The following is a 448,690-nucleotide window of genomic DNA, read 5'->3' on the forward strand; positions in this document are numbered from 1 at the left end:
CCGTCTCGCCGCCGGCCGTGTTGACCATCGCCGGCAGCGACTCCGGTGGCGGCGCGGGAATCCAGGCCGACTGCAAGACGATCGAAGCCGGCGGTGCGTTCGCCACCAGCGCCATCACCAGCGTCACCGCCCAGAACACCCGCGGCGTCCGGGATTCGCACCACCTCCCCGTCGACCAGATCGAAGCCCAGATCGAGGCCGTCCTCGAGGACTTCGAGGTCGCGGCGGTCAAGACCGGCATGTTGGCCACCAGCGAGGTGGTCGAGACCATCGTCGGGTACGCCGATCGCCTCCCGAATCTCGTGGTCGACCCCGTGATGGTCGCCGCCTCGGGCGACCGGCTGCTCGAATCAGACGCAGAGAGCGCCTACGAAGACCTCATTGGCGAGGCGACGCTGGTCACGCCCAACGCCGACGAGGCCGCCGTCCTCACGGGAATCGACCCCGACAACGAGGGCGAGGCCCGCGAGGCGGGTCAGCGACTCGTCGAGATGGGTGCACAGGCCGCGCTCGTCAAGGGTGGACACGTCCCGAACCCGGAGGTCACGGACGTGCTCGTCACCGACGAAACCGTCGACATGCTTCGCCACCCCCGCGTCGACACCGACTCGACGCACGGCTCGGGCTGCACCCTTTCGAGTGCGATCGCCACCCAACTCGCCCACGGCGACGACCTCCACGCAGCAGTCGAATCGGGCGTCGACCTCCTCTCGCGTGCAGTGCGGTACAACCTCGACGTCGGCGACGGCCCGGGTGCAGTCCACCACGCAGTCGAGGTACGCGACCGGGCCGCCCGCGACGGCACGGCCGAGGCAGTCGAGGGCGTCGTCGCGGCGCTGGTCGACCGCGAGGTCGATCCGATCGTCGACGAGGCGGGGCTGGCCATCGTCGGCGCGACCCCCTACGCCGAGCACGAGCACGAGATCGCCGCCGTCGAGGGCCGCGTCGCGAAGACGCTCTCGGGACTGCGTCCGAACCGGGGCGTCCGATTCGGATCATCGAGTCGGACGGCAGAGATGCTGCTGGACGCTCGCGAACCCCGGCCGGATCTATCCTTCGCCTGCCGGTGCCGTCACGGTTCGCGGGTCGCCGAGGCGCTCGACGAGCTCGAATGGAGTGTCGTCAGGCTCGGCCACGACGCCGACCTCGCGCGGGTCGAGGACGCCTTCGACCCCGACACCGTGGCGCTGGTCGACCGCCGGACGAACTCAACGGTACTGTTCGCCAGCGAGGCCCCGACCCTTCGCGAACGGGTCGTCACGCTCGCCGAGACAGTCGATCCCCAGTGAGACTGCCGGTAGAGCGAAAATCAACGCTGTCATACTCCCTCAAGACGTAGTCCCAGGCAGTGCCCACCGTCGCCTATCGCTGTTCGAGTTGTCTCGATCACACCCTCACTCGGTCGTTCGACGTCTCGCACATCTCGATCAAGTGCCCGAACTGCGGGGAGTTCGCCCGGTTCGTCCACGAGGGCGTCCTCGAGCAGTACGAGGCCTTCGAGGAGTCGCCGCCCGAGGATCTCGACTGGGAGCGACTCGGCCGGATGGAGAAGTTCCTCGTCTGCGAAAAGATCGTCCGGCAAGGCAAGACGATCGAGGATTTCGAGGTGGAAGTTCACGCCGACGAGGAATCCGACGACGAGCCCACTTCTGGCGACCAACCCACGCCCGACGAGCAATCTCACGACGACGAATCCACGCCCGACGAGTAGCCCTCGCCAGCACCGACTTTCTTCTCTCTCGGGCTCGCAGACCCGATCGATGGGGCTCACGCGTCGCTATCTGTTGCCGCTGGTACTCGCGCCCGGGGTCGCCGTCCACGAACTCGCACACTATCTGGCCTGTCGCCTGCTCGGCATCCGGGTCCGCGAGGTCGTCCTCTTTCGCTTCGGCGACCCCGTGGGCTACGTCGACCACGACGTCCCGCGGGCCTACTGGCGACGCATCGTCGTCACGATCGCCCCACTCGTGGTCAACACTGCTGTCGCCGTCGCCGCGTTCTGGGCGAGCGCTCGCGTCGCCGTTCCACTTGCACTCGTGGCGACCTACCTCGGCGTCGTCACCCTGCGCAACTCGATCCCGAGTTCGATCGACGCCCGCGCACTCTTTCCGCACTCCCGACTCGGCTACCTCCACCCGCTGTTCGTCCTGACGCTGCCGCTGATCGCGATCCTCCTGCTCGCGAACCGACTGCGAGCCTACGGGTTCTCGGTCGCTTACACCGGTGCAGTCTCGGGTGTGCTACTGCTCTCGTTCCACACCGACGCACTGTCACTGACGGAGCTGTTCGCGGGCCTGATCTGAACAGTCACGACGAGACGCTTCGCTCGGCCAGCTCGGCTTCAATCTCGTCGAACAGCGCCCCGACGCGTCCTTCGATGTCGTCGCGGATCGCCCGAACGGCGTCCAGATCCTGGCCGTCCGGGTCGTCGAGCGCCCAGTCGCGGACGTCCGTCTCGGCATCGAGCGTGAGCGTCGAACAACCCATCGTCGCGACGTAATCACAGGACTCCAGTTCCGCGTCGCTGATCTCTTTCGGGACGCGATCGGAGAGGTCGAAGTCCAACTCGGACATGATCTCGACGACTTCCTCGTGGACGTGCTCGGCAGGGTGAGTCCCGCCAGTGAGGATTTCGACATCGTCTTCGAGGCCACGCTCGGCGCGCTCGCGCTCGGCGAAAGCCGTGGACATCTGCGAGCGACCGGCGTTCTGGACGCACATGAACGCGACGCGGATCGTTTCGGACATTGGTCTCGCTACTCGGAGGTCGCATATGTCGATTTCGGTCGCTTCGAGACTCTATACCGCTATTGAGTGCTATATTCGGGCGCGCTTCAGGGGGCTGCAACGCCACGAGAGCGCGTTCGGGGACAGGCCCTCACTCGGTTTTCCATCAGTGGAGGGGAAACTCACGCGAATGCTCGTTCTTCCTCGGGGTCGATGTAGTTCGGATACATCTCCAGTTTGCGGTACTGTTCGGCGGCCTCGTAGCGGCCGAATCCGAGGACCTGAAACGGTTCAGGTGGCTCCAATCCCATCCTGACAAAGCAATCGCGAATCTGGCAGGCCAGATTGTGATTCAGGTAGTCTTGGAACTCCGAGAGTGTGCCGGCTTCCATCGGTGGTAATTCGAGAAGCGTGTCCGGTTCGCGAGCGTACGCATCCTCAGCTGGCTCGCCGATATGCTCGTGACCGGCCTCGTCCACGTGGGCCATGTACAACGAGGAAACGCCATCGACTGACAGACCCTCGGTGAGCGTGGCGTCATCGTCAGCGGCGAGTACTCCGAGATCCTCGGTGAAGGCACGCCAACTGTCGATGTCGTCGGTCGCTTCGGACTCGTTGACGGACTCGCCAGTCAGGTCGAGTCCGTACCTTGCTGCTAGATCCTGAGCCCCGTCGCTGTAGGCAGTGTCGAGCGAGTCGAATCCGAGATAGACGTGCTGGCGATACAACACGCTGTCCGGACCGGCGATATCCTCAGGTAGATCGAGGACGCGACCGGCATTGCCCTGGTGGCTGGCGATCTGTTGGTGGAGATCGCCGAACAGCCTCTCGAACTCGTCGTCGCTCATCGCGGCGATGGCTTCGCGGACGGCGTTGATCCGCTCGGGGTGAATCTCCGGCGGGACCGTGTCGTAGCCGCGTTCGAGGTAGACGTAGTACTGGGCGAACTTGCGGGCCTGTTCGTTGTACTCGTTTTCCGCCGGTGTGCGATTTCGGGGTTTGTCCGCGTAGGCCTCGCATTGGTGATAAACTATCTCGTTAGAATCCTTCTCGATTGTTATTTCATGGGAAGCCCCATTGTTGTCAATCACATCGACACCGATTCCCTCGTCATTTTCGCCAGGAATTGTTGCCTTCATTGAGGATCACCGAACCCCGTCTATGTCTTCGCCACCATGCCCAGATCCACCAAATCGTTCGTCGATTTTCTTGTCGATGTAGTCGGTAATGGAGTCTTTGATCCCGCCGAGTTTCTCGGCACCGACCTCGGCAACGTCGGTGAGTTTCTCTTTGCCAGGCTGGTAGACCGAGCCGTACATCGTTTTGGCGACGTCACCGGCTGCGCCGCCGGCGAGCGCACCCATGACGGGATTCTGGGTCACGAGTCCGACGCCCAGTCCGACCGCACCGCCGACGACGCCTTTCCCGGTCGCCTCTCCGACTTTGTCGACCATCCCGCGCTGCTGGTCTTCGATGTGGCTCATGATCTGGCGCTGATTCTCGACGAGTGTCCCGACCGTTTCCGAGAGGTCTCCATCGCTCAGTTCCTGGAATTGTGATTCTTCGCCGTCGTTGCTTACCCCAGGCAACTTGTCTTTGACCGACGAGATCGCGCCTTTGACCGAACGCTGGACGTGGACTTCCGAATCACTCATCCGCTGAATGCCCAACTCGCCACCCTCCATGACGCGCTGAGCCGTCTCCTCGGCTTCACGTTCCAGCGCCGGATCTGGATCGATCTCCAAGCCCACATCCTCCTGCGGCAACATCGACACCGCCCCGCCAGTCTGCTGTCGCACGTGCGCCAATTCATGAGCAAGCACGTGCTGGCCTTCCGCACTCTCTGGATCGTACTCACCCGAGTTGAACGCGACATGGTTCCCCACAGTAAAGGCCCGCGCGTTGATCTCGTCACACGCACTCGCGGCCTGCGGCCCGGTATGAATCCGCACGTCACCGAGCGAGTCGCCCATCCGGTCTTCCATCGCGCGCTGAATGCTCGCGTCCAGTGACTGTCCCGAGGAAGAGATCACGTCCCGAACACTCTCGGGGACGCCAGTCTCGCCGGCAGGTCCCATCCGCTGGACGGCGTTCTCGCTGCGCTGTTCGGAGTGTTTGTTCCGCCGTTCGATGTCGTAGGGGATCTCGTCAGACCGCTCGACCTGACGTTCCTGAAACGCCTCCATGTCCGGCGGAATGCCCATCGTCTCGACTTTCATGCCCTCGTCGATCCACTGTTTGACCTGGTGGGTGCCGTCGCGCTGTTCGAGGCGCTGCAGGCGTGCCCGCGTCTCCCCGTTAGGCACTTCCACGCCTAACCGCTCGCCCATCGCCTCGCGCGAGCGGTCGGGCTTCCACCTCGACGATCGCCGCCGTGGCTGCTCGCTCGTTCGATTCTCCCGCGAGGACCCCCGCCCTCGCTTGGATTCTGTGTCGGCTTCAGACCGCCGACGTGACCCAGACCCCATGTGTCTCACCTCCGCTTTCTCCACCACCCGATATAAAGGTTCTCCAAAGAGTAGATTTAAATCCGAATAGTAGAGGAAACAATTCCATCCGACGAACCTCACGGGGGTGGTGGGGAATCATGGCTTACCAAGATACGCAAGCGAATCTTCGACTTCGATCTGAAGGCAGACCGTGACATGCTCGTCGGCTGATTCGACGCGGGGTTTCCCGGGCCGGAAGCCACGCACCTCGGAGACGGAGACTTTTAATCGATACCGGCCACACCCCATTGTATGACCGAGGCGACGGGCATCGTCGGGGAGTTTCTCGCCCTCAAAGACGAGACCGACGCGGACGTGCTGACGATGCAGTGTGGGGACTTCTACGAATTCTTCGCGGACGACGCCGAACTCGTCGCCGAGGAACTCGATCTGCAGGTGAGCCAGAAGTCCTCCCATGGCTCCTCTTATCCGATGGCCGGCGTGCCCGTCGACGACCTGACGCCCTACCTCAAGGCGCTGGTCGAGCGCGGCTATCGCGTCGCCGTCGCCGACCAGTACGAGACCGACGACGGCCACGCCCGCGAGATTACCCGCGTCGTCTCACCCGGAACGCTGCTGGAAACCACTGATGCCGACGCGCGCTATCTGGCGACGATCGTCGCGGGAACCGAGCGATACGGGCTGGCCTTCGCGGACGTGACGACCGGCCAGTTCCACGTGACGACCGTCGACAGCGCCGACGATCTGCTGACCACGCTCTACCGCTTCGCGCCCGTCGAGATCCTGCCCGGGCCCGAGGTGCGAAACGACGACGGCCTGCTCGAACGGCTGCGCGAGCGGACCGACGCCACGCTGACGCTCCATACGAGCGAGGCCTTCGCTCCCGGCCGGGCGCGCCACCGCGTCCGCGAACAGTTCGGTGACGGCGCACTCGAGAGCGTAGGCGTCGACGCCGACGTGGCTGTCCAGGCCGCCGGCGCAGTCCTGAGCTACGTCGAGGACACGGGCCAAGGCGTGCTGGCGTCGATCACGCGCTTGCAGGCCCACGGCGGCGGCGACCACGTCGAACTCGACGCGACCACCCAGCGAAATCTCGAACTCACCGAGACCATGCAAGGTGAGACGGCGGGCTCGCTGTTCGAGACGATCGACCACACCGTCACCAGTTCCGGCGGACGCCTGCTCAAGTCCTGGCTCCAGCGACCGCGCCGGGATCGGGCCGAACTAGAACGCCGCCAGCAGGCCGTGGCCGCCCTCGCCGAGGCTGCGATGGCCCGCGACCGACTGCAAGAGGTACTCGGCGACGCCTACGACCTCGAGCGACTGGCGAGCAAGGCCGCCTCGGGCAGTGCCGACGCTCGGGATCTGGTGGCCGCTCGCGAGACCCTTGGACTCCTTCCCGAAGTCAGATCGATCGTCGACGAGACCGACCGCCTCGCCGAGTCGCCGCTCGCACGCGTGCTCGAACGAGCCGACCCCGACCGCGCTGCTGCACTCTACGAGACGCTCGAAGAGGCACTGGTCGCGGATCCGCCGGGGACGATCACGCAGGGCGAGATCATCCGCGAGGGGTTCGACGACGAACTGGACGAGGTGATCGAGCGCCACGACGAGATCAACGACTGGCTCGACAGCCTCGCCGATCGCGAGAAGCGCCAGCACGGCCTCAGCCACGTCTCCGTCGACCGGAACAAGACCGACGGCTACTACATCCAGGTCGGCAAGAGCGTCGCCGATCAGGTTCCCGATCACTACGAGGGAATCAAATCGCTGAAGAACTCCGAGCGGTTCACGATCCCCGAGCTCGAGGAGAAAGAGCGCGAGATCCTGCGGATCGAAGAACAGCGCCACGACCTCGAACGCGAACTCTTCGAGGCGATCCGCGCCGAGGTCGCCAGCCACGCCGAGCTGTTGCAGGATGTCGGCCGTGCACTCGCGGAAGTGGACGTCTACGCGAGTCTCGCGACCCACGCCGTCCGCGCGGACTGGACCCGGCCAGAACTCACAGAAGAGAACGAACTCGTCGTCGAGGCGGGCCGCCACCCCGTCGTCGAGCAGACGACCGAGTTCGTCCCCAACGACCTGCAGATGGGTAGGGCGGCTTCGCCGCCGAACCAGGAGCGTGCCAGTGGGCACGCGGATCGCGAGCGCCAGTTCCTGATCGTCACCGGCCCGAACATGAGCGGCAAATCGACGTACATGCGCCAGGCCGCCCTCATCACGCTGCTGTCCCAGGTGGGCAGTTTCGTGCCGGCCCGGGCTGCCAGCGTGGGACTGGTCGACGGGATCTTCACTCGCGTGGGCGCGCTGGACGAACTCGCCCAGGGGCGCTCGACGTTCATGGTCGAGATGCAAGAGCTCTCGAATATTCTGCACTCCGCCAGCGAAGATTCGCTGGTCATTCTGGACGAAGTGGGGCGGGGGACGGCGACGTTCGACGGGATCTCGATCGCCTGGGCGGCGACGGAGTACATCGCGAACGAAATTGGGTGTCGAACCCTCTTCGCGACCCACTACCACGAACTGACCGAACTCGGCGCGGAACTCTCGACCGTGGAGAACGTCCACGTGGCGGTCGACGGCGAGCCACGCTCGCCGTCTGCCAGCGGGACAGAGTCCCGCCCTGCCGACGAGCGTGACGGCGACGTGACCTTCCTTCGCACAGTGCGCGAAGGGCCAGCAGACCGCTCCTACGGCGTCCACGTCGCCGACCTCGCGGGCGTGCCCGAACCCGTTGTCGAGCGCTCGCGCGACGTGCTCGACCGGCTGCGCAACGACGAGGCGATCGACGTCCGCGGTGGCGACAGCGGCGGGACGACCCAGGCCGTCTTCGATCTCAGCTCGGGACAATTCCAGAGCAGTGCGGACACAGCGAGTGGAGACGCTGCGACGGCAGACGGCGGAGCGGTCGGGCCTGCGGACGCCGCCGAGACGCGCGACGCAATCGCCGAGCAGTTCGGCGAGGATGCCGACACGGTACTCGAAGCGCTCGCGGAGTTGGACGTCGACGAGACGCCACCCGTCGAACTGATGGCCAAAGTCCAGCAGTGGCAAGAAAAGCTACAGGAGTGACTCACCGATCGATATCCCGAGAAGGCTCACTATCAGCCATTGCGACGAGAAGTACTTAAACGGGAGACGGTCTCGGCCGAGAATCGCTATCGGCCGCGAGCCAGCGGTTCACAGAGCGCCCACTCGTCGGCCGCGGGATCGAGATTCGACGGCTCGCTCCCGCGTTCGGTGAGGATCCCCGCGTGATAGAGCATGGCCTTCAACTGGAAGACCGTCGGTGAGTGGTACGCAGCACCCGACTGGAGGATTTCGGGCCGCAGCTCGCCGTCTGCGGTGAGTGCCCGTTGGCGGACATCGTCGTCCCCGCGGAGAAACAACTCGACGGTGAACGTCGGGTGCTGTGCGTGCAGCCACTGGACGAGGTCGACCAGCGACGGGGCGGGAAGGCCGTCGTCGTGCATCGTCTGTAGTTCCGTCACGAGCAACTCCGTCGCCGGATAGTCGAAGACGACCTGGCGGGTGAGCTGGCCCCAGCGCGGCGCGACGTCGAGAAAGCGCTTGGGGGAACCTTGCCACTGCTCGAACGCGGCGAGGGCAGCCGAAACCGAGGGGTACTCCCGGAGCGCGAACCGGACGACTTCCTGGCCGAGCGAGGTGAGACAGTAGCCCGCGCCGCGTTCGTCGACCAGCCCGAGGAACGACGCCCCGCGGAACGCACCCTCGACCGCGCTGACGACGTGTTCGTCGATCAGCGTCCGGGCGTCACGGTCGTGATAGACGGCCAGTGGGACGGCGAGGTAGTTCTTCGGATGATTGAGACTGAAATTCTGGTCGGCGACGCCCTGGGCGCTGGCCTGAAATCGGATCGCCGTCGCCTCGTCGGCGGTTCGATTGCCGACGATCCGCGGGCGTTCGAGCACCTCGATGTTCCCGTGGTCAGTGACCCCGAGGACGCCGACGTTGAGCTGGCGGGCCAGCGTCCGGTCGGTCGCCGTGATCGCCGTTTCGGGGGCGCTCACGAACGCGACGTTGGCCTCGTGGAGCCGGTCGTAGGCCTGGACGATGCCGCGTTCGACGTCGACGGTCCCGCCGACGTGGCCCTTGGCTTCGATCGCGACCAGCGGCGGCTCCTCGCCGAGGCGGTCGACTGCTAGATAGTCAGAATCGAGTCGTCGGACGCCCACGAGGTCGGGATAGCCCGAGCCGACCCGGACGTGGTTGAACGGCGCGAGTCGCGATTTGACCGCGGACGCGATGGGCTGGTCGTCGACCCACCGATCCTGGGCGAACTGCGTGTCGGCGACGACGTAGCTGTCGGCGTCGTCCTCGGGAAAGAGCTGTGCTTTCGTCTGTGCCAGCACGTGCGGTTCGGTCAGCGACGCCGCAGCGGCCATGGCCCGGCTTCGATCGGCCGCTCCAAGAGTGTTCTGCCGGGAGCCGTTGCTCGACGAGTGGCTCCCTGAGAAGGCTCACTATCAGCCATTGCGACGAGAAGCACTTAAAGAGAGCGTAGGTCTCCGAAACAGATCGTACCCGGGTACACTAGAGATGGGAAGTGATTAGATCCCGAGACGGTCAAATATTAATATCAGTCTCCAGAACGGACGGCTATGAGTGTAGAAACGCCAGTTTCTGGGGCGGACGAATCGTGGACGAGACCGCGCCTCGCGAGCGGAGTAGGCACGGTTGGTGTAATCATCGGGGCGTTCCTGCCGTGGATTTCGGTGTCGTTCATCGCGACCCGGACGGTAAACGGAATCGACGCCGACGGCGTGATCACACTGCTCGTCGCGCTCGTCGTCGGTGCGGCAGTCGTCTGGAAGTGGTCCAGAGCGACCCAGGTCCTCTCGGCGATCGGCGGACTGATCACTGGCGGGCTCGGACTGATGTACATCACCGATCCACTGGCCGGTGTCGAGTTCAGCTCGACCGCCGAAGAGGCGTTCGCCGAACAGGTTGCCTCACCGGAGATCGGCCTGTACGTCACTGCACTCGGGGGAGCACTGCTCCTGATCGGCGGCATACTGGGAGTACTCTCGGAATAGACTCGACACCTGCCAGAGCCGCGAAGTCGCCATCACGGAAGATAAAGAACTCAGTTGCGGCGCAGGTCGTCGGCCGACGGGCCCGCCAGCTCGTCGGCTTCGACCCAGTTTTCTTCGGGTAGCACGAGCTGGGCGAGGACGTCTGCGGTCTCGCGTGCGCCTGCCTCACGGCGGAATGGGCCAACGTTTCCAAGCGACGGCCCGACAGACTGGCTCACTTCTGTCGTCGGATAGGTGTCGTCGCCGACGATCGCTTCGATGGCCCGCTGGAGGCGTTCGCGGACTTCGGCGTGAGCCGGCGGGGCGAGTTCGGCACCGGCCGGCAGCAGGTCGTAGATCACGGTGTACCCTCTGTCGACGTGCTCGACGGCGAGGTACGGGCGGCGCTCGCGCTGGGCCGTTCGATACGCCTCGTCACGAGCCGCCTCGTCCTCGTACAGCGGGACCGACGCAGTATCTGACACACCGTCGTGTACTATCCTGGCTCCTATCAACGTTTCCCGGCCACAGCCACGGCTCGCGAAGACTGGCTCCCTGAGAAGGCTCACTATCAGCCATTGCGACGAGAAGTACTTAAAGAGAGAGTCAGCGCTAGCGTCGGTTGCCCTGGTTCTGGTCCTGCTGTTGGTGTCCGCCAGGACCGCGCTGTTGTTGGCCGGCGTGGCCCTGCTGGCCAGTGTGGCCCTGTTGCTGGCCAGTGTGGCCCTGTTGCTGGCCGGCGTGGCCCTGCTGGGGTGGATTGCCTCCCTGTGGGGGCTGCTGTTGTGGCGGTTGCTGCTGTCGGGGACTCCGTCGCTGGTAGCCGCCCCCGGTGCTAGATCCAGCGGTCGTCAGTGCGCCGCCGACTGCGCCGAGAACGAGCGGATAGGCAACGCCAGCGAGAATGATTGCCGTCGCCATATTGACGCCCATCGAGATCGACGCAGTTTGATCAAACTGAGAGATCTCCGCCGACTTGTTGAACAGGAACGCCCCAATAGCTGCGAGAGGCAGATACCCCGCAATTACCGTCGCTCCAGCCTTTGCTGCTTCGCCAGCATCACCCTGATGATTGATACTCTGCGCCACGATGTACCCCGCCCCAAGGAGTGCAACAACCGGAATCAAGTACCAGATCGCTTCTGGAATACCCAGGTCCGCTGTTTCGGAAAGTATATTTCCTGAGTTCGATTGAGAGACGCCACCACCTTCGACTGAGTACTCGAACTCCACGAATTGCGTGCTGTAAAACACCCAGCCGACGACATCGGTCGTCCCAATGTCCATTCCTGGAATATCCCCTGACGCCTGAGTGATGGTTTCGACATCCATACTGTCTTCCATCTCCACGAACACGTACGTCAGAATATACCCGACCACGTACGCGGCCGCGCCGAGTGCTGCCCCTCTCGCGAGCGGGAGTCGATCTGCCAGTCCGCCACCTGCTCTCTGTTGTCGTCTGGACATCGAGTGTGAATATATAGCAATCCGACAAAAGAGTATCGGCGGGATTCTCAGTGACTGAACTGTGGCCTATCAGGTGGCGCTTTGGCGTGCCAGTGCAGCAGAATGTTACAGATCACGAGGGGATGAGTCAGTCGCGCTCGAACAACTCGGGATTCTCCAGGGCGAACTCGACCCCCTCACGGAAGCCGGCCCGGAACCACGCCCGGCGGCGGTCGTCGACGTCCTCGCTGGCGTCGACGTCGACGCTCATCGTCTCCTCGACCGCCTGCTTGGCGGCCGATTGCGCGTCCGAAGACGAGTCTGGGGCCGTCTCGACGCCCGCGCCGGGTTCGATGTCCTCGACATCCGGCACCTCGACCTCCGCGTCCTCGTCCTCTTCGTCGTCCGCACTGTCGGCTTCGTCGTCGCCGCCGTCCTCGGCCCACTGTTCGAGGCTGCCGTACTCGTCTTTCAGGTCGGCGAAGGTCGCGTCGCCGTCGGCCGGGCCGAGGAACTGATCGAGGACCTGTTTGTAGAACATCTTGACGTGCTGGCCTTCCTCGGCGAGCCGGTCGAGGTCGACTGGCCACTCCTCGGCGATCGTCTCGGCGGCGTCTGCCTGCTGGTCGGTCTTGAAGTTCGTCGCGACGATCTCGGCGTCGTCGGGATACGCATCGAGCGTCATCTGTCTCGGTCGTGGACCCGAACCACTATCAAATGCGTGGGCGTCCCCATCTGGTTGGGTTGACTGTATTTATACTCTGAGTACGTCCTCTGGATTGTGGCCACGTATTCGAGCCTCGTGTACGTTTCTGCGTTCGGATTGACTGCGCTGGCCTGTTTCGCCAGTCTCGTCCGGGCGCGTCAGATCGAGGACCGAGAGACGCGTCTCGGCCTGGTGGGCCTGCTGATCGGCAGTGGTGCCTGGGCCAGCGCACACGTCGCCGTCCTGCTCCTCCCGGGATTCGAGTTGAAGAACGCGGCCTACCTCGTGGGACTGGTCTTCGGCTTCGGGACCGTCTGGGCCTGGCTGTACTTCTGTTCGGCCTACACCGGCCGATCCTACCACCGAGATCGGACCTTCCGTCTGGGTGGCCTCGCGGTGTACCTGCTGGTCGTCCTCGTGAAGCTCACCAATCCGCTGCATCACGGCTACTACACGGCCAGCATGACCAGCGAGGGGTTCACCCACCTGGTGATCGACCACGGGGTTGTCCACTGGGGAGTCACCGGCCTCTCCTACGCGCTGGCGTCGATCGGCCTGTTCATGCTGTTCGAGCAGTTCACCGAGTCGGACTACGACACCCGGATCGTCGGTGCGCTCGCGGGATTGACTGCGATCCCCGTCGTGCTCGATCTGGCGGCCTACACCCTTCCGGAGTTGATCAACATCATCCACGCTCCCTTCGGCGTCGCCGCCTTTGCCATCGGGACGCTGTTTCTCTACCAGGAACGGTTTCTGGCCGTTCACTTCACGACCGACATCGACGACGCGGTCGTCTTTCTGGACGACGACGATCGGATCCGCGACTTCAACGCCGCTGCCGAAACGATCGTTCCGGGGTTGGCCGACGCCCGCGGCGAGCCGGTCACGGCCGTCGAGCCGCTGGCCGACGCCCACGGGGCCGAACGTACGGTACTTGACTTCCGGATCGACGGCTCGCTCAGGCACTACCTCGTGACCGAGAACGACTTCTCGCTCGGCGGGACCGGCCACGGGCGAATGATCGTTCTGACGGACGTGACCCGGATCGAGCGCCAGCGGCGCGAACTGGAGCGGCACAACGAACAACTCGAAGACCTCGCCGTCGGGATCCGCCACGAACTGCGCAACACCCTCCAGATCGTCGCCGGGAACGTCGACGCCGCCGCGCGCTACGTCGAGCGCGAACCGGAGACGGCCCGTCGGGCGCTCTCGACGGCCGGCAACACGGCCGATCGGATGCGCGAGATCGTGGACGAACTCTCGATGTTCGCCGAGTACAGCCAGTCCGTCGAGGAGACGGCGTCGCTGCCGTTCCGCGAGACCGTCGAGATAGCCTGGCAACGGGCCGACGTCGAGGGGCCCGCCCTCCGTATCGAGGGTGACGGCGAGATCGACGCCAACGAGAGTCGCTTCGAGGAGTTGCTCGACCGCGCGTTCGCGTTCGCCGACGCGGTCGACGGCTCGACGGTCACGGTCGAACTGGGCGAGAACGAATTCGTCGTCGAGACCGACGGCCAGCGCCCGGCCGCGACCAGCGCGGAGACGTTCTTCGAGTTCGAGGAGTCAGTCCCGACTGCCGAGGCCGGGATGGCACTGCCGAGTTTCCGAACGCTCGCCCGTGCACACGGCTGGAACCCGACGTTCGACGCCGACTACGACGACGGCGTTCGGATCGTCGTCGAAGGTGTCGGGACGCGTCTCCGAGGAGCAGTCACAGCTGGAGACTGACGCGGTCACGCCGTCGCGAACAGCTCACAGGCCAGCGAGACCAGCACCATCGCGAACGATGTTTCGGCGCTCCAGAAGGCGATCTCTTCCTCGTCGGCGACGTCGTAGGACTGGACGCTCATCAGGATCGTGTCGTCGTCGACCACGAGCAACCGGGCCGTGCTGGCGTCGGGGAAGTGGTCCTCGGACTGGTAGACGGTCTCGATCGGTGCGTCGTCGTCGATTCGGTCGAGCACGGCGCGGTTCTCACTGGCGACCGTCACTGCCAGCCCCGACTCGGCGGCCGCAATCAGTGCTGCCAGCAAATCGTCTTCCAGTAGCCCGGGGTCGGGCGCACCGTAGATGATCCGCTCGTCGGCCTCGCCGAGGAGCTCGATCGCCCGATCGCAGACGTAGTCATGTCCGCGGACCGTCCAGAGCGCTTCGCTCTGTTCGTTGTCCTCTCCGACAGTCCCCCTCACATCTGCGAGATACGCGAAGGCGTCACGACCGACCGATTCCAGTTGTTCGAGCAGCCGCGTCTCGGCCTCCGCGGGCGAGACGGGGCGATAGACGGTCGGGCGAGTCTGCTGAACGTCCAGCAGGCCGCTCTCTTCGAGACCTTCGGCCGCGCCGTAGACCTGCGAGCGCGGCACGTCGGTGATCTCGGCGACGTCGCTGGCGGTCCCGGTCCCGAGTTTTTGCAACGCCACGAACACCCGTGCTTCGTAGGTCTTCAGTCCGAGGCGCGTGAGCGCGTCGACGACACCGTCCTCGTCCATCAGCGCCGTTCCCCCTCCGGCGGCTCGATTCTCAGATTCATCTGTTGTGAGGGTACTACTTACACGACCGGCAAAAGTCGTGCGGTCTTCGAACGGCGTCCTCACGACGAGAAAGAAGCGAACAACTCTAAGTCGCTTCCGGCCAGAGATGGGGGCATGCAACTCGGGGTCATCTCTGACGTGCACGCGAACATCGTCGCTCTCGACGCCGTCCTCTCGGATATGCCCGACGTCGACCTCGTCGTCTGCGCCGGTGACGTGGTCGGGTACAACCCCTGGCCGGGCGAGTGTGTCGATCGGATCCGCGAGAGTTCTATCCCGACGATCATGGGCAACCACGACCGCGCGGTCGTCACCGGCGAGTATCCGGGCTTCAACGACATGGCCGTCGCAGGCGTCGAGCACGCACTCGACCGCCTCAGCGACGACCAGATCGAGTGGCTCGCGACGCTCGAACCCGAACAACGGCTGGTCGACGACCGGGTGCAGATAGTCCACGGCCACCCCGACGACCCGGACCACTACACCCGCCCCGAGGAGTTCGGGCCCGAGCTGCTGGAGGACGAAGAGCTGTTGATCATGGGCCACACGCACGTCCAGCACCACGAGATCTACGACGAGGGGATGGTCGTCAACCCCGGGAGTGTGGGCCAGCCCCGCGATCGGGACCACCGCGCAGCCTATACCCTTGTGGACCTCGAAGAGTGGACAGTCGACGAACGCCGCGTCGAGTACGACACCGACGCCGTCATCCACGAGGTCGTCGACGCGAAACTCCCCCAGCAGATCGGCTTCCGGCTGACCCAGGGTAGATAATCAGACCATCGCCCGCAGCGTCGCCCAGAACTCCGGTTTTTCCTCACTGTCCTCGGCGTGGACCGGGACGAATCCCGCGGCACGTGCGCCTTCGACGTCTGCCTCGTAGTCGTCGCCGACCATGACGTACTGCTCGGCGTCGAGCCGGGAGCGGAGGGACTCGAACGGCGCGGCGTCGGGCTTGTGCGCGCCGGCCCCGTAGGAGGTGACGACGGTCTCGAAGTGCGAGAGGAGATCGTGATGTTCGAGTTTGGCCCGCTGCCAGTCGCCGACCCCGTTGGTGATCACCGCCAGCCGGTTCGACTCGCCGAGTGCGCGCAGGCTCTCGTGAGTGCCGTCAGGAACCGCAGTCGCGGCCTGTTCGACAGCCAGGAGCGCCTCGGCCAGGGCCTCGGGGTCGCCGTCGAGGTCACCAGCGTCGAGCGCAGCGGCCATCCCGCGCCGGACGGGATCGGGTTCGAGCGCCTCGAACGCGGCGAAGAAGGCCTCGTCGTAGGCCGACAGCAGGTCGTCCGAAACGTGCCCGAGTTCGGTTTCGAAGGCCTCGGTCAGAATCTCGCCATACGAGCGCTCGAAGCGCAACAGCGTCCCGTCGCAGTCGAAACAGATGGCCGTCGTCATGATTCGGGGTCGACCGGGCGGCCCTCGTCGGTCGGCGGCGCGACGTGATCGATGTAGGTCTCGACGTCCGGTTCTTCGACGCGCACCCGGACGTGGATCTCGCCCAGTTCGGAGGGGTCGCCGACGGCGAAGTTGACCACGCCCTGGAAGGCCGCCTGCTTCTTCAGGTCGAACGAGAAGGTACTCCCCCGCAGATTCTCGAAGAACTGGCCACGGGCCGTATCGAGGATCTCCTGGCGGTGCAACAACTCGGAGAAGTGCGAGAGATCGTGGACCTCGCCGGTGAGTTCGCCGTGGGTGTGCTCGGGGTCGGCACCGGGGAAGACGTTGGTGATGGCGTCGGCGACCCGGTCGGCGACCTCGGTGTCGTGGACGGGGGCGGTGATCTGGACGTCGACGCTGTAGATCGTGCTCATGACTCGCCCTCGACAGCCGCGACGCCGTCGGTCAAGAGGATCTGGACGCGCTCGCGGAACGACTCCAGCGAGTCGGTGTTCTCGATCGTCACGTCGGCTCGGTCCATCGCCTCGCCCATGCCGAAGCCGAGTTCGCGTTCGTCCCGGTCTTCGAGGCTCTCCCCGCCCTCGTCGACACTCGCATCGCGACCCCGGAGGTCCAGCCGCTCGGCCCGGGTCTCGAAGGGGGCCTCGATACTCACCAGTTCGAAATCCTCGCCGAATGCCTCACGGAAGGCGTCGACCTCGACGTCCGAGCGGATGCCGTCGACGACCACGGTCTCGCTCCCTTCGAGTTCCTCGCGGATGATCGGCAGCGAGCGTTCTGCGATAGCTCCGGGACCGTTCTCCTCGCGGAGGCCTTTGGCGACCTCGCCGTGGTGGGTCGCGGGGTCGAGCCCGCGGTCGCGACACTCCTGGCGGATGACGTCGCCCATCGTCACGACGGGGACGTCGAGTTCGCGAGCGACCTCGGCGGCCTCGCCCTTACCGCTGCCGGCCAGCCCGACGGTTCCGATGACTCTCATTGGGCCGATTTTGGCGACAGCGGGAAGTAAGGATTGCGACCTCTAGCTCGGAGAATCCTCGAATGGTCCGAGTGAGGTTGACAAAGTGCTGCTGTTCGGATCGGCGGTTTATTTGGTCTCTTCCGGCCGACTCGTCGTTTCCAACGCTTCAAAATTGGCGTCTAGTGTCATTTCAGTCGGCCGCTTCGTATCGTTTAGCAGTCGCCAGAGGATGAACCGATAATCGAGCCTGTATTCCGGATCGTCCGGATGTCCACGCCCACCTTCGATCACCTGTGTCGGCTTCAAGTCGAAGTGAATCGTTTGATTTTCAATAGTGTAGTCGCTGAATCCCCCCAATCCGTATCGATATGGAAGCGCACCGACGAAGATAGTGAGAAACAACTCGGTGTCTATATTCCCCTGGATCCGTCGGAGACTCATCTCCTCGCCCCGGAGGTGATCCCACCGAATATTGGTATCCATCCACTCCGGATCGGTCACGAGCCAGCCGTCAGCGGCAGGTGCAGCCTCTAGGGTCGGTTGGTCTTCGAGGTACGGATGACCTGACCTCGTACTCAGGTCGGTCTGTACTCGGATCTTCCGACCATCGAGGATGTTTCTGATGGCTGAACAACCCGAGAGAGCGGCGAGAGACGTCGCTGCGGTCCCGATGACAGCCCGTCTGTTCATTTGTTCGATATTCATAGTGTGATAGTATATTGGTCTAAAAGTCGTTCTTTATGTACGTTTCTCCATCATCCATTTCATATTCATCAGCATACGTCTCAGCACGCCACGAATCCGTAGAATTACTGATTGTAACCGAGACATCCCCTCCAGATGAAAAGCTCATTGATTCTATCTTTGCGCTGTCCCATAGCGCAATATAATCGATGTACACTCTTCGCGTAAACTCGGTGCCAGAGATTGGTTCAAGAGGGACATTCAGATGCGAACCAAACCGTCCAATTGTCATGTCTGAATGCGCTGCAGCATCGTACTCAGCACAGCGGTGACCGAACGACATGGAGTCGACAGAATTACTAGCTGATGCATACTTCCCATACTCAATATCTCTGCCCCATGTATATTGATCTGGATCGATACTGATCAGTGCCAAATCAAGCGGCCTGCTAACCGAAGACGTCCACGGATCTTTCAGTGACCAGGAAAAGTCAATTCGGGGGGGATGCCAACGGTAACGCGTGTCATAATATCCCTCAGTGTAGGTCAATTCTAACCTTGCGTCATCTTTATCCATCCACTGTATCCCTACGTCGGAGGTATCCTGACGCTCGTCAATTGGCTTCAGGCGATTGACCGTAGCCACTGGCTCTTCGGATGAATTCAGCGTTCGGACGTTCATTTCATCGGGATGAGAGACGCGAACACTACTGTCCATATAAGTGAATTTTGGCCCTCGTTTCGCGAGTTCTGATCTCCACCGGTCTGTACTCCACCCTTTGCGTTTCCGTTTCCGAAGGAGGGCTTTGTAGGCTCCCGCTGGTAATCCACTACTACGATCACCACCTTTGTGTGGAGCAGTTTTCCGTTGTTTTCCGGTAGAGCCTGAAACAGACTCAATACCACCAAGCGTACTAAATCCCGAAACGGCGAGACCAGTTGATTTCAAGAACCATCGGCGACTTTCCCCAGGGTACTTTCCACCCATAGTCCGACAATTAGCCCAATGTATATATACATTCCTATATTTCCTGAATTTTGGCAAAAAGCTATTGAATGTTAATATAGTGATGGTAAATAGAAATGGGCTGTTGAGAGAACCGGTTGCTATGGATCCGGAGAATCATCCTCCCGTAAAACAACTACACTTCGTGTCTCGCTACCACTCACGAACTGCGTTCGCGGTTCCTACCGTCACTGCTCGCTCTATTCGAGGCACTCACTATCTCTCCCGTACGACCACGAACTTCGCCAGATCCTCCAGATACTCCAGTGCAGCCTCGTCGGCGACGTCTATCGTCGACAGCGCTTCCAGCGCGGCGTCGGACTCCTCGCGAGCACGCTCGTTGGCCTCCTCGGGCGTGAGGTCGGTCACCTCGACCAGCGAGGGCCGTTCCATCGCGGCGTCCTGGCCCGCCGGCTTGCCCAGGGTTTCGGGGTCGGCGGTCGCGTCTAGCACGTCGTCGCGCATCTGGAAGGCGACGCCCACTCGCTCGGCGTAGTCGCCGACGGCCTCGATCGTGTAGGCGTCGGCGTCGGCGGCAATCGCGCCCAGTTCCGCGGCCGCCCTGAAGAGCGCACCCGTCTTCCGCCGAGCGAGCGTCATGTACTCCTCTTCGGAAGCGGGCTGCTCGACCAGTTCGGAGGCCTCGCCCTCGCCGAGTTCGACCATCGCTTCGGCGACGACCTGCATGGCGCGTTCGTCGCTCGAAAAGAGGGCGAACGCCTCACCCAGGAGGCCGTCGCTGGCGATGATCGCGGGGCCGTGGCCAAAGGCCGCCCAGGCGCTCTCGGAACCGCGGCGGAGGTCGGACTCGTCGATGATGTCGTCGATCACCAGCGAGGCGTTGTGAACCAGCTCGATCCCGACCGCGAAGTCGACGGCGTCCTCGGGCTCGCCGCCCAGTGCCTCACAGACCAGGACGGTGACCGTGGGACGGACGCGTTTGCCGCCAGCGAGGACGACGCTGTCGATCTGTTCGCGCAGGGCGTCGGGTTCGACGGCGTCGACTGCCGCCTCTAATCGCTCGGCGACGAGCGACCGACGGCGCTCCAGATACTCCATCGAACCCGTCCTTCGAACTGGGTCGGCAAGTACGTGACGGTCAGCAGTAGGAACGGAAAGAAAATCGGACGCGAGCGACGAGGCGCTGAGAGTGTTTCGAGAGAGTGCGGAGCGGTGGCCGCGCTGGCGGCTTGTCGCCAGCGTCCGGGGAAGGGCAGGCCTGCTGAGCGGTTGCGGTGCGGGAGCGGTGCGGTTAGTGTCCAGCATACGGCGACGCAGTCGCCGTTTTCCCGTCAGAGCTTCGCTCTGACGACGTTCACGTCGTTGCACTCCGTGAACCCCCGGAATCGCCCTGATAAGGCGATTCCGGCTTTTTTCCCCAAGTTTTTCTCGCGCAGTGGTGCCCGCAGCGCGCCTTGCAGGGCGCGCGAGGACACCCGAGCGAGAAAAAGTGGGTTCACATCATGCCGCCCATGCCGCCGCCCATACCGCCCATGCCGCCGCCGGGCGCACCGCCGGGACCGCCCGCGTCTTCGCCGCCGGAGGTCGACAGATCGCCGGCAGCGATGATATCGTCGATCTTCAGCACGAGGTTCGCGGCTTCGGCAGCCGAGGAGACGGCCTGGGACTTGGCGTGGGCCGTCTCGACGACGCCGGCCTCGTAGGTGTCCTCGACGTCGCCGCTGAAGACGTTCAGACCGGCGCGTTCGTCGCCAGACTCGTGGGCGGCGCGGAGGTCGACCAGCGTGTCGATCGAGTCCAGGCCGGCGTTCTCGGCGAGGACGCGCGGGATGAGTTCCAGCGAGTCCGCGAAGGCCTCGATAGCGAGCTGCTCACGGCCGCTGATTGAGTCGGCGTAGTCACGCAGACGGGAGGCGAGTTCGACCTCGACTGCACCACCGCCAGCGAGGACGAGACCGTCGGCGACCGCCGCGGCGACGACGTCGAGGGCGTCGTTGACGCCGCGTTCGAGTTCGTCGACGACGTGGCCGGTCGAACCGCGAAGCAAGAGGGTGACGCCGTGGGAGTTCTCGCCCTCGACGACGAACCAGCCACTGTCGTCGTCACGGGAGACGGTGCCGGTTCCGAGATCCGCGGCGGTGAGGCTGTCCAGATCGGAGACGATCCGGGCGTCGACGACCTCCTTGAGGAACTCGATGTCGGACTGTTTGGTCCGCTTGGTCGCGAGGATTCCCTCCTTGGCCAGCAGGTGCTGGACCATGTCGTCGACGTTCTTCTGACAGAAGACGACGTCCGCGCCCGAGGCCTTGATCGTCTCGACCATGTCCTTGAGCTGCTGTTCCTCCTGCTCGACGAACTGCTGGAGCTGGGAGGGGTCGTCGACGCTGAGCTGGGCGTCGGCGTTGGCCTCCTGGATCTCCAGTGCGGTGTCGAGCAGAAGAACGTCGGCGTCCTCGAAGTCCGTCGGCATGTCCTCGTGTGCGGGGTCGTCCTTGACGAGGACGCCCTCCAGCAGCTCGGATTCGGCGGCGGTCGCACCGGACTCGCTGGTGATGTTGAGGAACTCCAGATCGACCACAGTAGAACCGTCCTCGGCCTCGACGGAGACGTGCTCGATGGCGTCGACGACGAGCTGGGCGAGCAGGTCCTTGTTCTGCTCTGCGCCCTTGCCCGTCATCGAGGTCTCGGCGACCTGCTTGAGGACCTCGGTGTCGTCGACGTCGATCTCCTCGGCGATGTCGTCGATCTCGCTTCGGGCCTGCTTCGCGGCCATGTCGAAGCCCTTGATGATCGCCGTCGGGTGGATGTCCTGCTCCAGCAGGTCCTCGGCGTTCTTCAGGAGCTCGCCCGCGATCGAGACCGCGGAGGTCGTGCCGTCGCCGGCCTCGTCTTCCTGGGTCTCGGCGACCTCGACGATCATCTCCGCGGTCGGGTTGTCGATGTCCATCTCCCGGAGGATGGTGACGCCGTCGTTGGTGACGGTGACGTCCCCCGTGGATGTGACGAGCATCTTGTCCATCCCCTTCGGTCCGAGCGTCGAGCGTACCGACTCGGCCACCGCGCGGGCCGCAGAGATGTTGTGGCTCTGTGCGTCCTTGTCCTGCATCCGCTGGGAATCCTCGCCCAGAATAATCATGGGCTGACCCTGCATTCGCTGGCTCATACTCGGGCGGAAGATTGAATGTGCTTCTATATAAGTGTGCAGGTTTCGTACTTCTCCGAGGTCCAGATAGACAAGCGAGTTTGCAGCTGAAACCGCAAGAAGAGAGTGATACTACCGGAATCGTGTGCCAGAAAGTGACACGGAGATTGGGGAGATGGACCGACGCGCCGAGCAGGATTTATATATGAGAGTGGCGATCCGGGTCACTCCTCCGGAGAGTCAGTTCGCCAGTGGACGACGACAGTCCCGACGGCGAAGGCGTCGTCAGTGGCGCCGTCGCGTTCGAACCGGAGCCGGTTCTCACCCGGGCGAAGCGGGGACCCGGCAATGGTGTCCATCCAGTATTGCCAGCCCTCACCGGGCGGGATATCGAATCCCGAGAGCGGCTCGTCGTTGAGCATGATCTGGTGGCCGTACTCGGCGACGTCGTACGCCTGTATCTCGAGATACGAATCGGTCGGGTTCGTCGCGGGAACCTCGAAGGTGTGAGATTTTCCGTGATCGCCGACGAACGTCGCCCACGGAAGATCGAGCGCGGTCTCGTCGGGGGCGAGAAGTTCCTGCACGGAAACAGTCGCGTAGTCAGCGTGCATACAGACGCCTGCGGGGGAAAGACAATAAGCGTCGGTGGCTGGCGAATCCCAGTGCTCAAGGAAAGCCACCTCGAAAAGCGTGATCCTGGCGTCTCCCGAGCGATACAGTCAGGCAGGTGACCAGCCACAGACGCCGCACTCTGTCGCCGCCCCTTCGTGAAGCCCCCCACAGTCGGGGCACTGCTTCTTATTATAGCTGCGTTCCCAGCCTACAGACTCGGTTTCGTGGCCGCGCTGTGACAGAAACTCGTCGAACATGTCGTCGCCACTCGGTGCTGAGGCCATACATGCTATGGTATAACACAGCACTATATAGCTCTATTGGTTCGTGCAAACGTGTCACATGAGCCTCCGAAATAGACATTCCGGGACGGCAAATCGGGAGACTGGAGGCTATCGAGTGTCGAGAACGACGCGATCAGAGCACAGCGGTGCTCCTACCGAGTGTAGTGTCCGAAAGTAGGTGGGGTGGGGGTGGGGGGTGGGGGAAAGGATCATGGCACCGGTGGGGCGGTGCCACTACCAGTTTCTGGGCGACGGTTGGTAATAAAGATTGCGCCCAAATTATCGAATTTGATTTTAGTTGCGAGAATAGTGCCGGTTACGTAGTACATACTCGATGCCCCAAGGGGCAATCACTCCGTCTGGGCGGCCCACGCCCGGGTAGAGAGATCTTTTTCGAGTAGGGTGAACTCGATGTCGACGCCGTCGATGGTGCGTGATCGCTGCTCGACGCGGTCGTAGCCCAGTGCTTCGTAGAATCCGACAGCGTTGAGCGAGGAGACGACCGAGAGCGTCTCACAGCCGTCGAAGGCAGCACTCATCTCCAGTTGACGGAGCAGGCGGGTCGCGATCCCCAGGCGCGCCCAGAACGGGCGGACGAACAGCGCTTCGACGCGGGACTGCTCGGCGTTGAGGACCCCGTAGCCGGCGATCGTGTCGTCGTCCTCGGCGACGAGGATCTGAAACTGGTCGGCGGACATCGCCGAACGGTACTCCTCGATGGCGTCGTCGTCCGGAGCCCAGGCTTCCAGTTCGACGGGCGTGTACGCACGCGCGGCGAGTTCCTCGATCGCCGCGCGCTTCACTTCGAGGACAGCCTCGGCGTCGCCTGGCTTGGCCGTCCGAACCGACACGTCCGGCATCCGCACGCCGGTTGGCGGTCCAGCCCCTTCATACGGTCGGTTGTAAGTCTGTTCCGGATCGATCGCACAGTCATGCGATCGCACCGGTAAATCGTTACAACCGACCGTATCAGTGCTCGCCTCGACGGGAAATCGAGGGGTTTGTGACCCCTCCCGGAGAAGCGGGGGTATGCTCGTCGCCTTCGACTTCGACGGGACCCTCTCCGACTCGGAGATGACGGTCCTCCTCGGTGAGCAGTGTGGCGTCGCCGACGAAATGGCCGAGATCACCGAGCGCGCGATGAACGACGAAATCGAGTACGCCGAGAGCCTTCGCCAGCGCTGTGCCCTGCTGGAAGGTCTCGACGACACCCGCGCCGAGACCGCCTTCGGCGAAGTCCTCCTCCGGGATGGCGCTGCCGACGTGATCGCAGATCTCAACGACGCCGGCGTCCACACCGCCATCCTCACCGGCGGCTTCGAGCGCGGCGTCGAGGCCGCCCTCGCGAAAGCCGGGGCCTCCGTCGACACTATCGTCGCCAACCGACTCCCCGTCGAGAATGGGGCGTTGACTGGCGAGGTCGAGGGACCGCTGATCGAGGGTACCAAAGACACCGCCCTGCGGAATCTCGCCAGCGATCTCGACCTCGATCTCTCCGAGACCGTGGCCGTCGGTGACGGCGCCAACGATCTCCCGATGCTCAGCGTCGCCGGGCTGTCGATCGGTTTCGAACCCAAGCCCGCCGTCAAGGACTCGTGTGACATCGTCGTGACCTCGATGCCCGAACTCCAGATCGTGCTGGAAGAAGAACGAGTCCTCTAAAACCACTTTTTACTTCGTCGGGTGTCCTCGCGAGCGCATAAAAGCGCTCGCTGCGGGCACCTCTCCTCGTAAAAACTTGGGGAAAAAGGCCGGAATCGCCTTGCGAGGGCGATTCCGGGGAAACGGCGGCCTGCGGCCGCCGTATGCTTGCCAACTCCGCAGCCGCAGGCCTGCCCTTCCCCGGTTCGCGCGGTCACGACACGCGCTCACGGCCGTCGCCACCAGATAAATAACTCCGCAGATAGATTTCCTTCGTGAGAAAAGGGATTCTCAGTCTTTCTCGCCCGCTCCGACCGCACTCTCGCCGACGGGGTCGTGACCCTCGATGACTTCCTGGCCGTCCATGTACGGCCGCAGGGCCTCGGGAATCGTGACGGTCCCGTCGTCGTTCTGGTAGTATTCCAGGATGGCGACCATCACCCGGGGGAGTGCGAGCCCGGAGGCGTTGAGGGTGTGGATGTAGTCGGCGGACTCGTGGCGCTCGGGACGGTACTGGATCCCGGCCCGGCGGGCCTGGAAGTCCTCGAAGTTCGAAGCGGAGGAGACTTCGAGCCAGCGGCCGCCGACGTCGGGGCCGTGGTCCATGTCGTCGCCGGGGGCCCACACCTCGATGTCGTAGGTCTTCGCAGAGGCGAAGGTGAGATCGCCACCACAGAGGGTGACGGTCCTGTATGGTAATTCGAGGCGTTCGAGCACTTCCTCGGCCTCGCTCACGAGGGCTTCGAGGCGCTCGTCGCTCTCCTCGGGCGCGACGAAGTTCACCAGCTCCACTTTGTTGAACTGGTGGACACGAACGATTCCGCGGGTTTCAGTCCCGTGCTCGCCTGCCTCCCGGCGGAAGTTCGGCGTGTAGGCCTGGTGTTTGAGCGGGAGATCGTCGTCCATGAGGATCTCGTCGCGATACATGTTCGTGACCGGGACCTCCGCGGTCGGGCAGAGCCACAGGTCGTCCTCGGCGTAGTCGTCGTGCTCGCCGCCGCCGATCCGGTAGGCGTCCTCGTTGAATTTGGGGAGCTGTCCCGTCCCGCGCATGGACGAACTCTTGACGGGGATCGGCGGGAAGACGTCAGTATATCCCTGCTCGCGGTGGATGTCGAGCATGAACTGGATGAGCGCGTGTTCGAGGCGTGCGCCGTCGCCCTTCAGGAAGAAGAACCCCCCGCCGGCGACCTTCGCGGCTCGGTCCTCGTCGATAATCTCCAGGTCGTCGCCGAGGTCGTAGTGCGGCGTCACGTCGTCGGGGTCGACCCGCAGATCGTCGAAACCCTCGCGGTGGACCTCGACGTTGTCGCTCTCGTCCTCGCCCGGCGGCACGTCGTCCTGGGGGATATTGGGCAGTTCCAGCAGCGCGGCCTCCAGTTCGGCTTCCAGTTCGTCGGCGCGCTCCTCGACGTCTTCGAGTTCGGCTTTGAGTTCCTGGGAGCGATCGATGGCGTTCTGGGCCTCTTCCTCTTTGCCTTCCTGTTTGAGCTGGCCGATCTCGCTGGAGACCTCGTTGCGCTTGTGCCGCAAGTCGTCGCCGCTGGCCTTGAGTTCGCGCCACTGCTCGTCTATCTCCAGGATCGCGTCGAGATCGACGTCGGTTCCGCGGAGGGAAAGGGCCTCACGGACCGCTTCGGGGTTCTCGCGGAGATACTGCCGTGGGATCATTGTCTCTGAGTTCTGTGTGCCGCGTGAAAATCGTAGCGATACCACGTGCCGGCGTGCCACGGCCCGACACGCCCCTTTCACGGTATGATATACCAAGGCACAACCGTTAGCGTTCGGCGGACAATCCACGTGCTACGGGATCAGGTGTCACATGGGGGAGAACGACCACGTGCGTCTCGAGGAAGGCGGCGGATTCGCCAGCATGCTGGCGACCGAGGCGGTCCACTACCTGCCGGGGACAATCGCGGCCGAAGCGTTCGACGAGCACGGTCTGGGTGGGCGCGATACCCGGCGGCCGTACGACGACGGGGCGCTCACACTGGGTCACCACGGCGACGAGGGGATCCACGTCGCCTGGCTCAAGAGCGGCGAGTGGCTCGCCTACGAGACCGAGGTCGACGGTGCGGGCGTGTACGAACTCACTGCCCGCGTCGCGGCCGCCCCGGCGTACGGCGGCGGCTCGTTTCGAGTCGACTGCGACGGCGTCGACGTCGGCACGGTGGCGTTCGAGCCGACCGACCACTGGTACGACTTCCGGGCAGTGCGAATCCGGGTGAGGCTGGCCGCCGGCGAGCGCACGCTCAAAATCGTCGCCGAAGAAGGCGGCTGGAGTCTCGATCGAATCACGATCGAACGGCCGGCGTGAGAACGCGGAGCGTGAGGACGGACCAGTCCGTCGCTACATCCACAACAGCTGTGCGTGTCGCGTCCCCGCTAACTCCATGACGTTGTCGGGGTCGACGAACCCCTCTTCGATCGCCAGCTCAACGGCGTCCTCACCGACGAGGTTCGCGGTCGAACAGCGCGCGAGACTCTGGGCGACGGCGTCCGGATCAGCAGGGTCGCCGTCGTAGAACTCCTCGGTCACCGTCAGCGAGACGTCGCCGTTCTCGAAGGTCTCTCCGAGGACGTCGGCGTCACAGACCGCCACGAGCAGCCCTTCCTGTGTCTCCCGTTCGGAGAGCAACAACCCGTCGGCAGTGTTTTCGGTCGCCATCTTACTCCATCAGCCGCTCTTGCTGTTTCTCCTGGATTTCTTCTGCCTGCTCGGCGACCTCCTCGGCGCGGTCGTGCTCGCCGGCTTCTTCGAGGGCCCGGGCTTTCTCCTGAAGCACCTCGGCGTTGCGGAATCCGAGTCGCGTGGCGTTGTCGAGGGCTTCGACGGCCTGTTCGGCCAGCCCGCGTTCCAGCAGGAAGAACCCGCGGTTGTACCAGGCCTGGCCGGAGCGTTCGTCCAGTTCGACGGCGCGCTCGGCGTGTTCCAGGGCCTGCTCGGCCCGGCCGGACTCCCAGAGGGCGTAGGCCAGGTTGGTCTCTGCGGCGGCAGCGTGTTCGGAGTCGTCGTCGATCCGCAGCGCTTCCTGGTAGGCTCCGATGGCCTCCTCGTGTTCGTCCATCTCGGCGTGGGCGACGCCCTTGTTGACCCAGGCCTCCTGCTCGACGAGGTCCTCGTCAGTGAAGCGGGCGGCCCGCTCGAAGGTGTCGGTCGCCTGCTCGAAGCGGTTGATTCCCATGTAGTTGAGGCCGACGTCCAGCAGTTCCTCGGCGTCGACCTGGTCGTTCGACACGGTGCGCTCGTCGAGCATGTCCGCGAGGACGCGGCTGTCGACGGGGTCGACCTTGTCCTGATCGACTTCCAGTTCGGGCGGGTCGAGATCGAATCCCTCGTAGGGATCGCCGAATCCCTGTCCCTCCGAGAAACGGTGGTCGTCGCGCTCGTCGTCAGTCATACCGGAAGGTTGGCGAAGCAGAGGGTTAAGGGCTACGTCCCAAAGAGACGCGTATGAGCAAGCGGCTGTTCGTCAGCGTCGATCTGGACGGTCTCGCCGACGACGTCCGGGCAATCCAGGATCACTTCGAGGGTGCGAGCGGGCTGAATTTCGTCGATCCCGAGCAAGCCCACGTCACCCTCAAGTTTCTCGGAGATACCGACGAGGACCTCGTTCCCGACGTCTGTGAGGAACTCGAAGCCGCCGTCGAGGAGAGTGGTGTCGATCCCTTCGAGGCGACCTTCGGCGGGCTGGGGGTCTTTCCCTCCCGTTCGTACATCAGCGTCGTCTGGCTCGGCATCCGCGAGGGCGGCGAGCAACTGAGCGCACTCCACGAGGCCATCGAATCCCGAACGGTCGACCTGGGCTTCGATCCCGAAGAACACGACTTCACCCCACACGTCACGCTCGCGCGGATGAATCACGCCGGCGGGAAAGAACGCGTCCAGGACGTCGTCGAGAATCACGACCCCGACGCCGGACCGCTGCAGGTCGAGGAGATTAGACTGACCGAGAGCGTCCGCACCGAGGAGGGGCCGCGCTACTCGACGCTCGAACGTGTCCGTCTCTGAACTAATCCACCTGTGCCCACCGGTCTTAGGCCCGCCAAAACCCATCACGTTACTGATAGGTCTTAAGTGGCCGGGACGCGTAGGCGGCGGTGATGGATCTGTGGTTCAACCTGACGCTGGTGTTCGTCGCGGGGCTCATCACGGCGCTGGCGACGGGGTTAGGAGCGATCCCGTTCTTTCTGGTCGACGACATCGGCGACCGCTGGAACGTGATCCTGTGGGGCTTTGCCTCCGGGATCATGCTGTCGGCGTCGCTATTCGGGCTGATCCTGGAGGGACTGCAGAACGGTGGGAGCAGCCCGTACCTGAAACTCGGCGCTGGTCTGTTGACTGGGGTCGCACTCGTGGTGGTGAGTCACCGCGTTATCGAAGGGAGAGAAGTCAATCCCCGCGAGTACGAGGAGGCAGATTTCAAGAAGCTCGTGCTGATCCTCGGTATCTTGACCGTCCACAGTTTTCCGGAAGGTGTGGCAGTCGGGGTCTCCTTCGCCGAGTTAGGGTTCGAGGGCGTCGAGGGGTTCGTGATCGCAGGGCAACTCGTCCCGCTACTGGCGGTGTTCATGACAGTCGCGATCTCGATCCACAACATCCCCGAAGGCGTGGCGATTTCGATCCCGTTGCGGTCGATGGGCGTCAGCGAGTGGCGGATGGTCGGCTGGGCGGTCTTCTCTAGTCTCCCCCAGCCGATCGGGGCCGTCCTCGCCTTCTACTTCGTCCGAATCGCCCGGGAGTTTCTCCCCTTCGGCTTCGGGTTCGCTGCCGGTGCGATGATCTATCTCGTCCTAACGGAGTTCGTCCCGGAAGCGCTCGATCAGGGGTCGGGCCTGCCTGGGGGTGGCCGTCGAGAGTTGCTCGCCGGAATCGGGGGCGGCGTGGTGTTGATGGTGCCGCTGGCGTTCGTCTAGTCGGAAATCGAGGATGGTTCTATATGGGGAGTGAACTCTCGATGACTTCCAGATCGAGCTGGACGGAGAGCGGATCGGCGTGGTCACTCGGAGGGTTCTCGCTACGATAGCCCGAGTGGTCCAGCACGAAGTAGCCCGTTCCGTCGATGTCCAGAGAGGTCCGGCCGTCGGTCGTCACCTCGTAGAGGTCGGCGTCGACACGCAGCGACCGTCCGCTGAGCGACTGGTGGCCTGGCGGTTGTGCATCCGGATTCTCGCCGTTAGTGTAGGCCCGATACTGCTCTTTGGCACTGGCGCTCGTGAACACGTAGACGTCGAACGACTGGTCGTCACGAGCGATATATCGAACCTTTTCACCGCTGGCTGGCAACTCCGTGATGTTCCCACGCCCGACTGGAACAGTCACAGTCTCGTTTTTCGACAACACCACTTCACCACCCATACAACCGGCCGTGCCGACCGTCACACCGGCCAATACCGTCGAGAGAAATGCGCGACGTTGCATCACAATAATGTCTCGTGGAGACCTACATATGTTCACCTCCCCGATTCTCAGGTCTGAATACACGACCCACTGGCCAGTGGGCGTGAGGCGGAGCCGAACGCCGAGGAGTCACGAGCGTACGCAGGCGCAAAAGAACACACATTTAAGCCGGGACGCGGAAAGGATGCACACTATGGGTAAGAAATCGAAGGGCAAGAAAAAGCGCCTGGCAAAGCTAGAGCGCCAGAACAGCCGCGTCCCGGCCTGGGTCGTCATGAAGACCGACCGCGACGTCCAGCGCAACGCAAAGCGTCGCCACTGGCGGCGGAGTGACACCGACGAATAATGAGTTCCAGTGATTTCGAGGAGCGAGTCGTCACCGTCCCGCTCCGCGACGCCAAAGCAGCGCCCAAACAGGAGCGAGCCGACAAGGCGATGAAGATCATGCGCGAGCACCTCGCAAAGCAGTTCGCCGTCTCCGAGGACGCCGTCCGACTCGACCCCTCGCTGAACGAGGCGGTCTGGTCGCGCAGTCGGTCGAAGCCGCCGAGCAAGCTTCGCGTTCGCGCCGCTCGCTTCGAGGAAGAGGGCGAAGCGATCGTCGAAGCAGAACCGGCCGAGTAGAGCGTTGCTCCGCGCTGCCTTCTCCGGATCGTCGTACGTCGGTGTCTTCGCTCGCACCACCGACGACTGCCTGTTGATCCGGCCGGATCTGGACGACGACCTGCTGGAGACGCTGACCGACGCCCTCGAAGTGCCGGCTGTCGAGACAACCGTCGGCGGCTCCGGCACGGTCGGCTCGCTAGCCACTGGCAACGAGAACGGCCTGCTGGTGAGCAGCCGCGTCAGGGACACCGAGCGCGAGCGGATCGCCGAGGTCGTCGATCTGCCCGTCGTCGAGTTGCCGGGCAAGATCAACGCCGCCGGCAACGTCGTGCTGGCGAACGATTCTGGCGCGTACGTTCACCGCGACCTGCCCCGCGAGGCCGTCCAGGCAGTGAAAGACGCACTCGACGTGCCGGTCGAGCGCGGCGACATCGCGGGCGTCGAAACCGTGGGTACGGCCGCAGTCGCGACCAACAGCGGCGTCCTCGCCCATCCGAAAGCGACCGACGCCGAACTCGACGCGCTCGAAGAGCTGCTCGACGTGCCCGCCGACATCGGAACGATCAATTACGGCGGACCGCTGGTCGGCTCGGGACTCGTGGCCAACGAAAACGGCTACGTCGCCGGTCAGGAGACGACCGGGCCCGAATTAGGGCGGATCGAGGACGCGCTCGGGTATATTTGAGGACGGAAAACGACTCGCCGTTTTAGAATTTCTTCTGGACCAGTTGCAGCGCCTGCTCGCGGTCGTCCCAGGGGACGAACACCGAGACCGACGTCGCGGAGGTGATGACGTCGTAGATGTTGATGTGCGCATCCGAGAGGGGATCGACCACGCGTTTGACGTTGCCGGGCTGGTTCGGGAGTTCGCCGCCGGTAACCCGAACGACGGCGATTTCGTCTTCGACGGTCACAGACGAAAGGGTCTCGTCGTCGACGACCTTGTCGTGCAAGAGTGCTTCAACCTCGTCGGCCTTCGCCTGGTCGACGTAGAACGTCACCGAGTCCATTCCCGAGGAGTTGGCCTCGATGTTGATGCCCTCGTCGCCCAGTGCCGACGCGAGATTACCCAGGATGCCGGGGCTGTTTCGGATGGCCCGGCCGGCGATGGTCACGCAGGCCAGTTTCGTCTCTTCGAGGTCGATGAGGTTCTGGAACTGGCCCTCGATGGAGGTTCCCCCTGCGAGCAGGTCGCCCGTCTGGTAGTGGACGACCCGGACGCCGAGGTTGGCGTCCTTGTAGCTGAGCGCGGAGGGCGCGACGACTTCCGCGCCGCGGAAGGATAGCGATCGGAGTTCGTCGACGGTGATCTCGCCGACGTTGCGCGCGCCTTCGACGACGCGGGGGTCGCCGGTCATGACGCCCTCGACGTCGGTGACGATCACCACTTCGTCGGCGTCCATGTACTTGCCCAGCATGACAGCCGAGGTGTCCGAGCCGCCGCGGCCGAGCGTCGTGACGTTGCCCTGGTGGTCCTGAGCGAGGAAGCCAGTGATGACCGGGACGACATCGTTGAGTTGGCCGGCGAGCGCGTGGGTCCGCCGGGTCGTCTCCTCGACGTCGACTTCGCCGTACTCGTCGGTGATGATCGGCCACTGCTCGCTGCCGGGTTCGAGGAAGACAGCCTCGATCCCGCGGGCGGCGAGTGCACCCTTGAGCATCCGGACGGAGGTTCGCTCGCCCATCGAGACGATCTGGGCGCGGTCTTCCTCGGTGACGTCGTACTCGATCTCGCTGAGGAGGTCGTCAGTCGTGTTGCCCATCGCGCTCGCGACGACGGCGATCTCGTGGCCCTGCTCGACGGCTTTGGCGATCGAATCCGCGGCTCGATTGATTCGGTCGCCGTTGCCGAGGCTCGTCCCGCCGAACTTCGCGACTACGCGCATGCTCTCACCTGTGCCGTGTGTGCGTCACTCATTATCCCGCCATATCGCGTCACGGGGAATAACTGTGTCCATTCGCCCCAACGACGTCGATTGGTTTCTCGCCACCGGGGGACGGTATAAGTAGGTGGGAGCCAACACCACGTGTATGCAGATCAGGGACGCCGTCGAGGCCGACGCCAGCCACCTCGCCGATCTCACCGATGCTCCACGAGACGTCATGCGAAACCTGATCCACGACCGCACGGTACGAGTCGCCGAGGACGACGAGGCGATCGTCGGATTCGTGAGCTTCGACGCCCGCGCCGAGACAGTCCACGTCACCCAGATCGAGGGCTCGGCCGACGCCTGCGAGCGACTGCTCGAAGAACCAGTCGGCTTCGCCGAGGGCGAGGGGATGGCCGTCGAACTACTCGTTCCCGAATCGAGTGAGACTGTTCGAGAAGCGGCACTCGACGCTGGCTTCGACGAGGAGGGAACCGGACCAGCTTTCGACGGCATGCCGACAATCCGGTATCGACTGCAAACAGGGGGGTGACGCAGGACAGCGGACTCGACGACACGCCGTAGCTCGACAGTAGCGGCGCGCGGTGGCGACTCGCTTGTGAGTCGACGGCGACGCGCGAGGTGTTCGTGAGTCGACGGCGAACGCTTGGAAGTGCTTGCTCTTCCAGTAGATGAGGAACGCAGCGAGCGGCGCGAGCGAGTAACGCAGTCGGCTGGGGAGGTTTGTGGCTGTCTATAGCGGTGCAGTCGTGGAAGTCACCAGCATACGGCGACTGCGTCGCCGTTTCCCCGCGAGCGGTGCGAGACGCGACCGAAGGTCGGGTCTCGATTGCGAACGGTGAGCGGAGCGAGCCGTGAGCGCTCTACCGAGCGCGAGCGGCCTTTTTCCCCACGTTTTTGCGTGAGAGTGGTCCGCCACGAGCCGGCAGGCTCGTGTGCGAGACCCGAACTCGCAAAAACGTGAGTGCCGGATTACATGAAGTCGGCAATCCCGCTCTGCTTGTTCTTGTCATTCTCGAACACCCGCTCGATCGAGCGTTCCAGAATCTCCAGACGCTGTTTGGTGTACTCCCGGCAGCCGAACTCCTCGGCGACCTGGGTCGCGGTGTCGATGTACTTGTTGACCGAGCCCTCGTGGACGGTCAGATTCACCCGCCCACCGCACTCCCGACAGTCGCCGGTCAGCGGCACTCGTCGATAGCTCTCCCCGCAGTCGAGACAGCGTGTCTCCTGCCGGGAGAACGCCCGGAGGTTCCCGATCAGGTCCGGCAGGAAGTGATACTCGATGATCCGCTCGGCGACGTCGGTCTCGTCCACAGCACGAAGTTTCCGGGCGAGGGCGAGCTGGGCGTCCATCTTGTCCTCCATCGACCCGAGCGTCTTGTACGCCGACAGATCCGGTCCCAGCGCGATGTCGCTCGTGTCGTGAGTGTGATCGAAGCCCGTGTACTCCTGGTCGGTCCCCAGCGTCTCCTCGGCGATGGTCATGACGTCCTCGACGTCCTCGGGATCGGCCATCTCGCGGGTCGCCTCGTAGAACTCCAGGGGGTACTCCCGCATGATGTCGACGTTGTGGGCCTCGTCGTCGATCTCGTTCGGGTCGATTCGCGAGGACATCACCAGGGGTGCGTCCATGCGACCACCTCGTTGATTGGGGAGGTACTTGCGGCTGAAGTTCAGCAGGCCGTCCATCAGCAACATCACGCAATCTTCGTCGCCGTCGCACTGCTTTTGAGATGTGTCATTCGCTATTAACGAATGCGTCTCTTCGACAGTGAGACAGTACGTGTGATCGACAGCAGATTCGACATACTCGACAGTATCGATCTCGTCGACGAGATACTCACCCGATCCACCGTCGAAAACGCGGCGGCCGAGGGGTGTGATCTGTTCGACGTGTTCTGCCAGACGCTGTCGCTTTCGCGTGAGATGAAGATCGACCAGCTCGTCGAACCGAACGGCATCGGTCGAGGAGATCGTAATCACGTATCCTTCCGCAGACATCGAATCGTCGTCAGCATCGTAGAAGTCGGGGAACTTCGAGGTGAGTGGAGCCGGATCTGTCTTCGTCACGCGACCATTAATCCCGAGGCGGGTGAGTAGCGCGAGTAACTCCTCTTTCAGCCCGCGACTGACAGTCGTCGCCGTGACTGTGAGGGAGTTTTTGTCGACCGATCCATCGCCACTGAAGTATCCACTGAGGTACGCGGCGACGATATGGTCTGGTGCGTCGAATAGACACGACGGCACACTCTTCTCTTCGGCGTGGACGCCACAGTCCAGCACCGTATCGAAAAAGACGCGAAGCAATCGACCAGAGACAGTGATTTTGGAATCGTTTTCGCGATACGGTGAAACGCCGAACTCCGATTCGAGCGTGTCGACAAAGAAGTCACGTGCCTCAGATTCGACACCGGAAATCGTCATCTGGTGGATCGTCCCCTTTGGAGTCTGCTGTTCACGTGCGAATCCCTCAGCAGTGTAGTACCCCAGCAGTGTCGCGACGGACTCGTTTAGTGAAACGAATCGATCGATCTCGGTCCTATCACGCTTCATTCCGAGAACGACGTCGTCCGGTATCCGATCGACGACGGCATCGAGCGAACCGAGAAGTTCCAGCAAGAACGCCGCAGGGAAACTCTCACGGTAGAGGTAGTTGCTGAGACGCTTCTTGCTAAGGTCGAAAAACGCAGCCGTACTCTTCAGTGGATAGAACGTTCCATCCCACTCGTCTGCGAGGACATCCTCGAAGAGCTGGTACAGGAAGTCCTTATCGAGCCCTTTGATCATCAATGACTCATTGTCGACGGCCGGGGTTTCGAGGAATTCACGTAGCAGATCGAACCGATGGATGGACTCGGTCGAGAGTGCAGATCCCACGTCAGTCGGTGTAACGAGACTGTCTGCAGAACTCAGGGAGGCGGCTTGCTTGGAACTGAGCTCTCCATCTTCGAAGACGTGCATCTCGTGATCCGGCGTCACGGTTACTTCGCGTCCGCTTCGTGTTTCGATCTGCACCATGTGTTTGGGTGCAGGATGTTTCGACACCGCCTGAACAGGTCGAGATTCGATCGTCCCGTCCTCGGCGAGCGATGGAACAGATACGTCGCCCTCGAGTTCATTCACGAGTGTTCCGAAGTCGTCCGCAGACACCTGCTCGACATCCAATCGGTCTTCGACGAACGATCGAATTTCGTCGTAGTGAGTCACCCCGTTCTCGTCTTTGTACCAGACCTTTGTCTCCGGATGGAAACAGTTCCGACGCTTGGCCGCGTGGAAGTACGGATGAGCATATCCCACCGCGGCAGAGGTGAAACCTATCACTCTTCCGACCGTCGCGGCGCTGGTGTGAGGGGCCATCCCGAAGACCAGTTCCCCGACGAGGTCCTGGCGCTCGTCGAACTCGTAGAAGGCGTCGAGACCGTAGTACTCCGTCAGGAGGTCGTCGACGAAGTCTGCGGTCTTGAGCATGTGCTCGGCCGCGCCGTCCGAGAGGACGATGTCCTGAACCTTGAGTTCGACCAGCTGGTCGTCGTGGCGCAGCGGGTCGCCGTTGACGTCTTGCTCGTAGCCGAGCTGGCGGAACTGCTCGGCCGTGACGTCCAGTTCTTCGGGTCGAACCGACGTCACGGGCAGGTCGGTCATGTCGTAGCGAACCGTGCCGTCTTTGAACGCGCTGACGTCGTGTTTCGCCCGGAGAACTCCCTTCTCCATCGGCTCGGGGATTTTCTCTTCCGAGGAGAGTCCTTTGACGCCTTTCAGCACGTCGAAGGCCGCCTCGCGCTCGCCGACCGACGCCATCGCGTCGCGGTAGGCCGCCTCGATGTCGAGGATTTTGTACTGGGTCGGACGGGCCAGCGTCTCACACCGCGGACACTCCGCACGCCCGGACTCGTCGGGTTCGGTCTCGGTCTCGCAGTCGGGACAGACGTACACCGCCTCGGCGACGCCGCCACAGTCGGGACAGCGCGCCTCGTGGGTATCCGTTCCACAGTCGACACAGCGCCGCCGGGCGACCTCGACCTCGACCAGGCCGGGTTGGTCCTGCATCGTCTCGGCGTGCTTGCCGGCTTTGGCGACGTCACGCTGAGAACCGCCAGCCTCGCCGATCGGATAGAGGGTGTGCACCGCCGGGGAGAGTTCGCGCTCCTCAGACTTCTCGGGGCGACCCATCCGGTTGCCGATCCGGGTCGGCGCGCGCTCGCGCACCCGAAACGGTGCGACCTCGTTGATCGCGACGATCGCGTTCTCGCCCTCCGCATAGGTGCGAGCACGCTCGGAGAGGTCGTCCCGGTCCCACTGGCGCTGGAGGGAGTCGTCGAATCCCAGCGACCGCGCCAGCGGCCGCCACTCCTCGACGACCAGCGTCTCCTCGGTCTGGGTGTGCGGGACCAGTAGCCGCTCCAGTGCCTCTCGAACCGAATCGGTCCGTGGTATGTGAAGGTCTGACGTTCCACTGGAAACAGAGGGGTCTGTGTCATCGAGCGTAGCGCCGTCAGTTGTCGCAATATCTGCAGATTCGATGGCTGTAGCTAGTTCACACGCCGCGTCGATAGAGATGTCGTGCCAGCAATAGGTGTATTTCGGGTGGAGTGGTGTGTCGTACTCGCCAGCCCACTGGAGGGCTTCCTCGGGAGTCGGGTCGTCGAGGTCCACATCTATCGTATCTTCCATCGCCTGGACGTCTGCGTCCGACTGAGCGAACTCCTGGACCCACCACTCGACGGTGTAGGAGGCGGGTGCGAGCGGGTGGTTGTTCTCGACGAACTCGCCGTAGTTGACCAGGTACTCGCCCAGGTCGAGGATCTTCTCGACGCCGTTACGAACTTCGAGTGCTTCCTCGGGGTCGTCGATCCGGCGGACCTCTCCGTTGGCGAGTTTGACCGTGGGACCCTCGATAGAGTCGACCGGAATGACACCGGCGGCCTTCCCGGGCCGCTCGGTCTTGATCTGGGTCCCGGTCGCGAGAAAGTCGTCGACGAGGTGCATCGTCGCCGGATGGACGCCTGCCGTCGCGAAGCCGTGATTCCGTGAGCGGCCGTAGCGCAGTCGAAACCCACCCGCCTCGCTGGGGTGGCCGAACACTGGTCGGCCGGCGATGAGGTCTCTGAGATACTTCTTTGCCGGATCGACTCGCGGCGGGCCGTCGGGTTCGTCGGATTCGTCCCCCTCCGCTTCCGATGGAACCTCGTCCTCGGAGTCGTCTGGCGCTTCGTCCCCGTCGCCGTCTTCGGACGCGTGCTCGTCGTCTTTCCCGATCGTGCCGTCGATGAGGTCCTGCAGCCACGGCCAGTCGACCTCGTCGAGGTTCCGGGTATAGCGCTGGATCTTCGGGGCCTTCAGCGCGATCCCCTCAGCCATGACCAGACACATCCCGCCGCGGGCGGCGTTCGAGTCGACGCGTTCGAGGTCGCGATAGCCCGACACTTCCTCGTCGCCCGTCGCCTCCCCGTCGAGCATGATCGGCATGTGCTCGGCGATGAATTTGGACTCCTTTTCCTTCGGGGAGTACTGCAGCCCAGTCTCCTTGTCGTAGAGATCGATCTCCTCGGCGTAGCGACCGATCTCCTCGTCTCTGGCTTTGTACTGGCTCATCCCGAGGAGTGCGCGTGCGTAGTCGGCGACGAGAACAGAGAGGGCCTGGGCAGTCCCCCCCGCAGATCGGATCGGCCCCGCGTAGTAGACGTTGACGAACTCCGTCCCGTCGTCGTTCTGGAGGACTTCGACGCGGTCGATCCCCTCGATCGGGGCGGCGACGACACCCTCCGTCAGGAGGGCGACCGCGGTTCTGACTGCGCCCTCCACTTTGCCCGCTTTCGAGTCGTAGTCACCGACGCTGCCGTCGACGAAGTCCTCGACGAGTTCGAGCGCAGCCTCTTCCCGACTCATCTGCCCCTCTAATTCGCGCACGCGTTCGGCGACGCCGTCGATCCCGAGGATGTTCTCGACGCGGTCGGCCATGTCCCGTGCAGTCGGGATCTCGACCTCGGGTTCAGGGTCACCGCCGCGTTTGCGTGCGGCATTGGCGATTTCCATCGCCTCGTCGAGTCCGGATTCGAGCCGCTCGAAGTACCGCTCGTCCGCGTCTCTCATAGCGGCCACAGGTCGAGATCGGTCGTCTCGTCGTGTGCGCGTTCGAGTGAATCCTCGAACGTGCGGACGTACAGTTCACCCGCGAAGACCGTCGCGCTGTCGAGATGGCCGGCGACGGTCGAGCCGTCGGCCCGCGAGAGCGTCACGTGCGTGTGCGCGAACGGTTCTCCCTCCAGCAGCGAGACGTTGCCCACGCAGGAGGCGACTTCCAGTGGTTCGCCGAACCACTCGGGGAAGTACTCCTGTTCGGTCTGGTCGTAGTACCAGAGTTCCGCGTCCTGAACAGCGCCGAGGCCGACGAAGAAGGCCGCGTCGATCCCTTCCGCGCGTGCGAAGTCCTCGATCTGAGCGCGCCAGTCCTCGCCGTGTGAGAGACGGGCGACGAACTCGCGGGTGCCCTCGACTTCGCGATAATCCATACCCGAAGAGGATGGGGGCGAGCGACAAAATAGTTGCTAGTGATACCGGAATCGGACTGCCGAACGAGGTCGATCAGTCCTGCCAGCGATCGGGCACCTGAATCGAGTACTTGCCGTCTTCCTGCAGGGCGATGATGTACTCCTCGCGGTCGTACAGCTCCATGAGGTTGAGCTCGTACTGGCCCGGTTCGAGTACCTTGATCGACTCGAACTGGTCGTTGAGTTCCTCGCGAAGCTCCGAGAGGTCCGGTCGGTCCGAGCCGTCGTCGGGCTGCTGGACGACCTGGCCCTCGGCCGGCGGGTCGCTCGCGTCAGTGTCTGGGAGTTCGTCCGGGCTGACGACGTCGGAGCGGGCGCTGGCCTGGGCTGCGTCTTCACCGCTGGCCGTCTCGGCGGACTCGGCCGAGTCGTTCAGTGCGACCCCCGCGACCGTCTCCGAGTCCGACGCTGTGGTCGAAGCGTCAGTGGCTGTCGAAGCGTCGGCAGCCGCGTCGGGGCCGCCGGTTCCACTCGAACCGCTGGGGGTCGGGGGGCGATCCCCGCTACTCGAGCCGCTCCCGGAGCCGACGAAGTTTCTGACCGTGGCGGCAGCGTTGCCGACCGCACCGGTGACCGACTCCTGTTCGGGTCGTTCTGGTGGTTCCGCGTCGCCCGGCGGTTCTGCGGGGACATCCGCCCCTTCGGGGTGGAACTGGAACTTCGTGCCGCCACAGTCCGGACAGCCCGAGAGCATCTCCTTGGAGCCGTCGGCGAACACGTGGCCGCAGGTCGTACACTGGTGTGGCATCAGTTGCGAGAGACGAGTGCGCTGATGAGCGTTTCGTCCTTGTGCAGGGTCTCGATCTGGTCTGCCGGCCCGATCACGGTCAACTTCTTCGGCGTCGATTCCTTGCCCATGAGTCGGCCGAGGAAACTTCCGTCGTCGTCGCCTGACTGGGGATAGCTCTCGATCTCGATCCCGTTGAACTCGTCCGGGCTGATCTCGGTCATCGTGACCTCGATGAGCCGGGATTCCTCGTCCGGCGTGAGGCCCTCTTCGAGGATCACGATGTTGCCATCGCGCACGCCGTCGAGGATCATCCGGATCTTCTCCATGCTCGTCAGGCCCTCCATCCGCTGGGCGCTGATCATGTCGATCTGCACGCCTTCACCGTCGTCTGGTGCTTTGACTTCTGCCATCGTGATCACCCGAAGTACTCCGCGATCTTGTCGTAGACCTCGTCCATGTTGTCACCTTCGAGTGCCGACAGCGGGATCGTCTCGTGCTGGGGGAAGGCGTTGCGGATCCGCTGGACCGACGAATCTTCCTTGTCGATCTTGTTCGCGAGGATCAGCACCGGCAGGTCCTGACTCTCGATGATACCGATGAGCATCGTGTTGACCTGCGTGAACGGGTCGGTCGTGCTGTCCAGCACGTACACCACGCCGTCGACGTCCTCGCGGAGCCAGTGCATGGCCTCGGCGACGCCCTCGGTCGCCTCCCGCGACCGGCGGACGGCGTCCTCTTTCTCCATGTCGTGTTCGAGAAACTCCGTGTAGTCGACCTTCGTGGTGACGCCGGGCGTGTCGACGATGTCGATCGAGACGGTACCGCCGTCACGCTCGATTTCGACGTTCTCCTTGCGGCGAGCCCGACGAGTCTCGTGGGGAACGTGACTCTCCGGTCCGACGGCGTCGCCGTGTTCTGTCCAGTCGCGAGCGATCCGGTTGGCGAGCGTCGTCTTGCCCGCGTTCGGAGGCCCGTAGATGCCGATACGTTTCGGGTCTTGTTCAGAGAACAGCGTCGCCGCCGCACGGGAAATGCTGTCCCTGAGTCCTGTGAGCAGTCCCATCCTCAGTATTCCTCCCGCGCCCGATTCCGGGCGTCTGAACGTACAAGCTTCGCGTATTCACTTAAGTTTGCGTCAGACATACATAAACGACCGTACAGGAATCGGGTAATTCGAGGTGAAACAGAGGGGTTCGAAAGGAGGGGAAAAACGGTGAAATCGTAGACCCCCCGGGCACGCGGAGAAAAGCGATCAGGCGGACCGGAAACGAAGGGGTTTGCAGGTGGAGATTCGACAGTCACGCGCGTTGCGAGGAATACTAGATGGAATTACGCGTGACTAGAGGTGAAACGAGGGTTACTAGAGTGGAAATGGGGGTTACTAGAATATAGTGCTAGTACCCTAGAAGTCCTAGAGGGGGCGATTGGGCATACCCCCACCCCTTCGTTTCGACTGGAGTCCTGAGACCCCAGGGGGTGGGAGTTGGCGAGACAGGGTCGGACGGTTGGAATAGGGGATGAATTTCGAAGACGATCGGTGGCGCGCAGATGTAGTTCGGAACTGATACGCTCGACGTGCTGTGTATCTATGACGTGAACAAGACAGAATCGCTAGAGGAGCGTTTCTAGTCGAACCGACCCCGAGAACGGACTTCGAGAGAGGAGATAAGGCGTCTCCGAAAGAAGATAGGCAGCGGCAGAGATCCGACGAAGAAACCTCCCTAGAAAACTAGCTAGTACAAGAAGAGAGTCGGTTGTGCTGTCTCTCTAGACTGTCTAGTGCAGTACCCACAATACAACGCAACTTATCCCCACTACGGATGTGTTACAACGGTACCCGTATTAAATCATTCGTCTTCTAGGAGACGGTCTGACCCCCTCCCCCACCCTGTTGTGTCGTTCCACCCGAAACGAAGGGGTGGGGGGACAGACCCACCATCTCAGAAATATGTCCCAGGGCTAGGGACAGAAAATCGATCGCCGTATCGATCTCCCTTCGACGAACCTGTCTTTCGATCACCAGCTGAGCTCGGATCGATCCCTCTCGTTCCGTAATATTTAATATGCTGTCAACCACGGGTTCCTTTTGGTTCAACTGGACACGGCGCGAGACGGCAAAGACCGGTATTCCGGCGATATCGGCCCTCTCTATCGCTATCTCTCTTCGCGCCGTGTCATTTCCACCTGAAGACAAGGGGAGCGGCCATCATGACTGACACAGACCACGACTCCGAGAACGGGACCGACTCCGGGCAGACGGAGGCCCGATCCAGCGTATCGATCGACGAGCAGAGCGATCCGGACTCCGGGTCGTCAGTCCTCGACGACGTCGTCCTCGATTCGGTCGAGGACGCCGACGAGGACGCCGACGAAGCCTCCCGTGGGTTGTTCGACGACCTTCTCAGTGGCGAGCCGATCTTCGAGAAGAAGGAGGTCCTTCGCCCGTCCTACACGCCGCGGAAACTCCCCCATCGGGAGGACCAGATCAACAGCATGGCGACGATTCTCGTCAGCGCCCTCCGCGGAGATACCCCGTCCAATATCCTGATCTACGGGAAGACAGGCACTGGAAAGACTGCCAGCGCGAAGTTCGTCAGCGAGGAACTCGAAACCACGTCCCAGAAGTACGAGGTCCCGTGTGAAGTCGAGTACATCAACTGTGAAGTGACCGACACACAGTACCGGGTACTCGCCCAGCTCGCGAACAAGTTCATCGAGAAGAACCGCCAGCATCTTTCCGACCACATCGACGAACTCGAAGGCTTGCGTGAGCGTGCTCGTGAGGACGGGACGGTCCTCGCGACCGAGGAGTTCGAGTCCCTCGACGATCTCGACTCGACGATCGAAGACCTCCGTGAGGAACGCGACAGTTTCGAAGAAGTCCCCATGACCGGCTGGCCGACCGACCGCGTCTACAACAGCTTCTTCGAGGCCGTCGATCAGACCGAACGCGTCGTCGTCATCATGCTCGACGAGATCGACAAGCTCGTCGAGAAGTCCGGTGACGACACCCTCTACAACCTCTCGCGGATGAACTCCGAACTGGAGAACTCCCGCGTCTCGATCATGGGAATCTCCAACGACCTGAAGTTCACCGACTTTCTCGATCCTCGTGTCAAATCTTCACTCGGTGAAGAGGAGATCGTCTTCCCACCGTACGACGCAAACCAGCTTCGAGACATTCTGGAGGCTCGCGCACAGGTCGCCTTCGAGGACGACTCGCTGTCGGGCGAGGTCATCCCGCTGTGTGCCGCGTTCGCCGCCCAGGAACACGGCGACGCCCGCCGCGCGCTCGACCTCCTCCGGACCGCAGGCGAACTCGCCGAGCGTGACAAGACCGACAAAGTGCTGGAGGATCACGTCCGACAGGCCCAGGAGAAGATCGAACTCGACCGCGTCGTCGAAGTCGTCCGTACCCTCCCCACCCAGTCGAAACTCGTCCTCTTCGCCATCATCCTCCTGGAGAAGAACGGCGTCCACAACATCAACACCGGCGAGGTCTACAACATCTACAAGAGTCTCTGTGAGGAGATCGACGCCGACGTCCTCACCCAGCGCCGCGTGACCGATCTCATCTCGGAACTGGACATGCTCGGTATCGTCAACGCCGTCGTCGTCTCCAAGGGACGATACGGCCGTACCAAAGAGATCTCGCTGTCGGTCCCGATCGACGAGACCGAAGCCGTCCTCCTGAGCGACTCACGACTCGGCGACATCGAGGACGTCCAGCCGTTCGTCCAGGCCCGGTTCGATCACTGACGCCGATACGCTGTTGCAGTACTGAGGGAGACGCGTCAGCCGAGCACTGGCCGAGTGGACGATTCAGCCGGTCGCGTTCGTCATCGCCTCGCCACTGGCCGTCAGGTTCGTGTTCGTCGGCGGTGTCGCGCTGGCACTCGCACTCAGCCTGATGTTCCCCAGGTAGGGGACGGACAGCTCTGCCGTGCCGATGATCCACTTCGGTTTGACGGGGCTGTCCGCGATTCCCGAGACCTGATCGTAACTCGGATTCGCGTCTCCTTTCGTGATGAACCCGTCGTGTGGGGCCGGACAGTTCGGCACCCGATTTCCGCTGCTTCCACGTTCGCAGACACTGTTTCCGTTGAGATACTCGGGATCGGCCTTCTCGACCCAGTTCTCACCCTCTTCGACCCAGAACATCGCGCGGTGTATCACGGGCGTGTCGCGTTCGTTGCCGTCCGGTTCGTAGACGACCACGTCTCCGGGGCCGTCGAACTTCGTGTAGCCCGTTCCCTCGGCCGCCCGAGCGGTGACGATTCCCGTCTCGTGGGCGTTCGGGCCAGGGAACCGATCGCTCTCCATGACGAACACCAGATCGCCCCGCTCCAGGGTCGGCTCCATGCTCCCGCTCTCGACGGCGACCATCGGCGGCCAGATCCCGCTGGCGGTGAACAGCAACGCCCCGATCAGCGCGACGATCACTACACTGCTGGCCAGATCCCAGACGTAGAGCACCCAGTTTGGGACGTCTGACTCTCCCGGAGTGCGCTGGCGAGGCGCTGATTCGTGGCCACCCCGATGAGACTGGGTCTCGGTTTCGTGCTGCGACGACGCTCGTTCGCGCCGATCCGCCGACCACTGCTCGGACTCTCCCGGAGCCCCATCCTCGTGGCCGCTTTCGGGAAACCCCTCGTTGGCGTCGTCCCGGCGGGAGGGCTGGTCGTCGCCGGCCGACTGCCACTCGTCGTCTCGCATTGTTGCTGTTCATCCAGTCGAGCGCTACCAATCTTTCGCTTGCGGCGTGTCGTCGCGCGCCGTTCGCTTTCTACGAGACGCTCGCTTCACTCGCGTCTCGCCATCCGCCAATCTTTTGCTCACCGACGCGAAGTTCGCTGTGTGCCTCTGGAGACGCCCGCCCGGATCGTCAGCGAACTCGCAGCCCGCGGCTACAACGCCGAACGCGAGGCCATCACGTTACTCGCCGACGCTGAGGACACCGACGCGGCACTCGAACGCGCACTCGAAGCCGTCCCCCAGGACGCGCTGAAAATCGAAGTCTCCCACGTCAAGCGATCTCTCGAAACCGACACCGGGCCCGCCAGTGCTGACCCACCGTCGGCTGCTGGAACCACGCCATCGTCTCCGCCGACTGAAGACCCCTCTGTTTCGACTGGAAACAACACCCAAACATCGACAGATAGCGGCGGGCTGGATGCAGTCGAAACGGAGGGGGGATCACGTCACATCGATCCCGAGCAGCTCGTCGTCGACATCGCCGGCGACATGACAGGTGAGTCGACCGGGACGGGCGAGTACAAGGATTTCGTGGCGGTCTTCCGCGATCGCTACGAGCGTCTCTCGAAGAAGTTGCGTGGGCGGGTGAACCACCGCCCGACCGACGCACTCGAAGCCCTGCCCGGCAACGAGGAGGCCGCGCTCGTCGGGATGGTTAGCGACATTCGCTCGACCGCTAGCGGCCACTGGCTGGTCGAACTCGAAGACACGAACGGGACCTTTCCGACGCTCGTGATGAAAGACCGGAAGATCGCCGATCTCGTCCAGGAACTCCTGCTGGACGAGGTGATCGCCGTCGAGGGGACGCTGGCCGACGACGGCGGTATTCTGTTCGTCGACTCGCTTCACTTTCCGGACGTCCCGCGGACCCACGAACCCTCGACGGCCGACCGACCCGTGAAGGCCGCACTCATCAGCGACGTCCACGTCGGCAGCCAGGAGTTCATGGCCGACGCCTGGCACCGCTTCGCCGACTGGCTCCACACCGACGACGCCGAGGGTGTCGAATACCTCCTGATCGCCGGGGACATGGTCGAGGGCGTCGGCGTCTACCCCGACCAGGACGAGGAACTGGACGTCATCGACATCTACGACCAGTACGAGCGCTTCTCGGAGTACCTGAAAGAAGTTCCGGGCGACATGGAGATCGTCATGATCCCGGGCAACCACGACGCCGTCCGCCTCGCAGAACCACAGCCGGCCTTCGATTCGGAACTTCGGGACATCATGTCCGCCCACGACGCCCGTTTCACCTCCAACCCCTCGACCGTGACCATCGAGGGCGTCTCGGTGCTGATGTACCACGGGGTCAGTCTGGACGAAGTCATCGCCGAGCTGCCCGACGAGAAAGCCAACTACGACGAGCCGCACAAGGCGATGTACCAGCTCCTCAAGAAGCGCCACGTCGCGCCCCAGTACGGTGGTCACACCCGCCTCGCACCCGAAGAGAAGGACCATCTCATCATTGACGAAGTGCCCGACATCTTCCACTCGGGGCACGTCCACAAACTCGGCTACGGGAAGTACCACAACGTCCTCACGATCAATTCGGGCTGTTGGCAGGCCCAGACGGACTTCCAGAAGAGCGTGAATATCGATCCTGACGCCGGCTTTGCACCCATCGTCGACCTGGAGACGCTGGAACTCACGATCCGCAGTTTCGGTTGATTTGGCTGGAACAGGACAGTATTGCTGCTTGTCACCTGCTCCGGCGATACCGGACGGTAGACGGTGGTTATACGGTCCCCACGGCTGAACGGATAGCTGAATCATGAGTGACGACCGCGGATTCGAGACGGACGCCCTGCACGTCGGTCAGGAAGAGCCGGACCCGGCGACGGGCGCGCGAGCACCGCCGATCTACCAGACGACCAGCTACGTCTTCGAGGACGCAGAGGACGCGGCCCAGCAGTTCGCCCTAGAGAAGCCGGGCCACATCTACTCGCGACTGATGAACCCGACCTGCTCGATGCTGCAGGAACGGCTCGCCGCACTCGAAGGTGGGGTCGGTGCCGTCGCCACGGCCTCGGGAATGGCCGCGCTCAATCTGGCGACCTTCCTGCTGGCGGACGTCGGCGACAACGTCGTCACCGCCTCCGCACTCTACGGCGGGACCTACACCTATTACACCCACACTGCGCCGCGCAACGGCGTCGAGACGCGCTTCGTCGACACACTGGACTACGACGCCTACGAAGAGGCCATCGACGAGGACACGGCCTACGTCCACCTCGAAACCATCGGCAACCCCGCGCTGGTGACCCCCGATATCGAGCGTATCGCCGACATCGCCCACGAGAACGACACGCCGCTGTTCGTGGACAACACCTTCGCGACACCCTACCTGTGTAACCCGCTCGAACACGGCGCGGACCTGGTGTGGAACTCCACGACCAAGTGGATCCACGGCTCCGGAACCACGATCGGTGGCGTCCTCGTCGACGGGGGCTCCTTCCCCTGGAGCGACCACGCCGAGAAGTACCCCGAAGTCGCCGGCGACAACCCCGCCTACCACGGCGTCAACTTCGAGGAGCGCTTCGGCGAGGCCGCCTTTACATACGCGGCCATCGCTCGCGGGCTGCGTGACCTGGGCTGCCAGCAGTCCCCCTTCGACGCCTGGCAGACGCTGCAAGGTCTCGAATCGCTGCCGATGCGGATGGATCGCCACTGCGAGAACGCCCAGCTCGTGGCGGAGTGGCTCGAAGACCACGAGGAAGTCTCCTGGGTCACCTATCCCGGCCTCGAATCACACGAGACCCACGAGAACGCCTCGAAATATCTCGACGGCGGCTACGGCGGCATGATCACCTTCGGGCTCGAAGAAGGGTACGAGGCCGCGCGTGACACCGTGGAGTCGACCGAGTTGGCGAGTCTGCTCGCGAACGTCGGCGACGCCAAGACGCTGATCATCCACCCGGCGAGTACGACCCACCAGCAGCTTTCGGACGAAGAGAAGGCCGCTGCCGGCGTCACCGACGACATGGTCCGGCTCTCGGTGGGTGTCGAGGACCCGCAGGACATCATCGACGATCTGGATCAGGCGATCACCTGGTCGACGCACTAGGTGTTTCTGTCTTTTTGTCGGGTGCTACTCGTTGGCTAGGAATCGTCGCTATCACTGGGGGCAACAAGCAGGGAAAGCCCTCGCCTCGCTGGCGGTCGCTGAGAAGGATATCTTCGCTCGCTTTGCTCGCTCAGATAGAGCCTGCTCAGCGACTCCACTACGTCGCCAGCGAGTCTCGCCCTTTCAATCCGCCAGGATCCGCACCGCTACAGCAGGCCTGCCCTTCCGCCACCACTTTTTCCTCCCTCGGGTTTCCTCGTTCGCTTTGCTCACTGCGGGAACCACTCGGTCAGAAAAACGTGGGGAAAAACGACCCGGACGACTCACTCACTTCGTTCGTTTGCGTCCGGTGAAACGGCGTTCGCTTCGCTCGCCGTATGCTTGTACTGACCGCACAGCAGGCCTGCCCTTCCCCGAGTCGCGCGCTGAAACGCGCTCCTGGCCACCGCCGAGCGGTCAGGAAGCGTGTTCCGGCGCCACTCGCGCCGGAACCGGGGAGGTGTGGGGCTACAATAAGGCGGTTGCGGTGATGTCACCTGGAGGAATGAAAGGGCGAACCACGATCGCGCCGAAGGAGCGTCGCCTGAGCGACCACTATCCGAGCGAAGCGAAGATATGTCGCTCAGCGACCGCGAGCGTGGTGAGGGCTTTCGAGGCGTTGTCGTCTCAAGTGGTCGCGGTTCCTAGCGAGCGTGAGGGCTTTTCCGGGTCGTTGCTGGTCTCTGTTGTGTCGTTATTTCCTAGCGAGCGTGGAGAGGGCTTTCGAGGTGGTTCTCTCTCGACCAGCTATCCCCTCCACGCACGTTTCCACCCGAACCTAGGGGGTCGTATAGGTCGTGATCGCCGAAATATCCCCCTCAGCAAAGGTCATTACATCGACGAACGCGGTAATCTGCTTCCCACCCGCGGACAACAACCGCCCTTCGACGGCCAGCCCATCCGCCTGCTCGTAGATCGCGTCGATCGGATGGCTCGTGTCGCTCTGCGGACGCTCCTCGCGCATGAACTGGACGAACTCGGCCCGCCCATCGATCGTCATGTCGGGGCGTCGGTGGACGAAATCGGGCGTCAGAATGGATTCGAGCGTCTCGTAGTCGTGCTCGTCGAGCGACCGATAGTACGTCCGTGCGGTCGCCGCTCGCTCGTCCATACCCTCTCTGGGTCCTCACCCGAGTAGAAACCAGTGGTTCTTCGCCGATTCATAGTGATTACTGTCGGTCTGTTCCACATCGACCGCCCGGAGTCGGGCGGTCGTAGTGGTAAATCGCTACACTATCACTCCGAGGACTCTCGCTGGTCGCCCTCGCTGCCTTCCAGTTCGGCAGCGATTTCGGCGACTTCTTCGTCCGAGACATCCGCGTCCTCGCGCTCGTCTTCGTCGCCGTCCGCGCGGTCCTCGCCACCGCTTTGCTGTTCGAGTTCGGCTGCGATCTCGGCGACTTCCTCGTCTGAGACGTCCGTGTCCTCGTCACTCTCCCGCTCGCCGTCCGCTCGCTCATCCTCCGCGAGTTCGACCGGCTCGGTTCGGTTGTCCTCGACCGGTTCCTCGGCCTCGGGTGCGACCGCACCGACGGCGTCCTCGATCTGGCCGGCCTCGGCCCCGCCGGAATCGCCCATCTCGACGCCCTTCCCGCCGTACTCGCGGGCGCGGCGCTCGGCCTCGGTCTCCATCCCCCGTTTGTCTTCGTCCTCGTCGTCGTCGATCTCGACTTCCTCGACTTCGAGGTCGACACCGCCGGCGGCTTCGAGGTCGTCCTCGTCGGCGGCCTCGTCGCGGATCTCGTCCATGATCGAGGTCTTCTCTTCGCGTTCGAGGAGGATCTCACCGTCTTCGCTGACGATATCGTCCGGGTTCAGCGGTTCCTCGATGTCACGGGCGGTCTCCAGCGGCGCCTCGGCGTCCTGACGGTACCCCTCGCCAACGGCCCCGTCGCCACTGGAGTAGGCGTCTGCGGCGTCGGCCAGCCAGTCGGCAGCCTGCCACAGCGAGTTGGCCTTGCTACGAGCCCGATCGAACGGTTCGTCCAGCACTGGCGAATCGCTGAATCGGAAGGCCGTGTCGAACTCCTCGGCGGCCTCCTCGAACTCCTCGCGAGCCCGCTCGAAGTCGCTCCGGGCGATCATCCAGTCGTGGTCGCCGAACCCGTTCATCGCACTCGTGAACGCCCGCCGCCCCTCGACGTAGTGGGCGTGGCCGACTCGATACCGAGAGAGGGCCGTCGAGTCGCCGCCGATCGCTTCCACTGTCACGCGGATGGGTTCGACCTGCGGGAGCTCGTAGGGGTCGCTGGTCGTCCAGCGATACTGGATCATCCCGTTGAGATCGATCACGAACACGGCTCGCTGGAGCAGATACCCTTCGTCGCGGTCGTCGACGACGTCGTAGGCCTCGCCCACCTCTCGACGAGTGTCGCTCAAAAGTGGGACCTTGAGGTCGTAGCGGTCGGCGAAGACGCGGTGGCTGTGGACGCTGTCGGGCGAGATCGCCAGGATCGTCACGTCCTTCTGCATGGTGAAGAGATCGAGTTCGCCGACGTCCGATCCCTCCTCGTCACAGGCGGGGTTGAAGTCCGCGGGGTAGAACATGAGGATCACGACCTCCTCGCCGAGGTACGAATCGAGGGACTGGCGATCGAATTCGCCGTCGACCACCCCTGGCAACTCGAAGGTCGGCGCGTCGTCCCCCGCTCTGGGCATGTCACCGAAAAGTAGGTGTATATAGTTAATACTGCTGGCTCTTTTCGCGTGCTGTAACGACCGGAACGGTCGGCTTTTGCCCGCGGCCACCCTACGAACCGCCAGTGGAGCTTCACGTCCGCTACGAGGGCAACGACGACCCCGACAAGTGTAGCGCCCGCAAGCTCGCTCGCTTCGACCTCGCCGAGCTACACCGCTCGACGCGAGCCACGCCATCTGGAGTCGTCCTCAACCCCTTCGCCGAACAGGCGCTGTCGCCTGCAGATGCCGACCGGAAGCGGCTGGTCGCGCTCGACTGCTCGTGGGAGACTGCCGAACGCGAGGCCTTCGATCTTGACGGTGTCCACCGCGCACTCCCCTTCCTCGTCGCCGCGAACCCGATCAACTACGGGACGGCCTTCCAGCTCAACACCGTCGAAGCGTTCGCCGGCGCGCTCGTAATTCTGGGCCACCGCGAACAGGCCGAAGAGATCCTCTCGAAGTTCTCGTGGGGCCACACCTTTCTGGAACTCAACGAGGAACCCTTGCGGCGCTACAGCGAGTGTGCCGACTCCGCCGAGATTCTCGACGTGCAGGACGACTATCTGGCCGACGAATGAGGGCGTCCGACGCGGGAATACTCATAGTGATTACTGTATAGTAACAATTGAAACGATTTACACACCGATCGCACTGTTGTCGTGCGATCGTGTGTGCATTGACTTTCAATGGCTACTATAGGTCTGTTCCACATCGACTGCCCGGAGTCGGGCGGTCGTAGTGGTAAATCGCTACAGTAATCACTATCAGTCCTACCAAAGTTTACGCTACGCATCTAAGTGCCTTTCGGGGATTCGCACCTCGTGCAGTCATACAGCCCGTTTTTTGACGCTCAATGGCATTAGACGACGTAAATAGATGTTCGCGAACGTGTTCGATACACTCCTGTTTCTCTCGCCCGAATTCGGCAGTCGCGTACAGTTCGGCTGGACGATCACCGTCCACATCCTCTTTGCGTCGCTGTCGATCGGCCTCGCACCGTTCATCGTCTACTTCACGTACAAGGACGTGAAAACGGGTGCCGAGCGCTTTGCCCACCTGCGGAACTTCTGGGTGAAGGTCTTCGCGGCCGGGTTCGTCATGGGCACAGTCACAGGGATTCCGATGAGCTTCCAGTTCGGGACGAACTTTCCCGTCTTCTCTGAGTTCGCCGGCGAGATGATCGGCGGCCCCCTCGCCTTCGAGGCGAAGATGGCGTTCTTCCTCGAAGCCGTCTTCCTCGGCGTCCTGCTGTTCGGTCGCGAGCGCGTCAGCGATCGGACGTACGTCCTCTCGTCGGTGCTGGTCGGCGTCGGCGCGTGGCTGTCTGGCTTCTGGATCCTCGTGGTCAACTCCTGGATGCAGACCCCACAGGGCTTCGAGATGATCACGCGAAACGGCCAGGAGATCGCCAAACTGACCGACCCCGTCGCGGCGTTTCTCAACCCGCGCTTGCCGTGGATGTACTTCCACATGATCAACGCCTCGGTCATCTCCGTCGCACTGCTGGTCGGCGGCGTCTCCGCCTACCTCGTCTGGAAGAACCGCGACTCCGAGGCCTGGAAAAGCGCGCTGAAGATCGCAGTCCTCATCCTGCTCGTGACCGCACCGCTGCAGGCGCTGCACGGCGACGCCTACGCTCGCCACGTCCAGGACTCCCAGCCTCAGAAGTTCGCGAGCATGGAGGCCCACTACGAGAGCGGGGCTGCCGACCTCCACCTCATCGCTATCCCGACCGACATCTCGTCGTTCACCGATCCGCGGGCGGAGAACCTCTTCACTGTGAGTTTACCCGGCTTCGCGTCGTTCCTCGTCGAAGGTGACATGGACGCCTCGATACAGGGGCTGAACGAGTACGAGGAGAATCCGCCCGTGGCGCTGGTGTTCTGGTCGTTCCGGTTCATGGTCGGCCTCGGATTCCTGTTCATCGGGCTGGCCCTGTGGGGCGGCTATCTCACCTGGAAAGACCGTCTCGCCGAGAGCACGCTCTTCTTGCGAGCGATGATCGCTGCGTCGCCGTTCGGGTTCGCGGCGCTTTTGACCGGGTGGTACGTCACCGAGATCGGTCGCCAGCCCTGGGTGATCCAGGACTATCTTCGAACTGGTGAGGCGGTCTCCCAGTCCCTCACGAGTGCGGAGGTGACGACGACACTCGCCATCTTCGTCGTCGTCTACGTCGCGCTCGTCCTCACCGCGCTGTACGTGCTGAAGTGGCTCATCAACGACGAACTCGATCGCATGGGCGTCCAGCGAAGCTCACGTGGGCGCTGGCGCGGCCCGATCCCGTGGGTGAGCGACGATGATTGAGCCGCTCCTGATTCCCGTCGATTCGTACCTGATTCCGTCGCTGCCGACGGTGTGGTTCGGGGTCGTCCTCTTTACCGTCGCGATGTACGTCGCACTGGACGGGTTCGACTTCGGGATCGGGATGCTCTACGCCCTCCGCGAGGACGACCACGAGCGCGAGACGATGCTCGCGGCGTTCGGGCCCGTCTGGGACGCCAACGAGGTCTGGCTCGTCGCCTTCGGGACGACGCTGCTGGCGGCGTTCCCCGTGGTCTACTCCCGACTCCTGAGCGATCACTATCTCGTGGCGATCGGGATCGTCCTCGCACTCCTGTTCCGCGGACTCGGCCCCGAACTCCGCGAGCAACGCGAGGACGCCCAGTGGCAGCGCGCCTGTTCGGGACTGTTCGTCGTCGGGAGCCTCCTCTCGCCGCTGTTCATCGGAATGCTCGTCGGCAGCTGGGTCTTCGCCGCCGGAACGCTGTCGCTGCCCAGCATTCTCACCGGGGTCGGTCTGATCGCGCTCTCGGTCACCAATGGTGCGGCCTTCCTCGCGGCCAAGACCAGTGGTGAACTCCGTGCGGCGATGCGCTCGTACGGAATCGGCGCCACCCTGGCGTATCTCGGCGGCGTCGTCGTCCTGCTCGCGGTGGTCGTCGCCACCGACGCCGGCGGCGCGGCCGAGACCATCCTCTCGATCCCGGGCGTCGCCGTCGTCGGTCTCTCCGTGGCCGTCGCACTCGGCGGGATCGCCGCCGCCAGAACCGAGAACGACCGCCTGTGGTTCGCCAGCACGCTCGCGCTCTCCGGGCTACTCGTCGCACTCGTCGCACTACTGCTGTACCCGACTGTTTACCCACCAGGCGGCCTGACCATCGACGACGCGGTCGTCTCGCCGCTCGCGCTCAATCTTACCACTGTTCTCGGCCTGCCCGTTCTGCTCGTGGTCCTCTGGTACTTCAAGTTCCTCTACGGCGTCTTCTCCGGCCCGATCGAACCCGAAGGCGACGGTTACGGCGGCTGAAACTCCCTGCTTTCTCCCGCACTCGCCACACCCGCCGAAACACTCAAACATGTATTGCGCGTGTTGTACAATATAATGAGTACAGATATAGCCGAGCCGCGGATCGCGCTGCTGGACGCCTCAGTCGGGGAGACGCCGGCAGAGCGGAACTTCCGCCGAGAACTCGACGCCGACGTACAGGCGTTCAAAGTCAGCGAGGGCGACCTCCCACCGCCGGTCGAGACGAGCGAGATGTGGCCGTTCGACGCGGCGGTGATCTCCGGCTCCCAGACGTCCGTCTACGACGAGCACACGTGGATCGACGCCGTCGAGGCCTGGACTCGTGCGGCGGTCGAGGCGGGCGTTCCTATTCTGGGAGTCTGCTGGGGACACCAGTTGCTCGCGCAGGCGCTGGACGGGGCTGTCGACCCGATGGGTCGGTACGAACTCGGCTACCACGAGGTCGATCGGATCGCCGACGATCCGCTGTTCTCGGGGCTCGACGAGACCTTCCTGGCCTTCGAGACCCACTCCGACGAGGTCACGCGGTTGCCGTCCGAAGCGACGGTACTCGCCGAAAATGACCGCTCGCTGCAAGCCTTTCGGATCGCGAACGCCTGGGGCGTCCAGTTCCATCCCGAGTACGACCTCGAGACCGCTCGCTGGGTCACCGAGAACAAGCGCGGCGAGGTCGCTGACGACGAACTGGAGCGGATCCTCGCGGCGATCACGACCGAAAACGCGGCGCGTGCTCGCGACGCCAAAGGAGTCTTCGAGAACTTCGTGGCGATCGCGGCCGATACCTGAGGCTCACACTACCGGCTGTTGGTCAATCAATCGCCTGCTGCGGTCTCGAGTTTCTGGTAGTCGACGTACTCGCCGGTGCCGCGGAGTGCTTCGAGGAGGCTGATCGCCGCGCGTGTGCCCTCCCCGACGGAGGTGTTGATCTGGCGCTGGCCGCCGGTCACGTCTCCTGCCGCGTACACGTGCGGGAGGTTGGTCGCCATCTCCTCGTCGGTCCGGATGGTCTGACCTTCGGTCGCGACGCCGATCATCTCCGCGAGATCCGTCCCGCCGGCCGCACCCAGCGCGACGAACACGCCCTCGACTGCGATTTCCTCGCCGTCACGCGTGACGACGCGTTCGAGCATGTCCTCGCCTTCCAGGCGGTCGAGCCGGTCGGTTCGGACCGGGATCCCCTCCTCGTCGAGGCGGTCCCGAAGTCCGGGGTCGGCTTCGAACTCGTTGCCGTTGGTCAGCACCTGCACGTCGTCGGTGTAATCGAGCAACATCAGCGCCTCCTTGGCGGCGTAGTTGGCCGCGCCGACGACCGCGACGGGGTCGTCCCGGTAGAAGAAGGCGTCACACTCCACGCAGTAGGAGACGCCCTGGCCCTCGAACTCCTCGACGTGCTTGATCGCCGGCGATTTGTAGGACGCGCCGGTCGCGAGGACGACGCCCCGAGCTTCGTAGGTCGACTCGGTCGTCTCGATCTCGTAGGTCTCGCCCGACTGTGCAAGCCGGACGACCTCCTCGCTGACGAACTCCGTCCCGAACTTTTCGGCCTGCCGGTGGCCTCGCTCGACCAGTTCGGGGCCGGTGATCCCCTCCGGGAATCCGTAGACGTTCTCCATGCGGTCGACGTCGCGGGTCGTCCCGCTGCCGTCGTCGAAGACGTACGTCTCCTGGTCGGCCCGCGCCGTGTAGACCGCCGCGCTCAATCCCGCGGGGCCGCCGCCGATGATGGCTACGTCGATCATCTGTTGTCGTCCCTCCTCGTTCACTGGTACTCCTCGATCAGCGCTTCCAGCTGTTCTCTGGGCTGTGCGCCGACGACCTCTTCGACTGCCTCACCGTCGGCAAAGAGCACGAGCGTCGGGACGCCGCGCACGCCGTACTCGGCGGCCAGCTGCTGGTTGGCGTCGACGTCGACCTTCGCGACCGCCGCGTCGGTCTCGGCGGCCAGGTCGGCGACGACTGGCGCGATCATCTTGCACGGTCCGCACCAATCCGCGTAGAAGTCGGTCAGGACGACGTCGTAGGACTCGACGACCTCGTCGAGCTCCTGCTTCGAACCGACCTGAATCGGCTCCGACGGCGCTTCTCCGCCGCTTTCATTTGTTTCTGCCGGGCTGGTACTCGTCTCGTCTACAGTCTGTCGCTCGCTCATCACGACATCGTATGCACTCTGAGTTTTAAAGTATTGCGCAATACACTCAATACAGTTGGTTGGGGCAGGTTGTCGTCGAGTCGCGAGTTGCCCCAGACCCTACGGTCGTGCCTGCTCACGGACGAGGTGGATCGTCCCGGGCGAGAGGTCGAGTTCGTCGAGCGCGGCGTCCAGGTCGACGCTCTGGAACGCGTCTGCTCGGTTTCGCTGGGTCCGTGCGACGTGGCTCAGGTACGCGACTCGGAGGAGGACGACCGCGTCGTGGACGCTCGCGTCGTCCAGATCGAGTCGCGTCCAGCCCGCTTCCAGTTCGGCGTCGGCCAGTCCGTGGCGGACGACTGTTCTTGGGAGCTTGCCGGGGAGACAGGCCTCGACACCGTCTGTTTCGACGCGTCCGAACGCCCGTCCGTCTACTCGGAGTGTCGTCGTCCCGTGCCGACGTTCGCTGCGGACGACCCGGCGAACACCCTCCCAGGTCGACGCTGAATCGAGAATCGAAGCCGTTCGTTCGGTCAGTTCACGAGCCATTCGCATTGGCATACGATATCAAGAGACATAAGTTCGTCTCCAAAGCCCCTCACTCAACAGAAGCCACGGGGGTCCGATGGCGGCCCCAGCGGACTCGACGGCAGCCCCTCGGAGAGGTCGGGATCGTTGTAGCCGCCGGGCGCCACGTCGTTGGGCGTGTCGGGATAGAACAGCGCGGCCAGCGCCTGGATGTGTTCGCGCCCGACCGAGAGTTCGAACTGGCCACCGCCGTACATCGTGATTCCACGATTCTCGCAGAATTCGATGGCGTCCAGCAGCGACTCGACGGTGCCGAACCGCGAGGGTTTGATGTTGCACCACTCGGGTTCGAACGGCAGTGCTTCGATGTCGGCACGGGAGTGGATGGGTGCGTCCCAGGAGACGCGATCTTCGTGACCGGCGAGGATCGCCTCGGTCTCGTCGGTCAGTTTGGGGTCTTCGACGACTGCCTCTGGAAATCCTTCGACGACGCGCTCGTAGAGGTCTGGATCGGCTTCCTGGTCGACCTCCGTTCCCTCGTATTGCCCTTTCAGATCCAGGATCCGAACTCGATCTCGCGAGGCCAGATCGGCCACCAGGTCGTCGGTCCACTCCGGCGTCGGATCGAGTTTGAACTCGATACCCGAATCGTATTCCAGCAGCTCGTCCACGCGGTCGGTCGTCGGTGGCTCGCCCAGCCGCGTGCTCACGACGAAGCGGACGGGGTCGTAAGTGCGACCGAGCGCAGCCCCGAGATTCGTGTCGTTCTGTTTGAGCGCCAGATCGAGCGCGGCGCTCTCGACGCCCCACCGTCGATAGTTCCGAAAGACCTCCCGGTCCGGCGGCTCGGCGAAGAGGTCCACGTCCTCGAGCGCTGTCGAGAACCCGTCGAGCGTGAACTCCCCGGTCGGAAGCTCCAACTCCTCACGTTGGAGGATCTCGTGGTCCTCTGTTTCGTAGGTAACGTCCTCGCCGCGGCCTGTCTCGCCTGCGCCCTGAAGCTCGATGACGGTGCTCGCGCGGACGAATCCGCTGGTCGTGTCGCGCTCGAATCCCGTGAGCGTCCAGTCGTCGACTGTGAGCGAGAGATCGGCGAGTTGGTCGTACATGCTCACCCGGACGGACGGAGTCGCCTTCAGGGTACTGCTCGATCCGAGACTGGCGCGTCTCTTTTAATTGGGGCGTCCGTACGCCGGGTATGGCCGACAGCGAGTATCAGGCAGGAGTCTGCAATATCGGCGGTACCGAACGGACCAGGCGCTGGCAGATGGGCTTCGCGAGTTTCGCGGTCGCAGTGCTCTACGTCGCGGTCGTCCTCTGGTTCGGGCTTCCGGTGACGTATCTCCTCGGCACGTTCGTCTTCCTCTACGGCGGGGCACTGGGCGTGTTACAGGCCCAGAAAGGGTTCTGTGCCGCCTACGGGATGAGCGGCCGCTACGGGTTCGACGACGGGTCGGGATCGGTCGAGGACACCGCCGCCCTGGCCAGCGACCGCAAGCGATCACTCCTCATCATCGCGCAGGCCTCTGCCGCCGCCCTCCTCGGGACCTCGCTCCTCTACGGGGCCGTCCTCTCCCTGTAGAGGCTTCTCGATCACGTCGCCCCAGCGCTCCATTCCCTGTTCGCGGTAGAATCCCCCGGCACTGTCGTTGCCGTCGACCAGCGCGAGCGCGACGTACTCGCACTCTCGCTCGCGGGCCCACGACTCGACGTGCGCGAGCAGTGCCTGGCCATACCCCGATCGCTGGTGGGCCTCGTCGACGACGAGATCGTGGATCCAGGCGTGGCGAACATGATGGAGAACGCGCTGGATCGACACGCCCGCGACCGCTACGATCACATCATCGTCGAACAGTCCGAACAGCCGATAATCGTCCTCCTCACGCCAACTTCGGATCTCAGCGGAGGTCTTCTCCTCCCACAGTTGCCCCAGGATCGGGACGGCCGCGTCCCACTGGGCGTCGCTGGTCAGTTCCTCGATCCGCGTCTCGGTCATAGTCGGGTTGTCGATACCCCGAGACAAAAGCCGCAGTGGTGGTGTGCCATCGCGTGCAGGGGCCACGTTTATGCCGCCGCCCGGCGACCCCGCAGGTATGCTTCACGGGCCGGCGCTGTGGTACGCCCTCGCTGTCGGGTCGCTCTACTTCGTCGTGATGATCGGGACGGCGGGGCGGCGCTACGACCTGCTGCGGCCGCGATTTTTCGTCTACAGCGGTCCCGGCGTCCTGATCGAGGGCGCTGTGCCAGTGTACCTGCTCTTGCGCTTTCGGTTGTTCGTCCCCGTGCTCGCGCTGGCGTACCTCTCGGGGCGGACGATCCGAATCGAGCGCGAGCGCGGCGAGGACAAACCCTTCATCTCGACCCTCCAACTGTGGCCCCTGGAGGTCGCCGTCCTGGCCGCCCTCGGCGGGATCGAGTACCTGCTATCCGGCTGGCTTGGACTCTCGACGAGTGGACTGGTTTGATCTTACGACGTTCCCGTTCGACGACTGCTCTGTCAGATTTGGCTATATAGCGGTGCTGAAGTCACTTTACCAGTAGTATTCTCGAGTGGCAGTCGTCTGCCTGACAGATGCGTAAATTTATAGTTATGGACTATGCGATGGAGAATGACATGTCTCGTGCACGTCAAAGAGGCAGCGATCCAGTACAGACACTCAAGGACAACCTCGGCGTCGGTGCGGCGGTCGGTGCGGTGGGGTTCATAATCAATTACGTTCTGATGTACCTCTTCATCACCATCGATGGGGCGGAAACCGGTGACGAGGGCTGGAAGCTCGTCGGAAACGTTCTGTATAACGCGCAGTTCGTCGACAGCGAGCTCAGTGGCGGCGGAATGTCGATATCATTTAATCTGATCACTGACAGTGGCTCGGATATTGCGAGCACGATTCCGTCGTTCGTGTACAACCTCGGACCTATCATCGTTCTCGTAGCAGTCGGGTTTTTCGTCGCTCAACAGGCCCAGGCAATGGACATTGGGAGTTCGGTTGCTGCAGCCGTCTCGATCGTTCCCGGGACGCTCGTACTGTCGATCGTCGGAATATTCCTGTTCGAGTACTCTGAGCAGGGCGCATCGGCAGGCCCGGAACTCATGATGGGTATCCTGTTCGTTGGCATTCTTCTCCCAGCCTTTGCCGGCGCAATCGGCGGCGCGATAGCGGACCAGGTCTAACGAGCGTTCGAATTCCGGATTTTCGTAGCGAACTCAGTCGTCGTCAGCCGCCGGCTTCGCCACGTCGTGATCCGCCCGCGGTCCCTGCTTGTCCACGTCCGGAAGGAGGTCACGCAGGTACTCGCCCGTGTACGAATCCCCGTCTCGGGCGACGCCTTCGGGCGTCCCGGTGGTGACGACCTCGCCGCCGTTCTCGCCGCCCTCCGGCCCGAGGTCGACGATGTGGTCGGCGTTTTTCACCAGATCGAGTTCGTGCTCGATGACGACCACCGTATTGCCGTCGTCGGCCAGCCGGTGCAGCACGTCGATCAGTTTGCGTTCGTCCTCTGGGTGGAGACCAGTCGTGGGTTCGTCCAGCAGATAGAGCGTCTCACCCGAATCCTTCTTCCCGAGTTCCTCGGCGAGTTTGATCCGCTGGGCCTCCCCGCCGGACAGCGTCGTCGAGGGCTGGCCCAGGCGCATGTAGCCCAGCCCGACGTCCTTCAGGAGCTTGAGCCGTCGTCGAATCCCGGAGTGGCTCTCGAAGAAGTCGTGGGCCTCGTCGACGCTCATCCCGAGGACGTCCGCGATGGTCGCGCCCTTGTAGGTGACGTCCAGCGTCTCGTCGTTGTAGCGGTCGCCGCCACACTCCTCGCAGGGGACGTAGACGTCGCTGAGGAAGTTCATATCGATCTTGACGTTGCCCTGCCCGCCGCAGGCCTCACAGCGACCGCCTTTGACGTTGAACGAGAAGCGCCCCTTCTCGTAGCCCCGTTGCTTGGAGAGCTTGGTCTCGGCGAACAGTTCCCGGATGTGATCGAAGACGTTGGTGTACGTGGCAGGATTGCTTCGGGGGGTGCGCCCGATCGGCGACTGGTCGATCAGCCGGACAGTCTCGATCTGGTCGAGCCCCTCGATCTCGTCGTGCTCGCCGGGGTTCACGTCTGTATCGTTCATCCGTCGGACGAGGCCTTTGTAGAGGATGTCGTGCATCAGCGTGGACTTGCCCGACCCCGAGACGCCAGTGATCGCAGTGAACGTGCCCAGTGGGATGTCCACGTCGAGATCCTTGAGGTTGTGCTGGCGTGCGCCCTTGATCGTGACCGCGCCGTCGCCCTCCCGACGAGTGTCGGGCACGCCGATGGTCCGCTCGCCGGAGATGTACTCGCCCGTGATCGACTCGTCGGTGTCGATCACCTCGTCGACGTCACCGTTGACGACGACCTCGCCGCCGCGCTTGCCCGGGCCGGGACCCATGTCGATGATGTTGTCCGCGCGGTGCCAGGTCGTCTCGTCGTGTTCGACCACGAGCAGCGTGTTCCCGAGGTCCCGTAACTCTTCGAGTGTGTTGAGCAGGCGGACGTTGTCTCGCTGATGGAGACCGATCGAGGGTTCGTCCAGCACATAGAGCACGCCCACCAGCCCCGAACCGATCTGGGTCGCGAGCCGGATCCGCTGACTCTCTCCACCAGAGAGGGTCGAGGCCTCCCGATCCAGCGTGAGGTAGTCCAGGCCGACCTCGCACATGAATCCCAGCCTGGCGCGGATCTCCTTGAGGATCTCTTCTGCGATCTTGGTGTCTCGCTCGTCGAGACTCGATTCGAGGTTCTCGAAGTGCTCCAGAGCGTCACCGATCGACATCCGATTGACCTCGGTGATCGAGACGCCGTCCACGAGCACCGCCCGGGATTCGGATTTCAGGCGGGTGCCCTCACATTCGGGGCACGTGGTCGTAGCCATGTACTCCTCGATGTGCTCGCGGGCGCGGTCGGAGTCGGTCTCGACGTGGCGGCGTTCGAGGTTGTTGATGACGCCCTCGAAGCGCTCGGTCTTCTCGCGGGTCCCGTTCTTGGTCGTCCACTGGAAGTGGACCTGCCGATCCGTCCCCCAGAGGAACTGCCGCCGAACGGATTCGTCCAGTTCCTCGAAGGGCGTCTCGACGGAGACGCCGAAGTGCTCGGCGACGTTGTCGATCTGCCGGGAGTAGTAGGTCCGGTTGTAGCTCCAGGGTTCGAAGACGTCCTTGAGCGGTTTCGAGGGATCGGTCACGACGAGTTCGGGGTCGACTTCTTTCGTCTCGCCGATCCCCTCACACTCCGGGCAGGCGCCGTGCGGGGAGTTGAACGAGAACGAGCGAGTTTCGATCTCGGAGATGTCGATCCCGCAGTGCGTACACGCGAGATCTTCGGAAAATTCGACGACGAGACGCTCGCGATCGGAGTGGTCGGGACTCTCGCCGGTGCCAGCGAGGTCACCGGTCGAGCGGGCCGTCGCTCCGCCTAACTCGGCGTCTTCGGGCGGGTCGGGCAGGATGACCTTGAGGATTCCCCCACTTTCGTCGAGGGCGGTCTCGACGGAGTCGGTGATCCGCGAGCGGGCCTCCGGGGCGACCTTCACGCGGTCGACGATCACGTCGATGGTGTGGTCGTAGTTCTCGTCCAGATCAGGTCTATTCATCGTGAGGTCGTACTCCTCGCCGTCGACCTCCACCCTGGCATAGCCCTCGCTGACCAGGTCGTCGAAGCGGTCCTCGAAGGCCCCCTTCTGGTCGCGGACGATCGGCGCCGCGAGTTTCGCACGGGTCCCCTCGGGCAGTTCGAGAATTCGGGACACCATGTTCTGGGCCGATTGCTCGCCCACTTCGCGACCGCATTCGGGGCAGTGGGGCACGCCGATCCGGGCGTAGAGCAGTCGGAGGTAGTCGTGGAGTTCCGTGACTGTGCCCACCGTCGACCGGGGGTTGTTGGCGGCGTTCTTCTGGTCGATGCTGATCGCCGGGGAGAGTCCTTCGACGTTCTCGACCTGTGGTTTGTCCATCTGGCCCAGGAAGTTCCGGGCGTACGCCGACAGCGATTCGATGTAGCGACGCTGGCCCTCGGCGTAGACGGTCTCGAACGCGAGTGAGGACTTGCCCGAGCCGGACAGGCCAGTCACCACTGTGAGTTCTTCGCGCGGGATCTCGACGTCGATGTCCTTGAGGTTGTGTTCCTCGGCACCGCGGACCTCGATGACGTCTTTGCTCATTAGCGATTGCCAGGGTCTGGGTCAGTGAAACCCTGTCGGTTGCGGACAGCGCGAAGCACGACCATCGTGTCTACCACGACAGCGGCACGGACCGCCCCAGCACCCGGTCGAGTCGCCCGCCGCCCCCAGTCCGATCTTCGACGACGGCGTCGGCCACCTGCTCGCCGCTGATCAGCGTCATCGGCACGCCGATCCCGGGGTTAGTGTACCCGCCGACGTAGTACAGGTCCTCGACTTTCGAAGCCCGGTGTGACGGCCGGAGCGGGCCGGTCTGGGTCAGCGTGTGGGCCATCCCGAGCGCCGTCCCCTGCGGGTAGTTGAACCGGTCGGCGAACTCCGAGACGCAGGCCGACTCCTCGACGACGATCCGGTCGCGAAGGTCGACGCCGACGTTTCGCGCGAGGTCGTTGAGGAGCCGATCGCGATAGCGCTCGCGCCTCTCGCTGCCGTCGTCGAGCCCCGGCGCGATGGGGACGAGGATCACGACGGCGTGGTGGCCCTCCGGGGCGACGGAATCGTCGGTCTTCGAGGGCACAGCCAGGTAGTAGGCGGGATTCTCGGGCCACTGCGGGTCCTCGAAGAGCTGCTCGAAGTGCGGGTCCCAGTCTTCGGGGAACACCAGCGAGTGATGGGCCAGCGGGTCGACCTCGCCCTCGACGCCGAGGTACCACAGCAGCGCGGAGGGGGCGTAAGTCCGGTCGTCCCAGTAGTCGGGATCGTGACTTCGCTCGGCCGGCGAGAGCAGGTCGCGCTCGACGTGGGCCGGGTTGGCGTTGGCGACCGCGACATCGGTGTGAGAGCGGCCGTCGGTCGTCTGGAGCACGAGCCCGCTGGCGGTGTTCTGGATGTCGGTCACCTCGACACTGGTCCGGTAGCCGACGCCGTGTTCCCGGCCCAGTTCCACGATCCCTTCGACGACGCTGTAGATGCCACCTTCGGGATAGTAGACGCCGAGGTTGTAGTCGACGTGAGCCATCAGGTTGTACAGTGCGGGTGTGTTGTGCGGCGATCCGCCCAGGAAGACGAGCGTGTATTGCAGGAGTTGCTGGAGTTTCGGCTCGTCGAAGTACCCCTCGACGTGCTCCTGCATCGAACCGAGCAGTGAGAGCCCCCGGCCGCAGCGGGCGACGTCCAGATCCAGCATGTCTCGCACCCGTGAGCGATCTTCGTAGACGAAGTGCTCCATCCCTACCTCGTAGGCGTACTCGGCCTCGTCGAGATAGGCGTCGAAGGTCTCGCCACCGCCGTCCTCGTAGGCCGCGAAGATCTCGCGGGACTGCTCGCGGTCCGGGCTCGTGCTCACCCAGTCACAGACCGGGTCGATCTCGTCACTGTCGGGCGCGCCCTTCTCGGGCTGCGGTGGGCTGTCCGTGAAGAACACCCGGTAGTGGGGATCGAGCTGGTCGATAGTGTAGTAGTCATCGGGCTCGCGATTGAAGTGTTCGAAGAAGCGCTCGAAGACGTCCGGCATCAGGTACCAGGAGGGGCCGGTGTCGAAGCGAAAGCCGTCGCGTTCTATGCGGTTGGCGGCCCCGCCGAGGCGCTCGTTTCGTTCGAGGACGGTGACGTCGGCACCGGCCTGTGCGAGGTAGGCCGCCGCAGAGAGCCCGCCGAAGCCGCCGCCGATCACCGTGACTGATTCGTCGTCGAGTGGGTCGTCGGTGAATTTCATGTGTCTCTCTTCAGGGGACGTACCAGATACCGCGCTCGCGGTCGAACCACGAGCCGATTACGACGTGTGGGAGCGCGATGATGCTGACGAAGATACTCCAGAACGCGACGCCGCCGAGCAGGTATCCGCCGCCGCCAAGCGGTTGTGGCGAGAGCAGCCACAGCAGGGCTGCCAGTCCGAACGTCGCGACGCTGCCAGCGACCAGCACGCCCCACGCGCCCAGTGCCACCAGCCGTGTGTCGTCGCTGTCGAGGATCGTCAGGAGTCCGTCGGCAGTCTCCTCGCCGTCGGCTGCGGGGTCGCTCGTTACTGCGGTCGTCCGGGCGACCTGCCGTAGCGAGTACCACAGCGGGAAGTACAGCCCGACGGCGACGACGACCGGGACGACCGCGAAGTACGCGACCAGCAGCAACGTCTCGGCGGCGTCGGCGACGTACGACCCCGTCCCTGCCGACCGGACGTAGCCCAGCGCGAGGTGAGCAATGGCCAGCCCACCGAAGCCGACCCCGATCAGTTGCCGGGTCAGCGGGAAGTACTGACTCACTGCGGCGAGGCCGCCGGGCTCGAAGATATCGACCATCAGCGCGCTGAACGTGTGGAACGTCTCTGGAAAGGCGACGATTGGCACGCACATCACCGCCCCACCGCGGACGAGCGCTGCGAGCGCTCGCTGGGGACGGGTCTGGAGGTGATCGGTGCCGTAGGTCGCGTCCATGACGTGCAGGCCACCGTGACCGCCCTTGGCGATGGCGACCCCGAGCGCCAGCGCGAGGCCGGCGACCGGGGCGACGAACAGGAGGGCGACGAACCCCGCGATCGAACCCAGGTACAGTCCGACGTATCGCAGCTGGAAGGACGCCGACCGCCGCCGGAGGTTGTCGAAGTGTTCGAACCCACCGTGCGGGAGGTTCATCGCGACCATCCCGAAGAGGTACACCGCTGCCTGCACCCGCAACGAGAGGTCGAAGCCGACCACCGTCGCCAGCGCGAACCCGGCCAGCAAGATCGCGAGCGCGATCCGCGAGAGCGCCAGTGCCGTCCCGCCCGGTACCTCAGCCGTGCGCCACAGAACCGCCCGTCGGGTGGCGTGTTCGGACATCGCAGGCCGTATGGACTGTACCCCGTTCAACGGCGTCCCGAACGTCTGCGGCCTTTTTTATGATCGAATATCACCACTTTCAAGCCGTATTCTCGAAAATCTCCCCTATATGAGTCAAGAAACTGACTACAGTATCTCGGGGATAGAGCTCACGGACGATCGCTACACCGTCGAGCAGTCGCTGATCCGCAACAAGTACCGCGCCGAAGACGCCGACGGGAACCTCGTCATCCGCGGCAAACAGAAGATGTTCAAGCTGAAAGAGGAGTTCCCGTTCGTCGACAGCGACGGCGAGGAAGTCTTCAAAGTGAAAGCGGGCGGGATCATCGACGTCGCCGGCGACTACGTCCTCAGCGACGCCCAGACTGGCGAGGAGCTCGTCATCCTCGACAACGACTACTCGATCTTCCAGGACACCTGGAAGATCCGCGACGCTCGCGACGAGCGCAAGATCGCCGAGATCAACTCCCGTGGTGCGGCCGTCACGCTCGCGCGGAATCTCGTCCCGATCGTCGGGCCGCTGATCCCCCACAAGTACGAGATCAGTGACCTCGACGGCGATCACGTCGGGAACATCGAGGGGCAGCTCTCGCTGAAAGACCGCTACGACGTCGTGATCGACGACACCAGCGACGTGCCGAAAGAGCCGATCGTCGCCGCCGCGATGGTCATCGACGCGATCCAGAATCACTGATCCCCGTCACTGTTCGCCTGCGAGTGAGTGCTGGATCGCACCGCCCAGTGCCCCGAACAGCGCCGGGAACAGGAGACTTCCGAACAGGAGGCTCACGTAGCGGGCCGGGACGGGAACGTTCGAGAACGGCGTCGAGGGCACGAGATAGACAGCCAGCACGACCATCGAACACAGGAAGACACCCAGCACGATGCTCGCACCCGCTTTGACCGCTGGCCAGCCCCGGTCTACACGACTCGTCTGGGCGACGACGATCGCACCGCCGGCGATCGCGGCGAGAAATCCCACACCAGTGGGCACGAGCCACACCAGCGGGAACGTCTGGGCGGCCGCCGCGTAGAACGCGAGCGCGACGCCAGCGACGTAGATCGTGGCCCCGAATCCGACGGTGGAGAATCCCTCTGGAACGCGGAACGCGACGGCCACGAGGATGCCGACGAGCGCGCCGACGAGCCAGACACCGACCCCGACGAGCACGCCGGTCACGAGCGGCGATCGACCCGGTCCGTAGGACATGTCTCGGTTTGCGGCCACCGGTGCAAAATAGCTGCCGCCCGACCCTCGATTTCATGGCCCCTCCCCCCGTGGCTCCGGGTATGCCGACGGTCTACGCGGCGCTGGAGGATCGACTGCTGGCCGCCAGCGGGGACGACGGCTCCTGGCGGACGGTCGTCCGCCTCGAAGGCCGTGATCTCGAATGCGTCGCCGTCTCACCGGCAGACCCCGACCAGGTGTTCGTCGGTGCGTTCGCCTCGGGACTGTGGCGGAGTACGAACGCCGGGCGGGACTTCGATCGCGCCTGGCTCGCGGACGCCCCGGGAGCCGTGACGGCCGCTGCCGTCTCGCCACACGATCCAGCCGTCGTCTGGACCGGTACCGAACCGAGCAAGGTCTATCGATCGCCTGACGCGGGCGATTCCTGGGACCTCCGTCCCGGACTGGCCTCGCTGCCCTCCGCCGGGGAGTGGTCGTTTCCGCCACGGCCCGAGACCCATCACGTCCGCTGGATCGAACCCGATCCTCACACTCGGGAGCGCCTCTACGTCGGGATCGAGGCCGGCGCGCTCGTCTGGACCGACGACGGCGGTGCGACCTGGCGGGATCGGCCCGAGGACGCCCCACACGATCCCCATGAGCTCGCGACCGATCCCGACGAGCCGGGTCGTGTCTACGCCGCTGCCGGCGACGGCTACGCCGAATCCACTGATGCGGGCGATTCCTGGACCTTCCCACAGACCGGGCTGGACCACCGCTACGTCTGGAGTCTCGCAGTCGACCCTACCGATCCCGAGCACGTCCTGATTTCGGCGGCGACGAGTGCCCACCGCGCGCACAACCCTGACGGCCAGAACTTCGTCTATCGGCGTGTCGACGGCCACTGGGAGCGGTCGATGGACGGCCTGCCCGGTCCCGACGGGATTGCCCGCCCCGTGCTCGACGTCGGTCCGGACGGGGCGTTCTACGCGCTGACCAACCACGGCCTCTTTCGGTCGCCGACTGGCGACGGTTGGCACCGTCTCCCCGTGGACTGGCTGCCCGAATATCGCGAGCAGGTCCCGCAGGGACTGGCTGTCGTCTAGCCGGGCCACGAAGACCTTTCACCCTGCCGGCCGACAACTCGCGTATGGACGACTCTCCCGCCGACCGAACTCCCGGCCTCGAAAGCGACGACGAGACCGAATCGGCCGCCCCTCCGTCCGACGAAAGCGTCGCAGACGACTCCCTCGAAGCCGAATTCGAACAAGCGGACGAGACGCCACCGCTCCGCACACGACTCCGCAAACTCCTGCTCGGCGTCTCGCTGGGCGCGGTCGCTCTCGCACTGCTTGCGGCACTGCTCCGGCGCGTGCTCGGCGACAGCGAAGACGACGCCGAAACAGCTGCGGACGACGACCCCGAGACGACTGCCTCCGAGGGCGCCGCGCTCGAACAGGATGATCTCGGCGCCGTACCTGAGCAGGATACTCCCGACGCCGAACCTGACATGGAGACTTCCGACGCCGACGAGGAAGTCGAGTCCGTCTCGGACCTCCTGACGGCCGACGCCGAGGGGGCTGCCGCGATGGTCGGTCTCGGATTCAACCTGCTCGTGCGTGCGCTGGTCGACGACGACGAAGCCGACGCCTGATCTCCGACGAAGCACACGCCCGAGCCACGGTTGAGTAGTCCGACAGCCTCAAGCGACCGGCCCCGGATCTAGCAGGCATGAACTTTCACGAGGCGGCGAACTTCTGTCTGGAGTTGCGTCGGTTCCCGCCCCGGCGCGGGATCGACGCCACGCGTGCGCTGCTGTCGGAACTCGACGATCCTCACGCGGACCTTTCGGCCGTGCAGATTGCCGGCTCCAACGGGAAAGGATCGACCGCCCGGATGCTCGAGTCAACACTCAGAGAGGCGGGGCTGTCGGTCGGACTCTATACCTCTCCACACCTCGACGACGTTCGGGAACGCGTCCGGGTCGACGGTCGCAAGATCCCCAAAGCCGACCTCGTCGAGTTCGTCGAGGCGGTCCGTCCCTCCGTCACCGATCGGGCCGCCGACGGCGACGCGCCCACGTTCTTCGAGACGCTCACCGTGCTCGCGCTCTGGCACTTCGCCCGCGAAGACGTCGACGTCGCGATTCTGGAAGTCGGCATCGGCGGGAAGTTCGACGCCACCAGCGTCGTCGACCCCGTCGCCAGTGCCGTCACCAGCGTCACGCTCGAACACACCGACATCCTCGGGGACACGATCGAGGAGATCGCCACCGACAAGGCCCACGTCGCACCCGCCGACGCGCCCCTGGTGACCGGCGCCACCGGCGGCGCTCGCGAGGCCATTCGAGACGTCGCTGGCGACGTCCTCACCGTCGACGAATCTGACGCTGACGTTGAATTTGCCTACGACGGAATCGTCGAGACGGGCGGCCGCGTCGAACTCACAGGTGCGGACTTCGCAGTCGAGACGCGCCTGCCGCTGCCCGGATCGCATCAGGCCCGCAATGCCGGCGTCGCGGCAGCGCTCGCCCGGCAAGTGGCCGACATCGACGAATCGACGCTCGCCCGCGGCCTGCGGAACGCCCACTGGCCGGGACGCTTCGAGGTGATGAATCGAGAGCCCCTGACCGTCCTCGACGGGGCGCACAATCCCGGCGGCTGCGAGCAGGTCGCCGAGACTCTGGGTGAGTTCGACTACGACGATCTCCACCTCGTCGTCGGCGCGATGGTCGACAAGGATCATCACGGCATCGCTGCCGCACTCCCCGACCCCGATCACGTCGTCGCCTGCCAGGCCGACGTCGACCGCGCAGAAGACGAGTCGGTCGTTGCTACTGCCTTCGAAGGCGAGTATCCCGACGCCACGGTCGAGACGCGCTCGGACGTGGCTGGGGCACTCGAGATCGCGCTGGACGCCGCCGAGTCGGGTGACGCAGTCCTCGTGTCGGGCTCGCTCTACACCGTCCGAGAGGCACGGACCCGCTGGACCCGTAACATGATCCCCAAACGAATCACGGATCTCGAGGACTCTCGCGATGTTATCTCGGGGGCACACGTCACGGACGCGGGCGTCTGGCGGATGCGCGGCAAGGGCGTCCACCGCGTCGTCAAGACGCGCGTCCAGCCCCGACAGGCCCAGTATCTCAAGGAGGAACTGCTGTCGCTGGGCGGGGAGTGTGCGGTCTCGGCGCTGAACAACCAGGACGAAGAACCGCTGGACGTCGTGATGATGGGGACGCTCGCGCAGTTCAAGCGCCTCGCCGACAAACTGGACGGCCAGCCCTACGGCCTCTCGCCGCTGGCCGACGAGCTGCGCGAGCACCTCGGTATCCAGGTTGAGCCCACGAGTCGAGACTACCCCTGGGAGGACGGCACGGCGATCATGGGCATCCTCAACGTCACGCCCGACTCGTTCCACGACGGCGGCGAGTACGACGCCACCGAGGCGGCGGTCGCCCGGGCCGAGGAACTGGTCGAACACGGCGCGGACATCCTCGATATCGGCGGCGAGTCGACCCGTCCCGGGGCCGATCCCGTCCCCGTCGCCGAGGAGATCGACCGCGTCGTCCCGGTGATCGAACGCCTCGCGGATCTCGATATCACGATCTCGATCGACACCCGGAAAGCCGCCGTCGCCGAGGCCGCCCTCGAAGCCGGCGCGGACATCCTGAACGACGTCTCGGGACTGGAAGACCCCGAGATGCGCCACCTCGCCGTCGAGTACGACGCACCCGTCGTCGTGATGCACAGCATCGACACGCCTGTGGACCCCGACCACGAGATCGACTACGACGACGTCGTCGAGGACGTCCTCGACCAGTTGACCGAGCGCGTTCTCCTGGCCGAAAAAGCGGGACTCGATCGCAGCCAGATCCTCGTCGATCCGGGGCTCGGCTTCGGGAAATCTCCCGCCGAGGACTTCGAGATGCTGGGTCGGATCGAGGAGTTTCAGGCGCTGGGCTGTCCCGTGCTGGTCGGCCACTCCCACAAGTCGCTGTTCGGCCACGTCGGCCTGGACGCCGACGAGCGGACCGAGGCCACGGTCGCGGGGACGGCTCTGGCGGCCGAACGCGGCGCGGACGTGGTCCGTGTCCACGACGTGAAGGCCAACGTCGCCGCCCGGGACGTCGTCGCCGCCGCCGACGATCCCGACGCCTTCGACGGGGCGTGACTCTTGTCGCCCGGTGAGAACAGTCCGACAACGATAGGTAGGAGCGCTCTGACCACCCGGGTATGCGAGTAGATATCGGGAACGCACTGGACGAGGTCGCCACGCCGGGCATCCCGGAGGACGCGCTGGACCGACTGGACAGCCGCGTCGCCGACGCCCACGAGCGCATCGCCGAGGGCCGTGCCGCCCACGAACACGGCTACGAGTCGCTGAACCTCCCCGAGACGGTCGACACCGGCGCGATCCGCGAGGCCGTCGAACCCTTCCAGGGATCGGAGTCGATCATCAACGTCGGCATCGGCGGCTCCGCGCTGGGTTCAGCTACCCTCTCGTCGGCGCTGGAAAGCGACGTTGACGCCTACTACCTGGACAACGTCGACCCCGAGTGGATCGAACGTCTCCTCGAGGAGATCGATCTCTCCTCGACCGCGGTCAACGTCGTCTCCCGCTCGGGCACGACCGCCGAGACCCTCTCGAACTTCCTCGTGGTCCAGCAGGCCATGGAAGACGAAGGCGTCGACTGGGCCGAGCGCACCTGGGTCACCACCGGCGAGTCGGGCAACCTCCGGGATCTGGCGGACAAACACGATCTGCCGTCGCTCAAGGTCCCTGACGGCGTCCCGGGCCGCTTCTCGGTCCTCTCGACCGTGGGTCTGGCGTCGGCCGCGCTGCAGGGCCACGACATCGACGCCATCGTCGAGGGGGCGAGAGACGCCGAGCGCTCGCTCTCCGGCTCGCTGTACGACTCACCGGCCTACGCCTACGGTGCGATCGCCCACGCGCTGGACATCCGTGGCGCGGGCGTCAACGCGATGATGCCCTACTCGGAGTCCCTGGAGACCTTCGCGGAGTGGTACGCCCAGCTGTGGGCCGAGAGCCTCGGCAAAGACGGCCTCGGGCAGACGCCCGTCCGCGCGCTCGGCGCGACCGACCAGCACTCTCAACTCCAGCTCTACCGTGCCGGCCCTCACGACAAGATGGTCACGTTCGTCCAGGTCGCCGACCGCGACGACGTCGCCATCCCCGAGACGGATCTGGAGGGCCTCTCGTATCTCGGCGGCTCGTCGCTGGGCGAACTCATCGACGCCGAGTTCGAGGCCACCGAAGCGAGCCTGGCTGCGGCGGACGTTCCCAACGTCCGCATCGAGATCGATCGCGTCGACGAGTACAACCTCGGAAACCTCCTCTACAACATGAAGGCCGCGACCGTGATGGCGGGTGAACTCTACGGCATCGACACCTACGTCCAGCCCGCGGTCGAGTGGGGCAAGAAGGCCGCTCGCGGGCTGCTCGGTGGCGGCGACTTCGAGGAGGCCGACGCCGTGGCCGAGAAGAACGTCTTCGAGATCGAGTAATCGACCACGACCCCGCCGATTGCAGAATCTTTATCTCGGGTGACAGTGACCGCAGCTAATAGATGGCGTCTGATCGCACCGACCGGGTGGGGATTGCAATCGCCGTGGCTGCAGTGGTCGTGTTGCTCTACAGCGCGTTCTTCGCGGCGGCATTGTTGCTCGGGCTGATCGTCGTCGTCGGACTGGTCGTGCTGTATCTGCTGTGGCGGTTCGTCCGGGCGGCCGAACGGATCGCGACGGCGCTGGAAGCGCAGTCTCCCGAGTAACGGTGGCAGCGCCGATCCGCACGCGCCACCCGTGACTTTCCGAGCCTGAAACCGTTCGGCCACCATTTTTATACTGGTTGCCCAAGCTGGGAGTGATGACAGCGCCCTCCCCTGCGATCTCGACGCGCGACCTGACGAAACGCTACGGTGGAACCACTGCCGTCGACGGCCTGACATTCGAGGTACCCAGTGGCGTGGTCTACGGCTTTCTGGGACCGAACGGGGCCGGCAAGACCACGACCATGCGAATGCTCACTGGGCTGGTCGAACCCACCGACGGCGACGGCTTCGTCGCCGGAACACACTGCACCGAGCGCCGACACCTCGTCGATCACATCGGCCTCCTCCCGGAAGAGCCGCCGCTGTACGGCGAACTCACCGCGCGTGAGCAACTCCAGTTCGCCGCCGACCTCCGTGATCTCTCCTGGGAGTCCGTCGAAGAGCGTGCACTCGGTCTCGCGGATTCGCTCGGCCTCGTTCCGGACCTCGACCGGCGGGTCGACGGCTTCTCGAAGGGGATGAAACAGAAGACGGCGTTCATCCAAACTGTCCAGCACGACCCGGACGTGGTCTTTCTGGACGAACCCACGTCGGGACTCGACCCCCGCGCTGCCCGCACTCTCCGGGAGTTGATCGTCGATCTGGCCGCCGCGGACACGACGGTCTTTCTGTCGACGCACATCCTGCCCGTCGTCGAGGAGATCGCCGATCAGGTGGGCGTGCTCTACGACGGCCGGCTCGTCTCGGAGGGCTCGCCCGCCGATCTCACAGCCGGGGTCGGCGGCGACGGCGAGGCCGATCTGGAAGACGCGTTCCTCGAACTGACCGACGAACCCGCGGCCGCCTGGGGGTGAGCCGATGACGCACACGTTCTCGCGCACGACGCTGCGGGACGCCTGGACGCTCACACGGACGGAACTGCGGACGTACGTGCGTCACGTCACTGGCAGTTCGCGCCAGACGGTCGGCGTCGCGTTCATGGTCCTGGCGTTCGGCGTCCTCTTTCCGCTGACGTTTATAGGGAGCGCGACCGCTTTCGGCGAGGCGCTCGCGACCGGCTCGGTCCCGCTCGGGTCCGCCGGCGTCGCCTTTGCCGTCGTGCTTTCGGTCGCCGGCTACGTCGGTGCTGCCGGCGGCTTCAACCAGGAGCGCGTCGGGCAGATCGGCCCGCTCGTTCGGACGTCGATCCCGCCGCTCGCCGTCTCGCTCGGCCGCTTCGCGAATCGATCGCTGCAGGCACTCGCCATCTTCGTCCCGGCGACGCTAGTGCTGTTGGCGGGTGTCGCGGTCGGTGCCGGCGGTCCGGTCGCGCCGCTGCTAGTCGCGGTCGCGGTCGTGCCGCTGTTCGCGGTAGGGCTGGTCGGCGGCCGGATCGTCGGCGACCTCGTGCGGTACGCGAACGAACGACTGGCGGTGTCGCTGTGGATCAAAGCCGTCCTGATGATCGTGTTGATGGTCGCAATCTTCGTCGGGACCCAACTCCTGTTGAACTCCCAGTACGAGGGCGGCGGCGCGTACGGGACGGTGATCGCCGGTCCGGTACTGCCCGGCCAGCCGTTGCAGGCGCTCGCGAGCGTCGTCTTCGCGCCGCTGGGCGCGGCCGTACAGCCGCTCGGACTCGTCGTCGCCGGCACGACGCTGGCCGCCATTCCGGTCGGGCTGGTGGTCGCGATGCGCCTGGAGACGCGGATGCTCGTCCAGGACCTGGGGAGCGACGCTGCCGGAGTGACACAGAGCCACGGCGTCCCTCGCCTTTTCGAAGTCACACCGTCGACCCGCGTGGCCTGGCGATACCTCCTCAGGACGCGTCGCGACCCGCGGACGCTGGCGCACCTCTCGCCGTTGCTGTTCGGGGCGATGGGGATGGCCGGCTCGGCCGTGCAGGATCCGGGGATCGTCCTGTCGCTCGGCCCGGCCGCGGCTGTCGTGGCCGGTGCGGTGTTAGCCGGCGGGGCCTACGGGCTGAATCCGCTGGGTGACGACCGCGATCAGCTCCCGCTGTTGCTGACGAGCACGCCCTCGGTCGGGGTCGTCCTCCGCGGCCGGATGCTCGCGGGGATCGCTCTCGGGCTGGTCGCCGCCGTCGGGATCGGCGCGCCGCTCGGGCTGGTCGAACACGGTCCTGGCTACGTCCTCGGCCAGTCGGTGCTGGCGGTCTTTCTCGCGACCGTGAGCACGGGCATCGCGGTCGGACTCGGCGCGGTCGTCCCGAAGTTCGAGCGACGCGAGTACATGAGCGTCGAGCGAGCCCACCCCTCTCAGTGGGCGATGATGGGATTCTTTTTCGGCGGTCTCATCGTCGGCGCGATCGGCTTCGTCCTCCTCTGGGCGACGCTGTCCGGGGAGCCTCTCATCGCTGTCGCGCTCGGCTGGCTGGTCTACGTGGTCGTCCTCGGACTGGCGGCCGGTGGCGGCTACCGCTACGCCGTCTCCCGGATGGATGCGTTCACCCTGGACGACGTCTGATCGCGCAGTATTTGCCGCCCACACCTCGGTTTACGTTCCTGGATTTAAAATCCGATAATAGAGATATATGATCAAGATAGTGCGGAAATACATTTTGCTATGGTCTTTTTCGTTGGTGATAATTGAGAAGATACGAAAAAGTATGGGGTGTGCAGTGAGTCGATGTGAGTCGACCGCCCGGCGGGCGCCGTCGGCCGACGATCCGGTTGTAGGCGTCACCGGCCGAGAGACGCGGCACCGACCCGACAATTCAGGGGGGCTCACGATCGAGTGATGTTTCTGCTCGACAGCGAGGACCGACTCTCGTACGTGACCGACTCTCTGGCTGGGTGGCTGGCTGCCGGCCGGAACGAACTCACTGGGGCGCCACTCACCGAACTCGTGGTAGAGCGGGATCGCCGGCGGGTCGAGACCGCACTCGCGGCGGTCCGTGACGGTGGGCCGCGAGCGAGCAGGGAGTGTGTCTGCCGGCTGGCGACCGACGACGGCCCCCGACAGGTCGCCGTCGAGTTCGTCTCGCTGTCCGACCAGTTCGCCGATGTGCTGGGCACAGTCAGGAGCGGTGGCGACCAGCGGGCCCAGGCCGAACTGGCGACCGCCCGGGATCGGTTCGGCTCGCTGTTCGATCTGATCCCCGACGCCGTCGTCGAGATCGAGTTCGTCGACGTCGGGCCGGTCGTGCGCTCGGTCAACCGGGCGTTCGAGGACGTCTTCGGGTACGACGCCGCTACCGTCGTCGACGAGCCGCTCAACGACTTCGTCGTCCCGCCGGGCCAGGACGGCGAAGCCGACGAGTTCGACCAGCGGACGGCCGAGGGGAAGGTCAACTACGCGGTCGTGGTCCGACAGACCGCAGAGGGCCGCCGGGAGTTCCTCTATCGCGGCATCCCCTACGACCGCGGCGAGGCGGGTCAGTACGCCTTTGCAATCTATAGCGACATCACCGAACAGCAGCGTGCCCGCGAGCGGTTGCAGGTCCTCCAGCGCGTCATGCGGCACAACATGCGCAACGAACTCACCGTCCTCCAGGGGACTGCGGCGACGATCCGCGACCACAGCGACGACCCGGTGGTGCGGAAGGCGGCGGGGCACGCACTCAGTAGCGCCGAGTCGCTGGCGACGCTCAGCCGGAAGGCCCAGACCGCGGCGAACGTCCTCGACGAACCCCGGGACGGGGCTGTCGTCGACGCCGCCACCCAGGCACGGGCAGTCGCTGATCGGTACCGTTCCCGGCGGCCTGCCGGGACGATCGAGACCGACCTCCCGGAGTCGCTTCCGGTCACCGTGGGGCCACCGCTGGCCCGCGCGCTTGACAACCTCGTCGAGAACGCCTTGACCCACGCCGGCGACGAGCCGACGATCCTGGTCAGCGGCGAACGACGGCCCGACTCGAACCACCCGGCAACGGAGGCGACGATATCGGTTGTCGACGACGGCGACGGGATACCGGCCACCGAACGAGCCACGATCTTCGAGGACGAGGATCCGACGAAGCTCGAGCACGGTTCCGGCCTCGGCCTGTGGCTGGTGAAGTGGATCGTCGAGTCGGCGGGCGGTCGCCTCGACTACGACCGGCGTGACGGCATGACTGTCGTCACGATGTGGCTCCCGGCCGCGACCGACCGGACGGCTGTCCCAGCGGACGACTGATCGGATACACAACGCCAGCCCGACTGGGGGCCGGTACTGGTTTCCCGCTGACAGCAGACAGTCGATCTATGTCCTTGCACACGACGCGACTGAAAGCGTACCTCGATCACTTCCTACCGCGTGAGGTCATCGGCCCCGTCATCATCGTCTTCTCCCTGGAGGGGGTGATCGACGGCATCTTCGGCCTGTACGTCCCCGCGGAGTACGCCACACTAGGCTGGGGCGCTGTCTTCGTGCTCTCGCTCGCACTGGTCGCCTACTGGGGCTCTGTCGACGAACCCGCGCTCGAAGAACTCCACGAACGCCTCGACGAACTCGAAGACGAACACGAAGAGAGTACCTGAGCGCCTCCTACACGATTTCTCCTCGGCGGCCGCCCGTCACTTTCGAAGCCACAACAAATATATATGGCAATACCGAAGAAAAGATTAGGCACGTCTAATTTAGGGATTTGGTAGATAACTATGTCACGAGAACTACGCGATAACGGAGGGATGACGCGACGGGACGCGATTCGCGCAGGCTGTGGGGCGGCGATTGCGGGGCTGGCCGGCTGCGGTGCGCTCCCGAGTGCACCGGCGCGAGGCGACGATTCTGGGGGGGACGGACCGGTCGCGGTCGCGTCGTTCTTCAGTTTCTTCGACTTCGGCCGCGAGATTGCCGATGGAACGCCGCTGACGGTCGAGAATCTGGTTCCAACGGGACTCCACGGCCACGGCTGGGAACCGAACGCGAGTATCACGCAGCGGATCATCGACGCAGACGCGTTCGTCCACGTCGGCGCGGACTTCCAGCCCTGGGCCGACCGCGCGATCGACGTCCTCGAAGCCGACGACGTCGACACGGCGCTGATCAACGCCCGAGAGGGGGTCGAACTGGTGGACCTCGCTGCCTCGCTCGACCCCGACGAGGAGGGTGTCGGCTCCCAGCGCGGGAAGGACCCGCACTTCTGGCTCGACCCCCGGCGTGCAAAGCAGTCCGTCGACAACATCGCCGACGGCTTTGCTGACCTTCTCCCCGAGCACGCCGACGCCTTCCGCGACAACGCCGCGACGTACAAGCGTGAGGTGCTCGACCGGATCGACGCCGATTACCAGGACATCTTCGACCGCGCCGATCGGGACATCGTCCAGCTGGCCGCCCACAACGCCTTCCAGTACATCGGCGTCCGCTACGGCGTGCGGATGCGACCGCTGGTCACCAATCTGGCGGCGAGCGGCGACGTCAAGCCCGCCGACATCCGCGAGGCGACCGAAGTCATCCGCGAGAACGACATCCGCTACATCGCCAACGGCGTCTTCGAGTCCCAGACGCCGGCCCAGCAACTCGTCCGCGAGACACAGGTCGAGGCGTACTTCCCCGTGACGCCGTACGCCGGCGTTCGTGAGGAATGGGTCGAACAGAACTGGGGCTACGAGGAGATCGCCGACAACATCAATATGCCCACCTTCGAGATCGTCCTCGGCAACGAGACGCCCGCCGAGGCCGCACCCTGGGACGGCTGGGTCGAGCAGTGGGAGAACTTCGAACCGATATGAGCACGACTGACTCCGACTCCACGGCGGACGGGACCGCACGGCAGGCCGCCAGCGACGCCGATTCGGGCACGGAGGTAACCGGCCCCGTCGTCGACCTCCAGGACGTGACCTTCGGCTACACGGCGACGCCCGTCATCGAGGACGTCTCGCTGACGATCGACTCGGGCGAGTACGTGGCAATGGTCGGGCCGAACGGCTCGGGCAAGTCCACGCTGATGCAGCTCCTCCTGGGACTGCTCGAACCCGACACTGGATCGGCCCAGCTGTTCGGTGAGCGCGCCAGCCGCTTCGACGACGGCGAGCGGATCGGCTACGTCGCCCAGCACGCAAGCGCCGCCAAGGAGATGCCCATTACCGTCCGCGAAGTCGTGAAGATGGGCCGGTTCGCCCACCTCGATCTGGGCCGGGTCGGTGGTGGCGACCCGATCCTCGACGCGCTGCGCGAGAAACCGCTCGCGACCGCGCGAGAGATCCTGAACACCGTCTTCGGCCGACTATCCGCCGCTGATTGGAACGCCGTCGACGACGCCCTGGAGACGGTCGGGATGAGCGCGTTCGTCGACCGCCGGATCACGCAGCTCTCGGGCGGCCAGCGCCAGCGAGCCTTCATCGCGCGAGCGCTCGCGAGCGAAGCCGACCTGCTCGTGCTCGACGAGCCGACAGTCGGGGTCGACGCCGAGTCGGTCGACGCCTTCTACGACCTGCTGGCGTCGCTCAACGCCCAGGGGATCACCGTCCTCCTCATCGAACACGACCTCGGCGCGGTCGTCGAACACGCCGACCGCGTCGTCTGTCTGAATCGCGAGATCTACTTCGACGGCCCCACGGAGGAATTCGTCGAGAGCGACGCGCTCGCCCGCGCGTTCGGCACAGAGGCGCGCTTCCTCTCGGGGGTGGGCGAATGAGCGCCGACGCCGTCGCCGCACTGCTGACGGGTGGCCCCGAAGTCGCCGACCTGTCTCTGGTACTCCCGCTCCAGTTCGGACTGGGTGTCGTCGGCGAGGTCGTCTTCGGCGTCCTCCTGTGGGTCCTCGACCAGTGGTACTGGCTGCTGGACTGGGTGTACTACTTCACGGGCGTGGAGATGCTGAACCCGGACTACCGGTACATGCAACGGGCGCTTCTGGTCGGCCTGTGTATCGGCGTGATGGCGCCGCTCATCGGGACCTTCCTCGTCCACCGCCAGCTCGCACTGATCGGCGACGCGCTGGCCCACACTGCCTTCGCCGGCGTGGCCATCGGACTCTTCCTGAACAGCGTCATCGACCTGGGGGTATCGCCCTACCTCACTGCCGTCGTCGTCGCGATGATCGCGGCGTTGTTCATCGAGTTGATCTCGGAGGTCACCGACGCCTACAACGACGTCTCGATGGCGATCGTCCTCTCGACGGGATTCGCGCTGGGGACGACGCTCATCAGCCTCAACGCTGGCGGACTCGCCGTCGGCGTCAATCAGTACCTCTTCGGCAACCTCGCCACGGTGTCGCCCCAGAGTGCGGCCATCCTGCTGGTACTGTTCGCCCTGATCGTCGTGACGGTGGTCTTCACCCGGAACCAGCTCCTGTTCGTCACCTTCGACGAGACGGCCGCCGCCGTCTCCGGGATCTCGGTCAACTGGTACAACCGGGTCGTGGTGATGTTGACGGCGATGGTCGTCGTCGGCGCGATGCAGATCATGGGGGTCATCCTCGTCGCCGCGATGCTCGTGGTCCCGGTCGCGGGCGCGACGCAGGTCTCCCGGAGCTTTTCGGAGTCGCTCGTCCTCTCGGTCGTGCTCGCGGAACTGGCCGTCCTGCTGGGGATCGGCGTCGCCTACTACACCGGCGTCACGGCCGGCGGTATCATCGTCCTCGTCGCCGTCGGGATCTACGTCTGTACGGTCGTCTTGGGCAAGATCCAGTCGGCGCTCGGCGAGCAGACCACGCCCGACATGGGGAGCATCGACGCCGAGAGTACAGAGGTCGGCGCTGGCGTCGAGAGCGACTGATTTATCACACTTCTCGCGGATCGATCCGGTCGACGATCCCGTCGAAGTCGTCGTCGAACGAGAGCACGTGGTCGATATCGCGCTCCTCGACCAGTGCGATCGTCGTCGCGTCGGTGAAACTCAGCCCGTGATCGTCGTAGCGTTCGAAGACGTCGACGGCCGCCTCGAACGACGCTCGATCGGTGACGAGCAGCCGAAAGAGATCCCGTTCGCGTAGCTGTTCGCCAACGAGTTGTGCGTCACTGTGCCGACCAGTTCGAGCGTGCGTGAGCGTCACCGTCTCGTCGTAGATGTGATCCGTGATCGACGGGCGGCCGTACGCGCCCCGGGCGACTGCTTCCATCGCCGTCTGCGCACTCTCGTGGCGGGAGGCGTCGCTGTCGTGCTGTGCATAGAGCACTCCCGTGTCGACGACGAGACTCATTCGTTGTACGCTTCCTCCTCGTAGAGGATCCGGTCGATATCGTCTTCCGTGGTTTCGACGCCCGAATCGAAGGTATTCGAGAGAAACGCCTCGATCTCCTCGTCGCTGAGGCCTTCGAAGTCGTCCGCGAACGAATCGAACAGCGCCTCCTTGGACTCGAACTCCCGACTGACGATCCGGTCGAGCAACTCCTGCTGGCTCACCTTCTGGCCCCGTTCGAGCCGCAACTCTGCCTGGAGTTGCTCCAGTTTGTCTTTCGCGTCTTCGCCCAGTTTCACCGACGTCGCCATACCCAGATATAGTAGCTACTACAAAATAGAACTTTCTACAACAATGCCGAAAACGAGAAACTTCGGGACAATTCTCGACAGCCGGCGCGGGTCCGGGGGAAGACTTAAGCGATTCCCAAATCCCATGTTAGTCCATGACACTCCCGTTACAGTCCCAGGAGGTGACGCGGCCGACGTTCTGGCAGATCAGCGACGTCGGCAAGGCCGTCTTCTACTACCTGGCAGCCGTCGCGATCCTCGTCCTGCTGTTCGGAATCTACGAGCGCGTGCGCCGCTACACTCGCGGCAGCGAGGACCCCTTCCCCCGACTCGACGACCTGCCCGGACGCGTCCTCTCGGCCACTCGATCTATCGGGTCGAATCGGCCGCTGTTCGACCGCGACCTCGTCGGCGGCTTCATGCACGCCGCGGTCATGTGGGGCTTTCTGACGCTGCTGATGGCCACGACGATCCTCGCGATCGACATGGACGGCTACCAGCTCATCTTCGGTGAGTCCTTTTTCGTCGGTGATTTCTACCTCTCCTATTCGCTCGTCGTCGACTTCATGGGCCTCGTCTTCGTGGTGGGCCTCGGGATCGCGCTCTGGCGGCGTTACGCTCGGCGGATGGACCGACTGCACGGGAAACACACCTCCCTGGAAGACGACCTCTTTCTGTGGACGCTCTTTCTCCTGGGCGTCGGCGGGTATCTCACCGAGGGCGTCCGCATCCTGGGGCAGAACTTCCCCGATCACGAGAGCGTGAGTTTCGCCGGCTGGTTCGTCGCCGACTCGCTCGCGTTCGCAGGGATGACACCCGCGATGGCCAAAGACTTCTACCCCGTGACTTGGTGGAGTCACGCGATTCTCGCGCTCGTGTTCGTCGCGGCGATCCCCTACGCCAAGCCGTTCCACATGCTCTCGTCGTTCGCCAACACCGTCGCCCACGACGAGCAGGCGGGCACGCGCCTCCCGCGGGTTCCCGAGGACCTCGAACCCGACGAGATCGGCGCCACGGATCTGGAATCGTTCTCGTGGAAACAACTCCTGGATCAGGACGCCTGCACCAAGTGCGGCCGCTGTTCGTCGGTCTGTCCCGCCAAAGCCTCGGGCCGGCCGCTCGATCCCCGTGACGTGATCCTCGACCTGAAATCCTACCGCGAACAGGTTGACGCCGGTGGCGATACGGTCGAGATCGTCGCCGACGGCGGCACCTCGGTGATCGATTCCAGCACGATGGAATCGTGCATGGCCTGCATGGCCTGCATGGACGCCTGCCCGGTCGACATCGAGCACCTCACCCACTTCACGGACATGAACCGCCGCCTCACCGAGACGGGCCAGATGGACGAGCACGTCCAGGACGCCATGATGAACGTCTTCCAGCACGGGAACACCTTCGGCGACCCCGAGCGCAAGCGCCCCGACTGGACCGACGATCTCGACTTCGAGGTGCCCGACGCTCGCGACCAGTCAGTCGAGTACCTCTGGTACGTCGGCGACTACCCGAGTTACGACGAGCGCAACCAGAACGTCGCGAAAGCCCTGGCCACGCTCTTCGAGCGCGCGGGAATCGACTACGGCATCCTCTACGAGGCCGAGCAGACCGACGGCAACGACGTCCGCCGCGTCGGCGAGGAGGGCCTCTACGAGATGCTCGTCGAGGACAACGCCGCCGCCATTCAGGACTGTGAGTTCGAACACATCGTCACGACCGACCCCCACAGCTACAACACCTTCAAGAACGAGTATCCGGAGTTCGAGGCCTGTGAGTGGGACGAATCGGACGTCAGCCACTACACGCAGGTCCTCGCCGATCTCGTCCAGCGCGGTGCGCTCTCGCCCCGCGGTCTCGACGGCACCGTCACGTACCACGACCCCTGTCACCTCGGGCGGTACAACGGCGTCTTCGAGCCGCCCCGCGAACTGGTCGAGTCGACCGGGGTCGAACTGGTGGAGATGCCCCGGAACCGATCGGATAGTTTCTGCTGTGGTGGCGGCGGCGGCGGCCTCTGGATGGATCTGGAGGAGGAATCAAAGCCGAGCGAAGAGCGCCTCCGGGAGGCGCTGGAAGACACGCCGAGCGAGACCGTCGATCGGTTCGTCGTCGCCTGTCCGATGTGCGTGACGATGTACGAGGACGGCCGCAAGACCGGCGGCTACGAGGACGAACTCGAAATTGTGGATCTGACCGAGTTGCTGGTCGAGGCGACCGAGTAAGGGCTCACGCGCCCGCTTCTTCGAACTCCTCGCGCAGCACGCCGAGATGGACCATGTCGACGTACTCGCCGTCGACGGTCGCGGCCTCGCGAGCGACGGCCTCCTCGGTCATCCCGCAGTTTCGGAGGACGCCCAGTGAGGCTTCGTTGCTCGCGAGCGCTCGTCCGCGGACGCGGTGCAGACGCAACTCCTCGAAGGCGTAGGCGACCACGAGTCGGGCCGCCTCGGTCATGATCCCCTGCCCGTGTACGTCGGGCGCGAGCCAGTAGCCGATCTCGGCGTGACCGGCCTGCTGGTCGAGATCGAACAACCAGATCAGCCCACGGATCTCACCGTCGATCGAGACCGCGAGGTCGACGGACTCCTCGTCCGAGAGGCGCTCCTCGAAGAACTCCTGCCACGACTCGGCGTTCTTCGGTTGGACCATCGTCAGCGGTCGGCGGACCTGCGGGTCGGCGAGGGTATCTCGAACGAACTCGAGGTCGTCCTCCTCGATAGTCCGCAACGCGACTCGCTCGCCACGCAGGAAGGCCCCGCCGGGCATTAGAACGCCTCCGAGCCGACCCACTCCTCGTCCAGCAGGCCGTAGAAGTGGGTGTCGACGTACTCGCCGCGGACGTACTTCTCGTCGCGCTGGACGCCCTCGTGGGTGAACCCCAGTTTCTCCAGCAGGCGCTGAGAGGCGGCGTTGGTGTCGAGTGCGCGGGCACGGATTCGGTGGAGCCGCCGCTCGTCGAAGGCGTAGTCGAGCAGCAGCGCGGCCATCTCCGTCCCGTAGCCCTCGCCCTGGGCCTCGGGGGCGAGCCAGTAGGCGATTTCGGCGTGGCCGGCAGACTCGTCGACGCGGAACAGCATGGCGTAGCCGATCGGCTCGTCGTCGACACAGGCCAGGAGGCCGACGTCGTCGCCGTCGTACATGTCCTCGAAGCGCTCGCGCTGGGCTTCCAGGTTCGTGGGCCGGTCGAACGTCATCGGATGGCGGATCGCCGGGTCGTTGCTGTGATCGCGGAGGAATTCGAGATCGTCCTCTTCGACGGGTCGGAGGGCGACGTCGTCGCCCACGAGGAACGCACCACCGGGCATAGCTACACCTGGCTCCGTGGCCGGCATATGTCTATCCCCTGCGTGGGAGGGACTGACAGTCCAGGAGCGAGCGTTACCGCTTTCCCCGCCAGAGCCGAAAGCCGAGATATGAACCTCACCGATCGCCCGCGACGACTCCGGCGAGACGGCGTCCGAGAGCTGGTCAGCGAGACCGACGTCTCAGCCAGCGATCTGATCGCACCCGTCTTCGTCGACGCGACGACCGACGAGCGCGTGCCTATCGAGACGATGCCCGGCCACGAGCGCGTGCCCATCGAGCAGGCTGTGGATCGGGTCGGGGAGATCCGCGAGACCGGCGTCGAGGCCGTCATCGTCTTCGGCGTCCCCGAGTCGAAGGATTCGGAGGGCTCCCGGGCCTGGGCCGCCGAGGGCGTCGTTCAGGAGGCCGTCCGCCGGATCTCGGCGGAGACCGACGCCTACGTCATCACCGACGTCTGTCTGTGTGAGTACACCGAGCACGGCCACTGTGGCCCGCTCGAACCCGACGCCCGCGAGGAACCCACCCTGACGGTGGACAACGACCGCACGCTCGACCTGCTCGGGGAGATCGCCGTCTCCCACGCCGACGCCGGCGCGGACATGGTCGCGCCCTCGGGGATGATGGACGGGATGGTCGGCGCGATCCGGGAGAGCCTGGACGAGGTGGGCCACACCGAAGTGCCGATCATGAGCTACGCCGCGAAATACGAGTCGGCGTTCTACGGTCCGTTCCGGGACGCTGCGGATGGCGCGCCCGCGTTCGGCGATCGGCGGCACTACCAGATGGACCCCGCCAACAGCCGCGAGGCCATGCGCGAGGTCGCGCTGGACGTCCGGCAGGGCGCGGACGTGCTGATGGTCAAGCCCGCGCTCCCGTACCTCGATATCGTGCGCGACCTCCGGGAGAACTTCGACCATCCCGTGGCTGCGTACAACGTCTCCGGGGAGTACGCGATGCTCCACGCCGCCGCAGAGAAGGGGTGGCTCGACCTCGACGCCGTGGCCTACGAGTCGCTGCTGTCGATCAAACGTGCCGGTGCGGACCTCATCCTGACGTACTTCGCCGAAGATATTGCAGATCGGCTGTAATGCCGATCCTCCTTCCGGTGTGCTCGCAGCGTCCGCTGACCCGTCTTTCATCGCCCATTGCCGACAGCAGATAGACACTTTCAAGGGTAATTCCACCGCCACAGACCACTGTGATGCGTTCCCCGCCGCCCGCCGCCCTCGCAGCCGTACTTGCCGTCGTCGCCGTCGCGGCCGTTGCCGGCGCTCTCTCCGGTGCTGATCTCGGGGCTGGGCCGAGCCTCGGCGGCGACACACCACATGGAACACCGGGCAGCGGCAGCAGCAGTGGCTCAGCCGGTGCCAGTGGCGATGGCGCGCCCTCACTTCCTGCCGTCGAGTTCACTGCCCGGTCCCTGTTCGGAGCCCTGTCTGCGCCGCTCTCGCCGCCCACGATCGCACTGGGTGTCGTCGTCATCGGCGCGATTGCCGTCGTCGCTCTCCGCGGTGACGGCGATCCTGACGGTAGTTCGACTCCCACGTCGGAGACGTCGCAGCCGTCCGATTCCGCTGCGGAGGGCCGCGATACGACCTCTGCCTCGACCTACGCCGGTCCGGACGACAGCGTCGCAGTCCGTGCCTTCGAGCGGCTCGCCGCTACCGTCGACCCATCGGACCGGGAGACGTGTACTCCTCGCGAACTCCAGCGTGAAGCCCTCGACCGCGGGTTCGATCCCGCGGCCGTGGGAACGATCATCACGGCGTTCGAACGCGCTCGCTACGGCTGCCACCCGGTGGACGCCGACGTCGAGGCGGCGCTGTCGACGCTCGGACTCGACGGGGGTGAACCACGCTGAGCCGTCGTGTTCTCCAGTGGTTCGGAGTGGGGGCGACTGCTCTCGGTCTCCTCTTGTTGGTCGCTCCATCGGCGGGTCGGCTCGGTCCGCTCGCGCTCGTCGGCGTTCTCCTGTGTGCGCTCGCCGTGGGCGCGTACGCGCTCACCGACCGGCTCTCGACGTCTCGCGAGCGACCGACGCCCTCGCGTTCCGACGGCGGTGTCGACGCTCGCGTCCCCGGCACGAAATTCGACCGCGAACTGGCGGCGATCCCCGGCTACAGCCAGCGCGGTGCCGACGATCGAGACGCCGTTCGTGACCGCCTCCGCGAACTCGCCGTCGCCCATCTCGTCCGGGAAACGGGCGCTTCGACCGCAGCGGCCCACGACCGTCTCGACGCGGGGACTTGGACCGACGACCCGGCCGCAGCCGCGCTGTTCACCGACGCCGACCCGCCCGTTCGCTCGCAAGTCCGGGCACTGCTCGGTGGCAAGTCGGCGTTTCACCGCCGCGTCGACCGCGTCGTCGCCGTGCTGGTAGAGGAAGCCGACGCGACTCCCGGGGAGGTTGCCGATGACTGACCGCGAGGGATGGCCAGCTGTCGGAAACGTCGAGGTTCGGCGGCTCGGTCGCTGGGACGGCGTCGCCGGGCTGGCACTCGTCGGGTGTGCGGTCGGCGTCTTCTTGCGCTCGCCCGGGATCGTCCTCGCGGCGGCAGTCGGTCTCGCCCTGGCGGGCTACCAGCGACTCGCGACGCCACCACACCCGTCAGTATCGATCGAGCGCGGCGTGGACGACCGAACTGTCGAACCCGGCGATCCGGTTTCAGTCACGCTGACCGCCCACAACGATGGACAGCAGCGCCTCACCGATCTCCGGGTCGTCGACGGCGTCCCCGCGAGCGCGGTCGTCGTCGATGGAGCGCCAGCGTGTCGAACGTCGCTGGCCCCCGGCGACAGCACGACACAGACGTATTCGGTCGAAACCGACCGCGGTGCGGCCGCCTTCGAACCGCCGCTGGTAGCCACGCGAGACGTCGGTGGCGTCGTCGAGCGAGCCGAGCGCGTCGCGGCGAGCGGCGACGCAGCTGTCGAGTGCGCGCCGGCGTTCGAGCCGGTCGATCACCTCCCGTTGCGGGCACAGACCGCGCTCGATGCGGGGCGGCGGACGACCGACGACTCGGGATCGGGCGTGGCTTTCCAGGTCGTTCGCGACCACCAGCCGGGCGATCCCCGATCGCGGATCGCCTGGCGACACTGGGCTCGTTCGGGCGAGCTTGCGACCGTCGAGTTTCAGCCTGAACGCGCCGCGACGGTCGTGCTGGTCGTCGATACCCGCCCCGAAGCGCAGGTCGCGCCGAACCCAGCCGAGCCGACGGCGATCCAGCGCAGTGTCGACGCTGCCGCCCGCCTGTTCGCGACGCTGGACGCGGAGGGCTCTCGGATCGGGATCGCCACGCTGGACGACGAGCGGCGATGGCTCTCGCCCGGCCGCGGACGGTCACATCGCGCTCGCGCACACGACCTCCTGACCGACGAGTCGCTACTGTCGGGTAGCGGTGACTCGTTCGACCCCGTCGACAGCGCCGGCTGGCTGGTCGATCTCGCACCCACCCGGAGTCAGGTGATCGTCCTGTCGCCGCTGGTCGAGGACGCCATCGAGCGCTTCTGCGTTCGACTGGAGTCGCTCGGCGTGCCCGTGACAGTCTGCAGCCCCGATCCGACGACGACGGGATCGACTGGCTGCCGACTCGCCCGTCTCGAACGTGACCGGCGGCTGGATCGCCTCCGGGAGGCCGGTCTCGCGGTCGTCGACTGGCCGCGTGACCAGCCCTTGCAGCGGGCTCTGCAGGAGGGAAAGCGATGAACCCGGGCCGTACGAGTGCGGCCCTGGCGCTGCTGGCGGCGGTCGCGTCGCTGATGGCGACCGGCGTGACGACGTTCGCGACTGTCGCCGGTCTGCTCGGAGTGGCGAGTATAGCCGCCGCAGTCGTGTTCGATCGACCACTCGGCGTCCTCTGCGGGGCGCTCGCGCTCGCGGCTGCGATTCCGCTGGCGAGTCTCGGTGGTGCGAGCACGCCAGCGCTCGTCGTGGCAGGGGTGGCGACCGCGCTGGCGTACGATCTGGCCGACGCGGCGATCGAGTCGCGCCGGTCGTTCGATCCTCCCGCACGGACCGGCCGGGCCGAACTGGCTCACGCCCTCGGCGTCACTGTCCTGCTGGGACTGGTCGGCGGCTCGGTCTATCTGGTGTACGCGGCGACTGCCGGCTCGGGATCACCGCTCGCGGTGGCGCTGCTGTTGCTCGGGGCGGTCTCGCTGACAGCTGCGACCCGTGTTTAGGCAGGCGCGCAAAAGTCGGGGATGAAAACTGCTGACGATTCGATCGAGTGCGTCGTCGCGGACGTGCCGAGCGAGGACGTCGTCGACGCTATCGCCGACGCGGCCTACACCGGCGAGAAGGGCGGCGGTAAGGTGTTCGTCTTGCCTGTCGAGAGCGCGACGCAGATCCGGACTGGTGAGACTCGGTCGGATGCGATCTGATCTCACTACTGTGATGCCAAACTGGATACCGTAAGTATTGCCGCACAGATTGTCTGCAGACGGTGCGCGCACCCCCGAAATCGGCCCGATTTCGTAATTTTTGCCCCGATCCGGATTGACGAACGTCCAGATCCGAAGTCCATATTCCGTATGGATATTGACGACCGACAACCTTATATCCATTATATTGTATGGAACATTGGACACTTGTCTACAAACAACTCCATATCTTATCGATCATAAAGCCAATCCTTATGTAGGGGTGTTTCCATGAGACTCAACCGTGAACGGAGTTACAAACGTGGTCGAATCACGCGAGAAGTTGGACAAAGAACCATCAAAAATCGAGATCGAGTGAAATATGATCGAATCAATCGCACTACAGTCGGTGGGTGAATTGGCGGATGGAATAAGCAACGTCTGGATACTGACCGTATCCTTCCTGATCTTCTTCATGCACGCAGGCTTCGCGATGCTGGAGGCGGGTCAGGTACGTGCGAAGAACGTCGCCAACCAGTTGACGAAGAACCTCCTGACCTGGAGTGTTGGTGTCGTGGTGTTCTTCCTGGTCGGGGTCGGGGTATCCAACGCAGCAGCCGGCGCCGGTTTCGAGACGCCATTCATGGCCGAAGCCGACGCAGGCACTGCGGAGGTATACATCAACTGGCTGTACGGTGCAGTCTTCGCGATGACGGCGGCAACGATTGTCTCCGGGGCCGTCGCAGGGCGTGCGAGGCTCCGTGCCTACGTCACGTACACGATCGCGCTGGCCGCGGTGATCTACCCGGTCGTCATCGCGATGACCTGGACCCCGGAGATCGGGCTCGTCCAAGAAATCACCGGCACGGGATTCACTGACTTCGCCGGCGGGATGATCGTCCACGCGATGGGTGGTCTTGCCGGTCTCACTGCGGCGTGGATTCTCGGTCCGCGTATGGGCCGGTACAACGACGACGGTAGCGCGAACGTCATCCCCGGTCACTCGATGACCTTCGCCGTGCTCGGGACGCTCATGCTGGCCTTCGGCTGGTACGGCTTCAACGTCGGGACGGCAGGCGTCTTCACGTCCTCGGGCGCGTTCAACGGTGCCGTGCTGGGCCGCGTCGCGGTGACGACGACCCTGGCGATGGCGATGGGTGCAGTCGGCGCTGGCCTGGTTGCCTGGGCCAAGACCGGGAAAGTCGACACGCTGTACGTCGCGAACGGTCTGCTCGCTGGCCTCGTCGGCATCACGGCGATCCCGCACATCGCGACGTGGTGGGGTGCGCTGGCCGTCGGCCTCCTCGCCGGTGCGCAGCTCCCCCTCGTCTTCAGCTTCGTCGAAAACACTCTCAAAATCGACGACGTGTGTGCAGTCTTCCCTGTCCACGGTAGCGCAGGGATTCTCGGAGCGCTCGCGGCACCGTTCGTCCACCACAACCTCCAAGTCGGGATCCTCGATGCGTTCATCGCGCAGGTCGTCGGTGTCTCGGTCATCGCGGCCTGGACCGTGACGGCGACGGCAGTCGTCTGGTACGTCCTCAAGATGCTCGGCCAGGCACGCGTCACGCCCGAGCACGAGCAAGAGGGTCTGGACCTCTCCGAGCACGGCGTCGACACCTACCCTGAGTTCGGTGACGAGGACGGCGTCGTCGCCGACGGTGGGTTCGTGACTGACGGCAGTACCGTGCGAACGGACGGCAGCGTTGCGACCAACGACGGTGATTCCAAATGAGTAACTCAGGTATCAAGATGATCGTCGCAGTGATCCGCCCCGACAAGCTCGGGGACGTGAAACAGTCGCTGGCCGAAGCCGGCGCCCCCTCGCTGACAGTGACGAACGTCTCCGGGCGTGGCAGCCAGCCCGCCAAGAAAGGGCAATGGCGCGGCGAGGAATACGTCGTCGACCTCCATCAGAAAGTCAAGATCGAGTGCGTCGTCGCGGACATTCCCAGTGAGGACGTCGTCGAAGCGATCAAAGAGGGCGCACACACAGGCGAGAAGGGCGACGGCAAGATCTTCGTCCTCCCTGTCGAGAGCGCGACGCAGATCCGCACCGGCAAGGAAGGCGCAGAGGCCGTCTGATCGCCAGGCAGATCCCGTTTCCGCTCGCGTAGCGGTCCCCCGATTCTACGCCCACCGACCATGACACCTATCGATATCGAAGACGAACCGCCACTGGAACTGGCCGACGCCGACCGCGCAGTGTTGAACGCCCGGATCCGCGACGCTCGGACGAGCGTTCGGGACATCGCGACCGAGACTGGGATCGTCGCCAATCGCGTCGACGACCGACTCACACGACTCGAGAACGCAGGCGTCATCCGCGGGTACACCGCTCGCGTCGACTACGACGCGCTGGGCTACGACGTGACGGCCATCCTCCGCCTGTCGACGACCGACGACGCCGTCCTCGATCGTCTCCGCGAGGACCCCCAGTTCATCGCCGTCTACGCCGTGACCGGTCGTGACGACGTCGTCGCCGTCGGGAAGTTTCACGGTACAGATCAGCTGAACAGTGCCGCCACGGAACTGCTGACCGCCGACGACGTGCAGACTGTCGACGCCAGCGTCGCGCTCGACGTCGTCCGCGAGTTCGAGCCGTTCGAACTCGACGCCGAGTAACGACCGTCTCTTTTCCCTGCTCCCGACTCTCCTGCCCGCGTCGGTGACTCGACCGAAGCCGTCACAGTTTAGCTGCCGCCTTCCCTGCCGCCCATATATGGTCGAGGTATTGCTCGTCGTCGGACTCGCCGTCGCGGTGTTCGTCGGGTTCAACATCGGTGGCTCCTCGACCGGCGTCGCGTTCGGGCCTGCCGTCGGAAGCAAATCGATCTCGAAGATCGGCGCGGCAGCGCTGATGACCGCATTCGCGCTGCTCGGCGGGGCGACCGTCGGAACGGAGGTCGTCGAGACGATGGGTGGTGAGATCGTTCCCACCAGCGAGTTCACCCTGGCTGCGAGCGTGACGGTGCTGTTTTTCGTCGGCGCAGCGCTGCTCATCTCGAATCTCTTCGGCGTCCCGGCGTCGACGTCGATGACCGCTGTCGGTGCCATCGCGGGCCTGGGCGTCGCGACCGGATCGATCAGGTGGGATGTGATGGGCCAGATCGTCTCCTGGTGGCTCGTCGCACCGATCATCGCCTTCTGGGTCTGTGCGATGATCGGCCGCTACCTCTATCCCCATCTCGAAGCCAGGTTCACCTTCGAGAGCCCGGGCGACGAACGGACGACCAAAGAACTCCTCGGACAGGTGCTCGTCGTCGTGATCGGCTGTTACATGGCCTTCTCTGCGGGCGCGTCCAACGTCGCCAACGCCGTCGCACCGCTGGTCGGTGCCGGGGCGATCGGGCTGTACCCCGGTGTCGTCCTCGCCGGCGGCGCGATCGGACTCGGCGCGTTCACGATCGCCAGACGGACCCTCGACACTGTCGGAACTGGCCTGACCGACCTGCCGATCATGGCCGCGCTGATCGTCGAGGTCATCAGCGCGACCATCATCTCGTTGCTCTCGTGGGGTGGGATTCCTGCGAGTCTCGCTGTCAGCGCGACCATGTGTATCGTCGGCCTCGGCTGGGGGCGTGCGACGCGGACGACCACCATCTCCCAGGCCGCGACCGCCGCCGTCACGGGCGAGGCGACGTCGAGGACCGACGGGTCACTCTCTGTCGACGCACTCGCCGACTCCGAACCGGGTGGCGAGGTCCCGGGAATCGGCGAGGAAGACCGGGCCGAACTGACGGCCGGTGATCTGTTCGACCCGGCCGCGACTGGCCGTGTCATCACACTCTGGGTGCTGACGCCGACGTTCTCGGCGCTCGCGTCGTTTCTCGTCTTCGAGTTCGTTCCGATCGTGTGAGTTTTCGGTGTGGAATGTACACAATCGACGATGCAGACTCGTGAGGAACAGCAAAGTCTAACCGTTAGGCGTCAGTACTACTCAGGTGATGCCCACGGTAGAGTACCTCAATTACGAAGTAGTGGACGACCAAGGCTGGGACGTGTACGACGACGATCTCTTCGAGAAGGCCGGCGACGAAGGCCTCGACGCGGAGGACTACGGCGAGATCGACGTCGCCCAGGGCGAGTACATCCTCGAGGCCGCCGAGGCCCAGGGATACGACTGGCCGTTCTCGTGCCGTGCTGGTGCCTGCGCGAACTGTGCAGCCATCGTCACGGACGGTGAAGTCGAGATGGACATGCAGCAGATTCTCAGCGACGAAGAGGTCGAGGACAAGGGCGTTCGCCTGACCTGTGTCGGGACACCGGCCTCCGACGAGGTCAAGATCGTCTACAACGCGAAGCACCTCGACTACCTGCAGAACCGCGTCATCTGAACGCGACAACCCCGATCCCGTTTTTTGATCGCTGTACCCGTAAGTGATAACTCCCTGCCTCCGAATCACCCGACAGTGTACTCCGCGACGATCTCCGATCTGTTGCGCCTGCTCGTCGTCCCGGTGTTGGGGTGGGCGGCCGTCCGCGACGTCAAGACCCGCCGCGTCCCCAACGAGACGTGGCTGCCGCTGGCCGCGCTCGGCCTCATCCTGCTGTGCTGGGACGCCTGGGCCGTCTGGACGGAGACGGTCTGGACGCTCACCGTCGATGGCTTCGACATCGCGCTCGACACCCGCTTCCCGCGACAGACCGTCGACTCCTTTTTCGTCCGAACGGCCTTCAGCGTCGGCTTCCTGGTCCCCTTCGCCTACGGATTCTGGTGGTTCGGCGGCTTCGGCGGCGCGGACGCCAAGGCCCTGATGACGCTGGCGCTGGTCTTCCCGATCTTTCCTGTCTTCTACGGGCCCGGCTACACCCTCCCGTATCTGAACGAGACGACCCTGGGCGTGTTCTCGCTGACCATCCTCTCGAACACCGTGCTCGCGGGGGTGATCTACCCGCTCGCGCTCGCCGGGCGCAACCTGCTGGGCGGCGCGATATCCAAGATGATGTTCATCGGCCGGCCACTCCCCGTCGCGGACGCCCCCCGGCGCTACGGCCGCCTGCTCGAACGCCCCGACAGCTACACCCGCCGCGGGCTGGATCTGGACGTCCTCCGGATGTACCTCTCCTGGCGCGGCCTCGACCTCGACGACCTCCGGGCCAACCCCGAGCGCTATCGCGACCCTGCGAGTCTCCCCGAGGAACCCAACGACCCCGGCGACGGCACGATCGACGACACCAGCGGCTCGCTCGCGCTCACCGACGGCGGCGAGTCCGACGTCGACGGTGACGCGGCGGCCGAGCAGGACGCCGCCGACGAGTGGGGTGCTGACGCGTTCTTCGCGGACATCGGCGGGCCGATCTACGGGACCGACGCCGAGGAACTCCGAAACGGCCTCGACGTGCTCACCGCCCAGAAGCGGGCCTGGTACACGCCCGGAATCCCGTTCATCGTTCCGATGTTCGGCGGCCTGCTGATCAGTCTCACCGTTGGAGACGTGCTGGTCTGGCTGCTGATCCAGATCGGGATCGGTGGCTAGATCGGCAGGGCCAAATCCCGCGCCCGCCTCGTCTCGACCATGGATGTCTTCGTCGCCGGCGGCTGTTCCTGGGACGCGATCGTCTACCTCGACGAGTTCCCGACTACCACGGAGACCCACTTCGCACGGGACTTTCAGGAGACGCTGGGCTCCAGCGGCTCCGGCAAGAGTCTCAATCTCGGACGGCTCGGCGTCGACACGCGATTCCACGCGATGATCGGCGACGATCGCTTCGGCGATTCGATCCGCGAGCGCTTCGCGGCCGAGCCGATCGCCTTCGAATACGATCTCGACCCCAACGGCACGGAACGGCACGTCAACCTCATGAACGACGCCGGCGAGCGCATCTCGATCTTCGTCGTCCTGCCGACACAGGAGCCCGACATCGACGACGAGCGCCTGGAGGCCTGGACCGCACAGGCCGACGCGCTCGTGGTCAGCCCTGTCAACTACTCGCGATACCTCTTGCCCGCTGCCGAGGACGCTGGGACGTCAGTTTGGGCCGACGTCCACGCCTACGACGGCGAGGACAAGTATCACGAGGACTTCCTCGACGCGGCGGATTACCTGTTCATGAGCGAGGAGGGGATGGACGACCCGCGCGCGTTCATGCACGAGCAGGTCGATTCGGGTACCGCATTGGTCGTCTGCACGCACGGTGCGGACGGTGCGACCGCGCTCACCCCGGACGGATGGTTCGAGGTCCCGGCTCAGAACTTCGAGCCGGTCGACACCAACGGGGCCGGCGACGCCTTCTTCGCCGGCTTTCTCTACGGCCACAGGCAGGATCTCGACGTCGAGACCTGCCTCCGGCTCGGCACGCTCGCGGGCGGGCTGGCCGTCGAGTCGCGCGAGCTGGTTCATCCCGACCTCTCGGCGGATCGCCTCGCGGCCGAGTACGAGCGGTGCTACGACGAGTCGGTCGGGACGCGCTCGTGAGGCGGGAGTGACCGCCCGCACCGATCGTCAGCACTCGATACGATCGTTCGGATCGTCGCTCGCGTCGACGAACGAACGGACGAGCTGTCGCTCGACGGCGCTGAGTCGCTGTGAAATCGCCGACTTCGACCGGTCGAACTCCGCCGCGATGTCGGCGAGGTGAGCGCGCCGCGGATCGTCGTAGTACCCGCACGCGACCGCGTATCTGGCGGTCGCCTGCTGTGCCGCGGTGACGCTGTCGACGGGGACGACGTGGGGGCCCGAATCCGTCCAACTGACGGCGTCGATCGAGACCGACGCGTCGTCCATCGAGCGCCCGAGAAACAGGAGCAACTCGCGGGCCGCGTCCGGGTCCGAAAACGAGAGCGTCAGCCGGATTCCGGAGTTGTCGCTCTCGCCGACCGTCGCTGCTGTCGTCTCGTGCTGTGACACGCCCTATCCCTCCGCGTGTGTCCGTGCCCGGTCAGCCATCCGCTCGATTCGTTCGTGATCGGGGCCGGAAACGTCGAGTTCCTCGCGTACCCGCTCGATCGTGGCCACCAGCTGCTCGACGCACCACCGCTGGAGCGGCGCAGCTGCCGCCGCCTCCTCGACGAGGACGGCGAACGCGTCGATCCAGTCCAGGTCCGCCTCGACGAACGCCCCGAGTTCGTCCCACTCGCCCGCCTCCGCCAGCAGACTCGCGTACTCGAGCTGGAGTGCGACGTGATCGGGCGGGTACGCCGCCGGTACTGTCGCGTCGATCGCCTCGTACCGCCGGGCCATAGCCGAGGCCGGCGGCCCGCCCATCAACCCGTTGCGGTCGCCGTACCACTCCTTGTACGGCGAGGCCGCCGGCGGCGCGAACGGCGTCGCGAACGCGCCGAACAGGGCCTCGTAGTCCTCGGTCAGGTCGCGTCCGGAGACGGACACTGGGCCATCCGGCTCGACGCCGACCCGTTCCAGCAACTCGACGAGCGTCTCCGGGTCGTGTTCGAGGGCGTCGCGGACCTCCCTGTCCGGGTGCCGGAGGCAGTTCGACAGGCCGACGAGCGCGTCCGACCACGCGACGGTTCGTTCGACCATGGTCACAGCCCCGGGACGCCGAGTGGCGTCTTGACGGCGGCCATCAGGATCACGTACCGCAGCAGGAACCCGCCGAGGAGCACGAGCGTGTACTTCAGTGCGTAGCCACCGGTCAGCAGTCGCCTGCCCCACGGCGTCTCGCCGACGTCGGTGAACTGGTGGAGCATCGTCACCGTGATCGAGAGCGCGACTGGCAAGCCGGTCCCAAGGATCAACACGCCGCCGACGAACTCCAGCCCGTACGTGTCGAACAGCGCTGTCTCGGTCACGTTCGCGGCGACATCGGACGAGCTGCCCAGGAACGACACCAGCAGTCCGATCGCCACCAGTTCCACGACGATGATCGCGTCGTCGGTCAGACAGAACCGGTGGTTGGTCCGCGTCAGTGCGCCGCCGCTGGCGACCGTTCCCAGAAGCGCCGCGGAGATCCCCGTCGAGACGCCGCTCAGCAAGAAGATAAAGGGCAGGTACGTCCGATTCCACAGCGGCACGACCGAGATGTCGCTCAACAGCATCGCCGTGTACGCGATGAGCAGCAGTGAGAGCGCACCGCCGACGAGCCGGATCGCACCGTGGGCCCGGCTCGGGGGCCGCGTCTTGTCGGCGACGGTATCGAGCAACCACACGATCCCGCTGTCTGTCGACCACGGTCCCAGGCTGTCGATCCGGCCCAGGATCTTCCGGGGGAACAGGCTCAGACCGGACTCGGTCGCGACGGCGCTGCCGAAGTGCAGCCACAGCGTCTCCAGCGCCGCGACGATCGTGAACAGCACGATCACCCACGTCCCGATGGTCAGCCACGAGCCGAAGTTGGTGAACAGCACCGGGAACGTGAGCGCGCGAAGCGGCGCACCCAGGTGTGACAGCAGGGCGACCCCGCCGACGGCGATCGAGAGGACGCTGAGCACCGAGCCCCAGCGGGCGGTCTCCGCACACGAGTAGCGGTGCTCCTCGTCGTCCGTCCTGGCGAGCAGGATCTTGCCGAGCCAGCTGTCCGTGTCCATCAGACTCTTCATCAGGCTCGCCCACGAGGAGGTCACGTACGCCCCGCCGGCGGTGCCACCGAGGAAGAGATACAGCGCGATGAACTCCGCCCAGTGGACGTGGGGCAACCAGAGCCACTCGGAGCCACCTGTGACACTCATGATTAGTCCCCTGCGTGCTCGGGCGTGGCGGCGTGTTCGACCATGTCGAGGTTCTCCTCGCCCCGGAACGGCTCGACGACGACTCGCCCGTCGTTGGACTGGAACCGCTCTGCCGCCGCCTGTGACGCCTCTTTGATGATCTCTCGCTGCGGTCCTGCCTTGATCGCGTCGCCGACGCAGTCGGAGACGCAGTTGGGCTGGATGGGATCGTCCTGCTCGTTTTTCGACTCCGCGCCCGCGCCGCTGCCCGGCCCCTGATCGAGACACATGTTACACTTCGACATCAGGCCGTTGTCGCCGTAGGTCGGCGCGCCGAACGGGCAGGCCCACCCGCAGTACTTGCAGCCGATACAGACGTCCTGGTCGACAGTCACGATCCCGTCGGAGTCGCGCTTTTCGATCGCTTCCGTCGGGCACACCTCCGCACACGGGGCGTCGTGACAGTGCATACACGACATCGAGACCGGCACCTCGGCGACCTCGGGGTACTCGCCCTTCTCGTGGTGGGTGACGGTCCGCCAGTCGTCGGCGTCGGCGTCGCGGCCGTGGAACTGCTTGCACGAGATCGAGCACGCGTGACAGCCGATACACCGGTTCGGGTCGAAGTAGAAGACCCAGTGGTCTTCCTCGACTGCCATGGTCAGTCACCCCCCGCCGGGGCCACGTCGACCGCGATGTGTCTGTCTACCTGTCCGGTGATCGGATCCATCTGCATGTCGTGAAGCATCATCGTGTTCATCCCGTCCGCCGATTTCTCGCGGGCGTCCTCGCCCGTAGTGATCGCCGAGGTCTGTCCGAACCCGTACTCGGCGGTGACGAAGCCGGGCCGGGCGCGCTGGGTGACGACGGCCATCAGTTCGCCGCTCCCGGTCTTCGATTCGATCGCGACCATGTCGCCGGTCTCGATGCCGCGCTCGGCGGCGTCCTCGGGGTTGAGATAGAGGTAGTTCCCCCGGTAGTCCTCCCCGCTGAGCCGGTTTCGCTTGGCGAACTGGTCCCGCAGGCGCTCGTGGGGCTGGTTGCTCCCGTGGGAGAAAAACACCGAGCGAACGTCAGTGAACTCCAGGGGGTACTCCTCGGTGGTCTCGTCGCCGTAGGTTCCGGGGGGGATCCACTCCGGAGCCGTGTCCATCCCGGCCTCCTCGGCGGCCTTCGCGAAGGAGTCGATCTGGTCGAGATCGAACCGGAAGGTGAAGCCGTCGTCGTCTCTCCACTGCTCGTAGTCGTACTCCTCGACGAGTTCGTAGTTCGTCTCCCCGCTGTCTAGCTCTTCGAGAGTCAGATCCAGCGTCGAGAGCTGGTCGTCGATGAACTCCTCGTGGGAGTCCCACTGCTGGAAGATCGTCCAGTCGTCGTTGCCCGTCTCCCCGGCCATCGCGTCGGCGATCCCGGTCAGGATGTCGAAGTCCGGCAACGTGTTCCACTGGGGCTCGACGGCGGCCTTCGCGCCGGTGACCCACTTGTGGTTGGGGTAGGCGCTCCAGTTGCCGGTACCGAGCGTGTCTTTCTCCAGCTGGGTCGCCTCCGGCAGGACGACGTCCGCCCGCCGGGAGACGCCGTTCCAGTAGGCGTCGATCGAGATGACCAGATCCATCGCCTCGACCGCCTCGATCCAGGCCTCTGCGTTACCGTCTTTCAGCGGATCGTCGTGGTGACAGACGATCCCGTTGACGTGACCGTTCTCGACCATCTCGGGCACCAGGTTGTGCGCGATGCCCTCGATGTGACGGACCGGGTAGTCGCTGTACTCGTCGTACTTTTTGAGCGCCGGCTCCTTGTACTCGGCGCGGTTCGTGTAGTCCTGCTCGCAGACCTCGCCGAACGACGCCGTCGCGGGGTACTTCCAGAGACGCAGGCCGCCGGGCCGGTCGACGTTGCCGACCAGCCCGTTGAGCGCGGTGATGTTCTGGGTCGCCTTCCAGCCGTTGCCGGCCTGTGCGGTCCCCGTCCATACGGAGATGCCCGCCTGAGGGGCCGCCTCGGCGAACCCGCGTGCCACTCGCCGGATCTGGTCGGCGTCCAGACCCGTGATCTCGGCCGCCCGCTCGGGCGGCATCTCGGCGGCGGCCTCCCGGTAGGCCTCGAAGCCGTAGGTGTGGTTCTCGACGAAATCGGCGTCGTAGCGCTCCTCCTCGATGATGACGTTGGCCATCGCGAGCGCCAGCGCGCCGTCCGTCCGGGGTTCGATCGGCATCCACTCCTCGGACTTCTGGGCCGTGATCGTGTGCTGGGGATCGATCGTGACCAGCGTCGCGCCGTTGTTCTCGATCGCTTCGAGGACGCCCTTGGCCTCGAACTGCCCGGCGAAGGAGTTCAGGACGTTCCGGCCCCAGGCGATGATGTACTCGGAGTTCTGGTAGTCCGGGACCCGGTTGTTCGAGCCGACGCCCATCATCCCGCCGGTGACGAAGGTGGGGCCGGCACAGACGTGGATCCCGCGGCTGATCCGCTCGGGCGAGCCGTAGAGGTCCCGCCAGATCGTCCGGAAGATCGACGTCTCGGCCCAGCTGGTGGCGTCGAGGAACGTCTCCGCGCCGTTGTTCTCGTCGAACTCGACCAGCCGCTCGGCGGTGTACTGGAACGCCTCGTCCCAGCTCACTTTCTGTAGGTTCCCGTCCTCGTCTCGGATATGGGGTTCCTTGATCCGTTTCGGATCGTGGGTCTTGTCCAGCTGGGCCAATCCTTTCGGACAGAGCGTCCCCTCGGTGTCCGGCCCGGCACTCCCACGCGGGTGGCCGTCGACGCCCGTGAGATTGACGACGGTTCCGTCCCGGACGGAGGCTTTCTGCCCGCAGTTGTGGCTGCACATCCAGCAGTTGCCGAAGGCCGTCGAGAGCTCTCCGGACGGTGAGTCGTCCGTCCCGTCCCCGGTGAGACAGCCACCGAGTGCGGCCGCTCCGGCAGCCGACCCGGCCGTCTTCAGCAGGTTTCGGCGGGTGAGCGTCCCGACGCGCTCACTCATCGGGACCACTCCAGAACACGCCGAGCGGGCTCGGTCGAGTACCGTACTCCTCGCACCGTTCGAAGTCCGCTGTCGATATCTGCGTCGCCACGATCATGACTCTCCCATACCTCTAGAGAGGACTCGGACCGGCAAAGCCCACACTCGGTATTAATTAAGCCTTTATATACCCCAGGTCGGGGACGCCACACAGTCTTGTTTGATAAATCCAAGAATAAACAATAACACTTTGTACCGTGCGATGCAAGTTCGGCCGTGGGACAACATGGCAACTGAACCGTCAAATTCGCTCGACACGCTGGTAGGTGTCGCAGAAGGCGAAGAAGACCTCACCAAAGAGGAGTTCGAACGGATCGTCGACTCGATGGAGACGCGAAAGAAGTACAGCGTCGCGTCGTACAACATGCTCTGCACGTCGGCGGATGTGGTAGTCGTCTGTGACATGGACACCCAGGAGTTCATCCAGATCGAGATTCCACGGGACGCAGCGCCCGAGGACGACGTTATCGTGACGCGGGACGTCTGATCGCTACCGATAGCGCGCCTCGCGAAAGAACAGTTCTTTCGATCGCCGTCGTGACGCGATTTCGTTCGACGCCGAATCTACGACCCGCAACCGAATCCGCCACCGCCGGTGTCGGCACCCATGTACTCGATGTCGTTTTTCTTGACCTGATTCGCGTCGAGCTGTGCGAGCTCGGTCAGTTCCTCGTTGAGCTCCGGATCGATCGAGACCTGCTCGGTCGCCGTGATCTCGCCTTCGGTCCGGCCCTCGATATCCGTTCGCCAGGTGTCGTTCGGCACCGGGTCCTGCTCGCCGTTGTACTGCTTCCACTGGAACTTCCAGGACCCGTCGTAGAGCGCGACGTCGTCGTACCCGAGGATGCCATCGAGCGCGAAGAACGCGAGCGTCCCCTTGAAGCCGCTGTGACACAGCGTGACGATCTGATCGCCGTCTTCGACGTCGTCGTAGCCGAAGACGTGGTCCTCGATCTCGCCGGCGGACTTCCACGGGACGGATTCGGTGAACATCCCGTCCGTGTAGCTCGCCGGCGGGTCGAGGACGCTGCCCGCGATCTTCGCGTCCTGGTCCGGGCCGCGAAGGTCGAGGATCGACGCGTCGCTCTCGCCGGCGTTCCTGGCGTCGACCAGCTGGATCATCTCGTTGAGGCCCTTCCGCAGCTCGTAGTTGGGCGTCTCGAAGTCCTCGACGGGATAGTTGCTCTCGGGGACCTCGGGCGTCTCGTAGACCAGCTTGTCCGCCTCCTCGTAGGCGGTCGGACCACCGTCCAGCACTTTCACCCGTTCGCGGGGGAAGCCCCAGTACCGGAGCGTCCAGTACGCCCGGGCGTTGTACATCGGAATGTCCCCGGAGAGCACGACCACAGTGTTCGGACCGACGCCCGCGCTCTGGATGACCTCGTCGATGACCGACCCGGACGGGACGAGCTTCTGGGCTTCGCCGAGGCCGTCGACGCGAGTCTCCGTGAGCGTGGCCGGCCCCTCGCTGTCCTCGGTAGACCACTTGACTGCACCGGGGACGTGCCCGCCATCGTAGTTGCTCGCGTCGACTCTGAGCACGACGGCGCGATCCTCGTAGACGTCGTCCGTGTTGACGATCCCGGCGTCCACCCACTCCTTCAGGGTCGCGGGCTGGATCAGCGCGCTCTCGGTGTCGGTCGGATCGGGTCGGTCGAGCGACGGTTCGGTCGTCTGTTGCGGTTCGGTCGTGGTCGTCGACGTCGTCGTGGTGTCCTGTGGGTCGGTGGTCGCGTCGCCATCGCCGCCGCCACCACAGCCAGCGATCGCGGCGACACCTGCAGCACTGGACAGCGCGAGGAACTTTCGACGGTCGAGCGTTCGTTCCATACCTGTAGAGAACGGCTCGGACGGGATTGACCTACCTCTGGATAAATTCAGGCTTTATATACTCCGGACGTCCGACTCCGAAGGTTCGAAGGAAGCGATCGCAAGAGAAACCGATCACTCGACGTTGTCCCAGCAATCACACTCGACAGAAAGCTGCCGGAGGACGTTCCCTTCCGCCCGTCGGAGACGCTGTGACAGCGCCGAGGTGGAGATACCGATCCGATCGGCCAGTTCGGCCAGCGACACGTCGGCGTCCGGGTCGTAATACCCCATCTCCTGGGCATGATAGACGGCCTCGCGCTGCTTTCGGGTGAGCGCGGAGATATCGACCGAGCAGTCCTCGTTGAACTCCGACCGCTCTGTCGAGACGATACTCTTGAGTGATACGTTGTCACAGATCGACTGGATATCGCTCACGAGATCGGCGACAGCCTGGGTGTCGGCGACGTAGGTCTCGACGACGAACGATCCCTCGTTGATCTCCCTGTAGCGCGGGAGACAGCCGTGTTTGCTGAACACCTTTCCGGGGCAGTGTTCACAGAGGTGGTTTTCGAAGTACTGGGTCGCGATCCCTTCGTCCGCTGGATCGCGCACCACTGCGTCGACGTTACAGGCCTCCTCGTCGAGGCGCACGTCGATCCCGATGACCTCACCGTCCATGTGGTCTAGCCGGCAAGGGCCGCCGCGCTCGATCTCCATGACGACCCGCATCTCCCGGTCTTCGACTGGCGGGTCTATCTGAGCGTTTTCCTTCCCGATCCGGTTGAGCGCCATGTTCGCTCTTTCGGGTTCGCCACTCAAATAGTTCGACTCGTTTCTCACCGAATGGAAACATCGACAGGGCGACTCGACCGAGATGTTTTCGTAGGCGACGCGAGAACGCCGGGGTATGAATCGCAACGGTATCCTCGCCGGCGTCGTCCTCGCGGCGCTGGCCGGCGGCGGGACGTACGCTCTCGGCGCGAATCTGCTCACTGTGGGTGCACTCGCGTTCGTCGCGGTCATCGCGGGCGTGCTGACCGTCGAGTTCCGTCATCAATTGCCGGGTCGTGGGACCAGTTCACGCGCTTCGTGGTGGAACAGCGGCTGGACGGCGACGACCATTCTGGCGGTGTTTTTCGGCGTCAACACGACGTTGCCACTCGCGCTGGACACGCGACTCGCCCTCCAGTTGCTCGTGCTCGGCGTCGGCTGGAACGGGCTCATGTTCGGGCTCGCGATCGCCGACGCCCAATCGTAGTCTCGACTTCTCGACGCAAAAGGCCTATGCGGGGCTGTGCCGACGGTAGTCATATGAGCGACGACGTCCCCGACCTCGCCTTCGACGAGACCGATCGCCTCCCCGCGATCGCACAGGACGCCGACTCGGGCGAGGTACTCATGCTCGCGTACGTCACGCCCGAGGCCGTCGAGCGGACTCGCGAGACCGGCCGAGCGCACTATTACTCCCGGAGCCGAGAGGAGCTGTGGGAGAAGGGCGCGACCAGCGGCCACGTCCAGCACGTCCGGGAGATCCGAGTCGACTGTGACGGCGACACCTTGCTGTACCTGGTCGACCAGGAGGGTGGGGCCTGTCACACCGGCTACGAGAGCTGTTTCTACCGGACGATCGACGGCGAGGTCGTCGGCGAGCAGGTGTTCGACCCCGAGGCCGTCTACGATGAGTAAGTCGGCTGCCGACAGCGAGGTCGAAGACCTCGTGCGGACCCTCCAGCGCCGCGCCAGCGCCTACGAGGAGGCCTGCGACCGCGTCGAAGAAGCCGGCGAGCAACGCCTGCAGCGCCTGCAGGAACACTACGAGGAAATCACGGGGTTGTTCAGCACGTACGAGTCCCGGATCGTCAGCGACGGCGAGGGAGAGGTCGACATGGAGGCGTTCATCGAGTACCAGGACGAACTGGCGCACTTCTTCGATCACCTGCCCGAGGACCTGCCCCACCGCGAGGACTTCGAGGCCGTCGACGAGATGATGCACGAGCGCTATCTCAAGACGACCGACTTCGAGGCCGCCCGCGATTCGCTCTCGGAGGTCGCGGCACTGGTCGAACGCCTCGACGAACGCGAGCGGACCCGCGAGCGACTTCGCGAGGTCCGCCGGGATATCGAACTCGAATTGAAGGAGATCGACGACCGGATCGACCACCACGAGCGACTGGTCGAACTCGGCGCGGCCGATCTGGACGCCCCGGTCGAGCAGTTGCGCGACCCCATCGAGACCTACGACGACGCCGTCTCGGCGGCCTTCGAGACGTTCACCAGCGAGTCCAGCACCCGCGAAGTGCTCGCGTTCGTCGAATCGACCGCCGCCTTCCCACTCGTCACGTATCGCCAGCCGCCCGCGGACCTCGCGGCGTACGTCGACTCGGCCGACGCCGGCGCGGAGACGATCTCGAAATTGCTCGAATACGCCGACTACTCGGCCTCGAAACTCGACCACTACGTCGACGACGCCCGCGAACTCAAGCGCAACGTCGCGACCCACCGCACCTACCTCAAACGGCTGGACGTCGACCCCTTGACGATCGGCTGGCCACCGCCGACCGCCGAGGCACTCCGCTTTCGCTGTCGCGAACTCCTCTCGGTCGTCGCCCGCTTCGACCCCGACGAGTCGGTGCTCGCGGCGCTTCGGACGGTTCGCGAAGCGACGCGACGCGAGGACTACGAACGGCTGCGCGACAGCGCCGTCGCTCGCGAGCGACTCGACGCCGACGAACGAGAACGCCTCAAAAACGGTGAGGTCGAGCGGGAACTACAGGACCTTCGCGAGCGGCGCGACCGCCTCGCCGAGGCGCTCGAAGAACACGATCCGGTCTGAGCTGCCGCTCCAGTATTATCGCGTCGCCTCGGCCGCGGCCGTGACGGACTCTTCCATCAGCGCGGCGAGTTCTTCGGCTCGCTCGCGACTGCGGGCCTCGGCGTAGACCCTGATGAGGGGTTCGGTCCCGCTGGGGCGGGCCAGCACCCAGCCGTCGTCGAACTCCAGGCGGTAGCCGTCGGTGGTGTTCAGCCCGGCCTCTGACTCGTGAGCGACGGTCTCGATGGCGTCGATCATCGCCGCGCGCTCGGCTTCGTCGTCGTAGGTGACGTTCACCCGAACGTTGTAGTAGTCGTCGAATAGGGCGGCGACCTCGCTGGCGGACCGGTCGACGAGTAACTCACAGAACCGCGCCGCGGTGTAGGCCCCGTCCCGGATCGCCCGGTACTCGGGGAAGATGATCCCGCCGTTGCCCTCGCCAGCGATGGGGACGTCCGTCCCCTCGCGCTGCAGGTCCCTGATCTTGGTCACGATGTGACTGGACCCGATCTGGGTGAGGTAGATCTCCGCGCCGGCTCGCCCCGCGACGTCGACCAGCCGCTGGGAGGTACTGACAGCCGAGACGACGCCGTCGTTGACGTCGAGTTCGGCCGCCGCCAGCGCCGCCAGCGCCGCGTCGCCCTCGATGAACTCACCCTTCTCGTCGACGAAGATCGCCCGATCGGCGTCGCCGTCGTGGGCGATTCCCAGGTCGGCCTCGCTGGTCTCGACCAGCCGCTGCAGATCGCCGAGGTTGTCCGCGACGGGCTCGGGTTTCCGGCCGGGGAAGTGACCGTCGGGCTGGGCGTTGATCGTCAGGACGTGACAGCCCAGCCGCCGGAAGAACTCCGGACTCGTGAGCGAGCCTGCACCGTGGCCGGGGTCGATCGCGACAGTGAGATCGGCGGCGGCGATGGTCTCCCGGTCGACGCTGTCGAGGAGCTGCTGGACGTAGTCCTCGCGCGCGCCGTCGACCGTCCGGGACTGGCCGATCTCGTTCCACTCACCACGTTCGAATCGCTCGCCGAGCAGGCGCTGTTCGACCCGTTCGAGCTGGTCGACCGAGAGTTCGATCCCGTCGGGACCGACGAGCTTGATCCCGTTGTGCTGTGGCGGGTTGTGCGAGGCCGTCACGACGAGTGCGGGGATAGACTCGTCGTCGGCGTAGGCCTGCGCGCCCGGGGTGGGGATCGTCCCGAGGTAGTCGACGTCGAGGCCCACACTCGCGAGGCCGCTCTGTGCGGCGTCGGCGATCATCCCGCCACTGGTGCGGGTGTCGTGAGCGACCGCGACCCGCGTCGGGCCGTACTCGCTTCGCCAGACTGATCCGGCCGCCATCGCGACCTGCAGCGCGTACTCGGGGGTCAACGTCTCGTTGACGACCCCGCGAACACCGCTGGACCCGAATACCTTCATCTGGTCGGTGCTCGAACGCGCGGGAGCATTAGGATTCCGGAGTGCTACCGATCACTATCGAGACCGACTCGCGATTCAAATGTCCCGCGCCGCCGCTTCCAGCTCGTCGTAGTCCGGGAATGCGGGCCACTCGCCGGCCACCCAGGCGTACTCGATCGTGCGATCGGTGTCGACGACGAATGCCGCCGGTCGCGGTTCGGCGACCCCTTCCATCCCGTCGAGGTCGTGGGCGATGCCGAACTGCTCGGCGACGCCGTTGCCGGGGTCGGAGTAGAGCCGATACTCGCCGCCGAGGTCGCGCTCTTCGATCAGGCGCTTGTGGGCGTAGGGCGTCGCGATCGAGCAGCCGACGACCTGACAGTCGCCCCACTCCCGGCCCGGAAGCTCCTTCCAGACGTACGTCGCCGGGAACGATCCCGCCATGGGATGGAAGACCAGGACGACCGGCCTCTCTTCGAGCAGATCCGAGAGCGCGACGCCCTCCCAGTACTCGCTGTTCACGAGCGGGCGCGTGAACTCGGGTACGGTGTCGCCCGCCTCGACGTGGTCGGTCGATCCGAGGTCGACGACGTCGAATCCGAGGTCCATCAGTCGTCACCCCCTGCCTGTGCGCCGTCGCCGTACGTCGACTGGATGTACTCGACGATGGCGGCGCTCTCGGACATCGTCACACCCGTGTTCTCGTCGACGATCGCTGGCACTGTTCGCTTGCCTGTGAGGCGCTTGACGACGTTCCGGTCGGAGTGCATCGGCTCGACGAATCGCGAGCGATAGTCGAGGCCAAGGTCGTCCAGTGTTCGGACGACCCGTTCACAGAACGGACACGCCTGGAGCCGATACAGCGTGATCGAGGGATTCGAGGATGGCATCGACGGTCGTTGGAGTCGCGGGCGGCTAAGTGTGTCGCCGAAATACGGCTATCGTTCGTCACAGACTGACCGTCTGCCCGGTCTGCGCACAAAAGAGTTAATTTTACCCCACTGGAACAACCGGTGTTGATGGGTATACCTGTGCTCTCGATAGCGTCACTGGCCGTTCCGGACGTGGGGTTAGGCGTCGCCTCGACTGCGGCGGCCGAGACGGTGCTCTACACCGTCCCGTTCGTCGGCGTCGAGGTCAACCGGGCGACGGTCGCGATCCTCGGGACAGTCACGATCCTCGTGCTCATCGGATTATCGGCGTTTTTCTCCTCCTCGGAGATCGCCATGTTCTCGCTGGCGAAACACCGCGTCGAGTCGATGGTCGAGGAAGGACGGCCCGGCGCTCGGCGGATCAAACACCTCAAAGACGATCCCCACCGGCTGCTGGTGACGATCCTCGTCGGCAACAACCTCGTCAATATCGCGATGTCCTCGATCGCGACGGGGCTGTTCGGGCTGTATCTCAGCCAGGGCCAGGCCGTCATCGCGGCGACATTCGGGATCACCGCGCTCGTCCTCCTCTTCGGGGAGAGCGCGCCCAAGTCCTACGCGGTCGAGAACACCGAGTCGTGGGCGCTGTCGATCGCCCGGCCGCTGCAGTGGTCCGAGAAACTCCTGTTGCCGCTGATCGTCCTGTTCGATTACCTGACACGGATCGTCAACAAGGTGACCGGTGGCCGCTCGGCCATCGAGAGCACCTACGTCACGCGCGACGAGATCCGCAACATGATCAAGACCGGCGAGCGCGAGGGCGTCCTCGACGAGGAGGAACGCGAGATGCTCCAGCGCACCCTCCGGTTCAACAAGACCATCGCCAAGGAGGTCATGACGCCGCGCCTGGACATGACCGCCGTCTCGAAAGACGCCGACATCGCGGAAGCCATCGAGACGTGTATCCAGAGCGGGCACGCCCGTCTGCCAGTCTACGAGAGTAGTCTGGACAACATCATCGGCGTCGTCCACATCCGCGACCTCGTGCGTGATCTCAACTACGGCGAGAACGAGGAACTCGAACTCGAAGACCTGATCGAGCCGACGCTACACGTTCCCGAGAGCAAGAACGTCGACGAACTGCTCGCGGAGATGCGCGAGAACCGCATGCACATGGTGATCGTCATCGACGAGTTCGGGACGACCGAGGGGCTCGTGACGATGGAAGACCTGACCGAGGAGATCGTCGGCGAGATCCTGGAGGGCGGCGAGGAAGAGCCGATCGAGTTCCTCGACGAGGACACCGCCTCGGTCAAAGGCGAGGTCAACATCGAAGAGGTCAACGAGGCCCTTGGGATCGACATCCCCGAGGGCGAGGAGTTCGAGACGCTCGCCGGCTTCATCTTCAACCGGGTCGGCCGGCTGGTCGAGGAGGGCGAAGTCATCGAGTACGACGACGTCGAGATCCGGGTCGAACAGGTCGAGAACACCCGTATCATGAAGGCCCGGATCACGCGCCTCCACGAGGACGAAGACGAACCGGAGACGCTCGACACAGAAGAGCAAGATGCGACGACGGAATGACCCGTCGGCGGATCATCCCAGAACTGTCGTCCAGACCGTGAACAGTCCGTAGCCCAGTCCCAGCGCGATCGCCAGCGAGGCGATCCACGCCAGCACCGTCTTGCCCATCTTCTCGCCGCTGACTTCCCCATCGCCAGCGGCCGCGCCGCTCCCGATGATCGCACTGACGATGATCTCGTTGAACGAGACGGGAATCCCCAGGAAGACGGCCGTCTGGGCGATGGCGAAACTGGGGATGAGCGCGGCGATCGACCGCCGGGGGCCGAGCGAGGAGTAGTCCTGGGCCAGCGCCTTGATCATCCGCGGTGCGCCCGTCCACGAGCCCGCGAGCAGACCGATCCCGCCGAAGACGAGCACGAGTTCCAGCGCGACTTCGACGCCCGTGTCGGGGCCGAGCAGTGGCAAGAGGGGGCCGATCGCCAGTCCGACCTGACTGCCGCCGGCCGAGAAGGCGACCAGTCCGCCGAGCGCGAGCAGGAAGTGTCGCTGCCCTGCGTCGGGATCGCCGCTGAGGTCGTAGTAGAGCAGTCCGGCGACCAGTGTCGCGAGAACGAGTGAGACGCCGAGCTGGCCGGCGATCCCCGGCGATCCCACGGCTCCGGCGATCTCGGCGGCGATCGAGGCCTGCTCGCCGGGATCTCCCAGCAGAACGAACCGGACGTTCGCCAGCAACAGGCCGACGAGCCCCGCGAGCACGGGGACCGCGACGGTCTCGGGGACGCGTTCGTCCCGAAGGGTCTTTGCGACGCCGTAGGCGATCCCGCCGCCCACGAACGGGACGGCGACCCACAGGGCGACGATCTCCTGGTACTTCGCCCAGGCGGGCGCGCCACCGGCTGCCAGCCCGACGCCGACGACCGCGCCCGTGACGGTGAACGCAGTCGCGATCGGATAGCCGGCGAAGACGCCGATGGCGACCAGCCCGGCCGCCAGCAAGAGCGCGAGCGTCGCGCCCACTGGCGAGAGCGTGACGCCGCCGGCGATGAGTTCCTGACCGACGGCTTCCGAGACGTTCGCGCCCTGGAGGACCGCGCCCGCGAATCCGAGAATCCCGACCAGAAAGCCGGCCCGCATGACCGAAATCGCGTTCGCCCCCACGGCTGGGGCGAAGGGTGTCGACCCAGAGGAGCCCGCGCCGATCGCCCACGCCATGAACAGACTCGCCAGTGCTGCGACGAGCAGCGTCGCCAGCAGCGTCGCCTCAACCATCTGCTCGACTCTTGTGTGTGGGTGGTGAATAGCCTACCGACTGGCAGCCATACTTTTTTATTCGAACACAACTACTGAAACAACTGGGGGAGATATGGGAATCATTCAGGGGATTCGACGCCATCTCAGGGGGTCGGACGACGCCGAGGGCGAGTACGAGTGTCGCAACTGCGGGGCACGCTACGAGCGACGGCGACAGGTCTGTCCGGCGTGTGAGAGCTATCGGATCGAACGGAGCGAATGGCGGTGATCGCGGCCCGTCAATTGGTCTTGGCGTCGGCGTCGCCGTTGGTCGGTTCGGGGGCTTCGACGCCTTCCGCGGCCTCGGGCACGTCGGTCTCTTTCTCGGTGTCGATGTGCCAGCGCTCGACCGACTGTTCGTAGTCGGCGAGTTTGTTCGAGACTTTGATCTTGAGGTCGTCGTCGTTGACGTTGACCTCGAAGACGTACTCGGGGTCCTCGCCGTCGACGCGCTTGAGATTCGCGCTGACAAGTTCGTTGTCGAAGTAGTAGGGCGCGATCTGGGTCATCACGTTCTTGTAGACCGTGTCTTCGACCTTCCGGATGGCCTTCCGACCCGCCGAGTCTGCTGCGCGGGCGACGTAGTCGATCGATTCGCCCCACTTGTCGACGGCCTCGTCGGGTTCGTCTAACTTCTCGTAGGACTCGGCGAGTTTCTCACCTGCTTTCTGGAGGTCCTCGTCGGGATCCTTCCCCTTCTTTTCGCCCTCGCCCTCTTCGACGCTGGCCTGTTCGGCCGTCTTCTCGTTGACGTCCTCGTCCAGCCGTTCGTGGCTCTTTGGTCGCCACTCGTCGAACTCTTCGAGGGCTTGCTCGTCGACGTCGTCTTCGATCTCCTTCAGCGCTCGCGTGATTCGCTCGCCGTGTTCGACGGTATCGGCCCAGCCACCCTGGCGTTTGAATCCGGAGACGCTCTCTTCCATCTCAGACATAGTGATTCGATCGTCGGTCGCTCGTCTCGGCGCGGCTACGCCGTGAAACGTCCATCGTGGAACGACTGTTGGGCGTCAGTGACGTTAAGCGTTTCCGCCGTTCGCGGTCTCAAGTCGGATTTGGGATCATCACTCTGAACCGTGGTCGCTGACCGTCAGGTCGGCGTCACAGGCGACGAGCGTCGACATCGTCTCCCTCTCGAACTCCCCGCCGCGACTGATCGAAATCGTCGTCCCGTAACTGTTGCACGTATCGAACACGCCTTCGTCGATCGTCTCGACGGTCTCGATCCCTTCCGCGGGGACGGCGACCCGGATCTCGTAGTCTGTGGGTGATCGGAGCTCGCCCCGCAGTTCACTCGAGACGTCGAACGTCTTCTCGACCAGTACTGCTTCCGCCTGGGTGTCGGTAATCTCCAGGCGAACCGTCCGCTCGTCGGGGCCGTCGTTGTCGATAGCCAGCCCCATCGGGTTGAACTCGCCGACGCGTTCGCCGACCGCGAACGCGCCGTCTCTCGTCTCTCGGGGACCGTCTGCGGGCGTCTCTCGATCGCCGGATCCGGGTGGTGGATCGGTCCGGGGCTGCTCGGTCGTCGTTTCGTCGATCGACGGTGGCGTCGCTGGCGTCACGTCGTCGTCGGTTTCGGGTACCGATCCTTCCGTCGCACAGCCTGCGAGCGCGAGACTCGCTCCGACCGCCGCGACGAAGCGTCGTCGGTTCATACCATCCTGTAGACAGAACGTCCCCATAAGTCTCCAGAATACTCAAACGTCCGTTTCACACTCCAGTTCTTCCTGTCACGCGTCGGGCCCGGCAGTATTTCGGGCTCGCGCCCCTACGTTCAGGTGATGTCATCCGCACTGTTCATCGTCAGCGAACACGGCTACTGGGGCGAGGAGTGTATCGAACCGCTCACGACGCTCGACGACGCCGGCGTCGACGTGACTGTCGCGACGCCGTCGGGCGGTCCCGCGGTGCTGGACGAACGCTCGATCGACCCCGAAGAGGTCGACGAGGAGACCGCCGCGATGGTCGAGGAGGTCCACGAGACCGACGACCGTCTGAACGACCCCGAGCCGCTGGCCGCCGTCGACCCGAGCGAGTTCGATGCGGTCGTCTTCCCCGGCGGCCACGGGACCGAGTGGGACGTCAACCAGGATCGACACGCCCGCGCCGCGCTGCGGGAGGCCGTCGACGGCGACGACGGCAAAGCGATGGTCGTCTGTCACGCCGTCGGGATTCTGGCCTGGACCAGGGATAGCGAGGCGCTACGGGCCTCGGAAGACGCGAGCGGTGACGAACCGCGAGCGAGCGACGGCGAGTTCCTGGTCGCGGGCCGCTCGGTCACAGGCTTTCCCAACGAGTGGGAGGAAGGGATCGTCGACGAGTACGATCGGATGCCCGACGGCCGGAAGTTGCCCTACTGGGTCGAAGACGAAGTGAAAGCCGCCGGTGCGGAGTGGGACGCCGAACTCGATTCGGAGACGAGCGTTACCGTCGACGGCGATCTGGTGACCGGCCGGGGACCGCCCTCGTCTGCTCGTGCGGCCCGGACGCTGCTCGCGGAGCTGGGTGTCGAGTACGAGGGTTGAGGACTTCTTCGGCGGCGTCTCGTCAGCTATTTGCCCGTCCCGCCGGGACTGGCTGGTATGACCATCGAGGATCGCGGAGAGGCTAAACTCCTCACCCACGCGCTGGCCCGGCACACCCTGACCGACCTCCGCAGCGTCGAGACCGAACAGGTCGCCTTCCGGAAAGGGCTCGTGAAACTGGGCCGGATCTGTGGCTACGAGATCATCGACGGCATCATGGAGACCGCCTACGAGACCGTCCAGACGCCCCTGACCGAGACCACCGGCGAGCGCGTCGTCGGCATGGACGACGTCGTCATCATCAACGTCCTCCGGGCCGCCACGCCCTTCGTCGAGGGCCTGTTGAAAGCGTTCCCCCGCGCCCGCCAGGGCGTGATCTCGGCGAGCCGTGACGAGGAGGGTGGCATGGACGAAGAGGGCGCGTTCGACATCGAGGTCGACTACGTCAAGCTGCCGGAGATCACGCCCGAAGACACCGTCATCATCGCCGATCCCATGCTCGCGACCGGCTCGACGATGGCGACCGTCCTGGAGTACGTCCGGGAGATGGGCGATCCCGCGCGGTTGCTGGTGCTTTCGGCCGTGAGCGCGCCCGAGGGGATCGTCCGCCTGGACGAGCAGTTCCCCGACGTGGACGTCCTTACTGTCGCCATCGACGACCATCTGGACGACGATGGATATATCGTTCCTGGGCTGGGCGACGCCGGTGATCGGGCGTTTCGGACTACCTAGGCGATTTACCTTCTGCTGGCACTTCGTGAATGGCGCGTGCTGTCGGGGGCTTTCTACGACTGCTCCGCCGAGAACAGCCAGAAAGCCCCTGGTTTCTCGGGTCGAGGGCACCGAAAGACTCGCTTCGCTCGTCTTTCGTACTCACGCTCGCGTTGCTCGCGTGAGCTTCGCTGCGCTCCAGTGGGTGCTTGCCGCAGCCGTCTTCCCCGAGAAACCAGCCCCTTTCAGTCCACCCGAAGCACAGCACCGAAGCCACACCCTCCCCAGCCGATTCGCTCAGTCGCTCCGCTCCCTCGCTCATCCCTCGCACGGCATCGGCTCACCACGAGGGTTCGCCAGCGCGCGCCACCACCCAGAATCTCAGATATCAGAAATATCGGCACGACCGCTCGTCGCACTCCGAATCCGATCACGCAGTTGCGTAGCGTCGGCCTCGGGCACGCGAACCTCGAACTCGACCACTTCCTCGTACTCCGCGTCGAACTCGACGTCTTCGCTCTCCAGAATTCCCCGGACGGTCCCGCTGTCGTCGTATTGGGTCTCGATCCCGAAACGTTCGTGGGGGCGTTCGGTGACGACACCGGCGTCGTCGACGGCCTCCTTGACGGCCTGTGAGTACGAGCGTGCGAGCCCGCCGACACCGAGGTTCGTTCCGCCGTAGTAACGTGTCACGACGGCGACGACGTTCTCGATCTCGCGCTGCTGGAGGACGTTCAGCGCGGGCTTGCCCGAACTCCCCGAGGGCTCGCCGTCGTCGCTGGCGTATTCACGAAGGGGGTCGGCCCGCACCCGGTAGGCGGGAACGTTGTGGGTCGCGTCGGCGTACTCCGATTCGATCGCGTCGACGAACGCTTCAGCGGCCTCCACTGTCGCGGCAGGGGCGACGTGACCGATGAACTCCGAGCCCCGGACTTCGAACCGGATCTGCCCGCGGCCGGCGACGGTGCGGTAGGTGTCGGTCACTCCCGGTCACCCCACACGCGCTTGTCGGGAATCACGACCGTACAGTCCTCGGTGAGTTCGAGCTGGCACGAGAGTCGGGGATACCCGAAGCGATCGGCCAGCCGGTCGTGCCAGTGCTCGGGAGCGGGGTCGTCAGTCTCGAAGCGGACGCCACAGGTCGCACACAGCCCTCGGCCGCCGCAGTTGGCTCGCCGAGCGTAGCGACCGTGGGGCGAGAGACCGCGTTCGAGCAGGACCTCCCGGAGGATCGAGCCGCGAGGCGCGTCGAGCACGTGGGTCTCACCAGTCGCCGCGACGCGGACCTGGAGAGAGACGGCCTCGGTCATTCGAGTTCGATCTTGCGGACGAACGCCATCGCCCGGATCTCGTTGATCAGGTCGCCCGGCAGTTCCTCGGCGGTGATGACGTAGAGCTTGGCCTCGTCGGAAAATTCGGGATCGTCGCTGATGACCTGCCGGATCGTGATCCCGTGGTCGGCGATGGATTGGGTGACCCTGGCGACGATCCCCGAGGCTTCGGCGTCGTCGACCGTCACCGTGAGCACCGTGAGATCCAGCACTGGCGCGAGATCCATCAGGCTCGGGATGGCCGAGATGTTCTGGAAGATCCGCCGCAACTCGGGGTCGTCGAGGATCGCGTCGGTGGTGGCGTCGACGACTCGTCGGTCGACGTCGATCTCGCGGGCGATCCCGGTGTTGGGGATCTCGATCCCGCCCGAGACCACCCGACCCTCGTCGCTGACGGAGAAGCCCCGTTCGAGCAGCAGGCGGATCACCTGCTGCTGGCTCGGGCTGTCGGCGAACTTCTCCATGATTTCGTCGAACATGCCGAAACAGGCGACGGCCAGGGACTTTAGTGGCCCGCCTGGGCGTCGCCCCCAACGCTCATTCGGCCCCCACGCCAACCCTCGCGGCATGGAGTACACGACCCTCGGCAGCACGGGCATGACTGTGAGCAAGATCTGTCTCGGGTGCATGAGCTTCGGCACTGGCGAATCCTGGATGCTCGACGGCCAGGAAGCCGAGGCCCTCATCGAACGCGCGATCGACCTCGGTGTGAACTTCTTCGACACCGCCAACGTCTACTCCAATGGCGAGAGCGAGGCGATTCTGGGGAACGTCTTGAGCGAGTACGACCGCGACGAACAGGTCGTCGCCACGAAGGTCCGGTTTTCCTACGGTGACGCACACGTCAACGCCGACGGCCTCTCGCGCAAGACCATCGAGCAGGAACTCGAACACTCCCTGGACCGGCTCGGCCTGGACACCGTCGACCTCTATCAGACCCACCGGGTCGACCCCGAGACACCGATCGAAACCACCCTGCGCGCGCTCGACGATGTCGTCTCCCGCGGGAAAGTCCGCCACGTCGGGACGTCTTCGATGTGGGCCCACCAGCTGGCCGAGCGCCTCCATACTGCAAAGCGACTCGACCTCCCGCGATTCGAGACCATGCAGAACCACTACCACCCAGCCTATCGCGAGGACGAACGCGATCTGCTGCCGATCTGCGACCGCGAGAACATGGGCGTCATCCCGTGGGGACCGCTCGGCCAGGGCTTTCTCGCCCGGCCGTTCGACCAGCTGACGGCCACGGAACGGGGCGATCCCGAGAACTACCACAACCCCTCACGGGAGTACGTCGAGGGCGGCGGCGAGGAGATCAATTCGCGGGTGCAAGAACTCGCCACAGAGAAGGGCGTCACGATGGCCCAGATCGCACTCGCCTGGCAGTTCGAAAACGACCACGTCACCGCTCCCATCGTCGGCACCACGAGTATCGAACACCTCGAAGAAGCCGTCGAGGCACTCGAGATCGACCTCACCGACTCGGAGATGGATTACCTCGAAGCCCCCTACGAACCCCAGCCCGTGATGGCGATCGAGTAAGCACTCTCGTGGGGCGAGCACGTCCAGAAACTCTCCACGATCTCGGCCGTTCCACTCGAAGCGAAGGAGTCTGACCATCCATACTGTCGAAAATCGACGACTGATTTCGACGATCGCCAACTCCGCCGTGTGTGCATGGCTACCAAATAACCACGAACAATTATTATGGATGCCGACTAACGTCTTCGTGTATGGCGACACGCCAGCAATCCCAGACGGGGTATCACACGTGCACATGCGGTGAAGAGTTCGAGAGCACGGACGATCTCCTCGAACACGCCCGAGAGTCGCACGGGCTCGGCGTATACTGACGCTGGCGGTTCCGATTTTTTGGTGTGCGGTCACTGGTCGTGAGTGACTTCGCTGTTCTGGATTCGTTTGGGAGTTGGCGCGCGCCGAGCGACGCGAGGGCGACCATCGGAAGCCCTCGAAGCGGAACGGCGAGTGTAGCGAGCCGTGGAGCGACCGCGGTGTCGCGAGCAAGCGCGAGGGACGAACGACGAACGGAGTGAGGGAGTGAGTCGGTTGGGGAGGGTGTGGTGCTGTCGTTGTGTGGTGGGTGGGACTGAGCCGAACGAAGTGAGGCGAGGGTCGAAAGACGAGCGTAGCGAGTCTTTCGGGACTGAAAGGGGCCGGGCGCTGGCGCTTGCCTGCTCGTCTCAGCGGCCTCTATTCGAGCGAACGAAGTGAGCGAGAATATGCCGCTGATCGAGCGCCAGCGTCCGGGGGCTTTCTGTGACGTCTCGTCTGCGCACACCCAGAAAGCCCCCGGACGCTGGAGTCGAGCGACTCGCTGCGGTCCTCACTGCGTTGCGGTCCTTGCGTCGTCGGTCTTCCTCCAGCGCCCGGCCCCTTTCAGTCCCACCCGAATTCGCCCACACCCACCCCAGCCGATTCAACCGCTCCCTGCGGTCGCGGTCTCATCCCTCGCACGAAAATTGCTCGCGATGAAACGCGAGCCAGCGCGCGCCAAACTGTCCCAAATCAACGTAGCCACTCGCGAGCAGTACGACACGCCAAAAAACGAATGGCGATAGTTAGAACGACTTACTCGCCTTTCTCCGCGGGTCGCTACGCTCGCGGCTACGCCGCTCGCATTCGAGACCTTCACTTCGCTCAGGTCTCGCTCTCCCCGCTTCGATTCGACGAAGCTTCGCTCCGCTCAGCTTCCGTCGCCCTTCTCGATCGGCACACCAACCAGATTGCCCCACTCGGTCCAGGAGCCGTCGTAGTTGATGGTGTCCTCGTAGCCCAGCAGCTCGTGCAGGGCGAACCAGGCGACCGAGGATCGCTCGCCGATCCGGCAGTAGGCGACGGTCGTGCCTTCGCCGTCGATGCCGTGCTCGGCGTAGAGCGCTTCGAGTTCCTCGGGCGTCTTGAACGTGCCGTCGTCGTTCGTGACTGCGGCCCAGGAGATGTTCTTCGCGCCGGGGATGTGGCCGCCGCGCTGGGCGGTCTCCTGCAGGCCCGGGGGCGCGAGGATCTCGCCGGAGTACTCTTCGGGCGAGCGAACGTCGACCAGCGGCAGGCCGCGGTCGATCGCGTTTTCGACGTCCTCTCGGTAGGCACGAATACTCTCGCGCGGGCCGGAGGCCTCGTAGTCGACGGCCGAGAAGTTCGGCTCCTCGTCGGTCGTCGGGTAGTCGTTCTCGATCCAGTACTCACGGCCGCCGTCGAGCAGCTTCACGTCGTCGTGACCGTAGTACTTGAACTGCCAGTAGGTGTAGGCCGCGAACCAGTTGGAGTTGTCACCGTACAGGACCACGGTCGAATCCTCGCTGATCCCGTGGGACCCGAGCAGGTCCTCGAAGTCCGCCTTGGTCAGGATGTCTCGTGTGGTCTGATCCTGGAGCTGTGTCTCCCAGTTGAAGCCGATCGCACCGGGCGCGTGGGCCTCGTCGTAGGCCTCGGTGTCGACGTCGACCTCCACCAGTCGGTAGTCAGAATCGTCACTCTGGAACGCGTCGAGGTTGTCCTCGACCCAATCCGCCGAAACGAGAACGTCTTTTGCGTAGTCGCTCATTGCATCCCTCACTACACACACCACCCATAAAGGCCCTCCACTCCGGGCATGTTCCGCCACTCATTCGCCGTGGCGGCAGATATTGCCGCTTTCTCGTCAGCACCCGCCGTTCCGCCCGAGTACGCGTCGCTGCCACCGCTTTCGCGCGGGTGTGTCGCCCACGAGAGGCGGCAATAAAATCCTAAATCTGTGAGAAGTGACGGGTACAGATGGGATACCACACGTTCAAGCGCCGGGGTCGGCAACCAGCGAGTAATGACTGGGTTCGTTACACAGGAGTGGCTCGCCGACCGCCTCGGCAAGGTCGTCGTGGTCGACGTCCGGGACGGCTGGGAGTACGACGGCATCGGCCACCTCCCGACCGCGGTGTCGATCCCCTTCGACGAGTTCCGGGCCGACGAGCACGCAGCGCGCGCGGACGGACAGGGCCAAGGAATGCTCCCGGGCGAGGAGACGTGGGAGTCCCTCCTCGGCGAAGCCGGCATCGCCCCCGAGGACGACATCGTCGCCTACGACGACACCCACGGCGTCTTCGCCGCTCGGTTTCTCGTCACCGCCGAATTATACGGCCACGATCCCGAGAAACTGCACCTGCTCGACGGCGACTTCAGTGCCTGGCAGCGCGAACGCGAGGTCTCCCGAGACGCGCCCGTCGTCGAGTCGACGACCTACGACGTTTCCCCGCCCACGGAGACCCCGCTGGTCGACATGGAGACGGTCGCCGCGGCCGTCGACGGCGACGCCGTCCTCGTCGACACCCGGGATGATCGGGAGTTCGAGGCGGGCCACATCCCCGGCGCGGTCCAGTTCGACTGGCGCGAGGTCGTCGAGGAGGACTCGCGGGGCCTGAAACCCCTCGACGAGATCGAGACCATGCTGGCCGACCGCGGGATCACCCCCGACAAACGGCTCGTCCTCTACTGTAACACCGCCCGGCGGATCAGTCACACTTACGTCGTCCTCCGGCATCTCGGCTACGAACGCCTCGAATTCTACGAGGGGAGCCTCTCCGAGTGGGAGGCCGCGGGCCGCCCGCTCGAAACCGTCTGATCGACACTCCCGCTAATCGGCTCTCGGGTGGGGCTTGCGTTCGTCGGCGAGTAACTCACCGACTTCGGCGAGCAGGCCGACCAGCACGGGTCCGGCGATGACGCCGACGACGCCGACCGAGAGGACGCCGCCGACGAATCCGATGAAGTAGAGGCTGCCGGGCATCTTCGCGGTGAGCGACGCCAGCTGTGGCCGAATGAGCGCGTCGGGCAAGAAGCCGACGAAGAACAGCCCGAGCCCGCCGACCAGTATCGCCTGCGTGGTGTTCTCGTTGATGAAGACCTCGAAGCCACCGATCCCCAGCACGAGCACGCTCGGGCCGATGACCGGGATGAACTGGAGGATTCCGCTGACGACCGCGAACGAGAACGCAGTGTCGTATCCCAGCAGCCAGAAGAAAAGATATGCGATCAGGAAGGTGCCGAACGCCGTCGCCGCCTGCAGCACGTAGATCGCATAGAGCGTCGACCGCAGGCGCTCGTGCAGCGACATCACGATGTCGTAGTACTCCCGGGGTACTGGCCGGAGCAACGCACTGCTGACGTCGCCCGGGCGCAACAATAGCGCGTAGACCAGCAGGACGAACAAAAAGAGCTTGAATCCCAGGGCAGGTGCCGCCCGGGCGGTCGACAGCGCCAGTGATTCGGCGAGGCCGCTCACCTGGGTAGTCACGTCGGCCAACTCGACGACGTAACGCATCCCGCCGAGTTCGACGACAGTCTGGTCTGGCAACTCCCCCAGGAGAGCAACCAGATCGCCCCGTCTGAGATACAGCACGATCCCCAGTGGCAGGATCACCAGGATGACGATGATGAATGCCAGCGCCGTACTCACTCCGGCGGCGAGCCGCGGCCCGAGCCCGCGGCCGACCAACCACCGCCGCACCGGCAACAGCACGTACGCGACCGTGATCGCGAAGAAGATCGTCCCGAACACCTCCCGCAAGATGAACACCGACAGCACCCCGAGCGTGACGAGCAGCCCCGCCAACACAGTGACGCGTCGAACCATTGTCACCCTATTCGACGGACGCTGTCAAAATCGTTTTCACTGCCTTCGCCCGCGTCGCTCCCGCCCATCTCATCCATGTCCGGGATAGTCCCGTTCGAACCGATCGGCGATCTCGTCGGTATCGATCTCGATCAACACCGGCCGCCCGTGCGGGCAGGCATAGGGATTGTCACAGTCGGCAAGCGCCTCCAGCAACGACAGGATCGACCCGTCCGTCAGCGACGTGTTCGCCGTCACGGAGGGATAACAGGCCAGATCCGCCAGCAACTCGTCGGCGACGGCCTCGACGGTCTCGGCGGCCGCCCCCTCGTGAGAGACGAACGACGAGAGGACGTCCCGGACGAGTTCGGGTCCGCCGGACTCGGCCAGCAACGCCGGGACCGTCCGCACTTCGACCGTGCGCTCGTCGATCCGATCCGCCTGAAAGCCCAGCCGCGAAAGAGCGTCGGTGAACCGCTCGAACAGCGCCGACTCTCTGGCCGTGAGTTCGATCTCGACCGCTTCGGCGAGCACCTGCGTCGTCGTCTCGCCCAGGAACCGCTCCCGGAGTCGTTCGTAGTTGATCCGCTCGTCGGCGGCGTGCTGGTCGAGCAACACCAGCCCGTCGTCGGTCTCGGCCACGACGTACGTCTCCTGGAACTGCCCGAGCACGCGCATCGACGGCAACGACCCGAACTCCCGCACCGTGGGATCGTCCTCGCCGAAGTGTTGCTGGTCGGTCGCGGTCATCGACGGTGACTGCCGTGAGTCCCGATCACTCCCCGACGACCCCCGTCGACCGGAAACAGGGGGGTCATCTCCGACGCCCTCGCCTTCCTCGCTGGCCCCCGTCTCGCTCGCGGACGACCCAACCGATCTCGGCGACGCTGACGCGCTCGACGAGTCTGCCGTTGCCTCACCGCTGGACTGGGACCGAGTCGATTCGTGACCGGCCGCCGTCTCTCCATCACCGTGGGCTGCTGGCCCCTGTGTCTCTCTGGTCGCATCCGCGTTCGTGGTCTCGCCGGTCGAGGGTAGACCGTCGCTTCCACTCGAACTCTCCTCGCGCTCGCCGGGGTTAATCTCGGTCTGTTCGGGGGCTGACCGGCCCCGCGGCGCGGTCGATCGTAGCAATCCCTCTCGCTTCAGTGCGTCCGCGACGGCGACGGTGATCTGCTCGCGAACTCTCTCGTCGTCGGCGAAGCGAATGTCCATCTTTCTGGGGTGGACGTTGACGTCCACGTCGCTCGGATCGATCTCGACGAACAGCACGGCAAAGGGATACCGATCGCTCGCGAGCTGGGTCTCGTAGGCTTCCATGACGGCCTCGCGGACGGCGTCGGCGGTGACGTACCGCCCGTTGACGTACGTCGAGAGGTACTCTCGACTCGCGCGGTTGGTCTCGGGATGGCTGACCAGCCCGGACACCGACTCCAGGGGCCCTTCAGGTACTGCCTCATCGTCGAGTTCGATCATCGCCTGGGCCACCTCCCGGCCGTAGACATCCATGACCGTCTCCCGGAGACCGCCCTGGCCGGTCGTCGCGAACGTCTCCCGGCCGTCGTGTTCCAGTTCGAAGGCGATGTCGGGGTTCGCCAGCGCGTAGGCGGTCACGACGCTGTTGACGTGGGCGAACTCGGTGGCGTCCTGACTGAGGTACTTCCGACGGGCGGGCACGTTGTAGAACAGGTCCTCGACTTCGATCGTGGTGCCCTCGGGACAGCCCGCCGGCCGCACACGCTCGACGTCACCGCCTTCGACGAGGAGTTCCGTCCCCCGGTCGCCGCCCTGCGGTCGCGAGGTGATCGTCAGTCGCGAGACCGCGCCGATGGCGTGCAGCGCCTCCCCACGAAATCCGAGCGTCGCCAGTCCGCCCTCCAGATCGTCGATGTTTCGGATTTTGGAGGTCGTGTGCTTCTCGACTGCCCGGCGGAGGGACTGTTCGTCCATCCCGATCCCGTCGTCGCTGACCCGGATCGACTCCGTGCCGCCGCTCTCGACCGCGACGCGTACTCTGGAGGCGTCGGCGTCGAGGCTGTTCTCGACCAGCTCCTTGACGACCGAGGCCGGCCGCTCGACGACTTCGCCGGCCGCGATCCGTTCGACCGTCGTCGGATCGAGTTCCCGTATCTCCGGGGCCATTCGTTGCCTGGGATTGTGGGGGGACCGCCTTGAGTGTGTCCTCTACACGGTCGGGGCTACTGACTGGAGCTTCGCGAGAACGCCTCACGGTCCGGGGTCGCTCACCGTTTTTCGTCGTCGCTATCGCTCCTCCGTCGATGTGGTCGCGAGAAGAGCCTAGGCCGGGAGTTGAACCCGGGCTCTCGTCCTTACCAAGGACGCGCTTTACCGCTAAGCTACCCAGGCGCGCACCTGTTGGTAACCCCGAGTTGTCTTTAGGCGTTTCGATTCGCCCCCGTCGTGGCGGGCGATATCAGTGGTCTGCGGAGGTACGGACGCCCTCGTTGCCGGCCGAATCGACGCTCACGACAGCGGTCAGCTGTTCGTCGACGTCCTCGGGCAGGGTCGCTTCGGGCGTGCCGTTGCCGAGTTCGGCCGCGAGTTCGCGGAGCTGTGGGGTGGGCGTCGTTCCGGCAGCGGTCGTTCCGGCGACGGCTGCGAGCTCGAAGACGTCGCGTTCGAGGTTGGAATCGAGCGTCTTGTCGGTTTCGCGAGCCACAGTTTGATCGCGGCCGAACGCGCGGACGACCTCGACGGCGGCGCTGCTGGCTTCGGTTCGGGCCAGCAGGTAGAACCCGCGGGCGACGAGGATGTCGGCGACGAGAATGTCCAGATCAGCCTCGTCGGCGTCGCCCTCGGCCCAGGGGTTCTCGTGGGCGAGCCGTCGCGTCTGGGCCAGCCCCTCGTAGATCAACTGGACGCCGGCCGCTCGTTCGGCGATCGCGTCCTCGGCGCTGAGGTCGTCGAGGCTCCGGCCGGCATGTTCGAGGGTCGTCCTCGCACACGCGACGGTGAACACGCCCGGGGCCATCGAGCCTGCATCTACCAGTGCCGAGATCCGGTCTGTGACCTGCTGAGGGTCGACGTCGTCGACGGCGTCCAACGCGGCTGCTCGGACCGCCGCGGCTTCCTGCATCGTGCAAATCTAGCGGTGGGATAGGCAAAGACCTTTGGAAACCACAACCGTCCTTTCGGTGTGATCCGAACGCAGACGGCCGACGACATCTGCACGGTCACGCTCGACCGCCCGGCCTGCCGGAACGCGCTCACACCCGACGCACTCGAAGCCCTCCGAAACGCAGTCGAGACGACCGACGCGTCGGTCGTCTACCTCCACGGCGCGGGCGAGGCCTTCTGTGCCGGAGCCGACCTCGACGTCGTCGCCGACCTCGACGACGAGAGTGTCGAGGCGTTCGTCCGTGCTGGCCAGCGAGCCGCGACTGCACTCGCAGAGACCGATGTGGTCACGGTCGCCGGAATCGACGGCCCAGCCCGAGGCGGCGGGGTCGAACTGGCGCTGGGCTGTGACCTTCGTGTCGCCACTCCGGCGGCGACGTTCGCCGAGTCGGGCGTCTCGCTGGGGCTGTTCGGTGCGTGGGGTGGGACGGCTAGGCTCCCACGGATCGTCGGGCTGGGTGAGGCGATGGATCTCGCACTCACGGGCAGGGTGATCGACGCCGACGCGGCGCTCCGGATGGGACTGGTCTCGCGCGTCGTCGAGGAGCCAAGAGAGATCGCCGAGACGATCGCTGCCCACGACCCTCGGGCACTCCAGACGATCAAGACCCGACTTCGAGACACGGCGTCTCGGGCAGATCAGGAAGATCGAGAGGTCGAGGCGTTCGCCAGCCTGCTCAAAACAGCGTCATTCGACGACTAGACGTGAGCCGTCCGGACCGAAACCGTTGTGTCGGCTGACCGACTACGAGGGGGCACATGCCGGACTGTGAGTACTGTTCGGCGTCGTTCGACGACGAGGATTCCTACTACGCTCACCTCGGCGACGAACACGCCGCCGAACTGGGGCCGATCGACCAGCGCCGCGTCGACCAACACACCGGAGGAAGCGGCGACGAGGGAATCCCGGCCGGGCCGGTCGTCCTCGTGGGCGTTATCGGGTTCGCACTCGCGGTCGTCGTTTACGTTGTGTTCTTCTTCGGTGGGGGATCGGCTGCCTCCGAGGCGGGGCCGCCGGCGACCATCAACGGAATCAACGTATCGAAAACGCCGGTGAACGTCGGCGAATCGGACTTCCACGGGGCGATCAACGTCACGATCGACGGCGAGCGGCTCGACTTTAGCCGGGAACGCTTCCAGTTACAAGACTCGGCGTTCCACTTCGAGAACGGCAACGGCGCTGTCTGGCACGGGCACGCGGACGCTTTGACGCTTCGGTACGCGATGGCGACGCTCGGACTCAACGTTACCGATTCGACCGTCACGTACGACGGCACGACCTACCGGGACAGCGATCCCGACACGACGGTCCGCGTTCGGATCGACGGCGAAGACGCCGACCCGTCGAACGCGACGCTCGATGGCGTTCGTAGCGTCTCCAATGCCGACGCTGGTGACTTTATCCACATCGTCGTGACGACGAACGAGTCTACCTAGTAGGGCTCCTCGGGCCCTGGCGGGACGCGCCGTTTGTGCGTGCTCCCCTCATATAGCGCTCGAACGCGTTCGACGACGTTCGCTTCGACGCCAATCTCACGAGCGGTCGCGCTCGCCGGGACGCCACCCTCGACGTGCAGCGCGAGAATCGAATCGAGCGTATCGTACTCGATCCCCAGCTCTTCCTCGTCGGTCTGGCCGACCCACATCCCGGCAGTGGGTGTCCGTGAGGCGACCGACTCGGGGACCCCCACCGCGCGTGCGAGCTGGCGGACCTGTTGTTTGTAGAGATTCGCGATCGGATGGCAGTCGACCGCCCCGTCGCCGTACTTCGTGAAGTAGCCGATCAGCGCTTCCGTGCGGTTGCCAGTTCCCAGGACGAGTGCGTCCTCGGTGTTGGCGACGAGATAGTTGAGGACCGCGCGAGTGCGTACGCGGAGGTTCCCGGCAGCCATCCGATTGTCCTGTGCTTCGGGATAGGCGTCGAGGAAGGCCTCGACGATCGGTTCGATCTCGATCACGTCGTATGGCACTTCGAACCTCTGGGCGACCCGCTCGGCGTCGCTCATCGTCTTCTCGTCGTTCATCGTGCTTGGCATTATCAGCCCGTGAACGTTCTCGGGCCCCAGCGCCTCGGCAGCGAGCCCGGTGACGAGCCCGCTGTCGACGCCGCCGGAGATTCCCAGGACCGTCTGGTCCACACCTGCGGCTGCGGTCTGCGTTTGGATGAACTCGACGAGGTGGGTGCGCCGCTGTTCGACCTCTGCGTCGCTCAGCGTGAGATCGAGTGGATCGCCTGCGGTCGCGATCGTCTCGGAATCGGACATGTTATCGGCTGTTCGGCCTGGAGTGACTAATAGTCACGCGATACTAGGTATCGGTGGACGTCCGTTCGCGAGTGCGCGACCGATATCGGATTGCCAATCGTCACTGGATCTCGATCTGGAGTTCGTACTCGTTTGTCGCCCCGTTGTATCCGTATGGGTTGATGTAGTACGTGCCGGGCTGGGACGCAATCAGGTCGGCGCTCTCGTCGTCGGTCGTCGAATAGCCACCGGTCAATTCCATTTGATCGGGGCCGTGGATATCCAGATCGAGGTCGCCCTGGCTGCTGTGGTCGAATCCGATCGTCGCGGTAAGTTCTTCTCCCTGTTCGAGGTCGACTGCGAAGTAGTGGTCCTCGCCGTTTTCGATCCGGTAGGGTCCGTGCGTTCCCGCGGACACGGACGGTGCGTCGGAGAACGACCCACCCGGGATCTCGGGCGACCCACCCGGGCTCTCGGGCGACCCACTGGAGTCCTCACGCAGGAAGAAGTACCAGCCACCTGCACCTGCCGCAGCGAGCACGCCACCGCCGGCCAGCAGCTCGCGCCGACCGATTCCGTCGTCGTCTCGGGGCGGCTGCCCTCCCTGGTACTGCCCCTGCGGTGGTTGTCCTTGCGGCGGTTGCCCCTGTTGATACTGACCCTGCGGTGGCTGGCCCTGCTGGTACTGACCCTGGCCTTGCTGGTACTGACCCTGGTCTTGCTGATATTGCCCCTGCGGCGGTTGCCCCTGCTGGCCCTGCGGCGATTGCCCCTGTCCCTGTTGCGGTGGGTTCTGAGACTGGTGGTCCTGCTGGGGTGACGGCTGCTCTTCCCCTGCGTTCGTGAGTGATCCGTTGCAGTTCCAGCACTCGGTCGCCTCCGGCCCAACGTCTGCCCCACAATGTGGACACTGTGTCATATGTCATCCATCAATAATCGATACTATAAAAGTATTCATTAGGATGGCACGTCCCCTACTCGGTCGCAATCCGGGGACTTATGTCGCTTTGGGTTCTCAACTCGCAGTGAACGCCAGTGTCTTGCAAGTGACGCAAGGCGCGGGGCGCGAGCGACCGAAGCGAGTGCAGTGCGCCGGTGGTGAGCGATTCCGTCGGAATCGCGATCCTCGGCGCGAACGAAGTGAGCGCCGGTGGTCCAGTGGTAGGACATTAGCTTCCCAAGCTAATAGCCCGGGTTCAATTCCCGGCCGGCGCATAGCGAGGTCGAACGAAGTGAGACCTCGGACAGTGAGCGGGGAACGCAGTGACCCGCGAGCATTTCTGGATTCGAACAACTCGTGAGCGGCAAATGCAACTTTGCGGGAATTGAATTACGGCAGACCGACCGTAGTGAGGTCTGGCATCGGGTTCAATTTCCGAGTGACACGGTCACTCGGTGTTCGCGATCGCACCGGTGATCGCTCACTCCCGGCCGGCGCACTACCACTTTTTACTTCGTCGGGTTTCCTCGGCTGCCTTTGGCAGCCTGCGGGAACCTCTCTCTGCTCACGGCGGCTTCGCCGCCGTCCGCATGGTCAGCGGGACCGACGGTCCCGCTCGACTTGCAAAAACGTGGGGAAAAACACCCTTCTCGCTCAGCCTTCGGCTTCGCGAGAAGTGAAACGGCTCCCTTCGGTCGCCGTATGCTGCAATCCTTCCGCAACCGCACAGCACCGCAACCGCCACACACCTCCCCAACCGATTCTCTCAGTCGCTTCGCTCCTTCAGTCATCCCTCACACAGAATCGTCGCGCACAAGGCGCGACCGCGTGCGCATCCTGCGCGCGCTGGACGAACGGCCGCGCAACCCCAACAGCTGGCCGAGAACCTCGACCTCAACTACGATACCGTCCGCCACCACCTCGACGTCCTCTCGGTGTGGTTCAGCAATAGCGTTTCCAACTCTGCCTGGCAGGCGATGTCGGTGTTCCACGTCCTCGAATCCCCGCCATCGCGTTCCTGCTCTGGGCGACGCTCGACTGACTGACGCACTCTCTTTCTGGCTGTTCTCCCGATTCGCCCGCCACGGCTCGATCTGCCCATTCGATATCGTCGTAATTGATTTACGACCGCTCCTCGGCCGAATGGCTGTCTGAACCCTGGAGAGCGGTGCCTCGCGCTTCTCTCGCGCTCTCGATCCTGCTGACTGTTTCTATCGCGTGCCACCGAGTCGGCTGCGTCCTGATCCAGCGCTTCCGCCCTGATCTTGCTGGTATCGGATGGGTACTCGACCCCCGTGACTCGCGTCTTCCCGTTCACTCGATGATCGGCATTCGAGGGGGCTCCACTGCCCGCCTCGATTTGCTTCGGGCCCGTGGCGAACGACGTCCGCTCTCTGACGGCGCTGCAGACCTGCTCTGTCTTGATCTGTGAACTCACGCTTTCCGACGATATATCTATCTCTGCTATATCGAATCTCACGATGTCGGTCTGCGGACAGACGATTTATCCCGGCGGGTGGCTAGTAGAGAGGTAGCGAATGACTAGCGGATCGTTGCGCGTGCTCGTGGCTTCGCCGTCGGCGTCGGACGCCGAGACGACGGCACGCGCCCTCGAAACGGCGGCGGGATCGATCGACCGGACAGTGACGGCAGTACCGACCGACGACCCCGGCGCTGTGTCGGAGTCGTTCGACTGTCTGGTCTGGGACGCGGCCGAGCAGCCGGGCGAACGGATCGACGCGTTCGAGGGTGTTCCACTCGTCTGGTACGTCGGCGCCACAGGGCTCGCGAGCGAACACGTCGAGTCGGCCGTGGTTGACGACGTCGTTCAGCGTGCGGATGAGTCGAGCCCCCTCGTGCTTCTCCATCGGATTCGAGCGCTCGTTCGCACGTCGTCAGCGGGCCGCGCGCAGGTCGCTAGCGTCATCGATCACGTCGACGAGGCTGTCTTCGCGCTCGACAACGACTGGGCGTTCACCTACGTCAATAAGAAGGCCGCCCAACTGCTCGAACGCGAGCGGCGCGACCTTCTCGGCGACTCAGTCTGGGAGATTTTCCAGGCCGCCGTCGGCTCGACGTTCTACGACGAGTACCACCGGGCCAATCGAACTGGGGAGCCGACGACCTTCGAAGAGTATCACGCGCCGCTCGACCGACACTTCCAGGTCGCGGCCTATCCGAGCGACGGCGGACTCGTCGTTCACTTTCGGGACGTCACCGACTGGAAGCGCCAGGAGCAGGCGCTCTCGGGCGTCCTGGAGACGACACGAGCGCTCATGCAGGCGCGTACACGCGAGGAAGTTGCGAAACTGCTCGCTCGCGCGGCCGAGAACACGCTCGGGTTCGAGTACAACGTCGTCCGCCTGTACGACGCCGAGAGTGAGACGCTCGTCCCGGAAGGGATCACCGACGCAGCCGAGGCAGCCATGGCAGACCGCCCCGTCTACGGGATCGACGAGGGCGTTCCAGGTGAAGTGTTTCGAACCGGGGAAGTCAGGCGCTACGCCGACGTCACTGACGTCGACACCGCCTCGGACGTGCTAGCCTCGGCGATGTACTTCCCGATCGGCGTCCACGGGACGATCTCGATCGGCTCGACCGAACCGGGCGCCTTCGACGAGACCGACCAACAGATCGCCGAGATCCTCGCAACCAACGCCGCGGTTGCGTTCAGTCGCGCCAAGCGCGAGCAAGAGGCCCGAGAGGCCCGTACACGCGTCGAGGTTCTCCTCGAACGGATCAACGGCCTCGTTCGCGAGGTCCTCGAAGTGCTCGTCCAGGCGACGACGCGCGAGGAGATCGAGACCGGCGTCTGTCGACAATTCACGGCCGCTGCACCCTATTCGTTCGCTTGGCTGGGGACCGCCGACGTGGCAGGTGAGATACTTTCTGCGACGGCGTGGGCGGGTGGTACCGATCTGGGTATCGTCGACTACGAGTGTGATCTCGCTGCCGAGGACTCGCTCGATCCCAGTGCGAAGGCACTTCAGACCCGCGACAGCGTCGTCGTGAGCGATCTCGCCGTTCATGACTCCTCCTGGGCGCGCGACGCAGCCGACGCCGGATTGGGATCGCTGTGTGCGGTTCCGCTCAAGTACCGGGAGACGGTTTACGGGGTCGTGACGGTCTATGCCGACCAGCCCGACGCGTTCGACGACCGCGAGCGAGTCGTCCTGGAAGCGCTCGGTCGGGCGATCGCGGACGCGATCAACGCTGTCGAACGCGGTCGAATCCTCTCGACGAACCGCGTCGTCGAGATGGAACTGGCCAGCCGCGATCCAGAGTTGCTGTTCTCGCGACTCTCGGCGCGCGCCGACTGCCGTGTCGAGTCGGCCGGGGCGCTCTATCAGTCCGACGGCTCATTACAGCTGTATCTCCGCGCCGAGACCGCCGACGCCGACGCTATCGCGTCACTGCTGTCCGAGGACCCGTCCGTCGTCGACGCCACACACGTTGTTTCTCACGACGGAAACTCGCTGTTCGACGTCACAGCGACCGAGTCAGTCGTCGAGACGCTCGCGGAGTTTGGGGCGGTGACACAGCGGTTGACGGGTGAAGACGGAATGACCCGACTCACGATCGAACTCCCTCACGAGACCGAAGCCAGGGACGTCTACGACCTGCTGGCCGACCGCTACGACGATCTCGAACTGGTCGGCTATCACGAGCACGACCGCCCGGTCCAGACCCGTCAGGAGTTCCGTGCCACGCTGCGAGAACGCTTTACTGACCGCCAGGAGACAGCGCTCAGAAGCGCCTATCTCGGCGGATTCTTCGAGTGGCCCCGGGAGGTCGACGGTGACGATCTGGCACAGTCGATGGGGATCACGCGTCCGACCTACCACCAGCACCTGCGCGCAGCGGAACGAAAAGTGTTCGAAGAAATGTTCGAGTAGCCTATAGATCTGCCCCGACGGCCTCGCTGACGTGGTCGAAACCATCCCGTTCGAGCAGCGTCAACAGCCCACGGTTGATCGAGCGAGCGATCGTCGGTCCCCGGTAGACGAAGCCCGTGTACAACTGGACGAGGCTCGCGCCCGCCCGGATCTTCCGATAGGCGTCGGCTGCGGTGAAGACACCGCCAACCCCGACGACGGGTGCGTCCGTCCGCCGTGCGACGAACCGAACCATCTTCGTCGCCTCGCTCTCGATCGGCTTGCCCGAGAGGCCGCCCTCTTCGACGCGACTCGGACTCCCCAGGGACGCGGGCCGGTCGGTCGTCGTGTTGGTCGCGATCACGCCGTCGAGATCGTACTTCTCGACTACTTCCAGCGTCTCCTCGATCGCCGGCTCAGGCAGATCGGGTGACAGCTTGACCAACAAGGGGGCTGCACCTGCGTCGGTCAGTTCTCCTAAAATACCTTCGAGGGTATCCCTGTTCTGGAGGTCACGGAATCCCTCCGAATTGGGGCAGGAGACGTTGACGACGAAGAAGTCGCCCCCCTCGGCCACGCGCTCGTAGGTGTACCGGTAGTCGGCCGGTGCCGCTTCCGTGGGCGTCGACTCGCTCTTTGCGAGGTTGACGCCGACAGGGAAGGGGACGTCACTGCTGGCGAGCCGTCTGCCGACGATGTCTGCCCCGTCGTTGTTCAGGCCCATCCGGTTGACGAGTCCTTGATCCTCGACGAGACGAAAGAGGCGCGGACGCGGGTTCCCTTCCTGTGGCTCTGCAGTGACGCCACCGACCTCGACGTGGCCGAATCCGAGGCCATACAGCGCGCTCGGCACCTCGGCGTTCTTGTCGAAGCCCGCCGCGACGCCGACCGGGTTGGGGAACGTCTGCCCGAACGCGCTCACTTCGAGGCGATCGTCTTCGACGGCCAACCCGCGCCGACAGAGCGAGGGCAGCGGCGTCCCGTCGACTGCTTTCAGGCCAGTGTGGACGATCGAGTGTGCCGTCTCCGGGGGCACTCGAAACAACAGCGGACGCAGGATTTCATAGAGGCTCATTGTGGATGCGCTGACAGCGCGAATCACCGTCTCAAAATTCGTGTTCGACGTCCTCCGGGTCGGCCTTCTGGATGATGATCTTGTTGTCCCGTACCCTGACGAAGACCTCGTCGCCGATCTCCATGCCTGCGACGGCGAGCTCGTCCTCGTGGAGGTTGATATGGACGTTGTGATATTCTCCGTCCTCGTCTTTGGCACCACTCGGGCTGAGCTTCTTCTTTCGCACCATCGCGCTATCTTATCACGTGCTTCGCCACAGGATATACTTAAGTCTACCGTGCGCGCGTTCGGCCCGGTTATCACCGAAACCGACTGTTCCCGGCGCGCGCGAGATTCAGACCCCTCCGTTTCCGGTCGATTTCCCCCCGTTTCCGCTCGATTCCTCCCGTCCTCAGGTGCTGTTCGATGGGGGATTTATAAACGAACCCCCAGACGGAGACCGAATTTAGGGGTATATTTATTATGAGGCATGTGCTGACTTCACACGGAGTGGTCAAACCATGGCACGCGACCAAGAAAAGCGGAACTTCGCGCTCCGCGACGACGACGGCACAGAATCGAGCGTCTTCTCGGGTAGCACCCCTCGCCAGGCAGCGCTGAAGGCGGCACGACGACTCGACCCTGCTCCGAGTGAGGACGCAGCCAACCCGGAGCAACTCCGGCTACGGGAGAAAGGGACGAAGAAAGTCCACATCTACGAGGGCTGGGCTTGGGAGGAGTCGGCCCCCGAAGACAAACCGGACTGGATGCCCGGCGACATCACGAAGGGCAACGTCTCCAAAGAGGGCGTCGAGCACCTCGACGAGATCTAATCGCCCGTAGACCCAACCCGATCAATTTTCGGCGGGGACGCGAGCGCACACGAACAAACTAGAGTATCGAGAAATCTCAATTGTCCTGTAGGGTCCTTCACGCATGTTGTGTTCCGGCAGCGGAGTCGACGACAGCTGTTCCCGCCTCGAACTGGATCCCCTCAGGGTATCGGTCCGGAACAGCTATTCACCAGTTCTCGTGTGGGCGACTAACAGGGGGGTTCTTCATACAGTTGGGCTGTGTAATCGCATGACGAAGTGCCTCTGGTTCGACGGCCTTAAGTGCAACACTCTCCTCGGAACAAATGCGACGTGGCGCAGGGCGGACGCCCGCCCCGCTGGGCCACACGGCATCCGACGCCCTTAAGCGTACCAGGGCATTCGGGTGTGAACACACGCGTTCCACTCCGGGCCGATCCGGCTCGGAGCGATCCGACGCCCTTAAGTGTAACAGGGCGTTCGGATGTGATGCGAACGCCCTCACGCCGGTCGGTTCCGGCGAGGGGCAATCCGACGCCCTTAAGTGTAACAGGGTGTTCGGATTGAATGCAAACGTGGCCTGGCCGGGGCCGTCAAACGCCCGGCCACATCGGACCTCGAACAAACCTGGTTCGAAGGGCTTAAGACCCTTCCTGGGTAACGTTCGGGTCCGGAGGAAATGAGGATTCCACCCCTGCGGTCCGCCGTACAGATGGGATCTGATGTTAGCCCTGGTAGTTCGGTGACACCCGATCGGGGGTGTCGTCGAACTCGACTCAAGACGATAGCGATCACGTCCACGGGTAACAGTGGACGTGTTCCCGCCTAACCCCCCTGCTCTGCAGGGGACATTCCGGTTGATCCTGCCGGAGGCCATTGCTATCGGAGTCCGATTTAGCCATGCTAGTTGCACGAACTTAGATTCGTAGCAGATAGCTCAGTAACACGTGGCCAAACTGCCCTATGGACACTGATAACCTCGGGAAACTGAGGCTAATAAGTGATACAGCTCTCATCCTGGAGTGGAGAGAGCTGGAAACGCTCCGGCGCCATAGGATGTGGCTGCGGCCGATTAGGTAGACGGTGGGGTAACGGCCCACCGTGCCGATAATCGGTACGGGTTGTGAGAGCAAGAGCCCGGAGACGGAATCTGAGACAAGATTCCGGGCCCTACGGGGCGCAGCAGGCGCGAAACCTTTACACTGCACGACAGTGCGATAAGGGGACTCCGAGTGCGAGGGCATATAGTCCTCGCTTTTCTGTACCGTAGGGAGGTACAGGAACAAGTGCTGGGCAAGACCGGTGCCAGCCGCCGCGGTAATACCGGCAGCACGAGTGATGGCCGATATTATTGGGCCTAAAGCGTCCGTAGCCGGCCAGACAAGTCCGTTGGGAAATCGGCGTGCCTAACACGTCGGCGTCCAGCGGAAACTGTTTGGCTTGGGGCCAGAAGATCCGAGGGGTACGTCCGGGGTAGGAGTGAAATCCCGTAATCCTGGACGGACCACCGGTGGCGAAAGCGCCTCGGAAAGATGGACCCGACGGTGAGGGACGAAAGCTGGGGTCTCGAACCGGATTAGATACCCGGGTAGTCCCAGCTGTAAACGATGTCCGCTAGGTGTGGCGCAGGCTACGAGCCTGCGCTGTGCCGTAGGGAAGCCGTGAAGCGGACCGCCTGGGAAGTACGTCTGCAAGGATGAAACTTAAAGGAATTGGCGGGGGAGCACTACAACCGGAGGAGCCTGCGGTTTAATTGGACTCAACGCCGGACATCTCACCAGCACCGACAGTGTGCAGTGAAGGTCAGTTTGATGCGCTTACTGGAGCCACTGAGAGGAGGTGCATGGCCGCCGTCAGCTCGTACCGTGAGGCGTCCTGTTAAGTCAGGCAACGAGCGAGACCCGCACTCTTAGTTGCCAGCAGCATCTTGCGATGGCTGGGTACACTAGGAGGACTGCCGCTGCCAAAGCGGAGGAAGGAACGGGCAACGGTAGGTCAGTATGCCCCGAATGTGCTGGGCTACACGCGGGCTACAATGGCCGGGACAATGGGAAGCCATTCCGAGAGGAAGCGCTAATCCCCTAAACCCGGTCGTAGTTCGGATTGAGGGCTGAAACTCGCCCTCATGAAGCTGGATTCGGTAGTAATCGCGTGTCATAAGCGCGCGGTGAATACGTCCCTGCTCCTTGCACACACCGCCCGTCAAAGCACCCGAGTGGGGTCCGGATGAGGCCATCATGCGATGGTCGAATCTGGGCTCCGCAAGGGGGCTTAAGTCGTAACAAGGTAGCCGTAGGGGAATCTGCGGCTGGATCACCTCCTAACGATCGGGATCGGGGCGTTGCCCCGACCCACCTCGAGTCGGTTCGCGACACGCCCGTTCGGGCACCTACGAACTATCAGGGCTAACATTTCGCCGGGCCCATAGCTCAGTGGCAGAGCGCCGCCTTTGCAAGGCGGAGGCCCTGGGTTCAAATCCCAGTGGGTCCATGTCTCGTGGCCATCTCGAACCGGTCCCCTTAAGTGTGGGACGGCGTTCGGATGGTACACGAACGACCGATGCACCACCCCGCGGCAAGCGCGGGTGGGAAGGGTTGATGCACGCACCGTCTTACCACCTCGGGCGTGTATATGACACCGTGTGTACGTGCGATCCAGGCGTCCACTGGACTCGTTCATCGAGTTACAGTGACGTTGCATCTGCTTAGCAGATGCGAACGTTGCAACCGTTTCGACGGTTGCACATCGTCGCAACTACATCCGTAGTTGCACCCGCAACTCTTACGAGTTGCAAACATCGCAACTGCATTCCGCAGTTGCACACAAGTTGGCTACTATGCCAGCTGGTGGATAGCTCGGCTCGGAAGCCGATGAAGGACGTGCCAAGCTGCGATAAGCCTGAGGGAGCCGCACGGAGGCTTAGAACTCAGGATCTCCTAATGGGAACTCCCCACCGCAATTGCTTCGCGCAATGGGGAACGCCGGGAACTGAAACATCTTAGTACCGGCAGGAAGAGAAAGCGAACGCGATATCGTTAGTAACCGCGAGTGAACGCGATCCAGTCCAAACCGAATCCTTCGGGATATGTGGTGTTTTGGGCTGACATTCATCGACCGAACGTCTTCGAGAAGTCTCCTGGAACGGAGCGTGATACAGGGTGACAACCCCGTATCGAAGTCAAGTACGTCGTGCGTCAGTTCCTGAGTAGCGGGGGTTGGAAATCCCTCGTGAATTTGGCAGGCATCGTCTGCCAAGACTAAATACTCTCCGAGACCGATAGTGAACAAGTAGCGTGAGCGAACGCTGAAAAGCACCCTCAGAAGGGAGGTGCAATAGGGCTTGAAATCAGTTGGCGATGGAGCGACGGGGCACGAAAGGTCCTGTGACGAATGATCGAGGCGCGAGCCTCCAGTAAGACTCACAGGAAGCCGGTGTTCTGTCGTACGTTTTGAAAAACGAGCCAGGGAGTGTGTCTATTTGGCGAGCCTAACCCGGTCATCGGGGGAGGCATAGGGAAACCAACATGGCCGCAGCATTGCCAGGGCCGCCGTCTTCAAGGGCGGGGAGTCAAATGGACACGACCCGAATCCGGACGATCTACTCCTGGGCAAGGTGAAGCGTGCCGAAAGGCACGTGGAAGCCTGTTAGAGTTGGTGTCCTACAATACCCTCTCGTGACCTAGGAGTAGGGGTGAAAGGCCCATCGAGTCCGGCAACAGCTGGTTCCAACCGAAACATGTCGAAGCATGACCTCTGCCGAGGTAGTCTGTGGGGTAGAGCGACCGATTGCCGTGTCCGCCTCCGAGAGGAGTCGGCTCGGCTGTCAAACTCCGAACCTACAGACGCTGTCGACGCAGGGAGTCCGGTGCGCGGGGTAAGCCTGTGTACCATAAGGGAAACAACCCAGCGCTTGGTTAAGGTCCCCAAGTGTGGATTAAGTGTAATCCTCTGAAGGTGGTCTCAAGCCCTAGACAGCCGGGAGGTGAGCTTAGAAGCAGCTACCCTCTAAGAAAAGCGTAACAGCTTACCGGCCGAGGTTTGAGGCGCCCAAAATGATCGGGACTCAAATCCACCACCGAGACCAAGCCGCACCCGTTACAGGGTGATCGCGTAGGTTGGCGCTCCAATTGGGTGGAAGCAGGGATGAGAATTCCTGTGGACCGATTGGTGACGAAAATCCTGGCCATAGTAGCAGCGAAAGTCGGGTGAGAATCCTGACGGCCGAAAGGGCAAGGGTTCCTCGGCACTGTTCGTCAGCCGAGGGTTAGCCGATCCTAAGTTCCGTCGTAATTCGAGCGGATCGAAAGGGAAACTGGTTAATATTCCAGTGCCACCATACATTGAAAGTCGACGCCTCGGGGTAGACCGAGCCGGGCCTTCGCCCGGTCGAATCCTCCAAGCTCGTGGAAGCCGTAATGGCACGAAGCGGGTGAACGGGGAGATAGAGAAATTCGGTTCAACCTGGGGCCCGTGAAAAGACGAGTATGGTGCTCGTACCCAGCACCGACACAGGTGCCCTGGCGGAGAAAGCCCAGGCCTGTCGGGACAAACCGACGTTAGGGAATTCGGCAAATTAGCCCCGTAAGTTCGCGATAAGGGGTGCCTGCCTCGGGAAGAGGCAGGTCGCAGTGACTTGAAGGCTCGGACTGTCTAGTAACAACATAGGTGACCGCAAATCCGAAAGGACTCGTACGGTCACTGAATCCTGCCCAGTGCGGGTATCTGAACACCTAGTACAATAGGACGAAGGACCCGTCAACGGCGGGGGTAACTATGACCCTCTTAAGGTAGCGTAGTACCTTGCCGCTTCAGTAGCGGCTTGCATGAATGGATTAACCAGAGCCTTACTGTCCCAACGTTGGGCCCGGTGAACTGTACGTTCCAGTGCGGAGTCTGGAGACCCCCAAGGGGAAGCGAAGACCCTATGGAGCTTTACTGCAGGCTGTCGCTGAGACATGGTCGCTACTGTGCAGGATAGGTAGGAGGCGTTACACAGGTACTCGCGCTAGCGAGCCACCGAGCCATCACTGAAATACTACCCGGTAGTGACTGTGACTCTCACTCCTGGCGGAGGACACCGATAGCCGGGCAGTTTGACTGGGGCGGTACGCGCTCGAAAAGATATCGAGCGCGCCCTAAGACCATCTCATCCGGGTCGGAGATCCGGAGAAGAGCGCAAGAGCATAAGATGGTTTGACAGTGTTCTTCCCAACGAGGAACGCTGACGTGAAAGCGTGGTCTAGCGAACTCATGCGCCCGCCCGATGCGGGCCATGAATGACAGAAAAGCTACCCTAGGGATAACAGAGTCGTCACTCGCAAGAGCACATATCGACCGAGTGGCTTGCTACCTCGATGTCGGTTCCCTCCATCCTGCCCGTGCAGAAGCGGGCAAGGGTGAGGTTGTTCGCCTATTAAAGGAGGTCGTGAGCTGGGTTTAGACCGTCGTGAGACAGGTCGGCTGCTATCTATTGGGGGTGTCATGGTATCTGACGGGAACGCCCGTATAGTACGAGAGGAACTACGGGTGGTCGCCACTGGTGTACCGGTTGTTCGAGAGAGCACTGCCGGGCAGCCACGCGACATGGGGTAAGAGCTGAACGCATCTAAGCTCGAAACCCACCTGGAAAAGAGATACCGCTGAGGCTACTCGTAGAAGACGAGATCGATAGACTCGGGGTGTACGCGTCGAGGCAACGAGACGTTCAGCCCGCGAGCACTAATCAGCCGAAGCCACCATTCATACCGCACTGTGACTCTTTGAACGAGTCCAGGCGCTATCTGGATCGCACGTACACACGGTGGTAACCAACCGACGCATGGTGCATCGTCGCGGTTCGAGTCCGCGAGTCGGCGTTAAGGCGGCCATAGCGGCGGGGCAACTCCCGTACCCATCCCGAACACGGAAGATAAGCCCGCCTGCGTTCCGGTGAGTACTGGAGTGCGCGAGCCTCTGGGAAACTCGGTTCGCCGCCTACTATTCATACCGTATTCAAACCTCGCACAGCCATTGCGCTGTGCGGGGTTTTCGTCATTTATACAGTCACGAGTGGCGACGCTATCTTTCGTAGTGCCATCGCCGTCGGGACCGCGTGATCGGCGAGAGGGAAGTACGAGACCGCTACGCTTAAACGCGAAAGCCGGGTAGATAGAGGTGCGCCAAGGTGGCAGAGTCCGGCCGAACGCAGCGGCCTGCAGTACCTGCAGACTCGCTTCGCTCGCCTGCCGATGTCGACCACTCGTTCCTCGCGGTCGACAGCCGCCCATCGCCGGCACGATCGGCGTGTCGGCCAGAACATAATCCCTATATCCTTCGGACGAGGAACTTCATACGCGCCAAGGTGGCAGAGTCCGGCCGAACGCAGCGGCCTGCAGAGCCGCCCATCGCCGGTTCAAATCCGGCCCTTGGCTTGTTTTGCGAGTGACAATTCGTCGCGAGCAATTGCCAAACGAGGATTTGACCCTGCCGCGAGCGTTAGCGAAGCGGCTCTGGTTCAAATCCTGCCCGCCATGTTTGATGTTCAGGGCGCGACGCCGACAGTCAGCAGGGTCCCGTATTCGCGGTAGTGTTCGACCATGGCTTCCCGGGAGTTCCAGTCGTCGGTGGGGAACTCGCTCGCAGGTGGGATCTCGACCTCGCGATCGGGGATAGCCTGCTGCTCGGCGACGTGGAAGCCAGCCTCGCGGAAGCGCTGGTGGTAGTCGTCGCGCGACCAGCGGGACATCTCGATATCGACGTACTCAGTCCATGCGGCGGTGTGGGGATTGTCGGCGTAGAAGTCGACCGCACAGTAGAACGTGCCGCCGGGTCGAAGGACGCGGAGGAGCTCCTCGAGCGCGGCCATCGGATCGCTGGCGTAGTAGAACGCCTCCATCGAGAAGACGTGGTCGATGGAATCGTCCTCGAAGGGAAGGTGCTCGAAGTCACCGACCAAGAATCCCACTGCGGGGTCGTCGGTGTAGCTGCGGGCGTTGCGCACCATCTCGGGGGCCCCGTCGAGACCGTAGGCGCGTGCTGCGCCGCCGGCTGCTCGCATGGCGCGCGCGGCGTAGCCGCTCCCACAGCCGAGGTCCAGAACAGTATCGTCGTCTTCGATCGGCATGCGGGCGAGTGCGTGCTTGGCGGTGTGCCAGTGGCGTTCTTCCATGCCTCTGTCGCGGCCTTCGGCTGCCCAGTCGTCGAATTCCTCGCGGACACTCATGTCTCAGTCGAGGACTGGCGGCGTGAAAACGGATTCGACTACTTACTCGCCGGCTGACCTGCCGGCTCGACTACTTACTCGCCGGCTGACCTGCCGGCTCGACTACTTACTCGCCGGCTGACCTGCCGGCTCGACTACTTACTCGCCGGCTGACCTGCCGGCTCGACTATTGCCACATCCGAGGGGCGTACCCGAGCCACCGCACGGCCATGAAGTAGACCGTCGCGACGACGATGGCGATCACGGCCTCGATCGCGAAGCCGACGTCTCCGAAGAGAATGTTAACGAGTCCGAGCGCGCCGAACATCAACAGGATTGCCGCGGCGTAGTGCGGGAGCGCTTCCTTGTACTGGGATCGGTCGGCCATACCTGGGTGTGGCACGCGCTGGAGAAAAAACAGTGGTGTCTCCCTGGTCGCGAGTGCGTCGCTCGAAGTCGGGCTACGCGCCGGAGCCGTCGGTCTCTACGACCACTTTTTCCTCGTTCGCTTCGCTCACTCGCAAAAACATGGGGAAAAAGACCGCGACCGCACGCTCGTCACTTAGGCTGCGCCGGAGCCGTAGGTCTCTTCGAGGTAGGCAACGATATCGTCGCTCTCGGGCATCCCGTCGACGCCGTGTTCAGTGTCGACGAGGACAGGCACGCCGGTCTGGCCCGAGATATCCTTGACTTCGGTGCGCTCGCTGTGGCTCCGGGGGACCTTGTGGGACTCGTAGTCGAGGCCGAGCTCGTCGAGTTTCTTCGTGACTTTCGCGCAGTACGGACAGCCGTCGAGTTCGTAGAGTTCGAGGGTTGGCATCGAACAGGGGTAGGAATCGAAGGCAAAAGAGGTCAGCGGTCGTGTGCGCGGTGAGGTCCCAGCTGGATGTTTACGCGAGCGTGTTGGTTCGAACGACGTAATAGACGACGAAGGCGCCTGCCATGATCCACTGTGCGATGTGCACGTCACTCGCTTCGCCCTTGGCTGCCTTGACGATCGGATAGCTGATCATCCCGGCAGCGATCCCGTTGGCGATCGAGTGTGTCAACGGCATGATCGCGATTGTAAGGCCAGCCGGAATCGAGTGGGTGACGTCGTCCCACTGAATGTCAGTCACGTTCTGAAACATCAGTAGCGCGACGACGACGAGTGCGACGTACGGCGCGAAGTCCGGAATCACTGCCAGCAGCGGAACGACAGGAAGCGTCAACAGGAACAGAACTGCGACGACGAGCGCCGTCATCCCAGTACGGCCACCCTCCTCGATACCCGTCGACGATTCGATGAAGGCGGTGACCGTCGAGGTGCCGAGAATACCACCGGCGGTCGTACCAACAGCGTCAGCCATGAGCGGCTTTTCCATCTCGGGGAACTCGCCGTCCTCGTCGAGGAACCCAGCAGCCTGACCGAGGCCGGTCAGCGTCCCGGCAGTGTCGAAGAAGTCGACGAAGAAGAACGTGAACACGACGAACGAGAACGTCACGATGTCGACTTGCTGGAACCCTTCGATGAACCCACCGGCGATCGGCGTAATGTCGTAGGCGGCAGCGTCGTAGGTGATCTGATCGATCCCAGGAGCGAGTCCGCCCGTCGTCTGATAGAGCGTGATCGGCTCTGGGAGTTGACCGGAGTACGGAACCACGCCGAGCGCGCTCGCGACGTAGCCACCGATAGCCGTCGCGATGATCCCGATGATGATCGAGCCTCGCATTCCGCGTGCGTACAGCGCCAGCGTCAGGAAGACACCGAGAAGCGAGACGACTGCAACTGGATCCTGAGCGAGGACCGGATTGAGCGACGTGATGTTGGTCGTGTCGGCGGCCGAGATTCGCATGAACTGCAGGCCGATGATGGCGAGGAACAACCCGATTCCTGCGCCGACGCCGTATTTGACTGGTTCAGGAAACAGATTGATGATCGTCTCTCGTAGCCCGACAGCAGTCAGAATCATAAACAGGATTCCTTCGACGAAGACTGCTGCGAGGGCTGTCTGCCACGATATTCCGAGCGCTGGTGACAGGACGACCGTCAAAAAGAAGGCGTTCAGCCCCATTCCTGGTGCTAAGCCGATCGGTCTGTTGGCGTAGAACGCCATCACGAACATCGCGACGGCTGCCGCGAGGATAGTAATCACTGACAGCATCTGGAAGACCCGGTCCGGGGAAACGCCCTCGGGGGTGATCGCGATGGATAAGATCGACGGGTTCACCACGATGATGTAACTCATCGTCAGGAACGTGGTTGCCCCGGCGAGAATTTCTGTTTCTAAGTTCGTCCCATGCTCCTCGAAGCCAAAGTAGTCCGCGAGTGTCTCGCGTACCATGTCTCTCGTCCGTCGTATCACAGACGCCCTTCTTAACGCTTTAGATTCCCGTAAGGCCCGATTCGACGCCCACAATATATGTTTACTGAAGGGAAATACTGCCGGGAAAATATCGGCCGAAACCGCTCACGTCTAAGGGATTCTCACTCGCGATCGGCCAGTAGTTGCGACGCGCTCACCAGCGATTCGAGTTCGAGGTCGTGTTCGGCGAGGTTCTCGGCCGCGCCCTCCTCGCGGTCGACGACGACGATGACGCGCTCGACGACCGCGCCCGCCTCCCGGAGCGCCTCGGCGGCGTCGACCGCACTCTGTCCCGTGGTCGCGATGTCTTCGAGGATGATGACTTCCTCACCCTCCTCCAGATTGCCCTCGATGAGGTTCGCGGTGCCGTACTCTTTCTGCTGTTTGCGCGCGATGACGTAGGGCCGGCCGGTCTCGACGCTGGTGACCGCCACGAGCGGGACCGCGCCGAGGGCGACGCCCGCGAGTGTGGTGTCGCCGCCGAGTTCGGCCAATCGCTCCGCGAAGGCCTCGGCGATCAGTTCGAGACAGTCGGGATTGGTCTCGAAGACGTACTTGTCGACGTAGTAGTCGCTCGTCCCGCCGTGGGAGAGTTCGAACTCGCCGAATTTGACGGCCTCGGCCGCACGAAGCGCGTCGATGAGTCGTTGGGTGTCCATATCCCCGAGTGTGCCGGCGTCGTGGTAATACCCATCGGATCGCGATCGATTTCCCCGTGGATTTTTGCTCTCGAACCCCCATCTCCGGTCGATGCCGAACGTCGCCGACGCAGTCGACGCCATCCGCAACGGCGAACTGGTGATCTACCCGACCGAGACAGTGTACGGACTCGGCGCGGACGCGCTCGACCCTGACGCCGTCGCGCGCGTCTTCGAGGCCAAGGGCCGGAGTCGGGACAAACCGATCTCGCTGGCGGTCCCGGACGTCGAAGCCGCGCTGGGCTACACCGATCCCACAGGCCTCGAACAGGAGTTTATGCACGAATTTCTGCCTGGGCCGGTGACTGTGCTGGTCGAGCGCCGCGAGACGGTGCCGGATATTCTGACCGCCGGCCGCGAACAGGTGGGCGTGCGCGTGCCCGACCACGACCTGGCGCTGTCGCTGCTTGCCGACGTCGCGCCGATCACCGCGACAAGTGCGAACGTCAGCGGCCAGCCAAGCGCGCGCCGCGTGGCCGATCTGGATTCCATCACCGATTCGGCGGCCGTGGTGCTGGACGGCGGCGAGACTGGCGGGACGGGGAGTACGGTCGTCGACGTCGAAGCTGGGGAGATCCACCGTCGGGGCGCGAACGCCGACGCGATCGAGGCGTGGCTCGACGAGCATCGCTGAGCCCGACGGGAATCCTGTGTCACTGCCCACTGATGTGGGTGTTTTTTGTCGACGCTCGCCGCACTGTGAGGCGTGCATCGACGCTGGCTCACTGCGATCGGGGTCGGGACTGTTCTGGTAACTCTCGGGCTCGCGGCCGTTGTCCTCGTGAGTGGCGCAGTCGATCTCATCCTCTTGCTCGTGCTCGTTTTGTGGGCGCTGGGCGGGACGGGCTGGATCGCCGCCGGTGAAGACTGGGCAGTCGCCGACCTGACGTGGTATCAACTCGTCGGGGTCGGCGTCGGACTCGTCGCGGCTGGGATGAGCCTCCTCGCCGTCCAGACGCTGGCTACCGGCGGCGATCAAGTCGTCGGGGGCATGCAGGCGATGATCGCCGTCGTCCTCGCGATCCAGGCCGCCAACCACTACCGCGGCGGCAACATCACCGACGTCGTCGACGTGTAGTCACGCACCGGAATCGTCTAGCCGATCAGCGACCGCAACGACCGCGTCCGAACCCCGCATCCCTCGCGATACTCGCAGGGCTCGCACTTATCTCGGTTCTCGACCCTCGCTGGCGGCCCGTCGATCGATTCGGCAGTTCGGAGTGCCGCCCGGTACTGTGCTCGTCTCCGTGCGGAAACGTCGATCTCGCGAATCACCCCGTAGGCGGGGTACTCGACGAACGCGCGCTCGACGGTCGTCTCCCGCTCCCAGGCCAGCGCGAGCGCGGCCGCGACGACGTGGACCGACTGGGGTTCCCAGACCCCCTGTTCGGGTGGACGGCCGGCGAACACCAGCGACGGGGCCAGCGGCTGCTCCAGCACCTTGTGGGCGATCCCACGGGCGTCTTTGCCTTCGAGTCGCACGTCCCGATTCGGGGGGTCGGCCAGTTGGTCCCAGGCGTCCAGCCCCGCCCGGGCGCAGTTGAGCCGCGAGCGGAAGGTGGTCGGCGTCACCTCGATCGGGGCCGCGAGGAGGGCCGCTTCGTCGGTCAGCAGGCGCTCGTACTCGAAGGCGAGCTGGCGGCGATCGCCGACTTCTTCCGGAATGGAGTCGCCGACGTCGGGGTCGCGCCACCGGTAGTAGAGTTTGCGGGGACAGTACGCCGCGGTCGCCACGTCGCGGAAGGCGTGCATACCACCCCTGGTGGCGGAATCGCGTATAAACCTCAGCTCAGAACGAGACGTTGGTCTCCATGTCGTCGGTCGCGTCCTCCAGGCCGTCTTCCTGGACGCTCGCGGTCAGGCGGATCGACAGATCGGCGTCGGTCAGGGCGTCCTCGAAGGCGGTCTGGAAGCGATGGCTCGCCCGGCGGGCACGGTTCTGTGCGGCCGCGACGTGACGGAAGTGTGTGATGGTGTCGTCGTCGGCGTCGAGTTCGGCCGCGATGGTGTCGTCGTCGGCGTCCTCGGCGAGCAGATCCCGCAGTGTCGACATGGATAACGGCGCGTCGGCGTCGTCCTCGCCACTGCTCACGGGTCGTTCCTCCCCGTTCGCTTTCGAGGACTCCCTTCGGTCGTCCTCGCTGATCAGGTGCAGGTCCATCCGCGCAGTGAAGACAGTCTCGGCGTCGAGATCCAGGTCGCGCGCCAGTGTCTCGTCGTCCTCACCCGCGTAGAACCCGCGGACGATCTCCGCCAGCGTCTCGTCGTCCAGCCCTGTCTCGAAGTCGTAGCGCTCGCGCATGTCCGCGACGACCGCCCGCAGGCGCTCGGCGATCTCGGCCTCGTCGACCTCGCTCAGCGAGCCGTGCCCCTCCTGCTGGCGCTCGGTGACCGTCCCCTTCTCGGCGACGTCCATGAAGATATCCCGGAGTTCCTCGGTCTTCTCGTCCATAGAAACCACACGTGGTCGCCTGTAGATAAAAATCTGTTTGTCGTATCAATTCAATGTACTTTCTGTCGAGTCAGGGGAACGACTATACTGTCGGCCCGTCACTTCCCGGCAGTGACGCACGTCGACGACGATCCGCGAGCAGCACTGGACGCGATCACCGAGTATCCGGTCTTCCTCGCGCACAACGCGAACGTCGACGCGCTCTGCCACGTCGACGAGAGCGTCGAGTCGGTTCTGAATCCGCCGGGCGAGGCCTGGCCCGAGAGTATCGATTCGCCCGAGGCACTGGCGACGGCCATCACCCAGACGATGGCCCGTGGCGACGGCGACCTGCTCGCGACAACCGCAGAGTTCGACGCCTGGCTGGCCGAGCGACTCGCCCCCGACGAACAGCGACTGGGCGGGCAGGCCGCGATCATGGCCGACCTCGTCTCGTTACTCGACGGCGACCCGATTCTGTGGACCTATCTGCTCTCGGACACCCAGCGCGCGCAGTTCACCCACCCCGAGTCGATCCGATTTCCGGTCGTCGACGGCGACTCACTGTCGTTCGTCCCGCTCTCGGAGGCCCCGACGACCGACCAGACGAAACGCAACTGGATCTTTGAGTTCTCGGCGGGCGATCGGCTGTTCGAGACGACCGCGACCGCCGACACGCGATTCATCGCCGCGACGCGGCCGGATCGATTCAACCTCGAAACCGGGCTCGACCCCGTCGTCGAGCAACTGGGCGCGAACGTCGAGTGCGCGCTGGTCTCGGGCTACCAGAGCCTCAAACGCGTCTACGACGACGGCTCGACGTTCGACGAGCACGTCGAGCGCGGGGCCGAATTTCTGCGCGATCTCGCCGCCGAGGGTGTGACGATTCAACTTGAGTATGGGGTCACGCACAAGCGCGACCTCCGTCGGGCGCTGATCGAGCACGTCCTGCCCGAGATCGACGCCGTCGGGATGGACTCGCGGGAACTCGAACTGCTCTGTGAGGATCTTCAGTATGCGGGTGGTGGCCCGGGACCCGATATCGTCTCCCAGTACCGCACACTCAAGGATCTCCTGGCTCGGCTGGGCGTCGACTGTATCAAAGTCCACACCACGGACTACTTCCTCGCAGTGATGGACGCCGACGCCTATCTCGATCCCGAGTACGTCGCCGAGGGCTGGGCCATGGCCGCCGTCGTCGCCGCGAGCAAGGCCACTGAGGGCGTCATCGACGAACCCAGCGACCTGGAATCCGGCCTCGACGTCGACTTCTCGCCCCCCGGTGTTGCGTCGCTCTCGCAACTGGGTTCGTATCTCGGGGTCGACGATCCCGGCCCCGATCTCGTGGCGACGCACGACGGCGTCGCGGTCGCCGCTCACGCCAACCGCGTCGTCGACGACCCCGTGAGTACGGTCGGGCTGGGCGACTCGATCGCCGTCTCGAACTTCCTCCTGGAGAACGCGCTCTCTGATTCTGACTTCTGAGTTTCTGCTGTGACTGTCCTCTACGGATGTGATGGAATACTGTCATTCTGGGGTGGCGCGCGCTGGCGAGACGGTATGTCGAGCCGACACTGTGCGAGGGACGACCGAGCGAGTGTAGCGAGCGACGGAGTCGGTTGGGGAGGGTGTGGCTGGCTGTGGGTGGGTGGGGCTGAAAGGGGCGACCGGGTCGGAGAGCGAGACGACGTAAGCACTGGACTGAGCAGAGCGAAGGAAGCGCGCAGCGAGAGCGAGACGTGACCATCGGGAGCGTCTCGAAAACGCGAACGGGGAACGAAGTGACCCGTGAGCGAGCAACAGCCTGCGAGCCTGTCGGGGCTTTCTGGCCGTTCCGAGCTGTGCGTGAACAGACGAGCAGACCCAGAAAGCCCCCGGTCGCTACGGTCCCGCGGCTCGCTGCGCTCCAGTAGGTGCTTGCGTCGCCGAGGTTCCCGTAGCGACCGACCCCTTTCAGTCCCACCCACAGGTATCCACGCCCTCCCCAGCCGATTCGCTCAGTCGTTTCACTCCTTCACTCATCCCTCGCACGGCAATTGCTCACCACGAGGGTTCGCCAGCGCGCGCCAGAATAGTCACTTCAGATCAAAGCAATCCATATGCGTCCTGCAGATCCCGGTAGAGTTGGAGGTATTGCTCCAGCACCGGGCGATGATCGAAGTCGGCCCACTCCTCGTCGACGGTCAGGTGCTCGAAGTTTCCGGCCTCCTCGATCGCGTCGGCGATCTGCTGGGGCGTCGTCACCCGAAAACTGCGATCGTAGTTCTCGATGAGCTCGTGCGCACTCGACTCGGCCTGGTACTCGACGATCCCGACACAGCCACAGGAAAGCGCCCACAGCAGTTCGCTCGCGAAGTACTCCTCGTAGGCGGTCTGGACGAACGCGTGGGCACCCTTGTAGATCGACAGCCGCTCCTCGCGAGAACACTCACCCACGAACTCGACGCGGTCGTCGATCCGCAACTCTTCGACCTCGTTCTCGTAGTCCTCGCGAGCGGGGCCGTCGCCGATGATTCGGGCCGACCAGTCACGATCCCGTAACTCGGCCAGGCCGAGCAGGAAACTCTTGAGGTTGGCCGTCTCGTCCAGCGGGTGGGCGAAGGCGACGTCGACGTTGTCGGCGGCCTCGACCTCCCGGACGAAGTCCATGTCGATACTCTCGGGGACGAGCTGGAGGCGCTCGGCCGGGACGCCGCGCTCGCGCAACTCGGTCCGAACCATCTCCGAGGGGGCGACGATCCGGGCGGGTTTGGCGAGCGCGCGGCCGGCCCAGCGTCCACTCGGGACGGCGTCGCCGAAGTACTCCAGCACGAGCGGTGCGCGGGCGAGCGAGCCTCCTATACTGGCGGCGGCGACCTGCGAGGCGGGCGTCGGGGCGGCGTGGACGATGTCGGGGTCGAAGCGCCACAGGGCCCACGGGAGCCGCAGCGCGAACGACGTCGGGGCGGGACCGCCCGTCACGCCGTGGTAGATCAGCTCCGAATCGGTCACGGTTTCGCGGCCGTGCTCCCAGGACTGGGCGCAGAAGATCGTGACCTCGTGGCCGCGTTCGGCCAGCAGACGAGCGATCCGCTCGATCCGCTGGACGCCCTCGCTGTCGTCGTGGTGGGTCGTCTCCATGGAGACGAACGCGACCCGCATGCTTGCCTGCAGGGTGGCGGTCGACAAAAAGGCGGGCGATTCGCCGCGGGTGAGTGCCGAGATCGCGTCGCCGCCCACGACGACCGACCGAACACTGCACGCTCAGCGCGGGTCGACGCCCCGTATTTCGAAGCGCGCCCCGCCGTCACGCCCCTCGGTGGCCGTGATCGACCAGCCGTGGGCGGCGACGATCTCCCCGACGATCGCCAGTCCGAAGCCGGTGCCGTGTGTCGCAGTCGAGTACCCGCTCTCGAAGATAGCCTCGCGGTCGTCCGGAGGGATTCCAACGCCGTCGTCCTCGACGTAGAACCCATCTTCGAGTGGGCCGACGCGGACCGTCAGCTGTTCGCCGTCGGATCGGCCGTGCTCCAGGGCGTTTAGGTAGAGATTTTCGAGCAACTGCTGGAGGCGGTCGGCGTCGGCGGCGAAGGTAGTGTCGCCGTCGATTTCGAGGGTCGCGTCGGGGACGTCGACCATCTCCCAGGCGGACTCGGCCAGCGCCGACAGACTCACTGTCGTCGCTTCGTCGATGGGTTGGCCCTGTCTGGCGAGCGCGAGGACGTCGTCGATGAGCGTCTCCATCCGAAGCAGGGCGTCCGCGACCGTGTCGAGGTTCTCGTCGTCACGGTCGTTGCGAGCGAGTTCGAGCCGGGCCATCGCCACGTTCAGTGGGTTGCGGAGGTCGTGGCTGACCATGCTGGCGAACGACTCCAGGCGCTCGTTCTGGCGTTCGAGTTCCTGGCGATACTGTTCGCGCTCGGTGACGTCACTGAGAACGATCAGCCGGCCGAGCTGGGGCTGGTCGGCGGCGAAGGGCGTCTCCGAGATCCGGTAGTAGCGGACGCTGTCGCCGTGTTCGAGGGTGAGTACGGGCTCGTCGCTGTCGGCGGCTTCGGCGACGTTCGGAAGCGTTGACCACAGCGGGTCGCCGAGACCGTCACCGTCGCGAAGTTGCGGGAACAGCGTCTCGGTGCTGTCGTTGTACTCGCGGATACGGTCCTCGTCGTCGACGAGGATCGTCGGCTCGTCGTGGCCGCCGGTCACCTGGACCGCCTGGAACTGGTAGACGTAGACCGACAGGACGCCGACGGCGAAGACCGCGACCCCGAGCGGTTCGTAGGTGATGTCGATGAGGTAGGGCGTCGCGAACCCGACGACGTCCAACACGATCGGCAGTGCGGTCACGCCCAGCAGCGCCAGCAGCGGTCGCGTATCGTAGCTGACCTGGCGAAACCGTTCGAGTAGCATGAAGTAGCCGACGATCGAGAGCCCGTAGGCCAGTCCCATCGCCAGCCAGTGGGCCAACTGGTGGCGGATCGCCAGATGTGCAAAGGGGACCGTCGCGTAGCTCGCCTCGTAGTAGAGGCCGTGGACCGGGTTCGTGAGCTTCACGGCGACGATCAGCAAGAAGACGCCCAGCAGGACCTGCCGATAGGTTCGATCGCGATGCAGCGTTCGGCCGGTGTAGGCCGAACAGAAGTACAGCCACGGCCCGACGGCCGCGATGCCGACGATCAGTCCCACAGTATAGAATCCCAGCGCGAGTTCGACCGTCGGCGCGAGCAGGAAGCCGACGTGCGCGCTCGCCCAGCCGCCGGTCAGCAGTAACAGTGCAAACAACCCGCGTCGCGTGTCCGGGTCTTCGATCCGGCCGACGTAACTCACACTGACGAAACAGGCGACGGCCGCGAGCGCGAAGGCTGCCACGTAAGCGACGAACACTGGCGACACTGATGCGGGCAACGAAACTGCCACATCTCTCGATTGGCGACCCAGACGTATAAAAGAGTCACCCGACTTCGCACAACACCTATGCCGCTCTCGCCCCTCGATTCGGCGCATGACCGTCGATCTCGAACGTTATCTCAACGTCCGTGCCGCCTACGGGGCCTCGATCGGCCCCGACGGTACGCTCGCCTTCCTGATGGACACGACCGGAACCGCTCAGGTCTGGACGGTCGACGGACCCGAGACCTGGCCCCGCCAGCGAACCTTCTTCGAGGAGTCGGTCGGCTTCGCCTCGTGGTCGCCCGAGCGCCCCGAACTCGTCTTCAGCATGGACGAGGGCGGCAACGAACGCGCCCAACTGTTTCGACTCGACGCCGACTCCGGGGCGATCAACCCGCTCACGGCCAGGCCCGAGGCGAAACACCGCTGGGGCGGCTGGAGCAACGACGGCGACCGGATCGCCTTCGCCGCGAACCGCCGTGAGAGGAGCGTCTTCGACGTCTACGTCCAGGGTCGCGCGGAGTCGGGCGATGACGCCGACCTGATTCACCAGGGCGACGGCTGGCTCTCGCTGGGCGGGTGGAGCCCCGAGGACGACCGCCTGCTCGTCGTCGAATCCCACACCAGCTTCGATCAGGACCTCTACTCGCTGGATCTCGATTCGGGTGAATTGACCCATCTCACGCCGCACGAGGACGAGGTCCGTTATCACAGCGCCAACTGGGGGCCCGACGGCGAAGCGCTGTATCTCGTCACCGACCGCGACGCCGACACGCTCTATCTGGCCCGGCTCGACCTCGAAACGCGGGATCTGGAGACCGTCGTCGAGGGCGGCGACTGGAACGTCGACGGCGTCTCGCTCGACGAGGACTCGGGCAGACTGGCCTACTCTCGCAACGTCGACGGCTACACCGAACTCACAGTCGGAACACTCGACGGTCCGACCGACATCGATCGGCTCCCGACGCCGGATCTCCCTGGGGGGCTGGCGGGTGGGGTCTCCTGGAGCGAGGACGCCGACCGCTTCGCTGTCACCGTGACGGGTCGGGCCGAGAACACGAACGTGTACGTCGTCGAGATAGGCGAGGTTCTGAGCGAAGCGAAGAACCTCGAAGAAAGCGAGCGGGGAGCGAAGCGACCCGCGAGCACCGAATCGGGCGAGAGCGAGCGCTGGACCCGCGCTTCCACCGCCGGAATCCCCCGTGATTCCTTCGTCGAACCCGAACTGATCCACTACGAATCGTTCGACGGAATAGAGGTACCGGCCTACTTCTCGCTGCCCCACGATCCCGAACCCGGCGAGACGCCCGTCATCGTCGACGTCCACGGCGGGCCCGAGAGCCAGCGCCGCCCTTCGTTCTCGGGACTCACGCAGTACTTCCTCTCCCGGGGGTACGCTGTCTTCGAGCCGAACGTCCGCGGATCGACGGGTTACGGCAAGGAGTACACCCATCTCGACGACGTCCGAAAGCGGATGGACTCGGTGAAAGACCTGAAAGCCGGTGCGGACTGGCTCGCCGGGCACGAGTTCGTCGACGAAGACCGGATCGTCGTCAAGGGCGGCTCCTACGGCGGGTTCATGGTCCTCGCGGCACTCACCGAGTACCCCGACATGTGGGCGGCGGGCGTCGACACTGTCGGGATCGCGAACTTCGTCACGTTCCTCGAAAATACCGGCTCGTGGCGACGGAAACTCCGGGAGGCCGAGTACGGATCCCTCGAGGACGATCGGGACTTCCTCGAATCGATCAGCCCGATCAATCACGCCGACCGCATCCGCGCGCCGCTGTTCATTATCCACGGCGCGAACGATCCGCGCGTGCCCGTGGGCGAGGCCGAACAGATCGCCGCGGCGGCCCGCGACCACGGCGTCCCCGTCGAGCTACGGATCTACGAGGACGAAGGGCACGGCCTGAGCAAGCGCGAGAACCGCATCGACGCCTACACCGACGTCGTCGCGTTCCTCGACGAACACGTCTGAATCAGACTCCAATTTCAGACCCGGAAACTGTGGCTGGGCGTCTTTTGTACACTACTTCGTACTGCCGAGTGCAATGGGTGAGGAAGTTGCCGTCCTGAACCGGAGACGCGCGTTCGTGGGGAACGCGCTGTCCGTCCAGATGAATCGTGATTCGACCACCCGAACGGAGGTACGCTGCCGATGACTCTCCGTCGCGCACTGCTCGTCGTCGCCGTCGTCGCGGCCGTCGCGCTCGCCGGTTGCACCGGCGGCCCCGAGATGACGCCCACGCCGACCGACGCGTCGACGCCCGCCGGGACGACCGCGCCGACCGTCGACGCGTCAGCCAGCGAGATCCAGTCGACAGCACTCGAAAGCGCACAGAACGTCTCGCGATACGAGGCGACGGTCGACGGGACGATCGCCGTCAGCGCGAACAACGTCGAGCAGACGATCGCCCTCCAGAACGAACTGGTGATCGACCGGCCGGCGACCGAGTACCACCGCTCGCTCGAACAGACGGTCCGCGGACAGACCACGACCGTCGATGGGTATCTCGTCGACGAGACGAACTACGCCCGGAGCCCGCAGCACGCCCGCCAGTACGGTTCCGAGTGGATCGAAACCGACGTCTCCGGGAACGCGACCCAGCTGCTCGACCGGTACGACATTCTCGCACAGTACCGCAAGGCCCTGGCCAACGCCAGCGTCGCCGTCGACGGCGCGACCACGAGCGGCGACGCGACCCTCCGCCGTCTGCAGGCCGATCTGAACACGACGTCGCTGGACACCACGTTCCAGACCGGCAACCGGACGACGTTCACCGACGCGAGCGTGACCTACTGGGTCGACCGTGAAGGGACGATCCACCGCGTCAACGCGACGTTCGATCAGACGACCGAGACGTCACGGACGACGACCAACCGAACCATCGTCTCGACGATCGACTTCGCGTACGGTGACGCACCGATCGATCTCCCCGAGGAGGCCCGCAGTGCCGTCGACATCACTGACGACGGTGAGTCGGGTGAGGACCCTGCTGGTGGCTCGGACGATGGCTCCGACACCGACTCGGGTGAAGGGTCCGATGGCGACGGCACCGCCGAGTCCGACGGTGACGATTCGGCGATCACCGTCCGTGGCGGCGACCTGGCGGTCGATCCCGACCGCACGTTCAAGCGCGTCGAGGCAGTCCTGGAGACGAACGTCACCGACCCCGAAGCCGTGGTCGCCCAGGGTCCGGCGAATCTGACGCGCGGCAGGGGAGTCGACCGGCGGACGCTGTCGGATACGCTCGGTCTCGAATCCGCGTCGCTCGCGGGCACGAACGTCACGCTCGGCTCGCGAGACGTGCCGCTGTCCTGGCTCGCCGAGGGCCGTGTCGACGGCGTCGGCAACGTCTATCTGCACAGCGCGCCCGGCATGGGATCGGGAGTCACCAGGCTGTTGACTGCCCACGAGTTCGTCCACTACGTCCAGTTGCAGAACGGCCGCTTCGAGAGCGTCAACGCCGGGACTGACACGACGACAGACGGAGCTTACGCCGCGCGGGCGACGACCGAAGGCGCGGCCGTCTTCACGACGGACGCGCTGCTCGAACGCTACGTCCCCGAGGGGCCGCGCAACGTCGCCCTCTACGACGGGATCGCGGCCGCTGCTCCGAACGGGAGCCTGACCGCGTACGGCAACAGCCGATACGTCTTCGGAACGCGCTACGTCGACGCCCGGATCGACGACCCCGCTGCGATCGAATCCGTCTATCAGCATCCGCCGACGACGAGCGAACAGGTCCTCCACGGGCTTGCGCCCGGAAGCGAACCGCCGGCCCCGCTGACAGTCACGGTCGAGACTGGGAGCGAGTACGTCCTCGCCGGCAGCGACCGCAAAGGTGAGGCCTACCTGCGGTACGCCCTCGACAACGGTGTCTCGACCGACCGTGCAGTGGCTGCAGCGGCTGGCTGGGGCAACGACACCGTCCGCTCGCTTCGGCCGGCCGACGGTGAGGGCACTACCAGCTACGTCTGGGTGCAGCGCTGGGACACCCCTGGAGACGCCACCGAGTTCGCGACCGTCGCTCGCGACTATCTCGACAGCTACGGCACGGTCGAGAACGGAACGACCACGCTCGATGGCGTCCCCGCCAGATTCGAGACGCTCGACGATCGGACGACTGCGCTCGTGATCGGCTCCAGGGACGTTCAGTCTGCGGTGACGCTTCGAACCGACGGCGGCGGTGTCGTCGTCGCCGAGACGCGCTGATAACGGTGCCTCACGTTCGCGGCTCAGACCCGTTCGATCAGCGTCGCGATCCCCTGCCCGAACCCGATACACATCGTCGAGATTCCGTAGCGCCCGTCACACGCCCGGAGCTGGTAGGGGAGTTTCCCCAGGAGTGCCGCACCGGTCGCCCCGAGCGGATGGCCGTGGGCGATCGCGCCGCCCCAGACGTTGGTCCGGTCCCACTCGGCACCGGTCTCTTCGAGCCAGGCCGCCACGACCGACGCGAACGCCTCGTTGACTTCGAAGCGATCTATATCCGCGACCGTGAGATCGGTCGCTGCGAGCAGTTCCCGAGTAGCGGGAATCGGCCCCGTCAGCATCGTCACCGGATCGACGCCGACGACGTGCGTGTCGACGATTCTCGCCAGCGGGTCCCAGCCGTGTTCCTCACACGCAGCGCCTGAAGCCACCAGTAGCGCGGCCGCACCGTCGACGATCCCCGACGAATTGCCAGCGTGGAGGACGCCCTCGCCCTCGGATCGGAACGCCAGTGGCAACTCGCCCAGCGCGTCGACCGTGGTCTCCGGTCGCGGATGTCCGTCCTCCTCCACGACGACCGCCTCCCCATCGAGTCTCGTCTCGACGGGGACGATCTGTTCGTTGTAGGCACCGTCCTCGACAGCCTCGCCCCAGCGGCGCTGGGAGTCGACGGCGATCTCGTCAAGTTCCCGGCGAGAGAGGTCCCACTGCTCGGCCATCCGTTCGGCCCCTTCGCCCTGGGTCGTCAACTCTTCGACGTGCTCGAAGTAGGTGTCGGTGACGACCGATCGCTCGCCGTAACTGCTCCCGGGAGCGTCACTGCCCATCGGCACGCGCGTCATATGCTCGACGCCGCCCGCGACGAGTACGTCGGCCATCCCGCCCCGGATCTGCCCGGCCGCGAAATTCACAGCCTGCTGGCCGGAGCCGCACATCCGGTTAAGTTGCACTCCGGGGACGGAATCGCCCCACCCTGCGACCATCGGTGCGATCCGACCGACGTTCGATCCCTGTTCGTCGACTGGGGTGACACATCCCAATATTACGTCCTCGATGTCGGTGGCGCCGTCGAAGTCGTTTCGGCGTTCGAGCGCACGCAACGGCTCGGCCGCCAGATCCTGCGGGTGGGTGTCCCGGAACGAGCCACCGCGCTTGCCGAAGGGCGTCCGGACCGCGTCGACGATGTAGGCGTCGTCCATGCCGGACTGTGGATCGCCGAAGCACATCACAGTTTGGTACAGTGTAACTCACTCACTCGCGATATAGTGTCCTTCGAAGGCGAAAGTTCGACAGAGCGTCTCGAACGAGGTTCAGGGACCGAATCCTTCACAGTGGAAACGACCGTGCGGATTTAAGCCCCTGCCTGCCCCACAGTCGGGCATGCCGATCGAACCCGGTGACACCGTCACCATCGAGTACGTCGGCCGTTTCGAGGACGGTTCTATCTTCGACACCTCGCGCTACGAAGTTGCCCTCGAACACGGCCTCGACGACGCCCAGGACGCCGGCCCCGGCGACTACCCCGCACTCTCTTTTACCGTCGGTGCGGGCGATATCATCGAGGGACTAGATAATTCCCTTGTGGGTATGAGAGATGGCGAGGAAGCGACGGTCGAGGTCACACCAGAGAGAGCATACGGCGAGCACGACCCCGATCGAGTCCGGGAGTACGATCCTGATACCTTCGAAGGAATGGTTGGACAGGAGCCTGCAGTCGGGCTGCACGTCCACGCCCAGAACGGCTTGCACGGTGACGTGACGGCCGTCACCGAGGATAGCGTGGAGGTCGATTTCAATCACGAACTCGCGGGCAAAACACTGGTTTTCGAGATCGAAGTCGTCGATGTTCGCTGACCTTCTCCTATAGTAGCCATTGAAAATCAATGCACACACGATCGCACGACAACAGTGCGATCGGTGTGTAAATCGTTTCAATTGTTACTATAGTCGATCAGTCGAGTCTGACTGCGGTCCCGTAGGCGATCACTTCGGAGGCTCCTTTCGTCACTTCGGACGTCTCCAGCCGGACGTTGACGACAGCGTCGGCCCCCATCTCGACGGCGTTGGCTTCCATCCGGGCGATGGCGTCGTCACGGGCCGTCGCGAGCAGCGTCGAGTACGCTTTGAGTTCGCCGCCAGCGAGATTACGGAACCCCTGGGTGATGTCACGGCCGACGTTGCGGGCTCTGACGGTGTTGCCGCGCGCGATCCCCAGGACCTCGGTGATCTCTCGGCCGGGGACTGTCTCTGTGGTGACGGTCGCGACGAGGGTCTGTTCGGTCTCCGGGTACTGTGTCTGGGTCGACATAACGAGTAGAGAGACGCTGGCGAGCGAGATAATCTAGCAGTGAGCAGCGCACGCACGAGTCACGGCGGCGCTCTCAGATCACGCCGGTCACGTGGGCTGCTTCCCGCGCGGCCTCCTCGCTCATGCCGTTTCCGAGGATAGTGTAGCGATCACGGATCTCGTGGGCACTGGTCAGCGCCTCGATCACGGTCTCGTCGTCGATCCCTAATCCCTCGGCGGTCGTCGGCGCGCCGATCCGGTCGAGGGCGTCGCGGATGTTGCGCCACATGCCGTTCTCGCCGTCCTGCAGGTACGCGGCGATGATCGAGCCGACGCCGACCTGGTGGCCGTGCAGGGCCGCGCCGGGGACGAGCCGGTCGAGCTGGTGGCTGAAGAGGTGTTCCGCGCCCGAGGCGGGTCGCGAGGAGCCGGCGATCGACATCGCCACACCAGAGGAGACCAGCGCCTTGACGACGATCCAGGCCGACTCTTCGAGGCCGGGCTTGATCGAGTCGGCGTTCTCGACGAGCATCTCGGCGGTCATCCGCGCTAGTGCGGCGGAGTACTCCGAATACTCGACGTTCTGGAGGCGATGTGCGAGATCCCAGTCCCGGACGGCGGTGTAGTTCGAGATGATGTCCGCACAGCCCGCGGTGGTGAGCCGCCAGGGGGCGTCGGCCAGAATTTCGGTGTCGGCGACGACCGCCAGTGGCGGCTCGGCCGCGACGCTGTGGCGGGTGTCTTTCTCGGGGACCGACCCACGCCCGGAGACAATCCCGTCGTGACTCGCCGCCGTCGGCACGGAGACGAACCCCTGGTCGCGGTGGTCGGCGGCCATCTTCGCAATGTCGATGGCCTTGCCACCACCGACGCCGACCAGGAACCCGGCTTCGGCGTCGGCGGCGGCCTCGATGACGCGTTCGACCTCGCTGAAACTGGCCTCCTCGACGACGACTGTCGCCGGGTCACGGCCAGCGTCGGCGAACAGCTCGGTGACACGCTCGCCGGCGACTTCTTTTGGTGTGGGACTCGTCACGACGAGCGGCCGGCCCGCGAGGTGGAGTTCCTCGACGGCTTCGACGGTCTGGCCGAGCACGCCGTGGCCGACGAGGACGTTCCGCGGCAGTCGAATCCAGGTCGACTTCTGAAACATGTCTGGGTATGGACTCGGCGGGAGTATAACGGTTTGCCGTCCCGATCCGGCCGCGAGCGAATCGCGCATCGTGGTCGCTCTGTTCTCGACACTGTCCTGTAATATATTTTATTATAATCGTCTGCTTTCAGTTTTGGAATGGGTATGTCGAATCTATCAGCGATCGCCGTCTCTTCGAGTTCCGGTGGGGACTGTTTCAGAGACGGAAACTCTGGTGGGCCTTTTGTGGGTTCGTCTCTCCACTGTTCGTTTACCATGGGATCGGCGCACGTTCAGGGTGTCTTCTCGACGGTGTTCGCCGCGCCTGGCCAGGTGAGGGGGGAGCGATGTCGCTGCTGTCGGTGAGCGCCGTCGTCGGCCTCGTCGTCTTCGCCGGTGTCGTGTCGACGATCCCGGTCTGTTTCGATCGTCGTTCGCTCCGGCAGGCACGTCGAACGCTCGACGAGGCGCTGTTCGATGCGGCACCGTATCTCGGTCTCGTGGCGCTGGTGTTGCTGTTTCGACGGTTCGTCCACGACGAGAGCGTCCAGCTGTCCCACGAGGTCGGCCGGAACATCACGGACACGCTATTCGCGGTCGAGGGATTCTTCGTCGCGCACCTGCAGGCGCTCACTCCAGACGCGCTCGTCCCGGTGTTCGCGGCCTTCTACGTGTTCGGGTTCACCTACCTCCTCGTGGTTCCGGTCGTTCTCTACGCGCTCGCGTCGACGACGCGCTCGCTGAAAGAGCTGCTCGTCGCGTACGCGCTCAACGACGTCATCGGAATGTCCCTGTACACGCTGTTCGTCGCTTACGGGCCGCGGCTCCACATCGCGAACCGCGTCGACGGCCTGTTGTACGACCTCTATCCGCAGGTCCGACAGCTGACCACGGCCGTCTCTGCCAACACCAACGTCTTTCCGTCGCTGCACACGTCGCTGTCGGTCGTCGTCCTCGTGTTCGCCTGGCGGACCCGCGAGAACCAGCCGCGCTGGTTCGCGATTGCGGCGATCTGTGCCGGCGCGATCGTCCTCTCGACGATGGTCCTCGGGATCCACTGGCTGACCGACGTCGTCGCCGGCGTCTGTCTGGCGTACGTCTGTGTCGTGCTGGCCGGCTGGATAGTCGCCGCCGTCGAGCGTCGCCGTCTGAACGGGGAGTCGGCACCCACACACGCCTCCCAGGGCGCTGACGACTAACCGTCGCTCACCGCAGTCGATCGAGGATGTCCGCTTCGACGTCCCGGCGCGGGCCGCGGTCGCTCCCGTCCCGATCGCTCTCGCGATGCTCTCTGACTGTGGGTTCGAGCGCCTCGCGGTGCGGTGTCGCCTCCCAGCCCAGTGCGTGGAGCTTCTCGGTCGCCAGCAGGTGTGGCCGGTCGCGGTACAGCGGGAAGTCGTCGGGTTCGAGATCGGGGCTGAGTTCGCGCTCGCTGGCGTAGGCCTGTCGCACGTCGGTCTCGCAGGCCGCCGCGAGCAGATCGAGCAGATCGCCGAGCGGCTGGGCGTCCCTGTCGCCGACGTTGTAGGCTTCGCCTGCAGTCCCGCGCTCGGCGACGACTCGGAGCGCACTGGCGACGTCCTCGACGTAGGCGAGCTGGTGGAGCGACCCGCCGTCGCCGGGGACGACGACCGCGCCGTGGCTGTCGACGCGGGCGAGCCAGTAGTCCAGTCGTTCGGTGTAGTCGTGGGGGCCGTAGACGATCGTCGGTCGGACACTCATCGCCCGGACGCCCTCATCGGCCGCGGCGAAGACGGCACGATCACCCTCGGCCTTGCGCTTGCCGTATGTCTCGTGGGAGTCGTCGACCGCTTCGGATTCACTACAGGATTTCAGCGGCGTCTCACCCTCGCGCTTGGGGATCTCGTCCGCGGCGTAAGCTGCCCCGCTGGAGACGAAGACGTACGCCTCGCTGTCGGCGAAGATGTCCGTCGCGACCCGGACGTCGCGAGGGTGGTAGGCGACCAGGTCCACGACGACGTCCGGCTCGACCGCCTCGGCGGCGGCCCGCAACTGCTCGTCCTCGCGCCGGTCGGCCTCGACCAGCTCGACCGCGTCGTCACCGCCGAAGGGATTGGGGTGGTGGCCACGATTACAGAGCGTCACATCGTAGCCGTGCTCGCGGAATTCGGCGACCGTCGCCCGGCCGATGAATCGCGTCCCGCCGACGACCAACACCGATTGCATGCCACTACGTGTGAACTGTGTGACTAAAAAACGGGTGGGGCGTCTAGGCGTTGCGATACTGCTCGATGGCGTCGCGATACCCCTCGCGATACGTCGGATATGCGAACTCGTAGCCCAGGCTTCGCAGTTTGTCGTTGCTGACCCGCTTGCTCGTCTGGATCCGACGCCTGCCCGCCTCCGAGAGCTCGGGGTCGTCGAGGCGCTCTTCTTTGGTCTGTTTCGGTGGCTCGGGCTCGCCGCACTCACTCGCCAGCCAGTCCGCAAAATCCCACTTGCTGACTGGTTCGTCGTCGACGACGTTGACCACCTCGCGGCGCGCCTCGTCTGCTTCCAGCAGGAAGCGCACCGCGCCGGCGGCGTCAGCCTGGTGAATCATGTTCAGATAGCCCTCCGTGACGGGTCCCTCGACGTACCGCGAGAGCCGGTAGCGCTCTGGGCCGTACAGGCCGGCGAACCGGGCGACTGTCCCGTCGGTGTCGTCGATCGGGCGCTCGGTCGCGATCGCCTCGGCCTCGGCGAGCACTTCGGTCTTCTCAGTGGTCGGTTCGATCGGTGTCCCCTCGTCGACCCACGCGCCGTCGTGGTCGCCGTAGACCCCTGTCGAGGACGTGTAGACGATCCGGTCGGGGACGGTCGACCGGGCGCAGAAGTGATCGATCGTCTCCCGGAGGCCGTCGACGTAGACCTCGCGGGCGGCCTCGGCAGCCCGACCCCCGCTGGAGGCCGCGAAGACCACCCAGTCGGAATCGGGGACGGCTTCGAGGGTCTCGGAGTCGGTCACGTCGGCCTCGACCGCTGTTGCGCCAGTCGCTTCGATGGCTTCGAGCCCCGCTTGCGAGCGGCGGACGCCGACCACGTCGTGAGCGGGCTGGAGTTGGCGGGCCAGTTCGAGGCCGATGTAGCCACATCCGAGGATGGCGACGCGGGTCATTTCGACTCCAGCAAGTGGTGGATGCGGGCGTACTCGCCCAGCGTGATCGGGTAGCGCCCCTCGACTTTCTGCTGGATCTCCTTGGGTTCGAGGTCGCCGCCGAGTTCGGCCGCGACGCTATCGACGTCCATGACCGCGGTGGTCATTCCCATCAGGAGGATGTCCCGGGCTTCGGCGACGACCGCGTCGGCGTCGGGATACTCCGCCGAGAGCGCGAGGACGGCGGCGGCGTCCTCCAGCGTGACCTCGCCGGCGTCGCCGTTCGCGAGCGATTCGACTGTCGGTTCGTCGAGTCCGGTCTCGGCGAGAACAGCTTCGACGCCGTGGTCGTCGATCACCGTCTGCAGTACGTCCTGGTAGGCTGCCAGCAGCGCCTCGGGGTCGCGCTCGCCGGCGTCGGGGAAGCGTCCGGTCAACATACCTTCTGGTTAGGGGTGGGGGTACAAGTGGGTGGTACTTTCCGCGGGAATTGCCGCCGCCACCCGATAAAATGTCCAAACGTTGATTACGCGGTATGCCGACCCATTGCATATGAAAGTCGTCCTGATCGGGGTTGGTCAAGCCGGCGGCAAGATCACCCAGGCCCTCGCGGAGTACGACTACGAGATGGGGTTCGACGCTGTCCAGGGGGCGCTGGCGGTAAACACCGCCGAAGCCGACTTGCAGGCTCTGGACATCGACACGCTGTTGATCGGCCGCGACCGGGTCAAAGGTCACGGCGTCGGCGGCGACAACGAACTCGGCGCACAGATCATGGAAGAGGAGGCCACCGAGGTCATGAACGAACTCGACGGCCGGATCACCTCCAAGGCCGAGGGGCTCGTAATCGTCGCCGGCCTCGGCGGCGGCACCGGGTCGGGCGGCGCGCCCATGCTCGCGCGCGAACTCAACCGGATCTACGACATTCCCGTCTACGTCCTGGGTGTGCTCCCCGGGCGCAACGAGGGATCGATCTACCAGGCCAACGCCGGCCGCTCGCTCAAGACCGTCGTCCGCGAGGCTGACTCGACGATCCTCATCGATAACGACGCCTGGCACGCCACCGACGAGAGCGTCGAGGAGGGCTTCGACACGATCAACCAGAACATCGCCCAGCGCGTCGGCTTGTTACTGGCAGCAGGCGAGGTCATCGACGGCGTCGCCGAGAGCGTCGTCGACTCCAGCGAGGTCATCAACACCCTCCGACCGGGTGGCATCGCCTCCATCGGGTACGCCTCCGTGGCCGCGGCCGAGGACAGCGCCGACAACGTCAACAACATCACGAGCGCGACCCGCAACGCCCTGCTGGCCGGGACGAGCCTGCCAAACGCCGTCGATGCCGACACCGCGCTGCTGGTGATCGCTGGCGACCCCGACCGAATCTCTCGCAAGGGCGTCGAACGCGCTCGCAGCTGGGTCGAAGACGAGACCGGCAGTCTCGAAGTCCGCGGCGGGGACTTCCCGCTGGACACGGAACGGCTGGCGGCGCTGATCCTGCTCGGCGGCGTCGAGCGTTCACACCGGATCGACGAGTTCCTCGACCGGGCCCGGGAGGCCCACAAACAGGCGAACGAGCCCAGTCCGAACCCGAACGAGGCCTTCGACAACGAGGAACTCGACGACCTGTTCTAGTCCTCGTCGTCTTCGAGTTCGATCTCTTCGAGCGCGGCGGCGACGTCGTCGTCGTCGGCGCTGTCTTCTTCCTCGGGGAGGTCGACGTCTTCTTCGAGGTCGTCTTCGGTGGACTCCTCGGCGTCTGACTCCAGGGAGGGACCGCTGTCCCCGGCGAGGTCAGGGTCGATCGAGGGACCGGAGGATTGGCTCAGGTCGGCGTCGGGATCGGCGACCCCGCCCGGTGGGGCGTTCCAGACGTCGTGTTCGTTGAGCACGGTGTCTCGGTGCTGGAGGAGCCAGTCGACGTAGCCGTCGAGATCGTCGAACCCGTGCTCGTCGGCCTCGCGGCGCATGTTGTCGATCATCGCCGGGTCGAGATCCAGTGAAACGTCCGCCATCGTTCCCCATTCGTCGGTCAAAGCATAAATACACCCACCCCGCCGATCGGGGTTCGGGCGTCGCGAGAATCCTGCTCCGTGGGCGCCTAGACGAGACTCCGACCGTCGAAGTCGGCCCGGTCGTACTCGACGTCCATCAGATCGAGGACCGTCGGCGCGATGTCGAACAGATCGGCGTCCTCGATGCGAACGTTCGGGTCGTCGACGAACAGCGTCGCGTTGTCGAAACTGTGCATCCCGTTGCGCGGGCCGACGCCGAAGACGTCGCTGCCGCCCTTGAAGCCGGCCTTGAGATCGAAGCCGTGGTTCGGAATCACGACGAGGTCTGGCGCGATGTCGTCGTGGTCTCCGCGGAACGCTTCCTCCTTGGTGACGACGCGGTCGGCCACCGCGTTTCCGTCCGGTCCTTCGAGGCGTTCGAGTTCGGCCTTGAGCTCGTCCCGGACCTCCCCGTACTCCTCCTGTGGGACGCTCCCGCGGGGTTCGCGGCCTTCGAGGTTGATGTAAAAGCGTCCGGGGATCAGCGAGTAGGCGGTGGTCTCCTCGGCGATGTCGCCTAATTCGCTGTGATCGTCGTCCTCGTAGGAGAGCCAGCCTTCCTGCTGGAGCCACTCGTTGAAGTGGACCTCGTACTCCAGGGAGGTAAAGCCGTGATCTGACGCCACCATCATGGTCACGTCGTCTGGCAGCATCTCGCGCAACTGGCCGAGGTAGTCGTCGACCGTCCGGTAGAACTCGAAGAACTCCTCTTTGTACTCGCCGTCCTGCTCGTAGTGTTTGAACAGGAAGTGGTTGACCCGGTCGGTCGTCATGAAGACTCCGAAGAAGAGATCCCAGTCGTCTTCCTGCACGTAGTGCTTGAACGTCTCGAACCGTTTGTCCAGCGTCTCGTGGGCGTCCTCGATGAACTCGCTCTTGTCGTCGTCGTGGCCCAGTTTGGCGTTGACGTCGATCCGATAATCGTTGTTTTCGAGGTACTCCCGGAGGTCGTCGGGGTAGGCCGCCTTGTCGACACCGGGCGAGAGAAAGCCCGAAACCATCCGCTGGACGTCGCGCTGGGGCGGGAAGGTCACGGGCACGTTCAGCACTGTGGCCTTCCGGTCTTCGTCCTCGACGCGGTCCCACAGCCGGGTCGCCTGGACGTCCCGGCCCATCGGGACGTAGGTGTCGTACGATCCGACTTCGCGGTCCTGGAAACCGTAGACACCAGTCTCGCCGGGGTTGACGCCGGTCGTGAGAGAGGGCCAGCAGGCCGAGGATTCCGGTGGCACGATGCTGTCGATCGCGCCGGCGCTGCCATCCTCGGCCAGCGCGGCGAGGTTCGGAAACTCGTCGGTGTGCTCGGCGAGCAGACTGTACGGCACCCCGTCGATCCCGAAGAAGGCGACGCGGGGGCCGTCGTCGCCCTTGAGCCGATCGAATAGTCCCATACTTCCCGATACCAGCGTCGGGCACAAGAAGCTTCTTTTCGTGAGTGCGTCCCAGAAAGCGGCAATTCTACTGATCGCGAGGAGCGTGGCTACGCGTCGTCGTCCGACGACTCGAAATTCTCCGGCACGACTGTGAGGTGGTCGACTCCCATCGCCTCGCGCTGTTCGGGGACGACGGTCGGGTGGTCCATGCCGGCGGAGGGGCGTCTGGTTGCCATTGCAGTCGAAACCAGGGCCCGAACACTCATATAATTACTCATGCGCATAATTTATGGGCAGGCGAGCGACAATGTCTCCGAGACATACGGCCGCCACGGACGCCCTAATTGACGGCCTTCGAGAGTTCCGCGCCCGCTTTGAACTTCACGTCGTTCGACGCTTCGGCCGCCCCGACGAGGTGGACGATTGGCGCGTCGAGCGTCGACGAGACCGTCCACGCGGGGGCGTCACTGTCCGTTCCGGGACAGCCGCCGGTGTCGTGTTTGGCGAGCGCCTCCCGGGACTGGACGCCCCAGCACCAGACTTCCCCGCCGTCACGACACACCGAGTAGGCACCCGCGGGGAGGTAATCGTCCTCGGGGTCGTACGCCTTGCTGAGCGTGATGTTTCCGTACTTCGTCCGGCCGGGGCGTTTTCGGAGGATTATGTCGTCGCCATCCTGATACTCGATCTCGACACTCCCGTCCTCGTTGACGGAGTGGGTCACTGGTGCGACGTGGTTCGGGCCGGCGGCGGTCAACAGCGTCGCGCTGTTCTCGTAGAGCGCGCCGTCGTCGATCTGCCAGCCGCCGACGAACAGCAGCTGGTCGTCGTGACGGATCCGCCGCACGTGAAACAGCGCGGGCATCGGCCTGGGGCTGTCCGGCGGCGTCGCCGTGACGGGAACGACGAACACCGCCGAGACGGTCGCCTCCCCGGAGTCGGTCTCCTCGCCCCAGGAATTATTATAATCGAAGCAACACTCATCTCCCCCACTCGATTGGCCCGAGACCCGCGCCATCGGCACCGTGCGGTCGGCCTCCGGTGTCGCCCCGGTGACGACGACACCGCCCGAGGTTCCGAAGGCGGTGACGCCGCGGCGGATGTCGTTCTTGTCGATGTCGTTGGGCCGGCTGAGGTCGAAGCCGTCCTGGAGTTCGAGCGTCGGCTCGAGGAGGTTCCGGCAGGCCAGGTCCCGGTGGACGACGGCAGCGCGATCCGTCTGCGCACAACCCTCGGCGTCTCGTTCGCCCAGGAAGTACTCGAGGACGCGCTGTGGCGTCAGTTCGTCGACCAGTTCGAGGCCGCCGCCACGGACCTGGGCGTCCGGGAGCGTGACGACGAAGTGCTCACCGATGGTCGGCTCCCCGCCGAGGTAGTCGTACAACTCCTCGGTGCCGTCGGAGATTCCGTCGCCGTCGCTGTCGAGATCGTCGCTGATGTCCTCGATATCGCCCTGGACGATGCGGCGAGCCTCTTGCATCGATCGCCGCGCGCGGTCCCACTCGCCCGCCTCCACGGCCTCGCTGGCCTCCTCGGCGAGACGTTTGCGTGCGCTGGCGTGCTCCTGGACAGAGCCACAGACATCCGAGGGACAGTCTTCGAGTGTTTCCCGGACTCGAGTCGTCCCGTCGATGAACGAGCCCAGCATTCGCGTCGCGTCGTCGCTCGACCGACGCTCGATGGTCGTGATGGTGGCGTCGGCGTAGATTAACAGTCCCCGTTCGATATCTAGCACCTCGACTAGGTCGTCGATACCGTCGGCGTCGGAATCCCCGTCGTTGGGGTCGGGCACCCAGATCGACCGTGGTTTGTTCGAGCGCGAGGAGTTGTAGTCCTGGGCCTTCGTGGTCGTGGTGGTACTCCATCCCTCGATGTCGATGCGTCGATCCTCGGCCCGCAGGCTCGGCGGGACGAAGCGAACGTCGACTGGGCCGCTGGCGTACGCCGTTTCGGTACCGCTGGTGTCACCGATATAGAAGCCAGCCGGCGAGGCAGTCCTGTTCTCGATGGCCTCTTCGCTGGCGCTGTCTACCAGGTCCTCGAGCGCGCTACAGCCGGCCAGGCCGCCGAGTGTGACCGTCCCCGTCGCTGCGAGAAACGCCCGCCTCGTCGCCTCGTACCCACTGCCCCGCTCGCCGTCCGTGCCCTGCGTCGTGTTCATCTCCTATAGTACAGGATTTATAAGTATATAAATATAAGTTAGTGAATAATCTGTCGGCTGTTCGAGTGAGTCTCGAACGCGGGAGGCGAACCGCAGCCCGCCCGCTCAGTTGAAGTGCTCGTCGTAGAGGTCCTGGGCGTGCTCGATGGCGTCCATCGCGGCCTGCTTGTCCTCCCAGCCCAGCGTCTCGACTTCCTTGCCTTCCTCGAGGTTCTTGTAGGTCGCGAAGAACTCGTCGATCTCGTCGAGTTGCTGCTGTGGGATGTCTTCGAGGTCCTCGATGTGGTCGTAGCGGGGGTCCTCGGTGGGGACGGCGATGACCTTGTCGTCCTGCTCGCCGTCGTCGTCCATCTTCATCAGGGCCACGGGTCGGGCCTCGATGATACAGCCGGGGAACGTCTGGTCTTCGACCAGCACGAGGACGTCGAAGGGGTCCTCGTCGTCGTAGTAGCTCTGCGGGATGAACCCGTAGTCGCTGGGGTAGTGGACGTTGCTGTGCAGCACGCGGTCGAGCACGACTCCGGGAACGTCCTTGTCGTACTCGTACTTGTTGCGCTCGCCTTTCAGGCACTCGACGACCGCGTAGATCTCTTCGGGCGGATTAGGGCCGGTTTCCAAGTCTTCCCAGAGGTTCGTCATCACCCGTGAGTGTGAGTAGCGGCCAAAAAGTCCTTTCGACAGCAGGTCCAACGCCAACCGACGACCGAGCAGGCGACGACGTGTAACTGAATCCGATTACCATGATTACCACAGCAGGTATTAACAACGAATTCGATACGACGAATCGGACGTGGTTCGGCTTCAGTAGTGCGAATACGACCGAGATTTCGGTAGAGTTAACAAGCGTTAAATAGCGTGATGACATTTAGCTAACCATGTCAGAGGCACAAACCGTCACGGAGAATCCGGGTATCGCGCGCGAACTTACCGCGTTCCAGCAAAATATCCTCGTTATCCTCGCCGAGGAACCTCGCTACGGGCTCGCTATCAAGCGAGAACTCGAGTCGTACTACGATTCGGAGGTCAATCACGGGCGACTGTACCCCAACCTCGACGACCTCGTCGAGATGGACCTCGTCGAGAAGAGCGAACTCGACAAGCGGACCAACCAGTACGCTCTGACTGACGAGGGTTACGAGGCCGTTCTCGACCAGCTTCACTGGGAGTTCTCGAAGATCGTCACCGACGACGACCGCGCGAGCGATCTCCGTGACCTGATCGACGCCGTCAACTAACCACTTCGACGGCAACTGATAGTGATTATTGTAGGTCTGTTCCGGATCGACCGCCCGATTGTGGGCGGTCGTACCGGTAAATCGCTACAATAATCACTAAGAAGCGGCGCCACCCCCAAACTACTGCAGGCGGTCACCGTCTGCTTTTTCGAGCGCGTATTCGACCGACAGCGACAGGACTTCCAGTTGCTCGTCATTCGGCCAGCCGTTTCGCGGGAGATACTCCTCGCGAAACTCCGCGAGTTCACTCTCGGTGAGGTCGCCGATCGGTTTCGCGTAGTGATTGCCCGCGAAATCAGCCAGTGCGTGGGCCGTCTCGCCGTGTGGATCGCTGTGGTCGTCCGCAACAGCCTCGGCGATCTCGCGGTTGTGTTCCTCTATGGCGTCCCAGTCGTCGCCCCCGCCCGGGCCCGACAGCGAGCGCTCGACGCCGCGGTCGACGTTCTCGATCTCACTCGGGTAGACAGTTCCCTCGTCGTCGACCCACTCCTCGGGATAGCAGACGAGCGTGTCGTCGTCTTCACGGATCCGCGCCGTGTAGCCGTACTCGGTCAGCATCTCGTCTCGCTCGGTCCGATAGGCGGCCGCCTCTTTTCCGTCGACGGCCCGGCGCGCGAGACGGGTCAGTCGTTCGGCCTCCTCGATTACGTCGGCCGGGAGTTCACTCACCGAATCAGTCATCGTCCAGTGCCTCGTTCGCCAGTTCGTCGGCGCGTTCGTTTAGCTCTCTCGGGACGTGCTCGATCGACCACGAGTCGAACTGCCGAAGGAGTTCGTGTGCCTGGACCCGACGCTCGCGCATCCCCGGGTCGTTGGCGTCCCACTCGCCGCGGATCTGCTTGACGACGAGTTCGGAGTCGCTGCGGACCTGGACTTCCTCGAAGCCGTAGTCGGCGGCGACCTCTAACGCGTGGATCAGTCCCTCGTATTCGGCGCGGTTGTTGGTCGTTTCCCCGATAGTCTTGCCGCCTTCGCTGACGATGCCGTCGCCGGTCAGGATCACCCAGCCGACGGCCGCGGGACCGGGATTCCCTCGTGAGGCACCGTCGAAGTAGACGTGCGCACGGCCGCCGCCCTCGCGCAGGATCGCAGCGAGGCGTTCTGGATCTTCGCCCTGCATCACGACCTTCCCCTCGTAGGCCACGGCGGTCGCTCCAGCGTGGTGCGCGCGCCAGCGCTCGTGGTCGGTATTGCCCGGTTCGATGGCCACTCCAGCGGCTTCCAGTCGCTCGCGCGCGATCGATTCGTCACATTCGATGACCGGCATTCGAACGGGAATCGCGCTTCAGGGCGCTTACACCTTCCGATATCGACGGTTGATACATCCTGTCCCTGTTCCGGGGTCACAACCCGAAACCGGCGAAGGATTTAATACAAACAAATCTACTACTATATAAGTGCGATGACACGGTCCACCCGCCAGCGGGAGCGCGAGCGTGAGTCTCAGACGGAAACCGATCAGGAGGAGGACGAAATACACGATTGCCCAGAGTGTGGTTCCGACAATCTCGTAAAGGACGCCGACCGTGGCGAACTCATCTGTGACGACTGTGGTCTGGTCGTCGAGGAAGGCAACATCGATCCCGGACCGGAGTGGCGCGCGTTCAACCATCAGGAACGCCAGCAGAAGTCCCGCGTGGGTGCACCCACCACGCAGACGATGCACGACAAGGGGCTGACCACGACGATCGACTGGAAGGACAAGGACGCCTACGGACGTTCGATCTCCTCGAAAAAGCGCAGTCAGATGCACCGTCTGCGCAAGTGGCAAGAGCGAATCCGGACCAAGGACGCGGGCGAGCGCAACCTCCAGTTCGCCCTCAGCGAGATCGATCGCATGGCCTCGGCGCTCGGGGTGCCACGCTCGGTCCGGGAGGTCGCGTCGGTGATCTATCGGCGGGCGCTCGACGACGACCTCATTCGCGGGCGTTCCATCGAGGGTGTGGCTACGGCCGCGCTCTACGCCGCCTGTCGAAAAGAGGGGATTCCGCGCAGTCTCGAAGAGATCTCGGACGTCTCCCGGGTCGAGCGCAAGGAGATCGGCCGTACGTACCGGTATATCTCTCAGGAACTCGGCCTGGAGATGGAGCCGGTCGATCCCAAAAAGTACGTCCCGCGGTTCTGTTCTGAACTCCAGCTCTCCGAGGAAGTCCAGACCAAGGCCAACGAGATCATCGAAGAGACGGCCGAGCAGGGCCTGCTCTCCGGTAAATCGCCGACTGGCTATGCGGCTGCCGCGATCTACGCCGCCTCGTTGCTCTGCAACGAGAAGAAGACCCAGCGGGAAGTCGCCGACGTCGCGCAGGTGACTGAGGTCACTATTCGGAACCGGTATCAGGAGCAGATCGAGGCGATGGGCATCCACGGCTAGAACTCGATTTTTCTATTTCGTCTTCTGCCGGGCGTTCTGGAGCGACTTCTGGGGTGGTTGTGGATGTTTCGAGTGGTGGAATAGCTGGCGGTGACAGCACTCCGAACAGCCAGAAAGCCCCGACTGGCTCGACTTCCGGGCCTCGCTGCGCTCCTCGTCGTTCCACTCCTGCGGTGTCGCGCGGGCGACCCGTGAGTCGCCCGCACGGCCAGAGGGACCTTCGGTCCCTCCCTGCTTGCCTCGTCCGGGTTCGTCGAGCCAGTCGCCCCTTTCGTCCCCACCCGTTTGGACTGGCCAACCGAGCCACGCGAGTGGGACTGAAAGGGGCTTTCTGGTTCTCGGAGTCGATCACTGCGGCAGTGCGTCTGACTCACTGAATCTCGCGTCAGTCGAAGCCACACCCTCCCCAGCCGATTGCGCTTCTCGCTCACTCCGTTCGCTGTGATGCTCATCCCTCGCGTGTGTTCGTCGCGTGACGGAGCACGCGACTGCACGCGCCACCGAGGTACACGTTCTGACGCCGCACTACGAATCAAGAACGGGTTAGATTCATCACCGTCAGACCCAAACACTCACTGAATGCAACTGGACGACTTCATCGAGGACTTCCAGCGCGACGAGGCCGCCGAGAAGCGCCGCCTCGCAGAAGAGAAGTCCTACGAGATCACCGACTACCTCGATGAGGTCGAGAGAGAGTTCGAGCAGGCCGTCTCGGGCGACTCCATGTTCGGTGCCACGGCCCCCGAAATCTTCGTCGGGCGCTCCTCCTACCCCAACGTCTCGACGGGCGTCCTCTCGCCGGTGACAGACGGAAACGCTGCGGACTTCGCCACCTCCGGGCAGTGGTACCAGCAGGGCCTGGGCGTGGGCGACGTCCTCCAGCGCCGCACCGGCCTGCTCAACTCCACCAGGTCGGCGAACGTCGACGTGCGGGACGTCTGGGACGGTTTCGTGGGTGTCCAGCGAGAGGTCGCCATCGCCGACCATCCCGTCGACGTCGAGGTGGGCCTCGACTCGGAACCGGACCTCGATCTCTCGCTTGACGACGTGGGCGCACCCACGGGCCCACGAGCAAGCGCCCGCAGTGCCGACCTCGCGGAAAATCCGCACGTTCCTCGACCTGTGAAGAAGACGCTGGAAGACGACGACTGGCAGGCCGAGGGCGCGATGAGCTATCTCTACCGTCGCGGGTTCGACGTCTACGACATCAACACCATCCTCTCGGCGGGCGCGCTCGGCCGCGGGCAGGATCGCCGTCTCGTCCCGACGCGGTGGTCGATCACGGCCGTGGACGACACCGTCGGGCAGTTCGTCCGCGGCGGGATCAGGAACGCGCCCGCGATCAACGAGACGGAAGTCCACTACAACGAGTACATGGGCAATCGCTACTGGGTAATTCTCACGCCCGGCCAGTGGGAGTTCGAACTGGTCGAGATGAAAGCCCCCGAGAGCGTCTGGAACCCCGCCGGCGAGGCCTATTACCTCGCCAGTGCTCACGAGGGCTACGAGGGCCGGACGGGCTACGTCGAGGAGACCGCCGGGGCGTACTACGCCTCCCGGCTGGGCGTTCTGGAACACCTCAAAGACCGGGGTCGCCAGGCCAAGTGCCTCGTCCTGCGGGAAGTCACCGACGACTACTGGGCTCCAGTTGGCGTGTGGCAAGTCCGCGAGGGCGTTCGAAATGCCTTCGAGGGAGAGAATGGCGTGAGCGAGACGTTCCGGGAGGCCGTTACGCAAGTCACTGGGCAGTTGCCGATCTCGATGGGTGCGCTCCGCCGAAAGTCGGAGATGGTCGCCGGCCTGCAGGCGAAGTTGAGCGACTTTTGAGACCGCCATGACTGCCACCGATCCACCGTCGGTCGTCGGACAGCTTCCGGGTGGCGTCGAACTGCTGGTCGTCGTCCTGCTGGTCGTGCTGTTGCTCAGCGTGCCCGTGGTCGTTCTCTTGATCGCGCTCAGACTCGTCGATACCGAAGATCGCGCCGACGCGCGGTCCGAGGCGGTCGCTGACTCGGACGACCTGGACGAGTGATAGCACGCTTGCCACAGCGTTTTTCTCGTTTCCAAGCGATATTTCTACTGTGATACACTTCCCGCCAGTTCTCCTGCAGACAGTCGACGTTCCGGAACTCGGCAGCGTCGACGTGGCCGTCGGTCTCGGGAGCGGCGCGGTCAGTACGTTCCTGACGACACTGCTCGTCGGTGCCATTCTGGTCGCACTCGCGCCCGGCTACACCGAGCGAAAGATGGACGCGCTTCGCGAGAACGTCGTCGGGGCGTTCGTCTACGGCCTCGTCTCGCTCGTGTTCTTCATCCTCGTCATCGTCGTCCTGCTGATCACGATCATCGGCATCCCGCTGGCGCTCTTGTTCGGCCTGTTGGTGTTCGTCGCCTGGGTCTTCGGCGCGGCCATCGCCTTCCTCGCGATCGCGGATCGACTGGTCGACCACGACGATGGCGACTGGCTCGTCCCGCTACTCGTGGCGGCGACGATCAACGGCGCGCTCACGCTCACCGGGATCGGCGGCCTCGTCTCGTTCTGCGTCGGCGCGGCGGGCTTCGGGACTGTCGTGCGAGACTACCTGGGCTGATCGTCGACTGGCCGGACGTACGTCACCTGCTTGGGCTCGTACCCTCGATCCTCGTACAGCGAGCGCGCCCCGTCGTTGTCCCACTCCGCCGAGAGCTGGACGAAATCACAGCCCTCCTCGGCGGCCAGTCGCTCGGCTCGGTCGAGCAACCGTGATCCGTAGCCTCGCCCCCGAAAGCCCGCTTTCACGTACAGATCGGTGACCTCGGCGTCGGTGCCGTGTCTCATCGCCGGCCGCTCGCCCACTCGCACGTTCGCGAACCCGACCGCGTCGCCCGCGACTTCTGCGAGGAAGATCGTCCGTGCGTCGGCCTCGAGCATCTCCGCGAACCCATCGACGGCCACCTCGACTGCATCGTCGGCCAGTTCGTTCAGTGATGAGTAGTCGGCCATCGACTCGGCCAGCGGCTGCCAGCACTGTTCGGCGAGCAGGCGCGCATCGTCGGGATCGGCCTCGCGGATCTCCATCTCAGAGATTCGCGTAGGCCTCCTCGACCAACTCGCCCGTGTCGGCGATGATGTCGGCCATCGTCTCGTCGTCGGGGGCCATCCCGGTCAGGCGCGCGATCTTCATGATCGAGACGTGGTAGACCACCTGCCGGCCGGGTTCGTCCTGCCAGATCACGACGTTGCAGGGGAATAGACCGCCGATCTTCTTCTCGGAGGCGTCCAGTGCCCGGTCGGCTACCGTCGGGTTGCACGCCCCGAGCACGTAGTAGGGGTCGCGGTCGGCACCGATCTTCTCGGTGAGCATCTCGGAGGGTGAAAACTCAGTGGCGATGCCGAAGCCGGCGTCGGTGAAGACCTCGCGGACGTGCTCGATAGCCTCCTCGTGGTCCATCTCCAGGGTCGCGCGCTTCTCGCCGATGTCTTCGGGGTCGATCACGTTCGGGTCGATTGGGAGCGTCATATCTGGATCGACGGGCGGCGTCGACAAAAGGGTGTGCCGCTTACGGTGTCCCGTTCGCGCCTCCGAACGCCGATGGTCGGCGTTCGCTATTCCGTCGGGACCGGCCCGTGGCCGATCACGTCGCGCACTTCCGATTCGAAGCTCTGGCGGCGGTCGAAGTACGTCTCGTCGATCTCGTCGAGGATCTCGCCCAGCTCGCGGGGACCGTCGGGCGTGCGGATCACGGTGTCGCCCTCGCGGCGGCGGATATCACTCTTCTCGATGCCCCACATCAGCCGCGCCGAAACCTGGACGATCGGGACGCCCTCTACCTCGTTGCCCTCGCCGAGTTCGACCGCCGGCTCGTCCTCGCCATCGTCGTCGCTCATACCTGCCGATTCTGGCCGCTCGCGATTAGTGCTTTCGGACTTCCCCCGTGTCTGCCGCGCGTCTGACGGGTAGTTTTGATGACGGTCGACGTACAACCCCGCATGACTAGTCTGACGGACGTCTACGAGGGGCGAACGGCCGCGAACTCCCGGCGACGGTCGCTCGGGACGGCACTGTTCGTCCTCGGCGCGTGGCTCGTCGTGGCCGGAATCGTCGTAGCGACGACCAGCCTCGCCGAGTCGCTCGGCCTCGGGATGTTCGGTTCCCGGAAAGTCGCCGGGACGCTCGCTGGTCTGGGAGTCCCGGCGGCACTGCTCGGCGCGTTCGCAGTCATGCCGGCCGGCCGGGCGACCCGAGCCGCGGCGGTCGTCGGCGCGAGCGTCGCGGTCTTCGGCGTCGCGCTGTTCTGGCACGCCTACCCCTACGAGTGGATCGGCGCGACCGGTGCGGGCCCCGGACTGACGCTCGCGACGACGGTCGTCTACTTCCTCGGGACGATCACGACCGCGTGGTGTCTGTTCGTCGGCGTCGCGACGTTCCAGACCCGCAAGGATCCCGGCGGGAGCGCCCGGATGGAAGTCACCGAACAGGGCCGGATCCGACTCGTCGAGGAGGCCGCATCGACGCGCGGCCTCGGCGGTATCGGCTTTTTCGGGTCGGATCCTGACGGCGAGGTCGAGACTCAGACCAATCGCGATTCGTCCGCGTCCGGCCACTCCCACCGGGCCGACCAGTCCGCGGCCCGCTCACAACCGGCCAGCGACGGCGGCGCGGCGGCCGCGACGCCCGCCGCCTCGGAGTCCGACGACGACGCCTTTCTCGACGCAGTGACCGTCCGCGGGCAACCCGATCAGTACTGTGGCAACTGCGAGCACTTCAGCTACGTCCGCACCGACGAGGGAATCGCGCCCTACTGCGGGCTCGACCAGCAGTACATGGACGACATGGACGCCTGCGAGGACTGGCGCTCGAACGTCTAGACGGGGTGTTCCCCGGGGCCAACCTCCGACGTTCCGACCAGTACCGTTCCCGCTGCGAGTATCAGGACCGCGAGCGACAGCACGAGCAATGGAATGTCGATCCCGAACAGCGGCACGACCATCGCGACGCTTCCCAGGAGCATCAACCCCGCGCCGATCTGGACGTTCGTCGATCGAGTCATGGGTACTCATACCGCGCGTGTCGGGATAAAACCACTCGCCACCGAAACACGGCGTTTAAGTGGCGCAGTCGCTAGATCAGTGGATATGGAGTTTTGCGACGACTGCGGTTCGATGATGAAAACGGAGGGCGACGTCTGGGTCTGTGGTAGCTGCGGGGCCGAGAAAGCACGGAGCGAGTCGGCTGAAAAACAGGCAGTGACGACCCAAGGCCAAGAAGAGAGCGAGATCGTCGACACCTCGGAAGTCGACCCCGGCGACATGGGGCCGACGACGCGCGAGCGCTGCCCGGAGTGTGGCAACGAACGCGCCTTCTACGAGATGAAACAGATCCGCTCGGCCGACGAGTCAGAGACGCGCTTTTTCACCTGTACCGAGTGCGAGCACAAGTGGCGCGAAGACGACCACTGACACAGTCTCGTCTGGTTCTGACGGCGTCTCAGGGTCGTCGCGCGAAGGTCAGATAGCCCGTGTGCCCGACGCCTGCCGTCGAGGGTCGCGACCCGCGGTCGTCGAAGTCCATCTCCCGCTGGATCGTCTCGAACGTCTCGATGTCGGTCAATCCCACGTTACGGGCAGCCGCGACCACGTCGCGCGTCGACTCGACGAACGGCGAGTAGACCGCCAGAAAGCCGCCCCGAACCAGTAGCGTCGGCGCTCGCTCGACCACGCTTGCGGCGTCCTCGGTGTCGAGTGTCAGCACGTCGAACCCCTCGCCAGCGAGGTCGTCGAGCTGGTCGGTCAGATCGCCCGTCAGAACGTCGACGTGCTCGTCGACGTCGGCCATCGCCATGTTCTCGCGAGCGACCTCGGCGAAGTCGGGATCGCACTCGTAGGTCGTCACGTCGGCCCCGAGTCGGCCGAGGTACGCCGCAAGCACGCCAGTGCCGGTCCCGGCGTCGAGGACGCGGTCGCCCGCCGACGCGCCGGTGTGGCCGATCACGAGCCCGATATCTCGGGGCATCATCGGCGCGCCGGTGCGTTCGAAGTGCTCGAACAGGTCCGGCCCGCGCAGCGCCTGCACCCGGAACGTCTCGCCGAGATGTGACTCGACGACGTCGCCCGCACTCGGGGCGTCGGGCACCTCGATAATTCCGAGGTCAGTTTCGAGCGTCTCGCCCGGTTCGACGAGGTACTCACGGTCCTCCCGGACCAGCAAGACGGTCACTGTTCGAGCTGGCTGACTGCCGCCGCCAGGTCGCCGTCGTTGGCTTCCAGCGCCTCGCGGGCCGCGTCCTCGCTGACGCCGGCACGCTGGGCGACGATCTCGACGTCCTGGTCGTCGACCGCGCCGGCCGACTCGCCGCTGTCGTCGCTCCCGTCCTCGCTCTCGCCGCCGGAGTCGCCGCTGCCCAGCGCCCGGGATTCGGGTTCGCCGACGATCTGGTAGGTCTTCTGGCCCTGGGCTTCCATGAGCTGGACCTCGGCGTCGGTGAAGACCAGTTCCTCCTCGTCGGTCCGGATGATCACTTCTTCGGCATCGATGTCCTCCATGTCGATGCCCATCTGCTCCATCATCTGCTTCATCTTGCGCGGATTGAGTCCGCCGCCGCCTCCTCCAAACATATCCCGAGGTGGGCGTCCCGGGGCCAAAAGCCTACTGTCACGAGTCCGGCAAAGGCTCTTTTGATAGCCCTGGAAATCAATTAAATATGTCTGGGCCAGTAGCGACGCCCCCGGATGAGGATTCGAACGATAGCAGATACGTCGAGTCTACCGGCGACGAGCGTCGAGGGCGAGCAGTTCTTTCTCGCCGGGCGTACCTCGCCAGTGCGGGAGCGGCTGTCGCGCCAGCCGGATGTGTGGCCCTGCCGGCGACCAGCGATGGGCCGACCGTCCGCTGGAAGTTCGATTTCGCGGCCTCCGACGAAAAGCGGGAGGCCACCCGTCGAGCGCTGTACGAGTCCGGCGGCCTCCGCGAGGAGATAACGGTCGAGTTCGTCGAACCCCACATCGGGGAACTGGAACGGCAGTTCCAGTTCCAGTTCGAGGACCGTGACCCGGACTCGGACCTGTATCTCGTCCCCAGCCGCTGGCTCCGGACCAATCTCCGTGGTCTCGTCTGGCCGATCGAGGCGGTGCTGCCCGAGGAGACCCGCTCGGAGATAGCCGACGCGTACGCGCCTGCGACTCTCCAGAACGTGACCGACAGGACAGACGGACTGGTCGGACTCCCCGTGGCCGTCGACGTGGCGACGATGCAGTACCGCCGCGATCTCGTCGAGGCCGCGGGGTACGACCCCAGCGGGTGGGCGACGGACCCGATGACGTGGCAACGGTGGTCACAGATCACTGCCGACGTGCGCGAACAGGGCGACGTCGAGTACGGCTGTACGACCCAACTCGACGACTACGTGGGACTCGTCTGCTGTACCTTCAACGAGGCGCTCGTCTCGTGGGGCGGGGCGTACTTCGGGGGGCGAGACCACCGCGGGGAACCGATCGGACAGCGGCCGGTGACAATCGCCGACGAACCGGGCGTCGACGCCTGCCGGATGCTCCGGCGGTTTCTCCACGGGGAGACCTTCGACGGAGCGTTCGCCGACTACGCGGGCGGGATCGTGCCGACGGACGCACTGGAGTGGAACGAGGAATACTCGCGCGAACCGTTCGCCCGCGGCGAGGCGGTCATGCATCGAAACTGGCCGTACTCGCTGGATCTGACCGGTCGGGCGGAGACAGAAGTCGAGGCTGGGACCCCCACGCTCGGGACCGACCGGCTGGGCGCGATGCCGTTGCCATACGCCGTCCCGGAGTCCGAGGCTACCGTTCCCGGTCGCGGCGGGACGCCGGCAGTTCTGGGAGGGAGACGGACGGCCGTCGTCCATCCCGCGACCGACCATCCCCGCGCCGTCGCCGAAGTGCTTGCGGCGGCGGCCACGCCCGAGTTCCAGCTCGCTCTGCTCGAGATACTAGGGTGGCTCCCGCCACGACCCGAACTCTACGAGACCGACCGGGCCAGGAGTGTCGACATCCTCGGGCAGTACATGGACACCCTCCGGGTCGCCGTCGAGAACGCCGTCCCCTACCCGCGGGGTTTGGGCATCGAGTCCGAGCAGTCGGACCTGATCGCGACGGCCGTCAACGCGATCCTCCGGAGGGAAGCCGACCCCGCGGAGCGCTTGGCGACCCTGGCCGACCGGTTGCGTGCGGTGGAATCGGGGTAGACACTCCGCGGCGACGCACGTCTGCCCGTCAGAGACGGTCGACGGATCCGGTCCCGGGGTTTTCGGCGTGTTTCGGACCGAGCCCAGTCGCAGGATCACTCGCCAGCGCCGTGACGGACGAACACGGCCATGCCGGTCTCGAAGGTCAGCATGTCCTCGGCCGGGAGTTCCGCACGCCCGACCCCGAGGACGTCTCCGTCTTCGTGAACCACGGCGACCTCGTCGCCGGGACGGACGTCCGGGTCCACAGTCTGCACGAACTTCGCGAAGACGTTCTTGCCGTCGCGGACGAACGGCTCGCTGTCGTCGCCGACCACGACTCGATAGGCCGGTTCGTCGAGTGCGTCGACGAGTCGCCGGCCGCCCTCGACGCCGAGGGTGAATCGACCGTCGGTGTTGTAGGTCACCAGTCGGCCGTCGGGGGCGTGGACCTGCCGTGGCCGCCCGGAGGTCGAGCGGGTGATTTCGAGCGCTTCGTGATCGCCGAACAGCGCCTCGCCTGCGCCCGCGCCGAACTGGTAGTCTGCGACTCGGGCGAGCATTCGGTGACCGCGGTCGGCGGGCGACGCCGCGTCTGTCATAGCTCTGTTTCGGCCGTCGCGAATCAAACGCCTTCCGATCGCCGGTCACAGACTGCCTGCTCCCGTTCGTGCCGTTTGAGGGGGTTTATATACACGCTCGCCTAAGCCGCTGATATGGTAACCAAATCGACGAAACTCGGCGTCGGCGCGGTCTTGCTGGTGGTCTGCAGTATCGCGCTCCTCGCGCTCGGGATGGTCGACCTGCCGTTGATCGCGGGTAGTATCGGCGTTCTCGGGCTGGCCGCTGGCGCGCTGCTCGTCGGGACGTCCGAGGGCGGCCAGCCGGTCTGAGCTCAGAGCAAGAAGCGGTCCGTATCCTCGCTCAGATCGATGAAGCCGTCCGCGGCGTCGATCAGCGACTCGGCCGTCGACTCCCGGAACGAGAGTGCGTCGACCCGAACCCCTTCGTGCTGGAGGTGCGTACAGAGCCGCGCGAAGTCGCCGTCGCCGGTACAGAGCGCGATGGCGTCGACGTGGTCGGCCAGCGAGACGGCGTCGAGGCTCATCCCGACGTCCCAGTCGGCCTTCTTCGAGCCGTCGCCGAACGTCCGAATCTCCTTGATGCGCGTCTCGAAGCCGATGTCGACCAGCGCCTCGAAGAAGGTCTCTTCCTCGGGGGCGTTGGCCTTGATGACGTAGGCGATCGCCCGCGTGAGCGAGCGGCCGTCGACCGCCGCGTCGAGCAACTCCGCGTAGTCGATGTTCTGCTCGTGGAGACTGCGAGCCGTGTGATAGAGATTCTGCGAATCCGCGAGGACTGCGACCCGCTGGGTCCCGTGAGTCTCACTTCTGGTCATGTCTGTGTCTGTCAGACCACGGGCATAGCACTTGTGGCTCGTCCGCACACACAACAGTAATTCATATCTGTGCAAGACTACGACGAATTCCGGCCGATAGAGTATCGACGACGGGATCTTACTCTGGATTTCTGGGACCCAAGTGAAGAGAATCGAAATTCGAGTATTCGGGCCGTTGAGGGGGTAGAAAGCACTACTACCGCAGTTGTTGTGAATATTGGCCGCACTCTCGAACTGCAACTACGGCAGTAGTTAAGAAATTTGACAAGTCTTAAGGGTGGTCGGCCCGAAGGTAGAATTGTATGATCTACGGAACAATCATCGACACCGACGCACAGTCCGAGACGAACGACCCCCGAGACCGGGTCTGGGTCATGGCGGCCCTCAGCGCGATCTAACGCAGCCCTATGCAGCGGATCGCATCGACCCACGACACTTTCTCCGTGCAGTAACCGACGCGTAGCCGAGCGGCCAGAGCGCGTACCTTGAAATGGATCCGGGCGACAGTAGACGTATGGACAGCGAACAGCTGGTCTCGGTGTTAGAGACCGGCGGGCTCTCGCGCTACCAGGCCCAGGCGTTCGTCGCGCTGCTCGAACTGGGGACGGCCTCGGCGGGCGACCTCGCCGACGCCAGCGGTGTCCCACAGCCACGGATCTACGACGTCATCCGCGACCTCGAAGCCGACGGCTACGTCGAGACCTACGAGGGCGAGACCCTCCAGGCGCGCGTCGAGGACCCCGACGCCATCGTCGGCGACATCGCAGTCCGGATCAGCGAGTTCCAGTCGGCGACCGAGGAGATCGAACGCCGCTGGACCGAACCCGAACCGACGCCCCACGAGGCGGCCATCGTCACGAAGTACGAGACTGTCCACAAGCGGGTCGTCTCGTTTCTCGAAGACGCGAACTACTACGCCCAGCTGTCGGTAAACCCCGACCAGCTCGAGCGTCTCCGGCCGACGCTGGAGGCGGCACACGACAACGGGATCTACGTCCAGCTCGCGATTCACTCCTACGACGAGGAGACACTGCCCGAGGCCGAGGATCTCGAAGCCGTCTGCACCGAGGCCCGGTTGCGAGAGCGGCCCGCGGCGTTCCTGGCACTGATCGACCAGCAGCAGGTCGGCTACGCGCTCCACGTCGACTCGCCGGACGAGTACGGGATGGTCATCGACGATCGCGGCCCTTCCTACGTCTTCTCGTGGTTCTTCACGACGATGCTCTGGGAACTGTGGGAGCCACACTACGACGGCCGGCCGAGCGAGCCGCCGTTGCGGTACTTCGAGATCCGGCGTCTCATCCCCGAGATCGAACCCCTGCTCGACGCGGGGGCGACCGTCCGCGTCCGGGTCAGCGGCCAGTGGGTCGACACGCACCGGCCCTGCCAACTCGTCGGCACCGTCGAAGAGGTCGCGTACGAGGGCCAGGGTCTCGACGACGGGCCGCCCACGCTCCAGGACCTCGCGGGGATGGCCAGTCTCGTCGTCGAGACGGACGGCGGGACCTTCTCTGTCGGCGGGATCGGTACGCTCGTCGAGGACGTCGAGGCCGACCAGATCGTCGTCGAGGAGATCGATGAATAAGGACCCGGCGCGGTGATCGCTCAGGGCGTCGGCAGCGGCACTTCCTCGCCGTCGGCGTAGACCGTAGGGTCGCGGACGATGCCGTCCAGATGCAACGGTGCGTCGACGTCGCCGCCGATCGAGGCGTCGTCGCCGATGGCGAAGTGGACCGTGCCGCCGGCTTTCTCGTCGAGCAGGACCGATCCCACGAGCCGCTCGACGGCGACGTTCGTCCCGATGCCGAGTTCGGCGAGGTTGTAGGCGGCGTCGCCGACCTCCTCGGCCGCGGCCGCGACCTGCTCGGCGACGGCGTCGTCTTCGATCGACGTGACCTGGCCGTCCTCGACCTCGAACACCACCGTCTGGGATTTGTCGAGCAGGCCGTGGGGCATCATGGTCCCGTTGACGACGACCCGGCCGTCGGCGCTCATCGGGCTGACGAACACCTCACCTGCGGGCAGGTTCGAGAACGCGCCCGCCTCGTGGACGATCCCGGTGTCTTCGAGCCACTCCCGGTCGCCGGGGTCGAGCGTGATGTCCGTCCCCGAGGGCGCGGTCACGCGGATCTGTTCGGCCCCCGAGACGCCAGCCAGTATCTCGCGGCAGTGCTCGCGGATGGACTCGTAGTCGGCGTCCAGCCCCGAGACGAACACCTCCTCGGTGATCTCGGGCAAGGTCGCCGCGCGGACGCCCGCCGCCGTGGCGTTCGAGCGCGCGCGGGTGTGACTGAGGCTCTTGGTCGTCGGCGCCAGCAGGACGTCTGGTTCGGCCATGGCAGCCTCGACCGTCTTCGGCGGCTCCTCGCCGTGCTGGTCACCCGGGGGATAACAGAGGATCGTCGCGTCGTCGGTGATCTCGCAGGCGACGTCGTACAGCGCCTTGCCGATCGGCCAGCGCTCGTCGTCGGTGACGATACAGCACGACTCGCCCGACTGGAGACCCATGCACTGCTTCAGGGCGGTCTCGGCGGGCGCACGGAGGTCGTGGTTCATGGACATGCCTCGGGGTGGGAGGGGGTTAGGCGTTACTCTCGATCCAGAACTACTTTGTTTCGCGAATGTTGCTGGGAATACGATGGAGATCTACGGTATTCCGGTCGTCGTCTTCGGGTGGGTGTGGATCGCGACGTTCTTCGGGTCGGTGTTCGCGCTCGTCTACGCCGTTTCCGCCGACGCACGAGCACGTGGCGTCGGTGGCTCGCTGTGGGCGGGGATTGCGAGTCTGCTCCTGTTTCCGGCGCTCTGGTACTGGTGGCGACGGGGGACCTACGGAGTGCGCGAGTACGGGCCGACGACGCGTGAACGACAGGCTCGTGCGGTCGCCTTTGGGATCGGCGGTGGGTACTTTCTCGGCGCGATGGTCGCGCCGCCCGGTCCGATCACTCTGATCGTCTATTCTCTCCCGCTGGGTATCGTCGGAACTGTCGTCGCGTACGTGATTCTCGGGCGTCAGTATCCCCGTCATCCCAATCACGGCCGCTGATCACGAAAACGGATCGTCGGCGGTCGTGAGCCGATCGAAGCCGTCGAATCCGTCGAAGTCGTCGTCGAAACTGTAGACGAACGCCGCGCCGGTGTGTCTGACACTCGCGACGACGATTGCGTCGGCCAGCGATAGTCGGTCGACGCGTCGGAACAGATCGAGTCCGGTCTGCCACACTGTAGTTGGCTCCCGTTGGAGGTCGAACTGGCTGCTCTGTTGCAGGCGCGACAGGAAATCCGTCGCAGTCTCGTGGCCGACGTCTCTGGTCAGCCCGTTGAGCGTCTCGACGAGGATCGGATCAGGGACGAGCAACTCGGGGAGGTCTCCTCGATCGGCGGCTCGGACGATCGAAAATGCAGTCTCGTGACGGGAGGCGCGTCGATTTGCAGCCGCGTACAGAACGGTCGTATCGACGACGACCCGCGTCATTCGAGACCGAACCCATCGTGTTCCTCGACGACGTCGACAGCTTCCTCGGACGCGCCGGGCTCGAAGTCCTCGAACGCGCTGCTGGCCGTCTGGCGGACCTCGACTTTGAGTTCCCCGTCGACGATCTGCCATTCGATGACGTCTCCGTCCTCGATGTCGAAGCGTCGTCTGATGTGAGCGGGTATCGACACCTGGTTACCTGAAACCGTCCCCTCCCCGACCTCGTCTGGTGTGCTCATAGACGAACGTCGGTCGTCACAACTCAAAAACGTTAGTGTGAATTCACACTAGCTCGCTACCCGATGTCGTGGAACTCGACGTCGCCGGTCTCGGTGTCAAGCACGACTGCGGCGGGCTCGCCCGGCGCGGGCGGGATCGCGATGCCACCGGGATTGAGGTGGACGGTTCCGTCGCGCTCTTCGTGGACGCGCTGGTGGGTGTGGCCGCGACAGACGTAGTCGTAGCGCCCACAGTCGAGCAGGGCGTCGACGATCGGTTCGCTCGTGCCGTGATAGACCGCGAACTCGGACCCTCCGAGCGTGAGTTCGCTCATCTCGCCGAGGTAGGTGCCGAAGCCATCGATCACGTTCTGGAGGTTCCACTCGCCGTCGTTGTTGCCACGGACGGCGTAGAACTCGAAGTCCGCGTCGAAAGGGGTCGCCGAGAACGGTGCGACGAAATCGCCGCAGTGTATCACTGCGTCGACGTCCTCGTCCTCGAAGACCGCGACTGCGCGTTCGACCACGTCGCCGTTGTCGTGGGTGTCTGAGACGATGCCGACAAGCATAGGTGGGCCTTCGGCGACCAGCCCCTTAGACTGTCGGGAGTTCGATCACGACGACCGTTCCGGGGTCGCCGCCCTCGATCCGAACCGTTCCCTCGTAGAGATCGACGAGCGTCGCGACGAGGTACAGTCCCATCCCCGTGCCACCGCTGCCGAACCCGCGTTCGCCCTTCCCGAAGACGCGCTCGCGGCGATCCAGGGGAATACCGGGGCCGTCGTCGGCGACGCGGACGACGACCTGGCCGTCTGTCTCGGTCACGGCGATTTCGACCTGCGACTCGTCGCCGTCGTTGTGCTGGACGGCGTTGTTCAGGACGTTTCGGAACACCGAACTCAACATCTCGTTTGCCAGGACGACCGGCCCATCGGTGTGGTCGACCAGCGTGAACGCGGCGTCCTCGAACGCCTCGGCCGCCTTCTCGATTTCGGCTTCCAGCAGCGGGCCGATCGCGGTCGGTTCCAGCAAGGTGTCTCCGTTGGCGACCAGCGCCTCGACGATCTCGCGGGCGCTGTCGGTCAACTCGTCGATGTGGCGGCTGGTCGTCTCGATCTTCTCGACGAAGGCCTGCTGATCGCCGTCGGCCCCTTCCGCGAGCAGTGCACACCAGCCGAGCACGATCTGGATGTCGTTGCGGATGTCGTGTCTGAGCACGCGCGAGAGTAGTTCGAGTTCGGTCGCACGGTGTTCGAGTTGCGCTCTGAGCGCGATCGCGTCGATGGCAAAGCCGATGTCGCCGGCGACCTCTTCGAGGAGGTCACACTCGGCCGTGTCGAACGCCTCGCTGTCGTGGCCGAAGACGACGAGGACGCCGCCGACGTCGCCGTCTGCCACCAGCGGCACGGTGGCCACCGATCGGTAGTCCGCGCCGGGGACGAACCCCGCGTCGGCGTCGATCGAATCGGGGGCGATCCGCTGGCGGACGCACACTCGCTCGGAATCGACCGCGTCGTGGGCCAGCGCTCCCACCGACGAGGAGTCGGATTCGAAGCAGCGACACTCCGCGGGACCGGCCCACGCGGCAGTCGTCAGCCGTCCCTCGTCAGTGGTCGCGATCCAGGCTCCGGCGTAGGGGTCGGCCGCCGCCAGCGTCTCGACGGCGTCGGCGAACAGCGACGCGTGGCTGTCCGCCCGGAGCAACGCCTGGTTGATCTCTCTGATGACGCCCGCGACGTGTTCGAGTTCCTCGGCCCGCTGGTGGCTACGGTGGGCCGCGACAGCGTTGCGGACTCGCTGGAGCAACAGATCGTAGTGACTGGTCCCGCCGCCCTTCTGGACGTACTCGGTGACGCCTGCGGCGATCGCCTCACTGGCCAGCTCTTCGCTCCCCCGGCCGGTGTAGAGGACGAACGGCAATTCGGGCCACGTCTCCCGGACTCTCTCTAACAACGCCAGCCCGTCCATCTCCGGCATGGAGTAATCACTGATCACACAGTCGACGTCGTCTCTTTCGAGGTAGTCGAGCACGGCGTTTGGATCAGTTATCGAGTCGATCTCGACGTCTTCGGCGCGAGCCGTGAGGAACGCGTCGGTCGCCGAGAGAAACTCACTGTCGTCATCGACGTGCACGAGGGAGATGGGATCGGTCGACCCGCCCCCGTCCCGACCACCAGTATCTCGGGCGGTTGCCATACGGCGGCGTCACAGGTGTGTGTTGGATCCACATGCGTAAATATCTATCTAGAATGGTAATTCGCTTTCCGGACTTCACCGACAACAATCCGGACAGTCGTCCAGATCTGCATGTACGTCGATCTGGAAAGCCGCGAGCGAACGACTCAGGCGTTCGCTTTCAGCACTTCGACCGCGACGAGTTCCTTGCCGGTCAGGGCGTTGAGGTACGCGCCACCGGCGATCGAGACGTGATCGAATTCGTCCTCGTCGATGTCGTACAGATCCAGCGTTCGGGCAGTGTCACCGCCGCCGATCACCGAGAAACAGTCGGATTCGGCGATCGCCGAGATGAGCTCGACTGTCCCGTCGGCGAAGCGCTCGTCCTCGAACACGCCGACTGCACCCTTCACGAAGACGGCGTCGGACTCCTCGATGTAGGGCAGGTAGTCCTCGATGGTGTCGTGACCGATGTCGAGGTAGGCGTCTTCTTTCTCCTCGATGTCCTCCAGTGCGATCTCCGCGCGGTCGCCGTCGTCGCCTTCGTAGGCGAAGTCCACAGGAAGACCAAACTCGTCGAGGCGGTTCTCGACGAGGTCTTCGAGGGTGTCCTTGGTCTCGTCCCACTGGCCGTCCAGCAGGTCCATCCCTTCGAGGTCGTGGCCGACGGGGTAGCCCTGGGCGCGTCGGAACAGTTCGCCCGGGAGGCCGCCCAGCAGGAAGTTGTCGACCTTCCCGCCGAGGTTGTTGACGACGCTGATGACGTCCTCCGATTTGTTGCCGCCACAGACCATCGTGACGGGACCGTCGAACTCCTTGTTGGCGACGGAGGTGTTGTACTCGTACTCCCGTTCCATGACGAGACCCGCGTACGCGGGCAGCACGAGCGGGAAGCCCACGGTGGAAGCGTGAGCGCGGTGGGCCGCCGAGTAGGCGTCGTTGACGTAGGCGTCGAAGTGGGGTGCCAGCGTCTTGACGAACTCGCTGTCGGCGTGTTCTTCGGGGTCTTTCTCGGGTAGTTCGTCGTCGGTCATCCGGGTGTTCTCCAGCAGGAGAATCTCACCCGCTTCGAGCGATTCGATGGCCGCGATGGCGTCCTCGCCGAAGGTGTCGGCGACGAACTCGACGGGTTTGCCGACGTGCTCCGCGAGGATGTCGGCGTGCTGTTGCAGCGAGACGAAGTCGTCGCGACCGGGTCGACCCTGGTGGGCCATGAGCACGACTTTGTGGTCGGCGTCGGCGAGTGCAGCGACCGTCTCGGAGTAGCGGTCGAATCGGTTGTTGTCCTGGACCTCTCCGTCCTCGACCGGCGAGTTGAGGTCGAGGCGGACGAGGACGCGCTGGCCGTCTTCGAGGTCGTCGAGCGTGTTGTATTCGGGCATAGTGGTATGGCTGGTGTCGTGGCTGGCTGAAAAAACGATACGGTGGACGCTGGCTTACGCGATGTACTCGGCGAGTCGCATCATCTGGCTGGTGTAGCCCATCTCGTTGTCGTACCAGGCGAAGATCTTCGCGAGGTCGCCGCCTTCCGTGGTCGAGGTCTGGTCGAGGTCGACACAGGAGCCGTACTCCCAGCCGACGATGTCTCGCGAGACGACCTCGTCCCAGGTCGCACCCATCGAGCCTTCGAGTTCGCCGGTGGCGTACTCCTCGAAGGCGGCGTTGATCTCGTCGACGCTCGGGTTGCCGTCCAGATCGACGACGATCTCGGTGATCGAGCCGGTCGGGGTCGGGACGCGGACGGCCATCGCCTCGAACTTGCCTTTCAGTTCGGGCAGGATGTCCGTCGTCGCCGTCGACGCGCCGGTCGTCGTCGGGACGATGTTCTCGGCGGCCGCGCGGCCGCGGCGGGTCTTGGACTTGGGTCCGTCGACGATGCTCTGGGAGCCGGTGTAGGCGTGGATGGTCGTCATTTCGGCTGCCTCGACGCCGAACTCCTCCAGCAGGACGTACATCGGCAGCGAGACGCTGTTGGTCGTACAGGAGGCACCGGAGACGATGTCCTCGCCGTCGTACTCGTCCTCGTTGACGCCGAAGACGAACTGCGGCACGGGCTTGTCACCCTTCGGCGGCGCGGAGATCAGCGTCTTGTCCGCACCGGCGTCGAGGTGTGCCGACGCGTCGTCTTTCGTCCGGAAGATACCGGTCGACTCGATGGCGACGTCGACGTCCAGGTCGTCCCACGGCAGCTCCTCGGGACTCTGGATGTTGTGCAGCGACACCGCGTTGTCACCGACCTGCAGGGTGTCTCCGTCCAGGGAGACGTCGTACGGCAGATTGCCGAGGTTGCTGTCGTACTTCGCCAGATACTCCATCTGCTCGAAGTCCATGACGTCGTTGATCCCCACGATCTCGACGTCGTCGTTGTTCAGCGCCGAACGGAAGGCACAGCGGCCAATACGCCCAAAGCCGTTGATCCCGATGCGGACCGGGTCGCTTGCACTCATAGGTATATCTCCGTTTTAAATTGCTACGCTAGCGAGTAAACGCTTTTCGGTATTGTGCAGTCGCTGGGAACGCTCGCCGTCGGCTATCGCCTCCGAAGCCGACGAAATCCGTCACGAGCCGAAGGCTTTTGGGCGGGACCGCCGTATCGGGGGACATGAGACGAGACGACCGTGACGACCCGTTCGACGATTTCTTTCGGGAACTCGAACGGATGATGAACGAGATGACCAACGGCGACTTCGACATGCACGTCGAGCGCCAGGCGGCCGACGGCGGGCGCGCGCCGAGCCGTGACATCCACCTGGATATCTACGAGGAAGACGAGGCCGTCCGGGTCGTCGCGGACATCCCCGGCGTCGAGAAGGAAGCGATCGATCTGAAGTGCGACGGCGAGGAACTGACCATCGACGCCTCCGGTTCCGAGCGAGAGTACTTCGAGCGGGTCCGGCTGCCGGTCGCCGTCGACGAGCACTCGGCGAGTGCGACCTACAACAACGGGATTCTGGAAGTCTCCTTCGACCGACGGGACAGTTCGGCCGACATCGATCTCTCCTGATCTCCTCCCGGGACCACTCTCCGCCTGCTACTCCCCTTCTGCTTGCGCGCGTTCGACCTTCTCGGCGTACTTGTCCAGCTCCGCGGCCAGCTCCCGGGCCTGGCCTGCCGACAGCGTAACTCTCTCGGCGTGCGCGGGAACTTCCGAGAGCTGGGTGTTGTCCAGTTCGAGCTGTAACTCGACGTGATCGGGATCGTTCCGCGGGGCCGTCACGTTCAGGACGGCGAAGGCCTCCTCCTCGAAGCCGTGCCCTTCGACCACTGCGTCGAGCAGGTCGAAGGTCGTGTAGGCGTTGACCCGCAGGATTCGATCGGCCATACCCCTCTCTTTCAGGTCGAACGACTTAACCCACTCCACTCGGCTCAAGCGTCTCCACGAGCGGGCATGCGCCACAGCCGCTCGCCGGCGTACAGGAGACACCCGATTCCGGCGAGGAACGCGCAGAGTCGGAGTACCAGCGCGGACTCCTCGTCGGCCATCGAGGACACGCCGCGCCAGCGGTCGACCCAGTAGTAGTCCCCGTCATCCTCGACGATCCGCTCGCGTTCGAATGTCCCGACTGGATGGCCGTAGACCGTCACCGATCCCGTCTCGACGGCGGTGTGGACGGGTTGGGCCGTCTCGTCGAGCGGAATCGCCGCGTGTTCGACTGCCTCCATCGGGGTGAGATGCCCCAGAGAGAGCCGGGTTCCGTTCTCGGTTTGGTGCTGAGTCGGGTGATAGAATTCCCCGCGGAACGAGACGACGCGATACAAGATGTCGCTTCGAACCGAGCCGTTTACCGAGAGTCCGTCGCGCCGCAGGACCTGCGTCTCCAGCGCCGTAGCCCGAGCGTTGGTCGTGAGGACGTCGTCTGAGCCGTAGAGCGCTTGTTTCGCGGTCGCGTTGGAGCCGATCTCTTCGGTCCAGTACCTGTGGCCACTCTCGCCGCCCTGGGGAAAGAGATACACCGGATTGAGCAACAGTCCGACCCCGACCAGCCCCAGCACACCGACCACCAGCAACTCCCGTCGCATACTGCCACAAACACCAGTTGTGGGTTTTATATTTTCGGTCACACTCGTGTATCTATCTGGATGTGGCCAATCCCCACACCACCGCAGGGTTTCAAATCACGCCGTCGCGAACGACTGCTCGATGGTCGACAAGCGGACGGTACGCGACGGCTACGACGCGCTGGTCGATGACTACGCCGCCCAGCGAACCGACGACAGCGACGACGTCGAGGCACTGGCGTCGTTTCTCGACGACCTGCCCGATGGCAGTCGACTGCTCGACGCCGGCTGTGGACAGGGGATACCCGTGCTCGCCAGCCTCGACGGCGTGAGCGGTGTCGGCCTCGACATCTCACACGGTCAACTCGCCCGGGCCAGCGAGAACGCGCCGGCCGCGGCGCTCGCACAGGGCGACATGACACGACTGCCGTTCGCCGACGACGCGTTCGACGCCGTGACGGCGCTGTGGTCGGTGATTCACGTTCCCGAGGGCGACCACCGGACGGTCTTCGAGGAGTTTGCGCGCGTTCTCCGGCCGGGTGGTCGGCTGCTACTCGTCGAAGGGACCGACGAGTGGCGCGGGACGAACCCGGACTGGCTCGGCGGTGGCGCGGCGATGGAGTGGCACATCGCCGGTCCCGAGGCGACTCGCGAGCAGTTGCGAGCGGTCGGCTTCGAGATCCTGGTCGAACGGACGATCGGCGACTCGCTGGAAGAGGACGCGGCCTGGACGCTGTTCGAGGCCGACTGCTAGGCCGGACATACAACTAAGCCCCTGGATCGTGATGTGTGCGCTATGGCAGATCTGGTCACTGTTGGGGACACGTCACTGCGGCTGTCGCCGGAGGGGAACGAACGTCTGGAGACCGCGACCGACGTACGGATGCGGACGACCGGGACTGCGAGCAACGTCGCCGTCGCGGCCGGGCGCATGGGGACCGACGCGCTCTGGCTGTCGAAGCTCCCGGATTCGGCGCTCGGCCGCCGCGTCCTCGCGGAGTTGCACGAACACGGGATCGAGACCGACGTCGCGTCGAGCGAGGGCGGGAGGCAGGGACTGACGTTCTACGAGTCGGCTCCCCAGCCACGCGAGACGGTCGAGATCGACGACCGGATCGAGTCGACGGCTGGCACGATGACGCCCGGCGAACTCGCGATGGACGAGGTCCAGGACGCCGCGAGCGTCTTCGCCGCCGGGAGCACGATGGCGCTGTCCTCGACGGCCGCCGAGACCGTCCAGGCGATCCTGCGGGCCGGCGGTAGCGGGAGTGACTTCGCGGCGTTCGACCTCGACTATCGACCGTCGATGTGGTCGGCCGAGAAGGCGCGCGCGACCGTGACGAACGTCTTCGACGCCGTCGAGGTGCTGTTCGCCTCCGAGGATGATGTCCGGGCAGTTCTCGATCGGAACGGCCAGCCCCGGGAGATGGCCCACACGATCGCCGCCGAGTGGGACTTCCACATGGTCGTCATCACCCGCAGCGAGTACGGTGCGCTGGCCTATCACGACGGCGTGATCCACGACAGTGACGCCATCGAAACCGAGGCCGTCGACGAGACGGGCCAGCACGAAGCGTTCATCGGGGCGTTTCTCGCTCGCCTGCTGGAAGGGGCCGACACCGACGACGCCCTCGACGCCGGGGTCGCGATGGCCGCGCTCACGCGGACGATTCCGGGGCCGCTGACGACCGTCGGACGCGCGGAAGTCGACGCGCTGCTCGCCGATGGCGACCAGACGACGTTCTGATCTGGGGGGTGTATTTCGAGTGCCGATAGAGATTTATGATTCCCTTGCGCAGTTGTACGTATGGATACGAAGCCAGCGCGTGCGTCGGTTCTGGCGCTGTTACTCATCGCGAGTGTCGCTGTCGGGGGTATCGGTACTGCGACTGCCGATACAGCGGTCAAGGTCACCGTTGTCACACAGGGTGGCAACCCTGTCAGCGGTGCGACGCTGAACGCAACCTGGGACGGTGGTTCGACGACCGCAACGACGGTAAGTAACGGTCAGACGTTCATCGACGTACCCGAAGACAAAGAAGTCGCGATTGAGGTCCAGTCCGACAGTTACGTTCGAAACGACCCGTACGTGATCGAAAACCCGGGAGATGTCGGTGACGATGGTGTCGAGATCGGGGTCTACGAGGACGCTCTGGCGACGATCACCGTCGAAAACACGCAGGGGAACGCAGTCCCGAACGCGGAGGTGACGCTCGTGAAAAACGATTTCGCCGTCATCGACGGCAAAACCGACCAGAACGGACAGATCGAATCCGACTACATCGAGGTCGGAACGGACGAACCCTACGAACTGACGGTGGAAAAGCGAGGGTATCTCAGCAATACGACGACCCTTCAGGTACAGGGACACGTCCGTCCGACCGTGACGCTGCAGCGGGGGCAAGTCCAGGCTTCGATCACTGTCGTCGATCCGTACTTCGATCCGCCACGCCCGATCGAAAACGTGACTGTCCAGGTCGGATCGGTGGCCACGAGTCAGACGCTCTCGAACGGTGCCCAGACGTTCCAGGTTCCGGTCAACTCAGAACCGACCGTGGCGCTCTCGAAACCCGGGTACGCCTCTTCGGAAGCCGCGCTGGTCGTCGAGGAGTCGTCGGTCGATGAGACGTTCTACATCTCACGAGCGCCCAACCTGACGGTGGACCGGTCCGCGGACCAGGTCGTCGTCGGTGAGAACGTCGAACTCAACGTCACCGACGAGTACGACGACCCCGTCCCGAACGCCACCGTCACGCTCGACGGAACCGAGGTCGGAACGACGAACGTCCGGGGACTGGTCACGGTCCCCGTCGAGTCGGCCGGCGAACTGACCTACACCGTGACGGCGAAAGGCACGTCCGAATCAGTCACGGTGGTCGGTTTCGATCCGGACGCGACCGACACGCCTTCGCCGACGACCGAGCAGCCCACGACCGAGACGACTGAGGCGGATGATACTGGCTCCGCGTTCGGTCCCGGCTTCGGGGTCGTCGCCGCACTCGTTGGACTTCTCGCACTCGTGGCACTCGGCCGTCGCCGACAGTAAGGAGACGCTATTTTTCACGGCGCGTCGACGCGACACTCGACAGACCAGGAAGTGTCGCTCTCTTCGACGAGCCGATCGTAGAATCGTCGCAGCCCTGCCGACTCGGTCGCTGGTAGGACGTGTAACTCGACGGTCCCGTCCCTGACTGCGACGCGGAAGACGTCGCCAGTCTCGTCGTCGCGGACGAGAAACAGCGGCATCGGCAGGTCGAACCAGTCGCCGTAGGTGTACGACCCTCCGACCACCACCTCGACCAGCTGGGTGAGCGATTCGTCGGTGTGGTCCTCGCTGGGCGTCAGCGTGAACACCGTCTCACCCTCGTACTCGACGCCGCCGCTGTAGGGATAGCGTCGCCGTGGCCGCGCGGGGATGTCGAAGGACGGACCCGCCATCACCCGCATGCTACGGCGTGATCGTATTTAAAAACGCGTCCGAGTTAGGCCTCGTCGGCTGCCTTCTTTTCCTTGCGGTCGCGGACATTACCGACGAACTCGTCGACGTCGACGCGCTTCTCGCCGACGGTCGCACCGACGAGTGCACCGAGACCGGCACCGGTGCTGGCTGCGTTGCGACTGATGAGCGCGCCGACGAATGCGCCGATCGAGGCGCCGATTGCTGCGTACTTTGCACGGCTGAGTGCTCGCTTGATTCGGGAACCCATAGCTTCGGGTTCGTGACGCGCGGATAAAAACCTCTTGTACGAGAACTGCCGATCGGTCTGTCCATCCGGCCTCGCGTGGCGTCTCTGTCGGTGATGCGTGCAGTGACCTTGCTTCCGCTAACGCAACGTGCGAGTAGCAGAATGTTTTATTATCTCAACAAACTCAGTAGGGCAAGATTATTATATCTAACTACAATATTGTTAAACAGACATGGCACACATTCACCTCGGCGAGGGGTCGTTTCCGTTGGTAGCATTGGTGTTCTGGACGCTGTTGGGCGTCGGTTTGATCAGCGCAGTCGTCTATCGCATCCGGAAGGGTGGCATCGAGACACACCAGATCGCGCTCGCGGGCATCGGCGCGGCCGCGAGCTTCGCGATCTTCCAGTTGAACATCCCCGTCTGGGGCGGCATTCACATGAACCTCACCGGGCTGGTGGGGATTCTCGCTGGGCCGCTGCTGGGCGCGCTCATCGCGCTGGTCGTCAACATCTTCTCGGCGGCGCTGGGCCACGGTGCGGTCGGCCTGCTCGGTGCGAACACGCTGGTCAACGCCAGCGAGGCGATCGTGGCCTACTACGCGTTCAAGACGTTGCTGGGGATGGACTGGGACGTCTTCCCGGCCAGTGCGGGCGCCGCGACGCTCGGGCTCTCCGCGGGCGCGTTCCTGATGGGTGCGATCATCGTCGTCAGCGGCGTCAACGGGAGCGCGCTGCCCCGCGGTGACCTGGCGATCGCCGTCGGCGGTCTCGTCGGACTGAACCTCGGCGTCGCCGTCGTCGAGGGGATCCTGACTGGTTTCGTCCTCCAGTTCCTGGCTTCGGTCCGACCCGACCTCGTCGGGCTCGCCGACCGCGACACCCGGGAGGGGCCGACGGGGGTGACCGCCTGATGCAGCGCTGGAAGCAGTACGGCGGCCTCTTCGGTCTCTTCGCGGCCTTCCTCGCCGCTGGGCTGTGGGGGTTCACCGCGACCGGCGGTGCGCTGCCGTGGGCGAAACGCTCGGCGAAGGCGCTCCAGCGCGGCGCCCAAGAGGGCAGCGGCCCCCTGATCGATCTCGGCCGTGGAATCGTCGTCGCCGGCCCCATCCGCAAGGGCGGCATGATGCTCGAATTCGGCGTGCTCGTCGCGCTGTTGGTCGTCCTCGGCGTCGGCCTGTACGTCTACGTCGATCGCTACGCCGGCCTCGACGACGACGAACCCGTGGCCTGATACCCGTGACGACGCTCTCGAATCACGTCCCCGACCCGCGGTTGCTCACGGCGTTCGCCGAGCGACGGGACGGCCCGCTGCACCGCGTCAACCCCTGGACGAAGGTCGGACTCGTCGGTGCGCTCGTGCTCGCGGTCACCGTACTGCAGAGTCTCGTGTTGCTGGCCGGACTGTACGCTGCCGTGCTGGTCGTCTACGGACTCGCGGGGCTGCCCTACCGACGGCTGGCCGGGTGGTACACGCTGCCGGCATTATTCATCGTCTCGGTCGCCGGGCCGCTGGCGTTTCTCGAACCAGGGACGCCGATCCTCGGAGCACTCTCGACACCGATCGGTGAGCTCTCGGTTACCTGGGCCGGGCTGGTGCTCTTCGGCGAACTCACGTGTCGATCACTCACGGTCGTCACGTTCACGCTGACGGCGTCGATGACGACGAAATACACGGCCGTCGCGTACATGCTCGGGCGGTTGCTGCCCAGCCCGATCGATCAGGTCGCGTTGCTCACCTACCGGTTCACCTTCGTCATGATCGAGACGCTGGAGGACCTGGTGAAAGCCGCGCTCTCACGCGGCGCGAACTTTTCGGAGTTCTGGTCGAACAAACGGCTGTACGCCCGGATTCTCGGGATGACTTTGCTGACGGCGATCGAGCAGTCCGAACGGCTCGTCAAATCGATGGAAGCCCGCGGCTACGACGGCGATATCACGGTGTACGGCGACGTCTCGCGGCCACCGATCCACGAACTGTTCGTCGTCGCCGGCTCGTACGTCGCCGTGATCGGCTACGCGGCGGTCGCGGTCTACGGGGTGGGGCTGTGAGCCGAGACGACCCGCCGCTTGTCGACCTCCAGTGTGAAGCCCACACCTATCCCGACGGGACAGTCGGTATGCACGACGTGGAGTTCTCGATCTATCCCAACGAAGTCGTCGCCCTGATCGGTGGCAACGGCGCGGGGAAGTCGACGCTGCTCGAACACCTGAACGCGACGCTCGTGCCCGACGACGGCGAACTACTCGTCGACGGTACGCCGATCACTGAGGACAACAAAGCGCACGCCCGGAAGGAGGTTGGGTTCGTCTTCCAGGACGCAGACACGCAGCTCGTCGCGCCCACGGTCCTCGACGACGTGCTGTTCGGCCTCCAGAACTACGGCGTCCCCGGTGACGAAGCGAGAGCGCGAGCGCGTGAGGCGCTCGCGACCGTCGACGCGAGCCACCTCGAAGACCGGATCCCTCACTATCTCAGCGGTGGCGAGAAGCGCCTCGTCGGTCTCGCCGGCGTCCTCGTGCTCGAACCGAGTGTCGTGGTACTGGACGAACCGCTCGCAGGGCTCGACCCCGAGCGCTCTCGGTTGGTCGCCGACCGAATCGCGCAGATCCACGAGGAGGGGATCAGTGTCGTCCTGTCGACGCACGACCTCGAATTCGCCGCCGAGGTCGCAGACCGTGTCTGCGTGATGGTCGATGGCAACGTCGCGGGCAGTGGCACGCCCCGGGAAGTGTTCTACGACGGCGCTCTCCTGGCGAAGGCGAACCTGCACCCGCCGGCCCCAGTCCGTGTCGCTCGCGAGGCGGGACTCGACGCGCGTGCACAGCCGGTGACGGAAGCAGACCTCGTCGCACTCCTCGAAAGACCCAATCCAGCCTCGATACCGGCGGACGGCAGTTGATCGACGCGCTCATTCGACAGTCTTCTCTGATCGTCGCTTCGCCCACGCCCAGAGAATTTTATATAGCAAAATATGCTTTACTAGGCCTCGAACGCACGCACGGACTCGAACGAATCCTCACGAAGAGATCGACTCAAACTATCGATATCGATGGATTTGGCTAGTTTCTGGGGGTGTTTTCGCCGGAAGTACCCGACGATGTTTTCGACGTCGCGAGCGAGCAGTTCGTCGCTGTTCTCGTGGTCAGTCGGCACAGCTTGGGGCCAGTCGAAGATTGTGATTCCCTCGCTGTCGACGAAGACGTTGTACTCGCTGATGTCGGCGTGGACGTACCCTTCGTGGTAGGCGGTCTGGATCTCTTCGAGGATCAGGTTCAGGATTCCGACTGCCTGTCCGGGGTCGAGACCCGCCTTCGAGAGTTCGACGCCGTCCATGCGCTCCATGACGATGGCGTGGCGGTTGTGATCGATCGGCTGGGGGACGCGGACGTCCGGGTAGAGAGTTTCGAGGGCGTCGTATTCGCGTTCGGCGGCCTTGCGAGCGGTGTACTGCCAGGAGACGTGCTCGCGGTCGGCGGTGTATTCGCGTTCTTTCATCACTTCCCGGAAGTTGGTGTAGCCCTCGCGGTGGTACTTCAGCGCGAGCGGGCGATAGGACTGCACTTCGTAGACGTCGCTCTCCTTGCCGACGCCCAGGGGTGCGCCCACGCCGCTGATCGTCTCGCGCTCGGCGAAGGTGTGCAACGCGAGCGCGTCGTACCCCTCGAAGGTCAGGGTGTAGCCCTCGTACTGGATGGTCTTGCGTTCGATCAGCTCGCGATCCATGCAGCGATCGAGCCGATAGGTGACATCTTCGTCTGTGAGTCCCGAGAACTCGGGTACCTTCTCGCGCTGGACCCACTCCGAGAAGCGCATCCCTTGCTCGATCCCCGAGAGCAGATGGAAATCCTCGGGTTCGAGCTCCGCTATCACTGGAGCGACGTTCTGGACCATACAGCGCTGTTCTCGCTTGACGGCCAAAAGCCCCGCGTGTGGAGTGATGAATGATATAGTGCGATATAGAATTGGTGAGCGGGCACCTGGAACTCGCAAGTCACAATCTTCACGGAAGCGCACCGCTCGAGCGTGGTTTCTCGGAATACGGCCGCAAAGAATCAGGAGATCGGCGGCAATCGTTCGTCGAGCGTCCCGCTCGTTTCGAGGTCGGCGAGCGCTCGCTCGACCAGCTCTCGGAAGACGTACGCGCCCTGATCGCCGTTCTCGTAGCAGTCCTGTGGTTCGAGACTCCCGGCCGCAGCGGTGAAGTCCTCGCGGTGGGTCGCACCGAGGCGCGAGCACAGCGAGAGCAGTTCCGCCCGGACCAGCCCCTGCATGGCGTGCAGGCGCCTCTCGGCGTCGCTCGCGTCGAAGGCGTAGGCTCGGACAGTCGCCCGGTAGAACTTCCGGGTCCCGCCGTTGACGTCCTCTCGGCGGGCGACCTCGAGCATGCCGGCGTCTTCGAGGACGCCGACGTGGTGACGGACGGAGGTTTCGGCTAACTCGAATCCGCGCTCGTCCAGCAGCTCGTTCAACTGCGTGATCGAGCGGTCGCCCTCGGCCAGTTCGTCGAGGATCACCGCGCGGATCTCGCTGCCCAGCAGCTGGGCTGTCTCGGGGTCGATCGTGTAGACCGCAGTCCGATCGCTCATCGTTCGATTCGGACCGGGATCCACCACACGCGGCTGCGGCCCCCGACTTTCTTGCTCGTCACGTCAGTCTTCTCGGCTAGCTCTGTGAGCTTGTTCAATGCCGTCCGGCGCGAGCAGCCGACCTCCTCGGCGATCTCGCTGGCGGTCAGCGGCTCGGCGTAGTCGTCGCGGTTCTCGAAGACTTTGGTCACGTCGGCCATCGTGTACTCGACGTCGCGTCCTGGCGCTCCCATAGTGAACTGTTCACACAGCCGGACGTATTATTTCTTACGTAGGAACGAGGATCCGACCCGGACCGAGGGGATTTAGCCGGTGGCCCCGGACAGTTCGGCAATGACAACGGTGTGGCTCGGGGTCGACGTCGGCGGCACCTTCACTGACGTCGCGCTGGTCGTCGACGGCCAGTTGACGACCGCGAAAGTACCGACGACCGACGACCAGAGCGAGGGGGTCCTCGACGGCATCGAGGTTGCCTGCGACCGCGCCGGGATCGTCCCTGGCGACGTGGATCGCTTCCGCCACGGAACGACCGTCGCGGTCAACGCGCTGCTGGAAGGCGACGGCGCCGAGACGGCGCTCGTCACGACCGATGGGTTCGCAGACGTACTCGAGATCGCCAGACAGGACCGGCCCGCACTCTACGATCTCTCGGTGACGAAACCCGACCCACTCGTCCCGCGCGAGCGACGATACACTGTCGATGAGCGTGCGACCCCTGACGGGGTCGAGACGCCCGTCGGTCCCGAGGCCGTTCGCGAACTCGCAGGCGGTATCGACGCCGAGAGCGTCGCAGTCAGTCTGCTGCATGCCTATGCCCATCCCGAAAACGAACAGCGAGTGGCGGAGATCCTGCGCGAGGAACTCGAGTGCCCGGTGTCGGCCTCCCACGAGGTGCTGGCGACGGTGCGCGAGTACGAGCGGACTGCCACCACGGTCGCGGAGGCGTTCGTCACACCCGTCGTCGACGCCTACCTCGATCGACTGGTGCGTCGGGCGAGCGCGGCCGGTTTGCCCGAACCGCGCGTGATGCAGGGCAACGGCGGCATCGCCGACGTCGACGTCGTTCGCGAGCACGCTGCGACGACGGTGATGTCCGGGCCTGCCGCGGGGGTCGTCGGGGCGTCGATGCTCGGGGGCGACGGCGCGGGACTGGTGACCTTCGACATGGGCGGCACGTCGAGTGACGTGAGCCTCGTCCGCAACGGCGAGGCCGTCCAGACCACCGAGGCCGACGTCGGTGGCTATCCGGTCCGAGTCCCGATGGTCGACGTCCACACCGTCGGTGCCGGCGGCGGCTCGATCGCCTGGGTCGACGAGGGCGGAGCATTGCGGGTCGGACCACGCTCTGCGGGTGCCGATCCCGGCCCGGCCTGCTACGGCCACGGCGGCACCGAACCGACTGTGACGGACGCGAACCTCTTGCTTGGCTATCTCGGGCCCGACACCGTCCTCGGAGAGGATCTCGAACTTGCGGTCGAACCCGCTCGCGCGGCGCTGGACGAACTGGCCGACGAAGCGGGACTGGCCGACGCTCGCGTGGCCGCCGAGGGCGTCTACCGGGTCGCCAACGCCGCGATGACCCGGGCGATCAGGACGGTGACGGTCGAACGCGGTCACGACCCGCGCGCGTTCGCGCTCGTGGCGTTCGGTGGCGCCGGCCCGATGCACGCCGCCGCGCTGGCCGAGCGGCTGGGGATCGAACGCGTACTCGTCCCGCGGGCCAGCGGCGTCCGTTCGGCCGTCGGCCTGCTCGCGGCCGACGAGGTCCACGACGCCGTCCGAACTCACCGGACGCCACTCTCCGAGGCCGATGTCGAGCGGATCGAGTCGATCTACGCCGACCTCGCCGAGCAGGTGCTCGTCGAGAGCGCCGACTCCGAGGCAGCGACGGTCGACCGCTCGGCGGCCTGTCGCTACGCCGGCCAGCGGTTCGAACTCGACGTCGAGGTCCCCGATCCGTTCGATCCTGCCGTCGTGACCGACCGCTTCCAGGCCGTGCACGAGCGCGAGCACGGCTACCATCTCGACGACGAACAGGTCGAACTCGTCACGCTGCGGGCCACGGCGACGACGCCTGGTGACCCGCCGCCGGTCGGCCACGACGGGGATGGCGATTCGCAACTGGAGACACGCGAGGCAGTCTTCGACGGTGAACTGCGAGAGACGGCGATCCACGATCCTGCGCGTCTCAGCGTCGACCAGCAAATCGACGGACCAGCCGTTTTCGAGGGCGGCGAGAGCACGGTCCTCGTCCCCCCGGACTGGACGGCCACCGTCGACGACCGCGGGACGTTGCGCCTGGAGGCCGCCGACGCCGAGGGAGGTGAGCAATGACCGATCTCGACGCGGTCGAACTGGAGATTCTCAGGAACCAACTGGAGAGCGTCGCCGAGGAGATGGGCGAAGTGCTGATTCGCGGCGCGTACTCGCCGAACATCACCGAGCGCCGTGACTGCTCGACGGCGCTGTTCGACGCAGAGGGGCGGATGGTCGCCCAGGCCGAACATATCCCGGTCCACCTCGGCGCGATGCCCGACGCCGTCGAAGTCGTGCTCGAACGCGACCCGAAGCCGGGCGACGTCTTCGCGCTCAACGACCCCTTCCAGGGTGGGACCCACCTGCCGGACATCACCCTCGTCTCGCCAATCACTCCAGCTGAGGAGGAGATTGTGGGCTACGCCGTCTCTCGCGCCCACCACGCCGACGTCGGTGGCATGACGCCCGGGAGTATGCCTGCCGGTGCGCGCGAGATCACCCAGGAGGGGCTCCGTCTGCCCCCGGTCCGACTCGTTTCGGAGGGGTCGGTCGTCGACGATGCCATGTCGATATTGCTGGCGAACGTCCGCGCGCCGGCCGAGCGCCGAGCGGATCTGCAGGCACAGTTGGCTGCCAACGAGCGCGGGGCCGAGCGCGTCGGTGAGTTGCTCGAAACCCACGGTGACCGGCTGCTGGCGGCGTTCGACGCCGTGATCGACTACTCTCGCGAGCGCGTCGAGCGCGAACTCCGGGAGCTCCCGGACGGCACCTACCGCGCCAGCGACGTGCTGGAGGGCGACGGCGTGATCGATTCGGACGTCCCGATCGAGGTCACGGTCGAGATCGACGGCGCCGAACTGGACGTGGACTTCGTGGGGACGGCCCCGCAGGTCGAGGGCAACGTCAACGCACCGATAGCGGTCGCGAAGAGCGCGGTCTACTACGTCCTTCGGTGTGTGACCGATCCCGACGTGCCGCCGAATCACGGCTGCTACGAGCCGGTGACGGTTCGCGCACCCGAGGGGTCGCTACTGAACCCGGATCCGCCCGCCGCAGTGGTCGGGGGCAACGTCGAGACGAGCCAGCGAGTCACCGACGTCGTCTTCGCGGCGCTGGCCGAAGCTGTTCCCGAGCGCGTCCCCGCGGGCGGGCAGGGGACGATGAACAACCTCGTAATCGGCACAGATGCGTTCGCCTACTACGAGACCATCGGCGGCGGCGCGGGTGCGCGCCCTGACGGCGACGGGCTCTCGGGGGTCCAGGTCGGGATGACCAACACCCTGAACACACCGGTCGAGACCCTGGAGGGGGCCTATCCGCTGCGAGTGCAGACCTACGCCATCCGCGAGGGCAGCGGCGGCGCGGGCCGCCATCGCGGCGGGAACGGACTCGTCCGGGAACTCAGGACCGAGGCCGACGCGACGGTCTCGCTGTTGACCGAGCGGCGTCGCCACGCACCGAAGGGACTGGCCAGTGGCGAGGACGGACAGCCGGGCCGTAATCTGATCGACGGCGAGGTCGTCGGCGCGAAGACCACCCGGGAAGTTCCTGCCGGGACGGTCGTCAGGATCGAGACGCCCGGCGGTGGCGGGCACGGACCGCCTCAAGACAACCTTCAGGATTGATCCGATGGAAAACCCTCAAATCGGGGGCCGCCGAAGCCCCGAAAGTGAATCGCAATCGCATCGTCGTCCTGGTGGTCGCGGCGGTCTGTGTCGCCGGCCTCGCGCTGGCGGCTGCGACGGTCTCGACGCCCTCTGCGGAGGATCGGTCCGGCGACGGGACTGGGTTCGGTCCGGAGACTCCTGACGATTCCGAGGACGGCCAGCTGACGGGTTCGAAGGGTGGTGGCGACCTACCCGAAATCTTCCTGTACGCGGGGGCAGTGATCTTTACTATCACGGCCTTGACGGCTCTGTATTTCCTCGCGAAGGCGCTCAACGTACGGACCGTCGTCGTGGTCGTCGTCGCGTTCGCTCTCATCCTCCTCGTCGGGATGCTCGTGCTCTCGGCGGTGCTGGATCTGTCGGCGTTCGTCGGGGATGGCAGACCCGAAGTGACACCCACACCGACGCCCGTAGACGGCGGCGGTGGTGACGGCAACGGGCGGGTCCCGACCGAGTCACCGACCCAGAACACCGACGTTCCGATCGTCTTGCTCGGGGCCTTCGGCGTCGTCGCCTTGGCGCTCGTCGCGGCGATCTATCGGTTCTCCGGGACTGATACCGACGTCGCCGTCTCGACACCTGCCGAAGAAGCCGAGTCCGAGACTGGCGATGTCCAGGCCGTCGGCGAGGCTGCGGGCCGCGCAGCCGACAAGCTCGAGGGAGACTCCGAGACGGTCGAGAACGCGATCTATCGGGCCTGGCGTGAGATGACCGCTGCACTGGAGGTCGAGAATCCGCGAACGACCACGCCCGAGGAGTTCGCCGATGTCGCCATCGACGCCGGGATGGTTCCCGACGACGTCCGGGAACTCACCTGGCTGTTCGAGGAGGTACGCTACGGTGACGCGGGAGTGACCGACGAGCGCGAACAGCGAGCTAGCGAGGCGCTGCGCCGTATCCAGGAGACCTACGCCGGAGGTGACGACGATGTCTGATGGTGAGATGACCGACCGACAGAGCGACGACGGACCGGCCGACGCCGCCGGCAAGGCACGCGTCCCGCTGCCGGACGAACAGCGGGACCGGACGCTTTCCAGTGCCGCGCTCGTCACGCTCGCGATCGCGGTCGTGCTGGTCGGGATCGCAGCCGTCTTCATCGCCGTCCCTGGACTCTCTCCGACGCTCGATCTCACGTTCGTTATCGAACTGTTGATGGCGCTGTTCGCGCTCGGCGCGGCGCTCACGTTCACGGTTCGATACCTTCGTGGCGAGCACGACCAGCTCGATCCGCCGCTGGTCGAGTATCGGTCGACGATCTCCGTCCCGGGAGAGTCCCTCGACGCCGATCTCGTCGGTGCCAGAGCCGACAGCTCCGCCGGGCTCTACAGACAGCTCAAGGACGTCCGCGAGCGCCTCGAAGACCTCCTCGAACGGGCGCTCGCCCAGACCGGGGCCGCGGCCGAGGAAGCCCAGGAGACGATCCAGTCGGGCGGGTGGACCGACGACCGGATCGCCGCCAGCTTCTTCACCTCGGGTCAGCCGTTCTCGGCCGTCGAACGGGCGCGCTTGCGTGCCTCTCGGGTCCGGGTGCGCGAGGTCCAGGCTCGCCACGCGATCGCCGCTATTGCCGATCGTCTCTCGGTCACCGACCGCGAGTGGACCGACCCCGACGACCGCGGTGACATCTCGGCTATCGAGGAGGGCTGGGTCGGTCGCTTCGAGGACGTCGAGTTTCGAGACCGAGAGACCAATCGGTGGCGACTCGTCGGTGCGCTGACGCTGACTGCGGTCGGTCTGGGTGTCCTCTTGCGGGCGCCGTCGCTCGTACTTGCGGCCGTTCCCGGAACTGGCCTGATCGCGTATCGATACCTCGGCTCGACGCCCGCACCGGCGCTCGTCGTCGAGCGGGCCGTCGACGAGGACGACCCCAACCCCGGCGAGGAGGTCCGAGTGACGGTGACCGTGACCAACGCTGGCGACGGGATGGCCTTCGATCTGCGACTGCTCGACGGCGTGCCGCCCAGCCTGGGCGTCGTCGATGGGTCGCCACGCCACGGGACGACCCTCCAGCCCGGCGCTTCGACCCGCTTTGCGTACGTCGTCGAGGCCGACCGCGGCGAGCACCGCTTCGAGTCGCCGCTGGTCGTGGCCCGCGATCCCAGCGGCGGGATCGAGCGGACCGCGACTGTCGACGCCGAGGGCGAACAGTTCATCCGGTGTGAGCCTCGCCCGACCCAGGAGCTGTCTGTTCCGGTTCGGACCCAGACGTCCCGAGACGTCGGTCGCGTCGTCACTGACAGCGGTGGCAGTGGCCTGGAGTTTCACTCCGTGCGGGAGTATCGCAGCGGTGATCCGATGAAGCGGATCGACTGGAACCGGGCGGCCCGCGGCGGCGGGATGGCGACCCTGCAGTTCCGCGAGGAACACGCCGCGACGGTCGTGTTGCTGATCGACGCCCGCGACGAGGCGTTCGTCGCCCCCGATCGAAGCTCGTCGAGCGCGCTCGAGCGCAGCCTCGGGGCCGTCGCGGAGGTCTTCCTCAGTCGCCTCGACAGCGACGACCGCGTCGGGCTGGCGGCGCTGGCGGCCGACGACTGCTGGCTCGCGCCCGGTGCTGGCCACGGCCACTGGCCGCTGGCTCGCCGGCTGTTGACGACCGACAGCGCCTTCACCGAGACCGGCGGTGACAAGCGCTTCTATCCGATCGTGGCCATGCGTCGCCTGCGGAAGAAGCTCCCGAAGAACGCCCAGCTCGTGTTGTTCTCGCCGCTGTGTGACGACACGGCCGTCTGGATGGCGCGCCGACTCCACGCCTACGGGTATCCGATGACGGTCGTCAGCCCCGATCCGACCACGACCGTCTCGCCGGGGCGGACGACTGCGCACATGGAACGCCAACTCCGACTGTCACGGCTCCGACGAGCCGATGTCCGCGTGATCGACTGGGAGTTCGACGAACCGCTTGAGGCTGCCACGACTCGCGCCACTCGGCGGTGGTCGCGATGAGCGTCGAGCGCAGCCCGTCCCGGCAGGGACTGGCGCTGACCGGTGCGACGGCACTTCTGGCGGCGGTCGCCGCGAGTCTCGGTGGCGGAATCGTCGCGTTACTCGGGGTACCGCTGGCACTGTTCGGAGTTCGTCGCACGTCGCGGCTCGTCCTCGCCGGCGGGGTGTTCGCGCTGTTCGCCGGCGTCGTTCTCGCCGGCGTGGCCGAGGCCGATCCAGGACTCGTCCTGCTCGCGATGGTCGGGACGGTGCTGTGCTGGGACGTCGGCGAGAACGCCATCTCGCTGGCCGAGCAGTTGCGATCGAGCGCTGGCGGGCGTGTCGAGGCCGTCCACGCCGCGGCGAGCACGCTGCTGGCCGGTGGCGTCGCCGTCGGCGGCTACAGTATCTTTCTGCTATCGAGCGGCGGCCAGCCGGGCGTCGCGCTGTCGCTGCTCGTGCTGGGGACGGTGCTGGTGTTGCTCGTGCTCGGTGATTGAACGGCGGCAAGCTGGAAAGAAAAATTAGACCGTCGGCACTTCGACGCTGCCGAGGACGTCGCTGACGACCGACGATTTCTGGATGTCTTCGACGCGGGCGTCGGGCGTGAGCACGAGCCGGTGGGCCATCCCGGGCTGGGCGACGCGTTTGACGTCGTCGGGCGTGACGAACTCCCGACCGACGATAGTCGCGCGGGCGCGGGCCATCTCGAACAGGCGCTGGGTCCCGCGCGGCGACACCCCCACTTCGACGTGACGGTGTTGGCGGGTCTGCCGGCAGAGTCGCGCGATGTATTCGAGGACGTCCTCCTCGACGGTGATCGACTCCGGAGTCGTCCGGAGGGCCCGAACGGCCTCGGAGTCGAGTACTTTCTCGACGGAGGGGCTCTGTTCGGTTCGGCCGGCACGGCGTCGCAGGAGTTCGAACTCGCCTTCTTCGTCGGGGTAGCCCATCGCGGTCTTGATGGCGAAGCGGTCGACCTGCGCTTCGGGTAACTCGAAGGTGCCCTCCATCTCGACGGGGTTCTGGGTCGCGATGACGAAGAACGGATCGGGCAGTTCGTGGGTGTCGCCGTCGACGGTGACTTGCTCTTCTTCCATCGCTTCGAGCAGGGCCGACTGGGTCTTGGGCGGGGCGCGGTTGATCTCGTCTGCGAGGACGACGTTGGCGAAGATCGGGCCTTTCGAGAACTCGAAGGTTCGATCCTTCTCGTTGAAGATGTGGGTGCCGGTCACGTCCGCCGGGAGGAGGTCGGGCGTGAACTGGATTCGGGAAAACGACAGGCCAAGGGACTTTGCGAACATCCGTGCAGTCAGGGTCTTGCCCGTGCCGGGCACGTCTTCGAGCAGGACGTGGCCCCGGCCGACGACCCCGAGGAGGACGGTTTCGAGGAACTCTCGGTCGGTGATGACTGCGCCTTCGATCTCACTGAGCAGGGATTCACAGGCGGAACTCGCTTCGTCGACGTCCATACTCCGGGCTGTTTCAGTGCCGTGACTTAGGTGTGTCGGGATCGAATGAGAGGTATTGCCAGCCCCGTCCCGGATCGAAACGGATAAAGTCGGCTCGCAGGTAGATGGGGATGAGCCAGAGTAGCCTAGCCCGGCCAAGGCGGTTGCTTCGAGAGCAACTGTCCGTCAGGACTCAGGAGTTCAAATCTCCTCTCTGGCGCTTCTGTCGACGCCACACGAAGAGCGAAGCGAGTCGTCGGCGTCGACGAACGACAGCGGAGATTTGAGCAGGCGAGTCGCAGCCCGGACCGACGCGAAGCGTCGTACGCCCGGAACGCCTCGACGAGTTCAAATCTCCTCTCTGGCGTTTTCCACGACCACACGAAGAGTGGAACCGCCGTCGATCGTTCGGCGTCCCTCAGGTCAGGAAGAACAACAGGACGCTGACCGCAAGGACGGCCACGATGAACGCGCCGGCCAGAGCACCGCCGAGCGAGACGACGGCGTTGGCGGTCGAGGCGAGCGTCTCGGTGCGGTCGTTGCCGAAGACGGTCACTTCGGCTCGCTCGGTGGCCATGCCTGCCTCGACGGGTTCGAGGTCGGCGCGTGCGTCGTCGACGAGCTCGTCGATCATCGCCAGGAGGTCGTCTTCGGGAATCTCGTCGCCGACCTGATTTTCCGCTTCCATGGTGTTGACCACGTGCGTATCGGAAGTCAGGACTTCGACGAGGTCGGCCCCGCCGACGTCCTCGACGATCCGCTCTCGGAGGCCGGGCTCCATGTTGTTGCCGTCGACGAGGACGTAGGCGGTGGTGTGATCGTCGACGTCGAGGAGGGCGACCCGGATCCCCAGGGGACCGATTCCTTCCTCGGGTTTCCAGGAGGTGGGATCGTGGGCCGTTCCGAGCGCGAGGTCGGATCGGGGAGCGTCGGCGAGTCGCTCGCTGAGTTCGCGTGCTCCCTCGATGAGGTCGAACGAGCGCTGGCTGCCGGGCGTGACGTGGCCCAGGTCCGGTCCGGTGAGGCCGTTGTTGCAGTTGTGCGCGTCCGCGAGCAGGACGTCCTCGATGTGGCCGTTGCGAGCCTCTGCGATCGCCGAGAGGCCGACGCCGTACTCGACGTCGTCGGCGTAGCCCGGCGAGAAGGTGGCGACCGCCAGCGCGTTGCAGTCGAAGGCATGGCCGGTCAGCGTCGCCTCGCCGGATTCGACGCGGTGGCCGCGGGTCGCGCTCGCGGTGTAGTCGATCCGCTCGTGGGCGCGGTCGGCGGCGTCGACGATCCGGCCGACCTCGCGTTCGGTGACGAGGTTGAAGTCGTGGCCGGCGGTGGCGTGCGGCGGGAACGCCAGCCCTTCCGAGTGGCTGGCGATGCGCTCGGGGAGGTTGCCGCCGCCGATGTCACCCATCGGCCCGGGGTGGATCATCGGGAGGACGAACCGAGCCTTTTCGTCGCCAGCGTTGGCGTCACGGAACGAGAGGACCGTGACGGGGACGACGGCGTCCTCGCCAATCTCCTCGAAGAAGTCCTCCAGTTCGCGCGTGCCTTCGGCGACGTGGCCGATGAAGCCCTGGATGAAATCGAGAACGCTGACGCCGAGACTGCGCTGCCAGGGGCGGTCGATGACGACTAAAAATAGCCAGACGGCTCCGGCGTAGAGGGCGCACATGCCGCCGAGTAGGAGGAAGTCTTCCGGTGCGAAGCTCATCGGGAGGTTCGCGTGGTCAGCCCGCGAGAAGAGCCGGTCGACGAGCGCGCCGCCGAACTGGTAGTAGCGGAGGGTTCCGGTGTAGACGAACAGCAGCGCCGCGCCGGCAACGGTCTGGATGCTCGCGGGGATGGCCGCGACGGCCAATCTGTGTCGGGAGACCGCCATCACGATCAGGAGTCGAAAGGCGAAGATCGACGCCAGCGCGACCAGCAGTGCGTCGAAGACGAACGGCTGTTCGAGCGGCGTGACGAGGACGGCTGTCGCTGCGGCCGTCAGGATTCCGATGACGACGAGTTCGCAGGTCAGCGCCAGCAGCGACGAGCGATTGTAAGTGAGTTGCCCGCCGAGTCGCTGGTCGAAGATCGGGGTCAGGAGACTCGCAGCGACGGTGGGAACCCCGACGAAGAACACGCCCTGCCAGGCGTCGTCCAGCACGAACGCCGAGTCGAAGGCGGCGACGCCGCTGACGGCCGCGATCAGGAGTGCGAACGCGAGCGTCGTGTACCACCGCGGAGCCCTGAAGACGAACCGCGACAGCGCCGCCAGGTCGCCCTGCGTAGCTGTCATCGCTCTATCAACGCCCGCGAGACGGGATAAAACTACAGTATCTCCTCTTGATCGATATACAGATCCGTACTGGGTCTACTGCTCGGCCATAGCCGCCTTCTCTTCACAGATCGCGATGAAGTTCTCGAAGACTTCCTCGCCGCGCTCGGTGTGGGCGACCTCGGGGTGCCACTGGACACCGTAGAGGCCGTCCTCGACGTTCGACATCGCTTCGACGCCACAGACGTCGCTTTTGGCCGTGCGTTCGAAGCCCTCGGGGACCTCCTTGACCTCGTCGGCGTGGCTGGCCCACACCCGCGTCTCGGGTGCGAGCGATCCCACGAGCGGATCCTCGTCGTCGAGGATCTCGACGGTGACGTCGGCGTAGCCGCCGTACTCGCCGCCACCGACCCGGCCGCCGCGTTCGTCGGCGATGATCTGCATGCCGAGACAGATGCCGAAGACGGGGATATCGAGATCGAGGTACTCCGGGCAGTTGCCGATGCGGTCGATGTCCGGTCCGCCGGAGAGGACCAGCCCGTCGGCGTCGATCTCTTCGGGTGGCGTGTCGTTGTCGATCAGCTCGACGTCCACGCCCATGTCGCGGAGCGCGCGTTGCTCCAGATGGGTGAACTGGCCGTGGTTGTCGATGACGTCGATGTGAGTCATTGGAGGGGGATAGACGGCTTGGAGATAAATATTCGTGGAAATAGGCCGGCGAGATGCTGGATCGCTGGTGAGCGTGACTGGAAAAGACAAAGTGTGCGTGTCGTGCAGAACTACGTAATGAACGAAGGAACGCGGGTCTTCGACGGCGACGACGCCGACCCCGACGAGGCAGTGGTCGTCTGGCGACCCGAGGGGACGACGATCGCCGACTGGGAGTACGAGGCCGACGGCGAGACCTACACGACAGCCGAATCGAACCCCGACTACGACCCCGACGAGCAACTGGTGCTGCTCAGTTTCGTGGACGATCTGGACGAGCACTGGGGTGCGTGGACGGCCCACGATCCCGACGAGCTATACGAGGGCGTTCAGGAGCACGACGTTCCCCACTACGGCTTCCCGGAGGGGCGACTCGTCGAGGCCGACACCGACGAGGGGGACGTGGACGGGGACGACGCGGTCGAGGTCCCCGCCGAGTTCGAGACCATCCGTGAACGCCTCGAAGAGAACGGCTTTACCGTCGAGGTCGACGAGGAGGCGGCCGAACTCTACGTCGAGAAGTACGGCACGGAGTACGTCGTCGCCGCCGACGGCACTGTCACCGGTGACGAGGGACTCAGGAATCGCGTGACGAGTATCGTCAATCGCTATCTCTAGGTCGCTCGGCCGCGCCGGTCACAGCTCGGTCGGATCGAACGGCTCGTTTCGACCCTGCCACGCTTGTTGGTCTCGTTCCATGCGAGTGTCCAGATAGACTTCCAGCCCGTTACCGGCAGGGTCGTCGAAGTAGAGTGCCTTGCTGATCCCGTGATCGACCGGGCTGACCTGGATACCGCGATCTTGCAACCGCTCGAAAATAGTTCGTAACGCCTCTGGAGTGTCGACCTCGAAGGCGGCGTGGTACATGCCGACGCCGGGGCCGGGAGCGGGTGCGTCCGCGCCGAGGCCCTGGAGGGCGACGTCGTGGTGGTGCTGGCCCCACGAGCAGAAGGCGTAGCGGCCGTGGCGTTCGGTGACGTCGAGACCCAGGACCTCGGTGTAGAACTCGAGTGCGCGGTCGACGTCCCGTACTTTGAGGTGGACGTGACCGACGTGGGTGGGGTGGTCGTCTGGCATACTCTGTGAGAGGGTGGCTGGCGCGAAAAGTCTCCGGTAGCCTGGGTGTCACCCCCTCGCTGTCGGTGTGGAGCGTCACTCGTCGCCGTAGCGTTCAGCGGCGGACTCGAAGGCCAGTTCGTCGAGTTCCTCGCCTTTGCGGGTCTCGGCTTCGGCGAGCGCTTCGGGGTCGGGGCTGGCGTCGTCGTCGACGCGCGCCCAGGAGTTGTGGACTTTGGCGTGACACCACCGGCAGAGCGAGACGGTGATCTCGTGGCTCGGGCGACCCTCGCCCCGGCCGCTGGCCTCGGCGTAGGAGAGGTGGTGTTCCTCCAGGAGTGGGCGGGTGTCCTCGTGGGCCTGGCGGCGTTCGTCGAGGCCGCAGCGAATGCACGATCTGCCCTCGGTCGTCGAGCGGAAGTGTGGGCAGTCGGCCCAGCCCCACTCGCCGTCGGGGTCAGCCGCCGGACAGCGGAAGTCGTCGGCGCTGCGGGCGTCGGCGAACTCGGGGTCGTGGTGGCCCCACTCGCGTGCCCAGCGGCACTTGCCCTCGTCGGTGACGTGGTCGCAGCGCTCGACGTGGGCGTACGGGTCGTCGACGCCGACCGAGGACCCGCCGGGCGCTTTCTCCATACCTGCGTCGTTGGTTCGGGAGTCTTTGAATCTGCCGCTGGGATTGCTCGATCGAATGGTGACTAGTGGATGGCGCGCGCTGGCGAGACTTGTGCGGTCGCTTGCGATCGCGATGCGAACGGCGCAGCCGTGAGCGTGTCGAGCCGATTTCGTGTGAGGGACGAGCGAACGTAGTGAGTGAGTCAGCTGGGGAGGGCGTGGTCGTCTGTAGCTGGGGCTTTCTGGGTGTTCGTAGATGGGTTGTCCCAGAAAGCCCCCGGTCGCTGGAGTCGAGAGGCTGGCGAGACTTCGTTTCACTCGTCTCGCTGCTATCCGCTCGCTCCGCTCGCGGATACCTCGCTTCGCTCCTCGTCGTTGCACTCCTGTGGTGCTTGCGTCGGCTGTCTTCCTCCAGCGACCGGCCCCTTTCAGTCCCGCCCGACGGCACGACAACGAGCCACACCCTCCCCAACCGACTCACGCTCTCACTCCGTTCGAGCGTTCGTCCCTCGCACAGCGTCGGCTCACCACGTGGGTTCGCCAGCGCGCGCCACGTTGGAAAATTCACAGACAGAGACACAGCCTAGGTCGGATCACGTCGCCCCTCGACCCACGTCTCGTTGGCGAACTTCTCGCGGGCGCGTGCCTGCGCCCGCTCCAGCTCGTCGTCGCTCCACCCACCCGCTTCCGCGCCGGACCACTCCCGCAGCGCGTCCTCGATCGCGCTCACGGCCTCGTCCCGGGAGCAGTCCGCGTAGTCGGTGATCGCCCCCACACGGTCACGGAAGTCCGCGGCCGACACTGGGCAGTCCGCGAAGATCCCCAGGTGCGCGTCCGTCGCACGCTCGAAGGTGATCGAGCCGTGCTGGACGACCGCCTCGCGCTGGCGATACTGGGCGTTGCCGCTCAGCTTGCGGCCGTCCGGGCCGACGACGTCGTGGGCGGGATGGAGGTCCCGGAGATAGCAAGCTGGCTCGAAGACCGCTGCTCGTTCTTCGTCGACGAATCGAGCGTCGACTCTCAACTGTGCGAAGGCCGAAAAGAGTGGCTCACACAGCAGTTGATAGCTCTCCATGAGGTCGCCCGGAAGCTCCGCGGCGGGGGCGACGATCGAGTAGGAGATGTCTCCCCAGTCGTCGTGATAGATTGTGCCGCCGCCGGTCTGCCGGCGGGTCACGTCGATCCCGGCCCGCTCACAGAAGTCGAGATCGAGGATGTCCCGCGGCTGGCTGTAGCCGAGCGAGACCGTGCCGGGCGTCCAGCGATAGACGTGAACTGTGGCTGGCCCGCCAGCGGCGGCGGTCTCGGCGGCGATTTCGTCCAGCGCCATCTGTACGGCCCCGGGACGGCTCTCCTCGCCGATAAATCGCCACTCCAGCTCCGACAGTGCCATGCCCCGATAGCGGGCCTCCGCGCTCAAAGCGGTTGTGTCCCTGCTGTCTGTCGACATTCCTAAACGCGCGACGACCGCAGACACAGACAATGAGTTTCACGTTCGAAACGACGGTCGACGTCCGCTACACGGACTTCGATACGTACGGGCACGTCAACAACGCCGTCTACGCGACGTTTCTCGAAGAGGCTCGCGTCGACTACCTCACGCACGTCGTCGGCGAGCACGCTGATATCACGGGCTCTGGCGAAGGACTGGGGATCGTCCTCGCAACGCTCGAACTGGACTTCCAGGATTCACTCGGCCCGAGCGACAGCGTCACCGTCGCAGTTCGGGTCCCCCAACTCGGGACCTCTAGTTTCCTCCTCGAGTACGAAGTCCGTGAGGACGGTGCGGTATTGGCGACCGGTGAGACGACGGTCGTCGTCTTCGATCGCGCGAGTCGCGAGTCACGGCCGATTCCCGACTCCTGGCGCGAGAACATCAGTGAGTTCGAGCAATTGTAGCGCGCCGGTCACGACTCCGTGAGCGCCGCGATGAGCTGGTCGTTCTCGTCGGGGAGCCTGACCGACACCCGGATGTGTGCGTCTAGCCCGCGGAAGTCCCGTGCGTCTCTGAGGACGATCCCTTCCTCGCGGGCGTGATCGATCACTTCGTCCACCCGCTCGCCCGACCCGGCGTCGAGCAACAGGAAGGGTGCAACCGAGGGGTAGATGTCGAAGTGCTCGTCGAGGTGGTCTTCGAGCCGCTGGCGTTCGCTCTCGACTCGCTGTCGCGTCTCCTCGATGAACTCCGGCTGATTGAGGCAGTAGGTCGCCAGCGAGACGGCCGGCTCGCCCACGCCCCAGGGCAGGCGCGTGACGTCGAGTCGATCGCGGTAGGTTCCAGTCGCGACGGCGAACCCGATCCGGAGGCCCGGGAACCCGAAGATGTTGGTCAGCGACCGCGTGACGATGACGCCATCTCTCCCTGCGAGCGACGGAATATCGGTGAAACCCAGGAACGCCTCGTCGACGAGAAGCGGCGTCCCGGCTCGCTGACACCGATCAGCGAACGCCGAGAGTCCACGCGGATCGTAGGCCTGCCCGGTCGGATTGTTCGGCGTGTCCACGACCACCAGGTCGTGAATCGATGGGTCGACGTCCAGCATCTCCGAGTGAGAGACGAACGTCGGCTCGCCACCCTGGAGAGCGACCTCTCGCTCGTAGCCCTGGAAACCCGGCTTCGGGAGCGCGACCGAGTCTCCCGTTCCGATCGTCGTCGCGATCGCCAGCCGAAGCGCGGCCATCCGACCCCCAGTTGGAATCACCTGCTCGGGCTCACAGCCGACGTACTCGGCGGCCGCGATCCGGAAATCACAGTACGAATCGGAGGGGTACGAACGCGACGCGGCGAAGGCACTCTGGTAGGCCTGGACAGCCCCCGTGGGAATCGCCGGGTTCGTCGTCGAACTGAAATCGAGCAGGAGCCGATCGTCGGGTCCCTCGCGAGCGATTCGCAGACTCGATGTTCCGCGATTACTCTCCGACACATCTGACGCCTGGTCCTGACAGGGGTGGCTAACCAGCGCGTCCACTGCGTCGGGGTCCATACCGATTAGTAGACTGGGTGGCGTTTAAATAATACTTTTCCTGCCACACTTTCTGGGCGAACGACGCCGAGCCACCCCCTGTACTCGTGCGTCACACCTCTGTCTGACACGTATCAGAAAACACGCAATAATCTGCGCAACAACTACCAGTTTGCGTATGTGTGTTGCGGATTCTTCTATCAGATTGAGTATTTAAATCGCTATAGTGGGGACGAATCGGAGCGGGAATCACCGTCGTCGTAAAACGGCATTCTCAGCGCGACCTGAGGTGGCAGACGGTCAATTGGACCATCATTACACCGACCGTAGTACGCGATAGAATTCGTGGCGAGCTACTCGTCGACCCATTTCGCCGCCCGGATATCGTAGCTCCCACACTCCGGGCAGGAGTGGTATTGCACTGGCAGGGCCGCCTGGCAGGACATGCACCGATAGGGATAGGACTCGGTGTCACTGCCCCTGGCGAACCACTTTGACCGATCGAGGACACCCATCTGTTACCACACCAGGTGACACGGCCTATCGAGACAAAAAAGGGGCAGACCGTTCACGGCGGTTCAGTCTGCGGGTTCGGCGCATGCTGATCGCGGACTGCATAGTTCGGGCGCGCTCGCGCGGAACTGAACACACGCAGGTCGCAGAAGATCGCCCACAGCGTCGCCGCTCGCTTTTCCGGGACTCTCAGTTCGCGACAAAGCAGTCCGCGCTCCCCGATTTGAACAGATGACAGACGTTCCGGGCGTGCGGCGCTTCGCGCCGTTCCAGGGCTGCGACTCGTCTGCTCAAATCGTGTCGGGCGTGAATACACACGCGGCGCTCGAAAGTGAGCGCCGCGAGAAGTATCCGCCCTCCCCGATTTGAACTGAGGAAGACATTCCTGCTCGCTACGCTGTGCGGGCTGTGACTTCCCGGCTCAAATCGGGGAGCGATCTACTTGACAGTCGGCGCGTTGCGCCGACAGAACAAGTCCGCCCTCCCCGATTTGAACGGGGGACAAGTCGATCTACAGTCGACTGCTCTACCAGTCTGAGCTAAGGGCGGTTGCACTCGAACGTAGCCCGCCTGGCAGACTTAAGGATTGTTATTCGCTCCGCTCCCCTCTTTCGTTTCCCGGTTCTCCACTATCTATTGTGGATAATAATTATATTAGCCCAGGAAGTATATTCGCACGATGCAGCAGGCACTCAGGGAGTGTCGGTACTGTGGCAACAAGCTCGCAACTGGTGGCCGGTCGGTCTCGTGTGGCGCCTGTGAAACGGGATTTCACGTCGCGTGTGCCGACCGAGCCGACGAACTCCACGTCGAAGTGAACTCTCGCCTGTTGCGGTCTGATACCTACGAGATCGAGTGCCCCAACTGCAGCTTTCAGTGGGAGATCGGGTTCGACCCGTCTGACTAGCGTCGTCACACTGGCTAACGATCGTCAGACACTCGGGAAGATTGAAATACCAGGGCTGACAAGGTGTAGGACGAATCGGATGAGCAAGATCACGTTCCGCGCAGACGACGATCTCATTGCTCAATTAGAGGAGTTCGACGCCTCTAAGAGCGAAATCATGCGTGAGGCTCTGCGCGAATATCTCGGTGAGTCCGCGTCCGCCACTCCGTCGAGGTCGGACACGATGACGAGGAGTGACGACGCCGAGAGTCTCGACGAGCTGGTCACTGAGCGTGTCGACGCGATCATCGCCGATCGTCTCGACGGGATGGTCCAGCCCCGTCAACCCCAGGATATCAACGTAAACATCGCTCTCGACGGCGAATCCGAGACTGACGCCGAGGTCGAACGCGAGGCGTCTCACACTGCGTCGACAGACGCGTCACACGACCCCTCGGAGCGTAAGACGACCGCGGCCAGGGACGAAACCGACGAGCAAGAGGCGCGTAACACGTGTACTCAATGTGGCGAAACCCTGTCTGAATCCCACGTTTACTGCCCGAATTGCGGCGAAAAAGCGTCACACAGGGTCTTCTGTGAATGTGGCGACGAACTCCGGTCTGACTGGGGTTTCTGCCCCAGCTGTGGCCGACGGACGCCCGCTGCTGACGTTCTCGATCAGACCTAATATGCTGAAAACGGGCGTTTTGGGGCGTATACTTCCGTAAACGGCTATTTGTCATACGCTAACCCTAACCTTTATTATCCCATGGTCTGTGGTACTTGTTGCGTAAGACGGCCGTCTTACACGGCGGAGTAGATGACGACGGTAACGTCGCTGTCGTGTGATTCCGCTGTGTAAACAGTTGGCGAACGAGCGTTCGTCGCCGTCTTACCCAAAGGGGAACGAACAAACATGGAGCGTGTGACACTACGGATTCCGAAGCAGCAGATCGAAGAGGTCGAACGAATGGTCGAGACGGGGGAGTACCCCAATCGCAGCGAGGCGATTCGCTCGGCCGTTCGTGAGATGATCAACGAAGAGGGCACCGGCAAGGAGCGCCCCTCCGAGAAACGAAAACGCCGGACCTGGGCGAAGGTGTAGACCAATGCAAGATATCGTCAAAGAAGCCCTCGAACACGAGGAAGCCGAAGACCGATCGATGGACGACGTCGACGGCGATAGTTTCGGTGACCCACGGATCGTCATTGTCGGCGCGGGCGGCGCCGGCAACAATACCGTCAACAGACTCTACAACATCGGCGTCGATGGCGCCGACACTGTCGCGATCAACACTGACAAACAGCACCTCAAGATGATCGAAGCCGACACGAAGATCCTCGTCGGCAAGTCCCTGACCAACGGACTCGGTGCGGGTGGCGACCCCAGTATGGGCGAGCGCGCCACCGAGATGGCTCAGGGCACGATCAAAGAGGTACTGGGCGACGCAGACCTCGTCTTCGTGACCGCCGGGATGGGCGGCGGCACGGGGACAGGCGCGGCTCCCGTCGTCTCGAAGATCGCCAAAGAGCAGGGCGCCATCGTCGTCGGCATGGTGTCGACGCCGTTCAACGTCGAGCGCGCCCGCACGGTGAAGGCCGAGGAGGGTCTCGAGAACCTCCGCAACGAGGCCGACTCGATCATCGTCCTCGACAACAATCGACTGCTGGACTACGTGCCGAACCTTCCCATCGGGAAGGCCTTCTCGGTGATGGACCAGATCATCGCCGAAACAGTGAAAGGGATCTCCGAGACCATCACCCAGCCGAGTCTCATCAACCTGGACTACGCGGACATGACTGCCATCATGAACAAGGGTGGCGTCGCCGTAATGTTGGTCGGCGAGACACAGGACAAGAACAAGTCCGACGAGGTGGTCAAAGACGCGATGAACCACCCGCTGCTGGACGTCGACTACCGCGGTGCGTCCGGTGGACTGGTCCACATCACCGGTGGCCCCGACCTCACACTCAAGGAGGCCGAGGGCATCGCCGAGAAGATTACCGACCGGCTGGAAGCCGACGCCAACGTCATCTGGGGCGCACGGATCCAGGAAGAGTACAAGGGCAAGGTGCGGGTCATGGCGATCATGACCGGCGTCCAGAGCGCCCAGGTGCTCGGTCCGACGACCCAGAAGCAGGCCGACAAGTCGCGCCAGGCTATCGAGGATCCGGACGACGTCGACTTCGACGCCAGCCAGAACGTCGAGGGTGACCTCGCCGGATCAAGTAGTAGTAGTCAGCGTAACTTCGGCGAGACCGACGGCGGTCGCAGTGACCTCGAACGCAACAACGGTCTCGACGTTGTCCGAACGGATCACTGAGAGCACTCGCGGCCGCCAGGCGTACTGACGCGCCGTCGGCCATCACACGCCGTCCACAGAACAGGGGTGGTACGGCGTGCCACTTTTCCATATTTCGCGGCCGAAAGCGAAGCTATCGTGTCAGGTATCGGTACGTTCATACTGTCGGATGTTGATCACGCGAGCATGTCGCACGAATCGATCGTTGCACAGTTCCGTCTCGGGCGACTCGAAGGCTGGCGGCTCGATTCGGCCGTCGCTTCGCTCTCGATACTCCTGCTGGTGGGGATCGCACTCGACGCACGAGCGCACGCCTCGGGACTCAGTTTCGCCGAAGAGGGGTTTTTCACGCCAGAACACGCGCTCTTCTACAGCGCGTTTCTCGGTATCGCGGGGGTCATCGGACTCGCGACGGTCGGTAATCGCTCGGCTGGCGCTGACTGGATCGCGGCTGTTCCGGTCGGCTATCGCGTCGGCGTCCTCGGCGTTCTGGTGTTCGGATTCGGCGGTGTCGGTGACTACGTCTGGCACAGCACGTTCGGCTTCGAACAGGGGACCGAAGTTCTGACGAGTCCGACCCATCTGATGCTGGCGGTCGGTGGTATCCTCTTTTTGTCCTCGCCACTCCGGGCCGCCTGGCGTCGTGACGGTGAGCCGACGCGCCAGGCGATGCTCGCAGCTGTGCTGTCTGGGGCGTTCACGTTCGGTCTGTTCGGCCTGTTTTCGGGGATTCTCAACCCGATCGCGAATCCGAACATGACAGAGCGATTTACCGTGTTCCACCAGCTCGCAATCGCCCAGCTCATGGTGTATCCGGGGCTGTTCGTCGGTGTCGGGGTCGCCCTCTCACGACGCTTCGATCTCTTTCCCGGGTCGCTGACGGTGATCTTCCTCGGTCCCGCCCTGATGGGGATCGCACCGAATCCCCAGAATCTGCCCCTGGTCGGTGCGGCCCTCGCTGCCGGCGTCGTCGCCGACGTGCTCGTTCAGGTAGCCCCACCTCGTGCCGGTCGTGCAGCACCGTTGCGGGTGTTCGGTGCGGCGGTGTCGCTCGCGTTCGCCGGCTCGTACGTGCTGCTCGTCAGGTACGTGCTCTCCGAGCCGCTGGCGCTGAGCGTCCATCTGTGGGCCGGCGTGATCGCACTGGCGGGGCTCGGCGGACTCGTCGTTACGTATCTGATCGTTCCGGACGCCGCTCGCGAGTCGACTGCATGAGACGAGTCAGTGTCCTCTCGGTGCTCGTCGTGGCCGTTCAGCCGACGCTCGCACACACGACTGAGACGGCCCACCACGAACCGTCGCCTCTTCCGCCAGTGATGTTTCTGGCCGGCGTCTTCGTTCTCGGGACTGCGGTCTACCTGGACTCGCGTGATGCGCTCGATCGATGGCTTGCCGATCTCGGTGTCGGCGTCGGTGTGCTGGCGATCCTGGCTGGAATCGCACTGCTGTTCGTTCTGTGACTCCAGATCGACACGCACATTCTCACGCGTATCTAACGGGGCTCTATGCGGCGACTCAGCACTATCGTGCTACTCATACTCGCGGTCCAGCCGGCACTGGGGCACACGACCGGGCAGCCCCACACGGAGACTTCACCCGTGCCGCCGGTGGTCTTGGCGGCCGGTCTGTTCGTCTTCGGGACGACCCTCGTGCTGGAGTATCGCGATCTGCTCTCGCGTCGACTCACGATTGCTGGCCTCGGCGTCGGCGTCGTCCTGTCGGGGGTCGGTGCCGGGCTGTTTTTGACCTAACTCACGCCCGTCTCACCGGATCCGTCGATCTTGTCGCCGTCCCGGTTCCGGAGGAACTCGATCTCGATCGTCCCGCCGATGTCGTCGAGATATTTGAGATCACCGTTGGCGTTGCCGACGTACACCAGCTCGGGCCGGTCGTCGCCGTCGACGTCTGCCGCGGCGGTCGGGGCCTTCTTGGCCTGTGGCGCGCTCGTCCCGGAGACGTCCCCACTGGTCACCGTCTCACCGCCGCCGTCGTCGACCAGCAGGATGTCGTTGCCGCCATCCACGACTGCGACGTGGGTCTGGCCGTCGCCGTCGAAGTCAGCGAGCGTCCCGGTTCCGATCCCGTTGTTCGAACCCGTCGAGACGCCGGTCGTCCGTACGCTCCCGCCGGGTTCGAGATACCGGAGCGTCTGACTGGCGTCGCCGAAGACGAGTTCGTCGGTCCCGTCACCGTCGATGTCGCCAGTACCGACGATCGACTGCGCGCCGTCGCCCGGTGTCGCGACTACAGTCGGTGATCCCGAGGGTGTCGCCCGGTAGATCGTGTCGTGATTCTGGTTGACAAAAAAGACCGCGGGTGGGCTTCCCTGCCAGCTCGTGACCGCCAGTCTCGTCTTCTGCTGGGCGACGTTGCCCGGGATCGAGCTGCTGTCAGCCACCGTGATGACGTCGCCGTCCTCGTCGACGACATTGACGTTCCCGTTGCTGGTGACGAACGGTAGTTCGGCGTTGCCGTCGCCGCTGACGTCTTCGCCCCGCGAACCGAGCCCCTCGACGGTGCCGGCGTCGAGGAGAGTGCTCACGGTCCCACCGTCGCCAGTGATCTGGATCACATCGCCATCGCGTCCGGTGAAGAGGGCGCCGTCGGGGAAGCCGCCGTTGGACAGTGGCGACCGGCCGGTCCCGGGGTCGACGTCGAACGTCTGGAGGGTGTAGGTGACGCCGTCGGCCGCGTCTTCGGACCAGACCACCCGCACCGTTTCGCGGCTCGGGTCGACCCGGACGGATCGCCCGGCTGTGAGCTCGCTCCCGGCCAGGACATCGGGAGTGGCGATCCCCTGGATCCGGAGCTGGTCGCCGTCGATTCGCTCTCCAGAGTGCATCCTGAGGACGTAATCGTCGCTCCCTTCAAGTGGTTCGAGCTGGAGGCTGGCTTCCGGTGCCGGTGGCTTGGTATCCGTCGCTCCGAAGATGAGGACGGCCGACAGTGAGACCAGCACGACGACGATCGCGACCAACAGCGTCGTCCCGACGACGGGCGAGAGACCGCGTCGCTCGCGCTGGCGGGCTCGGTACATCCGTTCGGTGTCACGAACTCGCGGTTGTTAGGACTGGTTCGTGGTTTCGCGGACTGAAAACGCCGTCCGGTCAGACCGCGTCGACGGCCTCGACCAGCGCACACTTCCGGCAGATGTCTCTGGCTGTACGGGCGCCACAGGAGTCACACTCCCCGAACTTCTCGTCGTCGCCACCGTAGGCCTCGGCCGCGAGGGCGGCCATCTCCTCGTAGCCGGCCATGATCGAGTGCCGAGTCCCGGGGTGGTCGTCTTCGAGGCCGAGCATGAGTTCCTGGATCTCTCCCCTGAATGCTTCCTCGGCGTGAGGGCACTCGGTGATATGAGCGGGGAGGTCTTCGAGGTGGGCGTACAGCGCCACTTCCTTCTCGGGGACGTCCCGGAGTGGTTTGGCACGCGGGACGTGGTGGTCCTGGTCGGTGCGTTCGTCGAGTGGCCCCAGACTGGCGTCGAAGTGTTTGGCCATCTGCTCGACGTTACCTTCGAGGAAGTTCATCAGTGCCGTCTCGGCCTCGTCGTCGAGGTTGTGGCCCGTCAGCATCAGGTCGGCGTCGTACTCTTCTGCGTAGCGTGAGAGGACGTCCCGGCGGAAGACCCCGCAGTACGCGCAGGGGGCCATGTTCTCGGGATCTTTCTCGACGACGTTGTCCATCTGGAGGTCGAATTCGTCCTCGTAGGTGACGACCTCGTGGCGGATGTCCAGATCCGCGGTGAGTTCCTCACAGGCGTCGAGACTCTCGTCGCGGTAGCCTTCGATACCCTCGTGGATCGAGAGGGCGATCATCTCGATCCGGGGGTCTTTCGCGAAGGTGTCGTCCAGAATCTTCGTGAGGACGACGCTGTCCTTGCCGCCCGAGAGGCCGATCACCCACGTGGTGGGATCGTCGGGCGTGGCGTCGTCGGGGACCAGGCCGTCCTCGCGGATGCGTCGGCGGACGCGCTTGTCGACGCTGCGGACGAGGTGCTCCTGACAGAGGTGGAGCCCGGAGTAGGCGGCGTGCATGACCGCCTCCTCGCCGCACTTGTCGCAGTTCATCACTCTTGGTTATCGTATGGGGAGGGGTGAGCGTTTCGCTTGCGGCCGGGGTTAGGCGAGCGCGTCGATTCCGTCTTCGAGCGCCGCCAGCAGCGTCTCGATGTGGTCCTCCCGCGAGCGCGAGGAGAACAGTTCGTGGCCGCCGTCGTACAGTCGGATCTGGTCGCTGTCGAGTCGGTCGCCGATGGCCCGCGTCGAGACCACGCGATCCGACAGCGAGCAGAAACAGGCCGCGTCCTCGCGAGCGTCCGGAAGCCCGCTGTGGGCACGTCTGACCGCGCGGATGAACCGTGGTGAGACCAAATCGGGAGCGTCGGCGATCTGCTGGGCGGTCGCGTGTTCGCCCAGCAGCTGGGTGTCGTCGATACTGCTCGGCAGGAATCGGCGGTCGGTCGGGAGTTTCGCGAGCAGATCGAGCAGGGGGCTTTCGGTCGCCGGCGGGAACCCCCACCAGGGGCTCAGGTAGGTCGTGGTCCGGGCGTCGAGGTCGGCGTGGGCCACGGTGAGGCCGCCGGCGCTGTGGGCGAGGACTGCGGGCTCGTCGAGGTCGGCAGCGTAGTCTTCGACGGGCCGGACCCACTCCCGGGTGACGTCGGTGACGTGGGCCGGGAGCGTGGCGGTGTGGACGTGGTAGTCGTGGCTGAGGTGGTCGAGTAGCCAGCGGACCGGGGCGTGACTGGGGCGGTTGCCCCAGCCGAGGACGAACAGTAGGTCGGGATCGGCGTCGTCGCCGAAGCGGTCGAACTCCATGGCCCTCGTTTGCGTGGCCTACAGAAAAGATTCTGGCTCGGACCAACCGCGATTGCTACAGACAACAACGTCTCGAAAGCCCTCACCACGATCGCACCGGAAGACGTTCCTGCTCGCTTCGCTCGCGCCTCCCGCACCCCCGGTCGCGGCTGTCGCCGCGAGAGCAAGCTCTCGCGAGCCCTGCGTCGCTTCGCTCCGCAGGACGCCGCGACACGCTTCCTGACCGCCCCGCGGTGGCCGAGAGTGAGTGCCACGACGACAGTCGTGGCCGAGCGTAGTGAGAGAGCGACGCTCTCTCGGACCTCGCGGTGTAACCGCGAGAACCCGGGGAAGGGCAGGCCTGCTGTGCGGTTCTGTTGCGGAACCTGGCGGATGAAAGGGCGAGGCTCGCGTGGCGGCAGGGAGACGGCGTCGCCGTCTCCATTCGAGGCGGTGAAACCGCCTCGCAGCCGCCACGTTTGAGGAGGTCGGTGCAACCGACCTCCCGCTGGCGCTGAAAGAGCGTCGCTGAGCGACCTCTATCCGAATCCAGTGAGGATATGTCGCTCAGCGGCCGCCAGCGAGTCGAGGGCTTTCCCGCGTTGTTGAACCCTGCTGTAACACCTCAGTCTCCTAGCCAGCGAGTGGAGGGCGTTCCGTGCTTGTTCACGTTGCAGTACCGACTACTTCGAGGAAATCGTTTTCCGGGTCGACCGCCCACACCAACCCAATGACCGATTTCACACGCGAGGCGGCCATCGACCGCGCCGAGGCGATCGTCGACGCGGTCGAAACGGAGCCGATGCCCGTGCCCGTCCGGGAGGTCTGGGTCTACGGCGACGTCGCCCTGGGGATGGACCCGATCGAGCGCCTGGACGTCTACGTGACCAAGGACATCCTGTTCGGTCGGGACGGCGACGCGGCCGAGCGCTTCCGGGAGAGCCACGGCGTCGAGGGCGTCGGCGAGACCGTCAGCGCCGAGTGGGCCGACCAGTACCCCGAGCACATCCGCACCAACCCCAGCGGCCACGTCGCCCCCGAGAAGTGCCTGGCGGCCCACCTGCTCGAGGACGACGAACCGATCCACCTCGAAGTCTGCAACGCCAGTTTCGAGGACAACGTCACCCAGCGCCTCCGCGGAGCACAGACCAGAGACAACTGGGAGCAACTACTGGACCCTCGCGGCGTCTGCCTGTGGCTGAGCGACGGCGAGGAGAGTCAGCGCAGCGACGACGCCTTCGAAAAACTTCGTAACGGTGAGCTGGTCTTCCCGACGCTCTCGGAGTCGTTGACGATGCTCGGTCTCGACGAGGGGCAAGCGAGCGAGGCCGCCGAAGCAGTCGAGGCCTTCAGACAGCGCCAGGACGGTCGTTCGGTCCGGGGCGACGTGGTGTGATCCCGAGTAACGACTGGCCTCTCACACGCGGCCGACGGTGACGTAGAAGGGGACGACTTCGCGGCGACGGTACTCTTCGGCTTGCATCTGCTCGACCACCGACCGGCCCATCTCGCGCCACCGTTCGCGGAGGCGTTCGTAGCTCTCGGCACTGTCGCCAGCGACGATCTCGGCGCGGTTGCTCGCCAGTCCGTCACCAGTCACTTTCCGGCGGGCGGCTTCCAGGGCCTGTTCGGAGTAGGGGGGTTCGACGGTCCGCTCGTGGTCGTACCGTTGGGTTCGAACGTCGGTGAGGCCAGCGTCCTCGAACAGTCTCCGGGTGTCTGCACCCATCGCCACGTCGGTCTCGACCCCGGCGAGGTAGTGCCGACGGGCGCGACGAGCCAGCGCGGGCTCTGCCTCGACCGTCGAGTCGACGGTGACGGCGCTGTTGTCCGGTTCGATCGCAGCGACCAGCTCCGACGACACCCGACACAACTCCTCGACGGCGGCCGCTGGCTCGGGGAGGTTGATCAGCAGTGCCTGACAGACGGCCAGATCGAAGGCGTCCTCATAGAAGGGGAGTCGCGTGGCGTCGCCGAGCACGCGCGGGGGGTCGAGATGAGCCAACAGTTCGGAGTCGGCGTCACAGCCGACCACGGATCCGGGCGTCTCCGCGCGGAGGACGCGCGTGAGTTCGCCCGTGCCACAGCCGACGTCGAGCACGCGCTCGCGGGTTTCCAGTTCGAGGTCCGCGAGCGCGTCGCGGCTGTCGGCCCACATGCCCTCGCGGGTGGTTTCGAGGTACTCGGCGCTGAACTGGCGCACATTCGGGGTAGCCGGCGTGGCGGCAAAAACGAACCGGGTTCGGGGTGGCTGCTGTAACGAGTTACCGCGACGACCGAACGCTGTCCTGTGATCGATGCGGGACAGACTTCCAGCGATCCCTCTCAGCGCTCTCGGAGCGTCACTTCGTAGCCTTCGACGTCTTCGACGAACGCACCGGGCCCGCCGACGGTCACGACGTCGTCGTCGGCCGTGCGGACGAAGAGGCTGTTCTCGACGGGAAAGGAGTTGGTGATCGGCGAGACGAAGCTCTGTCTCACGTTGCAGACAGCACCTTCCAGCGTCACTTCCTCGGTCGTTCCCACGTACTTGCCACGGACTGCCGCGTCGAGGTCACGACCCTCTCGGAGGTGCAGGGTCGCGTTGACGACCGTCGTCGGGAAGTTTCGGTAGGTCGCGGGGAGCGGATCCGGCTCGCCGATGTACTCCTCGGTGGCCCGGTTCCAGGTGTTCCCGATGACGGTGCTGAACAGGTGCGTCCGAACGAGCGGGTGGCTAAACAGGACGCCTTCGTCGTCGTTCAGCGGCTCTTCGAAGACCAGTTCGTTGGCACAGAGACCGTCGCGGTCGTCGGCCGTGCAGATGACCGACAGCGGACCGGCGTCCTCCCAGACGTGGACCACGCGAGCGACGTCTTCGAAGCGGTCGTCCTCCACACCGCTGGTCAGCAACAACACGAGCACGCCTCGGTCGAGCGCGTCTTCGAGCGCGGGTCGTACCCGATCTAGAATCGCGCTGGATCCCGAGAGGAGTAGCTCTTCGTCGGCGCTCTCGACGAGCACGCGGAGCGCCGACTCGGCGGCTTCGGGTGTGCTGAACGGCTCGAACCGATAGCTCGCCATACCCCTCTCTCGGAGCGAGTGGATAAAAAAGTGTGAGCAGTCAAGCTTTATCACACACAGACGTACACTAAGAGACATGACGACCGCGGCGGCCACGGTACTCGTCGTCGACGACACAGCGGCGGCCGCGGAGACGGCGTCGCGGCTCGAAGACGGACTCGACAGCGTTCGGACGGTGACTGCGGCGACCATCCCCGAGGCGATGGCGGTCGTCGAGACCGACGACATCGAGTGCATCGTCAGCGGCTACGAGATTCCCGACGCCGATGGACACTTGATGCAGGGTGGCGAGCGGTTTCTCAATGCCGTCCGCGGGTACGACGACTCGTTGCCGTTCATCTTGTTCACCGAAGTCGGCAACGACGCGATCGCCCGGAAGACGATCGCCGAGGGCGTCACCGACTACATCTGGCACTACGACACTGGTGCGGCCCACCAACAGCTCGTCGACCGCGTTCGGACGGCGATCGAGACTCGCCGAACCGAACGCCGGGCCGAGCACCTCCACCGCCTCAACGAGACGATGCGGCTCGTTCATCAGGGGGTCATCCGCTCCTCCGAATCCGGAGCGATCGACCGTGCGGTCGTCGATCGGATCGTCCGCCACGATCTCTATCGGCACGCTGCCGTCGGCGACGTCGACGACGGGACGTTTCGAGCGCGTGCGACCGCGACGGCCGAGGGTGTGACTGGCAGGTGCCCCTGGGCTGACCTGGCCGTCGAGGGGCCGATCGAATCCGTCCAGCGTTCCCCGATCGATGGGCACAGACTCGTGCTCGTTCCCATCGTCCACGACGAGGTCCACAGGGGTGTGCTCGCGCTCGCGACTGCGCGATCGGACGCGTTCGGCGAAACCGAACGCGCCGTCCTCAGAGACCTCGGCGAGACGGTCGCCCACGCCTACGAGACCGTCGAGACGAGGCGACGACTGGAGGCTCACGAACGCGAACTGCGCGAGAAAAACGACCGCCTCGATAGGTTCGCGAGCGTTCTCAGTCACGACCTGCGCAACCCACTTCAGGTCGCCAGCGGCCACCTCGATCTGCTGGCTGAGGACGTCGAGTCCGATCGCGTCGAGCGGATCGAGGGCGCACTCAGTCGGATGTCGGCGTTGATCGACGACGTGCTCACGCTGGCACGCGGCGATGAGCAGGGACTGACCGTCGAGACGGTCGCGCTCGGCGACATCGCACGCAGCGCCTGGGAGGAGATCGCGACCGACCACAGTTCACTCGACGTCGATTCCGCCGTCGAAGCGATCGAGGCCGACCGCTCACAGTTGCGGCGCTTGCTGGCTAATCTGTTCAGAAACGCGATCGAGCACAGTCCGGCTGGTCCTGAGGATCACGTTGCGGTTCGGCTCGACTGGATCGACGACGGCGATCGCCGCGGGTTCGCAATCGAGGACGACGGTGTCGGTATCCCGACCGAAGACCGCGAAGTGCTGTTCGAGCTCGGACGGACGACCGACGAATCTCACACCGGGCTCGGACTGGCGATCGTCACCGAGATCGTCGACGCTCACGGCTGGGAAGTCACGGCTACCGAGAGCAACTCCGGCGGCGCTCGCTTCGAGATCACCGGCGTCGAATCCGCCTGAGCAATCTACTCCCGCAATTCGCGAACGCGCTCGACGTTCCAGGCGAAACTCTTGCCGTCCTCGGTCGGAGTCTCGAGGACGTACGGACACCCGCGCAGCCCTTCGTGGTTGATGACGGCTTTCATGCCCTCCTCGCCGATGAGACCCTCGCCGACGTGGGCGTGTTCGTCCTTGTTGGTCCCACACTCGTGTTTGGAGTCGTTGAGGTGGATACACGCGAGGTTGTCCAGGCCGACCACGTCGTCGAACTCCTCGACTGTGTCCTCGACACCCTCGGCGGTCGAGATGTCGTAGCCTGCGGCGAACATGTGGGCGGTGTCCAGACAGATCTCCAGATCTTGCTCGGAGCGGTCGAGGACGCCCGCGAGGTGCTCGAATTGCCCACCCAACTTCGTGCCGCTGCCGGCGTCGGACTCGATCAAGACGGTGACGCTCTCGGGGATGTCGAGTTCGTCGAGTGCGCTGGCGGCGTTGTCCAGCCCGCCCTCGACGCCCGCGCCCGTGTGTGCGCCCAGGTGGACGTTGACGTACTCGATTCCTAACTTTTCGGCGGCGTCGACCTCCTTCTGCATGGAGTCGATGGACTTCTCGCGGAGGTCGTCTTTGGGCGTACAGAGGTTGACCAGATAGGAGGAGTGGATGACCCACGGGCCGACACCCTGTTGGTCGCTTCGCTCGCGGAATTTCTCGGCCTCGTCGTCATCGATGTTCGGATCTTGCCAGACCTGTGGGGAGTGGCTGAAGATCTGGCCGCAGTTACCACCGAATTGTTTCTGTCGAAATATTGCATTGCTAATATTGTTGTATGGGGGTGCCGCCTCGTCAGATGAGACTCTTGATCCGGAGATGGATGTGTGTGCGCCAATCAGCATATCCGTAGCAAATCGTTCGTCTGTCAAAGCCACTTCGATATACCGAACGTTTCTAACTCCCGAAAATAGGGGCACAAACGTCGATCGCTGGCGGAGTCTAGCTTCAACCGCGTATCGCGTCCAGCGGAACTAGCCCCCGATCGATTACCCCTCAGCCGACTATTCTGACGGGTTCGTATTTAAAAATAGACCCGCTACTGCCGACAGTGTTTTGCCCGCCCTCTACGATAGCCCGGCCATGCGTGTCGTCCACGAGTCGGCCGACGGCGAGGCTGTCCTCGCCAGCGACGTCGACGTCGCCGAAGGATTCGTCCAGACCTCGAAGGGCCTGATGTTTCGGTCGTCGATCCCCGACGACTACGCGCTGGTCTTCGAGTTCGATCCGCCCTCGGGGCTAGAGGCGAAACTCCCATTCACCCGAGACGACGCGGTCGCGCGGCGGTTCATCCACATGCTGTTCGTCCGGTTTCCGATCGACGTCCTCTGGCTGCAGGGCGAAGAGGTCGTCCACGTCAAGACGTTACGATCCTGGCTCGGTGTCGGGATGGGCAAGGCCGACCGAATCATCGAACTCCCGAAGGGGGCGGCCGAGGATGTCGACGTCGGCGATGTGGTCCGTGTTACCGAGTGAAGTGGAACCCGTCAGTTTAATTAACGAGAACAGCCTTACTGACGGTCACGATGTCGGATTTCCACGACACGGAGGATAGAGGAAGTCGCCACACGGCGGCTGGCCGCGAAATTCTACCCCATGACTGACGGCTCCGGCGACCGAGCGAGGCTGTTTGGCAGCGGCCTCGGAACGTCGCCCGACGACGTCGGCGTACAGTTTCTCGATACCACGCTACGCGACGGCGAGCAAGCGCCGGGTGTCTCGCTGACTCCCGAGGAGAAAGCCCGGATCGCACGGGCGCTCGATCGCGCCGAGATCGACGTGATCGAGGCCGGCAGCGCCTGTACCGGCCCCGGCGAACGCGAGACCATCTCCCGGGTCGCCGAACTGGATCTGGACGCGACGGTCACCAGCTTCGCCCGCGGCGTCCAGAACGATATCGACCTCGCGCTGGAGTGTGACGTCGACGGGATCGATCTGGTCGTCCCGGCCAGCGACCAGCACATCGAGGACAAGATCGGCACCTCCCACGAGGACAACGTCCGTTCTACTGTGGAACTGGTCGAGTACGCCACAGACCACGGCCTGTGGGTCGAGGTCATCGGTGAGGACGGCTCGCGGGCCGACCTGGACTACCTCGAAGAGCTGATGGGCGCGGCGCTGGACGCCGGTGCAGATCGGGTCTGCTACGCCGACACCGTCGGCCACGCCACGCCCGACCGCACCTTCGAGGCCGTCTCGCGACTCGCAGCGCTGGGGCCGACGAGCACCCACACTCACGACGATCTCGGACTCGCTGTGACGAACGTGATGGCCTCGTTGTCGGCGGGCGCGGAGATGGTCCACGGGACGATCAACGGGATCGGCGAGCGCGCCGGTAACGTCGCCCTCGAAGAGGTCGCCATCGCGCTCGATCACGGCTACGGGATCGAGACGCTGGCTCTCGAACAGGTGTACGACCTCGCGCAACTGATCGCCTCTGCCACGGGTATTCCGTTGGCTCCCAACAAGGCCGTCGTCGGCGAGAACGCCTTCACCCACGAGTCGGGCATCCACACCGACGGCACGCTCAAAGACGAGTCGATGTACGAGCCCTATCCCCCGGAGAAGGTGGGTAGGGAGCGTCGGCTCGCCCTGGGCAAACACGCCGGACGCGCGGGCGTAAAGGCCGCTCTCGACGAGCACGATATCGAGGTTTCCGAGGACGATCTGGCCGAGATCGTCGCTCGCGTGAAGGAACTGGGCGAGCGCGGCAAGCGCGTCACCGACGCCGACCTGCTGACCATCGCCGAGGAGGTCCAGGGCCGCGAGCGCGAGCGCCGCGTCGAACTCCTCGAACTGACTGCCGTTTCGGGATCGTCGGTCCCGACCGCCAGCATTCGACTGGAAGTCGACGGCGAGGAACGCGAGGAAGCCGCGACCGGGACCGGGCCGGTCGACGCCGCCATGCAGGCCGCCGAGGCCGCCCTCAGCCACACCGCGGATGCCCAGCTGGAGTCCTATCACGTCGACGCGATCACCGGCGGCCACGACGCAATCGTCACCGTCGAGGTCGAGATGTCCCGCGGCGACGACTACGTGACCGTCAGCGCCAGCGAGGCCGACATCACCCGCGCGTCGGTCGAAGCCATGGTCGACGCGATGGATCGCCTCGTCGCGAGCGATCCCGAGGCCGCGATCGCTGACGACTAGCAACCACTTTTTCTCGCTCGGGTGCTCGCTGCGAGCGCCCACAAGCGCTCGCGCGAGCACCACTTGCGAGAAAAACTTGGGGAAAAAGGCCGGAATCGCCTTCGAGGGCGATTCCGGGGGTCTGCGGAGTGCAATGACGTGGTCCGAGACGGCAAAGCCGTCTCGTCATCCGGAAAATCTTCGATTTCTCCGACAGACGCCGTCAGAGCAGTGCTCTGACGGAAAAACACGCCTTCGGCGCGTATGCTGGTCTCTACAGCAGGCCTGCCTTTCCCCGGGTCGCTCGATCACGCGCAGTTCTGCGCGCGATACTCGCTCCCGGCCACCACGGAGCGGTAAGGAAGCGTGTTCCGCGCGACCAGCGCGGAACCGGGGAGGAGTGGGGTTACGATAATGCGGTTGCGGTGCCTGGAGGACTGAAAGGGCGAACCACGTCTTCGAGCGGGCCGGCGGCCCGCTCGAATGGTCTGAGAGAGCTTTGCTCTCTCACTAGTCGCGCCGAAGGAGCGTCGCTCTGTCGGCCCTATCTGAGGGAGCGAAGCGACCGAAGATATCCGACAGAGCGACCGCGAGCGAGGTGAGGGCTTTCGAAGCTGTGTCTGCGGAACCGCACCAGACACCTAGCGAGCGAGGTGAGGGCGTTCCTGTATTCACCATCCTATCACTCGTTCTCAGCCCCGACCATCACTTCCGGAGCGTCCAGACCTGCGTCGAATCGCCGTCCCGGAGCGGCCGATCTTCGAAGTCACCCTGAACCGACCACTCCGAAAACGGCGAGAGGCGTGCCAGGAGTTCGACCTCGCGTGTGGGGAGCATCGTCAGGTCGTGCCCGATCGAGAAGACGACCTCGCCGTCGGCGGCGCGGAGTTCGCTCTCGAAACGGAACTGCTGGGCGACCTCGTCGACGACCCGCGATCGCTCCCGGTACTCGTGGGCCTTGTCGCGGTAGTCGACTTCGGTCGTGCTCCACTCGCCGTACTCCTCGCAGATGACGTCGAAACCCGGGACGAACACGTCGAAGACGAACGCACCGCCGGGGGCGAGGGCGTCGTAGACGGACTCCAGGGCCGCGAGCTGGTCCGCGACCGTCAGGAGGTGCTGGAACGTGTTGAACGGGCAGATGAGCAACTCGTAGCGCCGGTCGACCGCGAAGCCGGCCATGTCGGCCTGCCAGACCGTCGGGTCTAGATCCCGATCTACGGCCTTCTCCCGGAGCCGCGCCAGGGCGTCGGCCGAGGCGTCGAAGCCGTCGGCGTCGACGCCCGCCTCGAGCAGGTCGAGGTAGATCCGCCCAGTCCCGCAGGCCAGCTCCAGCACAGGTCCGTCGACGTCGTTCGCGCGGTCGACGTAGAACTCGGTGTCCCCGCGCTCGGCCAGGACCGGGAGGGCGTCGTAGAACTGTGCGTGCTCGCCTTCGTAGCCCTGATCGACCATCTCACGATCACCCTCTCGACACTCGATGAAACGTCTTCTGGTGGTCTGAGAACCATTCTCACCACTGGATCGGCCACTACGAAATTCTTCGTACGAGGTTCGAGTGACCTTCTAACCCCCCTATTTCCGGTCGAACTCTACTCCTCGTCGTCTCCTCGTCGCGCGGCGGCGAGGCCGGCACCGGCCAGCCCGGTGAGTGCCGTGACGGTCGTGAACCCGGGGCCGTCGCCACTCCCCGAGGGGGTCGTCTCCTGGTCGTCGTCCGTGGTCGTCGAGTCCGATTCGGTCGTCGTGGTCGTCTGCTCGGGCTCGTCTGTCGTGGTTGTCGGATCTGACTCCTCTGCTGACTCGACCACGACCTGCGTCGTCGTCGAAGCGTCCGCGGTCGATTCGCTGCCGTCGGCGACGGTCAGCGCGACCTCGTAGGTGCCCGGGGCGTCGAAGGTACGAGTCACTTCCTCTCCGGTCGCACTGTCCGTCTCGTCGCCAGTGAACTCCCACTGGTAGGACTGGATGTCGCCGTCCGGATCCGAGGAGGCAGACGCGTCGAAGGTGATCTGCTCGCCCACTGTCGGCTCGGATGGCGTGACGGAGAACTCGGCAGTGGGGGGGCTCGCGCTGCCGCCGAAGCCGTCTTCCCAGCCCTGATGGGTGGGTTCGAGCGTCGTGTGGTCGTGATTCTCGCCGTCCTCCCAGACGTCGCCCGATCCGCCGGCGGGGCCGCGACGGGTCTTCCACTCGAAGCGTCCCGGATCGTCGATCGTGACCTCCCAGACGCCGTCGTTCTCGGTTCCTTCGACGCCGCCGCCCCAGTTCGTTAGCGAGGACGTGCTCCCCGTGAAATACACCGACTCGTCCTCGGCAGTCGGGGCCTCGACACGGAGGGTGATCTGGGGGACCTCCCGCCCGATTCCGTCGGTGGGCTCGCCCTGTCCCGTCTCGGCGTAGAACACCCAGCCGTCGGCAGGGACGGTGATCTCGACCGAGCCGTCACCGGCGGTAGTGACGTTTTCGGCGTTGCCGGCGTAGTCGCGGAGTTCCTGCTCGGTCCACGAGGTCTCGACGGTCACCGTGCGGTCCGAATCGCCGTTGTTCAGCCCTGTGAGGAGGTTCCCCTCGCGCTCGAACACGGCGAGGTCCTCGTCGGTGTGTCGCCAGATGGTCTGGCCGCCGGCGAGGTTCTTCTTGACCCACACCGCGTTCATGATGTTGTCGTTTGCCAACAGATTGTCGGCGAAGAGATTGTACAGCATCGGATATCCTTCGCTGCTGAGCATGAACGCGTGGGCGAGTTCGTACTGACTGGGGGCCGCTACGTCGTGATTCTCGACGAACGGCATCGACTTGCCCGGATCCGTCGCGATCAGTCCGGCCCCTTCGAGACGGCTCATGTCGCCGCCGTCGAAGACGCCTTGCATCGTGTAGTACAGCGCGAAGTCGAAGACGTACATTCCCGGGCCGGTGTTCGCGTAGCCGCGCAGGTACTCGCGGTTGCCCGAATACACCTCGCCGACCCGGAACATCCCGTTGTCCGCGGCCCACTGGTTAGCGTAGTTCGCGAAGAACGATTCGGGCATGTGTTTCGCGCCGTCGAAGCGGTGGCCGTCGGCGCCGAGGCTGGCGATCTTGTCGACGTAGTTCTTCAGTTGCTCGCGGACGTACGCCTGGTCCTGGTCGAGGTCCCGGAGGCCGAGCAGCGCCGAGTTCTCGATGATAGACGGATCGCACTCGATCCGATCGGGATCCTTCGGTGTCCCGCCCGTCTCTCCGTTCTCGAAACAGCGGCTGTCACCCGAATCGAAGCTGTAGGCCCACTGCTCGATCCCGCCCTGATTGTGGAAGTGCTCGCGTTCGAACTGCGGGAAGGCGTCGGCGCTGGCGTTGGCCATGTGGTTCAGGACCGTGTCGACGATGACCTCGACGTCGTTATCGTGGGCCGTGTCGATCAGCGTCTGCAGTTCCGCTTCGGTCCCGAACGAACTATCGAAGTTGCGGTAGTCGACCGGCTGGTACCCGAGCGGCGGCTCGTTGCGGCCGCCCTGGTCGGACCAGTCCAGCATCGACTCGGCCGGTTGCTGGATCCAGATGGCGTCGAACCCCAGCGACCCGACGCGGCCGAGGTCGTCCGTGATCGTCTGCCAGTCCTCGTGGAAGTACTGGAGGGCGACCGACTCGCCCGCGTCCGCCGTTGCGGACTGTGCGAAGCCGACGCCTGCTGTCGCTGCGGCGACCGCTCCCCCGATCCCCTTCAGCACGCCCCGGCGTGAGATACCCGCCTGTGGTTCGGAATCTGCCATGTCTAGCAACTGTGAAAGTCCGTTGTATGAATCTGTGGTTTTGGGATTCAGGGCAGTTCGCCTGTTCGGACGGTTGCCGGCCCGCTACAGGCGGTCGGCCAGTTCCCGGAGTCGCCGGCTGCCGTTCTCGCGGAACGGGACGCCGTGGCCCATGGCGGCCACCTCGAAGTCGGGTGCGTCGTCGGCCAGCCGTCGGATACTCGCCCGGACCTGATCGGTGTCTTCGCTCAGCGCCCAGGGTGAGGCTTCGAGTCGGCCGCCGGATTCGCGGACGAGGTCGCCGAGAAACGCGACTGAGAGGGATTCGCTGACGTAGCAAACGTGCCCTGTCGTATGCCCGGGGGTGTGGTAGACGGTGAAGCTGCCGACGGTGTCCCCGTCGTCGAGTGGCTCGACGGGATCGGCAGGTGCAGAGAGCAGCGGGGCGGTGACGCGCTGGGAGAAACCCTTGTGGGTGCGCCACTCGGGTTTCCGGTCGCCAGCGATCAGTGGGGCGTCTGGTGCGCCGGCGTAGATCGTTCCGTCGAAACGGGGGAGTCGTCCGAGACCACCGACGTGATCGAAGTCGTAGTGGGTGACCAGCACTCGGTCGAGATCACGTGGGGAGTACCCGAGCTGGTCGAGTCCGCCGACCAGTCTCCGGTGGTCGTATGGGATCCCAGCGTCGACCAGCGTCACGGCCTCGCCGTCCTCGACGAGGTAGGCGTTCACCCCGCGGAGGTCGAACCACCAGACCCCGTCGGTCAGTTCTGTCACCATAGCTGGAGATAGGTGGGCCACTCCTGAAAAACTAGCTCCTGTTCCCACCGACTGGTGGACGGTTGGGCCGGTCTCTGCACGGTTGTCGGGTGCTGCCGTTTTTCGAGGCCACGTTCGGATAGCAGATTCACGCTATCGTTCGTGGTAGTCAGCCACACACGCTTATTACGGAAGATTCGAGACGAAAGACTCGCGCTTCAGCGCGGGGGGATGTTCACGACCAGGGCGCGAACGCGTTCGGCGGTGTGACGCTCGTTCCATCGGGCGAATTCGTCTTCGCGCCGTACAACGCCGGAACAATAGGTGTCTACGATTCGAACGCCCAGACCCAGAAACCGCGCGTGACGGCCGCCCATCCCCTCGTGAACAACACCTGAGAAACGGTCGCAGTATACTTGCACACCCGGCCGCCCCGGCCACGAGCCTCATCTCACTCTCGGGTCGCCAGCCCTGCCAGGTGGCCGGCTTCCGCGACGACAATCTCTTCGGCACCCAGTCTGGCGGCGTTTTCACTCCCTGGGAGACAGAACACGGGGACGCCGTCGGCGACCCCCGCGGTCGCGCGGGTCCCGACGACCTTCGTCCCGATCTCCTCGAAGGAGAGTCGTCGGAAGAGTTCGCCGAATCCCGGCAGTTCCTTCTCGAAGAGCGGCCGTACTGCTTCGATCGTCACGTCGTCTGGCGTGACGCCCGTGCCGCCCGCCGTGACGACGGCGTCGACGTCGCCGCGGCCGACCACGGCGTCGACGGCGGCTTGGACGTTGTCGTAGTCGTCGCGGACGACCTCTCGTGTGGCGATCTCGTGGCCCTCGGTTTCGAGTGCAGCCACGATCGCGTCGCCCGCGGGATCGTCCTTCGTCGTCCGGGTCGAGGAGACCGTCAGCACCGCCGCGCCCAGCGTCTCGACGTCGTGGTGATGATGATCGTGATCGGTGTGATCGTGTTCGTCGCCCTGCTCGTGAACTTCGCGGTCCTCGTCGCGGCCGTTCGCTTCACCTTCGCCACCGTGTTCGTCTTCGACCTGTTCGGTGTCGTCGCCGTCGTCGCTCACCCCGCGGGTGGTGTCGCGCTCCTGGAAGTCGATCATAGCGGTCGTTCGGCTGCAATCGGCAAAAAGGGCCTGTCACTCGGTTTCGTCGCCGATCCAGCTGCGGGCGGCCATCGCCTGCGGGAACCCCAGCGTCGGGATCGACAGCAGGGCGACGTGTTCGAGAGCCTCTGGATCGACGCCCTCTTCGAGGCCGCGTCGGACGTGTGAGTGGACCGCACCCTCCGATTCGGCCCCGATCGCCAGCGCCAGCTTCACCAGTCGTCTGGTCTCGCCGTCGATCGGACCCGCGTCGGCACAGGCCGCCCCGAGTTCGTTGTATTGTTCCCACACGCTGGGATGTTCGCGGGCGAGTTCGCTCGGTACTTCCGGCAGGTCGTCGACGTCTGGGTCGTCTACCATACACGACGGTTCGACGGCAGTGCCCTTGTAGGTTGTCACCAGGGGACTATCGCCACCGTTTTGCGCGCGCCGTCCTCAGATTCTGCCATGCAGGCCGTCCAACTGACCGACCACGGGGGCCGGGAGGTCCTCACCTACGGCGAGGTTCCCGACCCCGAACCTGACGCCGACGAGGTGCTCGTCGACGTCCGGGCAGGCGCGCTGAACCACCTCGACGTCTGGACCCGCCGCGGTCTCCCGGGCCTCGACCTCGACTTTCCACATATTCCCGGCAGCGACGCGGCGGGCGTAGTCACCGCGGTCGGAAGCGAGGTCACGCGATTCGAACCCGGTGATCACGTCACCGTCTGGGCCGGGGTCTCCTGTGGCTCCTGTGAGTTCTGTCGCCGCGGCGAGCCGACGCTGTGTGTCGACTATCACGTCCTCGGCGAGCACGTTCCGGGCGTCCACGCCGAGCAGATCGCCGTCCCCGAGGACAACCTCCTCCCCGTGCCCGAAGGCGTCGATTGGTCGACGGCGGCGGCCGCGCCGCTGGTGTTCGGGACCGCCTGGCGGATGTTGATCGAGCGCGGCGACCTCTCGGCGGGCGAGTCGGTCCTCGTGCTCGGGGCCAGCGGCGGGGTCGGCCACGCGGCGGTCCAGATCGCCGCCCACGCCGGCTGTGAGGTGTTCGCGACCGCCGGCACGGCCGAGAAGCGAGCGTACGCCGCCGAGATCGGGGCCGACCACACGATCGACTACACCGAGGACGACTTCGCCCGGGCGGTCCGGGCGGAGACGGGCGAGCGCGGGGTCGACGTCGTGGTCGATCACGTCGGCGCGGACACGTGGGACGACTCCTTGCGCGCGCTCGCTCGCGGCGGGCGCGTGCTCACCTGCGGGGCGACCACGGGCGGGCGGCCACAGACGAACCTCGATCGAATCTTCTGGAGCCAGCTGTCGGTGATCGGCTCGACGATGGCCGCGCCGGGGACCGCCGAGCGCGCCTGCCAGTCGGTCTGGGACGGGACCTTCGAGGTCAGAATTCGCGAGACGCTGCCGATGAGCCGCGTCGCTCGCGGGCACGAACTGCTCGAAGGTCGCGAGGGGTTCGGGAAGGTTGTCGTCGTTCCGGACGGTGCGTACGATGGGTGAGGGTGGCGAGGACACTGGTGAACCAGACGACGACACGTACGTCCACCGACCCTCCGGAGAGCCGCCACGCAAGGCCGCGGCGACCGACGACGACTTCGGCTGGCGGGGCTGGCTTCTGGTCGTCGTGCTCGTCTTCTCGTTTCTGGTCGTCCCGTGGGCGTTGATCCTCCTGCCGAGTGCCCAGTCCGGCGTGAGTGCGCTGGGGCTGTCCTGGCGGGACACGTATCTGGCGCTGCCGATGATTCCAGCGCTGGTGCTCGGCGCGCTCGGCGTCTGGACGGCGTTGCACGCGCGCCGGGAGTAATGCTTCTTCGCGTGTGTCGTCGCTAGATCCCCAATCGTCAGAACTGAAAATCGGAGGTAACGCTTTTTGAATCCGACCGGCGAAGCTACGAGCCAGCGATGCCATCTTCGTTCTATCTCCCGCTTGTACTCCTCGTCTCTCTCTCGGGTGTCGGGCTGGCGCTGTTCGCCTGGGTCAACCGCGAGACGCCCGGAGCGGGCCCCATCGCGCTGTTGCTGTTCGCGGCGAGCCTCTGGACGCTGACCGACGCGCTGAGCGTCTTCTCTCTGGAGACGGTCTTCTGGGCGCGGATGAAGCTCTCGGTCTCGGCGGTGCTCCCGCTGGCGTGGCTGCTGGTCGTCGTCGAGTACACTGGGCGCGAGCGCTGGCTCGCCGGGCCTCGGCTGCTGGCGCTGCTGGTCGAACCGCTGGTCTTTGCGGCGCTCGTCTGGAGCAACGACAGCCATCACCTCGTCTGGGAGACGACCCGGGTCGTCCGGGGCGGCGATCAGCTGGTCTTCGCCGGCGTCGAGGGCCTGGCGTTCTGGGGCCATCTCGTCTACGCGTACGCGCTGGTCGCGATCGGGGCTGCGATCCTCCTTCGGCTGTTGTTGCGGACCGACGGGATCTTCAGATCCCAGAGCACGGCGCTGCTGGCGTCGATCGTCTTTCCGATGACGGTCAACGCGCTGTACGTCTTCGACTATCTTCAGCCCGGGGTCGATCCCACCGGGATCGCGTTCGTGCTCACCGGGACCGTCCTCGCGGGGTCGATGCTCCGCCAGCACCTGCTCGACGTCAGCCCCGCGACACGCGAACTCGGACGCGAGGAGGTGATCGAGCAACTCGACGATCCGGTGTTCATCGTCGACGGCTCGGGAACTGTCGTGGACCTCAATCCCGCCGGCGAGTCGTTGCTGGAGACGTCGGCGACCGAGGCGATCGGCCGCGAGCTCCCGGCGCTACTCCCCGCGCTCGAATCGGCACTCGACGCAGGCGGTGAGATATCCTTCGAGTCGGCTGGTGTCCGTCGCCACTACGACGTCAGTGTCTCGGAACTGGACCGCGCCTACGGGCGGGTAACCGGCCGGATCGTCAGCCTCCGAGACGTGACCGAGCGCACCCAGCGCGAGCAACGCCTGGACGTGATGAATCGCCTCTTCAGGCACAATCTCCGCAACGAGATGAACGTCGTCCGGGGCAATGCCGAGTTGCTCCGATCCCGTGTCGACGACGAGCAGCGCGAGCGGGCCGACCGAATCATCACGACCGTCGACGAAATCGTCGGGCGGAGCGACAAGGTCAGAACCCTCTCTCAGTCGCTCGAAGGCGACCCATCCCAGACGCTGGATCTGGGGTCGATTCTCCGGTCGATCGTCGCGTCGATTCGCTCGGAGTATCCCGACGCGAGGGTGACGCTGGACGCGCCCGAGGCGTGTCAGGTCACCGGCGATCCTTCGATCGAGGTCGCCGTCGTCGAACTCATGGAGAACGCTATCGAACACGCGAGCGGTGAGGTAGCGGTCTCGGTGACGTTGACGGCGCTGGACGACACTCGCGTCGAGGTGCGCGTCGAAGACGACGGGCCAGGGATTCCCGAGCAGGAGCTGCAGGTCCTCCAGTCTCGAACCGAGACGCCGATGGAACACGGCAGCGGCTTCGGGCTGTGGCTGGTGACCTGGGTGGTCGAGCGCGTCGGCGGGTCGATCGAGTTCGATGTCGGCGAGACTGGGACGACGGCTACCGTCCGGCTGCCACGCGCGGGCCCGGACGACTAACCCCCGGTCAGCACCTCGTCGGCCCGAATCCGCAGGATCACGCGCTCGGTTTCGATGGGATTCGGATACTCGGATTTGCCCATGTATCGCTCCGCCAGCGCGTCGATGTGTTCGCGCGCACCCTCGGTCGTTATCTCGGTCACTTCGCCCGTCACCGAGAGGAACCGATAGGGATTGTCGGGATCGACCATGCTCACCGACACCGTCGGATCGGTCGCGACGTTGCGTTCCTTTCGACGGCCGCGCTCGGTGTTGACCAGCACTCGGTCGTCGTCGGCGTCGTAGTCGATCCAGACCGGCGTCGTGTGGGGCTTTCCTTCGGAGGTCATCGTCGTTACGTGTGCGAACGTCGCCTTCTCGAAGAGGTCGTGGTATACTGTGGGTATCGATGGCACACGTAGTCGTAGCGACGCCGGCGGGATATACGTACGCGGTGGATTCAAACGCCGTCAGCCAGTACGAGCCGACGATGGTCTCGCAGGCCGAGATCGACCGCCTCCGTCTGGAAGCGGACACGATCATGACTCGCTACCAGACGGTCGAACGAGCCCTGGAGCGCGCCCGCTCGGAGTCAGGTGAGCACTGGGAGACGGGCGAGCTGCCCATCTCGCTGGAGACGCCCCACGGCGAGTCGATCGACGTCACGCTCGATCTGGAATCCAGTCCCGCGGACAACGCCCAAGTCAGGTACGACCGAGCGAGCGAACTCGAAGCCGAACTCGAACGCCAGCAACGGATCGTCGGCCAACTCGCTCCTCTCCCAGCGGATCCGGTCGCCTACTTGATCTGCTACCATCTCGATGCCGTCGAAGGAAACTACCCGCGGTCGATGGCCGGCCACCTCGACGCCGAACGGGGGCAGGTCGAGGATCTGTGCGAGGAAATGGAGACGGCGGGCGTGCTCGAACGCGTCGAATCGGGGACGGTCAAGCAGCGCCGCGTGAAGGCAAAGCAGGCCGAAGAGGTTCGCCAGCACCACACCTACTACCGGCTCTCGCGGCAAGGCGACCACCTCCTGCGGTTTCTCGACGATCCGGAGGGGAAACGAAACGTCCTGCGACATCTCCCCGACGGGAAGACGCTCGTCGAGCGACTGGCTCGTGGCGGACCGGACTATCCGCGGATGACTGCCGAGGAACTGGAGATGGGCTTCGAGTACGTCCGCCACCTCTACCGGGCGCTCCGGCAGGTGGGGCTGGTCACCGAGTACGAGGGCAGCACGATCAAAGCCAGCGAGCGAAAATTGAAACCGAAAGACGAGACCCACCGCAAGCACACCTACTACGTCGCGACCGATCACGGGGAGACGGCACTGCGAGAACTGGATGAGTGACAGCGGATCACTCGGCGCTCAGGCGCTGGCGTCGTAGCCCGAATCGACGACCGCCTGCACGAGCGCGTCGACGTCCGCGTCACCTTCGACGGTCGCACTGTTGGTTTCGCGGTCGGCCTCGGCGTGTGTGACGCCCGATACGGATTCGAGCGCCTCGACGACGGTCTGTTCGCAGCCGCCACAGCTCATGCCTTCGACGGTCAGTGTCGTGGACATACCCGGAACTACGGGGGGCTGCTTTTTCTCGGTTTCTCCTTCGATTCCCAAGTGGAGTCGGCTTTCGAGTTTGGAACCTAGCTGTCGAGCTCTTCGGCGACCGTCTCGGCGTCGATGAGATCGGGATCGACGACGAGATCGGCCTGCCCGCGGGCGAAGTCCGGCAGCGACTGACTGGCGTAGACGACGACTTTCAGGTCGGGGTTGATATCTTTGGCGACGGAGATCGACGTGGCCTGTTCGACTTCGGTGAGGACGAAGACGGTGGCGTCGTGGATGCCGGCCTCTTCGAGCGCTGGGCGGTTGGCGACGTCGACGAACGCGACGTCGTGGCCCTCCGACTCGATGGCCTGGCCGATCTCTTCGCGGTCCACCCCCGCGACGATCACGTGCATACTCCGAGGTGGGCGAGCGCGGATTAATGGGTTTCGTCCCTGGCTTCCCACGGGCTACCTGTGAGTCGCGATAGAAGAGCCTTTTTCGCTCGCTCGCCTCGCGACGGTATGGTCGATCCGCTCGCGCTCGTCGGCATCCCGTTTTTGCTAGTCGGTGGGGCCGTCCTGCAGTACGGGGCTCGACTCTCTATCGGTCTCTACCGTCGGTCCCGGGAGGCACGCGAAGTCGACGCCGAGATCGTCGAGACCAGAATCGACGAACGTGAGGACGGTGACTTCGAACCGACTGTCCGCTTTCGGTACGACTTCGACGGCGAGACCTACGAGTCGACGTTCGTCACCGAGGGTCAGGACCCGCCCGCTGGCAGTCGCGATGTCGTCGAGTCGTATCTCTCGAACTACTCCGAGGGCGACCGGGTTCGGGCGACGCTGTTGACGAGCATGGCCGACCAGGCCGTCCTCGAACGCTCGACGGCCACCTGGCCGTACGTCGTCGCCGTCGTCTCGACGCTGCTTGGTGGTGTCTTCACCATCCTCGGGGCCGGGATTCTCGTGGGCGGACTGTTCGGGTAGGGCCGACAGCCGCGTCTGACGGCGGAGAAACTTTGATAGTGACCTAACGTTTCCTCTTCCGAAGGGCGTTTGCGTAGGGGGACGATAGCACGGGTTATGACGGATACCAATCGTGTGTTCACGCTGGCGAAGCGCCCGGAAGGCAAACCGAACCGCGACACGTTCGAACTGGTCGAACGGGACGTCCCCGAGCCCGGACCTGGCGAGGCGCTCGTCCGGACGCTGTATCTCTCGGTCGATCCGTACATGCGCGACCGGATGCGCGCCGGGGAGTCCTACGCCGAGCCGTGGGGCGTCGGCGACCCGCTCGAAGGCGGCGTCGTCGGCGAAGTCGTCGCCGACAACGGTACCGAGTTCGAAGCCGGCGATGTCGTCGCCGGGAACCTCCGGTGGGCCGATTTCTCGACGGCCGCCGGCCCCGACCTCCAGCGGGTCGATCCCGACCTCGCGCCCATCTCGACCGCCCTGGGCGTCCTCGGGATGCCGGGTCGGACCGCATACTTCGGGACGCGCGAGGTCGCCCAACCCGACGCCGGCGACACCTTCGTCGTGACCGGCGCGGCCGGGGCGGTCGGCTCGGTCGCCGGCCAGGTCGCGAAACTCCAAGGCGCGCGCGTCGTCGGCTTCGCCGGCTCGGCGGAGAAAGTCTCCTTCCTCGAAGACGACCTCGGTTTCGACGCCGGGATCAACTACAAGGAGACCGACGACTACCGGGCGGCCCTCGCGGAGGCAGCGCCCGGTGGTGTCGACGCGTACTTCGACAACGTCGGCGGCCCGATCACCGACGCCGTCTTCACACAGCTCAACGTCGACGCCCGGGTCGCCGTCTGCGGGCAGATCTCCCAGTACAACGCCGAGGAACTGCCGACCGGACCGCGGAAACTCGGTCAGCTCATCCAGAAACGGGCGACTGTCGAGGGCTTCCTGATTCAGGACTTCGCCCCGCGGTTCGAGCAGGCGACCCGCCAGCTCGGCCGGTGGGTCCAGAACGGCGATATCACCTATCGCGAGACCGTCACCGAGGGTCTGGAGAACGCGCCCGAGGGGTTCCTCGGGCTGTTCGAGGGCGAGAACATCGGGAAACAACTGGTCAAAGTGGCTGACCGCGAGGAATAGCTACCTGTAACAGTGCGAGAGTCCCGCCCTTCCCGTGAGGGATGAGTGTTCCGACATGCGGTCGGAACCGAGGACCGAACAGGGCGGGCGTGAAGCGCGTAAGCTCTAATGAGATTCTGCCGAGAGATCGCTGGCCCTGAGTCTCCAACAAGACGGACGAGTTCCACTTCCACTGCGGATGGCTGACATTCAAACCCGAAGCGAACGTATATAGGATTGGCTGATGAAGCGGACCAACACGTTTGCTGTGCGACCGCTCTCCAACGAAGGGGAGAAAGTGCTACGCGACTTGTTGGACGCTTCTGCCGCTCTCTGGAACGAAGTCAATTACCAGCGCCTCATGCGGTACAACGACGAAGACGGCTTCGAGGGCGACGTGTGGGACGCCGATACAGGCCGACTCGAAGGCACATACAAAGGCGTTCTTGGTGCGTCCACCGCCCAACAAGTAGTTGGGAAGAACACCGAAGCGTGGGAGTCGTTCTTCACGCTCAAAGATCAGTATCACGACGAGTCGAACACGTCGGTCACGAAACACCCGGAACCGCCGGGATTCCGTGGCAACGAAGACGACGGACGTGTTCTCAAAGGCGTCATTCGAAACGATGCGTACACTGTCGAATGGGGCGCTCGCTCCCGACTTGAGATCGTCGTCGGCGAACAACTCCGAGACAGGCACACCAGCCCGAAAAGCCGTCTCCGGCTGGAAATCGTTGGCGACCCGAACTGGCCCGACTACGAGAAACAGGGCCGGCTGGACCTGTGGTACGACGAGACTGACAGCACCTTCCGAGCTTCGCAACCCGTGACTATTACTGATGCACGGGACACTCCACTGGCCGACGAGACGGCCGCTCTGGACATTGGTGCGAACAATTTCGTCGCCTGTACCACCACGACCGGCGAGCAATATCTGTACGAGGGCCGCGAGTTGTTCCAGCGGTTCCGCGAGACGACGCGAGAAATCGCCCGGTTACAGTCGAAACTCCGTGAAGGCCGGTACAGTAGCAAGCGTATCCGGCGGCTGTACCGGAAGCGGACCCGTCGCCGCGACCACGCCCAAGAAGCCCTGTGTCGTGACCTGCTGGAACGACTCTACGAGGACGGCGTGCATACGGTGTATATCGGCGGACTGACTGACGTACTGGAGACGCACTGGTCGGTCAGGGTAAACGAGAAGACGCACAACTTCTGGGCGTTCAAGCAATTCACCGAACGACTGGCGTGTACCGCCGAGGAATACGGTATCTCCGTGGAGGTCCGATCAGAGGCGTGGACGAGCCAAGAGTGCCCGCAGTGCGGTTCGACAGACCGAACGACACGGCACCGAGACACGCTGACCTGTCCGTGTGGGTTCGAGGGGCACGCCGACCTTACAGCGTCAGAGACGTTCCTGAAGCGGCATACAGAACAGGTAGTCAGGCCGATGGCACGGCCCGTGCGGTTCCAGTGGGACGACCACCAATGGTCGGAGTCACCACGCTCTCACCGTCCCAACAAACAGCGCACAGACCCGAGTACCGTCCACCACAACGGGAATGTTGCCTCCGGGGAATCCTAGGCCGGCTGAGACTCCCACGGAGGAAACCGCGCCGTCGTCGGGCTTTGCCCGACTGCCTGAGGGACGTAGTCCCTCTCTGTTCACGGCGCGGAGGATGTCATTCGTACTCGATGGTCGCGGGCGGCTTGTGGGTCACGTCGTAGACGACGCGAGCGACGTTCTCGTGTGCGCCGGTGATCCGGCTCTGGATGCGCTGGAGGGTCTCCCAGTCGATCTCCTGGGCGCGGGCAGTCATGCCGTCCCGGGACTCCACCGAGCGCACGGAGACGACCCAGCCGTGGACGCGGTTGTCGCCCTTGACGCCTGTGGCCTTGCCGATGACCGCCGCGAGGGCCTGCCACGGTTCGTACTCCTCCAGTTCCTCCTCGACGACGTGGTTGGCCTCGCGGGCGACTTCGAGCTTCTCCTCGGTGACGGGACCGATGATCCGCACTGCCAGCCCGGGCCCGGGGAAGGGCATCCGCTCGGAGATCACCGCTTCGAGGTCGAGTTCGCGCGCGACTTCCCGTACTTCGTCCTTATAGAGGTCGCGCATCGGTTCGACGATGCCGTCGAAGTCGATGCGCTCGGGCAGGCCGCCGACGTTGTGGTGGGACTTGATCGTCCCCTCGCTCTCGATGCGGTCGGGGTAGATGGTCCCCTGGACGAGGTAATCGGCGTCGACTTCACGGGCGACCTCCTCGAACTCCCGGATGAACTGCTCGCCGATGATGTGTCGTTTCTCCTCGGGGTCGTCCTCGCCTTCGAGGGCGTCGAGGAACCGATCCTTGGCGTCGACGATCCGCAGACTCTCCATGTAGTCGAAAGTCTCGCGGATCTCCTCGGTCTCGCCTTTGCGCATCAGGCCGGTGTCGACGTAGACCGCAGTCAGTTGCGTGCCGATGGACTCGTAGGCCAGCGCGGCCGCGGTCGAGGAGTCCACACCGCCCGAAAGGCCGATGACGGCGTTCGCGTCACCGACCTCCTCACTGATCTCTTCGATCTTCTCCTCGATGAAGGAATCGACGTCGACCATCAGGCTTCGACCTCCGTTTCGGGTGCGCTCCGGTCACGTTCTCCCAGCACCGCTTCGAGCAGGCCGACAAAGGGCGGTGAGGCTCGCGTGGGTCGCGAGCGGAACTCGGGGTGGAACTGTGTCCCGATGAAGTAGGGGTGGTCTTCGAGTTCGAGGATCTCCATCCGCCGACCTGCGCGGCCGGAAAAGACCATGCTGGTGTCGGCAAAGTCCTCGAAGTACTCGGGGTTGACCTCGTAGCGGTGACGATGGCGTTCCGTACAGACCGTCGACTGGTAGAGGTCTTCCGCTAGCGTCCCGGGCGTGATGTCGGTCTGATGTGCGCCCAGGCGCATCGTCCCGCCCATGTCGTCGGTGTGTTCCTGCTCGGGCAAGATGTCGATGACGGGGTCGGGCGTGTCTTCGTCCATCTCCGCTGAATGAGCCTCGGGGTAGTCGAGGACGTTCCGGGCGACCTCGACGACGGCCATCTGGAAGCCCAGACAGAGTCCCAGGAAGGGAACGTCGTGTTCGCGGGCGTAGCGGATGGCTTCGATCTTTCCCTGTGTGCCCCGGGAGCCGAAGCCACCGGGGACGACGACGCCGTCGGCTTCCGTGAGATTCTCGCTGTCGGTGACGTCCTCTTTGTCCGAGTCGACCCAGCGGATGTTGACGTCGACGCCCTTCTCCAGGCCGGCGTGTTTCAGCGCCTCGTTGACGGACATGTAGGCGTCTTCGAGATCGTACTTGCCCACGAGGGCGATGTCGACCTCACCGGTCGTCTCCTGGGTCACGAGTTCGCGCCAGCGGTTGTCCCGTTCTTCGGCGGGGAGGGCGCGCTCGGCCAGGCCGAGTTGCTCCATCACGTACTCGTCGAGTCCTTCCTCCTCGACCATCAGCGGGACGTGATAGATGTCATCGACGTCGGGGTTCGAAAAGACGGCGTCGGTCGGGACGTCACAGAACAGCGCGATCTTCTCCTTGACGTCGGGGTCGAGTTTGTCTTCACAGCGCCCGACCAGAATATCGGGCTGGAGACCGATCGAGCGGAGTTCCTTGACACTGTGCTGAGTGGGCTTGGTCTTCTGCTCGCCGTTTTTCGAGTAGGGGACGAGCGTGACGTGGGTAAAGAGAATATCGTTCTCGTCTTGCTCGTGGGCGAACTGTCGCAGTGCTTCGAGATAGGGCATCCCCTCGATGTCGCCGACCGTGCCGCCGACCTCGACGAGACAGACGTCGGTGCCTTCGGCCGCTTCCCGAATCCGGCGCTTGATATCGTCGGTGATGTGCGGGATGATCTGCACCGTCTTGCCGAGGTAGTCGCCCGCGCGTTCCTTCTCGATGACGTGTTTGTAGGTCTTGCCGGTCGTGACGTTGTGGTCGAAGGTCATGTCCTCGTCGAGGAATCGCTCGTAGTTCCCCAGGTCGAGGTCGACCTCGCCGCCGTCTTTCAGGACGTAGACTTCCCCGTGCTGGAAGGGGTTCATCGTGCCGGCGTCGACGTTCAGATACGGGTCGATCTTCACCGCGGTGACGTCGAACCCGGCGTTCTTGAGGAGACGGCCGGTGCTGGCGGCCGTGATTCCCTTGCCGAGACCGGACATCACCCCGCCGGTGACGAAAACGAACTTGTTCCCGAGTGTGGGGTCGTACCCCGTTTCGGATTCCGTGGGCATACTGACGGTGCGCGAGGAGGCGTCAAAACGGTTTCGGGACCGCTCGCGTTCGTGACCGCGTGTCAAATCCTGGGCCGATCTAGGCTTCGCTCAGCGCCTCGAAGTCAATCTGGAACGTGGGTCGACCGGCGGCGACCTCCCGCTGGACGGGCACCTTCTTGCCTTTCAACTCCTGGACCTCGTCGGGACCGAGACCGAAGGCGTCGAGCAACCGTTTCAGGTCGCAGTTCGGCCCCCAGATCGGCGGTCGTTTCAACTCGCGCCGGAAGACGTTGTTCGCGGGCGTCTTCAATTCGATCGTCACGGTCTGACCGTCGTCCTGTACCGAGGAGACGGGAAGCCGTGAGAGGTCCCCACCCGCTCTGACGGCCCCCAGGGCGTCGGCGATGTCGTCGATGTCGTCGGGCATGGCCGTCCGTACGACCGGGCCCCATACAAAACGGTCGGGTCACGTCTCCGTACTCGAACCGACCAACAGCAGGAACTTTTGCCCGGGACGACGTAGACGCATCTATGATGATTGAACTCGGGTACGCGATCGCTGTCGTCGTCGCGCTCGGTTTCGGCTACGGGACGGTTCGCCTGCTCTGGGGCGCGGATATCCCGAACGTGATCGGCTGAGTCGCGTCCGACAGGGCGTGTGCTCGCGGCGCTCATTCTGCCAGTCGCTCTGTGAACCACGACGCGACCGTTTCCGCGGCACGCTCACTCTGCGGACTGCTACCGGCCCGGGGGCTCGTACTCGGCGTCACGCCCACTCGTGGTTGTCCCAGCCTTCGTAGTGCTTTAGCCGTAGCTGTATCTCGAACGGTTGCCACTCGCATTCGTGATAGAGAACGTCCGCGAGATCACCGAACGCGCTGTTGTCCAGTTCGATCCCTTCTTTCCCCCGGTTCGTGACGTAGGATGCGCTTCGGAGGTCGTCGAAGACGGTCCGTGCGCGTGGGTACTCATCACTGTCGATCGCGGCCACCGCGACGAGACCCTCCTCGTCGATCGGGGTCCCCCACCTGTGCTTTGCGATCATCGCTGCGAGCAATACACACTTCACCGACGGCTTCCGCATACACGCCGTTCCTGCGGATTCATATTTCAATATCGTGGTAATTGTGATTAACGCGAGTGTGTATGTTTATATACGGTCGAGTTGTATATTGATACCACGGACGAGACTACAGGTCACGATGAGCAGACAGACTCAATCTCACGATACCGACGACCGCGACACGAAGGAGGCCCGCCTCCAGCATCCGAGTGGCTTTCTCTATCTCACCCAGCACGAGAGCGTGCCGATCCTGATCGACGCGTTACTCGATCTCCCGCCGGGTCGGGAGTTCAACAAGACCGAACTGGCCGACCACGCTGGTGTCACGCGCCAGACTGTCGGGGCGTACATCGATGTCCTGATTGAGACGGGAGTCCTCGAGGAGGTTCCGAAGACATCGCCCCAGCGCTACCGTCTCGCCGAGAGCGAGGTCGTCGAGGAACTGTTCGCACTCAACAGTGCGCTGAACGCTATCAGAGAGTAAGCTACCGGCTCCGGAGTCGACCGGTCAGCCACGACGCGACCGCCTCCGCGGCCCGGGCACGCTGGCCCACGAAGAAGTGGTCGGCCGCCATCGACTCGACGGTGGCCCCGTGCTCGCGGGCCGTCTCGACGATGTTCTCCCACTCGGCGGAGTCGTCGCGTTCGCCGTAGATGACCTGCAGCGGGCAGTCGAGATCGGCGACTGCCGGCGTGGCGTCGCGCTCGCCGACGGCCGCGTGCGGGGCCAGCACCGACACCGCGAAGGGGTCGGTTTCGAGTGCAGCGAGCAGCGCGACCCCGCCGCCGAAACTGTAGCCGAACAGGCCCAGTCGGTCGTAACGCTCGCGCCCCCACTCGCAGGCCGCCACGGCGTCGCGGACCTCGCCGTGGCCGTCGTCCCAGGGGCCGTAATCGAAACGCAGGCAGGCGGTCCCACGGTCGGCGAGAGCGTCGGCGACGGCCGTCAGGCGCGAGTCCGTCCGGGAGCCCCCCATCTGGGGGTGGGGCGGGCAGGCGACCACCAGTGTGTCTGCGTCCGCGGGACCGTCCAGCGTGGCTCGAACGTCTCGTGGGCCGGGGATCCGGAGGCGCTCGCTCATATCGGGCGTGGGACTGGCGCGTGCCTAACGGTTGTGGTCGGCCGTCGGCCCGGCCTCAGTGAACCGAGTAAACGACTCTGAAACACTGCTCTCCTTTTTATGTAGGTGGCGGGAGGACGGTCGGACATGGTCGCAATACAGACCGATGGATTGACCAAGCGCTTCGGCTCGGGTGAGGCCGGAGTGCTGGCGTTGAACGACCTCGATCTCACGGTCGAGGAGGGAGAGGTGTTCGGCTTTCTCGGGCCGAACGGCGCGGGCAAGTCGACGACGATCAACATCCTGCTGAACTTCATCGATCCCACGGCAGGGAGCGCGGAAGTGCTCGGCCACGACGTTCAGACCGAGTCCAAACAGGTCCGCCAGCGGACGGGCGTCCTCCCGGAGGGCGCGGAGGTGTTCGAGCGCCTCACGCCCCGCGAGCACATCGCGTGGGTCGAAGACGCCAAGGGGATCGACGCCGACACCGATGCCATCCTCGACACGGTGGGGATCGCCGACGCGGCAGATCGGAAGGCAGGGGGCTTCTCGAAGGGAATGCAACAGCGACTCGGCCTCGGGATGGCCCTCGCCGGCGATCCCGACTTGCTGATCCTCGACGAGCCCTCCTCGGGACTCGATCCGACGGGGATGAAGGAGATGCGCCAGCTCATCCGCGAGCAGGCGGCGTCGGGGACGACGGTCTTCTTCTCGTCGCACATCCTCAGCGAGGTCGAAGCCGTCTGCGATCGCGTGGCGATCCTCAGCGGCGGCGAACTCGCGATCCAGGACACCATCGAGAACCTCCGCGATCAGAACGAGGGCGTCTGTACGATCGACGTCGAGGTCGACTCGGTGCCCGACTCGCTCGGGCTCGACGGCGTCGCGGGCGTGCAGGACGTCGGGGTCGCCGACGACGAGCTCATCGTCACCTGCGAGTCCCCGTCGGTGAAAGTCGACGTGGTCCGGGCGATCGACGAGCGGACGACCGTCACGGACATCGTCTCGGAGGACACCTCTCTGGAGACGCTGTTCGAACGGTACACCGGCGAGAGCGTCGAGGCAGCCGGCGAGCAGACCGACGATAGCACCGAGGCTGCCGAGGCGGAGGTGGTCGCATGAGCACGCTCGCCGTCGCCAGACGGGACTTCCTGAACGTCCGGCGCGCGAAACTCGTCTGGGCGCCGGTCGCACTCTATTCGCTGTTCATGGTGTTGTTCTTCTACGGGCAGAGCAGCAATACCGATCCGGACTTCCACATGGTGCTGTTTTCGTTACTCGGTATCGGAAGCGTGCTGGTCATTCCCCTCATTGCACTCGTTGCCGCCTATCTGTCGGTCGCGGGCGAGCGTGAATCGGGGACGATCAAGTTCACGCTCGGTGTGCCAGTCGATCGGGCTGCGGTCGTGACTGGCAAGCTCCTCGCACGATCGATCGTCGTCGTCGCCGGTGTGTTAGTCTCGTTCGTCGTCGGCACGATCGCCGCGAAGGTGTTCGTCCCCGGGATGGCGATCGCCTACGGAGATTATCTACGGTTCATCGCCATCACCGTGCTGTATGCGACGGCGTACGTCGCTATCGCCGTCGGAATCTCGGCCGCTACGTCCGCTCGATCACGGGCCATCGCCGGCTCGATCGCGTTCTTTTTCGTGTTCAACATCGGCTGGTTCTCCCTGCCGATCAGCCCCATGGAAGTGTTTGAGTTCGTCCTCGAACAGCTCGGCCGCGACCCCGAGAACTATCAGCACTTCATGGAGTTGATTTGGAGTCTCAGCCCGACCGGCGCGTACCTGAACACGATGGACTTCTATCTGCCCGCGCGGATAGCGAGCCAGCAGGCCCCGGTGTCGACCGCCAGTGATCCCTTCTACATCCAGCCGTGGTTCATGCTGGTTATCCTCGCGGCCTGGGTTGTCGTTCCGCTGGCGTTGGGTATTCGACGCTTCCAGAAGGCCCAGCTCGGGTAGGCCGGTCCGCTCGCGGTTGCCCTCGTTGAATGTGTAAGTGATTTAAGGATGGCCGTACCCAAAGCACGAGCATGGGAATCCTCTCACGCGCGTCCTACATCATCCGCTCGAAGCTCAACGCGGTCCTCAATCGGGCGGAGGACCCCTCCCAGACCCTGGACTACTCCTACGAGCAGCTCCGGGATCAACTGCAGGACGTCAAGCAGGGTATCGCCGACCTGACGACCCAGAAAAAGCGCCTGGAGATCCAGAAGCGCCGGCTCGAACAGAACGTCGAGAAGCACAACGACCAGGCCCGTGAGGCCGTCCGGCAGGACCGCGAGGACCTCGCTCGCAAGGCTCTCGAGAAGAAAAAGCAGAAGATGAACCAGATCGAGCAACTGGAGACCCAGATCTCGAGTCTTCAGCAACAGCAGGATCGACTGGTCCAGCAGAAAGACACCCTCCAGAGCCGGATCGAGGAGTTCCGCACGAAAAAGGAGACGATGAAGGCCCGCTACGAGGCCGCCGAGGCCTCGACGAAAGTCAGCGAAGCGATGACTGGCGCCGGCGAGGAGTTCGAGGACGTCGGCCGCGCGATCGAGCGCGCCGAGGAGCGGACCGAGGACATGGAAGCCCGCGCGCAGGCGATGGACGAACTGCAGGAATCGGGCGCGTTCGAGGACGTCCTCTCGGACAAGGACGACATCGACCGCGAACTCGAAGCGCTCAGCAACGACAGCGAGGTCGACGCCGAACTGGAGACGCTCAAATCCGAGATGGGCAAGGGGTCGAGCGAGTCTGAGAAGGCCGCCACAGAGAGCGAGACCGCAGCCGACGCTGCGGATGTCGACCCGGCGGACGTCGAAGACGTGGACGTCGACGCCGAGATCGAGCAGTCGGAGGTCGACGCCGAACTCGAAGAACTCAAAGAGGAAGAGACGAACTGATCGCTCGACAGGACGGGTGAGAACGCGGGCCGCTACCGATATCGGTCGCGATGGTTCGGTTTCCGAGAGGGTGGTACGAGCACGTACAACTATGACGTCGGCCCCCGAAGCATCGTCTCGATGTACGATCGGATTCTCGTGCCGACCGACGGGAGCAAGGGGACGCGACGGTCGCTCGAACACGCGGCCGCGATCGCTCGGGACAACGACGCCACCGTCCACGCGCTGTACGTCGTCGACCAGCGCCTCTACCGGGCGGCCTCCAGAGACACTAAAGACGAAGTGATCGCCTCGCTGGAAGAGGAGGGCGACCTCGCTCTGGACGAGGCCGTAACGCGACTGGAGGAAAACGGCGTCGAGGTCGTCACGGCCCGCCGGGAGGGGATTCCCTACAAGTCGATTCTGGCCTACGCCGACGAGGAGGGCATGGACCTCGTGGTGATGGGAACGCACGGCCGGACCGGCCGCGACCGGATGGCCACGCTGGGGTCGGTCACCGAGCGCGTCGTCAAGAACGCCGACGTCCCGGTACTCGTCGTCGACATCGGCGAGGAGTAGCACTCGTATTCCCTCGCACGTCCGCCGAGGCGTTTTACCCCGCGGCCGACTAACACTCGCCCATGGACGTCGAGCCGGTCGCAGTCGCGAGGGAGTTGCTGGGGGCCGTTCGAGACGGCGATCCGACCCGGGAGTACGAGGATGCGCTGGCAGAACTCGATGCGGACGCGCTCGCGCGTGCTCTGCACTCGGACGAGCGGCGACTGGCGTTCTGGCTGAACGTCTACAACGCCTACGCCCAGCTGTTGCTCGATCGCTGGCCCGGCGAGTACGAGCGGAGCCGGCGGCGCTTCTTCGGCCACGAGGCGATCCCCGTCGCCGGAACGTGGCTCTCGCTGGACGACGTCGAACACGGGATTCTTCGGGGCTCTCAATCGAGTCTCGGGCTGGGGTATCTCCCGCGACTCATGCCCTCGCGGTTCGAGCGCCGCCATCGGGTCGAGGCGCGCGACTGGCGGATCCACTTCGCGCTGAACTGCGGGGCGCGGAGTTGTCCGCCGATCCGGGTCTACGAGGTCGAGCGGATCGACGCGCAACTGGATCTGGCGACCGCATCGTATCTCGAACAGGAAGTCGAGTACGACTCGGAGCGTGGTGTGGCGAGGGTACCGCGATTGATGTTGTGGTATCGCGGTGACTTCGGTGGCGGGTCGGAGATTCGGGAGATACTGCAGGAATTTGGGTGTGTGCCGGAGGGTGAGTCGTTTCGGGTACGGTATCAGGGGTACGACTGGTCAAGGGAGCCGGGGACGTTCGTTGACTAGAGCCGCGGCGTTATCAGATATGTCACCCGTTGGTCATCGAACTCCAGTACGAGACTGAACCATTCTCCCTGGAGTGGCTCGAAGTTGTCCCCGGAATTGTCGACCATCTCGAAGGTGTACGTCTGCTGGCCGCCGTTTCTCGTCAACGAGTCCAGTTTATCACTGTCACTGACGTTCGTCACTGCATAGTCACCGCTGCGGATCAGTTCGTAGCTCTCGCCCACTGACTCTTCGGTGTCGTACACGAGTGCCTTTGCTGGTGGGCCGCGGGCGTGTCCACCACCTTGTTGGTTCCGTGATGCGTACATGACTAACCGCGCCCGATCGATGTCGATGTCTTTGTCGGTGTGCGTGTTCGAGAACGTGACCTGAATCACTTGGACATCGTCGTTCCCCCGTGAAGTCCCGCGATCATTCTCGACGATGACGGCGTCTTCGAGTTGGACGGTGTTTGGCCCGTACGGGTTGACGTCGGAACTGGAATCGTCACTGTCGCTCCCGGATTGATCGCTGTCGACGATCGTGAGATCGAAGCGAACACGGCGCTCCGTGGCGACGCCACCGCTTCCGTCGCCGATTTCGACCAGGGCCTCGACTGTCTGTGCACCGTCGACGTTCTCAGGTGCGTCGTACTGGAACGTCACTTTCCCCTCGCTGTCCGTCTGGATAGTTCCCGTCGGTTCGAGGCTCCCGGGTCCGCTCTCGATCGTCCCGGTCACGTCTACGTCACTCACTGGGTTGTTGAAACTGTCGCGGACTTCAGCCGAGAGTTGCAGCGAGGTTCCCTCGGCGACGGCGGTGTTGTTGCCGTCGATATCCGTGATGTACGCCGCATCGGGCTGCTCGACGCTACTCGAACCGACACGAATCTTCGACATCGTCAGCTCGTAGGTCCCGTCTTCCAGGATCATGGTTGCGGTGTTTCCAGTCTTGGTAATCTTCTCGACTCTGGTAGTGTTGACGTCGAAGATTTCGTTCCTGAGTGTCGGTGTGTCCAGTTCGGTCTGGAATTCGATCGTGATCGGATCTCCGTCGTCTTCGATCGTGATCGTCCGTCGCTGGTGGCTGATCGGCGCGAGTTCGACCGACGTCGAGAGGCCACCCCGCGAGACGTTGCCGGTCAGTAGTGTCAGCCTGATCCGATTCCCGTCGATGAAACTCGTGGGATCGTCGAAGTAGCGGTTTCCGCCCTCGAAATTCCGATAGACCATCGAGTGTTCGAGGTGGAGCGTTCCCGCGCTCTGAAGCTCGTTGTAGTCCGGTCGATACGCCAGTCCGGTCGTGGCGTAGGTGCGCCTGTCTCCAGTCCAGAAGTCGCCGACGTTGCCACTCGACTGAGCGTTCTCGATGGTCAGCGGCTGCTGGCCCGTGGTCCGTATCGTCCCCGTGGCTGGGCCGGGATTCAACAGAAAGAATCGCGGCGGGTAGGAGATCCCGGTCTCGACCGGGATCGCGGCTTCCTGGCCGGTCGCGCTCGTGCGGAAGAGGCCGTCCTGCAGCGACTGGAAGTCCTGAACGACGCGCTGGTTGTGTTCGAACTCGACCTGCTCGTTGGCGGCGGGGACGGCATTGACCTGGATCAACACCAGCAGGAGGATCAGGAGTGCGAAGACAAGGATCGCACCGAGGACTTCCGAGACCCCGCGGTCGTCGTGTCGGAACTGTCGGTCGGAGATGTGGGTTTTTGCTTTCATTGTTAGACGAGCGCGAAGGCTGCGACGGCGATCAGGAGCAGGACGATGCTGTACTTCAGGCCGCTGAAGGCGTCGTCGTCGGCGAGTTTCCCCGCGATGACGCCGCTGCCCAGCGCCTGCAAGATCGCGGCGTGCAAGAACAGCGCCTGGTAGGCCGCCACGGGCGTGTTCGCGAGGCTGACCGGCAGGCGCGGGCCGTCCTCGACCGGCGTGGCGGGATCGGCCGCGGCCTGTGCCTCCGCGATGGGCGTCAGGTAGGCCGAATCGAGCAGGACGACCACCAGCAGGAAGACCAGAAAGCCGATGACGACGACTGCGATGTAGGGCGTCAGTTCCTGGCGGCGCTCGCGGTCGAGTTTGAACCGTTCTTTGGTGTCACGTGCGGCGATCGTCAGGACTGCGGCGACATCGCTGCTCGAGCGAATCCCCTCGCCGATGAGTGTCATCGTCCGGGCCAGTTGCGGGACGGCGACCCGGTCGGCGAGGTTGCGCATGGCCGCCCGGGTGTCGAAGTTCCAGCGCAGGTCGTTCTGCAGGAGTTTCATCTGTCTCGCGAGTGGCCCCGTCGACCACCGCGAGAGCAACCCGAGGGCGTCGTCGAACTGGACGCCCATCTTGTTGGCGCTGGCCAACACTGACAGCGTATCGGGGAACTTATCGGAGAACTGTCGCTCTCGACGTCGTTTCCGTTCGTGGAACATCGACAGCGGGATCATAACCACCAGCAACGGGGCGACGACGAGCCACGTCGTCGTCGGGACCGGCCGTTCGAGCATCGCCTCCTGTGTCGGTGTGGCGACGCCGAGTCCGACGGCGGCTCCGAGCGCGAGCAGCGCCAGCGGGACGGTGATCACGAGCGAGTAGACGGGCCGTTCCCGAAACGCTGCGAGCGGATCCGACACCGCTTCGATTAGCGCCTTCCGGCGCCGATGCTTGAGATATTGCCCCTGCTGTGCTTCGAGGGATCCGTCGATCGTGGTCGCGCTGGCCGGGCGCGGTTGGAGGCCGGGGAGCAGGTCCCAGAGGACCGTTGCGACGAGCGTGAAGCCGCTCTCGATATCACTGTCGTTCTCGCCGAAGTGAACTGCGGGCTGTTTGTACGGCTCCGAGACCGTGTCCAGCAGGACCAGAAAGCCAAGCATCGACAGCGGCAGAACGGCGTAGACGAGCAAGACGAGCTGGGCGAGCGTGTTGCCGCCGAGCAGGCTCATCACGACGAGGATGACGATAATGAACAGCGGAGCGGCGACGAACAGGACGATGAAGAACTCGCTCAAGACAGCGAGCGTCTCGAGGAAGGAGTGCTGCTCGTCTCTGGCCTCTTCGAGGTAGTCTTCGGCCTCTGTCTCGAAGAAGGTCGTGAGGTCCCCACCGGAGTCGAGGACGCCGATCAGGTCGTCGAGGAACTGCTCGAAGTTATCACTCGGCGTGAGGTTTCGCACGTTTCGCAGGGCGGTGTTGACGTCGTTGCCGAAGAACTCGACCTCGCGGACGATCATCTCGGCCTCGTTGGCGATCTCGCCGTAGGTCCCCTCGTTGTCGGCGAGGATGTCGAACACCTCCATGAGGTCCATCCCGCCGCGCGAGAGTGCGTACATGAATACGATCGCGTGTGGGAGCGTGACGTCGATGTTTCGACGGCGACTGGAGACGACGAACCTGGGATAGTGATACCGCAAGTACCAGGTCCCGAGACCGAAGATCACTGCCGAGGCGATCGTGAGCACGCCGCCAGCGACCAGCACCTCGTTCTCGGCGATCAGGTAGACGATCTCGCCGTCGTAGTCCAGTGGGTTGGAGAGCCCTTCGATCAGTCCCGCAGAGACCAGCAGCCACGAGAAGACGATCCCGATGACGACACCGGCAATCGTCGCGCCCACTGCGAGCAGTGCGCTCCGCTTGAGATAGACATCGTAGCTCTGGCCGTAGCGGGCCTGATTAAGCCACTCCTGGAGATCGACGTACCGCTGTGGTCGGGCCTTGTAGTAGGCCCGCATCCAGTCGTACTGCTCGCGGAGCTCACGCTCGCCGACCCCGCGGCGCTCCTGGACGTACGGGAACTGCCGCAGCTCGTACTCGCTGGGTTCGGTGTCGCCTGCGGAGTGCCGGTCTGTGTCCCGTTCGGCCGGTTCACCGCTCATAACTCCTCGACTATATCGGTGACGTTCAGGTCACTTGGCTCGATCTCCGAGGGCGCGGGCCCCTCGTCGGTGAGGTCCTCGTGTGTCAGCGTCCCCGCTTCGATCGCCTTGAGCAGCCGATCGGGGTCGCGGACGTACCGTTTGAGCGCTTTCGAGACCGCCTCGTAGCCGGTGATATCGTTGTCGAGGAGATACCGGAGGACGCTCTTTCGGCGGTCGAACTCGGTCTGCAATTCCTTGTCGGTCCACCCACGGTCGTCGGCGATCTCCACGAGGAGTTCGGAGTCTGCGACCATCTCGTGGCTGTCGTCTTTGGCGTTGCGGCGGAACACTTCGTGGGTCTCGATGGCGTTGGGATCGGCCGGGTCGGCCCGTAACTCGGTGATCGTGCGATTCCGCCGAACGCGCTGATCGTCCAGAAACGTCTGTTGCTGGACGGAGACGACGTCTAGCTCCTGGACCATCTGGGTCGGAACGTTCAGCGGCGGGTTCAGGAGGCGCGACAGCACCGTCTCGATGGAATCGGCGTGCAGCGTCGTGTAGGAGGTGTGGCCGGTCGACATCGCCTGGAAGAACGTGAGCGCGACTCGTTCTTCCGTACGGATCTCCCCGACGAGCAGATACTCCGGCCGCTGGCGAAGGGCGGCCTGCAACAGTTGATACATCGTGACTTCGCCGCGACCCTCGCTGGTGACTGCGCCGCGGGTGACACTCTGGATCCAGTTCTCGTGGGGCAGGTCGATCTCGCGGGTGTCTTCGATGGTGACGACCTTGCTCGACGGCGGGATGAAAAACGAGACGGCGTTCAGACTAGAGGTCTTCCCGGAGCCGGTACCTCCGGCGAAGATCAGCGACTTGTTGTTCTCGATGGCAAGCCAGAAGTAGGCCATCTGCTCGACGGAGAAAGTATCCCACTCGATCAGTTCGATCGGCGTGAGCGGAATCTCCGCGAACTTCCGGATCGTGAAGTTCGAGCCACGCGTCGAGATGTCGCCGCCGAGGGTGAGCTGGATCCGCGAACCGTTCGGTAGTGTGGCGTCGACCAGGGGGTTCGAGACGGTCATCTGCTTGCCCGAGCGCTGGGCCAGCCGGAAGGTGAACGCGTTGAGGTGTTCGCTGTCGAAACTGACGTTCGTCTTGAGGTCGCGATACCGCCGGTGGTAGACGAACACGGGGATGTCCGCGCCGTCACAGGAGACGTCCTCGATGGCGTCGTCGCTCATGATGGGATCGATCGGCCCGTAGTCGATGAAATCGCGGATGAGATAGTACAGCAGTTTGTGGATCGTCCCCGACTCGACGGCCGCGGCCTGTTCCTCGATCAGGGTCCGGGCCTCTCGGCGGAAGGCAGCTTCGCGGTCGTGATCGTCGAAGTCCCGGTACATGAGATTGTTTCGGAGCATCTCGATCAGGTCGCCCCGGACGTATCGCTCGAAGTCGTCCAGCACTGGCTCGACGACGTGGTAGCGATACTCGTTCTCGGCCTCGTCGTGGAGGATCGTCACGTACGCGAACGGTTCTGCGACCCACTTCCAGGAGACTTCCTCGTAACGGTCCAGATAGCTAAAATCGAAAAACTGTGAGGCGATGAACGCAGCCTCCGGCGGATCGACGACGCTTCCCGAGAGCTCCTCGAAGTACTCGTAGACGTCTCCGAGCACCTGGGTGACCGTCGGATGATCGTAGAGGACGATCTCACTGCCGGTCGATTCGTCGAGGTCGAGTTCGCCCTCGAGTACCGCTGTCGCCTGCGTCTTTGAGACGTCCTCTGGAGAGACACCCTCGCCGCTCCCACTCTTTGGCTCCGGGGCTTGGCCCTGCTCACTCATATGAATGGATCACTAAACGACCGCGACTATAGTAAACTGTTTGGCTAAAAACAGTACAGATCTGTCAATTCGTACTGCTCGTCTCGAATTCCGACATCCGCGTCGCTGTAGCACGGCTGAATCGGCGGATCACTCTCCAGCCTGTCGGCGGCACGATCTCGTTTGTACCTGTTCGTTCACGCAGCGGCCACGAGTCGCTGGCGGGCGACGCCGACGAGCAGTGCGAGGACACCGACCGTCAGGAGCGCGCCGGCGACGAACGGCGACCAGCGTGCGAGCACGACGTACAGCGCCGTCATCACTGGTGGGCCGACCGTGCGTCCGAGGCTGCCCGCACCCTGGGTGACGCCGAAGGCGCTGCCCTGTTCGGCGTCGCTTGCGGCCATCGAGACCAGCGCCGCGAGCGCGACGTTCAAGAGTGCGTTACCGATCGAGAGGACCGCGAGGACGATCACCAGGACGAGTACTGCCGGCGTGAGGCCCGCCACCGACGGCAGCGAGAGCGTCGTCCCGACGGACGGGGAGAACGGGAGGACGGCGAGCGATCCGACCAGCAGTGTCGCCCCGCCGACGGCCAGCTGCGTCGGCTCGAAGCGTCGGGAGAGTCGGCCGACGAGGACGCCCTGATTGAGGACACTGAGTACGCCGATGTAGGTCAGAAAGAGCCCAGCGCCAGCGGCGTCGTAGCCGTAGACGTCCGCGAGGTAGGGAACGAACGCGATCTGGACACCCGAGAAGGCCAGCGACGCGACGAAGAACGCGAGCACCAGCGGTCTGAGCGTCGGACTCGCCAGCGCCCCGCGGAACTGATCGAGCAGTGACTGCCGGGCCCGACCGCGCGCCCCCGCTCGCTGGGCAGCCGTCCGGGTTTCGGGGAGGAACCGCCAGGCTGCTACCAGTGCGAGTCCGCTGGCGGCCGCCGCGCCGAAACTCGGGAGCGTGAACTGGGTCGTCGGAATTACCGCCGGCAGCACCTCGCGAGCACCCGAGACGACTGGGTCGCTCGCGAGGACGGCACCGAGCGCCGGCCCGACGACGAACCCCAGTCCGAACGCCGCGCCGACAAGTCCGAGCGCGCCGGTGCGTTTCTCGGCGGTCGTCACGTCCGCGACGTAGGCCTGCGCGGTCGCGATGTTACCGCCCATCGCCCCGCCGAGCATCCGGGCGGCGAACAGCGTGAGTAGCGCGGCGGTCGGCCCCAGCAGCGTCCCGACCTGCGTCCCGAGCCCGAAGACGATCCACGCGAGGACGCTCCCCGCGAGCGACAGCATCAACACCGGGCGTCGGCCGTAGGCGTCACTCCAGCGACCCAGCAACGGCGCGAAGCCGAACTGCAGCAGCGAGTACGACGCCGCCAGCAGACCGTAGACGACGTCGCTCGCGCCGAAACTCCGGACGTAGAACGGCAGGATCGGGACGACGATACCGAACCCGACGAGGTCGATGAAGACGATGACGAAGACGGTCGCCAGCGCCCGGCGACCACCGACGACTGGATCGGCCGAGGCCGTCCCGACGCGCGGATCTTCCATCCCGTGGGTCGTGGCGGCGGATCGGTGTATAGGTTCGGGGAAGGCGAACATCATCGGCTCAATCCTCTCACTGCTGGGACCGCTCGATTCGTCCATGAGCAGTGGCAGTGCTGCGGAGGCGGATCGTCGGCTGGACGTGCGGACGATCGACGGCGAACCGTTCGGTGACATCGTCGCGACGCTGTCGGACCTCGGGCCCGAGGAGACACTTCTGTTGATCAATAGCTTCGAGCCGGTTCCCCTGTACGACGTGCTCGAACAGCGCGGGTTCGTCTACGAGACGACCCAGGTCGCCGACGACGAGTGGCACGTTCGGATCGACCACGCCTAGACTACCTCACCCTACTCGCTCACAGCTCTCCTCGAAAACTAGTTGACAGCCATCGACCGCCGCCGACGGGCAGCGGCGGCTGGGTCGATAGCCGAAAAATGGGTCCAGCACCCATGAAACTGGACCCTGGCGATCGTCGGGGCACAGACGATCGAATGGCGTCGTCGAACTCCGTCGAACACAGCCGATGCAGTGTCGTCAGCCGTCGTCAATCTGCTTTTGCGTGATCGTTCATACTTTCTCGCGATTCTGCTACGATACGGTCTATATATCCTGCGTCTATACCTCTTCCTTGTTTTTCCATTGCGTTTTGTACGATATTCTGGGACCATATAAGGCTACTGTGTAGATGGACTTACTCAATGCTATTGTCCTAATATTGTATTAGTGCGCCAGCCGGCCGGTTTTCTCCATCTCGACGTCGGTGGATAGAAACAATTAAGTCTATGATTCAACAATATCGAGGCGATAATTACCGCTCTCGGCGGTAGCAAATCATTCGGGGCCGTCGCCGGAGATGACGGCCGCCGTGGTGGGGAGTAACTCGTGCCAGCAGAGTCAGGGGGGGAAGACCTCTCACGAGTCGTGCGTTCGATCGGAGTGACAGAGCCGTGGGGGAGCGATCACGGACTGGGGACACTCCACTCGGGAGCGGCGAGCATGACGGTCTCGGGAGCCCTCGATCCGCTTGGATCGGCGCAACTGGCGGGTGGGGTCGGTCGCTTCGGTGGCCTGCTCTCGCTGGGGATCTCCTGGCGGCGGCCGCGTCTGGGGCTGACGTTTCTCTCCCCGTCTCGGGATGGACCCGATCACGACAGTTCTGGGGGCGTCGAGACCGTCGAGGCGGTATCCTCTAGCGACACCGACCACGTTTCGAGAAGCGTTCCCGCGACGGCTGTCCCGCGGATGGACGTCGGGTCCGGGCGGTCCGTACCCGCGCAGCCCGCCTCACGGACCGGTGTCGGTGCTCGTCGGTCCGAATCCGTTCAGCCCGTGTCGCCCCTCCTGGCGAGTGAGGACACGGCTCGGTCCGGGAGGGCGGGAGTGCTCGACCAGGGTGGTGCTCGTGCGTCCGACGGGACCAGTGTCGAGAGCCCGCCGTCGCCGACACACCAGCGCGCTCCCTCCGGCCGGCAGGGCGTCGTCGGATCGCTCGACGCCGTGACTCGTCCCCGAAACGCGAACGCCGCGTCGTCGGATCGATGGCCAGCGACGGCCGGTACCTCGCCGATACAGCCCGCGTCGGTCGATCACGCCTCACGGTCGCGAGTGTCCGACAGCGGGTCAGTTGCGTTCGAGCGTCGGTCGCAGCACAGGCCGGCTGCACCGGACCAGCCCATACTCTCGGTCCCGGAGACGTCGGGGGTCTCCGAGCCAGCAGCGACCTCGAAGTACTCTCCACGCACACGGACGTTCGGTCGCCAATCCGTCTCCAGTCGTCACTTCGAATCCGATCGTCCTCCTCTGTCTGGGTCCGGACACGAGGGACGTGAGACAGCCCCTTCGATCGACGCACGGCGAGGCGGGTCCGTGTTCGGGGCCGAAGACCGACAGCTGCCGGGGGCTCAGCGTCGCCTGGCGACCGATGACGACCGGTCGTCCCGAGAGCAACTGCGCTATTCGTCGCTGGGGCAGCACCGCCATCTCTCGACAGGGCAGTACCGACAGCCCTGGCAACCGGTCGGTCCTCGAACGTCCCACATTTATCGCCCGTTCAGCGCTCGCTCTCGCCCGTCGGCGTCACCCGTCACACCGTCCGTGGAAGGTGACGATCCGCGGCTCGTCTCGGTCGAGCGTCGTGTGTCACCGATTAGCCTGCCGACGTCGTCCCTACCGGCCGCCCAGTCGGAACCGGGGGCCGTCCAGCCAACGTCGCTGCCAGTGGGGCGGCAATGGAACAGCCGACGGTCGCCGGAGTCGGTGGTTCGATCCCCGATCCGCTCGCGTCTTGGGCGGGGGACAACGGCAGCCAAAGGAGCTGGTGACGGCTTCGACTCCGGTACTGAATCCCTCCATCGATTCAGAGCGGACGCCGATCGGTCCCCGAGACCGACCACGGTCGACCGAGGGGGTTCGGCTGCCCAGGAGCGATACCGAGAGCTGCCCGGGGCAGCGCGGCCACCACCGCACACGACCGATCTGTCGCATCCATTCGCTCGCCCGACGACGACCGGGGCGACGCCGAGACGAGCAGGGTCCCTCCCGTCGGAGACGCACGGACGTGTCGGTCCGGGGACGAACGCACGTGCGAGCGCGCCCCCGACGAGAGGTGGGACGCGGGCCGATCTGTCGGCAGTCGGGGGCTCCATGGCGAGCGACCGTGCTGGACGACGCCAGCCTGACGACAGCGGCCTGTCCGTCCCCCGCTGGGACGGTGCTGCTCGGCTAGGGGTCGTCTCTCGTCGCCAGCAGCGCTCCCAGCAGCCCGTGTCGAGAGTGCCGGTGAGTGGTCGCCCATCGGCGCATTCGATCGACGTGTCCGACTCGGGAAGTCGCGCTGACGTGACGCACGCGCTCGAAGCTGTCGGCCAGCGTCCGATCGGAGCGATTCCCGCTTTCGGAGCGGTCCGCGACGCACCGCCGCGGTTCGAAGAGCGCCCAGTCTCACGGCAGCGATCGGGCGTCGAGACGACCAGGGCGGCCGTCGACCGTCCGATGCCAGCCGTTTCAGGGACGAGTTCCGGGCCGGGATCGCCGCGGGTGCGCTCGACACGGTCTGAAGTCTCCGCTGGAGCGTCACGGGGACTCTTGCGGGAGCAGTCCGGCTCGGTGTGGTCGTCACGGCCAGTCCACACCGCCCCGGCACGGGCAGACGTCTACAGGGGTACGTCGACGTCGCGACGAGAGTCACGCCCGTTCGATACGGTCGGACCGCCGACGTCGGACCGGTCCGAACAGAGGTCGTCAGAATCCGACGCTGGGCATCCCTTCACGGACCACAGCGTCGAGACGATCGCTCAGGACCCTCGAGCGAGGCGCCTCGTCCGGCAGACGGCGTATTCCGGAATGAAAGCGCCACTGTCGCCGAATACTGTCCACGCCGGTCCCGAGATATCGAAGTCGGGTCGCGCTGGAGTGGGATCCTTCAGTCCCGCTCGCCCCGTGGTCGCTCGACGTCTCGGTTCGAACGCGATCTCGCGTCGGTCGGTCCTCGGAGCGTCGACGCCGGACCGTTACTCGAGGGGGGCTGCCGGTCGCCGACGGCCGACACTGCAGCCACTCGCCCGTCCGGCGTCTGACGATGTCCCTGCACATACGCAGTCACTTTCAGCGCCCGCGTCGTTCGAATTCGATCACACGGGTATAGTCCCTGTCGCACACGCTACCTCGCCCACCGGGATCGGTCTATCCGCCGCAGACGGGCCGACTGCTGGCGACCAGATCTCGACGCCGCTGGCGAGGTCGCCACTGACGTCGTCTTCTCGTTCGGCCTCTCGCTCTCGCGTGGTGTCGTCTCGCTCGCCTGATCAGGGGGCGGCCGATGTGTCACCGAGTGTTCCCCAGACGGCGTCGGACCGGCCGTCGCCTCAGTCGCCTCGATTCTCGGGGGTCACGACGGAGCGCGCTGTCCAGACACGTGCCTCCGCCACTCGGACGGTGGTCGACTGGTCGTCCGATCCGGCCGATCGCGTCGGGAAGTCTCCTGCACCCGGGTCGCCCAACCTGTCCGTGAGTCACCGTCCTGTCTCGCCTGGCGCGTCGCCGCTGGTTCCCGAGCGGTCCGATCGGGTCTCGCACCGGAGCTTCTGTCGCTCTTCGGGGGCCCCCGCGGTCGATTCGCTGACAGGCGATCCCGCAGCCGGGAGTGGGTCTCTGCTGGCTGGTTCAGTCTCTCCCTCGGCACCCTTCGACGCTCGAGCCGCTGGTGAGGCACCGTCCACTACCGGTCGCTCTCGGGTCGTCCGGGGTCGTCCACTCACGGGGCCGTCGGGAGTGTCGAACGCCACCTCCCCCGAGACGGTTGGCCCGTCCCAGTCGTGGGGGGGAGCTGACGGGTCTGCCAGACCCGATCCCGCTGTGGGGAGCGTGGCGATCACTGCTCGTTCACAGGCCAGTGGCCGGGTGCGGACCACAGGCGGTCGCACGCGTTCGATTTCACGGACAGCACTCGACCAGCGGACTGCAGGCGCGGACTCGACTCCCGTCGTTCCGTCGCATCGGGTTTCGGGTCCGGAATCGTCGGGGCGGCTGGCTACACCGCCCGATCCGAGGTCGCCAGCGCGCGGTGGCGTTCGGTCCCCTGTACGGGCACACGATCGGCGCCGGACCCTCGTCGATGTCACGGACACAGTCGCTCAGTCTCGATCGTCCGCCGTCCCGAATCGATCGATGGAGCGTCGGCTTCCTCGGCGCGTGGAGTCGGGCACGCAGCGCACGTCCGCGTCGGCTCGCTCGACCACTCGGCGTCGGTGGCGGCTCCCGTCGCCGTCTACGCGAGGCGAGTCTGTGATGGGTCGTCGATCTGTGCCGCAACTGGGTCACGGAATGGCCGCCTCGCGGTCCGGGGCGACGATCGAACCTTCGCTCGCTCCGAGGAACTCGACGTCGCTGACCCATCGACGGCGCACCGACACGACGGGGTCGGCGACGGAATGCTCCGGGCCCGCTGGGTCGTTCAGACCGTCGTGGACAGACGTCGACGGGGCCGCGTCCCTGGAGCGGTCACACAGGCGTCGGTCGCTCTTCGGGCCCGCAGGAGCCGTAGTTCCTCGAACCCAGCGTAGCACGCGCCCGCTCGGTGTTTCCCACTACTCGGGTACTGGCGACTCTCGTCAGGCCACCGGAACGGCCGCGTCGTGGTTGTCTCGTTCGGAGACGGAGCCCTCGATAGGCGCCGAACAACGATCGATCGGCACGACGGCGGCGCAAGTGGTGTCGGAAGATGGTCGACCCTCGACGCCGCGACTCGACCGCGTCCGGTCGCCAGCGGTCGACTCCGAGAACCCCAGCTGGGGGCCAGCCGGCGATTCGGGAACCGCAGCCGTTCACGCAGGGGACTCGAGGTCGGCGTGGGATTCCAGAGCCGACGCGCGACGGGTTGGCAGCGCGACCACTGACGCAGGGCCGGGGGTTGGCCGACGGTCGCAGACTGCGGTGTTCACCAGACGGCCGGGCGAAGGAGCAGTCGAACGGACCACTCGGCGCTCGCCGTTTGAATCCGTCGGGACGCCCACTCGCCATCCCGCCTCGGCCAAGACGTCCGTTCGGGACGTTGCTACTCGACCGATTTCGGGCGGTTCGGCTCGTCGTCAGCCCGTCGAGTCCTCGGATGAGACGATGGCGGTCGACGAACCCCGCCCCGTCGCTGCTGGAAGTCGTGCAGCGGACCGCAGACGGTCGACGCTGTCTCTCTCGTCTGACTTCGGGACGGTCGCGTCTTCCCTGTCGGTGGCGCGTCTCTCGAAGACAGTATCGTCGGGCCCGACCACCAGAAAGGGGTCGACCACTGACCCTACCGATAGCGTCGAATCTCGAACTGCCTCGGATCTGTTGTCGAACGATTCCAGACCGACGTTGTCGGTCGCGTCTGCCCGCACGCTCGGTCGCTCGGATGGGATACCGAACGGTCGCCCCGGGACACAGGGGAGCGATTCCGATCAGGCCATCTCGCCTCTGTCGAGCGCCAGTGTTGGGGTCGGCGAGATGCCCGGTCGCCCCCTCGCAGCCGCCGAATCGACCACACAGCCAGTCCAGTCGACGTTCACCGCTCGTCGTGCCCGTGACGTTCGGGCGATGGCCGCTGCCGACCGCCGAACCGACGCAGTTTCCAATACTATAAATAGAAAAACCAATAATAGTAGTTTGAGAGTAGAAAAACGAGAGACGATGGATGCGAACGTGGCGACGCCGTCGCTGACCTATCATCGGGACGTGACGACGGGGGTGGAGCCGGCTGATTCGGCTGCCGGGTCGGTGGGTCAGGCTGGGAGCCAGCGATCGTCGTCGCGCCACCGGTCGGGCGGAACCGGCGCTGCGGGTTCGCGCACTGGCCGTTCGTCTGCCAGTTCTCGTGCCGGGCGGAATGGCGGTCGGCACGCAGGCGGCGCCGATCAGGATCCTGGGTCTGCTGGACCGGCGTCTTCGGACGGTCGGCGAGATAGTTCGCGCCCGTCACCGACGCCGTTCGACGAGTCGCGTGCGCTGGAGTCGACGAAGCCGATCGATCCGGCCGAGTCGTCGTCTGTCGATCGGCGGACCGACGACCGGCATGGTCGCCAGGAGCATCGGCGAGACCACGATGTCGGTGGGGCAGTCTCGCTGCCGAACGAGCCGGGGGCGCTGTCGATGGACGCGGACGTCGATCGGGTAGTAGACGTACTGTATCGGCGACTCGAACGCAAGTTTCGGATCGAACGACAACGGAAGGGGTTGTAAATGGGTACGAGTGGCAAACTGGAGAAAGCACAGATCACGATCCTCAACGGCAAGCAAAGCGGCGAGAGCATCGACTGCAAGTTCAATCCCTCGGAGTACACGATGGAGAAGAGCGTCAACTACGGCGAGCTCAAAGCGACCGGATCGGGGGCGTCGATCATGCAGTTCGTCGACGGCAACGCCGAGACGCTCACGATGGAGCTGTTTTTCGATACTTCGGATGCAACTGGGCCCAACGGCTCGGGCGAGGTCGACGTCCGCAAGCGCTACGTGAACACGATCGACACCCTGCTGAAGGTCGACGGGGAGTTGCACGCGCCGCCAGTCTGTCGGTTCGTCTGGGGCGACGGGATCGACTTCACGGCGCTGGTCGAGCGTGCGAGCAAGCGCTTCACGAAGTTCCTCCCCAGCGGCGTCCCGATCCGGGCGCGCGTGAACGTGACGTTCAAGGAGTACAAGACGGCCGACTACCACAAGTCGGAGGTCTCGCCCGAATCGACCGACAAGACGAAGGTCTGGACGGTCACCGAGGGGGACACGCTGTGGTTGATCGCCGACGAGGAGTACGGCGACCCCAGTTACTGGCGGACGATCGCGAACACGAACGACATCGCCGATCCTCGTGGGGTGGAGGCCGGCGAGAAACTCGAACTCCCACCGCTATAGATGTCGAGCTACCAGCCCCGCTACTCCCCGCGATTCAAGGTCGTCGTCGGCGGCACGAAGTTCCAGGAGCCCGGCGGCCGGATCGCCGATCTGGTCGTCGAGACGACCCTGGATGGAGCCGATCGCTTTTCGTTCACGTTGAACTATCCCTTCGACGAGGAACTGGGAACGTTCAGCGGACTCTCGTGGGGCGACTTCGAGATCGGGACCGATATCGAGATCTCGATGGGATACGGCGGCGACGGGACGCTCACAGATCTCCTGGTCGGGAAGATCGACGCCATCGAAGCGGGCTTTACGACCGATCAGGGGCCGACCGTCACGGTGAGCGGATTCGGGTTGTTGCGGGAGTTGATGCAGGGGACCAGTTCCGATTCCTGGGAGGAGAAGAAGCTAAGCAAAGTCGTCGAGGACGTCCTCGGATCCTATTCGTTCTCGACGGTGGACGTCGGGCGGGCGCGACTCAAGCGCGCGAAGTTGATCCAGGACAACCAGAGCGACTACCGGTTTCTGGAGGAGCTCGCTCGCACGTACGGCTTCGAGTTCTACGCCGAGCGAGATACTGTCCACTTTCTCCCGCGGGACGACCGTGGCGGGGACAGCGAACCAGTCGCCGAACTATGGTACGGCGAGGCCTTGCACGACTTTCACGCCGAGATCCGCCAGGCCAAACCGACCCACAAAGTCGAGGTCCGCTCGTGGAACGTCCAGAAAAAGAAAGAGATCGTCGCCACGGCGGGCTCGTCGAACGCCGATTACAAGGAGGTATTTAGAGTGCCAGTCATGTCACGAAACGAGGCGAAACGAATCGCACAGCAGAAGCTGAACCAGTTTTCCGACGGTGTCGTCACCGGCCACGGTGAAGCCGACGGGACGCCCGAGATCAGGGCAGGAAAGACCATCACACTCGAAGAGATGGGCGAGAAGTTCTCGAAAAAATACTACGTCACACAGGCGACCCACCGAATGGGTGCGGCGGGCTATCGGACCACCTTCGAGGCGACGGAGGTGTCCCCGTGAGTCACCCTGGCTTTTTCGATCAGGATGGCGGGGATCGACTCTCGGGGGTCCGGGTCGGGGTCGTCACGAACAACGAGGACCCCAAGGACCTCGGTCGGGTGAAATTACGGTTCCCCTGGCGTGACGCCGACGACGAGAGCCACTGGGCGCGACTCGCGACGCCGATGGCCGGCAGCGAGTACGGCGCGTACTTCCTCCCGGAGGTCGACGACGAGGTGCTGGTGGCGTTCGAGGACGGAGACATCCACAAGCCGTTCGTGCTCGGGGCGCTGTGGAACGGGTCCCAGAAACCGCCCCAGAAGAACACGGAGGGCAACAACGACATCCGACAGATCGAGTCCCGCAGCGGTCACACGATCACGTTCGACGACTCCGAGGATACGCCCAACGTCGAGATCGAGACCAGCGCCGGTCACACAATCCGGCTCGACGACGAGAGCGGTGACGAGCAGATCAGCGTCGAGGGCAAGTCGGGCAAGAACACGATCACGCTCGACTCCTCGAAGGGGGAGATTTCGGTCGTCGCCGACAAGACACTCGATCTCTCGGCGAAGAACGTGAAGATCGACGGGAGCAGTGAGGTGTCGATTTCGACCAAATCCCTCGACGTGTCGGCCACCTCTAACGCGAAGATCTCCGGTGGGAGGAATCTCAAGCTCAAGGGGCAGGCGGCGAAGTTACAGGGAAGTGGATCAGTAATTATAAAAGGAATGCCTATAAAGCTCAATTAACTGAGTGGAGAAAAGAGATGCCTCCAGCAGCACGTCTTGGCGACAATACGTCACACGGAACGCCGTTAGCAGGGAGTCCAGGGAGTCCGAACGTCCTCATCGGTGGGCAGCCGGCCTGGCGAGCGATGATCGACATGCATACGTGTCCACTGTCGTCGGGGCCAGTACCACACGTCGGTGGTACAGTTCTGAAAGGAAGCACGTCGGTATTGATCAACAACATGCCCGCGGCCAGGATGGGCGACAAGGTGATTGAGAGCGGGCCACCGAACACGATCGTCAAGGGGTGTCCCACGGTTCAGATCGGGTGAACGATGGCACGTGATTTCCTGGGCGAGGGGTGGGCGTTTCCGGTGGATACCGACAGCCGTGGCGACATCGAGGTGTCGGCGGCCGAGGACGATATCCGCGAGTCGATCCGGATCATCCTCGGGACGGCGAAAGGCGAGCGCCTGATGCGCCCCGAATTCGGCTGTGACATCCACGACCACGTCTTCTCGGCGGTGACACCCGCGACGCTGAATCTCATCGAGAGCAGCGTTCGGGAGGCGCTGGTCCGCTGGGAGCCTCGGATCGACGTCGAATCGATCGACGCGGATACTGCCGAGAATCCCAACGAGGTACTGATCGAGATCGAGTATCGCGTTCGGACGACGAACAGCCTCTCGAACATGGTCTATCCGTTCTACATCACCGAAGGTGACGGATGAACGACGGGCCAGTCGTCGACGGTCGTGATCAGCAGGCGTTGCTCGCGGATCTGCGGGAGCTAGCCGAGCAGTACACCGATCAGTGGGATCCCGACTCGCCCGACAACGGGACGGTACTGTTACAGATCGCTTCACGGTTCGGAAGCGACGTCGTCCAGCGGTTAGAGAGCGTTCCGGAGAAGCATCGACTCGCGTTTCTGGACGAGCTGGGGTTCGACCGGGAGCCGCCACAGGCTGCGCGCCTGCCGCTTTCGGTGACGGTGTCGAGCGACCTGGGTCGGAACGTGGCGATCCCTGGTGGCACGCAGGCTGTCGCCGACACTGATGGGGGCGAGCAGATCTTTGAGATCCCCCAGGACGGGGGGTTCGAGGCGACGCCGGCGTCGCTGTCGTCGGTCTACAGCGTCGATCCGGACGCTGATCGAGTCGTCGATCACACCGACTCGATCCTGGGTGAGGGGTCGACGGAGTTGTTTACCGGCGCGGACTGTCAGGAACACGTTCTCTATCTCGGCCACGGAGATCTGTTGACCTTGGACGCGGGATCGACGCTGTCGGTGTCGATCGAGACGGACGCCGACCAACAGCTGTTCGAGGAGGGGCTCAGCTGGGAGTATTACGGCGAGGACGCCGACGGTGTCGAGGCGTGGCACGAACTCGATCCCGGAGCCGACCGCGAAGCCGACGATGACGAACTGTCCTCGTTGCAGGCCCGTTTGGAATCGCTCTCTGCAGCTCAGGAGGACGACAGCGACGCGGTGACGGTAGCCTTCACGCTGCCGGGATCGACGAGCCAGACCGAGATCGAGGGCGTCGAAAGTCGCTGGCTCCGGTGCCGTGCTCCCTCGGGCGAGACGGCAGCGTTCACTGCGGCGGTTTCGTCGCTCTCGTTGCGCGTCACCAGAGACGCCAGTAGCGGCGGGATTCGGCCGAGTGATGCCTTTTCGGACGACGTGCCGCTGGCGGTCGACGGCGAGGACGACATCACGCCACTAGGAGAGCATCCCCAGCCGCCGTCGACGTTCTATCTGGCCTCCGAAGAGGCATTCACGAAGTCGGGTGCGGTCGTCGACGTGTCGTTCGAACCACCCGAGTCGGGGGCGCTCCCTTCCGATGTCGAGGACGGTTCGGGGCCGAACGCGGGCGTGCTCGGAGGGCCGCCGACGATTTCCTGGGAGTACTGGAACGGGAGTGGCTGGACGCGGCTGGACGTCGCTCGCGACGAGACCGAGTCACTGTGTGCGGACGGACACGTCCAGTTCACCGTTCCGGAAGATCTCGAACCGACGTCGGTGTCGGGCCACGAGGGCGTCTGGATCCGGGCGCGGCTGGTCAGCGGCAACTACGGGCAGCCGGCGTTCGAGATGACGGCCGACGGCGAGCGCGGCGAACTCACCGACGAACCGACGCCGCCGCGATTCGGGGGCGTGACATTGCACTACGACCGGGGTGGCGAGGCGTTCGAACACGTCCTGACAGTCAACAACGCGACAGTCGACGACGATCTGGAGAGGCCGTTCCGGCCATTTGTGCCCGTCCCGGACGACGGGCAGACGATGTATCTCGGGTTCGACGACACCCTCGAAAACGGCCCGCTGACAGTGTTTTTCCCGATCGCAGACGCGACGTATCCGCGGACGTTCGATCCGGGGGTCCGCTGGGAGTACTGCGTCGATCCGGCAGCCGACCAGTGGGCGAAACTCGATGTCCGCGACGAGACGGCGGGGTTGACAGAACGAGGGATCGTCAGCGTCACCCTCCCGCAGCCGACGACGGCCGTCGAGCGGTTCGGCGAGACTGCTCACTGGGTTCGATTGCGTATCACTGAGGATCGTTTCGAGAAACCCTCGGCGACATCGATCCAGAGCGACACGGTCCCCGCGCCGCCCGTCGTCGACGGGGTGTACCTGAACACGCAGTGGGCCGCAAACACCCGGACGATCGAGGACGAGATTCTGGGGTCGAGCGACGGTGCACACGATCAGGTCTTCGCGTGTGCGAACGTGCCGATCATCGACATCGGGGTGTGGGTCGACGAGCAGGGATCGCTGTCGGCCAGCCAACAGCGGACGCTGCTCGAAGACCGACCCGACGCCGTCGAGCGTGTGACCGAGCCCGACGGGTCCGTCTCGGCGTTCTGGGTGCGGTGGACGGCGGTCGAGGACTTCCTGGATTCGGAATCGAAGGATCGCCACTACGCAGTCGATCGAACCAGTGGGACGGTCACGTTCGGCGATGGCCAGCACGGGGCGGTCCCGCCGAACGGTACCGACAACGTGCGAGCGACCTACACCACTGGTGGCGGCAGCGAAGGCAACGTCGACGCCGGTGTGGTGACGGATCTGCGGTCGTCGATTTCGCTGGTCGAGTCGGTGACGAACCACGCGCCGGCCGACGGCGGCGCGGCTGCCGAATCGCCCTCGGCACTGGCCTCGCGGGCGCCGGAACAACTGAAGACCCGTGAGAAGGCGGTGTCGGCGTCGGACTTCGAGGCGGTCGCGATGGCCGAGACGCGTGAGCTGGCGAAGGTCAGGTGCGAACCGGAGATGAACCCGGACGGCGAGCGCGAACCCGGCTGGGTGACGCTGTTGATCGTCCCCGAGGCGCGGCGAGAGCAGCCAGTCCCCTCTCTGGAGCTACAGGAGCGGATCCAGCGGGCCGTCAGCGAACGCGCGCCGGCGACCCTGGTGGCGCGGGAAGGCTCGCGAATCGTCGTTCGGGGGCCCAGCTACGCCGCCGTCTCGATCGACACGCGGGTCCGCACGGACGGGATCAAGAGCATCTCGACGCTCAAGACGGCGGTCGAGTCGACGCTCGAAGACTATCTTCATCCGCTGACTGGCCGGAACGGCGAGGGATGGCCGTTCGGGACGCTACCCGACGAGACGACTCTCGCCGAGCGAGTTCGCGGTATCGAGGGAGTCGGTGCCGTCCTCGATATCGACGTGACCGTCGAGACCGGGGGCGATATCCAGTCTGTGGCGGCCAGCCGCGAGGCTGGCGTCCCGCGGGATACACTGGTCTGTAGCGGCGAGCACGACATCGCGGTGACGATGGGGGAGACACAGTGACGACGAACGGTGGGGGGTCGAACGGTGGGCGTTGACGTTCCCGAACTCGACGACCGGGAGTACGAGGAGTTGCTCGACGCGGCCAAGAAGGTGATCCCGGCGACGGCCGAGTCGTGGACGGACATGAACCCACACGATCCGGGGGTGACGATCGTCGAGCTGCTGGCGTGGCTGACCGAGTCCTACGTCTACCAGCTAGATCAGGTGACCGACGACCATCGCGAGAAGTATCTGCGGTTGGTCGGTGCCAGTCGCCGACGGCCCCAGTCTGCGTCGGTCGCACTGTCGCTGTCGCCGCCGGGACAGTGTGTCACGATCCCGGCGGGAACGCGCCTGGAAGCTACCGACGGAGAGGGGACAACCAGACGCTTCGAGACCGACCACGACGTGGTCTGTGCCGATGCCGAGCTGGCGGCGGTCGTGACCGTCGACGAGACGGGCGTGACCGACAACACCACGGCCAACGAGACTGAGGGGATGTTCTTCCGGGCGTTCGGAGATAGTGCGCACGCGGGCGCGACGCTGTGTCTCGGCTTCGAGGGCGATCCATTCGCCGCGGTCGATCGGTGCTCGCTGTCGGTTGCCTATCACGACGCCAACCTTCCCGAGCCGGACGGCGAGGCCGACGACCCGGAGACGTTCGTCCCCTCCGTCGAAGTCGTCTGGGAGTACTGTACCGACGAATCTCGGTGGGCCGACGACGACGCCTGGAAGCGGCTCCTGCTTCTGGGTGACGGGACCGACCGGTTCTACGAGGGGGGTGCAATCGCCCTGGGCCGGCCGCCCGGTTACGAGCCGACGACGCCGGGCGAACGCGGCGTCGGACCACACGACCCGGGACTGGTGTGGCTGCGCTGTCGGATCCGTACGCTGGGTCACGAGATCCCGCCGCAGTTCGAGGCGATCAGGACGAACGTCGTCACCGCGAGCCACCGAATCACCGACACCGACGTCACGCTGGAGCGGATCGAGGACGGGAGCGTGCCGGCGCTGGACGGCCAGCGCTTCGCGTTTCCGGATACGCCTGTGCAGGCGGCGACGATCGCCGTCGATGGCGAGACCTGGGCCGAGGTGCCGGACTTCGACGCGTCGGGACCGGACGAACGCCACTACGTGCTCGATCCCGAGGCCGGCGAGATTCGCTTCGGCGACGGTGAGCGCGGGGCAGTGCCACCGGCCGAGGCGACCGTCGTGGCGACGTCGGTCGTATACGGGGGCGGCGATGCGGGTAACGTCCCGGAGTCGGCGGCCTGGAACGTCGCCGAACCCGACCGGGAACTCGGCGACGGTCTGCGGTGTGAAGACGTCTCGCTGTCGTCGCTCGGGCCGGCGACCGGCGGGCGTGACATGGAGTCGATCGAGGCGGCGTTCCGTCGCGTCAAGCGCGACCGTCGCGTCCCGTATCGGGGCGTGACGGCCGAGGACTACGCCGCGATCGCCCGACGGACACCCGGCCTCCGAATCGCGCGGACGACCGTCGCCATCGACACTGACGACGGCCGGCCCGAAGTCGAAGTCGTAGTCGTCCCGTACGCGCCGGCCGACTGCTCGAAACCGGAGCCAAGCGACGGGTTTCTCGCAGCGGTGCAGCGCCAACTCGACGCGCGCCGGCTGTTGACCGATAGGGTGACCGCAGCCGCGCCCACGTACGTCGGATTGACGATCGACGCCGAGGCCCGGACCCGCCGGACCTACGCGGGCGTCGGCCAGGAGACGGCGGTGCGGACGGCCATCGAGGAGTACCTCGATCCGCTCCGGGGCGGCCAGGAGGGCGAGGGCTGGCCGTTCGGCCACGGTGTCTCGGAGGTTGAACTCGCCGATGTCCTCGACTCCCTGGAGATGGTCGATCGGGTACAGGACGTGACCGTGACGGCACACGGCGACGCGACGGTGGCCGGAGACGGAACGATTACCATCCCCGAGACGGCGCTGTTCTACGTCGAGTCGATCACGACTGACCTCCGGGTCCGAGAACAGGAGACAGGAGGTGCCCGTGGATGACGTTCTCGACAGCGCGGACGGTGACAGCGGCCGACTGGCGGTCGTGGGGGCGGTGTAACGTCGCCGTCACTGGTGGCGGCGTCGTCCTGCGATCCTCGCCTGCTATCGAGGAGACGGTACGTTCGATCGACGCCGTGGATCTGGCGGTTTCTGCCGACGGCGCGCTGTACGCGCTCGGACCGGCGGGGACGCTGACCAGACACGACCGCGAGCAGGGGATCGAACAGCAGCTGTGGCAGCCGGGTCCGGGTGCGTTCGAGCCGGCGGCGGTCTGTGTCGACGGTGATCGGGCGTACGTGGCGGACCGCTCGGCGGGGCGGCTCGTCGCCATCTCGACGCGGCTGCAGCGCCAGATCGGGACGGTCGAGACGGATCTTGAGACGCCGGTCGAGCTGGCGACGGCAGGCGGGTCGGTGCTCGCACTGGACGCCGGCCGCGAGGACTCGGCGGGGCGGCTCGTCCGGGTCGGGCCGGCCGGCCAGACCGAGTCGATCCTCGACGGTGTCGAGTCGCCACGCGACCTGCTCGTGACTGGGCGTGGGGAGGGGTGGGTGCTCGATGCACCCTCCGAAAGACCGCGCCTCCGAACGATCGATGGCGAGCGTACGCTGTCGCTGTCGTCGCTTCGGCTGGGTTCGTCGGGCGAGTCGCTGACGCCGACGTGTCTCGGCCGTTCCGAGGCGGGGCCGGTCGTTCTCGGCTGTCGGACCGACGACGGCGAGTTCGTCCTCTGTACGTACGAGCTAGGGGCGTCTGTAGCAACCGAACGTCACCGCCAGGGGCGCTCGTGGCGGACGCTGGTCGGCGTCGAGGAAGGACCGCTGTACGCGGCCGTCGGCGACGGGTCGTGTCTCGAACTCGCGGCGACCGAACGGTACACGGTCGAACCCGGCACGTCGCGGTATCGCGGCACGGTTCTGGGTCGGTTCGACGCCGGCACCGACGAGATCGAGTGGCATCGACTCCGACTCGATCTGGGTCGGCAGAGTTCGGGGACGCAGGTCCGGGTTCGCTACTTCGCGACGGACGGACAATCTGTCGACACCGGTGGGCTCTCGGCCCTCGAGTGCCTGTCTGCGGACGACGCCGCGACGCTGGCGTCGGCCGGCGTCACGTCGGTCTGGGGCCTCGCGAGCAGCGATCCGGCGGTACTGTCGGCGGAGCTGCCGGCGGTGTCCGAACGCGAGGTTACAGCCTGGCGGCGGGCAGCCGAGCAGGCGATCGACTGGCGGGAGGTCGGGACGCCGGATCCGACGGACGTCCTGTTGGAGGGGGCGGCTGGCCGGTATCTCCACGTCGCGATCGAGTTGCGTGGCAGCCGGACGACCTCGCCCCGGATCGACGCCGTCGAGGCGTTCTGTCCACGCCAGTCGTACCTGCGATACCTGCCGGACATCTACCGGGAGGACGGCACCTCGGCGGCGTTTCTCGAACGGTTTCTCTCGATCTTCGAGAGCATGTTCGTCGACGTCGAGCGCGAGATCGAGACAATCACGCGCTACTTCGATCCCGGTGGGGTGCCGAGTGATTCTCTGGAGTGGCTGGCATCGTGGTTGGCGGTCGACGTCGACGAATCGTGGCCGGAGTCGGCCCGGCGCGAACTACTCGTCCGTGCCCCGGAGCTGTACAGACAGCGCGGCACTCGCGCTGGATTGCGGGCGATGCTCGAGTTGTACCTGCGCCACGTCGAGCCGCCGGCTCCGGTTCCGGATCGTGGGTCGTCGGCGCTCAGGCGGGCGACTGAGACGGCCACGAACGCAGCTCGGGTGGCCAACGCCGACGGCGGGACCGACCGGGCCGGTGGACTACCACACGAGCTGTTCGTGCTGGAACATGCCGACCTCGACGGGATCGAGTCGGACGCGGCGCGCGAACCGTTCGAGCGGGCGCTCGCCGGCCCGCAGTCGTTCGTGGTCTATGCGGGGCCGTTCGCACGCGAGGAGCACCACGACGCAGTCGAGCGGATCGTCGACCGGGAAGCACCGGCGCACACCCGCGGGGCGGTGGTCGGGATCGAACAGTCGTTCGAACTGGCCGGCAACACGTTCCTCGGGGTCAACAGCACGCTGACCGACCGGGAACTGGAACTCGGACAGACGGCCCTCGGCGGCAACGCCGTGCTACGAGGTGAGACAGATGCAACACGATAACGATATGACAACGAAAATGCGAGAACGCGCGCTGGAACAGTTCGAGAAGAATCGGTTCTTCCAGGGCAAGCTGATGACGCCCCGGGACATGCAGGTCGAACAGGAGTACCACGCCGAGCGGTTGCACACGCTGGCGCGGTATACGATGGGGACGGGAATCGTCCGTGGGCTGGAGGTCCGGGACGTCCAGGAGACTCAGGAGGAACTGACAGTGACTGTCGCGCCCGGATTGGCCATCGACGGCTACGGGCGGCCGATCGTCGTCGAGACCGAGACCAGCAAGTCCGTCCCGGTGCCGACCAACGACGAGATCTATCTCTTCGCACGGCACGCCGAAGTGTCGACGGAGTCGGTGCCGGTCCCCGACGCTGACGGCGTCGCCGGCGACGAGCAGACGCCAAACCGTGCGATCGAAGTGTTCGAGCTGACGTATCAGGAGACTGAACCCGAGCCCGGCGAGCCGACGCCCGAGCTCGAACTCGAACTCGACGAGGATTCTCGGGACCCGTTCCACGAGATTGCGGCGGCGTATCACGAGCAGTATCGAGAAGAGCCACGGAGCGAGAGCGACCCGGCGGTCTTCGTCGGTGCGTTCGAGCGGGGATCGGACGGGGGGTGGCAGCCCACGGAGACGGCGGTGAAGCGGCCGCTGGTGTACGATACCGAGATGCTGTTCCGTGCGTTCGCGAGCCATCTCGCCGATACCGACAACCCTCACGGAGTGACAGTCGATCCCGAACCGAGAGACGTACCAGTGGATCTGGACGACATCGAGGGCTTCGAGCGAAAACTCCAGTTCCTCCAGGCGGAGTTGCACGAACTCAAAGAGGATCGGGACACGCTCAACCGATACCTGATGCGCAAGTCGCTGAAGGACAAGGAACGCTTCTTCCGTGACGTCGCCGACCGATTCGAGGAACACAGCGACGAGGTCAGCCGGGTCGCACAGGAGATCGTGACTGCGGCAACCGAGGGAATCGCCGCGAACGCCTACGACCAGCCAGAGATCTACCGTGAGCACGTCCGCGAGCTACTGGACGCCGAGATTCGTCTGGGTGAAACCCTCGAAGGCACGGCTACCGAAGACACACTTGACGGGTACGTCAGGGCAGTCTCACAACTCCAGAATCGCCTGGAGGACGAGGCCTCGATTCTGGACGTCGCAGTCGCACAGGACAACGTCTGTGAGGCTGCCGACTCTCTAGAGGAACTCTACGATATTGTCCCCGACACGTAACTAAAATCAATTCAATAACAACACAGAAAGATTTATAACCTATTCTTGTAAATTGAAGATTGTATCGGAACCGAAATTGGTGGGATATCTACAGCAATGCCAGAATATCAGTCACCAGGCGTATACGTAGAAGAGGTAGACAATGGAACAAAGGCTGTCGAGGGGGTGAGCACGAGTACGGCCGGATTCCTCGGCGAGACCGAGCGCGGGCCCGTCGAGCCCCGGCTGGTCACGAGCTTCTCTGAGTTCAAGCGTCTCTACGGATCGAGTCCGGAGACGTCCGATCTGGACGTCGCCGTCGACGGATTCTTCAAGAACGGTGGGGGCCGTTGTTACGTGGGTCGTGTCACTGCTGCCGAGCCCGAAGACCGGGCGGGGGCGACGCTGACCGACGAGAACGGCGATCCAGTGGTCGAGGTGACCGCGAACGGGCCCGGCGAGTGGGCTGAGTCGGTCGCGATCGTCGTCGACGACGGGCCGATGTACGAAGAGGGTCACAACGAGTACTTCCGGGTTCGGGTCCGCTACTGGGCCTGCGACATCGAGAACGTCGACGAACCGGCGAGCGAGCAGCCCGATCCAGTGCCGGCCGTCGAAGAGGAGTACGAGGACATGACGCCCGACCGGGAGTCCAGTCAGTACTACGAGAAACAGACGCCGACCTCGGTCCTGATCGATCTCGAACGCGCGGGCGACGGTCGCCCGGCGGAGGGGCTGACGTGGCTCAGCACGGACACGTCGAGTTCGGCCGCCTCGGACGGTGGGCTCATCGACGCCGAGAATCAGGTCGTCATCCCAGAAGAGCTGGACGAGCAGAGTTACAACGACCTGCAGGATATGGCCGAGCCGTTCGAGATCGACCGGAGCCAGGCCAAAGACGAGCTGGTCGAGGATCTCGAAGCGATCCGCGACGGCGAGGTCGAGGTCGACGTCGAGGTCGTCGATCCGACCCAGAAAGAGCGCGCGGACGTCGACGACGGCGAGGTATCCCTCAGTGACTTCCGTGGGATCGCCAAGCCCGGCATGCGCACGGGCCTGGAGGCGTTCAAGGAACTGGACGAGATCTCGATCGTCTGTGTGCCCGACGAGAACGACATCCGCGGGCTGACCGACGCGGTCGTCACCCACTGTGAGAACATGGGCGAGCGTTTCGCCATCCTCCAGACGCCCCAGACGCCGGGGCCGGTCTCGGAGATGGAGACGCCGGTCGATTCGTCGTATGCTGCGTACTACGGACCGTGGCTCCGAATCAAGGACCCGTACACGAACAACGAGAAGCTCGTCCCGCCGGGCGGCCACGTCGCGGGGATCTTCGCACGCAGCGACGTCGAACACGGCGTTCACAAGGCGCCCGCGAACGAGACGGTTCGTGGCGTCCTCGAACTGCAGTACGACTACACCAAGGGCGAGCAGGACGTCCTCAACCCCAAAGGAATCAACCTGATTCGGAGCTTCCAGGGTCGCGGGATCCGTGTGTGGGGTGCACGCACCTGCAGTAGCGATCCGTCCTGGAAGTACGTCAACGTCCGGCGGTTGTTCCTGTACATCGAGCAGTCGATCGACGAGGGGACCCAGTGGGTCGTCTTCGAGCCCAACGACGTCGACACGTGGGCGCGCGTCCGCCAGACGGTCGAGAACTTCTTGACGACGGTCTGGCGCGAGGGCGGTCTCCAGGGTACCTCGGCCGACGAGGCGTTCTACGTCAAGTGCGGCGAGGAGACGATGACCCAGGACGACATCGACAACGGGCGATTGATCGTCGAGATCGGAATCGCGCCGGTCAAGCCCGCCGAGTTCGTCGTCTTCCGGATCGGCCAGTGGACGGGCGACTCGTAGACACATTCGAGCACACGCAGCACGCGACATAACCATCAGAGACGAACACACGTATGCCAGACAGACACGGACCACTACGACCGAACCGTTTCAAGGTGGAACTCGACGGGATCACCATCGGTGGGTTCCAGCGCGTCGAGATTCCCTCGAAGCGGACCGAACAGATCGAGTACCGAGAGGGGAACGACCCGGCCCATCACAAGCGTCTGTGGGGAAAAAACTCCTACGACGACCTGATCATGGAGCGCGGGGCGAAAAAGGAGAACGGCGACCTCTACAAGTGGCGCAAGGAGGTCGACGAGGGGAAACTCGACAAGGCACGCAAGAGCGTCGCCGTCATCCTGCAGGACGAGACCGGCGAGTCCCACCTCCGCTGGGAGTTCACCAACGCCTGGCCAAAGGAGTACCAGCCGCCGACGCTGCAGTCGAACACCGGCGCCGGGCAGGGCAACATCGCGACGGAGACGTACATCGTCACCTTCGACGAGATGACGCGAAAGGACGTATGAGGCCGGCAAACGAGCGATTCACGATTCCCGAACACGAGCAGGGTGAGGCGGCCGCCCTCGACGACGAGGGCGTCCTGCACACCGGAAACAGCTGTCTGACCGAACGAGTCGCGATCACTGTCGGTGAGCAGCCATGACCGGCGAGACCTTGCAGACGGAGTTCGAGTTCACGCTCCCGCGGGGATACGTCGACGACGAGGGCACGCTCCACAAGGAGGGGCGGATGCGCCTGGCGACGGCGGCCGACGAGATCAAGCCGCTGCAGGATCAGCGCGTCCAGGCCAACCAGTCGTATCTGACGATCGTCCTGCTGTCGCGAGTCGTGACCGAACTCGGCGACCTCGAAAACGTGAGTCCACACGAAATCGAGGAACTGTTCGTCGCCGACCTGGAGTATCTCCAGGCGATGTACGAACGGGTCAACAACCGCGGTGCGAACGTCGTCGAGACGGCCTGTCCGGACTGCGGCGACCCCTTCGAGGTCTCGGCGGAGACGGGCGCGCACGTCGACACGAGCCAGTCCCAGGCCGGTCTCGGAGGCGGGATGGACACGCCCGGGATCGGTGCGGCGGAGATGAGCGGCGTCGAGGGCGTCGGTGCACCGGACGGCGGTGAGATCGACGACGCGGCCGACGCGGAGGACGTGAGTGCGGGAAATCAGCCGGAGTGACCCGGCTGTACGATCCCGACCGTCTCTACGAGGAGGTGGCGTTCGTCGCCTACCACTTCGGCTGGGATCACGAGACGGTGTTGACGATGCCACACTGGGAACGCCAGCAGTGGTGTGAACGGATCAGCAGCATCAACGAGAAACGAAACAGCGAGACCGGCAGTGGTGGCATGAATCGCGGTCCCGGTGGCGGGATCGAACTGCGGAATCCACAGCCGTAATCTCGTCTGTCGGCAGTCACTAACAGAGTATGTCACCGAATCCAGGCGATCCGTACGCCAGCCAGGAGAGTCCGTACGCCGATTACAACTTCCTGGTGGAGTTGAACGGCTCGACAGTCGCGGGCTTTCGCGACGTCTCGGGTGTGAACATGGAGTTGCAGACCGTCGAGTACCAGGAGGGTGGCGTCAACGATCACGTCCACCAGCTTCCGGGACAGTTCGCCCACGCGAACGTCGCCTTGCAGCGCGGCCTGAGCAAGGACACGACGTTCTGGGAGTGGGTCCAGACGGTGATGAGCGGCACGCTGGAAAAGCGAACCGTCGTGGTCAAGATGAAATCCGACTTTCAGGGCGACAGCCTCTGGGGGTGGGAGTTCGCCAACGCCTATCCGGTGAAGTGGAGCGGCCCGGATCTGACGACCGGTCAGAACGGCATGGCGATCGAGACGGTCGAGTTGGCCTACGAGCGCTTTCGGAAGATATCCGGCATGCCCGAGTAGCGAAACCAACCCTTTTGCTCGCGCCGCTCGGACACCCGTCTATGAACATCGAGGAGACGCCGGTGCTGGACAATCATCTGCATCTCGATCCGGTCAACGGGCGCAACACCGAAGCGGCCGAGGCGTTCGCGTCGATGGGCGGGACGCACTTGTTGGTGCTGAACAAGCCGTCCTGGAATCTCGTGGAGGTCGCGACTGACCAGGAGATATTCAGAGAGGGGTTCGATCTGACAGTCGACGCAGTCGACGACGCGAGCGAGGTGCTTGACGGTCGGGCGTGGCCGGTGCTTGGCGTCCATCCCGCTCTGATCTCGAAGTTGGTCGAGGGGGGGTATACACCTGCGGAGGCACGCGACATCATGCAAGCGGGGTTAGACGTGGCGGCCGAGTACGTCGCGTCGGGGCCGGCGCTGGCGATCAAGTCGGGGCGGCCCCACTATGACGTCGAGGAGGCGGTGTGGGAGGCCTCGAACGAGGTCATGCGCTACGCGTTCGACCTGGCCGGAGAGGTCGGGTGTGCCGTCCAGTTGCACACCGAGGGCGGCGAGGACTTCGAGGAAGTCGCCGAGTGGGCCGAGAGCGAAGGACTGCCGTGCGAGCAGGTAGTCAAGCACTACTCCGGGGGCCGTCTTCGAGGCCCGATCAAGAGCGTGCTCGCGGACAAGGACGAACTGGAGATTGCCGTCGCGGAGGACGAGCCGTTCCTGATGGAGACCGACTTCATCGACGATCTCGATCGGCCCGGTGCGGTGCTGGGTCCGAAGACCGTCCCCAAGCGCGTGCGTTGGATGCTCGAACAGGGCTGGGACGAGGCGGTTCGGACCGCGCACGTCGAGACGCCTGCGCGGGTGTATGGAATCGACACCGAGGCGACACTGGCTCGCAATTGACGACGCTGTCGGGATCACCGACTCGGAACTGTCTTCGTCTTGCTGGCTAGGAACTGGAGACTGCAACGCTACCAACCAGAGAAAGCCCTCGCCTCGCTGGCGGTCGCTGAGCAGGATATCTTCGCTCACTCCGTTCGCTTTGATAGGGCCTGCTCAGCGACTCCACTGCGTCGCCAGACGAGTCTCGCCCTTTCGATCCGCCAGGCTCCATACTACAATCGCAGGCCTGCCCTTCCCCGGGTCGGGCCATAGAAGGCCCTCTCGGCCACCGCGGGGCGTTCAGGAAGCGTGTCGCGCGGCGTCCGCCGCGCGACCGGGGAGGTGCGGGAGACGTGACCGAAGGGAACGTCTCCGAATGAACGAGCGGGGAGAGCGAGGCGCGAACGAAGTGAGGGCCTCGAATGCGAACGGCGCAGCCGTGAGCGAAGCGACCCGCGAGTGTGGGGCTACAATAATGCGGTGTGCCTTGGAGGGCTTTCGAGGAGGTATCGTGCGCAGTGATTGCTAGCGTGGTGAGGACTTTCGAAGAAGTAGCAGTGGTATCCTCTCAGTTTCCTAGCCAGCGTGGTGCGGACTCTCAAAGGAGTAGCGACGGAATCGTTGCCAATTCCTGGCCAGGACATCGGAGCAACGAAAACCATATCCCCCGAGGCACGAACAGCAATGACATGAGCACACCGCCGGGGGAATACTACACCGAGGAACGCTGGCAGAACTGGATCGACCGGATCGAGGAAGAAGACATCGATCCCGAAGACGAGGATTCGGCGCGCCTGCTGTTGAATCTGCAGGACGACACCGCCATCGCCGTCGCGAAGATCATCACCGATTACGACGACAGCGAACTCGAGGAGGAGACCGCGCTCGACGAGCTGGCGGACATCCGCGAGACGGTCCTTTCGGAGATCGACATCGACGACGAGGAGAAACTGATGTTGATCGACGGCGTCCAGACGTCGCTGGTCTGTGTCTTCTATGCGGCCGAGGAGTACATCGTCGGCGGAGTCGCCGAAGAGGGAACGGTCAGCGAATATATCGAGGCCGCGAGCGAGGCCGAAGCCGAGGAGGATCTGGACGCGGCGCTTGGTTACTGTGCCCAGGCCGGGACGCGGATTATCGACGGCGAGGAACTCGACCGCGACGCCGCCGAGGATCTGGAGTTCGGGCTGGTCGCCGAGTGGGTCAACGGACTCGACAGCTTGCAGACGGCTCTGAGCGATCCGGAAGTCGTCGAAGAGGACGACGAGTAGTCGAGTTCGAGTTCTGAGAACCGGGCGGTCACCTTTTTGCGTGTCGGGCGGAGATATAGGCTCGATGCAGCTACGGGACGACCGTCGCGGGCAGGCGATCCAGATCGGAGCCGTGCTGTTGCTCGGCGCGGTAGTGCTGACGTTTTCGGTCTACCAGGCGACGGTCGTCCCCCAACAGAACAGCGAGATCGAGTTCAAACACAGTCAGACCGTCCAGGACCAGCTGTCCGACGTGCGCAACGCGATCGTCTCGACCGGTCAGATCGGTGACGGGCGGTCGGTGTCGGTGACGCTGGGGACCAACTACCCCTCACGGACCATCGCGCTGAATCCGCCGCCGCCAGTGGGATCGCTGGGGACGGTCGGCTCGACGAACGAGTCGGTCAACGTGACGGTCGCCAACGCGGAGGCGAGCGGCGAGACAGGCGATTTCTGGACTGGCGCGAATCGATCCTACAACACGGGTGCGCTCGTCTACCGCCCGGGGTACAATGAGTATCAGGGCGCGCCAGTAACGTGGTACGAGAACTCGGTATTGTTCAATCAGTTCCGGAGTGCGAACCTGACGGTGTCCGACCAGCGGTTGCTCGACGGGGATCGGATCTCGCTGGTGACGCTGAACGGGAGTTACTACGCGAGTCAATCCGAGAGCGTGTCACTGGACCTTCGCGGGGTCAGCACGTCGAGTCGGACGGTGTCGGTCACGAACGCGACGGCGGATTCGAACGTGACGATCACGCTGCCGACGCGGCTGACCCGGAGTGACTGGCTCGAATTACTCGACGGCGAGGACCACGTCGCGAACGTGACGACGACGGCGATTCCCGACGCGGAGTACGACCTGGTCCACGTCGTGCTCGAACGGGACGTGACCTACGAACTGCAGGTGACGCGCGTCGGGATCGGGACGGAGGTCGTCCGACCCGAACCACGATATCTGACGAGCCGTTCGGGGTCGACACCGACTGTTCCCGAGGGCGGGCAAGTCGACTTCACGGTCGAAGTCCGGGACGCGCTGGACAATCCGAACTCGGACGTTCGGGTGATCGCCGGGACGCGCTGGGACAACTCCTCGGTGTCGCCGACCAACACTACCAGCGACGGCGACGGGACGGTGACGCTGACGTATCAGTCTCCGCCGAATATCTCGAACGCCCCACAGCGAACCGACTACGTGCAGGTGAGCCTCAACACCTCTCTTTCGAGTGCCGTCAACAGTTCGACGTTCAACGGCTCGACGGCGGTCAACGTCACCCTGCCGGTGCGCGTCGACAACAGCGACGGGAGCGGGCTGGCCGGCGATAGCGAGGCCTTCGACGTCTACTGGACGGATCCGACACAGTCGGGTGTGACCTGCCAGCAAGCCAACGATCCCGACAGCGTCTGTACCGTCAACGCCAGCGAGACGACGAGCGTCACCCTGACCAGCGACACGGGGCCGACTGCCGACAGAGCGCAGATCGAGTACGCAGTCAACAACCGGACCGTGGGATCGGTGACGCCGAGTTCCGACACGACCGACGGGAACGGGCAGGCGTCGACGGTCTTCACGCCGAAAGCAAACGGGACCGTGACCGTCTACGCCAGCGGTGGCGGTAGCGGCGACCGGTTGGAGTTGGTGGTCGAGAACGTCACGACTGGCGGTGGCGGCTTCGAGTTCGTCCGTGCGACGTCGATGCCGGCCTACGGCGTCAGCCAGGAGCAGAACGTCACGCTCGTCCCGAGTTCGGACATCCCCGCGAGCGAGTCGGTGTACGTCAACCTCAGCGACCCACAGCAGACCGGGCCGACGCAGGTCGACTACAACGGACCGAACGCCGTCCTCGTTCGTGACGGCGGCGGCGCGGCGACGATCGGGAACACCAATACCTGGAACAACGAGGACAACGCGATAGTTCGCGTCGATTTCAGTGCGAACCTGACCGCCGGCACACCGATCGAACTCAGGCTCACGGGGATCGGTGTCGGCAAGCCGGGCGTCCAGACTGATCCCTACGATGTCGTGATCAACCGGACCGACGCGGCCTCGACGAACGCTTCGTTCGTCGTCGCGCCGGACGCCGGAACCTCGCGGCTGTCGAGCGTCTCCGCGACGAACCTGACGGCCGACAGTAGCGGCCAGGCCCAGACGGTCTCGTTCACGCCACAGACGCGCTTGCCGGCCGGCGAGGTCGTCGTCGTCGAATTGTCCGATCCTCAATCGGCAGTCGATTACTCGAACGCCGGCAGGTCGTTCGCGTCCGGGAGCGACGTGACCACGGGATCGCTGTCGTTCGAACAGCAGACGGTGACGAACACGACGCTGGTCTACACGGCTCCGTCGGGTGGTGTCAGTGCCGGCGACACCGTGGCGATCGATCTCACGAGCGTCTCGACGGCCAGCGGTTCGACGGGGAGCTACACCGTCGCGTTCAGTCGTGGCGACGCGGACGTGCGCGGGGCGACGTACGACGTAGTTACGCCACCCGGATTCGCGGTGACGATCGATAGCACCAACAGTCCCGTCACTGAGGGAGAGACTGTCCAGGTGGACGCGACGATCGACAACACTGGTAACGCCGGAGACACCCAGACCATCGAGTTGTACTACGACGACACCGGTGACGGGACTGCGAACACGCTGGCTGACAGCCAGCAGGTGACGCTCGCCCCCGGGGCTTCTCAGTCGACAACACTCCAATGGACGACGGCGACTGGCGACGCGGGTGACGTCGCCGTTCGTGTCGCGAGCGCCGACAACGCCGACACGTCGACGGTCACGGTCCAGCAGACCCTCCAGCCCGACGCCGTCCAGCGAAGCAACACCGTCCTCGAGTTCACGTTCGACAACACCGGCTCCCAGCAGGTGACGATCGAGCAGTTCGCCGTCGACGCGACGGCGATCACTCCCGGAAATACCATCAACAACGGCAACTCCCTGGAAGTCGAGATCCGCGGCGGGCAACAGGACGGCGAGGCCGGCCGGAACTCCAACCCCAAGGACTTCCTGGCCGACGGGACGCGATACGATCTCCAGACCGACAGCAACGGAAATACCGCGGGGCAGTACGCCGTTCTCAATTCGGGCGATCGACCGACGGTGGACATGCGTGCCTTCGCCCAGCGCCTTGACAACGGTGGCACCAATCCATTGCAGTTCACGAACTCGGCGGCTGACGCCGACGTCGTCGTGACGTTCGTGCTGAGTGACGGGACCGAGCAGGTGTTTTACCTCGAACAGCAATGACTTGCCACTCTCTGGAACCGGGACCGTCCGACCGCGCCCAGTCCGAAGTGGTGGGTGTCACCTTGCTCGTGGGCGTGTTCGCCCTGTTTGCGATCATCGTCGGCGTCGTCGTCATCGGGAGCGTCAGCGACCAGGCCGACGACGGGCCGTTAGTCGAGATCAACGTCTCGGCGACCTACACCGATCTCGTGCTGGTCCACGAAGGCGGCGACAATCTCGACGCGAGCGCGGTGACGGTGATCGTCCGCCAGGACGGCGAGGAGTGGCGCTACGGTCTCGACTCGTTCGCCGAGATCAGCGGGACCGATCCGTCACAGTTCGCCGGTGGGGAACGCTGGAACCGGAGTCACGACCTCGCGGTCGATCAGGCACGACTCTCGATCACCCACGGGCCCTCGAACACCGTCCTCTACGACGAACGGCTGGCGGTCCCGCCCGAGACGAACGAGCGACCGACGGCCCGCTTCGACTATGCGCCCTCGAAACCGGGAACGGGCGAGCAGGTCACCTTCGACGCGAGCGCGTCGAGCGATCCCGATGGTACGGTCGCGAACTACACCTGGACGTTCGGTGACGGGACCACGACCGAAACGGCCGATCCCGTGGTGAATCACACCTACCTCTCGCCCGGGGAGTACGAGGCGCGGGTGCGCGTGACCGACGACGACGGCGCGACCCGGACGAAAACGAAGACGCTGCTGGTCAACAGTCCGCCGAGCGCAGCCGTGACGGTCGACTGTACCGAGCAGGACTGTACGTTCAACGCGGGCGGGTCGACCGACGACGGGGCGATCGCCAACTACACCTGGGACTTCGGTGACGGGACGACGACCGAGACGACCGATCCCGTGGTCGAGCACACCTATCCCGACGGTGGGAGCTACGACCTCACGCTGACGGTCACCGACGAGTTCGGGGCGACGGATACGGCCACTTCGACTATCGAGATCAACGACCCGCCGACGGCGGCGTTCACGTACACGCCCGACCAGCCACAGGCGGGCGAACAGATCATCTTCGACGCCAGCGCGTCGAGCGACCCCAACGGCGCGATCGCCAGTTATGAGTGGGACTTCGACGGCGACGGCGCGACCGACGCAACCGGCGAGACCGTCACCCACATCTACAGCGACGGCGGGCAGTACACGGCCACGCTGACCGTGACCGACGACGACGGCGTGACGACTGCGACGAGCGAGACGCTGACCGTCTACGCGCCGCCGGTGGCGACGTTCACGACGACTCGCGACGGGAACGAGGTGATCGTCAACGCCAGTGACTCGTTCGATCCCGACGGTGGAAACCTGACTTATCGCTGGTACACCGACGGTCTGTTCGGCCCGGTCTTCCTCGAGGAGACGACCGATCCGGTAACGAGATTCGACATCGTCGGTGAGAACGGCCAGTCGACGATCGAACTCGAAGTCGAAGACGACGACGGACAGACCGAGACGACCACGCAGACGGTCGACTATCAGGTCGAGGTGTCGAGTCCCGGCTTCGGAGCGGCGGTCGTGGTCGTGGCCGTCCTGGTCGGCGGCTGGCTCAGGCGTCGTCGAGGCGAGTGAGCAGGGCGTCGGCGTCCGTCCGGGCCGCCGAGAGCAACGCGTCGACGCGCGTCTGGATATCTGGGAATCGGCGGACAACCAGCAGGTACACCCCCAGCAGGACGAGGACGACGAGTGTCTGGGCGAAGACGTACTCGGCGAAGTAAAACGAGACTAGCGCCGGTCGATCGACGCCGAACAGGGGTGTGACCAGCACCTTCGTCCCGGCGAAGACCTCGCTGGGGATCGACCCGCCGACGACGACCGTCCGCAGGAGGTTCAGCGCGTAGATCAGTGCGCCGACGCCGACCGCGCCCCGTATTCGCGCTCTCAGTGACCGGCCGCCGATAGCGAACAGGCCAGCGAACAGCGCGATCGCGCCGAAGCCCGTACACGCCGAGACGATGTTGTAGACGATCCAGGGATGACTCTCGAAGATGATCGCAGTCGCTGGGCCCGCCGACCCCGCGACGATCACCGGCTCGAACCCGAGCGTCGAGAGCAGGACGGCGGTGTGGGTCGTGACCGTCTGGACGACGAGCATGAAGACGGGGTCGAGAAACTGGTAGGGGACGAACAGCAACCCCATGACCGTGAAGACGGTCGTCAGGCTGGCGTGTGGCTCGATTCGGTCGGCCGAGAGTCGGATACCGTAGCCCGAGAGGGCGGCGGTGACGAGGCTGACCGACCCGAGGACGTAGCGACTGTCCCCGAGGTACGCGGCGGCCGTGACCGCCCAGAAGCTTGCGAAGGCCGACCAGCCGACGACGGCACACGCCCGCGCGAACTCGGCGTAGTCCAACCGACGGGCCAGCACCGACACCGACAGCGCTGCCACGCTGGCGAGAAAGACGAGATCCATCGCCGAAACCGGGCGTATCAGTGTCACATTCCGTGGTGCGCGAGGGCCACACATCAATGTTGCTCGATCGGGTGATTTAGCCGTCCCCGACTCGAACGCCGACCCATGTCCACTGTTACTGTCTGGAACGAGTACGTCCACGAGAAAGAAGACGAGCAGGTCGCCGAGTTGTACCCCGACGGTATTCACGAACACGTCGCCAGCGTGCTGGCCGAGGCGGGCCACGACACTCACACGGCGACCCTACAGGAACCGGAACACGGTCTGACCGAGGACGTCCTTGAAGAGACGGATGTCCTGTTCTGGTGGGGCCACATCGCCCACGACGAGGTCCAGGACGAGATCGCCGAGCGCGTCGCTCGGCACGTCCGCGAGGGAATGGGTCTCGTGGTGCTGCACTCGGGTCATCACTCGAAACCGTTCCGAAAGCTCCTGGGCATGCCCGCCGACCTCACCTATCGGGAGGCCGAAGAGCGCGAACGCGTGCACGTGATCGATCCCGGCCACCCCATCACGAACGGCCTGCCCGAGACCTTCGTCGTGCCCGAAGCCGAGATGTACGGTGAGCCCTTCACCGTGCCCGAGCCCGATCGACTCGTGTTCGTCTCCTGGTTCGAGGGCGGCGAGGTGTTCCGCTCGGGGTGTTGTTACCGCCGTGGGAACGGGAAGATCTTCTACTTCCGGCCTGGACACGAAACGTACCCAGTCTACCATCAGGACGAGATTCAGACCGTGCTGCGGAACGCTGCCGAGTGGGCCGCGCCTGTGGAGGGGAGTCCGTATCCGACAGAGTGTCGGAACGTGGGTGAGCCCGCCGAGGAGATCGACGGCTACGATCCCTAGGAATCGATTTTCGCCGTTTTCCTCTCAGCTCGCTGGCTAGGATTCGGAGACTATGACACCAACGAGCAGGGAAAACCCTCGCCTCGCTGGCTAGGAACTGTCTCGGGAACCGGAGATGACAAGCAGGGAAAGCCCTCGCCTCGCTCGGGGCCGCTGAGATGGATATTCTCGCTTCGCTCGAATAGGGCCACCTCAGCGACTCCCCTACGGCCCCAGCGAGACTCGCCCTTTCATCCGCCAGGCATCTACCGCAACGGCACCCGCACAGCAAGCCTGCCCTTCCCCGAGTCGACCGATGAAACGGTCTCCCGGCCACAGTGGGGCGGTCAGGAAGCGTGTGACGGCGCAAATCGCGCCGTCACCGGGGAGGTGTGGGGTCGCAATATGGCGGTTGCATTCCCTGGTGGATGAAAGGGCGAGACTTGGCTCGGCGGTTCCCGGACGAAGTAAGCACCGGAGCGAAGCGAGGAGCGCAGCGAGTGTCACGCGAGCGATAGCGAGCGTGACCTCGAAAGACGAGCGTAGCGAGTCTTTCGGTGCCCGGAGCCCCGACGAGTCGAGGGCTTTCCCTGCTCGTTGTATCCTCCAGGCACACCGTACCCTAGTGAGTATCCCTATACGGAAGCGGCCCCAAAGGCGAGGGCTTTCGAGGAGATGTCGTTTCCAGCAGTTACAGTTCAGACGGGTTGTCTAGTTCGTCCGGGTCGACAACCTTCTTCCCAGCTTCCTGCGGAACGACCACCTGATCGGCGTCTTCCCACTCCCGATCCAGTTCCCGACCCTCGAACAGTCGGTCCAGAAACACTGCCAGCGCGGCAATCTCCGAGTGGGGCTGGTTCGTCACACCCACGTTGAAATCCGCGTGCTCGTACACCTCGAAAGGGATCTTCTCGGCACCCACGACCACGAGCAGCGCCCCCTCTCGATGTGCGGCTCGAATCTCGTCTTCGACCTTCTGGACGGGCTCGCCATACATCGTCAGGTGGACGATCGGGCCGTCCCACGAGCGAATCCGGCCCATCACTTCGTCCGTGACTTCGACCTCGAAGGGGCCGCCGAAGCGATCGGTGATGTCCGTCACAGTCTCCTTGCGGCCCGACGCGACGTCCTCCAGCACGAGCTTGTCGGCCCCCAGTGCCCGCGCGGTGAGCCCGACGTGGGTCGTCATCCGTTCGTCCCGGCCCGGCCGGTGGCCAAGCCGGAGGACGACGACCTCGGGTTCCTCTTGCATACTCGATTCCACATCCCGTGCGGGTTAGCCGCTTTCGGATCGCCAACCGTCCAGTCGCTCCCTACAGCGCGTCGTCGATGGCCTGGGCGACCGTGTCGTAGCCGTAACCCTGGACCATGGATCCGTCGACGAAGATCGTCGGCGTCGAGTCGACGTCGAGACTCCGGCCGTACCCCCTGTCTGCCACCACCGTCGCGTCGTACTCCTCTTCGACAGCCGCCGTCCGAACGGTTTCGGGGTCGGCACCGACCTGCTCGGCCAGCGTCTCGTAGAGGTCGGGACCGAGATCGTTCTGGTTTGCGTACAGCGCCGTGGAGTACTCCCAGTAGGCCTCTACACCCACGGTGTCCTGAACGGCACGGGCGGCGTTGGGCGCACGCCAGGACTCGTCGCTCAGCGGGAGGGGGAAGTCGTGGTGTTCGTAGCGGATCGTCCCGGGTTCGATGTACTCGGTCAGCAGCTCCGGGAACGTCTCGGTGACGTAGCTGGCACAGTGGCCACAGACGTAGTCTTCGAAGGCCATCACGGTCACGTCGGCGTCGGGGTCGCCGAGTACCGGCGTCGGGAGCGTCTCGACGTCAGGTGGGACCGTCGTCTTGTCGACGTCCGTGCCGCCCAGGTTCCCACAGCCGGCCAGTCCGATCGCGCCCGCGACCGCCGTCCCGGCCAGGAACCGCCGTCGTGTCGATCTGCCTGTCGCCTCGTAGTCTCTCATACGTGCCCGTGGGTTTCGGAACTGGATAAACGAACCGTTCGTTCTCAGGGGCTGACCGCCGCTGTCGCCCCGCAGTCGACCCCGTTCGCACACAGCCACGCCCGAACGTCGTACCCGCCTGCCGGCGGTTGACTCCAGGTGACCGACTCGACCAGCCGCTCGTCGGGAGCCAGCCTCTCCGTCCGCAACGCCTGGGTGAACATCCGCCCCTCGCTGTAGCGCCAGATCTCCTGGCTGCCGTGTTCGGCAACGGCTTCGATCGTCTGTCCGTCCGAGAACGTCAGCTCGACCGGCTCCGAACCTGTGTTCGTCGCCGTGAGCGTGATCGAGAGCTCCCCGTCGGCCTGCTCGACCGAGAGCGTACAGTCCAGCGTCATATCCCGACTTCGGCGGGTCGCCACCTCAGGGTTGGGATGGTAAGGACCAAATCCGCCAGCCCAGTAGGAAGGGTGTGCAGATCGTCGGCTACGACACGGGCGTCCCCGACGGCGGACCCGCACTCGTCCTGGCCAGCGACGGCACTCTCCAGCGGGAACCCCTGACGCCGGGGACCGACCTCGCGCTCACGTTGGGCGAGCGCCACTGTGCCGGGACGATCGACTACTCGGGAGCGAGCGAACGGACGGCGGCCCCCGACGGCGCCCGCCATCTCGCCTGCGATCGCTCCACGGCACCGTACTGTGACCAGCACACCGACCGCTGGCCCTGTGCGCGGTGTACCGGAAATTGCGATCTCCCACTCGAAAGCTGTCGGGAGGACCACGCGATCTACCTGGCAGCGTTCGCGCCGGCGACGTTCAAGGTCGGCGTCACCCGGTCGTGGCGACTCGACACCCGACTGCGCGAGCAGGGGGCCGACCGGGCAGCCCACCTCCGAACCGTCGCCGACGGCCGTGTCGCCCGCCAGATCGAGGCCGAGATCGCGACCGATATCGGCGACCGCGTCCGCGTCCCGACGAAGATCGACGGCATCCACGAGCCCGTCGACGAGAGCGCCTGGAGCGACCTCCTCGCCGATTTCGACCCGATCGACACGTTCGAATTCGAGTACGGCTTCGACCTCGCCGAACGCCCGGTCGCCGAGACGCTGGCGACCGGCTCCGTCCGCGGTACGCAGGGCCGAGTGCTCGTGCTCGAGCGCAACGGGAGCACCTACGCCGTGAACATGCGCGATCTGGTGGGCTACGAGGTGTCCCGGGAAGCCTCGTCCCGACAGTTGCAGTCGAGTCTCGGTGCATTCCAGTGATGCCCTAAGACAATCCTTTTCCGGCCGCCACGCGAATCCCGAGCCATGGCAGACGACTCCGAGGAGCAGCCCGAACAGTCCAGTGCCGAGGAAGAAGACGACGTCCCCTCGCCACGGAACACGCCACGCGCATCCGACCCCACCGACGAGGAAGCGGGCGACGATAGCGAGGGCAAGTCCTTCCGCGAGCGCGTCGAGGAGATCCGCCAGGAACGCGCCGAGCAGCGCGAGGAAGGCGAAGAGGGCGAGATGAGCCGCGAAGAGCGCATGAAAGAGATGATGGGCGGCGGTGGCGGCGGCCCCGGCGGCATGGGCGGGGGCAACCCCTTCGCACAGATGATGGGCGGCATGATGGGCGGCGGCGGTCCCGGCGGCATGGGCGGCGGCCCTGGCGGCCCCGGCGGTCGCGGTCGTGAGGAAGAGGAAAGCGGCAACGAAGAGATGGTCCGAGAGATGCGCAAGCTCCGCGACGAGGTCCACGACCTCCGGCGCTCGGTCGACCGGATCGCCGACGCGCTCGAAGACTGACGGCGATCGATCCTAGACGCGTTCTCGATTCTCCTCGAACCACTCCACCGCGAAGTCCACCAGCGACGGCTGATCGAGCACCGTCGCCTCGGCCTCGCCGACGGTCCCTCGCTGCACTCCGACCTCCTCTGTGAAGTCCGCGCCGAGCTCCTCGAAGTCCTCGGTGCTCGTCTCGATATCCGTGTAGGTGAGCATCGTCCGCTCGCCGTCCTGCAGGATCGGGACCGTGTTCTCGGTCCGTTCGGTCGCGATGTCCGCACGATATTCCGCGAGATGTGCCGAGGTGTTCACTTCGTGGCCGACGCCGAGTAACAGGACCGATCCGCCGCGATCGTAGACCTCACGTAGTGGTGAGTTCTCGCCCAGTCCGTCGTCGAAGCTGTGGCCCGAAACGATCGCGTCGGCGTCGGTGCCCCACGCCGCAAACGAGAACACGGGGTGGCGACTCCGGACGGCCTCGGGATACGTGCGGAGACACTCCGGAATCGCGCCGACGCCGTAGCTCGGGGTCACGTCGGGTCGGTAGGCCGGTCGCTCTCTTCTGACAGTCTCGTACCAGTCCTCGGGCACGGGCGGGTTCGACCAGCCGCCGGGATCGGTGTACTGCGCGGTGTGAGTCGGGACGACGACCGACCCCGACTCGGTGACTGTCTGCTGAAGTCCCTCGACGACGGCCTGCGCGCCGCCGACGGTCCAGCCGACCGCAGTCAGCGACGAGTGGACGAGGAGCGTGTCACCGGCTTCGACACCGAGGTCTCGGAGGTCTGCGACGATCTGCTCGGTCGTCACCGGCTCGGCAGTGCGTTCGACGAGTTCTCGGTCGCCCATATTTGTCCCTCACGACCCAGCGACTAAATGCCATCCCAGTCGATCCATTCCTGCTCCCAGCCGGCCCGGGATTCGGCGTGCTTGCGGGCGAACTCCTGATCCTCGCGGTGCATCCGGTTGCGCTCGATCGAGCTCGGCGACTCGCCGTCGACCAGCAGCGGCTGGAAGGCGACCGTTCCGTGGCGCTCGATCGAGCGGTCTTTCGCGACGACCGAGAGGGTCTGCTCGCCGCCACCGAGTGGCAGGACGAGCCGGCCGTCTTCGGCCAGTTGATCGAGCAGTGCCCGCGGCGGTTCGATGGCGGCGGCCTCGACGAGAATGCAGTCGTAGGGGGCGTAGGCGGGGAGGCCGTCGGCCCCGTCACCGCGGTCGACGAGCACCTCCTCGTAGCCCGCCTTCGAGAGGTTCGAGCGCGCCTCGTAGACGAGCCGGCGATCGATGTCGATGGCGTGTGTCTCGGCGGCACCGACGACCTCGGCGACGACAGCCGTAGTGTAGCCCACACCGGAGCCGACGACCAGCGCGCGTTCGTCTGGCTCGGGCGCGAGCGCGTCCAGCAGGCGCGCGGCGGTCGAGGGCGCGAGGACGCGAGTCCCGTGGCTCTCGAACGCTCGGTCGGCGTAGGCACCCTGCTCCGCGTCGACGAACTCGTGACGTGGGACCTCCCGCATCGCCAGCGAGACGCGCTCGTCGGTGAGACAGCCCTTGCTCTCGTGTTCGAGGCTGTCGACCATGTCGCCGCGCAGCACCGCCAGATCCATACCACGATTTTCGGCCCGACGGTAATGAATTGCGCGCCACTACACGCCGGCGAGGAGATAGACCGTTCCGGCGATGGAGACCACGCCGACGCCGAACAGCGCCTTGTTGGCGATCGAGTCGGCCGTCCACAGCGACAGCGAGAACGACCGGTCCGAAAGCGGTTGGAACGGCCTGATTCCCATCGGCGTCAGGAGGTCCCCGACCAGGTGGCCCAGGATCGAGAACGAGAGGCAGCCGCCGACGTACGCCGCCAACGTCAGCGGCGAGTAGGCACCCAGATCCGGGGCCGCCGAGACGATCGGTTCCCGGAAGTAGTAGACGGGGCCGACGACCGCGAGGCCGACCGCCGCCGCGGCCCAGACGGTGTGCGTGATTCCGCGGTGGGCGACGACGGGGAGTTTGATATCGATATCGGGCATCGACGCGGTCAGAAAGACGATCCCGACGCCGACGGCGCCGAGGACGACGCGGCCGCTGGCGGCGAGCGCCGCGAACACGGGCGCAAAGAGGACGAGGTTGACGCCCTGATGGCCGGTTCGGTACACACCTCTCGTTCGGACGCCGGCCGTAAATCCCTGTCTCCACAAGCCTCACGTAGACCCACCGTGAATCCGAGTTCATGGACGTGCCGCGGCACCTGAGCCAGCACGAGCAGGCCACACGCCTGCCACTGGTGACCGACGAGGGGACGGTCACGCTGGTCGAACCGATGGACGAGAGCCGTAACGACGCGGTGCTTTCGGCGATCCGCGAGCGTCTCGATCGCGCGGTTGGAACTCCGAGACTGCTCGACGACGTCGAAAACGGGGCCGACTACCGCTGGGGGAAGCTCTACAGCGAGTTGCGCGAAGCGGGTGTCTCCCGCCGACGGATCGCCGAGATCGAGACGCTGGCCGAGCGCTTCGAACGGCCCTACCCCTCGCTGTTGCGCATGCGCGTCGACGTCGACTCCCGCCTCGATTTCGCGCCCGGGCAGTACGTCACGCTGCGGGCCCACGACACGCCGCGGGCGTACTCGCTGGCCAATTCACCCAGCGAAGACGAACTGGAATTTTGCATTCGCCGGGTGCCCAGCGGCCGACTGACGAGTGATCTGTTCGTCCACAGCGAGGTCGGCGACCGCGTCGTCGTCCGCGGCCCGAACGGCGAGATGGTACTCGACGAACCTTCCGGCGAGGACATGGTGTTCATGGCCACCGGGACCGGTGTCGCCCCATTTAAAAGTATGATCGACTACGTCTTCGAGCAGGGCTGGGACACACATGCGGGCGAGCCGCGCGATATCTGGCTATTCTTGGGGTGTGGCTGGGAGGACGACCTCCCTCACCGCGAGCAGTTTCGGGCCTACGACCGCGAACACGAACACTTCCACTTCGTCCCGACGCTCACCCGCGAACCCCTGCTCACCGACTGGGACGGCGAGACCGACTACGTTCAGCAAGTTCTGCTGGCGTATCTCGACGACGACGCGCTGGCGGCGGCCGACCTGCCGCCGGGGCTGGCCGCCTACCGCGACCTCCAGCCAGCACGTGACATCGACGCCCGGATCGATCCCGGGAACGTCGAACTGTACGCCTGCGGGATCACCGCGATGGTCGGGGTGCTGGTCGACGCGGCTCGCGCGGTTGGGATTCCCGAGGATGCGATGCAGTACGAGGGGTTCGGGTAGCGAGACGCCGAGGGGAGCGAGGCGTCTCGAACACCGAGACGGGAGGAACGACCCGCGGAAGAGTAGCGAGGACGACCGTAGGGAGTCCTCGTACCGCAACGCCACCGCCGGGACGGCTCGTTCCCAGCGCGTCGGAAACAGTGACCCTTATTTATGTAACTCTGTGGTACTAGGAAGTACCAATGAGTGGCAGTGACACAAAAACGGCGTTCACGTTCGTCTGCCCGGAGTGTGCGGAATCACTCGAAGTGAACGCTTCGATGCGGGACGTGCTCGTCGAGAAGGGGTGTGTCGTCTGTTCGGCGGCGGTGACTGCCGACGCGTTCTCCCAAGCGCCAGCGCCGTCGAGCTAGTCCCAGTCGAGCACCGAAACGCGCGCGAAGTCGGTCTCGCGGGGGCGCTTGAAGGACAGGTATTAATGGGCCGCACATGTTCATACGGGCAGATAGATGGGTTTGGATCAGCAGACAGAACTCTCTCGCGACGAGATCGACGCCCTGCTCGGCCGCCACGAGACCGGCGTCCTCTCGCTCGCCCGTGGGGACGAGCCCTACGCCGTCCCGATCTCCTACGGCTACGACGCTGACGACCGGCAGTTGTATCTGCGACTCGTTTCGACGCCCGAGAGCGAGAAACGCCAGTTCGTCCGCTCGGACGCACCGGCACGCCTCGTCGTCTACGAGGAGGGCGACGGGATCTACGAGAGCGTCGTCGCTATCGGGACGCTCGAAGAGATTCCACGAGAGGAACTGACCGTCGAGCACGTCGAACAGTACGGCGACGCCAAACGCCCGCTGTTCGAGATCTGGGGCCAGGCCAAATCGGATCTCGACGTCGAGCTCTATCGCCTCGACCCCGAGACCCTGAGCGGTCACCGTATCTTTCTCGATCGTGACTCCGTCTCACAGTAATCGTCAGCGGTCACACTCAAGTACGCTCGCGGCCAAGTCGCCGACAGCATGGCGTCCGGGATCCGTGCCACGGTCGCGTTTCCGGCCTCGGTCTGTCCGATCGCCGCGTGCGTCCAGGCGGCCGGAACGGCCGTCACGAACGTCGTGACCAGCGTCGCCGGCGAGGCAGGGTGCGTGACGGAGTTCGCGACGGCACAGCCACTCGACGTTGACGACAGCGATGTCGTCTCGGTGTTCTCCCGGGGCTCGACCCACTGGTATCGCTGCCGCCACGGCCACGGCGAGTCGTGTCCGTGCGCACGGCTGGGCCACTTCGAATGCGCCGTCGCCCGCTACGCCGTCCGCGAGGAGACGCTGACGCTCGTCTTCTACGCCAGCGACTACGAACAGCTCCAGACCGTCGTCGGCGACCTCCGCGAACACTTCCCCGATATCGACATCAAGCGCCTCGTCCGCTCGCCGACCGACACCGAAGAGACAGACAGCGTCTACGTCGACCGCGGCAGACTCACCGATCGTCAGCTCGAAACTCTCGAACGAGCCTACGAGATGGGGTACTTCGAGCGACCGCGACGGGCCAACGCGACCGAGATCGCCGCCGCCCTGGAGATCGACCGGTCGACGTTCAGCCAGCACCTGGCGGCCGCGGAGACGAAACTCATCGAAGACGTCCTCGAACGCGGTCCCTAGTCCCTCGTTCGAGGGCGGTATTTAAACCTACCCGCGTATCCGGGTAGTGGGCAGATTGGCCATCCGGGTGTAGGAACGGGTACTGATGCCCTACGCCCCCCAGTCGCTGACGGCGAGTCGTGATTCGACGACCATCGAGGCCGAGCAATCGATCCAGGACGTCCTCGACGCGCTGGACGACCCGGACTGCCGCGCGATTCTCGACGCGACCGGCGACGAGGCGCTGACTGCCGGCGAACTCTCCGAGCAGTGCGAGCTCGCACTCTCGACGGCCTACCGGAAGGTCGACGACCTCACTGACGCCGGCCTCCTCGAAGAACGGACGCGCATTTCGCGGTCGGGATCGCACACCAGCGAGTACGCCCGCCTTGTCGAGGACGTCCACCTCACGCTGGACGACTGTGGACTGTCGCTCTCGCTGTCGAAACGGCGGTCCCAGACGCCCGCGCCGCGCGGGATGATGCCCGCGAATTCCGATTGAGGCTCTCGACACCAGTTTCAACCCCCCGTCCGTCGCCGCGAGTTTTAGGGTCAAGCCACCCCTATGGAGAGACGTGTGTACGCTCGTCTTCGCCTGGCAGGTCTTCGCCGACGCGTCGCTGGTCGCCGCGGCCAACCGTGACGAGGCGTTCGACCGACCGTCGAGACCGCCCGAGACGTTCGGCGACGGGCCGCGGATCCTCGCTCCTCGCGACGAGGACGCGGGTGGGACGTGGATCGGCGTCAACGACCAGGGAGTGTTCGTCGCGATCACGAACCGCTGGACCGGCCAGCAGCGCGTCGGTGATCGCTCTCGCGGCCTGCTGGTCAGAGAGTGTCTCGAACAGGGCAGTGCAGAAGAGGCGGTCAGATACGTCGAGCGCGATCTCGACGAGCGCGTCTACGAGGGGTTCAACCTCGCCGTCGCGGACGCGAACTCGGCGCTCTTTCTGGAGTACGACGAACGGGTCCAGATCCGCAATTTCGATCCCGGTGTCCACGTCGTCGGCAACACTGGTGCGGACGGCCACTACGAGATCCCCGAGGAACCGCCGCGACTCCGAGACGCCGCAGAGCGGCAGGCCGAGAACGTCGACCGCCTGCAGACGGTGCTTCAGCCCGAACCCGGCGAAGACGCGGCGGCCTGGCTCGACCGCGCGGCGGGAACCATCCGCGACCACGAATTCGGCGTCTGTATCCACGGCGACGGCTTCGGGACGCGCTCGTCCTCGCTCGTTTCGATCAGTGCGGACGGGATCGAGTATCGCTACGCCGACGGGCCGCCGTGTGAGACCGACTACAGTCGTGTCGAGAGCGATCTGTGACGGTCGACCGGGACGCCGCCGACCCGGTCGAAAGTCAGGTTTAAGCGAGTTCGGACGCCATGCATTGATATGAGTACGTCAGTCACCGAGGAGGATCTCTCGGAGGAGGAGCTTGCGGGGTTGGAACTCGTCCGGGAGACAGGGGGGATCCACCAGAGCGATTTCTGGAAGGAGCTGGACGTCAGTTCCCGCAAGGGGAGTCGGATCGTCGAGTCGCTCGTCGAGAAGGAGATGATCGACCGCGAAGAGACCGTCTACAACGGTCACAACACCTACCATCTCTCGCCGACCGCACGGGACCTCGAATTCTCGCTGCTGATGGCCGGCGACATGCTCTCGCCGTTTATCGGTGACGAGGAGATCAACCCACAGAGCGACGCGTTCACCCAGTGGGTAATGAACCTCGCCTACCAGGAGTAACGCGCTCGAACCCCAGATTCTACCGCAGTTCGAAACCGTCGAATAGCCCCTCGACCAATCGCAGGCATGACGACCAGCCGGTCGCACGCCCTCTCCCGTGCCGAACCACTCCTGCTGATCGCCGTGGGCGGGTTCGTCGGCGCAGCTCTGCGATACGCCGTCTCGAATGCGCTCCCTGGTGGCTTTCCCTGGGGGACGCTGGCGGTGAACGTCCTCGGGAGTTTCGCGCTCGCGATCGTCCTCTACGAGGCCCATCTCGCCGATCTGCTGAGCGCCGAGACGCGACTCATCCTCGGAACTGGCCTGCTGTCCTCGTTCACGACTTACAGCACCTTCGCCGTCGAGACCGCCGCGCTCGACCCCACGCTGGCGGTCGCGAACGTCCTCGCGAACTACGTCCTCGCCTTTCTGGCCGTGATCGCCGGCCGGGCCGTCACGAGGGGGGCGCTCGCATGACCGGTCCCGCGATTCTGGTCGGCCTCGGCGGTGTGTTCGGGGCGCTGGCCCGCCATCTCGTCGGCTCGCGGATCGAGACCGAGAACGGAGATACCTTCGCTGTCAACGTGCTCGGGAGTTTCGCACTCGGCGTGCTCACGACCGCACAGCTGTCGCCGTCGCTCGGATTCGTCTTCGCGACCGGCTTCTGCGGGGCGTTCACGACGTTTTCGTCCTTCGCGTTCGAGACCGTACGACTCTACGAGCGCGGGAAGCGACGCCGTGCGCTCGGCAACGCCGGGCTGACGCTCGTGGCCGCGCTCGTTGGTGTGACACTCGGGGCCGCGATTGGTTCTCTCGTGGCGAACGTGGCGTAGTCAGCGACGGTCGGCTTTTTCCAGCCGAACGTGGCGTAGTCAGCGACGGTCGGCTACCCACAGCCGAGCGTGGCATAGAAAGGCCCGCGACGCCAAGTCCGCGTATGGATCCCGAGCAGCTACGCGCAGACATCCCGGCGCTCGACTCGGCTGTGTATCTCAACACGGGCGCGTCGAGTCCCAGTCCTCGCCGCGTCGTCGATCGCGTCACCGACTTCGCACAGTTCTTCGAGTACGAGGCTCCCGTCGGCCAGGGCGTCTACCAGGTCGCCTGGGAGATCTACGAGGAGAGTCGCGAGACCATCGCCGACTTCCTGGGCGCACAACCCCACGAGATCGCGCTCACCCAGAGCACCGCCGACGGGATGAATCTGATAGCGAGCGCACTCGATCTCGCGGACGAGGATACCGTCGTCGCCCGGACCGACCTCGAACACCCCGCGGGAATCCTTCCGTGGAATCGTCTCTCGGATCTGGACGACGTCGAGGTCCGAGTCATGGAGACGAATGCGGGGCGACTGGATCGCGAGACGGTCGAAGCCGTCGCCGCAGAGACCGACCTGTTCGTGTTCAGCTCGCTCACCTGGACCCACGGGACGCGCATGCCGGTCGCAGAGATCAGCGAGATCGCCCACGACGCCGACGCGCGCGTGCTCGTCGACGCCGTCCAGTCTCCCGGGCAGTACCCCGTCGACCTCCACGAGTGGGGTGCGGACTTCGTCGTCGGCGCGGGCCACAAGTGGCTGCTCGGCCCCTGGGGCAGCGGCTTCCTCTACGTCGCCGAGGAGGCGATGGACGCGCTGATCCCGCGGCGGATCGGCTATCGCTCGGTCGAGGAGCCGGCCGATCCCGAGTACGAGTTCAAGCGCGGCGCACCTCGCTTCGAGGTCGGCACGACGTCGCCGCTCCCGCACGTCGGACTCGCCGAGGCGATCGACCTCCTCGAGGAGATCGGGATCGAGCGGATCGAGTCGCGGATCGAGCGCCTGACCGACCGGCTCAAGGACGGGCTGGACGACGAACAGCTGCTGAGTCCGCGCGAGTACGAGTCCGGGCTGGTGACGTTCCGGGTCGACGACCCAGACGCGACGGTCGAACGGCTGCGCGAGCAGGGCGTGATCGTCCGGGCGCTGCCCTATCCGCGAGCGGTCCGGGCGTCCGTCCACGCGTTCAACGACGCGTCGGACGTCGACGCACTGCTCGCGGCGCTCGACGAGACAGCCTAGAGAACGCGCGCCGTCCGCAAGGCGGTGACCAGATCCTCGACGCCGCGGTCGACGTTGCGGTGCTGGCGAAACGACGACAGCGCGGTTTCGAGTCGACGGCGAACCGGCGGCCGGACGGCGATTCCGTGGGCCATCGACGGCAGGTGCATGCTCGCCTCGCGGTAGTCTTCGGCCTGTTCAGCCAGCATCGGATGGGCGTCGACGGTGACGTCGGTTCGGGCCGGGAGCGCGCGAGCAGTTGCACAGAACGCTCGCTGGCGTGCGGGTGTCGTCGCGAACTCGACCACTTCGCGTGGCGCGGCCGTCCTGGTCGGTGCGCTCGGCACGGCGAATCCCCGGGCGACGAACGTCACCGTCCACGGAGCGGCAAAGAGGGGCGCGACCGCCCAGTCGGTACCGTAGGTCGCGTCGCGCCGGTCGATGAGATGCGTGCCCGTCCACGTGGGTTGGCGGACGAACCCGACAGTGCCGTCGACGACATCGTCGAGCAGCGCTTCCGGCGTCGCCTCGTGGGCGTCGTCGGACACCATCGACAGCGCCGCGTCGAAATCGCGGAGCGAGCGCCTGATCGGGAGTGGATTGTCGCTGATGTCGCCGACGACGTACTGGACGTACTGGCGCTCGCGATACAGTCGGCTGGCGAGCAGCGACTCCCAGAGTGCCAGCAGCTCGGTCGCGGTGCGGAGCGGCTGGGCGAACAGCGTCTCGACTGCGTCGTCGAGCGGCCCCGGCGAGTCAGCGAGATCGCTGACAGTCGGATAGTCCTCGAGTGCGACGCCAGCCTCCGAGAGCACCCCGGGATTGTAGTAGAGGCAGTTGACTCGGTGGAGCGCCTGTGGGATGGTCACGAACGAACGCGCGATGAAGCTCGATACCGTCACGCCGTAGGGGTAGGCGTCGCGCTCACCCTCCCAGAGTCCCGAGAGGTCCTGGAATCGAGCGCCGCGTCTTGCCAGGTTCGCCCCGATCCGATCGTAGACGACTGCGGGGCTGTCCGCAGAGTCAGCACCACCCAGCGGAACCCCGACGAGGTCGCTGCCCTCGTGTGCGCCCTCGAAGGCCGCGATCAGCTGGTCGATGGCGGCCCCGGTCAGATCGGTACTGGTGGCGTGACGCAACTCGACGGTCCCGCCGCCGACGGCTCCCTCGGGAACGGGCGCGGGCGTCACGGTATCGGTGCTCTCGCCAGTGCCGGACGTCTGGCAGCCGGCGAGGCCGGTCACGGCCGCCGCTGCAGCAAGCACCTGCCGCCGACTCTTCTGGGTGTTCGGCGCCCCGTCCATACCACCAGTAACGACTGGAACGGTATGTGCGTGCCGTCGGGGGCGAGCTGACAGGAAGAGCTTACTCGTCGCCGACGGGGCGACGGCGCAGTTCGTCGATCTGGGCCCGCAGGTGGTCGAGTTCGGTCTCCAGTTCCTCGCGGCGGTCGATCAGCCCGGAGAGTTCCTCTGTATTCACGGAGTGTTCCTGCTCCAGGGAGGCCTCCAGCGAGTCGGTCGTCGCCTGGACGAGGTAGATCGCGACCTGGAGGACCTCCTGTGGCGACTCCGTGGCTTCCAGCAGCGTCAGGTCGCCGGACTGCATCGCGTAGCGGATCAGCGGCACCTCCTCTTCGGCGTGGTAGGTCGTCGTGGTCGACAGCCCCGTCACGGGGTTGAACCGATCGTGGGATTGCTCGGTGCGGACGACGCTGAACGGCTCTTCCAGGGTGGGATAGGTGTCCGCGAGGTCCCGGAGCGTGTCGGCGGCGGTCACGTCTAGCTGGGCCTCGACGTCGCCGAAGAACTGCTTGGAGCCGGTGAGGCTGAGCGCGACCGCGAAGAAGACGCCGGTGTTCGCCTCGGCGAGCGCGCGGATCCGCTCGCGAACCTCCTCGTGCTCGCCTTCGAGGGTGAGTCGTTCGAGTTCGTCCAGCAGCGCTCGCGTCCCCGACTCGCGTTCGAGAAACTCCGTCACGAGCGCGCCGGGGAGCTCTGTCTCGTCCGTATCGTCCCGACCATCCATGTGCGTCCGTTCGCGCCCCGCCCCTAAACGCTTTTGTGGCCTTCTCGTCCGAACTGCTCGCGCATGAAAGCGCTCGTGAGCCGGCCGTCGACAACTCAATCGTCTGCGGGTGCAGGTGCATCCACACTTGCGGCCGGCGCGTCACGCAGCGCAGTCGCAGCAGGGCCACTCAGTTTGTTGACCACCGAACGGCCGTCGCGCTCGCGCTCGACCAGCCCCTCCTCTTCGAGTCGCGAGAGGTGATGGGAGACGGTGCTCGGATCGCGATCGAGCGCGTCCGCGAGGTCACCGCCACTGGACGGCCCCTCCTCTGCCAGCGTCGTCAGGATGGACTCGGTCGCGGGGTCGTCCAGCGCGGCGACCAGCGCCGGATCGTCTCCGCCGCGAGTGACAGGGAAGTATCGACGCTTCCCGCGGACCTTCTCGGTCGTGAGCAGGTTCTCCTCTTCGAGGATCCGGAGGTGATGACGGAGCGACGAGAGCGACCGGTCGGTCCGCTCGTCGATCTTCGAGAGGTAGATCCCCGGTGCGTCCTCGACGGTGTCGTAAATCTCGCGCCGCAGGTCGTGTTCCAGCGGGTCCGAGTCGTCCCAGCGACTGTACCGAAGGACAGCGCCGATCTTCCAGAGTTTGTCGCCGAGCCGACCGAGCAGCGTCCGCGCGTCAGCCGCCGCGTTCCGCGCGCCCATCGTGACCGAGCGAGTGACACCTGGCGAGGTCGCAGCGCTCCCGCTGCCCGACAGTGCGGTCGCCCCTGCTGCACCGATCACGACTGCGCCGACACCGGCCGCAGCAGCCGGTGCCGGAATCGTCGGCCCTTCTTCCTCGCCACTGGACTCACCGGCGTTGATCGCGTCTCGATCGCTCGCCGCAGCGTCGCCCGCTCGGTCCGATCGCACGCTGTCGGCGTCTTCCGACTCTGGCTCACTGTCGACGGTGCTCGACCCTTCGGCAGCACTCGATTCGAGCCCTGTGACGAGCGTCGTGTTGAGCAACTCTGCCGTCGAAACGACTGTCCCGTTAGTCGCTCCCTCGATGGTCTCGTCGGTCGTATCTTCGAGTGAATCAGTCGTGTTGTCGAGTGTGTCGGTCGTGTCGTCGACCGTTTCGTTGATCGCCCCAGTGGTGTCGTCGAGACTTCCGTCGCTCGTCTCGTTGAGTGTCTCGGTCGTCTCGTCGACCGTCCCGTCGACCGTGTCAGTCGTCTCGTTGATCGTCTCGCCGACCGTGTCAGTCGTCTCGTTGATCGTCTCGCCGACCGTGTCAGTCGTCTCGTTGATCGTTCCCTCGATTGTCTCGGTCGTGTCGTCGACCGTTCCAGTAGCCGAGTCGGTGGTGTTCGTCGAGTCGGTGGTGTCGTCGACCGTCTCGGTCGTGTTCGTCGAGTCGTCCGACTCGTTGAGAAGGTCACCGTCGTCGGGGCTGGCGGACAAATTGACGTCGGAATCGATCGCCGTCGACGCCCCCGCTGAGGCCTGCGCGGCCGCGACGGGTCCCAGCGTTAGTGCACCGATCAGATAGAGCGCGAGTACCGTCTTGAGCGCCGGTCGGGTGTACGTCTTGGCTGGGAGACGGCTGATGCTGTCCGACACGCTGGGGACCTCGTATTCGTCTCGACATCGACGATTGGATTGCATATGTTTTGCGGCCGTGGCCGTGTTCCGTGGCCAATATCGACTAGCGGCACTTATCGGCGAGCCAGGAGCGTTCCGAGTCCGAACAGCGACAGTAGCGCCGCGAAGACACCGAAGCCGGGTCCGTCGCCCGAACCGGTCGAGCCGTCACCGGAGCCGTCGCCAGTGTTGGAGTCGCCGGTATCCGAGCCGTCGCCAGTGTCCGAGCCATCACCGTCGGAACTCCCGTCAGCGTCTGCGATACTGACCGACCGCTCCGAGAAGTGGTTGACCGCCACCAGCACGTCGGCGCTGGCTTCGGCACTCCCACTGCTCTTAACCATGTACTTGGAGGTGTCACCGTCGTCGGCAGCGGCCCGGAGTTCGCTGTAGCTGGAGGCCTGGGCTGCGACGTCACCGTCGACGCGAACCGTCAGGTCGTCGCTGCTCTCGGCCGCGAACTGCGAGGTACTCGCGATGACGACTTTCCCCTCGGACTCGGCGCGGTCGATCGTCATGTTGACCGCGCTCTCGCTTTCGGCCTCGGCCGTGACGTTCGTGTCCTGGTCGTAGGTGATGGTGCCCTCGACCCGTTCGCCGTCCTGCTGGTCGACGTAGACCTCGGCGGCGGCCGTGCCGTTGGCGATCAGCTGTTCGGTCTGTTCGTCTTCCTCAGTTCGCTCGTCGCTGTAGGAACGAACGACCAGTTTCGACTCGGCTTTGACGTTGGCGGTGACGTTGCCCTCGTCGTTGACGGCGACGTCGCCGTCACCGACGACCATGACGACGGCTTTCGTCCCGTCGTCGGTCGTGACGAGCACACGCCCGTCACTCGTCGTCTCAGCACTGCTGGAGGCGTTCATGCCAAGCTCGACGTACTGGGAGTCGCTGGCGTCGACCACCAGCGTTCCGTGCCCGTGATCGTGAGCCTCGATCGTCGCTCCGCTTTCGGCCTGGATACTGGCCGAAGTCTGTGCCGAGGCGTCCATCGAGAGGGCGGTCCCGGCGAAGTCGGTCACCGCTTGGAGGTCGCCGGAAACGCCGATTCCGAGGCTGCTCTCGACCTGGCTTTCGGACTGGACTTCGACCGACGAGAGGACGGTCTCGCTGTCGACCGCGTAGCCGACGATCGCACTGCTGTCGGTCGCGAAGGAAACGTGGGTTCCGCTGTATGCTTCGACGTCACTGTTCGACGATGCCTGTGAGGGTGTCGCCCCACTGGCTGCGGTCATCGGCGCGAGGCTCGCGAGCAGTACGAGCGCCGCGAGCGCGAGTGGTCGGATCGACATGATTTGCATCCGAGGCTCCCCCGCACTACTTAAAAACGGTTGTGCCAAATCCGTCCAAACGTTCCCACGATTCGGGGACGAAGCGGCCGTCGACGGGGGTTGCACAACCCTCTTTGGCTGTCGAATCACACCCTCTCGTATGGCCGAGTGTCCCTACTGTCGCGCCGCGGTTGAGGCGGGCGACCGATACTGTCCCCGGTGTGGTGAGCGCCAGACCGAGCTGCAGGCGCGTGCGGGCTTTCTCGATCCGACAGTCGTCCAGTACCTCGACGGCGTGCGAAACGGCGCGCGTGCGTTCGATCCGGACTCTCAGTATCACGAGCAGTTCGAGCAGGAACTACGGGCTGCGGTCGCCGACTTCGCGCATCTTGACGGTCTCGACCTCGACCTGCACGAGGCACTCGATCTCGATGGCGAACCCGCGGAAACCGCGGCCGCCGACCCTGTCGACGCCGACGATGCCGACCAACAGTTGCTCGGGCTGGCTGTCCTCCTCGCGCTCGTCGCCGACGCCTTCCCCGAGACAGGCGTCGACGAACTGCTGGCGAGCGCCTACGAACGCCGCGAGCGCTGAGCGGCCCCATCCTTTTCTCTCTGGGGCGTCTCCTCCTCTCTATGGGCCTCTTCGAGAATCTCGGCCGCAAGGTCGAACGCTTCAAACAGGACGCCACCGACACCGCCGAGGAGCCGACCCATCGGTGTATCGAGTGCGAACAGGAGTTTTTCACCGACTACGAACTCTGTCCCGACTGTGAGGGCGCGGTCGTCGCAATCGACAGCGAGTGAGCGTTGCGTCAGTCACGGATGGCAAACTCTTATCGACGCCGGCTGTCAACTCGGTGCTATCCATGGATCCCCGTGTCGAGGAACACGCACGTCTGATCGTCGAGCAAGCGGTCGAGATCGAATCCGGCGACGAAGTGCTACTCAACGTGCCACCAGAGGCGGAGGACCTCGCGGTCGCGCTCAGCGAGAAACTGGGCGAGCGCGGCGCGAAACCGTTCGTCAACGGCATGAGCGGTCGTACTCGGCGAGCGTTCATGCGCGCGATGGATCCCGAGGACTTTCAGGAACCCGCGGATACGCTCGCTGCCATGGTCGAGGAAGTCGACGTGATCATCGCCGTTCGGGCGGACGCGAACACGAACGAGACTGGCGACGTCCCGCCGGAGAAGAATTCAGCTTACGCGAAGGTGATGCAACCGCTCAACGAAGCGATGCTCGAAAAGCGCTGGGTGCTCACTCAACATCCCGCGACGGGCAACGCCCAGCAGGCCGAGATGAGCACGCCCGCCTACGCCGACTTCGTCTACGACGCCATGCTCAAAGACTGGGACGCCCAGCGGGAGTTCCAGGAGCACATGGTCGAGATTCTCGATGCGGGAAGCGAGGTTCGGATCGTCTCCGGCGAGACGACTGACATTACGATGTCGATCGATGGCATGATCGGCGTCAACGATACCGTCGGTGAGAACCTCCCCGGTGGCGAAGTGTTCACGGCCCCGGTGCCCGACTCCGTGGAGGGCGAGGTGCTGTTCGACAAGCCCCTGCTCGCGCAGGGTCGGGAGGTCGAGGACGTGCGGCTGGTCTTCGAGGATGGCGAGGTGGTCGATCACGAGGCCGGAAAGAACGAGGATGTCCTGACGGCCGTGTTGAACACCGACGCGGGTGCGCGCCGCCTGGGCGAACTCGGCATCGGGATGAACCGCGACATCGACCGCTTCACCTACAACATGCTCTTCGACGAGAAGATGGGCGACACGATACACCTCGCGCTGGGCCGCTCGATCGACGAATCGGTCGGTCCCGACTGCGAGGGTAACGACTCGGCGATGCATCTGGACATGATCGTCGACATGAGCGAGGACAGCTTCATCGAAGTCGACGGCGAACGAGTGCAGGAAGACGGGACGTTCGTCTTCGAAGAGTAAGGAGACGCCGAGTGAAGCGAGGCGTCTCCTATATATCGAGCGGCGAAGCCGCGAGATAGCGAGATTCGACCGTAGCGACGACTCTCCACCCGGAGCGGGCTGAGCGAACGCTTCGCGTTCGTGAGGGTCGAACGACGCCAGCGCCGTCGTTCGGAATTTGAACCTCGGGAAGACGGTCCACCTCGCTTCGCTCGGTGGCTGCGACTTCCCTGGTTCAAATCCCTCGTTGGCGTTTCGACGCTCACGGATCCGAGCACACGCTACGCGGTGCTCGTCGGAATTGTTCGCGTCAGAAAGCGCCCGGAGCGGGATTTGAACCCGCGTCACGACCGTGACAGGGTCGTATGATGGGCCACTACACCATCCGGGCTTGCTGCACTCCACCGTACCGGAGTCCTGGTATTAAGACTTTCCAAACGGACCCGGACTGAGTCATGCTCCCGTGGGGGACAATGACGCACACTTCCCGACATTTAAGTAGACCCTCCCTGCGAGTTGGGTGATGCAAACGACTGCATCCGACACGTGTCCGGAGTGCCAGGGGGTGCTCCGGGGTGGGGGAGAAGAGACCGTCTGTACGAACTGTGGGCTGGTCGTGGACACCGACCGGCTGGATCGCGGCCCGGAGTGGCGTAGTTTCGACGACAAGAGTCGGAAACGAACCGGTGCACCGCTGACGCCGTCCCGTCACGATCGGGGGATCTCGACGGAGATCGGCTACGACAAGAGCGCACCGGCCCAGCGAAAGCGCCGTCTCGCACGGATGCGAACGCAACACCGCCGGGCGAGCGCGCCGTCGAAGGTGGCGCGCAACAGACGCGAAGCCTTCGTCGAGATCCGGCGGATGGTCGGCCGGCTGTCGCTCCCGCAGACGGTGCGGGATCAGGCCTGCCGGCTGTTCGCCAGCGCCCAGGACGCGGATCTGATCCGCGGCCGCTCCCTGGAGGGGATCGCCACGGCTGCCGTCTACGCCAGTTGCCGAACCACGGGAATCTCGCGAACACTCGCCGAGGTCGCGGCCGTCTCCCGGCTCGACCGCGAGCGGCTGAAGACCTGTTACGGGGTGTTGAATCGCGAACTCAGCCTGGAGACGGGTCCGATCGATCCCGCGGAATACCTGCCGCGATTTGCCTCGGAACTCGATCTCGACGCCGCGGTCGAGCGCCGCGCTCGGGAACTGGCCGCGCGGGCGACGCGTGAGGGGATCGCCAGCGGCCGGAACCCGGCGGGCGTGGCGGCGGCGTGTCTGTACACTGCTGGCCGAGAACGCGACGCCGAACTCACGCAGTCGGCGGCCGCCGCGGTCGCGGACGTCTCGGCGGCGACGCTCAGGGGGACCTATCAGGCACTGACCGAGTAGCGAAGGGGTGCGTTTATTGGTCGAGCGCCAGAAGCCGCGAGTATGAGCAACGCAACCAAGATCGTCCTCGGGACCGTCGCCGTCTCGGCCGTCCTGGCAGTCGCGCTGCTGGTCAACATCGCGCTCGCGGCCTAATGTTCGACGAACGCGACCTCTCGGCGCCGGTCGAACGTGTCCGAACCGAGCACGCCCCGGACGCGCTCGTGCTGGACGTCGACCGGGACTTCGAGACGCTGCCGCCGGCGACGGCCGAGCAACTCGGCCTCGTCGTCGACTCCCTCGAACCAGCCAGCTATCCCGAATCCTGGCTCCCGGCGGACGCACCCGAACTCCTCGTGCAGTACGCCAGCGAGACGTTCACCGTCGGAGCGCCGGGCGACGGCGGCGTCGCCTGGACGCGCCAGACTGACCCGGCCGTGGTGCTGGTCAAGCCCCGGCTCGCGGGCTCGCCCGAGTCGTTCGTCGACTTCCTGCTCGCGGAGGCGCTGGTCCAGATCGGACTGGACGCCCCAGAGCAATTTTTGGGATACTTCGAGCAGCGCTACCGTGATCTCACTGACGCGGTCGCCGGCCGGCTCGATTCCGCCGGAACGTACCAGCTCGCAGCCGCCCTCTACGAGGGGTATCTGGGACTGCACACTCGCCCGATCTTCGCCGAGTGGGCCGACGACCAACCCGAGCTACACGACGCCTGGGTCGACGCGGGCGAGCGCCTGCAGCCGCGGTTGGCCGATCTCTCCAGTGACGTCGCCAGCGGCCGAACCGACTTCGGTGACGCCGCGGAACTGGCCTGTAGCGCGATCAAACACGAGATCGAGGTACCGCCGCCGTTCGCGGCACTCGACACGGGCGCGTACCGCGAGCACGGGGCTGCGTTCGCCGTCGAGTGGGCCGAGCGCGTCCTGGGCGAGTGATCAGAGTCGTTCTAACACTGCGTCGGCGTCGTAGTTCAGTGTCAAATCGCGCGAGCGACCGCGGCCGTCGACGCTGACGTACTCGGCGTCGACGATGTCAAGCTGGTCCAGCTTGTTGATGATCTCCGAGTAGCGGGTGTACCCCAGGTCGGTGTGCTCGGCGAAGACCTCGTAGATGTCGCCTGCGCGACCGCCGCCCTCCTCGGCGAGTACTTCGACGAGTGCCTGCTCTGAGTCCGAGAGCCCGCGAAGGTGCCGCGAGAGGTGGACGTACTTCGACTTGTCGTAGGCCTCCTCGACGTCCTGGGCTTCGACGGTTCGGGAGGCGCGCATCTCCGCGTTCATCCCTGCCCGGCGCAGCAGGTCGATCCCGACACGGAGGTCGCCGCCCTGTTCGGCGGTCAACTCGGAGACGCGATCGAGCACCATCGTATCGACCGCGCCCTCGTGGAAGCCGCGTTCGACCCGCTCTGCGAGGATGTCGGCGATCTCGCTCTCGCCGTACTTGTTGAAGTAGACTTCCTCGGGCCGGAAGACGCTCTGGACTCTCGTGTCCAGTTCCTCGATCACGTCCAGGTCCATGTCCGAGGAGATGCAGATGACACCGATCTTCGCGCCGCTGTGGGCCTCGTGCGCCCGAAGGAGCGAGTACAACGTCTCGCTGGCCTCGCTCTCGTAGAAGAGGTAGTTCACGTCGTCCAGCGCGACGGCCAGCACTTCGTCTTCCTCGACGAGGCGGTCGGTGATCTGGCCGAACAGCTTCTTGAAAGAGATCCCGCTTGCGGGCGGTTCGTACTCGAAGACGTGCTCGAACAGTCGCGAGAAGACAGAGTAACGCGTCGAGTCGACCTGGCAGTTTACCCGGGCGACGTTGACGTCGGTCTGGGCCCGAAGTTCGGAAAAGAGCTTCTGGACAGCGGTCGTCTTGCCCGTTCCCGGCGGGCCGCGCGCGATGACGTTCAGCGGCCGCGATCCCCTGACCGCGGGCCGGAGGGCGTACTTCAGCGTCTCCATCTGGCTTTCGCGGTGGTGAAACGTCTCCGGGACGTAGTCAATCTCGAAGACGTGTTCGTCCCGGAACACCGACTCGTCCCAGGACAGAATCCCCTCCTCGGGGTCGTCGCTCATCACTTTCACCGAGCTTCCCGGAGCACTTAACTCTTGGCCAGGTGCGGACAGAGAGCGTCTGACAGGCGTCTCACGGCCGATTTCGATCAGTTCTCTTTTGAGGGAGGCGAGTCGGCCAGGCGGTCGCGGATCCGGTCGACGATCGAGTCGAACTCACCCTCTTTTTCGGCGAGCTGTGCCCAGTCGGCCAGCCCGCGCTCCTCGCGAGTGCCGGGAATCGTGTTGTCCAGCACGAACGCGACGAAGCCGCCGACGGCCATCTGGACGCCGCCGACGATGTAGAGCGTCTGGGCGACGATCTCGGTACCGAGAAGCTGTCCGGCCAGCGGGACGTTCGCCAGGCCAGTCTGGAGCACTGCGCCGCTTTCGACACCACCCATATACTGGGGAACGGCCATCCCGGAGAAGATCGCGATCCCGACGATGAAGAGGTTTCGCTGGGAGTCCAGATCGACGTACTTCAGATTCGCGAGCCCGACGGCGACGATCTGGCCGAACATGGCGATGTAGAGGCCGCCGACGATCGGGTCGGGGATGGTCGCGACGAGCCGGCCGAACAGCGGGATGACACCGACGATCAGCATCACGACCGCGCCGACCTGGACGACGAACCGGGAGGCGACCCCTGTGAGGCCGATCGCGCCGATATTTTCGGAGTAGGAGGTCGACCCGCCGGTCCCCATCAGCCCCGAGAAGACGTTCGCGAGTCCTTCCATGCCGATCCCGTGGTTGATCCGCTTTTTCGAGGGCGCGCCCTCCCCGGCGATCCGCGCGACGGCGTGGTAGTCGGCGAAGGATTCGACGATCGAGGCCAGCACGCCGGCGAACATCCCGATCGCAAAGGAGGCCTGGAATTCGGGCATCCCCCACTGGAGGGGGTAGGGGACGTAGACGGCCGACTCGACGGCGGTCACCTGCTCGAAGTCGATGTACCCCGGATCGGCAGCCGGGAGGACGCCCGTGACGGAAGCGACGGCCGCGACGACCCACGCGCCGACGATCCCCAGCAGGACGGGGAAGAGTGCAAACAGGGCCGACCGACGGTTGAGGTACTGCGAGAAGACGACGATCAACGCGAGCGTCAACAGCAGGAGATACCAGTTCTGCTGGGCGCCCGGAGCCGCCTGATTGACATCGGTGATCTGTGCGGCGGAGAACAGCGACAGCCCGATCAGCGTGACGACGGGCGCGACGACGACCGGCGAGAGGTACTCTCGAATCTTGCCGACCAGTCCGAGATAGCCGATGGCGACCTCGACCAGTGCTGCGGAGATGATCGCTCCCTGCAAGAAGAGCAATTTGGCGTTCCAGTCGGCCACGCCCGGGAGCGCGACCTCGGTCGTGACGATGGCGATCGCGGGCGCGAGCATCGAGAACGGCGCGCCCTGGACGATCGGATAGCGGTTGCCGAACGTCGTCTGGGCCAGCGTTGCGAGGCCGCTGACGACGAAGAACGTGCCGACGAACTTCGCGGTCACGTCGGGCGGCATCCCCATGAAATCTGCGAGGATCAGGGGGACGGCGATGTTGGCCCCGATCATCGTCAGGTAGTGCTGGGCGCCGAGCAGTATCGACCGCCTCAGTGGTGGTCGGTCTTCGATGCCGTACTGGACCAGTGAATCCGCCTCGCTGTCTCCCATCGCTGTCTCTGCTCTGGACCGACCGGCAAGAAAAAGCGTCGAAGCGACCTGGTATTAGAAACGATTATAATCGATGGCTTAGATGTATCCACTACTATGCGCCGACGCCAGCGCTCTCATCTGGACGAGTGGGCGTCGTTACTCGACGAGCGCGTCCCCGAAGAAAGTTCGATCGAGCGCCGCGAGGACGCCTAGGCGACCTTCTCGTACTGGTCGGCGAGCTTCTCGGCGGCCTCGTCGAGTTGCCCGCGTTCGAAGTCGCTGAGTTCCCACTCGGGAACGGCCTCGACACCGTCGCGTCCGAGCTTGAGCGGCACGCCGAGTCCCGTCCCCTCGTAGCCGTATTCGCCGTCGAGGACGATCGAACCGGGAACGACCTCGCCGGTGTTGTTGAGGACAGCCTCGACCATATGGCCCAGTCCCGTCGCCGGACCCCACTCGGTCGCACCCTTCTTCTCGATGACGTCCATGGCGCTCGCGCGGACGTTTTCGAGGATCTCCTCGACCTCGTCGTCGGTGAACGATCGCTCGACGCCGTTGACCCGGACCCGGGAGAACAGCGGGACCTGCGCGTCGCCGTGCTCGCCGACGACCTCCGCGTCGACGTTGCCGATCGGTTCGTCGAACCACTGGCTGAGGACGTACCGGAAGCGGGCGCTGTCGAGGCGACTCCCGAACCCGATCACTTTCTCGCGGTCGCGCTCACCGCTCTCGTAGAGGTGGCGGTTCAGCAGGTCGACCGGGTTCGAGGTCGTGATCGAGACGAAGTCGTCGGTGTGACTCGCCAGCTGGGACTCGATGTCGGCCATGATCGGGAGGTTGTCACCGGCCAGATCCAGCCGCGTCTGTCCTGGCTGGCGCGGAATCCCCGCTGTGATCACGGCGACGTCGGTCCCTGCGGTGTCCTCGTAGCTCCCCTGGTAGACCTCGGTCGGCGAGTCGTAGGCGATCCCGTGGTTGACGTCCTCGGCCTGGCCGATCGTCTCGGCTTCCTTCTCGGGGATGTCGACCAGCACGATCTCGTCGGCCACGTTCCGGAGTGCGATGTTGTACGCCGCCGCAGCGCCGACGGTCCCCGCACCGCCGACGACGCTGACCTTCGTATCCCTCATAACAAATAACAAAGGTCTCGGATAGACGTTAAAGGTTCGCCCCCAATGCCCGCGGCTTTTTTCGGCGTCGGCCGCGAACGCACAGGTATGAGCGATTTCGACGAGGAAGCCGAACGCGAGCGACTTCGCGAAAAGTACGAACAGGAGGAGGACGACCGTGAGACGACCGAGCGCATGAGCGAACTGCTCCTGAAGGGTGCGACGATGACCAACGCTCACTGTGGGACCTGCGGCGACCCGATCTTTCGCTACGACGGCCAGGAGTTCTGCCCGACCTGCCAGGAGGTCGTCACAGGCGAGGACGCAGCCGAAGGTGAGGCGGCCGAAGACGACCCCGCCGAGACCGACGAGTCGGCCACGGACGCGAGCGCCGACCCCGAACCGGCCGAGAACGGAACCACGCCTGAAGACGCCGCCCAGCCGCCGGCCGAACGGAGCGCGAACGGCGAGCAGACGGCGGACACCGAGACAACGAGTCCGGAGGGCACCTCGGATCTCCCCGAACGGCGCGAGCGAGCACAGGTCCCCGATCGTGACCGCCAGCCTGCCGAACCGCCGCGACGACCCGACCCGCCGGCACGCCGCGAGGACGTCGAGGAGCGCCAATCTGGCCAGCAGCGGCCACCGATGAGTGGTGATCTCTCGGAGGCGCGCGAGTCGCTGCGGCGGAGTCTCGTCCGGTTCGCTCGTGAGGCCGAGCGCGCGGAGGATCCCCGCCGCGCGAGTGAACACCTCGAAGCCGCCCGCGAGGCCGCCGAGGCCCTGGCGGCGCTGTCAGAGGTCCGATAGACACGGCCGCCGATTCCAGCGATCAAAACGGTTTACTGGCGGCCCTGCGTCCTGCTCAGACAGAACGTATGCCAGACACTTCGGAGGGGGAAGTCGAGATTCGGCCGATGCGTGACGCCGACATCGAGCCAGCGATGGACCTGCTGGAGACGTGGAACATGGCTCCACAGACCGGGAATACGGACGCAGAACGGTCGACTATCCGGGTCGACAACTCGTTCGTGGCCGAGGATTCGGGGGCGGTCGTCGGCGTCGCGAGCTACATCGTCCACTCAGAGACGCTCGGGGAGACGGCGAGTCTGGCCGTCGATCCCGACTACCGGGGGCAGGGAATCGGCTATCGACTGCAGGTCAGACGCCTGGAAGCGATGGCCTCACTGGGGATCGAGACGGTGCGGACCGAGACCGACAGGCCGGAGACCATCGAGTGGTACGTCGAGCACTTCGGCTACGAGCGGGTCGGGACGACGCCGAAGAAACACGAGTTCAGCCTCTCGGACGTCGAGGAGTGGACGATACTCGAACTCGACCTCGCGGCGTGGGAACCCAGCGACTGAGGCGACGTTCATGACCGAGACACACAACGTCGTGTACGCGGTCGACGAGGACTACTGGATGCCGCTGTACGTCTCGATCCACTCGCTGGTCTCGAACAATCCCGACTCCTCACTGGAGATCTTCGTCCTCTACACGGAGCGCGAGGAGTCGTTTTTCGGCCACGTCGCGGATCTGACCGCCGAGTACGACGACGTGACCGTCACCGGGATCGAGGTCGACGAACGAGCAGTCGGCGACGTCCCCACGCCACACTGGTTCACCGAAGCCAACCTCTATCGGTTCCTGATGGGCCGGGTGCTCCCGCTGGAGGACGAGCACGTGCTCTATCTCGACTGTGATACCATCGTCGACGGCTCGCTCGCCGACCTGTTCGCCACGGACCTCGACGGCGCGGTGGCCGCGGCGGTTCCGGAGTACAAGCTTCGGTCGTTCGAACTGGGCTTTCAGATCGACTCGCTGTTTTACAACGCGGGCGTCATGTACGTCGATCTGGGCGCCTGGAAGGCCCACGACGTCGAAGCCGAGGCGATGGAGCGTCTCGCCGGGAGAGACGACGTCACCTATCCCGTTCAGGAAGTCCTGAACCCGATCTTGAATCGACAGGATCTGTGGCAGCCGTTGCACCCGAAGTACAACGCGATGACGAACTGGGCGGGAGTCCTCGCGACCGAGACGGACGATCAGCCGGTGATCGTCCACTACACCGGCCCCGAGAAGCCCTGGCACTACCGGTGCGAGCGACGGCACACGGATCTGTGGTGGCGCTACCTCGAACAGACGCCCTACAGCGGGTATCGGCCGCCGGACAAGACGGTCGGCAACCGACTGCTGATGGCTCGAAAGCGGGCCGGCAGACGCTCGAAGCAGTTCGTCTGGAACCGCCTCGACAGCTATCCGCGACTCCGCCGCTCGGTCGTGGCCGTCTACGAATTCGTCGTCGGGTAGTTTTTTTTATCGCCCACCCCCAGCAGGAACCTGTGTCGTTCAAAGCGGCCGTCACCCGTGCGATCGAATATCGAGCCGAGAACGGGACGATTCCGACGATCGGTGCGATCGCCGAGTACACCGGGACCGAGTTCAACAGGCGGTGTCAGTTTCTCGGCGACGCGATTCGAACGGACCGCAAGCACGGGTATCCGCGTTCGATCCGCCTCCGGGCCATGCTGGACGGGTTCAGCGCACACACGTATCTGTGGCTCGGCCTCGACGAGGCCGACAGCGACGCGTATCTCAGTTCGAACGAGGCGATCCGAGCGCTGAACAGCGACTACATCACGCCGATTCACCACAAGTACGCCTTCCAGCGGGCGACCGAACCGACAATCGACGCCGTGCCCACCATCTACGGGACGATCGATCGCGGGCGGTTCGAACCGACTGCAGCCGTCGAGTCCGACTTGTCGCCGCTCCTCTCGGCGGAAGGCACACTGGTCCTGAAGCCCGTGAGTGAGGGGCGCGGCGACGGCGTGTACGTGTTGGAAGACGGTGAGCAGGCGCGTCTGAAGATGGGTTCGGGGACGATCGAATCGACCGTTGCTGACCTGGCGGCCGATCTGGACGGGTATCTCGTGACCGAGTTTCTCGAACAGCACGACTACGCGGCCAGTATCTTCCCCGGCGCGACGAACACGATCCGCATCCACACGCTGGTCGACCCGGAGACGGGCGAGATCAGCCTCCACCGGCCGTCCCATCGGTTCGGGTCTCGGGAGTCCGCGCCGATAGACAACTGGTCGAAAGGCGGCTACACCGCGCCGATCGACACCGACACCGGCGAGATCGGTCGTCTGATCGCTCTCGATGGGGCGTCCCGGTCGCGTTTGCGGACCCATCCCGAGACGGACGCTCGCGTCGCAGGCGTGACAGTCCCGTACTGGGCGGAGCTTCGCAATCTCGTCCGTGAGGCGGCTGCGATACACCGCGACGCGCCGCTGGTCGGCTGGGACGTCGTCGTCACCGAGGATGGTCCAGTCCTTCTCGAAGGCAACGCCCGCCCAAGCATCGTCGGCCTCCAGCTGACCGAGGGCCTCCTGACGGACGAACGACTGCGGCGCGCGTTGGAGCAGGCGTAGTAGTGTCCGCGGACAAGCGCTCGGTTGTCGAGAGAGCCAGAGTTATGCCGGCTCCAGTGGAGCCTGCGTGTATGGCGGGTCTCTGTGGGGTCGTCGGGGTCGCGGACGGTATCGAGGATGTCGCTGCCGGACTCGAGTGGACCGGCGAGGAGTCGACGACGCTGTTTCGGGATGAGCGGCTCGCAATCGCCGGGTCTTTCGCCGTCTCCGAGGCGGCCGACCAACCCGTCCAGGTCGGCGAGGACACGCTCCTGTGGATCTGGGGATCGGTGTTCGGATTCGACGGCGATGACGGGTATCAATCCCGGGATGTCACGGCCGAGTCAGTCTTCGAGTACTGTGCGGATCTGTACGAGCGACACGGCCCATCGTTCGTCTCGGGGTTGAACGGCGATTTCGTCGGCGTCATCTACGACCGGCGGGCGGAGACGGTCTCGATAGTCACCGACCGACTCGCGCTCCGTGACACCTACTACGTCCAGCCCGAGGACGGGCCGCTCGTCTTCTCGACGGCGATCCAGTCGCTGTCGCGACACCCCGCGGTTACGCCGCGGTTCGACGACCGACTCGTCGCGGCGTATCTCGGCTGTGACTTCCGAACGTTCGGCTGTACGACGCCGCTGGAAGGAACGTTTCTCTTCCCTCCGGGATCGATCACGTCGGTCGATCTGCCATCGGGTTCGATGACTGCTCGGCAGTACTGGACGCCGACGTATCGACCACGTGAGCGCTCTTTTTCGTCGTTTCTCGACGAGTTCGCCGAGCTGTTCGAGACGGTGATCGCCGAGCGACTGCAACCGGGCCGCGAGTACGGGCTGTTGCTGAGTGGCGGGGCCGATTCCAGGCTCGTACTCGCGGCTGCCGATCGCCAAGCACGGGCGAACCTGACTGCCTATCACTGCACGGGGTGGATGAACCGCGAGGCCCGGGCGGCCGAGCAGGCAGCGCTGACCGCCGGGGTCGACTTCGAGTGGATCCAGCGCGGCCCGGACTATCACGAGCGAGCGCTCGAACGGAATCCCGGGCTGTCGAACTTCGTCGGCACGTTCGAGCAGGCCCACGCGGAGGGGTTCGTCGGGGAGATTCGCGACGACGTCGACGCGATGGTGACCGCGTCGTTCGCCGACTCGAACTTCAAAGCGCACAGCTTTCCACAGCGCAGTCTCGACCTCGGCCCGCTCGGGACGGTGCACCTGCCGAGACTCGAACCGATGGATCGGATCGAACACTTCGTCGAGTACTGGGCGGACGATCCTCCACGGTATCTCGACGCCTCGGTCGATCCCAAAGCGATCCTTCGCTCGAATATTCGCGAGACTGACGCGGGAATCGACCATCACGGACTCACCTACGGCTCTCCCGAGGAGCTGTTCGTCTGCGGGACGCTCACGCCGCGGACGAACGGGAGCGTCCTGTTCTTGCTCCAGAGCCTCCGCCAGCACCTGCCGGCGTGGAGTCCGTTCGTCGATAACCGTCTCGTCGACCTCTATCTCTCGACGCCGACACGCCATTTCGTGCGACACAACGTGGTCGCCCGGGCGGTCGAGCGCCTCGATCCCGATCTGGCCGCCGTCACCTACGCCAACACCGGGCTCCCGCTTTCGTCCCCCTTCTGGGCCCACTGGATCGGCGAGCACTGCCTCGGGTTCGCCGACGAACATCTCTCGATCACCGATCCACCGGATCCGCACCTGTCGAACGGGCCCTGGCCACACAATCCGCGGCTGATCCGCGAGCAGTCGTTCGTGCGCGAGGCCATCGAAGCCAACGAGGACCTGATTCGGGAGTTGCCGTTTCTCGATGTCGAGGGCGTCTGGGAGTGTTACCGCGCGCACATGGACGGAGAGCGAAACGACGCCGAACTGTACGGGCTGGTGACGCTGCTGGCGATGCCCGTCACCCGGCGGATCGTCGACGGTGGGTGACGGTCGAGCCGATCACTCGGGGGAGTCCTCTCGGCCGTACTGACCGAACCCGGGTTCGAGATCGAGTCGATCACGTAGCTGTCCCGGCTCCATGACGTCGTGCCCGTTCAGATCGATCAGTTCGTGGACGCGGCGTACCAGGTCTTCGTTGGTCGCGAGCCGCTCTCGGTCGGCACCGATATAGATGGCGTCTTCGAGACCGACGCGGACGCCACCGCCGAGTGCGACTGCGAGGGTGTTCGTCGACACCTGAGCGTTACCGATCCCGGCCAGTGCCCACACGCTGTCGGCGGGGAGATCCCGGAGCATCGTCCCTACGTGGACGGGGTCGGCCTGTGCCGACGCGACGTTTCCGAGCAAGAGATTACAGTAGTGGGGCGGCTCCAGCACACCGCGCTCGATGAGGTAGTTCGCGTAGTTCACCATCCCGAGATCGAACAGTTCGAGTTCCGGCAGGACGCCCCGCTCGTCCATCCGCTCGGCCAGTCGACGGACCGTCTCGGGGCTGTTGAGACTCGCACTCCCGCTGAAGTTCATCGACGAGAGCGTCAGACTGCCCATATCGGGTTTCCGGTCGCCGGTCAACTCCAGCGGGGCCGTTCGCTTGTCGACGTCACCCCACTCTCGTCCGCTCAACGAGACACAGACGACGAGCTCAGGTGCGAACTCCCTGATGCCGTCGATAATCTCGGCGAACACGTCGCGCTTCCACGTCGGCTCGCCGGTTTCGGGATCTCTCGCGTGGAGGTGGACAGACGTGATGCCGATCTCGGAGGCCGTACGCACGTCCTCGACGATCTCCGTCGGTGTCACCGGCACGTGCGGGGTCATCTCTTTGGTGGGGACCATCCCCGTCGGCGCGAAATTGATCGGTATCGGCTGCGCCATCACCACCAACTGTCTGGCAGAGAACAAAAAGGGTTCGATGGGGGGTTGTCCGGACGACGACTCCTTCAGAGCAGAGTGGTCGTCTCGGCCAACAGGAGGAGACCGACGGCGACGCTGAGGAGGCCGGCGACGATTCGGAGGGCGTCGGTATAGCCGACGAGCCGTCCCCAGCCGGCGGTCACGACGGCCATCGCCCCCACGGAGGCGAGGGCGAATCCACCGAGGAACGCGAGCCCGCCGGTCGCGGTCGGCGCGGCCGCGGTCATCCCGATCACGACGCCGCCGCTGCCGGCCAGTCCGTGGACGATCCCGACCGCGAACGACTCCTCGTCGGCGTGGGAGTGACCGAGTCCGATCGCTCCGCGGCCGAGTCTGAGATGGCGGTGCTCGGACTCGCCGTGGGTGTGTGAGAGGAGCCGTCGGCCGAGTGACTGCCGGCCGGCGATCGCCCGAACGCCGAGCGCGACGAGCACGAGCGCGACGACCACCTCGAATCCGGTCATGACAGCCCCAGGTAATTCGAGTCCGAGCGCCAGGAACGCCGCGCCCAGCAGGACGATCGGGATCGAGTGACCGACCCCCCAGGCCGCGCCCGTGGTGGCGGGCCTGTCGGTCTCCTCGACGAGCGTCGCGACGGCGGCCACGTGGTCGGCTTCGAGCGCGTGTTTCGCCCCGAAGACCCCGCCAGCGGCCAGTGCAGCCCCAAACATCGTCCGTGTTTATCTGCGGGGGGTCAAAGGGATAGCGACTCGTCCGGGCGACGCTGGCGTGTCTACGAGGGCCGTGAAAAACACGCTGGGGAGCGATAGACGCGGTTCGCGACGAGGATGGGGGTCCCGGCGGTCTACTCGGCGTGGTCTTCGATCGGTTCGATGTCTTCGCCGTCACATTCCGGGCAGGTGTACCAGCGGGATTCGGCGTCGGCCTGTGTCTGGAAGTGGTGGCCGCAGCTTCGACACTCGTACGGCTGGCCGTCCTCCGCGATACCGATCGTCTCTTTGATGCTCTGGATGACGCTCATACGCACCTGTGGGTAGTGTCTGAAGGACGTAATAAATCCGTGTGCGGCTGCACGGTACGAATTCGTTCTCGGACGAGCGACGACCACCTGCCCGAAATTTTCGACCGTTCAGCGACCGCTTCGAGAGCGTCTCTCGGACGGTCGCGAGACTTCACGCTCTGAAGCCGTTATTTCTCGTCGAGGCGGTCCTCGGCGACTGCCTCGCCGTCGCTCTCGACGACAGTCCCGGGATCGGTCGTGTCATCGCTTGGCTCGGGCGGTTGTTCGCTGAATCGGTCGACGAGATCCCGCCGGAGTTCGACCTCGACGGTGAAGCCGCCGTCTTCGACGGCGAAGCAGACCTCTTCGAGGGTCGTCCGGTAGGTCTTGTAGTGGTTGCCCTCGTCGTCGAGTTGGCGCTGCTCGGCGAGCATGTCGTACTCCTGGAGGACGTTGACTCGCCGGTAGACGGTCGGCTGGGAGGCGTCTGTGTGATCGGCCAGCTCCTCGGCCGAGACTGGCTTGACGCTGGCCAGCGCCAGGATCTGCCGGACGTGTTCGTTCCCGAGGACGTCGAAGACGGTCTCGGGCTCCCACTCGCTACTCACGATCCGACAATCTATCTCCCGGCAGAAAAACGTCCCTGAATCGGTAAAACGGCTCTTTGTGTCTCGCAAACTCCCTTGAAGATGAATCGTGTAGCTGCAGGTATGCGACGCAGGACCCTCGCGGCCGTCGCGGTCGCCGCCACACTCGTTCTCGCGGGCTGTGCCGGGGCCGGGCCGACGGACGATACGGCGACCAGCCCACCGCCCTCCGACACGACGACCGAACCGCCGACTACCACTCCCTCGGCGACCCCTCCAGCAACGACCACGACCCCGCCGGCTGGCTCGCCGGGATACGACGTGACGGTGTTCGACAGCGGCTGGACGGGCTATCCGATACTCGAAGATGGGCTCGTCTATCCGGACGATTTCGAAGCCAACGCGAGTTACTACGCGACGCTGCTGACTGACGCGAGCGACACCGAGCGGTTCAATCGAAGCCAACTCACGGACGACGCCGAGCAGTTCGTGGACGAAACGGACTTCGAGACGGCCTCGCTGGTGGTCGTCCAGGCCTATCCCAAGTCCTCGGTTCCCGATTACCGGGTCGAGTCGATGACCCGCGACGGCGACCGACTGGACATTCGGATCAACGATTCCAGCGAGATGGGGACCGACGACATCACGCTCGAAACCGTCCTGATCCGGGTCGAGCACGACGGAACACCGCCGAGTGAGGCACGAATCGAGACGCAGACAGGCGTCACCTTCGACACCGACGACGGCGCGAAGGTCGTCCCGCGAGACTCGTAGTCACGCCTCGAAGACGTCGACGAACTCACTCGTTTGGTCGCGCCACGCCGCGATCAGCGAGCCGACGAACTGGTCGTCTTCGCTGCTCACGGGTCGTTCCTCCCCGTTCACGTTCCCCGAGGACTCCCTTCGGTCGTCCTCGCTGGTGATCGCGTCTCGCTCTTCCAGATAGTCGACGACTTCCCGAACGCCCCGCTCCAGTTCGATCGTCTGCTCGAAGTCCAGATCACGCCGCGCCTTCGACGTGTCGAAGGTCGTGCTGTAGCGGCCGTGATCCGCCAGAAAGCCGGTTCGATCGGGCGCGACGTCCAGCAGCACGTCGGTCGGGATGTGCACGAGGTCGGGGTCGGGCGCGTCCAGCGCGCGGGCGAGGACACGATAATACTCGTTCCACGTCGGGACGGCCTCGGCAGTGACGTTGTAGACCTCGCCGTAGGCGGCCCGGTTGCCGACTGCGCCGACGTACGTACTCGCGACGTCCCGGCGGTGACAGGGGCCCCACAGCCCCGTGCCGTCGCCGTGGACGACGATCGGCTCGCCGTCGCGAATCCGCCGGAGATAGGTCGTGTCGACCCCGAAAGTGTGACAGAGATTGCCGTCGCCGTGGGGACCGTAGGTGGTCCACGGCCGGAGGATCGTCGCCGCGAACGCCCCCCGGTCGTGGGCGGCCATGATCGCGTCCTCGGCTGCGGCCTTGTTCGCGCCGTAGTCGCTGGTCGGTGGATGGCGCGGTGCTGTCTCGGCGACCGGGTTCGAGTCGACTGGCCGCCGGTAGACGTCGATCGTCGAGGTCATCACGTACTGTTCCACCTTTCCTTCGAAGGCGTCGATCGCGAGCTGGGCATCGCTTTCGGAAAAGCAGAGCATGTCGATGACGACGTCGGCGTGGACGGGCGCGATCTTCGAGGGGAAGTCGTCGCCGAAGCGGTCGGCACGGACGTGTTCGACTGAATCCGGGATCTGTGCGTCGCTCTCGCCGCGGTTACAGACGGTCACGTCGTGGCCGGCGGCGACCAGTTGGCGGGTGACGGCCGTCGAGATGAGGCCCGTGCCGCCGATGAGGAGGACGTGCATAGATTGCGGTTCGGCAGCGAGGCACAAACCGCTATCGGCGGCGCTCGTGGGGCCGCACCTGTCAGCTCTCACCCGGGCAGATTCGACCAGACGAAGACGCCGACGCCCGCGAGGACGAGCAGGCCCAGCGGCAGGCGGTAATGTTTCGTCACCAGTCGGGTCGCGACCGCCGAGCCATCGCCGTGGGCCAGGAAGATGCGGCCGTCAGCGGCCGTGATGGCCAGCTTCGGTACCTCGGCATCGAGAGCGTCCAACCCGTCGATATCGATGTCCACAGTCCGGACGATCCGGCCGCCGACGTGGGCCGTCTCCCCCGCGGTGAGGACCTGCCGGTAGACGACCTGGCCGGGTTTCTCGCCGTGTTCTGTCTCGGTGTCGAGCAGGTAGTTCGCCGCTCGCGGGTCGACGAGGAGACGCTCGCCGCGGTCGCTTTCGAGGACGAACGGGACGGAGTCGATGTCGCTGCCGACGCGGGCGACGCCGGTTCCGTGGGGGCCGGACTCGAACTGTTTGTTCGGGTCCAGCGGTTCCCGCAAGCCAGTGTTGTGCTCGATGTTCACCTCGCGGACGACTTCGTTGACCACCAGCGTCTCTTCGGCTGGCCGGTCGGCGCTCGGCTCGAGACTCCTTGCTGTCCCCGATAGCCTGAGCGGCCCGTCCCCGGACATAACGCTCCCTATCGACGCCTCGGACAGCCTCATGTACTGCCGTAGCGGCGCGCTACTCTGGAGACCGTCGTACAGCAACTTCGCACCCAGCAACGCGCCGAGTACCGTCACGAACGCCCACCACGGGATCGTCACGGCCTGGCTCGCCAGGGCGACACGTCCACCCGAAATCACAGTTGGGGTGTCACGAGACGGGGACTTGAACACTCCGTTTCACTGTCGGATCTCTCCTTCGGTACCTGGGCGTCGTCGGTCTGTCTGCGTCGCACGAGCCAGACGGTGTCTCACGCAGGAACAGACGTCTGTCCCCGGTGGCAGTCGCTCACGAGCGTGAGTGGCTGCGGGGAGTAAGCCCCCTTCTGTTCGGCCCGGCATTCGGCTGAGCGTCCGCGTCCACGTCCGGGCTACCTTGCGGCGCGGACTTGCACCGGTGAGGATTCGCCGTTCCATCCCTACGTCCCCGTCGAACTTTGGTGGGTTAACTCGCCGTCCCTTTCTTGGCGACGCGGCACGACTGTCTTTCGACGGCCGACCACAGTCGCCTTCGTCAGTTGGGCTTCGCACACCGCATCAGTCGGGGGGCGCGGTCTCGTTTCTGTTCCAGTGCCGGCGGTCTCCCGCCCCGGGTTTGCACCCGGTCACCTGCCCGGACGGTGGGGGGACTTTCCTCATGCCTCTTGCCCGCGTTCCGGCGAGGCCGAAACCGGGATCCGGGGCACGGGGTCCGGGCTCCCGCTGCCACCTGTACTACTCGACTCGGGAGATTAAGACCGTCGGTTCACAGGACGATACTCTTGGTCGTCGTCAGCGCCTCGATCGTGCTGTGGATCCCCTCGCGGCCGATCCCCGAATCCTCGTTGCCGCCGTAGGGAATGTCGCCGATCCCGTGCGAGGGCGCACCGTTGATCCGAACCGACCCCGTGTCCAGGGCCTCCGCAACCCGGAACGCCCGGTCGTAGTCACTGGTGAACACCGAGGAATCGAGTGCGAGGTCGCTCTCGTTGGCGATCTCGATAGCTTCGTCCTCAGTCTCGAAAGCGACCACTGCCGCGACGGGCCCGAACTGCTCTTCGTGGACGATCTGGGCGTCCTGGGGTACGTTCGACAGTACTGTGGGCTCGAACAGCGCCCCGTCGTGGCTGCCGCCGCGGACGACGTCCGCCCCCTTCTCGACGGCGTCGTCGACCAGCTGCTGGACCCACTCGGCTTGGTCCTCGGAGATCAGCGGTCCGACGCTGGTCGACTCGTCGAAGAGGTCGCCGGGCTGCCAGCTCTCCATGGCCAGATCCAGGCGCTCGACGAGGTCGTCGTGGACCGACTCGTGAGCGAGCACGCGCGAGACGGCCGTACAGCGCTGACCCGCGAGCTTGACCGACCCCTTCGCACACGCGCCGGCGGCGTCGGCCAGATCCGCGTCCGGGAAGATGATCGCGGGCGCGTTCCCGCCGAGTTCGAGGTGCAACTCGACCATCCCGCTGTTGCGCGCGATCCGCTCACCGGCCCCCGAGGAGCCGGTCATCGCGATCGCGTCCAGTCCGCCGTGGCCGGTGAGCGTGTCCCCGATCTCACTGCCCCGGCCCGGGACGTAATTGACTGCTCCATCTGGGAGGTCGATCGCGTCGACGATCACCTCGGTCAAGACGGCGGCGGTCACGGGCGTGTGACTCGACGGCTTGACCACGACGCTGTTGCCGGCGACGAGCGCGGGCGCGAGCTGCTGGGCCGCCGTCGAGACGGGGTAGTTGTACGGCGGGATACACAGCACTGTGCCGACTGGCTGGGGTTTGACGATCGCCTGCCAACCCTCGTGGCCCGACGTCATCCCCTCGCGGTACTCGCCGAAGTGAGAGCGCCCCTCTTCAGCGGCCAGCCGGAAGCGTTCGGCCGCACTCGCGACCTCGCTGCGGGCGCTGGAGATCGGTTTGCCGGCCTCCCGGACGATCACCTCCGCGAGTTCGTCCCGCCGGGATTCGAGCGTCTCGGCGATCGCGTTGACCCACTCGGCGCGCTGGACGACAGTCGTCTCGCGCATGGCCGTCGTCGCCTCGACAGCAGCGTCGACCGCCCGTTCGGCGTCGTCGCTCGTCGCCGCCGCGACCTCCGCATAGGTCCCGCCATCGGCCAGATCCGTCACGTCCAGCGTGTCGTCGGTATCGATCCATTCGCCCGCGATGTACGGCTGCGGTTGCCGTTGAAAATTGCCTGTCGACATCTCTGTATACCATATCATTCTTGGGATGTATAACAGTTTGTTACACGCAGGAAAGCCCTGGCGGCGCAGTCCGGACGACAGTATCGCGTTCGCCAGTTCGGGACCTACTGCTCGAGCGCCGAGCGGACTTCTTCGAGGAAGCGCTGGGGCGGGAGTCCGCCGGTGAACTGCCCCGTTTCGTTGACGTTGATCTGGGGGACGCCGCGGACGCCGTACTCCTGGGAGAGTTCGCGGAACTCCTGGGACTCGATGGCGTCGGCCTCGATCAGGTCGTTCTCGACGGCCATGTCGTGGGCCACCCGGACCGCCCGCGGGCAGTGGGGGCACGTCGGCGTCACGAACACCTTCAGCTCGACCGGCTGGTCGATCTCCCGAACCTGCTCGCGCACCTCCTCGGGCAGCGGCGTCTCGCCCGCACCGCGAGAGACCACGATCAGGTCCTGGAGGAACGAACTAAACTCCTGGCCCGACGGGATCCCGAAGTACCGGACGCCGGTCACGTCGCCGCGGGTGATGACGGTCACGGGCGCGCCGTCGTACTTTCTCGCCCCCAGGTCCTCTGCCAGCGGGTCGTCCATGTCGTGGATCTCGACGCTGACGTGCTCGCTCTCGCCCGCGACATCGTCGTAGAGATCGAGCGTCTGTTCACAATACTCGCACTCGTCTTCGGTGAAGACGTGGACGGTGACTGCGTCGTCGAGTTCGGTCAAAACCTGGTTTACTTCGCTGCGGTCGTCGGCCGAGAGGACTGACATGCTACCTCGTCTTACGAGGCTGTGCCGTGTTATATGTTGCGCTGTTCCCAATACTCTAAATTACTATTCACTCCGGCGTGAACGCGTGGCCCCGGAGGACCATCCGGCTTGTTAGCGCCGCGGTGGCCGTCCAGACGACGACGAGCAGGGCCGTGACGGCTGCGAGGACGTACGCGAGCGCGCCGACGCCGAGGAACTCGCCCAGCGAGCCCGCCGAGATGGCGAACGCGCCCATCGGGAACGTGTAGGCCCACCACGTGAAGAAGAAGGGGTGGGCGCGCCGCTTGACGTAATGGACGACCAGCGCTGCCGTCAGCACGAACCACCAGGCCGAGAAGCCCCACATCGTCAGCGCGAGCAGTTTCAGCACGGGGACCAGCGGTTCGAGCGCGAGCCCGAGTCCGGCCCCGCCTCGCAGCGCGTGGGCGAGTTTGGCGATCCCGATCGTGAGCACGGCCGTCGGCGCCAGCCCGATAACGAACGTCGGTGCGAGCTTCTCCCGCGGGAGGCTCTCGTAGGCGTAGCGAAAGAGGACGATCGACCCGAAAAAGAGGAACATGAACGTCCCGACGCCGAGGGCGACCATCGAGAGCATGAACACGATCAGGCCGGTGGTCGTCCCGCCGAGGTAGCTCCCGACGAGTTCGAACCCCAAAAGCGGGATGACCAGGTGACTGACTGGGGGGATGTACCACGCGAAGACGCCGTGTTCGGTCCCGATCTTGTCGTTGGTGAACATGATCGAGACGACGAGCAGGCCGAACCCGAAGATACCGGCGCTCCCCGCGACGAACAGCCCCGTCAGCAGCGGCTCCAGCACGCCGGCCGGCAGGACGTCGCCCATCGTCCGTCCGATCCCGAGGCCGAGCACGATCAACGTGATCGGCATCGTCGGGAAGAACTGACTCCGGATCGGGTGGGTCAGATCCGCCCAGACCCGACTCGGATACAGCCACATCCTGGCCAGCCAGGGGAGCGTGTACCCGACCGTCATCGCCGCCGTCAACACCACGAAAAACTGCGCTACCGGCACCAGCGCGTCCAGCTGGAACTGGGCCGCGACCAGCGCGAGAGCGACCCCCACCGCACCGGTCCCCATCGTCGAGCCGAACCACTGGGGCCCGAAGAACTCGATCGTGTTCGCGATCCGCGACTGTCCCGTCGGCGTCGAGGTCACTTCGCTCATAATATTGTACGTTCTGGTAATCACTACGGACTACTATACTTCAATCCATCGAACGGCTTCTGGCGGCCGACTTCGGGCTACAGGACACACCAAAAACGGATGGTGTATCGGCAGTGCTGGACAATCGATCGGACCGGTCGACGATCCGCTACCCCGATCTATAACGATCGTTGTGGTTATTGTATTGCAGATCAAAGACAATATTAGCGGGCGGCTCTGACGTCCGCTACGATGGAACACGAGTTCGAGTTGCCGACGTTCGACGACGGAAGCGACGAGGGAACGCTCGTCGCCTGGCACGTCGAGCCGGGCGAGACGGTCGCGGCGGGCGATCGCCTGGCCGACGTCGAGACCGACAAGTCCGTGATCGAGGTGTCGGTCCCGTCGGGCATGTCCGTCACCGAACGGCTGCCGGCGACCGGCGACACGGTCGCAGTCGGCGACGTTCTGGTACGGTACGAACCCACCGAGAACGAATCACCGTCCGACGCCGCCGAGGGGGGCGAACCGGACGAGGAGCCGACGCCGGCCGTCTCCCGAGTCGGGGGCGACGACGGATCGGACGACGGCCCCACGGCTGCGGTCTCCCGAGTCGACGAGGAGCCATCCTCCTCGGCCGTCACGCGGGCCGACGAGGCGGGTCACAGCGCAGACGAGCAGACCGACCTCCTCGTGATCGGGGCCGGTCCCGGCGGGTACGTGGCGGCGATCCGGGCCGCCCAGTACGGCCTTGACGTCACGCTCGTCGAGAAGGACGCCTACGGCGGGACCTGCCTCAACTACGGCTGTATCCCCTCGAAGGCGTTGATCCACGGGAGCGACGTCGCCCACGAGGCCCGGACGGCCGAACACCTCGGGATCAGCGCGGAGATCGACGTCGACCTCTCCCGGCTCGTTGACTGGAAGGGGGACGTGGTCGACCAGCTCACCGGCGGGGTCGAAGGGCTCTGTCGTGCCGCCGGCGTCTCGCTGGTCGCGGGTCAGGCCCGCTTTCGCGACGAGCACACCGCCGCGATCGAGACCGAGGACGGCGTTCACACGCTCGGCTTCGAGTACGCCGTCGTCGCGACGGGGAGTCGTCCGCTCGCGGTGCCGAACTTCGAGCCCGACGGCGAGTACGTGCTGGACTCCCGGGACGCGCTCGAACTGGCGGAGACGCCGGACTCGCTGGTCGTCGTCGGCGCGGGGTACATCGGGATGGAGCTGGCGACCGTGCTGGCGAAACTCGGCACAGACGTCACCGTCGTCGAGATGTTCGAGGACGTGTTGCCGACCTACGAGGCCGACGTCTCGCGGGTGATCCGCGAGCGCGCGACCGAGCTGGGTATCGACTTCCGGTTCGGCGAACTGGCCGCCGACTGGGAGCGCGAGGGCGACGGCGTCCTCGTCCACACCGAGTCCGAAGACGGCTCGACGGCCGAACTCGCGGCCGACGCGGTCCTGGTCGTGGCCGGGCGCGAGCCCGTCACCGACACGGTCGATCTGGACGCGATCGGCGTCGAACCCGACGAGGACGGGTTCGTCCCGACCGACGCTCAGGGCCGAACCGCCCGCGACCACGTCTTCGCGATCGGCGACGTCGCGGGCGAGCCGATGCTCGCGCACAAGGCCAGCTACGAGGGCGAGGTCGCCGCGGCCGCCGCGGCAGGCGAACCAGCCGCCCTGGATCGGACGGCCATGCCCGCGGCCGTGTTCACCGATCCGGAGGTCGCCACGGTCGGGCTGACCCGCGAGGCGGCCGAAGACGCCGGATACACGCCTTCGGTCGGCCAGATGTCGCTCGGTGGGAACGGCCGCGCCCTGACGGTCGAGGCCGGGGACGGCTTCGTCCGCGTGGTCGCCGACGGGCCGACCGGCCAGGTGCTCGGCGCACAGATCGTCGCCCCGAACGCCTCCGAACTGATCGGCGAAGTCGCCCTGGCCGTCGAACAGGGGCTCTCGCTCGCCGAACTGGCCGGCACGGTCCACACCCACCCGACGCTCTCGGAAGCAGTCATGGAGGCGGCCGCCGACGCCGCCGGCGACGCCGTTCACACGCACTGATCACGATCTATCACGGTCTTTGATTAATATCATCCTTCGATACCGCTCTCCGATCGCGAGAAATTCCCCAAAGCCTTTTACTGTATAGTGTATATTGTGCAATACAGTCATGACGGATATCGACCTGACGACGACGAGCACGGACGGATTCGACACCGAGAGCGTCATCGGCGACTTCGCGGTCGGGATCGACCCGATGAACGAGACCGGTCCCGATCCGAACTCGGTACTGGTCGCCGACTACGCGGCGTGTTTCCTCCCCGCGGTCCGGATGGGTGCACGCAAGTCCGGCTACGACGACCTCGGCAAGATGGCCATCGAGGCCGAGGCCGAACTGACCGACCACGACGACCTCGAATCGATCAGTTTCACACTCAAAGTCGAAGCCGACGTCGACGACCCCGCGGAACTGGCCGAACTGGGAGAGCAGTATTGTCACGTCCACACCGCGCTGCGCGAGGAACTGCACGCCGACGTCACCGTCGAGGTCGACGCCTTCGAGCCGACCGAGGCGACGGCCTGATTCGGCGACCCGGCCCGACCGACACATCGAAACGCGCTCCGTTCTTCCCCGCAGGTATGAAACGCACTGGAACAGTCAAAGTCCCGGACGGCAAACTCGTCGAGGTGACGCTCACCGGTGACGAGCGGATCGAATCCGCTCGCGTGACGGGCGATTTCTTCCTCGAACCGCCGGCGGCGCGAACCGAGCTGGAGGTTGCGATCGAGGGCCATCCCGTCACGGTCGACCGCGAGACGCTGGTCGAGGCGATCGCGGCCGTCGACGCACGCCTCATCGGATTCGACGCCGGTGACCTGGCCGACGCGACCCTGGAGGCGGTCCGATGAGGGTCCGCGTCGTCGATTCGGGGACCTACAGCGAACCGGTCCAGCAGGCCATCGAGCGGGTGCTCGTCGATCGCGTGGCCGCCGGCGAGGTCGAGCCGACGCTGCGGTTCTGGTACCGCGAGACCCCGGCGGTCCCGCTGGGCCGCTTCCAGGCCTACGACGACGAGGTCGAAGCCGACTACGCCGACGAACGGGGGATCGACGTCGTCCGGCGGATCACCGGCGGCGGCGCGATGTACGTCGAACCCGGCTCGGTTATCACGTACTCGCTGTACCTCCCTCGATCGGCCGTCTCCGACGACGTCGAGGCGAGCTACGCCGAACTCGACCAGTTCGCCATCGACGCCCTTCGAGACCTCGGTCTGGACGCCTCTCACGAACCGCTGAACGACATCGCCCACCCGGACGGCAAGATCGGCGGGGCCGCACAGCTCCGCACCGACGACGCCGTCCTCCACCACACGACGATGAGCTACCGACTGGACACCGCCGAGATGCTGCGGGTACTCCGGATCGGCGAGGAGAAAGTCTCGGACAAGGCCATCCAGTCCGCAGAGAAGCGCGTCGCCCGCATCAGCGATCACGTCGACGCCAGCCGCCGCGAGGTCGTCGATGCGATGATCGAGGCCGTCGGTGACCGCTACGACACGTTCGAAGGCGAGCTCTCGGCGGCGGTCCTCGCGGACGCCCGCGAACTCGCCGCCGAGCGGTTCGCCACTGACGAGTGGAACCGCAAGCTATAGGCAATTCTTGCACCAACAATTGTTTTCAAATACTCTTATTATGTGGCGCCGCGTACACGATATTGTCTATGAGTTCTCCCAAAGACGCAGTCGCCGAGAAAAAAGAGAGCGTACAGTCGTTCGCAGGCGAGGCCAGTTCCGTCGAGTCGTTCATGGGCTTCGTCCACAGCGCCGAGAGCGACGGTGCGCTGGACACGAAGACCAAGGAACTGATGTCGCTGTCGCTGGGCGTCGCGCTCCGATGTGAGGACTGTATCGTCTGGCACCTCGACGCCGCGCTGGAGGCGGGTGCCACCGACGACGAGATCGTCGAAGCACTGGAGATCGCCGTCGTCATGGGCGGGGGACCGGCGTTGATGTACGCCAGCGAGGCCTACGAGACGCTTCTGGCGTTCGACGACCGCTGACCCCGTCGTCGACGCGTGCCGATTCGCTTATCACCACTGAGTGTAACAACCGACTAATGAGACGACGGACGTACCTCAAGACGGCGGGTGCAGCCACGATCGCGGGGCTCGCGGGTTGTGCGGCGACGCCGACCGGAAACGGCACCGACCGCCCGCCGCGCGCGACGATCGACGGCACGCCGAGTGGCACACTCACAGTCGCGACTTACAGTTCGTTCACCGGGGAGGGCACTGCGGGCAACTACCTCAAGCAGGCGTTCGAGGACGAGTATCCGAACGTGACCGTCGAGTTCACGGTCCCGGCAAACGGCGTCAACCAGTACATCCAGCGCAAGCGCTCGGGGGCGTCGATCGACGCCGACCTCTACGTCGGGATCAACACTGACGACCTCGTCCGCGCAGACGCGGAACTCGACGACTCGCTGTTCATGCACAGTCAGGACTACCTCGACCGCAAGGACGCGCTCAAGCCCGCCCTCGAAATCGATCCGCAGGGCCGCGCGGTTCCTTACGACACGGGCTACATCAGCCTGGTCTACGACGAGAGCGCGATCGACGCGCCCGCGACGTTCGACGACCTCCTCGACCCGACCTACGAGGACAGCCTCATCACCCAGAACGCCCAGCAGTCCGATCCGGGAAAGGCCTTCCTGCTGTGGACGATCGACGCCAAAGGCGAGGACGGCTATCTCGACTACTGGGCAGACCTGCTGGACAACGGCGTCCAGATCCTCGACGACTGGCAACCCGCCTACAACGCCTACATGAACGAAGAGGCCCCGATGGTCGTGTCGTACTCGACCGATCAGGTGTTCTACGGTGCCGACGCCGACCTGACGCGCCACCAGATCGGGTTCATCGAGGACCAGGGCTACGCCAACCCCGAGACGATGGCTCGTTTCGAAGCGACCGACCAGCCTGCGCTCGCCCGGCTGTTCATGGACTTTATCCTGCAGCCCGAGGTACAGGGCCAGGTCGCCGAGCGGAACGTCCAGTTCCCGGCGGTCACCGACGCCCAGCTCGACGAGACGTTCGCCGAACTCGCGCACGAACCGCCGGAAGCGGTGACGTTCGACTACGACGAACTGCAGGGTAACGTCGAGGAGTGGACCGACGAGTGGGCTCGACAGGTCGCGAGTAAGTGACGATGTTCCGGTGGGTCGAGCGCGCCGCACTGCCCGCGGGTGTCCTCGCCACGCTGGCCACTCTCGCGGTCGTCTTCTACTACCCCGTGGCGACCGTCCTCTCCGAGGCAGTGCTTGACGCCGGGCGGCCCACCGCCGGCCCGCTGCGAGAAGTCCTCACCGACCCCTTCTACACCGGCGTCGCCCACCATCTCTTCGTCGACCCGCTCGGCGTCCCGGCCGGACTCCTCGACTGGATCGCACGCGGGTTCCCGGACGTACGGCTCGGGCTGTTCGGCTTCACGGCCTACCAGGCCGCGCTCTCGACGGTCGCCAGCGTCGTCCTCGGCCTGCCGGGCGCGTACGTCCTCTCGCGATACGACTTCCGGGGTCGGCGGACGCTGCGCGCGCTGACGATCGTCCCGTTCGTCCTGCCGTCGATCATGGTCGCTGTCGGCTTCGTCGCGATGTTCGGCCGGACCGGCCTGCTCAACGACGTGCTCACGGGTCTGGGTCTCGGGCGAGTCGAGTTGCTCTACACGCTGGAGGCGATCATCGTCGCCCACGCCTTCTACAACGCGCCGCTGGTGACGCGGCTGGTGACGACCGCCTGGGAGTCGGTCGACCGCCGGCAGGTCGAGTCCGCCCGCGCGATGGGTGCCTCGCCGCTTTCGGCCTTCCGTGACGTCGTCCTCCCGGCGATCCTGCCGTCGCTGCTGACCGCCGCCCTTCTTACCTTTGTGTTCACGTTCATGTCCTTCCCCATCGTGCTCGCGCTGGGCGACCTCCGGCTGGCGACCGTCGAGGTGTGGGTCTTCGCGCGCGTCCAGGCGCTCGACCTCAGCGAGGCCGCCACGCTCGCCACGCTCGAGACCGTGCTGTCGCTGGCGCTGACCTACCTCTATCTGCGCTACGAGGCCCGCCAGCGCTCGACGTCTGGGGCAGGCCAGTCTCTCCCCAGAAAATCGCTTACGGTCGGCTGGCAGACCCTTCGGAGTCCGACACGGCTCGCCATCTTCGCCTACGGTGTCGTCGCAGTGGTCGTCTTCGTCGGCCCACTGCTCAGCCTGCTGGTCGAGAGCGTGACCGCTCCAGATGGCTCGTTCACGACCGCTTACTACGAGTTCCTGCTCGCCCAGCAGGCCTCGACGGCCGTGGGCACGACCAGACCGCTGCCGGCGATCGTCAACTCGATCGTCTACGGCGTCGGCACCCTCGCGCTGGCGGTCCCGATGGGAGTCGTCGTGGCGATCCTCGCGACGCGCGGTGGCCGCGGCTCGCGACTGGCAGAGGCGATCCTCACCGCACCGCTGGCGGTCAGCGGGATCGTCGTCGGTCTCGGCCTCCTGCAGACGATGGTGTTCGGAACGGTGCTGTTCGGCTACCGCCTGACTGCGGCCGGGCCGATTGCGATCGTCGCCGCGCACGCCGCCGCGGCCTACCCGTTCGTGACGCGCAACGTCGCGCCTGCGTTAGGCGGGTTGGAATCCAGATACCGGGACGCCGCCCGCTCGCTCGGGGCGACTCGTCTCCGGGCGCTGCTGGAGATCGAACTCCCGTTGATCGGTGCAGCAGTACTCGCCGGAGCCGCGTTCGCCTTCGCGATCAGCGTCGGCGAGTTCGATTCGACGGTCTTACTCGCCGAGGGTGTCGACAGTTACACCATGCCCGTGGCCCTCGAACGGTACGTGAACAACCGCTCGCTCGGCCCGAACCTCGGCCCCGCGACCGCGATGGGCACCGTCCTGCTGCTGGTGACGGGGCTGAGTTTCGTCGCCATCGATCGCCTCGGCGGACGGTGGGAACCATGAGGCGGGCACCCGGGAGTGAGTCGCGATGAGCGAGGTCATCCTCGAAGACGTCTCGGTTTCATTCGACGGCGTGCCCGCGCTCAGGGACGTCTCGCTGTCAGTCAGCGACGGCGAGTTCTTCACGCTGGTCGGCCCCTCTGGCTGTGGCAAGACCACGACCCTCCGAACGGTCGCCGGATTCGAGGAACCTGACACCGGGACTGTCGAGATCGGCGGCGTCGACGTCGCCGGCGTCCCGCCCGAGGACCGCAACGTCGGGATCGTCTTCCAGAACTACGCGCTCTTTCCGCACATGAGCGTCCGCGAGAACGTCGCCTACGGCCTTCGATACCGGGATCCGCCGGGCGACGTCGACGACGACGAACGCGTCGACAACTTGCTCGAACTCGTCGACATGGCGGGGATGGGCGAGCGCGACCCCGAGGAACTCTCGGGTGGCCAGCAACAGCGGATCGCCCTCGCCCGCGCACTCGCGCCCGGCCCGGAGGTCCTCTTGCTGGACGAACCGCTCTCGGCGCTGGACGCGCGTCTGCGCGAGCGCTTGCGAGTCGTGATCCGCGACCTCCAGCAGGAACTGGGGATCACGACCATCTACGTCACCCACGACCAGGCCGAGGCGCTCGCGATTTCGGATCGCGTCGCCGTCATGCACGACGGCCGCGTCGAGCAGATCGGCCGTCCCGAGGCGATCTATCGCGAACCTGCCTCCCGGTTCGTCGCCGAGTTCGTCGGCGACAACAACCTTCTGGAGGGTGCGGTCGTCTCCACGGATCCGCCGCAGGTCCGGCTCGCTGGCGGGGGCGACGAGCAGGCGACGACGATCGCTGTCGACTCGCTCCCGTCAGAAAACGAGCGCGTGACGCTGTCGATCCGGCCCGAGGACGTCCGGCTCGGCGACGCGAGCGCGCCGATCACGCTCTCGGCGACGGTCGACACTGTCGAATTTCTGGGTGACGCCTATCGCGTCCACTGCCGGTGGGACGACCAGTCGGTGCTGGTCAAGTACACCGGCGACGCTGCGCCCGAGGGTACGGTCACGCTGGGGATCGATCCCGAAACCGTCACCGTGGTCGGGGGCGAGGGGTCGTGAGCGACGACCGGCTCGGCAAGATCGACGCCGACACCTTCGAGTCGGTGATCGCGCCTCGACTGGGGGCCGAGCGCGAGGACGTCCATCTCGGGCCTACAGCCGGAATCGACTTCGGCGTCTTCGAGGTCGGCGAGCAGGCGGTCGTGACCGCGACCGACCCCCTGTCTTTCCTGCCCGAACTCGGTTCCGAACGGGCCGGCCGCCTCGCGCTTGATATCGTCCTCACTGACGTCGCTGTCTCCGGGGTCGCACCCACCCATCTCACGATCGCGCTGACACTCCCACCCGGATTCGACGACGATACCTTCGAGGGAATCTGGGCTGGGATCGACGCCCATGCCCGAAGTCTGGGCGTCGCGATCGTCTCGGGGCATACCGGCTACTACACCGGGATCGAGGGATCGTGGGTCGGCGGCGCGACCGCTTTCGGTGTCGGTGATTTCGACGACGTGGTCCGGCCGGACGGCGCACGACCCGGCGACGCGCTCGTCGTCTCGACCGGCCCCGCAGCCGAGGTCGCCGGGCTGTTCTCGACGCTGTACCCCGCCCGGCTGGGTCTCGATCCCGAGACGGTCGCGACCGCACAGGACCGCGTCGAGGACATCGCGGCGGTCGAAGATGCACTGGCCGCCCACGCTGCCGGCGAGGTCACGGCGATGCACGACGCCACCGAGGGCGGGATCGCCGGCGGGCTGAACGAGATGGCTTCGGGGGCGGGCGTTCGCTTCGATCTCGATCCCGATGCCGTGCCGATGGCTCCGGGTGTTGCGGCCGTCTGTGCGGCCATCGACGTCGACCCCTGGCACGTCACCAGTTGCGGGACGCTATTGATCGCCGTCGATCCCGACGACGCCGAGGCCGTCGTCGACGCACTCGAAACGCGGGGGACGCCGACCGCAGTGATCGGGAACGTCAGTGAGGGTGACGGCGTCTACGCGGACGGCGAGCGCGTCGAGGAACCCGAATTCGATCCCTCGTGGACAGCGGCCCAGCGGCTCGGCGAGTAGATGGATCTGACCTCCAGTTTCGGCGACTAGGCCGGCTCCACCTGCAACGTCTCGGCGTCGCTGACGGCACCCATCGCGCGGAGTCGCGGGTGTGCCAGCCAGTAGACGCCCAGCAGGAGCACGCCGGCCCCGCCCGCGAGCATGACGGTCGCCGGGCCGAACACCGACGCCGCGGCCCCGCCCAGTAACGCGCCGACCGGGACGGCCGCCGTCGAGGCGCTGCCGAGCAGTGCGGAGACGCGCCCGAGCAGCCGGTCGGGGACCACCGACTGGACGACCGACGATAGCAGGACGTTGCTCGCGCCGATCGGGACGGCTGCGAGAGCGAACAGTGCGACAGTCGCCGGCAACCATCCTGCGGTGATCGCGGCCATCCAGAGGCAGCCACTCAGGAGAAAGGAGCCGATCGTGAGTCGCCCGAACGGGAGAGTGTCCAGACTGGACGCGACGATGGCCCCGACGAGCATCCCGCCGGCCATCGCGGCCATGAGGGCACCGTAGGCGCCCGCCCCGCCGAGCGAGTCCGCGAACGCGGGCAGCACACCGATCGTCGCACCGCTGGCGACGAAGTTGACCAGCGTCGCCCCGATCACGATCGGCACGAGGATCGTCCCGCGAACGAATCCCAGCCCCTCCCGGAGTGAGTCATGGTAGCCGTCGGGCTCTGGGGGAGATTCGTCTGCCGGCTCTGCGGTCTCCTGCCCGCCGTCAGCGACAGCAGCAGGCGCCTCTGCAGATTCCTCGCTCGCACTCTCGCTCATTGCGTCCCCAGTTCCAGCCGGCGGGACCCGAACCGTCGCGAACAGCAGGGCTGCCGCCGCGAACGTGATCGAGTCGACGACGAACAGCGCGACGGCGCCAACGGCCGCGATCAAGATTCCGGCCGCGGCGTTGGCGACGAGTTCGGTCCCCTGGTAGGCCAGCGAAAACAGCGAGTTCGCGCTCACGAGTTCGTCCTGCTCGACGATCCGCGGGAGCGCCGCCGACTGGGCCGGGTAGACGAACTGGTTCAATAGCGAGAGTAACGGTATCACTGTGAGGACGACCCAGACCGACAGCATACCGACGTGTGCAGCGAGTGGCAGCGCCAGGATGACGACGCCCTGAACGACCTGTGTGCCGACGAGCAACCGCCTGAGATCCCAGCGGTCGACCAGCGGGCCCGCGAACGCCTGCAGTGCCTGGGGCGCCATCACCAGAAAGCCAGCCACCCCCGAGAAGGTCGGATCACCCGTCAGGTCGTAGACGAGCCACGTCGCCGCCACGAAGTAGAGGCTATCTCCGACGTTGGTTATGAGCCGCCCCGCGAACAACCGCCTGAAGTTCCGATTTCCGAGTACTGATCGCATACCTGTTCGAACGGTGCCGATCGGAATAAAGGTCTGCAGAATGACATTTCTGTCGACAGCGGTACAGAACGGCGTTTCTGTCAGGAACGTGTTGTTTCGACGACCTGGAGGGCGTCGTCGAGTCGGACGAGGAGGGTGTCATCGTCGAGCGTGATTTCGACCTCGATCGCCGCGGGATCGTCCTCGTCTTCGATCAGGCGTTCGTCGGCACCGAAGACGGCGTTCTGCGACCACAGCGGGACTTCGCGGACGTCGATACCGTGTTCCAGTGCGAAGGCGACGACCTCCGACACCTGCAGCAGCGAGGCACCGGTCGCCATCGTCATTTCGACACCGCAGTGTCGACAGCGGTGGGTCGCTCCGATCCCTGGTACTTTTTCAACGTCCAACTCGATGTCGGTTGGTCCGAGGCAGAACGGACAGAATCCGTCGGTAATCTGTGCGAGGACGTGGCGCGTGTACCGGGAGAAGATTGTTGGCAGTTCCTCACGCTCGCGCCCACGGAGGATTCCGGGCGGTGCCGGATTGGCGAGGATCTGTGTCTCACAGTCACCACACGTGATCTCGAAGTGATCACGGTCGTACACTGCCGACAGCGGTCCCTCACAGAGCGGACAGGGATCGTCGATCGGGATGGGATCGATCGTCACCTCGTCGTACGAGCCCGCGTAGACTGCCCCGAGGACCCGCAGGCCCGACATCGTCAGTTCGTAGCCGTCGTCGGTCTGGGTGACGAACCGCCCCTTGAGCTTCCCGAGGTGATAGTTGAACTGTCCGCTGTCGCGCATACCGACGCGTTCGCGGAGTCGTGAGAACGAGAGGGGGTCGTCCTCGGCGTAGAGCTCCTGCAGGATCGACAGCCGCGTCTCGTCGGCCAGCAGCGAGAAGGCCTCCTCGACGTCCGGCGTTGGTCCGGGCCCGCCAGGTGACTCGCGGTCGTCCATGTCCTCTCTTGATCGCTCTCGGACAAAACGTTCGGGGCCGACACACCGGAACGCTGAAATCACCCCGCGATTGGACATCGGGTATGGAGGACTGGGTGGAGACCCTGCTCCGGCTGTCGTCTCACACGTACCTCCTCGCCGCCGTGGTCGGTTTGGGTGTGACGCTGCTGTGGGCCAGACCGGGATCGGAGACGCTCCGTCTCGGACCGTTGGCACTGGACCTGTACTACATCACGCTCGGCACATTCGGGCTCCTCTTCGTGCTGTCGCTGACCCACGACCACGACCCCGAGGTGTACGCTCGCGGCTCCGACGAGGAGTCCGAGTGAAATTCCCCGGTCACTACTCGGCGGACTCGTTTTGCTCGTCCTCACCACTCACAAATTCGTACAACTGCTCGCCCGTCACGTCCATCCCCTGCCGAGCGAAGAAGTCGGCGACGTTCTCACAGTCGCGTTCGAGGAAGTCACCGGCGTTGGGGTGGTGTTTCGTGACCGCCTGCCCGAGGTCGATGACGACCAGCTGGCCGTCGTGGAAGACGATGTTGTACTCGCTCAGATCCCCGTGGACGAGGCCGGCGTCGTAGAGTCGCTGCATGTACTCGGCGACGACTTCGTAGGCAGTCTCGGGGTTCTCGATATGGACTTCGTTGAGTCGCTTGGCGCGGTCACCGTCGGTCGCGATGTACTCCATCACGAGGACGTTTCGCTCGACGGCGATCGGATTCGGGACGCGGACGCCGGCTTTCTGGGCGCGCTTGAGATTGGCGAATTCCTTGCGGACCCAGGCCATCACGACCTTCCGTTTGTCCTGGCCGATCCCCTCGAAGCGCGGGTCGCCGTCGAGATACCCGCGCATGTCCTTGAAGTCGCTCGAATTGATCCGGTAAACCTTGACGGCAACCTCCGCCTCGCCGGCTTTGGCCGTGTAGACGTTGGCCTCCTTGCCAGTCGAGATGGGGCCGCCGAAGGCGTCGATGTGGCCGTCCTGGACGAGTTTGTAGATCGCCGCGTAGGTCGCCTCGTCGAACACCGATTCCTCTAGCTTGAACCGCTCGGTGTCTTTGATGCGCTTGCGGAATTCGTTGAACTCGCGGTCGCGCCGCCGCGCGATGCGGTCGGCCTCTGTGTCCTCGACGTCGATCTCCTCCCACTCGTCGCCTGGTGAGTCGACGGCGTCTGGCTCCACGAGTTCGAACTCGCCTGTCATCTACCCCCGGCTACGACGCCGAGACTCAAAAGAAGCGGGTCTGTTGGATCAGTCGTCGTCCATTTCGGCCTCGACCTCGTCGGTGTCGACCTGCGATCGTCGTTTCGCGGCCCGCTCGATGAACTCCCGCGGCAGTTCGTCGATCTCGCCCGCCTGCACGGCCCAGAGGTTCGCATAGAGACCGTCCTCGGCCAGCAGCTCCTCGTGGGTCCCGCGCTCGACGATCCGGCCGTCCTCGATAACGACGATCTGATCTGCGTCCTTGATCGTCGACAGCCGGTGGGCGATAGCGAACGTCGTTCGGTCCGCAGTGAGCGAGTCCAGGCTCTTCTGGATGAGCATCTCCGTCTCGGTGTCGACGTCGCTCGTCGCCTCGTCCAGCACCAGAATCTCGGGATCCTTGAGGATCGCTCGGGCGATGGCGATCCGCTGGCGCTGGCCGCCCGAGAGCTTGACGCCCCGTTCGCCGACTTTCGTCTCGTACCCCTCGGGGAGGTTCTGGATGAACTGGTGGGCTTCGGCCATCTTCGCGGCCTCGACGACTTCCTCGTGGTCGGCGTCGAAGGTGCCGTAAGTGATGTTCTCTTCGACGGTGCCGTAGAACAGGAAGGTCTCCTGGCTGACGTAGCCGATCTGCCGGCGAAGACTCGGAATCGTCACGTCCCGAACGTCGGTCCCGTCGATACGAATCGCCCCCTCGTCGACGTCGTACATCCGCAACAGGAGCTTGAGGACGGTCGACTTGCCCGCGCCGGTCGGCCCGACGAGCGCGACGGTGTCGCCGCCCTCGACTTCGAAGGTGATGTCCTCGACGATGATCTCCCCAGTGTCTTCCTCGTCGGTGGAGTCCGCATCGTAGTCGTACCCGAAGGTCACGTCGTCGTAGACGACCCGACCGTCGGTCACGTCGAGTGGGTCGGCGTCGGGATCCTCGGCGATCCGGCTGGGCGTGTCCATCAGGCCGAAGATCCGCTCGGCGGAGGCGTAGGCCCGCTGGTACATGTTGATGATCTGTCCGAACTGCGCCATCGGCCAGATGAACCGCTGCGTGAACAGGATGAACACGACGAACTCGCCAGTCAGAAGGTCGCCGTTGAGCACCCACAGCCCGCCGACGATGAACGTGAGGACGAAGCCGATGCCCGAGATCAGTCGGAGGCCGGGGAAGAACTTGATCCGGGTTCCGATGGCGTCCCAGTTGGCGTCGAAGTACTCCTGGGAGACGTCGTCGACCCGCTCTGACTCGAAGGACTCCGTATTCGAGGTCTTGATGACCTGGATGCCACCGAGGTTGTTCTCCAGTCGGGAGTTGAGCTGGCCCACCGACGAGCGCACGTCGGCGTACTTGGGCTGGATAATCTCGATGAACTTCTTGGTGAAGAAGGCGATCAGCGGGACCGGGACGAGCGCGATCAGCGCCAGTTGCCAGTTGATCCAGAAGAGGATGGCTGCGATGCCGACGACCATCACGCCCAGGCGGAAGACCGAGTTCATCCCGTCGTTCAGAAACCGTTCGAGTCGATTCACGTCGTTGCTGAGGACGGACATCATCTCGCCGGTCTGCTTGTCGGCGTAGAAGTCCATGTTCAGCCGCTGCATCTTGTCGTAGGTGTCTGTCCGGACGTCGTGCTGGATGTGCTGGGCGAAGTTGTTCCAGCCCCAGTTGCGCGCCCAGTGAAAGCCGGCGGCGAACAGGAAGGCCCCGGCCACTAGCCCGCCAGTGAGCCAGAGCTGTCCGGCCTGGGTCGTCGGGAGCCACGAATCGGGGATCAACAGGAGGCCGAAACTGGTCTCCTGGCGGATGATCGCGTCGATCGCAAGCCCCAGCAGGAGCGGGGGTAACAGATCCAAGACGCGAGCGAAGATACTGGCGATCAGCCCGGCCGCGAAGTAGCCCTTGTTCTCGCGACCGTACTCGGCGAACAGACGGCGCATGGGTCGGTCGACACGCTCGCGCTCGTCTTCGAACGCGTCCTCGTCGTCGGCGGCGTGAACGTCCACACCCGTTTCAGGGAACCGTCGGCCAAAAGCCCGTCGCCAACGTGTTAGGTGGTCACGTTCGACGGGACGACGACCCGATCACCGACGCCGAGTCCAGTGGTGTTGGCGTACCCCTGCGGGACTTCGAGGACATACTTGCCAGTGCCGGGGTAGCGCTGGAGGTCGTCACCGGGCGTCTTCGAGGGGACGGGCGCGTGCTGGATCGTGGTGACGGTCCCGTTGGGCGCGACGAAGACGATATCGAGAGGAAAGCTCATGTCACGCATGATGAACTCGTGGCGGTCTGACTCGGGGAAGACGAACAGCATGCCCTCGCCAGCCTGTAGCGAGTCGGTCTCGCTCAAGCCGACGTAGCGCTCGCGCTCGGTGTCGGCGATCCGGACGTCGACAGTGGCCAGTTCGGTCCCGTTCTCGTCGGCGAGCGCGACGGTCGCTCGGTCGTAGTCGAGGGGGTGTAACAGTCCCCCGAGTGGGCCGGTCGGACTGAGCGCCCAGAACCCGATGGCGAGGACGACCAGCCCTAACGCGACGAGCGTGACGAGGCGGTCGCGGTCGGGCCACTCCATGCAGTTGCGGAGGGGCGGACCCGGGGTAAGGTCGTCGGTCCAGAGAGTAAGCGTTATTCACGCGGCTGGTCAACTCGGAGGTACGGGTCCGTGGTCTAGTTGGTTATGACGCGGCCTTTACAAGGCCGAAGCCAGCGGTTCAAATCCGCTCGGGCCCATTTTTCATATAATTTACATTAATTCGAGCCATCACACGCTCCGGTTCGTTCCAGCACGACGGCGTAGCCGTAGACGCCGAAGTCCTGGGGATCGCCGTACTGGATCGTCCGGGGGTAGATTCCCGCGCGGACCATGTCCCAGGTCGGGTCGAACGGCTCGCCGCCGTCACGGAAGGGGGGCTGGGGGCCGAATCGTTCGGCGACTTCGTATGGGTAGGCGCCATTGGCCGAGAGCAGCGATTCGAGGAAGGTGGGAACGCCAGGTCGGGCCCAGCGGTCCGCGAGTTGGCTGTGGTTCTCGGGGGCGAGCCAGAGCATCGATCGCTGGTAGTTGAGCACGACGTAGTCGGGACAGCGGTGCTCGATCAGTCGCATCCAGTTGGCGAGCACCATGCCTCGTGTGCCGTCGGTCGGCCGATAGATCGTCCAGCCGTGCGGGACAGCGGCTTCCTGGGAGTCTCCGGAGTAGGTCTCGACGGTCGCGTTCTCGCCACCGTGTTCGATCAACCACGAGACTGCCTGATCGCGGGGCTGGGTCGCGTACCCAACCGTGCCGACGCCCGCGTAGATCGCGGTCGTGACCAGCAGGACGGCTGTCACTCCCTGAAAGAGGCGGTGGGCGTCGACAGCACCGACCGTCCTCGGGCTGTCGGCCAGCCAGCGCAGCGCCAGCGCGACCAGCACGATCGCGAGCGGGAACATCGGCAGCAAGTGGTGTGTCCGGAAGTACGCCCACGTCGAGAACACGGCGGTCATCACGACGATTCCGGCCAGCGCGAGAACCATGCCGTCGGTCTCCAGTGACGGGTCGCTGTCGGCCGACGACTGGCCGCGTAGACGGGCGAGTGCGGGCGGGAGCACCCGGCGGCCGAGACCGCCGACCGCAGCGACGACGCCACCCAGACAGGCGATCGCGAGCGGCCACCCGAGACCGTTGACCGTCCCGCGGACGTACCACCACCAGGCCGGACGGCCGAGCCAGCCGTGGCTGTTGGTCTTCTCGTTGGCCACGCGGTCGAGCCGGTCGAGCAGGACCTCGTGCCCGTTGAGAACGACGCTCGGGAACGCGAGGTACATGACCGCCAGCGCGACGACGGGCCCGCCGATGAGGACGCCCGGCCGGGCGAGTGCTCGAACGGGGTCGTCGGCCCGCCTCGCGTGGAGCAAGTAGGCCATCCCGAGCATCACGGCGGTGATCCCGGCGGTCGGCTTGAACGCGATCGCCAGCCCGCCGACGGCGCTGCCCCAGAGGAACAGCCGTCGAGACCCGGTCTCGACGTACCGGATCGCGAGGTAGAACGCCAGCAGGATACAGAACAGCGCGGGGACGTCCTCGCCGGCCTCGTGACCGAGGAAGATCAGTCCCCAGGTCAGCGCCAGTAGTAGCGCGGCCAGTCGTCCCGTCGCACGGTCGCGAAGTTTCGTCCCGATCCGGTACAGCAGATAGACACAGCCGACCGCCAGCAGGGCGTTGACCAACCGGGCCGGCAGAACCGTCGCCCACCACAGCCACGCCGGAATCGCTTGCCAGTGGGCGTAGAAGTCGGTCCCGAGGGCTCCAAGGAGGTCCGAGAAGACGTGCCCGTCACCGATCGCGAAGGTGAGCACGATCGCCGGCAGCGCTACGAGGCCGTAGAGATACAGCGTCGGCCCGAACACACGCCAGTAGGAGGTTCCGTCCTGAAGCGCCTCGAGCGTGAGCCCGTCGTCGGCAACGAACCCGGCGACTTCCATCGAGTCGACGACCCGCCAGCGTTCGTCACGGGTCGCGAAGTTCGGCAGGCGATGCCAGATCCAGAACGTCGCAAGCACCGCCGACACCAGGAGGATGTACTTCAGATAGGGGTCTGCCGCCAGATCCTCTCGGAACTGATCGCTGGCGCGTTCGAGCGGGGAGGGCAGCCACATCACCACCAGCTATCCGACGACGATACAAAAAGACAGTCGCTCTGGGATCGTCTCGGAACCGACGTCGTTCCGGGATCGTCTCGAAATCGTTAATTGAACGCGACAGGTACGGTCTGACAGTTCCCTCGGGAGCCAGGTACGAAATGTCTGCTCAATCGACCCACGACGGTGTGTCTGTCGACACCCAGCGCCAGCAGGCCGAGCTGTCGGTACTCGCGATCGTGCCCGCCTACAACGAGGCCGGAACGATCGCGGACGTCGTCAGCGAGACCCGGGCGTACGTCGACAAGGTCGTCGTGATCGACGACGCCAGCACGGACGACACCGCCGAGACGGCCCGGGAAGTCGCCGATGGCGTGGTCTCGCTACCCAAGAACATGGGTGTCGGCGGGGCCGTCCACACCGGTTATCTCGTCGGCACCCGCGAGCACTTCGACGTCGTCGTCCAGATCGACGGCGACGGCCAGCACGACCCCGCGGACATCCCCCGGCTGCTGGCCAAGGTCGTCGAGGAAGACGCCGACATGGTGATCGGCAGTCGGTTCCTCAACGACAGCTACAAGGAGTACAGCCTGGTCCGGCGGGCCGGCATCCGGTTTTTCACCTGGGAAGTCAACGCCCTGAGCGACCTGAATATCACCGACGTCACCAGCGGCTTCCGGGCGTACACGACCGAACTCCTCGCGGATCTCTCCCGGCCCGAGAACAGCCACTGGGCGCTCGAACAGACCCTCGAAGCCTCTCGGAAGGGCTACAAGATCGTCGAGATCTCGACGCCGATGCCCCCGGAGACCGACGGCTCGCAGTTCGACCTCGGCACGTTTCTGAAGTACCCGCCGCGGATGCTCAAGACCACGCTGAAGGTGCTACTGTTCCGATGACCGGACTCGCACTCGCGCCGATCCACGTGATCGGTGTGATCGCCGGACTCGCGTTGCTCTACCAGAGTTATCGGCTGGTCAGCGATCGCAAGGAGGGCGTCTTCGAGTTCCTCCTGTGGGCCGGCTTCGGCGTCGCGCTGCTCGTCATCTCGGTCGGGAGCGCGATCACGAGTGTCGATCTGCTCGGCGGACTGGAAGGCGCGATGGCACTGCTTGGGTTCGCTCGCGGTCCCGAGTCGGTCCTGTTCGTCTCGAATCTCCTCCTGTTGTTCCTGGTCTTCTACAGCTACATCCAGCTCGTCGAGAGTCGCAAGCAGCTGTCGGATCTCAACCAGGAGCTGGCACTGTTGCGCTACGACCTCGATCAGCGGACCGACGACGATGACTGAGATGCCCAGTGCCGTGCTCTCGATCGACTTCGAGAGCTTCGCGCACACGCCCGCCTACCGGAGCGCCAGCGGCTCGATTCCCGATCCCGAAGCCGTCGGCCCGGGCACGATGGAGCGCCTGCTCTCGACCCTGGAGGAGTACGACGCCGACGCGACCTTTTTCGTCGTCTCTGACGTCGCCCAGCGCGACCCCGACCGGATCGTCGCCGCGGCCGAGGCCGGCCACGAAATCGCCTCGCATACGCATACCCATCCACTCCTGACCGACTGCACGCCCGACCAGCGGCGCGAGGAACTCGAACGCTCCCGAGCGGTCCTGGAGTCGGTGACTGGCGTCGAGGTCGACGGCTTTCGCGCGCCGGCGTTCGACTTCGGCGACGATCACTTCGAGTTGCTCGCCGAGGCGGGCTACAGCTACGATTCGAGCGTCGCGCCCTGTCGGTCGATCCCCGGTTGGTACGGCGGTGAGTGGGGCGTCCACGAGCCGACGCCCGCGAGCGACCTCAGCCCGGGCGCACCCGAGTCGCTGACCGAACTGCCTATTGCCGTGATGCCCGGGATCGGCCTGCCCCTGACGGGTACCTGGATCCGGTTTTTCGGCGTCCATTACACGCTGCTCGGGATGCAACTACTCGCTCGCAGGGGAATCACGCCGGTCCTGTACGTCCACCCCTGGGAACTGGCGACGTTGCCGAACGTCGAAGGGGTCCCGAAGCGCGTGTACGTCCGGACGGGCGCGTGGATGTGGCGGGCGATCGAACGCATCCTCGCGAGCGACTTCGAATTCGTCACCGCTCGCGAGGTTGTGGAGGCGAGCAATGAGTGATCTCAGAGGGCGGCTGCTATGGCTCCTCCGGTACGGTATCGGCTTCGTCGCGCTTGGCTGGCTCGTCTGGCAGGCCGATTGGGGGATCATCCTCGAACGGCTGTCGGGGATGGCCCCTGCGGCTGTCGCGGTCGTCCTCGGCGCGTCAGTGCTGGGGACGGTCGCGCAGTTCTGGAACTGGCACGTGCTGTTGAACCGTCTGCAGCCGACGCCGTTTCGTGCGGCCGCCGGTGTCATGCTCACGGTCAGGTTTGTCAACCATCTCACGCCCTCCCAGGCAGTGGGGAAGTCCCTCGCACCGGCGGTGTTGCGCCAGTACACTGGCTACTCCTGGGGGACGGTCGTCGCGGTCGCGACGCTCCATACGGCGCTGTTCGCGCTGCTGTACGGAATCGTCGCCTTCGCCGGATTGGCCGCCTTTGCTACAGAGTTGTCGGTCGGTCTCCTGTTGGTGATCGCCGCCTCTGCGGGGCTGTACCTGGTCGTCGGTCCCCTCTTGCTGGTGGCCGGGGCTCGCCTCGGTGGAGCGGCGACGCTCGCCGACGGCCTCCGTCGACGGACGCCGATCGATCGACTGCCCTACGCCGAGGTCGTCCTCACGACGATGGTCGACGCGTTGCCGGATATCGGGGCCGAGACGGCCGAGACACTCTCGAAACTCCGCCGTGATCCGATCGCTGTCGGCGGCTACGTCCTCGGATGGTCGGTCGCGCTGCTGGCCATGCCTGCACTGCGGGTGTGGCTGTTGCTCTCGGCGGCAGGCGTGGAGTTCACTCCGCTGTATCTGTTGCCACTGGCGCTGGTGACCGCCTACGCCGTGACACTGCTGCCGATCACGCCCGGTGGGATCGGCGTCGCCGAGGCCTCCGCCACGCTGGTGCTGGCCGCACTGGGCGTCCCGGCCGCCATCGCCGGCCCGACCATCCTCATCGATCGGTTTCTGGGGACGTATCTTCCTGCGGTGATCGGCTGGTATCCGACGATGCGGCTCGGGCTGCCGTGGGAGAGCACGGAGTAGCCCCACTCTGAAGTCGAGTCCGAGACGGAAGTGGACAGACATTTCACAGCCGACCGGATACTCCCAGCCATGACTCGAACGTTCGTCCTGGGACTCGACGGCGCGAGCTGGCGGCTGTTAGAGCCGTGGATCGAGGCCGGCGAGCTCCCCAACATCGCGGCGCTCCGCGACTCGGGCACCTGGGCCGAGAGTCGCAGTTGCCTCCCGCCCGTGACGTTCCCCAACTGGAAGTGCTACGCCTCCGGGAAGAATCCCGGCGGCTTCGGCGTCTTCTGGTTCGAGAAGGTCGACCTCGAAAACGGGGAAATTTCGGTCTGCAACGGCAGCGACTTCGACACGCCCGAACTGTGGGACTACCTCAACGACGAGGGCCAGACGGCAGGTGTGATGAACATGCCATCGACGTACCCGCCGCGGGACATCGAGGAGTTCATGGTTTCTGGTGGACCGGACGCCGTCGAAGGCGAGTATCGTTCCCTGGAGGAGGGCTACACCCAGCCGCCTGAACTGGCAAGCGAACTCGAAGACCGCTTCGGCTATCGCGTCCACCCCGACCCCCTGCTATCCAGCAACGACGAAACAGGTGCAGAAGTCGACGCGATTCTCGACCTCTTCGAGGCGCGCCTGGAGGCTGCGGTCACGCTGTTCGAGGAGCGAAACCTCGATTTCACCCATCTCACCCTCTTTTATCTGAACGTCTTGCATCACTTCTTCTGGGACGCCGAACCCACCAAACGGGGCTGGAAGATCGTCGACGAGTGGGTCGGCCGGCTCGATAATCTCGAAGACACCGACATCATCCTGATGTCCGATCACGGGGCCGCCGCGACCCAGACAGAATTCTACGTCAACGAGTGGCTCGCCCAGAACGGCTACCAGACCCGGACCGGGAGCGTCGACACCTACTTCCAGCGGATCGGCGTGACCCGCGAGAACGCCCTGGCGGTCGCAAAGCGCCTCGGGATGGTCGATTTCCTCTCGAAAGTCGTCCCCGAGCGCGTCCAGCAACTGGTTCCACAGGAAGCCGGGGTCAAGCGCGGGCGGAAACTCGACGCCATCGACCTCCCCGAGACGAAAGCCGTCGCCAGCGCACAGGGCCCGATCTACGTCAACCCCGCCTACGACGTCGATTCGGTGGCCGAGAGCCTGATCGAGGACCTCCGAGAGCTGGAAGACGAGCACGGCCCGCTGTTCACGAACGTCTATCGCGGCGAGGAGATCTACAGCGGCCCCTACCTCGAGGAAGCGCCGGAGGTCGTCGTCGAGCAGCGCCCCGGCGTCCACGTCAACGACGGCATGGGCGGCGGCGAAATCACGACCGAACCCGCTCGCTGGGCTGCCGAAAACACCAATACCGGAATCTTCGTCGCCTCCGGTCCCTCCTTCGAGGCCGGCGGCGAGCACGAGCAGATCTCGATCACGGACATGGCTCCGACCATCCTCGCCAGCGCGGACGCGGCGATCCCGACGGATATGGTCGGCGACGTACTCGATATCTTCAGCGAAGAACCCGACGTCGAGAACCGCGAGCCACTGACGGACACGGGCCAGCGCTCGGCCGCTGGCGACGACGTCACCGAGCGACTCGAGCAATTGGGCTACATGGAGTAGCGAGACGCCGCCCTCCTTCTCACGGCCGCGGATCGAGATAGTCTGCCAGTTCGACGCCGAAGTCCTCGGCCAGCGTCGCGACTTCCTCCCCGGGGAGGACGTCGTAGTCGTTGGCCATCGTACTCTCGACGTGCGTCCCGAGCGCGACCTCGAAGACAGCGCCGCTGTCGAGGAGTGCTGCGGCGGTCGTGTGCTCACGCTCGCGTTCGACGACGTAGCGATCCCCCTCGATGAACGGGCCGGTGACCGTCTCGTCGCTCTCGTAGCGCCCGAAGAACCCTTCGGCGTGCTGGCGGACGTGTACTGGCGGCCCCTCGTGGCGGGCGACGGCCGGCCGCTCGAGGACTTCGAGTTCGGCCAGCAGGACGGCTCGCTCGTCGTCCGCGAACAGATCCGAACGCAGGACGTCGAAGCCCTCGCGGTCGAGCAGGCTCACGATTCCAGCCAGTGACTTTCGAAGCTGCGGGTAGAGGTCGTCCTCGACGAGGTCAGGCGTCTCGAAGACGAGTGCAACGGGTGTCGTCTCCCGCTTCTCGAACGCCGCGGCCACGGCGTCCGTGTCGAGCGGGTCGCGCTCGGCCGGGAGGAACAGGTCCACCCGGGGGTCGGCCAGCAGTTCGCGAGCGTAGTGCTGGAGTCTTGCGACGTTGGACTCGCTGCAGACGGCCGCGACGTTGCGCTCGGGATCGGTGGGGTCGATCACGACGAGCGGATCGTCGAAGGTCGCTCGACCGTGGTCTTCGGGGTCGATTTTCACGGGCGGATGCCAGTCTGCGGCCGCCTCGACGAACGGCCGAAAGCCGCCGCACTCCAGAACGAGGAGTTCAGTTAGATAGCCCGAGAACCCCCGTGTCCGGAGGTCGCTGCCGTAGACGCCGATCCCAGTGAGGAACTGCTTGCAGACCCGGACGTCGCCGGTGAGGTCGTCGTCGAGGTGCTCGTCGAGGTACTCGGTGTGGAAGGGGGTGCGGTCGACCGCTGACTGGATCTGCGTCGCGTCGGCGACCGCATAGCAGGGAACCAGATCGACGTCGAATCCGCCGCGCTGCCCGACGACGTAAGGGTGTTCGGCGTACTCTTCGCGGCCCTCAGGGAAGACCTGCCGGCCGATCTGCAGACCGTACGCCTCGAGCTCCTCGCGCGGGAGGTCGGCCGGGAACCGGACGAACAGGTCGACGTCGCGGTCGCCAGCGATCCAGGTTCCGCGGGCCGTCGAGCCGACCTGGACGACGTCGGCTTCGATCGGGAGGTCGGTGATGGCGGTCTCAATCTCGGTGGTCAGTTCGTCGACAACCGCCTGCAGGCGCTCGCGTTCGCCGGGTCCGGGATCGACGCGCTCGCGGATGTCTTCGAGGACGGCGTCGAACTCATCGCTCATATCAGAGGGATGCCGACAAGTACGTGAAAGCGTGTCGATGCGGTCGCGAAGCGAAAGCCCTATCAAATAACTCCGACTACGAGAAATTGCGATCACGAGCCGCCGTAGCTCAGCTGGTAGAGCACCTGGTTGTTACCCAGGTTGTCCCAGGTTCGAGCCCTGGCGGCGGCGTAAAATCGCGGAGCGATTTTTCGGCCCACGAGAACTGCTATGCAGTTCTCGGGACGGCGTCAATTTTCACAGAAAATTCACGGCCCATGAGACGTAGTCTCACGATGGCGTCCTTCTATCGCGAACAAGTCGGCGAGCGGAGCGAGCCGTCCGTGAGCGATGTGGACGAGATCGACAGGCTCGAACACGGAAGTCGCAGCCTGCACAGCCGAACGGAGTGAGGCGAGCAGGACCGTCTTGCATCGGTTCGAGCACTGGCGGCGTTCGGAGGACGCAGACACCCCCAAGACGGTACAGTTTAGTCTCCGTATCGTGAAAGCGCGATTGAGGGCCCTTAGCTTAGTCTGGTTAAAGCGATCGGCTCATAACCGATTGAGCGCTGGTTCAAATCCGGCAGGGCCCATCCAATTTCTGCCCGGTTCTGAGCCGAAGTAGTATCGGCAGTATAGTGTCCGAAAGTGGGGATAGTACAGGATCGAGAATATCGTTTCTAGTTTCGATGTCGCGTGTTCTGAAACCGGTCCATACGGGGGCCAACGTGCCAATCCCTGTTGGGAATCACAGGGGGCGGATCGGCCCGTTTCGGTCTCTGGGCTGTTCTGCCCGTCACGTCGCGTGTCGAGAGAGAACCCGTTGGAGTCTCGAACCTGTTCGAGGACCACGGGCTCCGCGAACGGCTGCACCGCCAGGAGGTGGTCGGACAGGGGAGTCAGGAGATGCCCGCATCGGCGGCCGACTAACGTGGGCCGTCCAGACCTGTCTCAGTCAGCGCCCTGCTGCAGCTCCTCGTACTTCTCCTCGAAGCGGGCTTCACACGAGGGACAGCAGAACTGATAGAGGTCGCCGTCGATCCGGGCGGCGGTTCCCTCGTTGTCGACCGTATTCCCACACTGGGCACAGGAGAGGGCGAACTCCGTCCCGCCCAGATCGGGTGACCACTCCGCCTGGGAGAGCAACGTCACCGCGAAGTCATCGATCACGTCGCCCTCGACGGTGTCGGTCAGCCAACTTGCGACGTCGTTGTCGGGCACACGAGCGAAGACCACCAGATCGGCTTCGGCGGTCGTGAACACGTGCTCGACGGCGTCGGCGGCCAGGAACGTCTCCGCGAGTGCGGACGTCTCCGGGCCGTTCGACGCGAGATCGAGTGTCACCAGGACGGGGATCCCCTTGCGTAGCTGCGAGCGGTCGATAGCCAGCGTGAAGCGCTCGATGATCCCCATCTCCTGAAGGCGCTCGACGCGATCGGAGACGGCCGGGGCAGAGAGGCCGACGACCTCCGCGATGTCGCTGTAGGGCCGCCGGGCGTTGGACAACAGTAACTCCATGATCTCGAGGTCGGTCTCGTCGAGGTCGCGCATACCCGAATACAACGACATCACCCGACAAAAGGTTCACCGGCTATCGACTTTCGATTTGGCGTGGTAGTGTCAGGATGTGCCTGTCTCGTCTTCGGGAGCGGTCAGATACTGCCGGCCCCAGTCTCGCATGGCGTGGATCACTGGCTCCAGTGACGCGCCGTGGTCAGTCAGCGAGTACTGGACGCGAAACGGTTTCTCGTTGACGACTTCGCGGGAGACCAGCCGCTTTTCTTCGAGGTCGTCGAGGCTGTCCGAGAGCACTTTGCTGGAGATGCCGTCGACGTCTTCTTTGAGTTCGTTGAACCCGCTCGGACCGTTTTCGAGCAGCCGATGGACGATCACTGGGTGCCACTTCTTGCCGATCAGCGTCGCCGTCGTCGTGACGGGGCACCACTCCTCGCCCGCACACCAGACTTCGAGTTGCTCGGTGTCGGCTCTGGAATCATCCATGTGCGACAATCGATCGCAAACTCAATAACGGTACTCCATCGAAACCGGTCGGCAGGCGATCTCCGAGAGTGATCGCTACTCGTTCTCGGCGGTCGCCTGCACGCCTCGCAACGCGCCGTCCTTCAGTTCGCGGGCTTTCGCTTCCAGTTTCGCGGCCGTCTCGGAGATGGGGTCGTCGTTTGCTGTTCCGTCAGCGATGATGTCGACGAGCGCGGAGCCGACGATGACGCCGTCAGCCCCGGCGCGGACGATCCGTTCGGCATGCTCACCGGTTTTGATCCCGAAGCCGACTGCCCTGGGAACGTTCCAGTCGCCGATCCGATCGAGCGTCTGGGCGGTCTGGTCACTGACGTCGTCGCGGGCGCCCGTGACACCCGTTCGAGCCTGCACGTAGACGTAGCCGGAGACACGCTCGCGCATGCTCGTGAGGCGCTCGTCGGTCGTCGTCGGTGCGACGATGAAGATCAGGTCCAGCCCGAACTCGTCGCAGGCGTCCCGAAGGGGGTCGGCCTCCTCGGCGGGGAGGTCGACGATGACGAACCCTTCGATACCGACCTCGGCGGCCTTCTCGACGAACGGCCGCGGGCCGTGCTCCTCTCCATATTGAAACACGAGATTGTAGTAGGTCATACAGACCAGCGGGACGTCCACATCGAGATCCGCGACGAACTCGAAGTAGCGCTCGGGAGTCATCCCCGACTCCAGTGCGCGGACGACGGCGTTCTGGATCGTGTTCCCCTCGGCGATCGGTTCCGAGAAGGGCAGCCCGAGTTCGATCACGTCGGCGCCACCACGTTCCAGCGCCTCGACGTACTCGATGGAGGCTTCGTAGCTCGGGTCACCGGCGGCGAGATAGGGGACGAACGCCGGCTCGCCGCTCTCGAAGACGTCCTGCAGGCTCATTCGTGGCCCCCCTGCCCACCGAGTGCACCCGCGCCGACCTGCTCGAAGACGCTCATGTCCGGCGCGATGTCGAGATCGCGTTTGGCAGTCTCTTCGATGACGGTCTCGAGGTCCTTGTCGCCGCGGCCGGAGACGTTGACGATGGTCACCTCGCCCACTTTCTCGGGGTTCTCCTCTAAGAAGGCGAAGGCGTGAGCCGTCTCGAGCGCGGGGATGATCCCCTCGTCCTGGGAGAGCCGGTGGAACGCCTCCAGGGCGGCGTCGTCGCCGACGTTGACGGGGGTGACGCGGTCCTCGTCGACGAGGTGGGCCAGTTCCGGACCGACGCCCGAGTAGTCCAGGCCGGCCGAGACCGAATGTGATTCCATGATCTGGCCGTCGCCGTCCTGCAGGAGTTTGGTGCGCGCGCCGTGGAGAACACCCTCGTTTCCGGTCGACAGTGACGCCGAGTTGGGCGCGACCCCGTTCTCTTCGTCGACAGTGAGCGAGGACCCCCCTGCTTCCACTGCAACGAGATCGACAGCCTCGTCGTCCACGAAGTGGGCGAACGCGCCCATCGTGTTCGACCCGCCGCCCGCGCAGGCGAGCACGGAATCGGGGAGGCGGCCTGCCTTCTCCTGGATCTGTTCGCGGGCCTCCTCCGAAATGACGGACTGGAAGTCCCGGACCATCGCGGGGAACGGGTGGGGACCGACGACCGATCCGATGACGTAGTGGGTGTCTTCGACGTTGGTCGCCCAGTCGCGCATCGTCTCCGAAATCGCTTCTTTGAGCGTCCCACGGCCCACCGTCACAGGATTGACGTCTGCACCGTTGATCTTCATTCGGAAGACGTTGGGTCGCTGGCGGGCGATGTCGGTCTCGCCCATGTAGATCTCACAGGGCATGTCGAGGTGGGCGGCGGCCATCGCCGTCGCCGTGCCGTGCTGGCCGGCACCGGTCTCGGCGATGATCCGGTCTTTGCCCATGTACTTCGCCAGCAAGACCTGCCCGAGGGCGTTGTTCAGCTTGTGCGCGCCGCCGTGAAGCAGGTCCTCGCGCTTGAGGTAGACCTCGGTGTCGTAGCGCTCGCTGAGGCGGTCGGCTCGCTGGAGCGGGAGCGGTCGCCCGCCGAAATCAGCGAGGCGGCGACGGAACTCGTCCATGAACCCGTCCTCGTTGTCGAGGACGTAGCGCTGGTAGGCGTCTTCTAACTCTTCGATGGCTGGCATCAGCACTTCTGGAACGTACTGGCCGCCGTACTGTCCGAAACTGCCGTCTGTGTCGTCCGTACTCATGATTGGGTCTCCTCTGAAGTGGTGAACTGCCGGGTCCGTTCGCGCACGTCCCCCGCCATGATCGCCGAGCCGATCAGACAGGCGTCGGCCCCCGCCGTGCGCATGCGTGTCACGTCGTCGGGCGTCTCTAGGCCACTTTCCGCAATGAGCGTGACGTTCTCGGGCACAGTTGGTGCCACGTCCTCGAACGTCGAGAGGTCGACTTCTAACTCGGCGAGGTCGCGGTTGTTCACGCCGACGATGTCGGCACCGGCGTCGATCGCCTGCTCGACCTCGCGTTCGGTGTGGGTCTCGACGAGTACCTGAAAACCCCGCTCGCGAGCCGCCGCGAGCAGGTCTTCGAGGTCGTCAGTGCCTTCCTCTTCGAGAAAGCGCACGATCAACAGGATCACGTCGGCCTCGACGACGTCCAGTTGCTCCTCGTAGAGAACGAAATCCTTCCGCAGGACGGGGACATCGACGGCCTCGCGGACACGTCTCAGGACCTCTGGGGAGCCACCGAAGTGTTCGGGTTCGGTCAGCACCGACAGGGCTGCCGCGCCGCCGTCGACCATCTGCTCGGCCAGCTCGACCGGATCGTCTCGACGTTCACCCGCTGTCGTCGGCGAGGTCGGCTTGACCTCCGCGATCACCGGCACGCGACCGTCGGCTTCGGCCGTGTCGAACGCTTCGGGCAGTGATCGCGCGTCGACAGCGACACGCCCGCCACCCCCACTGCGGTCGCGGGCAGCGTTCAGGATCGACCGAACGTCCGGCGCTATCTCGCCACCAGTATCCATTACTGTTCTCTAACGGACAGAGTTGTACATAAGACTTGTGTGTCGACATCCCTGTCAGTACGTTCACTGGAGTAGTGGCATTCGACACCTTGATCTATTAATTAATATATACTTGAATTACTTTTATTGTATGAGCGTTTCAGACAGAAAGTGCAATGCGCGAATCCACCCCCAACAGACGGAGCGTTCTGAAAGCAATTGGTGGCGCACTGGTGGCCGGTCTCGGCATCGGAACGGCCGCGACGGCGACAGCCAGCAGCGACAACGGTGTCGTCGCCGTCATGAACGGCAGCGACGAGACGCCCGACAACAACGAGGAAGTGGACTTCTACGGCGGGAACTCCTCTTCGGAACACGGCGAAATCGTCGATTACGAGTGGACGTTCGACTCCTACGACGACAGTGGCGACTACACGTATACTCGGACGGGCCAGAGCGTCGACCACGCCTTCTACTACACCGCCGACGACGTCGAAGAGCGGACAGCGACCCTGACGGTCACCGACAGCGAGGGTAACACCGCCTCGGTTTCCCACCAGTTGACAGTATACAAAGAGGAGGGGACCTGCGTTCCGTACGGCTGTGACGACAGTTTCCAGGTCTCCTCGGCCGACTGAAATCCTGCCCGATCCGCGCCCCTGTCATTTTCTGGCTCGCCAGCGGCTAGAGCGGGAGTCCACGATGTATCCTACCTATTTAGGGGTGAGTAGCTCCAACACCCGAACTACCACAACCAGAACAGCATATGACTCTGCTACGCCACGCCGGATCGAAAGTATCTGCCGTTTTACCCGACACTGTGCAGTCTGCTGTCGGGCCGATCTGGAGCGACATCATCGAACGGACACACGACGAGTTTATCGGCGAGCCCACGGAGAAACTCATGATCGCCCCGTCCGGCGTTTGTAATCTCGGCTGTAAGTTCTGTGCGTACCGACACAAAGATCGGCCGAAGCGGTTGACATCCTCCTCCGCGTGAACGCGGAGGAATCCCGAGCGTTGGGATATTAGGGTTTGCAGTCTCCCTGTTCTCTCGGTGTGAACCGTCCGCTCTCGCGGTCGAACAGGAAGATTCCGGGCTGTGCCAACCAGCCGTTACTCATATCCCCGGTCGGAGGACTCTGAGTTATCTTTCGCCGGATATTCACCGCACCGTTCACGTCTGCGTTCATCGTCGTTTCACAGGACTCGCAGACGTATAGACCACGCTCCACGCGGTTGCTCTCTCGAATCTGCCCGCAACACGAACATGTCTTCGACGTGTTCTCCTCGTCCACCCAGTCAACGAGAATACCGTATTCCTCGGCCTTGTATTCGAGCAGACGGGCAAATCTGTCGAACTCCCATCCGTGCAACTTTTTTGACAACCGGAAGGCGGAGTCTGTACATAAGCGTGTACGGCCACGACAAAGACAGTTTCACCGAGATCACTGGTGGCCAAGCGCGCCACTACGACCGATTGACCTCTAATCTGGCGTTTCTGGCGGATTTTCTGGACGATCCAAACAAGATCGAGATCGGGTTTCGCACGTTCGACAACGCCAATCCGTTAGACAATATCGACGACTTGTCGGGAGAACTGAACCGTCTATTGGATCCGATACGACAGCTGCACGACTCGGGCGTCACCGTCTCGAATTTCGAGGGGGAGTACAACAACTGGGGTGGTGTGATCTCCGAACACGACCTCTCGGGGCTGGATATGGAACTTGCGGATGCAAAAACTGACAAAGACGGCCCGTGCCAACTCATCTTCAACAAGAATATCATCCTTCCTGATGGGGAAGTCAACGCCTGTGCGTGCCGGGATGTCGATGCGACACTATCGCTGGGACACCTCGACGACGACTCGTTAGCGGACGTTCTCAGTCCGACAGACAACACGGCATACGACGAGTTGATAACGAGACAGAACGAGGGGGACTTCCCTGCGGTGTGTGAGACCTGTGATTATTATCAGTCGGTCAGGGAACCCGACCCCATGCATCGAAGCCAGTACACCCTCGGCGAATTCTACGAAAAATACGACCCGGTGGCGGACGACTACGAGCCACCGAAGTGATCCTTTCTCGTGGACGCTTCCGCTTACGCGACTTTTATATTCCCGTCAGATAACCTCTAGATAGCAATCAGATATGCCTAGAGGAATATCACACTCCCCAACCGGGACCGAGATCGGCGAGCGGACACTCGTTGTCGGCGGTGATCGGCCGATCCGAATCTCGACCGGGCACCGACTCCAGCACCACGACGGGAAGTGTTCGCGGCCGCACGGCCACAACTACGAGATCAGTGTCGAGGTCACCGGCGAAGTAACTCAGGAAGGCTGGGTCGTCGACAAGGGCGATATTACATCGATAATCGACGAGTGGGATCACATGTTCCTGCTCGAAGCGGGTGATCCCCTGATCGAGGCCTTCGAATCGAGCGGCGACGGCGACAGTGTCGTGGTCTTCGAGCGACCGCCGACGGCCGAGGTAATGGCCTGGAACCTCGAACGAGCGTTGCTCGATCGGCTGCCCGAGACCGTCAGCGACGTCGACGTCTCCGTAGCCGAGACAGGCGAACTCTGCGCCCGTCCATAGATGCCCGTCACCAGCGACACCGACCGACCGGACAGCGCTCCTGACGGAGCAGCACTGCCCATCAACGAACTGTTCTACTCGATCCAGGGCGAGGGCAAACTGGCGGGCACACCATCAGTATTCGTCCGCACCAGCGGCTGCAACCTCCGCTGCTGGTTCTGTGACTCCTATCACACCTCGTGGGACCCCTCCCACGCCTGGATGGCCGTCGAGGAGATCGTCGCGGAAGTCGAGCAGTACGACACCAACTACGTCGTCCTCACCGGTGGCGAACCGCTCATGCACGAGGAATCGGTCGCACTGCTCGAAGCGCTCGCCGAACGCGACTATCACACGACCGTCGAGACCAACGGGACGATCTATCGGAAGGCGAAGATCGACCTCGTGAGTGCGAGCCCGAAACTCCAGAATAGTACGCCGACTCCCGACGTCGAGCGACCGGACGGCGAGCCGGTCGACGACGGGTGGGCCGAGCGACACGAGCAGCGCCGCCTGGATATCGGCGTCCTCGGAAAATTCGCTGACGCCCACGACGTCCAGTTGAAATTCGTCGTCACGGACGAGTCGGACATGCCCGAGGTCGAAGCGGTGGTCGAAGACGTCCGCGCTGCGGCCCCCTGGCAGGTCCGCGACCCCGACGTCCTGCTGATGCCCGAAGGTGCCACGCGCGAGCGACTCGCCGAGACACGCGAGCGCGTCGCGGAGCTGGCGATGAAATACGGCTACCGCTACACCCCCAGATTGCACGTCGACCTCTGGAACGACGCCCCCGAAACGTAACTACCCAAACGATGACCGACGACTCACCCATCCCCGACCCCAAATCGAATCGCGCCGTCGTCCTCGCGTCCGGCGGCATGGACAGCGCGACCGCCGCCTACGTCGCGAAAGACCGCGGCTACGACGACCTCTACCTCTTGCACACGACCTACGGCCAGCGCACCGCCGACCGCGAGCGCGAGTGTGCCGAGGCGCTCGCCGAGCACGTCGACGCTGCTGATCTACTGGTGGTCGAAACGAGCCACCTCGCGGACATCGGCGGGTCGAGCCTGACAGACGAAGACGAGGCCGTCGAAGACGCGGATCTAGAGTCTGAGGAGGTCCCATCTTCGTACGTCCCCTTCAGGAACGCCAACCTGCTGTCGATGGCGACCTCCTACGCCGAGGCCAACGGCTGCACGGCGGTGTTCATCGGTGCCCACAGCGAGGATTTCTCTGGATATCCGGACTGTCGCCCCGAGTTCTTCGACGCGTTTCAAACGGTGGTCGACCGCGGAACCAGCCCCGGCGCCGACATCGAGATCGAAGCGCCGTTCGTCGAGTATTCGAAGACCGACATCGCCGAGCGCGGTCTCGAGCTCGGAGTCCCCTACGAGGACACCTGGAGTTGCTACCGCGCGGAGGCCCCGGCCTGTGGGACCTGCGACGCCTGCGCGTTCCGGCTGCAGGCCTTCCAGCGAGTCGGCGTCGAGGACCCGATCGGGTACGAACAGCGACCGGACTACCTGGACGCCTGACGCGGACGAGCCCTCCGGATCAGTATTTCATTCCTCCTCGGGAGCGACGTCGAACCCCGAATACGGCGTCGTGTACTCCGCGCGGATGAGGTCCTCGTCGTTGACTTCCAGGCCGAGTTCGTCGAGTTCCTCGCCGATCCGGTTGAGGTCGTTGCTGTCGGTGCCGACGATCCCGACGTGGACGTTCTCCTCGCCAGTCATCACTTCCCGGACGTCGACCACACCGTCGACCGCCAGAGCTTCTTTCGCCAGTCGGCTCCGTTCGGGAATCGGCGCGGTACAGACGATGAGCGTGTGTAACTGCGATCCTGCTGCCTCGAAGTCGACCCTGGCGTTGTACTCCGTGATGATCCCGTCGTCTTCGAGGCGGTGGATCCGGTTTCGGACCGTGCTCGCGGAGACGCCCATCCGCTCTGCGATCGTTCCCGAGGAGACGTTCCGGGCGTCCTCCTGCAAACAGTAGACGATGTACCGGTCCAGCTCGTCGAGATTCCAGGTCATGCCCCGGGCTACCGATCCCACTGCCATAATTCGTGTGATGCCACGAACCACCGATCGTGACTATCGATATAACACTATATACTTATATAGAATGTCGAAACAGCATTATAATCGCGTTATTTATGCGGTTCCGTCTCTACCTGTACATTACTGAGACATGATTCGAGAGACGACAGAGACGGGCAGATGGCGACCGTCAGAGAGTCATCGCTCGTCGTCGATCCGAACCCGACCACGGAGGGTCGTTCCGGGCGGATGACGTGGAGCGACTGTTCGCGCCGCGCGCAGACGGGCGACGTCGCCCGGATAGTCGGGCGTGCGTCGGCCCTCCCGGGAGTAGCGCTCGCTGACTCACTCGTTCGACGGACGACGAAACACCACTAATGGGGAAACAACTCGAACGGGACCTCGGACTCCCGTCAGTGACGGCTATCAGTATCGGGGCGATGGTCGGCAGCGGTATCTTCATCCTCCCGGGATTAGCGATGAAGATGGCCGGGCCGGCAGTCGTGTTCGCGTATTTCCTCGCCGGAATTCTCGTCCTTCCGGCCGCCTTGAGCAAATCCGAGATGGCCACGGCGATGCCCGAGGCCGGCGGGACCTACCTCTACATCGAGCGGGCGATGGGACCGCTGTTCGGGACCATCGCCGGCGTCGGGACGTGGTTCTCGCTGACGTTCAAGGGGGCGCTGGCGCTGGTCGGCGGTGCGCCGTATCTGGTGTTGCTGTTCGACCTGCCCGTGACGCCGGTGGCACTGACGATCGCAGCGTTGTTGATCGTGTTGAACGTTGCCGGAGCCAAACAGACCGGCCAGATGCAGGTCGTCATCGTCGCCGCGATGTTGCTGGCGATGGTGTGGTTCATCGTCGCTGGCGCCCCGAGCGTCGAGCCCACCCGGTTCGAGGGCTTTTTCGACAGTGGTATCGAGGGTATCCTCGGTGCAACTGGGTTCGTCTTCGTCTCCTACGCGGGCGTGACGAAGATTGCCAGTGTCGCCGAAGAGGTCGAGAATCCCGACCGAAATCTCCCGCTGGGGATTCTGGGATCGCTGGTCATCACCGCGGCGATCTACGTCGCTATCGTGACCGTGATGGTCGGCGTCGCTTCGGAAGCCGATCTGACGGCCACCGAGACGCCGATGGAAGTCGCCGCCGAGAGCGTCCTGCCGGGGATCGGCGTGCTGGCGATCGTGGCGGCCGCGCTGCTGGCGCTGGTCAGCACTGCCAACGCCGGCATCCTCTCCTCCTCGCGGTATCCCTTCGCGATGAGCCGCGACGGACTCGCTCCCGACGTCTTCGAGAACGTCAGCGAGCGCTTCGAGACGCCGGTCAACGCCATCACGATCACCGGCGGGGTGCTGCTGGTGTTGATCGCGTTCGTCCCGATCGACGACATCGCCAAGCTCGCCAGCGCGTTCAAGATCCTCGTGTTCATCCTGATCAACGTCGCGCTGATCGCGTTCCGCCAGGGGTCGATCGAGTCCTACGATCCGAGTTTCGAGTCGCCGCTGTACCCCTTGCCACAGGCCGTCGGAATCATCGGTGGGGTCGTTCTCCTGCGCTACATCGGGTTCGTGCCGCTGGTCGGGGCCGTCGTGATCACTGCCGGATCGATCGTCTGGTATTACTTCTTCGTCGTCAGGCGCGGCGGCGTCGACCGCGAGGGAGCGGTGACCGACGCCGTCCGTCGGAGCGTCGGCCGTCGGGCCGTCGAGGACACCGAGTCGGCCGTGGACGAACAGAGCTACGAGGTGCTCGTGGCCGTGACCGAACGCACAGACCGAGACGTCGAGCGGTCGCTGATCGATCTGGCAACGGGCCTGGCTCGCGACCGCGAAGGTGGGGTTCGCGTCGCCCAGTTCGACGAAGTGCCGGATCAGACGCCGTTGCCCCAGTCGGCCGACAGGCTCACCGAGGCCGATCAGGCTTTCGAAGCGAGGATGGCGGACCGGACGACCGATTCGGAGATCCCGATGCGCTACGGCGAGGTCGTCAGCCACGACACCAGACACGCGATCGTCAACTACGCAAAAGACATCGACGCGGACGTGTTGCTCATCGACCGGCCGCCGGGCCGGGTCTCCGAGACGATCCTCGGAAGCGACACCGACTGGATCGAAGAGCACGCTCCCTGCACCGTTGTGGAGGCGACGGACTTCGATCAGGCGGGGATCGAGCGGATCGCGGTCGTCACCGACGAGGGGCCGTTCGACCCAGAGAAGGTCGCGATCGCGGGGGCGGTCGCCGAGCAGGTCGACGCGACCGTCCGGTTCTACCTCGCTATCGGAGAGAACCCGCCCGAAAGTCGGCGGAACACGACCGACGACTACCTCGACGACCTCCAGTCGCTGTGTTCGGCACCGGTCGAGTTGCGCGTCCTCGAGACCGACACCGACGCGGTCATCGAGCAGGCGGTCGCCGGGTCGGACCTGCTGGTCGCAAGCGGGACCCAGCACGGCCTTCTCGATCGGCTGTTCGACCATCTGCCCAGTGGGTCGCCGGCCAGTGCAGACCACGGAACGCTGCTGGTCTACGGGAAGTCGAGCTCGGGCTGGCTCCGCCGCAAACTCGAACAGCGGCTGTTCTGATAGTGATCGCTGTAACGATTTACTATCTACGACCGCACGAGGCGGTCGATGTCTTTAAGCAGCGAGAGAATCCCGGGGTTTACGCCGGGCGTGAATCGCGTCACAGCGGTACACTTTTGGCTGTTACGGCCGTTTGCACATCCAACCGAGGCGGCATGACCGCCCCCATGTCGGGACAATCGGACAATCTCGGGATTCCGACCCGACTCTCGCAGGGTATCCCCTACGGGAGAGGCGAGGATACCGACACAAAACAGCAAGGTACCTCCGAATCCCACGCGGAATAGGAGTAACGGGGGCGTGGCACTCCCTGCACTCGTCGGTGTGCAAACGTAAGTTCCCACCGCTTCCGCCTTCGGCGGTATGGGAAGCCTCGCCGTATACGGCGAGGAGGATGTCACGATCGGCTCCCCCTACCGTTATCTGGGTGGCCGCCGGAAACACGGATATGAGCGAGGACTGCATCTTCTGTGCCATCGTCGACGGCGAGATTCCCGGACGCATCGTCTACGAGGACGACGGGGTGCTGGCGTTTCTCGATGCCAACCCACTGGCTGAGGGGCACACGCTGGTCATCCCAAAGGAGCACTACGAGCGACTCGACGACGTGCCGAGCGACGTCGCGAGCGACCTCTATGCGGCGATCCACGAGATCGTCCCTGCCGCGGAGGACGCCGTCGGTGCGCCGGCGTCGACGGTCGCGTTCAACAACGGCGAGGCCGCCGGCCAGGAGGTCCCACACGTCCACTGTCACATCGTCCCCCGAACCGAGGGCGACGGCGGCGGTCCCATCCATGGAATGTTCGGCTCGCGACCCGAGCTGAGCGACGACGAACTCGACGACGTCGAAGCGGCCATCAGCGACCGCCTGTAGGGTAGACGGTCGGTACGGTGACCCAAACACCTTTGACAGTGGTCCCCGTACACACTGGTACTGTTCGCGCGGTCGCCGATAGCCGTTGCCGGCGCTTTTGGCAAGCGTTAAATGCGTCCCCCCAATAGACTGCTGTAGTATCTCGAACAGCCTTCTTCAGCCGGTCAGACCACACCACACATGGCAGACGTAAGCACCCACGAACTCGTTCCGGACCACAGCGTCCTCGACGACGCGGAGCTCGAGGACGTACTCGCAGAGTACGACATCAAAAAGACCGATCTGCCGAAGATCAAACGCACCGACCCGGGCCTCCCCGACGAGGCCGAGGTGGGTGAGGTGATCAAGATCGAACGCGACTCGCGAACCACAGACCGAGCGGTCGTCTATCGACTCGTCATCGACTAAGCATGGATACAGAAAACCGCCGCACCATCTCACGGGAGTACTTCTCGAAGGATCGACTCGCCGAACACCACTTCCGTTCGTTCAACGCCTTCCTCGAACGGGGGATGCAGGAGGTCGTCGACGAGAAGGCGACCATCGAAACCGACATCGGTGACAAAGAGGGCGAAGAGCCCGTCTGGGTCGAGTTAGGCGACGTCCGGGTCGTCACGCCCCGCGTCCGGGAGGCCGACGGCTCCGAAGAACTGCTCTACCCACAGGAAGCCCGGCTGCGCAACATCACCTACGCTGCGCCGGTGTTCATGGAACTGGCCATCGTCAAAGGTGGCGAAGAAGAGGAAGAACGGGTCGTCGACCAGACCGAGACCAAGATCGGTCGCATGCCGATCATGGTCGGCTCCCAGAAGTGTAACATCGCCGGGTTCACCGACGAGGAGTTGATCGACATCGGTGAGGACCCCGCCGATCCCGGTGGCTACTTCATCGTCAACGGCTCCGAGCGCGTGCTGATGACCAGCGAGGACCTCGCACCCAACAAGATCCTCGCCGAGTACGACACCAAGTACGGCGACGAGGTCCAGGTCGCCAAAACGTTCAGCCAGCGCCGTGGCTACCGCGCACTCGTGCTGACCGAGCGGACCCGCGACGGTCTGCTGGAAGTATCCTTCCCCTCGGTGTCGGGCTCGATCAACTTCGTGACGCTCGTCCGGGCGCTCGGCCTGGAGAGCGACGAGGAGATCGTCCACCGCGTCAGCGACGATCCCGAGATCGTGAAGTTCATGCTCGAAAATCTGGAGGCCGCCGAGGTCCAGACGACCGAGGAAGCCATCGAGACGCTCGGGAAACGCGTCGCCTCCGGTCAGGGCAAGAACTACCAGCTCAAACGCGCCAACTACGTCATCGACCGGTATCTCCTGCCCCACCTCCACGAGGAGGGCGTCGACGAGGAGGAAGTCCGGATCAACAAGGCATTCTATCTCTGTCGGATGGCCGAGGCGTGTTTCGAACTCGCACTCAACCGACGCGAGTCCGACGACAAGGACCACTACGCCAACAAGCGCCTCAAAGTGAGTGGCGACCTGATGCGCGACCTGTTCCGGACGGCGCTGAACAAGCTCGCCCGGGACGTGAAGTACCAGCTCGAACGCGCGAACATGCGGAACCGGCAACTGTCTGTCTCCACCGTCGTCCGTTCGGACGTACTGACCGAGCGACTCGAACACCCGCTGGCGACCGGGAACTGGGTCGGTGGCCGCTCCGGCGTGTCTCAGCTCGTGGATCGGACTGACTTCATGGGGGTTCTCTCTCACTTGCGCCGCCTCCGCAGTCCGCTCAGCCGTTCACAGCCCCACTTCGAAGCGCGAGACCTGCACGCGACCCAGTGGGGTCGCATCTGTCCTTCCGAGACGCCGGAGGGACCGAACTGTGGGCTAGTGAAGAACTTCGCGCAGGCGATGGAGCTTTCACAGAATATCGAGGACGAACAGAATCTGAAACAGTCGCTCGCCGAGATGGGAGTCCAGGGCATCCCCGGCATCGAGAGCATCGAAACACAGCAGCCCGCAGACGATTAACATGAGTCAGGGACGCGAAGCCAAAGTCTACGTCAACGGAAGCCTGGTCGGGACGCACCCCGACCCCGAACAGCTCGCAGAACAGATCCGGCAGGCCCGCCGCCGCGGCGAGGTGAGCGAGATGGTCAACGTCTCGGTCAAAGACCGGACGAGCGAGGTCATCATCAACGCCGACGCCGGCCGTGCGCGACGCCCGCTGATCGTCGTCCAGGACGGCGACCCGCTGTTGACCGAGCGGGAAGTCGAACTCCTCGAAGAGGACGAGATCGATTTCCAGGACCTCGTCGAGCGGGGCTACATCGAGTTCATCGACGCCGAGGAAGAGGAGGACATCCTCGTCGCCGTCGACCGCGAGGAAGTCACCGACGATCACACCCACCTCGAAGTCGATCCCCAGTTGATCTTCGGGATCGGTGCCGGGATGATTCCCTACCCCGAGCACAACGCCTCACCCCGCATTACGATGGGGTCGGGGATGATCAAGCAGTCCCTGGGACTGCCCAGCGCGAACTACCGGATCCGCCCGGACACGCGCCAGCACCTGCTGCACTACCCCCAGCTGTCGATGGTCAAGACCCAGACCACCGAACAGATCGGCTACGACGACCGACCCGCCGCGCAGAACTTCGTCGTCGCCGTCATGTCCTACGAGGGGTTCAACATCGAGGACGCGCTCGTCCTCAACAAGGGCAGCGTCGAGCGCGCGCTCGCCCGCTCGCACTTCTTCCGGACTTACGAGGGCGAGGAACGGCGCTACCCCGGCGGCCAGGAAGACCGCTTCGAGATTCCCGACGACGAGGTCCGGGGCGCTCGCGGCGAGGACGCCTACACCCACCTGGACGACGACGGGCTCGTCAACCCCGAGACGCGGGTCGGCGAGAACGCCGTTCTGCTCGGGAAGACCTCTCCGCCCCGGTTCCTCGAGGAGCCGGACGACATGGGCGGTCTCTCCCCCCAGAAGCGACGTGAAACCTCCGTGACGATGCGCTCGGGCGAGAGCGGGGTCGTCGACACGGTCACGCTGATGGAGGGCGAGGACGGCTCGAAGCTCTCGAAGGTCAAGGTACGCGACGAGCGGATCCCCGAGCTCGGGGACAAGTTCGCGTCCCGACACGGCCAGAAGGGTGTCGTGGGCCACATCGCGCCCCAGGAAGACATGCCCTTCACCGAGCAGGGCGTCGTGCCGGACCTCATCATCAATCCGCACGCGCTGCCCTCTCGGATGACCGTCGGGCACATTCTGGAGATGATCGGCGGGAAGGTCGGCGCGCTCGAAGGTCGACGCGTCGACGGCACGGCCTTCACCGGCGAGGACGAGGAAGACCTCCGGAACTCTCTGGAGGAGCACGGCTTCGATTCCTCGGGCAAGGAGACCATGTACTCGGGTGTCACCGGCGAGAAGATCGACGCGGACATCTTCGTCGGGGACATCTTCTACCAGAAACTGTACCACATGGTCTCGAACAAGATCCACGCGCGTTCGCGCGGTCCGGTCCAGGTGCTGACCCGACAGCCCACCGAGGGTCGCGCCCGTGAGGGTGGGCTCCGAATCGGTGAGATGGAACGGGACGTCTTCATCGGCCACGGTGCTGCGATGACACTCAAAGAGCGCCTGCTCGACGAGTCCGACCAGGAGTTCATCCACATCTGCGCCGAGTGTGGGATGGCCGCCGTCGAGAACGTCGACCAGCGTCGGGTCTACTGCCCCAACTGTGGCGAGGAGACCGACGTCCACGAGATCGAGATGTCCTACGCGTTCAAGCTCCTGCTCGACGAGATGAAAGCGCTGGGCATCGCTCCGCGGATCGAACTGGAGGACGCAGTATAATGTCTACAGGCCACGCACCGAAATCCATCGGCTCGCTCAGTTTCGGACTGATGGACCCCGAGGAGTACCGCGACATGAGCGCCACCAAGGTCATCACGGCCGACACCTACGACGACGACGGGTTCCCCATCGACATGGGGCTGATGGACCCGCGCCTCGGCGTGATCGACCCTGGGCTGGAGTGCAAGACCTGCGGCAAGCACAGCGGGTCGTGTAACGGCCACTTCGGCCACATCGAACTCGCCGCGCCCGTGATTCACGTCGGCTTCTCGAAGCTCATCCGCCGATTGCTTCGCGGGACCTGCCGCGAATGCTCGCGGCTCTGTCTCGACGAGCGCGAGCGCGAGGAGTTCCTGAGTCGACTCGATCGAACGCGCGAACTCGGTGACGATCTGAACGACGTCACCAAGGCCGCCATCCGGCAGGCCCGCAAGAAGGACTACTGTCCGTTCTGTGGTGAAGTCCAGTACGACATCCAGCACGAGAAGCCGACCACCTACTACGAGGTCAAGGAAGTCCTCTCTTCTGAGTATCCCCAGCGGATCGCCGCCGCGATGGAGCCCGACGAGGAGGAAGACGAAGAGCCGGTTTCGCCCCACGACCTCTCCGACGAAACGGGGATCGACATCGGCCGGATTCAGGACATCCTGTCGGGCGAGTTCCGACCCCGCGAGGAGGACCGTCGGGCCATCGAGAAGGCCCTGGACGTCGACCTCACCGAGGAGGACATGGACAAGCTGATGCCCAGCGACATCCGGGACTGGTTCGAGGACATCCCGGACGAGGACATCGAAGTTCTGGGGATCAACGCCGAGCGCTCCCGGCCGGAGTGGATGATTCTCACTGTGCTGCCGGTTCCGCCAGTGACGGCGCGCCCCTCCATCACGCTGGACAACGGCCAGCGCAGTGAGGACGACCTCACGCACAAACTGGTGGACATCATCCGGATCAACCAGCGGTTCATGGAGAACCGCGAGGCCGGTGCCCCACAGCTGATCATCGAGGACCTCTGGGAACTGCTGCAGTACCACGTCACCACGTTCATGGACAACGAGATCTCCGGGACGCCGCCGGCCCGTCACCGCTCGGGTAGGCCCCTGAAGACGCTCTCCCAGCGCCTGAAGGGCAAAGAGGGGCGCTTCCGTGGCTCCCTCTCGGGCAAGCGTGTGAACTTCTCCGCCCGGACTGTGATCTCGCCGGACCCGACGCTGTCGCTGAACGAGGTCGGGGTGCCGGATCGGGTCGCGAGCGAGATGACCCAGACGATGAACGTCACCGAGCGCAACCTCGCGGAAGCGCGACGGTACGTCTCGAACGGGCCCGAGGCCCACCCTGGCGCGAACTACGTCCGGCGACCGGACGGCCGCCGACTGAAAGTCACGGAGAAGAACTGCGAGGAACTGGCCGAGAAGGTCGAAGCCGGCTGGGAGGTCTCGCGACACCTCGTCGACGGGGACATCGTGATCTTCAACCGCCAGCCGTCGCTGCACCGGATGTCGATCATGGCCCACGAAGTGGTCGTGATGCCGTACAAGACGTTCCGGCTGAATACTGTGGTCTGTCCGCCGTACAACGCCGACTTCGACGGCGACGAGATGAACATGCACGCCCTCCAGAACGAGGAGGCCCGGGCGGAAGCCCGCGTCCTCATGCGCGTGCAGGAACAACTGCTCTCGCCACGCTTCGGTGAGAACATCATCGGCGCCATTCAGGACCACATCTCCGCGACCTATCTGCTGACGCACGACAACCCGCGCTTCAACGAGACGCAGGCGCTGGACCTGCTTCGGGCCACGAGCGTCGACCAACTGCCCGAGGAAGACGGCGAGGAAGACGGCACGCCCTACTGGACCGGGCGGTCGATCTTCTCGGAACTCCTGCCGGACGGCCTGGACCTGGAGTTCGTCTCCAGCGCGGGCGACACGGTCGTCATCGAGGACGGCCAGCACGTCAAGGGGACCATCGACGAGGACGCAGTCGGTGCCTTCGGTGGAGAGATCGTCGACACGATCGCAAAACAGTACGACCGCACGCGTGCCCGAATCTTCATCAACGAGATCGGGACGCTCGCGGTGCGGACGATCATGCACTTCGGGTTCTCGATCGGGATCGACGACGAGTCGATCCCGCCGGAAGCCCAGGAGCAGGTCGACGAAGCCATCGATAACGCCTACGAGCGCGTCCAGGAACTCATCGAGACCTACGAGCAGGGTGACCTCGAATCGCTGCCCGGCCGGACGGTCGACGAGACCCTGGAGATGAAGATTATGCAGACGCTCGGCAAGGCCCGCGACTCCGCTGGTGACATCGCCGAGGATTCGTTCGCGGACGACAACCCCGCCGTGATCATGGCCGAGTCCGGGGCGCGTGGATCGATGCTGAACCTCACGCAGATGGCCGGCTGTGTCGGCCAGCAGGCAGTCCGCGGCGAGCGGATCAACCGCGGCTACGAGAACCGAACCTTGAGCCACTTCAAGGAAGACGACCTCTCGGCGGACGCCCACGGCTTCGTCGAGCACTCCTACCGTGAGGGGCTCAATCCCAAGGAGTTCTTCTTCCACGCGATGGGTGGTCGCGAGGGGCTGGTCGACACGGCAGTCCGGACCTCCAAGTCCGGCTACCTCCAGCGCCGACTGATCAACGCGCTCTCTGAACTGGAGACCCAGTACGACGGTACCGTCCGGGACACCAGCGACAACATCGTTCAGTTCGAGTTCGGTGAGGACGGCACCTCGCCAGTGGAGGTCAGTTCCGGCGAGGACGAAGCGGCCGTCGACGTCGACGATATTACCGATCGAATCCTCGCAGAGGAGTTCGAGAGCGAGACAGAAAAAGAACAGTTCCTCGGAACCGAGGCGCGACCGACCAACCTCTCCGAACACGCCGACGACTGGTGGCTCGCGGAGGGTGACGACTGATGAGCGAAACACAATACGATCCCACAGACCGATTCGCACACGTCGACGAGGACACCGAACTCCTCGTCGAGGACACCGACCTGCCGCGTCGCCTCAAGAACGAACTGTACGAGACCATCGACGAGCGTGGCGGCCTCTCGCCCGAAGAGGTCGAAGAAGTCGCCTCCGCGGTGGAGGCTCGCTACGTCAACACCCGCGTCGATCCGCTCGACCCGGTCGGGACGGTCTCGGCACAGTCGATCGGCGAACCCGGAACGCAGATGACGATGAATACTTTTCATTATGCCGGTGTCGCCGAAATCGACGTTACGCAGGGCCTGCCACGCCTTATCGAGCTCGTCGACGCTCGGAAGACACCTGACACTCCGATGATGACGGTCCACCTCGAAGACGAGTTCGCCGAGGAGCGCGAGCGCGCCCACGAGGTCGTCTGGAAGATCGAGTCGACCAAGATTCTGGCACTGGGAGACATCTCGACGAACGTCGCGGACATGCTCGTCCAGATCGACCTCAACCCCGACACGCTGGCCGAGCGCTGGCCCACTGTCGACGATGTCGACGATATCGCAGAAGAGATCGCAGAGACGATCGAATCCTCCCTGGGCGTCCAGACCCGTCGGTCGGGTATGGTCGTCGAGTTCGGACCCGAGGAGCCGTCCTACCGGGATCTGCTGCAGCTCGTCGAGGATCTCCGAGAGATCGTCTTCAAGGGGATCGAGGAGGTCACCCGGGTCGTCATCCGCAAGGAAGAGACCGACCAGGGCGAGGAGTTCGTCCTCTACACCGAGGGATCGGCCCTGGGTGACGTGCTGGATATCGAGGGTGTCGACGCGTCGCGGACGACGTGTAACAACATCCACGAGATCTATCGACAGCTCGGTGTCGAGGCAGCCCGTGAGGCCATCATCAACGAGACGATGAACACCCTCGAAGAACAGGGGCTGGACGACGTGAACGTTCGGCACCTGATGCTGGTCGCGGACATCATGACCAACCGTGGCGAGATCGAGTCGATCGGCCGGCACGGGATTTCGGGGAACAAGGCCAGCGTGCTCGCGCGGGCGGCGTTCGAGGTCACCGTCAGCCACCTGCTCGACGCGGCGATCCACGGCGAGGTAGACAGCCTCAACGGTGTCACCGAGAACGTCATCGTCGGCAAGCCGATCAAGCTCGGGACTGGCGACGTCGACCTGCGGATGAACCCCAATCAGGCCGACTGAGGATGACGGTCACGCTCAGCGACGAGGCGCGCCAGCTCATCCCGATCATCGAAGACGAGACCGGCGCGACCGTTCGCGACTGCGTGATCGACGAAGAGTACGACCGTCTTCTCGTGCTCGTCAAAGCGGGGCAGATGGCACAGGCGATCGGTCCCGGCGGCACGACCGTCCAGGAGTTGCAGGATCGCCTCGACCGGGAGATCAAGTTCGTCGAGGACGGCCCGACCGCCGAAGACGTCATCGCCAGTGCGCTCGCACCGGCAGCGGTGTACAACGTCACGATCAGCGAGAACGATACCACCGTGGCCTACGTCGAGGTCGATCAGAACGACACCGGGATCGCGATCGGGAAGGGCGGCAAGAACATCGCCGCCGCCCGGACGCTGGCGAAACGGCACTTCGAGATCGACGACGTCGAGTTGGTCTGACTATTCTTCGGGACAGAGCGGGCCGCTGCTGTCGACGATCTCGATCGACCGATTAGTCGAGGAGATCAGCTCTCCGTCCCGTGTGATTATCAACTCGGCGGGCGCGGTCGAACCGGGTTCGAGGTCACCGGTGTAGTCCCCGATATCGAGCAGGGTGACCCGCTCGGACTCGTAGCGGTCGAGATCGACCGTTCCGTCCGACTGTACTGCGCCGTCGTCGACGTCGAGCCGCCAGGTGAACTGCTGGCTGCTCGTGGGGCCGCTACCGTTCCGTTCAAGGCCGATCCGTCCAGAGAGCGACCATCGCTCCGGGGGTGGACCAGTGCTGATGCACGAGGTCGTTCCGTTTGTTCCGTCCGCTGCTTCTTCCAGAGTGAGTGTATTGACGCTCAGACGGGGCTCGAACGTCGCCACGGTGACGCCGGTCTCCTCCGACTCGCTGCCGGTCGACACGGACCACAGGACAGTGTAGCCGAGCAACCCGACGACGAGGAGGGCGAACACGAGTGCGAGTACCACCCCACGACGCATAGCGGGTAATTCCGGCGGGCGACTGAAATACGTTGCCCGAGTGACGTGGTCCCTGTGAGTCTGACACACGGACGGAATCCAAAAGAAGACGCTTAAGTGCCTCGGCAGGATATTCGTGCGTACTATGGCGAACGGCAAATACGCCGCACGCAAACTCAAAAAGGACCGCCAGAATCACCGGTGGTCCGACTCTGATTACGCGCGCCGCGAGCGGGGTCTGGGCAAGAAGTCCGACCCCCTCGAGGGCGCCCCCCAGGGTCGAGGGATCGTGCTCGAGAAGGTCGGTATCGAAGCGAAACAGCCCAACTCCGCGATCCGGAAATGCGTCCGGGTCCAGCTGATCAAGAACGGCAAACAGGTCACCGCGTTCTGTCCGGGCGACGGTGCGATCTCGTTCATCGACGAGCACGACGAGGTCACCATCGCCGGGATCGGTGGCGCGAAGGGTCGCGCCATGGGTGACCTCTCGGGTGTCAACTACAAAGTCGAGAAGGTCAACGGCGTCTCGATGATCGAACTCGTCCGCGGCAACGCCGAGAAGCCGGTGCGATAATCCATGTCCGAAGCAGAATCCAACGACAGCGAGCCCGAGACCGGTGCACAGCTGTTCGGCGTCTGGAGCGTCGACGACATCGAGTACCGTGACCCCTCGACCGAGCGCTACATCACGGTGACGCCGATCGCACACACGATGGGGCGTCACGCCGCAAAGCAGTTCAAGAAGAGCGAGATCTCCATCGTCGAGCGGCTCATCAACCGCCTGATGCAGACCGACGAGAACACGGGTAAGAAACAGCAGACGACCCAGATCGTCCGTGACGCCTTCGAGATCGTCCACGAGCGCACCGAGGAGAACCCGGTCCAGGTCCTCGTGCGCGCCGTCGAGAACAGCGCCCCGCGTGAGGAGACCGTCCGCCTGAAGTACGGTGGCATCTCCGTCCCGAAGGCCGTTGACGTCGCGCCCCAGCGCCGTGTCGACCAAGCCCTGAAGTTCATCGCCGAGGGCGTCTACAGCGCCTCGTTCAAGACGACGACCGACGCCGCCGACGCGCTCGCCCAGCAGCTCGTCGGAGCCGCCAACAACGACGTCCAGACCTACCCTGTCTCCCAGAAAGAAGAGAAAGAACGCGTCGCGGCTGCCGCGCGGTAATCTCTCCTATATTTTAGGCAGACCGAAAAGTATTCCCCACCCCCATTGGAAGCCGCAGGTATGGCTGACGAAGGTGGGCAGCGTTACTGGACGCGACGGCGCACGATCGCGGTCCTCGCTGCGGCAGGTCTCGGCGGATGCATGACCTCGACCGGCGGGAACTCGACGCCGACGGCCACCCCGTTCGACGAGCGATACGATCTCGCGGTCGACCACGACAGTGCGGCGTGGGACCGACGCGACCCGGACTGGACGGCACCCGCGAGCGCGCCCGCAGTCGAGACACTGGAGACGGAGGTCCTGGTCGAGAACCTGGAGATTCCGTGGGACCTCTCGTTCGCCGGGGACGGGACGCTGTTCGTCAGCGAGCGTGTCGGTCGCGTGAAAGCCGTCGACGGCGAGGAGGTACGCGTCGTGGCCGAACCTGTAGAGGCTATCGACGCCGAAGCGATCGCTCCCGGCGAAGACCACGAGAGCTGGTGGGTCGAGGGCGGCGAGGGCGGAACGCTCGGCGTGGCTGCCCATCCGAACTATCCCGAGCCGTCGCTGGTCTACGTCTACTACACCGCCGATACCGACGAGGGCAAGCGCAACCGCGTCGTCGCGTTCGATCCGACCGCCGACAGCCCCAGCGAGGGTGTCGGGACGATCGCCGAGGATATCCCGGCCGACGGGATCCACAACGGCGGCCGCCTCGAATTTGGCCCCGAAAACTACCTCTGGATCACCTGTGGCGATGCCGGCGAGTCGGCGAAGGCGCAGGATCCGTCGACGCTACACGGGACGGTCCTGCGAGTGAAACCGAACGGCGATCCTGCGCCTGGCAATCCCGACCTCGGAGCCGAGGCCGATCCACGGATCTACACCTACGGCCACCGCAACCCCCAGGGGATCGTCTGGCTGCCCGATGGGACACCGCTGGTCACCGAACACGGTCCCGATGGACGCGACGAGATCAACCGCCTCGAACCGGGGGCAAACTACGGCTGGCCCGAAGTTCGACGGCGCGAGGCGTATCCCGGTTCGGACGTTCATCGGCCGCTGGCCAACAGCGGGCCGCCGTCGTGGGCACCGACTGGCGCGCTCTTTTACACTGGCGACGCAGTGTCGACGCTGACCAACCGGCTGCTGGTCGGCGGCCTGTTCAGCCAGCAGTTGCTCGTCGCGACGGTGACGCCACCTGGCGACGACCTCCCACCGGTCGGTGACGGGACGCGCCACGAAGGTGCGTGGACCGACGACGCCGACACCGTGACGACCAACACGGCACTGAAGAACGAACTCGGTCGGATCAGACACGTCGAGCAGGGGCCCGAGGGCGAGATCTACCTCGTGACTTCGAATCGCGACGGCCGCGCGAAAGACCCGTTCCCCACCGAGCGCGACGACGTGCTCGTCCGCCTCACAGGAGGGTAGGGTTCGTCAACCCATATACTCATTTGGGTTGACGACGATGGCCGATCCATGGCAGGGGAATACGAATCAGTGGAGTTGGTCCCGGACGAGACGGTGAAGTACTTCGCAGGCTCGGTCGTCGTCGCCGCGCTGACGGCGGCGTTCGCACAGTTCGCAGTTCCGTATCCGCTCTCCTCGGCACCGTTCACGCTCCAGACGGTCGGCGTCTATCTGGCCGGGCTGGTGCTGGGCCCAGTCTGGGGGGCGTTCTCGCTGCTCCTGTACGCCGTCGCGGGGGCGGCAGGTGCGCCGGTATTCGGGGGTGGCGGCTCCGGAGTCGGCGTTCTAACGGGGCCGACCGGCGGGTACATCGTGAGCTTCCCCATCGCGGCCGCGGTGATCGGCGGGCTGGTCCACCGGCGAGTCACGCCGCGACGACTCGACGACGTCTCGATCCCGCTGCAGGTCGGTGCACTCGCCGTCGGGCTGGGAATCGTCTATCTCGTCGGCTCCGTCTGGCTCGCGACCCAACTGGAGTATTCGCTGACGAAAGGGCTAGTTCAGGGCGGACTGGTGTTCGTCCCCGGTGACGCGCTCAAGGCGCTGGCGGTCATGGGGCTGGTCACCGGCGGCTATCTGACGGGGATCGTCGACGAGTTCGCCGGATGATCGCGGTCGAGAATCTGGTCTGTGCGTTCGGGGATACCGTCGCGCTCGACGAAATCTCGGTCACGATCGAAGACGGCTCGTTCGTCGTCCTGACGGGCCCGAACGGCTCCGGGAAGACGACGCTCGTCCGGCACTTCAACGGGCTCCTCGAACCCGACAGCGGGTCGGTCACGGTCGACGGCCACGACGTCGTCGCGGAGCCAGTCGCCGTCAGGACCAGCGTCGGCATGGTCTTCCAGCAGCCCCGCGATCAGTTCGTGGCGTCGACGGTCGCGGCCGACGTCGCGTTCGGCCCCGAGAACCTGGGACTCGACCGCGAGGAGATCGATCGGCGAGTCCAGCGGGCGCTCGACGCCGTGAACCTGGCCGAGCAGCGTGACGCCCGGATCGACTCACTGTCTGGCGGTGAGCAGGCGCGACTCGCCATCGCTGGCGCGCTCGCGATGGAGCCCGCGTATCTGGTGCTCGACGAGCCGTTCGCCAGCCTCGACGAACCCGCGCGCCGGTCGGTGCTGGATCGACTGTGTGATCTTCACGAGCGCGAGACCGGCGTCATCGTCGTCACGCACGACTTGCGAGGCGTACTGGCGCCCGCCGACCGGCTCCTCGGGATGGCCGACGGCGAGATCGTCGTCGACACGCCGGCCCAAGAGGCGTCCCGGGCCCTCGAAGACCTCGACGTGTATCTTCCGCCGGCCTCGGAGTGGTGACTATGCTAACCTACCAGCCCGGGACGACGGCCGTCCATCGACTCGACCCGCGATCGAAGTTGCTGTTTCAGGGTGGATTCGCCGTTGCGGTGTTTGCGCACGACTCGCTGGCCGTGCTGGCTGGGTTGACGACCATCGCGCTCGCACCGCTCTGGGTGGCTTCACTGTCGCCGCTTCGACTTCTTCGCGGGTTCCGGTTCATCCTGCTCCTGCTGGTGATCGCACCCCCCATCGCGGCGGTCTCGTTCGGCCCGTCGTGGTTCGTCGTGGATCGGGCGCTGGACTCGGCCGTCGCGAGCTATCAGGTCGTCGTGATGTTGCTGGTCGCCGGGACGTACGTCTACACGACACCGGTTCGAGAGACGCGCGCGGCGATCCAGCGCCACGTCCCCGGGAGAGCGGGGCAACTGCTGGGCGTCGGCGTCGGACTCGTGTTCCGACTGACGCCCGTTCTGGTGGCCGATCTCGGGCGAATCAGAGACGCACTCGACGCACGCGGCGGTGAGAGTCTCTCGACGGTCGCGCGCGTCCGGCGCCTCGCGCTCGTCGGATTACGCCGGGCCTTCGACCGTGCGAGTAGACTTTCCCTGGCACTGCGGGCCCGCTGTTTCGCCTGGAATCCGACGCTGCCCGAACTTTCGTTCTCGCGGCTCGACGTGCCCGTGCTGGTGCTGTCGGTCGCGCTCGCGCTCTCGGCATTCCTGTGATTCTACTCGACGATGTCGGTCGAGGCCGTCGTGTCAGCCTGGACGTCGGTATCCAGTCCGATGTCCTGGATGAGCGCGACCAGTTCTTCGAGTCGGGGGAAGGTGTAGGCGGTCAGTTCGACGTCGGTGTCGGCGGCGACGATGTCGCTATCGACCACGAAGACGATCTCGTCGTCGGGCCAGCCACCCATCTCGTCGACGATGTTGCTCGCGGGGCCGTAGATGAACGAGGGTGTCGAGATGTCGATCGTCGTATCCAGGACGTTGGCCCAGCCGTCGATGTAGCCCGAGGTCATGATGTTGCCGATCTCCTGCATGGCGGAGCGCTCCATGTCGGTAAAGAGGCCGTCGGCGGGTTCATCGCCGCCCATCCCGCCGACCATCTTGCCGACGAGCTGTTTGCTGTCTTGCGGGTCCATCAGAAAGAGGACGTAGCCGTGGGGCGGATCGACCAGTTCGACGAAGATACCGACCTGCTTCTGGGCGCCGATGTGGGTCTTGACGTCTTCCAGATCGAGGAAGTTGATCTTCGAGACCTCGATCTCGGCGTCGAGCCCGGCCAGCTGGCTGAGGTGGTCGGCCACGGTGGTCGACCCCTCTTTGGCCATCTGGTTGAACAGATCCAGTTTCCGCACGTCGACTTTGAGGCTCATACCGATTCCTCTGGGTCGACTGTTGTAAGTACACCGCCCGGACTCTCAAATCTGAAATTCTGTCGGCCCGCTCACGCACCTCAACGCACGTAGCGACTGCCGGTCTCCGGGGTGTCCTCGACCCGACTCTCGATACTGGTGGTCGTCGTCTCGGCAGCAGTCAGCAAGTGCTCGGTGCCGACAGGCGCGTCCGCCCGGAGGGCTTCCCGGGCGGCCTTGATATTCTTGTGGTTTCGTCGCCACCCCCCCTCACTCCATGTCGCCGCTTCGGATCGCGTCTTCCGCAGCTGAGAGTGCCGCTTCGGGGTCGAACTCCTCGATAATACCTTCGAGGGTCGAATTAGGTTCGGCAGCGAGGTCGCGGGCGTGGTCGGTCATGTTTGGGACTGCGCGGATGACGTTGTCGACGATCGGGACGGACGCGACCTGGGCCGACCGAGACATCGGATTGAGGTCGATCACGAGCTCGGTCTTGTCCATCTCGCCCAGCGCCTCGGCGCGGTCGCCGTCTTCGAGCGGGACGAGTACGACGTCGGCGTTCCCGATCCCGTCGGCGTCGACCTTCGCGCGTTCGTGGTCCAGCCCCGGAATCCGCCCGTCGGCGGTGAGGCCCTTGACTTCCTCGGCTCCGTGTTCGCGGAGGTGCTCGGCGATGGCCTCCATCCGCTCCTCGGTGCGATTGAAGAGGTTGACTTCGATCTCCGCGCCGGTCGCCTTCGCTAACTCGACGATCTCACCGGGGACGAGTGCGGCGACGTTACCGTTGACCGACAGCACAGGTGAATCGGCGAGCAGGAGGTGGGCGGCGGCGACGCGCTCGGCCTGCTCGGCGCTCTCGGTGGTACGCTCGCCGATGAGATAGTCGAAAGCCTCCCCACGCCCCTGGGCGATCAGGCCTTGCTTGCTCGTGATCCCCTTCTCGACGCCCGCCTCGATACGGTGACGCGTCAACAGTGATTGATACCGGGGGTGACTCTCGGGAATCTCGATCTCGTCGCTCATACTCCCGAATCGGTGAGGTGACGGGAAACCGTTTTCGTCGTCACTATCTCAAATTTGGTACGCATAACGGAAAACGGAAAACCTATCCCGATAGCGTTCACCAGCCGATGTAGATGTACACCGGAATCGTCGCAGCGACGGGTCGAATCGTCGACGTCGAGAGAGGGCCTGCAGACGCCTGCGAGCGCCGCCTGACCGTCGACTGTCCGTCGATCGCGGCCGATCTCGAACCGGGTGATAGCGTCGCCATCAGCGGGGCCTGTCTCACTGCCGAGACTGTCGACGACGAGCGGTTCACGGCCGGGCTCTCGGGGGAGACGACGGCTCGAACGTGGTTCGATACCGCCGCGGTCGGCGACCGGGTCAACCTCGAACGGCCGGTCCGGGCCAACGCCCGTCTCGACGGCCACATCGTCGAGGGCACCGTCGATACGACGACCGAGGTGCTCGCTCGCGAACAGACCGCCGACGGACTCCGCTTTCGACTCGAACTGCCCGAGGGGTACGCCGACCAGGTCGTCGAGAAGAGCACGCTCACCGTCGAGGGGGTCAGTCTGACCGTCGTCGACCGGGACACGGAGACGTTCGCGCTCACGCTTGTACCCGAGACGACCGCCCGGACGACGCTCGATTCGGTCGAACCCGGCGATCGCGTCAACGTTGAGACGAACGTGCTCGCGAAGTACGTCGACCGGCTGCACGCGGGGGCCTGAGATGGATCGCTTCCAGTTCACACTGTGGCAACTGGACGACTACGGCCCCTGGACGACGACGCCGGAACCGCGCCCCGAGATGACCCTCCAGTCGCTGCAGTCCCGACTCTACACCGACCTCGCCGAGATGGTCGGCGAGCGCGAAGGCTACGTCTTCCGCGGCCGCGAGGACAACCTCGTCGGCGTCACCAACAGTCTCGGCGTCGCGGATCATCGCGAGATTCGCGATCGGATCGCCGACGACTATCCTGTCACCCTGAGCGCCGGGATCGGGACCGGCGAGACACCGCTGGCTGCCCTCCGGACGGCGACCGAGAAGCTGCAGGCAGCCGGGAGCGCCCAGAAGTCGGATCGCTCTGGGACACTCCGGGGAGAGTCGCTGGACGCGTCGCCGCCGTTCCAGGTCGCACACTTCGACGTCGTCGACGCGACCGGCAGACTGACAGACGCCGTCGACGCCGCCGCCGCGATCGACGCTCTCGACGACGTCACCCGGACGCTTCGAGCCGAGATCCGGGCGCGTCACGGCGGGCTGGCGTTTTTCGTCGGCGGCGACAATGTCATCGCCGTCGTCCCGCCACTGGCGAGCGCCGACTACGACGACCTCTGTGAGACGGCCCGCGCGGAGACAGGGCTCCCGCTACAGGTCGGCGTCGGCACGGGTTCGACCGCCCGCGCGGCAGGTATGGCGGCCAAACACGCCCTCGAAGACGCCCGCGAGCGCGAGCAGACGGTCGTCGTCCCCGAGCCGGTCGCCGCGGACTGATAGTGATTATTGTAGCGATTTACCGGTACGACCGCCCGCCCTCGGGCGGTCGATCCGGAACAGACCTACAAAATCACTATGGGAAGTCTACTCCAGGCGCGCCCCTGCCGCGTCCACCCGACAGACGTGCGGTTCGTAGCCAGCGTCCGACAGTCCTGTGCCGAGCGCGAAGACGGTCTCGCCGAGCATCGCCATCGAGGCCTGTCCGTCGACTTCGTTGACGTCGAGGATCACGTCTCGGAGTCGCGTGGTCAGCAGTTCGGATTCGCGGGCGAACCGCCGGGAGGCGTAGACGAACTGCTCGGGATTCGGTTCGGAGACGACCTGCGAGAGCGATTCCCGGCCGGCCTGGTCGATCAGAGCGGTGTCGCCGCCGATCACCTCCGCGGTGTCGAGTTCGCCGAAACTGACGTACTCGACGCGCGGGCGGTAGGGAATCGCGTCGATCAGGTTCTCGTGTGGGCCGCCGGGTTCCAGCCGGATCGGCATCCCGCCCGCCGCCTGCGCGACGACGTCTCCAAGTCCCGTGCCGGCCTGGACCTCCGCGCCGTGGGCGATCGTCACGAGTTCGTTCCGCGAGAGGTCGCGCTCGTAGACGCAATTGGTCGCCAGTGCCGTCCCGAGCGCCATCGCGCCCGAGATCCCGAATCCTGCGCCGATCGGGAGCGACGTCTCGCCGATCACTGTGGCCTCGACCTGCAGGGTGTCCAGGACGGTCTCGACGGCCGCGACGTCGGCCGGCTGGCCGTCCAGTTCGACGTATCGCTCGTCGCTGCGCTCGACTGTGACGCTGACGCCGTCCGAAAGAGTGACGCCGGCTCCCTGCGAGCCGGCTTTCGTGGGGTCGTCGTCCCGGTGGACAGTGAAGAAGCCCGTGACGTGGCCCGGGACGAACGCGGTGGCCTCCTCGGTCATTATCGAGGAGAGCGGGTGCGCAACCAAAAACCGGGTGGTTCCGGGTCGAGCCGCCCCCTACCTTCAAGAGCGTATACGCTATAGGACGCTGTAGACATGCCGTCGATCAGCGCCCGTGTCGCCGACGAGACCGCCGCAGACGTCGACGCCGTCGCCGAGTTACTCGACGACGATCGCTCGACGACGATCAGAAAAGCCCTGCAGGAGGGGCTGGAGACGCTGCGAATACGCGTCGCCGTCCAGCGCTTCCAGACGGGGGACGTCTCGGTCAGCGAGGCGGCCGAGATCGCCGACTGTACCGTTGCCGAGTGGCTCGAAATCGCCCACGAGAACAACCTCACGACACAGTACGCGCCCGAAGAGCTGGCCGACGACGCCGCGACGGTTCGCGAATTATGACGTTCGTCCACGTCGGCCCCACAGTGCTCTACGACCTGGGTCAGATCGGCGAACTCGACCTGTTGACGTACTTCGACGGCGCACTCGTCGTCCCCGAGGAGGTTCGCTACCAGCTCACGACCGAACCCGCAGCGACGAACCTCGCGCAGTTTCTCGACGACACGTCCGTGATCACGTCGGTCCGACCCGAGGTCCGCCAGCAGGTCGCCAATTCGCTCGGGACCGATCCCGACGGCTACGAGGCGGCGCTGCTGGCCGGGCTGTTCGACGACTCGATCGACGACGAGCGGCCGATCCTCGTCCTCTCTGACGACCGCCGCCTCAGGGCGCTGGCCGACGGCCTCGGCGCGAAGGTGGCAGGGAGTTTCGGCGTCGTAGTCAAGGCGGCCGTCGAGGACAAGTATCTCTCGGCGAGTCAGGCCAAACGGATCGTCTCCCGGATGGACGACCACGGCGTCCAGCTGACGGGTCAGTTGCGGGCGCAGGCGATCGGCGACCTGTAGAAGAGAACCGAAACGCTACTCGGCCAGGCGGTCGCTCTCTTCGGTGATGTCGTAGAGGTTCTGGACGACGTCGCCCGAGAGGGCGTCCTCGCTGACGCGCCAGGCCCAGTTCCCTTCTACGGTGCCGGGAACGTTGAAGCGGGCTTCCGAGCCGTAGCCCAGCGGATCCTGCACCTGTGCCAGCGCGATGACCGAGTCGGAGTTCCAGACGGTGTCGAGGATGTCCCAGTGGACGTCGCCGCCCTCGTGGTCGACGGCGTAGTGCAGACACTCTCTGTCCTGCTCGTCGAGGGCGTCGTACCAGCCGACGACGGTGTCGGTGTCGTGCGTGGAGGTGTAGGCGACGGAGTTCGCGTCGTAGTTCGCGGGGTGATAGCGGCTGTCGCCGTCACACCAGTCGGCGAAGGCGGCCACGACCATACCCGGGTAGCCCAGCGTGTCGCGAATCTCCTCCATCTTCGGAGTGATCTCGCCGAGGTCCTCGACGACGATCGGCAGGTCGCCGAGTTCGTCCCGGATCGCGTAGAAGACGTCCTCGTGAGGACCTTCGACCCACTCGCCCTCGCGAGCGGTCTCGGCGTCTGCGGGGATCTCCCAGTAACTCTCGAAGCCTTTGAAGTGGTCGATGCGGAAGATGTCCACCCGCTGGAGGAGCCGTTCGAAGCGCTTGACCCACCAGCCGTAGTCCCGTTCGTCGAGGGCGTCCCAGTCGTAGACCGGCGTGCCCCACATCTGGCCGTCGTCGGAGAACTCGTCCGGCGGCACACCTGAAACGTACTTCGGCTCGCGTTCCGCGTCGAGTTTGAAGATTTCGGGGTTGGCCCAGACGTCCGCGCTATCGAGGTCGACGTAGATCGGCATGTCGCCGACGAACTTGACGCCGCGCTCGTTGGCGTACTCCTTGAGGTCGTTCCACTGCGTGTCGAAGACCCACTGGAGGAACTTCCGGTACTCGATGGAATCAGCGAGCTCTTCGCGATACTCCGCGAGCGCGTCGGGATCGCGCATCTTGGCCTCCTCGGGCCAGTCCAGCCAGGAGACGCCGTCGTAGTGATCCCGCAGGGCGCGGTAGAGGGCGTACTCGTCGAGCCACTCCCCTGACTCTTCGACGAACGTCTCGAAGTTCGACTGTTCGTCGTCGCTGGCGTCGGCTTTGAAGGTCTCGAAGGCCTCGGTCAGACGGGCTTCCTTGTACTCACGAACCGGGCCGTACTCGACGTGGCCGTCGTCGAAGTCCGGTCGGTCCAGTTCGTCGAGCCAGCCGCGTTCGACCAGCCTGTCCAGGTCGACGAACAGCGGGTTGCCCGCGAACGCCGAGTAGGACTGATAGGGGGAGTTGTCGTGGATCGGGATCGTCGGACCGAGGGGGCAGAACTGCCACAGCGATTGCCCGGACTCGGCCAGGAAGTCTACGAACGTCTCAGCCGGTTCGCCGAGCGTCCCGATACCGTCGGGCCCCGGCAGCGAGGCTACGTGCAAGAAGAGGCCGCTCTGTCTGTCGAAATCCATCCGTATCTCTCTGCTTGCGGCGGCGCGGACTTGAAAGTAGCAGATTCGACTTCGACAGCGATTGGTTTGCCTGAGCCGCTACCACCACCCAAAGGGTGAAGAACAATTACAAACGTTATATGTAGCGCGAGAGCGAGAGTCTACCTAATGAGATCGTTCGGTTTCGGGGCGGGTGCACGTCGCCGTGTCGACGCCTGCAACGAACGACGAGGGGGACGTGGCGATGAACAGTGACGCGCTGGAGACGCAACTGAAGCAGTTCGGCCTCTCCGAGAAGGAGATCAAGACCTACCTGACGATCCTCGAAAACGGGGAAGCCAAAGCGAGTACGATCGCCGACGACACCGGCGTCTCGAAACGCTACGTCTACAGCATCTGTGAGAAACTCGAAGAACGTGGCTTCGTCGAGGTCGACGACCACGTCGTGCCGACGAAGATCCGCGCGAAACACCCTGAAGACGTGATCGAATTGCTGTCTGGCCGACTCGAAGAGATCGGCCCGGCACTGAAACAGCGCTTCTCCGAGACTTCCTCGCGGCCCCAGCGCTTCGACGTGATCAAGTCGCGCGTGACAGTCATCAAGCGCTTGCGGGAGTACATCAACAGCGCCGAACAGGAACTGATGGTCGCGGTCCCGCAGGGGTATCTCCCCGAAGTAGCCGCGGAACTCTCCACTGCTGTCGAGCGAGGCGTGATGGTGCTGCTGCTGGTCAGCGACGTCGACGATCCCGAAGCCGTTCTCGACGGGGTCGAGAGTCCGGTCGGTAGCGTCGTCCGCGTCTGGAATCAGGGAATGCCGATCCTGCTGGCCGCCGACGAACAGTTAGGCATCGCCTCGCCGGCGGAGATGGTCACGCGGGCAAACAGCGACGATCGGGCGATCGCGCTCGTTCAGGGCCAGATCGTCCCGATCATCGCCGGCTCGTTCCTCGCGAACTACTGGCCGTTCGCCGAGGAGCTGTACATCACCGACCCGGTCGAGCTCCCCCAGAGTTATCGGAGTTTCCGCCACGCCGTCCTGCAGGCGACGCTGCACGACCACGCCGAGGCGACGATCCACGCTCGGGCGACCGCCCAGCCAGTGACCGCCGACGGCGAGTTCGAGACCATCCAGGGGACGATCGTCGAGACGCGACAGGGGCTTGTCGAGCCGCGGACGAACACGATCCCGATCGAACATACGCTCGTCGTCGAGACCGAGGATCGGACCATCTCGATCGGCGGTCCCGACTCGTTCCTCGAAGACTACGAGGCCCGGAAGGTAACTCTCGAACACGAGGAGTAACGTCACCCTCGAACGCGATGAGTAAACGCTAAGCCGGCGGCCCTCTCGGTACTGGTGTGGCCACCTACGTAGACGGCGAGACCGAACTTCCGGTCTCGGAGGTCCTCCCCGAGTTCGCAGACGCTTTCCCCTTCGAGCGGTTCAACCGGATGCAGACCGAGACGCTGCCGGCGCTGCTCGACAGCGACGACAACGTCGTCGTCAGCGCGCCGACCGCCAGCGGCAAGACCGCCGTCGCCGAGGTGGCGATCTGCAAGACCCTCCAGGAGGACGGGACCGCGCTCTTTCTGGCTCCCCTGCGCGCGCTCACCAACGAGAAAGAACGCGAGTGGGAACGCTTCGAGGAGTTGGGATATTCGGTGTACGTCGTCACCGGCGAGCGCGACCTCAACCCGCGCCGGGCCGAACGCGCCGACGTCCTCGTGATGACGCCCGAGAAAGCCGACTCTGCCACTCGAAAGCACGATACGGCTCGCTATTCGTTCGTCACTGACGTCGACTGCTGTGTCATCGACGAGGTCCACCTGCTGGATTCCGATCGCCGCGGTTCGGTGCTCGAAGTGACGATTTCGCGGCTCCGCCGGCTCTGTGACCCGCGCGTCGTCGCGCTGTCGGCGACGATGCCCAACATCGACGACGTCGCCGAGTGGCTCGACGCTACCCCGGAGACGACCTTCGAGTTCGGCGAGGAGTATCGACCAGTCCCGCTCAATGCCGACGTCAAGACCTACTCCCACGGCGAGAACGCCTTCGCCGACAAGTATCGACGCCTGTATCGAGCGATGGATCTGGTCGAACCGCACCTCAACGAGGAGGGACAGGCACTCGTGTTCGTCTCCTCGCGACAGGACACCGTCCAGGCCGCAAAGAAGGCACGCGACGAACTTACCGAGCGCGACATCCCGATGGGCGCACGCGGGGACTACGACTTTCACAACGACGCCGCCGAGTTGAGCAACGACACCCTCCGCCAGTCGGTGCTGGACGGGGTCGCGTTCCACCACGCCGGCCTCTCCCGCGAGGACAAGAACCGCGTCGAGGCCTGGTTCCGCGAGGGGAAGATCCAACTCCTGTTCTCGACCTCGACGCTGGCCTGGGGTGTCAACCTCCCCGCGCGGTGTGTCGTCATCCGGGACACGAAGTACCACGACCCGCTCGAAGGCGAGGTCGACATGAGCCCCCTCGACGTCCTCCAGATGCTCGGACGGGCGGGCCGGCCGGGCTACGACGACACCGGCTACGCCTGGGTGATCTGCGACCGCAGTGACGCCGACAAGTATCGGCGCCTGCTTCGGGACGGCAAGGAGATCGAGTCGCGGCTCGCCGAGGATCTGGAATCCCATCTCAACGCCGAAATCGCGATGGGGACGATCGACGATCTGGACGACGTGCTCTCGTGGCTGGAGACGACCTTCTACCACGTCCGGGCCAAGAGCGCGCCCGAACAGTACGCCGACAGTTCCAATCTCCGTGAACACGCTTCCAGCACGCTCCGGGGGCTCGTCGACCGCGGCTTCGTCGAGATGGCCGACGACCTCACAGTTGCGGCCACGGGACTCGGACAGCTGGCATCGAAGTTCTACCTCAGACTCGACACTGCACGTTCGTTCGCTGATCTGGCCGACGAGTCCGAGGATCTCAGTGAAGACCGGATCCTCCGGACGGTCGCGGCAGCCGGCGCGTTCGACAGCGTCTCGGCGCGCCAGGACGAGCGCGACGCCGTCGACGCCGTCCTGGGCGGCCGGGCGGAATCGCTCGATCCCGGCCCGCGGAAGGTCTACGCGATCTTGCGCTCGGGAATGAACGGAACGGTTCCAAGCGAGTTACAGAGCGACTCGTGGGTCATCCGACAGAACGCCCTGCGACTGCTGGCAGCGCTGCGAGCCTTCCTGGATCGCTTTGCCGACGCCCGCGCCGCGAACCTCGCACGGCGAGTCGAAGCCCGCGTGGACCAGGGGGTCAGTGCCGACGCAGTCGGCCTCACGGCGATCGACGGTGTCGGGTCGGGCCGCGCCCAGACGCTCGCCGCGGCCGGGATCACGACGCCCACGGACGTCCTCGATTCGGGCGTCGACGGACTCGTCTCCGCGGGGTTGGGATCGGGCGTCGCCGAACGAATCGTCGAGAGCGCTCGTGATCTACCACGGGCCGTCGTCGAGTGGGGCGACTTCCCCGACGAGATCGCGCAGGGTCAAAACAGCATGCACGAGATCACAGTCAAAAATCTCGCAGGCGGCGCTCGCGGCGGCGTCCGCGTCACTGTCAACGACGTCGAGATGACTGCGACCGAGTGTTACCTCGGCGAGACGACCCTTCCGGTGGGCGTCTTCGGTGGCGACGCCGAGAAACTCACTTTCGCCGTCGAGGTCTCCTATCCCGAACTGCCGCTGGAACCGGTCGTCGATACCCGAACGGTCGACGTGATCTGAGACGTCGATGGCGACTGCTCGATACCGGCTCGTCGATCGGCCAGAACACCGCGTTGCAGACACTGTATCCGTATTGTGGCAAACAATAACATGGCAAGTATTGTGAAACGCACTCAGAGGGGGTTTTAAAATTTATCGCGCCCTCTGAGGGTGTTTCGGGGTATATTACTTTTGCACCCGTAGCTGTGTAAAAAGACGAGCTATCCGAATTGGCTCGCGTAAAATGGCGCTAACCGTCGACCCGTTATATGGTATCGGGGGTTGTAGAAGGGGGTAGGTGATCCCCGCAATGTCCAGTGCCTCTCCAACTGGGGTCGACCGGCTTCGTGAGTCGGTCGGCGTCGACGCACAGACCCTCCAGGCGACGGTCGCCGCTCCGGTCCGATTCGTCGGATTCTGGGCGGCAGTCCTCCTCCCGTTCGCCTATACACCGCTGCTGTTCACCGATCTCCAGGGATCGACGATGACGGCCTTCCTCGCCCTGCTGGCCGTCCACGTCTGCTCGCTGGTGCTCGGTCAGCAGTACCGGACGTAGTACCGTTCCAGAACCAACTTCTTATAGTGATTATTGTAGGTCTGTTCCGGATCGACCGCCCGGCTGCGGGCGGTCGGACCGGTAAATCGCTACAATAATCACTATTATTCGGCCGCCAGTGTCTCGAACAGCAGCGTCCGTAGCTCCGTCGGCGTCGCAGCGATGCTGTCGACGTCTGCTGGATCGAGCCCGTCGTGGACGCCAGTGTAGCCGAGACACCGGAGGCGTGCGGCTTTCGCGGCCGCTGCGCCCGTCGGCGAGTCCTCGACGGCCACACAGCGTTCGGGAGCCACGCCGAGCTCCGCGACGGCGCGCTCGTAGACGTCGGGTTCGGGTTTGCCCCGCGGGACGTCCTCGGCGCTGACGATCGCGTCGAACGCGCCGTCGAGATCGAACCGATCGAGGACGACGTCGATCCAGGGATGTGGCGAGGAGGTCACGAGTCCGACCGGCGTCCCCTGGGCCTGGAGATCCTCGACCAGATCGTGAAAGCCGTCCATCAGCGCGGCGCGCTCGCCGTAGAGTTCGCGAGCGGTCGCATCGAACACCTCGACGAACCGGTCGCGATCGACCGCGACCGCGTAGTGCTCGTCGAGGTAATCGTAGATCTCGCGGTAGTACATCCCCATGACCTCTTCGGGCTGGACGCCCTGGTCTGGGACCACCTCGGGGAAGATCCGCTCGGCCTCCAGTTCGGGCCAGTAGCGCTCCGAGTCGACGACGACGCCGTCCATGTCGAACAGCACTGCCATTGTCGATCGTAGCGCGAGCGCAGCAAAGTCGCTGACGGTCCGGCGAGGGTTTATATTCGAAGTCGGCCCCAGGCCGTGGCATGACGGAGACGATCGCGGTCAGAGCAGGCGAGTGTACGAGTACCTTCGACGGGAACCGGGTCCGGGCCCACGAACAGCGCGGCCGGATGGTCGTGCTCGTCAAGCCCGACAACACCGTGCTGGTCCACGACGCAGACGGCTATCAACCTGTGGCGTGGCTCACCCGCGCCGAATCGGTCACTATCGACGGCGACCGGATCGAGGCCCGCGACGGCGACCAGCACCTCCGCGTGGAGGTCCACGACGAGTTCGCGAGCGGGCGCTACCCCGCGAGCGCGGCCGGCAAGCCGGTCGGCGAGTGCCCGTCCTGTGCGGCCGCCCTCGTGCGGACCAGCGCCGGCGTGACCTGCACGAACTGCGGCACTCGCTACGGCCTGCCGGGCGACGCCACAGTTCTGGACGAGCAGTGTGACTGTGGCCTCCCGAAGATGCGTGTCGAGCGCGGGAGCGAGTTCCGGGTCTGTCTCGACCGTGATTGCGAGTCGATGGACGCCGCAGTCAAGCGCGCGTTCGACAGGGAGTGGGACTGTCCGAACTGCGACGGTGACCTCCGTATTCTCCGTCGGGGTGGCCTGCTCGCGGGCTGTGAGCACTATCCCGACTGCGATACTGGGTTCGCGCTTCCGGCCGGAACGCTGGCGGGGACCTGTTCGTGTGGGCTGCCGCTGTTCGAGACCGCAGGTGGCACGCGCTGTCTCGACGCGACCTGCGAGTGGCCGCGGGTCGAGGAGACGGCAGCGCCCGGACCGTAGCCCCTTTGCTGGCCCGGGTCCGTGCATCGGTATGAAGCTGACACTGGCGGGTGGGGTCGTTCGCGGGGGTCGCCAGGCCCGCGAGCGTTTCTACGACGCGCGCGGGTACGGTCGAGTTGTCTCTGGCGATCTCGAACTCGCGCCGGTCGAGGCTGCACACATCCTCTCCCGGGGTGACGTCGAGACGATTCGTGACGCCGACTCGGGTGAGCGCCTGGACTTTCGCGGCCTGCTCACGTCCGACGCCGTCTCGGAGATCGATGTCCTCGTCTACAAGGACCTCCGAGATCGCGGGTTCTACCTCTCGCCCGCCCGCGAGGGATGGGTCGCCGATCCCGCAGGTGCGGACTTTCTCGTCTATCCCCGCGGGAACGGCCCCTGGGACGACGAGATCGCCTACCGAGTCCGCGCGATCAGCGAGCGCGAGGACGTCCCGGCGCGAGAACTCGGCGACACAGTCCTCGCAGTCGTCGACGAGGAGTCCTCGATCACCTATCTCGAAAGCGACCGTCCCGAGATCGAGGGGTCGACAGCGTTCGACCTGCCCGAGGGCGTCGCGGCCGACCTTCTCGGGGATCGCGTGCTCGTCTGGGAGCCGCCAGCAGAGTTGTACGAGCAGGCGTTCTACGGCCAGCCGCTGGACGAAGAGAGTGGGACGCCACTTCAGGTGTCGCTGGTCGAGGCAGCCGCGCTGGCCCGCCGTGGCATTCTCGACGTCGACGGTGGCGAACAGGCCGTCATCGAGCGCGGCCGCGAAGTAGAGGGGGATCGGTTCGACCGTCGACTCGCCGTCTATCGTGCGCTTCGCGACCGGAACGTGGTGCCCAAGACCGGGTTCAAATTTGGTGCGGACTTCCGGACCTACGCCGACGTCGAAGACGTCGAGAACCTGGGCCACTCGGAGTTGCTCGTGCGCGTGTTACCCGCAGATCACACGTTCTCGCCGCGTGATCTGGCACTCGACGTCCGACTCGCCCACGGCGTCCGCAAGCGGATGGTCTTCGCGCTGGTCGCCGAGGGCGACATCGAGTGGCTCTCGGTCTCGCGGTTGACGCCGTGACGCTGGCGCGCGAGCGACGATCGTCGGTAACTCACCAACTTTTATGACAGATACGCCGCAATAATAACGTGTCATGAGTCTCAGGGACAGACCACTCGAAACGTCTCGTTTCGGTACGTCGATCGTCTCGGCACTGGTTCGTGCGGCCGGGCTGATACGATCGCACGTCGAGGCCTGGCCGGAGCGATATATCCAGATGCGGACCGACGCCGGACAGTAGCCGTCTTCAGTTTTCGTCGATACGAACCGTCACGACCGGGACCGGCGATTGCCGGACTACCCGTTCTGCGATCGAGCCGATGAGGTAGTGGTCGATTCCGGTCCGGCCGTGGGTCCCCATCACGATGAGGTCGATACCGGCGTCGTCGGCGTAGTCGAGGATCTCGGTGTGCGGGACGCCCGATTCCACGTGGCGCTCGATCGTGACGTCGTCGGGAAGCGCCGCGGCGGCGTCCTCGACGGCTCGCTCGGCCTGCTCGCGCTGGGCGTCTTCCCAGGCGTCCGATCCCAGCCCCATCGTCGGGCCTTCGAATCGATTGCGCGTGTCGACGACCGAGAGCACGTGGACCGTCGCGTCGTACTGCTCGGCGAGTGAGCCAGCGTGCTCGGCAATCGTCGACACGCCGTCGCTGCCGTCTGTGGGCAAGAGGATATGTTTGTACATGTGAGAGGCTTGTGGGGCCAGCCCTTTCAGATCCCGGCTCCGCTGGCCATCAGGAACAGTGCCGTCGAGATGAGCCCGAAGAGCACGGCGACGCCTTTCTGGATCGTGCCGGTGTCGAGCGCGTTCGAGACGTAGGGAGCGATCTGGCCGCCGGTGACCGTCGCGGGGACGGTGAACACGACCATGTTCCAGGGCGTCGAGGCGATGCTCAGCGAGTGGACGCCGCCGACGCCGAACGCACCGAGGATCGTCCCGCCGAAGACGTGCACCAGCGACGCCAGGATGGCCGTCGTCGCGACGATGATGTGGTTGGTTCCGATCGCGACTCGCGTGGGAACGCCGGTGCGGAGCTGGGAGATGATCCCGAGTTCGCCGCTGCCGAAGCCGGCCAGCCCCTGGAAGGTGCCGCCGACGCTGTAGTTGGCGAAGCGTTCGAGATAGCCCGACCACGAGTAGCGGTAGGTGTCCCCGCCGCGGTCGACGCGGGTGACTTCGCCGTCGTCGGTCGCATCGACGCCAGCAGGCCCCAGCTTCCCGTCGTCGTCGGGGAGCTCAGCCGAAGTTCCGCCGTCAGTGGAGACTGCGTCTGTGTCCTCCTCGGGCTCGCCGTGGCCGATGTCGGCTTTGAGCATCAGGTAGCCGGCGGCCAGCAGCGCCGCGCCGAGCGCCGCGTGGAACAGCGGTTCGGGGATGAAAAACGACAGGATCGCGCCGGCGATGACGAACGGGACGCTCCCGGCGACGATCGTCAGGGCGAGTCGGCGATCGACCAGTCCGTACTGGATGAACGCGATCGACGAGCTCGACAGCCCGAATGACTCGCTGATCAGCCCGACTTTGACCAGGGTCTCGGGTTCGAGCGGATGCGCGAGCAGGGGGAAGATGAAGATCAGGAACGGCACGAACAGGGCCGAGCCGCTGATCCCGACCGTGTTGACGATGGTCGCCCCCAGCAGAAAGAAGGGGAACAGCCACCAGTACTCGAGCCAGTAGTCCAGTCCGCCGCTCCCGCCGGTCGGTGCGGCGAGGAGGACCAGCGCGACGAACAGCGCCGGGGCCGCGAAGACGAACACGTGCTGATACTTCAGAAACGACTTCTGGAGACGTTGGGATCGGGTCGCGCTCATCGGTATCAGTGTGTCAGGAGCGTCGTCGGCTGTCGGTGAGGGCACCCACTGCGGGGAGACGAGTCACTGCCAGCGGCCGAGAAACGACGGGCCGACATTCAAGTGAACCCTCCCAGTGCGTGGTGGAAGTCCGAGAACTCGTCGTGGCGCTGCGTGACGTGTCGAATCATGGATTGACCGGCGGATAATGAATCGCTACGTAAAAAATCTGTGAACTCCGTCGAATCACGGGCTGAAATCACACGATGCGCCGGAATCAAACGATCTTTCACAAAATATACTGTCTCGTGAGGGCTGTCCTCTTCGGGGGGATAGACCGTGGGTCACACTGACTGGAGCGTCTCCAGAATCTGTGGCCAGGACTGCTCGGCGGCGTGGGCCGTCCCGCGAGGCGTTCCACCACTGCCCTCGAATCCAGTCAGCGGCGCGTAGGGCGTCGAGATGAGATGCCCCGCATCCTCGAAGACCAGATGCTCGAAGTCGTGGTCGAATTCCGACCGTGCGAGTCGATCGACGGCGATGGCACAGAGTTCCGTGGCGGGCCAGACCCGATCGTCGCGACCGGAGGCCAGCAAGATCGGGCCGTCCGTCCGTTCGACTTCGATCGCGGCCGTCTCGACCGGCTCGTCGTCCAATCCACTCGCGACCGTCTCCCGCGGGATCGGCTTGCCTTCCAGGTGGGGAACAGGGTCGCCGTCTGCGACCCAGCCCGGCTCGCCGCTGGGGGAGTCCCAGGCGACGCCGCTGGCCGCCAGCGCGACGACCCCGCCGACCCAGGCGAAGCGCGATCCCAGCAGGAGCGCGAGTTCGCCGCCGCGGGACCCGCCCATCACGCCGAGCGAATCCGACTGGACGGCGTCGAGGCTCCGGAACCACGCGCCCGCGCGGTCAAAATACGATAGTGGGACGGACCGGTGTTCGTCCGGAATTGCGTCGTGCGCACCGACGTACCGGACCGCGAAGACGGCAAAGCCGTGCGTCGCCAGCGACTGGGCCGTTCGCGTGGGCAGGCGGCCGCCGGACCCATGGAGCAGGAGCACGCCCGGGTGCGGTCCGTCACCGCCAGGCAGGAAGAGCCGGCCGGCGAGGTCGTCGGTGTCGACCGTCCGAGTCGTCACTTCGGGATCGTAGCACTGCCGGGTGATCGTGCGCTCGACTCGGTCGTTCCGGGTCCCGGCAGTCAGATCGACCGCGACGGTCGGCTCGCAGTCGAGGGTCGCGCCGCGAACGTCGGCGTCCGTCGCCATCGACCAGAGCCAGCCCATCGGTTCGGTTCCCTCGTAGGAACCGCTCTCTGGGGCGTCCGCAGACAGGTCCACGACACCTTCACTGTCGGCGAGAAACGTCGCATAGGAGGACCACGCGACGCCGTCGTGATCGACGAGCATCGCCTCGAACCGCACCTCGGCTCCGGGTTCGACACCGGTGATCCGGACGGTGATTGCCTCGTCGTTCGGACTGCGCGAGGGAGCTTCGATCGTCAACGCGCTGGAGTGAGAGTCGTCGCTCACGACGAATCACCGGAGCACGCGCTGGACGTCTTCGAGCGCGTCGCCCTGTGCGGGGTGAGCCGCGGAGACGTCGAACGGGAGCGTCTCGAACCAGCCGACCTCGAACGGCGAGTCCTCGGGGACTCTCGGGTCCGCCTCGCCCTGGGCCGACGCCTCGAAGACGACGTGGACGGTCTCGGTGTGTGGCGTCTCGGATCGCTCGGTCGTGTGCTCGATCTCGCGCACGCGGGCGGGTCTGTCGAGGGAGACCTCGACCCCGGTCTCGTCTGCGACCGCGTGCCGCCCAGCAGCGCGCCACGACTCGCCTGCGTCGACGGTGGCGTTTGGCAGGAGTGCGATAGATCGCTCGTGATCGACCAGCAGCAGCGCCTCGCCGCGTTCGTTCGTGACGCCGACGATCACTCGGCCGGCAGCGTCGGCCTCACAGTGGTCGGCGTCCTCGTGGACGTACGTCCGCTGGTCGGTCTCGACGCCCGCACGGTCGGCAACTGCCTGTGGATCGAACTCGCTCTCTGCACTCGTGGTCGACGGAATGGATTCTGAATCTGTCATGTGGGTGTAGCAGGGGCTGTTCGGCGAACGGTCCAGCAGGGCTCGAACGGCCGAGAGATCGCACTGCTCTCGGTATCAGTATACAGATGCGACTCACGGAAAAGAATTACTATTTCGATTAACTTTACTCTTCACTTACTATTTCGAACGCCTCGTATTTAGATCTTTTCCCGCTCATCGATCGAACTGCGTCTCGCCCGGACCCGGAAGGCATAAGGGTTCCATCGTGTATTCTGCGCACATGGCGTCCACTTCCACGGACTGCTGGCGCTGGCGACGGTCGGAAGTGGACAGTCTCGCGGCCGTCGTCCGGCGGGCCTAACCCGCCGGCGAGGCCGACGATGCTCCCTCCGCTTTCTCGGCCCGCTCGTTTGAAGACCACACGACACCACAGCAGACACAATGACAGACACCACCGACGACGACCCACCGGACGAACCGACCGACGACCGGACAAGAGACACGCGGCTCCGCGCTGACGGTGCCGGCGCAGCGGGGGCCGACGACGTCGCGCTCGATCCGTGGGGCTCGGCCACCGTCGAGGACTACCGCAAGCTCTTCGAGCAGTTCGGCATCGAGTCCTTCGACGAAATCTTGCCCGAGGTGCCGAACCCCCACTACCTGATGCGCCGCGGCGTCATCTTCGGGCATCGGGACTACCGCCCGGTCGCCGAGGCGATGCGCGAGGGCGAAGACTTCGCCGTCCTCTCGGGGTTCATGCCGACGGGCGACCCCCACATCGGCCACAAGATGGTCTTCGACGAGATCGTCTGGCACCAGCAGCAGGGCGGGGACGCCTACGGGCTGATCGCCGACCTGGAAGCCCACGCCGCCCGCGAACTCTCCTGGGAGACGATCGACGAACACGCCCGCAGCTACATCCTCTCGCTGCTCGCGCTCGGATTCGATCCCGAGGAGGGCGAACTCTACCGCCAGTCGGACAACCGCGAGGTCCAGGATCTGGGCTTCGAACTGGGCGCGAAAGCCAACTTCTCCGAGTTGCAGGCGATCTACGACTTCGACGGCGAGACAGACGTCAGCCACATGCAGAGCGTGGTTACACAGATGGCCGACATCCTCTATCCCCAACTCGAGGAACCCAAACCCACGGTGATTCCGGTCGGTCCCGACCAGGACCCGCACATGCGGCTGGCGCGGGATCTGGCCGCGCGGATGCGCTACTTCAAGGTGACCGAGGCGTTCGCGAGTTTCGAGGTCGATCCCGATCAGCGTTCGATCATCGCCGAGGCCTACGAGACCCTCAGCCAGCGCCATCCCGACGAGACCGTCCGCTGTGAGGACGCCGCGCGCTACCTCGAAAACGAGCGCGATCCGGACGCGACCGACCTCAACGCCACCCGGACGGACTCGGCCATCATGATGCTCAAAGAAGCCGGCAAGGAGCCACTGCGACCCCGAACCCGGTTCCTCGATCGCAACGCCACCGACGAGGCCTTCGAGGCGCTGATCGAGGCTATCGACGGCGAGAAACGCGTCTACGAGGCCCACATCGACGCCTTCGACCTCGATCGGGAGGCGGCCGAAGAACTCGCCCGCGAGGTCGAGATCGACCACGGCGGCTACGGCTTTCTCGCTCCCTCCTCGATCTATCACCGGTTCATGACCGGCTTGACTGGGGGCAAGATGTCCTCGTCGATCCCCGCGAGTCACATCTCACTGCTGGACGACCCCGAAGAGGGCTACGACAAGGTCAAGGCCGCGACGACGGGGGGCCGCGAGACCGCCGAGGAACAGCGCGAACTCGGCGGCCGGGCCGACGAGTGTCCGGTCTACGAACTCTACGCCTACCTGTTGTCGGGCGACGACGACGAGTTCGCGACCGAGGTCTACGAGGAGTGTGTCGGCGGCGAGCGTCTCTGCGGTGGGTGCAAGGAGCAGGCCGCGGAGTTGATGGAGGAGTTCCTCGAAGAACACCAGGAGAAACGCGCGGAGTGGGAGGAGAAGCTGGACGAACTGGATATCGACTTCGACAGCGACCGCAAGCGGGCGTGAATAGGCTTTCAACCCGCTCATAGTGACCGTTGTAAGTCTGTTCCGGATCGACCGCACGCCTTCGTGCGGTCGTACCGGTAAATCGTTACAACGGTCACTATCAGACGTCGCTATCGACCGAGACCACGGACATGTCGAAGGCACAACGAATCGTCCCGTCCGGCAGCACGACCGTCAGTGCAGCCCCTCTCGGAAACCTTCGTAGAGGAGATACAGGATGCCACTCCCACACAGCAGGGCAGTGACGATTCCAACCAGGCCCACGAGGACGTTGCCGTCTGTTAGTTGTTCCGTCATCCCGACGCCGAAGAAGCCCAGCGTAGCCAGTAACAGCCCATATATCAGTCGCTCCAGAGAAGAGGCCAGACGGTCTGATGGTGATTCAGTCATATGTTGCTCTTTGAATATCTTCTGAATTTACGGTTATTTATAGATTGGGAATCCGTCCATCCACCGCAAAGAGCGTCGGGGGTGGACAGTATAACTCGACGAGTCGGACGGCACCTTCGACAGCGATCGCGAGCGAACCTGCGTCTTCGAAAGGACGACTACACTTCGAGTGCGCCCGCGAGCACTTCTACCACGACTTCGGCCGCGAGTTCCCCACCGTCTTCGACGGCGATCTCCATCGCCTCGCTCCCGCTGTCGACTACCACCGTCGCGGCGTCACCGCCCGTCTCGGCCGCCACGGCCAGTGTCTCGCCGCCGGTTTCGATAATCGCGTCAGCGTCGGCGGCGTCGACACCGACGCTGTCGGGCAGAACTGTTGCGTCGACGTCGAGTGCGCCCGTCTCGGGGAGTGAGACGTCTTCGAGTGCCGCTTCGATCCTGTCGGTGTTCGGTCGTGCGTCCGCGAAGAGGTCGCCGATCCCGCTGGCGAGGTCAGCGTACGCTGTGGGATCGAGAACGGTGTAGTCGGGGACTGTCGCCACGTCGAGGAGGGTCTCGGCGACGCGGTCGCGGCGTCGTTTCTTTCGATCGTCTGTCATGGGCGAGTCGTCAAGATCAGCTGACAAATACGTTGCGATCAGTACGTCTCCTCGACTGCGACAGTGACGCTCGTGCCGTCGGATTCGACGACGACCTGGGTGGTCCCGTCGTCGTCGATGGCTCGGATCGTCAGCGGGTCGACCGTCGCCGTGTCACCAGCGTCCGGAATCGCACTCGTCCCGACGACGTCACCGTCACGGGTGACGCGCAGTTCGAACTCCTCCTGCGTGGGGACGACCGTCACGCGGTGGTCGTCGATGTGCACGTCGGCCCGGACGGGGTCGCTCGTGAACGAGCGGGTGCGCTCGCCGTCGTGTATCAGATCGACGGCGTAGGCACTGGCGTTGCCCGTGACTTCCCACCCTGTGCGCTCGGCGCGGACGGTCTCGCGCCAGCCCAGGCCGCCGACCTGGACCTCTCCCTCGCCGTCGAAGGCGATGCTGTCCTTGCGCTCGCCGATCGTCCACATACTCCGGGAATCGCTGGCGACCAGTAGCCCGTCGTAGGTCTGGTTGAGACTCGACGTGTTGAGATCGAGCATCAGCAACTCCTGGCCGCCGGTGACGTTCTCGGCGTAGGTGACGACGTAGTCTCCCACTTCGATCTCGTTGGTCTCGGTGATCGAGTCGGTGTCGACGGCGACCGGCCCGTAGAGGATCCCGGGTAACAGCAGGAGGATCGCGACCGTCCCGAGTCCGAGAAACGCGGTTCTGCGGCGGGTCGCCCACCGACTGTCCTCACCACGAAGGGCAGTCGGCAGCGCCGGCAGCGCCAGTGCGACGACCGCGAGCACGAGTAGCGCGGCGAACGGAGCGAACCCGCTGAGTTCGGGCACTGCGCCCGAGAGCGCGGCCAGGAACCACAGCGTCGTGAGGGCGAACGGGATCGCCAATAGTGCGACCGCGAGGATCGCGATCGAGCGCGAGATCGAGCGATCGCTGCCCGTGGCGGCGATCGTCACCAGCCCCGTCAGCAGGACGACGAAGATCACGCCCGCGCCGCGATAGAGGTAGAAGACGTCCTGCCCACCGGGCCAGACCAGCAGCCACAGCGACAGCGCCAGCCCGAACGCCAGCGTCGCGAAGAAGACCTCGAGGGGCGCGAGGTCCTTCTGGCGCGACCAGAGCAGTCCGACGGCGAGCAGGACACCGACGACGAATCCCAGCATGTGTGCCTGGAAGGCGATCCCGGCCCACGACGGCGGTGCGGGCGGTCCCACGGAGATCGTTCCTCGAACGACTGGGTCGGCCAGCGCCTGATACAGCGTCGAGAGCGCGCTGGATGCGACGACCGCCGCGATGGCCGCTCGCGGTTTCGTCACGATAGCGAAGCCCGCGATCCCGAAGACTGCGCCCGAAAAGCCCAGGCCGGGACCGAGCGAGAAGATGCCTGTCAGGAGCGCGACGGCGAACATCGCGCCCGTGACGAGCGCGATTCGGGCGCCCGGCCGGGAGAAGCGACTCTCCTCGGGAGCCAGCAGCGAGTCCTGAATGGTGTGGCCCCGGCGCTGTGGGTAGTGGCCCCAGGCGTACTCGGCGACGACCCCGAACGCCAGCGTCCCGGTCATGTTGCCGAGCAGGTGGGCGGGCGAGCCGTGGGCGAACCCGGAGGTCAGCACGCCGACGGGGTAGAACCACGACCACGAGACGAACGGCAGCGTCAGGGGCTCGTTCCAGCTGGTCAGGCCGTGCTGGGCCAGCAAGTAGAACGCAGTCACGAGCGCGACCGCCACCAGCGTCCCCCAGGGGACGCCGTAGACGAACCGGTCGTCGGTGAGCGCGCGCCAGCGTTCACTGCCGCCGTTGGTCCAGACGAGCCAGCCGACACCTGCCAGGAGGGCAGCGAGGACCACCGCTGTGAGTGCGACCATTACGTTCTAGCGACGCCAGAGCGCCCATCAATCATTCGGTCCCGGCGACTCCACAATGCTTATTGAGACGGTGTGGCAAGGCAGGGGTATGCCAGCCGAACCCCACTGCAGGCGTCTCGTTGGCCAGCCGACCGACAGCGCAGGGTTCGGTTTCTTTTTCGGGGCCTGCGGGCGGTGAACTCGGGGCTCGGCGCTGACGCGCCGCCCCGACGAAACCGTCCCGTCGTCGGCCCCGTGTTCGCGTCCAGTGGCGTGAGCACGAGTGATCGTGACCGCTGTACCGATGGACCGGGACGACCGCACAGACGTACGGTCGATCCAGCACAGGCGGACGGCAGTCACTATGAGAACCGTTAACTGACGAACCCGCGGTATATCCACCAACGAACCGATGCAACTCCCAGAAACGCAGGTCGCGGTCCTCGAAGCCGCGAGTGCTGAGGATCCACGCACAGTCGAATCGCTCGCCGACGAGATCGGCGAAAAACCCGAGACGGTCACCCGGGCCGCCTTCGAACTCGAAGACGAGGGGCTGGTCGAGGTGCTCGAGACGACCGACGAGCACGTCTCGCTGACCGACGAGGCTCGGACCTATCTCGACGACGGGCTCCCTGAAGTTCGCCTCTACCGGGCGGCCGTCGAGGCCGGTGCGGACGACGCGCCCGTCCAGATGGGGCAGGTCATCGGCGCGTCGGGTCTCGAAGGCGGCGCAGTCGACATCGCGCTGTCGAACTTCGCCCGGAAGGGCTACGGCGAGATCGCCAGCGGCGAGATCACCGCGAGTCCGGCGGCCGGTCCCGACGACGACCCGGAGGCCGCGGCGCTTGCAGCACTCGACGCTGGCGAGAGTGCCGACGGGAGCGTCCTCGACCAGCTCGAACGCCGGGAGCTGATCGAGCGCTCCGAGAGTACGGTCAGGTCTGTCCAGCTGACCGACGAGGGCGTGACCGCACTGATGGAGGGCGTCGAAGCCGCCCAGGAGGTCGGCCAGCTCACATCGGAGATGCTCACCAGCGGGGCGTGGCGCGACGCCGAGTTCAGCGAGTACAACGTCGCGGCCGACGCCGAGACCATCGACGGCGGGAAAGACCACCCGCTGCGGGCGATGGCAGAACGCGTCAAAGACGTGCTGGTCGGGATGGGCTTCGAGGAGATGGAAGGCCCCCACGCCGACGCGGAGTTCTGGATCAACGACTGTCTGTTCATGCCCCAGGACCACCCCGCGCGCACGCACTGGGACCAGTTCGCGCTGGAGGTCCCGCCGATGCGCGACCTGCCCGACGACGTCCGCGAGCGCGTCGAGACCGCCCATCGTGAGGGTGTCGGCGCGGACGGCGAGGGGTATCACTCCCCCTGGGGCGAGGAGATGGCCCGCCAGATCGACCTCCGGGGCCACACCACGTCGCTGTCGGCCCGCCACCTCGCGGGCGTCGCGAAAGGCGATCTGGAGCCGCCCCAGCGGTTCTTCTCGATCGAGAAGGCCTACCGCAACGACGAGATCGATTCGACGCACCTGCTGGAGTTCTTCCAGATCGAGGGCTGGGTCATGGCCGAGGATCTCTCGGTTCGGGATCTGATGGGCACCTTTACCGAGTTTTACGAGCAGTTCGGGATCACCGACCTGCGATTCAAGCCCACCTATAATCCCTACACTGAACCCTCGTTCGAGCTGTTCGGCGAGCACCCCGTCACGGGCGAAGTGGTCGAGATCGGTAACTCGGGGATCTTCCGGCCGGAGATGCTCGAACCCCTCGACGTGGACTGTGACGTGATGGCCTGGGGTCTGGCCCTCGAACGGTTGATGATGCTCGTCACTGGTGCGGAAGACATCCGGGACGTCCACGGGACGCTCGTGGATCTGGAGTACCTGCGCGAAGAGGAGGTGCGTTACTGATGCCGACTGTCGATATCGCTACCGACGAACTGCGAGAACTGACCGGCTACACGGACACGACCGACGAGGAGTTCAAGACCGAACTGTTCGACCTCGGCCTCGAGTTCGAAGGCGAGACCGAGGACGGCGAGTTGCAGTTCGAGTTCGAGCCCGACCGATTGGATCGGCTCTCCGTCGAGGGCGTCGCGCGGTCGCTGCGGTACGACCGCGGGGACAGCCGGGGCGTCCACGTCCCGGACACGAACAGTGCCGACTGGACGATCGAAGTCGAAGACGTGCCCGAAGAACGGCCCTACGTCACGGGCGCGATCGTTCGCGGGCTGGACCTCTCGGAGTCGGCGTTCGACTCGCTGATCCAGCTCCAGGAGAAGCTCCATGCGACGATGGGGCGCAAGCGCGCGAAGGGCGCGATCGGCGTTCACGATCTGACGATGTTGAAAGGTGAGGCTGCGGTGGATGGCAAAGGGAAGTCCATTCGCTACACGGGCGTCGACCCCGAGGAGGCGACGTTCGTGCCGCTGGAGAGTGACGCCGAGATGACGCCCGCCGAGGTCATCGCCGAGCACCATATCGGCCAGGAGTACGCCCATCTCGTCGAAGACATGGATCGCGTGCCGGCGATCTACGACTCGATCGGGCTGTTCTCGTTCCCGCCAGTCATCAACGGCAAGCGCACGGAGGTCACGACGAACTCCCGGGACCTCTTCATCGAGATGACCGGCACCGACCAGTGGACGATCGACCACATGCTCAACATCGTCTGCTACGCGCTCGCTGCTCGCGGCGGAACCATCGAGGACGTCAACGTCGAGTACGAAACCGCCCCCGAGGAGTACCCCGCCGACCTCGTGCGGCCGGACTTCTCGACGAAGACCAAGACGGTGGTCCACGACCGTATCGAGACGGCGCTCGGGATCGAGCTTTCGGAGGAGGAGGTGCTCGACCTCCTCGAACGCTCCGGGCTGGAAGGTGTCTCTACCGACGTCGACGGCGAAGCCGGCTACGAGGTGACGATCCCGCCCTACCGCGTGGACGTCCTCCATCCCGTCGATGTGATCGACGACGTGGGTCGGGCCTACGGCTTCAACGATCTCGAACCGCGGTATCCCGACGTGGGGACGATCGGCGGGCGACACGAGCGCTCGCGGCTGGCGCGTGCGGTCCGGCAGTCGCTCGTCGGGCTCGGGTTCCAGGATCTGTTGAACTTCCACATGACCGACGCGGCCCAGGTCGGCGACCGAATGAATCTCGGGGATTCAGAGAGTGTGCTGGGTTCCCAGGAGCCCGTTCGGATCACGAATCCCTACAGCGAGGACTACACCATCGCGAGGTCGTGGCTGCTGCCCTCGATCATGCAGGTGCTGGAGAACAACACCCATCGGAGCTACCCGCAGGATCTCTCGGAGGTCGGCTGGGTCGCTCATCGCGACGACGAGCAGAACACGCGGGTCGCAGAAGCGAGGCACGTCGCTGGTGTGCTCGCGCGTCACGGCGTCTCCTACGAAGACGGGAAGGCGAGGCTGCAGGCGCTGGTCGACGATTACGACGCCGAGCTGGAGACGCCGCCGACCGAGCACCCCTCCTTTATTTCGGGTCGGGTGGCCGAGGTCGTGATCGACGGTGACAGCGTGGGTGTGCTCGGTGAGATTCACCCCGAAGTGCTGGTGGAGCACGATCTTGAGTTGCCCGTGGTCGCGTTCGAATTCGATCTCGACGCGCTTCGCTGATCTCGTCGCAGTACTTCTTTCGGACCGCGTCTCTGCTGCTGAGATCTCTGCCTTCGGAACGCCTTCGACTCGCTAGCTATAGTAGCCATTGAAAGTCAATGCACACACGATCGCACGACAACAGTGCGATCGGTGTGTAAATCGTTTCAATTGTTACTATAGAAACCGGAGACAGCACCGTCAGCAACGACTCAGGAAAGCCCTCGACTCGCTCGGGGTCGCTGTGCAGGATATCTTCGTTCGTTTCACTCACTCCACGGGTCGCTTCGCTCCCCGTTCCGTATCGAGGGCTCCCTCCGGTCGCCCTCGCATCCCTCAGATAGAGCCTGCACAGCAACGCTCCTCACTTCGTTCGGCCCGAGGCGAGTCTCGCCCTTTCAATCCACCAGGAGAGCACCGCACCCGTACAGCGGGCCTACCCTCCCCCGGGTCGTGGCACGGAGGCCACTCCCGGCCACCGCGAGGCTGTCAGGAAGCGTGTCGCGGCGTCAGCCGCGACCGAGGTGAGTGCTTTGGTGGGTTTGGATATTGTCTTAGCAGTCATCTGAATAGATTCGTGAAGATCTACAGTACCGAAGCTGGGTCAGTGCCAGATTCTGTTTGTCAAGAATCACGGGGAATACGAACGAGAGACGAATACGAGGGTAATTTCGTCGATCGCTGTCTGTGTCAATATCTCCTCTCGAACCGTCTCGTCGTCGAAATCACTCGGGTTATTCGTCGCTAATTCAGTTGTTCCATCCACGTTGAGGGCCAAGTCGTGAGCATCAACTGCGATCCAGTAGTCCTCCTCATCTTTCTCGAATAACGAGCGAAGATCGTCTTTCAACTCAGGATAACTCTCGAAGCGAATCCACCCAAGTATCTTCGGTTGGAGTTCCTCGTTCCGCTCTTCGGCCAACTGTTCGATATCTCGTGCAATCTGCCTGAGCTTCTTACAGACGGGATACACGTCTTCTCCTGATTTATCCGTAAAATAATCTATCAGGTATCGCCATGCTGGATTCTCTCTCCGATCGACGTGATTCTGAATCTCCGTCACATCCTCCGCAGTCAATGTCCCAGTGAATTCCTGTTTCACCCATCGAATGAATGTCGAGATAGCCCTCCTGTGTTTTCTTATGATATGGTCCTTCGCGTTCTGGAATATGTCTTCGACCTGTTTTGTGGCGTAGAATTCCGTATCAGTGGACTCGATGTACTCTCTACATCGGATGTGATGAGTGTCTGTATAAAAACAATATCCGAGAATGATCCCCTTGTCCAGAAATGCGTTATCCGCCATGTTAGAACTCTTCGAGTTCGTTAGAGATTGTTTCGTTATACGAGTCAGATACCTCTTGCAGTTCTCCAGACAGTGACCGTCCCGACAGAGCGGATTCTCGACGTCGCTCGATTTTCGTCTCCAGATCGTTCAGAACCTTCTGTTTCTCTTTTTTCCACTCTGTAAGGCGATCCTCCGAGATATGTTCCCGGTCTTTGAACCGCAAGACGGCCTTGGCCATCGCTTCGATGAACGTCTCAGTGAAATCTAGCAATTCACGGGCGCTAGCGCCCTCTTCGTTCAGTAGGCGAATCGTATCGTCCCAGTCTACATACAGGTCGTAGATCTCCGCGAACGCCTCTTCGTCGAACGAAATCAGCATCTCGTCCAGCAGTTCTTCTATCCTCGACTTCGCCGCGGGATCAGTAAAGTGTTCGATCGTCTTCTGATCCCGATCGAGAGCGATCGAAGCGAGATACCATCTGAAGTTGCCATAGGCAGTCACGAACTCGTGGGGCGGGAAATTCTCGTACTGATACTGCTCTAACTCCTGATAATCCTTGTCGCCGTGCTCCGCAACCACTTCGATTGCTACCTGAAAGATATCGTCTTTCAGATCTTCGTCCAGATGGTCGAAATCGCTCTCACTGACCTGCTCTGCAGGGTAGTACGCGTATCCTCGTCGGTGATTCGAGGTGGGTGTGAACGTCACCCGATCGTTGATTTCGGATTCCGCGAGTGTTTTCCCATATTTGTACCAGTACTGTGGGAGTCCGATGTCGCGGTCGTACTCCTGAGATAGTTTTCGGTCTGCCAGGACACACAGCTTGTGGAACTTCGTCCGACCAGTTTCACCGCCAGTGTTCTCTCGCAGCTCCCAGAGAATCCGATAGACGAGATATTCCGGTGGGCCGAGATTCGCATCCGACTCGTCCGCGCCACTCTCAGCCATCCTGTGGAGAGATTTGTGGCCGGGAGCAATGAAACTAACGTACCCACTTTTTGCTGCGTCGGGTCTCGCACACGAGCCTGTCGGCTCGTGGCGGACCACTCCTTGCAAAAACTTGGGGAAAAAGGCCGCTCGCGCTCGGTAGAGCGCTCGCGGTGAAACGCCTCACTTCGCTCGGCGTATGCTTGTGGAAAGGCCTGCCTTCCGCCACCACTTTTTCCTCCTTCGGGTTTCCTCGCTCACTGCGTTCGCTGCGGGAACCACTCAGTCGCAAAAACGTGGGGAAAAACTACCTCCGAGTCGCGGCTTCGCCGCGCTCGGAGTGAAACGGCTCCCTCCGGTCGCCGTACGCTAGTCCCCGACCGCCTCCTCCACAATCGCGATCTCCTCCTCTGTCAGCCCATACAGCTCGTACACAATTTCGTCGATCAGGTCGTCCGTCCGCTCGATCTTGGCCTCCAGGTCCTCGGCCCGCCGTTTCGTCTCGACGTAGCTCTCCAGGCCGGCCTCGACATCACGCACCCGCGGCAGCGTCAATTTCCGCAGGCGATCCACCAGCGAATTGGTCTTCGTGGCCGTCTCCCGGAAGTCCGCGAACCCACCGGCCTCGTCGACGGCCACGGGCACGAACGCCGCGATGAGGTCCGCCTCCGTCTCGGTCAGGTCGGTGATCCTGAGTGCCGGCAGGGGCTCGGTCTCGGTGTAGCCCCACTGGTCGGTCTCGTGGGCGTCTTCATCCTCGGGTTTGTACCGCGCCGTCAGTCGAATCTCGACGGTGGTGTCGGACTCGCGTTCGACCGTCGCCTTGCCCACCCGGAGGTTCGGCCGCTCCGCGGCGGTCTGCTGGAGGATCGAATCCGCGGAGTCTCTGGGGGGCTGGGTCAGGCCGATGTCTGCGAGGGTCTGGCCCGCCTCGTAATTGCCGAGGTGGTCGAGGAGGGAGAGGTTGAGCACCTTCTTCTTTTCAGACTGATCTATACGATTGCGAGCAAGTTCGGAGAGTATTTCGTGGAGTTCTTTTTTTGAATGCTCTGAAATGCTGCCTTTGTCGTTAAAAAGAGCATGTGTATCAAAATCTCTCTCACTGGCTGAGGAACCACGATTTAATTCGGGGATTGGCATATTTTCTAAATCGACAACAGAAAGTTTTGGGAAGTTATCACTCACTACGCTATTCGCGATCTTCGGGAATATCCATGACATGAGGGAGGAATTAAGAACTGCTAGAAGGAACAGCGGATCATAATCTTCTGTTGATAGTATGTTCAATATCGTGTTGTAGTTACAGTAAGTGTCTTCCGTGTATGTAGCATGGATTTTATATCGACCGCTCCCAGGTATCTGCCGCACTAGAAGCCGAGGTCCCTCTAAATATCGAATATCACGACAATCATGCAGGTGCTCCCCATATTTTATCCAGCTATCTCCATCAAACTCTATGTCATATCTAGATACATCATTTCCTGCAATTTCAGGCATGTAATCGTCTGATTCTTTTGTATTTGAATGGAATACTCTATTGTCTATCTGCTCCTGAGAATGTTTTGAGGAATTGTAGGCTTGTACACCGATCGCAAGATCGGCTATTTCACTCAGTTTTATAGAGACTGACCGAATTTTCTCCAGCAATTCTTGTGTCTCAGCAGTCTGTTCAACTTCGATGCGAGCGGAATCCATGCTCATTATTCCAGTCTGATCAATAGACACGTATTGTTCCGCATGACTGGAAGTGATGTCCTCTAAGCGTTTTACATTGATTTGGCCCGGCTCCGCCCCCGTTGTTGCTATAAGCATGATAGAGTCAACGGTTGCTGAGGAGAACACATCTTTATCAAGCCGCACTATTTCTTCGACCCTTGAATTATCTAATAAATGGTGGCGTAGCTTTTTCCTATTTTCAATTGTGAGCCATGGCTCAGGAAGAATATAACCCAATTTTCCACAGTTGGCATTGAGAGAGATTGCTCGCTCAATGAATCCATGGAATAGGTCGACGAAATATTCTGTCACGTCATATTCTGTCCTCAAGTAGTTTTCAATCTCTCCACCGACTTCGACATACGGCGGATTCCCGACGACAGCATCGAACCCGGCACTGTCCATCTTCTCGCCCTCCGAATCGAAGAACACCTCGGGGAACTCCAGTTCCCAGTGGAAGAACGATTCCTCCCCACCCATCGCCTGCGCAGTCGTGAACCAATCGCGCTCACGAATCTCGGCCCAGTCGCCGCTATCCTCGATGGCGTCGGCCATCTTTTCATACGATCCCTCGGGCACGTCTAGGCCGAAGCGTTCGGCGGTGTGGACGTTGGCCAACTCGAACAGCCGCCCGTAGAGGGGATCGTCCCGGATCTCGTCGTACAGTTCCTCCATGGACTTGATGTCGGCCAGTTCCTCGTTGTCGATGGCCAGCAACTCCTGCATCAGGTCCATGACGTGCTCCAGGGTGCGCTGGCGCACCCGCGCGAACGCCTGGGTGAGGGTCAACTGCCCGCCGTTTTCCTCGGTGTCGTCCGCCAGCACCTCCGTGATGTCGCTCCCGACCAGCGAGTTCCCGGTCTTGAGGTGATGATCGAAGAAAGCCAGGGGCTTGTCCGCCGCCAGCGTCTCCAGCCACATCGACAGTTTCGCCAGTTCGACGGCCATGCCGTTGAGGTCGACGCCGTAGATACACTCCTTGGCGATGGTCCGGCGGATCTCCGACTCGGGGAAGTCGAACTGCTCCTGCTCGCGCACGACCTCCATCACGCGCTCGGTCAGGTACGCCGTCGCCTTGGTCAGGAAGTGGCCGCTGCCCATCGCCGGATCGAGGATTCGGAGGTCCTGCACCCCGTCGTAGAGGTCCCGGAAGTACGCGACGTCGCTGCGTTCGAGCCCCCGCTCGCGAAGGTCGGCCTCGATGTCGTCGACCAGCGGCCCGACCGTCTCCTCAACGATGTACGTCACCACGTAGTCGGGGGTGTAGTACGCCCCCGTGGCCTTGCGCTCGCCCTCGTCGTTGACGACGTACAGGCCGCCCTCGGGCACCGTCTCGACCGCGTCGGCGACCGAGACCTCGGTGGCGGGCTGCCAGACCTGCGCGCCGTCCTCGGCGACGGCGGCGTACTGCTCGGGCGCGATCCGGAACTCGTGTTCGAGCAGGCCCTCGTAGACCGACCCCAGATGTCGCGTGTCGAGGTCGGCGTAGTCGGCCAGCACGTCCTGGCCCTCGTCGTTCTCGACCGTCGAGAGCTTGTAGATCACTTCCGCGAGGTGCCGATCACTAACCTCGTGATCGGTCAGGAACGCGTGCTCGTCCTGATCGAACAGCCCACCGTTGTACGGCGGAATCCCCAGCGACTCCTCGCCGTTGTCGATCAGGTCGAACAGATCGGCCAACCGACCCCAGATCCGGGTCGAATACTCGCTGTATGCCTCGTCGAAGGTCTCGCCGGCCTGGCGCTTCTCGAAGACCTCCGTCCGGACTGCGTTCAGGCTGAAGTTCGCCTCGTACTCGTCTTCGGCGTCGGGGTCGTCCGGGTGGATCAGCCCGCGCGACTCGGCGTAGAGGACGAACATCAGTCGATACAGCATGACCAGCGACTGCTCTTTCAGTTCGTCCAGCGCGGCCTCGTCGTCGGGGTCGATGTCCAGGTCGTCGTGTTCGACGAATCCACGACCCAGAACACGCAGCGCAGTGAAGACGTTGTCCTGCAGGTCCTCGCCCAGTTCCTCGGCGGCGGTTTCGCTCTCGGACCAGACAGTGTCCAGAAACGTCGTCCCGGCCGTCTCCTGAAACGCGGCCGACCGGAAGAACGAGAAGAAGTACTTGAACTCCTCGACGTCGCCCGAGGACAGGACGTTCGGGAGGTCGATCTCGTAGAAGATCTGGGTCTCGTAGTCTTTCGTGCTGTAGAGTCGCCACTTGCGGCCGTTGGTCAGGATTCCCCAGGCCAGATCGTCGGGCGTCCGTTCGAGGTAGTATTTGATCTGGTGGGAGGCGTCACGGTAGTTTCGCTGATCGCTGAACTCCGCGTCGAAATCTGCGTCCCACTGCTTGGCTTCGAGGATCGCGTTCGCACGAGCGAACGCCGCGCGCCTGTCACCGCCTTTCTTGCGTTTCATCGCTTCCCGGCGGTCGTCGGCGTCTTCGAAGAGTAGTCCGTCGACGAACCCGCCACCGTCCGGCAGCGTCGTCTCCGAGATCTTCTCGAAGCCGAGCGCCTCGACCACCGGATCGATCCACGCGTCGATGAGTTCGTCTTCCTCGTAGGAGTCGACCAGCGACTGCTCGTCCAGATACAGGCTCCGAAGCGAGTCGAACGCCGACTCCGCATCGCCGTCACAGTCCCAGCCGTCGAGATCCTGCACCCGCTCGCGGAGATAGTAGTCAGCGAAGAGTCCAGCGTTCGTATAGGGGCTGCCACCCAGCGTCGTCTGACTCATGCGTTGCCCGTACCCCATCCCGGAGCGGACATCAAACTTCGGGACGACCTACACCCAGGAGTTGCGAATCTCTTCGGCGGCGTTTGCCATCAGCGGAGCGGGGTCGTTGCCGCTGTTGAACGCGTCTAACACGCCCTGTTCGAACGGAACCCAGACAGCGCTCATCTTGGGGTTCTGGGGCATCGGATAGCTGGTCTCGAACTGCGCGGCGAAGCCGCGCGTCGTCTCGGGCAACTGTTCGCGGCCGAGGCCGGTCTTCACCGGGATCATACTGGTGTTCGTGGCCAGGCCGCGGAGGCGCTCGACGTTGGTGCAGTACCACTCGGCGAACCCGCGGGCCGCCTGGGTCCCCGCAGTGTAGTCGTTCATTTTGCGGGCGAAATAGAGCAGCTGGACGCCCGAGTAGGGCCGGGCGACGCCGCCGTCAGGGGTCGGGATCGGCGTCACGCCGACGTCCAGCCCGGCCGCTTCGAGACCGGAGATCGCCCAGGGGCCGTTGACGAGGAACGGCGAGTTGCCGCCCTCGAAGATGGATCGCTGCACTTGCTCGGACGGGTCCTCGGGCATGTAGGGTTTGAGATCCTCCAGAATGAGGTTGAGACCGCGAATCAGCGCATCCGAGGTGATACCGAGTTCGTCGGCGTCGCCGTCGTAGATCGCCTCGCCGAAGGTCTGGGCGGCCCAGCTGACGAAGTAGGCGCTGACTGGGTGTGCGAGGCCGTACTCCCCGTTGTAGGGGTCGTGGTACTCTTCCATGATCGAGATCCAGTCGGCGAAGCTCTCCGGTGGCTCGACGCCCATCTCCTCGAGGATCGCTTTGTTGTAGAGCAGCGCCGGGCACTCCGCGGCGATCGGGACGCCGATCGTGTGCCCCTCGTACCTGCAGGCGTCCCAGGCCACGTCGGCGAATGCACACTCGCCGACGCGGAGGTTCCCCTCCTGATCCGAGAGGAACTCGCTCCGGACGAACTCGCCAGCGATGTCGTGATTCCACTGGAAGAGGTGTGGACCCTCGCCGGCCGGAATGCTGGTCCGGAGCTGGTTGAGGAAATAACTGTCACCCGCTCGTTCGAGGCTCATCGTCGGGTGGTCGTCGCCCTGATTGAACAGTAGCCGGGTCCCCTCGAGGAGTCGTGTCCCGCTCTCCTGGCGGTCGTGAAAGAGTGTGAACGCACCCTCGCTGCTGGTCGGTTCGAGTGGGTAGTCGTGCCCGCAGTCGTCGATCGGTTCGACTGTCTCTATCGTTGTCTCCGTCTCGGGTGGCGTCTCCGTCTCGGGTGGCGTCTCCGTCTCGAGTTCGATGGGCGTCTCCGTCTGCTTTGGCCTGAACGGCTCGGCCCTGTCGGTCGTCTGCGTCCCGTCCGAGAACAGCCCGTCGAGGTCGCCATCCGAGGAGTCCTCGCCACACCCCGCGAGGAGCCCAGCGATCGTCAGGCCACCCGCCTGCAACACCCGCCGCCGCGTCTTCTCGTCAGTCATTCGACTGATACTGTTCGATAGTTACCAAAAAGGTTTGGGATCACTGCCATCGGTCGGTCTGGCGAATCTCCGTGGCTGCTGCCTCCAGTAGCGGGCCGACGTCCGCACCCGTCTCGAAGGCTTCGCGGACGGCGGTTTCGAACGGGGCCCAGACGTCGTTCATCTTGGGGTTCTGTGGAACCGGATCGCTCGTCTCGAACTGCCGGGCGAACCCCCTCGCCGTCGTCGAGAGTTGATCGCGTTCTGTGAATCCGTTCTTGACGGGGACGAACGACGTGGTGGTGACCAGTTCGCGGATCCGATCGTCGCTGGTGGTGTACCACTCTGCGAATTGCCGGGCGGCCGCCGCGGTGCTGTCGGTGGTCATCCTGTCCGCGAAGAACAGCACCTGTACGCTCGAGTACGGGCGGGCTGTTGCACCCGGCGGCGTCGGGATCGGTTGCACGCCGTACTCGAACTCGGCCGCCTCCAGGTCAGCCTCCACCCAGGGGCCGTTGATGAGGAACGGTGCGGTGGCGTTCTCGAAGACGGCGACCTGCGCTTCCTCTGTATATGGAGAGGCGTCGGTGTGGGTGCTGGGAATGTAGGGTCTGAGGTCGTCGAGGAGGATGTCGAGTCCCCGACTCACTGCATCGGACGTGATCCCGAGTTCGTCTGCCTCGCCGTCGTAGATCTCGCCGCCGTAGGCGTGGGCGGCCCAGCTGGCGAAGTAGGCGTTGAGTGGCTGTGCCAGCCCGTACTGACCCTGCTGGGGATCGTGGAACTCCTCCATGATCGAGAGCCACTCCGCGAACGTCTCCGGGGGTTCGACGCCGAGCTCGTCGAGGATGTCCCGGTTGTAGAGTAGCGCCGGACACTCCCCGGCGAACGGCAGGCCGACAGTCACGGGGTCGTCCATCTCCGGGCCCTGATAGTCGACGACGTCCCAGGCGGGGTCGCTGTACACGCACTCCTCGACACGAAGGTTCTCGCCCTGCTCCGAGAGGAACCCGTCTTCGACGAACCTGCCGGCGATGGTGTGTCGGTGTGTGAACAGGTGCGGTCCGTCACCCTCCGGAATGACGGTTCGGAGATGTTCGACGGGCGAGTACGGTGACCGCTCGATCCGAACTGTCGACTCGTAGCGTTCCTGGAACACTTCTTTGGTCTCTTCGAGGAGGTGAGCTCCCTCTTGCTGACGCCCGTGCACCAGCGTGAAACTCCCGCCCGAGACGGTCGGCTCGACGACGCTCGTCTCACAGTCCGGCACTCGGTCGACCGTCGTCGTCGGGTTCGACGTCGGTGCCTCACACCCCGCAAATACGCCAGCGATCCCTGCTGCACCCACAGCTTTCAGAACCTGCCGTCTGTGAGGCCTCTCGACCATCTATTTCCATCTTCACTGTCGATACAATATAAATGCTTTCCGTGATAGAAAGTGGCTTCACACTCCCGTCGTCGCTTTTTTCGGTTGAATTCGAAGTCGTGTCTATACATCAATTATTTCTGCCGAGGCGAAATAACAGCGTCTATGAGTATTATCGCGGAGTTCAGCGTGACGTCGCCAGAGCTCACGCTGGTCGAGGCGACGACGTCGGCCCCGGCGGTGACACTGGAGTTGACCGAGCAGGCCGCGACCGATCCGGAACGCCCCGTGCTCTACTTCTGGGCCAACGGTGACGATCTCGATACGTTCGAGACGGCACTCGAGGAGGACTGGACTGTCACCGGCGTCGAGCGCTATACCGATCTCGATGACAGACGGCTTTACCGCGCGCAGTTGAGCGACGAGGTCGAGGTCGTGAGCTATCCCGTGTGGGTCGAAGCCGGCGGCGTCCAGCTCAGCGCGACGTGCCAGAACGGCGTCTGGCGCAACCGCTTTCGCTTTCCCGATCGGGAATCCTTTCACGAAGTCCGCGAGTGGAGCGTCGAGAACGGTCTCGATTTCACGCTTCACAGCCTCTACACCGAAACCGACAACGGGCACGGGCCCGGGGAGACCAGCCTGAGCCCCGAACAGCGCGAGACGCTCGTGGCCGCCTACGAGATCGGCCTGTACGACATCCCCCAGCAGTCGACGGCGGCCGACCTCGCCGGGGAACTGGGAATCTCACAGCAGGCGGTCTCCGAACGCCTCCACCGGGCGTACACGACGCTCGTCGAGGAGCACGTGCTCGAGGACGAATAAACGGAGTTTAAGTCCGGCCCACCAGTAGGCCCGGGCATGGACGAGCGAACCTACACGGCCGAGGCCGAGCCCGGCGACGACGTCACCGTCAAGGGCTGGGTCCACGAGATCCGCGATCTCGGCGGCATCGCCTTCATCATCGTACGCGACACCAGCGGCAAGATCCAGGTCAAATTCGAGAAAGACGAGATGGACGACGACCTCGTCGACACCGGACTCGGCGTCCATCGCGAGAGCGTCGTCGGCGTCACCGGCCGCGTCGAGGAAGAGGGCCGCGCACCCACGGGCGTCGAGATCGTCCCCGAGTCCGTCGAGGTCATCGCCGAGGCCGACCCCGAACTCCCGCTCGATCCCTCGGGGAAAGTCGACGCCGAGCTCCCGACGCGACTGGACAACCGGACGCTCGACCTCCGCAAGCCCGACGTCAAGGCGATCTTCGAGATCCGCGCGGAGGTCCTCCGCAGCGTCCGTGAGGCCTTCCGCGAGGTGGGCTGTACGGAGATCAACACCCCGAAGATCGTCGCCACCGGCACCGAGGGCGGGACCGAACTGTTCCCGATCACCTACTTCGGTCGCGAGGCGTTCATGAACCAGAGTCCGCAGCTGTTCAAGCAGCTGATGGTCGGCTCCGGCCTGGAGCGGGTCTTCGAGATCGGCCCGATCTTCCGCGCCGAGGAACACAACACCCCTCGCCATCTGAACGAGGCGACCTCCATCGACTTCGAGTCGGCCTTCTTCGACCACACCCAGGCGATGGACGTCTGCGAACACGTCGTCAAGGCCGCCTACGAGGGCGTCGCCGAGAACTGCCAGGCCCAGCTGGAGGCGCTGGATCTCGAAGACGAATTCGAGGTTCCGGACGGTGAGTTCCCGCGGCTGTCCTACGAGGAGGCCATCGAGAAGGTCAACGCCACGGGCGAACTCGACGAACCGCTCGTGTTCGGTGACGACCTCTCGACGGAAGCCGAGCACGCCCTTGGCCAGGCAGTCGGCGAGCACTACTTCATCACCGACTGGCCCAGCGAGATCAAACCCTTCTACATCAAGGATCACGACGACCAGCCCGAACTGTCGACGGGCTTCGACATGATGCACCCCTCGATGGAACTCGTCTCGGGCGGCCAGCGTGAACACCGCTACGACAACCTCGTCGAGGGCTTCGAACAGCAGGGGCTGGACCCCGAGGCGTTCGAGTACTACACCAAGATGTTCCGCTACGGCATGCCGCCCCACGCCGGCTGGGGCCTCGGTGGCGAGCGTCTCGTCATGACGATGCTCGGGCTCGACAACATCCGAGAAGCGGTGCTGTTCCCGAGGGACCGGCAACGGCTGAGCCCGTAGGGCGAAGCCGTCCCTGACGCTCGGGAACCCGGAAGTCGCAGCCCGCGGAACGGAGTGAGCAGGACCGTCTTCCTATGTTCCCGCGAGATCGCCAACGTTTGAGCCCGTAGGGCGAGAACGCTGGGAGCCGACGAGACGAACGAAGTGAGGGGCTCTCGGTGTGAACGGTGGAACCGTACACAAGCGAGTCTCTCAGGACGGCGACTGCTGTCGACGTAGACGAGGACGACCAATAGGGGTCCTCGAACAAGCGAGCGGAAAGGGCGATCTGTGTGCGGACGACGGTGTCGACGCTTCTCCTAGCCTCCTAATCATACCAATTGATTATGATATAGAACCAACGTTAGGATGGTATGGTCTTCAAGAAAGTCACACTCATCGGGCGGAGCAGCGAGAGCTTCGAAGATGCCGTCGACGATGCCGTCGGTCGAGCCGAACAGACACTCCAGAACATCAAGTGGGCGACAGTGACGAATCAGGCCGTCGAACTCGCGGCGGCCGAGCGCGAGTACCAGGCCGAGGTCGAAGTCGCGTTCGAACTAGAAGACGGTATCGGAGAATAAGCCATTCTGGCGCTGTTTTTTATCTACTCACACGGGAATGACGGGCACGTCAGCCGAGCCGAGCACTCGGTCGGTGACCGACCCGACGTGCGGTGGTTCGACCCCAGTCGCGCCCCGCTTGCCCATGACGATCAGGTCGATGTCGTTGTCTTCGGCGTAGTGCAGAATCTCTCTGTGTGGGGTGCCTCGAAGCACTGTCATCGTCGCTTCGATCCCCTGCTCGGTCGCGTCCTCGATGATCTCCTCGGCGACGTCTTCGGCCTGGTCGGCAATCTTGTCCATGAACAACTCGTAACTGCTGAGTGCTGGAGTGGTCCCGTAGGTCGTCTCGTCGACCACGAACAGGACGTGTAGTCGTGCGCCGTGCTCCGCGGCGAGTGTGAGCCCGTGTTCGACACCCCGTTCGGCGTGCTCGCTGCCGTCGGTCGGAACCAGAATGTTCTGGTACATGTGCTTGCCTACGATCCACAGTCTCATTAGTGTGGTTACATTTCGTACCACGTAACAACACGGTGTGATTGGTGGGTCGATACCGTTTTTCGCTCGGCACCCCTCTGACAATTCATGCGTACCCTCCGGGACGTGATGGACTGGCTCGCCAGCGCGGAGATGCCAGTCTACGCGACCCTCTACGACGAACTCGCGCCACTGTACGCCTTCGAGCGCGAGCGGATGCGCAACTATCCGGCCATCGCCGAGTTCGTCGTCCGCGAAGTTCCCGAGGACGCACGGACTGTGGCCGTGGGGGCCTGCGGCCCGGGACTGGTCCTCGAAGCGCTGGCCGAGCGGTTCGAGACGACCGTGGGATTCGACCTGAGCCCGCGGATGCTCGCGCTCGCTCGCGAACGGACCGACGCGCCGGTCGTGGCCGCGGACCTCCGAACTACCACCGCGCCTGAGGCCTTCGACGTATTCACGATCTTAGGCGGGTCGATCGCTCACCTGCCCGTGACCGACGCGGGCGACACAGTTCCGGCAGTACTCGAAAGCGCCTACGAGGGTCTCCGGCCGGGCGGGACCCTGCTACTCGATTTCATGGAGCGAGGCGCGCTGGAGAGCGGCCACGTCGCGAGCCATACCTTCGACTCCGACCGATTTCGGGTCGAGCGGACGGTCGTCACGACTGGCGAACCCGAGGGTCAGACTGGGCTGGGCGCGACCGGTCGGTACAGCTTCGCCTACGAGATCACCGACAGCGAACGCGAAGAGACGGCCCGGGTCGGGACGACCACGCCAGTCCGGGAGTTCAGCTCCGGTGCATTGCTCGGGGCGGTGTTGAACGCCGGCTTCAGTGAGGCGCGACTCGTGACGCCGCCGACTCACGGCGCGGGGATCGTGGCGCGAAAGCACGAGTGACAGCGGCGGGACACAGGCCGACCAACGTCGCGAATGCTGTCACGACCGGGCCGGTTTTGCTGTTAGAGGCCTATCGGTAGACCGATGCCCGTAGACCGGACCGACCGGCCGGAGTTCGGGGGGTACGTCCAGAAGGTGCCCGACGCGATCGTCACGGCCGACGCCGAGACCAGAGACATCGTCGACGTGAGCCCGTCGGCAACCGACTTTTTCGGCTACTCGACCGATCAACTGCAGTCGATGGACGTGCTCGATCTCCACCCGGCCGACCAGCGAGAGCGGTACGAACAACTGTTCGAGACGCATCTGGCGAACCAGCCGGCCATCATCTCCAGATTCGAGGACGGCTCGTCCGTCGTCGTGGCCACGGCCGACGGCCAGCACCGACCCGTCGAGATCAACGCGTGGCTCGTCGACGAGGGGTCCGAGACCAGGTTCCGGGGCGTGTTCCGGGATATCACCGATCGCCTGGAGAAAGAGAACAGTCTGCAGCGACAGAACGAGCGTCTCGACGAGTTCGCAAGCGTCATCTCACACGATCTGCGTAACCCCTTGAGCGTCGCCGAGGGGCGAGCTACCCTGGCCGCCGACGAATGCGAGAGCGAACATATAGATCACATCCTCTCGGCACTGGAACGGATGGAGGCGATCGTCGACGACACCCTGACGCTGGCTCGAAACGGCGAGACTGTCGGGCAGACAGAGTCGGTCTCGATCACGGACGTGGTCGGGCAGTGCTGGGGGATGGTCGAGACCGCGGACGCGACCCTGGTGATCGAAGACGAGTTGGAGTTCGAGGCGGACGCTCACCGACTCCAGCAGATCTTCGAGAATTTGCTCAGGAACGCGATCGAACACAACGACGACGACGTGACGATCCGGGTGGGTCGAGCGGGCGAGGGGTCGATCTACTTCGAAGACGACGGCGAGGGGATCCCGGCCGACCAGCGCGCCACCATCTTCGAGCCGGGATACACCTCCAGCACTGACGGGACCGGATTCGGCCTGACGATCGTCAATCGACTCGCAGAGGCCCACGGCTGGACTGTCACGGTGAGCGAAAGCGACGAGGGCGGAGCGCGCTTCGAGTTCGCCGGCGTCGAGATCGACTGATCGACTCGACGAGACGTGGGGCTACTCGTCAGATAGTTGCCCGGCGGTCTCGGCAACCAGTTTTCTGGCTTCGACGATGGCGTCGCTCTCCCGGAGGACGTCGATCGCGCCGTCGACCGGCCCGATGGGGTGGCGGTGGAGACCGACGACGATCACGTGGTCCTCACCGTCGCCGCGGACGACGTGCAGGCCGACGCCCCAGCCTTCGGCGTCGCCGCCGAGGACGCCGACGTAACTCTCGATGTCGGCTTCGTTCCCGAGCAGGGTCGCGGTCGAGGGTCCATTCTGGGGTGAGACGCGCTCGGGGCCAACCTCGACCGTGAACGCAGTCCCCTCGCCGAAACCGGCCTCCTTGAGCAGGTTCTGGACGGCGTCGCGCCGGAGCAGGTCGTCGGTGTCGACGTACGAGAGCGGATTTGCCGAGTTACCCGAGACCTTGGCGTTCGGCGTCGAGAGGACCGCGACGCCGAAGGAGACACCGCCCATCGGGGCCGGCCGCGGGAGCGCACTCCGGAAGTCGACGTCCGCGGGTTGTTCGGGAGCGTCGGCGGGCCAGTTGCTGGTGACGTTGTCGCCCGGCATCACCACGAGCACGTCGGCGGGTTCGAACGTCTCGCCGTCCTCGACCGGCCGGGCCGAGAACACCGATGGCTCGGCACCGAAGATCTCCTCGAAGCGGCGCGGCCCCGTCGGGACGACGACTGATCTGGCCCGTTCGATCTTCTCGACGGCGAGTTCGAGTTCTTCGACGTTAACGTCGCTCCCGCGGGCGAGCCAGTCACGGCCGGCCGTGGCGGCCCCGCCGTCGCCCGTGAGCGGGGTCCAGCTCTGAGCGGGCAGGACGTCACGGAGGTCGAGAACGTAGGCGTCGCCCAGCGGGACGGTTCCGGCGACGTCGATGGCGTCTCCGGGGACGAGGACCATCGAGTCGTCGAGGCCCTCTCGCATCGCGATCTTGATCTCCACTTTACCGTCGGCGGCACCGGGTGTGACGAGACTGACGTTCCGGGCGTCGACGGTCGGCGCACCGTCGAGCATCCCCAGTGGAATCTCGGACACTCCGAGGTCAGCGGCGTCGAAGACGACTGCGCCGTGGCTCACGAGGCCGCCGTTGCTGCGCTCGACGAACCGCCCCATCGCCGTGCGGAGCGGCCCCATCCGGTCGACCATCACAGCCCCCCGAGCGCCGCCGCTCGCGAGTAGACCGCCGTGTGGCTGGTGACGCTGACCGAGACGTTACCGTCCGCGGCGCTCTCGCTGAACGAGAGCGTGTCCTGAGATACCTCTCTCAACTGCAACCGTTCCTGGGCGTCGGTCGAGAGACCGACCGGGGAGGCCTCGAACGACTGGTTCGTAATCCCCTCACAGCCCGCGAGCGCTGCCACTGTCCCCACGCTGAGTGCGGCGAGAAACGAACGGCGGCGTACGAACGGGTCCCCCTGCCCATTGCTATTCCTTCCCATGGTTCGAAAATATACGACGTGAGCTGATTTATCATTTTGGGTATATTCGAACCCGCCGTTCGACGGGCCGAGACGATTCGACCCACACGATACTCACTCCGATAGCGTCGCACTCACTTGCTTTCCGCTGAGGACTTCCGGCACGATGACTTCGTCGGCACCGACTCTGCGCGCCAGCGCCTCGTCCATCTGGTCGCCTGCGCGGACGACTACCGAAACTGTCGGCGCGAGCTGGGTCGCCGTCACCGTAATCTGGGTGTTGACGTTCGTGTCGTCGACCGCTCCGACCACCGTCGCCGCTCGTTCGACGCCCGCTTCGCCGAGTATCGACTGCTCGCGAGCGTCGCCCTCGATCGCGAGGTGGCCGTCTTCGATCGCCTGTTCGTACTGTGCCTGCTGACACTCGACGACTACGACTGACTGCTCTTCGGCTTCAAGGCCCGCGGCCACGGTCTTTCCGAAGGTGCCGTAGCCACAGACGACCACGTGGTCGTCGAGATCGTCGACTTGCTGTTGGAGTTGCATATGCGTGAGTTCCTCGCTTATCTGTCCACCGAACGCTGCCGATACCGCCGTTTCGCCGGCCCACAACCCTGCCAGGATCAGACCGACGAGGATCACGATCGCGTAGGCTTTGACCAGCCGGGCGGGACCACCGTGGTGCTGGAAGTACAGTTCGATGCTCGTCGGATCGAGCAACCAGAACGACGCGTTCACAGGGCCGATACCAGCCAGGACGACGAAGCCGACGACGCCCGCGACCGCGATCACACCGAAAGTCACAACCGGCCGCAACAGCCGCCGGACTAGCGGGCGCTCGGCGGCCGCACCGAGGACTCTACTCGCCTTGACCATCGAACCCTATGGTTCCGACGACAGTTGACTGACCAGTCACGACGATTTCGACCGTCTCTGTCGCTGTCCAGTCTGTCCCGCCATTCGATATAGTGGTTTCTGATACGGTCACGGTTGGCCATATTTCTGGACGCTTGGCCATGATTTGACTATAATTGCATTAATACCGCGGCAGGTAATAGGTATTACTACGACATGATAAATAAGTAGGATATCGCAGAGAGACTCCGTCCCAGTTACGCGGCAGGGAGGATGACGGCGTCCTCGACGGTGACGCCGCCCTCGGCGGCGTCTGTCGCCCTAGGCGACGCGCAACTGTCGAGTGGGAGCCAGCGAGACGAACGGAGTGAGTCTCTCCCTGTTCCCTAGGGGCAGGCAGCGTTTGTCGGCTTCTGTCATTCCTAAGGGCCAGCGAGACGCACTTAACAAAAAATCAGATACGGCCGCAAGAAATCTGATCTAACACAGGGATTCGTCTGCCCCTGTTGTGGCCGTGTAGATGTCGTAGTCTCCACCCTCAGAGATGTGTAGTTTTGCTATGTGACACGTCTTCGAGTGTGGCTCGTCGAACACGAAACTCAGCCACTCTCGGTCGTCGAAACGTCCACGGAACGTGTACTGCTCGACAGAAGCGGGCCAGTCACGTTCGACTACGATGGTGCTGGTGGTGTCTCTATCAGCAGCACTACCGACTGAGTATCTCTCGTTGTAGACGAGATCCCCATCCGCATATAGTTCAATTTCTGCATCGTGTGGGGCGTCGTCGAAGTTGGAAATCTCTATCTTTCCCAGTGTTACCTTCGACGAACTTGTGTCAGCTTCATCTCCTGAGTCTGTGAGACAACCACTACTGACTATTACGATTCCTGCGCCAAGGAGTTCTCGTCGATACATAGAGAATGCTCTTTATTCAGAGGTAACCGTTATTGGTGGATTATGAAGGATGTATATGGGCTCTCTGGCTTGTCTTAATTCATTAATTCTTGACTCTGTTAGACCCAATGATCCTCCTCTCTGTTCGATATCCTTAGGTTTAACTTTTTCCACTTTTAGCCTTCTTCTTTCTTGGTCTGTCATCTCTTCCGGATGCAATTCGGCTAGGGTTTCTGGGTGACGTATGTCGGATTCTGAAGTGGACCAGTCGGAAGATGTAGTTGACAATGAATATGGTCCTATATCACTTCCCCCACCCCAGAAATCCATCCGCCAAGCAATTTCGGTTTTGCCGTACCCTGACTCAGCATCCACGTATGCTGATGCTGTTGCCGGTCTGCTTAGTGTTCGAATGATGAATTCAAGCCTGATCGCCGCTGGACTCTACGCCGGGCTCCTCAGCGGTCTCGTACTCGTACACCCGTTCATTCTGGGGATCGGAGACGGCGGATCGCAGGTGGTGCTGTTCAGCCTGATGAGTACCGTTGCGATCGTGTGCGCCGCCACCGTGTTCAGGACATCGCTCGTCAGGTGGGTGGCTGAAACGGAAGGGCGACCGCTCGATAGTGGAAAACGTGCGGACTTACGCTGCCGGCAGGATGACGGCGTCCTCGACGGTGACGCCGCCCTCGGCGGCGACGTTCTCGCCGGTGATCTGGTCGACGGCGTCGACTTCCTCGTCACCGAGGCCGACGACCTCGGTACCTTCCGAGAAGTTCAGCACGACGACGTAGCGGCCGTCCTCGCCGTCGCGGGCGAAGGCCGTCACGCTGTCGGTGTCGCTCTCGTAGTCGATGGATTCGAAGTCTGCCTGGACGTGGAGCGCGTCGATCTCTTCCCAGGTCTGGGTCAGGTCACGGTGGAAGTCCTGCAGGTCCTCGTTGGCGTACTCCCAGTGGATGTGCCCGCGGCGCTGGCGCTCGCCGATCTCCTGGCCGGCGTAGACCATCGGGATACCCGGAACCGTGAAGGCGGCCGTCGCGGCCGCGCGGACGGCGTGTTCGCCACACTGCTCGATGTAGCGGTCCTCGTCGTGGTTCTCGATGTAGGTCAGGAAGCCGGCGTGGTCGGGGAAGCCGACGTGATAGCGGTTGTCGATGGAGTCGAAGATCTGGTCGGCGGGCTCGTTGCCCTGGCCGATCTGGAGCAGATCGAAGTACAGCCCGGCGTCGAAGTGGACGTCGAAACAGAGGTTGTGGAAGTCCGCGACGTACGGGATCGTCTCGTCCATCAGGAGGAACTCGCTGTCTTTCTCCTTGGTCAGGTCGTGGATCTCCTGCCAGAACGGTCGCGGGACGGCCCACGCCATGTCACAGCGGAAGCCGTCGACCTCGTCGGCCCACTTCTCGACGGCGTCGAGCAGGTAGCGGCGAACCTCGAGGTTGTCGTAGTTGAAGTTCGCGATGTACGGCCAGTCGAAGTACGTGTCCGGAACCGAGTTCTCCTCGTCCTGCCAGTCGTACCAGTCGACGTACTTCGGATCGCCCTGTTCGGCCTTCTTGAAGAACTCGTGTTCGCGCGCGGAGTGGTTGAGCACGAGGTCGAACAGGACCTTCATGTCCCTGTCGTGGGCTTCCTCGACGAGGCGGTGGAAGTGCTCTTCGCCGCCCAGATCGTCTGCAATCGAGTAGAAGTCCGTGATGTTGTAGCCGTGATCGAAGTCGTCGTTCTGCAGGACGGGGGTGAACCACAGCGTGTTCAGCCCGAGGTCCTGGATGTAGTCCAGTTCCTCGACGATGGCTTCGAGGATCGACTGGCCCTCTTCGGGCTCGACGAACCCGCGGACGTACAGTTCGTAACAGGACATGCCGTCGGTCCACTCCGGCGGCTCGTTCAGCCGGTCGACGCCGCCGTCGGCGTGGATCGAGACGGTGTCCGGGACGCTGTACTGGTTGCCGATCGCGACACCGTGGATTCGGACCGGCTCCTCGACGGCCGACAGCGGTGCGCGGAACTCGTAGCCCTCGATCTCGTACTCCGCGAGGTCGTCGCGGTCGTCGACGAAGAACTCGACGTCCAGCTCTTCGTCGGGTGCCTTGGGCGCGGTCTTTGGGTGGGCCGTGATGACGACCTCGTCGCCGACGCGCTCGCCCGTGAGGGTGATCCGGGGGCGACCCTGCTCGCCGACCTTTCGACCGAGACCGGAACCGGCACCGCTGCCGGAACCGCTGCGACCGCCGATTCCCGAGCCGGAGACGCCCGAGATACCGCTGTAGCCGCTGTAGCCGCTGCGACCGGGCTGGTGGGTGACCGACTTGTCGCTGGGGTAGACCCGGACGGTCAACTCGTGGGTGCCGTCCGGCGCGTCGAGACGGACGGTGTAGGTGCCGGGCTCGTCCGGCGTGATGTATGCGATGGGGTCCTCACCGAACGCGACGTCGCTTTCCTCTGGCGCGTCCGCGACTGACCAGTCGTAGGTTCCTTCGGGATCCGGATCCCTCGGTGCTAGTTCGTGCGTCTCTCCGACCGCCATGAACCGAGTCGGGCCTGGATGGTGCATGTGTACGTGAGAAAGCGACCGCACCTTCAATCAATCTTCCGACATCGTTTCCCCTTTCGCACGCTACTCTCCCGAAAAAACGATATAGATAGCGTCTGGCGCCCGGATAACTGCCCAGAAAACGCCTGTGATAGTTCGCTCCATTATATTCATACGACACAATACATACCCGAAAATTGTCTGTTTTCCGACGTTCCCGAGGGATTCGATATAGTGACTTTCAGCCTTTCTCAAGGACATATTAGCTTTGTTGAAATAAAACAACAACAGTTTTAGGCAGTGGTCTGCATAGCTACCAGAAGGTGGAGCATATGGTGTCGGCTGACAACCTCGACGGACAGATCGCGTACTACACGATGGAAATCGGGATCGAGAACGACGTCAAGACCTACAGTGGCGGACTCGGGGTCCTGGCGGGCGACACGATTCGATCCTTCGCGGACATGGGCCTCCCGGCGGTCTGTGTCTCGCAGGTCAACGAGAACGGCTACTGCAAGCAGATCCTCGAAGAGGACGGCACGCAGGTCAGCGAGGAAGACCCCTGGCCGGTCGAGGAGTACTGTGAGGAACTGGACGTCGAAGTGACGGTCCCGATCTACGGGCGCGACGTCACCGTCACGGCCTGGCAGTACGACGTCGTCTCCGAGAAGAGCGGCGAGACGGTCCCGATCATCTACCTCGACACGAACGTCGAGAGCAACGACCCGGACGCCCAGGAGTACACCAAGCGCCTGTACAGTCCCGGTTACGGCGAGGACCACCAGCTGGCCCAGGAGATCATCCTCGGGATCGGCGGGACTCGCATTCTGGACGAACTCGGCTACGAGGTCGACGTCTACCACATGAACGAGGGCCACGCCGCCCTCCTGACGCTGGAACTCCTGAAGCGCAACGACATGGACCCCGAGGCGGTCCGCGAGCAGTGTGTCTTCACGACGCATACGCCTGTGGAAGCTGGCCACGACCAGTTCGACTGGGACCTCGTCAACGAAGTTCTCGGCGAGTTCGTTCCCCAGGAGACGCTCAAGGAGTACAGTCGTGAGCAGGACCTGCACATGACCTACCTGGCGCTGAACCTCTCGCGGTACGCCAACTCGGTGGCGAAGAAACACCAGGAGGTCTCCCGGAACATGTTCCCGGGCTACGACATCGACGCGATCACCAACGGTGTCCACGTGCCCTTCTGGGTCGGCGAGGACTTCATCGACGTCTACGACGAGTACACCGAGGGCTGGCAGGAGAACCCCTACAAGCTCAAACACGCCTCGGTCATCCCGGACGACGACATCTGGGAGGCCCACCAGTCCCAGAAAGAGGATCTCATCGAGTACGTCAACGAGCACGAAGGCGCAGACATGGACCCGGACGTCCTCACGATCGGGTTCGCCCGGCGTGCGACCGCGTACAAACGCGCCGACCTGCTGTTCTACAATCACGAGCGGCTGCGCCACATCGCCGAGACCGTCGGCGAGTTCCAGATCATCTTCGCGGGGAAGGCCTTCCCCGGCGACGAGGACGGCGCGGGCAACATCCGCGAGATCTTCCACAACGCCTGGGAGCTCAACGACGCCGTCAACGTCGAGTATATCGAGGACTACGACATGGACGTCGGTGGCCTCCTCACGCAGGGCGTCGACGTCTGGCTCAACAACCCGCGACGGCCGCTGGAAGCCTGTGGCACCTCCGGCATGAAAGCTGCCTACAACGGCATTCCGCAGTTCGGCACGCTCGACGGCTGGTGGGTCGAGGGTCACATCGAGAACGAGACCGGCTGGAAGATCGGTCCGGAACCCGAAGAGAGCAAGCCCGACGAGACGCCGGCCGAAGAAGAAGACCGCACGGACGCGATGGACCTCTACGACCAGCTCGAGAACACCATCGTCCCGATGTACTACAACGACCGCGAGAAGTGGATCGACATCATGCGCAACACGATGGCGTTCAACGGGCCGTACTACCACACCCGGCGCATGTCTCGGGAGTACCTCGAAGACGCCTACACCCAGTAGATCGCGACGCCGTTTTTCGCGAGCTACCGTTCGGGACAGACAGTCTACATTTTGGCGATTGACGTCTTCTGTGGCCTGTTAATACTGGAATCTAATTATAGATATTAAAAATAGAGGCCAAACCTTGTTATTGCGGTATTGGTCTTAGCACGGGTATGAGCGAGGACAGCAGCCAGCAACTACCACCGAGTGCGGTCGTCAGCGGTGGAGAGGATACTTTCTGGACGCACGGGGACAAACACGGGTTTGCGACGCTGAACGGACACGACCAGACGCCGATCTGGTTCACGCTGACCGAGGGTGCGATGACAGAGGTCCGCTACCCGCGGATCGACATGATGAACAACCGGACCGTGGAGTTCGTGATCGCCGATCCAGACGACGGCTACGCTGTTCGGACCTACCACCAGTATCAGGATCAGGAACCGCGGGTGAACCGCGAGACCGAACAGCTCAACGAGGACGCGCTGTTGTATCGCCAGCGACTCTCCCCGACAGACGACGGTCGCGACTGGGAACTGACAGTCGAATATGCGATCCACCCCGACTACGACGCTGTCCTGCTCGACGTCGATTTCGAGGCCGACGCTGCGTACGATCTCTACGTGATGAGTGAACTGATGCTCTCCAATTGCGGTCGCCACGACATCGCCAACCGCCGCCCGCGCGAGGACGGGACGGTCGCGCTGACTGGCTATCACACCGGCGATACCTGGGACGACCACGTCGTCGTCGAGCGAACCGAGGTCGAGGTCGGCGACGAGCCGATCGGGACGGGCGACGTCACCAGTGAGGGTCGCGGCGACGAGGCCGACTCGCCCGAACGGACGCCCGCCGAGGAGGAAGACGACGAGCCGATCGGCAGCGGCGACGTCACGTCTGTGGGCGTCGTCGACCAGACTGAATCTGGCGAGGACGAAGAGCCGACGACCACCTACGAGGAAGACCCCTATCACATCGCGGCCGCGCTGACCAGTCGCGAGGGCTTCTCGTGGGGCTCGGTCGACATCAGCGGCGGGAGGGTCTATCGCTCGTTGCTCGAAGACGGTGATCCCGAGCACACGTACGAACGCGCGACGGACAAGGTCGTCATCTTCGGTAGACTTGGCGAGAAGACCGAGTCGCTTTCCGACACGGTCGCGCTCGGCTTCGCCGAAGGCGAGGGCGACGAGACCGCGGGCGAGGAACCGACCGCGGCGACGGCCGACGAACCCGGCGAGTCGACCGCGACGACGACGCCCGAGTCGACCGACGATGACGCCGACTCCGAGACATCCGGCGAGGCCGACCCCGGCGAGTACGCCGACCCGGGCGAGGACCCGGGCGAGTTCGACGCCCTCGCGGCTGCGGAGTCCGCGCTCGAAGACGACTTCGAAACGGTGCAGGCCCGCTTCGCCCGGACCTGGGAATCCTACGTCGAGACGCTCGATATTCCCGAATCTGTCGCCGACGAGGACGACCTCCGCGCACAGTACAAGACGGCCGTAATGACGGTCAAAGCTGCAGATTCCAAGGCCTATCCCGGTGCCGGGATCGCCTCTCCCTCTGTCCCGTGGGGCGACAAAGTCCAGGCCGACGAGCCCGCCGACTACGGCTACAGCTACGTCTGGGCGCGGGACCTCTACGGCTCCTTTACCGCGTTCGAGGCCATGGGCGATGTCGACGCAGCCATCGACGCCACCGAATACATCTACGAGTACCAGCAGCGCGAGACCGGGTTCCTCCCACAGAACACGTTCATCGACGGGCGGACCCGCTGGGGTGGCGAGCAGATGGACGAGATCGCATTCCCCGCGGTGATGGCCTACCAGCTGAAAGAGCGCCACGGTTACGGCGTCGAGGAGGCCAGCTACGACTACGAGAACATCGCCAAATCCGCCGAGTACGTCGCCGCCAACGGCCCGCGAACCCAGCAGGAACGCTGGGAAGAGGAGGGCGGCTACTCGCCATCGACGACCGCGGCGGAGATCTCCGGGCTCGTCGCCGCAGCGGATATGGCGGTCGAAGCCGGTGAGCGCGCGGATGCGATTGCCTTCCTGGGAATCGCCGACTACTGGCAGGAAAACGTCGAGACGTGGATGGCGACCGAGACGGGCGCTGGCGGTCACGAGAACACGCCCTACTACTTCCGGATCAGTGACGACGCCAGGCCTGACGAGCACACGATGCGCACGCACAACAACGCCGGCGGCACCTTCGACGAGCGGGAGGTCATCGACGGCGGCTTCCTCGAACTCGTTCGACTGGGCGTCAAGCCCCACGACGACCCCGTCGTCCAGAACTCGCTGGTCGAGTACGACGACACCATCATGGTCGAGACGCCCAACGGCCCGGGCTGGTATCGTTACTCCGGGGACGGCTACGGTGAGAAAGACGGTAGCGAGTGGTTCCGCGCCGGCGTCCCGTGGGCGACTGACATGCGTGGGCAGGGCCGGCTCTGGCCCATCTTCACGGGCGAGCGCGGCGAGTACGAACTCCTTCGAGGAGAGGACCAGGACTTCGACCCGAATCACCTCCTGGAGACGCTCGCCCGCTTTGCGACCGGGAGCCGAGCGATGCCTGAACAGGTGTGGGATCACGCGGACGACAACGCCTACGGCTGGGAGTTCGGCGAAGGCACCAGCGCCGCGACGCCGCTGTGCTGGACGAACGCCCAGTACATCCGGCTGGCCCACAGCATCGACGCCGGCGAACCGGTCGAGATGCCTCAGGTCGTCCGGGATCGCTACGTCGACGGGGTCGTTTCCGAGCGACCGTCGCTCACTGCCGAGATCCCCGACACTGCACGCGGCGGGTCGCTCACTGTCACGGGCAACACCGACGCCGACGAGGTAGTCGTCAAGACTCGCACCGAGACCGTCCACGAGCCGGTCTCCGAGAGTACGTTCGAGATCGACGTCACCGTCCAGGGCGAGGACAGAGTGATCGTCGCGGCGGCGACCGACGACCCTGCTTTCGAGGCCGGGATCGCCGTCGAGTACGTGACCGTCACCTATCAGCGTCGACCGGCAACGGCCACCGACGAGACCGGGGCCGACGCGAGTGCGGGTGACGACGCAGTCCCGACTGCGACCGACGCCGAATCGGTCGACGAAGACGAGGAAGGCGTCTCTTCCTGACCGGCGCCGTTTCCACGGATCGTAGTTGACTAATACGCCTCCACTGGAATCCAAACTATGACACTCCGTAGCGCACTCGACGATTACAAGCGAACTCGTAACGATGCCCGCGTCTTCCCGGGTGAACGCCGCTCGACGACCGGGACGTTCTCGGGACTGGACGAGCGACTGGTCTACGTCGACCGGGACGGCTGGCACCGCGACTACTCCTACCCGCTCTCGGGACTCGGCGGGGTCAACCGCTCCCGGTTCGGTGTCGAGTCCCTCGACGGGACGATGTGGGTCGAGGACTTCGAGACGCTCTCACAGGACTACGTCGGTGATACCGCACTCGTCAAGACCGTCCACGACGCCGGCGATTTCACCGTCACCCAGCACGATCTCACGCTCGGTGCGGTGCATCTCACCCGCCTCGAACTGGTCGGAGAGTTCACTACCGAGCCGACCTTGCACGCCTTCTTCGATCTCACGCCCGAACAGCAGGAGAGTCGCCTCGGTAAACTCGAACACGAGGACACCATCGAGATCCACCACGACCGTCAGCACAACCTCGTCACTGCTTCGACCGGTCTCGACGACGTCTTCGGTCAGCTTCCCGAACAGTTCGGTGAACTCGTCTCGGCGACCGACACCGTCTCCTACCCCCGCTCACAGAGCGGCGGCAGCAAGTACGAGGACGCACTCCTCAACGGTACGGTCGTCCTCGAAATCCCCTTCGACGTCGAGGACACCGGCACCGAAACCGTCGCGACGACGACAGTGGCGTCGCTGCTGTTCGATACCGACGACACCGCCCGCCAGGCGGGGCTGGACGCAGTCGCCGAGGCCGCCGTGGCCCACGACACTGTCGCGGCCCTTCGGGAGGCCGCCACCGACCAGGTCGACGTGACCGTTCCGGACGACACCCCCCGGCGCGACCTCGCTGTCGAGGATCTCCGCGTCCTCTCGCTGCTGGCCGCCGACACCGGCGCACACATCGCCGGGCCGGATCCCGACCCGTTCTACGTCTACACCGGCGGCTACGGCTACACGTGGTTCCGCGACGACTCGGAGATCGCTCGCTACCTCCTGGAGGCCGACGAACGCCTCGGGATCGGCCTCGACGACTGGCTCGACCGGAGCGCCGCGTTCTACATGGACACCCAGCTCGACGACGGCTCCTGGCCCCACCGCGTGTGGGCCCACAACGGTAACATCGCCCCTGGCTGGGCGCACGCCCGACTGGAAGCCGGCGACGACGTCGACTATCAGGCCGACCAGACCGGAAGTGTTGCCTCCTTTTTGGCCGCCTATCTCCGACTGGGCGAGCCCGCGGCGCCGAACGACATCGAAGCGACGCTGGAACTGGCTCTCGACGGGCTGGACTCGACACTCGAAGACGACGGCCTGCCGATCGAGTGTCAGAACGCCTGGGAGAACATGACCGGACGGTTCGTCCACACCGCCGCGACCTTCCTCCAGGGATACGCTTCGGTCGCTCGTGCCCCTGTCGAGGACCGTCTTCGCGAACGCGCGCGCGAAGGTGCACGAGCAGTCTACGAGGGGCTCGACGACCTCTGGGACGACGACGAGGGGATCTACGCACTCCGGATCGACCCCGACGGCGACCTCGACTCGCGGCTCGACTCCGGATCGCTCGCGCTGGCGGAGGCCCACCGCGAGTACGACGCCATCGCCGAGGTCGGCGAGGAACGCCTCGACCGGCTGGCCACTCACTACGAGACCACGCTGGAGGAGCTGTGGCGCGAGACCGACGACATCGCGGGGCTGTACCGCTTCGAGGGCGATCCGTGGCGACGACGCGTTCAGGACGACGAGAAGATCTGGACGGTCTCGACGGCCTGGGGAGCCAACGCCGCCACACAGCTGGGATCGCTGCTGGCCGCGTCCGACGACGATCGCGCCGAGACGTTCTACGAGGAGGCCCGGACGCTGTTCGCCGAGGTCGACGCGGACGGCTCGCTGGTCATGGACAACGGCTACCTCCCCGAGCAACTGTTCGACGACGGGACACCCGACTGTGCGACTCCACTCGGCTGGCCCCACGCGATCCGCCTCGCGACTATCGCGCAGCTTGACGCCGACGGCGAACTCGACTGAAAGCGATCTTTTCTACGAGGGATCTTTTCGTCGGGACGGCGCAGCCGCTACCCGGTGGATAAACGAGAGAAGGTACGTGTTCAGTCGTCGCCTTCGGCGGCGGGGCTCTCGGCACCCTTCTGTGTGACGCCGGCGGTTCGTCCCTGATCGTACAGGACCGACTCGCCGGTCTGGGGATCGAAGAGGTGGATGTCGTCGTCGGAGAACTCGATCTTGACGCGGTCACCGATCTCGGGTTCGAACTCCGTGTCGACGCGCGCGATGAAGTCCGACTCCTCTTCGTCGGTGGTGATCCCTTCGTCGAGTTCACCGCTGAGATCGAGGTAGACGTAGTTGTCGCTGCCGATCGGTTCGACGACATCGACAAGTGCCTCGACTGCGTCGGGGTCGTTCTCGTCGGCCGGGAACACGTCTTCCGGTCGGATCCCCATGATGTACTCGCCGCCACTTTTGAGCACGCCGAACTTGTCGACGACGTCGGGCGAGATCCGGTAGCGGAGGTTCGAGTCGGTCCCTGAGAGGATCATCCCGCTGTCGGTCTGCTCGACGACGACGTCGAGGAAGTTCATGCTCGGCGATCCGATGAACCCACCGACGAACTCGTTGGCGGGATTATCGTAGACCTCCTTCGGTGCGCCGACCTGCTGTTTGATGCCGTCCCGGAGGATGAGGATGCGATCGCCCATGGTCATCGCCTCCTCCTGGTCGTGCGTGACGTAAATCGAGGTGACGCCGAGTTCGTTCTGGAGTCGCTGGACCTCCGTCCGCATCAGCGTCCGGAGCTTGGCGTCCAGATTCGAGAGCGGCTCGTCGAACAGAAACACTTCGGGATCGCGGACGATCGCACGCCCGAGCGCCACGCGCTGTTTCTGCCCGCCGGAGAGCTCGTCCGGCTTGTCGTCGAGCAGACCCTCGATCCCCATCATCTCGGCGGCCCAGTGGACCTTCTCACGACGTTCTTCCTTGGAGAGATCGGTGCTCATGCGGAGCCCGAACTCCATGTTCTCCATGACTGTCTTGTGGGGGTACAGCGCGTAGTTCTGGAACACCATCGCGATGTCACGGTTCTTCGCGTGCATGTCCGTGACGTCACGACTACCGATGACGACCGACCCGCTGGTCGGTCGCTCCAGCCCGGCGACCATGCGAAGGGTCGTCGTCTTCCCACACCCGGACGGACCGACGACGGTGACGAACTCGCCGTCGTTGATCTCGACGTTCAGGTCATCGACAGCGACGATGGTACCTCTGTCGTACTCCTTTCGGAGATCGCGGAGTTCGACGCTTGCCATTGGCTAGACCCAGTATAGTCTACGATATAATTCTTGCCCTAGCGTCTCCCGAGGCGTCCCCACTCCTTTCGACGCACGTACGACACATTCCCGAACGCATCTCTCGACCAGTCGTTCGTTGGCACAGCCGGTCTCACATGGTCGAATATTCGTAATACATAAATAGGCGAAGTTATAATTCATCGTCTGTTCACACCATGTCATACGACCGTCGAACACTACTGAAAGCTATGGCCGGCACGTCCGCGGCCGGTATGCTCGCGGGGTGCGGGGGAGACGCTACTTCGACCGATACGACCGTTCAGACCGAAACCACGATTCCGTGGCAGGTCGAAGGCTGTGATACGGGCCTCGTCGAGCCGGAGTCTTCCAGCGGGCAGTTCACGCTCCTGCACGGCCGCCAGGAGGGTGGGACCCGACTCCTCCAGGGGACTCGGACGCTGTACAACCAGAACGACAACTACCCGTCGATGAACCTCCAGCGCGGGCCGAATGATGGGTATCTCAACCAGCTTCGGACCAGCATTCCGGCCGGCGAGGGGCCGCACATCTTCCAGTGGGCGCACGACATCGGCGGCGAGTTCGTCCAGAGCGAGTTCCTCTCCGACCAGAGCGGTAACCTCCGCGCCGAAGAGTGTATGTTCACCGAGGCGGCGTGGCAGGCGACCGAGTACGACGGACAGCGGATCGGGCTGCCGTTCGCCGCCGAGTGTCCGGCCCTGATCTACAACCAGGACGTCCTCGACGAGATCGGTGCGGAGCCGCCAGAGAGCTTCGACGACTGGATCTCGATCATGGACGAGTACCACGATCCCGAGAACGGGAAATACGGTCTCTCACACCCGCTCAACGCGTACTTCTCCAGCTGGGCGACCCAGGCCTACGGCGCGGACATCTACAACGGGCAGGAAGACGAGCTCGGCATCACCTCCGACGAGGCCATCCAGGGACTCAACATCATCCTGGAGGACCTCAAACCCTACATGCCGTCTGACCCGTCCGAGCAGGCACAGGGCGCCGTCTTCGAGGACGGCAACTCACCGTTCTACGTCAACGGTCCGTGGGCCATCGCCGGCCTCCTCGATCAGGGTCTGAACATCGGGACGACTCGCATCCCTGCGCCCGGTGAGGCCGAGTCGCGTCCGTACTCCGGGATCCAGATGTACTTCTACTCGAAGAAGATGAACAACGGCGGCGACGGCGCCCGTGCTGCCCGAGAGTTCACCGAGTGGTACTGTACCAACATCGAGCGGATCCTCAACCTGATCAACAACTCCAGTTACATTCCGGCCATCGCCGGCCTCGACCGAGACCTCCTGCCCGCGACGGTTCGTGGGTACGCCGAGCAGTTCGAGACTGGCTACCTGATGCCCCAGAACCCCAACATGAACGCCGTCTGGACGCCCTACGAGACGAACATGCTCGACGCGTTCAACAGCGGCAACGACCCCGGCCCGCTGATGGAAAACGCTGCGGAAGAGATCCGCAACTCCTGGAACAGCTAACGACTGTCTCGGTCTCTCTTTCGCCGGCCGTTCGTGTCGATGACAGGTTTGGAATGCTCCGCTTCGCTGTATTCGAGCGATATCTCGCCTTCGTCGGCTCGCTGTCGCTCCGCGCGGTCGCAACGAACGCGCCCGTCCACAATCTTATAACATAATTTATACTATCTCCACTCATAATCCATCGAGATTCGATCGAGCGCTCCGCTGACAGGCGCGGCCCGTCAGGAGGGGTGGCGTGGGGAGGAGCCACGCCAAATCCGATAGAAACGTACCGTTACCCGTCGAAACCGACGATTGATCGGAGACAGATGCGCTGGTGGTTGGTTCTTTAATTTCGGCCGGGATTCCCGGTGTTGGAGCTAGCGCAAAAGCCTTAACTACCTCCTCTCTGTTGGCTTAATCATACATACATGAGTACTGTGTCCGACGTTGCACAGCGGTTCAAAGAGTCAGATTTAGCATCTGTTCTCGAGGAGAACAGTTCAGCGGCCCTGGTGTTACCCGGATTGCTCCTGTGGTCGATGTTCATGCTGTTGCCGATGATGTACATCTTCGTCCTTTCGCTCACCAACGCCCGGCCGGCCAACATTTTCGTTGGGAACAACCGGCTGCTCGGGCTGGTGCCACTGGGGGAAGCCGATATCATCGGGCTCGAGAATTACATCGAACTACTGTTCAGCATCGACGCTGCAAACAGTATCCAGAACGGCGCGTACGGGGCGGTGTTCGACCTCTTTCTCAGTGATCCTATCGCGGTGTTCAACTACCCGTTCTGGAACTCCTTCCTGGTGACGTGGGCGTTCGTCATCGTCAGCGTGACCGGGAAAGTCCTGCTCGGGATCGCCATCGCGATGATCATGACCGGCAACCGCGTTCGTGGGAAGCGCTACCTTCGTGGGATCATCATCATGCCGATGGGGGTTCCGGTCATCTTCTCGATTCTCATCTGGCGGTTCGTCTTCAGTAACGCGCGGTTCGGATTGATGAACCAGTTCCTGATCGGGATCGGTGCCGTCGACGAGGCGGTGCCCTGGCTGACCGATCGCTGGCTCGCGTTCTCCGGATACGTCGTCACCGAGATGTGGCTCGCGTATCCGTTCATGGTGTTGATCACCGTGAGTGCACTCCAGAACGTCAACGGTGACTTGCTGGACGCCGCAGAGGTCGACGGCGCAGGGTTCTTCTCGCGGATGCGTCACGTCATCCTGCCCTCGATCAAACGTCCCGTGATGTTCGGGACGATTCTCACGTCCGCGGCATCGTTCCAGCAGTTCCTGATCCCGTGGGTGTTCAACAGCGGCGGTCCGTCTCGTGAGAACGAACTGCTGCTCGTCTACGCCTACCGAGAGGCGTTCGCGTTCAGTGCCTACGGTAAGGGCGCAGCGATCAGTCTGACTGCCCTGTTCTTCATCGGGATGTTCATGTGGGTCGCAGTCAAACGTGGCAACCTCGCCGAGGAGGCTGGTGAATCATGAGTCTCGCAACAGGTATCGTTCGAAGCGTCTACGAGGATCTCCGTGGTATCGTCCTCGCACCGTATACTCTCGCCAAGGAGTTCAGGTACACCTATCATGGGCTTCAGGAAGGAAAGATTCCGCCCAAGTACGTCGCCTGGACGTGGCTCTCGACGATCGGTGCAGTCGCGGTCGCGGCGCTGTTGATGTTCCCCATCTACTGGGTGTTCACGACCGCGATTTCGGGATCGGGTGGTTCGCTGTACTCGACCGGCGGATTCGAGCTGATCCCGCCGAACCCGACGATCAAGAACTTCGTGTGGGTGATCGGACCGATCACCACGCCGGAGAACATCGTGATCAACGCGCCGCTGCTCGGCGAGTTGTTCAGGATTCCGGTGCCGATGGAACCGACGTACATCCTGGATCCGGCACAGTTCGGCGTGCCGCGAAGTGCGCGGTCTAACTTCCTGGCATACGCCGAGAACAGCGCGTACGTGTCCTTCTGGACCGTCGTCATCGCGATGTCCGTCATCATCCCGGGGGCATACGGGATGTCCCGACGTGACTTCATCGGCCGCAAGAAACTGCTGTACCTGTACATTCTGCTGACGCAGGTCGGTGGCGGGCTCGGGATCGCGATCCTGATCGCGCTGTACACGATCTTCCAGAACATAGGCTGGCTGAACGAACTCCTGCCGCTCGGGATTTACTACGGTGCGGGCGCCGTGCCGTTCAACACCTGGCTGTTGAAGACCTACATGGACGGGATTCCGATCTCCTACGAGGAAGCGGCGATCGTCGACGGGGCGCCGTCCTGGCGGATCGTCTACGAGGTCATCATCCCGCTGTCGAAAGCCGGGTTGGCGACGGTGTTCGTGTTCGTCTTCCTGGCCGGCTGGACGGACTTCGTCATCGCTCAGCTGATGCTCGAAGACACGAACTGGACGCTCCCGGTCGGGCTGTATTCGTATTCCGGACGTCCCTCCGAGATGAACTGGGCACACTTCTCGGCGTTCGCACTGGCGTTCGCAGTCCCGCTCATGCTAGTGTACTTCTTCGCCCAGCGGTACATCGAGAGCGGGCTGTCCTTCGGCGGCATGGAAGGCTGACGGCGCTGCTTTCGATCCGTTGTTCTTCCGTTTTTGTTCTTCCGTTTCGAACGATACCAACTAGTCTCGCAGACGCGCGCGCACGTGACCCTTAAGGCCCTGGGGGGTGTACCTTGATTCAGTTTTATGAGTCAGGACAGCGAGTACGGAGCGGATTCCATCCAGGCCCTCGAAGGGCTGGAGGCAGTCCGCAAGCGCCCCGCGATGTACATCGGCTCGACAGGGACACGCGGGTTGCACCACCTCGTCTACGAGGTCGTCGACAACTCGATCGACGAGGCGCTGGCGGGGTACTGTGACGAAATCGACGTGACGATCCACGAGGACGGTTCTGTCTCGGTCCGCGACGACGGGCGTGGGATTCCGGTCGACACCCACCAGGAGTACGACCGGCCGGCCGTCGAGGTCGTGATGACGGTCCTGCACGCAGGCGGGAAGTTCGACAACAAGTCCTACCAGGTCTCGGGGGGACTGCACGGCGTCGGCGTCTCCGTCGTCAACGCACTCTCTTCGGAGTTGGTGGTCGAGGTCACGCGTGACGGTGGCGTGTTCCGGGAGCGGTTCGAACGTGGTGTCCCGCAAGACGGCGTCGAGCGCGTTCGTGATACCGAACCCGGCGAGGAGACCGGCACCGAGATTCGATTCTGGCCGGACACCGACATCTTCGAGACGACGGACTTCGAGTTCTCCACGCTGGAGAGTCGGCTTCGCGAACTCGCCTTCCTGAACTCGGGCGTGGAGATCACCCTCGCCGACGAGCGCGACGGCACGACCCAGCGGTTCTACTACGAGGGTGGGATCAAGGAGTTCGTCGAGTACCTCAACGAGACCAAAGAGCCGCTCCACGAGGGCGTCATCTACTTCCAGGACGAAGAAGACGACATCCACGTCGAGGTGGCCGTCCAGGCTACTGACGAACTGCAGGGATCGATCCACGCCTTCGCGAACAACATCAACACGCGCGAGGGCGGGACGCACCTGACTGGCTTCAAGACCGCGCTGACGCGCGTGGTCAACGACTACGCGACCTCGAACGATCTGCTGAAGGATCTCGACGACACCCTCAAGGGCGAGGACATCCGCGAGGGGCTGACTGCCGTGATCTCGGTGAAACATCCGGACCCGCAGTTCGAGGGGCAGACCAAGACCAAACTCGGCAACAGCGAGGTCCGGGGCATCGTCGAGTCGGCCGTCCACGAACACCTCGGCACCTACTTCGAGGAGAATCCCGCGACGGCCGAGTCGATCATCGGCAAGGCCGTCGAGGCTGCCAAAGCCCGCAAGGCCGCGAAGAAGGCCGAAGAGCTGACCCGGCGCAAGAGCGCTCTGGAGTCGACGGCGTTGCCGGGCAAGCTCTCCGATTGTCAGACCCGCGATCCCGACGAGGCCGAACTGTTCGTCGTCGAGGGCGACTCTGCGGGCGGGTCGGCAAAGCAGGCTCGCAACCCCGAGAATCAGGCCGTGCTGCCGATCAAGGGGAAGATCCTCAACGTCGAGAAACATCGGCTGGATCGCATCCTCGAAAACGACGAGATCAGGGCGATGATCACCGCCATCGGGACCGGTATCGGTGACGAGTTCGACCTCGAAGAGATCCGGTACAAGAAGATCATCATGATGACCGACGCCGACGTCGACGGGGCCCACATCCGGACGCTCCTGCTGACGTTCTTCTATCGGCACATGCGGCCGCTGCTGGAAGCGGGGTACGTCTACGCGGCCAAGCCGCCACTGTACCGAATTCGCTACCGTGGCAACACCTACGACGCCATGACCGAGGCCGAACGCGAGCGGATCGTCGAGGAGAAGTGTGACGGTAACCCGACCCAGGTCCAGCGGTTCAAGGGGCTTGGCGAGATGAATCCCCAGCAGCTGTGGGACACGACGATGGACCCCGACACGCGGTATCTCAAGCAGATCACTATCGACGACGCTGCAGCCGCGGACAAGATGTTCTCGGTGCTGATGGGTGACGCCGTCGAACCGCGCAAGCAGTTCATCAAAGAGCACTCGCCGGAAGCGGAGTGGGTGGATATATGAGTTCAGACGTCCCAGACGTCCCGGACGAGAACGTCGCCGCAGACGTCGAGCACGTCCGGATCGAAGACGAGATGGAGCAGAGCTACATCGACTACGCGATGTCCGTCATCGCGGGTCGGGCGCTGCCGGATGTCCGTGACGGGTTGAAGCCCGTCCACCGGCGCATTCTCTACGCGATGCACGAGATGGGCGTCTCCTCGGGGTCGTCCCACCGGAAGTCCTCCTCCGTCGTCGGGGAGGTCATGGGTGATTACCACCCGCACGGGGACAGCCCGATCTACAACGCTCTGGTCCGGATGGCCCAGGACTTCTCGATGCGCTACCCGCTCGTGGACGGCCAGGGGAACTTCGGGTCGATGGACGGCGACCCGCCGGCGGCGATGCGGTACACCGAGGCCCGGATGGCTCCTATCGCCGAGGAACTGCTGGAGGACATCGAGAAAGACACCGTCGGCTTCACGAGCAACTACGACGACCGGCTGCAGGAACCGGACGTCCTGCCGTCTGCGTTCCCGAACCTGCTCGTGAACGGCTCGTCAGGTATTGCGGTGGGGATGTCCACGAACATCCCGCCGCACAACCTCGGTGAGGTGATCGACGCGACGATCCATCTCATCGACACTCCCGACGCCGAGGTCGCCGACCTGATGGAGCACGTCAAGGGGCCGGACTTCCCGACCGGTGGGAACATCGTCGGCAAGGACGCCATCTACTCGGCGTACGCCACTGGTCGGGGTCGGCTCACAGTTCGGGCGGAGTTCGATGTCGAGGAGAACCCCTCGGGCAAGAGCCGGATCGTCATCACCGAACTTCCCTATCAGGAGAACAAGGCCCGGATGGTCGAGCGGATCGCCGACAACGTCAACGAGGGCAAGATCGAGGGTGTCAGCGACCTCCGTGACGAATCCGACCGCAACGGTGTCCGCGTGGTCGTCGAGTGCAAGCGCGGTGCGAACGTCGACGTCGTCAAGAACCAGCTGCTGGAACACCACCTCGAGTCGACCTTCGGCGTGATCAACCTCGCGCTGGTCGACGGCCAGCCGAAGGTGCTGACGCTGAAAGAGACCCTCCAGGAGTACATCCAGCACCGCCGCGAGGTCGTCCGGCGACGCTCGGAGTTCGATCTGCAGGAGGCCGAGGACCGCGCACACATCCTCGATGGCCGGCTGACGGCCGTCGAGAACGCCGAAGAGGTCGTCGAACTCATTCAGGATGCCGAGGACCGGGACGCCGCCAAAGCTGCGCTGAAAGAGCGCTACGAGTTCTCCGAAGCGCAGGCCGAACACGTCGTCCGCATGCAACTCGGATCGCTCACCTCCGCGGAAGTGGGCGAGATCGAGGCCGAGTACGAGGACGTTCAGGCCGAAATCGAGCGGCTGGAAGCGATCCTCGCCAGCGAGGAGAAACTGGACGCGGTCGTCAAAGACGAACTGCGCGAGATCAAAGACGAGTACGACGACGACCGCCGGACCTCCATCGTCGAGGACGCCGGCACTGTCACGCGTGAGGATCTCATCCCCGAGGAAGACGTCGTCGTCGTCATGACCGCCGAGGATTACATCAAGCGGATGCCTGCCGACCAGTTCGATCCGCAGAACCGCGGCGGCAAGGGGATCATCGGTAGCGATCCCAAGGAAGGTGATCGAGTAACGACGGTGTTCCAGGCCCACAGCCACGACCTGCTACTGTGCTTTACGAACCACGGACAGGTCTACAAACTGAAGACCTACGAGATCCCGGAGATGTCACGGACCGCCCGCGGGAAATCTGCCGTCAACCTGCTCGACCTGAGCGACGGCGAGGATATCACCGCGGTGGTCCCGACCGACGATCTGGAGCCCGACGAGTGCATCACGATGGCCACTCGCGACGGGTACGTCAAGCGGACCTGTTGTGATCAGTTCGAGAACATCCTCTCGACGGGGATCCGCGCCGCCAAACTCGAAGACGGCGACGAACTCGTCGACGTCGAGGTCACCGACGGGACGAAGGACCTGGTCATCGCCACCGAGGACGGGATGACCATCCGCTTCGACGAGGACGAAGTGCGCCAGATGGGGCGCTCAGCGCGCGGTGTCCGCGGGATCGACCTGCGCGAGGGCGACCACGTCGCGGGGCTGGTCGCGACCGACGACGCCGACGAACGCGACCTGTTGACGGTCACGCGGAACGGCTACGGCAAGCGGACGCCCCTCAGCGAGTACCGCCGACAATCGCGCTATGGCAAGGGCCTGATCGACATCAAGACCGACGAGCGCAACGGCCCCGTCACCGACGTCAAGGCCGTCGAAGAGGACGACCACATCGTCGTGATGAGCGCGTCCGGCCAGATCATGCGCTGCCCGGTCGCGGACATCTCGACGGTCGGCCGGAACACGAAGGGTGTCGTGATCATGGACGTCGACGAAGGCGACAGCGTCGCGTGTGTGGACGTGTTGCCTGCCGAACCGGCGTCAGAAGACGAGAGCGACGAGTAAGAACACCGGTCGTCGGTTTTCGATCAGTCCTGAAAGAGTCGATACGCGCCCATCCCTGCCGCGACCATCTGGGTCTCGCCGTCGGGCGTTTCGGACTCGACGTAGATCTCGGAGACGCCGACGGAGTTGCCCGCGCGGATCACTTCGGCGTGGGCAGCGAGGTCGCCGGAGGCGCGCCGGAGGTAGTTGATGTTGAGGTTGATCGTCGCGACGCCGCCGTTGAGCGGGTCGGCAAGCGAGGGTCGGAGTGCGAGCCCGCCGGCGGTGTCGGCCAGGGTTGCGGCGATCCCGCCGTGGATCGTCGGCGGGTCGGTCGTGTTGGTGAGTTTCTCGTCGTAGGGGATCGCGAGCGTGATGGAGTTCTTGGTGAAGTCCTCGACGGAGACGCCCAGCCACGAGAGGTAGCCGTGTTCCTCTTCGATGTAGTATTCGACCATCTCTCTGGCCCCGGTCGGGAGTTCGTCGGTCATTGTCGCTGATGTCGTCCCCGAGGGGTTTGTAGCCTCTGGCTAGGAAACAGGGCCTCTACTGCGAACAACGACTCGGGAAAGCCCTCGACTCGCTGGCTATGAAACGAAGACTGCAACGCCGACAAGCAGGGAAAGCCCTCACCTCGCTGGCTAGGAGACAGAGACAACAGCGTCAATAAGCAGGGAAAGCCCTCGCCTCGCTCGGGGTCGCTGTGCAGGATATCTTCGTTCGTTTCACTCACTCAGATAGAGCCTGCACAGCGACGCTCCTTCGGCCCGAGGCGAGTCTCGCCCTTTCAATCCACCAGGACAGCACCGCGACAGCAGGCCTGCCCTTCCCCGGGTCGCGCGGTCGCAGCCAGTCGCTGCGACACTTGCTCCCGGCCACCGCGGGGCAGTCAGGAAGCGTGTCGCTCGTCGTTCGACGAGCGATCGGGGAGGTGCGGGAGACGTGACCGAAGGGAACGCCTCCAGATGTCCGAGTGGGGAGGGACGACCCGTGAGGTGTGGGGCCACAACAATGCGGTTGCGGTGCCTGGGGTCCTGCGGAGCGAAGCGACGCAGGGCTCGGAAGGCGAGCGAAGCGAGTCTTCCGGTGGATTGAAAGGGCGAACCACGCTCGCGGCGAAGGAGCGTCGCTCTGTCGGCCCTATTCGAGCGAAGCGAGAATATCCGCAGAGCGGCCGCGAGCGTGGTGAGGGCTTTCGAGGAGTCGTCTGCAGTGATTGTGATCGTGGTGAGGGTTTTCGAGGAGTGTGTTGCTACGGTAGTACCAGCTCCTAGCGAGCATGGCGAGCGCGTTCCTGCTACCCCACAAACGCCTAGCCATCGAACGACTCGACGGAGACAGAGACAGACTCACCAACGTCGAAGTCCACGTCTTCCCCGACCAGCTTGATCCCGAACGAACCCCGAGCACAGAACAGCGCCAGCCCGGTGATCGCCTCGCCGTTGGCCAGGACCGTCACACCGTCCCACGCGACCACTCCATCCTCGACAGTTCCAACGGACTCGCCAGCCACCTCGGCTCGCTCCCCACCACCGAGCAGCCCGCCGAACGCGTAGTGCGGAAGGCCCCCATCCAGCACTCCGCCGTCACTCTCCAGCCCGACGAAGTACTCGCCAGGGTCGGGATGAGCAGGCGAATCCAGCCGGGCCCACGTCTCGCCGGTCTCGACCACGGTGCCGGTGCCGTCCCAGGCCAGCGGCCGCACCTCGGCCCCCACGTCGAGCGGCAGCGATCCCGACGCACGAAATGGATCGGTCCCGTACTCGCGAAAGCCGAGGTGGAGGTGATTCGGGACCCACGGCGCGAAAAAGCCGGCCCGGATCAACGATCCCAGATCGTCCCCGGGTTCGACCGTCTCTCCCTCTTCGACCACTGGGTCGACGTGCAGGATCCGTGCGAGAGACTCGCCAGTGTCGATCACGAGCATGGCGTCTTCCTCGGCGGCGTAGTCCTTTGGGGGAGCGCGGACGCGCTTGATCGCCTTGACGGTGCCAGCCACGGGCGAGGGTGCTCGCTCCGACTCGGGATAGAGGTCGACCGCCCGGCCGTCGTCGTGTTCGGCGTAAGGTGAATTGAACAGGGTGAACCGACGGTACTGGGCCAGCATCGACTCCGGGAGCGTCACCGCCATCACTGCCCGTTCGTGCCGGATCGTCTTTCCCGTTCCGACCCACCTCCATCGACCCCCCGGGGGTTCGGGGGCTGTTGGAGGTCGACGAAAAACCTAAGCAATCGTATACTGGGCTATCTGGCCTGAACTGGCCATGGTTTCAGACTGACCCTCGTGAGGTTGTAGCCGAGAAGGCACGGATCAAACGGGTGTCAGAGGCCCGGGTGGGATCGCACGAGTCAGTGGCACGTCCCACCGAGAAGAGATAGACGTCGCGCGGGGTCATGACTCTCGGGGCTAGTCTGTCCACGTCTTTATATACTCCGTTGGAACGACCTCCGTGAGATCGAAACGATAGCACGCGCTCGGGGATGGCCGACTACAACTGACCGCGGAGCACCTTCGCGGCGGTCAGTACGGGGTCCCACACAGGAGCAAAGGGCGGCGCGTAGGCCAGATCCGCCCGTTCGAGATCCGCGACGGTGGCGTCTTCTTCGAGTGCCATCGCGAGGATGTCGATCCGGATGGCCGCCCGGTCGGTCCCGACGATCGTCCCGCCGAGCAACCGCCCCGAGTCGCGATCGGCCACAAGCGTCACGGTCGTCTCCGCCGCTCCGGGATAGTAGCCCGAGCGCGACCGGCTGGTGATCGTCTCGGTGACGGGATCGAAGCCGGCCTCGCGTGCTCGCTTTTCGTCGACGATTCCGGTCCGGCCACACTCCTGGTCGAACGCTTTCAACACTGCCGTCCCGGCGATATCACCGACGGGCTCGGAATCGCCGGCGACGCTCTGGCCGATCGCCCGACCAGCCCTGTTCGCGGTCAGCCCGAGCGGCACCCAGTCGGGCTCGCCGGTGACAGCGTGGCGCATCTCCGCGACGTCGCCCGCCGCGCAGACGCCCGCGACGCTCGTCCGGCCGTAGTCGTCGACGGCGATTGCACCTGACTCTCCGAGCTCGATCGGCGTGCCCTCGACGATCCCAGTGTTCGGTCGAATCCCGATTCCCACGAGGGCACAATCTAGATCGAGCGCGTCGCCGCTTTTGCAGACCAGCCGGTCGACCTGCTCGCTCCCTGCCAGTCGCTCGACTTCCTCGCCGAGATGGAGCGTCACGCCCTGCTCGCGGAGTTCCGATTCGACGACGTCGGCGACGCTCTCGCCAAACGGCGGCACGAGGTGGCCGCCGCGCTGGAAGAGGTGGACGTCTAGATCCTGTGCGACGAAGGCCTCGGCCATCTCGACGCCGACGTAGCCGCCGCCGACGATGGCCACGGTCTCCGGGGGATCCATCCGGCCATAGCGCTCGACGAGGTCGCGATCGACGAAGTCCTCGCCGCCCATGTCCGCGAGCGCGTCCTCGTCAGGATCGAGCAGGTGTGCTCGGACGGCCGCTGCCGAATCGAGACCGTGCATCGTGTGGACGCCGTCGAGGTCGTGGCCCTCGATCGGGCTGGTGACGGCGTGGGCGCCGGTCGCGATCAGGAGGTCGCCGTAGGGCTGTTCGAACCTGCCGTCTGGTCCGTCGACAGCGATGGTCTCGGCCTCGGTGTCGACTTCGAGGACCTCGTGGCCGCGCCGGAGGTCGATTCCGCGTTCGTCGATCTCCTCGGGCGACAGCGACAGCAACTCATCGAGGGTGTCGACCTCGCCCTTGACGAAGTAGGGCATCCCGCAGTGGGCATACGAGACCCACTGCCCTTTCTCGAAGACGATCACCTCGCGGTCAGGGTCCTCGCGTTTGCACTTGCTCGCGGCGCTCAGGCCGGCCGCGTCACCACCGACGACGACGAACGGATCTCGCATGACTGCGGATTCGACGGCCGCCCACCTAATCCTGTGGTGAGGGTTGGGTAACCGACCTCGATCGGGCTACACCTTCGAGATGTCCCGTGCCTCTTCGGCGGACTCCTTGACGGACTCGACCGTGGCTTTCGGACTCGTGGTGCTCGCCGCGGCGTTGAGCGCACCCTCCAGGATCGGGGCGTCAGCGACGACCACGTCGGCGTCGCTTTCGAGCATCTCGATGGCGGTCTCGGCGTTCATCACTGCGCTCCCCAGATCGGCGAGGAGCACGACGCCGTCGACCCGTTCGAGCAGGTCCGCGAGCGCGGCCCGGATCTCGTCGATCGAACTGCCGATCCCGCCGTCAGGATCGCCGCCGACGGCCGCGATGGTCTCGGCATCGCCGCCCATCTCCATGGCGATCTCGCGGATCCCCTCGGCGGCTTTCGAACTGTGGGAGACGATCAGAAGTCCGATCATCTCACTCACCCTCGGCTTCTTCGTCGGGAATCGTCGGCGAGGTCGCGTCGACCTCGATCTCGCCGTCGAGATACTCCTCTGCCGTCGCGAGGATCTCTTCGAGGATCATGAGCGTGCTCGTCGCACCCGGGTCCTGATGACCGACAGACCGCCAGCCAAGATAGGAGGCCCGGCCCTTGCTGGCTCGTAGCGGGACGGTGAACTCGACGCCGCGCTCGGCGGCGTCGACGGCTTTGGCCAGCGCCTGCAATGGTGGGAGGTCGTCCTGTTCGATCGACTTCTTGTAGGTGTGGACGGCGGGCGTGATCGCGTCGACCATCGTCTTGTCGCCGACGCGGGCGTCGCCTCGGTCCTGCAACTTTTCGAGGAAGGCCTCGGCGAAGGCGATCGACGTCTCGGTGGTGATCCCTCCATCGAGTTCCTGACTGGCGGTCATACACGAGCCACCATAGAGTGGCCCCGCGGCGCCGCCGACCTCCGAGATGAGTGTCATGCCGACGGTCTTGACGATCTCCTGGGGGTCGGCGCCGTCCATTTCCTCGACTTTTTTCAGGACGGCCTGGAAGCCACGGTTCAGGTTCGCGCCGTGGTCTGCGTCGCCGATCGCCGAGTCCAGATCCGTCAGGTACTCCTTTTCGTCGGCGATCCGCGCGGTTACGTTCTCGATCGCCGCGAGCAGTGCCTCACGCTGGACCGATTCGTCTGCCATACGATACCAATCGGCGAGCAAAAAGTAAACAGTTCCGGCGATTCCGGCCGAGCGAGACGCTCAGCGCTTCAGCGCGGGCGTGTCGGCCTCGTACGCGAGCAGCTCTTTGAGTTCGTCGTCGACGGCACAGACCGTGATCGAGGCGCCCATCATGTCCAGGGAGGTCATGTAGTCGCCGACCATCGCGTCCCAGACTTCCAGTCCGTGGTCGTCCATCAGCTTCTGGACCTTCCGGTTGAGGACGAACAGCTCCATCTGTGGCGTCCCGCCCATCCCGTTGACGATCGTCACTACTTCCTGGCCGTCTTCGAGCCCGAGGTCGTCGAGGACGCTGTTCGTCAGTTCCTCGGCGATGTCGTCGGCCGGCATCATGTCGACGCGCTCGGTACCGGGCTCGCCGTGGATCCCGATCCCGAGTTCGATCTCG

At 64.6% G+C, this 448,690-nt stretch carries 441 protein-coding genes, 10 tRNA genes, 3 rRNA genes, 1 other RNA gene and 4 pseudogenes (2 of these 459 running past the window's edge); 242 read left to right on the plus strand and 217 right to left on the minus strand.

Going from position 1 to position 448,690, the window contains the following annotated elements; genetic code table 11:
* The 3 genes in view from thiD to DV733_RS06785 are tightly spaced (at most 59 nt apart) and all read left to right on the plus strand, a layout consistent with a single transcriptional unit that may run on beyond the window.
* A protein-coding gene (gene thiD / locus DV733_RS06775) for a bifunctional hydroxymethylpyrimidine kinase/phosphomethylpyrimidine kinase (RefSeq protein WP_049995476.1) crosses the window boundary here: on the plus strand, window positions 1–1,289 show its 3' portion. Its footprint begins 19 nt before the window's first position; the window shows 1,289 of its 1,308 coding nt (coding positions 20–1,308); its start codon lies off the left edge, out of view; its stop codon occupies window positions 1,287–1,289.
* 59 nt (window positions 1,290–1,348) lie between these two features.
* A complete protein-coding gene (locus tag DV733_RS06780) occupies window positions 1,349–1,711 on the plus strand; it encodes a hypothetical protein (RefSeq protein WP_049995475.1) in 363 nt (120 codons plus the stop codon).
* 49 nt (window positions 1,712–1,760) lie between these two features.
* Window positions 1,761–2,303, plus strand: coding sequence for a metalloprotease family protein (locus DV733_RS06785; RefSeq protein WP_049995474.1), 543 nt, complete (start codon window positions 1,761–1,763; stop codon window positions 2,301–2,303).
* A gap of 4 nt (window positions 2,304–2,307) precedes the next feature.
* Here the strand turns inward: DV733_RS06785 and DV733_RS06790 are convergent, their stop codons facing one another.
* The 3 genes from DV733_RS06790 to DV733_RS17510 all read right to left on the minus strand — a co-directional run bounded on the left by DV733_RS06790 (window position 2,308) and on the right by DV733_RS17510 (window position 5,195).
* Window positions 2,308–2,748 carry a low molecular weight phosphatase family protein gene (locus DV733_RS06790; protein WP_049995473.1) on the minus strand — a complete coding sequence of 147 codons (441 nt, stop codon included), beginning with the start codon at window positions 2,746–2,748 and terminating at the stop codon, window positions 2,308–2,310.
* 161 nt (window positions 2,749–2,909) lie between these two features.
* Entirely contained in the window at window positions 2,910–3,818 is a 909-nt protein-coding gene (locus tag DV733_RS06795; protein ID WP_237560537.1) for a hypothetical protein, read from the minus strand.
* A gap of 54 nt (window positions 3,819–3,872) precedes the next feature.
* Complete coding sequence (locus DV733_RS17510) at window positions 3,873–5,195, minus strand: eCIS core domain-containing protein (RefSeq protein WP_237560536.1); 1,323 nt, start codon at window positions 5,193–5,195, stop codon at window positions 3,873–3,875.
* A 273-nt stretch (window positions 5,196–5,468) separates the two neighbouring features.
* Here DV733_RS17510 and mutS point away from each other — a divergent pair, with 273 nt between their 5' ends.
* Entirely contained in the window at window positions 5,469–8,249 is a 2,781-nt protein-coding gene (gene mutS / locus DV733_RS06805; protein ID WP_049995470.1) for a DNA mismatch repair protein MutS, read from the plus strand.
* 86 nt (window positions 8,250–8,335) lie between these two features.
* Here mutS and DV733_RS06810 read toward each other — a convergent pair whose 3' ends face one another.
* Window positions 8,336–9,583 (minus strand): hypothetical protein, encoded by a 1,248-nt coding sequence (locus DV733_RS06810; protein WP_049995469.1) that lies wholly within the window; start codon window positions 9,581–9,583, stop codon window positions 8,336–8,338.
* A 216-nt stretch (window positions 9,584–9,799) separates the two neighbouring features.
* On the opposite strand from DV733_RS06810, the gene DV733_RS06815 reads away from it, so the two are divergent.
* Window positions 9,800–10,234: a hypothetical protein gene (locus DV733_RS06815; RefSeq protein WP_136342298.1), complete on the plus strand. Its 435-nt coding sequence runs from the start codon at window positions 9,800–9,802 to the stop codon at window positions 10,232–10,234.
* Between the two features lie 50 nt (window positions 10,235–10,284).
* On the opposite strand, the gene DV733_RS06820 is transcribed toward DV733_RS06815, so the two are convergent.
* The 3 genes from DV733_RS06820 to DV733_RS06830 all read right to left on the minus strand — a co-directional run bounded on the left by DV733_RS06820 (window position 10,285) and on the right by DV733_RS06830 (window position 12,344).
* Window positions 10,285–10,698, minus strand: a complete 414-nt coding sequence (locus tag DV733_RS06820; protein WP_049995467.1) for a hypothetical protein — start codon at window positions 10,696–10,698, stop codon at window positions 10,285–10,287.
* Window positions 10,699–10,825: 127 nt separating this feature from the next.
* Entirely contained in the window at window positions 10,826–11,680 is an 855-nt protein-coding gene (locus DV733_RS17445; RefSeq protein WP_049995466.1) for a hypothetical protein, read from the minus strand.
* Between the two features lie 127 nt (window positions 11,681–11,807).
* A complete protein-coding gene (locus DV733_RS06830; RefSeq protein WP_049995465.1) occupies window positions 11,808–12,344 on the minus strand; it encodes a hypothetical protein in 537 nt (178 codons plus the stop codon).
* A gap of 96 nt (window positions 12,345–12,440) precedes the next feature.
* On the opposite strand from DV733_RS06830, the gene DV733_RS06835 reads away from it, so the two are divergent.
* Entirely contained in the window at window positions 12,441–14,093 is a 1,653-nt protein-coding gene (locus DV733_RS06835; RefSeq protein ID WP_049995464.1) for a histidine kinase N-terminal 7TM domain-containing protein, read from the plus strand.
* A gap of 5 nt (window positions 14,094–14,098) precedes the next feature.
* Here the strand turns inward: DV733_RS06835 and DV733_RS06840 are convergent, their stop codons facing one another.
* Complete coding sequence (locus DV733_RS06840; RefSeq protein ID WP_049995463.1) at window positions 14,099–14,854, minus strand: TrmB family transcriptional regulator; 756 nt, start codon at window positions 14,852–14,854, stop codon at window positions 14,099–14,101.
* Window positions 14,855–15,010: 156 nt separating this feature from the next.
* Here DV733_RS06840 and DV733_RS06845 point away from each other — a divergent pair, with 156 nt between their 5' ends.
* A complete protein-coding gene (locus tag DV733_RS06845) occupies window positions 15,011–15,670 on the plus strand; it encodes a metallophosphoesterase family protein (RefSeq protein WP_049995462.1) in 660 nt (219 codons plus the stop codon).
* On the opposite strand, the gene DV733_RS06850 is transcribed toward DV733_RS06845, so the two are convergent.
* The 10 genes from DV733_RS06850 to DV733_RS06890 form a co-directional block, all read right to left on the minus strand.
* Complete coding sequence (locus DV733_RS06850) at window positions 15,671–16,291, minus strand: HAD family hydrolase (RefSeq protein ID WP_049995461.1); 621 nt, start codon at window positions 16,289–16,291, stop codon at window positions 15,671–15,673.
* Entirely contained in the window at window positions 16,288–16,707 is a 420-nt protein-coding gene (locus DV733_RS06855) for an RNA-binding domain-containing protein (protein WP_049995460.1), read from the minus strand. Before DV733_RS06855 ends, DV733_RS06850 begins: the two co-directional genes overlap by 4 nt.
* Window positions 16,704–17,273: an AAA family ATPase gene (locus DV733_RS06860; protein ID WP_049995459.1), complete on the minus strand. Its 570-nt coding sequence runs from the start codon at window positions 17,271–17,273 to the stop codon at window positions 16,704–16,706. The genes DV733_RS06855 and DV733_RS06860 overlap by 4 nt, the downstream gene beginning before the upstream one ends.
* Before the next feature lie 108 nt (window positions 17,274–17,381).
* Window positions 17,382–17,960 carry a hypothetical protein gene (locus DV733_RS06865; protein ID WP_049995458.1) on the minus strand — a complete coding sequence of 193 codons (579 nt, stop codon included), beginning with the start codon at window positions 17,958–17,960 and terminating at the stop codon, window positions 17,382–17,384.
* 19 nt (window positions 17,961–17,979) lie between these two features.
* Window positions 17,980–18,927 carry a hypothetical protein gene (locus DV733_RS06870; protein ID WP_136342300.1) on the minus strand — a complete coding sequence of 316 codons (948 nt, stop codon included), beginning with the start codon at window positions 18,925–18,927 and terminating at the stop codon, window positions 17,980–17,982.
* A gap of 234 nt (window positions 18,928–19,161) precedes the next feature.
* Window positions 19,162–20,004 (minus strand): polyprenyl synthetase family protein, encoded by an 843-nt coding sequence (locus tag DV733_RS06875; protein WP_049995457.1) that lies wholly within the window; start codon window positions 20,002–20,004, stop codon window positions 19,162–19,164.
* Window positions 20,005–20,401: 397 nt separating this feature from the next.
* On the minus strand, window positions 20,402–22,057 hold the full coding sequence (gene thsB, locus DV733_RS06880) for a thermosome subunit beta (RefSeq protein ID WP_049995645.1): 1,656 nt from the start codon (window positions 22,055–22,057) through the stop codon (window positions 20,402–20,404).
* Window positions 22,058–22,272: 215 nt separating this feature from the next.
* The gene (locus tag DV733_RS06885; protein ID WP_049995456.1) at window positions 22,273–22,662 is read right to left on the minus strand and encodes a DUF7383 domain-containing protein; all 390 of its coding nucleotides are present in this window, start codon (window positions 22,660–22,662) and stop codon (window positions 22,273–22,275) included.
* A gap of 108 nt (window positions 22,663–22,770) precedes the next feature.
* A complete protein-coding gene (locus DV733_RS17800; RefSeq protein WP_336884742.1) occupies window positions 22,771–22,947 on the minus strand; it encodes an HVO_0416 family zinc finger protein in 177 nt (58 codons plus the stop codon).
* A 350-nt stretch (window positions 22,948–23,297) separates the two neighbouring features.
* The gene (locus DV733_RS06890) at window positions 23,298–23,891 is read right to left on the minus strand and encodes a GNAT family N-acetyltransferase (RefSeq protein ID WP_154019545.1); all 594 of its coding nucleotides are present in this window, start codon (window positions 23,889–23,891) and stop codon (window positions 23,298–23,300) included.
* An 85-nt stretch (window positions 23,892–23,976) separates the two neighbouring features.
* Here DV733_RS06890 and serB point away from each other — a divergent pair, with 85 nt between their 5' ends.
* The gene (gene serB, locus DV733_RS06895; RefSeq protein WP_049995454.1) at window positions 23,977–24,609 is read left to right on the plus strand and encodes a phosphoserine phosphatase SerB; all 633 of its coding nucleotides are present in this window, start codon (window positions 23,977–23,979) and stop codon (window positions 24,607–24,609) included.
* 270 nt (window positions 24,610–24,879) lie between these two features.
* Here serB and serS read toward each other — a convergent pair whose 3' ends face one another.
* Window positions 24,880–26,259: a serine--tRNA ligase gene (serS, locus tag DV733_RS06900; protein WP_049995453.1), complete on the minus strand. Its 1,380-nt coding sequence runs from the start codon at window positions 26,257–26,259 to the stop codon at window positions 24,880–24,882.
* Between the two features lie 151 nt (window positions 26,260–26,410).
* On the opposite strand from serS, the gene DV733_RS06905 reads away from it, so the two are divergent.
* A complete protein-coding gene (locus DV733_RS06905; protein ID WP_049995452.1) occupies window positions 26,411–26,905 on the plus strand; it encodes a carbohydrate-binding protein in 495 nt (164 codons plus the stop codon).
* A gap of 33 nt (window positions 26,906–26,938) precedes the next feature.
* Here DV733_RS06905 and DV733_RS06910 read toward each other — a convergent pair whose 3' ends face one another.
* Together DV733_RS06910 and DV733_RS06915 are read right to left on the minus strand one after the other, a co-directional pair.
* Window positions 26,939–27,229: a DUF424 domain-containing protein gene (locus tag DV733_RS06910; protein WP_049995644.1), complete on the minus strand. Its 291-nt coding sequence runs from the start codon at window positions 27,227–27,229 to the stop codon at window positions 26,939–26,941.
* 28 nt (window positions 27,230–27,257) lie between these two features.
* Window positions 27,258–27,989, minus strand: a complete 732-nt coding sequence (locus DV733_RS06915; protein WP_049995451.1) for a tetratricopeptide repeat protein — start codon at window positions 27,987–27,989, stop codon at window positions 27,258–27,260.
* A 53-nt stretch (window positions 27,990–28,042) separates the two neighbouring features.
* On the opposite strand from DV733_RS06915, the gene thpR reads away from it, so the two are divergent.
* Together thpR and DV733_RS06925 are read left to right on the plus strand one after the other, a co-directional pair.
* On the plus strand, window positions 28,043–28,600 hold the full coding sequence (gene thpR, locus DV733_RS06920) for an RNA 2',3'-cyclic phosphodiesterase (protein ID WP_049995450.1): 558 nt from the start codon (window positions 28,043–28,045) through the stop codon (window positions 28,598–28,600).
* A 92-nt stretch (window positions 28,601–28,692) separates the two neighbouring features.
* Window positions 28,693–29,505 (plus strand): ZIP family metal transporter, encoded by an 813-nt coding sequence (locus DV733_RS06925; RefSeq protein WP_049995449.1) that lies wholly within the window; start codon window positions 28,693–28,695, stop codon window positions 29,503–29,505.
* Window positions 29,506–29,524: 19 nt separating this feature from the next.
* Here DV733_RS06925 and DV733_RS06930 read toward each other — a convergent pair whose 3' ends face one another.
* Complete coding sequence (locus DV733_RS06930) at window positions 29,525–30,010, minus strand: hypothetical protein (RefSeq protein ID WP_049995448.1); 486 nt, start codon at window positions 30,008–30,010, stop codon at window positions 29,525–29,527.
* Between the two features lie 172 nt (window positions 30,011–30,182).
* On the opposite strand from DV733_RS06930, the gene DV733_RS06935 reads away from it, so the two are divergent.
* Genes DV733_RS06935 through DV733_RS06945 form a run of 3 tightly spaced genes read left to right on the plus strand, consistent with a single transcriptional unit; the run spans window position 30,183 to window position 31,280 of the window.
* The gene (locus DV733_RS06935) at window positions 30,183–30,335 is read left to right on the plus strand and encodes a 50S ribosomal protein L39e (protein ID WP_049995447.1); all 153 of its coding nucleotides are present in this window, start codon (window positions 30,183–30,185) and stop codon (window positions 30,333–30,335) included.
* Window positions 30,335–30,613 carry a 50S ribosomal protein L31e gene (locus DV733_RS06940; RefSeq protein ID WP_049995446.1) on the plus strand — a complete coding sequence of 93 codons (279 nt, stop codon included), beginning with the start codon at window positions 30,335–30,337 and terminating at the stop codon, window positions 30,611–30,613. The genes DV733_RS06935 and DV733_RS06940 overlap by 1 nt, the downstream gene beginning before the upstream one ends.
* A gap of 4 nt (window positions 30,614–30,617) precedes the next feature.
* Window positions 30,618–31,280: a translation initiation factor IF-6 gene (locus tag DV733_RS06945; RefSeq protein WP_049995445.1), complete on the plus strand. Its 663-nt coding sequence runs from the start codon at window positions 30,618–30,620 to the stop codon at window positions 31,278–31,280.
* Window positions 31,281–31,302: 22 nt separating this feature from the next.
* Here DV733_RS06945 and DV733_RS06950 read toward each other — a convergent pair whose 3' ends face one another.
* A complete protein-coding gene (locus DV733_RS06950; protein WP_049995444.1) occupies window positions 31,303–32,481 on the minus strand; it encodes an aspartate kinase in 1,179 nt (392 codons plus the stop codon).
* Window positions 32,482–32,626: 145 nt separating this feature from the next.
* Here DV733_RS06950 and DV733_RS06955 point away from each other — a divergent pair, with 145 nt between their 5' ends.
* Entirely contained in the window at window positions 32,627–33,016 is a 390-nt protein-coding gene (locus DV733_RS06955) for a hypothetical protein (protein ID WP_049995443.1), read from the plus strand.
* Window positions 33,017–33,456: 440 nt separating this feature from the next.
* On the opposite strand, the gene DV733_RS06960 is transcribed toward DV733_RS06955, so the two are convergent.
* The 5 genes from DV733_RS06960 to DV733_RS06980 form a co-directional block, all read right to left on the minus strand.
* On the minus strand, window positions 33,457–38,577 hold the full coding sequence (locus DV733_RS06960; protein ID WP_049995442.1) for a DNA polymerase II large subunit: 5,121 nt from the start codon (window positions 38,575–38,577) through the stop codon (window positions 33,457–33,459).
* Window positions 38,574–38,996: a PPC domain-containing DNA-binding protein gene (locus tag DV733_RS06965; RefSeq protein WP_049995441.1), complete on the minus strand. Its 423-nt coding sequence runs from the start codon at window positions 38,994–38,996 to the stop codon at window positions 38,574–38,576. The genes DV733_RS06960 and DV733_RS06965 overlap by 4 nt, the downstream gene beginning before the upstream one ends.
* A gap of 73 nt (window positions 38,997–39,069) precedes the next feature.
* Window positions 39,070–39,783, minus strand: a complete 714-nt coding sequence (locus tag DV733_RS06970; RefSeq protein WP_049995440.1) for a Zn-ribbon domain-containing protein — start codon at window positions 39,781–39,783, stop codon at window positions 39,070–39,072.
* On the minus strand, window positions 39,783–40,175 hold the full coding sequence (locus DV733_RS06975) for a DUF2073 domain-containing protein (RefSeq protein ID WP_049995643.1): 393 nt from the start codon (window positions 40,173–40,175) through the stop codon (window positions 39,783–39,785). The genes DV733_RS06970 and DV733_RS06975 overlap by 1 nt, the downstream gene beginning before the upstream one ends.
* Before the next feature lie 5 nt (window positions 40,176–40,180).
* Entirely contained in the window at window positions 40,181–40,828 is a 648-nt protein-coding gene (locus DV733_RS06980) for an Era-like GTP-binding protein (protein ID WP_049995439.1), read from the minus strand.
* Window positions 40,829–41,973: 1,145 nt separating this feature from the next.
* On the opposite strand from DV733_RS06980, the gene DV733_RS06985 reads away from it, so the two are divergent.
* Window positions 41,974–43,524, plus strand: coding sequence for a Cdc6/Cdc18 family protein (locus DV733_RS06985; RefSeq protein ID WP_049995438.1), 1,551 nt, complete (start codon window positions 41,974–41,976; stop codon window positions 43,522–43,524).
* 63 nt (window positions 43,525–43,587) lie between these two features.
* Here the strand turns inward: DV733_RS06985 and DV733_RS17450 are convergent, their stop codons facing one another.
* Window positions 43,588–44,481, minus strand: coding sequence for a S26 family signal peptidase (locus tag DV733_RS17450; RefSeq protein ID WP_079979575.1), 894 nt, complete (start codon window positions 44,479–44,481; stop codon window positions 43,588–43,590).
* Between the two features lie 141 nt (window positions 44,482–44,622).
* On the opposite strand from DV733_RS17450, the gene DV733_RS06995 reads away from it, so the two are divergent.
* Complete coding sequence (locus DV733_RS06995; protein WP_049995437.1) at window positions 44,623–46,188, plus strand: DNA-directed DNA polymerase II small subunit; 1,566 nt, start codon at window positions 44,623–44,625, stop codon at window positions 46,186–46,188.
* A gap of 103 nt (window positions 46,189–46,291) precedes the next feature.
* Window positions 46,292–47,584, plus strand: coding sequence for an O-acetylhomoserine aminocarboxypropyltransferase/cysteine synthase family protein (locus DV733_RS07000; protein WP_049995436.1), 1,293 nt, complete (start codon window positions 46,292–46,294; stop codon window positions 47,582–47,584).
* 817 nt (window positions 47,585–48,401) lie between these two features.
* Here the strand turns inward: DV733_RS07000 and DV733_RS07005 are convergent.
* Together DV733_RS07005 and DV733_RS07010 are read right to left on the minus strand one after the other, a co-directional pair.
* A complete protein-coding gene (locus DV733_RS07005) occupies window positions 48,402–48,734 on the minus strand; it encodes a nuclear transport factor 2 family protein (RefSeq protein ID WP_049995435.1) in 333 nt (110 codons plus the stop codon).
* 125 nt (window positions 48,735–48,859) lie between these two features.
* Window positions 48,860–50,281 (minus strand): peroxiredoxin family protein, encoded by a 1,422-nt coding sequence (locus DV733_RS07010; RefSeq protein ID WP_049995434.1) that lies wholly within the window; start codon window positions 50,279–50,281, stop codon window positions 48,860–48,862.
* 104 nt (window positions 50,282–50,385) lie between these two features.
* Between DV733_RS07010 and DV733_RS07015 the strand changes: the two genes are divergently transcribed.
* The 4 genes from DV733_RS07015 (at window position 50,386) to DV733_RS07030 (ending at window position 54,395) form a co-directional block, all read left to right on the plus strand.
* Entirely contained in the window at window positions 50,386–50,880 is a 495-nt protein-coding gene (locus tag DV733_RS07015; protein ID WP_049995433.1) for a DUF367 family protein, read from the plus strand.
* Window positions 50,881–51,178: 298 nt separating this feature from the next.
* Window positions 51,179–52,606 (plus strand): cytochrome ubiquinol oxidase subunit I, encoded by a 1,428-nt coding sequence (locus DV733_RS07020; protein ID WP_049995432.1) that lies wholly within the window; start codon window positions 51,179–51,181, stop codon window positions 52,604–52,606.
* On the plus strand, window positions 52,599–53,609 hold the full coding sequence (locus tag DV733_RS07025; RefSeq protein WP_049995431.1) for a cytochrome d ubiquinol oxidase subunit II: 1,011 nt from the start codon (window positions 52,599–52,601) through the stop codon (window positions 53,607–53,609). Before DV733_RS07020 ends, DV733_RS07025 begins: the two co-directional genes overlap by 8 nt.
* A gap of 75 nt (window positions 53,610–53,684) precedes the next feature.
* A complete protein-coding gene (locus DV733_RS07030; protein WP_049995430.1) occupies window positions 53,685–54,395 on the plus strand; it encodes a type 1 glutamine amidotransferase in 711 nt (236 codons plus the stop codon).
* Window positions 54,396–54,421: 26 nt separating this feature from the next.
* Here DV733_RS07030 and DV733_RS07035 read toward each other — a convergent pair whose 3' ends face one another.
* From DV733_RS07035 to DV733_RS07050, 4 genes are all read right to left on the minus strand, one after another.
* Window positions 54,422–55,348 carry an NAD(P)/FAD-dependent oxidoreductase gene (locus DV733_RS07035; RefSeq protein WP_049995642.1) on the minus strand — a complete coding sequence of 309 codons (927 nt, stop codon included), beginning with the start codon at window positions 55,346–55,348 and terminating at the stop codon, window positions 54,422–54,424.
* 20 nt (window positions 55,349–55,368) lie between these two features.
* Window positions 55,369–55,758: a thioredoxin gene (gene trxA / locus DV733_RS07040; protein WP_049995429.1), complete on the minus strand. Its 390-nt coding sequence runs from the start codon at window positions 55,756–55,758 to the stop codon at window positions 55,369–55,371.
* 99 nt (window positions 55,759–55,857) lie between these two features.
* Window positions 55,858–56,286, minus strand: a complete 429-nt coding sequence (locus DV733_RS07045) for a luciferase family protein (RefSeq protein WP_049995428.1) — start codon at window positions 56,284–56,286, stop codon at window positions 55,858–55,860.
* A 53-nt stretch (window positions 56,287–56,339) separates the two neighbouring features.
* The gene (locus DV733_RS07050) at window positions 56,340–57,374 is read right to left on the minus strand and encodes an enolase-like domain-containing protein (RefSeq protein ID WP_049995427.1); all 1,035 of its coding nucleotides are present in this window, start codon (window positions 57,372–57,374) and stop codon (window positions 56,340–56,342) included.
* Window positions 57,375–57,463: 89 nt separating this feature from the next.
* Between DV733_RS07050 and DV733_RS07055 the strand changes: the two genes are divergently transcribed.
* Window positions 57,464–57,847: a hypothetical protein gene (locus DV733_RS07055; RefSeq protein WP_049995426.1), complete on the plus strand. Its 384-nt coding sequence runs from the start codon at window positions 57,464–57,466 to the stop codon at window positions 57,845–57,847.
* Here DV733_RS07055 and DV733_RS07060 read toward each other — a convergent pair.
* Window positions 57,767–58,261, minus strand: a complete 495-nt coding sequence (locus DV733_RS07060) for a GNAT family N-acetyltransferase (RefSeq protein ID WP_049995425.1) — start codon at window positions 58,259–58,261, stop codon at window positions 57,767–57,769. The genes DV733_RS07055 and DV733_RS07060 overlap by 81 nt on opposite strands.
* 97 nt (window positions 58,262–58,358) lie before the next feature.
* Here DV733_RS07060 and DV733_RS07065 point away from each other — a divergent pair, with 97 nt between their 5' ends.
* Both DV733_RS07065 and DV733_RS07070 read left to right on the plus strand, forming a co-directional pair.
* Entirely contained in the window at window positions 58,359–58,730 is a 372-nt protein-coding gene (locus DV733_RS07065) for a hypothetical protein (RefSeq protein ID WP_049995424.1), read from the plus strand.
* Between the two features lie 125 nt (window positions 58,731–58,855).
* A complete protein-coding gene (locus DV733_RS07070) occupies window positions 58,856–59,440 on the plus strand; it encodes a hypothetical protein (protein ID WP_049995423.1) in 585 nt (194 codons plus the stop codon).
* 33 nt (window positions 59,441–59,473) lie between these two features.
* Here the strand turns inward: DV733_RS07070 and uvrA are convergent, their stop codons facing one another.
* The 3 genes from uvrA to DV733_RS07085 all read right to left on the minus strand — a co-directional run bounded on the left by uvrA (window position 59,474) and on the right by DV733_RS07085 (window position 65,214).
* The gene (gene uvrA / locus DV733_RS07075; protein WP_049995422.1) at window positions 59,474–62,443 is read right to left on the minus strand and encodes an excinuclease ABC subunit UvrA; all 2,970 of its coding nucleotides are present in this window, start codon (window positions 62,441–62,443) and stop codon (window positions 59,474–59,476) included.
* Window positions 62,444–62,513: 70 nt separating this feature from the next.
* Window positions 62,514–64,115 carry a phytoene desaturase family protein gene (locus DV733_RS07080; RefSeq protein ID WP_049995421.1) on the minus strand — a complete coding sequence of 534 codons (1,602 nt, stop codon included), beginning with the start codon at window positions 64,113–64,115 and terminating at the stop codon, window positions 62,514–62,516.
* A 10-nt stretch (window positions 64,116–64,125) separates the two neighbouring features.
* On the minus strand, window positions 64,126–65,214 hold the full coding sequence (locus DV733_RS07085; protein WP_079979574.1) for a Brp/Blh family beta-carotene 15,15'-dioxygenase: 1,089 nt from the start codon (window positions 65,212–65,214) through the stop codon (window positions 64,126–64,128).
* Window positions 65,215–65,323: 109 nt separating this feature from the next.
* Between DV733_RS07085 and DV733_RS07090 the strand changes: the two genes are divergently transcribed.
* Window positions 65,324–65,908, plus strand: coding sequence for an LURP-one-related/scramblase family protein (locus DV733_RS07090; protein ID WP_049995420.1), 585 nt, complete (start codon window positions 65,324–65,326; stop codon window positions 65,906–65,908).
* A 6-nt stretch (window positions 65,909–65,914) separates the two neighbouring features.
* Here DV733_RS07090 and DV733_RS07095 read toward each other — a convergent pair whose 3' ends face one another.
* On the minus strand, window positions 65,915–66,424 hold the full coding sequence (locus DV733_RS07095; protein WP_049995419.1) for a hypothetical protein: 510 nt from the start codon (window positions 66,422–66,424) through the stop codon (window positions 65,915–65,917).
* Window positions 66,425–66,504: 80 nt separating this feature from the next.
* Here DV733_RS07095 and DV733_RS07100 point away from each other — a divergent pair, with 80 nt between their 5' ends.
* From DV733_RS07100 to DV733_RS07155, 12 genes are all read left to right on the plus strand, one after another.
* On the plus strand, window positions 66,505–67,488 hold the full coding sequence (locus DV733_RS07100; RefSeq protein WP_049995418.1) for a WD40/YVTN/BNR-like repeat-containing protein: 984 nt from the start codon (window positions 66,505–66,507) through the stop codon (window positions 67,486–67,488).
* Window positions 67,489–67,532: 44 nt separating this feature from the next.
* A complete protein-coding gene (locus DV733_RS07105) occupies window positions 67,533–68,036 on the plus strand; it encodes a hypothetical protein (protein ID WP_049995417.1) in 504 nt (167 codons plus the stop codon).
* 77 nt (window positions 68,037–68,113) lie between these two features.
* Window positions 68,114–70,555 carry a dihydropteroate synthase gene (gene folP / locus DV733_RS07110; RefSeq protein WP_049995416.1) on the plus strand — a complete coding sequence of 814 codons (2,442 nt, stop codon included), beginning with the start codon at window positions 68,114–68,116 and terminating at the stop codon, window positions 70,553–70,555.
* A gap of 62 nt (window positions 70,556–70,617) precedes the next feature.
* The gene (locus DV733_RS07115) at window positions 70,618–71,910 is read left to right on the plus strand and encodes a hypothetical protein (RefSeq protein ID WP_049995415.1); all 1,293 of its coding nucleotides are present in this window, start codon (window positions 70,618–70,620) and stop codon (window positions 71,908–71,910) included.
* Window positions 71,911–71,972: 62 nt separating this feature from the next.
* Window positions 71,973–72,176, plus strand: a complete 204-nt coding sequence (locus DV733_RS07120; protein ID WP_049995414.1) for a hypothetical protein — start codon at window positions 71,973–71,975, stop codon at window positions 72,174–72,176.
* A 95-nt stretch (window positions 72,177–72,271) separates the two neighbouring features.
* Complete coding sequence (locus DV733_RS07125; protein ID WP_049995413.1) at window positions 72,272–73,030, plus strand: ABC transporter ATP-binding protein; 759 nt, start codon at window positions 72,272–72,274, stop codon at window positions 73,028–73,030.
* Between the two features lie 4 nt (window positions 73,031–73,034).
* On the plus strand, window positions 73,035–74,642 hold the full coding sequence (locus tag DV733_RS07130; RefSeq protein WP_049995412.1) for a hypothetical protein: 1,608 nt from the start codon (window positions 73,035–73,037) through the stop codon (window positions 74,640–74,642).
* Between the two features lie 273 nt (window positions 74,643–74,915).
* Window positions 74,916–76,292: a sensor histidine kinase gene (locus tag DV733_RS07135; RefSeq protein ID WP_049995411.1), complete on the plus strand. Its 1,377-nt coding sequence runs from the start codon at window positions 74,916–74,918 to the stop codon at window positions 76,290–76,292.
* 68 nt (window positions 76,293–76,360) lie between these two features.
* Window positions 76,361–76,636 carry a hypothetical protein gene (locus tag DV733_RS07140; RefSeq protein WP_202594327.1) on the plus strand — a complete coding sequence of 92 codons (276 nt, stop codon included), beginning with the start codon at window positions 76,361–76,363 and terminating at the stop codon, window positions 76,634–76,636.
* A gap of 150 nt (window positions 76,637–76,786) precedes the next feature.
* Complete coding sequence (locus DV733_RS07145; protein ID WP_049995410.1) at window positions 76,787–77,830, plus strand: metal ABC transporter substrate-binding protein; 1,044 nt, start codon at window positions 76,787–76,789, stop codon at window positions 77,828–77,830.
* Window positions 77,827–78,735 (plus strand): metal ABC transporter ATP-binding protein, encoded by a 909-nt coding sequence (locus DV733_RS07150; RefSeq protein WP_049995409.1) that lies wholly within the window; start codon window positions 77,827–77,829, stop codon window positions 78,733–78,735. Before DV733_RS07145 ends, DV733_RS07150 begins: the two co-directional genes overlap by 4 nt.
* Window positions 78,732–79,817, plus strand: coding sequence for a metal ABC transporter permease (locus tag DV733_RS07155; protein WP_079979573.1), 1,086 nt, complete (start codon window positions 78,732–78,734; stop codon window positions 79,815–79,817). Before DV733_RS07150 ends, DV733_RS07155 begins: the two co-directional genes overlap by 4 nt.
* 4 nt (window positions 79,818–79,821) lie before the next feature.
* On the opposite strand, the gene DV733_RS07160 is transcribed toward DV733_RS07155, so the two are convergent.
* Both DV733_RS07160 and DV733_RS07165 read right to left on the minus strand, forming a co-directional pair.
* Window positions 79,822–80,241, minus strand: a complete 420-nt coding sequence (locus DV733_RS07160) for a type II toxin-antitoxin system VapC family toxin (RefSeq protein WP_049995408.1) — start codon at window positions 80,239–80,241, stop codon at window positions 79,822–79,824.
* Entirely contained in the window at window positions 80,238–80,531 is a 294-nt protein-coding gene (locus DV733_RS07165) for a hypothetical protein (RefSeq protein WP_049995407.1), read from the minus strand. Before DV733_RS07165 ends, DV733_RS07160 begins: the two co-directional genes overlap by 4 nt.
* 134 nt (window positions 80,532–80,665) lie before the next feature.
* Here DV733_RS07165 and DV733_RS07170 point away from each other — a divergent pair, with 134 nt between their 5' ends.
* Window positions 80,666–82,729, plus strand: a complete 2,064-nt coding sequence (locus DV733_RS07170) for a (Fe-S)-binding protein (protein WP_049995406.1) — start codon at window positions 80,666–80,668, stop codon at window positions 82,727–82,729.
* A 4-nt stretch (window positions 82,730–82,733) separates the two neighbouring features.
* Here DV733_RS07170 and DV733_RS07175 read toward each other — a convergent pair whose 3' ends face one another.
* Together DV733_RS07175 and DV733_RS07180 are read right to left on the minus strand one after the other, a co-directional pair.
* Window positions 82,734–83,273, minus strand: coding sequence for a GNAT family N-acetyltransferase (locus DV733_RS07175; protein WP_049995405.1), 540 nt, complete (start codon window positions 83,271–83,273; stop codon window positions 82,734–82,736).
* Window positions 83,273–83,812: a GNAT family N-acetyltransferase gene (locus DV733_RS07180; protein WP_049995404.1), complete on the minus strand. Its 540-nt coding sequence runs from the start codon at window positions 83,810–83,812 to the stop codon at window positions 83,273–83,275. Before DV733_RS07180 ends, DV733_RS07175 begins: the two co-directional genes overlap by 1 nt.
* 108 nt (window positions 83,813–83,920) lie before the next feature.
* Between DV733_RS07180 and hemB the strand changes: the two genes are divergently transcribed.
* The 13 genes and pseudogenes from hemB to DV733_RS07245 all read left to right on the plus strand — a co-directional run bounded on the left by hemB (window position 83,921) and on the right by DV733_RS07245 (window position 94,594).
* Complete coding sequence (gene hemB, locus DV733_RS07185; RefSeq protein ID WP_049995403.1) at window positions 83,921–84,901, plus strand: porphobilinogen synthase; 981 nt, start codon at window positions 83,921–83,923, stop codon at window positions 84,899–84,901.
* A 113-nt stretch (window positions 84,902–85,014) separates the two neighbouring features.
* Window positions 85,015–85,674 (plus strand): DUF4129 domain-containing protein, encoded by a 660-nt coding sequence (locus tag DV733_RS07190; protein WP_049995402.1) that lies wholly within the window; start codon window positions 85,015–85,017, stop codon window positions 85,672–85,674.
* Between the two features lie 26 nt (window positions 85,675–85,700).
* The gene (locus DV733_RS07195) at window positions 85,701–86,234 is read left to right on the plus strand and encodes a DUF7269 family protein (protein WP_049995401.1); all 534 of its coding nucleotides are present in this window, start codon (window positions 85,701–85,703) and stop codon (window positions 86,232–86,234) included.
* Window positions 86,227–87,519 carry a DUF58 domain-containing protein gene (locus DV733_RS07200; protein ID WP_049995400.1) on the plus strand — a complete coding sequence of 431 codons (1,293 nt, stop codon included), beginning with the start codon at window positions 86,227–86,229 and terminating at the stop codon, window positions 87,517–87,519. The genes DV733_RS07195 and DV733_RS07200 overlap by 8 nt, the downstream gene beginning before the upstream one ends.
* Complete coding sequence (locus DV733_RS07205) at window positions 87,516–87,995, plus strand: DUF7519 family protein (RefSeq protein WP_049995399.1); 480 nt, start codon at window positions 87,516–87,518, stop codon at window positions 87,993–87,995. Before DV733_RS07200 ends, DV733_RS07205 begins: the two co-directional genes overlap by 4 nt.
* Window positions 87,996–88,037: 42 nt before the next feature.
* Window positions 88,038–88,196, plus strand: a pseudogene (locus DV733_RS07210) (P-II family nitrogen regulator); the annotation flags it as partial.
* A 361-nt stretch (window positions 88,197–88,557) separates the two neighbouring features.
* Window positions 88,558–89,910, plus strand: a complete 1,353-nt coding sequence (locus tag DV733_RS07215) for an ammonium transporter (RefSeq protein ID WP_049995398.1) — start codon at window positions 88,558–88,560, stop codon at window positions 89,908–89,910.
* Entirely contained in the window at window positions 89,907–90,260 is a 354-nt protein-coding gene (locus tag DV733_RS07220) for a P-II family nitrogen regulator (protein ID WP_079979571.1), read from the plus strand. The genes DV733_RS07215 and DV733_RS07220 overlap by 4 nt, the downstream gene beginning before the upstream one ends.
* Before the next feature lie 60 nt (window positions 90,261–90,320).
* Window positions 90,321–90,800 (plus strand): Lrp/AsnC family transcriptional regulator, encoded by a 480-nt coding sequence (locus tag DV733_RS07225; protein WP_049995396.1) that lies wholly within the window; start codon window positions 90,321–90,323, stop codon window positions 90,798–90,800.
* Window positions 90,801–90,897: 97 nt separating this feature from the next.
* Complete coding sequence (locus DV733_RS07230) at window positions 90,898–92,034, plus strand: inorganic phosphate transporter (protein WP_049995395.1); 1,137 nt, start codon at window positions 90,898–90,900, stop codon at window positions 92,032–92,034.
* An 88-nt stretch (window positions 92,035–92,122) separates the two neighbouring features.
* Window positions 92,123–92,512 (plus strand): ferredoxin Fer, encoded by a 390-nt coding sequence (gene fer, locus DV733_RS07235; protein WP_049995394.1) that lies wholly within the window; start codon window positions 92,123–92,125, stop codon window positions 92,510–92,512.
* Between the two features lie 75 nt (window positions 92,513–92,587).
* On the plus strand, window positions 92,588–93,655 hold the full coding sequence (locus DV733_RS07240; protein ID WP_049995393.1) for a prepilin peptidase: 1,068 nt from the start codon (window positions 92,588–92,590) through the stop codon (window positions 93,653–93,655).
* A gap of 39 nt (window positions 93,656–93,694) precedes the next feature.
* Window positions 93,695–94,594: a carbohydrate kinase family protein gene (locus DV733_RS07245; RefSeq protein WP_049995392.1), complete on the plus strand. Its 900-nt coding sequence runs from the start codon at window positions 93,695–93,697 to the stop codon at window positions 94,592–94,594.
* A 27-nt stretch (window positions 94,595–94,621) separates the two neighbouring features.
* Here the strand turns inward: DV733_RS07245 and DV733_RS07250 are convergent, their stop codons facing one another.
* The 5 genes from DV733_RS07250 to DV733_RS07270 are packed head-to-tail and all read right to left on the minus strand — an operon-like array spanning window position 94,622 to window position 99,766.
* Window positions 94,622–95,026 carry a helix-turn-helix domain-containing protein gene (locus tag DV733_RS07250; RefSeq protein WP_049995391.1) on the minus strand — a complete coding sequence of 135 codons (405 nt, stop codon included), beginning with the start codon at window positions 95,024–95,026 and terminating at the stop codon, window positions 94,622–94,624.
* Between the two features lie 3 nt (window positions 95,027–95,029).
* Complete coding sequence (locus DV733_RS07255) at window positions 95,030–95,659, minus strand: molecular chaperone TorD family protein (RefSeq protein WP_049995390.1); 630 nt, start codon at window positions 95,657–95,659, stop codon at window positions 95,030–95,032.
* Window positions 95,660–95,661: 2 nt separating this feature from the next.
* Window positions 95,662–96,804 (minus strand): NrfD/PsrC family molybdoenzyme membrane anchor subunit, encoded by a 1,143-nt coding sequence (gene nrfD / locus DV733_RS07260; protein WP_049995389.1) that lies wholly within the window; start codon window positions 96,802–96,804, stop codon window positions 95,662–95,664.
* A gap of 2 nt (window positions 96,805–96,806) precedes the next feature.
* Window positions 96,807–97,442: a 4Fe-4S dicluster domain-containing protein gene (locus DV733_RS07265; protein ID WP_049995388.1), complete on the minus strand. Its 636-nt coding sequence runs from the start codon at window positions 97,440–97,442 to the stop codon at window positions 96,807–96,809.
* A 2-nt stretch (window positions 97,443–97,444) separates the two neighbouring features.
* The gene (locus DV733_RS07270) at window positions 97,445–99,766 is read right to left on the minus strand and encodes a molybdopterin-containing oxidoreductase family protein (protein WP_049995387.1); all 2,322 of its coding nucleotides are present in this window, start codon (window positions 99,764–99,766) and stop codon (window positions 97,445–97,447) included.
* 265 nt (window positions 99,767–100,031) lie between these two features.
* Between DV733_RS07270 and DV733_RS07275 the strand changes: the two genes are divergently transcribed.
* On the plus strand, window positions 100,032–100,292 hold the full coding sequence (locus DV733_RS07275) for a hypothetical protein (RefSeq protein WP_049995386.1): 261 nt from the start codon (window positions 100,032–100,034) through the stop codon (window positions 100,290–100,292).
* A 77-nt stretch (window positions 100,293–100,369) separates the two neighbouring features.
* Here DV733_RS07275 and DV733_RS07280 read toward each other — a convergent pair whose 3' ends face one another.
* Together DV733_RS07280 and DV733_RS07285 are read right to left on the minus strand one after the other, a co-directional pair.
* Window positions 100,370–101,635 (minus strand): rhodanese-like domain-containing protein, encoded by a 1,266-nt coding sequence (locus DV733_RS07280; RefSeq protein WP_049995385.1) that lies wholly within the window; start codon window positions 101,633–101,635, stop codon window positions 100,370–100,372.
* A 114-nt stretch (window positions 101,636–101,749) separates the two neighbouring features.
* On the minus strand, window positions 101,750–102,409 hold the full coding sequence (locus DV733_RS07285; RefSeq protein WP_049995384.1) for a helix-turn-helix domain-containing protein: 660 nt from the start codon (window positions 102,407–102,409) through the stop codon (window positions 101,750–101,752).
* A gap of 115 nt (window positions 102,410–102,524) precedes the next feature.
* On the opposite strand from DV733_RS07285, the gene DV733_RS07290 reads away from it, so the two are divergent.
* From DV733_RS07290 to DV733_RS07300, 3 genes are read left to right on the plus strand one after another with little or no spacing between them, the layout of a single operon-like run.
* Window positions 102,525–102,875 carry a hypothetical protein gene (locus DV733_RS07290; RefSeq protein ID WP_049995383.1) on the plus strand — a complete coding sequence of 117 codons (351 nt, stop codon included), beginning with the start codon at window positions 102,525–102,527 and terminating at the stop codon, window positions 102,873–102,875.
* A 53-nt stretch (window positions 102,876–102,928) separates the two neighbouring features.
* Window positions 102,929–103,303 (plus strand): phosphoribosyl-AMP cyclohydrolase, encoded by a 375-nt coding sequence (hisI, locus tag DV733_RS07295; RefSeq protein WP_049995382.1) that lies wholly within the window; start codon window positions 102,929–102,931, stop codon window positions 103,301–103,303.
* Complete coding sequence (locus DV733_RS07300; RefSeq protein WP_049995381.1) at window positions 103,296–104,450, plus strand: DUF7118 family protein; 1,155 nt, start codon at window positions 103,296–103,298, stop codon at window positions 104,448–104,450. The genes hisI and DV733_RS07300 overlap by 8 nt, the downstream gene beginning before the upstream one ends.
* A gap of 15 nt (window positions 104,451–104,465) precedes the next feature.
* Here DV733_RS07300 and glmM read toward each other — a convergent pair whose 3' ends face one another.
* The 3 genes from glmM to DV733_RS07315 all read right to left on the minus strand — a co-directional run bounded on the left by glmM (window position 104,466) and on the right by DV733_RS07315 (window position 106,714).
* Window positions 104,466–105,845: a phosphoglucosamine mutase gene (gene glmM / locus DV733_RS07305; protein WP_049995380.1), complete on the minus strand. Its 1,380-nt coding sequence runs from the start codon at window positions 105,843–105,845 to the stop codon at window positions 104,466–104,468.
* A 75-nt stretch (window positions 105,846–105,920) separates the two neighbouring features.
* A complete protein-coding gene (locus DV733_RS07310) occupies window positions 105,921–106,433 on the minus strand; it encodes a redoxin domain-containing protein (protein ID WP_049995379.1) in 513 nt (170 codons plus the stop codon).
* Entirely contained in the window at window positions 106,433–106,714 is a 282-nt protein-coding gene (locus DV733_RS07315) for a glutaredoxin family protein (protein ID WP_049995378.1), read from the minus strand. Before DV733_RS07315 ends, DV733_RS07310 begins: the two co-directional genes overlap by 1 nt.
* A 129-nt stretch (window positions 106,715–106,843) precedes the next feature.
* On the opposite strand from DV733_RS07315, the gene DV733_RS07320 reads away from it, so the two are divergent.
* Window positions 106,844–108,280, plus strand: coding sequence for a hemolysin family protein (locus tag DV733_RS07320; protein ID WP_079979570.1), 1,437 nt, complete (start codon window positions 106,844–106,846; stop codon window positions 108,278–108,280).
* A 12-nt stretch (window positions 108,281–108,292) separates the two neighbouring features.
* Here DV733_RS07320 and DV733_RS07325 read toward each other — a convergent pair whose 3' ends face one another.
* Window positions 108,293–109,489, minus strand: coding sequence for an inorganic phosphate transporter (locus DV733_RS07325; RefSeq protein WP_049995377.1), 1,197 nt, complete (start codon window positions 109,487–109,489; stop codon window positions 108,293–108,295).
* Between the two features lie 94 nt (window positions 109,490–109,583).
* On the opposite strand from DV733_RS07325, the gene DV733_RS17310 reads away from it, so the two are divergent.
* A complete protein-coding gene (locus tag DV733_RS17310; RefSeq protein ID WP_170178696.1) occupies window positions 109,584–109,739 on the plus strand; it encodes an FmdB family zinc ribbon protein in 156 nt (51 codons plus the stop codon).
* A gap of 10 nt (window positions 109,740–109,749) precedes the next feature.
* On the opposite strand, the gene DV733_RS07330 is transcribed toward DV733_RS17310, so the two are convergent.
* Complete coding sequence (locus tag DV733_RS07330) at window positions 109,750–110,442, minus strand: DUF5828 family protein (protein WP_049995376.1); 693 nt, start codon at window positions 110,440–110,442, stop codon at window positions 109,750–109,752.
* 129 nt (window positions 110,443–110,571) lie between these two features.
* Window positions 110,572–111,165 carry a YajG family lipoprotein gene (locus tag DV733_RS07335; RefSeq protein WP_049995375.1) on the minus strand — a complete coding sequence of 198 codons (594 nt, stop codon included), beginning with the start codon at window positions 111,163–111,165 and terminating at the stop codon, window positions 110,572–110,574.
* A gap of 126 nt (window positions 111,166–111,291) precedes the next feature.
* Between DV733_RS07335 and DV733_RS07340 the strand changes: the two genes are divergently transcribed.
* Entirely contained in the window at window positions 111,292–112,035 is a 744-nt protein-coding gene (locus tag DV733_RS07340; RefSeq protein WP_049995374.1) for a type 1 glutamine amidotransferase domain-containing protein, read from the plus strand.
* Window positions 112,036–112,092: 57 nt separating this feature from the next.
* Window positions 112,093–112,767, plus strand: coding sequence for a uracil phosphoribosyltransferase (gene upp / locus DV733_RS07345; protein ID WP_049995373.1), 675 nt, complete (start codon window positions 112,093–112,095; stop codon window positions 112,765–112,767).
* 360 nt (window positions 112,768–113,127) lie between these two features.
* Here the strand turns inward: upp and DV733_RS07350 are convergent, their stop codons facing one another.
* Genes DV733_RS07350 through DV733_RS07360 form a run of 3 tightly spaced genes read right to left on the minus strand, consistent with a single transcriptional unit; the run spans window position 113,128 to window position 114,556 of the window.
* Window positions 113,128–113,730, minus strand: coding sequence for an IMPACT family protein (locus tag DV733_RS07350; protein WP_049995372.1), 603 nt, complete (start codon window positions 113,728–113,730; stop codon window positions 113,128–113,130).
* On the minus strand, window positions 113,727–114,056 hold the full coding sequence (locus DV733_RS07355; protein WP_049995371.1) for a 2Fe-2S iron-sulfur cluster-binding protein: 330 nt from the start codon (window positions 114,054–114,056) through the stop codon (window positions 113,727–113,729). The genes DV733_RS07350 and DV733_RS07355 overlap by 4 nt, the downstream gene beginning before the upstream one ends.
* Window positions 114,053–114,556, minus strand: coding sequence for an amino acid-binding protein (locus DV733_RS07360; protein ID WP_049995370.1), 504 nt, complete (start codon window positions 114,554–114,556; stop codon window positions 114,053–114,055). The genes DV733_RS07355 and DV733_RS07360 overlap by 4 nt, the downstream gene beginning before the upstream one ends.
* Before the next feature lie 88 nt (window positions 114,557–114,644).
* Between DV733_RS07360 and DV733_RS07365 the strand changes: the two genes are divergently transcribed.
* Window positions 114,645–115,619: an aldo/keto reductase gene (locus tag DV733_RS07365; RefSeq protein ID WP_049995369.1), complete on the plus strand. Its 975-nt coding sequence runs from the start codon at window positions 114,645–114,647 to the stop codon at window positions 115,617–115,619.
* Between the two features lie 1,162 nt (window positions 115,620–116,781).
* Here DV733_RS07365 and DV733_RS07370 read toward each other — a convergent pair.
* Window positions 116,782–117,642 carry a sulfurtransferase gene (locus tag DV733_RS07370; protein ID WP_049995305.1) on the minus strand — a complete coding sequence of 287 codons (861 nt, stop codon included), beginning with the start codon at window positions 117,640–117,642 and terminating at the stop codon, window positions 116,782–116,784.
* A 255-nt stretch (window positions 117,643–117,897) separates the two neighbouring features.
* Here DV733_RS07370 and DV733_RS07375 point away from each other — a divergent pair, with 255 nt between their 5' ends.
* Window positions 117,898–118,692: a sulfurtransferase gene (locus tag DV733_RS07375; RefSeq protein ID WP_049995304.1), complete on the plus strand. Its 795-nt coding sequence runs from the start codon at window positions 117,898–117,900 to the stop codon at window positions 118,690–118,692.
* 12 nt (window positions 118,693–118,704) lie between these two features.
* Here the strand turns inward: DV733_RS07375 and DV733_RS07380 are convergent, their stop codons facing one another.
* From DV733_RS07380 to DV733_RS07395, 4 genes are all read right to left on the minus strand, one after another.
* A complete protein-coding gene (locus DV733_RS07380; RefSeq protein WP_049995303.1) occupies window positions 118,705–119,703 on the minus strand; it encodes an AI-2E family transporter in 999 nt (332 codons plus the stop codon).
* A 69-nt stretch (window positions 119,704–119,772) separates the two neighbouring features.
* Window positions 119,773–121,824 carry a DNA mismatch repair endonuclease MutL gene (gene mutL, locus DV733_RS07385; RefSeq protein WP_049995302.1) on the minus strand — a complete coding sequence of 684 codons (2,052 nt, stop codon included), beginning with the start codon at window positions 121,822–121,824 and terminating at the stop codon, window positions 119,773–119,775.
* Between the two features lie 153 nt (window positions 121,825–121,977).
* Window positions 121,978–122,049, minus strand: a tRNA-Thr gene (locus DV733_RS07390).
* A gap of 67 nt (window positions 122,050–122,116) precedes the next feature.
* Window positions 122,117–122,779 (minus strand): DUF7114 family protein, encoded by a 663-nt coding sequence (locus DV733_RS07395; protein WP_049995301.1) that lies wholly within the window; start codon window positions 122,777–122,779, stop codon window positions 122,117–122,119.
* 60 nt (window positions 122,780–122,839) lie between these two features.
* Between DV733_RS07395 and DV733_RS07400 the strand changes: the two genes are divergently transcribed.
* Window positions 122,840–123,523 (plus strand): enoyl-CoA hydratase/isomerase family protein, encoded by a 684-nt coding sequence (locus tag DV733_RS07400; RefSeq protein ID WP_049995300.1) that lies wholly within the window; start codon window positions 122,840–122,842, stop codon window positions 123,521–123,523.
* 56 nt (window positions 123,524–123,579) lie between these two features.
* Window positions 123,580–124,257, plus strand: coding sequence for a hypothetical protein (locus DV733_RS07405; RefSeq protein ID WP_049995299.1), 678 nt, complete (start codon window positions 123,580–123,582; stop codon window positions 124,255–124,257).
* Here the strand turns inward: DV733_RS07405 and DV733_RS07410 are convergent.
* Entirely contained in the window at window positions 124,254–125,084 is an 831-nt protein-coding gene (locus DV733_RS07410) for an NAD+ synthase (RefSeq protein ID WP_049995298.1), read from the minus strand. The genes DV733_RS07405 and DV733_RS07410 overlap by 4 nt on opposite strands.
* 100 nt (window positions 125,085–125,184) lie before the next feature.
* Window positions 125,185–125,982, minus strand: coding sequence for a hypothetical protein (locus DV733_RS07415; protein ID WP_136342303.1), 798 nt, complete (start codon window positions 125,980–125,982; stop codon window positions 125,185–125,187).
* A 225-nt stretch (window positions 125,983–126,207) separates the two neighbouring features.
* Between DV733_RS07415 and DV733_RS07420 the strand changes: the two genes are divergently transcribed.
* The 3 genes and pseudogenes from DV733_RS07420 to DV733_RS07430 all read left to right on the plus strand — a co-directional run bounded on the left by DV733_RS07420 (window position 126,208) and on the right by DV733_RS07430 (window position 129,899).
* Window positions 126,208–126,278: transfer RNA gene (locus tag DV733_RS07420), tRNA-Gly, on the plus strand.
* A gap of 514 nt (window positions 126,279–126,792) precedes the next feature.
* Window positions 126,793–126,935 (plus strand): annotated as a pseudogene (locus tag DV733_RS17805) (ArsR family transcriptional regulator); the annotation flags it as partial.
* Window positions 126,936–127,541: 606 nt separating this feature from the next.
* On the plus strand, window positions 127,542–129,899 hold the full coding sequence (locus tag DV733_RS07430) for a bacterio-opsin activator domain-containing protein (RefSeq protein ID WP_049995295.1): 2,358 nt from the start codon (window positions 127,542–127,544) through the stop codon (window positions 129,897–129,899).
* Between the two features lies 1 nt (window position 129,900).
* Here the strand turns inward: DV733_RS07430 and DV733_RS07435 are convergent, their stop codons facing one another.
* Together DV733_RS07435 and DV733_RS07440 are read right to left on the minus strand one after the other, a co-directional pair.
* Window positions 129,901–130,953, minus strand: a complete 1,053-nt coding sequence (locus tag DV733_RS07435) for a quinone-dependent dihydroorotate dehydrogenase (RefSeq protein ID WP_049995294.1) — start codon at window positions 130,951–130,953, stop codon at window positions 129,901–129,903.
* A 31-nt stretch (window positions 130,954–130,984) separates the two neighbouring features.
* Window positions 130,985–131,182 (minus strand): hypothetical protein, encoded by a 198-nt coding sequence (locus DV733_RS07440; protein WP_049995293.1) that lies wholly within the window; start codon window positions 131,180–131,182, stop codon window positions 130,985–130,987.
* Window positions 131,183–131,453: 271 nt separating this feature from the next.
* On the opposite strand from DV733_RS07440, the gene DV733_RS07445 reads away from it, so the two are divergent.
* From DV733_RS07445 to DV733_RS07470, 6 genes are all read left to right on the plus strand, one after another.
* A complete protein-coding gene (locus DV733_RS07445; RefSeq protein ID WP_049995292.1) occupies window positions 131,454–131,765 on the plus strand; it encodes a non-histone chromosomal MC1 family protein in 312 nt (103 codons plus the stop codon).
* Between the two features lie 829 nt (window positions 131,766–132,594).
* Window positions 132,595–134,066: ribosomal RNA gene (locus tag DV733_RS07450) — 16S ribosomal RNA — on the plus strand.
* A gap of 96 nt (window positions 134,067–134,162) precedes the next feature.
* Window positions 134,163–134,234: transfer RNA gene (locus DV733_RS07455), tRNA-Ala, on the plus strand.
* Between the two features lie 331 nt (window positions 134,235–134,565).
* Window positions 134,566–137,486, plus strand: a 23S ribosomal RNA gene (locus DV733_RS07460).
* Between the two features lie 114 nt (window positions 137,487–137,600).
* Window positions 137,601–137,722: ribosomal RNA gene (gene rrf / locus DV733_RS07465) — 5S ribosomal RNA — on the plus strand.
* Together the 16S, 23S and 5S rRNA genes with 2 tRNA genes alongside form the textbook arrangement of a ribosomal RNA operon.
* A gap of 356 nt (window positions 137,723–138,078) precedes the next feature.
* Window positions 138,079–138,154, plus strand: a tRNA-Cys gene (locus DV733_RS07470).
* Between the two features lie 110 nt (window positions 138,155–138,264).
* On the opposite strand, the gene DV733_RS07475 is transcribed toward DV733_RS07470, so the two are convergent.
* The 5 genes from DV733_RS07475 to pyrE all read right to left on the minus strand — a co-directional run bounded on the left by DV733_RS07475 (window position 138,265) and on the right by pyrE (window position 141,928).
* Window positions 138,265–138,945: a class I SAM-dependent methyltransferase gene (locus DV733_RS07475; protein WP_049995291.1), complete on the minus strand. Its 681-nt coding sequence runs from the start codon at window positions 138,943–138,945 to the stop codon at window positions 138,265–138,267.
* 166 nt (window positions 138,946–139,111) lie between these two features.
* Entirely contained in the window at window positions 139,112–139,312 is a 201-nt protein-coding gene (locus DV733_RS07480) for a hypothetical protein (protein ID WP_049995290.1), read from the minus strand.
* A 174-nt stretch (window positions 139,313–139,486) separates the two neighbouring features.
* On the minus strand, window positions 139,487–139,744 hold the full coding sequence (locus DV733_RS07485; protein WP_049995289.1) for a glutathione S-transferase N-terminal domain-containing protein: 258 nt from the start codon (window positions 139,742–139,744) through the stop codon (window positions 139,487–139,489).
* Between the two features lie 70 nt (window positions 139,745–139,814).
* Window positions 139,815–141,248 carry an NCS2 family permease gene (locus DV733_RS07490; RefSeq protein ID WP_049995288.1) on the minus strand — a complete coding sequence of 478 codons (1,434 nt, stop codon included), beginning with the start codon at window positions 141,246–141,248 and terminating at the stop codon, window positions 139,815–139,817.
* A 143-nt stretch (window positions 141,249–141,391) separates the two neighbouring features.
* Window positions 141,392–141,928 carry an orotate phosphoribosyltransferase gene (gene pyrE / locus DV733_RS07495; RefSeq protein WP_049995368.1) on the minus strand — a complete coding sequence of 179 codons (537 nt, stop codon included), beginning with the start codon at window positions 141,926–141,928 and terminating at the stop codon, window positions 141,392–141,394.
* A gap of 91 nt (window positions 141,929–142,019) precedes the next feature.
* Here pyrE and DV733_RS07500 point away from each other — a divergent pair, with 91 nt between their 5' ends.
* Window positions 142,020–142,601, plus strand: coding sequence for an L-threonylcarbamoyladenylate synthase (locus DV733_RS07500; RefSeq protein ID WP_049995287.1), 582 nt, complete (start codon window positions 142,020–142,022; stop codon window positions 142,599–142,601).
* Window positions 142,602–142,673: 72 nt separating this feature from the next.
* Window positions 142,674–143,045: a hypothetical protein gene (locus tag DV733_RS07505; RefSeq protein WP_049995286.1), complete on the plus strand. Its 372-nt coding sequence runs from the start codon at window positions 142,674–142,676 to the stop codon at window positions 143,043–143,045.
* A gap of 17 nt (window positions 143,046–143,062) precedes the next feature.
* Here the strand turns inward: DV733_RS07505 and DV733_RS07510 are convergent, their stop codons facing one another.
* Window positions 143,063–143,719 carry a hypothetical protein gene (locus tag DV733_RS07510; RefSeq protein WP_049995285.1) on the minus strand — a complete coding sequence of 219 codons (657 nt, stop codon included), beginning with the start codon at window positions 143,717–143,719 and terminating at the stop codon, window positions 143,063–143,065.
* Between the two features lie 37 nt (window positions 143,720–143,756).
* Entirely contained in the window at window positions 143,757–144,419 is a 663-nt protein-coding gene (locus DV733_RS07515; protein ID WP_049995284.1) for a hypothetical protein, read from the minus strand.
* Window positions 144,420–144,530: 111 nt separating this feature from the next.
* Here DV733_RS07515 and DV733_RS07520 point away from each other — a divergent pair, with 111 nt between their 5' ends.
* A complete protein-coding gene (locus DV733_RS07520) occupies window positions 144,531–145,883 on the plus strand; it encodes an ADP-dependent glucokinase/phosphofructokinase (protein WP_049995283.1) in 1,353 nt (450 codons plus the stop codon).
* Between the two features lie 600 nt (window positions 145,884–146,483).
* On the opposite strand, the gene DV733_RS07525 is transcribed toward DV733_RS07520, so the two are convergent.
* Both DV733_RS07525 and DV733_RS07530 read right to left on the minus strand, forming a co-directional pair.
* Window positions 146,484–147,539: a glycosyltransferase gene (locus DV733_RS07525; RefSeq protein ID WP_049995367.1), complete on the minus strand. Its 1,056-nt coding sequence runs from the start codon at window positions 147,537–147,539 to the stop codon at window positions 146,484–146,486.
* A gap of 102 nt (window positions 147,540–147,641) precedes the next feature.
* The gene (locus DV733_RS07530; protein WP_237560531.1) at window positions 147,642–149,294 is read right to left on the minus strand and encodes a sensor histidine kinase; all 1,653 of its coding nucleotides are present in this window, start codon (window positions 149,292–149,294) and stop codon (window positions 147,642–147,644) included.
* A gap of 85 nt (window positions 149,295–149,379) precedes the next feature.
* Here DV733_RS07530 and DV733_RS07535 point away from each other — a divergent pair, with 85 nt between their 5' ends.
* Window positions 149,380–151,248, plus strand: a complete 1,869-nt coding sequence (locus DV733_RS07535; protein WP_049995282.1) for a S9 family peptidase — start codon at window positions 149,380–149,382, stop codon at window positions 151,246–151,248.
* Between the two features lie 180 nt (window positions 151,249–151,428).
* A complete protein-coding gene (locus tag DV733_RS07540; RefSeq protein ID WP_049995281.1) occupies window positions 151,429–153,486 on the plus strand; it encodes a hypothetical protein in 2,058 nt (685 codons plus the stop codon).
* A 23-nt stretch (window positions 153,487–153,509) separates the two neighbouring features.
* Here DV733_RS07540 and DV733_RS07545 read toward each other — a convergent pair whose 3' ends face one another.
* A complete protein-coding gene (locus DV733_RS07545; protein WP_049995280.1) occupies window positions 153,510–154,685 on the minus strand; it encodes a thiolase family protein in 1,176 nt (391 codons plus the stop codon).
* A gap of 181 nt (window positions 154,686–154,866) precedes the next feature.
* Between DV733_RS07545 and DV733_RS07550 the strand changes: the two genes are divergently transcribed.
* Window positions 154,867–155,340: an FKBP-type peptidyl-prolyl cis-trans isomerase gene (locus tag DV733_RS07550; protein ID WP_049995279.1), complete on the plus strand. Its 474-nt coding sequence runs from the start codon at window positions 154,867–154,869 to the stop codon at window positions 155,338–155,340.
* Between the two features lie 97 nt (window positions 155,341–155,437).
* Here DV733_RS07550 and DV733_RS07555 read toward each other — a convergent pair whose 3' ends face one another.
* On the minus strand, window positions 155,438–155,794 hold the full coding sequence (locus DV733_RS07555; protein WP_049995278.1) for a YbjQ family protein: 357 nt from the start codon (window positions 155,792–155,794) through the stop codon (window positions 155,438–155,440).
* Between the two features lie 73 nt (window positions 155,795–155,867).
* Window positions 155,868–156,926: an NAD(P)-dependent glycerol-1-phosphate dehydrogenase gene (locus DV733_RS07560; RefSeq protein WP_049995277.1), complete on the minus strand. Its 1,059-nt coding sequence runs from the start codon at window positions 156,924–156,926 to the stop codon at window positions 155,868–155,870.
* A 326-nt stretch (window positions 156,927–157,252) separates the two neighbouring features.
* Between DV733_RS07560 and DV733_RS07565 the strand changes: the two genes are divergently transcribed.
* On the plus strand, window positions 157,253–158,104 hold the full coding sequence (locus DV733_RS07565; RefSeq protein WP_049995276.1) for a phosphatase PAP2 family protein: 852 nt from the start codon (window positions 157,253–157,255) through the stop codon (window positions 158,102–158,104).
* A 7-nt stretch (window positions 158,105–158,111) separates the two neighbouring features.
* On the opposite strand, the gene DV733_RS07570 is transcribed toward DV733_RS07565, so the two are convergent.
* The 3 genes from DV733_RS07570 to DV733_RS07580 are packed head-to-tail and all read right to left on the minus strand — an operon-like array spanning window position 158,112 to window position 160,442.
* The gene (locus tag DV733_RS07570; RefSeq protein WP_049995275.1) at window positions 158,112–159,092 is read right to left on the minus strand and encodes an NAD-dependent epimerase/dehydratase family protein; all 981 of its coding nucleotides are present in this window, start codon (window positions 159,090–159,092) and stop codon (window positions 158,112–158,114) included.
* Window positions 159,093–159,135: 43 nt separating this feature from the next.
* A complete protein-coding gene (locus tag DV733_RS07575) occupies window positions 159,136–160,023 on the minus strand; it encodes an SDR family oxidoreductase (RefSeq protein WP_049995274.1) in 888 nt (295 codons plus the stop codon).
* Entirely contained in the window at window positions 160,020–160,442 is a 423-nt protein-coding gene (locus DV733_RS07580) for a DUF5791 family protein (RefSeq protein WP_049995273.1), read from the minus strand. Before DV733_RS07580 ends, DV733_RS07575 begins: the two co-directional genes overlap by 4 nt.
* Before the next feature lie 112 nt (window positions 160,443–160,554).
* Here DV733_RS07580 and DV733_RS07585 point away from each other — a divergent pair, with 112 nt between their 5' ends.
* Window positions 160,555–161,634 (plus strand): tubulin/FtsZ family protein, encoded by a 1,080-nt coding sequence (locus tag DV733_RS07585; protein ID WP_049995272.1) that lies wholly within the window; start codon window positions 160,555–160,557, stop codon window positions 161,632–161,634.
* Here DV733_RS07585 and DV733_RS07590 read toward each other — a convergent pair.
* From DV733_RS07590 to DV733_RS07610, 5 genes are all read right to left on the minus strand, one after another.
* Complete coding sequence (locus DV733_RS07590) at window positions 161,631–162,014, minus strand: hypothetical protein (protein ID WP_049995271.1); 384 nt, start codon at window positions 162,012–162,014, stop codon at window positions 161,631–161,633. The two genes, DV733_RS07585 and DV733_RS07590, sit on opposite strands and share 4 nt — an antisense overlap.
* A gap of 86 nt (window positions 162,015–162,100) precedes the next feature.
* Window positions 162,101–163,444 (minus strand): alkaline phosphatase family protein, encoded by a 1,344-nt coding sequence (locus DV733_RS07595; RefSeq protein WP_049995270.1) that lies wholly within the window; start codon window positions 163,442–163,444, stop codon window positions 162,101–162,103.
* An 89-nt stretch (window positions 163,445–163,533) separates the two neighbouring features.
* A complete protein-coding gene (locus DV733_RS17655; protein WP_257217577.1) occupies window positions 163,534–163,662 on the minus strand; it encodes a hypothetical protein in 129 nt (42 codons plus the stop codon).
* Between the two features lie 104 nt (window positions 163,663–163,766).
* Window positions 163,767–165,587: a DUF6517 family protein gene (locus tag DV733_RS07600; RefSeq protein ID WP_049995269.1), complete on the minus strand. Its 1,821-nt coding sequence runs from the start codon at window positions 165,585–165,587 to the stop codon at window positions 163,767–163,769.
* A 105-nt stretch (window positions 165,588–165,692) separates the two neighbouring features.
* The gene (locus DV733_RS07610; RefSeq protein WP_049995268.1) at window positions 165,693–166,226 is read right to left on the minus strand and encodes an inorganic diphosphatase; all 534 of its coding nucleotides are present in this window, start codon (window positions 166,224–166,226) and stop codon (window positions 165,693–165,695) included.
* A 236-nt stretch (window positions 166,227–166,462) separates the two neighbouring features.
* Here DV733_RS07610 and DV733_RS07615 point away from each other — a divergent pair, with 236 nt between their 5' ends.
* Window positions 166,463–166,822 (plus strand): PadR family transcriptional regulator, encoded by a 360-nt coding sequence (locus DV733_RS07615; protein WP_049995267.1) that lies wholly within the window; start codon window positions 166,463–166,465, stop codon window positions 166,820–166,822.
* Between the two features lie 120 nt (window positions 166,823–166,942).
* Here DV733_RS07615 and DV733_RS07620 read toward each other — a convergent pair whose 3' ends face one another.
* Both DV733_RS07620 and rnhA read right to left on the minus strand, forming a co-directional pair.
* Window positions 166,943–167,503: a DUF7108 domain-containing protein gene (locus tag DV733_RS07620; protein ID WP_049995266.1), complete on the minus strand. Its 561-nt coding sequence runs from the start codon at window positions 167,501–167,503 to the stop codon at window positions 166,943–166,945.
* The gene (gene rnhA, locus DV733_RS07625) at window positions 167,496–168,089 is read right to left on the minus strand and encodes a ribonuclease HI (protein ID WP_049995265.1); all 594 of its coding nucleotides are present in this window, start codon (window positions 168,087–168,089) and stop codon (window positions 167,496–167,498) included. Before rnhA ends, DV733_RS07620 begins: the two co-directional genes overlap by 8 nt.
* Before the next feature lie 135 nt (window positions 168,090–168,224).
* On the opposite strand from rnhA, the gene DV733_RS07630 reads away from it, so the two are divergent.
* The 4 genes from DV733_RS07630 (at window position 168,225) to DV733_RS07645 (ending at window position 171,784) form a co-directional block, all read left to right on the plus strand.
* The gene (locus tag DV733_RS07630) at window positions 168,225–169,193 is read left to right on the plus strand and encodes a transcription initiation factor IIB (RefSeq protein ID WP_049995264.1); all 969 of its coding nucleotides are present in this window, start codon (window positions 168,225–168,227) and stop codon (window positions 169,191–169,193) included.
* A 579-nt stretch (window positions 169,194–169,772) separates the two neighbouring features.
* Window positions 169,773–171,020 (plus strand): DNA repair protein NreA, encoded by a 1,248-nt coding sequence (gene nreA / locus DV733_RS07635; RefSeq protein ID WP_049995263.1) that lies wholly within the window; start codon window positions 169,773–169,775, stop codon window positions 171,018–171,020.
* Between the two features lie 7 nt (window positions 171,021–171,027).
* Complete coding sequence (locus tag DV733_RS07640) at window positions 171,028–171,225, plus strand: hypothetical protein (protein WP_049995262.1); 198 nt, start codon at window positions 171,028–171,030, stop codon at window positions 171,223–171,225.
* A gap of 49 nt (window positions 171,226–171,274) precedes the next feature.
* Window positions 171,275–171,784 carry a hypothetical protein gene (locus DV733_RS07645; RefSeq protein ID WP_136342305.1) on the plus strand — a complete coding sequence of 170 codons (510 nt, stop codon included), beginning with the start codon at window positions 171,275–171,277 and terminating at the stop codon, window positions 171,782–171,784.
* Here DV733_RS07645 and DV733_RS07650 read toward each other — a convergent pair.
* The 3 genes from DV733_RS07650 to DV733_RS07660 form a co-directional block, all read right to left on the minus strand.
* On the minus strand, window positions 171,772–172,251 hold the full coding sequence (locus tag DV733_RS07650; RefSeq protein ID WP_049995260.1) for a GNAT family N-acetyltransferase: 480 nt from the start codon (window positions 172,249–172,251) through the stop codon (window positions 171,772–171,774). The genes DV733_RS07645 and DV733_RS07650 overlap by 13 nt on opposite strands.
* A 1-nt stretch (window position 172,252) precedes the next feature.
* Window positions 172,253–172,693 carry a DUF302 domain-containing protein gene (locus tag DV733_RS07655; protein WP_049995259.1) on the minus strand — a complete coding sequence of 147 codons (441 nt, stop codon included), beginning with the start codon at window positions 172,691–172,693 and terminating at the stop codon, window positions 172,253–172,255.
* Window positions 172,694–172,779: 86 nt separating this feature from the next.
* Window positions 172,780–173,061, minus strand: coding sequence for a DUF5789 family protein (locus DV733_RS07660; RefSeq protein WP_049995258.1), 282 nt, complete (start codon window positions 173,059–173,061; stop codon window positions 172,780–172,782).
* A 102-nt stretch (window positions 173,062–173,163) separates the two neighbouring features.
* On the opposite strand from DV733_RS07660, the gene DV733_RS07665 reads away from it, so the two are divergent.
* Complete coding sequence (locus tag DV733_RS07665) at window positions 173,164–174,042, plus strand: DUF7139 domain-containing protein (RefSeq protein ID WP_049995257.1); 879 nt, start codon at window positions 173,164–173,166, stop codon at window positions 174,040–174,042.
* Here the strand turns inward: DV733_RS07665 and DV733_RS07670 are convergent.
* Entirely contained in the window at window positions 174,039–174,224 is a 186-nt protein-coding gene (locus DV733_RS07670; protein ID WP_049995256.1) for a hypothetical protein, read from the minus strand. The two genes, DV733_RS07665 and DV733_RS07670, sit on opposite strands and share 4 nt — an antisense overlap.
* 85 nt (window positions 174,225–174,309) lie before the next feature.
* Between DV733_RS07670 and DV733_RS07675 the strand changes: the two genes are divergently transcribed.
* Window positions 174,310–174,633: a transcription factor S gene (locus tag DV733_RS07675; protein ID WP_049995255.1), complete on the plus strand. Its 324-nt coding sequence runs from the start codon at window positions 174,310–174,312 to the stop codon at window positions 174,631–174,633.
* A 28-nt stretch (window positions 174,634–174,661) separates the two neighbouring features.
* Here DV733_RS07675 and DV733_RS07680 read toward each other — a convergent pair whose 3' ends face one another.
* Together DV733_RS07680 and DV733_RS07685 are read right to left on the minus strand one after the other, a co-directional pair.
* Entirely contained in the window at window positions 174,662–175,390 is a 729-nt protein-coding gene (locus tag DV733_RS07680; protein WP_049995254.1) for a tRNA (adenine-N1)-methyltransferase, read from the minus strand.
* Window positions 175,387–175,788, minus strand: coding sequence for a nascent polypeptide-associated complex protein (locus tag DV733_RS07685; RefSeq protein ID WP_049995253.1), 402 nt, complete (start codon window positions 175,786–175,788; stop codon window positions 175,387–175,389). The genes DV733_RS07680 and DV733_RS07685 overlap by 4 nt, the downstream gene beginning before the upstream one ends.
* An 86-nt stretch (window positions 175,789–175,874) precedes the next feature.
* Between DV733_RS07685 and DV733_RS07690 the strand changes: the two genes are divergently transcribed.
* On the plus strand, window positions 175,875–177,389 hold the full coding sequence (locus tag DV733_RS07690; protein ID WP_079979546.1) for an extracellular solute-binding protein: 1,515 nt from the start codon (window positions 175,875–175,877) through the stop codon (window positions 177,387–177,389).
* Window positions 177,390–177,484: 95 nt separating this feature from the next.
* Here the strand turns inward: DV733_RS07690 and DV733_RS07695 are convergent, their stop codons facing one another.
* Complete coding sequence (locus tag DV733_RS07695; protein WP_049995251.1) at window positions 177,485–177,970, minus strand: PUA domain-containing protein; 486 nt, start codon at window positions 177,968–177,970, stop codon at window positions 177,485–177,487.
* A 114-nt stretch (window positions 177,971–178,084) separates the two neighbouring features.
* Between DV733_RS07695 and DV733_RS17315 the strand changes: the two genes are divergently transcribed.
* Window positions 178,085–178,261: a hypothetical protein gene (locus DV733_RS17315; RefSeq protein WP_170178697.1), complete on the plus strand. Its 177-nt coding sequence runs from the start codon at window positions 178,085–178,087 to the stop codon at window positions 178,259–178,261.
* Between the two features lie 2 nt (window positions 178,262–178,263).
* On the opposite strand, the gene DV733_RS07700 is transcribed toward DV733_RS17315, so the two are convergent.
* Entirely contained in the window at window positions 178,264–178,767 is a 504-nt protein-coding gene (locus tag DV733_RS07700) for a LabA-like NYN domain-containing protein (RefSeq protein WP_049995250.1), read from the minus strand.
* 514 nt (window positions 178,768–179,281) lie between these two features.
* On the opposite strand from DV733_RS07700, the gene DV733_RS07705 reads away from it, so the two are divergent.
* A complete protein-coding gene (locus DV733_RS07705; protein WP_049995249.1) occupies window positions 179,282–180,352 on the plus strand; it encodes a TrmB family transcriptional regulator in 1,071 nt (356 codons plus the stop codon).
* Between the two features lie 20 nt (window positions 180,353–180,372).
* On the opposite strand, the gene DV733_RS07710 is transcribed toward DV733_RS07705, so the two are convergent.
* The gene (locus DV733_RS07710) at window positions 180,373–181,329 is read right to left on the minus strand and encodes an aminopeptidase (RefSeq protein ID WP_049995248.1); all 957 of its coding nucleotides are present in this window, start codon (window positions 181,327–181,329) and stop codon (window positions 180,373–180,375) included.
* 76 nt (window positions 181,330–181,405) lie between these two features.
* Between DV733_RS07710 and DV733_RS07715 the strand changes: the two genes are divergently transcribed.
* Window positions 181,406–181,813, plus strand: coding sequence for a hypothetical protein (locus DV733_RS07715; protein ID WP_049995247.1), 408 nt, complete (start codon window positions 181,406–181,408; stop codon window positions 181,811–181,813).
* Here the strand turns inward: DV733_RS07715 and DV733_RS07720 are convergent, their stop codons facing one another.
* The 6 genes from DV733_RS07720 to gap form a co-directional block, all read right to left on the minus strand.
* On the minus strand, window positions 181,814–182,242 hold the full coding sequence (locus tag DV733_RS07720) for a type II toxin-antitoxin system VapC family toxin (RefSeq protein WP_049995246.1): 429 nt from the start codon (window positions 182,240–182,242) through the stop codon (window positions 181,814–181,816).
* The gene (locus tag DV733_RS07725) at window positions 182,239–182,481 is read right to left on the minus strand and encodes an AbrB/MazE/SpoVT family DNA-binding domain-containing protein (RefSeq protein ID WP_049995245.1); all 243 of its coding nucleotides are present in this window, start codon (window positions 182,479–182,481) and stop codon (window positions 182,239–182,241) included. Before DV733_RS07725 ends, DV733_RS07720 begins: the two co-directional genes overlap by 4 nt.
* A 56-nt stretch (window positions 182,482–182,537) precedes the next feature.
* A complete protein-coding gene (locus DV733_RS07730) occupies window positions 182,538–183,029 on the minus strand; it encodes a metallophosphoesterase (protein WP_049995244.1) in 492 nt (163 codons plus the stop codon).
* 25 nt (window positions 183,030–183,054) lie between these two features.
* On the minus strand, window positions 183,055–184,656 hold the full coding sequence (locus DV733_RS07735) for an ATP-binding protein (protein ID WP_049995243.1): 1,602 nt from the start codon (window positions 184,654–184,656) through the stop codon (window positions 183,055–183,057).
* A 146-nt stretch (window positions 184,657–184,802) separates the two neighbouring features.
* Window positions 184,803–186,017 carry a phosphoglycerate kinase gene (locus DV733_RS07740; protein ID WP_049995242.1) on the minus strand — a complete coding sequence of 405 codons (1,215 nt, stop codon included), beginning with the start codon at window positions 186,015–186,017 and terminating at the stop codon, window positions 184,803–184,805.
* 54 nt (window positions 186,018–186,071) lie between these two features.
* On the minus strand, window positions 186,072–187,082 hold the full coding sequence (gap, locus tag DV733_RS07745) for a type I glyceraldehyde-3-phosphate dehydrogenase (protein WP_049995241.1): 1,011 nt from the start codon (window positions 187,080–187,082) through the stop codon (window positions 186,072–186,074).
* A gap of 155 nt (window positions 187,083–187,237) precedes the next feature.
* Between gap and DV733_RS07750 the strand changes: the two genes are divergently transcribed.
* Window positions 187,238–187,639 carry an Hsp20/alpha crystallin family protein gene (locus DV733_RS07750; protein WP_049995240.1) on the plus strand — a complete coding sequence of 134 codons (402 nt, stop codon included), beginning with the start codon at window positions 187,238–187,240 and terminating at the stop codon, window positions 187,637–187,639.
* A gap of 27 nt (window positions 187,640–187,666) precedes the next feature.
* Here the strand turns inward: DV733_RS07750 and DV733_RS07755 are convergent, their stop codons facing one another.
* Together DV733_RS07755 and DV733_RS07760 are read right to left on the minus strand one after the other, a co-directional pair.
* Window positions 187,667–187,957 (minus strand): DUF6360 family protein, encoded by a 291-nt coding sequence (locus DV733_RS07755; RefSeq protein ID WP_049995239.1) that lies wholly within the window; start codon window positions 187,955–187,957, stop codon window positions 187,667–187,669.
* A gap of 44 nt (window positions 187,958–188,001) precedes the next feature.
* Window positions 188,002–188,655 carry a hypothetical protein gene (locus tag DV733_RS07760; protein ID WP_049995238.1) on the minus strand — a complete coding sequence of 218 codons (654 nt, stop codon included), beginning with the start codon at window positions 188,653–188,655 and terminating at the stop codon, window positions 188,002–188,004.
* A 121-nt stretch (window positions 188,656–188,776) separates the two neighbouring features.
* Here DV733_RS07760 and DV733_RS07765 point away from each other — a divergent pair, with 121 nt between their 5' ends.
* Genes DV733_RS07765 through DV733_RS17785 form a run of 3 tightly spaced genes read left to right on the plus strand, consistent with a single transcriptional unit; the run spans window position 188,777 to window position 191,680 of the window.
* On the plus strand, window positions 188,777–189,388 hold the full coding sequence (locus tag DV733_RS07765; RefSeq protein WP_049995237.1) for a class I SAM-dependent methyltransferase: 612 nt from the start codon (window positions 188,777–188,779) through the stop codon (window positions 189,386–189,388).
* A 42-nt stretch (window positions 189,389–189,430) separates the two neighbouring features.
* Window positions 189,431–190,381, plus strand: coding sequence for a sugar kinase (locus DV733_RS07770; protein WP_049995236.1), 951 nt, complete (start codon window positions 189,431–189,433; stop codon window positions 190,379–190,381).
* Between the two features lie 60 nt (window positions 190,382–190,441).
* A complete protein-coding gene (locus DV733_RS17785) occupies window positions 190,442–191,680 on the plus strand; it encodes a PGF-CTERM sorting domain-containing protein (protein ID WP_049995235.1) in 1,239 nt (412 codons plus the stop codon).
* A gap of 14 nt (window positions 191,681–191,694) precedes the next feature.
* On the opposite strand, the gene DV733_RS07780 is transcribed toward DV733_RS17785, so the two are convergent.
* On the minus strand, window positions 191,695–192,075 hold the full coding sequence (locus tag DV733_RS07780) for a hypothetical protein (RefSeq protein WP_174876514.1): 381 nt from the start codon (window positions 192,073–192,075) through the stop codon (window positions 191,695–191,697).
* Window positions 192,076–192,116: 41 nt separating this feature from the next.
* Complete coding sequence (locus DV733_RS07785) at window positions 192,117–192,341, minus strand: YMGG-like glycine zipper-containing protein (RefSeq protein WP_049995233.1); 225 nt, start codon at window positions 192,339–192,341, stop codon at window positions 192,117–192,119.
* Window positions 192,342–192,552: 211 nt separating this feature from the next.
* Here DV733_RS07785 and DV733_RS07790 point away from each other — a divergent pair, with 211 nt between their 5' ends.
* The 4 genes from DV733_RS07790 (at window position 192,553) to DV733_RS07805 (ending at window position 195,222) form a co-directional block, all read left to right on the plus strand.
* Window positions 192,553–193,233: an energy-coupling factor ABC transporter permease gene (locus DV733_RS07790; protein ID WP_049995232.1), complete on the plus strand. Its 681-nt coding sequence runs from the start codon at window positions 192,553–192,555 to the stop codon at window positions 193,231–193,233.
* Entirely contained in the window at window positions 193,233–193,553 is a 321-nt protein-coding gene (locus DV733_RS07795) for a hypothetical protein (protein WP_049995231.1), read from the plus strand. The genes DV733_RS07790 and DV733_RS07795 overlap by 1 nt, the downstream gene beginning before the upstream one ends.
* 5 nt (window positions 193,554–193,558) lie before the next feature.
* Window positions 193,559–194,371: a cobalt ECF transporter T component CbiQ gene (gene cbiQ / locus DV733_RS07800; RefSeq protein ID WP_049995230.1), complete on the plus strand. Its 813-nt coding sequence runs from the start codon at window positions 193,559–193,561 to the stop codon at window positions 194,369–194,371.
* A gap of 68 nt (window positions 194,372–194,439) precedes the next feature.
* On the plus strand, window positions 194,440–195,222 hold the full coding sequence (locus DV733_RS07805; protein WP_394346231.1) for an energy-coupling factor ABC transporter ATP-binding protein: 783 nt from the start codon (window positions 194,440–194,442) through the stop codon (window positions 195,220–195,222).
* An 80-nt stretch (window positions 195,223–195,302) separates the two neighbouring features.
* Here DV733_RS07805 and DV733_RS07810 read toward each other — a convergent pair whose 3' ends face one another.
* From DV733_RS07810 to DV733_RS07820, 3 genes are all read right to left on the minus strand, one after another.
* Window positions 195,303–196,214 (minus strand): serine/threonine-protein kinase RIO2, encoded by a 912-nt coding sequence (locus tag DV733_RS07810; RefSeq protein ID WP_049995228.1) that lies wholly within the window; start codon window positions 196,212–196,214, stop codon window positions 195,303–195,305.
* Window positions 196,215–196,375: 161 nt separating this feature from the next.
* A complete protein-coding gene (locus DV733_RS07815) occupies window positions 196,376–196,909 on the minus strand; it encodes an ArsR/SmtB family transcription factor (RefSeq protein WP_049995227.1) in 534 nt (177 codons plus the stop codon).
* On the minus strand, window positions 196,906–197,142 hold the full coding sequence (locus DV733_RS07820) for an HTH domain-containing protein (protein ID WP_049995226.1): 237 nt from the start codon (window positions 197,140–197,142) through the stop codon (window positions 196,906–196,908). The genes DV733_RS07815 and DV733_RS07820 overlap by 4 nt, the downstream gene beginning before the upstream one ends.
* Before the next feature lie 100 nt (window positions 197,143–197,242).
* Here DV733_RS07820 and DV733_RS07825 point away from each other — a divergent pair, with 100 nt between their 5' ends.
* Genes DV733_RS07825 through DV733_RS07845 form a run of 5 tightly spaced genes read left to right on the plus strand, consistent with a single transcriptional unit; the run spans window position 197,243 to window position 204,257 of the window.
* Window positions 197,243–199,243, plus strand: a complete 2,001-nt coding sequence (locus DV733_RS07825; protein WP_049995225.1) for a hydantoinase/oxoprolinase family protein — start codon at window positions 197,243–197,245, stop codon at window positions 199,241–199,243.
* Window positions 199,240–200,790 (plus strand): hydantoinase B/oxoprolinase family protein, encoded by a 1,551-nt coding sequence (locus DV733_RS07830; RefSeq protein WP_049995224.1) that lies wholly within the window; start codon window positions 199,240–199,242, stop codon window positions 200,788–200,790. The genes DV733_RS07825 and DV733_RS07830 overlap by 4 nt, the downstream gene beginning before the upstream one ends.
* A 44-nt stretch (window positions 200,791–200,834) precedes the next feature.
* Complete coding sequence (locus DV733_RS07835; RefSeq protein WP_049995223.1) at window positions 200,835–201,767, plus strand: DUF4129 domain-containing protein; 933 nt, start codon at window positions 200,835–200,837, stop codon at window positions 201,765–201,767.
* The gene (locus DV733_RS07840; RefSeq protein WP_202594311.1) at window positions 201,760–203,778 is read left to right on the plus strand and encodes a DUF58 domain-containing protein; all 2,019 of its coding nucleotides are present in this window, start codon (window positions 201,760–201,762) and stop codon (window positions 203,776–203,778) included. The genes DV733_RS07835 and DV733_RS07840 overlap by 8 nt, the downstream gene beginning before the upstream one ends.
* Window positions 203,775–204,257 carry a DUF7519 family protein gene (locus tag DV733_RS07845; protein WP_049995222.1) on the plus strand — a complete coding sequence of 161 codons (483 nt, stop codon included), beginning with the start codon at window positions 203,775–203,777 and terminating at the stop codon, window positions 204,255–204,257. Before DV733_RS07840 ends, DV733_RS07845 begins: the two co-directional genes overlap by 4 nt.
* A 24-nt stretch (window positions 204,258–204,281) precedes the next feature.
* Here DV733_RS07845 and DV733_RS07850 read toward each other — a convergent pair whose 3' ends face one another.
* Complete coding sequence (locus DV733_RS07850) at window positions 204,282–205,229, minus strand: AAA family ATPase (RefSeq protein ID WP_049995221.1); 948 nt, start codon at window positions 205,227–205,229, stop codon at window positions 204,282–204,284.
* 114 nt (window positions 205,230–205,343) lie between these two features.
* Here DV733_RS07850 and DV733_RS07855 point away from each other — a divergent pair.
* Window positions 205,344–205,428 (plus strand) — tRNA-Ser (locus DV733_RS07855).
* 198 nt (window positions 205,429–205,626) lie between these two features.
* Here DV733_RS07855 and DV733_RS07860 read toward each other — a convergent pair.
* Together DV733_RS07860 and DV733_RS07865 are read right to left on the minus strand one after the other, a co-directional pair.
* A complete protein-coding gene (locus tag DV733_RS07860) occupies window positions 205,627–207,483 on the minus strand; it encodes a DUF2070 family protein (protein WP_049995220.1) in 1,857 nt (618 codons plus the stop codon).
* A 75-nt stretch (window positions 207,484–207,558) separates the two neighbouring features.
* Window positions 207,559–208,131 (minus strand): GMP synthase subunit A, encoded by a 573-nt coding sequence (locus DV733_RS07865; protein ID WP_049995219.1) that lies wholly within the window; start codon window positions 208,129–208,131, stop codon window positions 207,559–207,561.
* A gap of 117 nt (window positions 208,132–208,248) precedes the next feature.
* On the opposite strand from DV733_RS07865, the gene DV733_RS07870 reads away from it, so the two are divergent.
* Window positions 208,249–208,788, plus strand: a complete 540-nt coding sequence (locus DV733_RS07870) for a hypothetical protein (protein WP_049995218.1) — start codon at window positions 208,249–208,251, stop codon at window positions 208,786–208,788.
* 18 nt (window positions 208,789–208,806) lie between these two features.
* Here the strand turns inward: DV733_RS07870 and DV733_RS07875 are convergent, their stop codons facing one another.
* The 3 genes from DV733_RS07875 to DV733_RS07885 form a co-directional block, all read right to left on the minus strand.
* Entirely contained in the window at window positions 208,807–209,247 is a 441-nt protein-coding gene (locus DV733_RS07875) for a VOC family protein (protein ID WP_049995217.1), read from the minus strand.
* Window positions 209,248–209,322: 75 nt separating this feature from the next.
* A complete protein-coding gene (locus DV733_RS07880; protein ID WP_049995216.1) occupies window positions 209,323–209,859 on the minus strand; it encodes a DUF7097 family protein in 537 nt (178 codons plus the stop codon).
* Window positions 209,860–210,421: 562 nt separating this feature from the next.
* Window positions 210,422–211,231 carry a lipoate--protein ligase family protein gene (locus tag DV733_RS07885; protein ID WP_049995215.1) on the minus strand — a complete coding sequence of 270 codons (810 nt, stop codon included), beginning with the start codon at window positions 211,229–211,231 and terminating at the stop codon, window positions 210,422–210,424.
* Window positions 211,232–211,320: 89 nt separating this feature from the next.
* Here DV733_RS07885 and DV733_RS07890 point away from each other — a divergent pair, with 89 nt between their 5' ends.
* A complete protein-coding gene (locus DV733_RS07890; protein WP_049995214.1) occupies window positions 211,321–211,737 on the plus strand; it encodes an acyl-CoA thioesterase in 417 nt (138 codons plus the stop codon).
* Between the two features lie 8 nt (window positions 211,738–211,745).
* Here the strand turns inward: DV733_RS07890 and DV733_RS07895 are convergent, their stop codons facing one another.
* Together DV733_RS07895 and DV733_RS07905 are read right to left on the minus strand one after the other, a co-directional pair.
* Window positions 211,746–212,822, minus strand: a complete 1,077-nt coding sequence (locus DV733_RS07895) for a pyridoxal phosphate-dependent aminotransferase (protein ID WP_079979544.1) — start codon at window positions 212,820–212,822, stop codon at window positions 211,746–211,748.
* A gap of 967 nt (window positions 212,823–213,789) precedes the next feature.
* Window positions 213,790–213,863, minus strand: a tRNA-Tyr gene (locus tag DV733_RS07905).
* A gap of 130 nt (window positions 213,864–213,993) precedes the next feature.
* Here DV733_RS07905 and DV733_RS07910 point away from each other — a divergent pair.
* The 7 genes from DV733_RS07910 to DV733_RS07940 all read left to right on the plus strand — a co-directional run bounded on the left by DV733_RS07910 (window position 213,994) and on the right by DV733_RS07940 (window position 218,254).
* Window positions 213,994–214,221, plus strand: coding sequence for a hypothetical protein (locus DV733_RS07910; RefSeq protein WP_049995213.1), 228 nt, complete (start codon window positions 213,994–213,996; stop codon window positions 214,219–214,221).
* Between the two features lie 79 nt (window positions 214,222–214,300).
* Window positions 214,301–214,888 (plus strand): double zinc ribbon domain-containing protein, encoded by a 588-nt coding sequence (locus DV733_RS07915; protein ID WP_049995212.1) that lies wholly within the window; start codon window positions 214,301–214,303, stop codon window positions 214,886–214,888.
* A gap of 228 nt (window positions 214,889–215,116) precedes the next feature.
* Window positions 215,117–215,305, plus strand: a complete 189-nt coding sequence (locus DV733_RS07920) for a ribbon-helix-helix domain-containing protein (protein WP_049995211.1) — start codon at window positions 215,117–215,119, stop codon at window positions 215,303–215,305.
* Window positions 215,306–215,309: 4 nt separating this feature from the next.
* On the plus strand, window positions 215,310–216,524 hold the full coding sequence (gene ftsZ / locus DV733_RS07925; RefSeq protein ID WP_049995210.1) for a cell division protein FtsZ: 1,215 nt from the start codon (window positions 215,310–215,312) through the stop codon (window positions 216,522–216,524).
* A 165-nt stretch (window positions 216,525–216,689) separates the two neighbouring features.
* Entirely contained in the window at window positions 216,690–217,718 is a 1,029-nt protein-coding gene (locus DV733_RS07930) for a hypothetical protein (protein WP_049995209.1), read from the plus strand.
* A complete protein-coding gene (locus tag DV733_RS07935; protein ID WP_049995208.1) occupies window positions 217,715–217,963 on the plus strand; it encodes a hypothetical protein in 249 nt (82 codons plus the stop codon). The genes DV733_RS07930 and DV733_RS07935 overlap by 4 nt, the downstream gene beginning before the upstream one ends.
* Before the next feature lie 45 nt (window positions 217,964–218,008).
* Window positions 218,009–218,254: a hypothetical protein gene (locus DV733_RS07940; RefSeq protein WP_049995207.1), complete on the plus strand. Its 246-nt coding sequence runs from the start codon at window positions 218,009–218,011 to the stop codon at window positions 218,252–218,254.
* Here the strand turns inward: DV733_RS07940 and DV733_RS07945 are convergent.
* From DV733_RS07945 to DV733_RS07955, 3 genes are all read right to left on the minus strand, one after another.
* Window positions 218,251–219,540 (minus strand): FG-GAP repeat domain-containing protein, encoded by a 1,290-nt coding sequence (locus DV733_RS07945; RefSeq protein ID WP_049995206.1) that lies wholly within the window; start codon window positions 219,538–219,540, stop codon window positions 218,251–218,253. The genes DV733_RS07940 and DV733_RS07945 overlap by 4 nt on opposite strands.
* Before the next feature lie 70 nt (window positions 219,541–219,610).
* The gene (gene ncsA / locus DV733_RS07950) at window positions 219,611–220,573 is read right to left on the minus strand and encodes a tRNA 2-thiolation protein NcsA (RefSeq protein ID WP_049995205.1); all 963 of its coding nucleotides are present in this window, start codon (window positions 220,571–220,573) and stop codon (window positions 219,611–219,613) included.
* A gap of 51 nt (window positions 220,574–220,624) precedes the next feature.
* The gene (locus DV733_RS07955; RefSeq protein WP_049995204.1) at window positions 220,625–221,323 is read right to left on the minus strand and encodes an alpha/beta fold hydrolase; all 699 of its coding nucleotides are present in this window, start codon (window positions 221,321–221,323) and stop codon (window positions 220,625–220,627) included.
* A 709-nt stretch (window positions 221,324–222,032) separates the two neighbouring features.
* Between DV733_RS07955 and DV733_RS07960 the strand changes: the two genes are divergently transcribed.
* The gene (locus tag DV733_RS07960; RefSeq protein WP_049995203.1) at window positions 222,033–222,698 is read left to right on the plus strand and encodes a DUF7095 family protein; all 666 of its coding nucleotides are present in this window, start codon (window positions 222,033–222,035) and stop codon (window positions 222,696–222,698) included.
* Between the two features lie 21 nt (window positions 222,699–222,719).
* On the opposite strand, the gene DV733_RS07965 is transcribed toward DV733_RS07960, so the two are convergent.
* Together DV733_RS07965 and DV733_RS07970 are read right to left on the minus strand one after the other, a co-directional pair.
* Window positions 222,720–223,505 (minus strand): class I SAM-dependent methyltransferase, encoded by a 786-nt coding sequence (locus DV733_RS07965; protein WP_049995202.1) that lies wholly within the window; start codon window positions 223,503–223,505, stop codon window positions 222,720–222,722.
* Between the two features lie 122 nt (window positions 223,506–223,627).
* On the minus strand, window positions 223,628–224,365 hold the full coding sequence (locus DV733_RS07970) for a TrmB family transcriptional regulator sugar-binding domain-containing protein (RefSeq protein WP_049995201.1): 738 nt from the start codon (window positions 224,363–224,365) through the stop codon (window positions 223,628–223,630).
* 76 nt (window positions 224,366–224,441) lie between these two features.
* On the opposite strand from DV733_RS07970, the gene DV733_RS07975 reads away from it, so the two are divergent.
* Window positions 224,442–225,965, plus strand: a complete 1,524-nt coding sequence (locus DV733_RS07975) for a hybrid sensor histidine kinase/response regulator (RefSeq protein WP_049995200.1) — start codon at window positions 224,442–224,444, stop codon at window positions 225,963–225,965.
* A 5-nt stretch (window positions 225,966–225,970) separates the two neighbouring features.
* Here DV733_RS07975 and DV733_RS07980 read toward each other — a convergent pair whose 3' ends face one another.
* A complete protein-coding gene (locus DV733_RS07980) occupies window positions 225,971–226,837 on the minus strand; it encodes a deoxyribonuclease IV (protein WP_049995199.1) in 867 nt (288 codons plus the stop codon).
* A 238-nt stretch (window positions 226,838–227,075) separates the two neighbouring features.
* Here DV733_RS07980 and DV733_RS07985 point away from each other — a divergent pair, with 238 nt between their 5' ends.
* Together DV733_RS07985 and DV733_RS07990 are read left to right on the plus strand one after the other, a co-directional pair.
* The gene (locus DV733_RS07985) at window positions 227,076–227,468 is read left to right on the plus strand and encodes a DUF192 domain-containing protein (protein WP_049995198.1); all 393 of its coding nucleotides are present in this window, start codon (window positions 227,076–227,078) and stop codon (window positions 227,466–227,468) included.
* 120 nt (window positions 227,469–227,588) lie between these two features.
* A complete protein-coding gene (locus tag DV733_RS07990) occupies window positions 227,589–229,142 on the plus strand; it encodes a (R)-citramalate synthase (protein WP_049995197.1) in 1,554 nt (517 codons plus the stop codon).
* 684 nt (window positions 229,143–229,826) lie between these two features.
* Here DV733_RS07990 and DV733_RS07995 read toward each other — a convergent pair.
* The 3 genes from DV733_RS07995 to DV733_RS08005 form a co-directional block, all read right to left on the minus strand.
* A complete protein-coding gene (locus DV733_RS07995) occupies window positions 229,827–230,576 on the minus strand; it encodes a class I SAM-dependent DNA methyltransferase (protein ID WP_049995196.1) in 750 nt (249 codons plus the stop codon).
* A 137-nt stretch (window positions 230,577–230,713) separates the two neighbouring features.
* The gene (locus tag DV733_RS08000; RefSeq protein ID WP_079979543.1) at window positions 230,714–232,873 is read right to left on the minus strand and encodes an alpha-amylase domain-containing protein; all 2,160 of its coding nucleotides are present in this window, start codon (window positions 232,871–232,873) and stop codon (window positions 230,714–230,716) included.
* 84 nt (window positions 232,874–232,957) lie between these two features.
* Window positions 232,958–233,632 (minus strand): MBL fold metallo-hydrolase, encoded by a 675-nt coding sequence (locus DV733_RS08005; protein WP_049995195.1) that lies wholly within the window; start codon window positions 233,630–233,632, stop codon window positions 232,958–232,960.
* Window positions 233,633–233,877: 245 nt separating this feature from the next.
* On the opposite strand from DV733_RS08005, the gene DV733_RS17665 reads away from it, so the two are divergent.
* On the plus strand, window positions 233,878–234,009 hold the full coding sequence (locus DV733_RS17665; RefSeq protein WP_257217578.1) for a hypothetical protein: 132 nt from the start codon (window positions 233,878–233,880) through the stop codon (window positions 234,007–234,009).
* Window positions 234,010–234,062: 53 nt separating this feature from the next.
* Here the strand turns inward: DV733_RS17665 and DV733_RS08010 are convergent, their stop codons facing one another.
* Both DV733_RS08010 and DV733_RS08015 read right to left on the minus strand, forming a co-directional pair.
* On the minus strand, window positions 234,063–234,719 hold the full coding sequence (locus tag DV733_RS08010; RefSeq protein ID WP_079979542.1) for a MogA/MoaB family molybdenum cofactor biosynthesis protein: 657 nt from the start codon (window positions 234,717–234,719) through the stop codon (window positions 234,063–234,065).
* A 36-nt stretch (window positions 234,720–234,755) separates the two neighbouring features.
* Window positions 234,756–235,082 (minus strand): carboxymuconolactone decarboxylase family protein, encoded by a 327-nt coding sequence (locus tag DV733_RS08015; RefSeq protein WP_049995194.1) that lies wholly within the window; start codon window positions 235,080–235,082, stop codon window positions 234,756–234,758.
* A gap of 87 nt (window positions 235,083–235,169) precedes the next feature.
* Here DV733_RS08015 and DV733_RS08020 point away from each other — a divergent pair, with 87 nt between their 5' ends.
* The 3 genes from DV733_RS08020 (at window position 235,170) to DV733_RS08030 (ending at window position 238,277) form a co-directional block, all read left to right on the plus strand.
* Window positions 235,170–236,216 (plus strand): zinc-binding dehydrogenase, encoded by a 1,047-nt coding sequence (locus DV733_RS08020; protein ID WP_049995193.1) that lies wholly within the window; start codon window positions 235,170–235,172, stop codon window positions 236,214–236,216.
* Window positions 236,209–236,520 (plus strand): hypothetical protein, encoded by a 312-nt coding sequence (locus DV733_RS08025; protein WP_049995192.1) that lies wholly within the window; start codon window positions 236,209–236,211, stop codon window positions 236,518–236,520. The genes DV733_RS08020 and DV733_RS08025 overlap by 8 nt, the downstream gene beginning before the upstream one ends.
* Before the next feature lie 98 nt (window positions 236,521–236,618).
* Window positions 236,619–238,277, plus strand: coding sequence for a sensor histidine kinase (locus tag DV733_RS08030; protein WP_049995191.1), 1,659 nt, complete (start codon window positions 236,619–236,621; stop codon window positions 238,275–238,277).
* On the opposite strand, the gene DV733_RS08035 is transcribed toward DV733_RS08030, so the two are convergent.
* Window positions 238,274–238,672, minus strand: a complete 399-nt coding sequence (locus tag DV733_RS08035; protein WP_049995190.1) for a pyridoxamine 5'-phosphate oxidase family protein — start codon at window positions 238,670–238,672, stop codon at window positions 238,274–238,276. The genes DV733_RS08030 and DV733_RS08035 overlap by 4 nt on opposite strands.
* Here DV733_RS08035 and DV733_RS08040 point away from each other — a divergent pair.
* The gene (locus DV733_RS08040) at window positions 238,666–239,610 is read left to right on the plus strand and encodes a DUF2250 domain-containing protein (RefSeq protein WP_202594310.1); all 945 of its coding nucleotides are present in this window, start codon (window positions 238,666–238,668) and stop codon (window positions 239,608–239,610) included. The genes DV733_RS08035 and DV733_RS08040 overlap by 7 nt on opposite strands.
* A gap of 18 nt (window positions 239,611–239,628) precedes the next feature.
* On the opposite strand, the gene DV733_RS08045 is transcribed toward DV733_RS08040, so the two are convergent.
* Together DV733_RS08045 and DV733_RS08050 are read right to left on the minus strand one after the other, a co-directional pair.
* Window positions 239,629–239,826 (minus strand): heavy-metal-associated domain-containing protein, encoded by a 198-nt coding sequence (locus DV733_RS08045; protein ID WP_049995189.1) that lies wholly within the window; start codon window positions 239,824–239,826, stop codon window positions 239,629–239,631.
* Window positions 239,827–239,903: 77 nt separating this feature from the next.
* Window positions 239,904–240,221 (minus strand): DUF7126 family protein, encoded by a 318-nt coding sequence (locus tag DV733_RS08050; RefSeq protein ID WP_049995188.1) that lies wholly within the window; start codon window positions 240,219–240,221, stop codon window positions 239,904–239,906.
* 108 nt (window positions 240,222–240,329) lie between these two features.
* Between DV733_RS08050 and DV733_RS08055 the strand changes: the two genes are divergently transcribed.
* The 3 genes from DV733_RS08055 (at window position 240,330) to DV733_RS08065 (ending at window position 243,471) form a co-directional block, all read left to right on the plus strand.
* Entirely contained in the window at window positions 240,330–240,794 is a 465-nt protein-coding gene (locus DV733_RS08055; protein WP_049995187.1) for a DUF3592 domain-containing protein, read from the plus strand.
* A 96-nt stretch (window positions 240,795–240,890) separates the two neighbouring features.
* Window positions 240,891–241,910 carry an NADP-dependent oxidoreductase gene (locus DV733_RS08060; protein WP_049995186.1) on the plus strand — a complete coding sequence of 340 codons (1,020 nt, stop codon included), beginning with the start codon at window positions 240,891–240,893 and terminating at the stop codon, window positions 241,908–241,910.
* 223 nt (window positions 241,911–242,133) lie between these two features.
* Window positions 242,134–243,471 carry an IS200/IS605 family transposase gene (locus DV733_RS08065; protein ID WP_049995185.1) on the plus strand — a complete coding sequence of 446 codons (1,338 nt, stop codon included), beginning with the start codon at window positions 242,134–242,136 and terminating at the stop codon, window positions 243,469–243,471.
* A gap of 97 nt (window positions 243,472–243,568) precedes the next feature.
* Here the strand turns inward: DV733_RS08065 and guaA are convergent, their stop codons facing one another.
* The 4 genes from guaA to DV733_RS08085 form a co-directional block, all read right to left on the minus strand.
* On the minus strand, window positions 243,569–244,486 hold the full coding sequence (gene guaA / locus DV733_RS08070) for a glutamine-hydrolyzing GMP synthase (protein ID WP_049995184.1): 918 nt from the start codon (window positions 244,484–244,486) through the stop codon (window positions 243,569–243,571).
* Window positions 244,486–246,141, minus strand: coding sequence for a CTP synthase (locus tag DV733_RS08075; protein WP_049995183.1), 1,656 nt, complete (start codon window positions 246,139–246,141; stop codon window positions 244,486–244,488). Before DV733_RS08075 ends, guaA begins: the two co-directional genes overlap by 1 nt.
* A gap of 79 nt (window positions 246,142–246,220) precedes the next feature.
* Window positions 246,221–246,550 (minus strand): hypothetical protein, encoded by a 330-nt coding sequence (locus DV733_RS08080; RefSeq protein ID WP_049995182.1) that lies wholly within the window; start codon window positions 246,548–246,550, stop codon window positions 246,221–246,223.
* 339 nt (window positions 246,551–246,889) lie between these two features.
* A complete protein-coding gene (locus DV733_RS08085; RefSeq protein WP_049995181.1) occupies window positions 246,890–247,207 on the minus strand; it encodes a hypothetical protein in 318 nt (105 codons plus the stop codon).
* A 118-nt stretch (window positions 247,208–247,325) separates the two neighbouring features.
* Here DV733_RS08085 and DV733_RS08090 point away from each other — a divergent pair, with 118 nt between their 5' ends.
* The gene (locus DV733_RS08090; RefSeq protein ID WP_049995180.1) at window positions 247,326–247,670 is read left to right on the plus strand and encodes a helix-turn-helix domain-containing protein; all 345 of its coding nucleotides are present in this window, start codon (window positions 247,326–247,328) and stop codon (window positions 247,668–247,670) included.
* Between the two features lies 1 nt (window position 247,671).
* On the opposite strand, the gene DV733_RS08095 is transcribed toward DV733_RS08090, so the two are convergent.
* Window positions 247,672–248,268, minus strand: a complete 597-nt coding sequence (locus DV733_RS08095; protein ID WP_049995179.1) for an alpha/beta hydrolase — start codon at window positions 248,266–248,268, stop codon at window positions 247,672–247,674.
* Window positions 248,269–248,394: 126 nt separating this feature from the next.
* Here DV733_RS08095 and DV733_RS08100 point away from each other — a divergent pair, with 126 nt between their 5' ends.
* From DV733_RS08100 to DV733_RS08120, 5 genes are all read left to right on the plus strand, one after another.
* Complete coding sequence (locus tag DV733_RS08100; RefSeq protein ID WP_049995178.1) at window positions 248,395–249,369, plus strand: ABC transporter ATP-binding protein; 975 nt, start codon at window positions 248,395–248,397, stop codon at window positions 249,367–249,369.
* The gene (locus tag DV733_RS08105; RefSeq protein WP_049995177.1) at window positions 249,366–250,214 is read left to right on the plus strand and encodes an ABC transporter permease subunit; all 849 of its coding nucleotides are present in this window, start codon (window positions 249,366–249,368) and stop codon (window positions 250,212–250,214) included. The genes DV733_RS08100 and DV733_RS08105 overlap by 4 nt, the downstream gene beginning before the upstream one ends.
* Before the next feature lie 71 nt (window positions 250,215–250,285).
* Complete coding sequence (locus DV733_RS08110; RefSeq protein WP_049995176.1) at window positions 250,286–251,143, plus strand: PspA/IM30 family protein; 858 nt, start codon at window positions 250,286–250,288, stop codon at window positions 251,141–251,143.
* 120 nt (window positions 251,144–251,263) lie between these two features.
* The gene (locus DV733_RS08115) at window positions 251,264–251,701 is read left to right on the plus strand and encodes a universal stress protein (protein WP_049995175.1); all 438 of its coding nucleotides are present in this window, start codon (window positions 251,264–251,266) and stop codon (window positions 251,699–251,701) included.
* Window positions 251,702–251,763: 62 nt separating this feature from the next.
* The gene (locus tag DV733_RS08120; protein ID WP_049995174.1) at window positions 251,764–252,465 is read left to right on the plus strand and encodes a DUF547 domain-containing protein; all 702 of its coding nucleotides are present in this window, start codon (window positions 251,764–251,766) and stop codon (window positions 252,463–252,465) included.
* On the opposite strand, the gene DV733_RS08125 is transcribed toward DV733_RS08120, so the two are convergent.
* From DV733_RS08125 to DV733_RS08140, 4 genes are all read right to left on the minus strand, one after another.
* Window positions 252,462–254,159 carry an Ig-like domain-containing protein gene (locus DV733_RS08125; RefSeq protein ID WP_049995173.1) on the minus strand — a complete coding sequence of 566 codons (1,698 nt, stop codon included), beginning with the start codon at window positions 254,157–254,159 and terminating at the stop codon, window positions 252,462–252,464. The genes DV733_RS08120 and DV733_RS08125 overlap by 4 nt on opposite strands.
* A 2-nt stretch (window positions 254,160–254,161) precedes the next feature.
* On the minus strand, window positions 254,162–256,300 hold the full coding sequence (locus DV733_RS08130) for a type II secretion system F family protein (RefSeq protein WP_049995172.1): 2,139 nt from the start codon (window positions 256,298–256,300) through the stop codon (window positions 254,162–254,164).
* The gene (locus DV733_RS08135) at window positions 256,297–258,129 is read right to left on the minus strand and encodes a type II/IV secretion system ATPase subunit (RefSeq protein ID WP_049995171.1); all 1,833 of its coding nucleotides are present in this window, start codon (window positions 258,127–258,129) and stop codon (window positions 256,297–256,299) included. Before DV733_RS08135 ends, DV733_RS08130 begins: the two co-directional genes overlap by 4 nt.
* A gap of 176 nt (window positions 258,130–258,305) precedes the next feature.
* Window positions 258,306–259,661 (minus strand): MFS transporter, encoded by a 1,356-nt coding sequence (locus DV733_RS08140; RefSeq protein ID WP_049995361.1) that lies wholly within the window; start codon window positions 259,659–259,661, stop codon window positions 258,306–258,308.
* Window positions 259,662–259,755: 94 nt separating this feature from the next.
* Here DV733_RS08140 and DV733_RS08145 point away from each other — a divergent pair, with 94 nt between their 5' ends.
* A complete protein-coding gene (locus DV733_RS08145; RefSeq protein WP_049995170.1) occupies window positions 259,756–259,992 on the plus strand; it encodes a DUF2249 domain-containing protein in 237 nt (78 codons plus the stop codon).
* Window positions 259,993–261,242: 1,250 nt separating this feature from the next.
* Here DV733_RS08145 and DV733_RS17085 read toward each other — a convergent pair.
* Together DV733_RS17085 and DV733_RS17320 are read right to left on the minus strand one after the other, a co-directional pair.
* Window positions 261,243–261,398, minus strand: a complete 156-nt coding sequence (locus DV733_RS17085; RefSeq protein WP_154019543.1) for a hypothetical protein — start codon at window positions 261,396–261,398, stop codon at window positions 261,243–261,245.
* Window positions 261,399–266,103: 4,705 nt separating this feature from the next.
* Window positions 266,104–266,352 (minus strand): hypothetical protein, encoded by a 249-nt coding sequence (locus tag DV733_RS17320; protein ID WP_049995166.1) that lies wholly within the window; start codon window positions 266,350–266,352, stop codon window positions 266,104–266,106.
* A gap of 15 nt (window positions 266,353–266,367) precedes the next feature.
* On the opposite strand from DV733_RS17320, the gene DV733_RS08155 reads away from it, so the two are divergent.
* From DV733_RS08155 to DV733_RS17670, 19 genes are all read left to right on the plus strand, one after another.
* Entirely contained in the window at window positions 266,368–267,033 is a 666-nt protein-coding gene (locus DV733_RS08155; protein ID WP_049995165.1) for a CIS tube protein, read from the plus strand.
* Window positions 267,034–268,053: a phage late control D family protein gene (locus DV733_RS08160; protein ID WP_049995164.1), complete on the plus strand. Its 1,020-nt coding sequence runs from the start codon at window positions 267,034–267,036 to the stop codon at window positions 268,051–268,053.
* Complete coding sequence (locus DV733_RS08165) at window positions 268,050–268,784, plus strand: phage baseplate assembly protein V (protein WP_049995163.1); 735 nt, start codon at window positions 268,050–268,052, stop codon at window positions 268,782–268,784. The genes DV733_RS08160 and DV733_RS08165 overlap by 4 nt, the downstream gene beginning before the upstream one ends.
* Before the next feature lie 17 nt (window positions 268,785–268,801).
* Complete coding sequence (locus tag DV733_RS17860) at window positions 268,802–269,095, plus strand: PAAR domain-containing protein (protein ID WP_049995162.1); 294 nt, start codon at window positions 268,802–268,804, stop codon at window positions 269,093–269,095.
* Window positions 269,096–269,098: 3 nt separating this feature from the next.
* A complete protein-coding gene (locus DV733_RS08175) occupies window positions 269,099–269,494 on the plus strand; it encodes a GPW/gp25 family protein (RefSeq protein WP_049995161.1) in 396 nt (131 codons plus the stop codon).
* Window positions 269,491–272,565, plus strand: coding sequence for a putative baseplate assembly protein (locus tag DV733_RS08180; protein WP_049995160.1), 3,075 nt, complete (start codon window positions 269,491–269,493; stop codon window positions 272,563–272,565). Before DV733_RS08175 ends, DV733_RS08180 begins: the two co-directional genes overlap by 4 nt.
* Before the next feature lie 24 nt (window positions 272,566–272,589).
* Entirely contained in the window at window positions 272,590–274,566 is a 1,977-nt protein-coding gene (locus tag DV733_RS08185; protein WP_049995159.1) for a putative baseplate assembly protein, read from the plus strand.
* Entirely contained in the window at window positions 274,563–276,716 is a 2,154-nt protein-coding gene (locus DV733_RS08190) for a phage tail protein (RefSeq protein WP_049995158.1), read from the plus strand. The genes DV733_RS08185 and DV733_RS08190 overlap by 4 nt, the downstream gene beginning before the upstream one ends.
* A complete protein-coding gene (locus DV733_RS08195; RefSeq protein WP_202594309.1) occupies window positions 276,703–277,953 on the plus strand; it encodes a hypothetical protein in 1,251 nt (416 codons plus the stop codon). Before DV733_RS08190 ends, DV733_RS08195 begins: the two co-directional genes overlap by 14 nt.
* Window positions 277,954–278,049: 96 nt before the next feature.
* Window positions 278,050–279,789, plus strand: a complete 1,740-nt coding sequence (locus DV733_RS08200) for a phage tail sheath family protein (protein WP_049995156.1) — start codon at window positions 278,050–278,052, stop codon at window positions 279,787–279,789.
* 95 nt (window positions 279,790–279,884) lie between these two features.
* A complete protein-coding gene (locus tag DV733_RS08205) occupies window positions 279,885–280,298 on the plus strand; it encodes a phage tail protein (RefSeq protein WP_202594308.1) in 414 nt (137 codons plus the stop codon).
* Complete coding sequence (locus DV733_RS17090) at window positions 280,295–280,435, plus strand: hypothetical protein (RefSeq protein ID WP_154019542.1); 141 nt, start codon at window positions 280,295–280,297, stop codon at window positions 280,433–280,435. Before DV733_RS08205 ends, DV733_RS17090 begins: the two co-directional genes overlap by 4 nt.
* A complete protein-coding gene (locus tag DV733_RS08210; RefSeq protein ID WP_049995154.1) occupies window positions 280,432–280,968 on the plus strand; it encodes a hypothetical protein in 537 nt (178 codons plus the stop codon). Before DV733_RS17090 ends, DV733_RS08210 begins: the two co-directional genes overlap by 4 nt.
* Window positions 280,965–281,189 carry a DUF6760 family protein gene (locus DV733_RS08215; RefSeq protein ID WP_079979540.1) on the plus strand — a complete coding sequence of 75 codons (225 nt, stop codon included), beginning with the start codon at window positions 280,965–280,967 and terminating at the stop codon, window positions 281,187–281,189. Before DV733_RS08210 ends, DV733_RS08215 begins: the two co-directional genes overlap by 4 nt.
* A gap of 29 nt (window positions 281,190–281,218) precedes the next feature.
* Window positions 281,219–281,689, plus strand: coding sequence for a phage tail protein (locus DV733_RS08220; protein WP_049995153.1), 471 nt, complete (start codon window positions 281,219–281,221; stop codon window positions 281,687–281,689).
* 41 nt (window positions 281,690–281,730) lie between these two features.
* Window positions 281,731–282,579 (plus strand): TatD family hydrolase, encoded by an 849-nt coding sequence (locus DV733_RS08225; RefSeq protein ID WP_049995152.1) that lies wholly within the window; start codon window positions 281,731–281,733, stop codon window positions 282,577–282,579.
* Window positions 282,580–283,247: 668 nt separating this feature from the next.
* The gene (locus tag DV733_RS08230) at window positions 283,248–283,829 is read left to right on the plus strand and encodes a DUF2150 family protein (protein WP_049995151.1); all 582 of its coding nucleotides are present in this window, start codon (window positions 283,248–283,250) and stop codon (window positions 283,827–283,829) included.
* Between the two features lie 64 nt (window positions 283,830–283,893).
* Complete coding sequence (locus DV733_RS08235) at window positions 283,894–287,055, plus strand: beta strand repeat-containing protein (protein ID WP_049995150.1); 3,162 nt, start codon at window positions 283,894–283,896, stop codon at window positions 287,053–287,055.
* A complete protein-coding gene (locus tag DV733_RS17670; protein WP_079979538.1) occupies window positions 287,052–288,623 on the plus strand; it encodes a PKD domain-containing protein in 1,572 nt (523 codons plus the stop codon). Before DV733_RS08235 ends, DV733_RS17670 begins: the two co-directional genes overlap by 4 nt.
* On the opposite strand, the gene artA is transcribed toward DV733_RS17670, so the two are convergent.
* Window positions 288,601–289,491, minus strand: a complete 891-nt coding sequence (artA, locus tag DV733_RS08245; protein WP_161569343.1) for an archaeosortase A — start codon at window positions 289,489–289,491, stop codon at window positions 288,601–288,603. The genes DV733_RS17670 and artA overlap by 23 nt on opposite strands.
* Before the next feature lie 78 nt (window positions 289,492–289,569).
* Between artA and DV733_RS08250 the strand changes: the two genes are divergently transcribed.
* On the plus strand, window positions 289,570–290,307 hold the full coding sequence (locus DV733_RS08250; RefSeq protein ID WP_049995147.1) for a ThuA domain-containing protein: 738 nt from the start codon (window positions 289,570–289,572) through the stop codon (window positions 290,305–290,307).
* Window positions 290,308–290,977: 670 nt separating this feature from the next.
* Here the strand turns inward: DV733_RS08250 and DV733_RS08255 are convergent.
* The 3 genes from DV733_RS08255 to DV733_RS08265 all read right to left on the minus strand — a co-directional run bounded on the left by DV733_RS08255 (window position 290,978) and on the right by DV733_RS08265 (window position 292,630).
* A complete protein-coding gene (locus DV733_RS08255) occupies window positions 290,978–291,538 on the minus strand; it encodes a tRNA (cytidine(56)-2'-O)-methyltransferase (protein WP_049995359.1) in 561 nt (186 codons plus the stop codon).
* Window positions 291,539–291,599: 61 nt separating this feature from the next.
* A complete protein-coding gene (locus tag DV733_RS08260) occupies window positions 291,600–292,253 on the minus strand; it encodes a DsbA family protein (RefSeq protein ID WP_049995146.1) in 654 nt (217 codons plus the stop codon).
* Between the two features lie 44 nt (window positions 292,254–292,297).
* Window positions 292,298–292,630, minus strand: coding sequence for a BsuPI-related putative proteinase inhibitor (locus DV733_RS08265; RefSeq protein WP_049995145.1), 333 nt, complete (start codon window positions 292,628–292,630; stop codon window positions 292,298–292,300).
* 74 nt (window positions 292,631–292,704) lie between these two features.
* On the opposite strand from DV733_RS08265, the gene DV733_RS08270 reads away from it, so the two are divergent.
* Entirely contained in the window at window positions 292,705–293,499 is a 795-nt protein-coding gene (locus DV733_RS08270) for a DUF2797 domain-containing protein (protein ID WP_049995144.1), read from the plus strand.
* Between the two features lie 45 nt (window positions 293,500–293,544).
* Entirely contained in the window at window positions 293,545–294,027 is a 483-nt protein-coding gene (locus DV733_RS08275; protein WP_049995143.1) for a hypothetical protein, read from the plus strand.
* Between the two features lie 12 nt (window positions 294,028–294,039).
* Here DV733_RS08275 and DV733_RS08280 read toward each other — a convergent pair whose 3' ends face one another.
* The 3 genes from DV733_RS08280 to DV733_RS08290 are packed head-to-tail and all read right to left on the minus strand — an operon-like array spanning window position 294,040 to window position 296,162.
* Complete coding sequence (locus tag DV733_RS08280) at window positions 294,040–294,855, minus strand: aminoglycoside N(3)-acetyltransferase (protein ID WP_049995142.1); 816 nt, start codon at window positions 294,853–294,855, stop codon at window positions 294,040–294,042.
* Window positions 294,856–294,878: 23 nt separating this feature from the next.
* On the minus strand, window positions 294,879–295,616 hold the full coding sequence (locus tag DV733_RS08285; RefSeq protein WP_049995141.1) for a protein-L-isoaspartate O-methyltransferase family protein: 738 nt from the start codon (window positions 295,614–295,616) through the stop codon (window positions 294,879–294,881).
* 39 nt (window positions 295,617–295,655) lie between these two features.
* Window positions 295,656–296,162 (minus strand): metal-dependent hydrolase, encoded by a 507-nt coding sequence (locus tag DV733_RS08290; protein ID WP_049995140.1) that lies wholly within the window; start codon window positions 296,160–296,162, stop codon window positions 295,656–295,658.
* A gap of 74 nt (window positions 296,163–296,236) precedes the next feature.
* On the opposite strand from DV733_RS08290, the gene DV733_RS08295 reads away from it, so the two are divergent.
* The 10 genes from DV733_RS08295 (at window position 296,237) to DV733_RS08335 (ending at window position 302,649) form a co-directional block, all read left to right on the plus strand.
* The gene (locus tag DV733_RS08295; RefSeq protein ID WP_049995139.1) at window positions 296,237–297,286 is read left to right on the plus strand and encodes an FAD-binding oxidoreductase; all 1,050 of its coding nucleotides are present in this window, start codon (window positions 296,237–296,239) and stop codon (window positions 297,284–297,286) included.
* A gap of 182 nt (window positions 297,287–297,468) precedes the next feature.
* Entirely contained in the window at window positions 297,469–297,639 is a 171-nt protein-coding gene (locus tag DV733_RS17325) for a DUF7560 family zinc ribbon protein (RefSeq protein ID WP_170178698.1), read from the plus strand.
* A gap of 96 nt (window positions 297,640–297,735) precedes the next feature.
* Window positions 297,736–298,197 carry a pyridoxamine 5'-phosphate oxidase family protein gene (locus DV733_RS08300; RefSeq protein WP_049995138.1) on the plus strand — a complete coding sequence of 154 codons (462 nt, stop codon included), beginning with the start codon at window positions 297,736–297,738 and terminating at the stop codon, window positions 298,195–298,197.
* 48 nt (window positions 298,198–298,245) lie between these two features.
* Window positions 298,246–298,887 (plus strand): helix-turn-helix domain-containing protein, encoded by a 642-nt coding sequence (locus tag DV733_RS08305; protein WP_049995137.1) that lies wholly within the window; start codon window positions 298,246–298,248, stop codon window positions 298,885–298,887.
* 85 nt (window positions 298,888–298,972) lie between these two features.
* Window positions 298,973–299,368: a winged helix-turn-helix domain-containing protein gene (locus DV733_RS08310; protein WP_049995136.1), complete on the plus strand. Its 396-nt coding sequence runs from the start codon at window positions 298,973–298,975 to the stop codon at window positions 299,366–299,368.
* Window positions 299,369–299,441: 73 nt separating this feature from the next.
* Window positions 299,442–300,191, plus strand: a complete 750-nt coding sequence (locus DV733_RS08315; protein ID WP_049995135.1) for an NRDE family protein — start codon at window positions 299,442–299,444, stop codon at window positions 300,189–300,191.
* Window positions 300,192–300,260: 69 nt separating this feature from the next.
* Window positions 300,261–300,611: a helix-turn-helix transcriptional regulator gene (locus DV733_RS08320; RefSeq protein WP_049995134.1), complete on the plus strand. Its 351-nt coding sequence runs from the start codon at window positions 300,261–300,263 to the stop codon at window positions 300,609–300,611.
* A 66-nt stretch (window positions 300,612–300,677) separates the two neighbouring features.
* Entirely contained in the window at window positions 300,678–301,067 is a 390-nt protein-coding gene (locus DV733_RS08325; RefSeq protein ID WP_049995133.1) for a fluoride efflux transporter FluC, read from the plus strand.
* A complete protein-coding gene (locus DV733_RS08330) occupies window positions 301,064–301,423 on the plus strand; it encodes a fluoride efflux transporter FluC (protein ID WP_049995132.1) in 360 nt (119 codons plus the stop codon). Before DV733_RS08325 ends, DV733_RS08330 begins: the two co-directional genes overlap by 4 nt.
* A 104-nt stretch (window positions 301,424–301,527) precedes the next feature.
* A complete protein-coding gene (locus DV733_RS08335) occupies window positions 301,528–302,649 on the plus strand; it encodes an aminotransferase class V-fold PLP-dependent enzyme (protein WP_049995131.1) in 1,122 nt (373 codons plus the stop codon).
* Here DV733_RS08335 and DV733_RS08340 read toward each other — a convergent pair.
* From DV733_RS08340 to DV733_RS08355, 4 genes are all read right to left on the minus strand, one after another.
* Window positions 302,646–303,932 carry an ABC transporter substrate-binding protein gene (locus tag DV733_RS08340; RefSeq protein WP_049995130.1) on the minus strand — a complete coding sequence of 429 codons (1,287 nt, stop codon included), beginning with the start codon at window positions 303,930–303,932 and terminating at the stop codon, window positions 302,646–302,648. The two genes, DV733_RS08335 and DV733_RS08340, sit on opposite strands and share 4 nt — an antisense overlap.
* Before the next feature lie 61 nt (window positions 303,933–303,993).
* A complete protein-coding gene (locus tag DV733_RS08345; RefSeq protein ID WP_049995129.1) occupies window positions 303,994–304,656 on the minus strand; it encodes a hypothetical protein in 663 nt (220 codons plus the stop codon).
* 95 nt (window positions 304,657–304,751) lie between these two features.
* Entirely contained in the window at window positions 304,752–306,248 is a 1,497-nt protein-coding gene (locus DV733_RS08350; protein ID WP_049995128.1) for a winged helix-turn-helix transcriptional regulator, read from the minus strand.
* Window positions 306,249–306,343: 95 nt separating this feature from the next.
* Window positions 306,344–307,558, minus strand: coding sequence for a hypothetical protein (locus DV733_RS08355; protein ID WP_136342308.1), 1,215 nt, complete (start codon window positions 307,556–307,558; stop codon window positions 306,344–306,346).
* A 139-nt stretch (window positions 307,559–307,697) separates the two neighbouring features.
* Between DV733_RS08355 and DV733_RS08360 the strand changes: the two genes are divergently transcribed.
* The 3 genes from DV733_RS08360 to DV733_RS08365 all read left to right on the plus strand — a co-directional run bounded on the left by DV733_RS08360 (window position 307,698) and on the right by DV733_RS08365 (window position 309,489).
* Window positions 307,698–308,132 (plus strand): zinc ribbon domain-containing protein, encoded by a 435-nt coding sequence (locus tag DV733_RS08360; protein ID WP_049995126.1) that lies wholly within the window; start codon window positions 307,698–307,700, stop codon window positions 308,130–308,132.
* 41 nt (window positions 308,133–308,173) lie between these two features.
* Window positions 308,174–308,344, plus strand: a complete 171-nt coding sequence (locus DV733_RS17330; protein WP_170178699.1) for a hypothetical protein — start codon at window positions 308,174–308,176, stop codon at window positions 308,342–308,344.
* 62 nt (window positions 308,345–308,406) lie between these two features.
* Window positions 308,407–309,489, plus strand: a complete 1,083-nt coding sequence (locus tag DV733_RS08365) for an aminopeptidase (protein WP_049995125.1) — start codon at window positions 308,407–308,409, stop codon at window positions 309,487–309,489.
* 297 nt (window positions 309,490–309,786) lie between these two features.
* Here the strand turns inward: DV733_RS08365 and DV733_RS08370 are convergent.
* Window positions 309,787–309,859: transfer RNA gene (locus tag DV733_RS08370), tRNA-Asp, on the minus strand.
* A gap of 132 nt (window positions 309,860–309,991) precedes the next feature.
* On the opposite strand from DV733_RS08370, the gene DV733_RS08375 reads away from it, so the two are divergent.
* From DV733_RS08375 to DV733_RS08380, 3 genes are read left to right on the plus strand one after another with little or no spacing between them, the layout of a single operon-like run.
* Window positions 309,992–310,849: a transcription initiation factor IIB gene (locus tag DV733_RS08375; protein ID WP_049995124.1), complete on the plus strand. Its 858-nt coding sequence runs from the start codon at window positions 309,992–309,994 to the stop codon at window positions 310,847–310,849.
* 42 nt (window positions 310,850–310,891) lie between these two features.
* Window positions 310,892–310,984 carry a hypothetical protein gene (locus DV733_RS17915; RefSeq protein WP_449267308.1) on the plus strand — a complete coding sequence of 31 codons (93 nt, stop codon included), beginning with the start codon at window positions 310,892–310,894 and terminating at the stop codon, window positions 310,982–310,984.
* Window positions 310,984–311,763, plus strand: a complete 780-nt coding sequence (locus DV733_RS08380; protein ID WP_049995123.1) for a DUF7089 family protein — start codon at window positions 310,984–310,986, stop codon at window positions 311,761–311,763. Before DV733_RS17915 ends, DV733_RS08380 begins: the two co-directional genes overlap by 1 nt.
* Here DV733_RS08380 and DV733_RS08385 read toward each other — a convergent pair whose 3' ends face one another.
* The 3 genes from DV733_RS08385 to mdh form a co-directional block, all read right to left on the minus strand.
* Window positions 311,764–312,891 (minus strand): ORC1-type DNA replication protein, encoded by a 1,128-nt coding sequence (locus tag DV733_RS08385; RefSeq protein ID WP_049995122.1) that lies wholly within the window; start codon window positions 312,889–312,891, stop codon window positions 311,764–311,766. It lies immediately after the preceding gene.
* Between the two features lie 86 nt (window positions 312,892–312,977).
* Window positions 312,978–314,531: a uracil-xanthine permease family protein gene (locus DV733_RS08390; protein WP_049995121.1), complete on the minus strand. Its 1,554-nt coding sequence runs from the start codon at window positions 314,529–314,531 to the stop codon at window positions 312,978–312,980.
* Between the two features lie 191 nt (window positions 314,532–314,722).
* Window positions 314,723–315,643, minus strand: a complete 921-nt coding sequence (gene mdh, locus DV733_RS08395; protein ID WP_049995120.1) for a malate dehydrogenase — start codon at window positions 315,641–315,643, stop codon at window positions 314,723–314,725.
* A gap of 87 nt (window positions 315,644–315,730) precedes the next feature.
* On the opposite strand from mdh, the gene DV733_RS08400 reads away from it, so the two are divergent.
* From DV733_RS08400 to DV733_RS08420, 5 genes are all read left to right on the plus strand, one after another.
* Window positions 315,731–316,432 (plus strand): Sjogren's syndrome/scleroderma autoantigen 1 family protein, encoded by a 702-nt coding sequence (locus DV733_RS08400; protein ID WP_049995119.1) that lies wholly within the window; start codon window positions 315,731–315,733, stop codon window positions 316,430–316,432.
* Between the two features lie 68 nt (window positions 316,433–316,500).
* On the plus strand, window positions 316,501–316,989 hold the full coding sequence (locus DV733_RS08405; protein ID WP_049995118.1) for a GNAT family N-acetyltransferase: 489 nt from the start codon (window positions 316,501–316,503) through the stop codon (window positions 316,987–316,989).
* Window positions 316,990–316,999: 10 nt separating this feature from the next.
* Window positions 317,000–317,935, plus strand: a complete 936-nt coding sequence (locus DV733_RS08410; protein ID WP_049995117.1) for a glycosyltransferase family 8 protein — start codon at window positions 317,000–317,002, stop codon at window positions 317,933–317,935.
* Between the two features lie 32 nt (window positions 317,936–317,967).
* Window positions 317,968–319,062, plus strand: coding sequence for a sugar-transfer associated ATP-grasp domain-containing protein (locus DV733_RS08415; protein ID WP_049995116.1), 1,095 nt, complete (start codon window positions 317,968–317,970; stop codon window positions 319,060–319,062).
* 71 nt (window positions 319,063–319,133) lie between these two features.
* Window positions 319,134–320,987, plus strand: coding sequence for an asparagine synthase-related protein (locus DV733_RS08420; protein ID WP_049995115.1), 1,854 nt, complete (start codon window positions 319,134–319,136; stop codon window positions 320,985–320,987).
* Window positions 320,988–320,999: 12 nt separating this feature from the next.
* Here DV733_RS08420 and DV733_RS08425 read toward each other — a convergent pair whose 3' ends face one another.
* From DV733_RS08425 to DV733_RS08435, 4 genes are all read right to left on the minus strand, one after another.
* Complete coding sequence (locus DV733_RS08425) at window positions 321,000–321,875, minus strand: BKACE family enzyme (RefSeq protein WP_049995114.1); 876 nt, start codon at window positions 321,873–321,875, stop codon at window positions 321,000–321,002.
* Between the two features lie 65 nt (window positions 321,876–321,940).
* On the minus strand, window positions 321,941–322,585 hold the full coding sequence (locus DV733_RS08430) for a hypothetical protein (RefSeq protein ID WP_049995113.1): 645 nt from the start codon (window positions 322,583–322,585) through the stop codon (window positions 321,941–321,943).
* Window positions 322,586–322,719: 134 nt separating this feature from the next.
* Window positions 322,720–322,896, minus strand: a complete 177-nt coding sequence (locus DV733_RS17095) for an FmdB family zinc ribbon protein (protein WP_154019541.1) — start codon at window positions 322,894–322,896, stop codon at window positions 322,720–322,722.
* Window positions 322,897–323,063: 167 nt separating this feature from the next.
* Window positions 323,064–323,483, minus strand: a complete 420-nt coding sequence (locus tag DV733_RS08435) for an ArsR/SmtB family transcription factor (RefSeq protein ID WP_049995112.1) — start codon at window positions 323,481–323,483, stop codon at window positions 323,064–323,066.
* Between the two features lie 102 nt (window positions 323,484–323,585).
* On the opposite strand from DV733_RS08435, the gene DV733_RS08440 reads away from it, so the two are divergent.
* Entirely contained in the window at window positions 323,586–324,236 is a 651-nt protein-coding gene (locus DV733_RS08440; RefSeq protein WP_049995111.1) for a hypothetical protein, read from the plus strand.
* Here DV733_RS08440 and DV733_RS08445 read toward each other — a convergent pair whose 3' ends face one another.
* The 6 genes from DV733_RS08445 to DV733_RS08470 form a co-directional block, all read right to left on the minus strand.
* The gene (locus tag DV733_RS08445; protein WP_049995110.1) at window positions 324,237–325,310 is read right to left on the minus strand and encodes an NAD-dependent epimerase/dehydratase family protein; all 1,074 of its coding nucleotides are present in this window, start codon (window positions 325,308–325,310) and stop codon (window positions 324,237–324,239) included.
* 68 nt (window positions 325,311–325,378) lie between these two features.
* Window positions 325,379–326,152 (minus strand): hypothetical protein, encoded by a 774-nt coding sequence (locus DV733_RS08450; protein WP_049995109.1) that lies wholly within the window; start codon window positions 326,150–326,152, stop codon window positions 325,379–325,381.
* A 162-nt stretch (window positions 326,153–326,314) separates the two neighbouring features.
* Window positions 326,315–326,718: RNase P RNA component (rnpB, locus tag DV733_RS08455), an RNA gene on the minus strand.
* 38 nt (window positions 326,719–326,756) lie between these two features.
* Entirely contained in the window at window positions 326,757–328,190 is a 1,434-nt protein-coding gene (locus tag DV733_RS08460; RefSeq protein ID WP_049995108.1) for an aldehyde dehydrogenase family protein, read from the minus strand.
* 104 nt (window positions 328,191–328,294) lie between these two features.
* The gene (gene pdo / locus DV733_RS08465) at window positions 328,295–328,945 is read right to left on the minus strand and encodes a protein disulfide oxidoreductase (RefSeq protein WP_049995107.1); all 651 of its coding nucleotides are present in this window, start codon (window positions 328,943–328,945) and stop codon (window positions 328,295–328,297) included.
* A gap of 67 nt (window positions 328,946–329,012) precedes the next feature.
* Window positions 329,013–330,131 (minus strand): TDT family transporter, encoded by a 1,119-nt coding sequence (locus tag DV733_RS08470; protein ID WP_049995106.1) that lies wholly within the window; start codon window positions 330,129–330,131, stop codon window positions 329,013–329,015.
* 231 nt (window positions 330,132–330,362) lie between these two features.
* On the opposite strand from DV733_RS08470, the pseudogene DV733_RS17675 reads away from it, so the two are divergent.
* The 10 genes and pseudogenes from DV733_RS17675 to DV733_RS08515 all read left to right on the plus strand — a co-directional run.
* Window positions 330,363–330,527: pseudogene (locus DV733_RS17675) on the plus strand (biotin/lipoyl-containing protein); the annotation flags it as partial.
* Between the two features lie 276 nt (window positions 330,528–330,803).
* On the plus strand, window positions 330,804–332,174 hold the full coding sequence (gene lpdA, locus DV733_RS08475; protein ID WP_049995358.1) for a dihydrolipoyl dehydrogenase: 1,371 nt from the start codon (window positions 330,804–330,806) through the stop codon (window positions 332,172–332,174).
* A 109-nt stretch (window positions 332,175–332,283) separates the two neighbouring features.
* Window positions 332,284–332,697: an OsmC family protein gene (locus DV733_RS08480; protein ID WP_049995105.1), complete on the plus strand. Its 414-nt coding sequence runs from the start codon at window positions 332,284–332,286 to the stop codon at window positions 332,695–332,697.
* A 56-nt stretch (window positions 332,698–332,753) separates the two neighbouring features.
* Entirely contained in the window at window positions 332,754–333,023 is a 270-nt protein-coding gene (locus DV733_RS08485; RefSeq protein WP_049995104.1) for a hypothetical protein, read from the plus strand.
* Window positions 333,020–333,766, plus strand: coding sequence for a lipoate--protein ligase family protein (locus tag DV733_RS08490; RefSeq protein WP_049995103.1), 747 nt, complete (start codon window positions 333,020–333,022; stop codon window positions 333,764–333,766). Before DV733_RS08485 ends, DV733_RS08490 begins: the two co-directional genes overlap by 4 nt.
* A 68-nt stretch (window positions 333,767–333,834) precedes the next feature.
* Window positions 333,835–334,173 carry a carboxymuconolactone decarboxylase family protein gene (locus DV733_RS08495; protein WP_049995102.1) on the plus strand — a complete coding sequence of 113 codons (339 nt, stop codon included), beginning with the start codon at window positions 333,835–333,837 and terminating at the stop codon, window positions 334,171–334,173.
* 56 nt (window positions 334,174–334,229) lie between these two features.
* The gene (locus DV733_RS08500; RefSeq protein WP_049995101.1) at window positions 334,230–335,318 is read left to right on the plus strand and encodes a thiamine ABC transporter substrate-binding protein; all 1,089 of its coding nucleotides are present in this window, start codon (window positions 334,230–334,232) and stop codon (window positions 335,316–335,318) included.
* A 2-nt stretch (window positions 335,319–335,320) separates the two neighbouring features.
* A complete protein-coding gene (locus DV733_RS08505; RefSeq protein ID WP_049995357.1) occupies window positions 335,321–337,108 on the plus strand; it encodes an ABC transporter permease in 1,788 nt (595 codons plus the stop codon).
* Between the two features lie 25 nt (window positions 337,109–337,133).
* Window positions 337,134–338,198 (plus strand): ABC transporter ATP-binding protein, encoded by a 1,065-nt coding sequence (locus DV733_RS08510; RefSeq protein ID WP_049995100.1) that lies wholly within the window; start codon window positions 337,134–337,136, stop codon window positions 338,196–338,198.
* A complete protein-coding gene (locus DV733_RS08515; protein ID WP_049995099.1) occupies window positions 338,195–339,205 on the plus strand; it encodes an AIR synthase family protein in 1,011 nt (336 codons plus the stop codon). The genes DV733_RS08510 and DV733_RS08515 overlap by 4 nt, the downstream gene beginning before the upstream one ends.
* A 26-nt stretch (window positions 339,206–339,231) precedes the next feature.
* Here DV733_RS08515 and DV733_RS08520 read toward each other — a convergent pair whose 3' ends face one another.
* Window positions 339,232–340,554, minus strand: a complete 1,323-nt coding sequence (locus DV733_RS08520; protein WP_049995098.1) for an MFS transporter — start codon at window positions 340,552–340,554, stop codon at window positions 339,232–339,234.
* Between the two features lie 80 nt (window positions 340,555–340,634).
* Window positions 340,635–341,498, minus strand: a complete 864-nt coding sequence (locus DV733_RS08525; protein WP_049995097.1) for a winged helix-turn-helix domain-containing protein — start codon at window positions 341,496–341,498, stop codon at window positions 340,635–340,637.
* A gap of 83 nt (window positions 341,499–341,581) precedes the next feature.
* Between DV733_RS08525 and DV733_RS08530 the strand changes: the two genes are divergently transcribed.
* Window positions 341,582–341,827: a hypothetical protein gene (locus tag DV733_RS08530; protein ID WP_049995096.1), complete on the plus strand. Its 246-nt coding sequence runs from the start codon at window positions 341,582–341,584 to the stop codon at window positions 341,825–341,827.
* A 13-nt stretch (window positions 341,828–341,840) separates the two neighbouring features.
* On the opposite strand, the gene rio1 is transcribed toward DV733_RS08530, so the two are convergent.
* The 3 genes from rio1 to DV733_RS08545 are packed head-to-tail and all read right to left on the minus strand — an operon-like array spanning window position 341,841 to window position 345,274.
* Window positions 341,841–342,707 carry a serine/threonine-protein kinase Rio1 gene (rio1, locus tag DV733_RS08535; protein WP_049995095.1) on the minus strand — a complete coding sequence of 289 codons (867 nt, stop codon included), beginning with the start codon at window positions 342,705–342,707 and terminating at the stop codon, window positions 341,841–341,843.
* Between the two features lie 48 nt (window positions 342,708–342,755).
* The gene (locus DV733_RS08540) at window positions 342,756–344,708 is read right to left on the minus strand and encodes an ABC transporter ATP-binding protein (protein ID WP_049995094.1); all 1,953 of its coding nucleotides are present in this window, start codon (window positions 344,706–344,708) and stop codon (window positions 342,756–342,758) included.
* Window positions 344,709–344,752: 44 nt separating this feature from the next.
* A complete protein-coding gene (locus tag DV733_RS08545) occupies window positions 344,753–345,274 on the minus strand; it encodes a DUF192 domain-containing protein (RefSeq protein WP_049995093.1) in 522 nt (173 codons plus the stop codon).
* Between the two features lie 84 nt (window positions 345,275–345,358).
* Here DV733_RS08545 and DV733_RS08550 point away from each other — a divergent pair.
* Window positions 345,359–345,432, plus strand: a tRNA-Val gene (locus DV733_RS08550).
* An 18-nt stretch (window positions 345,433–345,450) separates the two neighbouring features.
* Here DV733_RS08550 and DV733_RS08555 read toward each other — a convergent pair.
* Window positions 345,451–347,340, minus strand: coding sequence for a glycosyltransferase family 39 protein (locus DV733_RS08555; protein WP_049995092.1), 1,890 nt, complete (start codon window positions 347,338–347,340; stop codon window positions 345,451–345,453).
* 143 nt (window positions 347,341–347,483) lie between these two features.
* Here DV733_RS08555 and DV733_RS08560 point away from each other — a divergent pair, with 143 nt between their 5' ends.
* From DV733_RS08560 to DV733_RS08580, 5 genes are all read left to right on the plus strand, one after another.
* Window positions 347,484–348,221 (plus strand): glycosyltransferase family 2 protein, encoded by a 738-nt coding sequence (locus DV733_RS08560; RefSeq protein ID WP_079979531.1) that lies wholly within the window; start codon window positions 347,484–347,486, stop codon window positions 348,219–348,221.
* Window positions 348,218–348,610, plus strand: coding sequence for a DUF2304 domain-containing protein (locus DV733_RS08565; protein ID WP_049995091.1), 393 nt, complete (start codon window positions 348,218–348,220; stop codon window positions 348,608–348,610). The genes DV733_RS08560 and DV733_RS08565 overlap by 4 nt, the downstream gene beginning before the upstream one ends.
* Window positions 348,603–349,436: a polysaccharide deacetylase family protein gene (locus tag DV733_RS08570; protein ID WP_049995090.1), complete on the plus strand. Its 834-nt coding sequence runs from the start codon at window positions 348,603–348,605 to the stop codon at window positions 349,434–349,436. Before DV733_RS08565 ends, DV733_RS08570 begins: the two co-directional genes overlap by 8 nt.
* On the plus strand, window positions 349,429–350,454 hold the full coding sequence (locus DV733_RS08575; RefSeq protein ID WP_049995089.1) for a lysylphosphatidylglycerol synthase transmembrane domain-containing protein: 1,026 nt from the start codon (window positions 349,429–349,431) through the stop codon (window positions 350,452–350,454). The genes DV733_RS08570 and DV733_RS08575 overlap by 8 nt, the downstream gene beginning before the upstream one ends.
* Before the next feature lie 69 nt (window positions 350,455–350,523).
* Window positions 350,524–352,065 (plus strand): alkaline phosphatase family protein, encoded by a 1,542-nt coding sequence (locus tag DV733_RS08580; protein WP_049995088.1) that lies wholly within the window; start codon window positions 350,524–350,526, stop codon window positions 352,063–352,065.
* A gap of 19 nt (window positions 352,066–352,084) precedes the next feature.
* On the opposite strand, the gene cca is transcribed toward DV733_RS08580, so the two are convergent.
* On the minus strand, window positions 352,085–353,443 hold the full coding sequence (gene cca / locus DV733_RS08585) for a CCA tRNA nucleotidyltransferase (RefSeq protein ID WP_049995087.1): 1,359 nt from the start codon (window positions 353,441–353,443) through the stop codon (window positions 352,085–352,087).
* Between the two features lie 98 nt (window positions 353,444–353,541).
* Here cca and DV733_RS08590 point away from each other — a divergent pair.
* Window positions 353,542–353,614 (plus strand) — tRNA-Asn (locus DV733_RS08590).
* Window positions 353,615–353,942: 328 nt separating this feature from the next.
* Window positions 353,943–354,017, plus strand: a tRNA-Ile gene (locus tag DV733_RS08595).
* Window positions 354,018–354,375: 358 nt separating this feature from the next.
* Here the strand turns inward: DV733_RS08595 and DV733_RS08600 are convergent.
* The 5 genes from DV733_RS08600 to trpC form a co-directional block, all read right to left on the minus strand.
* Entirely contained in the window at window positions 354,376–354,975 is a 600-nt protein-coding gene (locus DV733_RS08600) for a winged helix-turn-helix transcriptional regulator (protein WP_049995086.1), read from the minus strand.
* Window positions 354,976–355,044: 69 nt separating this feature from the next.
* Complete coding sequence (locus tag DV733_RS08605; protein WP_049995085.1) at window positions 355,045–355,425, minus strand: winged helix-turn-helix transcriptional regulator; 381 nt, start codon at window positions 355,423–355,425, stop codon at window positions 355,045–355,047.
* Window positions 355,426–355,500: 75 nt separating this feature from the next.
* On the minus strand, window positions 355,501–356,328 hold the full coding sequence (gene trpA / locus DV733_RS08610) for a tryptophan synthase subunit alpha (protein WP_049995084.1): 828 nt from the start codon (window positions 356,326–356,328) through the stop codon (window positions 355,501–355,503).
* Window positions 356,325–357,605, minus strand: coding sequence for a tryptophan synthase subunit beta (trpB, locus tag DV733_RS08615; protein WP_049995083.1), 1,281 nt, complete (start codon window positions 357,603–357,605; stop codon window positions 356,325–356,327). The genes trpA and trpB overlap by 4 nt, the downstream gene beginning before the upstream one ends.
* Window positions 357,602–358,384 carry an indole-3-glycerol phosphate synthase gene (gene trpC, locus DV733_RS08620; protein ID WP_049995082.1) on the minus strand — a complete coding sequence of 261 codons (783 nt, stop codon included), beginning with the start codon at window positions 358,382–358,384 and terminating at the stop codon, window positions 357,602–357,604. Before trpC ends, trpB begins: the two co-directional genes overlap by 4 nt.
* Window positions 358,385–358,539: 155 nt before the next feature.
* Here trpC and DV733_RS08625 point away from each other — a divergent pair, with 155 nt between their 5' ends.
* Window positions 358,540–359,001 (plus strand): hypothetical protein, encoded by a 462-nt coding sequence (locus DV733_RS08625; RefSeq protein ID WP_049995081.1) that lies wholly within the window; start codon window positions 358,540–358,542, stop codon window positions 358,999–359,001.
* A 390-nt stretch (window positions 359,002–359,391) separates the two neighbouring features.
* Here DV733_RS08625 and DV733_RS08630 read toward each other — a convergent pair.
* Window positions 359,392–359,748: pseudogene (locus DV733_RS08630) on the minus strand (zinc ribbon domain-containing protein); the annotation flags it as partial.
* Between the two features lie 29 nt (window positions 359,749–359,777).
* Between DV733_RS08630 and DV733_RS08635 the strand changes: the two are divergent.
* From DV733_RS08635 to queC, 4 genes are all read left to right on the plus strand, one after another.
* Window positions 359,778–360,446: a radical SAM/SPASM domain-containing protein gene (locus tag DV733_RS08635; protein ID WP_049995078.1), complete on the plus strand. Its 669-nt coding sequence runs from the start codon at window positions 359,778–359,780 to the stop codon at window positions 360,444–360,446.
* A gap of 73 nt (window positions 360,447–360,519) precedes the next feature.
* On the plus strand, window positions 360,520–360,969 hold the full coding sequence (locus DV733_RS08640) for a 6-pyruvoyl trahydropterin synthase family protein (protein ID WP_049995077.1): 450 nt from the start codon (window positions 360,520–360,522) through the stop codon (window positions 360,967–360,969).
* Window positions 360,970–361,749 carry a 7-carboxy-7-deazaguanine synthase QueE gene (locus DV733_RS08645; RefSeq protein ID WP_049995076.1) on the plus strand — a complete coding sequence of 260 codons (780 nt, stop codon included), beginning with the start codon at window positions 360,970–360,972 and terminating at the stop codon, window positions 361,747–361,749. It begins immediately after the preceding gene.
* Between the two features lie 11 nt (window positions 361,750–361,760).
* Entirely contained in the window at window positions 361,761–362,486 is a 726-nt protein-coding gene (gene queC / locus DV733_RS08650; RefSeq protein WP_049995075.1) for a 7-cyano-7-deazaguanine synthase QueC, read from the plus strand.
* A 27-nt stretch (window positions 362,487–362,513) separates the two neighbouring features.
* Here queC and DV733_RS08655 read toward each other — a convergent pair whose 3' ends face one another.
* Complete coding sequence (locus tag DV733_RS08655; protein ID WP_049995074.1) at window positions 362,514–362,987, minus strand: Lrp/AsnC family transcriptional regulator; 474 nt, start codon at window positions 362,985–362,987, stop codon at window positions 362,514–362,516.
* 383 nt (window positions 362,988–363,370) lie between these two features.
* Between DV733_RS08655 and DV733_RS08660 the strand changes: the two genes are divergently transcribed.
* From DV733_RS08660 to DV733_RS08695, 8 genes are all read left to right on the plus strand, one after another.
* Window positions 363,371–365,575: an amino acid permease gene (locus DV733_RS08660; RefSeq protein ID WP_049995072.1), complete on the plus strand. Its 2,205-nt coding sequence runs from the start codon at window positions 363,371–363,373 to the stop codon at window positions 365,573–365,575.
* A gap of 448 nt (window positions 365,576–366,023) precedes the next feature.
* Entirely contained in the window at window positions 366,024–366,449 is a 426-nt protein-coding gene (locus DV733_RS08665; protein ID WP_049995071.1) for an HIT family protein, read from the plus strand.
* A 180-nt stretch (window positions 366,450–366,629) separates the two neighbouring features.
* Window positions 366,630–366,857: a DNA-directed RNA polymerase subunit H gene (locus DV733_RS08670; protein ID WP_049995070.1), complete on the plus strand. Its 228-nt coding sequence runs from the start codon at window positions 366,630–366,632 to the stop codon at window positions 366,855–366,857.
* 2 nt (window positions 366,858–366,859) lie between these two features.
* Window positions 366,860–368,428, plus strand: a complete 1,569-nt coding sequence (locus DV733_RS08675) for a DNA-directed RNA polymerase subunit B'' (RefSeq protein WP_049995069.1) — start codon at window positions 366,860–366,862, stop codon at window positions 368,426–368,428.
* Between the two features lies 1 nt (window position 368,429).
* Window positions 368,430–370,256 carry a DNA-directed RNA polymerase subunit B gene (rpoB, locus tag DV733_RS08680; protein WP_049995068.1) on the plus strand — a complete coding sequence of 609 codons (1,827 nt, stop codon included), beginning with the start codon at window positions 368,430–368,432 and terminating at the stop codon, window positions 370,254–370,256.
* Entirely contained in the window at window positions 370,256–373,174 is a 2,919-nt protein-coding gene (locus DV733_RS08685) for a DNA-directed RNA polymerase subunit A' (RefSeq protein WP_049995067.1), read from the plus strand. Before rpoB ends, DV733_RS08685 begins: the two co-directional genes overlap by 1 nt.
* The gene (rpoA2, locus tag DV733_RS08690) at window positions 373,174–374,394 is read left to right on the plus strand and encodes a DNA-directed RNA polymerase subunit A'' (RefSeq protein WP_049995066.1); all 1,221 of its coding nucleotides are present in this window, start codon (window positions 373,174–373,176) and stop codon (window positions 374,392–374,394) included. The genes DV733_RS08685 and rpoA2 overlap by 1 nt, the downstream gene beginning before the upstream one ends.
* 2 nt (window positions 374,395–374,396) lie before the next feature.
* Window positions 374,397–374,822, plus strand: a complete 426-nt coding sequence (locus tag DV733_RS08695; protein ID WP_049995065.1) for a NusA-like transcription termination signal-binding factor — start codon at window positions 374,397–374,399, stop codon at window positions 374,820–374,822.
* Here DV733_RS08695 and DV733_RS08700 read toward each other — a convergent pair whose 3' ends face one another.
* Complete coding sequence (locus DV733_RS08700) at window positions 374,823–375,353, minus strand: hypothetical protein (RefSeq protein WP_049995064.1); 531 nt, start codon at window positions 375,351–375,353, stop codon at window positions 374,823–374,825. It lies immediately after the preceding gene.
* Between the two features lie 124 nt (window positions 375,354–375,477).
* On the opposite strand from DV733_RS08700, the gene DV733_RS08705 reads away from it, so the two are divergent.
* Genes DV733_RS08705 through DV733_RS08730 form a run of 6 tightly spaced genes read left to right on the plus strand, consistent with a single transcriptional unit; the run spans window position 375,478 to window position 379,984 of the window.
* Window positions 375,478–375,906 carry a 30S ribosomal protein S12 gene (locus DV733_RS08705; protein WP_049995063.1) on the plus strand — a complete coding sequence of 143 codons (429 nt, stop codon included), beginning with the start codon at window positions 375,478–375,480 and terminating at the stop codon, window positions 375,904–375,906.
* Window positions 375,907–375,909: 3 nt separating this feature from the next.
* The gene (locus DV733_RS08710; RefSeq protein ID WP_049995062.1) at window positions 375,910–376,503 is read left to right on the plus strand and encodes a 30S ribosomal protein S7; all 594 of its coding nucleotides are present in this window, start codon (window positions 375,910–375,912) and stop codon (window positions 376,501–376,503) included.
* A gap of 60 nt (window positions 376,504–376,563) precedes the next feature.
* A complete protein-coding gene (locus tag DV733_RS08715; RefSeq protein ID WP_049995061.1) occupies window positions 376,564–377,919 on the plus strand; it encodes a PQQ-dependent sugar dehydrogenase in 1,356 nt (451 codons plus the stop codon).
* Window positions 377,920–377,967: 48 nt separating this feature from the next.
* On the plus strand, window positions 377,968–378,567 hold the full coding sequence (locus DV733_RS08720) for a biotin transporter BioY (protein WP_049995060.1): 600 nt from the start codon (window positions 377,968–377,970) through the stop codon (window positions 378,565–378,567).
* Window positions 378,564–379,277, plus strand: a complete 714-nt coding sequence (locus DV733_RS08725; RefSeq protein ID WP_049995059.1) for an energy-coupling factor ABC transporter ATP-binding protein — start codon at window positions 378,564–378,566, stop codon at window positions 379,275–379,277. Before DV733_RS08720 ends, DV733_RS08725 begins: the two co-directional genes overlap by 4 nt.
* 2 nt (window positions 379,278–379,279) lie before the next feature.
* Window positions 379,280–379,984 carry an energy-coupling factor transporter transmembrane component T family protein gene (locus DV733_RS08730; RefSeq protein ID WP_049995058.1) on the plus strand — a complete coding sequence of 235 codons (705 nt, stop codon included), beginning with the start codon at window positions 379,280–379,282 and terminating at the stop codon, window positions 379,982–379,984.
* 2 nt (window positions 379,985–379,986) lie between these two features.
* On the opposite strand, the gene DV733_RS08735 is transcribed toward DV733_RS08730, so the two are convergent.
* Window positions 379,987–380,637, minus strand: coding sequence for a chemotaxis protein CheC (locus DV733_RS08735; protein WP_049995057.1), 651 nt, complete (start codon window positions 380,635–380,637; stop codon window positions 379,987–379,989).
* 249 nt (window positions 380,638–380,886) lie between these two features.
* Entirely contained in the window at window positions 380,887–381,639 is a 753-nt protein-coding gene (locus DV733_RS08740) for a 4-phosphopantoate--beta-alanine ligase (RefSeq protein WP_049995056.1), read from the minus strand.
* Window positions 381,640–381,752: 113 nt separating this feature from the next.
* On the opposite strand from DV733_RS08740, the gene DV733_RS08745 reads away from it, so the two are divergent.
* Together DV733_RS08745 and DV733_RS08750 are read left to right on the plus strand one after the other, a co-directional pair.
* Window positions 381,753–382,352: a riboflavin synthase gene (locus DV733_RS08745; protein WP_049995055.1), complete on the plus strand. Its 600-nt coding sequence runs from the start codon at window positions 381,753–381,755 to the stop codon at window positions 382,350–382,352.
* A 1-nt stretch (window position 382,353) separates the two neighbouring features.
* A complete protein-coding gene (locus DV733_RS08750) occupies window positions 382,354–383,118 on the plus strand; it encodes a GTP cyclohydrolase IIa (protein WP_049995054.1) in 765 nt (254 codons plus the stop codon).
* Between the two features lie 87 nt (window positions 383,119–383,205).
* Here the strand turns inward: DV733_RS08750 and DV733_RS08755 are convergent, their stop codons facing one another.
* Window positions 383,206–384,033: a pantoate kinase gene (locus DV733_RS08755; RefSeq protein ID WP_049995053.1), complete on the minus strand. Its 828-nt coding sequence runs from the start codon at window positions 384,031–384,033 to the stop codon at window positions 383,206–383,208.
* A gap of 96 nt (window positions 384,034–384,129) precedes the next feature.
* On the opposite strand from DV733_RS08755, the gene DV733_RS08760 reads away from it, so the two are divergent.
* Window positions 384,130–384,432, plus strand: coding sequence for a UPF0175 family protein (locus tag DV733_RS08760; RefSeq protein ID WP_049995052.1), 303 nt, complete (start codon window positions 384,130–384,132; stop codon window positions 384,430–384,432).
* Window positions 384,429–384,935, plus strand: coding sequence for a hypothetical protein (locus DV733_RS08765; RefSeq protein ID WP_049995051.1), 507 nt, complete (start codon window positions 384,429–384,431; stop codon window positions 384,933–384,935). The genes DV733_RS08760 and DV733_RS08765 overlap by 4 nt, the downstream gene beginning before the upstream one ends.
* A gap of 15 nt (window positions 384,936–384,950) precedes the next feature.
* On the opposite strand, the gene malQ is transcribed toward DV733_RS08765, so the two are convergent.
* Window positions 384,951–386,450 carry a 4-alpha-glucanotransferase gene (gene malQ / locus DV733_RS08770; protein ID WP_237560535.1) on the minus strand — a complete coding sequence of 500 codons (1,500 nt, stop codon included), beginning with the start codon at window positions 386,448–386,450 and terminating at the stop codon, window positions 384,951–384,953.
* A 217-nt stretch (window positions 386,451–386,667) separates the two neighbouring features.
* On the opposite strand from malQ, the gene DV733_RS08775 reads away from it, so the two are divergent.
* From DV733_RS08775 to DV733_RS08785, 3 genes are all read left to right on the plus strand, one after another.
* Window positions 386,668–387,729 (plus strand): TrmB family transcriptional regulator, encoded by a 1,062-nt coding sequence (locus DV733_RS08775; protein ID WP_049995355.1) that lies wholly within the window; start codon window positions 386,668–386,670, stop codon window positions 387,727–387,729.
* A gap of 56 nt (window positions 387,730–387,785) precedes the next feature.
* The gene (locus DV733_RS08780; protein WP_049995049.1) at window positions 387,786–390,158 is read left to right on the plus strand and encodes a DEAD/DEAH box helicase; all 2,373 of its coding nucleotides are present in this window, start codon (window positions 387,786–387,788) and stop codon (window positions 390,156–390,158) included.
* Between the two features lie 289 nt (window positions 390,159–390,447).
* Window positions 390,448–390,693 carry a hypothetical protein gene (locus DV733_RS08785; RefSeq protein ID WP_049995048.1) on the plus strand — a complete coding sequence of 82 codons (246 nt, stop codon included), beginning with the start codon at window positions 390,448–390,450 and terminating at the stop codon, window positions 390,691–390,693.
* 104 nt (window positions 390,694–390,797) lie between these two features.
* On the opposite strand, the gene DV733_RS08790 is transcribed toward DV733_RS08785, so the two are convergent.
* Complete coding sequence (locus DV733_RS08790) at window positions 390,798–391,445, minus strand: HAD family hydrolase (protein ID WP_049995047.1); 648 nt, start codon at window positions 391,443–391,445, stop codon at window positions 390,798–390,800.
* Window positions 391,446–391,525: 80 nt separating this feature from the next.
* Here DV733_RS08790 and DV733_RS08795 point away from each other — a divergent pair, with 80 nt between their 5' ends.
* The 3 genes from DV733_RS08795 (at window position 391,526) to DV733_RS17100 (ending at window position 393,558) form a co-directional block, all read left to right on the plus strand.
* Window positions 391,526–392,278 carry an endonuclease NucS domain-containing protein gene (locus DV733_RS08795; RefSeq protein ID WP_049995046.1) on the plus strand — a complete coding sequence of 251 codons (753 nt, stop codon included), beginning with the start codon at window positions 391,526–391,528 and terminating at the stop codon, window positions 392,276–392,278.
* A gap of 31 nt (window positions 392,279–392,309) precedes the next feature.
* Window positions 392,310–393,338, plus strand: coding sequence for a tRNA-intron lyase (endA, locus tag DV733_RS08800; protein WP_049995045.1), 1,029 nt, complete (start codon window positions 392,310–392,312; stop codon window positions 393,336–393,338).
* A 73-nt stretch (window positions 393,339–393,411) separates the two neighbouring features.
* The gene (locus tag DV733_RS17100) at window positions 393,412–393,558 is read left to right on the plus strand and encodes a hypothetical protein (protein WP_154019540.1); all 147 of its coding nucleotides are present in this window, start codon (window positions 393,412–393,414) and stop codon (window positions 393,556–393,558) included.
* Between the two features lie 6 nt (window positions 393,559–393,564).
* Here DV733_RS17100 and DV733_RS08805 read toward each other — a convergent pair whose 3' ends face one another.
* The 4 genes from DV733_RS08805 to DV733_RS08820 form a co-directional block, all read right to left on the minus strand.
* Entirely contained in the window at window positions 393,565–394,002 is a 438-nt protein-coding gene (locus tag DV733_RS08805) for a universal stress protein (protein ID WP_049995044.1), read from the minus strand.
* A 26-nt stretch (window positions 394,003–394,028) separates the two neighbouring features.
* Entirely contained in the window at window positions 394,029–395,129 is a 1,101-nt protein-coding gene (locus DV733_RS08810) for a sulfite exporter TauE/SafE family protein (protein WP_049995043.1), read from the minus strand.
* Between the two features lie 323 nt (window positions 395,130–395,452).
* Window positions 395,453–396,640: an acyl-CoA thioesterase/BAAT N-terminal domain-containing protein gene (locus tag DV733_RS08815; protein WP_049995042.1), complete on the minus strand. Its 1,188-nt coding sequence runs from the start codon at window positions 396,638–396,640 to the stop codon at window positions 395,453–395,455.
* Between the two features lie 6 nt (window positions 396,641–396,646).
* Complete coding sequence (locus DV733_RS08820) at window positions 396,647–397,192, minus strand: NUDIX hydrolase (RefSeq protein WP_049995041.1); 546 nt, start codon at window positions 397,190–397,192, stop codon at window positions 396,647–396,649.
* Window positions 397,193–397,594: 402 nt separating this feature from the next.
* On the opposite strand from DV733_RS08820, the gene DV733_RS08825 reads away from it, so the two are divergent.
* Window positions 397,595–399,205 (plus strand): tryptophan--tRNA ligase, encoded by a 1,611-nt coding sequence (locus DV733_RS08825; protein WP_049995040.1) that lies wholly within the window; start codon window positions 397,595–397,597, stop codon window positions 399,203–399,205.
* Window positions 399,206–399,379: 174 nt separating this feature from the next.
* On the opposite strand, the gene DV733_RS08830 is transcribed toward DV733_RS08825, so the two are convergent.
* From DV733_RS08830 to DV733_RS08840, 3 genes are all read right to left on the minus strand, one after another.
* Window positions 399,380–399,595: a hypothetical protein gene (locus DV733_RS08830; RefSeq protein WP_136342310.1), complete on the minus strand. Its 216-nt coding sequence runs from the start codon at window positions 399,593–399,595 to the stop codon at window positions 399,380–399,382.
* 158 nt (window positions 399,596–399,753) lie between these two features.
* Complete coding sequence (locus DV733_RS08835; RefSeq protein WP_049995039.1) at window positions 399,754–400,194, minus strand: hypothetical protein; 441 nt, start codon at window positions 400,192–400,194, stop codon at window positions 399,754–399,756.
* A gap of 38 nt (window positions 400,195–400,232) precedes the next feature.
* Window positions 400,233–402,065, minus strand: coding sequence for a rhomboid family intramembrane serine protease (locus tag DV733_RS08840; protein WP_049995038.1), 1,833 nt, complete (start codon window positions 402,063–402,065; stop codon window positions 400,233–400,235).
* Window positions 402,066–402,456: 391 nt separating this feature from the next.
* Between DV733_RS08840 and pheS the strand changes: the two genes are divergently transcribed.
* Both pheS and pheT read left to right on the plus strand, forming a co-directional pair.
* Window positions 402,457–403,959 carry a phenylalanine--tRNA ligase subunit alpha gene (pheS, locus tag DV733_RS08845; RefSeq protein ID WP_049995037.1) on the plus strand — a complete coding sequence of 501 codons (1,503 nt, stop codon included), beginning with the start codon at window positions 402,457–402,459 and terminating at the stop codon, window positions 403,957–403,959.
* The gene (gene pheT / locus DV733_RS08850; RefSeq protein WP_049995036.1) at window positions 403,959–405,686 is read left to right on the plus strand and encodes a phenylalanine--tRNA ligase subunit beta; all 1,728 of its coding nucleotides are present in this window, start codon (window positions 403,959–403,961) and stop codon (window positions 405,684–405,686) included. The genes pheS and pheT overlap by 1 nt, the downstream gene beginning before the upstream one ends.
* A 610-nt stretch (window positions 405,687–406,296) precedes the next feature.
* Here the strand turns inward: pheT and DV733_RS08855 are convergent.
* The 5 genes from DV733_RS08855 to DV733_RS08880 form a co-directional block, all read right to left on the minus strand.
* A complete protein-coding gene (locus DV733_RS08855; protein WP_049995035.1) occupies window positions 406,297–406,971 on the minus strand; it encodes a hypothetical protein in 675 nt (224 codons plus the stop codon).
* A 1-nt stretch (window position 406,972) separates the two neighbouring features.
* Complete coding sequence (locus tag DV733_RS08860; RefSeq protein ID WP_049995034.1) at window positions 406,973–407,902, minus strand: hypothetical protein; 930 nt, start codon at window positions 407,900–407,902, stop codon at window positions 406,973–406,975.
* Window positions 407,903–408,250: 348 nt separating this feature from the next.
* On the minus strand, window positions 408,251–412,324 hold the full coding sequence (locus tag DV733_RS08865; protein ID WP_049995033.1) for an Eco57I restriction-modification methylase domain-containing protein: 4,074 nt from the start codon (window positions 412,322–412,324) through the stop codon (window positions 408,251–408,253).
* Window positions 412,325–412,372: 48 nt separating this feature from the next.
* Window positions 412,373–413,803, minus strand: a complete 1,431-nt coding sequence (locus DV733_RS08870; protein ID WP_049995032.1) for an extracellular solute-binding protein — start codon at window positions 413,801–413,803, stop codon at window positions 412,373–412,375.
* Window positions 413,804–413,843: 40 nt separating this feature from the next.
* Window positions 413,844–415,169, minus strand: coding sequence for an extracellular solute-binding protein (locus DV733_RS08880; protein WP_049995031.1), 1,326 nt, complete (start codon window positions 415,167–415,169; stop codon window positions 413,844–413,846).
* 144 nt (window positions 415,170–415,313) lie between these two features.
* On the opposite strand from DV733_RS08880, the gene DV733_RS08885 reads away from it, so the two are divergent.
* From DV733_RS08885 to DV733_RS08895, 3 genes are all read left to right on the plus strand, one after another.
* Window positions 415,314–415,970 (plus strand): helix-turn-helix domain-containing protein, encoded by a 657-nt coding sequence (locus DV733_RS08885; RefSeq protein WP_049995030.1) that lies wholly within the window; start codon window positions 415,314–415,316, stop codon window positions 415,968–415,970.
* A 36-nt stretch (window positions 415,971–416,006) separates the two neighbouring features.
* Window positions 416,007–417,311, plus strand: a complete 1,305-nt coding sequence (gene aspS, locus DV733_RS08890) for an aspartate--tRNA(Asn) ligase (RefSeq protein WP_049995029.1) — start codon at window positions 416,007–416,009, stop codon at window positions 417,309–417,311.
* A gap of 353 nt (window positions 417,312–417,664) precedes the next feature.
* Entirely contained in the window at window positions 417,665–417,874 is a 210-nt protein-coding gene (locus tag DV733_RS08895; protein ID WP_049995028.1) for a dodecin, read from the plus strand.
* Between the two features lie 27 nt (window positions 417,875–417,901).
* Here the strand turns inward: DV733_RS08895 and DV733_RS08900 are convergent, their stop codons facing one another.
* Window positions 417,902–418,324: a universal stress protein gene (locus DV733_RS08900; protein ID WP_136342313.1), complete on the minus strand. Its 423-nt coding sequence runs from the start codon at window positions 418,322–418,324 to the stop codon at window positions 417,902–417,904.
* Window positions 418,325–418,438: 114 nt separating this feature from the next.
* On the opposite strand from DV733_RS08900, the gene DV733_RS08905 reads away from it, so the two are divergent.
* Window positions 418,439–419,230 (plus strand): class I SAM-dependent methyltransferase, encoded by a 792-nt coding sequence (locus tag DV733_RS08905; RefSeq protein ID WP_049995026.1) that lies wholly within the window; start codon window positions 418,439–418,441, stop codon window positions 419,228–419,230.
* Window positions 419,231–419,314: 84 nt separating this feature from the next.
* Window positions 419,315–420,343, plus strand: coding sequence for a sensor histidine kinase (locus DV733_RS08910; RefSeq protein WP_049995025.1), 1,029 nt, complete (start codon window positions 419,315–419,317; stop codon window positions 420,341–420,343).
* 21 nt (window positions 420,344–420,364) lie between these two features.
* On the opposite strand, the gene DV733_RS08915 is transcribed toward DV733_RS08910, so the two are convergent.
* The 6 genes from DV733_RS08915 to DV733_RS08940 all read right to left on the minus strand — a co-directional run bounded on the left by DV733_RS08915 (window position 420,365) and on the right by DV733_RS08940 (window position 426,094).
* Complete coding sequence (locus DV733_RS08915; protein ID WP_049995024.1) at window positions 420,365–421,513, minus strand: DUF6517 family protein; 1,149 nt, start codon at window positions 421,511–421,513, stop codon at window positions 420,365–420,367.
* Window positions 421,513–421,806, minus strand: coding sequence for a DUF6517 family protein (locus DV733_RS08920; RefSeq protein WP_154019539.1), 294 nt, complete (start codon window positions 421,804–421,806; stop codon window positions 421,513–421,515). The genes DV733_RS08915 and DV733_RS08920 overlap by 1 nt, the downstream gene beginning before the upstream one ends.
* A gap of 93 nt (window positions 421,807–421,899) precedes the next feature.
* Entirely contained in the window at window positions 421,900–422,661 is a 762-nt protein-coding gene (locus DV733_RS08925) for an NAD(P)-binding protein (protein WP_049995022.1), read from the minus strand.
* A gap of 459 nt (window positions 422,662–423,120) precedes the next feature.
* A complete protein-coding gene (locus DV733_RS08930; RefSeq protein ID WP_136342314.1) occupies window positions 423,121–423,555 on the minus strand; it encodes a hypothetical protein in 435 nt (144 codons plus the stop codon).
* A gap of 12 nt (window positions 423,556–423,567) precedes the next feature.
* The gene (locus tag DV733_RS08935; protein WP_136342315.1) at window positions 423,568–423,909 is read right to left on the minus strand and encodes a hypothetical protein; all 342 of its coding nucleotides are present in this window, start codon (window positions 423,907–423,909) and stop codon (window positions 423,568–423,570) included.
* Window positions 423,910–424,177: 268 nt separating this feature from the next.
* Window positions 424,178–426,094: an alpha-amylase family glycosyl hydrolase gene (locus DV733_RS08940; protein ID WP_202594307.1), complete on the minus strand. Its 1,917-nt coding sequence runs from the start codon at window positions 426,092–426,094 to the stop codon at window positions 424,178–424,180.
* Window positions 426,095–426,405: 311 nt separating this feature from the next.
* On the opposite strand from DV733_RS08940, the gene glgP reads away from it, so the two are divergent.
* From glgP to DV733_RS08955, 3 genes are all read left to right on the plus strand, one after another.
* Window positions 426,406–428,103 carry an alpha-glucan family phosphorylase gene (glgP, locus tag DV733_RS08945; RefSeq protein ID WP_049995353.1) on the plus strand — a complete coding sequence of 566 codons (1,698 nt, stop codon included), beginning with the start codon at window positions 426,406–426,408 and terminating at the stop codon, window positions 428,101–428,103.
* Between the two features lie 155 nt (window positions 428,104–428,258).
* Complete coding sequence (locus tag DV733_RS08950) at window positions 428,259–431,222, plus strand: glycoside hydrolase family 15 protein (protein ID WP_049995021.1); 2,964 nt, start codon at window positions 428,259–428,261, stop codon at window positions 431,220–431,222.
* Between the two features lie 57 nt (window positions 431,223–431,279).
* On the plus strand, window positions 431,280–433,322 hold the full coding sequence (locus DV733_RS08955; protein WP_049995020.1) for a glycoside hydrolase family 15 protein: 2,043 nt from the start codon (window positions 431,280–431,282) through the stop codon (window positions 433,320–433,322).
* A gap of 80 nt (window positions 433,323–433,402) precedes the next feature.
* Here DV733_RS08955 and DV733_RS08960 read toward each other — a convergent pair whose 3' ends face one another.
* Window positions 433,403–434,614 (minus strand): ABC transporter ATP-binding protein, encoded by a 1,212-nt coding sequence (locus DV733_RS08960; RefSeq protein WP_049995019.1) that lies wholly within the window; start codon window positions 434,612–434,614, stop codon window positions 433,403–433,405.
* A gap of 230 nt (window positions 434,615–434,844) precedes the next feature.
* Between DV733_RS08960 and DV733_RS08965 the strand changes: the two genes are divergently transcribed.
* The 5 genes from DV733_RS08965 (at window position 434,845) to gyrA (ending at window position 443,202) form a co-directional block, all read left to right on the plus strand.
* On the plus strand, window positions 434,845–436,119 hold the full coding sequence (locus DV733_RS08965) for an extracellular solute-binding protein (RefSeq protein WP_161569344.1): 1,275 nt from the start codon (window positions 434,845–434,847) through the stop codon (window positions 436,117–436,119).
* Window positions 436,120–436,529: 410 nt separating this feature from the next.
* A complete protein-coding gene (locus DV733_RS08970; protein WP_049995017.1) occupies window positions 436,530–437,594 on the plus strand; it encodes a carbohydrate ABC transporter permease in 1,065 nt (354 codons plus the stop codon).
* Window positions 437,591–438,685, plus strand: a complete 1,095-nt coding sequence (locus DV733_RS08975; protein WP_049995016.1) for a sugar ABC transporter permease — start codon at window positions 437,591–437,593, stop codon at window positions 438,683–438,685. Before DV733_RS08970 ends, DV733_RS08975 begins: the two co-directional genes overlap by 4 nt.
* Before the next feature lie 126 nt (window positions 438,686–438,811).
* Window positions 438,812–440,725: a DNA topoisomerase (ATP-hydrolyzing) subunit B gene (gene gyrB, locus DV733_RS08980; protein ID WP_049995015.1), complete on the plus strand. Its 1,914-nt coding sequence runs from the start codon at window positions 438,812–438,814 to the stop codon at window positions 440,723–440,725.
* Complete coding sequence (gene gyrA / locus DV733_RS08985) at window positions 440,722–443,202, plus strand: DNA gyrase subunit A (protein WP_049995014.1); 2,481 nt, start codon at window positions 440,722–440,724, stop codon at window positions 443,200–443,202. Before gyrB ends, gyrA begins: the two co-directional genes overlap by 4 nt.
* 23 nt (window positions 443,203–443,225) lie before the next feature.
* Here gyrA and DV733_RS08990 read toward each other — a convergent pair whose 3' ends face one another.
* The 6 genes from DV733_RS08990 to dhaK all read right to left on the minus strand — a co-directional run.
* Window positions 443,226–443,672 carry a PaaI family thioesterase gene (locus tag DV733_RS08990; RefSeq protein ID WP_049995013.1) on the minus strand — a complete coding sequence of 149 codons (447 nt, stop codon included), beginning with the start codon at window positions 443,670–443,672 and terminating at the stop codon, window positions 443,226–443,228.
* A gap of 821 nt (window positions 443,673–444,493) precedes the next feature.
* Window positions 444,494–445,312 (minus strand): hypothetical protein, encoded by an 819-nt coding sequence (locus DV733_RS08995; RefSeq protein WP_049995012.1) that lies wholly within the window; start codon window positions 445,310–445,312, stop codon window positions 444,494–444,496.
* A gap of 358 nt (window positions 445,313–445,670) precedes the next feature.
* On the minus strand, window positions 445,671–447,095 hold the full coding sequence (locus DV733_RS09000; RefSeq protein ID WP_049995011.1) for an FAD-dependent oxidoreductase: 1,425 nt from the start codon (window positions 447,093–447,095) through the stop codon (window positions 445,671–445,673).
* Window positions 447,096–447,161: 66 nt separating this feature from the next.
* On the minus strand, window positions 447,162–447,554 hold the full coding sequence (gene dhaM, locus DV733_RS09005) for a dihydroxyacetone kinase phosphoryl donor subunit DhaM (RefSeq protein ID WP_049995010.1): 393 nt from the start codon (window positions 447,552–447,554) through the stop codon (window positions 447,162–447,164).
* A gap of 1 nt (window position 447,555) precedes the next feature.
* Window positions 447,556–448,263, minus strand: coding sequence for a dihydroxyacetone kinase subunit DhaL (gene dhaL / locus DV733_RS09010; RefSeq protein WP_049995009.1), 708 nt, complete (start codon window positions 448,261–448,263; stop codon window positions 447,556–447,558).
* Between the two features lie 60 nt (window positions 448,264–448,323).
* Window positions 448,324–448,690: the end of a dihydroxyacetone kinase subunit DhaK gene (gene dhaK, locus DV733_RS09015; protein ID WP_049995008.1), read on the minus strand. 632 nt of this gene lie beyond the right edge of the window; only the last 367 of its 999 coding nucleotides appear in the window; its start codon lies beyond the right edge, outside the window — the gene reads right to left on this strand; the stop codon is at window positions 448,324–448,326.

Source organism: Halapricum salinum, from assembly GCF_004799665.1.
GTDB lineage: Archaea > Halobacteriota > Halobacteria > Halobacteriales > Haloarculaceae > Halapricum > Halapricum salinum.

What these genes read in the sequence shown, in the direction of transcription:
- DV733_RS06785 (WP_049995474.1), top strand. Translation starts at nt 1,761, where the DNA reads ATGGGGCTCACGCGTCGCTATCTGTTGCCGCTGGTACTCGCGCCCGGG.
- DV733_RS06790 (WP_049995473.1), bottom strand. Translation starts at nt 2,748, where the DNA reads ATGTCCGAAACGATCCGCGTCGCGTTCATGTGCGTCCAGAACGCCGGT.
- DV733_RS17510 (WP_237560536.1), bottom strand. Translation starts at nt 5,195, where the DNA reads ATGGGGTCTGGGTCACGTCGGCGGTCTGAAGCCGACACAGAATCCAAG.
- mutS (WP_049995470.1), top strand. Translation starts at nt 5,469, where the DNA reads ATGACCGAGGCGACGGGCATCGTCGGGGAGTTTCTCGCCCTCAAAGAC.
- DV733_RS06810 (WP_049995469.1), bottom strand. Translation starts at nt 9,583, where the DNA reads ATGGCCGCTGCGGCGTCGCTGACCGAACCGCACGTGCTGGCACAGACG.
- DV733_RS06815 (WP_136342298.1), top strand. Translation starts at nt 9,800, where the DNA reads ATGAGTGTAGAAACGCCAGTTTCTGGGGCGGACGAATCGTGGACGAGA.
- DV733_RS17445 (WP_049995466.1), bottom strand. Translation starts at nt 11,680, where the DNA reads ATGTCCAGACGACAACAGAGAGCAGGTGGCGGACTGGCAGATCGACTC.
- DV733_RS06830 (WP_049995465.1), bottom strand. Translation starts at nt 12,344, where the DNA reads ATGACGCTCGATGCGTATCCCGACGACGCCGAGATCGTCGCGACGAAC.
- DV733_RS06840 (WP_049995463.1), bottom strand. Translation starts at nt 14,854, where the DNA reads ATGGACGAGGACGGTGTCGTCGACGCGCTCACGCGCCTCGGACTGAAG.
- DV733_RS06845 (WP_049995462.1), top strand. Translation starts at nt 15,011, where the DNA reads ATGCAACTCGGGGTCATCTCTGACGTGCACGCGAACATCGTCGCTCTC.
- DV733_RS06850 (WP_049995461.1), bottom strand. Translation starts at nt 16,291, where the DNA reads ATGACGACGGCCATCTGTTTCGACTGCGACGGGACGCTGTTGCGCTTC.
- DV733_RS06855 (WP_049995460.1), bottom strand. Translation starts at nt 16,707, where the DNA reads ATGAGCACGATCTACAGCGTCGACGTCCAGATCACCGCCCCCGTCCAC.
- DV733_RS06860 (WP_049995459.1), bottom strand. Translation starts at nt 17,273, where the DNA reads ATGAGAGTCATCGGAACCGTCGGGCTGGCCGGCAGCGGTAAGGGCGAG.
- DV733_RS06865 (WP_049995458.1), bottom strand. Translation starts at nt 17,960, where the DNA reads ATGAATATCGAACAAATGAACAGACGGGCTGTCATCGGGACCGCAGCG.
- DV733_RS06870 (WP_136342300.1), bottom strand. Translation starts at nt 18,927, where the DNA reads ATGGGTGGAAAGTACCCTGGGGAAAGTCGCCGATGGTTCTTGAAATCA.
- DV733_RS06875 (WP_049995457.1), bottom strand. Translation starts at nt 20,004, where the DNA reads ATGGAGTATCTGGAGCGCCGTCGGTCGCTCGTCGCCGAGCGATTAGAG.
- thsB (WP_049995645.1), bottom strand. Translation starts at nt 22,057, where the DNA reads ATGCAGGGTCAGCCCATGATTATTCTGGGCGAGGATTCCCAGCGGATG.
- DV733_RS06885 (WP_049995456.1), bottom strand. Translation starts at nt 22,662, where the DNA reads ATGCACGCTGACTACGCGACTGTTTCCGTGCAGGAACTTCTCGCCCCC.
- DV733_RS17800 (WP_336884742.1), bottom strand. Translation starts at nt 22,947, where the DNA reads ATGGCCTCAGCACCGAGTGGCGACGACATGTTCGACGAGTTTCTGTCA.
- serB (WP_049995454.1), top strand. Translation starts at nt 23,977, where the DNA reads ATGCTCGTCGCCTTCGACTTCGACGGGACCCTCTCCGACTCGGAGATG.
- serS (WP_049995453.1), bottom strand. Translation starts at nt 26,259, where the DNA reads ATGATCCCACGGCAGTATCTCCGCGAGAACCCCGAAGCGGTCCGTGAG.
- DV733_RS06905 (WP_049995452.1), top strand. Translation starts at nt 26,411, where the DNA reads ATGGGGGAGAACGACCACGTGCGTCTCGAGGAAGGCGGCGGATTCGCC.
- DV733_RS06915 (WP_049995451.1), bottom strand. Translation starts at nt 27,989, where the DNA reads ATGACTGACGACGAGCGCGACGACCACCGTTTCTCGGAGGGACAGGGA.
- thpR (WP_049995450.1), top strand. Translation starts at nt 28,043, where the DNA reads ATGAGCAAGCGGCTGTTCGTCAGCGTCGATCTGGACGGTCTCGCCGAC.
- DV733_RS06925 (WP_049995449.1), top strand. Translation starts at nt 28,693, where the DNA reads ATGGATCTGTGGTTCAACCTGACGCTGGTGTTCGTCGCGGGGCTCATC.
- DV733_RS06930 (WP_049995448.1), bottom strand. Translation starts at nt 30,010, where the DNA reads ATGCAACGTCGCGCATTTCTCTCGACGGTATTGGCCGGTGTGACGGTC.
- DV733_RS06935 (WP_049995447.1), top strand. Translation starts at nt 30,183, where the DNA reads ATGGGTAAGAAATCGAAGGGCAAGAAAAAGCGCCTGGCAAAGCTAGAG.
- DV733_RS06940 (WP_049995446.1), top strand. Translation starts at nt 30,335, where the DNA reads ATGAGTTCCAGTGATTTCGAGGAGCGAGTCGTCACCGTCCCGCTCCGC.
- DV733_RS06950 (WP_049995444.1), bottom strand. Translation starts at nt 32,481, where the DNA reads ATGCGCGTAGTCGCGAAGTTCGGCGGGACGAGCCTCGGCAACGGCGAC.
- DV733_RS06955 (WP_049995443.1), top strand. Translation starts at nt 32,627, where the DNA reads ATGCAGATCAGGGACGCCGTCGAGGCCGACGCCAGCCACCTCGCCGAT.
- DV733_RS06960 (WP_049995442.1), bottom strand. Translation starts at nt 38,577, where the DNA reads ATGAGAGACGCGGACGAGCGGTACTTCGAGCGGCTCGAATCCGGACTC.
- DV733_RS06965 (WP_049995441.1), bottom strand. Translation starts at nt 38,996, where the DNA reads ATGGATTATCGCGAAGTCGAGGGCACCCGCGAGTTCGTCGCCCGTCTC.
- DV733_RS06970 (WP_049995440.1), bottom strand. Translation starts at nt 39,783, where the DNA reads ATGCCACACCAGTGTACGACCTGCGGCCACGTGTTCGCCGACGGCTCC.
- DV733_RS06975 (WP_049995643.1), bottom strand. Translation starts at nt 40,175, where the DNA reads ATGGCAGAAGTCAAAGCACCAGACGACGGTGAAGGCGTGCAGATCGAC.
- DV733_RS06980 (WP_049995439.1), bottom strand. Translation starts at nt 40,828, where the DNA reads ATGGGACTGCTCACAGGACTCAGGGACAGCATTTCCCGTGCGGCGGCG.
- DV733_RS06985 (WP_049995438.1), top strand. Translation starts at nt 41,974, where the DNA reads ATGACTGACACAGACCACGACTCCGAGAACGGGACCGACTCCGGGCAG.
- DV733_RS17450 (WP_079979575.1), bottom strand. Translation starts at nt 44,481, where the DNA reads ATGCGAGACGACGAGTGGCAGTCGGCCGGCGACGACCAGCCCTCCCGC.
- DV733_RS07000 (WP_049995436.1), top strand. Translation starts at nt 46,292, where the DNA reads ATGAGTGACGACCGCGGATTCGAGACGGACGCCCTGCACGTCGGTCAG.
- DV733_RS07005 (WP_049995435.1), bottom strand. Translation starts at nt 48,734, where the DNA reads ATGGACGAGCGAGCGGCGACCGCACGGACGTACTATCGGTCGCTCGAC.
- DV733_RS07010 (WP_049995434.1), bottom strand. Translation starts at nt 50,281, where the DNA reads ATGCCCAGAGCGGGGGACGACGCGCCGACCTTCGAGTTGCCAGGGGTG.
- DV733_RS07020 (WP_049995432.1), top strand. Translation starts at nt 51,179, where the DNA reads ATGTTCGCGAACGTGTTCGATACACTCCTGTTTCTCTCGCCCGAATTC.
- DV733_RS07025 (WP_049995431.1), top strand. Translation starts at nt 52,599, where the DNA reads ATGATTGAGCCGCTCCTGATTCCCGTCGATTCGTACCTGATTCCGTCG.
- DV733_RS07030 (WP_049995430.1), top strand. Translation starts at nt 53,685, where the DNA reads ATGAGTACAGATATAGCCGAGCCGCGGATCGCGCTGCTGGACGCCTCA.
- DV733_RS07035 (WP_049995642.1), bottom strand. Translation starts at nt 55,348, where the DNA reads ATGATCGACGTAGCCATCATCGGCGGCGGCCCCGCGGGATTGAGCGCG.
- trxA (WP_049995429.1), bottom strand. Translation starts at nt 55,758, where the DNA reads ATGAGCGAGCGACAGACTGTAGACGAGACGAGTACCAGCCCGGCAGAA.
- DV733_RS07045 (WP_049995428.1), bottom strand. Translation starts at nt 56,286, where the DNA reads ATGGCTCGTGAACTGACCGAACGAACGGCTTCGATTCTCGATTCAGCG.
- DV733_RS07050 (WP_049995427.1), bottom strand. Translation starts at nt 57,374, where the DNA reads ATGTACGACCAACTCGCCGATCTCTCGCTCACAGTCGACGACTGGACG.
- DV733_RS07055 (WP_049995426.1), top strand. Translation starts at nt 57,464, where the DNA reads ATGGCCGACAGCGAGTATCAGGCAGGAGTCTGCAATATCGGCGGTACC.
- DV733_RS07060 (WP_049995425.1), bottom strand. Translation starts at nt 58,261, where the DNA reads ATGACCGAGACGCGGATCGAGGAACTGACCAGCGACGCCCAGTGGGAC.
- DV733_RS07065 (WP_049995424.1), top strand. Translation starts at nt 58,359, where the DNA reads ATGCTTCACGGGCCGGCGCTGTGGTACGCCCTCGCTGTCGGGTCGCTC.
- DV733_RS07070 (WP_049995423.1), top strand. Translation starts at nt 58,856, where the DNA reads ATGGACTATGCGATGGAGAATGACATGTCTCGTGCACGTCAAAGAGGC.
- uvrA (WP_049995422.1), bottom strand. Translation starts at nt 62,443, where the DNA reads ATGAGCAAAGACGTCATCGAGGTCCGCGGTGCCGAGGAACACAACCTC.
- DV733_RS07080 (WP_049995421.1), bottom strand. Translation starts at nt 64,115, where the DNA reads ATGAAATTCACCGACGACCCACTCGACGACGAATCAGTCACGGTGATC.
- DV733_RS07085 (WP_079979574.1), bottom strand. Translation starts at nt 65,214, where the DNA reads ATGTCCGAACACGCCACCCGACGGGCGGTTCTGTGGCGCACGGCTGAG.
- DV733_RS07090 (WP_049995420.1), top strand. Translation starts at nt 65,324, where the DNA reads ATGAGTCAAGAAACTGACTACAGTATCTCGGGGATAGAGCTCACGGAC.
- DV733_RS07095 (WP_049995419.1), bottom strand. Translation starts at nt 66,424, where the DNA reads ATGTCCTACGGACCGGGTCGATCGCCGCTCGTGACCGGCGTGCTCGTC.
- DV733_RS07100 (WP_049995418.1), top strand. Translation starts at nt 66,505, where the DNA reads ATGCCGACGGTCTACGCGGCGCTGGAGGATCGACTGCTGGCCGCCAGC.
- DV733_RS07105 (WP_049995417.1), top strand. Translation starts at nt 67,533, where the DNA reads ATGGACGACTCTCCCGCCGACCGAACTCCCGGCCTCGAAAGCGACGAC.
- folP (WP_049995416.1), top strand. Translation starts at nt 68,114, where the DNA reads ATGAACTTTCACGAGGCGGCGAACTTCTGTCTGGAGTTGCGTCGGTTC.
- DV733_RS07115 (WP_049995415.1), top strand. Translation starts at nt 70,618, where the DNA reads ATGCGAGTAGATATCGGGAACGCACTGGACGAGGTCGCCACGCCGGGC.
- DV733_RS07120 (WP_049995414.1), top strand. Translation starts at nt 71,973, where the DNA reads ATGGCGTCTGATCGCACCGACCGGGTGGGGATTGCAATCGCCGTGGCT.
- DV733_RS07125 (WP_049995413.1), top strand. Translation starts at nt 72,272, where the DNA reads ATGACAGCGCCCTCCCCTGCGATCTCGACGCGCGACCTGACGAAACGC.
- DV733_RS07130 (WP_049995412.1), top strand. Translation starts at nt 73,035, where the DNA reads ATGACGCACACGTTCTCGCGCACGACGCTGCGGGACGCCTGGACGCTC.
- DV733_RS07135 (WP_049995411.1), top strand. Translation starts at nt 74,916, where the DNA reads ATGTTTCTGCTCGACAGCGAGGACCGACTCTCGTACGTGACCGACTCT.
- DV733_RS07140 (WP_202594327.1), top strand. Translation starts at nt 76,361, where the DNA reads ATGTCCTTGCACACGACGCGACTGAAAGCGTACCTCGATCACTTCCTA.
- DV733_RS07145 (WP_049995410.1), top strand. Translation starts at nt 76,787, where the DNA reads ATGACGCGACGGGACGCGATTCGCGCAGGCTGTGGGGCGGCGATTGCG.
- DV733_RS07150 (WP_049995409.1), top strand. Translation starts at nt 77,827, where the DNA reads ATGAGCACGACTGACTCCGACTCCACGGCGGACGGGACCGCACGGCAG.
- DV733_RS07155 (WP_079979573.1), top strand. Translation starts at nt 78,732, where the DNA reads ATGAGCGCCGACGCCGTCGCCGCACTGCTGACGGGTGGCCCCGAAGTC.
- DV733_RS07160 (WP_049995408.1), bottom strand. Translation starts at nt 80,241, where the DNA reads ATGAGTCTCGTCGTCGACACGGGAGTGCTCTATGCACAGCACGACAGC.
- DV733_RS07165 (WP_049995407.1), bottom strand. Translation starts at nt 80,531, where the DNA reads ATGGCGACGTCGGTGAAACTGGGCGAAGACGCGAAAGACAAACTGGAG.
- DV733_RS07170 (WP_049995406.1), top strand. Translation starts at nt 80,666, where the DNA reads ATGACACTCCCGTTACAGTCCCAGGAGGTGACGCGGCCGACGTTCTGG.
- DV733_RS07175 (WP_049995405.1), bottom strand. Translation starts at nt 83,273, where the DNA reads ATGCCCGGCGGGGCCTTCCTGCGTGGCGAGCGAGTCGCGTTGCGGACT.
- DV733_RS07180 (WP_049995404.1), bottom strand. Translation starts at nt 83,812, where the DNA reads ATGCCCGGTGGTGCGTTCCTCGTGGGCGACGACGTCGCCCTCCGACCC.
- hemB (WP_049995403.1), top strand. Translation starts at nt 83,921, where the DNA reads ATGAACCTCACCGATCGCCCGCGACGACTCCGGCGAGACGGCGTCCGA.
- DV733_RS07190 (WP_049995402.1), top strand. Translation starts at nt 85,015, where the DNA reads ATGCGTTCCCCGCCGCCCGCCGCCCTCGCAGCCGTACTTGCCGTCGTC.
- DV733_RS07200 (WP_049995400.1), top strand. Translation starts at nt 86,227, where the DNA reads ATGACTGACCGCGAGGGATGGCCAGCTGTCGGAAACGTCGAGGTTCGG.
- DV733_RS07205 (WP_049995399.1), top strand. Translation starts at nt 87,516, where the DNA reads ATGAACCCGGGCCGTACGAGTGCGGCCCTGGCGCTGCTGGCGGCGGTC.
- DV733_RS07215 (WP_049995398.1), top strand. Translation starts at nt 88,558, where the DNA reads ATGATCGAATCAATCGCACTACAGTCGGTGGGTGAATTGGCGGATGGA.
- DV733_RS07220 (WP_079979571.1), top strand. Translation starts at nt 89,907, where the DNA reads ATGAGTAACTCAGGTATCAAGATGATCGTCGCAGTGATCCGCCCCGAC.
- DV733_RS07225 (WP_049995396.1), top strand. Translation starts at nt 90,321, where the DNA reads ATGACACCTATCGATATCGAAGACGAACCGCCACTGGAACTGGCCGAC.
- DV733_RS07230 (WP_049995395.1), top strand. Translation starts at nt 90,898, where the DNA reads ATGGTCGAGGTATTGCTCGTCGTCGGACTCGCCGTCGCGGTGTTCGTC.
- fer (WP_049995394.1), top strand. Translation starts at nt 92,123, where the DNA reads ATGCCCACGGTAGAGTACCTCAATTACGAAGTAGTGGACGACCAAGGC.
- DV733_RS07245 (WP_049995392.1), top strand. Translation starts at nt 93,695, where the DNA reads ATGGATGTCTTCGTCGCCGGCGGCTGTTCCTGGGACGCGATCGTCTAC.
- DV733_RS07255 (WP_049995390.1), bottom strand. Translation starts at nt 95,659, where the DNA reads ATGGTCGAACGAACCGTCGCGTGGTCGGACGCGCTCGTCGGCCTGTCG.
- nrfD (WP_049995389.1), bottom strand. Translation starts at nt 96,804, where the DNA reads ATGAGTGTCACAGGTGGCTCCGAGTGGCTCTGGTTGCCCCACGTCCAC.
- DV733_RS07265 (WP_049995388.1), bottom strand. Translation starts at nt 97,442, where the DNA reads ATGGCAGTCGAGGAAGACCACTGGGTCTTCTACTTCGACCCGAACCGG.
- DV733_RS07270 (WP_049995387.1), bottom strand. Translation starts at nt 99,766, where the DNA reads ATGAGTGAGCGCGTCGGGACGCTCACCCGCCGAAACCTGCTGAAGACG.
- DV733_RS07275 (WP_049995386.1), top strand. Translation starts at nt 100,032, where the DNA reads ATGGCAACTGAACCGTCAAATTCGCTCGACACGCTGGTAGGTGTCGCA.
- DV733_RS07280 (WP_049995385.1), bottom strand. Translation starts at nt 101,635, where the DNA reads ATGGAACGAACGCTCGACCGTCGAAAGTTCCTCGCGCTGTCCAGTGCT.
- DV733_RS07285 (WP_049995384.1), bottom strand. Translation starts at nt 102,409, where the DNA reads ATGGCGCTCAACCGGATCGGGAAGGAAAACGCTCAGATAGACCCGCCA.
- DV733_RS07290 (WP_049995383.1), top strand. Translation starts at nt 102,525, where the DNA reads ATGAATCGCAACGGTATCCTCGCCGGCGTCGTCCTCGCGGCGCTGGCC.
- hisI (WP_049995382.1), top strand. Translation starts at nt 102,929, where the DNA reads ATGAGCGACGACGTCCCCGACCTCGCCTTCGACGAGACCGATCGCCTC.
- DV733_RS07300 (WP_049995381.1), top strand. Translation starts at nt 103,296, where the DNA reads ATGAGTAAGTCGGCTGCCGACAGCGAGGTCGAAGACCTCGTGCGGACC.
- glmM (WP_049995380.1), bottom strand. Translation starts at nt 105,845, where the DNA reads ATGAAGGTATTCGGGTCCAGCGGTGTTCGCGGGGTCGTCAACGAGACG.
- DV733_RS07310 (WP_049995379.1), bottom strand. Translation starts at nt 106,433, where the DNA reads ATGGACCTCGGATTCGACGTCGTCGACCTCGGATCGACCGACCACGTC.
- DV733_RS07315 (WP_049995378.1), bottom strand. Translation starts at nt 106,714, where the DNA reads ATGCCATCCTCGAATCCCTCGATCACGCTGTATCGGCTCCAGGCGTGT.
- DV733_RS07320 (WP_079979570.1), top strand. Translation starts at nt 106,844, where the DNA reads ATGGGTATACCTGTGCTCTCGATAGCGTCACTGGCCGTTCCGGACGTG.
- DV733_RS07325 (WP_049995377.1), bottom strand. Translation starts at nt 109,489, where the DNA reads ATGGTTGAGGCGACGCTGCTGGCGACGCTGCTCGTCGCAGCACTGGCG.
- DV733_RS17310 (WP_170178696.1), top strand. Translation starts at nt 109,584, where the DNA reads ATGGGAATCATTCAGGGGATTCGACGCCATCTCAGGGGGTCGGACGAC.
- DV733_RS07330 (WP_049995376.1), bottom strand. Translation starts at nt 110,442, where the DNA reads ATGTCTGAGATGGAAGAGAGCGTCTCCGGATTCAAACGCCAGGGTGGC.
- DV733_RS07335 (WP_049995375.1), bottom strand. Translation starts at nt 111,165, where the DNA reads ATGAACCGACGACGCTTCGTCGCGGCGGTCGGAGCGAGTCTCGCGCTC.
- DV733_RS07340 (WP_049995374.1), top strand. Translation starts at nt 111,292, where the DNA reads ATGTCATCCGCACTGTTCATCGTCAGCGAACACGGCTACTGGGGCGAG.
- upp (WP_049995373.1), top strand. Translation starts at nt 112,093, where the DNA reads ATGACCATCGAGGATCGCGGAGAGGCTAAACTCCTCACCCACGCGCTG.
- DV733_RS07355 (WP_049995371.1), bottom strand. Translation starts at nt 114,056, where the DNA reads ATGACCGAGGCCGTCTCTCTCCAGGTCCGCGTCGCGGCGACTGGTGAG.
- DV733_RS07360 (WP_049995370.1), bottom strand. Translation starts at nt 114,556, where the DNA reads ATGTTCGACGAAATCATGGAGAAGTTCGCCGACAGCCCGAGCCAGCAG.
- DV733_RS07365 (WP_049995369.1), top strand. Translation starts at nt 114,645, where the DNA reads ATGGAGTACACGACCCTCGGCAGCACGGGCATGACTGTGAGCAAGATC.
- DV733_RS07370 (WP_049995305.1), bottom strand. Translation starts at nt 117,642, where the DNA reads ATGAGCGACTACGCAAAAGACGTTCTCGTTTCGGCGGATTGGGTCGAG.
- DV733_RS07375 (WP_049995304.1), top strand. Translation starts at nt 117,898, where the DNA reads ATGACTGGGTTCGTTACACAGGAGTGGCTCGCCGACCGCCTCGGCAAG.
- DV733_RS07380 (WP_049995303.1), bottom strand. Translation starts at nt 119,703, where the DNA reads ATGGTTCGACGCGTCACTGTGTTGGCGGGGCTGCTCGTCACGCTCGGG.
- mutL (WP_049995302.1), bottom strand. Translation starts at nt 121,824, where the DNA reads ATGGCCCCGGAGATACGGGAACTCGATCCGACGACGGTCGAACGGATC.
- DV733_RS07395 (WP_049995301.1), bottom strand. Translation starts at nt 122,779, where the DNA reads ATGCAGGAAGCCGCGGCGGTCCGAGCAGCCGCGTTGGACGCCGTCGAC.
- DV733_RS07405 (WP_049995299.1), top strand. Translation starts at nt 123,580, where the DNA reads ATGCCGGACTGTGAGTACTGTTCGGCGTCGTTCGACGACGAGGATTCC.
- DV733_RS07410 (WP_049995298.1), bottom strand. Translation starts at nt 125,084, where the DNA reads ATGTCCGATTCCGAGACGATCGCGACCGCAGGCGATCCACTCGATCTC.
- DV733_RS07415 (WP_136342303.1), bottom strand. Translation starts at nt 125,982, where the DNA reads ATGACACAGTGTCCACATTGTGGGGCAGACGTTGGGCCGGAGGCGACC.
- DV733_RS07430 (WP_049995295.1), top strand. Translation starts at nt 127,542, where the DNA reads ATGACTAGCGGATCGTTGCGCGTGCTCGTGGCTTCGCCGTCGGCGTCG.
- DV733_RS07435 (WP_049995294.1), bottom strand. Translation starts at nt 130,953, where the DNA reads ATGAGCCTCTATGAAATCCTGCGTCCGCTGTTGTTTCGAGTGCCCCCG.
- DV733_RS07440 (WP_049995293.1), bottom strand. Translation starts at nt 131,182, where the DNA reads ATGGTGCGAAAGAAGAAGCTCAGCCCGAGTGGTGCCAAAGACGAGGAC.
- DV733_RS07445 (WP_049995292.1), top strand. Translation starts at nt 131,454, where the DNA reads ATGGCACGCGACCAAGAAAAGCGGAACTTCGCGCTCCGCGACGACGAC.
- DV733_RS07475 (WP_049995291.1), bottom strand. Translation starts at nt 138,945, where the DNA reads ATGAGTGTCCGCGAGGAATTCGACGACTGGGCAGCCGAAGGCCGCGAC.
- DV733_RS07480 (WP_049995290.1), bottom strand. Translation starts at nt 139,312, where the DNA reads ATGGCCGACCGATCCCAGTACAAGGAAGCGCTCCCGCACTACGCCGCG.
- DV733_RS07485 (WP_049995289.1), bottom strand. Translation starts at nt 139,744, where the DNA reads ATGCCAACCCTCGAACTCTACGAACTCGACGGCTGTCCGTACTGCGCG.
- DV733_RS07490 (WP_049995288.1), bottom strand. Translation starts at nt 141,248, where the DNA reads ATGGTACGCGAGACACTCGCGGACTACTTTGGCTTCGAGGAGCATGGG.
- pyrE (WP_049995368.1), bottom strand. Translation starts at nt 141,928, where the DNA reads ATGGACACCCAACGACTCATCGACGCGCTTCGTGCGGCCGAGGCCGTC.
- DV733_RS07500 (WP_049995287.1), top strand. Translation starts at nt 142,020, where the DNA reads ATGCCGAACGTCGCCGACGCAGTCGACGCCATCCGCAACGGCGAACTG.
- DV733_RS07510 (WP_049995285.1), bottom strand. Translation starts at nt 143,719, where the DNA reads ATGCACGCCTTCCGCGACGTGGCGACCGCGGCGTACTGTCCCCGCAAA.
- DV733_RS07515 (WP_049995284.1), bottom strand. Translation starts at nt 144,419, where the DNA reads ATGGACGAGAAGACCGAGGAACTCCGGGATATCTTCATGGACGTCGCC.
- DV733_RS07525 (WP_049995367.1), bottom strand. Translation starts at nt 147,539, where the DNA reads ATGCGGGTCGCGTTCGTCTCCATGGAGACGACCCACCACGACGACAGC.
- DV733_RS07535 (WP_049995282.1), top strand. Translation starts at nt 149,380, where the DNA reads ATGACCGTCGATCTCGAACGTTATCTCAACGTCCGTGCCGCCTACGGG.
- DV733_RS07540 (WP_049995281.1), top strand. Translation starts at nt 151,429, where the DNA reads ATGACTCTCCGTCGCGCACTGCTCGTCGTCGCCGTCGTCGCGGCCGTC.
- DV733_RS07545 (WP_049995280.1), bottom strand. Translation starts at nt 154,685, where the DNA reads ATGGACGACGCCTACATCGTCGACGCGGTCCGGACGCCCTTCGGCAAG.
- DV733_RS07550 (WP_049995279.1), top strand. Translation starts at nt 154,867, where the DNA reads ATGCCGATCGAACCCGGTGACACCGTCACCATCGAGTACGTCGGCCGT.
- DV733_RS07555 (WP_049995278.1), bottom strand. Translation starts at nt 155,794, where the DNA reads ATGTCGACCCAGACACAGTACCCGGAGACCGAACAGACCCTCGTCGCG.
- DV733_RS07560 (WP_049995277.1), bottom strand. Translation starts at nt 156,926, where the DNA reads ATGTTTCAGAAGTCGACCTGGATTCGACTGCCGCGGAACGTCCTCGTC.
- DV733_RS07565 (WP_049995276.1), top strand. Translation starts at nt 157,253, where the DNA reads ATGTCGCTGCTGTCGGTGAGCGCCGTCGTCGGCCTCGTCGTCTTCGCC.
- DV733_RS07570 (WP_049995275.1), bottom strand. Translation starts at nt 159,092, where the DNA reads ATGCAATCGGTGTTGGTCGTCGGCGGGACGCGATTCATCGGCCGGGCG.
- DV733_RS07575 (WP_049995274.1), bottom strand. Translation starts at nt 160,023, where the DNA reads ATGACCCGCGTCGCCATCCTCGGATGTGGCTACATCGGCCTCGAACTG.
- DV733_RS07580 (WP_049995273.1), bottom strand. Translation starts at nt 160,442, where the DNA reads ATGTTGACCGGACGCTTCCCCGACGCCGGCGAGCGCGACCCCGAGGCG.
- DV733_RS07585 (WP_049995272.1), top strand. Translation starts at nt 160,555, where the DNA reads ATGAAAGTCGTCCTGATCGGGGTTGGTCAAGCCGGCGGCAAGATCACC.
- DV733_RS07590 (WP_049995271.1), bottom strand. Translation starts at nt 162,014, where the DNA reads ATGGCGGACGTTTCACTGGATCTCGACCCGGCGATGATCGACAACATG.
- DV733_RS07595 (WP_049995270.1), bottom strand. Translation starts at nt 163,444, where the DNA reads ATGGGACTATTCGATCGGCTCAAGGGCGACGACGGCCCCCGCGTCGCC.
- DV733_RS17655 (WP_257217577.1), bottom strand. Translation starts at nt 163,662, where the DNA reads ATGGCAACCAGACGCCCCTCCGCCGGCATGGACCACCCGACCGTCGTC.
- DV733_RS07600 (WP_049995269.1), bottom strand. Translation starts at nt 165,587, where the DNA reads ATGAACACGACGCAGGGCACGGACGGCGAGCGGGGCAGTGGGTACGAG.
- DV733_RS07610 (WP_049995268.1), bottom strand. Translation starts at nt 166,226, where the DNA reads ATGACGAACCTCTGGGAAGACTTGGAAACCGGCCCTAATCCGCCCGAA.
- DV733_RS07615 (WP_049995267.1), top strand. Translation starts at nt 166,463, where the DNA reads ATGTCAGAGGCACAAACCGTCACGGAGAATCCGGGTATCGCGCGCGAA.
- DV733_RS07620 (WP_049995266.1), bottom strand. Translation starts at nt 167,503, where the DNA reads ATGACTGATTCGGTGAGTGAACTCCCGGCCGACGTAATCGAGGAGGCC.
- rnhA (WP_049995265.1), bottom strand. Translation starts at nt 168,089, where the DNA reads ATGCCGGTCATCGAATGTGACGAATCGATCGCGCGCGAGCGACTGGAA.
- DV733_RS07630 (WP_049995264.1), top strand. Translation starts at nt 168,225, where the DNA reads ATGACACGGTCCACCCGCCAGCGGGAGCGCGAGCGTGAGTCTCAGACG.
- nreA (WP_049995263.1), top strand. Translation starts at nt 169,773, where the DNA reads ATGCAACTGGACGACTTCATCGAGGACTTCCAGCGCGACGAGGCCGCC.
- DV733_RS07640 (WP_049995262.1), top strand. Translation starts at nt 171,028, where the DNA reads ATGACTGCCACCGATCCACCGTCGGTCGTCGGACAGCTTCCGGGTGGC.
- DV733_RS07650 (WP_049995260.1), bottom strand. Translation starts at nt 172,251, where the DNA reads ATGGAGATCCGCGAGGCCGATCCCGACGATGCGCGCCTGCTCGCCGAA.
- DV733_RS07655 (WP_049995259.1), bottom strand. Translation starts at nt 172,693, where the DNA reads ATGACGCTCCCAATCGACCCGAACGTGATCGACCCCGAAGACATCGGC.
- DV733_RS07660 (WP_049995258.1), bottom strand. Translation starts at nt 173,061, where the DNA reads ATGAGCGACGACGATGGCGAGGACGAGCCGGCGGTCGAACTCGGCGAG.
- DV733_RS07665 (WP_049995257.1), top strand. Translation starts at nt 173,164, where the DNA reads ATGACTAGTCTGACGGACGTCTACGAGGGGCGAACGGCCGCGAACTCC.
- DV733_RS07670 (WP_049995256.1), bottom strand. Translation starts at nt 174,224, where the DNA reads ATGACTCGATCGACGAACGTCCAGATCGGCGCGGGGTTGATGCTCCTG.
- DV733_RS07675 (WP_049995255.1), top strand. Translation starts at nt 174,310, where the DNA reads ATGGAGTTTTGCGACGACTGCGGTTCGATGATGAAAACGGAGGGCGAC.
- DV733_RS07685 (WP_049995253.1), bottom strand. Translation starts at nt 175,788, where the DNA reads ATGTTTGGAGGAGGCGGCGGCGGACTCAATCCGCGCAAGATGAAGCAG.
- DV733_RS07690 (WP_079979546.1), top strand. Translation starts at nt 175,875, where the DNA reads ATGTCTGGGCCAGTAGCGACGCCCCCGGATGAGGATTCGAACGATAGC.
- DV733_RS07695 (WP_049995251.1), bottom strand. Translation starts at nt 177,970, where the DNA reads ATGACAGACGCGGCGTCGCCCGCCGACCGCGGTCACCGAATGCTCGCC.
- DV733_RS17315 (WP_170178697.1), top strand. Translation starts at nt 178,085, where the DNA reads ATGGTAACCAAATCGACGAAACTCGGCGTCGGCGCGGTCTTGCTGGTG.
- DV733_RS07700 (WP_049995250.1), bottom strand. Translation starts at nt 178,767, where the DNA reads ATGACCAGAAGTGAGACTCACGGGACCCAGCGGGTCGCAGTCCTCGCG.
- DV733_RS07705 (WP_049995249.1), top strand. Translation starts at nt 179,282, where the DNA reads ATGGACAGCGAACAGCTGGTCTCGGTGTTAGAGACCGGCGGGCTCTCG.
- DV733_RS07710 (WP_049995248.1), bottom strand. Translation starts at nt 181,329, where the DNA reads ATGTCCATGAACCACGACCTCCGTGCGCCCGCCGAGACCGCCCTGAAG.
- DV733_RS07715 (WP_049995247.1), top strand. Translation starts at nt 181,406, where the DNA reads ATGGAGATCTACGGTATTCCGGTCGTCGTCTTCGGGTGGGTGTGGATC.
- DV733_RS07720 (WP_049995246.1), bottom strand. Translation starts at nt 182,242, where the DNA reads ATGACGCGGGTCGTCGTCGATACGACCGTTCTGTACGCGGCTGCAAAT.
- DV733_RS07725 (WP_049995245.1), bottom strand. Translation starts at nt 182,481, where the DNA reads ATGAGCACACCAGACGAGGTCGGGGAGGGGACGGTTTCAGGTAACCAG.
- DV733_RS07730 (WP_049995244.1), bottom strand. Translation starts at nt 183,029, where the DNA reads ATGCTTGTCGGCATCGTCTCAGACACCCACGACAACGGCGACGTGGTC.
- DV733_RS07735 (WP_049995243.1), bottom strand. Translation starts at nt 184,656, where the DNA reads ATGGCAACCGCCCGAGATACTGGTGGTCGGGACGGGGGCGGGTCGACC.
- DV733_RS07740 (WP_049995242.1), bottom strand. Translation starts at nt 186,017, where the DNA reads ATGCCCGAATACAACACGCTCGACGACCTCGAAGACGGCCAGCGCGTC.
- gap (WP_049995241.1), bottom strand. Translation starts at nt 187,082, where the DNA reads ATGAGTGCAAGCGACCCGGTCCGCATCGGGATCAACGGCTTTGGGCGT.
- DV733_RS07750 (WP_049995240.1), top strand. Translation starts at nt 187,238, where the DNA reads ATGAGACGAGACGACCGTGACGACCCGTTCGACGATTTCTTTCGGGAA.
- DV733_RS07755 (WP_049995239.1), bottom strand. Translation starts at nt 187,957, where the DNA reads ATGGCCGATCGAATCCTGCGGGTCAACGCCTACACGACCTTCGACCTG.
- DV733_RS07760 (WP_049995238.1), bottom strand. Translation starts at nt 188,655, where the DNA reads ATGCGACGGGAGTTGCTGGTGGTCGGTGTGCTGGGGCTGGTCGGGGTC.
- DV733_RS07765 (WP_049995237.1), top strand. Translation starts at nt 188,777, where the DNA reads ATGGTCGACAAGCGGACGGTACGCGACGGCTACGACGCGCTGGTCGAT.
- DV733_RS07770 (WP_049995236.1), top strand. Translation starts at nt 189,431, where the DNA reads ATGGCAGATCTGGTCACTGTTGGGGACACGTCACTGCGGCTGTCGCCG.
- DV733_RS17785 (WP_049995235.1), top strand. Translation starts at nt 190,442, where the DNA reads ATGGATACGAAGCCAGCGCGTGCGTCGGTTCTGGCGCTGTTACTCATC.
- DV733_RS07785 (WP_049995233.1), bottom strand. Translation starts at nt 192,341, where the DNA reads ATGGGTTCCCGAATCAAGCGAGCACTCAGCCGTGCAAAGTACGCAGCA.
- DV733_RS07790 (WP_049995232.1), top strand. Translation starts at nt 192,553, where the DNA reads ATGGCACACATTCACCTCGGCGAGGGGTCGTTTCCGTTGGTAGCATTG.
- DV733_RS07795 (WP_049995231.1), top strand. Translation starts at nt 193,233, where the DNA reads ATGCAGCGCTGGAAGCAGTACGGCGGCCTCTTCGGTCTCTTCGCGGCC.
- DV733_RS07805 (WP_394346231.1), top strand. Translation starts at nt 194,440, where the DNA reads ATGCACGACGTGGAGTTCTCGATCTATCCCAACGAAGTCGTCGCCCTG.
- DV733_RS07810 (WP_049995228.1), bottom strand. Translation starts at nt 196,214, where the DNA reads ATGGTCCAGAACGTCGCTCCAGTGATAGCGGAGCTCGAACCCGAGGAT.
- DV733_RS07815 (WP_049995227.1), bottom strand. Translation starts at nt 196,909, where the DNA reads ATGAGCGATCGGACTGCGGTCTACACGATCGACCCCGAGACAGCCCAG.
- DV733_RS07820 (WP_049995226.1), bottom strand. Translation starts at nt 197,142, where the DNA reads ATGGGAGCGCCAGGACGCGACGTCGAGTACACGATGGCCGACGTGACC.
- DV733_RS07825 (WP_049995225.1), top strand. Translation starts at nt 197,243, where the DNA reads ATGACAACGGTGTGGCTCGGGGTCGACGTCGGCGGCACCTTCACTGAC.
- DV733_RS07830 (WP_049995224.1), top strand. Translation starts at nt 199,240, where the DNA reads ATGACCGATCTCGACGCGGTCGAACTGGAGATTCTCAGGAACCAACTG.
- DV733_RS07840 (WP_202594311.1), top strand. Translation starts at nt 201,760, where the DNA reads ATGTCTGATGGTGAGATGACCGACCGACAGAGCGACGACGGACCGGCC.
- DV733_RS07845 (WP_049995222.1), top strand. Translation starts at nt 203,775, where the DNA reads ATGAGCGTCGAGCGCAGCCCGTCCCGGCAGGGACTGGCGCTGACCGGT.
- DV733_RS07850 (WP_049995221.1), bottom strand. Translation starts at nt 205,229, where the DNA reads ATGGACGTCGACGAAGCGAGTTCCGCCTGTGAATCCCTGCTCAGTGAG.
- DV733_RS07860 (WP_049995220.1), bottom strand. Translation starts at nt 207,483, where the DNA reads ATGACAGCTACGCAGGGCGACCTGGCGGCGCTGTCGCGGTTCGTCTTC.
- DV733_RS07865 (WP_049995219.1), bottom strand. Translation starts at nt 208,131, where the DNA reads ATGACTCACATCGACGTCATCGACAACCACGGCCAGTTCACCCATCTG.
- DV733_RS07870 (WP_049995218.1), top strand. Translation starts at nt 208,249, where the DNA reads ATGAACGAAGGAACGCGGGTCTTCGACGGCGACGACGCCGACCCCGAC.
- DV733_RS07875 (WP_049995217.1), bottom strand. Translation starts at nt 209,247, where the DNA reads ATGCCAGACGACCACCCCACCCACGTCGGTCACGTCCACCTCAAAGTA.
- DV733_RS07880 (WP_049995216.1), bottom strand. Translation starts at nt 209,859, where the DNA reads ATGGAGAAAGCGCCCGGCGGGTCCTCGGTCGGCGTCGACGACCCGTAC.
- DV733_RS07885 (WP_049995215.1), bottom strand. Translation starts at nt 211,231, where the DNA reads ATGGCACTGTCGGAGCTGGAGTGGCGATTTATCGGCGAGGAGAGCCGT.
- DV733_RS07890 (WP_049995214.1), top strand. Translation starts at nt 211,321, where the DNA reads ATGAGTTTCACGTTCGAAACGACGGTCGACGTCCGCTACACGGACTTC.
- DV733_RS07895 (WP_079979544.1), bottom strand. Translation starts at nt 212,822, where the DNA reads ATGGACCCCGACGCAGTGGACGCGCTGGTTAGCCACCCCTGTCAGGAC.
- DV733_RS07910 (WP_049995213.1), top strand. Translation starts at nt 213,994, where the DNA reads ATGCAGCAGGCACTCAGGGAGTGTCGGTACTGTGGCAACAAGCTCGCA.
- DV733_RS07915 (WP_049995212.1), top strand. Translation starts at nt 214,301, where the DNA reads ATGAGCAAGATCACGTTCCGCGCAGACGACGATCTCATTGCTCAATTA.
- DV733_RS07920 (WP_049995211.1), top strand. Translation starts at nt 215,117, where the DNA reads ATGGAGCGTGTGACACTACGGATTCCGAAGCAGCAGATCGAAGAGGTC.
- ftsZ (WP_049995210.1), top strand. Translation starts at nt 215,310, where the DNA reads ATGCAAGATATCGTCAAAGAAGCCCTCGAACACGAGGAAGCCGAAGAC.
- DV733_RS07930 (WP_049995209.1), top strand. Translation starts at nt 216,690, where the DNA reads ATGTCGCACGAATCGATCGTTGCACAGTTCCGTCTCGGGCGACTCGAA.
- DV733_RS07935 (WP_049995208.1), top strand. Translation starts at nt 217,715, where the DNA reads ATGAGACGAGTCAGTGTCCTCTCGGTGCTCGTCGTGGCCGTTCAGCCG.
- DV733_RS07940 (WP_049995207.1), top strand. Translation starts at nt 218,009, where the DNA reads ATGCGGCGACTCAGCACTATCGTGCTACTCATACTCGCGGTCCAGCCG.
- DV733_RS07945 (WP_049995206.1), bottom strand. Translation starts at nt 219,540, where the DNA reads ATGTACCGAGCCCGCCAGCGCGAGCGACGCGGTCTCTCGCCCGTCGTC.
- ncsA (WP_049995205.1), bottom strand. Translation starts at nt 220,573, where the DNA reads ATGAACTGCGACAAGTGCGGCGAGGAGGCGGTCATGCACGCCGCCTAC.
- DV733_RS07955 (WP_049995204.1), bottom strand. Translation starts at nt 221,323, where the DNA reads ATGGAGTTCGACCGCTTCGGCGACGACGCCGATCCCGACCTACTGTTC.
- DV733_RS07960 (WP_049995203.1), top strand. Translation starts at nt 222,033, where the DNA reads ATGACCGATTTCACACGCGAGGCGGCCATCGACCGCGCCGAGGCGATC.
- DV733_RS07970 (WP_049995201.1), bottom strand. Translation starts at nt 224,365, where the DNA reads ATGGCGAGCTATCGGTTCGAGCCGTTCAGCACACCCGAAGCCGCCGAG.
- DV733_RS07975 (WP_049995200.1), top strand. Translation starts at nt 224,442, where the DNA reads ATGACGACCGCGGCGGCCACGGTACTCGTCGTCGACGACACAGCGGCG.
- DV733_RS07980 (WP_049995199.1), bottom strand. Translation starts at nt 226,837, where the DNA reads ATGCTGATTGGCGCACACACATCCATCTCCGGATCAAGAGTCTCATCT.
- DV733_RS07985 (WP_049995198.1), top strand. Translation starts at nt 227,076, where the DNA reads ATGCGTGTCGTCCACGAGTCGGCCGACGGCGAGGCTGTCCTCGCCAGC.
- DV733_RS07990 (WP_049995197.1), top strand. Translation starts at nt 227,589, where the DNA reads ATGACTGACGGCTCCGGCGACCGAGCGAGGCTGTTTGGCAGCGGCCTC.
- DV733_RS07995 (WP_049995196.1), bottom strand. Translation starts at nt 230,576, where the DNA reads ATGGTCGATCAGGGCTACGAAGGCGAGCACGCACAGTTCTACGACGCC.
- DV733_RS08000 (WP_079979543.1), bottom strand. Translation starts at nt 232,873, where the DNA reads ATGGCAGATTCCGAACCACAGGCGGGTATCTCACGCCGGGGCGTGCTG.
- DV733_RS08005 (WP_049995195.1), bottom strand. Translation starts at nt 233,632, where the DNA reads ATGGTGACAGAACTGACCGACGGGGTCTGGTGGTTCGACCTCCGCGGG.
- DV733_RS08010 (WP_079979542.1), bottom strand. Translation starts at nt 234,719, where the DNA reads ATGATCGACTTCCAGGAGCGCGACACCACCCGCGGGGTGAGCGACGAC.
- DV733_RS08015 (WP_049995194.1), bottom strand. Translation starts at nt 235,082, where the DNA reads ATGGTAGACGACCCAGACGTCGACGACCTGCCGGAAGTACCGAGCGAA.
- DV733_RS08020 (WP_049995193.1), top strand. Translation starts at nt 235,170, where the DNA reads ATGCAGGCCGTCCAACTGACCGACCACGGGGGCCGGGAGGTCCTCACC.
- DV733_RS08025 (WP_049995192.1), top strand. Translation starts at nt 236,209, where the DNA reads ATGGGTGAGGGTGGCGAGGACACTGGTGAACCAGACGACGACACGTAC.
- DV733_RS08030 (WP_049995191.1), top strand. Translation starts at nt 236,619, where the DNA reads ATGCCATCTTCGTTCTATCTCCCGCTTGTACTCCTCGTCTCTCTCTCG.
- DV733_RS08040 (WP_202594310.1), top strand. Translation starts at nt 238,666, where the DNA reads ATGGCACACGTAGTCGTAGCGACGCCGGCGGGATATACGTACGCGGTG.
- DV733_RS08045 (WP_049995189.1), bottom strand. Translation starts at nt 239,826, where the DNA reads ATGTCCACGACACTGACCGTCGAAGGCATGAGCTGTGGCGGCTGCGAA.
- DV733_RS08050 (WP_049995188.1), bottom strand. Translation starts at nt 240,221, where the DNA reads ATGCACGTGATCGTCGCGGGGGTGGACCGCGAAGAGATCGGCCAGGCC.
- DV733_RS08055 (WP_049995187.1), top strand. Translation starts at nt 240,330, where the DNA reads ATGGTCGATCCGCTCGCGCTCGTCGGCATCCCGTTTTTGCTAGTCGGT.
- DV733_RS08060 (WP_049995186.1), top strand. Translation starts at nt 240,891, where the DNA reads ATGACGGATACCAATCGTGTGTTCACGCTGGCGAAGCGCCCGGAAGGC.
- DV733_RS08065 (WP_049995185.1), top strand. Translation starts at nt 242,134, where the DNA reads ATGAAGCGGACCAACACGTTTGCTGTGCGACCGCTCTCCAACGAAGGG.
- guaA (WP_049995184.1), bottom strand. Translation starts at nt 244,486, where the DNA reads ATGGTCGACGTCGATTCCTTCATCGAGGAGAAGATCGAAGAGATCAGT.
- DV733_RS08075 (WP_049995183.1), bottom strand. Translation starts at nt 246,141, where the DNA reads ATGCCCACGGAATCCGAAACGGGGTACGACCCCACACTCGGGAACAAG.
- DV733_RS08080 (WP_049995182.1), bottom strand. Translation starts at nt 246,550, where the DNA reads ATGCCCGACGACATCGACGACATCGCCGACGCCCTGGGGGCCGTCAGA.
- DV733_RS08085 (WP_049995181.1), bottom strand. Translation starts at nt 247,207, where the DNA reads ATGCGGAAGCCGTCGGTGAAGTGTGTATTGCTCGCAGCGATGATCGCA.
- DV733_RS08090 (WP_049995180.1), top strand. Translation starts at nt 247,326, where the DNA reads ATGAGCAGACAGACTCAATCTCACGATACCGACGACCGCGACACGAAG.
- DV733_RS08095 (WP_049995179.1), bottom strand. Translation starts at nt 248,268, where the DNA reads ATGAGCGAGCGCCTCCGGATCCCCGGCCCACGAGACGTTCGAGCCACG.
- DV733_RS08100 (WP_049995178.1), top strand. Translation starts at nt 248,395, where the DNA reads ATGGTCGCAATACAGACCGATGGATTGACCAAGCGCTTCGGCTCGGGT.
- DV733_RS08105 (WP_049995177.1), top strand. Translation starts at nt 249,366, where the DNA reads ATGAGCACGCTCGCCGTCGCCAGACGGGACTTCCTGAACGTCCGGCGC.
- DV733_RS08110 (WP_049995176.1), top strand. Translation starts at nt 250,286, where the DNA reads ATGGGAATCCTCTCACGCGCGTCCTACATCATCCGCTCGAAGCTCAAC.
- DV733_RS08115 (WP_049995175.1), top strand. Translation starts at nt 251,264, where the DNA reads ATGTACGATCGGATTCTCGTGCCGACCGACGGGAGCAAGGGGACGCGA.
- DV733_RS08120 (WP_049995174.1), top strand. Translation starts at nt 251,764, where the DNA reads ATGGACGTCGAGCCGGTCGCAGTCGCGAGGGAGTTGCTGGGGGCCGTT.
- DV733_RS08125 (WP_049995173.1), bottom strand. Translation starts at nt 254,159, where the DNA reads ATGAAAGCAAAAACCCACATCTCCGACCGACAGTTCCGACACGACGAC.
- DV733_RS08130 (WP_049995172.1), bottom strand. Translation starts at nt 256,300, where the DNA reads ATGAGCGGTGAACCGGCCGAACGGGACACAGACCGGCACTCCGCAGGC.
- DV733_RS08135 (WP_049995171.1), bottom strand. Translation starts at nt 258,129, where the DNA reads ATGAGTGAGCAGGGCCAAGCCCCGGAGCCAAAGAGTGGGAGCGGCGAG.
- DV733_RS08140 (WP_049995361.1), bottom strand. Translation starts at nt 259,661, where the DNA reads ATGGAAGATCCGCGCGTCGGGACGGCCTCGGCCGATCCAGTCGTCGGT.
- DV733_RS08145 (WP_049995170.1), top strand. Translation starts at nt 259,756, where the DNA reads ATGAGCAGTGGCAGTGCTGCGGAGGCGGATCGTCGGCTGGACGTGCGG.
- DV733_RS08155 (WP_049995165.1), top strand. Translation starts at nt 266,368, where the DNA reads ATGGGTACGAGTGGCAAACTGGAGAAAGCACAGATCACGATCCTCAAC.
- DV733_RS08160 (WP_049995164.1), top strand. Translation starts at nt 267,034, where the DNA reads ATGTCGAGCTACCAGCCCCGCTACTCCCCGCGATTCAAGGTCGTCGTC.
- DV733_RS17860 (WP_049995162.1), top strand. Translation starts at nt 268,802, where the DNA reads ATGCCTCCAGCAGCACGTCTTGGCGACAATACGTCACACGGAACGCCG.
- DV733_RS08175 (WP_049995161.1), top strand. Translation starts at nt 269,099, where the DNA reads ATGGCACGTGATTTCCTGGGCGAGGGGTGGGCGTTTCCGGTGGATACC.
- DV733_RS08180 (WP_049995160.1), top strand. Translation starts at nt 269,491, where the DNA reads ATGAACGACGGGCCAGTCGTCGACGGTCGTGATCAGCAGGCGTTGCTC.
- DV733_RS08190 (WP_049995158.1), top strand. Translation starts at nt 274,563, where the DNA reads ATGACGTTCTCGACAGCGCGGACGGTGACAGCGGCCGACTGGCGGTCG.
- DV733_RS08195 (WP_202594309.1), top strand. Translation starts at nt 276,703, where the DNA reads ATGCAACACGATAACGATATGACAACGAAAATGCGAGAACGCGCGCTG.
- DV733_RS08200 (WP_049995156.1), top strand. Translation starts at nt 278,050, where the DNA reads ATGCCAGAATATCAGTCACCAGGCGTATACGTAGAAGAGGTAGACAAT.
- DV733_RS17090 (WP_154019542.1), top strand. Translation starts at nt 280,295, where the DNA reads ATGAGGCCGGCAAACGAGCGATTCACGATTCCCGAACACGAGCAGGGT.
- DV733_RS08210 (WP_049995154.1), top strand. Translation starts at nt 280,432, where the DNA reads ATGACCGGCGAGACCTTGCAGACGGAGTTCGAGTTCACGCTCCCGCGG.
- DV733_RS08220 (WP_049995153.1), top strand. Translation starts at nt 281,219, where the DNA reads ATGTCACCGAATCCAGGCGATCCGTACGCCAGCCAGGAGAGTCCGTAC.
- DV733_RS08225 (WP_049995152.1), top strand. Translation starts at nt 281,731, where the DNA reads ATGAACATCGAGGAGACGCCGGTGCTGGACAATCATCTGCATCTCGAT.
- DV733_RS08230 (WP_049995151.1), top strand. Translation starts at nt 283,248, where the DNA reads ATGAGCACACCGCCGGGGGAATACTACACCGAGGAACGCTGGCAGAAC.
- DV733_RS08235 (WP_049995150.1), top strand. Translation starts at nt 283,894, where the DNA reads ATGCAGCTACGGGACGACCGTCGCGGGCAGGCGATCCAGATCGGAGCC.
- DV733_RS17670 (WP_079979538.1), top strand. Translation starts at nt 287,052, where the DNA reads ATGACTTGCCACTCTCTGGAACCGGGACCGTCCGACCGCGCCCAGTCC.
- DV733_RS08250 (WP_049995147.1), top strand. Translation starts at nt 289,570, where the DNA reads ATGTCCACTGTTACTGTCTGGAACGAGTACGTCCACGAGAAAGAAGAC.
- DV733_RS08255 (WP_049995359.1), bottom strand. Translation starts at nt 291,538, where the DNA reads ATGCAAGAGGAACCCGAGGTCGTCGTCCTCCGGCTTGGCCACCGGCCG.
- DV733_RS08260 (WP_049995146.1), bottom strand. Translation starts at nt 292,253, where the DNA reads ATGAGAGACTACGAGGCGACAGGCAGATCGACACGACGGCGGTTCCTG.
- DV733_RS08265 (WP_049995145.1), bottom strand. Translation starts at nt 292,630, where the DNA reads ATGACGCTGGACTGTACGCTCTCGGTCGAGCAGGCCGACGGGGAGCTC.
- DV733_RS08275 (WP_049995143.1), top strand. Translation starts at nt 293,545, where the DNA reads ATGGCAGACGACTCCGAGGAGCAGCCCGAACAGTCCAGTGCCGAGGAA.
- DV733_RS08280 (WP_049995142.1), bottom strand. Translation starts at nt 294,855, where the DNA reads ATGGGCGACCGAGAACTCGTCGAACGCACTGCCGAGCCGGTGACGACC.
- DV733_RS08285 (WP_049995141.1), bottom strand. Translation starts at nt 295,616, where the DNA reads ATGGATCTGGCGGTGCTGCGCGGCGACATGGTCGACAGCCTCGAACAC.
- DV733_RS08295 (WP_049995139.1), top strand. Translation starts at nt 296,237, where the DNA reads ATGGACGTGCCGCGGCACCTGAGCCAGCACGAGCAGGCCACACGCCTG.
- DV733_RS17325 (WP_170178698.1), top strand. Translation starts at nt 297,469, where the DNA reads ATGAGTGGCAGTGACACAAAAACGGCGTTCACGTTCGTCTGCCCGGAG.
- DV733_RS08300 (WP_049995138.1), top strand. Translation starts at nt 297,736, where the DNA reads ATGGGTTTGGATCAGCAGACAGAACTCTCTCGCGACGAGATCGACGCC.
- DV733_RS08305 (WP_049995137.1), top strand. Translation starts at nt 298,246, where the DNA reads ATGGCGTCCGGGATCCGTGCCACGGTCGCGTTTCCGGCCTCGGTCTGT.
- DV733_RS08310 (WP_049995136.1), top strand. Translation starts at nt 298,973, where the DNA reads ATGCCCTACGCCCCCCAGTCGCTGACGGCGAGTCGTGATTCGACGACC.
- DV733_RS08320 (WP_049995134.1), top strand. Translation starts at nt 300,261, where the DNA reads ATGAGTACGTCAGTCACCGAGGAGGATCTCTCGGAGGAGGAGCTTGCG.
- DV733_RS08325 (WP_049995133.1), top strand. Translation starts at nt 300,678, where the DNA reads ATGACGACCAGCCGGTCGCACGCCCTCTCCCGTGCCGAACCACTCCTG.
- DV733_RS08330 (WP_049995132.1), top strand. Translation starts at nt 301,064, where the DNA reads ATGACCGGTCCCGCGATTCTGGTCGGCCTCGGCGGTGTGTTCGGGGCG.
- DV733_RS08335 (WP_049995131.1), top strand. Translation starts at nt 301,528, where the DNA reads ATGGATCCCGAGCAGCTACGCGCAGACATCCCGGCGCTCGACTCGGCT.
- DV733_RS08340 (WP_049995130.1), bottom strand. Translation starts at nt 303,932, where the DNA reads ATGGACGGGGCGCCGAACACCCAGAAGAGTCGGCGGCAGGTGCTTGCT.
- DV733_RS08345 (WP_049995129.1), bottom strand. Translation starts at nt 304,656, where the DNA reads ATGGATGGTCGGGACGATACGGACGAGACAGAGCTCCCCGGCGCGCTC.
- DV733_RS08355 (WP_136342308.1), bottom strand. Translation starts at nt 307,558, where the DNA reads ATGTCGATCCGACCACTCGCGCTCGCGGCGCTCGTACTGCTCGCGAGC.
- DV733_RS08360 (WP_049995126.1), top strand. Translation starts at nt 307,698, where the DNA reads ATGGCCGAGTGTCCCTACTGTCGCGCCGCGGTTGAGGCGGGCGACCGA.
- DV733_RS17330 (WP_170178699.1), top strand. Translation starts at nt 308,174, where the DNA reads ATGGGCCTCTTCGAGAATCTCGGCCGCAAGGTCGAACGCTTCAAACAG.
- DV733_RS08365 (WP_049995125.1), top strand. Translation starts at nt 308,407, where the DNA reads ATGGATCCCCGTGTCGAGGAACACGCACGTCTGATCGTCGAGCAAGCG.
- DV733_RS08375 (WP_049995124.1), top strand. Translation starts at nt 309,992, where the DNA reads ATGCAAACGACTGCATCCGACACGTGTCCGGAGTGCCAGGGGGTGCTC.
- DV733_RS17915 (WP_449267308.1), top strand. Translation starts at nt 310,892, where the DNA reads ATGAGCAACGCAACCAAGATCGTCCTCGGGACCGTCGCCGTCTCGGCC.
- DV733_RS08380 (WP_049995123.1), top strand. Translation starts at nt 310,984, where the DNA reads ATGTTCGACGAACGCGACCTCTCGGCGCCGGTCGAACGTGTCCGAACC.
- DV733_RS08385 (WP_049995122.1), bottom strand. Translation starts at nt 312,891, where the DNA reads ATGAGCGACGACCCCGAGGAGGGGATTCTGTCCTGGGACGAGTCGGTG.
- DV733_RS08390 (WP_049995121.1), bottom strand. Translation starts at nt 314,531, where the DNA reads ATGGGAGACAGCGAGGCGGATTCACTGGTCCAGTACGGCATCGAAGAC.
- mdh (WP_049995120.1), bottom strand. Translation starts at nt 315,643, where the DNA reads ATGAGGGATACGAAGGTCAGCGTCGTCGGCGGTGCGGGGACCGTCGGC.
- DV733_RS08400 (WP_049995119.1), top strand. Translation starts at nt 315,731, where the DNA reads ATGAGCGATTTCGACGAGGAAGCCGAACGCGAGCGACTTCGCGAAAAG.
- DV733_RS08405 (WP_049995118.1), top strand. Translation starts at nt 316,501, where the DNA reads ATGCCAGACACTTCGGAGGGGGAAGTCGAGATTCGGCCGATGCGTGAC.
- DV733_RS08410 (WP_049995117.1), top strand. Translation starts at nt 317,000, where the DNA reads ATGACCGAGACACACAACGTCGTGTACGCGGTCGACGAGGACTACTGG.
- DV733_RS08420 (WP_049995115.1), top strand. Translation starts at nt 319,134, where the DNA reads ATGGCGGGTCTCTGTGGGGTCGTCGGGGTCGCGGACGGTATCGAGGAT.
- DV733_RS08425 (WP_049995114.1), bottom strand. Translation starts at nt 321,875, where the DNA reads ATGGCGCAGCCGATACCGATCAATTTCGCGCCGACGGGGATGGTCCCC.
- DV733_RS08430 (WP_049995113.1), bottom strand. Translation starts at nt 322,585, where the DNA reads ATGTTTGGGGCTGCACTGGCCGCTGGCGGGGTCTTCGGGGCGAAACAC.
- DV733_RS17095 (WP_154019541.1), bottom strand. Translation starts at nt 322,896, where the DNA reads ATGAGCGTCATCCAGAGCATCAAAGAGACGATCGGTATCGCGGAGGAC.
- DV733_RS08440 (WP_049995111.1), top strand. Translation starts at nt 323,586, where the DNA reads ATGCGACGCAGGACCCTCGCGGCCGTCGCGGTCGCCGCCACACTCGTT.
- DV733_RS08445 (WP_049995110.1), bottom strand. Translation starts at nt 325,310, where the DNA reads ATGCACGTCCTCCTCATCGGCGGCACGGGCCTCATCTCGACGGCCGTC.
- DV733_RS08460 (WP_049995108.1), bottom strand. Translation starts at nt 328,190, where the DNA reads ATGTCGACAGGCAATTTTCAACGGCAACCGCAGCCGTACATCGCGGGC.
- pdo (WP_049995107.1), bottom strand. Translation starts at nt 328,945, where the DNA reads ATGTCAGTCCTCTCGGCCGACGACCGCAGCGAAGTAAACCAGGTTTTG.
- DV733_RS08470 (WP_049995106.1), bottom strand. Translation starts at nt 330,131, where the DNA reads ATGAGCGAAGTGACCTCGACGCCGACGGGACAGTCGCGGATCGCGAAC.
- DV733_RS08480 (WP_049995105.1), top strand. Translation starts at nt 332,284, where the DNA reads ATGACGGATATCGACCTGACGACGACGAGCACGGACGGATTCGACACC.
- DV733_RS08485 (WP_049995104.1), top strand. Translation starts at nt 332,754, where the DNA reads ATGAAACGCACTGGAACAGTCAAAGTCCCGGACGGCAAACTCGTCGAG.
- DV733_RS08490 (WP_049995103.1), top strand. Translation starts at nt 333,020, where the DNA reads ATGAGGGTCCGCGTCGTCGATTCGGGGACCTACAGCGAACCGGTCCAG.
- DV733_RS08495 (WP_049995102.1), top strand. Translation starts at nt 333,835, where the DNA reads ATGAGTTCTCCCAAAGACGCAGTCGCCGAGAAAAAAGAGAGCGTACAG.
- DV733_RS08500 (WP_049995101.1), top strand. Translation starts at nt 334,230, where the DNA reads ATGAGACGACGGACGTACCTCAAGACGGCGGGTGCAGCCACGATCGCG.
- DV733_RS08505 (WP_049995357.1), top strand. Translation starts at nt 335,321, where the DNA reads ATGTTCCGGTGGGTCGAGCGCGCCGCACTGCCCGCGGGTGTCCTCGCC.
- DV733_RS08510 (WP_049995100.1), top strand. Translation starts at nt 337,134, where the DNA reads ATGAGCGAGGTCATCCTCGAAGACGTCTCGGTTTCATTCGACGGCGTG.
- DV733_RS08520 (WP_049995098.1), bottom strand. Translation starts at nt 340,554, where the DNA reads ATGCGATCAGTACTCGGAAATCGGAACTTCAGGCGGTTGTTCGCGGGG.
- DV733_RS08525 (WP_049995097.1), bottom strand. Translation starts at nt 341,498, where the DNA reads ATGGACGACCGCGAGTCACCTGGCGGGCCCGGACCAACGCCGGACGTC.
- DV733_RS08530 (WP_049995096.1), top strand. Translation starts at nt 341,582, where the DNA reads ATGGAGGACTGGGTGGAGACCCTGCTCCGGCTGTCGTCTCACACGTAC.
- rio1 (WP_049995095.1), bottom strand. Translation starts at nt 342,707, where the DNA reads ATGACAGGCGAGTTCGAACTCGTGGAGCCAGACGCCGTCGACTCACCA.
- DV733_RS08545 (WP_049995093.1), bottom strand. Translation starts at nt 345,274, where the DNA reads ATGGAGTGGCCCGACCGCGACCGCCTCGTCACGCTCGTCGCGTTAGGG.
- DV733_RS08555 (WP_049995092.1), bottom strand. Translation starts at nt 347,340, where the DNA reads ATGTGGCTGCCCTCCCCGCTCGAACGCGCCAGCGATCAGTTCCGAGAG.
- DV733_RS08560 (WP_079979531.1), top strand. Translation starts at nt 347,484, where the DNA reads ATGTCTGCTCAATCGACCCACGACGGTGTGTCTGTCGACACCCAGCGC.
- DV733_RS08565 (WP_049995091.1), top strand. Translation starts at nt 348,218, where the DNA reads ATGACCGGACTCGCACTCGCGCCGATCCACGTGATCGGTGTGATCGCC.
- DV733_RS08570 (WP_049995090.1), top strand. Translation starts at nt 348,603, where the DNA reads ATGACTGAGATGCCCAGTGCCGTGCTCTCGATCGACTTCGAGAGCTTC.
- DV733_RS08575 (WP_049995089.1), top strand. Translation starts at nt 349,429, where the DNA reads ATGAGTGATCTCAGAGGGCGGCTGCTATGGCTCCTCCGGTACGGTATC.
- DV733_RS08580 (WP_049995088.1), top strand. Translation starts at nt 350,524, where the DNA reads ATGACTCGAACGTTCGTCCTGGGACTCGACGGCGCGAGCTGGCGGCTG.
- cca (WP_049995087.1), bottom strand. Translation starts at nt 353,443, where the DNA reads ATGAGCGATGAGTTCGACGCCGTCCTCGAAGACATCCGCGAGCGCGTC.
- DV733_RS08600 (WP_049995086.1), bottom strand. Translation starts at nt 354,975, where the DNA reads ATGCGCGACCTCGACGAGACCGACCTCGAGATCATGGAGTTACTGTTG.
- DV733_RS08605 (WP_049995085.1), bottom strand. Translation starts at nt 355,425, where the DNA reads ATGGATGATTCCAGAGCCGACACCGAGCAACTCGAAGTCTGGTGTGCG.
- trpA (WP_049995084.1), bottom strand. Translation starts at nt 356,328, where the DNA reads ATGAGCCTGCAGGACGTCTTCGAGAGCGGCGAGCCGGCGTTCGTCCCC.
- trpB (WP_049995083.1), bottom strand. Translation starts at nt 357,605, where the DNA reads ATGAGTACGGACGACACAGACGGCAGTTTCGGACAGTACGGCGGCCAG.
- trpC (WP_049995082.1), bottom strand. Translation starts at nt 358,384, where the DNA reads ATGGATACTGGTGGCGAGATAGCGCCGGACGTTCGGTCGATCCTGAAC.
- DV733_RS08625 (WP_049995081.1), top strand. Translation starts at nt 358,540, where the DNA reads ATGCGCGAATCCACCCCCAACAGACGGAGCGTTCTGAAAGCAATTGGT.
- DV733_RS08640 (WP_049995077.1), top strand. Translation starts at nt 360,520, where the DNA reads ATGCCTAGAGGAATATCACACTCCCCAACCGGGACCGAGATCGGCGAG.
- DV733_RS08645 (WP_049995076.1), top strand. Translation starts at nt 360,970, where the DNA reads ATGCCCGTCACCAGCGACACCGACCGACCGGACAGCGCTCCTGACGGA.
- queC (WP_049995075.1), top strand. Translation starts at nt 361,761, where the DNA reads ATGACCGACGACTCACCCATCCCCGACCCCAAATCGAATCGCGCCGTC.
- DV733_RS08655 (WP_049995074.1), bottom strand. Translation starts at nt 362,987, where the DNA reads ATGACCTGGAATCTCGACGAGCTGGACCGGTACATCGTCTACTGTTTG.
- DV733_RS08660 (WP_049995072.1), top strand. Translation starts at nt 363,371, where the DNA reads ATGGGGAAACAACTCGAACGGGACCTCGGACTCCCGTCAGTGACGGCT.
- DV733_RS08665 (WP_049995071.1), top strand. Translation starts at nt 366,024, where the DNA reads ATGAGCGAGGACTGCATCTTCTGTGCCATCGTCGACGGCGAGATTCCC.
- DV733_RS08670 (WP_049995070.1), top strand. Translation starts at nt 366,630, where the DNA reads ATGGCAGACGTAAGCACCCACGAACTCGTTCCGGACCACAGCGTCCTC.
- DV733_RS08675 (WP_049995069.1), top strand. Translation starts at nt 366,860, where the DNA reads ATGGATACAGAAAACCGCCGCACCATCTCACGGGAGTACTTCTCGAAG.
- rpoB (WP_049995068.1), top strand. Translation starts at nt 368,430, where the DNA reads ATGAGTCAGGGACGCGAAGCCAAAGTCTACGTCAACGGAAGCCTGGTC.
- DV733_RS08685 (WP_049995067.1), top strand. Translation starts at nt 370,256, where the DNA reads ATGTCTACAGGCCACGCACCGAAATCCATCGGCTCGCTCAGTTTCGGA.
- rpoA2 (WP_049995066.1), top strand. Translation starts at nt 373,174, where the DNA reads ATGAGCGAAACACAATACGATCCCACAGACCGATTCGCACACGTCGAC.
- DV733_RS08695 (WP_049995065.1), top strand. Translation starts at nt 374,397, where the DNA reads ATGACGGTCACGCTCAGCGACGAGGCGCGCCAGCTCATCCCGATCATC.
- DV733_RS08700 (WP_049995064.1), bottom strand. Translation starts at nt 375,353, where the DNA reads ATGCGTCGTGGGGTGGTACTCGCACTCGTGTTCGCCCTCCTCGTCGTC.
- DV733_RS08705 (WP_049995063.1), top strand. Translation starts at nt 375,478, where the DNA reads ATGGCGAACGGCAAATACGCCGCACGCAAACTCAAAAAGGACCGCCAG.
- DV733_RS08710 (WP_049995062.1), top strand. Translation starts at nt 375,910, where the DNA reads ATGTCCGAAGCAGAATCCAACGACAGCGAGCCCGAGACCGGTGCACAG.
- DV733_RS08715 (WP_049995061.1), top strand. Translation starts at nt 376,564, where the DNA reads ATGGCTGACGAAGGTGGGCAGCGTTACTGGACGCGACGGCGCACGATC.
- DV733_RS08720 (WP_049995060.1), top strand. Translation starts at nt 377,968, where the DNA reads ATGGCAGGGGAATACGAATCAGTGGAGTTGGTCCCGGACGAGACGGTG.
- DV733_RS08725 (WP_049995059.1), top strand. Translation starts at nt 378,564, where the DNA reads ATGATCGCGGTCGAGAATCTGGTCTGTGCGTTCGGGGATACCGTCGCG.
- DV733_RS08730 (WP_049995058.1), top strand. Translation starts at nt 379,280, where the DNA reads ATGCTAACCTACCAGCCCGGGACGACGGCCGTCCATCGACTCGACCCG.
- DV733_RS08735 (WP_049995057.1), bottom strand. Translation starts at nt 380,637, where the DNA reads ATGAGCCTCAAAGTCGACGTGCGGAAACTGGATCTGTTCAACCAGATG.
- DV733_RS08740 (WP_049995056.1), bottom strand. Translation starts at nt 381,639, where the DNA reads ATGAGCGACGAGATCGAGATTCCCGAGAGTCACCCCCGGTATCAATCA.
- DV733_RS08745 (WP_049995055.1), top strand. Translation starts at nt 381,753, where the DNA reads ATGTACACCGGAATCGTCGCAGCGACGGGTCGAATCGTCGACGTCGAG.
- DV733_RS08750 (WP_049995054.1), top strand. Translation starts at nt 382,354, where the DNA reads ATGGATCGCTTCCAGTTCACACTGTGGCAACTGGACGACTACGGCCCC.
- DV733_RS08755 (WP_049995053.1), bottom strand. Translation starts at nt 384,033, where the DNA reads ATGACCGAGGAGGCCACCGCGTTCGTCCCGGGCCACGTCACGGGCTTC.
- DV733_RS08760 (WP_049995052.1), top strand. Translation starts at nt 384,130, where the DNA reads ATGCCGTCGATCAGCGCCCGTGTCGCCGACGAGACCGCCGCAGACGTC.
- DV733_RS08765 (WP_049995051.1), top strand. Translation starts at nt 384,429, where the DNA reads ATGACGTTCGTCCACGTCGGCCCCACAGTGCTCTACGACCTGGGTCAG.
- DV733_RS08775 (WP_049995355.1), top strand. Translation starts at nt 386,668, where the DNA reads ATGAACAGTGACGCGCTGGAGACGCAACTGAAGCAGTTCGGCCTCTCC.
- DV733_RS08785 (WP_049995048.1), top strand. Translation starts at nt 390,448, where the DNA reads ATGTCCAGTGCCTCTCCAACTGGGGTCGACCGGCTTCGTGAGTCGGTC.
- DV733_RS08790 (WP_049995047.1), bottom strand. Translation starts at nt 391,445, where the DNA reads ATGGCAGTGCTGTTCGACATGGACGGCGTCGTCGTCGACTCGGAGCGC.
- DV733_RS08795 (WP_049995046.1), top strand. Translation starts at nt 391,526, where the DNA reads ATGACGGAGACGATCGCGGTCAGAGCAGGCGAGTGTACGAGTACCTTC.
- endA (WP_049995045.1), top strand. Translation starts at nt 392,310, where the DNA reads ATGAAGCTGACACTGGCGGGTGGGGTCGTTCGCGGGGGTCGCCAGGCC.
- DV733_RS17100 (WP_154019540.1), top strand. Translation starts at nt 393,412, where the DNA reads ATGAGTCTCAGGGACAGACCACTCGAAACGTCTCGTTTCGGTACGTCG.
- DV733_RS08805 (WP_049995044.1), bottom strand. Translation starts at nt 394,002, where the DNA reads ATGTACAAACATATCCTCTTGCCCACAGACGGCAGCGACGGCGTGTCG.
- DV733_RS08810 (WP_049995043.1), bottom strand. Translation starts at nt 395,129, where the DNA reads ATGAGCGCGACCCGATCCCAACGTCTCCAGAAGTCGTTTCTGAAGTAT.
- DV733_RS08820 (WP_049995041.1), bottom strand. Translation starts at nt 397,192, where the DNA reads ATGACAGATTCAGAATCCATTCCGTCGACCACGAGTGCAGAGAGCGAG.
- DV733_RS08825 (WP_049995040.1), top strand. Translation starts at nt 397,595, where the DNA reads ATGACAGACACCACCGACGACGACCCACCGGACGAACCGACCGACGAC.
- DV733_RS08830 (WP_136342310.1), bottom strand. Translation starts at nt 399,595, where the DNA reads ATGACTGAATCACCATCAGACCGTCTGGCCTCTTCTCTGGAGCGACTG.
- DV733_RS08835 (WP_049995039.1), bottom strand. Translation starts at nt 400,194, where the DNA reads ATGACAGACGATCGAAAGAAACGACGCCGCGACCGCGTCGCCGAGACC.
- DV733_RS08840 (WP_049995038.1), bottom strand. Translation starts at nt 402,065, where the DNA reads ATGGTCGCACTCACAGCGGTGGTCCTCGCTGCCCTCCTGGCAGGTGTC.
- pheS (WP_049995037.1), top strand. Translation starts at nt 402,457, where the DNA reads ATGCAACTCCCAGAAACGCAGGTCGCGGTCCTCGAAGCCGCGAGTGCT.
- pheT (WP_049995036.1), top strand. Translation starts at nt 403,959, where the DNA reads ATGCCGACTGTCGATATCGCTACCGACGAACTGCGAGAACTGACCGGC.
- DV733_RS08855 (WP_049995035.1), bottom strand. Translation starts at nt 406,971, where the DNA reads ATGGCGGATAACGCATTTCTGGACAAGGGGATCATTCTCGGATATTGT.
- DV733_RS08860 (WP_049995034.1), bottom strand. Translation starts at nt 407,902, where the DNA reads ATGGCTGAGAGTGGCGCGGACGAGTCGGATGCGAATCTCGGCCCACCG.
- DV733_RS08865 (WP_049995033.1), bottom strand. Translation starts at nt 412,324, where the DNA reads ATGAGTCAGACGACGCTGGGTGGCAGCCCCTATACGAACGCTGGACTC.
- DV733_RS08870 (WP_049995032.1), bottom strand. Translation starts at nt 413,803, where the DNA reads ATGACTGACGAGAAGACGCGGCGGCGGGTGTTGCAGGCGGGTGGCCTG.
- DV733_RS08880 (WP_049995031.1), bottom strand. Translation starts at nt 415,169, where the DNA reads ATGGTCGAGAGGCCTCACAGACGGCAGGTTCTGAAAGCTGTGGGTGCA.
- DV733_RS08885 (WP_049995030.1), top strand. Translation starts at nt 415,314, where the DNA reads ATGAGTATTATCGCGGAGTTCAGCGTGACGTCGCCAGAGCTCACGCTG.
- aspS (WP_049995029.1), top strand. Translation starts at nt 416,007, where the DNA reads ATGGACGAGCGAACCTACACGGCCGAGGCCGAGCCCGGCGACGACGTC.
- DV733_RS08895 (WP_049995028.1), top strand. Translation starts at nt 417,665, where the DNA reads ATGGTCTTCAAGAAAGTCACACTCATCGGGCGGAGCAGCGAGAGCTTC.
- DV733_RS08900 (WP_136342313.1), bottom strand. Translation starts at nt 418,324, where the DNA reads ATGTACCAGAACATTCTGGTTCCGACCGACGGCAGCGAGCACGCCGAA.
- DV733_RS08905 (WP_049995026.1), top strand. Translation starts at nt 418,439, where the DNA reads ATGCGTACCCTCCGGGACGTGATGGACTGGCTCGCCAGCGCGGAGATG.
- DV733_RS08910 (WP_049995025.1), top strand. Translation starts at nt 419,315, where the DNA reads ATGCCCGTAGACCGGACCGACCGGCCGGAGTTCGGGGGGTACGTCCAG.
- DV733_RS08915 (WP_049995024.1), bottom strand. Translation starts at nt 421,513, where the DNA reads ATGGTCGACCGGATGGGGCCGCTCCGCACGGCGATGGGGCGGTTCGTC.
- DV733_RS08920 (WP_154019539.1), bottom strand. Translation starts at nt 421,806, where the DNA reads ATGGGAAGGAATAGCAATGGGCAGGGGGACCCGTTCGTACGCCGCCGT.
- DV733_RS08925 (WP_049995022.1), bottom strand. Translation starts at nt 422,661, where the DNA reads ATGGTCAAGGCGAGTAGAGTCCTCGGTGCGGCCGCCGAGCGCCCGCTA.
- DV733_RS08930 (WP_136342314.1), bottom strand. Translation starts at nt 423,555, where the DNA reads ATGTATCGACGAGAACTCCTTGGCGCAGGAATCGTAATAGTCAGTAGT.
- DV733_RS08940 (WP_202594307.1), bottom strand. Translation starts at nt 426,094, where the DNA reads ATGCACCATCCAGGCCCGACTCGGTTCATGGCGGTCGGAGAGACGCAC.
- glgP (WP_049995353.1), top strand. Translation starts at nt 426,406, where the DNA reads ATGGTGTCGGCTGACAACCTCGACGGACAGATCGCGTACTACACGATG.
- DV733_RS08950 (WP_049995021.1), top strand. Translation starts at nt 428,259, where the DNA reads ATGAGCGAGGACAGCAGCCAGCAACTACCACCGAGTGCGGTCGTCAGC.
- DV733_RS08955 (WP_049995020.1), top strand. Translation starts at nt 431,280, where the DNA reads ATGACACTCCGTAGCGCACTCGACGATTACAAGCGAACTCGTAACGAT.
- DV733_RS08960 (WP_049995019.1), bottom strand. Translation starts at nt 434,614, where the DNA reads ATGGCAAGCGTCGAACTCCGCGATCTCCGAAAGGAGTACGACAGAGGT.
- DV733_RS08965 (WP_161569344.1), top strand. Translation starts at nt 434,845, where the DNA reads ATGGCCGGCACGTCCGCGGCCGGTATGCTCGCGGGGTGCGGGGGAGAC.
- DV733_RS08970 (WP_049995017.1), top strand. Translation starts at nt 436,530, where the DNA reads ATGAGTACTGTGTCCGACGTTGCACAGCGGTTCAAAGAGTCAGATTTA.
- DV733_RS08975 (WP_049995016.1), top strand. Translation starts at nt 437,591, where the DNA reads ATGAGTCTCGCAACAGGTATCGTTCGAAGCGTCTACGAGGATCTCCGT.
- gyrB (WP_049995015.1), top strand. Translation starts at nt 438,812, where the DNA reads ATGAGTCAGGACAGCGAGTACGGAGCGGATTCCATCCAGGCCCTCGAA.
- gyrA (WP_049995014.1), top strand. Translation starts at nt 440,722, where the DNA reads ATGAGTTCAGACGTCCCAGACGTCCCGGACGAGAACGTCGCCGCAGAC.
- DV733_RS08990 (WP_049995013.1), bottom strand. Translation starts at nt 443,672, where the DNA reads ATGACCGACGAACTCCCGACCGGGGCCAGAGAGATGGTCGAATACTAC.
- DV733_RS08995 (WP_049995012.1), bottom strand. Translation starts at nt 445,312, where the DNA reads ATGGCGGTGACGCTCCCGGAGTCGATGCTGGCCCAGTACCGTCGGTTC.
- DV733_RS09000 (WP_049995011.1), bottom strand. Translation starts at nt 447,095, where the DNA reads ATGCGAGATCCGTTCGTCGTCGTCGGTGGTGACGCGGCCGGCCTGAGC.
- dhaM (WP_049995010.1), bottom strand. Translation starts at nt 447,554, where the DNA reads ATGATCGGACTTCTGATCGTCTCCCACAGTTCGAAAGCCGCCGAGGGG.
- dhaL (WP_049995009.1), bottom strand. Translation starts at nt 448,263, where the DNA reads ATGGCAGACGAATCGGTCCAGCGTGAGGCACTGCTCGCGGCGATCGAG.